The sequence below is a fragment of the Nocardioides caricicola genome, assembly GCF_039541135.1.
Classification (GTDB): domain Bacteria; phylum Actinomycetota; class Actinomycetes; order Propionibacteriales; family Nocardioidaceae; genus Nocardioides; species Nocardioides caricicola.
Genome location: NZ_BAABFQ010000006.1, coordinates 193,859 through 541,724 on the forward strand (window position 1 = coordinate 193,859; position 347,866 = coordinate 541,724).

The following is a 347,866-nucleotide window of genomic DNA, read 5'->3' on the forward strand; positions in this document are numbered from 1 at the left end:
GGGCCCAGACCGGGTTCAGGACCTGGTCGTCCTGCGGCCCGCCGTTCGCTCCGTTGCGCGAGGTGTCGACGACGTAGTGCTTGCCCCTGATCCCGAGCTTGCGCAGGCCGCGCAGCAGGGTCTCGGCGTACTTCTTCTCCGACCCGGTGGTGCGGAAGTTCGAGACGTTGGTGCTGAATCCGCGGATGTACTGGATGCCCGCCTGCTTCAGGAACGCCGGGCGGTCGTCGTACGGGGTCCAGTTCGAGTGCCCCGCGTCGAGGTAGACCCAGGCGTCGGTCTTGCCGAGCACCTTGTTGGCGAAGCGCAGCATCGCCTGCCAGCCCTCGGGCTTGGTCGGGCAGGCGGCCACCGAGCTGCTGAACAGCGGGAGCGCGTCGGGCTCCACCACCACGATCGCGGTCTGGTTGCGCACGCCGGCCGCGACCTGCTTGATCCAGGCGCGGTACTGCGCGGCCGTCTGCAGGGCTCCGCCGGAGGAGTGGCTGCCGCAGTCCCGGCCGGGGATGCCGTAGATGACCAGCATCGGGGTCTTGTTCGCGTCGAGCGCGCGCCGCGTGTAGTCGCGGACGATGTCGCGCACCCACGGGGTGCCGTACGCCTCGGGGATGATCCACAACGCCTGGGCGTAGCTGCCGATCTGGTTGCGGTAGACCGGCTCCTGGTTGGCCGCCGGCATCAGGGAGTCGACGAACAGCCCGCGCGACGTGCGTGGGTCCTTGCCCTGCTTCGAGGCCTCGGCGTGGTCGGCGGCCGGGGCGTCCGCGACGGCGACGGCACCCGTCACGCTGAGCGCGACGGCGGCGACGAGCGCGCCGAGGCGCAGCGACAGGGACCGGGTGAGCACGCCCTCAGGGTACGGGCTGGTCGTCCTCGCGCGGGCCGAAGATGCCCAGCTCGTCGAGCTGGTCCGGCGACAGCGCCAGCCCCCAGGCCCGCATCTGCTGACGGGACCGGCGCGAGAACAGCGCGCGGAACAGCTCGTAGTCGTCGACGTGGTCCGGCACCTCGGCACCGCCGAGCTTGTACGGCGCGACGTTGTCGAACACCTTGCGCCACAGCGGCTCGGGGAGCCGGCCCAGGCCGAGCGCCTCGTGGAGGTCGGCGTGGTGGACGGCGATGTCCCAGACGATCGCCGGCCGCGGGTTGTCGATGGTCGAGGCGCCGACCGCGTCCTGGTTGGCCTTCATCTCCGCGGTCAGCTCCGCGACCGGCAGGCCGGCCCGCTCGGAGACGTGCCGGGCGGTCCACGCGGGGCCGGGCGCGCCGTCCATCCGCTCGGTCACCGCGTCGGCGGGCCCACCGGCGAGGTGCGCGAACACGTCGTGGACCGTCCAGGCCGGGGTGCCGGGCACCGTGGTCGCGAGCTGCTCGTCGGTCAGCTCGGCGCCCAGCGCGGTGAGCGCCGCGACGTTGGCGCGGTAGACCTCGTCCCAGGTGGTCGTCATGCGCCCATCCTCACTCGCCGGCCGCGGGCTCGAACAGGCAGAACGGGTGGCCGGCCGGGTCGACCAGCACGCGGACGTCGTCCTGCGGCTGCTCGTCGGCGAGGCTGGCGCCGAGCGCTTGGGCGCGGGCGACCCCGGCGGCCAGGTCGCTGACGCCGATGTCGAGGTGCACCTGCATCTGCTGGTCACCCGGGCCGGACGGCCACGTCGGCGGCACGTGCCCGTCCTCGAGCTGGAACGACAGGCCCGCACCCTGTGGCGAGCGGAGCACCACCCACTCGGGCTGCTCGACACGGACCTCCCAGTCGAGCAGGTCACGGTAGAAGCCGGCCAGACCCCGCGGGTCCGAGCTGCCGAGGACGGTCGAGGACAGGGTGAACTGCGGAGTCGACATGTGTGTCACCGTAGGCATCGGGAAAGGAGTTCGGGAAGGCTGTCGTATCGCCGCCCGCTCGTTCGTGGAGATGGTGTCAGGCCGACCAGGCCCCCGATCCAGGAGGATTCCGATGACCCAGTACATGCTCTCCGTGCACCACCGCGTCGGCGACCCGGTCCCGTCCGAGGACGAGATCCAGCCGATCTTCGAGGCGGTCGACCGCTTCAACAACAAGATCACCGCCGAGGGGATCTGGGTGTTCGGTGGCGGCCTCGAGCCGAGGGAGACCGCGGTCACCGTCGACAACACCGGCGCCGAGGCGGTCGTCAGCGACGGCCCGTTCGCCGAGTCCAAGGAGTGGCTGGGCGGCTTCTGGGTGATCGAGGCGCCCGACCTCGAGACCGCGGTGGCGCTGGCCAAGGAGGCGTCCGCCGCGTGCGCCGGTCAGGTCGAGGTCCGGCCGTTCCAGGCCGAATGAACGCGCACGAGGCGATCGAACGGATCTACCGCGAGGAGTACGGCCGCGTGGTCGCCTCCCTCGTACGTCGCTTCGGCGACATCGACATCGCCGAGGAGGCGGCCGGTGAGGCGCTCCTCGTGGCGATGGAGCGCTGGCCCGAGGACGGCGTACCGCCGAACCCCGGCGGCTGGCTCACCACCACCGCGGGACGCCGGGCCATCGACCGGATCCGCCGTGAGTCGCACCGCGACGCGAAGCACCAGGCGGCACTCATGATCGAGGACGACACCCCCCACGAGCCGACCGGCATCGTGGAGGACGACAGGCTGCGGCTGATCTTCACCTGCTGCCACCCGGCGCTCGCGCCGGAGGTGCGGGTGGCGCTGACGCTGCGGCTGCTCGGCGGCCTGACCGTCGCCGAGATCGCGCAAGCCTTCCTGGTGCCCGAGACCACGATGGCGCAGCGGATCACGCGGGCGAAGAAGAAGATCAAGGACGCCAACATCCCCTACCGCGTCCCCGCGCCCGAGGACCTGACCGCGCGCCTGGGCGGGGTGCTCGCGGTGGTCTACCTGGTCTTCAACGAGGGCTACCTGGCCAGCTCGAGCGGTGCGCCGATCCGCGAGGAGCTGACCGCCGAGGCGATCCGGCTCGGGCGGATCCTGCGGACGCTGCTCCCGGACGAGCCCGAGGTCGCCGGCCTGCTCGCGCTGATGCTGCTCACCGAGGCGCGGCGCCGCACCCGCGTCGCCGGCGGCGAGCTGATCCCGCTGCACGAGCAGGACCGCGGCGGCTGGGACCGCGAGCTGATCGCCGAGGGCCATGCGCTGGTGCGCGAGTGCCTGGCCCGCAACCGGCCCGGCCAGTACCAGCTGCTCGCGGCGGTCAACGCCGTCCACACCGACGCCCCTGCGGCCGGTGACACCGACTGGTCCCAGATCGCCGCGCTCTACGGCCAGCTGTACGCGATCGCGCCGACCCCGATCGTCGCGCTCAACCGCGCGGTCGCGGTCGCCGAGCTCGACGGCCCGGAGGTGGCGCTGGCCGAGGTCGACCGGTTGCAGCTGACGACGTACCACGCCTGGCACGCGACCCGTGCGGACCTGCTCCGGCGGCTGGGCCGGAGCGCGGAGGCGCGGGCGGCGTACGACGCGGCGATCTCGGCGACCGAGAACGAGGCCGAGCGCGCCTACCTCTCCCGGAGGCGTGGCAGTCTGGCGCCATGACGGTCGCCCCGCTCGCGCTGCCCTCGTCCGACACCGCCGAGGACTGGGTCGCGGCCCGGACCCGGGACGGTCTCGCGGAGGTGCGCCGCCTCGTCGAGGAGCTGCGTGAGCACCCGCCCGGTGACGCGCTCGCGACGCTGCGCCGGTGGGACGAGGTCTCGCTGGCGCTGAGCAACATCGCGGTCGTGGCGTCGCTGTTCGCCAACGTCCACCCCGCCGAGCCCGTGCGCACCGGTGCCGAGCAGGCCGAGGTCGAGGTGGACCGGCTGGTCACCGAGCTGCGCCAGGACCGCCGGCTGTACGACGTGTTCGCCGGGCTGGACCCGGCGGGGCTCGACCCCGTCGCCGCGCGCCTGCTGACCAAGACGCTGGACGACTTCCGGCGCTCCGGGGTCGACCTCGATGACCAGACCCGGGCCCGGCTGGCCCAGATCAACGAGCGGCTCACCGAGGTCGGCCAGGAGTTCAGCCGCGCGATCCGCGACGACGTCCGCACGGTCCGCGTGACCCCGGACCGGCTGGCCGGGCTGCCGCAGGACTGGCTCGACGCCCACCCGGTGGACGACGAGGGGCTGGTGACGGTGACGACCGACTACCCCGACGCCCTGCCGGTGCGGATGTTCGCGCACGACGCCGCGGTGCGCCGCGACATCACGATCGCGTTCCTCCAGCGCGGCTGGCCCGAGAACGAGCCGCGGCTGCAGGAGATGTTCGCGCTGCGGCACGAGCTCGCGAACCTGGTCGGGTACGCCGACTGGGCGTCGTACGACGCCGACGTGAAGATGATCGGGAAGGGCCCGGCGATCCCGGAGTTCATCGACCGGATCGCCGACGTCGCCGACGAGCCGATGCGCCGCGACCTCGAGGTGCTGCTCGAGCGCTACCGGCGCGACGTCCCGGACGCGGCCGCGATCGACACCGCCGACTCCCTCTACTACGAGGAGCTCGTGCGCCGGGAGCGGCACGAGGTCGACGCGCAGGACGTGCGCCGCTACTTCGACTTCGCCCGGGTGCGCGAGGGGCTGCTCGAGGTGACCTCCCGCCTGTTCGGCGTGCGGTACGAGCCGGTGCCGGAGGCACCGGTCTGGCACGACGAGGTCGCGGCGTACGACGTCCACCGCGAGGGTGCGCGGATCGGCCGCATCTACCTCGACCTGCACCCGCGCGAGGGCAAGTACAAGCACGCCGCGCAGTTCACCCTCGCGAAGGGGCTGGCCGGGCGGCAGCTCGCCGAGGGCGTGCTGGTGTGCAACTTCTCGCGCGGGCTGATGGAGCACGACCACGTGGTCACGCTGTTCCACGAGTTCGGGCACCTCGTGCACCACGTGCTCGCCGGCGGCGGGGAGTGGACCCGCTTCTCCGGCGTCGCCACCGAGTGGGACTTCGTGGAGGCGCCGAGCCAGATGCTCGAGGAGTGGGCGTGGGACGCCGAGGTGCTGCGCACCTTCGCCCGGGACGAGAGCGGCGAGCCGATCCCCGCCGACCTGGTGGACCGGATGCGGGCCGCGGACGACTTCGGCAAGGGCTACCAGGCGCGGACCCAGATGTTCTACGCGGCGATGTCGTACCGGTTCCACACCGACCGGCCGGCCGACCTGACCGCGGCGACCCGGGAGCTGCAGGCGCGCTACGCACCGTTCCCGTACATCGAGGGCACCCACATGTTCGCCAGCTTCGGCCACCTCGGCGGCTACTCGTCGGCCTACTACACCTACATGTGGTCGCTGGTGATCGCCAAGGACCTCTTCTCCGCCTTCGACCCCGCCGACCACTTCGACGCCGCCGTCGCCGGGCGCTACCGCGACCGTGTCCTCGCTCCCGGCGGCTCCCGCGATGCTGCCGACCTGGTCGCCGACTTCCTCGGCCGGCCGTACACGTTCGACGCGTACGCCGCCTGGCTGGCGCGGTAGCGGGTCGTCGTCGGTTTCCCCGGTTCACCGGGGAATCCGGCACTTATCGGGGGTTGCAACCCCTGAGAAGTGCCAGTTTCCCCGGCCCACCGGGGATTCCGCCTTGCCTGCGCACCCGCCCCGGCGTACGCTCGCGATATATCGTGAACTGTCGGCGACAGTCGACCGACAGTCGACCGACAGTCGGACGCGATATCCCAGAACACGATGAACCGAAGGAGGTCCCGGGATGGGACAGCGAGGATTCGGTCGGCAGTGGGCCGGCCATGGAGAAGACCAGTGGAACCAGCACGGCCGCCGGCACGGCGGTCACGGTCACGGCGGCCCGCCGTGGGCCGCGGGCTGGAGCGGGTGGGGCCCGGCGGGCGCCGGCCGGCCGGGACCGCCGCCGTGGGTGGCGGGCCTGTTCGGGCTCGCCCAGGGTGATCGCCAGCGGGGACCGCGGGTCCGCCGCGGTGACGTCCGTTCGGCGATCCTCGACGTCGTGCGCACCGCGCAGTGGAACGGCGAGGACATCAACGGCTACCAGGTGATCCAGCAGATCGCCGAGCGCAGCAACGGCGCCTGGCGCCCGAGCCCGGGCTCGGTCTACCCGACCGTGCAGCAGCTCCAGGACGAGGGCCTGCTCGAGTCCGACGACACCCGCGGCCGCAAGACGCTGCGGCTGACCGAGGAGGGCGCGACGTACGTCGGCGAGCACGCCGACGAGCTGGCCGCGGTGTGGGCGCCCTTCGAGGAGCGCGAGACCGACGGCGCGGACGACGCGTTCCCCGACCTCAAGCCGGAGATCGGGCAGATGATGGGCGCGGTCTGGCAGATCATGACCACCGGCAGCGACCAGCAGCGCCGCGCCGCCGCCGACATCCTGGTCGACACGCGGCGCCGGCTCTACGGGCTGCTCGCGGACGGCGACCCGGCCGAGGACCCCGAGGACCTCGAGGACGGGTCGTGAACGACGGCCAGCTGCGCATCGGCGACGCCGAGCGCGAGCAGGCCGCGGCCGAGCTCGGCGAGCACTACGCGCAGGGTCGGCTGGGCGTCGAGGAGCACGCCGAACGGCTGGACCGGGTCTGGGTGGCGCGCACCCGCGCGGACCTGGGCCCGATCTTCCGCGACCTGCCCGGCCGGTACGGACCAGTGGTGCCCGTGCCGGCCGCGCCGGCGCGGCGTTCGTCGTACTGGTCGGGCGATGTGCGAACGTTCCGGCGCGGTCGCCCGGGCCCGTTCGTGCTGGTGCTCCTGGTGCTGCTCGCGCTCACCGTGGTCACCGACGTCCCGGTGATCCTGGCCGGCGGTCTGGTCGCGCTGTTCGTGCTGGCCAGGCGCCGGAGGTGCGATCGGGGTTCTAGACCATTGGCGTAGACCACCGTCGTAGACCAGTTTCTCGGTCACGCGGGGCCGACTTAGCCTTGGCAGACCGGACCGGGGGGACCGGGAGGAACGATCTCGGGAAGACGTGCTCACGCCCCATTTCCTGTCACATGCAAGGAGATCGTCATCATGACGGCCCACCCCAGGTACCGCCGACTCGTTGCGTTGGCTGCCGGCGCGCTCGTCGCTCCTCTCGCTCTGGTCGCCACGACCACGGCACCCGCTGACGCAGCACCGCAGAAGCACAAGCACGAGGTCTACATCTACAAGGTCGAGAAGAACCTCAAGCTCGCCGGTGTCGGCACCGACACCATGGGCGACACCACCACTCCCTTCCTCCAGTGCAACGGTGGCGACATCGTGCTCGACGGCATGTGGATGGTGAAGAGCGTCGACCCGTACCACGCTCCGAACCCCGACCCGGACGAGGACCCCGACTTCCCGAGCACCAACACCAACGGCGGCAAGTACAACGACCTGCGCGACGTGTACGTGCTGGCGTCGTGGCCGGACGCCGACCCGCGCCGCTGGAACTTCGAGTTCGAGAACCGCGCGTACGGCGACGCCCAGGTGAAGATCTACGCCACCTGCGTCCGGGGCTTCACCGAGAAGTCCGGTGCCCCGAACCACAACCACCAGATCCTGGTGCGGCCGCTGACCACGCGGACGACCGACTTCACCCACTGGACCGGGCACCCGACCCTCGGACCCAACCGGTCGTACTACAGCTGGGGCGCCGGTGCGAGCACCGTCGACCCGACCGGGTGCGGCGCGGGTGAGTACTTCGTGGCACCCGGCTTCAAGATGACGGCCAGCATGCCGCAGAAGTACCACCGCCTCGTCGCGAGCTACCCGGCGGTCAACCCGGGTGCTCCGGGCCGCGGCTGGACGTGGGAGTTCGGCGAGAGCGTGCCGCTGTCGGTGTCGCCGACGAACCTGCCGAACATCAACCTGTACGGCAAGTGCATCTCCCGCAAGGTCGGTGCGAACCCGCACACCCACGCCCTCGCGATGAAGCACATGCCGAGCGCCGACGTCAGCACCGGCACCGGGGTCAACATCCCGGTCGGCGACCCGCGGTTCGTCGAGTACTCCTGCGACCAGGACGAGCCGGACTTCTTCGGCTACAAGGCCGCGGTGGGCTTCTTCTGGGTCGGCCACAACTGGCACCACAACTGGTTCCTCGGCATGGAGCCGCGGCCGAAGACCCGCGTGTTCGGGTTCTGGAACGCCGGTGCGGTCAGTGTGGAGACCCGATTCGGTGCTCTCTGCATCAACAGCAGGACTGCGAACCCGATCCTCTGATCGAGTCCCGCTGAGCAAGCTCTGATCCGAGCCCGTCCCGGCACTCCCGGGGCGGGCTCGGTCATTCCTCCCGAGCCCCCCGCCGGGCGGACCGTGCCTGACAGGAGTACGACCGCCCGGCGAGGTCTATCCGTGGTGCTCGTGGCAACCTCCACGAAGCAGGTGACCTCCTGAACGCAGATCGTCGAGCCCGCCGCAGGTACTGGCTGCTCATCCTCGCGCTCCTCGCCCCGGCGGTCGTGCTCCCGCTGTGGGTGCCGCTCTACGACCGGGCCGACCCGGAGCTGTTCGGGTTCCCCTTCTTCTTCTGGTTCCAGATGGCGATGATCGGCGTCGCGGTGGTGCTGACCTCACTGGCCCTGCTGGTCGCCGCCAAGGTCACCCGGCTCGACCGCGTCGCGCACGGGCTCGCGCCCGAGCCGCCGGAGCAGCGTTGAGCGGGGTCGACGGCGTCGCGTTCGGCGTCTCCGTCTTCCTGTTCCTCGTCGTCACCATCCTCGGCTTCGCCGCGACCCGCTGGCGGCGCGCGAAGTCGCTCGACAACCTCGACGAGTGGGGCCTCGGCGGCCGTGGCTTCGGCACGTTCGTCGCGTGGTTCCTGATCGGCGGCGACCTCTACACGGCGTACACGTTCGTGGCGGTCCCCGCGACGTTGTACGCCGGCAGCGTGGTCGGCTTCTTCGCGATCCCGTACGGGATCATCGCCTACCCGCTGGTGTTCCTCTTCTTCCCGCGGCTGTGGTCGGTCAGCCACCGGCACGGCTACGTCACCCCGGCCGACTTCGTGCAGGGCCGCTACGACAGCAGGGGACTGGCGCTGGCCATCGCGCTGACCGGGATCCTCGCGACGATGCCGTACATCGCGCTGCAGCTGGTGGGCATGCAGGTGGTGCTCGAGGTCATGGGCATCACCGCGCCCGGCGACAGCTGGCTCGTGAAGGACCTGCCGCTGTTCATCGCGTTCGGCTTCCTCGCCGCCTACACGTACAAGGCGGGCATGCGTGCGCCTGCGCTGATCGCGTTCGTGAAGGACGCGCTGATCTACATCGTGATCATCGTGGCGGTCATCTACATCCCGGCGCAGGTCGGCGGGTGGAGCCACGTGTTCGAGGCGGCCAACGACAGCTTCACCTCGTTCAACACCGACAACGCCGACGCGATCGCCGCGGGCCAGGCGAGCCCTCGGGGGATGATCCCGCCCGAGGCCGCGCACTGGGCCTACGCGTCGCTCGCGCTCGGCTCGGCCCTGGCGCTGTTCATGTACCCGCACTCGGTGACCGGCGTGCTGTCGACGCGCAGCCGGTCGGTCATCCGCCGCAACGCGGCTCTGCTGCCGGCGTACTCCGTGCTCCTCGGCCTGCTGTCCCTGCTGGGCTTCGTGGCGATCGCGGCCGGGGTGAAGGTCGAGAACCCGCAGCAGTCGGTGCCGCAGCTGTTCGAGGAGCAGTTCAGCCCGTGGTTCGCGGGCGTCGCGTTCGCGGCGATCGTGATCGGTGCACTCGTCCCGGCGGCGATCATGTCGATCGCGGCGGCGAACCTGTGGACCCGCAACGTCTACAAGGCGTACCTGAGACGCGACGCCACCCCCGCCCAGGAGGCGCAGCAGTCCAAGCTGGTCTCGCTGCTGGTGAAGGTCGGCGCGCTGGTGTTCGTGCTCGCGCTGTCGAAGGACTTCGCGATCAACCTCCAGCTGCTCGGCGGCGTCTGGATGCTGCAGACCCTGCCCGCGATCGTGCTCGGGCTGTACACCCGGTGGTTCCACCGGTGGGCGCTGCTCGCCGGGTGGGCGGTCGGCATGGCGTACGGCACCTGGCTGGCGTACGGCGTCTCCTCGCCGGTGAAGGAGCACTTCGGCGGACCGCTGGTCGAGTTCCCGTTCACGGACACCCTCGTCTACATCGCGGTCGTCGCGTTCCTCGCCAACCTGGTCGTCACGGTCGTGCTGACCGTCGTGCTGCGTGCGCTGAAGGTCGACCCGGGCGTCGACCAGACCCGGCCGCAGGACTTCCACGCGGACGCCGGCGATCCGGGCGTCGAGGAGGCACGCGAGCACGGGGCACCCGTTCACGCCTGACGGGGAGTGGGTACGGGCCGGTGGTCCGCCATGTCTCGGAGGTGTGTCGTGTCGTCACGAGGGCGCTGGGCCGTCGTCTACCTGCTTCTCGCACCGGCAGTGGTCCTGCCGCTGTGGGTCTCGCTCTACGACCGGACCGACCCGACCCTGTTCGGGTTCCCGTTCTTCTTCTGGTTCCAGTTCGCGCTGATCATCCTCGCGGTCGCGCTGACCGTGCCGGCGTACCTCATCGCCCAGGGCGCTGAGCGCGCCGACCGGGTGCGGCACGGCCTGCCCGCCGAGCCGCCGGTGACGGATCCCCCGGCGAAGGAGGAGCAGCCGTGATCGACAACGTGAACGGCGTCGTCCTCGGCGTCTTCGTCTTCCTGTTCCTGCTCGTCACCGTGCTCGGCTTCGCCGCCGCGCGGTGGCGCCGCGCCGACCTCGACAGCCTCGACGAGTGGGGTCTGGGCGGGCGTGGCTTCGGCACGTTCATCGCGTGGTTCCTCATCGGCGGCGACATCTACACGGCCTACACGTTCATCGCCGTGCCCGCCACGTTGTACGCCGGCAGCGCGGTCGGGTTCTTCGCGGTGCCGTACACGATCGTGGTCTACCCGCTGATCTTCCTGTTCCTCCCGCGGTTGTGGTCGGTCAGCCACCGGCACGGCTACGTCACCCCGGCCGACTTCGTGCAGGGCCGCTACGACAGCCGCGGCCTGGCGCTGGCCATCGCGCTGACCGGGATCCTCGCGACGATGCCGTACATCGCGCTCCAGCTGGTCGGCATGGAGGTCGTGCTGCAGGTGATGGGCATCGGGACCACCAGCGACAGCTGGTTCGTGAACCACCTGCCGCTGTTCATCGCGTTCACGGTGCTCGCGGCCTACACCTACTCCAGCGGCCTGCGCGCCCCCGCGCTGATCGCGTTCGTCAAGGACACCCTGATCTACATCGTGATCATCGTGGCCGTGCTCTACATCCCGTCGCAGGTGGGCGGCTGGGACCACATCTTCGCGACCGTGACCGAGTCGTTCGACACGTTCAACTCCGAGAACGCCGACGCGATCGCGGCCGGCGAGGCCACGCCGAAGGCGGTCATGCCACCCGACGTCGCCCAGTGGGCGTACGCCTCCCTGGCGCTGGGCTCCGCGCTCGCGCTGTTCATGTACCCGCACTCGGTGACCGGCGTCCTGTCCACGCGCAGCCGCTCGGTGATCCGCCGCAACGCGGCGCTGCTGCCGGCGTACTCCTTCCTGCTGGGGCTGCTCGCGCTGCTCGGCTTCGTGGCGATCGCTGCCGGGGTGAAGGTCGAGAACCCGCAGCAGTCGGTGCCGCAGCTGTTCGAGGAGCAGTTCAGCCCGTGGTTCGCGGGCGTGGCGTTCGCGGCGATCGTGATCGGCGCGCTGGTGCCGGCGGCGATCATGTCGATCGCGGCCGCGAACCTGTGGACCCGCAACGTCTACAAGGCCTTCATCAACCGCCACGCGACGCACGCCCAGGAGGCGACCCAGAGCAAGGTGGTCTCGCTGCTGGTGAAGTTCGGGGCGCTGGTGTTCGTGCTCGCCCTGTCGAAGGACTTCGCGATCAACCTCCAGCTGCTCGGTGGCGTCTGGATCCTGCAGACCCTGCCCGCGATCGTCATCGGGCTCTACACCCGGTGGCTGCACCGGTGGGCGCTGCTCGCCGGGTGGGCGGTCGGCATGGCGTACGGCACCTGGCTGGCGTACGGCGTCTCCTCGCCGGTGCAGGAGCACTTCGGCGGACCGCTGGTGAACTTCCCCGGCACCGAGACGAAGGTCTACATCGCGCTGATCGCGTTCCTGGCCAACCTGCTGGTCTGCGTCGTGCTCACGTTCGTCTTCCGCGCGATGAGCCTCGACGAGGGCGTCGACCAGACCCACCCCCAGGACTTCCACGCCGACATGGGTGACGCCGGGGTCGACCGCGAGCTCTCGCCGGAGACCGCCCCGCACGCCTGAGCGGTGGTGCTCCGCGCGATAGTCCCTCACGTTCTGGCTGCCGACACGCCGTAGCGGGCAGCCAAAACGTTAGGGACTATCGCGGGCGGCGGCGCAGCTCCACCGGCTGGCCGTCCTTAGGGAACGGTAGCGAGTGGTTGTTCATCGGGGCGACGTACGACGGGTCGACCGACCACTCGAAGTCGAGCAGGAGGTGGAACATCAGCGCGGTCACCTCGGAGCCCGCGAAGAACATGCCGAGGCACTTGTGCACCCCGCCGCCGAACGGCGCCCAGGCATAGCGGTGCGAGCGGTCCTCGCGGCGCTCGGGCGAGAACCGCTCGGGGTCGAACGTCTCGGGGTCGGTCCAGTACTCCTCCATCAGCTGGGCGTACTGGACACCCACGATGGCGAAGGTGTCCTTCGGGATCCGGGTGCCGAGGACCTCGGTGTCCTTCACGGCCTGACGCAGCACGACCGGCACCGGAGCCCGCAGCCGCAGCGACTCCTTCATCACCAGGTCGATCGAGGTCAGCGACTCGAGGTCGGCCAGCCCGGGCGCCGTACCGACCCGGGCGGCGAGCTCCTCGGCCTCGGCCCGGCAGCGCTGCTGCCACTGCGGGTGCTGGCCGAGGAACTGCATCATCGACGACAGCGTGATCGTCGACGTGTCGTGCGCGGCCATCATCAGGAAGATCATGTGGTTGACGACGTCGCGGTCGCTGAACCGCTCACCGTCCTCGGACTCGATGTGGCAGAGCACCGAGAACAGGTCGTCGGTCGCGGTCGCCCGCCGCTCGGGCAGGTAGGTGTTGAAGAACTCCTCGAGGTGGCGCCGTCCCTTCAGGCCGCGGTGCCAGCGCGTGAACGGGACGTCGGCGCGCACGATCGCGGCGGCGGACTGCACGCATGCGATGAACGACCGGTTGACCTGCTCCATCTCCGCGGCCGAGGTGTGGTCGGCGCCGCCCATGAACGTGTTCGTGGCGATGTCGAGCGTGAGGTCCTTGAGCGCCCAGTAGGCCTGGAAGTCCGGCTTCGGCGTCCACGTCGCGAGGCCGTTCGTGATCGCCGGGTGCATGGCGCCGACGTAGTTCTCCAGGCGGTCGCGGGTGAAGGCCTGCTGCATGATCCGCCGGTGCAGCAGGTGCTCGTCGAAGTCGAGGAACATCAGGCCGCGCCCGAAGAACGGTCCGACGAGGTAGGTCCAGGCCGGCCCGTTCGCCCACGCCTTGTCGGCGTTGCGCAGCGCGACCTCGACGGCGTCGGGCCCGAGCAGCATCACCCAGGTGTCCTTGCCGACCAGGCTCATCGGCGAGACCGGCCCGTAGCCGTCCCACTGCTTGCGGAACAGCGCCATCGGGTCACGGGCGTACTCCAGGCTCCGGCCGATCAGCGGCAGCCCCTTCGGCGGGGGCGGCAGCTCGCGCAGCGGGGTGCTGGTCGCCATGCCAGCACCGTACGTCGAGTCCCTCCGTCTAGTACAAGAGCTTGTTCACGAACGAGCTGGAGAAGACCCGCGCGGGATCGAGGATGTCCAGCATCTGCCGAGCTGAGTCCCAGTTGTCGTTGAGCGGCTGGCCGGCCCGGAACGTCGCAGGCACCTTCGCGTCGATCACGTCGTTCGACGTCCAGGCGCCCGACGCCGTGTAGCCCCAGCCCTTCGACCACTCGGGGCGTACGTCGGCGTACGTCGAGTAGTTGGCGTAGATCCACGACTCGATGTCGGCGTAGAACTCGTCGGCGTACGGCGTGCCCGGCAGCGTGAGGATGTCCAGCCACACCGCGCAGTCCCAGTCCGGCCGGTCCGGGCGCGGGCGGAGCGCGGACAGCTGCGGCGACCGCGTGGCGCCGACGTCGGACGGCTTGTCCAGGCCGGTCACCCGGATCTCGACGGGCCCGTTCATCGGGAACTTCCCCTGCTGGCGGTAGTCGTTGAGCCGCGTGGAGTAGCGGAACGTGAACTCCTGGATCACCCGCTGCACGTCGGAGCGCTTGCACACGATCGCGTAGCCGTTGGCGGTCACCCGCAGGGTCGACGGCCGCACGTAGAGCAGGAGGTTCTTCGACCAGCCCCAGATGTCGTAGGTGAACGTGGTGACCAGGCCGGCCGCGACGATGTTGTAGTTGTTGAGCCCGAAGTCCGGAGTCCCCGCGGGGTCACCGCGCACGATCGACTCGGCGAGGTCGAAGAAGAAGTCCGGCAGGTTGTCGCTGAACGTGTAGTTGTACGGGCTGTTCACCTGCCGCGACAGCAGCGGCTTGCTCGGCGCGACGCTCCACACCTTCAGCCACGGTTTCGGCGTGAACGGGAACCAGATCGCCTCCACCCGGCCGGCGGAGTTGAGGTAGCTGGAGAACGTCTTGCCGCCCGACCCGGCCGGTGCGAAGAGCTCGGTCGCGGGGATGTCGAACCAGCTCTGGCAGCGCAGCCGCTGGTTCGGCCCGGCCTGCAGGACGACCTCGGTCACGAACGCGCGTCCGACGTGCGCCATCAGCGCGCCGGCCTCGGGCGCGGTGCGGTCGTAGGTCTTGAGCACGTACGTCGACGTCGGGCCGTCCCAGACGACCGCGGTGACCTGCTGCACGAGGTTGCTGATGGAGCCATAGGTGTGGCCCGCGGGCTTGGTCTCCCCCGTCTTGGGGACCGCGGTGCCGTGGCCGTCGATCGCCAGCACGCCGCCGACCGTGAGGTCACCGGGCGCGGGGCAGGCGGTGACGCCGAGCCCCTTGGCCTCGAGCGCGGTCAGCAGCGCCTCCATCGTGGCGCCGGTCTGCACGCGCACCCGTGACGTCGCGGTGTCGACGGTGATCGCCTTGAGGTTGGTCTTGGTGTCGACGAGCACGACGTTCGCCGCGTCGCTGCCGTCGGCGGCCAGCGACAACGGCGACCAGTTGTGCGAGCTGCCCTTCGCGCGCAGCCGCCAGCCGTTGGCCCGCGCCCAGTTGGCGAGGGTGACGACCTGCGCCGCGCTGGCCGGCGTACACGTCCAGACGGCGTCGACGGCGATCGCGCCGGACCAGTTCTTGTAGGACTGCTGGAACAGCGGGATGCCGCTCGGGAAGGACGGCGGCGTCGGCAGCGCGGCGCTGGCGGCCGGGATCTGCTCGAAGGGGATCCAGGCCGCGACGCCCGCGGCTGCGGCTCCCTGGATCAGACGGCGCCGCGAGATGCCGGCGCGAGTGGACTCGCTCATGACGTTGTGCTCCCTCACCCTGGATCCCACATCCCTGGTGTGACGCGCGTCACTGTAACGAGTTCTAGTTTGTTCCGGCTCTGGTCCGAAGGGGTCATTTCCGACCCCAGGTCCGGGTCAGGGAAGGAGGCGTTCCAGCTGGTCGCGCAGGGCGCTCGCGCTGCGGCTGCCGGTGATCGAGCCGATCTCCTCACCGCCGGCGAAGACCTTCATCGTCGGGAGCCCGAGGACGCGGTACGCCGCGGCGGTCACCGGGTTCTCGTCAGCGTTCAGCGCGACCACGCGGACCCGGCCGTCGAGCTCGCCGGCGACCCGCTCGAGGACGGGCGCGAGCTGGTGGCACGGGCCGCACCAGGCGGCCCAGAAGTCGACCAGGACTGGGGTCTGGGAGCCGAGGACCTCCTCGGCGAAGGTCGCGTCGGTGACGGTGGGGAAGGCGGGGGCGTCGGTCTTCACACGTGCTCCTCGGTCGGGGTGAACAGGCAGCGAGGAGTCGAGCGTGCGGTCGCGTCGGCCAGCCGGGCGGCGAGCGTGTCGCGCCGGTCGGCGAGCTCGGTGAGCCGCCGGTCCAGGTCGGCGATCGCGGCCCGGTAGGTGTCCAGCGACGCCGGGCAGTCGTCCCCGGCCGCCATCCCTGCGTCCAGGCAGTCCAGGAACGGCCGGGTCTGCTCGGCCGGGATGCCGAGCCGGACCAGGCCCCGGATCTCGCCGATCCTGCGCACCTGCCGCTCGTCGTAGTCGCGGTAGCCGTTGGCCAGCCGCGGAGCCGACACGAGCCCGAGCGACTCGTAGTAGCGCACCGCCTTCGTGCTCGCCCCGGCCCTGCTGGCCGCCTCGCCGATCCGCATGCTTCCTCCTCGTCCCGGACGCTAGGCGTTGACCCCAGGGGCAAGGTCAAGCGCGGACCGCGCATTCCCGGGTGACTCGTGGGTAGCCTGCGGTGCGTGAGCGAGACGATCCCCTCCTTCGACCTGGGTCCCGACCACCTCGAGCTGCGCGACTGGGTGCGCCAGTTCGCCGCGGACGTGGTCCGCCCGGCGGCCGCCGAGTGGGACGAGCGCGAGGAGTTCCCGTGGCCGATCGTCGAGGAGGCCGCGAAGATCGGCCTCTACTCGATGGACTTCGTCGCGACCCAGGCGTTCGACGAGACCGGGCTGGGGTTCCCGATCACGATGGAGGAGCTGTTCTGGGGCGACGCCGGCATCGGTCTCTCGATCGTCGGTACGTCGCTCGCGGCCGCCGGCGTGCGGGCCAACGGCACCGACGAGCAGGTCGGCGAGTGGGTGCCCCAGATGTACGGCAGCCCGGGTGACCTCAAGCTCGGCGCGTTCTGCTCGTCGGAGCCCGATGCCGGCTCCGACGTCGGCGCGATGCGCACCCGCGCGCGGTACGACGAGGCCACCGACGAGTGGGTGCTGAACGGCACCAAGACCTGGGCGACCAACGGCGGCATCGCCGACGTGCACGTCGTGACCGCGGTCGTGGACCCCGACCTGCGCACCCGCGGGCAGGCGTCGTTCGTCGTGCCGCCCGGCACGAAGGGGCTCAGCCAGGGCCAGAAGTTCCACAAGCACGGCATCCGCGCCTCGCACACCGCCGAGGTCGTGCTCGACAACGTGCGGATCCCGGGCCGCTGCCTGCTCGGCGGCAAGGAGAAGCTCGACGCCCGGCTGGCGCGCGCTCGCGAGGGCGGCGGTGCTCGTGGCAACGCCTCGATGGCGACGTTCGAGCGCACCCGGCCGGCGGTCGGCGCGCAGGCGATCGGCATCGCGCGGGCGGCGTACGAGGTGGCGCTGGACTACGCGAAGACCCGCGAGCAGTTCGGCAAGCCGATCATCGAGAACCAGGCGATCGCCTTCAAGCTCGCCGACATGGCCACCTCGATCGAGGCGTCGCGGCTGCTGGTCTGGCGCGCGGCGTGGATGGCGCGCCAGGGCAAGCAGTTCCAGAACGCCGAGGGCTCGATGTCGAAGCTGTTCGCCGGCGAGACCGCGGTGAAGGTCACCACCGATGCGATGCAGATCCTCGGGGGCAACGGCTTCACCCGTGAGTACCCCGTGGAGCGGATGGCGCGCGACGCCAAGATCTACACGATCTTCGAGGGCACCTCGGAGATCCAGCGGCTGGTGATCGCCCGCTCGGTCTCGGGCGCGCCGATCCGCTGATGCGCTTCCGGGGCGCGATCGCCGGCGTCGGCACGACGAGCGGCGTCCGAGTGGTGGTGGGCCGCTGGGACGAGTCGCCGTACGGCGCGTTCGCGGACGCGATGGTCGAGACCGCCGGCGGGCACCGGGTCCTGGTCGCGCCGACCGTGGAGGTCGCCGAGTTCGTCGCGGAGACCTACTCCTTCGACGAGGTCCGGGTCGAGCCGGTCGCCGTCGACGGCTGGTCGGTGCGGTCGCCGTCGCTGTCGCTGGACCTCACGGTCGGCGCCCGGACCGGGCTGGGCCGGCTGCTCCGGCTGGTGCCGCGGCGGGTCGCCGAGAGCACGTGGTGGTGCGGTCTCACCGACCCGGTGGCCCGGCTGCTGCTGCGCGGCGTCCGCACGCGCGGCAGCGCCAAGGACGGGCGGCGCGAGTGGTACGGCGCCACGGACCTGCGCGCCGTCGCCGCCGTGAGCGGTGCGTTCGACGGCGCCGACCTGGGCGCGCTCGCGCCGGTCGACCCGTCGCCGCGGTTCGGGTTCTCGTCGACGCCCCGGCGCCCCGGTGTCACCGAGCTGGTGACGACGGTCCGCTAGGAGCAGGTGCGGCTGGACCTGCGCCCGTCACCTCGGGTGGTGGAAGCGGATGTGGTACGACGTGTGGCCGGGCTTGCTGCAGTGCCAGCTGAAGCTCAGCCAGTAGAGGCCGCCCCCGGCGTCGTGGAGGTGGGTCCGCCGCGCGCAGGTCCAGCCGTGCGGTTCGCCGTGCCGCAGCGTGTGGATCGCCGGACCCTCGGCCTCCGCGCACCCGATGCCGACGGCGTGGAACGCGGTGACGACGACGCCGTGGACGTGCGGCGGCGCGCACGTCTCGACGGCGGCGGAAGCCGGGGAGGCTCCGACCAGGCCGACGACGGAGCTGGCCAGGAGAGTCGCGATCGCGACCAAGACACGCATCCGGCGAGGCTAGACGGGCGTACGCCCGCCCGGGCCGGTATCGCAGGTCGTCCAGACCATCCAGCGCGGCTCAGCCTCGGTGGGTGAGCGCGACGTACACGTCGCACGGCGCATGCGCGGCGACGTCGCGCGCGATGCTGCCGAGCACCCGGGCGATGCCCTGCACGCGCTTGTTGCCGACCACGATCAGGTCGGCGCCGAGCCGCTCGGCGGCGTGCACGAGCGCCTCGCCCGGGCGGCCCTCCGACGCCGTGGCGTGCACGACGAGGCCGGGGTACTCCTGACGGAGCTCGACCGCGATCGCGCCCGCGACCCGCTCGGCCTCCATCTCGTTGCTGACGAGGATCGTCTCCGAGCCGACCTCGACGGTCTCCGACTCGACCTTGCCGTACGCCGAGAGCAGGTGCAGCTCGCCACCGAAGGCGACCGTGAGCTCAGCGGCCTTGCGCGCCGCCGCGGCCGCGGTGTTGGTGTTGTCGACTCCGCACAGGATGGTCTTCGCCATGGGGAGAACGTAGCGGGATCGACTCAGTTGCGCACGGCTGGGAGCACGGTCTCGCAGACCAGTCGCAGGCTCTCCCAGGACGGCTCGGCAGGCAGGCCCCCGCACGCCGGGTGGCTGGTCACCAGCCGGACCTCGCCCGAGCGGCACCGCTCGATCAGGTCGTCCGCGGTGAGCACCACGTAGACGCCGGCCGCCTGCATCTCCTCGACCGTGCGGGAGTGGTCCACGACGTACGACCCGGCCTCGCCGTGCCACTCCTGGTAGGCGACCGCGTCGGCCAGCAGGTGCTCGCCGTACCGCTCCCAGAACTCGTCGGGCCGCTCGGCGCAGAAGATGTTCGCCGGTCCACCGCCCGGCGCCTGCAGGACGAACCCGGGCTCGCGACCGTGGTCACGGCAGGTCCGGTCGTAGAGCTCCTTGAGCGCGGCGTCCGCGTGCTGGGGCTGGAAGTTCAGCCCGAGCCGGGCCGCGCGCCGCGCCGCGGCCGGGCTGCCGCCACCGTAGAAGAGGAACGGGTGCGGCTGCGAGTACGGCGGCGGTGTCGTCCGCCCGCTCGACCACGCGTCGAGCACCGCCTGGATGCGCTCCTCGACGTCGCGCCCGCGGGTCTCCCACGACCGGCCGTACAGCTCGTACTCCACGGGCCGGTAGCCGAGGCCGAAGGTGTAGCTCACCCGCCCCTTGCTCAGCAGGTCGAGCACCGCGATGTCCTCGGCGAGCCGGACCGGCTCGTAGAGGTTCACCAGCAGCGCCGAGACGGTGATCGGCACCCGCGCGGTGACCGCGGCGAACGCCGAGGCCACGAGCAACGGGCTGGGCAGGTAGCCGTCCTCGGCCGCGTGGTGCTCGGACACCATCAACGCGTCCATGCCGTGGCGGTCGACGTACGCCGCCTGCTCGACCGCCCGGGCGTACAACTCCTGCCGCGTCGCCGGGTCGGCTCCCGGGGCGCGCAGGTCGTAGCGGGTGGCGAACTGGGTGCGCGGCATGGGCACACCCAACCAGAAAACTGGAACGTGTTCTAGGCCCGTGGTCAGACGTCGATGGCGCGGTTCACCCAGTTCTGGGTGACCTTCATGCCGACCTTCTCGTAGAGCCCGAGGGCGCCGGTGCGGGAGTCGGTGTTCAGCCCCGACGTCGTGGCGCCGTGCTCGCGCGCGACCGCGAACGCGTCGACGAGCATCGCCTGGGCGAGCCCCTTGCCGCGCTGGTCCTTGCGGGTGGCGATCCGGTCGACGTACGCCTCGGTGTCGTAGAGGAGCACGATCGTCACGCCGACCACCTCACCGTCGCCGTCGGTGACCAGGCGCAGGTTCCAGGGCTGGAACCCGGGCCGCTCCAGGGTCCGGGCGACGAAGTCCTCGAAGGGCTCCCGGTCGCGGACCGACCACTCGAGGAACGCGTCCTCGAGCACGGTCCAGCAGGCCTCGTAGTCGTCCGGTCCGGCCTCGCGCAGCGTGTAGCCCTCGGGGAGCTCCCGGTCGGGGATCGTGGTGCCCTCCGGCAGGGTCAGGACCCAGCTGTTCCAGCGCACCTCGTAGCCGAGCGCCTCCAGCAGCCGGTCGCCGTCGGAGCCGACGGGCACCGGCATGCCGACCTTGGTCGCCCCACCCGCGCGGGCGCGCTGCTGCATCCAGCCGGCGAGCGCGGTGCCGATGCCGCGACCGCGGTAGGCGGGGTGGACCGACGCGTCACCGCGGTCGTGGCCCATGAACTCGGCGTACGCGACGAGGCGGTCACCGTCGAAGACGCCGACCGTCGCGGCCGAGACGTCGTACGACGGCCGCTGCCAGTCGGCCACGATGTCGGCCTCGGCGATCTCGGCCCAGCCCACGTCGTGCACCTCGGAGGCGGCCATCACCTCGTAGACGGCGGTGGCGTCGGACATCACCAGCGGGCGGGCGACGAGGGTCGCCGGGAGTTCGAGCAGCTCGGACATGGCGGACAGTCTGGACGAAGACCGCCCCCGGACGCCCGCGGATTACTCAGGAGCCGTCGCCGTCGGCCGATCTCTGAGGTCCGGACAACGACGGCCGGGTCCGCGGGGGAGTTCGGCCGTCGTTGTCTGTGGGACTCAGGACGGCGGCTCGGCTGCCGATGGGACACAGCGTTCGACACGGATTTCGATCGCTCATCGCAGAGGACACGGATGTCCACCATGACCACGCTGAATGCTTCGCGCCGTCAGGCGCTGCGCCTGGCCGGCGGCGCCGCCCTCGCGGGTGCCGCTGCGAGCGCCGCCGCGAGCCCGTCCGCCGCCGCGCCGTCGTACCGGCCGGGTCGGTACCGGGCCACGCCGCTGCTCGACGTGCCGGCCCGCCATCTCGTGAACCGGTTCAGCTACGGCATCACGCCGGAGCTGGCCGCCGAGGTCCGCGCGGCCGGTGGCCACCTCGCCTGGTTCGACCGGCAGCTCGCGTCGGCGTACGACGGCGCGGCCGACGACCTGTGCGACTGGTGGCCCGACCTCCACCTCGACGCGCCGACGCTGTGGGCCAAGAACCTGTCGGGCGAGCGCTACGGCTGGCAGGTCATGCGCAGCTACGCCCGCCGGGTGATGATGCGCCGGATGACCTCGCCGCGACAGGCGCTCGAGGTGATGACGGAGTTCTGGGAGACCCACTTCCACGTCCCCATCTATGCCGACAACGTGTTCGTCTTCCGCACCGACTACGGCCAGACGATCCGGGCCCATGCGCTCGGCCGGTTCGAGGACCTGCTCGCCGCCGCCGTCCTGCACCCCGCGATGCTCTTCTACCTCGGGGCCTCGACCTCGACGAAGTCGCACCCGAACGAGAACCTCGGCCGGGAGCTGCTGGAGCTGCACACCGTCGGCATCGGCAATCACACCGAGGACGACGTCAAGGACTCGGCGCGGATCCTGACCGGCTTCACGCTGGACCACTACAAGACCTGGGCGCCCACCTACGCCTCTGCCAACCACGCGACCGGGCCGGTCCGGGTCCTCGGCTTCTCCGACGACAACGCCGCCCCCGACGGTCGGGACCTGACCCGTCGGTACCTCTCCTACCTCGCGCGACACCCGGGCACCGCGCGCCGGATCGCCACCAAGCTCGCGGTGGCGTTCGTCTCCGACACACCTTCAGCCGCGCTCGTCGACCAGCTGGCTGCGGTCTACCTCGACCACGACACGGAGATCGTCCCCGTCCTCCGGGCACTCGTCCGGTCGGCCGAGTTCGCACGCGCCGTCGACGCCAAGGTCCGTGACGCCGACCGCGACGTCGTGGCGACGTACCGGCTGCTCGGGGTCCAGGTCGCGCCCCCGACCTCGGAGCTGTCGGCCGCGAACCAGGTGTTCTTCCAGGCCTCCGCGCTCGGACTGGCGCCGCTCACGTGGCCCCGCCCGGACGGCCGGCCGCTGCGCAACGAGGCCTGGTGCTCGCCGACCCGCGCGCTCGCGTCGATGTCCCTGCACTGGAGCATGGCGTGCGCGTCGTGGCCGACCACCGACGTGGCCTTCCGGCCGTACGCCGCCTGGCTGCCCGCCGGGTCGACCCCCCAGTTCGGTGACCTCGTGGACCACCTGTCGCGGTTGCTGCTCCACCGACCGGCCTCGGCGACCTTGGTGAAGTCCTGCGTCGAGATCACCGGCATCACGGCACGCACCGGCCTTCACCGTCGCGCCGCCCTGGCCGCCTGGGACTGGTCCCGGCTGCTCGGGGCGGTGCTCGACAGCCCTGACTTCTACCAGTACTGAGCCTCGGGAGCTCCCATGAACACCACCGAACAGTCCTGCTGCCCGCCCCGCCCGACCCGCCGCGGCCTGTTGCGCGGCGCGGCCCTGGCCGGCGGCATCGCCGTCGCGGGGTCGACGGTCGTGACGATGAGCGCGGCACCCGCCGCCGCGGCCCGCTCTCGGGCGTCCTCGGTGCTGGTGGTCCTGTCCCTGCGCGGAGCAGCGGACGGTCTGTCGCTGGTCGTCCCCCACGGCGACCCGGCGTACTACGCCGCCCGCCGCACGATCGCGCTGCCGGCGGACCGGTTGATCGCGCGGGACGGGTTCTTCGGCATGCACCCGGCGATGGCTCCGCTCCTCCCGCTCTGGGAGTCCGGCCGGCTGGCGGCCGTCCACGCGACCGGTCTGCCGATGCCGAACCGGTCGCACTTCTCCGCGATGGAGCAGCTGGAGGACGCCGACCCGGGCTCGGCGGAGCGGGTCGGCTGGCTGAACCGCCTCATCGGCGCCCAGCCGGGTGCGACGGCACTGGAGGGACTCGCGCTCGGGTCCAGCATCCCGACGTCGCTCCTCGGCCCGGAGCCGGTGATGTCGTTCCCGGACGTCGACGTCGTGCGGATCGGTGGTGCCGACGGCAGCCCCAAGCGCGTCCAGTCCCTGACCACGCAGTGGCGGAACGCCTCGACCCCGATGGCCACCGCGTTCCGCACCGCCATGAGCTCGGTGACCGACCTGTCACCGGCCAAGGCAGAGCCCGACAACTACCCGCGCTACCCGCAAGGTGAGCTCGGGAACGCCCTCGCGTCGGTCGCCCGGACGCTCCGTGCCGACATCGGTGTGTCCGCCGTGACCGTCGACAGCGGGAACTGGGACATGCACACCGGAGTGGGCCAGGCGGACCGGGGCTGGATGAACCGCAACGCCACCGAGCTGTCGGGCTGCATCGCGGCGTTCTTCGCCGACCTCGGCCACGTCGCAGACCGGGTGACGCTCGTGACGATCAGCGAGTTCGGCCGGCGGGTGAAGGAGAACTCCACCGGTGGCCTCGACCACGGCTGGGGCAACGTCATGCTGGTCGCCGGGGCGGGAGTGCGGGGAGGCCAGTACTACGGGAAGTGGACGCCGCTGGCGACCACGCTGGACGCGGACGTGCCGGTGACGACGGACTACCGCAGCGTCCTCGCCGAGATCGTCGCTGCGCGGACCACCGCGTCGACGAGCGCGGTCTTCCCCGGTTTCAAGCGTGAGCGCGTCGGAGTGATGGTCGGGCAGTAGGCACCACGTGCAACGACGGCCGGGTGCATGAGCACCCGGCCGTCGTCGTGGAGCTGAGGAGCTCAGGCGTTGCGGATCGCCGAGACGTCGAACTCGAGCTTGACCTTCTCGGAGACGAGCACGCCGCCGGTCTCGAGCGCGGCGTTCCAGGTGAGGCCCCAGTCCTTGCGGTTGATGGTGGTGCCGCCCTCGAAGCCGACGCGCAGGTTGCCGAACGGGTCCTGCGCCGAGCCGGTGGGCTCGAAGGTCACGCTGACCGGCTTGGTCTCGCCCTTGATGGACAGGTCGCCGGTGATCACCCAGTCGTCGCCGTCGCGCTCGACCTTGGTCGAGGTGAAGGTGATCTCCTTGTTGTTGTCGGCGTCGAAGAAGTCGGCCGAGCGGAGGTGGCCGTCGCGGTCCGCGACGCCGGTGTCGATGCTGGCGGTCTGGATGGTCAGCGAGACGCTGGAGTTGGCCGGGTTGGCGGCGTCGATGCTCGCGGTGCCGGCGAAGTCGGTGAACTGGCCACGGACGGTGGTGACCATGGCGTGGCGCGTGCTGAAGCCGATCCGCGTGTGCGTCGGGTCGATCGTGTAGTCGCCGGAGATGTCCTCGACGGCGGCGGTGGGGGCGTCGAACTGCTCCGCGGACTTGCGGTTGAAGAAGGACATCGGGAACTGCTCCTCTGGTCGTCTGGTTGTTGAACCTTTGACGACCAGAACCGGACCGCGGTCCGGTTCATTCCCGATCCCGGGAACTTCTTACGCGGCCGAGGCGGTGCCGGGCGCGTACGCCGCGTCGATCCAGCGGGCCTCGAGCCGGGTCTGACCGCTCGCGTCGGTCACCTCGACCCAGTGCTGGGTCAGATTGTTGGTCTTGGTGTTCATCGTCGTACGCCTTTCGTTCACCTTCTGTTCACCAACGATAGCCGATCCCCACCTGGACCGCCAAGAGTTCGAGGATTTGGCACTGTTCGCTCCACCTGAGGGCCCAGGGCCGGCGTGTCGCAGTGGCCGTGCTCCATCGGCAGGGCCTGCCCAGTCCTGAGAGGTTCGACGCGGTCGGATCGCCAACGGCCAACTCGCCGTTTCTGCCCGAATTCGGGCAGAAACTTGCGAGAACACTCCGCGCGGGCGCACGATCCCTGACGTGACCTTCTCTCCCGACCCCGACCTGGTGGCGCGGATCGCCGCCAGCACCGGGTTGAGCGCCGCCGAGGCCGCGCGGGTGGTGGAGGACGTCGTCGCCTTCCACGCCGAGCCGGTGGAGGAGTTCGTCCGGCGCCGGCACGCCCACCTGAAGACCTACGGCGCGAAGAACCCGGAGATCTTCGCCCGCATCGCCGAGGAGCTGGCCGACCGTGTGGTCGCCGCTCCGGAGCTCACCGAGCGCCAGCTGCGGCGCCTGATCTACGGATAGGACCAGAGAGATGTGCGGAATCGTCGGGTACGTCGGCGCCCAGCAGGCGGCGCCGATCCTCCTCGAAGGGCTCACCCGCCTGGAGCACCGTGGCTACGACTCGGCCGGCCTGGCGCTGCTGGGCGGCACCGGGATCAAGGTCGCCAAGCGCGCCGGCAGGGTGCGCGACCTCGGGGACGGACTGCCCAAGCGCTTCTCGGGCAAGGTCGGCGTCGGGCACACCCGTTGGGCCACCCACGGTCCGGCCAACGACGTGAACGCCCATCCCCACACCGACGCCAAGGGCCTCGTGGCCGTCGTCCACAACGGGATCATCGACAACGCGGCCGCGCTCCGGCGCCGGCTGACCGACCAGGGCGTCGAGCTCGCGAGCGACACCGACACCGAGGTGCTGGCCCACCTCATCGCCGGCTCCGACGCCGACACCCTCGACGGCAAGGTTCGTGAGGCCCTCGCGGAGATCGAGGGCACCTACGGCCTCGCGGTCCTGCACGCCGACTTCCCGGACCGCCTGGTGGTCGCTCGCAACGGCAGCCCGCTGATCGTCGGCGTGGGGGAGCGCGAGATGTTCGTCGCCTCCGACCTGGCCGCGATCGTCCGGCACACCACGACGGTCGCCCACCTCGAGGACGGCGAGATCGTGACCCTGACCGCGAGCGGCTTCACGACCGCGCGCGACACCACGGTCGTCGACGTCGACCCCGAGGCGTACGACGCGGGCGAGCACGACTCCTTCATGCACAAGGAGATGCTCGAGCAGCCGGCTGCCGCCGAGCGGGTGCTGCGCGGCCGCCTCGACGACCGGTTCGGTACGGCGCACCTGGGCGGGCTGAACATGGACGCGCGCGAGACCCGCGCGATCCGCCGCGTGAAGATCCTTGGGTGCGGCTCGGCGTACTACGTCGGGCAGATGGGCGCGGCGCTGGTCGAGGAGCTGGCCCGGATCCCCGCGGACGCCGAGGCGGCCAGCGAGTTCCGCTACCGCAACCCGATCATCGAGCCGGACACCCTCTACGTGGCGGTGTCGCAGTCCGGCGAGACCATCGACACCCTGCTGGCCGTGCAGGAGATCCGGCGCAAGGGCGGGCGGGTGATCGGCCTGGTGAACGTCGTCGGCAGCGCGATCGCCCGCGAGTGCGACGGCGGCATCTACCTGCACGCGGGCCCGGAGGTCGCGGTCGCGTCCACCAAGGCGCTGACCAACATGTTCCTCGGGTTCGCGCTGCTCGCGCTCCAGCTCGGGCGCGTGCGCGACCTCTCGATCGCCGACGGCCGCCGGCTGATCGCCGGGCTGAACAGGCTGCCCGAGCAGATCCAGCAGGTGCTCGACCAGGAGGACGCGCTCGCCGGGCTCGCCGGCCGGTTGGCCGAGGCGGACAGCCTGTTCTTCGTCGGCCGGGTGCGCGGCTACCCGGTCGCCCGGGAGGGCGCGCAGAAGTTCAAGGAGATCTCGTACCGGCACGCCGAGGCCTACCAGACCTCCGAGCTCAAGCACGGCCCGCTGGCACTGATCTCACCGGAGGTGCCGACGGTCGCGGTGGTGCCCTCCGACGAGCTGACCGACCGCAACGTCGGCGCCCTCCACGAGATCGCCGCGCGCCGCGGGCCGCTCGTCGTGGTCACCCACGAGGACGTCGACCTCGGTGGGCTGGACGTCGACCGCGTCGTCGTACCCCGCAACGAGCGCGAGCTGGACCCGATCCTGCTCACGATCCCCCTGCAGCTGCTGGCCTACCACGCGGCGCTGAGCCTGGGTCACGACATCGACAAGCCGCGCAACCTGGCGAAGTCCGTGACCGTCGAGTGAGGCAGGCCACCGCGACGACGAAGGTGGCGCCCACGCTCAGAACCACTACCGTTGACGGGTGAGCGACACCGACGAGACCACCGACGCCGTGACCTTTGCCGACCTCGGGCTCGACCCGAAGGTGCTGAAGGCGCTGTCGGACGTCGGCTACGAGAAGCCGTCGGCGATCCAGGCCGCGACCATCCCGCCGCTGCTCGAGGGCCGCGACGTGGTCGGCCTCGCGCAGACCGGGACCGGCAAGACGGCGGCGTTCGCGCTGCCGATCCTGTCCCGCCTCGACCTGTCGCAGAAGACCCCGCAGGCGCTGGTCCTCGCGCCGACCCGTGAGCTCGCGCTCCAGGTCTGCGAGGCGTTCGAGCGCTACGCAGCGCACATGAAGGGCGTGCACGTCCTCCCGGTGTACGGCGGCCAGGCGTACGGCGTGCAGCTGAGCGCGCTGCGCCGCGGCGTGCACGTGATCGTGGGTACGCCGGGCCGGATCATGGACCACCTGGCGAAGGGCACCCTCGACCTCACCGAGCTGCGCTTCCTGGTGCTCGACGAGGCCGACGAGATGCTCAACATGGGCTTCGCCGAGGACGTCGAGACGATCCTCGCCGACACCCCCGACGACAAGAACGTCGCGCTGTTCTCCGCGACGATGCCGGCCCAGATCCGCCGCATCTCGAAGCAGTACCTCTCGAACCCCGAAGAGATCACGGTCAAGAACAAGACCACGACCTCGCCGAACATCACCCAGCGCTACCTGATGGTGTCGTACCCCCAGAAGGTCGACGCCCTCACGCGCATCCTCGAGGTCGAGAACTTCGAGGGCATGATCGTCTTCGTCCGCACGAAGAACGAGACCGAGACGCTGGCCGAGAAGCTGCGCGCCCGCGGCTTCTCCGCGGCCGCGATCAACGGTGACGTCGCCCAGGCCCAGCGCGAGCGCACGGTCAACCAGCTGAAGTCGGCCAAGCTCGACATCCTGGTTGCGACCGACGTCGCCGCCCGCGGTCTCGACGTCGAGCGGATCAGCCACGTCGTGAACTACGACATCCCCACCGACACCGAGTCCTACGTCCACCGGATCGGCCGCACCGGCCGCGCCGGGCGCAGCGGCGACGCGATCTCGTTCGTGACCCCGCGCGAGCGGTACCTGCTCAAGCAGATCGAGAAGGCCACCCGCCAGCCGCTCACCCAGATGCAGCTGCCGTCCGCCGAGGACGTGAACGCCACCCGGCTCTCGCGCTTCGACGACCAGATCACCGAGGCGCTGAACCAGACCAAGCGGATCGAGCGCTTCCGCGACATCATCGCCCACTACGTGCGTGAGCACGACGTGCCCGAGGTCGACGTCGCGGCTGCCCTGGCCGTCGTCGCGCAGGGCGAGACCCCGCTGCTGATCGACCCGGCCGACGAGGTCCGGATCCGCGAGCCGCGCGAGGACACCCGGGACCGGCCCGAGCGGTCCGCGAGCCGCGAACGTCGTACGCCGCGCAGCGACGTCCCGATGGCGATGTACCGGATCAACGTCGGCAAGCGGCACAAGGTCGAGCCGCGCCAGATCGTCGGCGCGATCGCCAACGAGGGCGGCCTGCGCCGCGCCGACTTCGGCCACATCCAGATCCGGCCGGACTTCTCGCTGGTCGAGCTGCCCGCCGACCTGCCGGGCACCGTCTGGGACGCGCTCAAGAACACCCGCATCTCCGGGAAGCTCATCGAGCTGCAGCGCGACCAGGGCCCCAGCCGCACCCCGGAGCGCAAGCCCCGGCACAAGAAGTACTAGAGCAGGTACGCCACCATCGCGCCGGCGGCCACCTGGCCGGCCGCCGCGGCCGTGAGCACCGAGGACATCGGCATCGGCAGCGCCGCGACGTGGGCCAGGTCGCCCGCGGCGTGGACGCCGGGCAGGCTCGTGCGCGCCATGGCGTCGACCTCGATGCAGCCCGACGGCAGCAGGGTGAGGCCGAGCTGCTCGGCGAACGGCGCGGACTGCTCGAAGCGGGTCGAGACGAAGGCGCCGCCGTACTCCTCGCTGCTGCCGTCGGTCCGGACGATCCGGAGGCCGTCCTCGGTGCGCTCGAACCGCTCGACCTCGGCCTCGCCGACCAGCGTCACCGTCGATGCGACCGGCGCCATGATGCCGGCGAGGTGCGTCGCCTCGCCCACGACCGCGACCGGCTTCCCGGCGAACTCGTGGCCGTGGCAGAACGGGCAGTGCGCGACCACGTCGCCGAACAGCTCGGCCAGGCCGGGCTTGTCGGGGAGCGTGTCGCGCACCCCGGTGGCGAGGATGACGCCGCGGGTGCTGACGACCTCGTCGCCGATCGACACGCGGAACCCGTCGCCGTCCGCGGCGACCTCGGTGGCCGCGGCCGCGCGCACCGTCACGGTGTCGTACGCCGCGATGTCCTTCTGTGCTGCGGCGCGGAACTCGGCCGGCGGGGTGCCGTCGTGGGTGACGACGTTGTGCATGTGACGAGCCGGGTCGTTGCGGTACTGCCCGGAGTCGAGCATCAGGACGCGGCGGTGGACGCGCGCGAGCGTGAGGGTGGCCTGGAGGCCGGCGGGGCCGCCGCCGATGACGACGACGTCGTACTGCGTGGTTTCAGGAGTTGTATTTGCCATGTGTACGAGGATGTGACTTCATGTTGACATGAAGTCAAGTATCGGCGAGATGGCTGCGAGGTTCGGCCTCGAGACCCATGTGCTGCGGCACTGGGAGGACGTCGGTCTGCTCGCGCCGGACCGGGACGCGGCCGGCCGGCGCAGGTACGGCCAGGACGACCTGGTGCGGATCGCGGTGGTCGTGCGCAGCAAGGCCGCCGGCATGAGCCTCGAGCAGATCGCCGTGCTGCTGGACGCCGACGCGGCCGACCGGCACGCGGTGCTGGAGGCGCACATCGCCGACCTGGACCGGCGGATGGCCGACATGCAACGGTCACGGGCGATGACCGAGCACGCGTTGAGCTGCCGGGCCCACGACATCGCGACCTGCCCCCGGTTCAAGGAGGGCGTGGCCGACCTCGTCGCGGGCCGGTCGCCGGAGGGCTGGTAGAACCGGGACATGCGTCTCGCTCTCGCCGCCGCGTCCCTCGTGCTGCTCTCGGGGGGCGTGGCGGCCTGCACGTCGGGCGACGGATCCGACGGCGCGAGCGGCGCCGACCCGGCCGAGGCCGCGGACGCGCTGGCCGAGGCGCTCGCCTCCGGCGACTTCAGCGACGTACCCCTCGCGAGCGGGACGCCCGAGGACGTCGCAGCGGACCGGGCGGAGGTCGTCGAGGGGATGGGCGACATCGAGCCGGTGGTGTACGCCGGCGACCCGGAGGAGTCCGGCGACACCGCGACCGTCGCCCTGGCGTGGAGCTGGCCGGTCGCCGGCGACGAGTGGTCGTACTCGACGGAGGCCACGCTGACGAGGGCCGGCGACGAGTGGCAGGTGACCTGGTCGCGCGACCTGGTCGAGCCGCACCTGAAGAAGGCTTCCGTCCTCGACATCACGCCGATCGCCGGCGGCCGGGGGCCCATCGTCGGGGCCGACGGGTTCGCGCTCGTGACCGACCGGCCCGTCGTGCGGTTCGGGATCGACCGCAGCCAGGTGCCGGTCGCCCGGGCCGGCGAGTCCGCGCGTCGGCTGGCCGAGCTGGTGGACGTCGACGTCGCGCCGTACGTGAAGCAGGTCGAGGCCGCGGGCGACAAGGCGTTCGTCGAGGCGATCGTGATCCGCCAGGGCGAGGTCCCGGGCGCGGTGTCGCGCGGCGTCGGCGCGATCCCCGGCGCCCTGGCCATCCAGGACGAGATCCCCCTGGCACCGACGCGTGAGTTCGCGACCCCGATCCTCGGCACCGTCGGCCCGGTGACCGCGGAGATGGTCGAGGAGGACCCGGACACGTACCAGGTCGGCGACGTCGCCGGGCTGTCCGGCCTCCAGGCGCGGTACGACGACCAGCTCCAGGGCCAGGACGGCGCGGTCGTGAACGCCGTGGCACCGGACGGCTCCGAGCGCGAGCTCCACCGCATCGAGGGGCTGCCCGGCACGGCGCTCGAGCTGACCCTCGACGAGCGGCTGCAGACCGCGGCCGAGCGTGCGCTCGCCGGCGTCGGGCCCTCGAGCGCGCTGGTCGCGATCAAGCCGTCGACCGGCGCGATCCTCGCAGCCGCCAACGGCCCGGGCACCGACGGGTACAACGTGGCGACGTACGGCCAGGCCGCGCCGGGTTCGACGTTCAAGACCGTCAGCAGCCTGGCCCTGCTGCGCGCCGGGCTCCGGCCCGACAGCACCGTGCCGTGCACCAGCACGATCGTCGTGGACGGCAAGCAGTTCGAGAACTACGACGACTACCCGAGCAGCGGCATCGGGCAGCTCCCGCTGCGCACGGCCGTCGCGAACTCGTGCAACACCGCCTTCATCTCCCAGGCGAGGAAGGTCCGCGACGGCGACCTCGCCGACGCGGCGGCCTCCCTCGGGCTGGGCATCGACCACGACCTCGGCTTCCCGGCCTACTTCGGCGAGGTGCCGGCGCCGCGGTCGGAGACCGAGGCGGCCGCCGACCTGATCGGCCAGGGCACGGTGCTCGCCTCGCCGATGGCGATGGCGACCGTGATGGCGTCGATCCAGTCGGGGAAGACGGTCGTGCCGCGGCTGGTGAAGTCCGTCGAGGTGTCGGTGCCCGAGGAGGCGCAAGAGCTGACCCGTGCCGAGGCCGAGGCGCTGCGCTCGATGCTGCGCGGCGTGGTCACCTCCGGCAGCGGCGTCGGCCTGCTCGACGTCCCCGGTCCACCGGTCATCGCCAAGACCGGCACCGCGGAGTTCTCCCGCAACGGCAGGATCCTGCTGCACGCCTGGATGGTCGCCGCCCAGGGCGACCTGGCGGTCGCGGTGTACGTCGACGAGGGGACGTCGGGCTCCGGCACCGCCGGCCCGATCCTCGAGGCGTTCCTGCGCGCGGCCGGCTAGGACGTCCTGCGGGGCACGACGTTCTTGGCGACCTCCTCCGGCATCGGCTCGTAGTGCGCGAACGACCGGGTGAAGGTCCCGGCGCCGTGGGTGGTCGAGCGCAGGTCGACGGCGTAGCGGACCAGCTCGGTCTGCGGCACCTCGGCCAGCACCTGGGTGCGGTCGTCGCCGACCTTGTCGGTGCCGAGCAGGCGGGCCCGCCGTGCGGAGAGGTCGCTCATCACGGTGCCGACCAGGTCGTCGGGCACGACCACCGAGACCGTGTCGAACGGCTCGAGCATGGTGATCGTGGTGGCACCGGCCGCCTCGCGCAGCGCGAGCGCGCCGGCGGTCTGGAACGCCATGTCGGAGGAGTCGACGCTGTGCGCCTTGCCGTCGGTGAGCGTGACCCGCAGGTCCACCACCGGGTGCCCGAACCGGACCCCGCGCTCCATCTGGGCGCGGACCCCCTTCTCCACGCTCGCGATGAACTGGCGGGGCACGGCGCCGCCGACGACCTTGTCGACGAACTCGAAGCCGGTCCCCTCGGGGAGCGGCTCCACCTCGATGTGGCAGACGGCGTACTGCCCGTGCCCGCCGGACTGCTTGACGTGCCGTCCGACCGCGGCGGCCGGACCCGAGAACGTCTCGCGCAGCGACACGACGAACGGCTCCTGGTCGACGTTCACGGAGTACCGCTCCGTCAGCCGCTCGAGGGTGACCTCGGCGTGGGACTCGCCCATCGTCCACAGCACGAGCTGGTGGGTCTCAGCGTCGTTGTCGACGCGCAGCGACGGGTCCTCCGCGGCGAGCCGGGCCAGCGCCTGGGAGAGCTTGTCCTCGTCGGACTTGGTCTGCGCCACGATCGCGATCGGCAGCAGCGGCTCCGGCATCGACCACGGGCGCAGCACCCGCGGGTCGTCGACGGAGGAGAGGGTGTCGCCGGTCTCGGCGCGGGTCAGCCGGCCGATCGCGCAGAGGTCGCCCGCGACCACCCGGTCCGCCGGTGCCTGGGCCTTGCCGAAGGGGTGCGCGAGCGCGCCGATCCGCTCGTCCTCGTCGTGGTCGGGGTGTCCTGAGCCCTCGCCGAAGAACGCGGTGAAGTGCCCGGAGACGTGGACGGTCTGGTCGGGCACGAGGGTCCCGGAGAACACGCGGACCAGGCTGAGCCGGCCGACGTACGGGTCGCTGGTGGTCTTCACGACCTCGGCGACCAGCGGCCCGTCGGGGTCGCAGGTGATCGGGTCGGCGGCGGCGCCGGACGGTAGGAACACGTCGGGGGACGGGTGCTCGGCGGGCGACGGGAAGCCGCGCACGGCGAGCGCGAGCAGCTCGGCGCAGCCGACGCCGGTGACCGAGCAGACCGGTACGACGGGGAAGAACGTCGCGCGCGCGACCGCGCGCTCGAGGTCGGCGACCAGCACCTTCTCGTCGATCTCCTCGCCGCCGAGGTAGCGGTCCATGAGGGTCTCGTCCTCGGACTCCTCGATGACGCCCTCGATCAGGCTGCCGCGCATCCCGGTGGCGTCCGCCTCGGGGCCGGGCGCGAGCAGGCCGGTCAGCCCGGTGATCGCCTCACCGTCTCGGACCGGCACGTAGAGCGGCATCACCCGCTCGCCGAACGCGTCCTGGGCCTGCAGCAGCAGCCCGTCGTAGTCGGCGCGGGACTGGTCGAGCTTGGTGATCACGACCGCGCGCGGCATCGAGACCGCGGCGCACTCGCGCCACAGCGTGCGGGTCGCGTCGTCGATCGCCTCGTTCGCGGCGACCACGAACAGCGCGCAGTCGGCGGCGCGCAGCCCGGCGCGCAGCTCACCGACGAAGTCGGCGTACCCGGGGGTGTCGATGAGGTTGACCTTCACGCCCTCGTGGACGAGCGGCGCGACCGACAGCGAGATGGTGCGGTTGTGGGCGTGCTCGGACTCCTCGTGGTCGCAGACGGTGGTGCCGTCGCGCACGGAGCCGGCGCGGGGGATCGCACCCGAGGCGGCGAGCAGGGTCTCGGTCAGCGTGGTCTTCCCGGACCCGGCCGGGCCCACCAGCACCACGTTGCGGATCCGGTCCGGGCTGCTCGCCCCCAGATCTTGGCCGGTCGCTCTCCGGTTGCCGCCCCTGTCCGCCATCGCCCTACCTCCTGCTCGGATGTCGCCGGTGGGCCAGGATCCGAGACAACTCCTCTTCCGGGCCACGCACAAGCCCCCTTCGGACCCGGATACCTCCGCCGAAGGACCCTGTCCTCCGCCGGAACGAGCGCCTAGGCTGGCGGCGCCATGTCTCGGGTGGTGGGTCGTCACACCCTGCTCACGGAGGTGCAGGACCTCCTGGGCCGGGGGCTTCCGGTCGCCCTTCACGGCCCCACCGGCATCGGCAAGAGCGCGCTGCTCGACGCCCTCGACGACGGGGCGGACCACCTCGTCCTCCGCGCCGCCTGCGCCGCTCCCGAGCGCACGCTGCCCTTCGCCACGCTGCAGGACCTGCTCGACCAGCTCCCGGGCGCCACCCGTCCGGCGGTCCGGCTGGCCGAGGGCATCGCCGCGGACGCCCTGCGCTCCGCGCTGTGCGCGGAGTTCCGGTCGCTGCTCGAGGAGCTCTCCGCCCGGCGCCCGGTGCTGATCCTGCTCGACGACGTCCAGTGGCTCGACCCCGAGTCGGCGTGCGTGATCGGGTACGGCCGGCGCCGGCTCCCGGGCCGCGTCGGCCTCGTCGTGACCGTCGGTCCGGGCGGTCGCGGCATCGACCTCACCGACCTCCAGCACCTCCAGGTCCCGCCGCTCGCCGCCGGCGAGATCATCGACCTGCTCGGCCGGCACGGCCTGCCGCCGCACGTCGCGCAACGCGTGTACGTCGAGTCCGGCGGGCTCCCGTCGGTCGCGCTCGCGCTGGGCGGGGCCCTCGGCGAGCAGCCCTCGCTGCTCGGTCGCCCGACCGCCGTACCGCCCACGATCGAGCGGGTCCTGCGCGCGCGGTTCCTCGACCAGCACCCCGACGTGCAGGAGACGCTCGCGCTCGCCGCGCTGCTGCACCGGCCGACGGTGCGCCAGCTCGAGCGGGTGGGTCGGATCGGGGCGGAGGAGCAGCTGCGGGTCGCCGCGGCCGCGGGCCTGGTGCTGGTGGACGACGCGGTCCGGTTCACGCCACCGGTGCTGCGCCGGGTCGTCACCGACGCGACCCCCGCCGTGCGCCGCGCCGCGCTGCACCGCGACCTCGCCGAGGTGGCGCCGAGCTCGGCCGAGCGGCTGCGGCACCGCGCGCTCGCCGACCCGCGACCCGACCTGGAGCTGGCGCGCGAGCTCGGCGTCGCGGCGCAGGAGTCGGCGTCCGCGGGCGCGCGCGAGCTGGCCACCGAGCTGTACCTGCTGGCCGCGGACCGGGCGCCCGCCGACCTCGCGACCGAGCGGGTCGAGTGGCTGGCGACCGCGGTCGAGACCGGGGCGCCCGGCAACCACGTCGAGCTCGTGCAGCGCGCGCTCGGCGACTTCCTCGACCTGCCCGCCGCGCCCGCGCAGATGGTCCGGGTCCGGCTCGCGCTGCCGGAGCTCGCGGGCGGCGAGGTCGCGGCCATGGACGAGGTCCTCACCGCAGCCCTCGCCGACGCCGGTGACGACGACCGGCTGGTCGCCATGGTGCTGCTGCAGCGGGCCCGGGTGGCGCTGATGGAGTCCCGTCCCGCCGAGACCGTGCTCCGCGCCGAGCAGGCTGTGGGCCTGCTGCGCCGCGCGGGAGACCGCCCCGGCGAGGCCGCCGCGCTGACGACGCTCGCGGTCGCGAGCCGCTGGGTGGGCACCGGCCGGCACGACGAGCACCTGGCCGCGGCCCTGGCGATCCTGCCCGCCACCGACCCGGCGCCGCCCGGGCTCACGCACATCTCCCCGGCGTACCTCGCCGGCCGGTTCGCGCTGTACGACGACCGGCTCGACGAGGCGTGGACCGCGTTCCTGTCCATGCTGGCCCGCGTCGAGCGTGGCGCCGGCATGGACCAGGTGCACGTGCTGCGCTGCCTGGTCGAGGTCGGCGTCCGGCTCGGCCGCTGCCGCGAGGCACTCGGGTACGCCGCCCGCGCAGCCGCGGTCGGTGAGGAGTTCGGGCTGGACCCGCACACCGGCTGGTTCATCACCGGGCTCGCCGAGCTGGCCGGTGGTGAGCTGGAGACCGCGCGGCGGCTCGCGGAGCGCGGGGTCGCCGCGTCGGAGGAGCGCGGGGACACCCGCTACCTCCAGCGGCACCTGCTGCTCCTCGGGCAGGCCGAGCTCCGCGGCGGCAACGCGCTGGCCGCGCGGGCGGCGCTCACCCGGATCCGCGACATCGAGACCTCGCACGGCATCGACGACCCGACGGTGAACCGTTGGCAGCACGAGCTGGTGTCCGCGCTGGTCGCGCTCGGGGCTCTCGGTGAGGCCGAGGACCTGGTCGCCGCGTCGCGGCGCGCGCTCGACGGCCGGGCGGGCACGGAGGGCGTCGGCGCCCAGCTCGACCGGGCGGAGGCGGAGCTCGCCGGGGCCCGCGGGGACCTCGCCACCGCGACGATGCTGCTCGAGCGGGCGGCGAAGGTGTGCGCGGACGCCGGGATGCGGCTCGACCTGGGCCGCACCCTGCTCAGCCGCGCGCACGTGGAGCGGCGCAACCGCCGGGCCGCGGCGTCGCGGGCGGCCCTGGAGTCGGCCGCGGCGTGCTTCGCCGAGATCCACGCGCGGTCGTGGTCGCAGCAGGTGCGCGCTGAGCTCGAGCCCGCCCCGGTCGCCGGCACCGACGACCCGCTGCTGGGCCGGCTCAGCGAGACCGAGGCACGGATCGCCCGGCTGGTCTGCCAGGGCGCCACCAACCGGCAGGTCGCGGAGCGGATGTACCTCAGCGTGAAGACCGTCGAGGCCACGCTGACCCGGATCTACCGCAAGCTCGACGTGCGCTCCCGGACCCAGCTGATCACCCTTCTGGTGCCCTCCCCCACGGAGTAGCAAGGGTTTCCCCGCTACCCGGCCCTCAGCGGGATTCCTACGGTCGAGCCCTCACCCCCACACCCACGAGGGAGCACGACCCCCATGAGAACCAGAACGCTGCTCGGAGCGGCTCTGGCGGCCTCCGTCTCGGGCGCACTCGCCCTGGGCGCGCAGGTCCCGTCGTCCACCGCGGCCACCACCCCCACCCACAAGACGGCGGAGGTCAGCGACAAGCAGGCGGCCACCCGTGCCGCCGCCGACTACGTCGCCGACCACCGCTCGGAGTTCAAGGCCAGCCCGCACGACTCCTTCAGCCGGGTCAGCACCATCCCCGGCACCGCCGACACCCAGTACGTCGCCTACGAGCGCAGCTACCGCGGCCTCCCGGTCGTCGGTGGCGACTTCGTGCTCGCCGTGGACGACAGCGGCAAGGTCTCGGGCACCAGCGCCATCCAGCGCCGGGTCATCGACCTGGCCTCGGTCCGCCCGCGCGTCTCGGCGTCCAGCGCCCGGCGTACCGCCCGGGCTCAGGTCGCGCAGGTGACGTCCACGACCGCGCCGACCCTGGTCGTGCACGCCCAGCACGCACCGCGGCTGGCCTGGCAGACCCGCGTCGACGGGTTCAGCGGCCAGCACCGGCCGACGAAGCTGACCGTCTACACCGACGCGGTCACCGGCAAGGTCATCGGCAGCTGGGACCTGGTCGCCGACGGCACCGGCACCGGGCACTACTACCCGGGCGTCACGTTCGGGACCACGCTCAGCAGCGGGACGTACCGGATGACCGACCCCGCCCGGTCCGGCGTCTCGTGCGCCAACCAGTCCGGCACGATCCTCTCGGGCACCGACGACGTGTGGGGCAACGGCTCCGGGACGAACCTCGAGACCGCCTGCGTCGACGTCATGTACGGCACCACCAAGGAGGTCGACATGCTGTCGGCCTGGCTCGGCCGCAACGGGGTGAAGGGCAACGGCACCAGCTACCCCGCCCGGGTCGGGCTCAACGACGTGAACGCCTACTGGGACGGCTCGATCGTGAACTTCGGGCACAGCCAGGACAACGCCCGGCAGCTCACCGCGATCGACATCGTCGCCCACGAGCAGGGCCACGGGATCTTCCACACGACGCCGGGCGGCTCGGCCGGCGACGACGAGACCGGCGGCATGAACGAGGCGACCGGCGACATCTTCGGCGCCCTCACCGAGGCGTACGCCGCGCACCCGAACGACCCGGCCGACTTCACCGTCGGCGAGGAGGCCGACCTCGTCGGGGACGGGCCGATCCGCTACATGCACGACCCGAGCGTGCTCGGTGACCCGAACTGCTGGTCCACCAGCATCAAGAACACCGAGGTGCACGCGGCCGCCGGCCCGCTGAACCACTGGTTCTACCTGCTGTCGCAGGGCTCGAACGCCTCGCCGGCGTCGCCGACCTGCAACGGCACCAGCGTCTCGGGTGTCGGCATCCAGACCGCGGGCAGGATCTTCTACAACGGCCTGCTGCTGAAGACGTCGTACTGGACGCACGGCAAGGCGCGGATCGCGACGCTGACCGCGACCAACAACCTCTACGGCACCAGCGACTGCACGACGTTCAACAAGGTGAAGGCCGCGTGGGCCGCGATCTCGGTCCCGGCGCAGGCCGGCGAGCCGACCTGCGGCAGCGGCGGTGGCGGCGGTGGCGCCTGCACCGAGGTGACCAGCACCGGCACGGCGACGTCGGGCTACTCGACGTACAAGCCGTCGTCCTCCGGGTTCACCGCGGCGGCCGGCAGCATCGTCGGCTGCCTCACCGGGCCGAGCGGCGCGGACCTCGACCTCTACCTGCAGAAGCGCAGCAGCAGCGGCTCCTGGGCCGACGTCGCCTCCAGCACCGGGTCCACCTCCACCGAGACGATCACCTACTCGGCCGGCGCGGGCACCTACCGCTGGGAGGTGTACGCCTACGCGGGCTCCGGCTCGTTCACGATGAAGTACGACGTGCCCTGAGCACCCGAGCACGCGAGACGCGAGGGCCCCGGCAGCGCCGGGGCCCTCGCCCCTTCGCGGATCCCCCCGATGCCGGGGCGAGGGGGTGCTCCGGCTCGAGGTCCAGCCAAGGGGTGAACCCCTCGCTGCATGGGGTCAGCAAGGGGTTCTGCCGACGCGGGGGTGCTCCCTCCCAAGCCGACCCTTCCAGAGTCGCACGGCCATCAAGGGCCTGTCATCGGTTTGCTGCGAGTGCAAGGCTGACCCCATGAACGGACTCGACCTCCTCGGCCCCGGTCAGCGGGGCCTCTACATCGGCGGCTCGTGGCGTGAGGCGGAGGGCGGTGGTCGCCTCGAGGTGATCGACCCGGCCGACGGCTCGGTGCTCACCGACGTGGCCGACGGCACGGTGAACGACGCGGTCGACGCGCTCGACGCGGCGGTCGAGGCGCAGGCCGCGTGGGCGAGGACGCCGCCGCGCGAGCGCGGCGAGATCCTGCGCACGGCGTTCTCCCTCATCACCGACCGGGCCGACCAGTTCGCGCACCTGATGAGCCTCGAGATGGGCAAGACCGTCGCGGAGGCGCGCGGTGAGGTCACCTACGGCGCGGAGTTCTTCCGCTGGTTCTCCGAGGAGGCGGTGCGCATCCACGGCCGCTGGATGCAGGCACCGGCCGGCGGCAGCCGGCTGCTGACGATCAAGAAGCCGGTCGGCCCCTGCCTGTTCATCACCCCGTGGAACTTCCCGCTGGCGATGGGCACCCGCAAGATCGGCCCGGCGGTCGCGGCCGGCTGCACGATGGTCGTGAAGCCCGCGAGCCAGACGCCGCTCACGATGCTCGCGCTCGCGGCGCTGCTCGAGGAGGCCGGGCTGCCGGCCGGCGTGCTCAACGTCGTGACAACCAGCCTGCACAGCGAGTTCAGCGAGACGCTGCAGAGCGACGACCGGCTGCGCAAGGTCAGCTTCACCGGCTCGACCGGGGTCGGGAGGATCCTGGTCCGCCAGTCCGCCGAGCAGCTGCAGCGGCTGAGCATGGAGCTCGGCGGCAACGCGCCGTTCCTCGTGTTCGAGGACGCCGACGTCGACGCCGCCGTGGACGGCGCGATGATCGCGAAGATGCGCAACATGGGCGAGGCGTGCACCGCCGCCAACCGGTTCCTCGTGCACCGGTCGGTCGCCCAGGAGTTCGGCGAGAAGCTCGGCAAGCGGATGAGCGGGCTCACCGTCGGCCGCGGCCAGGACGACGGCGTCGACGTCGGCCCGTTGATCGACGAGCGCGCGGTCGAGAGCGTCAGCCAGCTGGTCACCGACGCCGTCCACGACGGCGCGACGGTGGTCTGCGGCGGCCAGGCCCCCACCGGCCCGGGCTACTTCTACCCCCCGACCGTGCTGCTCGACGTGCCGCCCGAGTCCGAGATCAACGTGCAGGAGGTCTTCGGTCCGGTCGCGCCGATCACGGTGTTCGACACCGAGGAGGAGGCGATCCGCCGGGCGAACGACACCGAGTACGGGCTGGCGTCGTACGCCTACACGCGCGACCTGTCCCGCACGATCCGGCTCGCGGAGGCGCTGGAGTTCGGGATGGTCGGCATCAACTCCGGCCTGATCTCCAACCCGGCCGCGCCGTTCGGCGGCGTGAAGGCCAGCGGCTTCGGGCGCGAGGGCGGCTTCGAGGGCATCGAGGAGTACCTCGAGACGACGTACGTCGCCCTGCCCGCGGGTTAGCCGAGGGTCAGACGAGCGCCGCGACGACGGTCAGGATCCACAGGTCCCAGCCGCGCATCAGCGGGTCGCGCCCCCGCTGCGGCCGCTCGTCGGAGATCCAGTAGCCGAACACGTCGGCCGGCGCCGCCGGGTCCGCGGGCGGGTTGCGCAGCTCCAGGCGCACGGGAAGCCCGCCGATCCGGGCCGCCGGGACGGCGGCGATCAGCAGCCGGTCCACGTCGTCGCCGTAGTCCTCCACGGTGAGCCGCGCCGGGTCCACGGGCCCGCCCGGGAAGCTGACGTCGAGGTAGAGCAGCACGTGGCCGTCGTGCCGCTCGAGGCCCCAGGTCCGCGCCGGCGCGGGCAGCACGTCGGAGGACACGCTGCGCTGGACGCTCTCGAACATCGTGACGTCGGTCGGCGAGACACGCCCCGACACGACGAACGTGGTGTCGCCGTTGCGGAACGTCCAGGTCGTGTTCGCGAACCCGTAGTGGATCCGGCTGGCCTCGCCGACGTCGTGGCCGACGCCCGGGCCGGAGTCGACCGCGATGGACTCGGCGCCGGGCTCGAACGAGTACTGCACGGCCCCGAGGAGCGCCGTGGTGACCGAGAACCAGTTGTCGAGCACGGTGCCGCGGTCGTCGCTGCCGACGAACGTGTCGTCGACCGTGAGCCGGTCGCCGGAGCCGCCGGCCGGCGTCAGGTCCAGGCGGTACGACGGGTACCCCGCCTCGTCGGCGACCTCGTCGATCTCGGCGATCAGCGACGCGAGCTCCCGCGTGCTGTCGACGCCGTTGAACGTCACCGCGATCGCGGCGCCGGTGTCCTCGTCGGGGGTCGCCACCGACGTGTCGACGATCCCGTCGATGCGGCCGAGCTTGGTCTGGACGCTGTGCGCGAGGTCGATCGCCCCCGAGCAGCCCGTGAGGACGCCGGCGGGGACGCACAGCACAGCGAGGGCGCAGACAAGCGTCAGCGCCCTTCGCCCCCCGAAGGTCCCCATGGGGAGAATGGTGACCCATGGCCCCGGTGCTCGGGGCGGGAACCCCAGAATGAGCGGGTGGACGTCTACACCGACACCGTCGAGCAGTACCGCGACTTCGCGTTCCACACCGCCGGGTACTCCCCGTGCTTCGAGGACTGGTCGAACCGGGTCATCGACGACCCCGAGGTGCTCGCGTGGCTCGAGACCCTGCCGCGGCCTAAGCGGCAGCCGAACCTGGTCTTCGCGGCAGCGCGATGGCACGGCGTCCCCGCGCCGGCGCCGTACGACGTCCTGCGCGAGGCGCTGCTCGCCGACGACGGCACGATCCGGGCCACGATCCTGGCCCGCGCGACCCAGACCAACGAGGTCGGTCGGCTGGCCACGCTGGTGCCGGCCTTCGCGGTCGCGTCGCCCGGACCGATCGGCCTGATCGAGGTCGGGGCGAGCGCCGGGCTCAACCTGTTCCCGGACCGGTACTCCTACTCCTGGGGTGGCGCCGACCCGGTCGGCTCCGGGCCGCTGCTCAGCGCGTCGGTCGAGGGGAACCCGCCGCTGCCCACCGCCGTGCCGGAGGTGGCCTGGCGCGGTGGCATCGACCTCAACCCGCTCGACGTCACCGACGAGGACCAGATGGGCTGGCTGGCCATGCTGGTCTGGCCCGAGCACGAGACCCGGCGCGAGCAGCTGCTCCGAGCCGTCGAGGTCGCGCGCACCGACCCGCCCGTGCTGGTCCGCGGCGACCTGCTGGACGAGCTGCCGGCGCTGGTCGACCAGGCGTCCGAGCACGGCACCGTCGTGGTGTTCCACAGCGCGGTCATCGCCTACCTCACCGGCGAGGACCGCGCCCGGTTCCACGCGATGATGACCGGGCTGGTCGGCGCCGGCCGCTGCCACTGGGTCAGCAACGAGGCCGCGAGCGTGCTGCCCGACCTGGACGGCGCCGCGTCCGCACCCCGGGACTCCGCGGGGTTCCTCCTGGGGATCGACGGCCGCGTCGTCGCCCTCACCCACGGCCACGGTCTGTCGCTGCGCTGGCTCTGACGACGCCTCCCGGGCGCTTGACTTCACGTCCACTTGAACATGTCGGATGGTGCGAGCTGGCGTCGCGATGAATTCGGTGGGCGATGTCGGTCCCGCAGGGGAGACTGGCCACAGGAGGAGCGATGACCGACGTGACGGACGCGCAGGCCGAGCAGGCCGAGCAGGCCGAGCGGCTGCCGCGCGCGCTGACGCCGTTCCGCCACGCGGCCTACCGCCGCCTCGCGGTCGCGCTGGTGCTCGCGACGTTCGCCGGCGGCGTCTGGACCGTCGGCCTGGTCTGGGAGGTCATCCGGATCGGGGGCGGGCCCGCCCAGCTGTCGATCGTGTCGACCGCCGGGGCGGTCGGCGTCCTGCTGCCCGCGCTGCTCGGTGGCGTGGTCGCCGACCGGGTCGCCCAGAAGCTGATCCTGATGGTGGTCGCGGGCGTCGAGCTGGCCTGCATGGCGGCCGTCGCGCTGCTCTCCCTGGCCGACCTCACCCAGGTGTGGCAGCTCGCGATCGTCGGGTTCACGATCGGCGCGGCGATGGCGTTCTACTTCCCGGCCTACACCGCCTGGCTGCCGGCCCTGGTCCCCGAGGACGACCTGCTCGCGGTCAACGGCTTCGAGGGCATGGTCCGCCCGACCATCGGCCAGGCCGTCGGGCCTGCGGTCGCCGGCGTGGCCGTGGGTGCCGCGTCCGCGGGGGCCGCCATCGCGATCGCCGCGGCGGCGTCGCTCGCGGGACTGGTGGCGCTGAGCACCGTGCCGCGCACCGCCGTCCGCCGGGAGGCGCCCGCGCCCGATGCCGTGCCCGTGCACCCGGTCCGCTCGATGCTCCACGACATGGCCGAGGGATTCCGCTACATGGTGCGGACGCCGTGGCTGCTCGCCACGCTGCTGTTCGCGTCGCTGCTGGTCTTCGTGATCATGGGCCCGCTCGAGGTACTGGTGCCGTTCCTCATCAAGGACGAGCTCGGCGGCGGTCCGGGCGACCACGCGTGGGTGCTGGCCGCGTTCGGCATCGGCGGCGCGATCGGCTCGCTGGTGGTCGCGTCGCTGCCGATGCCGCGCCGCTACCTCACCTGGATGAACCTCCTGTGGGGGCTGGGCTGCCTGCCGTTCGTGGTGATGGGCGTCGCCACCGAGATCTGGATGATCGTCGCCGCGGCGTTCGTGCTCGGCATCATGTTCGCGGCGCCGATGGTGATCTGGGGGACGCTGCTGCAGCGCCGGGTCCCGCCGCACCTGCTCGGCCGGGTGTCGTCGCTCGACTTCTTCGTCTCGGTCAGCCTGATGCCGGTGTCGATGGCGATCGCGGGGCCGGTCTCCGAGGCGATCGGGCTCGAGGCGACGTTCCTCGTCGCCGGCACCGTCCCCGCGGTCGCCGCGGTGGTCGCGATCGTCTGGGCGAAGCTGCCGCAGGACGAGATCGCGAACCCGCTATAGCGAGGCCAGCACGTCCTCGTTGTGCCGGTGCCCCACGGTCTCGTAGCCGATCACCGTCACCCACGGGGTGAAGGCGACCACGAGCAGCGACCAGGTGAGCGGCGCACCCGCCGCGACCATCACCGTCCCGACGGCCAGCACCGCCGCGGAGCCGGCGACCAGCAGGACGTGGAACGGGTCGAGCGTGTGGGTCAGCAGCGCGTAGAGCACGAAGAGCAGCGCGACGTACAGGCCGAGGGGCACGACGACGGTGAGCACCGTCGCGGTGGCGGAGAGCTCGGAGTGGTGCTCGAGGTAGAGCGCCGCCGCGTGCAGGCCCGCGCCGACCGCGACCAGGGCGCCGAAGAGCGGGATGTGCCCGTAGCCCCAGCTGAACCCGCGGGCGCGGTGCGCGTGCAGGATCTCCCCGCTCGGGATCACGAAGTAGGTCCACCACATCCCGAACGTGACGCCCACGCCGGCCAGGCCGAGCACGGCGACGTCGATGGTCCAGCCCTCGGTGGAGATGATCGCGGACAGGGTCGCCGCGCCGCCGATCAGCCCCTCGCCGAGCGCGATGATCACCAGCAGGCCGTAGCGCTCGGCGATGTGGTGTGCGTGCCACGGCGTGCCCTCGTGGATCTGCTCGGCGACGTACGGCCCGGCCATCTCGACGAGGATCACCGGCAGGGCGAAGGCGAAGAAGACGGGGATGCTGGTCTCCACCAGCGCGAGCACGACCCACGCCGCCTGCGAGACCGCCAGGGTCACCATGAAGACCTGGCAGGTGCGGGCGCGCGCGGGGTCCTGGCGGCTGGCGCGGTACCACTGGAGCAGCATCGGCACCCGCATCACGACGTACCCGAGCACCATCACCTGGTTCGCCATGTGCTCGTCCTCCAGCAAGGACTCGAACATGTCGGGAAGCCCGAGCGCCAAGATGATGACGCCGACCATCTGGACCATCGTCGTGAGGCGGAAGATCCAGTCGTCGGTGTCGTACGCCGACGCGAACCACGCGAAGTTGATCCACGCCCAGCTGACCGCGAACGTCGCGAACGCGAAGCCGACGATCCCGTCCCACACGTGGTCCTCGGCGAGGAAGTGCGCGAGCTCGCCCGCGGCCACTCCGAAGGCGATGACGAACGTCAGGTCGAAGAGCAGCTCCAGCGGCGTGGCGGAGCGGCCCGGCTCGTGCGGGTCGCGGCCGCTCATCCGCACCGCGGTGTGGGTGGTCCGGTCCGACATGGACCGCAGTCTAGGAAGCGGCCGGGTCCGGCCGTGCTCCGGTCAACCCGAGGCTGCCGGCCAGCGCGGTGCGCGACCGGATCCCGAGCTTGCGGTAGACGTGCGAGAGGTGCCACTCCACGGCCTTGACCGTGACCACGAGCTGGCTGGCGATCTCGCGGTTGGTCATCCCCGCGGCGGCCAGCTGCGCGATGCGGCGCTCGGAGACCGTCAGCGCGGCCAGCACCTCGCCCGGCGCCGGCCGGGTCGGCGCGCCGAGCAGGTCGAGCAGCCGGCGGATCCGGCTGCGCAACGGCCACAGCTCCTCGCGTCCCGCATAGTCCTCGGCGCCCCGGAGCAGCGTCAGCGCCTCGCCCTGGTCGCCCGCGCCGCCGGTGAGCAGCAGCTGCCCGGCGAGGTCGGTCTCGATCTGGGCGGTCAGCCGGAGCGCAGGGAGGTCGACGACCACGGCGCGCGCCTCGCGCAGCAGCGCGATCCCGTCGCCGCGCGGGTCGACGGTCGCGAGCGCGCGCAGACCGAGTGCAACGGCGTACGGCGCCTGCGCGAGCCGGGCCGCGGCGAGGTGGGCGCGCGCGAGCGCGGCGCCCTCCGCCCGGCGGCCGAGGCGGACCTCGGCGAGCGCGGCGGCCGCCCGCCAGGGGAGCAGGTCGGGGTCGTCGTCGAGCAGGCCGGTGCGCACGAAGTGCCCGGCCGCGAGCTCGTCCTCGCCCGTGGCCGTCGCCAGCTCGCCACGCCCGAAGTGCGCCGTCGCACCAGCGGTGCCGGCGGCTTCCAGCAGCGGCAACAGCTGGTCGGCCCGGGCCATCGCGGCGGCCAGCTCGCCGCGCGCGAGCCGGCACTCGACGCTGGTCGCGAGCGCCAGGGCGAGGTCGGCGTCGTCGAGCTCGGAGCGCGACTCGAGGGCGCGCTCGAGGTCGTGGAGCGCGTCGGAGACCAGCCCCGCGCGGGCCCGCGCGTGCCCGCGCGCCACGAGCGCGCGGGGGTGGTGAAGGTCGTCCCGAGCCGATGCCTCGACGGTGACCGCCTGCGGCGTCAGCATGGGGCCAAGCCTAGGAACTGGCGGGGCTCCGGGTGAGCGGAATGCGCGGGAATCGCCCCGGTGGACCAGTCAGGTGCGGCCCAGGAAACCCAGCAACCGCTGGTCGTACGACGCGCCCGCGGGGACCGGCCGCGCGGGGGCGAACCGCACGCCCCGGTCGGCCGGGTCCACCAGCCAGGTCGCGACCTCGAGCAGGTCCGCGGCCAGCTCGGTGGGCACGGGCACGTCCCGCCCGGTCGCGCGGCCGACGTCCCAGCCGTGCACGGTGACCTCGAGCGCGGCGGTGCTGACCAGCAGTCTGGACTGCAGCTCGAGTCGGCCGGTCGCGGCCTCGAGCACGACGTCCCCGGGCGTGGGCCGGGTCCACGCGGTCACCAGCGCGATCGCCTTGGCCTGGATCGCCGGCACCGGCCCCGGCGCGCAGCCGGCGCAGCCCACTGCGACGCGGCCGCCGGCCGCCTCGGTGAACGCGTCGAGCGCGTCCTCCATGTGCGCGAGCAGGTTGCCGAGCGACCAGCGCGCGCACGGGGTGGGGCGGTCGAGCATGTCCGGCTGCACGCCGGCCAGCTGCCCGCAGGTGTAGGCGATGGCCCGGTCGAGCAGCCCGACGGAACCGTCGAGCATCGCGGTCACCGAGCGACCGGCGCCGGCGTGTAGTCGGCCGGCAGCGTTGCCGGCAGCCCGAAGGTCTCGAACAGGCGGAGGTCGAAGAACGCGGTCACGTGCCGCACCCGGTCGCCGTCGAGCTGAAGCACCTGCAGCTGGAACGGCGCGAAGTCGCCGGCGGGAGTGCGCATGTACAGCCCGTACGCCGGCTGCCCGTTGGCCTGGGTCGCGATCATCGGCATGTCGAGCGAGCCGCCCGGGCACTCGTGGCCGATCAGCCAGCCGATGTTCTGCGCGCCCTTGAACCAGCTCGTGAACGGCGGCATGTCCCAGGTCGCCTCGGCGGTCAGCAGCCCGACGATCGAGTCGATGTCCTTGCGCCAGAACGCGTCGACGTACCGTTCCAGCAGCTGTTGCTGCCCGACGGTGAGGTCGACCTCGACGCTGTCCTCGGTGAGCCCGCGGTCGGCCATCTGGGCGTGCGCGCGCTGAAGGGCGGAGTTCACCGCGGCGGTGGAGGTGTCGAGCGCCTCCGCCACCTCGGCCGCCGACCAGCGCAGCACGTCGCGCAGGATCAGCACCGCGCGCTGGCGCGCCGGCAGGTGCTGCAGGGCGGCGACGAACGCGAGCCGGATCGACTCCCGCTCGGCGACCACGACCGCGGCGTCCGGCACCGGCTCCAGCCAGGCGATCTCGTGGTCGAGCTCGAGCGCGTCGCCCGCCACCGCGTCCGGCGTGCCGATCCCGGCCGGCAGTGGCCGGCGCGGCCGGCCCTCGAGGTTGGTGAGGCAGACGTTCGTGGCGATCCGGTAGAGCCACGTCCGCACCGACGAGCGGCCCTCGAAGGCGCCCGCCGAGCGCCAGGCGCGCAGGAAGGTCTCCTGGACCAGGTCCTCCGCCTCGTGCACGGAGCCGGACATGCGGTAGCAGTGCGCGAGCAGCTCGCGGTGGTAGCGCTGCGTCAGCGTCGGGAAGTCGTCGAGCTCGGTCGTCGTCATGGGTGTCCTCCAGTCTGCCTGGGAGGTACGACCGGCGTCGACGCCTTAACTCATCGCGATCGCCAGGGCGCGTTCCGCGGCCGGGACCGCGAGCGCCCGGTCCGCGGGCACCAGCCCGACCCGGGTGCGCCGGTCCAGCAGGTCGTCGACGTCCGCGGCCCCCTCGTGGGTGACCCCGAACAGCAGCTCGGCGAGCGTCACCGGCACACCGTCGGCGACCGGCGCCAGCAGCTCCTCGTCGGGCAGCCCGCTGACCTCGCGCGCCGAGGCGAGGACGAGCGCCGCGTCCGTGCCGAAGCGGCGCACCAGCCGGGCCGGCTCCTCGAGCTCGGCGAGCACCTCGCGCGGCGCGGCGCCGAGCAGCGGGAGGTCGCGGGTGCGGCACGGGCCGGCGGCGAGCCCGGCGTGCGCGACGGCGGCGTCGACGGCGTCCTCGGCCATCCGGCGGTACGTCGTGAGCTTGCCGCCGACGACGGTCACCACGCCGGTCTCGCTGGTGAGGACCGCGTGCTTGCGCGACAGGTCGGCGGTCGCCCCCTCGTTGCTGCGCAGCAGCGGCCGCAGCCCGGCGTACGCGCCGACCACGTCGCTGCGGTGGAGCTGGTGGGAGAACGCCGCGGACACGACGTCGAGCAGGAAGCCGATCTCGGGCTCGGAGGGCTCGGGCACGTCGGGGATGTCACCGTCGACGGCCTCGTCGGTGAGGCCGACGTACAACGTGCCGTCCGGCTGGGGCAGCACCATGACGTACCGGTTGCTGGTGCCGGGGATCGGGCAGGCGACCGCGACCTGGAGGCCGGGGATGCTCTCCTGGCGGAGCACCAGGTGGGTGCCGCGGCTCGGGCGTAGGTCGACGCCGGGGACGAGGGAGCCGGCCCAGACGCCGGCGGCGTTGACGACGCTGCCGGTGCGCACCGTGTGGGTCGCGCCGGTCAGCTCGTCACGGAGCTCGACCTGGGTGCCGCTCGCCGACAGCACGCGGGCCCGGGTGCGCACGTGCGCGCCGAGCTCGGCGGCGGTGCGGGCGACGTTCGTGACCAGGCGGGCGTCGTCCTCGAGCTGGCCGTCCCAGCTGAGGTAGCCGCTCCGCAGCCCGCCACGGCGCAGCGCCGGCGCGAGCTGGAGGATCTCCGCCGCGGAGAGCCGGCGCGGGCGGGGGAGCACGCCGGACGACGTGCGCGCGCTGCGCTTGAGCAGGTCGCCGGCCACCATGCCGTAGCCGGTGATCGCGGACTGCAGGCGCCCCGACGTCTGCGGCAGCAGCATCGGCATCGCGTGGGTGAGGTGCGGCGCGGTGCGCTCCATGATGATGCCGCGCTCGACCGCGCTCTCGTGGGCGACGTCGAACTGGAACTTGGCGAGGTAGCGCAGGCCGCCGTGCACGAGCTTCGAGGACCAGCGCGACGTGCCGAACGCGAGGTCGTGGGCGTCGACGGCGAGCACGGACAGGCCGCGGCTGACGGCGTCGAGCGCCACGCCGGTACCGGTGATGCCCAGCCCGATGACGAGGAGGTCGACCGCCTCGGGCGCGCCCACCAGGCCGGGGGTGATCCGCGTGCTCATGGCTGGATGCTCCGCGTCAGGGCGAGCCGGAGCTCGGCGTCGAGCTCGTCGAGGGACACCTCGTCGTCGACCATCGTGTGCGCGGACAGCACGAACCCGTGGGCGGCGAGCAGCATCGCGCGCGCCATCGCGACCGGGTTGCCGGGCCGGGCGGCGCCGGCCTCCTGGGCGTCGCGCAGTGCGGCGACGGTCAGCTCGAGGATCCCGTCCTGCGAGCGGCCGCGGCGGGAGAAGAGGTAGGGGAGGATCAGCTCGGGGTCGAGGTCCACGATGCGCACGAACAGCTCGTTCTCGCGCAGCCGCTGCACGACGGCGACGATGTCGCCCACCAACCGCTCGGCGGTCGGGGCGTCCTTGTCCTCCTCGGCCAGCGCGTCGGCGACGACGCCGCCCCACTCGCGGGTCATCAGGTCGCCGAGCAGCTGGGGCATGTCGGCCCAGGTGCGGTAGATCGTCATCCGCGAGACCCCTGCGCGACGGGCGACCTCGGTCAGGGTCGTGCGCCGCCAGCCGACGTCGAGGATGCAGTCGCGCGCGGCGTCGAGGTACGCGTCGCGGGGCTCACTGTTGTGACGAAGTGACGTCATATGTCACAGTGTAACGCATGACCTCGCAGCCGACCGAGATGCATCCGTCCCGTTGGGGCGACCCCGCGCGCGCCACCGCGCTGCCCGCCGAGGCCCGCGGCCTGGTGGAGATGGTGTTCGGGGCCGACGACCGGCCCGCCGTCACCGACCCGCCGCTCGCGCCGCCCACGATCGACACCGCCGTGCTCACCCGGCTGGCCGACCTCCTCGGGGCCGAGAACGTCCGCACCGACGACGACACTCGCCGGCTGCGCACCCGCGGCAAGTCGACGCCGGACCTCCTCCGCGCCCGCGCCGGCGACCTGACCGACGCGCCCGACGCCGTCGTACGCCCCGCCTCGCACGAGGAGGTCGCCGCGGTCCTCGACCTCGCCGCCGAGCACCGGCTCGCGGTCGTCCCCTTCGGCGGCGGTACGTCGGTGACCGGCGGCCTGGTCGCGCGCCGCGACGGCCTCGCCGGCGTGCTGAGCCTCGACCTGGTGCGGATGAAGCGGCTGATCGCGGTCGACCACGTGTCGATGACCGCGACCCTCGAGCCCGGCCTGCGCGGACCCGAGGCCGAGGCGCTGCTCGCGGCCGAGGGCCTGACCCTGGGCCACTACCCGCAGTCGTTCGAGTTCGCCTCCATCGGCGGCTTCGCCGCGACCCGCTCCAGCGGCCAGTCCAGCGCCGGGTTCGGTCGGTTCGACGCGCTCGTCGTGGGCCTGAGCGTCGCGACGCCACGCGGCCGGGTCGACCTCGGCAGCGCGCCGGCGAACGCCGCCGGGCCCGACCTGCGCCAGCTGTTCCTGGGATCCGAGGGCACCCTCGGTGTGATCACCGCGGTCACCGTGCGGGTGCGCCCGCTCGCCGAGACGAAGGTCTACGAGGGCTGGCGCTGGCCGTCGTTCGTCGACGGCGCCGCCGCGATGCGCACGCTCGCCCAGGCCGGCCTGCTGCCGACCGTGCTCCGGCTCTCCGACGAGGCGGAGTCCGCCCTGAACCTCGCCGACCCCGGCGCCATCGGCGGTGAGGCGGCGACCGGCTGCCTGATGATCACCGGCTACGAGGGGTCGCCCGCGGCCGTGGAGGCCAAGCGGGCGGCCGTCACCGCGCTGCTGACCAGCCTCGGCGGCAGCCCGGCCGGCGAGCAGCCCGGCGAGAAGTGGGTGCACGGCCGCTTCGACGCGCCGTACCTCCGCGACTCCATGCTGGACGCCGGCGTGCTCGTCGAGACGCTCGAGACCGCGACGTTCTGGTCGAACGTCGACGCGCTCTACAGCGGAGTCAAGACAGCGCTAGAGAGCACTCTCGGCCAGCCGTCGCTCGTGCTCTGCCACATCTCGCACGTCTACGAGACCGGGTGCTCGCTGTACTTCACCGTGGCCGCGAAGGAGACCGACGACCCGCTGGCGCAGTGGCAGGTCGCGAAGGCCGCCGCGTGCGACGCGATCGTGGACGCCGGCGCGACGATCACCCACCACCACGCCGTCGGCACCGACCACAAGCCATGGCTGGCCGCCGAGATCGGCCCGGTCGGCGTCTCCGTGCTGCGCGCGGTCAAGGCCGACCTCGACCCGGCCGGCATCCTCAACCCGGGGGTGCTGATCCCGTGACCCGCTCCTACACGTTCCTGGTCAACCCGCAGTCCGGCGGCGGCGCCGCGCCCGGCGCGGTCGTCCCGGTCGCCCGGGTGCTCCGCGAGGCCGGCGCGACCGTCGACGTGACCTACTCGCCCGGCCCGCAGGCGATGGCCGCGCTGGTCGACGAGGCGGTCGGTCGCGGCGACGTCGTCGTCTCGGTCGGCGGCGACGGGATGCTGTCGTCGCTCGCCGGGCTCGTCTCGGCCGCCGGCGGCACCCTCGGGGTGGTCCCCGCCGGCCGCGGCAACGACTTCGCGCGGATGCTCGGCATCCCCGACGACGCCGAGGCCCAGGCCCGGCTGCTGCTCGACGGCGCCGTCCGCCGCATCGACCTGATCGCGGCCACCGGCCTGGGCGCCGGCCGGCGTGTGATCGCCGGGTCGGTCTACTCCGGCGTCGACGCCCGGGCCGCCGAGATCGTCGACAAGGCGCACTGGCTGCCGCGCAAGCTGCAGTACCCGTACGCCGCGCTGCGCTCGATCGCGACGTACCAGCCGGGCCGCTACGTCGTCGCGGTCGACGGCATCGAGCACACCTACGAGGCGGCCACGGTCGTGGTCGCGAACTCGGCGTACTACGGCAAGGGCATGAAGATCGCCCCGCCCGCCACGCTCGAGGACGGGCTGCTCGACGTGGTCGTGATCGAGGCCGCCTCCCGGCTCGCGCTGATGCGCTCGCTGCCGCAGGTGTACGACGGCGGCCACGTGGCCCTGCCCGAGGTGACCCTGCTGTCCGGCAAGGTGATCGAGCTGCGCGGCACCGCCCGCGGCGGCATCTCGGTCGGCGGCGACGGCGAGCCCCTCGGCACCCTGCCGGCGCTCGACGCCACCCCCGCCACCGTCGAGGTCGTCCCCAGCGCCCTCTCCGTCATCGCCTGAAACGTTGAATCGGGACTTCTGACCACTTGAATAGGGAGTTCCGGTCAGACGGTCAACCGGAGGACAGCGCCGCCTGACCACATCAGGCGAACGCCCAGACCAGCAGCTCGGTCGGCACCGCGGCGGTGACCTCGAGACCGGGGTGGCCGGTGATCCGGAACGCGTCGCCGTCGGAGAGCGGCTCGGCGAGCGAGGAGCGCCGCAGCGCGCCGCCGGCGACGTACACGTGCTGGAGCGGCTCGTCGGGGAGCACGACGGTGTCCCCGGGGCCGAGCCGGGCGACGAGGAAGCGCGCGGAGCCGACGGTGGTCGCGAGCGTGAGCTCGCCGGGGACGAGGTCCACCGGCGTCACCGAGTACGACGGCTCCGCGCCGAGCTCGTCGGGGACGAGCCACGCCTGGACGAAGCGGGCCGGTCCCTCGGGTCCGGCGATCTCGGAGTGGGTCACGCCGGAGCCGGCGGAGAGGACCTGCACCTCGCCGGGCCGCACGACCGCGGAGTGACCGAAGGAGTCGGTGTGGTGCAGCGAGCCGGACAGCACCCACGTGACGATGTCGAGGTCTCGGTGCGGGTGCTCGTCGAAGCCGACCCCGCTCGCCAGGTGGTGGTCGTCGTGGCACACCAGCGGGCCGAAGCGGACGTTCTCGGGGTCGTACTGGTCGCCGAACGAGAACGAGTGCCGGGTGAAATATCCCCGGGTACGGGTGAGGTGGCGCTCGGTTCCCCGGCGGATCTCGGTCGTCACCTGCATCATTGTGCCCGTGCCAGACCCCCACTCTGACCAGTCCCTCCCACAGCTCCCGCCCGGCTTCCGCTTCGGGACGAGCACGGCGTCGTACCAGATCGAGGGAGCCGCCGCCGAGGACGGCAAGGGCCCCAGCATCTGGGACACCTTCACCGCCCAGGAGGGCCGGATCCACAACGGCGACACCGGCGACGTGGCGTGCGACCACTACCACCGGTACGTCGAGGACGTCGCGCTGATGAAGCGCCTCGGCGTGGGGGGCTACCGCTTCTCGTTCGCCTGGCCGCGGATCCAGCCGACCGGCTCCGGCCCGGCCAACGCCGCCGGCCTCGACTTCTACGACCGGCTCATCGACGAGCTGCTCGCGAACGACGTGCAGCCGATGGCGACGCTGTACCACTGGGACCTGCCGCAGGCGCTCGAGGACGACGGCGGCTGGCTGAACCGCGCGACCGCCGACCGGTTCGCGGACTACGCCGCGATCCTCGGCGAGAAGTTCGCCGACCGGGTCGAGCACTGGATCCCCGTCAACGAGCCGAACGTCGTGATGATGATGGGCTACGCGATCGGCATGCACGCGCCAGGCAAGACGCTGATGTTCGACGCGATGCCGGCGGCGCACCACCTGCTGCTCGGCCACGGCCGGGCCGCGATCGCGCTGCGCGATGCCGGCGCGAGCAGCATCGGCTGCGCCAACAACCACGCCCCGATGTGGCCGGCTTCCGACGACGAGGCCGACGTCGGCGCGACCAAGCTGTTCGACGCGCTCTGGAACGGCATGTTCATGGAGCCGATGCTGCTCGGGCGCTACCCCACCGACCTCCAGCCGCTGCTCGAGGAGATCGTCGAGGACGGCGACCTGGCGCTGATCCGCCAGCCCCTCGACTTCTACGGCGTCAACTACTACAACCCGTTCCGCATCGGGGCCGCGGCCGAGGACGCCGAGATGCCGTTCGAGTTCCGCGAGCTGCTCGGCTACCCGACCACCGACTTCGGCTGGCCGGTCGTCCCGGACGCGCTGCGCGAGATGCTGATCACGATGCGTGCCCGCTACCGGGCCGCGCTGCCGCCGATCCACATCACCGAGTCCGGCTGCGCCTACAACATGGGTCCGGACGAGAACGGCGTGGTCGACGACCAGGCCCGGATCGACTACCACGACGCCCACCTGCGTGCGGTGGCCACGGCCTGCCAGCGCGGTGTCGACGTGCGCGGCTACTACGCGTGGTCTCTCATGGATAACTTCGAGTGGTCCGAGGGCTACTCCCAGCGCTTCGGCCTCGTGCACGTCGACTACGAGACCCAGGTGCGCACGCCGAAGCGGTCGTTCCACTGGCTCGCCGACGTCATCGGGGCGCAGATCAACTCGCTGGGCTGAGGCTGAGGCTGCGGCGAGAGCCGCGCCCGAGCGCCCGCGTCGCCCACCCCGCCGCCCGCCAGGCGTCGAGGTCGAGCCGGTTGCGGCCGTCGAGGACCTGCTTGCGGCGTACGACGTCACCCAGCGCGACCGGGTCGACCTCCCGGAACTCCGGCCACTCGGTGAGGTGCAGCAGCAGGTCGGCGTCCCGGGCCGCGGCGAGCGCGGACTCGGCGTAGTCCAGCGTCGGGAACTTCGCGAGCGCGGTCTCGTTGGCCTTCGGGTCGAAGACGGAGACCTGAGCGCCGTGCAGGTGCAGCTGACCCGCGATCGACAGGGCCGGCGAGTCGCGGACGTCGTCGCTGTGCGGCTTGAACGCCGCGCCCCACACCGCGACCCGTGCGCGGGCGACGTTGCCGCCGAGCATCGCGGTGGCGATCTGCACGACGCGGGTGCGCTGGCGCAGGTTGATGTCGTCGACCTGGCGGAGGAACGACATCGTGTCCTCGACGCCGAGCTCGCCGGCCCGGCTCAGGAACCCGCGGATGTCCTTGGGCAGGCAGCCGCCGCCGAACCCCACGCCCGCGTTGAGGAACTTCCGCCCGATCCGGTCGTCGTGGCCGATGGCGTCGGCGAGGTGGACGACGTCGGCGCCGGCCGCCTCGCACACCTCCGCGATGGCGTTGATGAACGAGATCTTCGTGGCCAGGAACGCGTTCGCCGAGACCTTCACCAGCTCGGCGGTCGCGAAGTCCGTGACCACGACCGGGGTGCCGGTCCCGATCACCGCGGCGTAGAACTCACGCAGCCGGGCCTCGGCGTGCTCGGAGGCGACGCCGAACACCAGCCGGTCCGGCTGGAGGGTGTCGCGGACGGCGAAGCCCTCACGGAGGAACTCCGGGTTCCACGCGAGCTCGGCGCCGTCGCCGAGCCGCGCGGCCAGGCGGGCGGCGGTGCCGACCGGGACCGTCGACTTCCCGACGACCAGCGCGCCCTCGGTGAGGTACGGCGCGAGCGAGTCGATCGCGGCGTCGACGTGCTGCACGTCGGCCCCCAGACCGTCGCGGCGCTGCGGCGTGCCCACGCAGACGAAGTGGATCGAGCCGAAGCCGCCGGCCTCCTCGTAGGAGTCGGTGAACCGGAGCCGCCCGGAGCCGACGTGCTCGGCCAGCAGGTCCTCGAGCTCCGGCTCGTAGAACGGGACCTTGCCCGCGGCGAGCGACTCGCGCTTCGCGGTGTCGATCTCGACGCCGAGGACGTCGTACCCGAGCTCGGCCATGCACGCAGCGTGGGTCGCGCCGAGGTAACCGCAACCGATGACCGTGACTCGCACACGGGCGAACCTAGGGAGCCGAGGTTGCCACCGCGGTGGCCAGCCGATGAACGATCGACTCCAATCGCTCGGGGCTCGTGGCCAGGTTGACGCGCACGTGCCCCTCCAGGCCGGGCTGGTAGTCCGAGCCCGGCCCGAGCCGCACCCCGTGCTCGAGCGCCACCCCGGCCGGGTCGGCGATGCCGTACGTCCGCAGGTCCAGCCAGGCGAGGTACGTCGCCTCCAGGGGGCGCATCCGCGCGTCCGGCAGGTGCGTGGCCAGGAGGTCGGTGAGCCGCGACCGCTGGTCGTCGAACCGGTCGACGAGGGCGGCCAGCCAGTCGTCGCAGTCGGTCCACGCGGCGACGCCCGCGATCATCCCGAACACCGACCAGGCGTTCTGCGCCGGGATCGGCGCGGCCAGGAGGCGCGCGCGGTCCTCGGGGTCGAGCACGACCAGCTGCGCGCCGTGCACGCCGGGGATGTTGAACGACTTCGACGCGCTGGTGACCACGACCGCGCGCTCGTCGACGGTGAGGTACGGCGTGAACGTCGCGCCCGGCAGCGTCAGCGGCGCGTGGATCTCGTCGGAGACCACCCGGACGTCGTACCGCCGCGCGAGGTCGGCGAGCGCGGTGAGCTCCTCGCGCGTCCAGCACCGGCCGAGCGGGTTGTGCGGGCTGCAGAGCAGGAAGGTCCGGGCGCCCGCGGCGAACGCCTGCTCGACCTCGGCGAGGTCCATGGTCGCGGTCTCGGCGTCGGGGTCGAGCGGGACCGGCACGAGCTCACGGCCGGTGATCGCGACCGCGTCGCGAAACGGCGGGTAGCAGGGGGTCGGCACCACGACCGGGCCGGGCGGGCACACCAGCTCGAGCGCCAGCCGGATCCCGGCCATCACCGAGCCGGTCGGCACCGTCGCGTCGGCCGGGACCGGCCAGCCCCAGTGCCGCTCGGCGAAGCCGGAGAAAGCCGCACCCAGGCCGGCGTCGCCGAACGCCGGGTAGCCCGCGGTGCCGCGACGTACGGCGGCGACGAGCGCCTCCTCGATCGGCTCGGCCGGCCGGTAGTCCATCTCGGCGACCCACGCGGGGATCACGCCGGGCGCCACCGCCCCCCACTTCAGCGGCAGCGCCGCCCGGGCCTGGTCGTCGGTGAGGTCGCGGATCACCCGGCCATTGAACTAGAGAACCCGGGCTACGGTGGTCCGCATGCGCGCGGTCGCGGTGCTCCTGGTGGTGCTGCTGCTCGCCGCCTGCACGCCGGACGAGGACGAGGACACGGCGTACGCGCCGTCCCCGTCGCCGGCGGACTCCGCGACGCAGTCGACTGCGCCGACGCCGCCGGGGTGGCAGACCCAGCAGCCGTCCGCGGTGCTGACCAAGCGGCCGCTGGTGCTCGCGACGAACCCGCGCCGCGGCCCGATCGACCTCCCCGAGACCGTCGCCCGCTGGGTGATCGACGGGACCATCACGAACTGGCGGGACCTCGGCCAGCCGGCGGCGCCGCTGCGCGTCGTCGACCGCGGTCCGGTGCGGAACCTGCCGATGAACACGGTCGCGGTGGCCGCCGCCCACGGCGTCGGACCCGGCGTCCGGGTCGTGACGGTGGACGGGTTCGACCCGCTGCGCGAGCCGGACCGGTACCCGATCCAGGTGCAGGGTCCGTCGCACGACCAGGTCACCACCGTGACGATCGTCGGGGACATCATGCTCGGCCGCGAGGTCGGCGGCGGCGCCGCCCTGAGACCGATGGCGCGGCGGCTCGCCTCCGCCGACATCACCGTCGGCAACCTCGAGAGCACCCTGTCGGACGCGGGCGCGCCGACCCAGGACGACGCCTTCCACGCGGACCCGGCGGTGCGCGAGGACCTCTGGCGCGCCGGGTTCGACGCGCTGAGCCTCGCGAACAACCACGTCGGGGACTACGGCGACGCCGCCCTGGTGGAGACCGTGCAGCTGGTGCGCAACATGGGCTTCAAGACGTTCGGCGCGGGGCGCGACCTGGCGGCGGCGCGCCGGCCCGCGGTGATCGACCAGCTGGGCCTGACGTTCGGCTTCCTCGGCTTCAACGCGATCGGCGAGACCCCGGAGGCGGCGCCGGGCCAGCCGGGAGCCCTCTCCGTGAGCATGCCGCCGCGGACCGGCCCGCTCGACCGGGGCGAGCTCCGGCGGGTCCTCGGCGACGTACGGCGCCTCGCGAAGCGCGTGGACGTCGTCGTCGTGATGCCGCACTGGGGCACGCAGTACACGAACCGCCCCGAGCCGGTGCAGGTCGACGTCGCGCGCCGCCTGGCGGCTGCGGGCGCCGACCTGGTGGTCGGCGGCCACCCGCACTGGGTGCAGGGTGCGTCCCTCGTCGGTGGCACGCTGGTGGTGAACTCGCTCGGCAACTTCGTCTTCGACATGGACGACGAGTCGCTGTTCGGCGAGCAGGCCATGGAGGGCCTCGTGCTCGAGGCGACGTTCTGGGGTGACCGGTTGATGGCGGCCGACTTCGTGCCGTACCGGATGGGCGAGGACTTCGCCCCGCGCGTGGTCGCGCGTGCCGAGGCGACCCGGGTCTACGACGACTTCTGGGAGTTCAGCGGCCTCGGAGCCACGCGGTGAGCAGCCGGCCGACCCGGTCGAGCTGCTCGGGGTCCACGACCGAGGGGACGTCCCCGGCGGAGTGGTAGCCGGCGTACGGCGTGCTGCCGGCCCGCGCGGCCGGGATCCCCACGTCGGCGAACGACTCGTGGTCGCTCGCGCTGTCAACGCCGACCGTGACCGGGATGCGCAGGCGCCGCGCCAGCCGGGCGAGCTCGTCGCGCACGCCGGTCGGGGTGCCCTCCACCGACGCCAGCGGCACCCGGTCGCCGACCCCCACCCGGTCGAGCGACACCATCGCGGTCACGTTGCCGGGGTCCGCGGCGTACCGCTTCGAGCCGAAGTGGTGCAGCTCCCCGGTCCCGACCGGCTCCTCGCCGCCGAACAGCACCAGCACCACCCGCGGCTGGCCCGCGAGGATCCGCGCCAGCTCCATCACGACCGCGACGCCGGACGCATTGTCCTCCGCACCGGGCGCGACGGCGACGGTGTCGAGGTGCGCGCCGACCACGACGTGGCGCCGGCCGGGGTCGAAGCCGGGCGGCTCCGCGATCACGTTGAGGGACCGGCCCGCCTCGACCGGCACGCCCCACGAGTCGCCGGCCGGCACGGCGAAGCGCTGCAGCCGGACGTCGTACCCCGCCGTGGCGAGGAGCGGCGTCGCCCAGTCGACCGCAGCGAGGAACGCCGGTCCGGTCGCCAGCCGCGGCCCGATGTCGCCGGCCAGGTGGCGGACCGTCCGCATCGCGCGGGTCGCGTCGAACGCCGCGGTCGGCTCGGGCGTCGGGGTCGACGTGGGGGTGGGCGTCGGCTCGGCCGTTGACGAGGTCGCGGGCGAGGTCGCGGGCGGGGTGGTGACCGACGGAGGCCGGGTGTCGGTCAGCGGCGTGTCCGAGCACGCCGTCACGAGGAGGAGCACCGCGACGGACGAGAGCCGGCGGGCCGCGGTCGCGGCCACGCGGCGCTGCCTGACCGGCTGCGCGATCGGCGAGGTCCTGGGCATGGTGCTGGCCAGCATCGCACTGGCCGTCGGGCTGACCTTCACCTCTGTGAAACGCGCGGGGCGACCGCGGGTTCGCCCGACGGCCCGTCGTGGGCGCACGACCAGACGTGGCCGTGGTCACGCCGTCGTCCACAAATGCCCGAACGTGCGCACCATCCCTGAGCGTGGTCCTACGCTTCTGCCATGCGTGTACGTCGTGCCCTCGCCGCTGCTGCCGTCCTGCCTCTCGCCCTCGCCGCCGCCGCGTGCGCTCCGGAGGACGACTCGGACGGCACGACCGCGTCCGACCCTGCCGCGTCGACGTCCGAGTCGGGCGACGCGGACGCCTGCGCGACCGAGTCGCTGCCGGTGCGGACCGCGGGCCAGCTGACCGTGGGCACGGACTCGCCGGCGTACGAGCCGTGGTTCGTCGACAACGACCCGAGCAACGGCAAGGGCTTCGAGTCGGCGGTGGCGTACGCCGTCGCCGAGCAGCTCGGCTTCTCGGCCGACCAGGTCGAGTGGGTGAAGGTGCCGTTCAACAAGTCCTACGCGCCGGGCCCGAAGGACTTCGACTTCGACATCAACCAGATCTCGATCAACGCCGAGCGCGCGGAGGCCGTCGACTTCTCCGACGGCTACTACGCCGCCTCGCAGGCCGTGATCGCGCTCAAGGGCACGCCGGGAGCCGAGGCGACCAGTCTCGACGACCTGAAGGGCCTGCGCCTCGGCGCCCAGACCGGCACCACGTCGCTCACCGCGATCCGTGAGGTGATCCAGCCCGAGCAGGACCCGGCCGTCTACGAGGACACCAACGTCGCCAAGGCCGCCCTGCAGAACGACCAGGTCGACGCGATCCTGGCCGACCTGCCGACCGCGTTCTACATCTCGGCGGTGGAGATCCCGAACAGCACGATCATCGGGCAGTTCCAGCCCGACACCGGCGAGCAGGAGGAGTTCGGGATGCTCTTCGAGAAGGGCAGCGCGCTCGTCCCATGCGTGAACGAGGCGCTCGCGGCCCTCGAGGAGGACGGCACGCTCGACCAGCTCGAGCAGCAGTGGCTCTCCGAGACCGTGGGCGTGCCCGAGCTCCAGTGAGCGAGTGGTCACCCAGCCAGCACGAGCTCGACCGCCAACGGGTCCGTAGCCGGCTCCAGCTGCGGTCGGCGCTGATCGCGACGGCGATGACCGTCCTGGCCTTCGTCGCCCTCGGCGTCCTGGTCACCGGCTCGCCGGGCTGGCCCAACGTCAAGGCCTACTTCTTCAGCTGGCCGGACGCCCGGGAGTCGTTCCCGGCGATCCGGGACGCGATCTGGCTGAACATCAAGATGTTCCTGATCGCCGAGGTCTTCATCCTGATCTTCGCGATGCTGATCGCGATGGCGCGGGTGAGCCGGTCGCCGTGGCTGATGCCGCTGCGGGTGGTGGCCGTGGTCTACACCGACGTGGTCCGGGGCATCCCGACCATCCTGCTGGTGTACCTGTTCGCGTTCGGCATGCCGGCGCTGGAGCTCCAGGGCATGCCGGACAGCCCGTTCTTCTGGGCCACGGCGGCGCTGATCGTCTCGTACAGCGCCTACGTCGCCGAGGTGTTCCGCTCCGGCATCGAGTCGGTGCACCCCTCGCAGTGGGCCAGCGCGCAGGCGCTCGGCCTGACCCGCGGCCAGACGCTGCGGCACGTGATCGTCCCCCAGGCGGTGCGCCGCGTCGTACCGCCCCTGCTCAACGACTTCGTCTCGCTGCAGAAGGACACCGCGCTCGCGTCGGCGGCCGGGGTCTTCGAGGCGGTCGCGACCGCGCGGGACTACACGCTCTACAACTTCAACTTCACGCCGTACCTCGTCGTCGCCGGCTTCTTCATCGTGATGACGGTCCCGCTGGCGCGGCTGTGCGACTGGCTGACCGCGCGGATGCGCCGGCGTGAGCTGGCGGGTGCCCTGTGAGCGCGCTGCTGACCGTCGAGGGGCTGCGGAAGTTGTACGGCGACAAGGTCGTCCTGGACGACGTCTCGCTGAGTGTCGCGCCGCACGACGTCATCTGCCTGATCGGCTCGTCCGGGTCGGGCAAGTCCACGCTGCTGCGCTGCCTGAACCTGCTCGAGGACATCGACGACGGCGTGATCACCTTCGAGGGCCGCGAGATCTCGGATCCCCGCGTCGACGCGCGCGCCGTCCGGTCGCGACTGGGGATGGTGTTCCAGGCCTACAACCTGTTCCCGCACCTGACCGTGCTCGAGAACTGCACGCTCGCCCCGCGCAAGGTCCACGGCGTACGCCGCGCCGAGGCGGAGGCCCGGGCGCTGGAGATGCTGGAGCGCTTCGGCCTGGCCGACCAGGCGACCAAGCACCCGGACCGGCTCTCCGGCGGCCAGCAGCAGCGCGCCGCCCTGGTCCGCGCTCTCTGCACCCACCCCACGCTGCTGCTCCTCGACGAGATCACCGCCGCGCTCGACCCCGAGCTGGTCGGCGAGGTGCTGGAGATCGTCCGCGCGGAGGCCGCCGCCGGGATGACCATGGTGATCGCCACCCACGAGATGGCCTTCGCCCGCGACGTCGCCACCTCGGTCTGCTTCCTGCACGAGGGCCGCATCCTGGAGCAGGGCCCGCCCACGCAGATCTTCACCGACCCCCGGGAGGAGCGGACCCGGCAGTTCCTGGCGCGGGTGCTCTGATCGGCCGGGCCGCACCTCCAGTCCACCCCGGATCCACCGACCGAGACGTCGGTCATCCACAGGGACCGTGACAGCACTTCTGTCATGATGCGAGGCATGACGTACGAGCTGGGGCAGGGGACCGGGCCGCTCAAGGGCGTGAAGGTCGTCGAGATCGCGGGCATCGGGCCGGGTCCGCACGCGTGCATGATCCTGGCCGACCTCGGGGCGGACGTGATCCGCGTCGAGCGGCCGGGCGGGCAGGCACTGGCGGGCGGGGGAGCGCACATGCTGCTCAACCGCGGCCGGCCGAGCGTGGCGCTGGACCTGAAGAACCCCGACGCCGTCGAGACCGTGCTGAAGCTGGTCGAGGACGCCGACGTGCTCGTCGAGGGCATGCGCCCCGGTGTCGCCGAGCGGCTCGGGTTCGGGCCCGACGCCTGCCACGCCCGCAACGAGCGGCTGGTCTACGGCCGGATGACCGGGTGGGGCCAGGACGGCCCGTTCGCGCAGGCGGCCGGTCACGACATGAACTACATCGCGATCACCGGCGCGCTGCACGGCCTCGGCCAGGACCCGAGCCGGCCGCACTTCCCGGCCAACCTGGTCGGTGACTTCGGCGGCGGGTCGACGTACCTCGTCATCGGCGTCCTGGCGGCGCTCCTGGAGGCCCGGGTCAGCGGCCGAGGCCAGGTCGTCGACGCGGCGATCGTCGACGGCACCGCCCACCTCAACACGATGACCGCGGCGTTCCTCGCCTCCGGCGGGTTCAAGGAGCAGCGCGCGGCCAACCTGCTCGACGGCGGGGTGCCGTACTACGACATCTACGAGACCTCCGACGGCAAGCACATGAGCGTCGGCGCGCTCGAGCCGCAGTTCTACGACGCGTTCGTCGAGCTGCTCGGCATCAAGGACACCGCGCCGGACCGGTACGACGCCGACCAGGCCGACGCGCTGCGCAAGCTCATCACCGAGACGTTCCTGCAGAAGACGCAGGCCGAGTGGGTCGAGGTCTTCGAGGGCACCGACGCCTGCGTCGCCGGGATCATTCCCCTGACCGAGGCCGCGGAGCACCCGCACATGAAGGCGCGCGGCACGCTCGTCCACCACGACGGGTTCATCCAGCCCGCACCGGCGCCGCGCTTCTCGCGCACGGAGGCCACCATCGGCCGCACCGCCGAGAGCGCCGGGGACAGCACCCGCGAGGCGTTGGCCGCCTGGGGCATCGGCGACGTCGACGCGCTCATCGAGTCGGGCGCCGCCGTCCAAGCCACCCAGGACACATGAAGCCGTTCCTCTTCCTCGGCACCCGAGCCGAGGACGACGTCGCCGACAGCGAGTACGCCGCGGTCCTGCGCTGCGCCGGCCTCGACGAGCGCGACGTCCGACGCGTCCGGCTCGAGCGCGACCCGCTCGGTCCGGTCGACCTCGACGACTGGTCCGGGATCATCCTCGGCGGCGGGCCGTTCAACTCCAGCGACCCCGAGGACCTCAAGTCCGCGGCGCAGAAGCGCGCCGAGGCCGAGCTGCGCGAGCTCGCGGAGCGCGTGGTCGCGGCCGACTTCCCGTTCCTCGGCGCCTGCTACGGCATCGGCGTGCTCGGCGGGCTCCGCGGTGGCGTCGTCGACCGGACGTACGGCGAGCCGATCGGCGCGCTGGAGATCACGCTGACCGAGGACGGTCGCCGCGACCCGATCCTCGGCGCGCTCCCGGAGCGTTTCGACGCGTTCCTGGGCCACAAGGAGGCCGTCAGCCGGCTCCCCGCGGGTGCGGTCCGGCTGGCCGGCAGCGTCACCTGCCCGGTGCAGGCGTTCCGGATCGGCAGCAACGTCTACGCCACCCAGTTCCACCCTGAGCTCGACGTGGAAGGGCTCTGCCTGCGCATCGACGTCTACCGCCACCACGGCTACTTCGACCCGCCCGAGCTGGCCGAGCAGATCCAGGCGATGGCCCGCACGAAACAGGTCGAGCACCCCCAGCGGATCATCGAGGGGTTCGTCCGACGGTTCTCTAATTGACAGATATTCAGTAAGGTCGGGGCATGCACCCCGAGCACGTGGACGTCCTGATCGTCGGCGCCGGCCTGTCCGGCATCGGCGCCGCCTGCCGGCTGCGCACCGAGCACCCCGGCCGGTCGGTCGCGATCCTCGAGGCTCGTGAGGCCAGCGGCGGCACGTGGGACCTGTTCCGCTACCCCGGCATCCGCTCGGACTCCGACATGTTCACGTTCGGCTTCAAGTGGCGGCACTGGGAGGGCGACGTGGCGCTCGCCGACGGCGCGTCGATCCTGGAGTACCTCCGCTCCGTCGCCGAGGAGTACGGCGTCGACCGGCTGATCCGCTACCGGCACCGGGTCGTCAGCGCGAGCTGGGACTCGGCGACGGACCGCTGGACCGTCGAGGTCGACCGCGACGGGGAGACGGTCACGCTGACCACGAGCTTCCTGTGGGGCTGCGGCGGCTACTACGACTACGACGAGGGCTACACGCCGCAGTTCCCGGGCCGCGAGGACTTCCGGGGCACGGTCGTGCATCCGCAGCACTGGCCCGAGGACCTCGACTACACCGGCAAGAAGGTGGTCGTGATCGGCTCCGGCGCGACCGCGGTGACGCTGGTCCCGGCGATGTCCCAGGCCGGCGCGGAGCACGTGACCATGCTGCAGCGCAGTCCGACGTACATCCTGTCGCTGCCCGGGCGTGACCCCGTCGCCATCCGGCTGCACCGGCTGCCGTCCAGGCTGAGGTACCAGATCGTCCGGTGGAAGGCGATCCTGCTGGCCGTCGCGACGTACCAGCTCGCCCAGCGCCGCCCCGCCTTCGTCAAGAAGGTGATCCGGGCCGGGGTCGCCAAGCAGCTGCCGGCCGGCATGGACGTCGACACCCACTTCAAGCCGGCCTACGACCCGTGGGACCAGCGGCTCTGCTTCGTGCCGGACGGCGACCTGTTCAAGGCGCTGCGCTCGGGCCGGGCGTCGGTCGTCACCGACCACATCGACACCTTCACCGAGAACGGCATCCGGCTGCGCTCGGGCGAGGAGCTCGAGGCGGACGTGATCGTCACCGCGACCGGCCTCAAGCTCAAGGCGATGGGCGGCGTCGAGCTGAGCGTCGACGGCCAGCCGGTGAAGATGCCGGAGACGCTGACCTACAAGGCGCTGATGCTCAGCGACGTCCCCAACTTCGTGTTCACGATCGGCTACACGAACGCGTCGTGGACGCTCAAGGCCGACCTGGTCGCCGACTTCGTGTGCCGGCTTCTCGCCCACATGGACGAGCACGGCGTACGGCGGGCCGTGGCCCCTCGTGACCCGTCGGTCGGCGAGGAGCAGCTGATCTCCTTCACCTCCGGCTACATCCAGCGGGCGCTCGACGAGCTGCCGAAGCAGGGCGACCGCGAGCCCTGGAAGCTGCGGCAGAACTACCTCAAGGACCTGCGCGCGATCAACCGCCTCCCGGTCGACGACGGGGTGCTGACGTTTCGCTGAGCCGCCGAACGGCTACTGCACCCGTATGGGACTCAAGGACAAGGCAGAGAACAAGGTCGACGAGCTCAAGGGCCAGGGCAAGGAGTCGGCGGGCAAGGCCACCGGCGACCGCGACCTCGAGGCCGAGGGCAAGGCCGACCAGACCGAGGGCAAGGTCAAGCAGGCCGGGGAGCACGTCAAGGACGCCGCCAAGGACGTCAAGGACGGCCTCACCAAGTAGACGCGCGTCACACCCGACGCGCCGATGCCGGTCTGACGGGCTGCACCCTCTACACTTGTGGAAGCAGCCCGTTCAGTCTTGCCTCGGGCTTCGGCGGATCCCTTCGAGGATCACGCCCCTCACCTCGTGAGGTCAGCTTCTCCGTTCCCGCCCACCGGCGGGTTCAGCTTGGCGAGACACGCCAACAGTGAGTGATCTTCTCTTGTCTACTGCAGTGTCTGCTGCGGGCTTCGCCGATCTCGGCGTCCCCGCCAACCTCGTCTCCATCCTCTCGGGCCTCGGCATCACCGACCCGACCCCCATCCAGCGCGCCACGCTCCCCGACTCGCTCGCGGGCCGCGACGTGCTCGGCCGCGGCCGCACCGGCTCCGGCAAGACCTACGCGTTCCTCCTCCCGCTGGTCGCCCAGCTGTCGACGTCCAACCGCACCGCCCGGCCCAAGTCGCCGCGCGCCCTGGTGCTGGCGCCGACGCGTGAGCTCGTCACCCAGATCGAGGACTCCCTCCGCCCGCTCGCCCAGGCCGCGGGCCTGAGCACCATGACGATCTTCGGCGGCGTCGGCCAGAACCCGCAGGTGCAGAGCCTGCGCCGCGGCGTCGACATCGTGCTCGCCTGCCCGGGCCGCCTCGAGGACCTGATGGGCCAGGGTCACTGCGACCTCGGCCAGGTCGAGGTCACCGTGCTCGACGAGGCCGACCACATGGCCGACCTCGGCTTCCTCCCCGGCGTACGCCGGATCCTGGGCAAGACGCCGCGCGACAGCCAGCGGCTGCTGTTCTCGGCCACGCTCGACAAGGCGATCGACACCCTGGTCAAGCAGTTCCTGCAGAACCCGGTGACCCACCAGGCCGACTCGGCGCAGTCGCCGGTCGCGACCATGGACCACCACGTCCTGCACGTCGCTCGCGAGCACCGGGTCCCGGTCCTCGTCGACCTGACCAGCGCGCCCGGTCGCACCGTGGTCTTCACCCGCACGAAGTACGGCGCCAAGGCGCTCGCCCGCCAGCTCAACAAGAGCGGCGTTCCCGCCGTCGAGCTGCACGGCAACCTCAGCCAGAACGCCCGCACCCGGAACATGGACGCGTTCCACTCCGGCAAGGCCTCCACGCTGGTCGCCACCGACATCGCCGCCCGTGGCATCCACGTCGACGACGTGTCGCTGGTCGTGCACGCGGACCCGCCGGTCGAGCACAAGGCCTACCTGCACCGCTCGGGCCGCACGGCGCGTGCCGGCAACAAGGGCACCGTCATCACGCTGATGACCGACGACCAGGTCCGCGACGTCCGCGACCTGACCCGGGCGGCCGGCATCAAGCCGACCACCACGAAGGTCGTCGGCTCCAGCCACCCGGTGCTGGCCGAGCTCGCCCCCGGCGAGCGGGTGCTGGTCCCCGGCGGCCTGGTCGTCGACGCCCCCGAGGGCAACCCGCGCCCGAGGAGCACCGGCGGCGGTGGCGGCGGTCGCAACCGCTCCCGTGGTCGCCGCAGCGGCTCGGGCGCCAAGGCCTCCGGCGCGAAGAGCACCGGCGCGAAGAGCGCCGGCTCGGCGCCGAAGTCCGGCGGCGGCAAGCCCCGCCGTTCGGGCGGCCACGGCAGCGCACCGTCGGCCTCGGGCGGCCAGAAGCGGCACAGCGCCTCGTCGTTCAGCTCCGGGCGCCGCTGATCATGAGGGGAAGTCGTCGAGCCGCGCTCGTCGGCTTCCTCCTCGTCGGCACGGTGCTGCTCGGCCTCTCCTTCGGGATCGAGCCGGGCAGCACCTGGTTCTACCCCGCAGCGCTCGCCCTCGCGGCGACCTGGGCCGTCGGCGCGTTCGCCAGCGGACCGGTCGAGTGGGGGGACCCGGGCGTGGTGCGACCGGTGCTCGTCGGAGCGCTGCTCGCCGCGGTGTTCGTGGCGGGCGCGCTCCTGCTGCGCGAGCTGTCGATCCTCGACGGCCAGGTGTCCTCGGTGACGGCGTACGCCGACCGCGGCTCGGGACCGCTGATCGTGGCGGTGACCCTGGTGACCGGCTTCGCCGAGGAGCTGTTCTTCCGGGGCGCGGTCTACGCCGCGGCCCCGCGCCGGCCGGTGCTGGTGAGCACGCTCGTGTACGCCGTGGTCACGATCGCGACCCTCAACCTCGCGCTGGTGGCGGCCGCGGCCGTCCTCGGCCTCGTGGTGGGGCTCGAGCGGCGGGCGTCCGGCGGGGTGCTGGCGCCGGCGCTCACCCACGTCACGTGGTCGCTGGTCATGCTCCTCGCTCTGCCACAGCTCTTCTGACCGCCTCGGCGTACGGGATCGGCTCGCCGGGCAGCAGGTCCTGGATCGCGTGCTCGCTGACGACCACCTCGGTCCCCATCGAGTCGATGAGGTTGCGTCCGGTGGTGGTCTCGACGTCGGTGACGAGCGCGATCCACAGCGACGACAGCCGCGGCGTGAGCACCGGGACCACGAAGATCGGTACCCGCTGGCCGCGGATCACCTCGCTCGCCTGCTGCAGCATCTCCACGTAGGTCAGCTGGTCGGGCCCGCCGATCTCGAACGTCCGGCCGAGCGCCGCGTCGAGGCCGACCACGCCGGTCACGTAGCGGACCACGTCGTCGACCGCGATCGGCTGGGTCCTGGTCCCGGCCCACCGGGGGACCACCATCGCGGGCAGGTTCTTCACCAGCTGCCGGGTCATCTCCCAGGAGATGCCGCCGGCGCCGACCACGATCGCGGCGCGCAGCGTCGTCACCGGGACGCCGCCCTCCCCGAGCAGCTGCTCGACCTCGCGTCGCGAACGCAGGTGCTCCGAGAGCGTCTCGTCGTCCGGTCCGAGCCCGCCGAGGTAGACGATCTGGCGGACCCCGCACGCCCCGGCGGCGAGGCCGAAGGCCCGGGCCGCCTCGGCGTCCTTCTCGGCGAACGCGTCGTCGTCGAGGGAGTGCACGAGGTAGATCGCCACGTCGACGCCGTCGAGGGGCGCCGCGAGCGAGCCCGGGTCGCTGACGTCGCCGGCGACCGGTTCACCGGCGCCGTCGTACGTCTCGGGGTGGCGGGTCATCGCGCGCACGGAGTGGCCGCGTTCGACCAGCTCCGGGACGACGCGGCTGCCGACGAAGCCGGTCGCGCCGGTCACGAGCACGGTCAGTCGTGGCTGGGTCACACCGGTTACTTACCCACGTGAGGACCTTCGACCCCTCCCGCCGCGCCGGTCGCGGACCTAGCCTCGAAGCATGAGCGCGAGCGACGACCTCTACGAGCTTCCTGTCGAGGAGTGCTGGGAGCTGCTGCGTGCCCAGGAGTTCGGGCGGCTGGCGTTCACGCTCGTGGACGAGCTCCACATCACCCCGATCAACTACGCCGTCGACGGCGAGACGCTGCTGTTCCGCACCGCCGCCGGCAACAAGCTGTTCAGCGTCGAGCTCGGCGGCGAGGTCGCCTTCGAGATCGACGAGATCGACGACGAGACCGAGCAGGCGACCAGCGTCGTGGTGCGTGGGAGCGCCCGCCACCTCGAGGAGGACGAGGCGCACCGCGCCGACAACCTGCCGCTGCGCCCATGGCTCGGCACCGACAAGCCGAACGTCGTCGAGATCGCTCCGGTCGAGGTCACCGGACGGCGCTTCCCGCTCAGCCGGCCGTGGCTGCGGATGCGGACGGACTAGCCCAAGTCGCTAGCGCCGGCGGCTGCGCCGCTCGACCTGCTCGCGCCGGGTCTCGTCCATCGCCGCCTCGTACGCCGACACCAGGCTCGCGACCGAGAGCGGCTTGATCCGCTCGACGACCTCGCGCAGCGTCTCGGGGGACGCGCCGGACTCCTTGTAGACCGGCCACACCATCGTGCGGAACAGCTCGCTGAGCTCCTTGGCGATCTGCCGGCCGTGCTCGGCGTACACGTCGGCCGCCGCGAGCGCGGCCTCGGTCGGGAAGCCCAGGTCGAGCAGGCCGAGGCCGACCGACAGCTGGGAGACCGCCACCTCGTAGCGACCGCGCTTGGTCCGGAACACGATGCCGAGCGCCGCCAGCGTGGCGAGGTCCTCGTCGCTGAGCGTGCGGCCGGTGCGCCGGTCCAGGTCCCCGCGCGACATCTCGACCGGGCGGTCCACCTGCCACGGGGCGAGCATCGTGCGATGGAGCGCGATGTCCTCCGGGGAGGCGTCGGCGGGGATGCCCGCGACGTACTTCTCGATCGCGGACAGGGTGAACCCGTGCGCCTGCAGCTCCTGCACGAGCTCGAGCCGGGCGACGTGGTCCGCGCTGTAGTAGCCCGAGCGGCCGCGCCGGATCGGCGGGGGCACCAGGCCCTTGGTCGTGTAGAAGCGGATGTTGCGCACGCTCATCCCGACGCGCTTGGTGAGCTCGTCCAGGGTCAGCAGCTCCCGCAGCGACTCCACGCTCTCGTCCATGACCCTCCTCACACTGACCGACCTTGACGGTGACAGTAATAGTGTCACAATCGGTCCATGGCTGAGGCATTCGTGTACGACCACATCCGAACTCCCCGCGGCAAGGGCAAGAAGGTCGGCACCTTGCACGAGGTGAAGCCCGTCGACCTGATCGTGGGCCTCCTCGACGAGATCAAGGAGCGCAACCCCTCCCTGGACCCGAACCGCGTCGACGACGTGGTGCTCGGCGTCGTGTCCCCGATCGGCGAGCAGGGCGGCGACATCGCCAAGACCGCCGCGCTCAAGGCCGGCTACCCCGAGACCGTCGCCGGCGTGCAGCTCAACCGCTTCTGCGCCTCCGGTCTCGAGGCCGTCAACCAGGCCGCGTCCCGCGTCCGCGGCGGCTTCGAGGACCTGATCCTCGCCGGCGGCGTCGAGTCGATGAGCCGGGTGCCGATGGGATCCGACGGCGGCGCCTGGGCATCCGACCCGGCGACCGCGCTCAAGACCGGTTTCGTGCCCCAGGGCATCGGCGCCGACCTGATCGCCACCCTCGAGGGCTGGAACCGCGACGACGTCGACGCGTACGCCGCCGAGTCGCACCACCGCGCCGCCAAGGCGTGGGCGAACGGCTACTTCGCGAACGCCGTCGTACCGGTCCGCGACATCAACGGCCTCACCGTCCTCGACCACGACGAGACCATCCGCCCCGACACGACGCCCGAGGGCCTCGCCGGGCTCAAGCCGAGCTTCGCCGACATCGGCGCGCAGGCGGGCTTCGACGACGTCGCGCTCGAGAAGTACCACTGGGTCGAGAAGATCAACCACGTCCACCACGCCGGCAACTCCTCGGGCATCGTGGACGGCGCCGCGCTGATGGCGATCGGCACCGAGCAGGTCGGCATCGACCTCGGCCTCACCCCGCGCGCCCGCATCCTCGCGACCGCCGTCTCCGGCGCCGACCCGACGATCATGCTCACCGGCCCGGCGCCGGCGGCCCGCAAGGCGCTCGCCAAGGCCGGCCTGGAGACCAGCGACATCGACCTGTGGGAGATCAACGAGGCGTTCGCCGCGGTCGCGATGCGGTTCATGCGCGACATGGGCATCAGCCACGAGGTCACCAACGTCAACGGCGGCGCGATCGCCATGGGCCACCCGCTCGGCGCCACCGGCGCGATGATCCTCGGCACGCTCGTCGACGAGCTCCAGCGCCGGGACCTGCGCCGCGGCCTCGCCACGCTCTGCGTGGGCGGCGGCATGGGCATCGCCACCATCGTCGAGATCGTCTGAGAGAGAACATCACCGTGACTGAGACCCAGCAGCAGACCGCCGTCCGCTACGAGAAGGACGCCGACGGCATCGTCACCCTGACGCTCGACGACCCGACCGCGAGCGCCAACACCATGAACGAGCTGTACATCGAGTCGATGGCGCAGTGCGTCCAGCGCCTGTACGACGACGTCGACAACGTCACCGGCGTCGTCGTCGCGAGTGCGAAGAAGACCTTCTTCGCCGGCGGGAACCTGAAGAGCATGGTCCAGGCGACCAAGGACGACGCCGCCTCCGTGATGGGGCTCGGCGAGGCCGTGAAGGCCGGGCTGCGCAAGCTCGAGCTCTTCCCGCGCCCGGTCGTCGCCGCGATCAACGGCGCCGCCCTCGGCGGTGGCTTCGAGATCTGCCTGGCCACCAACCACCGGATCGCCGTCGACGACGACTCGGTGAAGATCGGCCTGCCCGAGGCCACCCTCGGCCTGCTGCCCGGCGGCGGCGGGGTGACTCGCATCGTCCGCCTGCTCGGCCTCCAGGCCGGCCTGATGGACGTGCTGCTCACCGGCACCCAGTTCAAGCCGTCGGCCGCCAAGGAGAAGGGCCTGGTCGACGAGCTGGTCGCGACCCGCGAGGAGCTCGTCCCCGCCGCGAAGGCGTGGATCAAGGCCAACCCCGAGGAGAGCCAGAACCCCTGGGACAAGCCCGGCTACAAGATGCCCGGCGGCTCGCCGACCTCGCCCGCGCTGGCCGGCTTCCTGCCCGCGTTCCCGGCACTGCTGCGCAAGCAGACCAAGGGTGCGGTCTACCCCGCGCCGCGGGCCATCCTGTCCGCCGCGGTCGAGGGCGCGCTGCTCGACTTCGACACCGCCTCGCGGATCGAGTCGCGGTACCTGACGAACCTGATCGTCAACCAGGGCTCGAAGAACATGATCCAGGCGTTCTTCTTCGACCTGCAGGCGATCAACGCAGGGGAGCTCCGGCCCCAGGGCATCGAGCCGTACACGGCCAAGAAGGTCGGCGTCCTCGGCGCCGGCATGATGGGCGCCGGCATCGCGTACTCGTGCGCCCGGGCCGGCATGCAGGTCGTGCTCAAGGACGTCTCCCAGGAGAGCGCGGAGAAGGGCAAGGCCTACTCCGAGAAGATCAACGCCAAGGCGGTCTCGCGCGGCAAGCTCACCGAGGAGAAGTCGCAGCAGCTGCTCGACCGGATCACCCCGACCGCCGACCCGGCCGACCTAGCCGGCTGCGACCTGGTGATCGAGGCGGTCTTCGAGGACCCGTCGCTCAAGCAGCAGGTCTTCGCCGAGATCGCGCCGTACGTCAACGACGACGCGCTGCTGTGCTCGAACACCTCGACGCTCCCGATCACCGAGCTCGCCACCGGCGTGGACCGGCCGGCCGACTTCATCGGCCTGCACTTCTTCAGCCCCGTCGACAAGATGCCGCTGGTCGAGATCATCAAGGGCAAGGAGACCTCGGACGTCGCGCTGGCCAAGGCCTACGACGTGGTCCAGCAGATCCGCAAGACGCCGATCGTCGTCAACGACAGCCGCGGCTTCTACACCTCGCGGGTCATCGGCACCCAGGTCATGGAGGGTCTCGCCATGCTCGGCGAGGGCGTCCACCCGGTGTCGATCGACCGGGCCGGGACCTCGGCCGGCTACCCGGTCGGGCCGCTCCAGCTCAGCGACGAGCTGAACATGGAGCTGATGGCCAAGATCCAGAAGGCGTCCGCCGACGCCGCCGAGCGCGAGGGCCGCACGTGGGAGCCGTCCGCCGGTGAGCAGGTCGTCGCCAAGATGATCGAGCTCGGCCGCCCGTCGCGCCTCAAGGGCGCGGGCTTCTACGACTACGACGAGAACGGCCAGCGCCAGGGCATCTGGCCCGGTCTCGCCGAGGCGTTCCCCGTCGCGTCGGAGATGATCCCGATCGAGGACATGCGCGAGCGGATGCTGTTCATCGAGGCGCTCGAGACCGCGAAGTGCTTCGAGGAGGGCGTGATCGAGTCCGCGGCCGCCGCGAACATCGGCTCGATCATGGGCATCGGCTTCCCGCCGGTGACCGGTGGCGCCGCGCAGTACATGCAGGGCTACGAGAACGCCGCCGGCCAGATCGGCCTCGGCGCGTTCGTCGCCCGCGCGGACGAGCTGGCCGAGAAGTACGGCGAGCGCTTCCGCCCGACGCAGTACCTGCGGGACCTCGCCGCCTCGGGTGGCTCGTTCCCGGCCTGACGTCTGACAGAGCGGCGCCGGCGGTCCCCCGTGACCGCCGGCGCCGCTGTCGTTCAGCGGTACGACATGACCGAGGGCTCCTGGAAGTCGTCGCCCGAGTTGGTGAAGTACAGCGTGTGCTTCGTCCGCTTCGTGCGGCCGAACGTGACGCTGGCGGTGTAGTCGAGGCCGACGCTGCGGTCCGCGACGACCCGCACCCGGCCGCGGGACGTGACCCGCAGCAGCCGGTCGCTGCCGTACGACGCCGCGACCCAGGCGTTGCCGTCCCGGTCGAGGGTGAGCCCGTCGGCGAACGTCAGGAGGTCGTCGTGCGCGACGACCTTCGGCCGGCCGACGGCCGCGCCCCTGCGGTCGACGGTGATCCGGCCGACCGTCGCCCGCTCGGAGTTGGTGAACCAGACGCTGCCGTCGCGCGCGACCGCGAGCCCGTTCACGCCCGCGTCGTTGGGCCCGCCGCCCTCGAGGCGGGTGTCGTGCAGCCAGGTGGACACGTTGCCGGTCTCGTCGACCGCCCAGATCGTGCCGAGGGTCATGTCGCTGACCAGCAGGGTGCCGTCGTCGGTGAAGGCCAGGCCGTTCGGGAAGCCGGTCGGGTCGGTGGCGGCGAACAGCGCCCACGCGGCGGTGTCGGTGTCGTAGCGCCACACGCCGGTCGGGCCCCCGTCGAAGCGGACGACCGCGCCGTACACCTGCTCGTCGTCGTCGAGCGCGAGGCCGAGCAGGTAGCCGCTCTCCGCGGGGAAGGCCGGCGCGCCGAGCGGGGTGACCTCGCCGTCGAGGTCGACCCGCGCGAGCTGGCCGGTGGGCGCCATGCCGACGTACAGCGACCCGTCGCGGGCGGCGGCGATCCCTTCCGGGTGCTCGCCGGCCGCGTAGTCGAGGGTGGTGACGGTCTGCACGTCGCCGGGCGCGGCGGTGGCCGTCGTGGCGGTGAGGACCAGGGCGATGGTGGTCGCGAGGAGGACTCTGGTGGATTTCATGCCCGGACCGTAGGGTCGGCCGTCCCGCTGGACCGAGGTGATTCGAGGATGTGGAAATCGGATGGCCGCGATCGTGCTGCTGGGTCCGGAGCCGCCCGGGAGGACCCGGGTCCGCCAGGCACCGGTGCTCGAGGCGATGCTCGCGTTGCACGTCCTCGTCGAGCCCGGTCATCACCCGGAGCAGCACCCGTTCGTGCGTGACATGCGCTCGCTCCCGCCGGCGTTCCGCGCGGAGCTGAACCGGCAGCGCGAGACCTTCAGCCACCCGCCCGAGGCGCTGCTCAACCCGCACCCCGACCCGGACGCCGAGGTCGACGTCCTGCTGGCCGCCGTCGCCGCGGTGGACGCCGCCGCGGGCGCGCTCGTGAGCGACTTCTGGGAGCTCGCCTTCGCGGCCGAGTGGCAGCGGATGGCGCCGACGCTGGCCCGCGCCGGGGACGCGATGGCCGAGACGGTCGCCACCTCGGGCGCGCTGGGCCTGCTGGACGGCGTCGCCCCGTGGATCGCCTCCCGACCGGCCCGGCACGAGGTCCAGTTCGGCTGCACGGCCGGCGAGGACCCCGCCGACGACCTGCCCGACACCACGTTCGACGTCCGGGGCCAGCCGGTGACGGTGGTGCCCAGCATGTTCGCGGCGCCGCACGTGTACGTCGACGTGGAGACCCCGGCCGCGGTGCAGTTCGCCGTCCCGGTGCGCGCGGTGCTGCGGGAGGCGCCGCCGCCGGCCGAGCTGACCGGCGCACTGACGGTCCTCGGCAGCGAGGCCCGGCTGCGCCTGCTCCACGCGCTCGACCGGCCGCGACCCGTGCAGGAGCTCGCGCCGATGCTGACGATGGCCCCGTCGACGGTCTCCCGGCACCTGCAGCGGCTGGCCGAGCACGGCCTGGTCACCAGCGAGCGGGACGGCTGGTACGTCCTCTACCGCGCCGTCCCGTCCCGCGTCGGCGACCTGGTGCGCGACCTCGAGGGGTACGTCGGCTCAGCGTGAGTTGAACCAGGGGTCGTGCAGGTCGTAGAACGTGGCCCCCTGCATGGCGTACTCGAGCTCGGTGCGCACGTCCTCGGGCGGCTCCTGCTGCTCGCCGCTGCGAGCGCTCGCCTCGTCGGTGAACGCGACCGTCTCGGTGAAGGTGCCGTCCGGCTCGAGCGCGAGGGTCGCGCCGAGGATCTCCGGCCGCATCCGCTTGAGCTCGGTCTGGTCGGAGGTCATCAGCCGGCGCAGCCGGGCGGGGTCGTCGACCTTGCCGCGGATGATCTGGACGAAGCCGGCGTCGTCCGAGCCGCCGTCGAACAGCAGGGTCACGTCGTCGCAGTCGTGGAACTCCACGGGTCCGTCGAAGAGCGCCATCATCTCCTCGGCCCACGCGGCCTGCTCGGGCCGCTGCGAGTTGGCCATCGCCAGCTCGCGGTTCTCGAAGCGGACGACGGCCACGAACAGGTCGTCGTCAGCGAATCCGTAGGTGCCGCCGAGCCAGCCTTCGGCGCCGGGAGACAGGTCCCGGAGCCAGCGGTCCAGGACGGCGTGGAGGTCGTCCTGGCGGGTGCATCGACCCTGGATGATCTGGATGAACATCTTTCGACGTTAGACCTCGGGGCCGGACCGCGCATGGCCCAGATGGGGGAGCCCTCTAGGGTCGGCACCCATGGGTGTGGTGATCCTGGTCCGGCACGGTCAGGCGTCGTTCGGAGCGGACGACTACGACGTGCTCTCGGAGACCGGCTGGGAGCAGGGGCGCCTGCTCGGCCGCTGGCTCCCGGAACCGTCGGCGGTGGTCGCGGGTGGCATGCGCCGCCACCGCGAGACCGCCGAGGCGGCGGGCTGGTCGCCCGAGATCGACGCCGGCTGGGACGAGTTCGACCACCTGTCGGTCGTCGCCGCCGACCCCGACCGCCCGACCGGCGAGCTCGACCGGCGGCAGTTCCAGCGGGCGTTCGAGCAGGCCACGGCGCGGTGGACCAGCGGCGGGCACGACGGCGAGTACGCCGAGTCCTGGCCCGGCTTCGTCGACCGGGTCCGGGCCGCCCTCGATCGTGCCTGCGCCCGGGCCGGCTCCGGTGAGACCGTCGCCGTGGTCACCTCCGGCGGCCCGATCGCGGTCGCCTGCGCGGCAATGGCGGACCCAGACGCCGACGCGGCCTCGTACGCCCGGCTGTGGAACCGCTTCAACACCACGATCGTGAACTCGTCGTTCACCCGGGTCGTCGTCGGCTCCACCGGTGCCCGGCTGCTGACGTTCAACGAGCACCCGCACCTCGATGGCGCCGCGCTGACCTACCGCTAGAGGTTCCCGTCAAGCATCGCCCGCAACCGCCCCAGCACCCGGGCGGGGTCGGCGCGGATGCCGTCGTGCTCGAACTCGTTGGTCACCCACGCACGCACGTTGCCGACCCGCTCGGCGGTCTCGAGCTGCAGCCCGGAGTCGACGTACATGTCGTCGAAGTAGACCGCGGCCGCGACCGGCACCTCGTTGGCCGCGAGCCGGTCGGCGTCGTAGAGCGCCGGCCAGTCGTCGTACGACGCGAGCAGGTCGGCCGCGCCGCGGAACGGGCGCAGCGCGGCGATGTCGTCGAACATCCAGGAGAACATCGTCTCGCCGGTGAACAGCAGCGGGTCGGCGTCGGCGGCGAACTCCGGGCGCTGCGCGATCGCGCGGTCGGCGGCCCAGCGGGTCGGGCCGGTGTCGGGGCGGCCGTAGCAGTACTCCTGCAGAGGAAACAGCGGCTGGTCGACGAAGCCGGTCTCGGCCATCACCTGGTAGAGGAAGCCGTCGGACAGCTGGTCGCCGTGCCACGCGCCCTCCAGCAGCCAGTGCACCTGCTCGTACCCGTAGCTCATCCCGAACAGCTGGCCGAGCAGCCGCAGCCGCCGGCTGGTGAGGCGGTCGCCGTCGGGGAGCCGGACGTCGTGCGCGTCGAGGTGGTCCGCGATGCGTCGCACGGCCGCGACGTCGCCGGGGTGGCGGTCGTAGAACTCGCGGTTCTTGCCCGCGATCCGCGGGAACGTGCGGGCGTAGACGTCGTCGGCGGTCGCGGTCAGCCCGGGCAGGCCGCCGGTCACGTAGCAACCGCGCAGCCCCTCCGGTGCCTGCGACAGGTAGGTCAGCGTGATGAAGCCGCCGTAGCTCTGGCCGAGCGTGTACCACCGCTCGCCGCCCGCGACCTGACGGCGAAGCAGCTCGGCGTCGCCGACGATGCCGTCGGTGCGGAAGTGGCGGAGGTACGCCGCCAGCTCGGCGTCGGTGCGCCCGCCGACGGTCCTGCCGGAGATGGGCGTCGAGCGGCCCGTCCCGCGCTGGTCGAGCAGCAGCACCCGGTGGTGCTCGGCCGCCGTGGCGAGCCAGCCGCCGCCCGCGCCGCCGGGCCGTGGCGACGCGGCGCCCGGCCCGCCCTGGAGGAACAGCAGCCAGGGGAGGTCCTTGCCCTCGTTGTCGGCGGAGACCACCTCGCGGGCGAAGACCTCGATCGTCTCGCCGTCCGGGTCGGCGTGGTCGAGCGGCGCCTCGACGACGTGGTCGGTCAGGACGAAGCCGGGGATCCGCGTGGTGCTCACGCGGGCAGTCTAGATTTGTGACCGTGCTGCATACCGGGTATACATACTCGGTATGTCGGTGAAGCAAGCACTGTTGGCGCTCCTCGAGCAGGGGCCGAGGTACGGCTACCAGCTGCGGACGGAGTTCGAGCAGCGGACCGGGTCCACCTGGCCGCTCAACGTCGGGCAGGTCTACACCACGCTGACCCGGCTCGAGCGCGACGGCCTGGTCGAGCCCGACGGCACCGACGCGGAGGGGCACGTCGTCTACCGGGTCACCGAAGCCGGCCGTGACGAGGTGGCGCAGTGGTTCACGACGCCGGTCGCGCGCACCCAGCCGCCCCGCGACGAGCTGGCGATCAAGCTCGCGCTCGCCGTCACCACCCCCGGCGTCGACGTCGGGACCGTGATCCAGCAGCAGCGCACCGCGACGATGGCCGCGCTCCAGGACTACACGCGGCTCAAACGCAGCGGCGACACCGACCTCGCGTGGGGCCTCGTGCTCGACTCGCTGGTCTTCGCGGCGGAGGCCGAGATCCGGTGGCTCGACCACTGCGAGGCCCGGCTGCGCAGGGCCGCCCTCGAGAAGCCCGCGCCCGTCACCGCCGAGGTCCCGGAGGTGGCCCGATGAACCCCGTGCTGCACCTCGACACGGTCACCCGCGTCCACGGTGAGGGCGCCACCGAGGTCCGCGCGCTGCGCGAGGTGTCGTTCCGCGTCGCCGCCGGCGACCTGGTCGCCGTGATGGGCCCGTCCGGGTCCGGCAAGTCGACGCTGCTGACCCTCGCCGGCGGCCTCGACGCCCCGACCTCCGGCGCGGTTCGCGTCGAGGGGGTCGACCTGGCCGGACTCGGCAACGCCGGCCGGGCGCGGATGCGGCGTACGTCGATCGGCTACGTGTTCCAGGACTTCAACCTGATCCCGGCCCTCACCGCGGTCGAGAACGTCGCGCTGCCGCTGGAGCTCGACGGCGTGCGCACCCGCACCGCGCGGTCCACCGCGCGCGCCGCGCTCGAGGAGGTCGGGATCCCCGAGCTCGGCGACCGGTTCCCCGACCACATGTCCGGCGGGCAGCAGCAGCGGGTCGCGATCGCGCGTGCCGTGGTCGGCGAGCGCCGGCTGATCCTCGCTGACGAGCCCACGGGGGCGCTCGACAGCGAGACCGGTGAGGACATCCTGCGGCTGCTGCGCGCGCGCTGCGACGCCGGCGCGGCCGGCGTCCTCGTCACGCACGAGGCGCGGCACGCCGCGTGGGCGGACCGGGTGGTGTTCCTGCGCGACGGAGTGGTGGTCGACGAGACCGGAGCCGACCCGGCCGACGTGCTGCTCGACTCCGGCGTACCGCGATGACTTCCTGGCGACTCGCGCTCCGCCTCGCCCGCCGTGACGCGCTGCGCTCGCGGGGTCGCTCGATCCTCGTGCTGGTGATGATCGCGCTGCCGGTGCTCGCGGTGACCGCGGCCGACGTGGTGATCCAGACCCAGCAGGTGAGCAGCGTCGAGGGCCTCGACGGGCGGCTCGGCGCGGCCGAGGCGCAGGTCACGGTGCCGGCCGAGGGCCGACCGATGGCGCAGCGCTTCGACCCGAACACCGGCACCACCACCGTCGGGCGCAAGCAGCCCGCGCCCACCGTCGAGCAGCTCTCCGCCGCGCTCGGCGGCGACCGCCTGGTGGAGCAGCGTGCCGGGAGCGTGACCCTCGCGACCGACAAGGGCATCACGTACGCCGAGGCCACCGAGGTCGACCTGCGCGACCCCGTCGCTTCCAGCCTGTTCCGGCTGACGTCGGGGCGGCTGCCCGAGGACGCCGACGAGGTCGTGGTGAACCCCGCCGTGCTCGAGTCGGGCTACACCGTCGGCGACCGGCTCGACCTCGGCCGGACCCAGCCCGCGCCGGCGATCGTCGGCGTCGGGGACTTCGCCGCCATCCGGACCCCGCCGGCGGTGGCAGGGCCCGTCGGGAGCCTCGGACTCGACGCGGAGAGCGGCAGCGTGCCCGGGTGGCTGGTCGAGGGCGACCCGGTCTCGTGGGACACGGTCGAGCAGCTGAACGCGATGGGCGCCCTGGTGCTCTCGCGCGAGGTCATCGAGCACCTGCCGCCGGACTCGGAGATCCCCGAGGAGGTCCGCTGGGACACCGGCGGCGACAACGCCATGATCGCCGCGATCGCGCTGATCGCGGTGATGGCGCTGCTGGAGGTCGTCCTGCTGGCAGGCCCGGCGTTCGCGGTCAGCGCGCGGCGCCAGGCGCGCAGCCTCGCGCTGATGGCCGCCACCGGGGGCACGCCGGCGCAGTCGCGCCGGGTCGTCCTGGCCGGGGGCCTGGTGCTCGGCAGCGTCGCGGCGCTCCTCGGCGTCGCGCTCGGAATCGGCCTCGGCCGCCTGTTGGTCCCGGTCGCCCAGCGCTGGTCCAGCTCGTGGTTCGGCCCGTTCGAGGTGCCGTGGCTGCACCTCGCCGGGATCGCCGCGTTCGGCCTGGCCAGCGCGGTGCTCGCCGCGGTCGTGCCGGCGTGGATCGCGTCGCGCCAGGACATCGTCGCGGTCCTGGCGGGCCGCCGCGCCGACCGTCCCCCGTCGGTGCGGTCGCCGATCCTGGGCGTGGTGCTGCTCGCCGTCGGCGCCGCGATGGCGGCGTTCGGTGCGTCCGCCGGCTCCGGTGCCGGGGAGTACCTCATCGCGGGCTCGGCGATCGTCGCCGTCCTCGGCATGATCCTCGTGGTCCCGGTCGTCGTGGTCGGCGTCGCGCGGCTGGCCGGCCGGCTCCCGCTGTCGACGCGGTACGCCGCCCGTGACGCAGCGAGGCACCGCACCCGGACCGTCCCGGCCGTCGCCGCGGTCGCGGCCACCGTCGCCGGCGTGGTGACGCTCGCCATCGCGCTCAGCAGCGACGAGGCGGAGAACGAGGGCACCTACACGCCGACGTTGGCGATGGGGCAGGCCGCGGTGACGGGCTACGACCTGCGGCCAGGGCTCTGGGACGCGCTGGAGCGCGCGGTCGCCGGGGAGCTCCCCGATGCGACGGTGACGCCGCTCGCCGGGGTGAGCGGGGACCACTGGGTCGACCTCTCCGCACCCGGGAGCAGCGCGCCGCTGCTGGACGAGATGTCCGTGGGCTTCGGCTCGACCGTCCTGGTCGGCGACGAGGTCCCGGAGGTCGTGCCCGGCATCTCAGCTGAGGACCGGGAGCGGGCAGCGGCGGTGCTCGCCGACGGCGGGGTCGTGGCGTTCACCGACCACCCCGTCGACGGCGACGAGGTCGAGGTGTCCGTCGACGACCGCGGCCGACCGGTCCGGCTGCCGGCGACGTTCGTCGGCTTCGAGGACGGCGCCTACCCGACCCTCGCCGCGGTCGTGCCACCCGCTGCGCTCGACGCCCTCGGTGTCGACGACTCCACGGTCACGCTCGTGGTCACCGGCGTCGACGTGTCGGCGGAGCAGCAGCAGGACGTGACCGAGGCAGTCGCCGCGGTCACCCCGAACGCCGGGTTCTACGTCGAGCGCGGCTACCAGGCCAAGGAGAGCACCCGGATCGTCCAGTTCGTGCTGGCGGCGCTCGGGGCGGTCCTCATGCTCGGCGGCACGCTGACGGCGACGTTCCTCGCGCTGTCCGACGCCCGGCCGGACCTCGCCACGCTGTCCGCCGTGGGCGCCTCGCCGCGGCGGCGGCGCGGGATCGCGGCGTCGTACGCGCTGGTGGTGGGGTTCGTCGGCGCCCTCCTGGGAGCGGCGGTCGGGTTCATCCCGGGCATCGCGATCACCTACCCGCTGACCGCGCCCGCGTACTCCGACACCGGCCCGTTCCTCGACGTGCCGTGGCTGCTGGTCGTCGGCCTCGTTCTCGGCCTGCCGCTGCTCACGGCCGCGGTCGTCGGCTTGTGCGCGCGGTCCCGGCTGCCGATGGTGACCCGGCTCGATTAAAAGTCAGGCTTGACTGTTTGTTAGTTGGTCGGCGATGCTGGCGCGGTGACGACCAGCACCCGCGTCCCACAGGAGGAGCGCACCCGCGTGATGCGGGCGCGGCTGCTGGAGGCGACCGTCGACTGCCTGGTCGAGCGCGGGTTCGCCGGGACGTCGACGACGCTGGTGTCCGAGCGCGCCGGCGTGAGCCGGGGCGCCCAGCTGCACCACTTCCCGACCAAGAACGACCTGGTCGTCGCGGCCGTCGAGCACCTCACGGAGAAGCGCGGTCGCGAGCTCGCCGAGGCGGCGGCCAAGCTGCCGAGGGGTGAGAAGCACACCCGGGCGGTGCTGCAGATGCTCGCCGACCACTTCACCGAACCGGTGTTCAGCGCCGCGCTCGAGCTCTGGGTCGCGGCCCGCACGGACGAGACCCTGCTCGCCGCCGTCTCGCCCTTGGAGCTGCGGGTCGGCCGGGAGACGCACCGGATGACCGTCGAGCTGCTCGGCGTCGACGAGACGAAGCCCGGCGCCCGCGAGCTGGTGCAGGCCACGCTCGACCTGGTGCGCGGTCTCGGCCTCGCCAACACCATCACCGACGACGCGAAGCGCCGCGAGCGCATCCTCGACCGCTGGGCCGACGTGCTGGACGACATGCTGGACAGGGAGATCTGATGGCACTGCTCGACGACCTCCTCGCGGACCTCACCGCCGAGGGCGACCGACTCTGGGCCGCCGTCGCCGGCCTCGACGCCGACGGCTGGGCGACCCCGACCCCGGCGGCCGGCTGGACCGTCGCGACCCAGGTCGCGCACCTGCTCTGGACCGACGAGGTCGCGGCGGTCGCGGCCACCGACAAGGACCGGTGGGACGCGATCGTCCTCGACGCGATGGCCGACCCGACGGGGTACGTCGACGCCCAGGCCCACGAGGTCGCGCGCCTCGCGCCCGCGGCGCTGCTGGCCCGGTGGGGCGCGGCCCGCGACGGCCTGCGCACTGCGCTGCGGGAGCTGCCCGAGGGGCAGAAGATGCCGTGGTTCGGTCCGCCGATGTCGGCCGCGTCGATGGCGACCGCCCGCTTCATGGAGACCTGGGCCCACGCGCTCGACGTGTATGAGGCGCTCGGGGTCGCCTACGAGCCCACCGACCGGGTCCGCCACGTCGCGCACCTCGGGGTGCGCACTCGCGGCTTCGCGTTCTCCGTGCACGGCCTGGACGCGCCCGCGGACGAGTTCCGCATCGAGCTGGTCGCGCCGTCCGGGGAGACCTGGACGTGGGGTCCCGAGGACGCGGCCCAGTCGGTGCGCGGTTCGGCGTGCGACTTCTGCCTGCTCGTCACCCAGCGGGTGCACCGCGACGACACCGACCTGGTGGCCGTCGGCCCGGACGCCGAGAAGTGGCTGACGATCGCGCAGGCGTTCGCCGGCCCTCCGGGTGAAGGGCGGTCCAAGAAGTGAGGATCGGGAACTGCTCGGGCTTCTACGGCGACCGGCTCTCCGCGATGCGGGAGATGCTGGAGGCCGGCCCGCTCGACTACCTGACCGGTGACTACCTCGCCGAGCTGACCATGCTCATCCTCGGCAAGGACACGATGAAGGACCCGTCGCTGGGGTACGCCAAGACGCATCTCCGGCAGCTCGAGGACTGCGTGGGCCTGGCGCTCGAGAACGGCGTGAAGATCGTCAGCAACGCCGGCGGCCTCAACCCGGCCGGCCTGGCCGACCGGATCCGCGAGGTCGCCTCCGGGCTCGGCCTCGACGTGAACGTCGCGCACGTCGAGGGCGACGACGTCCGGAGCCTCGGCTTCACGAACGCGCTGACCGCGAACGCCTACCTCGGCGGCTTCGGCATCGCCGCCGCCCTGCGCGCCGGCGCCGACATCGTGGTCACCGGACGGGTCACCGACGCCAGCCTCGTGGTCGGGCCGGCCGTCGCGCACCACGGCTGGACGCCGACGTCGTACGACGAGCTCGCGGGCGCCGTCGTCGCCGGGCACGTGCTCGAGTGCGGGACCCAGGCCACCGGTGGCAACTTCAGCGGGTTCCGCTCGCTGCCCCACGACGGCAAGCCGCTCGGGTTCCCGCTCGCCGAGATCGCGGCCGACGGGTCGAGCGTGATCACCAAGCACGCCGGCACCGGCGGCGCGGTCACCGTCGACACCGTCACCGCGCAGCTGCTCTACGAGATCCAGTCCACGCGCTACCTCAACCCGGACGTCATCACGCACCTCGACTCGATCGAGCTGGGCGACGCCGGCCACGACCGCGTCCGGATCAGCGGCGTGCGGGGGGAGGCCCCGCCGGCGCGGCTGAAGGTCTGCGTCAACGAGCTCGGGGGCTGGCGCAACACCGCGGAGTTCGTGCTGACCGGCCTCGACATCGAGGCCAAGGCGGACTGGGTCCGCGAGCAGCTCGGCCCGCGGCTGACCGCCAGCGAGGTCGCCTGGACGCTCGGGTCGGTCCCGACCCCGGACGCCGACACCGAGGAGGGCGCGTCCTGCCTGCTGCGCTGCACGGTCAAGGACGCCGAGGCGGGGCCGGTCGGCCGCGCGTTCACCGGCCCGGCCGTCGAGCTCGCGCTCGCGTCGTACCCCGGCTTCACGATGACCGCCCCACCCGCGGCGCCGACGCCGTACGGCGTCTACCGGCCCGAGTACGTCGACCGCTCGTCGGTGACCCATACCGTGGTGCACCACGACGGGCGCCGCGAGGTGATCGCGGACCCGACGGAGTTCGCGGAGATCAGCGGTGACCACGGGGTGCGGCCGTCCCCGTTCCCGGCACCCGCCGACTCGCGCACCCGGCGCGCGCCGCTCGGGACGTTCGTGCACGCCCGCTCCGGTGACAAGGGCGGCGACGCGAACCTCGGGCTCTGGGTCGTGCACGACGGCTCCGAGAAGTACGACGCCCGCGTCACCTGGCTGCAGAAGCTGATCACGCCGCGCAAGGTCCGCGAGCTGGTGCTGGAGGCCGCCGACCTCGACGTCGAGGTCTACGTGCTGCCGAACCTCGGCGCGGTCAACGTCCTGATCCGCGGGCTGCTCGGCGACGGGGTCGCCGCCTCGACCCGTTTCGACCCGCAGGCCAAGGGGCTCGGCGAGTGGGTGCGGTCGCGGATGGTGCACATCGAGGAGGGGCTGTTGTGAGTGACCTGCGAGACCTCGGCGCGGAGTTCACGCGCCGTGAGGTCGTCGACCACCTGCAGGAGTGGGAGGACGCCGGTGAGATCCCCCGCGCGCTGCACCTTGCTGCCGCCAAGCAGGGACTGCTCGGGGTGTCCTTCCCGGAGGCCGTGGGCGGTCAGGGCGGTGACCTCGTCGACACGATCGACCTGCAGGAGGGCATGTTCGAGGCGGGTGCGTCCAGCGGGCTGATGGCCGGCCTGTTCACCGGCGGCATCGCGCTGCCGCACCTGGCCGCGCACGGCTCGCCGGACCTCGTCGACCGGTTCGTGCGGCCGACACTGGCCGGCGAGACCATCGGCGCGCTCGGCATCACCGAGCCCGGCGGTGGTTCGGACGTCGGTGGGATCCGCACGACCGCCGTACGCGATGGTGACGAGTACGTCGTCAACGGTGCCAAGACGTTCATCACCAGTGGCGTGCGCGCGGACTTCGTGACGACCGCCGTGCGCACCGCCGGCCCGGGCGCCGGCGGCGTCAGCCTCCTGGTGATCGAGAAGGGCACGCCCGGCTTCACGATCGACCGGTCGCTGCGGAAGATGGGCTGGCACTGCTCCGACACCGCCGAGCTGTCGTTCGTCGACGCGCGGGTGCCGGTGTCGAACCTGGTGGGCGAGGAGAACTCCGGGTTCCTCCAGATCGCCGAGCAGTTCGTGGTCGAGCGGATCGCGCTGGCCGTGCACGCCTACGGCATCGCGGCGCGGTCGCTGGCGCTGACCGCGGCGTACTGCCGCGACCGTGAGACGTTCGGCAAGCCGCTCGTCTCGCGCCAGGTGGTGCGGCACAAGCTCGTCGAGATGCACCGGCAGGTCGAGGTCGCGCGCACCTACACGCGCGAGGTCGGCCGTCGCCACGTCGCGGGAGAGAACGTGATCGCCGAGGCCTGCTTGGCGAAGCAGACGGCGGTGGACTGCGCGACGTACGTCTGCGACCAGGCCGTCCAGCTGCACGGCGGGGCGGGGTACATGCACGGCACCGAGGTGGAGCGGCACTACCGCGACGCCCGGATCCTTCCGATCGGTGGAGGCGCCAGCGAAGTGCTGGCCGACCTCGCCGCCAAGCTCTTGGGGTACGCATGAACGGTGAAGTGACGGTCCGCATGGCAGCGCCGCCGGAGAAGGTCTGGGCGCTCGTGTCCGACGTGACCCGGATCGGGGAGTTCTCGCCCGAGACGTTCGAGGCGCGGTGGACCCGCGGCTCGACCGGCCCGGAGGAGGGCGCGTACTTCAAGGGCCACGTGAAGCGGAACGGCGTCGGTCCGACGTACTGGACGCCCTGCCGGGTCACCAAGTGCGTGCCGAACGAGGTGTTCGAGTTCACGGTCGGGACCGAGGAGGTGCCGATCAACAACTGGGGCTACCGGATCGCGCCCGACGGCGACGGCTCGCTGGTCACGGAGTACTACCGGCTCGAGCCGAAGCTCTACCTGCGCGCCTACTGGCTGCTGCTCGGCAAGCTCCGCGGCCGCACCAACGAGAAGGGCATGCGCACCACCCTCGAACGGATGAAGGAGGTGGTCGAGCAGTGAGCAACCGCGAGGCAATGCTGGAGAAGCTCGCCGCCCTCGACACCGAGCACGCCAAGGCGGTCGCCGGCGGCGGGGAGAAGTACGTCGGGCGCCATCACGCGCGCGGCAAGCTGCTCCCTCGGGAGCGGATCGAGCTGCTGGTCGACGAGGGCTCGGCGTTCCTGGAGCTGTCGCCGCTGGCCGGCTGGGGCTCGGAGTTCCCGGTCGGCGCCTCGGTGGTCACCGGCATCGGTGTCATCGAGGGCGTCGAGTGCATGATCACCGCGAACGACCCGACCGTGAAGGGCGGTGCCTCGAACCCCTGGACGGTCAAGAAGATCTTCCGGGCCTCGCAGATCGCCGAGGAGAACGGGCTGCCCACGGTCTCGCTCGTCGAGTCCGGCGGCGCGGACCTGCCGACCCAGAAGGAGATCTTCATCCCGGGCGGCAAGCTGTTCCGCGACATCACCCGCGCCAGCGCCCGCAAGGAGCCGACGATCGCGCTGGTGTTCGGCAACTCCACCGCCGGCGGCGCGTACGTGCCCGGCATGTCCGACTACACGGTGATGGTCAAGGAGCAGGCGAAGGTCTTCCTCGGCGGTCCGCCGCTGGTGAAGATGGCGACCGGCGAGGAGTCCGACGACGAGTCGCTCGGCGGCGCCGAGATGCACGCGCGCACGTCCGGCCTGGCCGACTATCTCGCCGAGGACGAGCTCGACGCGATCCGGATCGGCCGCCGCATCGTGGCGCGGCTCAACTGGCGCAAGGCGGTCGCACCGCCGACCGCCTGGGCCGAGCCGGACGAGGACCCCGACGGCCTGCTCGACCTGATCCCGAGCGACCTCAAGGAGCCGTTCGACCCGCGTGACGTGATCCGCCGGATCTGCGACGGCGTCTCGGACACGAACGCCGTCGTCTTCGACGAGTTCAAGCCTCTCTACGGCACCTCGCTGGTGACCGGCTGGGCCAAGCTGCACGGCCGCTCGATCGGCATCCTCGCCAACGCCCAGGGCGTGCTGTTCAGCGCCGAGGCGCAGAAGGCGACGCAGTTCGTGCAGCTCGCGAACCAGACCGACACCCCGCTGCTGTTCCTGCACAACACGACCGGCTACATGGTCGGCAAGGAGTACGAGCAGGGCGGCATCATCAAGCACGGCGCGATGATGATCAACGCGATCAGCAACTCCACGGTCCCGCACCTCAGCGTGATCATGGGCGCGTCGTACGGCGCCGGGAACTACGGCATGAACGGCCGTGCCTTCGACCCGCGCTTCCTCTTCACCTGGCCGTCCGCCAAGTCCGCCGTGATGGGGCCGGCCCAGCTCGCGGGCGTGCTCGAGATCGTCGCCCAGCAGTCGGCCGAGGCGAAGGGCCAGCCGTTCGACGCCGAGGGCTTCAAGGGCGTCAAGGAGCTGGTCGAGGCCCAGATCGAGGAGCAGTCGATGCCGCACTTCCTCTCCGGGATGCTGTACGACGACGGGGTCATCGACCCGCGCGACACCCGGACCGTCCTGGGCATCTGCCTGTCCGTCATCGAGAACCAGCCGATCGTCGGCACCGACCGGTTCGGAGTGTTCCGCCCATGATCAACCGACTGCTCGTCGCCAACCGCGCCGAGATCGCCTCGCGGGTCTTCCGGACCTGCCGCGAGCTCGGCATCGAGACCGTCGCGATCCACTCGGACGCCGACGCCCACCTGCCGTACGTCCGCGAGGCCGACCACGCCGTGCACCTGCCCGGCAACGCGCCGTCCGAGACCTACCTCCGGATCGACCTCGTCCTCGACGCCGCCAGGCGCTCCGGAGCCGACGCGATCCACCCCGGCTACGGGTTCCTGTCCGAGAACGCCGCGTTCGCCCGCGCGGTCATCGACGCCGGGCTGACCTGGGTCGGCCCCTCGCCCGAGTCGATCGAGGCCATGGGCTCCAAGATCGAGGCCAAGCGGATCATGAAGGCGGCCGGCGTCCCGATCCTCGAGGCGCCGGACGAGCCCACCGAGGCCGACCTTCCCCTGCTGGTGAAGGCGTCCGCGGGTGGTGGTGGTCGCGGAATGCGTGTCGTCCGCTCCCTCTCCGAGCTCCAGACCGAGATCGAGAAGGCCCAGGCCGAGGCGGCCTCGGCGTTCGGCGACGGCACCGTGTTCGTCGAGCCGTACGTCGAGCGGGGGCGGCACGTCGAGGTGCAGGTCGTCGGCTCGAACGTGTTCGGCGACCGGGACTGCTCCCTGCAGCGCCGGCACCAGAAGGTCGTGGAGGAGGCGCCCGCGCCCGGGCTCTCAGACGAGGTGCGGGCCGCGCTGCACGATGCCGCGCGCAAGGCCGCGGAGGCGATCGACTATCGCGGCGCCGGCACCGTCGAGTTCCTCTACGACCCGGCGACCGAGCGGTTCTGGTTCCTGGAGATGAACACCCGGCTCCAGGTCGAGCACCCGGTCACCGAGCTGGTCCAGGGCGTCGACCTGGTGGAGCTGCAGCTCGCAGCTGCCCAGGCGAGCTGGACGATGGGCTGGCCGGACCCGCCTCGGGGTCACGCGATCGAGGTCCGCCTCTACGCCGAGGACCCGGCGAACGACTACCAACCGCAGAGCGGCACGCTGACCACGTTCGAGATCCCGGTCGAGAACGGCATCCGGGTGGACGCCGGCTTCGAGACCGGGAGCACGGTGTCGACGCACTACGACGCGATGCTCGCCAAGGTGATCGCGCACGCTCCGACCCGGGAAGCGGCTGCTCGCAAGCTGGCGTCGGTGCTGAGCCGCGCCAAGATCCACGGCCTGGTCACCAACCGGGACCTGCTGGTGCAGGTCCTGCGGGACCCAGCCTTCCTGCGCGGTGAGGTGAGCACCGACTTCCTGGGTCGTGATGCTGAGGGTGCGCCCCAGCGCACGCTGGACATCACGACCCCGGCGGTGGCCGCGGCGATCGCGCTGGCCGAGCAGGCCAAGGCGGCGCGGACCGTCCAGCGCGGGATCCCGGTCGCCTGGCGCAACGTGGTGTCGCAGCCGCAGCGCACGGTCTTCGAGGAGGCCACCGTCGAGTGGCACGGCGCCTACTCCGTCGACGGCCACACGGTCGTCGCCGCCGGGCCCGACAGCGTGACGCTGGAGACCGACGGGGTGCGCACGACGTACACGGTCGCGGTGCACGGCCTGGCCGTCGACGTCGACAGCGCGCGCGGGCACGTGCGGCTGACCCGGGTGCCGCGGTTCGTGGACCCGGCCGAGCAGGTCGCCAGCGGCAGCCTGCTGGCGCCGATGCCCGGCACCGTCGTCAGCGTCGCGGTCGAGGCCGGCCAGACGGTGTCCGCCGGGCAGCCGGTCGTGGTGCTGGAGGCGATGAAGATGCAGCACACCGTGAAGGCGCCGACCGACGGCGTCGTCACCCAGATCGACGTCAAGGCCGGTGCGCAGGTCGCCGCCGGTGAGGTTCTCGCAGTAGTGGAGGAAGAGGGATGACCGTCGCGTTCAGCGAGTCCGAGGAGCGCCAGGAGCTGCGCAAGGCCGTGGCCAAGCTGGCCGGGAAGTACGGCCGGGACTGGTTCACCGAGAAGGCCCGGTCCGGCGAGAAGACCACCGAGCTGTGGCTCGAGATCGGCAAGAACGGCTACCTCGGCATCAACATCCCCGAGGAGTACGGCGGCGGTGGCGGCGGCATCGGCGACATCGCGGCCGTGTGCGAGGAGCTGTCCGCCCAGGGCTGCCCGCTGCTGCTCATGGTCGTCAGCCCGGCGATCTGCGGCACGATCATCAGCCGCTATGGCACCGAGGAGCAGAAGCAGCGCTGGCTGCCCGGCATCTGCGACGGCACCAGCACGATGGCGTTCGCGATCACCGAGCCCGACGCGGGCACCAACACCCACAACATCACCACGACCGCTCGCCGTGACGGCGACGAGTGGGTGCTCAACGGCCGCAAGATCTACATCTCCGGCGTCGACGAGGCCGACAACGTGCTCGTCGTGGCGCGCGCCGAGGACGCGAGGACCGGCAAGGTGAAGCCGGTGCTGTTCGTCGTCCCGACCGACGCGGCCGGCCTCGAGGCGCAGCCGATCCCGATGGAGATCGTCAGCCCCGAGCTGCAGTTCACGGTGTTCCTCGACGACGTCCGGCTGCCCGCCGAGGCGCTCGTCGGTGATGAGGACGGCGGCCTGGTGCAGCTATTCGCGGGACTGAACCCCGAGCGGATCATGGCCGCCAGCTTCTCGACCGGCCTGGCGCGCTACGCGCTGGAGCGCGCCACGGCGTACGCGAAGGAGCGCACGGTCTTCAAGGACGCCATCGGCGCCCACCAGGCCATCGCGCACCCGCTCGCGCAGTCACACATCGAGATCGAGATGGCACGGCTGATGACGCAGAAGGCCGCCGCGCTCTATGACGCCGGCGACGACATGGGCGCCGGCGAGGCCGCGAACATGGCGAAGTACGCCGCCGCCGAGGCAGCCTGCGACGTGGTCGACCGTGCGGTGCAGACGCACGGCGGCAACGGGATCACCCAGGAGTACGGCATGGCCGGCCTCCTGGTCGCCACCCGCGCCGGCCGGATCGCACCGGTCAGCCGGGAGATGATCCTGAACTTCGTCGCGATGCACTCGTTGGGGCTGCCCAAGTCGTACTGAGCGATCTGTTCACCCGGCGGTCGCCCCGGCGACGGCCCGGGCGGCCCTGCCGTTCGCGGGGGTCCGTGACCGTCTCGCCTCGTGCCAGCACGACGCGGATCTCGACGACTGGCGACACTCGTGCTGGCCGCGCTCGTCGCGGCGCTCGCGGTGCTCGCCCCGGGCCCGGCCGTGGCGCATCCCTTCGGGGACCCGCAGACGGTCGAGATCGGCGGTGCGGGCGGGGAGGTCCGGGTCCGGTGGCGCGCCGGTGGCGCGGACGACCTGACGCTGCTCGCGGTGTCGCTCGGCGCGCTGCCGGCCAGCCGCGTGATGCTCGACGGCGCGGTCTGGTACGAGGACGGTGACGCCGAGGCGCTGGCCGCCTCGCCCGCGTTCGAGGACTACCTCCTCGATCGGATCGCGGTCACCGCCGGGACGGCCGCCTGCCCGGGGTCGCTCACCGAGATCGACCTGCTCGGCGACGGCGCGACCCTCACCTTCGGCTGTGGCGAGCGAGCCGACACCGCGACGGTCGAGGTGCGCACGCTGCTCGACCTGCACCCCGCCTACCGCACCCTCGCCACCGGCCCCGGCGGCCAGCGCGCCGTCTACGACCGGACCACGGCGAGCCACGACTGGGCGATCGCGGGCGAGCCCGGCACCCCTGCCGCCCTGCCGGCCTCGTCGGAGGTCGGCCGCAGCGCCGCGGCTCAGCTCGGCACCGTCGGCGCTGTCGCGCTGGCCAGCGTGCTGGGTGGCGTGCTCTGGTCCCGCCGGCGCGGACGGCGGGCCTGACGTGGTCGACGCCACCGCCCTGGGCACCCAGATGGAGCAGCTGGTCAGCTCGCCCGGCTTCACTCCGGTGGCGTTCGCCGTCGCGCTCCTCGCCGGCGCCGCCCACGCCGTCGGTCCGGGCCACGGCAAGAGCCTGGCCGCGGCGTACCTCATCGGTGCGGGCGGCCGGGTCCGCGACGCCGCCTGGCTCGGCGGCTCGGTCGCCCTCATGCACACGTTCTCGGTCCTCGTCGTCGCGCTGGCGTGGACCTTCCTCTCCCTGTCCGACGTGGTCGCGCTGCAGACCCTGACCACCGGGCTCCAGCTGGTCGCCGGCCTGCTCGTGGTCGCGACCGGCGTCTGGCTGCTCCGCCGCCACCTCCGCGGCCACGGCCACGGTCATGGGCACGGGCACGGTCATGGGCACGGTCATGGGCACGGTCATGAGCACGGTCATGGGCACGGGACCAGCCGCCCCGGCCTGGTCCTGCTCGGCATCTCCGGTGGGCTCACGCCGTCCCCCTCGGCGTTCCTGGTGCTGGTCACCGGCCTCTTCGCCGGTCGTTCCGGCTTCGCGCTGCTCCTGGTCGCCTGCTTCGGCCTCGGCATGGCCGTCGTGCTCTTCGCCGTCGGCCTGCTCGCGCTCGCGGGCAAGAACGTCGTCGTCCGCGCCGCCGAGTCGCGGCGTGCGCTCACCCTGGCCACCCGGGTGGCCCCCGTCCTCGCCGCCGGCGGCATCACGCTGCTCGGCGGTGCGCTCACGACGCTCGCCGTCGGCAGCCTCATCACCACCACCTGAAGGAGACACGCACGATGACGCTCCACCTCTTCGCCGGACGACGCCGGGTGGCCGTCGCCGCCGGCGTGGTCGCCGCGGCCCTGGTCGCGGGACCGGGGCTGGGACCGGCGTACGCCGCGCCCGCGCCCGGCTCGGCGCCGACGCTCAACATCGCCGACGGCGACACCCTCGACGGCACCGTCCGCCTGGTCGCCGACGCCGCGGTCGAGAACGACCCGGTCGTCGACCTGGCCGTCGACGGCACCTCGGTCGCCGACGCCGAGAGCACCGTCGGCACCGCGCACCTCGAGTTCGACATGGGTGGCAACGGGACGGAGAAGCGGTACCACAACTACCTCACGGTCAACGGCCACACCGAGGAGGCGGAGCGGATCTACTTCCCCGACGTCGCGGGCGGCGAGCGCGGCGACCTCGCCTTCCCGGGTGCCTGGCTGCACGCCGGCGAGAACACGATCACGGTGCACGCGGGCGCGAACTGGGTGGACACCACCAACACGGCCGCCGTCGGCTACGAGCAGCTGCCGAACGGGGAGGGCGGCCGCTGCCCGAACCACGACGACTTCTCGCTCAGCAGCCTGTCGCTGAGCCTCCTGGGCCTGGTCGCCGACGGGGAGCAGAACCTGTTCTCCTACAGCTTCGGCGACGGCACCTGCGGCAGCAGCACGAAGCTGCTGAAGCAGGACCTGACGTTCGTGGTCACCGGCGACCGCGGCACCGGCGGCCTCGCCGCCGACCTCGACACCACGACGCTCAGCAACGGCGACCACACGGTCACGGCCACCGCCGAGTCCGGCGCCCGGACCAGCGTCACGGTCGAGGTCAACAACGCCCCCGCGGGGTCGCCTCGCGTCACGCCGGTCGACGGTGCGTTGATCAGCGGCACCCAGCCGGTCATCGGCGCGCTCCCCGTCGGCTCGGCCGGCGCCGTCGACGCACTGTCACTGGACGGTGAGCCGGCGCAGAACGCCGAGACGCTGGCGGCGGGCACCTCGACGATCTCCTTCACCGTGCTGGCCGGCAACTCGCTCGAGGCCCGCTACCACAACTTCCTGCGGGTCAACGGCCACCGCATCGACATCGGTGGTGACTACGGAGCCGCCAACGGCGCGGCCGCCGAGCTGGTCTCGATCGAGGTCCCGAACCGGTTCCTCGCCCTCGGGGACAACCAGGTCGACCTCGTGACGGGTGACTACAACAGCGGGAGCGGCGCCAGCCTGTGCGCGAACCACGACGACTTCAAGGTCAGTGGTCCGGCGCTGGCGCTCGGCGGCGAGGGCACGGTCGCGGAGGGCACGCACTACACGGTCAGCGCCGGGAGCGAGACGCCGACGACCGGCACCTTCACCCTCGGCGACGGCACGTGTGGCGCCGTCAAGGACGCGGAGTTCCACTTCACCATCGAGGGCGCCCCGACCACCCGCACCATCGACACGCTCGGCAGCGGCGAGAACGCCCACCTGCGGTTCTTCGTCGGCGGCAACGGCGCCGACAGCGGCTTCCTGAACAAGGTCGTCATCAACGGGATCCCGATGGACATGGGCATCTGGGAGAAGGAGGTCGCGGACCTCTCGTTCCCGAACGAGTGGCTCGTGCCCGGCATCAACGTCATCGAGCTCGTCGGTGGCATCGACCCGGCCACGGTCGCGCCCACGTGCCCCGACGGCAACCTCGACGACTTCACGCTCCGCGACTTCGAGCTCGCGCCGGCCGATGCCCTCGCCACCCGGCTGACCCGGCACGTCGCCGGGACCAACGTGACCATCGGCTCCTCGACGTACCCGGCCGGCTCGCAGGTCACGGTGTTCATCGGCGACGGCTCCTGCGGCAGCAGCTACAACAACACCACGCGCAAGGAGATCCTCTTCGAGGTCACCGACCCGGACGGCTCCCCGGCGTCGCCGCGCGGCCTGCGCGCCGACGTGGACACCACCACGATCGCGGACGGCGTGCACACCGTGGCCGCCACGGCTGGCGACAACACCGCGAGCCGGCGCTTCTCGGTGGACAACAGCGCACCGACGGTCGCGTCCAGCGTCCCCGCGGCGGGCCAGCGCCTCACGGCGAACGTCGCCCTCGACGTGCAGCTCGCCGACGCCTCCGGCGTCGCGGGTACGCCGGTGATCACCCTCGACGGCGCACCGGTCGCGCTCGGGGCCACGATCGGGCACGGCCTCACGGCGGGCGACCACGTGCTCGCGGTGACCGCCGTCGACTCGCTCGGCAACCGCGCGACGCGGGAGGTCCGCTTCACCAGCGCGAGCATCCCCGATGTCCCGACCGACCTGACCTCGACGGTCGACGGTGACAGCGCGACGCTGTCGGCCGTCATCCCCGGCGAGGACGGCACCGACCTCCAGGCGACCTTCACCCGGGCCGACGTCGTCATCCCGTCCGAGGCCTACCAGGGTACGGCGACCGCCGTCCCGACCCAGCTCGACGTCCGCCAGGACACGACCGTGGTCGCGGTGCGGGCGCTGCAGCCCGGGGACGACCGCAGCGTCGAGACGCCCTCCAGCGGTGACGTGGTGTTCCAGCGCTACGACCTGACCGTCCCGGCGTCGGAGCAGCGGCCCACGCTGCGGTGGGAGGGGGTCGTCGACCCGGCGCGCCTGGTCTCGCTGCGGGTGTGGCAGCCGGCCGGCCAGCAGTGGGTCGTGCTCACCAGCGCCCGCGGTGCGGCCGACGGAGCGACGGTGCTTACGACGCAGGTCGGCGACGCCTACCGCGACGGCGGCACCGTGCACGTGATGGTCACCGGCGAGGACCCGTTCGCCGACGACCTCGCACCGCGCGACGCGACCGCGAAGGACGACAAGGACCACTTCGAGGACCCGTCGGACTACGACTTCTCGATCGCCCACTTCACCGACACGCAGTACCTCTCCGAGGGCGCGGCCGGCGGCACGTACAACGACTGGGACGGCCGGGACGAGCCCACCGACGTGCAGGCGTCGGAGGAGCAGGCGCTGTGGGCGGCGGCGTACCGCAACACCACGGAGTGGGTCGCGCAGAACGCCGAGGAGCGCAAGATCGCCTACACCGCGCACACCGGCGACATCATCGAGAACGACTACCACAACCCCCTCGCCACGGGCGTCGACGGCCAGCTGCTCCGGCCCGGACTCGACGAGCAGGTGCGCAAGGAGCTGGAGGTGTCCTCGGGCTTCCAGGCCGTCCTCGACTCCCACGGTGTCGTCAACCAGGTGATCGCGGGCAACCACGACAACCAGCTGGGCTCCGAGACCGGTCCGGACTCGCGCTTCAGCCAGACCTTCAGCCCCGAGCGCTACTACCAGGCCTCCCGGCTGTGGCCGGACGGCGCGGAGTACCACACCTGGGACGAGGAGACCGCGCCGGACGGCACGGTCACCACGCCCGGCCGGGACAGCCAGAACAACTACGTGCTGTTCTCGGCCGGCGGGCTCGACTTCGTCGCGGTCGGCCTCTCGTACGGCGTCTCGCCGGCCGAGGCGCGGTGGGCGGACTCGGTCTTCGACCGGTTCCACGACCGCAACGGGATCCTGCTCTCCCACGACTACCTCGTCCCGTCGAAGAACAAGGACGGACGCGGGGCGGCGTTCTCCAACCCGGACGGCTCGCTGCTCTACAAGCAGGTCGTCGAGTCGAACCCGAACGTCTTCCTGGTCCTGGCCGGCCACGAGCACGGCGTCGCGACCAACCTGAAGACGAGGATCGGCGCCACCGTCGCCCACAACGTGGTCGAGCTGCTCGCGGACTACCAGTTCTACACGGTCTCGGCCGGCCAGCTCTGGCCCGACCGGGTCGACGGCAGCGGCAACGTCGACGTCGACGGCAACGGCACGGTCGACCACAAGGCGACCGACCGGCTCCAGCTGGGCGCGAGCTTCCTGCGCCTGATGCAGATCGACGTCGAGCGCGGCGAGATGAGCGTCGACACCTACTCGCCCTTCCTCGACGAGTTCGGCGCGACGTCGTACGACATCCGCGCCGACGGCAGCCAGACCACGCCGCGCTACAACGGCGCGGAGGACAACATGGTGCTGCCGGTCGACCTCAGCAGCCGGACGACGTCGTTCTCGTCGGAGTCGCTGGCGGCGTTCGTGCCGATCGAGGCGCTCGGTACCGAGGTCGTCACGGCAGGGGCTAGCGCCTCGGTCACGTGGGACGGCCTCCGGCCGGGCCGCTCGTACGGGTGGTTCGTCACGGCCAGCAGCGCGGACGGCGGCACGGCGGTGGCGCAGCCCAGTGTCTTCCGCACCGGGCGTGTCGATACCACCGTGTCGGCGGATCCGGTGACGGTGGCGTACGGCTCGCCGGCGACGGTCACCGCCCGCATCGCCAGCGACGAGGCGGTCGACGGCACCGTCACGGTCTCCGAGGGCGCTGCCGTCCTCGGGACGGGCGAGGCCGTTGACGGCGTCGCGTCGGTCCGGCTGCCGGCGGGTCTCGAACCCGGCCGGCACCAGGTCACGGTCTCCTACGCCGGCAACGACGCGCTGCGGCCGGCCGAGACCAGCGCTGTCGTGACCGTGCTGCCGGCCACCGCCCGGGTCCAGGCGACGGCCGGGCCGGTCGAGACCGGGGACCGGGCGACGGTGTCGGTCACGGTCGACGGCGGTGGAACGCCGGCGACGGGAACGGTCGAGGTGATGGAGGGCAGCACCCCGCTCGGGACCGGGACGCTCAGCGGGGGTGCGGCGTCGGTGCAGCTGCCCGCGGACCTCGGGGTCGGCGTGCACCAGCTGAGGGTCGTGTACTCCGGCAACGGCCGGTTGTCGGCCGCCAGCACGACCCTCACGCTCACGGTCGAGTCACGGCGGACCGTCGTGTCCGCCTCGGCCGCACCGGTGGCCGAGGGTACGGCGGGGTCGGTGTCGGTCACGGTCGACGGTCGCGGGGTGCGCGTGACCGGCACCGTGACGGTGCGCGAGGGCACGGCCACGCTCGGCACGGCCACCCTGACCGGGTCGACCGCGGCGGTCCGCCTGCCGGCGGACCTCGCCCCCGGGTCGCACGTGCTGACCGTGGAGTACTCCGGCACCGACCGGCTCCGCTCGTCGAGCACCGAGGTGACCCTGGTGGTCGAGCCGAAGGTGCTGCGCGACTCCACCGTGGAGGCCCGGCCCACGCCCAAGAAGGTCAAGCAGGGCCACGCCTTCAAGGTGCGGATCGCGGTCCGGGCGGGGTCGGTCACGCCGACCGGTCGGGTCGTGGTCGGGTACCGCGGCGAGCAGGTCGGGGCGGCGACGCTGGTCGACGGCGTGGCCGTGGTCCGGGTCGCCGGCGGCTTCGGCAGGGGCCAGCGGAGCTTCACCGCCCGCTACCTCGGCTCGGAGGACGTCAAGGCCGGGTCCGACTCGTTCACCGTGACCTTCACCAAGAAGAACGGCGACCGCTAGCGTGGACACTTGCCCATAATCGAACACATGTTCGATCATGGGCAAGTGATCCTGCACGCCGACCTCGACTCGTTCTTCGCCTCGGTCGAGCAGCGCGACGACCCTCAGCTGCGCGGCCGGCCGGTGATCGTGGGCGGCGGCGTGGTCCTCGCGGCCAGCTACGAGGCGAAGGCCTACGGCGTGAAGTCCGCGATGGGCGGGCGCCAGGCGGCCCGGCTCTGCCCGGACGCGATCGTGGTGCCGCCGCGGTTCTCGGCGTACGTCGAGGCGAGCAAGCAGGTCTTCGAGATCTTCGACGACACCACCCCGCTGGTCGAGGGCATCTCCATCGACGAGGCGTTCCTCGACGTGACCGGCCTGCGCCGGCTGGTCGGGGAGCCGGAGGACATCGGGGCGTCGCTGCGCACGCGGGTGCGCGAGGAGGTCGGGCTGCCGATCTCGGTCGGGATCGCCCGGACCAAGTACCTCGCCAAGGTCGCCAGTGCGGTGAGCAAGCCCGACGGGCTGCTGCAGGTCCCGCCGGACTCGGAGGAGCAGTTCCTCCACCCGCTGCCGGTCGAGCGGCTCTGGGGAGTGGGCGCGATCACCGCCGCCAAGCTGCACGCCGAGGGGATCCGCACCATCGGCGAGCTGGCCGGGCGCGAGGAGCGCGAGCTGCACTCGACCGTGGGCAAGGCGGCGGGCCGGCACCTCTGGGCGCTGGCGAACCTGCTCGACCCGAGGCCGGTCGAGGTCGGCCGGCGGCGCCGCTCGATCGGCTCGCAGAGCGCGATGGGCCGCGCGGGCCGGCCCAAGTCTCGTGAGGAGCTGGACGCGCTGCTCGCCGCGCTGGTCGACCGGGTCGCACGCCGGCTGCGCGCAGGGGAGCGGATCGGCCAGACGTTCACGCTGCGGCTGCGCTTCGACGACTTCAGCCGGGCGACGCGGTCCGCGACGCTGCGGCACTCGACCGCGACGACGGCGACCTGGCTCGAGACCGGACGCCGGCTGCTGGCCGACAACTGGGAGCTCATCGAGGAGCGCGGCTGCACCCTGCTCGGCATCACGATCTCCGGGCTGACCGACGGCCGCTCCCAGCAGCTCGAGCTGCCGCTGTGGCCGGACGTCGCGCACGAGACCGGTCTCGACGCGGCTCTCGACCGGGTGCGCGACCGGTTCGGCTCGACCTCGGTCACCCGGGCCGTGCTGGTCGGGCGCCACGCCGGCATGGAGATGCCGACGCTGCCCGACCCGGGGCCGGTGGCCCTACGCTGACCGGGTGCTCCCACGCTCCTTCGACGCGGTCGCGGCCGCGCGCCGCGAGCTCGACGTCGACCTGACCGATTCGCGCGTGGTGGCGTTCGCCGAGCAGTTCGGCGCGGACGTGTCGGGGATCGACGACGAGCTGCGTGCGGCCTTCCTCGCCGCGACCGGTCCGGCTGCGTTCACGGCCGTCCAGGCGATCTACGTCGACGACTTCTGGCCGCGCGTCCAGACCGTGCTCGAGGTCGAGCCGGGGTCCGCGGAGGCCGGCCCGCTGTGGCCGGCGCTCGAGGAGTTCATGCGTGAGGTCGCCCGGCTCGACGCGCTGGACCCCGTGACCACCGAGCTGGTCCGGCTGCGCGGCGCCCGCCAGCACGAGTGCCGCGTCTGCCGGTCCCGCCGCTCGGTCGCCGCGATCGAGGCCGGTGCCGACGAGGCGACGTTCGACGCCGTCGACCGGTACGCCGACAGCGACCTGGCCGATGCCGCCAAGGCCGCGCTCGCCCTCACCGACGCGATCATCTGGACGCCGTACGCGATCCCGGACGACGTGCTCGCCGCCGCGCGCGACCACCTCACCGAGGCCCAGCGCACCGAGGTGGTGCTCGACGTGACCCGCAACGCCGCGAACAAGATCGCTGTCGCCCTCGGAGCCGACGCGGCCACCGTGACCGACGGCGTGGAGCTGTTCCGTACCGACGCCGACGGCAACCTGGTCATCGAGACCCCGGATCCTCGGTAGCGTGTCGGGGTGGCACGGGTCATCGACGCGGTTGACGACGCTCAACGGCGTTGGTCCGTGTTCGGCTACCCGCTCGGCGTGATCTACAAGTACTTCGACGACCAGGGCAACTACCTCGCCGCGATCATCACCTACTACGCGTTCATCGCGATCTTCCCGCTGCTGCTGCTGGGCTCCACGATCCTCGGCTTCTTCCTCGAGGGCGACCCGGAGCGGCAGGAGGAGCTGCTCGACTCCGCGCTCGCGCAGTTCCCGATCATCGGCGACCAGCTCGGCACGCCCGAGGGGCTGACCGGGTCGACGACGGTGGTCGTGGTCGGCTCGCTCGTCGCGCTGTACGGCGGACTCGGGCTCGGCCAGGCGCTGCAGAACACCCTCAACGTGGCGTGGGGCGTGCCCCGGAACAGCCGGCCGAACCCGATCCTGCTCCGGCTCAAGAGCCTGTTCCTGCTGGTGACGGCGGGGGCGGCGATGCTGGCGATCTCCGGCCTCTCGATCGTGGTCAGCCACACCGAGGCGTTCGGCGAGAGCCTCTCGGACTACCAGTGGCCGATCGTGGTGCTCACGGTCGTCGTGAACACGCTCGTGCTGACCGCGCTGTTCCGGGTCGGCGCCGCGCGCAGCCACAGCATCTGGACCGGCTCGGTGCCCGGCGCCATCGTCGCGTCGCTGCTCTGGATGCTCCTGCAGTCCCTCGGTGCGTACTACGTCGAGAACGTGATCACGCAGACGACCAGCATGAACCAGACCTTCGCGCTGGTCCTCGGCCTGATCGGCGTGATCTGGCTGGCCGCGGCGATCGGCGTCTTCGGCATCGAGGTGAACGTCGTGCTCGACCGGCGGCTCTGGCCGCGGGCGCTGCTGACGCCCTTCACCGACCGTGTGAACCTCACCGAGGCCGACCAGCGCGCGTACGCGAGCTACGCCAGAGCCCAGCGCCACAAGGGATTCGAGACCGTGGAGGTCACGTTCACCGACTCCATGAAGCTACGCGTCGTCCAGCGTGAGCCGGACGACGACGCCGATCACGCGTCGTGAGGAGACCCGGATGAACCTCAACCTGTCGGTGTTCTGGACCCTCGTGGTCCTGGGCGCCGGGCTGCTCGGGCTGGCCGCCGGGGTCGCGGTGCTGATCCTTGCGACCGGCGTCCTGGAGATCTGAGCGCCTACGCGTCGTAGTGCACGAGGTCCGGCCAGCGCTCGGACCACGAGCCGACCGGGCCGGCGCAGACCCAGACGCCCGTGCCCTCCTCCTCGTTGTCGGCACCGGCCTCGTTGTGCAGCGTCGCCGCGCGCTCGCAGCCCTCGAAGTCCCGGGGCTCCGAGTCCCACCCGACGACCACCACCGGCGTCGCGGACTCCGGCGGCGGACCCCACTCGCGCCAGCCGTTGTGCCCGCTGTAGACCGGGGCGCCCACGCCGTACCACTCCATCGCGCCGGCCTCGCCGTAGTTGCCCGTGAAGACGACGGTGCCCTCGGAGAGGTCCGCGACGACGGCGCGCACGGTGTCGGCGTGGTCGTCCCAGCCGATCGTCTCGAGCTGGTCGACGTCGAGCTTCGGGTAGTGATCCACGTACGTCTGCTCCGGCAGCACCGGGATGACCGCGGGCCAGGCGACGACGGCGGACAGTGCGAGGACGGCGCCGGCGACGACCGTACGGCGGCCCGGCCACCGCTCGGCCAGCGCGACCGAGCCCGCGGCGATCAGCGGCACCACGAAGCCCGCCAGGTAGTAGCCCTTCCCGCCGGTGACCAGGAACACCAGCAGCACGGCGAGGAACCCGACGGCGACCGGCCGGGCGGCCGCCCACGCGGGCCGGCGCAGCAGCTGGACGAGGCCGTAGATCCAGAGCACGCCGATGACCGGGCTGAACATGATGAACGCCTGGCCGAGGAGCTCGACCCGGCCGCCGACCCCGCCGTACTCCTCGGAGATGTCGGAGGACAGGTCGAACACCGGCCAGTCGTGGGCGTTCTGCCAGAGCAGGTTGGGGATCCAGAGCATCAGGGCGACGAGGCCGCCGAGCCAGGGCCAGGGCGTGCGGAGCGCGGGCCGGGTCTCGCGGACCAGGGCGACGCCGACGAGCAGGCCGAAGAGGCAGAAGACGACCGCGTGCTTGTTGTTGAGACCGATCCCGGCGACCAGGCCGGCCCAGAGCCACAGCCGCGGGCGGTCGTCGACGAGCGCCTGCGTGACGAGCACGGCGATGGCGGTCCAGGCCAGCGTGTCGAACGTCGCCGTCGACAACCGATGGCCGACGGCCATCGTGCAGACCCCGGCCGCGACCGTCACCGCCGTCAGCACCTGTGCGGGGCGGCCGCCGCCGAGGAGCCGCGCGAACTGGGCGGCGAGGGCGACGACCGCCGCGACCGCGACGATGCTCCAGAGGCGGAGCACCAGCAGGTCGTTCGGGGCGATCGCGTGCGAGACCGCCGCGAGCAGCGGCGTGAACGACGGCTGGTCGGCGTACCCCCATGCGAGGCGCTGCCCGGCGGAGCTGAAGTACAGCTCGTCGCGGTGCGGTCCGTACTGGCCGATGATCAGCAGCAGCAGCGCCGCCTGCGCGGCGACGACGAGGCCGACCGCGCGCGTGGCGTACGGCGCTCGGGTCACCCGACCAGTCTGGCGCGCAGCGCTCCGATCGTCTCGTCGTCTAGACCGAGCCCGTCGCGCAGGTAGCCGTCGATCGAGCCGTACAGCTCGTCGACCGCGTCGTAGGCCGCCTGGAGGAACGACTCCTCGACGACCATCGTGGGCTCGTACACCGCCACCTTGTCGGCACCGAGGTGCTCGCCGATCAGCGCGAGGTACTTCGCGCGCGTGGCGGAGGAGACCTCGTTGGTCAGCAGGTAGTCCGCGACGATCGTCTCGCGTTCGACACCGGCGATCTCGAGCAGCAGCACGGCCGCCCAGCCGGTGCGGTCCTTGCCCGCGGTGCAGTGGAAGAGCTGCGGGAGCGGCTCGGTCGCGAGGTCGGTCAGCAGCCGGCGGTAGGACTCCCGCGCCTGCGGCGAGCGCACGAACGCGTCGTACACCTCACGCATCACGCGCTCGGCCGCGGCGGCGTCGGCGAGGCCGGACACCATCTCGGTCGGGATGCCCGTGACCTCGACGTGGTGCCAGGTCGCGCCCGGCACCGCGACGTCAGGGTGCGCGTCGACCTCCATCTGGCCGCGCAGGTCGTGGATGTGCGTGATCCCCAGCCCGGCAAGGGATTCCGCGTCCTCGTGGGTGAGCTGGAGCTCGTTCGAGCGGAAGTAGACGCCGCGGCGGACGTTCCCGCCGTCGCGGGTCGGGTGGCCGTGGCCGTCCCCGGCCACGTCACGGAAGTTGTCTGCGGAGGCGAGCCGGAGGAGCTCGGCGGGCGCATCGGTCACCTGCGCAGGATAGGGGTCGGTCAGCGCAGCGGCACGAATCGGTAGTACCCGTGGCGACTCACGACGGGCCCGTTGTCCGACTGTTCGACCAGCAGCATCTCGCCGTTCACCGGGATCACCATCCGCCCGTCGGCGGCGAGCTGGTCGACCAGGGTGGCGGGCAGCTCGGTCGCCTGGGCGGAGACCAGGATCCGGGCGTACGGCGCGTGCGCCGGGTCACCGTACGTCCCGAGTGTCGCCTGCTCGATCGTGGCCTGGGGCCAGTTCCCGCGCGCGAGGTTCCGGCGCCCGAACTCGACGAGGTCCGGCTCCAGCTCGAGACCGCGCACCTCCCCGTCCGGGCCGGTGAGGTGCGCGAGGAGGGCGGTCGTCCATCCGCTGCCCGAGCCCACGTCGAGGACCGTGTCGCCTGCTCGCACGTCGAGGAGGCGCAGCATGTTCTCGACCGTCCGCGGCTGGGAGTTGGTCTGCCGGTGCCCGATGTCGATCGGTCGGTCCTGCGCCGCCTGCCCCCGCGCGTGCTCCGGCAGGAACCACTCACGAGGCGCCGCCGCGAACGCCTCCGATACCCGGTCGGTGGCCATCGTCCGAGCATAGGAGCACCGCGACCCACGCCCCTACGTCAGCCGGCTGGACCGTGCACCGCGAGCAACGCGTACGCCGCCAGGGTCTTGGCGTCGCAGATCGTGCCGTCGGCGATCATCTGCTCGACCTCGGACCGGGCGAACCAGGCCGAGCGCATGTCGCGCTCGCCGGGGTCACGGTCGGGGGCACCCTCGGTGAGTCCTGCGGCGAGGAAGACCGCACAGCGCTGGTCGAGCGTGCTCGGCATGATGTCGAGGGTGCCGAGGCGGGTGAGGGAGGCGGCCCGGAGCCCGGTCTCCTCGCGCAGCTCGCGGGTCGCGGTGGCCGCGGTGTCGCTGTCCACGAGCGGCTCCACGTCGCCGGAGGGGAACTCCCACCGGCGGCCGCCGACGACCGGACGGTGCTGCTCGACGAGGTGCAGCCGATCGCCGTCCAGCGCGACGATCAGGGCGATGTCGGCGTCCACGCCCGCCAGTATGGCCGCGCTCAGCGCCGCTTCGGCGGGAGCGGGACGAACACCGAGGTGCGGGCGGCGTACTCGGAGTAGCCGGGACGCTTCATCATGGTCCGCTCGAGCAGCCGGACGCCGGTGACCCGCACCAGCCAGAACGTCATGGCAACCGGCGACGCGACGGACAGGAGGCCGGGCAGCCAGCCGGAGGCGAGGCCGCCGACGAGCCAGAGGCCCCACCAGACGCAGGCATCGCCGAAGTAGTTCGGGTGCCGCGACCAGGACCAGAGGCCGGTGTCGAGGACGGGTGGGCGCGGCGAGGATCGCTTGTACGCCGACAGCTGGGCGTCGGAGACGGTCTCGAAGAAGACCCCGACGGCCCAGACGGCGACACCGAGCCAGACGACCCAGGTCAACGAGACCGAGGAAAGGGCTGCGGCCTGGAGGGGCAGGGAGACCAGCCAGACGGCGGCACCCTGGACGGCGAACGTCCTCGCCGCGGAGAGCCCGACGTACCGCGGGTCCTCGCCCTGGCCGCGGGAGCGGGTGAAGATGTGGCCGGAGAGCCGCACCGCCCACACGCCCACCAGCGCGACCAGCAGCCAGGACTGCCAGGAGCCCGAGAACACGGCGCAGGCGACGGAGACCAGCAGCAGGGCCAGCCCCCACGCCACGTCGATGACGGAGAGCCGGCCGACCCGTGCGGAGACCACGGCGGTCACCGTCATCACGGCGACCGCCGCAGCGAGCGACAGTCCGGCGACCTGGAGCCAGTCAGGCATCGAAGGGGAACACTGCGACCGGGGGAGTCGTCGGCTCCTCCGAGCCACCGGCGGGCTCGACGGTGATCCCGGCACCCGTGGCGGTCGTCGCGTCACCCTCCAGCACCACGGTCTGGTCCGTGGCGACCGGCATCAGGCCGGCGGAGACCATGCCCTCGCCGGGCACGTCGAACCAGAGCTGGTAGACCTTGCCCTCCGGCGGGGGCGGCATGTCGTCGGTGACGATCACGGCGCGCCCGAGGGAGTCGGAGTGCGTGACGGTCGCGGTCGCCTCGCCGAGCTCGAGCGTCGTGCTCTGCGCGTCGGTGGCGGTGAGGACCGACTCGGCGATCGTCGGGTTCTCCTCCTCCCACGGCTGGTGCCACACGGCGAGCCCGGCCCCGAGGAGGACGACGGTCGCGGCCGCGGCGGCCACCAGGTTCCCGAGGCGCCGTCGAGACCGCGGCGGCGCCACCGGGGGCGGCAGCGGGCGGACGGTCGCGATGTCGGCGAGCACGCGGTCGCGCAGCGCCGGAGGCGGCTCGACCGCCTCGGTCGCGGCGAGCAGCGCCGCGGTCTCCCGCAGCTCGGCCACCTCGGCGCGGCAGTCCGCGCACTCGGCGAGGTGCCGCTCGAAGGCGGCGCGCTCGATGTCGTCGAGAGCGTCGACGGCGTAGGCACCGGACAGTGCGTGCACGTCGGTCATGACCCCACCCCCAAAGCGTCTCGCAGCCGGATCATCCCATCGCGGATCCGGGTCTTGGCGGTGCCGACCGGTAGGTCGAGCATGGTCGCCACCTCCGTGTGTGTGTAGCCGCCGAGGTACGCCAGGCTCACGGCCTCGCGCTGCACCTCGGTCAGGTTCGCGAGCGCGCCGCGGACGCGGCGTGCCTCCATCGAGGCCTCGGCGGCCTCCGCGGTCGCATCGTGTGCGACCGGTTGGTTGCGCTGCTCGTACGTCGTCTCGCGGCGGCTCGACGCCTCCGCGGACCGGACCCGGTCCACCGCCTTGCGGTGGGTGATCGTGAGCAGCCAGGACAGTGCGCTGCCGCGAGCCGGGTCGAAGCGTCCGGCGGTTCGCCAGATCTCCAGGAACGACTCCTGGGTGACCTCCTCGGCCTGGGCCGGGTCGCGGACGACGCGGACCGCGAGCCCGTAGACCCGGGCCGCGGACGCGTCGTACAGGGCGGCGAACGCCGCCTCGTCACCGCGACCGGACCTGCGGAGCAGGTCGGCGAGGTCAGGGCCGGACGCCCCGTCGTCTGGGGACGGGGCGCCGGCGACTGGCCGTAGGTGTTCCACGTGTCTGTCCTTCAGGGAGGTCAGGGCATCAGGACCGAGTCGATGACGTACACCGTGGCGTTCGCGGTCGGGATGTTCCCGCACAGGACGCTAGCCCCACCGGAACCGACGGTGAAGTCCTCGCCGGACCCCTCGATCATGAGCTCCGAGCCCTCGAGGGTCTCATGCGTCCCGGCGAGCTGCTCGGGCGTGAGCTGACCCGGCACGACGTGGTAGGTGAGGACCGAGGTCAGCGCCGGCTTGTCGGCGAGCAGCGCGTTGAGGTCCTTGGCCGGCACCTGCGCGAACGCGTCGTCGGTCGGCGCGAACACCGTGATGCCCTCGGCCGAGTTCAGCGTGTCGACGAGGCCGGCCTCGCCGACCGCGGTCACCAGGGTCTTCAGCAGCGGGTTGGCGCTCGCGGCGGTGGCGACCGGCTCGGTCGCCATGCCGTTGAACGACCCGCCACCGTCGGCCGGGATCGCGGAGCAGCCGGCACCGAACGTCTGCGCGCCGGCGTCCATCGCGTCGGACGGCGAGGAGGTGTCGGAGGGGGACTCGGAGCTCATCGAGGTGGACTCGTCCGAGCCGGAGGCGTCGGAGTCGCTGGAGTCCGAGCTGCAGGCGGCCAGGCCGAGGGTGGCGGTGAGCGCGAGGGCGGCGAGGCCGCTGGTACGACGGATGCTGCGGTTCATTGGTCGAGCCTTCCGGTTGTGGTCTGGTCGTCGGTGATTCGGTGCCACGGCCTCAGCGGATTGGTCTCACGCCACGTTCACGACGATCTCCTGGACCCCGCTCGACCCCTCGGGGAACGGCGTCGCCCGGACCGCGGTCTGCACGTCGTCCTCGCCGTCCACCGTGCGTACGGCGAGCGTGTGCTGGCCGGGCTCGGCGGTCCACGGCAGGTACCACTGCCGCCAGTAGTCGTCGCCCGCGGACGGGCCGAGCCGGGCCTGCTGCCAGGCGCCGCCGTCGATGCGCACCTCGACCTTCGCCACGCCCATCTGGTGCTGCGCCCAGGCCACGCCGCCGATGACGGTGCGCCCGGCGTCGACGGTGGCGAGCGGCTTCGGGGTGTCGATCCGGCTGGAGATCTTGATCGGCGCGTCGGTCGCCCAGTCCCGCTCGGTCCAGTACGCGTCCTGCTCGGCGTACGTCGTCAGCGTCATCCGGGTGATCCACTTGCACGCGCTGACGAACCCGTACAGGCCCGGCACCACCATCCGTGCGGGGAACCCGTGCTCCGGCGTCAGGGACCGGCCGTTCATGCCGACCGCGATCATCGCGTCCCGGCCGTCGGTCGCGACGGCGAGCGGGGTGCTGATCGTCATCCCGTCCACGTCGGTGCTGAGGATCTGGTCCGCCGACGTGCTTCCGATCCCCGCCTGCTCGAGCAGGTCGGTGAGCCGGACCCCCAGCCAGCGCGCGGCGCCGATGTACTGACCGCCGACCTCGTTGGAGACGCAGGTGAGGGTGATGTCCCGCTCGACCAGCGGCATCGCGAGCAGCTCGTCGAGCGTGAACGACACCTCCTGCTCGACGTCCCCGTCGATCGTGAGCGTCCAGCCGTCGGCGTCGACGATCGGGAGCGCGAGCCGGGTGTCGACGCGGTAGAAGTCCGAGGTCGGCGTGCGGAAGCTGCTGATGCCGGGCACCCGGTCGTCGAGACCCGTGGGGAACGGCGGCGCCGGGTCGGCCGCCGCCGGCAGGTCGATCTCCACGACCCGGCTGCGGTACGACGTGATCCACCGCCCCGCCCCGCCCATCGCCAGGGCGCCGACCGCGAGGCCGCCGGCGAGCAGCACGCCGCGCCGGCCACCGCCGCCGGCCTGCCGGGTCCGGGTCAGCGACCACAGCGCTCCGATGCCGGCCGCGCCCGCGACCAAGCTGGGCAGGACGTCGGTCGCCAGCAGCGCCGGTACCGCCACGAGGACCCCGAGCAGCGCGGCGCCGTACAGGAAGCGCCGCGCGGCGAGCACGCCCGCGACCGCGGCGAGCACCAGCACCCCGGCGAGCACGGAGCCGACGAGGATCGCCTTGTCGTGGGTCCCGAACTGCGCGATCGCCCACTCCTTGACCGGCGTGGGCGTGAGGTCGATGACCTGCGAGCCGACCGCGAGGACGGGCGAGGCCGACGGCTCGGTCAGCGCCGCGACCAGGTGGCCGGCGGCGACGCCGACCAGGGCGGACAGGACACCGAAGCCGGCGGGGACGAGGCGAGTGCGCATGGGGGTGGTTCGGTGCGGTCCAGTCCGGCGGATGGGCGCGAGCCGTGTGCTAACACACGATTTCCCACAATTTCCTCCGGACACACCGCTCGCGGGTCTATGGTTCCCGCGATTGCCTGAGAGGACTGTGCCGAGCGCGGTCCGATCTGGTGGTAGGGCTCTCGCACCTGCGAGGGACCAAGGGGGGCTACACCAAACGCTCGTAGACGAGCAACAACGGCTGGGGGGCCGGCGATCATGTCGCTGCTGCGTGCATTCTCATCTTCGAACTCTGATCGGACACGCGTCCGTGTCCGCCGCCTCGGCGTCGCGACGCTGTCGACCGCCGTCTCGCTCGGCGCGCTCGCGGTCGTGACGGTGACGGCGGCTCCGGCGCAGGCGACCTCCGGCGTCGACAGCTTCGTCTGCCAGGCGGACCGGGTCTACAGCGTCGACGGCAACTCGCACGTGATCAGCAAGATCACGCCGAGCACCGGCGCCTCGTCGTCCAACGGCACGATCAGCGCCGGCAACGACGAGACGGTCAACGCCCTGGCGCTGCCCAACGGCGGCGGCCGCTACATCTACGCCTTCAACCGGCAGGACAACAAGGTCCTCCGGTTCGACGCGACCACCAGCTCCACGCAGTCGTACAGCGCGCCCGCGAACAGCGACTCCGAGGACGTCATCGCCGGAGCGATCAACCCCTCGAACGGCATCTACTACTACGCCGTCGGCGGCTCGCCGTGGAAGCTCTACGCGTTCAACACCAGCACGAACACCGGCATCGGCCAGGTCGGCACCATCGGCGGCCTCTCGAACAACGGTGACATGGCGTTCGACGCCGTCGGCAACCTGTACGTCGTCAGCAACGCCAACCAGACCGCGGCCGGCACCCTGGCCCGCATCAACGGCCCGCTGCCGACGACCGCGGGCTCGACGTCGTTCGCGGCGACCGTGCTCGCCTCGCTGCCCGGCAACTCCGGGCAGTACGCCTCGATGGCCTTCGACGGCACCGGCGTCCTGGTGATCGGCACCGGCAGCGGCAAGGTGCTGCGGGTCAACCCGTCCAGCGGTGCCCTGATCGACACCCACCAGTCGTCGGTGAGCCTCTCCGACATGGCGTCCTGCTCGAGCCCGAGCATCGCCTCGGTGCGCGTCGACCTGCCCAACGGCCGGCACGACAACGACGACCAGTTCACCACCACGATCACCGGCGGCGGCGTCTCCTCGGGCAACACCGGCACGACCGCCGGCACCGACACCGGCCTGCAGCTGAACGACGCCGAGGTCGCCGGCCCGGTCGTGGTGCTGCCGAGCACGACGTACACGATCACGCAGAGCGCCGCAGGCGGCACCCAGCTCAGCGACTACTCGACCACCTGGAAGTGCGTCCTGCAGTCCAACGGGACGACGGTCGCCCAGGGCACCGGCAGCTCCGGCACGTTCACGATGCCGTCGAGCTCCGGCAGCACCGTGGTCTGCACGTTCACCAACACCCCGCTGTTCCCGTCGATCGAGCTCGACAAGACGGCCGGCTCGATCATCGACGGTGACGGCAACGGACCGGACGCCGGCGACACGATCAAGTACGACTTCAAGGTCAAGAACACCGGCAACGTCACGCTGAACCCGGTGACCGTGAGCGACCCGAAGCTGGGCGCGATCACCTGCCCGGCCGGTGCGCTCGCTGCGGGCGCCTCGGTCAGCTGCACCCAGAAGACCTACACGCTCACCCAGGCCGACGTCGACGCGGGCAAGGTCGACAACACCGCGACGGCCACCGGCACGCCGCCGAGCGGCCCGCCGGTCACCGACACCGACACCGTGAACACGACCGTGCCGAAGCTGCCCGCGATCGAGCTCGACAAGAGCGGCTCCGCGATCAACGACAACGACGGCAACGGCCCCGACGCCGGGGACACCATCACCTACACGTTCCTGGTCACCAACACCGGCAACGTCACGCTGAACCCGGTGACCGTGAGCGACCCGAAGCTGGGCGCGATCACCTGCCCGGCCGGCGCGCTGGCGCCGGGTGCGTCGGTGAGCTGCACGCCGAAGGCCTACACGCTGCTCCAGGCCGACGTCGACGCCAAGAAGATCGAGAACACCGCGACCGCGCACGGCAGCCCGCCGAGCGGCCCGGAGGTCACCGACACCGACACCGTGAACATCGCGCTGCCGGGCTCGGCGGCCATCGAGGTGGACAAGGTCGCCGGCACGATCAACGACGTCGACGGCAACGGCCCCGACGCCGGGGACACGATCACCTACACGTTCCTGGTCACCAACACCGGCACCGTGACGCTGAACCCGGTCACGGTCACCGACCCGAAGGTCGGACCCATCACCTGCCCCAGCAACCCGCTGGCGCCCGGCGTCTCGGTCAACTGCACCCCGAAGGTCTACACGCTGACGCAGAACGACGTGGACACCGGCAAGGTCGAGAACACCGCGACCGCGCACGGGACGCCGCCCTCGGGCCCCGAGGTGACCGACACCGACTCCACCACGACCCCGGTCGCGGCGCTGCCGTCGATCGAGCTCGACAAGACCGTCGGGTCGGTCCTCGACGGTGACGGCAACGGCCCGGACGCCGGTGACACGCTCAAGTACGACTTCAAGGTCAAGAACACCGGCAACGTGACGCTGAACCCGGTCACGGTCACCGACCCCAAGGTCGGCACGATCACCTGCCCGCCCGGCGCCCTGCTGCCCGGTGCGAGCGTCACCTGCACGCAGAAGACGTACACGCTGACCCAGGCCGACGTGGACGCAGGCTCGGTGGACAACACCGCGACCGCGCACGGCAGCCCGCCGACCGGCTCGGAGGTCACCGACACCGACTCCACGCACACCGAGATCACGGTGGCGGACCCCGCCATCCAGCTGATCAAGGGCGCGGGCGCGGTCAACGACGTCAACGGCAACGGCATCGACGACGGTGACACGATCACGTACACGTTCAAGGTGAAGAACCTCGGCAACGTGACGCTGACCAACATCGCCGTCACCGACCCGAAGATCGGGCCGATCACCTGCCCGAACGTCGCGCTGGCTCCCGGGGCGACGCTCGACTGCGACCCGCGTGACTACACGCTCACCCAGGCCGACGTCGACAACGGCGAGATCCACAACACCGCCACCGTCCACGGCACCACGCCGGGCGGCGACACCGTGACCGACGACGACGACCACACGGTCGACCTGCCGGCCACCGGCTCGATCCAGCTGATCAAGTCCGCCGGTGCGCTCCAGGACGTCGACGGCAACGGTCCGGACGCCGGCGACAAGATCACCTACTCCTTCGAGGTGACCAACACCGGCAACGTGAAGCTCGACCCGGTGGTCGTCACCGACCCGAAGGTCGGCCCGGTGACCTGCCCGAGCGGCGGCCTCGAGCCGGACGAGTCGTTCACCTGCACCGACGTGACGTACACCGTCACCCAGGCGGACGTGAGCCACGGCTCGGTCGACAACACCGCGACGGCGACGGGCACGACCCCGGACCACAGCACGGTCCAGGACACGTCCTCGACGACCACGCCGGTCCAGGCGACGATCACGAACGTCAAGGTCACCAAGACCGCTGACAACGCCTCGCCGCACGTCGGTGACATCGTGACCTACACGCTGACGGTGACGAACAACGGAGCCGCCGACGCCGAGGACGTCGTGGTCACCGACCACCTGCCCGGTGGCGTCACCTTCGTGTCCGCGCAGAGCCCCTGCACGCACGCCGGCCCGGTCGTGACCTGCGACGTCGGCACGCTGCCGTCCGGCGACTCGCAGAGCTTCGAGGTCAAGGTCAAGGTCGACCCGCTGCCCGACACGGCGACGGACCACCAGCACCTGTTCGACGTGCAGAAGACCGAGGTCCACGTGGACGTCGAGAGCATGGACGAGGCCACCGGCACCGTCTCCTGCATGCCGGGCTACACGGTGACCGACGGCTCGGGCCGCATCGACCACGTCGACCAGGGCACCGGCACGTACGCCGACGTGGCGATGACGCAGAACCGCGCGGTCGGCAACGACAGTTGGCGCGCGCACTTCGTCAACGACGCCCACGGCCGGGTCCAGGCGAAGGTCTTCGCGGTCTGCGTGAAGAACGACAGCGAGGAGATCAACGGCCACGACCACCACATCGTCGTCGGCCCGCAGCTCAGCCAGACGCAGGCGCTGCCGACCGGCCGCACCGACGTCACGCTGAACTGTGGACCGGGCCAGGTGCCGATCCAGCCGGGCTACGTGCTCGACGGACCCGCCCCGGTGCTCACGACGTACCCGTCCGGCAGCAACGGCTGGACGTGGGGCGTGGTGAACGGCGGCGCCGCCACCACGGGCACGTTCACGATGCGCTGCCTCGACGTGCTGGTCAGCACCTCGGCCGGGCACACCCACGCACTCGGCCTGGACGAGATCCGCAAGACGGTGACCGTCCCGGCCGGGCAGGAAGCCGAGTTCACGCTGTCCTGCGCGGGCGACGCCAAGGGCATCGTGGCCGGGTACGACATGGACGAGGGCCTGGTGAACCTGGGCAACGACCCGCGGCCGATCATCCGGGTGTTCAAGTTCTACAACCCGACCAACGGTCCGCTGTCGGTGGACCTGTACCTGCTCTGCCTGAAGAACCGCACGGTCGGCGGGAACGCCGGCGGTCACGTCGTGAACACCGCGACGGTCACCACGACCACCGCGGAGTCCTCCACGGCCGACAACAGCGACAGCGCGTCGTTCAACATCGACACGTCGCCGCCGGTCGTGCTGCCCAAGACGGTCCAGGTCTCGACCACCAAGGTCAGCACCGCCGTCTCCTGCGGCAAGGGCGGTGGCGTCTGCAAGGGCCAGGCCGTCCTGGTCAACAACGGCAAGGTCCTCGCCAAGGGCAGCTACAAGATCAAGTCCGGCAAGAAGATGGCCGTGCACCTGAAGAAGACCGCCGCCGGCAAGAAGATGCTCGGCAAGCTGAAGAAGGCGCAGCTGCGCATCGACGGCAAGGTCCGGACCGTGACGCTCAAGCACTGAGCACCTACTGATCCGAGCGAGCTCGGGCATGCGGCAGGATGAGCCGCATGCCCGAGCTCGTGCATGTCACGGTCACTGACGCCGTCGCCACCCTCACCCTCGACTCGCCGCACAACCGCAACGCGCTGTCGCGCCAGCTGGTCACCGAGCTGTTCGAGGGGCTCGAGAAGGCCTCGGCCGACCCGGCGGTCAAGGTCGTGCTGATCCGCGCCGAGGGCCGCGTCTTCTGCTCCGGTGCCGACCTGTCCGAGGCGTCGACCGAGGGCATGGAGCTCGGGGCCCGCAGGATCGTCGACCTGCAGCGGCTGATCGTCACCATGGACAAGCCCGTCGTGGTGCGGGCGTACGGCGCGGTCCGCGCGGGCGGCATCGGCATCGTGGCGGCGTCCGACATCGCCATTGCCTCCGAGGACGCGACGTTCGCGCTGACCGAGGTGAAGCTCGGCCTGGCCGCCGCGATCATCTCGCTCACCGTCCACCACCGGATGAACCCGCGGGCGGCGGCACTGACCACGCTGGGCGGTGAGGTCTTCACCGGCACCGAGGCGGCGGCGTACGGCCTGGTGACGAAGGCGGTCCCCGCCGACGACCTGGACGCCGAGGTGGAGCGGGTGTGCGCCTCGCTGGCCACCGGCGCCGCGCAGGGCCTGCGCGAGTCCAAGCGCATCCTCAACCGCGACCTGGTCGCCCGCATCGACGAGCGCGGCGGCGAGCTCGCCGAGCTCTCGGCGACGCTGTTCGCCTCCGACGAGGCGCGCGAGGCGATGACCGCGTTCCTGTCCCGTCCGAAGCGCTGACGCGGACGGACCCGATCGTCCGTAAAGATGTCACCTCCGTCCGAGGGCGGGGGTAGGCTTGTCGACTTGCCGGAATCGGGCGGTCTCGAGGAGAAACTGAGTTGGACGAAGAGCTGGTCGAGCGGGAAGTCGCTGCCGAGCAGGCATTCGTGGACCGGGTGTACGTCCAGCTCGCGGCGTCCGCGGAGCAGGCCCAGGCGCTCGCCAAGGAGGGCCACAGCCGGGCCAACCTCGGGCACGAGGGCGGACTGGTCGAGCGGGACGCGATGGTGTTCCAGGCTGCCCGCCGCATCGCCCAGCTCGACGCCGCGCACGAGGGCCTGGTCTTCGGCCGCCTCGACATGGACCCCGGCCTCGACCCCGAGCCGCGCTACGTCGGCCGGATCGGTCTGCGCGACGCCAACCGCGACTCGCTGCTGATCGACTGGCGCGCCCCGGCCGCTGCGGTGTTCTACCAGGCGACCGCGGCCGAGCCGCACGCCGTCATCCGACGCCGCGTGCTGCGCTGCGCCGGCGCGACGGTCGTCGGCGTCGAGGACGAGCTGCTCGACGCCGAGGCGCTCGACCAGTCGGGGGCCGACCTGCCGATCGTCGGCGAGGGTGCGCTGATGGCCCAGCTGTCGCGCGCCCGCGACCGGTCGATGCACTCGATCGTCGCGACCATCCAGGCCGAGCAGGACAAGGCGATCCGCGCGCCGGGCAAGGGCGTCGTGTCGATCTCCGGCGGTCCCGGCACCGGCAAGACCGTGGTCGCGCTGCACCGCGCGGCGTACCTCCTCTACACCGACCGCCGTCGCTACGAGGGCGGCGGCGTGCTGATCGTCGGGCCGAGCGGCGTGTTCATGCGCTACATCGCCCGGGTGCTGCCGAGCCTCGGCGAGACCGCGGTCGCGCTGCGCTCGCTCGGCGAGGTCGTCGACGGGCTGCGGGCGACGCGGCACGACGAGCCGGCCGTCGCCGACGTGAAGGGCTCGGAGCGGATGGCCGAGCTGATGCGCAGGGCGGCGCGCCAGCAGGCGCCGGGGAGCCCCCGCGAGTTCCGGGTCTTCTGGCGCGACGACGTGATCCAGCTCGACTCCGGCAAGCTCAGCGCGACCCGGCGACAGCTGATGTCCCAGGGCCGCCGCAACCGGCAGCTCCCGCGGGTCACCAACGCCCTGCTGGACCAGATGTGGCGTCAGGTCCGCGGCGAGCGCGGTCGCGAGCGCGGTCGCGAGGCGTTCAACGACGAGATGCTCTCGAACCAGGCCTTCCTGGACTTCGCGGCCGCGTGGTGGCCGCCGCTCGACGCGGCCGAGGTGCTCGGCTGGCTGCGCGAGCCGGAGTTCCTCGCGCGCGTCGGCGACGGCGTCGTCAGCGCCGAGGAGCAGCGGCTGCTGCTGAAGTCCTGGGGCAGCGCCGACCTGTCGGTCGAGGACGTGCCCCTGGTCGACGAGCTGCGGTACGCCCTCGGTGACGTGCCGGCACGCACCGACGACGAACGGTCCCTGGACGACTCCGGCCTGCTGGAGGGCGGCCACGACCTGCAGGAGCTGTTCACCGCCGCCGACCGTGAGTACGCCCCCACCGGCCGGGCCTGGGCGCCCCCGACGCACAGCATCGAGGACGACGGCTTCGCGCACGTGCTGATCGACGAGGCGCAGGACCTCACGCCCATGCAGTGGCGCATGGTCGGGCGTCGCGGCCGCACCGCGTCGTGGACGATCGTCGGCGACCCGGCGCAGTCCTCGTGGCCGGTGCCCGCCGAGGCCGCCGCGGCCCGCGCCGCCGCGCTCGAGGGCAAGGAGGTGCACGAGTTCCACCTCTCGACGAACTACCGCAACTCGTCGGAGATCTACGCCTATGCCGCGGCGTACGCCGAGCGGGTCGGTCTCGACGCCGACCTCCCGACCGCGGTCCGTTCGACCGGGGTCGAGCCGTCGGTGCGCACCGGCGTCACCGACGTCGAGGCCGCGACCCGCGAGGCGGTCGCGGAGATCGCCGGCCAGGTCGGCGGCACCGTCGGCATCGTGGTCCCGGTCGCGCGCCGCTCGGAGGTCAACTCCTGGCTGGCGTCCTGGCCGGAGTTCGCCGACGACGCCCCGAGCGCCCGAGCGGCGGTCGACTCGTCGGTGACGCCGTCGGGTGACGACCGGATCGTGGTGCTGACCGGCCTCGACACCAAGGGCCTGGAGTTCGACGGGATCGTCGTCGTGCGCCCGCAGGAGATCGAGGACGAGTCGGCGACCGGCAAGGCGACGCTCTACGTGGTGCTCACCCGCGCGACCCAGCTGCTCACCACGCTGAGTTAACTTTCCGGACAATTCTGTCCGGAAAGTCGGGGTCCGATCTACGCTGCTGTGATGATCCGCACACTCGCCGCCACCGCGGCTCTCGTCGCATCGAGCCTGGTGACCGTCCCTGCCCTGGGCGCCGCGGCGCAGGCCGCCGACCGGCCGCTGCCGCGGCTGCACGCGACCCACGGCTCGGCCGCCGCGGTCCGCGACACGTCCGGCGCCCAGGTGCTGCTGCGCGCGGTGAACGTCAACCAGGTCGGCGAGTACTTCCAGGCCAACCCCGAGCTCCCGCCGACGGTCCCGCTCACCGAGGACGACTTCCGGGAGATCGCGCGGGTCGGCTTCAACAGCGTGCGCCTGATCGTGAGCTGGTCGAAGCTCGAGCCGACCCCGGGCGCCTACAACGAGGAGTATGTCGCCGAGATCAAGCAGGCCGTGAGGTGGGCCGCGGCGTACGACCTGTACGTCGTCCTCGACATGCACCAGGACGCGTACGGCATCGCGGTCGACACCCCCGACGACGTCACCTGCCCCGCCGGCACGCGTCCGAACAACGGCTGGGACGGCGCGCCGGCGTGGGCCACGATCACCGACGGCAGGTCCACCTGCACGGTGGGCGAGCGGGAGCTCGCGCCCGCGGTCATGCAGGCCTGGCAGCACTTCTACGACAACACCGCGGCTGAGGACGGGGTCGGCATCCAGACCCACCTGGTGAAGACCTGGGGCCGGCTGGCCGCGGACTTCGCCCGGAGCAGCACGGTCGCGGGCTACGACCTGCTGAACGAGCCGGGCTTCGGCTTCGACCCCGGTGCGAACGGCACCACCGACCTCGGTGCGTTCTACGGCCGCACGATCAAGGCGATCCGCGCCGCCGAGAAGGCCGCCGGCGGGTTCTCGCACATCGTGTTCTGGGAGCCGAGCGTGCTCTGGTCGGCGCTCGGCAGGACCGACGTACCGGCCCCGGGCTTCACCCGCGACAAGAACCTCGTCTTCGCCCCCCACATCTACGCCGAGTCGCTGTCGCCGAACACGATCCCCGCCGGCTTCTCCGCCGCCCGGACGGTGGCGCAACAGCACGGCGTCACCGTCTGGGGCGGCGAGTGGGGCTTCTGGCCCGAGCAGCCGGCCGACGCCGCCGACAAGATCGAGCGGTACGCCGCCGCCGAGGACGCCGCTGCGTGGGGCGGGGCGTGGTGGGACTGGAAGCAGGCGTGCGGCGACCCGCACGTCGCCCACGCTCCCGACGGCGTGACGGACCCGATCTCCGGCAGCCTGGTGCGCTACTCCTGCCCGGACCAGACCGAGCTCGGCATCGACCCGGCCTTCGGCGACGTGCTCAGCCGCCCTGCGCCTCGCGCGGTGCCCGGCCGGATCACCAAGCTGACGTCGGATGGGCGGACGGGCGACTTCCGGCTGACGGGCGTGCGCACCGGTGACGCGAAGCGCTGCGCGCTGCGGGTGTTCGTGCCCGAGCGGTTCGCCGACCTGAAGGTCCGCACCGAGGGCATCTCGAGGCTCAAGCCGACCCGGCGGCTCGGCAACGTCGTGCTGAAGGGCTGCGTCGCGGACAGCTTCAGCCTGCGGATCGGCTGACCCCTAGAGTCGTCCCATGACGACCACACCGACTGCCCGGGAAGCCATCGAGGCCATCCAGGGACACGAGGCGTGGGCGATCATCCGCCGCTCGACCCGGGCCGGTGACCGCGACACCGTGGGCATCGTCGGTGGCCGGCGCCGCGTGGTCGAGTCGCTGCTCGACGTCCCCCTCGAGGAGGGCGTGCCCGAGGCCGGCCACATCGCCGACCGGCTGCTCGCGATCCCGTTCCGCCAGGTCCGCGAGCGCGGCTTCGAGGCGCACGACGACGGGGCCCCGCTCGTCGTCGTCGACGTCGAGACCGAGCTGGAGTACACCGTCGCCGAGGTGGTCGACGCGATCGACGACACCGGTGTCGAGTTCGCCGACCGCGGCGGCTTCGAGACCGACGACGAGGAGTACGCCAAGCTCGTCGAGTCGATCATCAACGACGAGATCGGCCAGGGCGAGGGAGCCAACCTCGTCATCGGACGGCACTACCGCGCGCAGGTCGAGAACTGGAGCGCGGCGACCGCGCTGACCGTGCTCAAGCGCCTGCTCGAGCGCGAGCGCGGCGCGTACTGGACCTACGTCTTCTTCACCGGCGACCGGTTCCTGATCGGCGCCAGCCCCGAGCGGCACGTCTCGATCCACGGCGGCGACGTGCGGATGAACCCGATCAGCGGCACGTTCCGGATCCCGCGCGAGGGCGACGTACGGCGCCCGCTCCTGGACTTCCTCCACGACGAGAAGGAGATCTACGAGCTCTTCATGGTCGTCGACGAGGAGCTCAAGATGATGTGCGACATCTGCAACGAGGGCGGCCAGGTGCTCGGCCCGTTCCTCAAGCCGATGACGCACCTCGTGCACACCGAGTACCTCCTCGCCGGGCGTACGTCGCGGGACCCGCGCGAGGTGCTGCGCGACACCATGTACGCCGCCACCGTCACCGGCTCGCCCGTCGAGAACGCGTGCCGCCTGATCAAGCAGTACGAGGCCGAGGGCCGCGGCTACTACGGCGCGGCGCTGGCGATCCTCGGCCGCGACGAGCAGGGTGGGCCGGTCGTCGACAGCCCCATCGTGATCCGGTCGGCGGACGTCGACCTGTCCGGCCGGCTCAAGGTCACGGCCGGGGCGACCCTGGTCCGCGACTCCGACCCGGCGTACGAGGTCGCGGAGACCCACGCCAAGGCGGGCGGCATCCTCAGCGCGTTCGGGCTGGTGCCGGCCGCGCCGAAGCCGAGCATCAACCTCGTCGAGCTCGTGAACGACGAGGACGTGCTGCTCGCCCTGAACGCGCGCAACCGCCGGCTGTCCCGGTTCTGGCTGACCGACCAGGGCGGTTCGCCGCCGGACCGGCGGCTGGCCGGCAAGAGCGTGGTGATCCTCGACGGCGCGGACGACTTCGTGAACATGCTGCGTCACGTCCTCGGGGTGCTCGGCATGACGACGACCGTCGTGCGGCACGAGGACTACGCACCCGGAGTCCTCGACGGCTACGACCTGGTGATCGTCGGACCCGGCCCCGGCGACCCGCGCGACGGGGACGACCCGAAGATGGCGAACCTGCGCGCCGCGGTCGCCGAGCTGATGGCGGCCGAGCGGCCGTTCCTCGCGGTGTGCCTCGGCCACCAGGCGTTGTGCCACCACCTCGGCCTCGAGCTCACCTACAAGGACATCGTGTTCCAGGGCACCCAGTCGCCGGTGTCGATCGACGGCCGGACCGAGCGGGTGGGCTTCTACAACACGTTCGTCGGGCGCTCGTCGGAGCCGGTCCCCGGCGTCGAGATCGAGGCGGATGTCCAGACCGGTGACATCCACGCGCTGCGCGGGAGCCACTTCCGCGGCATCCAGTTCCACGCTGAGTCCATCCTCACCGAGCACGGATACGACCTTCTCCACGAAATCGTGGTGGAGCTTCTGCTCGAAGGAGATACATCCGCGGGTTGAGCCGCTAGGCTTGCCTCGTTGTACCAGCGGGGACCCGCTTCATGGGCCCGGTGAAGACTGCCCCCCAGCTTCATCGGGCCCTCCGCTATTTGCGGGTCTCGCCATCCCGCGAGACCGCGTGCATGCTGTGGTCATGACCAGCCTCGGTACGCAGTTCGCCACCGCCGTCGCCGCGAAGGACTCGGACGCGGTGCGCGCCCTGGTGGCCGACGACGTGGACTTCATGGGCCTGACGCCCCGGCGTCTCTGGGAGGGCGGCTCGCCGGACGAGCTCGTCGAGGTCCTCGGCACCTGGTTCGACACCGACGACCGCATCGACGAGCTGGTGGAGGTGGTCGATGGCGATCCCGTCGCCGACACGCAGCACGTGGCCTACCGGCTCCGCATCACGACGCCGGACGGGCCACACGCGGTCGCGCAGCAGGCGTACTACCGCGCCGACGGCGACCGGATCACCTACCTGCGCGTGATGTGCTCGGGCTTCCGCCCGATCGGGTGAGGCTGTGGGCCGGGGCACCTGGGTACGAACGGGCATGTTGGGCACCCGCGCCGAGAACCAGTCCTATCCCTACGACGTCGGCCACCACGAGCCCGGATCGGTGGCGGCGACCGGTCGCTGCTCCTGGCACGGCTGGGACGGCCGGACCGTCGAGTCGTGCAGCACCGAGGCCGTCGTCTCGTTCCAGGACCGCCAGGGCCACTGGCACTCCGGCTGCGCCGAGGCGCTGACCGAGCTCGTCGAGCGCGGTGAGGTCGAGCCGCTCGGCCAAGGAGCCTGACCGCTCCTCATCGGACCCCCGGGGACCACTAGGTTTGCCCCGTGGCAGTGCCGGACGTCGTTGTGGTCGATCACCACGACTCCTACACGTGGAACCTCGTGCACCTGGTGGCGTCGGTGACCGGGTCGCTGCCCGCCGTCGTCCAGCACGACGAGGTCGACGCCGACGCGGTGCTCGCCTACTCCCACGTGGTGCTGTCGCCCGGTCCCGGCCACCCGGCCGAGCCGGCGGACTTCGCGGTCGGCGGCGAGGTGCTGCGCCGGGCCGCCCGGCCGGTGCTCGGCGTGTGCCTCGGCATGCAGGGCCTCGTGACGACGTACGGCGGGACCGTGGGGCGGGTCGAGCCCGCACACGGCGAGGTCGCGCTCGTCGACCACGACGGCCGGGGTGTGTTCGCGGGTCTGCCCCAGCCGCTGAAGGCGGTCCGCTACCACTCGCTCGCGGCGCTGGACGTGCCCGACTGCCTCGAGGTGTCCGCGACCGCCGACGGCGTGGTGATGGGTGTGCGGCACCGCACGCTCCCGCTCGAGGGCGTCCAGTTCCACCCCGAGTCGATCCTCTCCGAGCAGGGCGCCGCCCTGGTCGCGAACTTCCTGGGGCAGCCGTGACCGACCCCGTCGCGTTCTTCCGCGACGTGGCGGCGACGTACCCCCGCAGCTTCTGGCTCGACGGCGGCGGCGCTCGGGAGTGGTCGGGCCGCCGGTCCATGGTCGGCTGGCTCGACGAGGACGACGTCTCGCTGACGTACGACGCCGCCACCCGGACCGTCACCCGGCACGCCGCCGGGACCGCGACGGTCGTCGGCGACGACGTGTTCGCCGCGCTGGAGGCGGAGCTGGCGCGGGGCGGCGCGGACGACCACTGGATCGGGTACCTCGGCTACGCCTGCCGCCCCGACCTGCCGGCGTCGGCCGGCTCCGCCCTCCCGGACGCGGTGTGGATGCGGCCGAAGCAGATCCGGTTCTTCGAGCACCCACTTCCCGGGCAATCCCTGACGTTCTCGGCCGAAGCTTCGCCCCAGAACGTCAGGTTTCCCCGGCCCACCGGGGAAACCGACGCCCCCACCGCCTACGCCGCCGCGTTCGACCGCGTCCAGCAGCACCTGCGCGCCGGCAACACCTACGAGGTCAACCTGACCTACCGGACGGAGACGACCAGCGAGCTGTCGCCGCTGGACGCCTACCTGCGCCTGCGCGAGATCAACCCCGCGCCGTACGCCGGGTTCCTCCAGCACCAGGGCTCCTGGCTGCTGAGCAGCAGCCCGGAGCGGTACGCGCTGGTCACCGCCGACCGGATGCTCGAGACCAAGCCGATCAAGGGCACGACGCCGCGGGGCAGCACGCCCGAGGAGGACGAGCGGCAGCGCGAGCGGCTCGCGAGCGACCCGAAGTTCCGCGCCGAGAACCTGATGATCGTGGACCTGCTCCGCAACGACCTGTCCATGGTGTGCGAGCCCGGCACCGTGGCCGTCCCGCACCTGATGGACGTCGAGTCCTACGAGTCCGTCCACCAGCTCGTCAGCACCGTCCGCGGGCACCTGCGCCCGGACGTCACCACCGTGCAGGCGCTGCGGGCGCTGTTCCCGGCGGGCTCGATGACCGGCGCGCCCAAGCTGCGCACCATGCAGGTGATCGACGAGGTGGAGGACACGCCCCGGGGCGCGTACGCCGGGGCTTTCGGCTGGATCTGCGCCGACGGCCGCGCCGACCTCGGGGTCGTGATCCGCAGCCTCGTCACGACCGGCGACGGGCGCTACCTGCTCGGCACCGGCGGCGGCATCACGGTCCGCTCCGAGGTAGCCGACGAGTACGCCGAGTCGCGGTGGAAGGCCGAGCGGCTCCTGCGCGCGCTGGGCTAGGGCGCCTCGGGGGCCAGCGTCGCCAGCTCCGCGAGCAGCCCGGTGGTCGCGTCGACCACCTCGTCCGCGTCGTACGGCGCGAGCTGCACGACGTTCACGCTCTGCACGAGCCCGTCGGTCTCGACGAAACCGGTGACCAGCAGCCCGGTCCGCCGCTCGCGGACCGCGAGCCGCGCCGCGTTCGCGCCGGGCACGTCGACAGGCCGGAGCTGGGAGCCCGCCGCGCCCATCGCGCCCATCGCGCCGAGCGCGGCGTCCAGGCCGCCGTCGAACCACAGGTAGTTCAGGTCGTACGCCGCCCCGCCCTCGGCCTTCGGCGTGAACGCGCAACGCGGCTCGTCGGCGGTGCCGGCCTGCTCGACCACCGACTCGCCGACGACCGCGGAGACCTGCTCGGCGGTGAGGTCGTCGCAGGGCGACCAGGCGACCGACATCAGCTCCTCGCCACTGGGCTCGTCGGGAGACGTCGGGTCCGACGAGCACGCGCCGGTCGCCAGCGACGCGAGCACGACGGCGGCGAGGGCGGCCGTCCTCACGGCGCGCCCACCGGCGGCGGGAGCGCGGCGCCCGGCAGCCGCATCACGAGCCGGGCCCCGCCGGACGGCGCGGCTCCCGCCTCGATCGACCCGGCGTGGCGCTCAGCGACCTGGCGCACGATCGCGAGACCCAGCCCGGAGCCGGGCATGGCCCGCGACTCCTGCGACCGGTAGAAGCGGTCGAAGATGTGGGGGAGGTCCTCCTCGGCGATGCCCGGCCCCTCGTCGTCGACGGTCAGGGTGCCGTCGGTGAGCCGGACGGTGACGGTGCCGCCCGCCGGGCTCCACTTCGCCGCGTTGTCGAGCAGGTTGGTCACCGCCCGCTCCAGGGTCGAGCTCTCGCCGACGACGAACCACGGGTCGCACTGCACGTCGATGGTCACGTCGAGCGCGCGTCGTCGTACCCGCGCCGCCGCGCGGTCCACGAGGTCGGCCAGGTCCACCGGCTCGACGATGTGCGTGAGCGGCTCGTCGCGGGCCAGCTCGACGAGGTCGCCGATGAGGTTGGTGAGCTCCTCGATCTGGGCGCGGACGTCGACGAGGAGCTCCTCGCGGGCGCCGGGCGGGAGCGCGTCGTCCGCGCTGTCGACCTGGCTGAGCAGCTCGATGTTGGTGCGCAGCGAGGTGAGCGGGGTCCGCAGCTCGTGGCTGGCGTCGGCGACCAGCTGGCGCTGGCGCTCCCGCGACGCCTCGAGCGCGGCGAGCATCTGGTTGAAGGCGGTCGCGAGCCGGGCGATCTCGTCGTCGCCCTCGACCGGGATCGGACGCAGGTCCTCGGTGCGGGCGATCTCCTCCACGGCCGAGGTCAGCCGGCGCACCGGCCGCAGCCCGCCCTGGGCGACCGCCCAGCCGGCCATGCCGGCGGCGATCACGCCTGCGGTGCCGAACAGGAACATCACGATCCCGAGCCGGCGCAGCACCGACTCCTGGGTGTCGAGCGACTGGGCGATGAGCATCGTCTCGCCCTCGCCGCGGTTCACCGCCACGACCCGCCACTCGGACTTCCCGTCGGTGCTGTCGATCGTGCGCACCGACTGCTGGGCGTCGCCCTTGATGACCTTCAGCTCCGGCCCGCCGCTCAGGTCGAACTCCGGCAGCCGGTCGGTGACCGCGACGGAGTCGGTGAAGCAGACGATCCAGCTGTCCGCGGCGCCGAGGTACGCCGACGGCACCGGGGTGTCGCACAGCCCGGTCGACGCCGACCGGGCCCGCTCGATCAGCTGGTTGTCGACGGCCGCCTGGAGCTGCATCCGCACGGTCACGTAGACACCACAGGCCATGAACGCCACGGTGACCCCGACCGCGATCGTCGTGAGCATGGTGACCCGGCTGGCCAGCGAGCGCCGGTAGTGCCAACGACCGTCAGGCTCCCGGGTGTCGGGCGTGCTCACGATTCCTTCATGACGTAGCCGACACCACGCACCGTGTGGATGAGCCGGGGCTCGGCCTCGGCCTCGGTCTTGCGACGCAGGTAACCGACGTACACCTCGAGCGAGTTGGCGGTCGTGGGGAAGTCGTAGCCCCACACCTCCTCCAGGATGAAGCTGCGCTCGAGGACGCGGCGCGGCCGGCGCATGAACATCTCGAGCAGCGCGAACTCCGTGCGCGTCAGCTCGATCAGCCGATCACCGCGCCGGACCTCGCGGGTGGCGAGGTCCATGGTGAGGTCGGAGAACTGCAGCGTCTCGTCGGTGGCCTCGTCGTCGCGGGGGAGGCGTCGCAGCAGCGCCCGGAGCCGGGCGAGCAGCTCCACCAGCGCGAACGGCTTGGTGAGGTAGTCGTCGGCGCCGGCGTCGAGACCCTCGACCCGGTCGCCCACGGCGTCGCGGGCGGTCAGCACGAGGATCGGCACGTCGTTGCCCGCGCTGCGCAGGGCCCGCGTCGCCTCGATCCCGTTCAGCCGCGGCATCATCACGTCCATGATCACGACGTCCGGCGCGGTCGCGGCGATCACGGCGAGCGCCTCGGCACCGTCCCCGGCCAGCGCGACCTCGTAGCCGTTGAACTCGAGCGAACGGCGCAGCGACTCCCGGACGGCCTTGTCGTCGTCGACGACGAGCACCCGGGACTTCGGGGCCGAGCTGGCGGTGGTCACGGCGTCACTCTGCCAGCGCAGCCTGAGCCGTCGCTGAGAGTCCGCTCATGCGTACCGTCCGGCGAGCTCGGCCGCCCGCGCCCCGTAGCCCCCGCCGAAGTGGCAGGCGTGCACGAGCAGCGGGAAGATCTGGTGCAGCGCGGCGCGGTCCTCCCAGCCCTCCGCGAGCGGCGCGGTCTCGGTGTAGGCGTCGAGCACGCGGGGCAGGTGCGGCAGGCCGAAGAGCGCCAGCATCGCCAGGTCCGCCTCGCGGTGACCGCCGTACGACGCCGGGTCGATCAGCCAGGCGTGACCGTCGAGACCCCAGATGACGTTGCCGTTCCAGAGGTCTCCGTGCAGCCGCGCCGGCGGCTCCTCGGGGACCAGCCCGGGGAGCCGGGGGACCAGCGCCTCGATGGTCGCGGCCTCCTCCGGGGTGACCGCGCCGCGGTCGCGGGCGAGCTTGAGGTACGGCAGCACCCGGCGTACGGCGTAGAACTCCGCCCAGGTGTCGGTGGGCCGGTTCGGCAGCGGCAGCCGCCCGATGAAGCCGTCGCGGTCGAGGCCGAAGGAGGGCGCCCCGGCGGCGTGCGTCGTCGCGAGCTCGCGGCCGAGCGCGGCGGCGGCGTCCACGTTGCTCTTGCCGGGCTCGACCCACCGCACGATCACGCACTCGTGGTCGACCCCGAGCACGTCCGGCACGTGCGCCCCGCCGCGGTCGGTCGCCTCCGCCAGCCAGCGCAGCCCGGCCGCCTCCTCGGCGAAGAAGTCGGCCGGGGCGTGGGGGAGCGTCTTCATCAGCGCGGTCGTGCCGTCGCTGAGCCGCAGCCGGGTGGCCGTCGCGATGTCGCCGCCGGCGACCGGGGCCGTGGCCACCACCGACGAGCCGAGGAGCTCCTCGGCGCGGCGTGCGACCAACGGCTGCCGGGTCACGGGGTGTGCTCACCCCAGGGCCGCTGGCTCTCCAGCGCGGCGACCAGGGACCGCGCGGTCCGCTCCACCATCGCGAGCACCTCCTCGAATCCGGAGTCACCACCGTAGTACGGGTCCGGTACGTCGCCACCGGGTTCGAGGGGGTCGAACGCGCGAAATGCCATCACCCGGTCGTTCGCGCCGCCGATGTCGGCGAGGTTCTGGGCGTCCATCGCGAGCACCAGGTCGGCGTCGTCGTTGCCCGCCCACTGCTGGGCGCGGTGCCGGGTGGCGTCGTACCCGGCCGCGGTCAGCGTGGCCGCCGCACGGGGGTCCATCGGGTTGCCGACGTGCCAGCCGCCGGTGCCCGAGCTGCTCACCGAGACCCGGTCGTCGAGCCCGGCGTCGGCGATCCGCTCCTGGAGCACGACGTCGGCCATGGGCGAGCGGCAGATGTTGCCGAGGCAGACCACGGCGACCCGGTAGGTGCCGGGCCGCCGCGCCGCGGGGAGCTCAGGCGTCTTCGGTGTCACCGATGAAGAAGCCGACGATCCAGGTGACGACGGTGATCACGATCGCGCCACCGACGGCGTTCCAGAACCCGTCGACGTAGAAGTCGATGTCGAAGAGCCCGACCAGCCACTCGGTGAAGAACAGCATCAGCGCGTTGATCAGGAGCAGGAACAGCCCCAGCGTCACGATGATGAACGGGAGCGACAACAGCTTGATGATCGGGGCGACGAACGAGTTGACGATGCCCATGATCAGCGCCACGAAGAGCAGCGACCAGAAGTTGTCGGCGACCTCGTCCCAGCCGGACGAGCCTTCGAAGCCGATGCCGTCGAAGATCACACAGGCCGCACCCAGGGCGACGACGTTCGTGGCGAGCCAGGCGATGAACTTGAGGAGTCCCACCCGGGCACTCTAGGGCCGGGGCGGTCCGATGTCGCTGAGGATCGCGGGTGGGTGGCCGTGCCTCCTGCTGCAGGATTGCACCGACCCACCCCCCCACCGCCGCCGCGCCACACGACCGCACCGGCCCGCCCGCTACCGTCGAGACGTGTTTCCGGTAGGCGGCGTGGGCGTGATGCTGTTCCTCGTCGCCGTGTCCGGACTGGTGTGCGGGTTGCTGGCGTGGGGGCTGAGGCCCCGGCTCGGGTGGCTCAGCGCCGCCTCGATCGCCGGCTTCGTGTGGTGCCTGGCGATCCTGGCCACGATCACGCTGATCCCCGCGAACGGCGCTCCCGGGGTCGTCTCGGCCGAGGACCGGCTGAGCACGTGCTCGTGGGACATCGGCGGGCCGGCGCCGGAGGGCTTCTGGATCTTCGCCGGCGGCCAGCGGATGCTGAACACGCTGGTCTTCGTCCCGGCCGGCGCGCTGCTCGTGCTGGCGTGCGCGCGCTGGCGCGCCGCGTGGGTGCTGGTCCCGCTGGGGTTCGTCGGCCTGGTGGGCTTCTCGGTCGCCATCGAGGCCACCCAGCTCGCGCTGGCCCGCATCGACCGGGCGTGCGACGTCACCGACGTCATCGACAACGCGACCGGCGCGGCGATCGGGGTCGGCATCGGCGTCGTGCTGGCCGTGGTCCTCCGGCCCTGGCAGCGTCGTTAGGGTGCCAGGCATGACCACCCCTCAGCCTCGAGCGAACGTGGCGGAGATCCCGCCGTACGTCGCCGGGAAGCCGCCGACGGTCCGACCCGGGATGACGTCGTACAAGCTCTCCTCCAACGAGAACCCCTACCCGCCGCTGCCGGGTGTGATCGCCGCGGTGCAGGCGGGGGTGGTGGCGATGAACCGCTACCCCGACATGGGCGCCACGATGCTGTACGACGCGCTCGCGGAGAAGTTCGACGTGCCGGTCGGGCACCTGTCGGTGGCGACCGGCTCGGTCGGCCTGATCTACCAGCTGGTGCAGGCGTTCTGCGACCCCGGCGACGAAGTCGTGTTCGCGTGGCGCTCGTTCGAGGCCTACCCGATCGCGGTCACCGCCGCCGGCGCCACCTCGGTGCGTGTCCCGGTGCTCGCCGACGGCCGGCACGACCTCGACGCGATGGCCGACGCGATCACCGACCGCACCAAGATCGTGCTGGTCTGCACGCCCAACAACCCCACCGGCCCGGCCGTCACCCAGAGCGAGCTCGACGCGTTCCTCGCCCGGGTCCCGTCGCACGTGCTGGTGGTCGTCGACGAGGCGTACGTCGAGTTCGTCCGGATGGACGACCCGGTCGACGGGCTGGCGACGTACCGCCGCCACGAGAACGTCGTGCTCACCCGCACGTTCTCCAAGGCCTACGGCCTGGCCGGGTTCCGGGTCGGGTACGCCGTCGGCCCCGACCCGATCGCGGCCGCGCTGCGCGCCGTGTCGCTGCCGTTCGGCGTCTCCACGGTCGCGCAGCTCGCGGCCGTCGAGTCCCTGGCCCGGCAGGAGGAGCTGCTCGAGCGGGTCGAGGCGCTGGTCGCCGAGCGGACCCGCGTGGTGAACGGGCTGCGCGACGCCGGCTGGGACGTCCCCGAGGCGCAGGGCAACTTCGTGTGGTTCGAGCTAGGCGACCGGACCGCCGACTTCGCGGCTGCGGCCGACGAGGCCGGCATCGTCGTGCGGCCGTTCGCCGGCGAGGGTGCTCGCGTCTCCATCGGCGAGGTCGAGGCCAACGACCGGCTGCTCCAGGTCGCCGCCGCCTTCCGGTGACGGACGCCGGTCCAGCTCGCGCCAGCGCGGGTCGAGGGCCGGGAGCATCGTCACCGCGAGGTACGCCGCACCGATGACGAGCAGCGCGGGCGACAGCCCGAACCCGGCGATCAGGAGGCCGCCGACGATCCCGCCGAACGGCATCAGCGCGAAGCACATCGCCGTGGTGAGGGAGGTGACCCGGCCCACCAGCGGCGCGGGGATCCGCTCGAAGATCACCGCGCCCAGGATCGGGTTGATGAAGCCCGCGGCGAAGCCACCGGCGACGCACACGGCGAGCACCGCCCAGATCGGCACGTCGAGAGCGAAGACCACGTACCGCGGTGCGCCGCAGACGAGGAAGGCGATCAGGTAGGTCTTGTAGCGAGGCAGCCGTGCGGCCCAGGCCGAGGCGCAGATCGCGCCGAGCGCGGCCGCGCCGCCGAAGGCCGCGAACACCAGGCCGACGGTCGCAGCGCTGCCGGTGGTCTCCTCGGCCCAGACCGGCACCAGGACGGCGGCGTACGCGATGTCGAAGAGGTTCGTCAGCGAGACCATCACCGCGATCCCGAGCAGCACCCGGTCGCCGCGCAGGAACTGCCACCCCTCGCGCAACCGGACGACGTACGGCGTCGTCTCGTCGGCGTCCTCGGTCTGCACCCGGGGCATCGCGCGGGTCGCCCAGGCGAGGACGGCCGCCGAGAGGCCGAAGCTGAGGGCGTCGACGACGAGCGCGTCGGCGGCTCCGATCCAGGCGACCAGGCCGCCGGCCATGGCGGCGCCGAGGAGCCCGGAGGTCCGCTCGACGGTCGAGTGCAGGCCGGTGGCCCGCTCCATCGGCACTCCGGCCTCCGCGACCACGGCCGGCGTCAGCGCGGACTTGGCCGCGTCTCCGGGGCCGCGCAGCGCCCCCGCGACCGCGACCAGCAGCAGGAACACCGGGAACGGCAGCCAGCCGGACTCGTGCAGCAGCGGGATCGCGCCGACGGCGAGCACCGACAGCAGGTCGCAGGTGATCGCGACCCGGCGCGCTCCGACCCGGTCGATCACCGGGCCGCCGAGGATCTTGAGCAGGACCAGCGGCAGCATCTCGGCGAGCGCGACGAGCCCCGTCTTCGTGGCGCTCCCGGTCGTGGTCAGCACGAACCACGGCAGGGCGACCATCGACACCCGGGTGCCGGTCAGCGAGATCGCCTCGGCGGTCAGCCAGCCGTAGAGCGGGCGGCGCGTGCTCATCGGTCGCCTCCGACCTTGCCGGGGTAGGGGAAGGCCGACAGCTGCACCATGAACGGCGCGGCCTCGTCGCCCTCCTCGTCGTCCTCCTCGTCGATCATCGTCTCGAGCTGCTCGACCAGTGCCTTGGCCTTGCTGGGGGTCAGCGTCACGACCCAGTCGCTGTACGTCGTCGCGTCGCGCCACGGCTCGGCCAGCAGCGGGAGCTCCTCGACCGAGCGCTGCAGCAGCTCGCTCATCACCACGACCACCGACTGCAGGTAGGCGTCGAGGGTGTCCCGCTCGTCGGGGTCGGCGGGGGCGACCTCGGTGGTGGTGGAGCGGTGCGCCGCCATCCACCAGCGGTCGCGGCCGTTGCCGCGGCTGGAGTCCTCGATCACGAAGCCGTGCTGGGCCAGCTGGCGCAGGTGGTACGACGTCGCGCCGGTGTTGAGGCCGAGCCGGGCGGCCAGCGTCGTGGCGGTCGCCGGACCGTCGATGCGCAGGAGGCCGAGCATCCGCACCCGGATCGGGTGCGTGAGCGCCTTGAGGTCCTGGGGTGAGGGGGTGATCGAGGAGCGGTCCATGCGAGCACCGTACAACTGCATAGAGTTGTTTGCAAAGAGTTCTTTGCTGTCTCCTCGGGTAGCCTCCGCGCCGTGTTCTCCGCCGCCTTCGCCGCCCTCGTCGCCGCCGCGAGCATCGGGGTCCAGGCCCCGGCCGCTCCCGCGCCGGACCCGGCCGAGTCGGTGCTCCGGACGATGTCGCTGCCGCAGAAGGTGGGTCAGCTGTTCATGGTGGGCACGCCGGCCGACGAGGTCGACCGGGCGACGCGGGCGCAGATCGGCCGCTTCCACGTCGGCAACGTGATGCTGACCGGCCGCAGCTACGGCGGCGTCGACGCCCCCGCCCGGGTCTCGCGGACGATGCAGCGCGAGGTGTCCCGGTCCGCGACGGCCGGCGTACGCCTGTTCGTGGCGACCGACCAGGAAGGTGGCCTGGTGCGGGTCCTGCAAGGGCCCGGGTTCTCCGACATCCCGACCGCCCTGGAGCAGGGCACCTGGTCGACCCGGACGCTGCGCCAACGCGCCGCGACGTGGGCCGGCGAGCTGCGCCGGGCGGGGGTGAACCTCAACCTCGCGCCGGTGATGGACACCGTCCCGAGCCGCCGGGCCGCGAAGCACAACCCGCCGATCGGCGGCTACGACCGGGAGTTCGGGTTCACCACCACCCGGGTCGCGCGGCACGGCGTCGCGTTCCTGAAGGGGATGCGCGACGGCGGCGTCGCCAGCACCGTCAAGCACTTCCCGGGGCTGGGCCGGGTCCGCGCGAACACCGACACCAGCGCCGGCGTGACCGACCGGGTCACCCGCCGCGACGACCCGTACCTGAAGCCGTTCCGGGCCGGGATCGACGCCGGCGCGCCATTCGTGATGATGTCGACCGCGTTCTACGCACGGCTCGACCCGAAGAACCCGGCGGCGTTCTCGCGGTTCGTCGTCACCACGATGCTGCGCGGCGACCTCGGGTTCCGCGGCGTGGTGATCTCCGACGACCTGGCCCGGGCGCGCCAGGTGGCGTCGGTCCCGCCCGCGCAGCGGGCACTGCGGTTCATCCGGGCGGGCGGTGACGTCGTCCTGACCGTCGACCCGGACCCGCTGCCCGCGATGTACGGCGCCGTGCTCGACCGGGCGCGCAGCAGCCAGGCGTTCCGGGCGACCGTGAACGCCGCGGCGCTGCGGGTGCTGCGTGCCAAGGACCCTCAGGGACTGCTGCCTAGAGTGGCGCCATGAGCGACTCCGGGGAGTTCAAGCGCGACGCCACCTACATCCCGGACCGGATCACCCAGGACGCACGCAAGCCGGAGCACGGCCCGGTCGAGGGCGACCTGTGGCCCGTCGAGCCGGGCCGGTACCGGCTGGTCGCGGCGCGGGCGTGCCCGTGGGCGAACCGGGCGATCATCGTGCGCGGCCTGCTCGGGCTCGAGGACGTCATCTCGATGGGCCTGTGCGGCCCCACGCACGACGACCGCAGCTGGACGTTCGACCTCGATCCCGGTGGCCGCGACCCGGTGCTCGGCTACGAGCGGCTCCAGCAGGCCTACTTCCAGCGCTTCCCGGACTACGAGCGCGGCATCACGGTCCCGGCGGTCGTCGACGTCCGGTCGCGCGGCGTGGTGACCAACGACTATCCGTGGATCACCCACGACCTCTTCCACGAGTGGCGCGACTTCCACCGCCCGGACGCCCCGAACCTCTGGCCCGACGACCTCCGTGAAGAGATGGACGAGGTCATGGAGCGGGTGTACACGGAGGTCAACAACGGCGTCTACCGCTGCGGCTTCGCCTCCAGCCAGCGGGCGTACGACGCGGCGTACGACCGACTGTTCACCGCCCTGGACTGGCTCGAGGAGCGGCTCGCGGACCGGCGCTACCTCATGGGCGATGCGATCACCGAGGCCGACGTACGCCTCTTCACGACGCTGGCTCGCTTCGACGCGGTCTACCACGGGCACTTCAAGTGCAACCGGAACAAGCTGACCGAGATGCCGGTGCTGTGGGCCTACGCGCGCGACCTGTTCCAGACGCCCGGCTTCGGCGACACGATCGACTTCGACCAGATCAAGACGCACTACTACGTCGTGCACACGACCATCAACCCGACGCAGGTCGTGCCGAAGGGCCCGGATCCGAGCGGCTGGCTGACGCCGCACGGCCGCGAGCGCCTGCAGCGCCACTAGCCGCTCAGCCAGCCCAGTCCCTCGGCGACCTGCGGCAGGCCGTGGGCGGTCCCCCCGAGCTCACCAGGGCACGCGGCCCGCGGCGTCGAGGAAGGTGCCGGACGGCTCGTGCTCACCCAGCGTGGCCGCGCGCCACACGACCTCGGCGGCCTGCTCCGCGGTCAGGGGCGCCTGCGTCCGGTTGACCGGGGTCAGGTCCGTCTGGACGAAGCCGGGGCAGACGGAGGTGACCTTGACGGGGGTGTCGGCCAGCGCCTTCGCGAGCCCGATCGTCACGCTGTTCAACGCGGCCTTGGATGCCTGGTAGGCCGGGACGACCATGCCGTAGTACGGCGACTCCGGGTCGCCCTGGTCCGTGAGGGAGCCCATGGTGGTGCTGACGTTCACGATCCGCCCGGCTTCGCTGCGGCGCAGCAACGGCAGGAACGCCTCGAGGACGGCGACCGCGCCGATGAGGTTCGTCTCGAACGTCGCGCGGAACATGGTGGCGTCGACGACCTCGGCGGGGTCGGGGTTGGTGGCCTCGGGCAGCACGCCGGCGTTGTTGACCAGCACGTCGAGGTGACCGAACCGGCGCTCGACCTGCTCGGCGGCCCGTTGCACGCTGGCGTCGTCGGTGACGTCGAGCGGCAGCGCCGTCGCGGCCAGGCCGTCGTGGCGAAGTCGGTCGGCGGCCGCCTCGACGGCGCAGGCGCTACGAGCGGTGAGGATGACGTGCTGGCCGTCGCGGGCGAGTCGGTGCGCGGTGGCACGGCCGAGTCCGCGACCCGCTCCTGTGACGAGGGCGACCTTCATGGGATCAGTTCACCCGGTCGCCGGAGCTGGTGCTGGCGGGAATCGGTCTCGGCTCTGGACTGGCTGTCGCGAGCGCCTCTAGACGTCGATCGACAGCCGGACGCCGACGACCATGCCGAGCTCGATGCCCTCGGCCCGGCGGACCTTGTCCTTGAGCGGCACGACGTAGCTGCCGTCCTTGGGCCACAGCGACGTCGTCCACGCGGTGTCGCCGATGGTGACGGTCACCGGGACCATCCCCCAGCCGTAGGTCACCGCCGCCGCGGTCTCCCGGACCTGCTCGGCCTCGTCCTCGGGCACCCGGACGAAGTGGTACGGCGCGGGTCCGCGCCACTCCCAGACCTCGCCGCTGAACTCGAGCTCCACGCCGGTGACGTTAGTGCCGGGTGAGGAACCCGCGCACACGCGGAGCGCCGTGGCGCCAGTGCAGGTGCATCGCGTACATGACGCGCCGCCCGCCCGCCCAGCCGTGGAAGAACAGCAGCGGGCGCCGCTCGCTGCCACGGACGACGTCCGCCCCGCCGGGCCCGCAGATCCCGGTGTTCGCGCGCCGCAGCAGCGAGTGCGGGCGCGTCACGCGCAGGTGGTGCAGGGTGCGGGAGCGGCGCCAGACCGTCCGGTACTGGCAGTCGCCGAAGTGACCCTCGGACGTGAACAGCACCAGGTGCTTGCCGCGCTGGAGGAGGACCGGGTTCTCGACGACGTGCCGGCTGCGCAGCAGCATCCGCGGCTTCGCGTGCCGCGCGCGGTGCCGGCCGTCGCGGGTGAGCGGCAGCAGCTGGATCGTGCTCGGGAGCCCCTGGGTCTTGAACAGCAGGTACGGCCGGCCGTTCCGTCCCGTGAACGCCGACGGGTCGATCGCGCCGCGCGGCGGGCAGATCAGCGGCCTCGACCCGAGCGGGCGGAACTGGTCGAGCGCGGTGCGCGCGACCGCCACCCCGATGCAGCGCCGGTCGCCGCGACCGACCGCGGCCGAGTAGTACAGGCGCCAGCCGCCGGCCCGGGTCTGCACCAGGTCGGCCGCCCAGATCGCCTGGTTCCTCGCGGCCCAGTGGGGGAGACGCGGCAGCGCCGGACGGATCCGGTGCCACGGCCCCTGCGGCGTCCGGGCGATCGCCCGCTGCACGTGCGGGCTCGTCGAGATCGCCAGATAGCCGCCGTCGTACCGCACCACCGACGGGTCCGCGAACCCTCCGGCGCGGAACACCGGCGCCGCCTTCGCGACCGACTCCGCCTGCTGCGCCGACGCCGGGACCCCGCCCAGCTCGACCACCAGCGCCATCATGAGGGCAGCGACCAGCGCCACCCGAGATCCCCACCGCATTGCCACGCCCCACTGCTCGCACCCGATTGTGAGGCGACAGGATCACCCGCCCGGCCCCGTCGCCGCCGGTAAACGCGCCAACCCGTTCGAATTGCAACAATGGCCCCATGGGTCACGACCACGCGCACGCCGCCGGGCGGGCGGACGACCGCTCCCGGCTCCGCGTGGTCCTGTCCGTCACCGCGGTCGTGCTGGTGCTCGAGCTGGTCGGCGCGTGGCTCACCGGGTCGCTGGCACTGCTCGCCGACGCCGGCCACATGGCCACCGACGCCGCCGCGATCGTGCTGGCGCTCGGGGCGTCGTACGTCGCCGCCCGCGGCGGTGGCCCGCGCTCGACGTTCGGCCTGCACCGCGCGGAGATCCTCGCCGCGCTGCTGAACGCGGTGGTGCTCCTGGTCGTCTGCGGCTACCTCGCGTACGCCGGGGTCACCCGCCTGGTCGACCCGCAGCCGGTCGAGGCCGGCCCGATGGTGCTGTTCGCGCTGGTCGGCCTGCTCGCGAACGGCGTCTCCCTGGCGATCCTCAACCGGTCCCACACCGACTCGCTGAACATGCGCGGCGCCGCGAACGAGGTGTTCGCCGACCTGCTGGGCTCGGTCCTCGCCGTCGTCGCGGGCCTCGTGATGCTGCTGTGGGACCTCGAGCGCGCCGACTCCGTGGCCTCCCTGCTGATCGCGGCGATGATCCTGCCGCGCTCGCTGGTCCTGCTGCGCGACTCGGCGGCGGTCCTGCTCGAGGTGGCGCCGAAGGGACTCGACCTCGACGACGTCCGGGACCACCTGCTCGCCATGCCGGGGGTCGTCGACGTGCACGACCTGCACGCCTGGACGATCACCAGCGGCATGCCCAGCCTGTCCGCCCACGTGACGGTGTCCCAGGAGACCCTGGACGCCGAGGGCGTCGGGCGGATCCTGGACCGGCTGAGCGAGTGCACGGCCGAGCACTTCGACGTACGCCACTCGACCTTCCAGGTCGAGCCGGTCACCCACCAGGACCACGAGGACCTCGGCGAGGTGCACTGACCCGACCTGTCGGGGCGACCAGTCCGGACCCCACCGGATTGGCGAGCCCGACGATGCCCCCGGTAGGTTGTGGAGGCACGATTGTGTTCCGGGTCACAGGGCCGCACACCCCAGCGCGCCCGCGTCCGGTTCACCGATCAACAGGCAGAACTCGGCATGCGGAGACCCCGTCCAGCCGGCGACCTCGAAGGAGTGCACGTGACCCAGCAGCAAGCGGGTGAGACACCCGGCTTCGGCCCCGATCTGGTGGAGGTCTTCGGCCCTTCGCAGCAGGACGGCGGCCCCGAGCTCGTCCAGCTCCTGACGCCCGAGGGTGAGCGCGTCCACCACCCCGAGTTCGACCTCGACTTCTCCGCCGACCAGCTGCGCGGCTTCTACCGCGACATGGTGCTGACCCGGCGCATCGACACCGAGGCCACCGCGCTGCAGCGCCACGGCGAGCTCGGCATCTGGGCCCAGCTGCTCGGCCAGGAGGCCGCGCAGATCGGAGCCGGCCGCGCGCTGCGCCCCCAGGACTACGTGTTCCCGACCTACCGTGAGCACGGCGTCGCCTACTGCCGTGGCGTGAACCCGCTCGACCTGCTCGGCCTCTTCCGCGGCGTCGACCAGGGCTCGTGGGACCCGGCCGAGAACAACTTCGGCCTCTACACGATCGTGATCGGCGCCCAGACGCTGCACGCGACCGGCTACGCCATGGGCATGCAGCGCGACGGCGTCGTCGGCACCGGCGACCCCGACCGCGACGCCGCGGTGATCGCGCACTTCGGTGACGGCGCCTCCTCGCAGGGCGACGTGAACGAGTCGTTCATCTTCGCCGCGTCGTACAACGCCCCGGTCGTGTTCTTCTGCCAGAACAACCAGTGGGCGATCTCCGAGCCGATCGAGCGCCAGACCCGGATCCCGCTCTACCAGCGGGCCCTCGGCTTCGGCTTCCCCGGCGTCCGCGTCGACGGCAACGACGTGTTGGCGACGTACGCCGTCACGCAGGCCGCGCTGCAGCGGGCCCGGGACGGCCAGGGCCCGACGTTCGTCGAGGCGTACACGTACCGCATGGGCGCGCACACCACGACCGACGACCCGACGCGCTACCGGCTCTCCGACGACCTCGAGCGCTGGAAGCTCAAGGACCCGATCGCGCGGGTGGAGGTCTACCTGCGCCGCAACGGCCTCGCCGACGACGACTTCTTCGAGGCCGTCCAGCAGGAGGCCAACGACCTCGGCCACACCCTGCGCGAGGGCTGCAAGGCGCTGCCCGACCCGCAGCCGCTGAGCATCTTCGACCACGTCTTCACCGAGATGACCGAGGAGCTCGAGCAGCAGCGCGAGGGCTTCGACGCCTACCTCGCTTCGTTCGAGGGGGCGCACCGATGAGCAAGGTCACGCTGGCCAAGGGCCTGAACATGGGCCTGCGCAAGGCCATGGAGGACGACCCGAAGGTCCTGCTCATGGGTGAGGACGTCGGCAAGCTCGGCGGGGTCTTCCGGATCACCGACGGCCTGCAGAAGGACTTCGGCGAGGACCGCGTCATCGACAGCCCGCTCGCGGAGTCCGGCATCGTCGGCACCGCGGTCGGCCTCGCGCTGCGCGGCTACCGCCCGGTCGTCGAGATCCAGTTCGACGGGTTCGTCTACCCGGCGTACGACCAGATCGTCTGCCAGGTCGCCAAGATGACGTTCCGCAGCCAGGGCAAGATCAAGATGCCGATGGTCATCCGGATCCCGTTCGGTGGCGGCATCGGCGCGGTCGAGCACCACAGCGAGTCGCCGGAGGCGCAGTTCGCGCACACGCCGGGCCTCAAGGTGGTCGCCTGCTCGAACCCGGTCGACGGCTACTGGATGATCCAGCAGGCCATCGCGTGCGACGACCCGGTGATCTTCCTCGAGCCGAAGCGGCAGTACCACGCCGACAAGGCCGAGCTCGACGAGACCGCGTCGCCCGCTCCGCTGTTCACCTCGCGCGTGGTCCGCGGCGGCACCGACGTGACGGTGCTGGCGTACGGCCCGACCGTGAAGACCGCGCTGTCCGCCGCGGAGGCGGCCGCCGGCGAGGGCAAGTCGATCGAGGTCATCGACCTCCGCACGCTCTCGCCGCTGGACATGGCGCCGGTCTACGAGTCGGTACGCCGCACCGGCCGCGTGGTCGTCACCCACGAGGCGCACGTCAACCTCGGCATGGGCGCCGAGCTCGCCGCCCGGATCACCGAGAACTGCTTCTACTCGCTGGAGGCTCCGGTGCTGCGGGTCGGCGCGTTCGACACCCCCTACCCGCCGTCGCGGATCGAGGAGGACTACCTCCCCGACCTCGACCGGGTGCTGGACGCCGTCGACCGCTCCCTCGATTTCTAGGCCTGGAGTTCTGATGCCCGAGTACAAGCTGCCCGACGTCGGCGAGGGCCTCGTCGAGGCCGAGATCGTCAGCTGGAAGGTCAAGGTCGGCGACGTCGTCGACATCAACGACATCGTCGTCGAGATCGAGACCGCCAAGTCGATCGTGGAGCTGCCGACGCCGTACGCCGGCGCGGTGACCGCGATCCTCGTGTCCGAGGGCGAGATGGTCTCCGTCGGCACCCCGATCATCGCGATCGGCGAGGAGGTCGTGGCGAGCGCGCCGCAGCCCCCGCAGCCGGAGGCCGACCTCGGCGAGATGGACCTGTCGAACCCGGCCGCGTCCGGCGGTGGTGAGGGCGAGTCCCTGGTCGGCCGGAACAAGGCCGACCGCGGCCCCGTCCGCCGCGCCCGCAAGGTGGCGAGCGGCGCCGCCGCCGCGCACTGGCAGACCCAGGCGGCCTTCGAGGTCGGTGCCGCGCCGATGGTCGAGGCCGACGAGGAGCCGGTGCCGTCGGCGCCCGCTCCGGTCGGTGCGGCCCCGGCGGTGCACGTGCTGGCCAAGCCGCCGGTGCGCAAGCTGGCCAAGGACCTCGGCGTCGACATCGCCACCTGCCGCGCGTCCGGCCCGAACGGCACGGTGTCGCGGGAGGACGTCGAGGCGGCTGCCTCGGGGGTGACCTACACCGGGACCTACGAGCAGGTGGCCCGGGCCGGCGCCGACCGCGAGACTCGCGAGCCGATCAAGGGCGTGCGCAAGATGATGGCGCAGGCGATGAGCCAGTCGGCCTTCACCAGCCCGCACGTCACCGAGTGGGTCACCGTCGACGCGACCCGCACGATGGAGCTGGTCGAGCGCCTGAAGGCGCGCCGCGAGTTCCGCGACGTCAAGGTCAGCCCGATGCTGGTGCTCGCGCGGGCGTGCATCCTCGCGATGCGTCGTACCCCCGAGATCAACTCGTGGTGGGACGACGCCGCGCAGGAGGTCGTCTACAAGAGCTACGTGAACCTCGGCATCGCCGCGGCCACGCCGCGGGGCCTGGTCGTCCCGAACATCAAGGACGCCGAGTGCCTGACGCTGCTCGAGCTCGCCGAGGCGCTCGGCGGCCTCGTCGACACCGCGCGGTCCGGCAAGACGCAGCCGGCCGAGATGAGCGGCGGCACCTTCACGATCACCAACGTCGGGGTCTTCGGCGTCGACGCGGGCACGCCGATCATCAACCCGGGCGAGTCCGCGATCCTCTGCTTCGGCGCGGTCAACAAGCGCCCGTGGGTCGACGAGGCGACCGGTGAGATCGTCGCGCGCGACGTCACCACGCTGGCGCTGTCCTTCGACCACCGGCACATCGACGGCGAGAAGGGCTCGCGGTTCCTGGCCGACGTCGCCGGGATCCTCGAGGACCCCGCATCGGCGCTGCTGTTCTGAGCGGATGGCCCTCGCCACCCCGACGCTGACCACGGCCCGTCTGCGGCTGCGACCCTTCGAGGACGCGGACGCGGACGGGCTGTGGGCACTGCACAGCGACGCGCACGTGCTGCGGTACTGGGACGGGCCGCCGTGGACCGACCCCGCGCGAGCCGCGACGTTCCTCGCGTCGTGCCGGCAGCTGGCGGAGGACGGCACCGGGGCACGGCTGGCGGTGGACCGGCTCGCCGACGGGGCGTTCCTGGGCTGGTGCACGCTGAGCCGGGTGAACCCGGGGTTCCGCAGCGCCGCGCTCGGCTACTGCTACCTCCAGACGTCGTGGGGCCGGGGCTACGCCACCGAGGCCGCGCGAGCGGTGCTGCAGTGGGCGTTCGACACGCTCGACCTGAATCGGGTCCAGGCCGAGACCGACACCCGCAACGCCGCGTCGGCGCGGGTGCTGGAGAAGCTCGGCTTCCAGCGTGAGGGCACGCTGCGTCAGGACTGCATCGTGGACGGCGTCGTGTCGGACACATGGGTGTTCGGCCTGCTCAGGTCAGACTGGCGTCCGTGCGAGAGCTGACCGACCCGACCGACCTCTGCCTGCCGAACGGCCGCCTGAACGACACGGCGGTCGGGTGGGCGCGCCGCCCGCTGGTGCGCCCCAACCTGCGCGGCTGGGGCCGCGCGAAGCGGTGGGAGTACTGGGGCGTGGTCACCGAGCGCTTCTGCCTCGGGCTGGTCGTGTCGTCGCTCGACTACGCCGGCGTCTGCTCGCTCTGGCTGCTCGACCGCGAGTCCGGCCGGACCTGGGAGAGCGAGGCGGTGCCGCCGCTCGGCCGCGGCGTCACGATGCCGGCGTACGGCGAGGTCGCGTCCGTCGTGTCGAAGGACCTCCGGATCGAGGTGTCCGACCACGCGCTGCGTGCGAGCGCCCCGGGGGTCGAGGTCGAGCTGGACGTCGCGCCCGGCGCGGACGTGCTCGGGGTGGTGGTGCCGTGGAGCAGCCGCCGGTTCCAGTACACCGTCAAGGACGTCTCGCGTCCGGTCTCCGGGCGGATCGAGGTCGACGGCACGTCGTACGACGTCACCGGCTGGGGCGTGCTCGACCACGGCCGCGGCAAGTGGCCCTACTCCGTCACGTGGAACTGGGCCGCCGGGTCGGCTGAGGGCCGCGGCCTGACGCTCGGCGGGAAGTGGACCGACGGCACCGGCGTCACCGAGAACGGGCTGTTCGTCGACGGGCGGTTGCACAAGATCCAGGCCGACCTGGTGTGGGAGTACGACACTGCCGACTGGCTCCGGCCGTGGCGCATCCACGGTGACGGGATCGACGCGACGTTCACGCCGTTCCACGAGAAGGTGTCACGCACCAACCTCGTCGTGCTCGCGAACGAGACGCACCAGTGCTTCGGGCACTGGTCGGGCTGGGCTGCGGCCGACGACGGCGCGCGGGTGAGCCTGGACGGCCTGGTCGGCTGGGCCGAGGAGGCCAGGAACCGCTGGTAGTCAGCGGCGCTCGTAGGCGCCGACGTCGACGCGGCCGACCACCGGCCGGAGCACCTGTCCGGCGGGGTGGACGTACTCCCAGCGCGGTCGCCACCGCCGCGGGACCGGCACGCCGCGGTCGACGGCGCGGGAGTCGGCCCGCAGGCGGTAGTCGCCGTGCGCCAGGTCGACGAACGACGGGGGGCCGACCCGCAGGTTGGCCTTCTCCGGGAGGCCGGCCCTCGAGGCGAGGTCGCCCGGGCCGACGAGCAGGTTGTTGCGCAGCCGGGGGAGGCTGTCGTCCGTGACGTTGACGAACGTCCCGGTCCGGTGCTGGTTCACGAACGTGTTGCCGATGACCCAGAGCTCCCGCGCCCCGGTGATCCCCTCGGCGCCGAAGGAGACCAGGGCGGAGTTCTCGGAGTGCGGCCCCTGGACGATCACGTTGCCCGCGATCAGCGAGAGCCCGCCGTTCGGCAGGTCGATGGAGTAGCTCGCGGTGGAGTTGCGGTCGGTGATCAGGTTGCCGATGACGGTGTTCTCCGCGGCGCGCGACTTGAGCTCGTGGCCGACCCGAGCACCCCAGATGTAGCTGCCCGTGACGGTCAGCGACCGGACCGCGCCGACGTAGATGTTGTGCGTCTGCCCGTCGCCGGCGCCGTTGCGGAAGAACCGCGACCGCTTGATCACGATGTCGCTCGCGGGGTCCGCGCCGGTGAGGATGCCGTCCTGGTTGTGGTGGAACCAGCTCCGCGTGATCGTGAGGTCGGTGCCCTCCTGGCGGATGCCGGCGCCGTTGCCGTCGGGGACGGTCGCGCCGCTGAACTCGATCCGGTCGACGGTCGCGCGGTCGCCGGCGATCACCCAGATCGCCTTGCCCTGAGCGCTCTCGCCACCGGCGCGCAGGTGGGCCCGTCCGCCGACGCCGCGCAGAGTGAGGTCGTCCTGGGTCCAGGTCGCGACGTCGCCGGTGTAGGTGCCGGCGTCGATGAGCACCGTGTCACCGTCACCCGCGACCGCGGCGGCCGCGCTGGGAGTCCGGAGCTCGCGGTCGGGACCGACGCGCCACGTGCGCGGGCCGCCGGCGTCAGCAGGGCCGAGGGTCGCGGTGCAGAGGAGGCACCCGAGGATCACCGAGAGGGTTCGCCGCATGCGCCCTGTCTACCGGCAGGTGCGCAGCAGTGCCAGCACGAGGCTCTCGGTGACCGCGACCAGCTCGTCGATCGGCACCGACTCCTCGGGGCCGTGCGCGAGGCGCACGTCGCCCGGCCCGTAGTGCAGGGTCGGCACCCCGGCGCCGGCGTACAGCCGCAGGTCGCTGCCGTACGGCGCCCCGCGCTCGCGCGGCCGCGGCCCCCGGGTGACGTCGGCGTGCGCGGTCGCGACCAGGTCGTAGAGCGCCCGGTCGGCCTCGGCGTACGCGCCACTCGCGAACTGCCCGCCGGTCCAGGCGACCGTCGGCGGGTGCTCGCGCAGGAACGGGTCGCTCGCCGCCGCCGTCGCGACCGCCTCCTCGAGCTCGGCCCGGGCGGCGTCGGGGTCCTCGCCCAGCGCGATGCCGAGCCGGCCCTCCGCGACCAGCAGGTCGGGGACGCTGCTGGCCCAGTCGCCGCACGAGACCTTGCCGATCGAGAGCGGGTAGGCGACCGGGTACTCCGCCATCAGCGGGTGCACGTCGCGGTTGCGGCGGTCCTCGAGCGCGGCGAGCGCGGCGTGCAGGGGGAAGAACTTCTCCAGCGCGCTGACGCCGGCGTACGCCGTGCTGCCGTGGGTCGCGACGCCCGGCACCCGCAGCTCGAACGTGAGGGCGCCGGCGTTCGCGGTCGTGATCGTGCCGCTGGTCGGCTCGGTGATGATGCAGGCCCGGCCGCGGTGCCCGCGGTCGAGGGTGGCGAACGCGCCGAGGCCGCCGTCCTCCTCGCCGACCACGAGGTGCAGGGCGTACGGCTTGGAGAGCGTGATGCCCGAGGCGCGGATCGCCCGGACCGCAGCCAGGTTCGCGACGACTCCGGCCTTCATGTCACAGGTGCCGCGGCCGTGCACGTCGCGCCCCTCGACGGTCGCGGTGAAGGGGTCGTGGCGCCACTGCGTGAGGTCACCGCCGGGCACCACGTCGACGTGCCCTTGGAGCACCAGCTCGGGCTCGCCCTCGCCGGAGGTCGCGACCAGGCCCCAGGACTCGGTGCGGGTCGCCTCCCAGCCGGGGAACGCCGGGTCGCTGGTCAGACGGGGGAGGTCGAGCGACCACAGGTCGATGTCGAGGTCGAGCTCACCCAGCTGCTTGGCGATCAGGTGCTGCACGTCGGACTCGGCGTCCGAGCCGCTGACGGACGGGACCGCGATCAGGTTGACGAGGTCGCGCACGAGCTCGCGCTCGTCGACGAAGGCGAGAGCGCGGAGCTCGAGGTCGGAGAGATCGCGGTGGGACACCCGAAAACGGTAAGGGGCGTCAGGGCTCTATGTCCGTGACTTCCCAACCTTGGGGCGAGATCGGGTGGAGCATCGCGTCGGTGCCGCCGTCGACGAACAGGACGGCGCCGACGATGTTCTCGGCCGCCAGCAGGAACGCGACGGCCGAGGCGATCTCGTCGGGCCGCGTGGTGCGGCCGGTCGCGGTCGGGTAGGCGTCGATCGCCGGGCCGAAGACCGGGTCCGCGCGCATCCGCTCGACCATCGGCGTCTCGGTCGCGCCCGGCGCCACGGAGTTGAGCCGGATGCCCGCGCCGGCCCACTCCGGCTTCACGCCCTCCCGCCGCGCCCACCAGGCCAGCGCCGCCTTGGTCGAGGGGTAGACCATCACCGACTCGACCTTGGCCGCCTCGGCCCGGGCCGTCGCCTCGTCGTCGCGCAGGCACGCCTGGGCCACCGGGGCGTTCCAGCCCGGCATCCCGGTGATGGAGTTGGAGGCGAGCAGCACCACGCCCGCACCGTTCGCGGCGGTCAGCTCGGCGTGCAGCCCGGTGACCAGCGCGATCGCGCCGAAGTAGTTCACCGACACCACCAGTTGCGAGTCCACGCCGGTCTGCCCGGCGATCCCGGCCGCCGGCACCAGCCCGTGCACGACGTCGGTCAGCGCGCGTACGCCGGCCACCGCGGCCGCCCGGCCCTCCGGGGTGCCGAGGTCGGCGGTGACGTCCGCGTCCCGCAGGTCGACCGTGATCACCCGATGCCCCTGCTCGCGCAGCAGCCCCGCCGTCGCCGCCCCGATCCCCGACGCTGCCCCGCTCACGACGTACGTCTTCATGGCCCGGAACTGTAACGCGTTCTACTTCTCCGTGCTCCCGTCGCTTGTAACGCGGGGTTAGGACCTCTGGTGACCCCGAAATTTCAGGGTGACCAGAGGTCCTAACCCCGCGTTACAAGTAGCGGCGGGCGCGGTCGGCAGGCGAGCCGGGCCCGGCGTCGAGCAGCGCGGCGAGCTCGTGCTCCAGCACCGCACCGACCCGCTGGCAGAACGCCTCGGGCTCGTCGGCGGCGTCGGGGAGCTCGGCGACGATCCGGTCGACGATGCCGCGGTCGAGGAGGTCGAGCGCGCGCACCTGCTGGGCGCGCGCCATGTCGGGCGCATGCGAGAGGTCGCGGTGCACGATCGCGCTGGCGCCCTCCGGCGGCAGTGGCGAGAGCCAGGCGTGCTGGGCGGCGATCACCCGGTCGGCGGGCAGGAAGGCGAGCGCGCCGCCGCCGTTGCCCTCGCCGAGCATCAGGCACAGCGTCGGCGCCTCGAGCGTCACCAGGTCCGACAGGCAGCGCGCGATCTCGCCGGCGAGACCGCCGTTCTCGGCCTCGGCCGACAGCGCCGCGCCCTGGGTGTCGATCACCGTCACCAGCGGCAGCCCGAGCTCGGACGCCAGCCGCATCCCTCGTCGCGCCTCGCGCAGCGCTTCCGGCCCCATCGGGTGCTCGGTGGTCTGCCCGCGCCGGTCCTGGCCGAGGAACACGCACGGCGCGTTGCCGAAGCTGACCAGCGCCAGCATCAGCCCGGGGTCGTGCTCGCCCTGCCCGGTGCCGTTCAGGGGTACGACGTCGCTGGCGGCGTACTTCAGCAGCCGGCGCACCCCGGGCCGGTCCGGGCGCCGCGAGCGGGTGACCGCGTCCCAGGTGTCGACGTCGGGGAGCGGGGTGAGCGGGATCGGCGCGGGCACCGGCCGGACGCCGTGGCGCGGCGCGAGGAGGATCGTCAGCGCCCGGTCGAGGATCTCGGCGATCTCCTCAGGTGGCAGCACCGCGTCGATGATCCCGCGGGCGTAGAGGTTCTCGGCGGTCTGCACGTCGGGCGGGAACGGCTTGCCGTACAGCGCCTCGTACACCCGCGGCCCCAGGAAGCCGACCAGCGCCCCGGTCTCGGCGACCGTCATGTGGCCGAGCGAGCCCCACGACGCCATCACGCCGCCGGTGGTGGGGTGGCGCAGGTAGACGAGGTACGGCAGCCCGGCGGCCTTGTGCGCCGCGACCGCCTCGGTGATCCGCACCATCTGCACGAACGCCGGGGTGCCCTCCTGCATGCGGGTCCCACCGCTCACCGGTCCGGCGAGCAGCGGCAGCCCCTCGGCGGTCGCGCGGTTGATCGCCGCGATCAGCCGGTCCGCGGCGGCGCGGCCGATGGAGCCGGCGAGGAACGCGAACTCGCCCATCACGACCGCGACCCGGCGGCCCTTCATCAGGCCCTCGCCGGTCAGCACGGACTCGTCGCAGCCGCTCTTCTCCTGCGCGGCGGTCAGTTCGGCGGCGTACTCGGGCGAGACACCGGTGCGGTCGGGCGCGACGTCCCAGGACGTCCAGGAGCCCTCGTCGAGGACGAGGTCGATGAGCTCGGCGGCCGACAGGCGGGTCACTCCCGCAGGCTATGCCAGGCCGCGAGCACCGCGGCCTCCTTGTCCCGTGACATTCCGCTCACGACCGCGTCCGGCGTGGCGCGCTGCCAGGCGAGCGTGTCGCGCGCGGTGTCCGCCAGCGGGCGCAGCACCAGCCCGGCGGCGTACGACGGAGCAGGGTCGTGCGACCCGAGCCCGTCGTACTCGGGGCGGGGCAGCCACAGCGGCAGCGACTCCGGACCCATCCAGGGCTCGACGCCCTGCTCGGCGAGGAACTCCTGCGGGACCCACGTCAAGGTGGCGTCGCTGTTCACGCCCACGGCGACCTGGGCGATGAGGTCGCGGATCGGCAGGACCTCGCCGACGCCGTCGTAGTCGCCCGTCGTGCGCTGCTCCGCGCAGGTCACGATCCAGGCCGCCAGGTCGCGGGCGTCGATGACCTGCATCAGGTCCTCGGGCAGTCCGCCGGCCAGGGCGGCGCCGCCCTCGGCGAGCCGCACCGGCCAGTACGTGAACCGGCCGGTCGGGTCCTCGGGGCCGACGATCAGCCCGGGTCGGATCACGGTCCACGAGGCCGCACCGTCGCGGACGATCTGCTCGCACGCGACCTTCATCGGGCCGTAGGACTCGGGGTCGGTCTTGAGGTCGCGGTCCTCGGGCTGCGGCTCGCGCAGCGGCACCGTCCCCGGCCGACCGTTCGGGATCGAGTCGTCGGCGTACACGTTCACCGTCGACACGAACACCCAATGCGCGTCCGGCCACGCCGCGACGCCCTTGCGCACCCACGACGGGATCCGGCCGACGTCGACGACCGCGTCGTACGACGCCGCGGCCAGCTCGTCCGGGACGTCGTCGTACCGGTCCCACTGGGTGAAGGTCGCCCCCTCGGGCACCGAGCCCGAGGTCCCCCGCGTCGCACAGGTCACCTCGTGCCCGCGCGCGAGGGCGTCGACCGCGACCGCCTTGGACAGGAACACCGAACCACCGAGCACCAGGATCTTCACGAGCGCCACGCTGTCGCGGAAGACCAGTCAGGGCAAGCGATTCAGCCCTCAGCAGACGGCGACTGCTCCGACAGCAGCCACTCGTCGAAGAACGCCGAGAGGTCCTCGCCGGTCTGCTCGGACCACCACGCGGTGATGTCGTCGTAGCCGGCGTTGCCGAACGCGTTCGCCTCCGGCCACTCCCGCACCAGCCGCCAGAACTCCTCGTCACCGATCTGCTCGCGCAGCTCGTGCCACATCACCGCGGGGATGTAGTAGACGTTCGCGGCGCCGAAGTCCTCGGGGTCGAACGCCGCCGGCGGCCCCGAGTCGCCGCGCAGCGAGGCGTCGTACGTCGCCCACTCGGCCATCAGCTCGTCGAGCTCCGGGCCACGGTGCTCCGCGGTCCAGACGCCCTGGAGGTACATCGCCATGCCCTCGTTCATCCAGACGTCGCGCCAGTCCCGCGGGGTCACGAGGTCGCCGTACCACTGGTGCGCGGCCTCGTGGACGAGCACCTCCGGCGACGTGGCGTACTTGGTGTCGCCGAGCGTGATCATCGTCTGCGTCTCCATGCCGCTCGTCGAGTCGACGACGAGGTAGCCGAGGCTGTCGAACGGGAACGGCCCGAGCCGCTCCTCCAGCCAGTCGACCGCTGCCGGCGCCTCACGCATCCGCTCGATCAGCTCGGGCTGGTCGGCGGGGGTCCAGTAGGACATCGGCAGTCCGGAGGCGGATTCGTCCTCGGTCATCGTGAACTCGCCGATCGCGATCGTGACGAGGTACGACGACGCCGGCGACGTCAGCTCCCACGCCGTGATCGTGGTGCCGTCCCGCTCGCGCCGGGAGACGAGCTCGCCGTTGGCCACGCCCACCGCCGGGGCCGGGGCGCTGATCCGGAAGGAGTAGGTCGCCTTGTCCGACGGCTGGTCGTTGACGGCGTACCAGGTGTAGGCGCCGAACGGCTCCTGCATCGTCCACACCTGACCGGACGGCGACACCGTCCAGCCGACGTTCGCGATGTCGGTGCGCTCCGTCGGCGCGGGTACCGCCTCGGGGGTGCCGGCGTAGTCGATGTGCACGAGGTAGCGCCGGTCCGCCGCCACCGGCTGGTGGATGACCAGGTCCTTGCCGACGTGGTCGAACCGCACCCGCATCCCGGCGACCTCGACGTCGACGACCTCGAGCGGGTCGCCGAGGTCGAGCTGGATGTGCGGCGCGCGCGCCGTCGCCCGGAGCCGCACGGTCTCCGAGCCGGTGAGGGTCTGCGAGGCGGGATCCCAGTCCAGGTCGAGGTGGTAGCTGAGCACGTCGACACCCGGGTCGCCGACCTCCGGGTAGACGCGGTCCTCGACGGGCTCGTCGACCGGGGTCGTGGCCGCGGACGTCGTCGTCGGCCCCGCCGGCGATGGCTCGGAGCCGTCGGAGGTGCACGCGGTGAGCAGCAGGGCCGCGGCGGTGAGAGCTGCGGCGACGGTCCTCATTCGCTGCCTCGGAGCAGGGGGCGCGCGAGCTTGCGGCCGTGGTGGATCTGCGCCTTCACGGTGCCGAGCGGGGCGCCGACCAGCCGGGCGATCTCCTCGTACGGCAGGCCGTAGACGTCGCGCAGCAGCAGCGGCTCGACGAACTGCGGGTGGTCGCGCTCGATGGTCTCCATCGCCTCGAGGAGGTCGAGGCGGGTGCCGGCGATGACGCTGGTCGTGCGCGGGTCGGGCCGGTCGAGCGGGCCGAAGTCCTGCGGGTCGGTGGCGGTCGCCTGGTTCCTCATCCGCCGGTACGTCGACCGGGCGCTGTTGACCGCGACGACGTGCATCCAGGTGGTGAACCGGCCGCGCCCGCCCCAGCCGCCGATCTTGTTGGCGATGTTGATCAGCGCCTCCTGGCACGCGTCCTCCGCGTCAGGCAGGTGCGGCAGCACGCCGCGGCAGACGTTCAGGGCACGTGGCCGGATCGCCGTGAGCAGCGCCTCCAGCGCGTCCCGGTCGCCTGCCTGTGCCCGCCGGGCGAGCTCGTCGAGCTCGTCCGGACCCAGCGCTTCCTCCACCATGCAACGCACCCTTCCCCGTCGACCAGACAGTAGTCGGCCGACGGGGAAGGGTGATCGAAGCGTTACTTCACCTCGGAGCGGAGCACGGACCAGATGCCCACCGTCAGCGGGAGCACCAGCCAGAACAGGCCGGTCACCCCGAGCTGGGCCCACTCCTGGCCGCTCATGGCGCCGTCGAACAGGGCGCCCTGGGCGTAGTTGAAGTCCACCCACTGCTGCTTGTCCGCGAACCAGTCCTGGGTCTCGGCGAGCACGGTGGTGATCGTCGGCAGGACCAGGCTGTAGACGAAGTAGGCGACGATCGCGCCGGGCGAGTTGCGGATCAGCACGCCGAGCATGAAGCCGACCGCCATGCCGAGGATGTTCGCCAGGATGATGTAGGAGAACTCGACCACGGACACGTTCCAGACAGCGTCGACGCCGAGGATCGCGGAGCCGAGCAGGTTGCCGACCGCGCCGATCGCGGCGGCCACGAGCATCGACGTCACGCCGACGATGAGCGCCACGATCGCCTTGCCGGTGATGACCCGGCCACGGTGCGGCACCAGCGTGAACGACGTCAGGCCGGTGCGCTGGCTCCACTCGCTGGTGATCGACAGGATCGCGATCATCGGCAGGATCACCGCCATCGGGAACCCGAACGCGGTCGCGAAGGTCTCGTAGGTGATCTCGCTGTCGGGCGCGAAGAGGATCACCGCACCGGTGGCGATGACCGACACGATCCCGATGCTGGCCAGGAGCCAGAAGCCCGAGCGGGTGTCGAACGACTTGCGCAGCTCGACGCCGACGATCCGCGACATCGGGATCCGGCGGGGTGCGGGCTTGGCGGCGCGGGCGACCTCGCGCTCGATCACTGCGGTGCTCATGCTGCTGCTCCTTCACGCTGGGTCTCTGCGGTGAGCTCGAGGAACATCTCCTCGAGGCCGGCGCCCTCGGCGGCGCGCAGCTCGGTGAGCGCGACACCTGCGGAGAGCGCCACCTGGCCGACCACGTCCGGGTCGGCGTCGACGCGAAGCGCGTCGGTGATCTCGCTGAAGTGCAGCCCGGCCGTAGCGAGGGCGTTCGACAGCGTGGGTACGTCGCGGGTGCGGACCAGCGTTCCGGCCGCGGCGAGCAGGTCGGACTTCGTGCCCTGGGCGACGATCCGGCCCTGGCCGATGACGACCAGGTCGTCGGCGATGACCTCGATCTCGTGCAGCAGGTGGCTGCTGAGCAGCACGGTGCCGCCCTGGTCGGCGTACCCGCGCAGCAGGTCGCGCATCCAGCGGATGCCGGCCGGGTCGAGGCCGTTGGCGGGCTCGTCGAGGATCAGCACGCCGGGGTCGCCGAGCAGCGCGGTCGCGATGCCGAGGCGCTGGCGCATGCCGAGCGAGTAGTTGCGGACCCGGCGGCCGGCCTCGGTCGGGGTCAGGCTGACCCGCTCGAGCATCTCGTCGACGCGGCCCTTGGGCAGGCCCATCGTCTGCGCCGCGATCGTGAGGATCTCGCGACCGGTGCGGCCGGCGTGCTGGGCGGACGCGTCGAGGAGGACGCCGACCTCCAGGCCGGGGTTCGGGAGGTCGGCGTACCGCCGGCCGTCGATCGTGGCGGTGCCGGAGCTGGCGGGGGTGAGCCCGACCATGATCCGCATCGTCGTGGACTTGCCGGCGCCGTTCGGCCCGAGGAAGCCGGTGACCCGGCCCGGGCGGGCGTCGAAGCTGACGTCGTCGACGGCCTTGAAGCCGCCGTAGCTCTTGTTGAGGGACTCGACCTTGATCATGTCCTCAACCCTCGCGGCGAGCGGGGTGGGCGCACATCGGGGAAGGACGGCGCCCTGTCCCTGACCCGACCCCGAGAGATCTCGGGGTCGGACCCCTGCTTTGGCATGATGCACGCGTGTCCATGCCCTCTCGCCTCGGTCGCTACGCCGTGCGCCGACGCATCGGGTCGGGCGCGTTCGCGACGGTGTGGCTCGCCTACGACGAGCAGCTCGACTCGCCGGTCGCGATCAAGGTGCTGGCCGAGAACTGGACCGAGGACCAGCAGGTGCGGCAGCGGTTCCTCGAGGAGGGCCGGTTCCTGCGCAAGGTCGAGTCGCCGTACGTCGTGTCGGTCTACGACGCCGGCGAGCTCGAGGACGGGCGGCCGTACCTCGTGATGTCGTACGCCGACCAAGGCACGCTCGCCGACCGGCTCGGGGTCGAGGGGCTGTCGACCGCGCAGGCGCTGGAGGTGGTACGCCAGGTCGGCGCGGGTCTCCAGGCGTTGCACGAGCGCGGCGTGCTGCACCGCGACGTGAAGCCGGCGAACGTGCTCTTCCGCGCCGACGGCGACACCGTGCGCGCGATGGTCGCCGACCTCGGGCTCGGCAAGGCCCTCGACGTGTCGTCGCGGCTGACGATGATCGCCGGCACGCCGTCCTTCGTGGCGCCCGAGCAGGCGCAGGGCGAGCCGCTCGACCCGCGCTCCGACCTGTACTCCCTCGCCGCGCTGACCTACCTGCTGCTGTGCGGCACGGCGCCCTACGCCCACGCGTCGCTCTCCGCGGCCGCCGCCCCCGGACCGCCGCCGCCCCTGGTTGCGACGAGGCTCCCGGCCGAGGTCGAGGCGGTCGTCCACCGCGGCCTCGCCCCGGATCGCGAGGACCGGTGGCCGGACGTCGCGACGTACGTCGACGCGCTCGCGGCCGCGCTCGGGCCCGAGGCGACCGCCGTCCGCTCCGGTCCCTGGTTGCCGCCCGACCCCCAGCTCACCCAGCCGGGGGCGCGGCCGACCGCGCTGCCGTCGGAGGACCCGCTTCCCCCGCTGGGCCGACCGCGGCGCAGCCGCGCGCGGTACGCCGCCGCAGCCGTCGGCCTGCTCGTGCTCGCCGCCGCCGGCCTCGCGGTGGGCTACGTCGTGTCGGACCGCGACCCCGACGAGCTCACCGTCGACGACGAGACCGGCACCCTCAGCGTGACCGTGCCGCACGACTGGGCAGACACCGTCGCAGACGGGTGGCGGCCGCCGAACCAGCCGACCGAGGTCCCGGCGATCGCCGTCGGCACGTCGGAGGACTGGCAGCGCGACGAGGACGGCGAAGGCGTGTTCGTCAGCCTGCTGACGGAGACCGACCTGCCCGACCAGGTGCCGCAGCACCCCGAGTGCGCGCGGGTCGACGAGCCGATCACCGACGCCGACTCGGAGACGGTCTTCTACCGCGACTGCCCGGCCGGGGTCATCGTCGAGCGGGTCGTGCAGCTCACCACCAACCGGCTGCTGTGGGTCCAGGTGCGCAGCGACGACACCGCCACCGCGAACCGGGTCCTCGACGACGTCGAGGCGCACGGGTTCGGCTGAGGATCAGCTGACGGTCACGGCGTTCGTGATCCGGGGGAACAGGTCGACCATCCCGTCCCGGTCGGCGATCCGGCCGATCAGCGCGACCGACGCGATCGCGTTGCCGTCCGGGCCGGGCAGGAAGCGCTCCATGGCCAGGCGCCGGTGCTCGTCGGAGACGTACGTCGCGGTGAACGAGTCGGCGGTTTGGCTCTCGACGTCGAAGTCCTTCACCGACTCCGCGTCGTCGAGCGCGGTGATCCGGTCCGCGAGCGCCTTCGGCACGGGTGAGTACAGGTTGCCGATCTGCCGGACCCGCAGGAAGTAGGTGTTCTGCTCGTAGTCGTCGTCGGGGTACCAGCGCCACTCGCCGGAGGTCGGGTTGGTGCGCACCCAGCCCCTCGGGACGGGCAGGCTCAGCGGGAACGGCGGGCTGCCCACCGTCTCCGGACGCGTCCGTACGCCGGCGGCGAGCGCCGGGTACGCCGAGTCGGGCACGACCTTCGTCGGCGCACCCGGCCACGACGGCTCGACGGCCTCGATGGGGTGCGCCTCGTCGAGATGCCGAGGGCCGTCGTCGGCCTCGCTCCCTGCGGCGTAGCCGGCCGCGAGTCCGAGCAGCACGAGGGCGAGCGCCAGCCCGATCCAACGCACCCTCACGGAGCGAGGGTAGCCCGCCTGACCGTGTGACAGTTCTGTGCAAGAGTGTCCGTGAACTGTCACAACCCCGGGAGACGCGCGATGACCGAGACCCTGCTGGACCGCCACCGTGACCGGCTCGACGCGGCGGTCGCCGCGTGCGCGAGCCGTGCGTACTTCTCCGCGTTCGACGAGTCGCCGTCGCCGCGCGTGTACGGCGAGAGCGCGGCGGCCGACGGCAAGGCGGCGTTCGAGGCGTGGCTGGGACGTGAGTTCCCGCTGACGACGCCGGGCGCGGTCGGTGGCGTGTCGACCGAGCGGTCGCCGTTCGGCTTCGACCTCGACGTGTCCTACCCGCGGGCTGTGGACGTCGACGCGCTGGTGTCGGCGGCGAGTGCTGGCATGAGGGCGTGGCGGGATGCCGGACCGGACGGACGAACGGGGGTGTGCCTGGAGATCCTCTCCCAACTTCACACACGCATCTTCGAGCTGGCCAACGCGGTCCAGCACACGAGCGGGCAGGCGTTCGTGATGGCGTTCCAGGCCGGTGGGGCGCACGCGCTGGACCGGGCGCTGGAGGCGATCGCGTACGCCTGGACCGAGATGACCCGGACGCCGGCGACGGCGCTCTGGGAGAAGCCCGGCCGCGGTGAGCCGCTCCGGATGGAGAAGACGTTCACCGTGGTGCCGCGCGGCGTCGCGCTGGTGATCGGCTGCAACACGTTCCCGACCTGGAACTCGTGGCCGGGCCTGTTCGCCTCGCTGGTGACCGGCAACCCGGTCGTGGTGAAGCCGCACCCGGCGGCCGTGCTGCCGCTCGCGATCACCGTGCAGGTCTGCCAGCAGGTGCTGAGCGAGGCGGGCTTCGACCCGAACCTGGTCACGCTCGCGGCCGAGGAGGCCGACGACCACCTGGCCGCGACCCTCGCGGTGCGGCCGGAGGTGCGGCTGATCGACTTCACCGGCGGCAACGCGTTCGGTGACTGGCTCGAGGAGCACGCGCGCCAGGCCGTGGTGTTCACCGAGAAGGCGGGTGTGAACACCGTCGTCATCGACTCCACCTCGGACTTCGCGGCGATGTGCCAGAACCTCGCGTTCTCGTTCTCGCTGTACTCCGGCCAGATGTGCACCGCGCCGCAGAACGTCTACCTCCCGGCTGCCGGCGTCTCCACCGAGGACGGCGTGAAGTCGCCGGCCGAGGTCGCCGCCGGGATCGACGCCGCGCTCGGCCGGCTGCTCGGCGACGACGCCCGCGCGGTCGAGCTGCTCGGCGGCATCGTCAGCGACGACGTGCTCGCGCGGCTCGACGCCGCGAGCGCGCGCGGCGACGTGCTGGTGGCGTCACGCACCGTGACGCACCCGGCGTACGACGCCGCGACCGTCCGCACGCCCACCCTGCTGCGGCTGACCGCTGAGGACTCCGACGTGTACGAGGCCGAGTGCTTCGGCCCGGTCGCCTACCTCATCGAGACCGGCGGCACGGAGGAGTCGATCGCGCTGTTCCGCGACACCGTGCAGGCGCACGGCGCGATGACGGCGGCGGTCTACTCGACGTCGGACGACGTGGTCGCCGACATGCGCGAGGCCGCCCTCGACGCCGGCGTCGCGCTCTCGGAGAACCTCCTGGGTGGCGTCTTCGTCAACCAGTCCGCGGCGTACTCCGACTTCCACGGCACCGGCGCCAACCCCGCCGCGAACGCGTCGTACACCGACGGCGCCTACGTCGCCTCGCGGTTCCGGGTGGTGCAGTCACGCCGCCACGTGTGACGTCTGGCTGGTCCCGCCGGTTGCCGGATTCCCCGGATATCCGGGGATCCATCCACCCCCCAGGCCGATGAATCGAGAAACTTCGCCAGGTCTGTCGAATTCGTAGCTCCCCATTCGTGGAGAAGGTGACCCACCTTCCAGAGGAGACGACGATGACCGACCTGAAGAGCCGCTGGCTCGCGCTGTACGTGCTCTGCCTCGGCGATCTCATGATCGTCTTGGACCAGAGCATCGTGAACGTCGCGCTCCCGTCGATCCAGGAGGACCTGGGGTTCTCCCAGTCCGCGCTGGCGTGGGTGGTGAACGCCTATCTGCTGACGTTCGGCGGGTTCCTGCTGCTGTCCGGGCGCCTCGGCGACCTGCTCGGTAACCGCCGGGTGTTCCTCGGCGGGGTCACGTTCTTCACCATCGCGTCCGTGGCCTGCGGGCTGGCTCCGACCTCGGAGTTCCTCGTGGTCGGCCGCGCGGTCCAGGGCCTCGGTGGCGCCGCGGTCTCGGCTGTCGCCCTCGCGCTGATCATGGGCCTGTTCTCCGACCCGGGCGAGCGCGCGAAGGCGATGGGCGTCTTCGGCTTCGTGATGTCCGGCGGCGGCGCGGTCGGCGTCCTGCTCGGCGGCGTGCTCACCGGCCTGTTCTCGTGGCACTGGATCTTCCTGGTGAACGTCCCGATCGGCATCGCTGTCTGGCTCGCCGCCCGCCGGGCCCTGCCCGCGGATGCCGCCATCGAGCAGCGCGGCCGGATCGACGTCCTGGGCGCCGTCCTGGTGACCGGTGCGCTGATGCTCTCGGTGTACGGCATCGTCTCCAGCACCTGGTGGCTGCTCGGCGCCAGCGCCGCCCTGGTCCTCGCGTTCGTCCTCTGGGAGTCGCGCACGGCGGAGCCGCTCGTCCCGCTGCGCCTGTTCCGCCTGCGCAACCTCGTCGTAGCCCAGGGCGTGGGCATCCTCTGGGCCGCCGCGATGTTCGCGTGGTTCTTCCTGGCGGCCCTCTACCTCCAGCAGGTGCTGGGGTACGGCGCCCTCGAGGTCGGGCTCGCGTTCCTGCCGACCAGCGTGGTGATGGCGTACTGCTCGCTGCAGGTCTCCGACCGCCTGGTGATGCGCTTCGGCATCCGCCCGCCGCTCGTCGTCGGCCTCGGCCTGGCAGCGGCCAGCCTGGCGCTGTTCTCCCGCGCTCCCGTCGATGGCAACTTCTGGGTCGACGTGCTCCCGTCGATGCTGCTGCTCGGCGTCGGCGCCGGCATCGCGTTCAACCCGGTGCTGCTCGCGGCCATGGGTGACGTCGAGCCCCACGAGGCCGGCCTGGCCTCGGGCGTCGTCAACACGTCGTTCATGATGGGCGGCGCGCTCGGCCTGGCCGTGCTGGTCAGCCTGTCGACCTGGCGCACCGACGCCCTGGCCGAGTCCGGGAGCTCCGCGCTCGAGGCGCTCAACGGCGGGTTCCAGCTGGCCTTCGCTGCGGGCGCGGTCGCGGCGCTGCTCGCCGCGGTCGCCGGCGGCGTGCTGCTCCGGCCGAAGCCCTTGGCAGCCCCCGAGCCGGTCGCGGACGAGGAGTCCTGCGCGGCCTGACGATCCCGGCGCAGCCCGCCCCGGATAACGTGCGCCGGGTGAGGAGCACCCTGATCCGCAACGCCCGGCTGGTCCCCGTCCGCGCCGGAGACGTCGCGCCCGACGCCCCCGTCGACGTCACCGTCGAGCACGGTGCCGTCACCGCGGTCGGCGAGAGCCTGGCAAGGCCGGCCAACGCCGACGAGGTCGACGCCGCCGGGCGCTGGCTGATCCCGGGCCTGTGGGACCAGCACACCCACCTGGCCCAGTGGACCCTGACCTCGCAGCGGCTCGACCTCGCCGGCGCCCGGTCGCCCGAGGACGCCATCCGGGCGGTCGCCGAGTGGATCGCGACGTACCCGGGTCTCCCGGTCATCGGCTGGGGCCACCGCTCCGGCGGCTGGGAGCGCGAGGTCACGGTGTCGGAGCTGGACGCGGTCTCGGGTGAGACCCCGGTGGTGCTGATCAGCGGCGACGGGCACCACGCCTGGCTCAACACCACGGCGCTCATGCACCTGGCGCTGCCGGTCCGCGACTCGGTGGTCCGCGAGACCGAGTGGTTCGCGGTCTACCCGCGGATGGCCACGCTGGTCGGCAACGACGGCACCTCGCCGGAGGCCTACCGCCGGATGCTCGACGTCGCCGCCGGCCAGGGCATCGTCGGGATGGTCGACTTCGAGTTCGGCGCCAGCATGGACGGCTGGCTGGAGCGGTGGAACGAGGGCTGCGACCGGCTCCGGATCACCTGGGCGACGTACGCCGACACCCTCGACGACGTGATCGCGGCGGGGCTGCGCACCGGGGACACCCTCCCCGGCTGCGACGACCGGGCCACGATGGGCCCGCTGAAGATCATCAGCGACGGCTCCCTGAACACCCGCACGGCGTGGTGCTGCGAGCCGTACGGCGACGCGCACCGGCTGGAGTACCCCGCCGGCCAGCCGAACCTGTCGGGCGCCGAGCTGCGCGAGCTGCTCGCCCGGGCGCACGCGGCCGGCCTGGAGGTCGCGACCCACGCGATCGGCGACGCGGCGGTCGCGCAGGCGCTGGACGCGTACGCCGCCACCGGCGCCGGCGGCTCGGTCGAGCACGCCCAGATGTGCCGGCGCGAGGACGTCCGCCGGATGGCGGAGCTCGGGATCCGCGCCAGTGTCCAGCCCGGGCACCTGCTCGACGACCGGGACCTCACCGACCGGATCTGGGGCGAGCGGTCCGCGCGCTCGTTCGCGTTCCGCTGGATGCTCGACGACGGCGTCGAGCTGGCGCTCGGCTCGGACGCACCGGTCTCGCCGCTCGACCCCTGGCTGGCGATGGCGGCCGCGGTGCACCGCAGCGCCGATGACCGCGACCCGTGGCACGGCGAGCAGGCGATCACCGTCGCCGAGGCGCTCGCCGCGTCCGTCGACGGCCAGCCGATGGTGCGCCCGGGCTCCCGGGGCGACCTGGTCCTCCTCGACCGCGACCCGCTGCTGCGCGACCTCGACCAGTCCGACACGGCCGCGCTCGGGACCGCCCTGCGCTCGATGGCCTCGGCGTACACGATGGTCGCCGGGCGGACGGTGCACGACCAGACCGCGTAGGCAGGGTCCACGGGGAGACCGGCCACGCGGTCTCCCTGTGGCGGCCGTGGCGCGTGCTGCGGCTGGGGGGCTCCCGGAGCCGGACTTCTCAGGCTTTCCTGGCACTTCTCGGGCGTTGCAACCCCCGAGAAGTGCAGGTTTCCCCGGTGCACCGGGGAAACCAACCGGACGACAAATCTCGCGGAAACGCTTGACGACGAATAAGTAAGTGCGCTGAACTAACAAACGTGACCACGACCTCTCCGGTGGGCCGACCGCTCCGGCCCCGCGGCAAGCGCCTCCAGGAGGACACCCGCCGCCACCACCGGTCGCTGCTGCTGCAGCAGCTGTTCCGCGAGGGTCCGGCCAGCCGCGCCGACCTGGCCCGGACCACCGGCCTGACCCGGGTCACGGTCTCCGACCTGGTCGGTGAGCTGGTCTCCGACGGCCTCGTCGAGGAGCTCGGCGCGCCGGCCGAGACGCGCGTGGGCAAGCCCCCGACGCTGGTCGGCCTGGCCGCCGACTCGGCGCACATCGTCGGCATCGACCTGTCCGCCGAGGACACGATGACCGGCGCGGTCCTCAACCTGCTCGGCCAGGTCCAGCACCGCCACCAGGTCGAGATCGCCGGCGCCAAGGGCGACGACGCGGTCGCGCTCGTGCACCGGCTCGCCGCCGAGCTGATCGCGATGACCGACAAGCCGGTGCTCGGCATCGGCGTCGGCAGCCCGGGCGTCGTGGACGCCGGGGGCACCGTCATCGACGCGCCGAACCTCGGCTGGACCGACATGCCGCTCTCGACCAGCCTCGCCGAGGCCTTCGAGATCCCGGTCGTCGTCGCGAACGACGCCAACACCGCCGTCCTCGGCGAGCACACCTTCGGCGAGACCGGCGACGGCGGCCTGATGGTGCTCCGGGTCGGGATCGGTGTCGGTGCCGGCCTGGTGCTCGAGGGCGCGCTGCTGCACGGCCACCTCGGCGCTGCGGGCGAGATCGGGCACGTCGTCGTCGACCCCGACGGCGAGCGCTGCGCCTGCTCGCGCACCGGCTGCCTCGAGACCGTGCTCGCCGTACCCCACCTGCGCCGGCGGATCGCCGCCGGCGACAGGACCGAGGTCCTGACCACCGCGGGCGAGCAGCTCGGCGTCACGCTGGCGCCGGTGGTCGGCACGCTCAACATCCACGAGCTGGTGCTCAGCGGCCCCGCCGAGCTCCTCGACGGCCCGCTCCGGGAGGCCGTCGACCGAACCATCCGTGAGCGGACCATGCCGGTCAGCTCCGCGGGCCTGGTGGTCCGCACCTCCAACCTCGGCGAGGACGTGGTCCTCGTGGGCGCCTCGGTGCTCGTTCTCGCCGGACAGCTGGGCGTCTCATGACGGCCCGGCCACGTCGTACGACGAGCCGCCGGGGCGCGTCGTCAGCCTGTACCCACCCGGGTACGCAAGAGAGGAACACTGCGGTGCGTATCAAGAAGACACTCGCCGGCGCGGCCCTGGCCACCCTGGCCCTCACCACACTCGCCGCCTGCGGCAGTGACAGCGACAGCGACGGTGACAACTCGGGCGACAGCGCCCCCAAGGCCGCGGACATCCGCGTCTGGCTCAATGGCGCGGACACGCCTCAGGAAGCCCGGGACTGGCTGAAGAAGACCTTCGAGGACCAGAACCCCGGCTCCACCCTGACGATCGAGGAGCAGGAGTGGGACGGCCTCGTCGAGCGCCTCACCACGGCCCTGTCCAGCGACTCGGAGACCCCTGACGTCGTCGAGATCGGCAACACCCAGGCCCCGACGTTCACCTCGGCGGGCGCGTTCTCCCCGATGACCGACCAGCTCGACGAGCTCGGCGGCGACGACCTGCTCCAGGGCTTCGTGGACGGCGCGACCATCGACGGCGAGACCTACGCGGTGCCCTACTACGCGGGCTCGAAGTACATCTTCTACCGCAAGGACCTCCTCGAGAAGGCGGGCCTCGAGGTGCCGACCACGATGGACGAGTTCGTCGACGCGGCGGTCGCCCTCAAGCAGGACAACCCCAAGCCGGCCAACTTCTCCGGCTTCTGGTTCCCCGGCCAGGACTGGCGCAACGGCGCGGCCTTCATCTGGGACGCCGGCGGCGACCTGGCCGTCGAGTCCGACGGTGAGTGGACCGGTTCGCTCTCCTCGGCGGAGTCCGTGGCGGGCCTGGAGCGTGCCCAGCAGCTGTTCCTCGAGGCGTCGGGTGCGCCCAAGGACGGCAACGAGGCCGACCCGTGGACCCCGTTCTGCGCCGGCGAGGTCGGCATGATGTCGACCCCCGGCTGGGTCAAGGGCCTGATCGAGGACCCGGAGACCGGCTGCCCGGACACCTTCGCCAAGGAGATCGGCGTCTTCGCGCTGCCGGGCTCGGACGGCGCGCCCGCGCCGGTGCTGCTCGGCGGCTCGGACATCGCGATCGCCGCGAAGTCGGCCAACCAGGAGCTCGCCCAGAAGGCCGTCGCGCTGATGCTGAGCGAGGAGTACCAGACGATCCTCGCGGAGAACGGCCTCACCCCGGCCCTGAACTCGCTCGCGCCGCTGCTCGGTGACGACGAGTTCGCCCAGGCCACGATCGCCGCCGCGTCGAACGCCAAGCTCACCCCGGCCGCGCCGGGCTGGGCGACCGTCGAGGGCTCCCGTGTCCTCGAGGACCTGTTCAGCGCCCTGGCCCAGGGTGGCGACCCGGCGGAGCTCGCCGCCGACGCCGACGAGCAGATGAACGGCCAGCTCAACGGCTGACCCACAGCTGCAGCAGACGACACGGCCGGGGCGGTGTGATCCGCCGCCCCGGCCGTGCCATGCCCGACCCACCATCATGAGTCCCGGAAGGAGGACCCGATGACCGACACCGCACCGCGCCCGCGGCGTTCACCCCTGCCGTACGCGCTCCTCGTGCCGGCGGTCGCCGCCCTCGTCCTCGCGCTCGGCTACCCGCTCGTGCGCCAGGTGGTGCTGTCCTTCCAGGAGTTCGGCCTCGCCCAGCAGTTCGGCAGGCCGCCGGAGTGGGTCGGCCTCGACAACTACAAGGCCCTGATCACCGACGACTACCTCTGGGTCGTCACGCTGCGCTCCATCGTCTTCTGCCTGGTCAACGCCGTGCTGACGATGGTGATCGGCGTCGGGCTCGCGCTGCTGATGCGGCAGATGTCCAAGGGCGTCCGCATCCTCGTGCAGACCGGCCTGCTGCTCGCCTGGGCGATGCCGATCGTCGCCTCGCTGACCGTGTGGCAGTGGCTCTTCGACACCAACTACGGCGTCATCAACTACCTGCTCACGCAGGCCGGCCTGGACTTCGAGGGCCACTCCTGGCTGCTCCGGCCGCTCTCCTTCTTCTTCGTCGCGACCGTGATCATCGTCTGGATGAGCGTCCCGTTCGTGGCGTTCACCGTGTACGCCGCCCTCACGCAGGTCTCGGACGACCTCATCGAGGCCGCGGAGATCGACGGCGCCGGGCCGACCGCGCGGCTGCGCCACATCATCTTCCCGACCATCAAGCCGGTGCTGATGGTCGTCGGCATCCTGCAGGTGATCTGGGACCTCCGCGTCTTCAGCCAGATCTACATCCTCCAGAAGGCGGGCGGGTCCACCCACGACACGAACCTGCTCGGCACCTACATCTACCGGCTCGGCATCGGCACCGGTGAGTTCGGCATGGCCGCCGCGGTCGCGATCTTCATGCTGGTGCTGACGGTCGCGCTGACCTCGCCGTACCTCCGCGTCATGCTCAAGCAGGAGAAGGAGCAGGACTGATGGCCCGCGCACCTCGCCGCTCGCTGCGGATCACCGCGAACGCCCTCGGGGTCGTCGCGTTCGTGCTCGCGATCTTCCCGGTGTACTGGATGGTCAACAGCTCCTTCCTGCCGCGGAACAAGATCCGCAACCCCGTGCCCACCTGGGTGCCGCTCGGGGGCGACCTCGACAACTACCGGACCGTGTTCGAGGGCGACCAGTTCCTCAACGCGATGAAGATGAGCCTGATCGTCACGATCTGCACCGTGCTGGTCGCGCTCGCGTTCGCGTTCGTCGCGGCGGTGGCGCTGTCGCGGTTCCGGTTCCGCGGCCGGATGTCGTTCATCGTGACCCTGCTGGTGATCCAGATGATCCCGGTCGAGGGCCTGTTCATCTCCCAGTACAAGATGCTCGAGGCGATGGACCTGCTCAACACCGTGATCGGCCTGACCCTGCTGTACGTCGCCCTCGTGCTGCCCTTCACGGTCTGGACCCTGCGCGGCTTCGTCAGCGGCGTGCCGTACGAGCTCGAGGAGGCCGCGATGATGGACGGCTGCTCGCGCGTCCAGGCGTTCTTCCGGGTGACGTTCCCGCTGCTGGCGCCGGGCCTCGTGGCGACCGGGGTGTTCGGGTTCATCCAGGCGTGGAACGAGTTCACGCTCGCCCTGGTCGTGATGACCAAGGAGGACAAGGAGACCCTGCCGTTGTGGCTGACCACGTTCGCCGACGTCAACCGTGGCACGGACTGGGGCGGCATCATGGCCGGCTCCACCCTGATCGCGGTGCCGGTGATCATCTTCTTCCTGGTCGTGCAGGGCCGGATGGTCGGCGGGCTCACGTCCGGGGCGGTGAAGGGATGACGAGTCTCGAGTCCCTCGCCCTGCGGGTGCTGCTGCCCGCCTTCCCCGGGACGACGCTGCCGGCCGACTGGGCCGAGCTGTTCGCCGAGGGTCTCGGCGGCGTCTGCCTCTTCGGCAGCAACACCGCTGACGGCCCGGCCGCGATCGCCGACCTCACCACGTCCATCCGGGCCATCGCGCCGGACGCCGTCATCGCGGTCGACGAGGAGGGTGGCGACGTCACCCGCCTGCACGCCCTGACCGGCAGCCCGGTCCTCGGTCCGGCCGCGCTCGGCGCGGTCGACGACCTCGCGCTGACCCGGGAGACCGGGCGCGCGATCGGGTCCGAGCTGGCCGCGGTCGGCATCGATCTCGACCTCGGCCCGGTCGCCGACGTCAACAGCAACCCCGACAACCCGGTGATCGGCACCCGCAGCTTCGGGCCGGACGCCGACCACGTCGCGCGGCACGTCGCCGCCTGGACCACCGGCCTCCAGGAGGCCGGTGTCGCCGCCTGCGCCAAGCACTTCCCGGGCCACGGCGACACCGCCCAGGACAGCCACCTCGAGCTGCCGACCGTCGACGCCGACCTCGAGACCCTGACGGTCCGCGAGCTCGCGCCGTTCGCGGCGGCCGTCGAGGCCGGGGTCGCGTCGATCATGACGTCCCACATCGTCGTACCCGCCCTCGACCCCGAGCTGCCCGCGACCCTGAGCCCGACCGTGCTCGGGCTGCTGCGCGACCGGCTGGGCTACGACGGCGTCATCGTCAGCGACGCCCTCGACATGGAGGGCGCCTGCGCGGGCCGCGGCATCCCCGAGGCGGCGGTGCTGTCGCTCGCCGCCGGTGCGGACCTGCTGTGCATCGGCGCCGACAAGGACGCCGAGCTGGTCCGCGAGATCCAGGCCGGCATCGTCGCCGCCGTGCGTGCCGGCCGGCTGGCCGAGTCACGCCTCGTCGACGCCGTCGACCGGATCGCGCGGATGCGTCGCTTCGACACCGCCCAGCTGCGTGGAGCCCGCGCGGCCGTGTACGTCGAGGGCGACCTCCCCGACCTGCGCGGTGCCGAGGTCGTGAGCGTCGCCACCGCCGCCAACATCGCGATCGGCGAGGTGCCGTGGGGCCTGACCCCGGACCGGACCATCGCGCCGGGGGAGAGCGCGAGCAGTGACCGGCCTGTCATCCTGCAGGTGCGGGACGCGCACCGCCGGCCGGAGATCGTGGTCGGCGACGCCGCGGTCGTGGTCGAGTGGGGCTGGCCGGGACCGTACGACGGTGCCGTGCCGCGGATCTGCACGCGTGGGTACTCCCGCCCGGCTGCGGCCGCCGTGGAAGAGCTGCTGAGGAAGGCGGGATGGGACCGGTGAACGTCGGGCTGGACATCGGCGCGACCAAGACCCTCGGGCTGGTCGTCGACGACGCGGGCGCGATCCGGGCGGAGGTCCGCGAGCCGACCGAGCCCGGCGCCGAGGGTGTGCTGCGCACCGCGGCGCGCGTGTTCGAGGCGCTGCGCGCGGAGACGGGCGCCGAGCTGACCGGCGCCGTCGGCGTCGGCATCCCGGGTCTCGTCGACACCGAGCGGGGCGCGGTCAAGCACGCGGTGAACCTCGGCGTGAACGGCGACTGGCTGCACCTCGGCGACCTCCTCGCCGACCGGCTCGGCGTGCCGGTCGTGGTGGAGAACGACGTCAACGCGGCCACCCGCGGCGCGGTCGCGATGAGCGGCGAGGACGACCTCGTCTACCTCAGCATCGGCACCGGCCTGGCGGCCGGCCTGGTCCTCGAGGGCCGGCTGCGGCGCGGCGACCACGGCGCGGCCGGCGAGGTCGGCCACATCCCGGTCGACCCGAACGGCGTGCAGTGCGAGTGCGGCCAGCGCGGCTGCCTCGAGACCATCGCGTCCGGCTCCGCGCTCGCCGCCGCCTGGCCCTCGGGCGACGTACCCCCGGCGCAGGCGCTGTTCGCCGCGGCCCGGGCCGGTGACACCAAGGCGGTCGCCGTGCGGGACCGGTTCGCGGCCGGCGTGGCCAGCGCGGTCCGCGTGCTCGCGCTCGCCGTCGACCCGCGCACGATCGTGCTCGGCGGCGGCGTCGCCCACCTCGGTGAGCCGCTGCGGGTCGCGGTCGCCGACGCTCTGCTCCAGCAGGCCGCGTCCTCGCCCTTCCTCGCGTCGCTCGACCTGGCCGGGCGGCTGAGCGTGGTCCCGTCCGACTACCCGGTCGCCGCCGTCGGTGCGGCCATGCTCGGTCGATGAAGGGGAGCCGATGATCATCCCGGGACTCGTCGACGCGCAGGTCAACGGCGCGGCCGGCATCGACCTCACCGCGGAGCCGACCCGGCTCTGGGAGGTCGCGGCCGCCCTGCCGGCGTACGGCGTCGTCGCGTTCGTTCCCACCGTCATCACCTCCGACCCGCAGGCGCGCGCAGCGGCGCTGGCGACCCTCGCAGCCGGACCGCCGGCCGGCTGGGAGGGCGCCGAGCCGCTCGGCCTGCACTTCGAGGGGCCGATGATCGCGCCCTCGCGCAAGGGCGCGCACCCCGAGCACTGGCTACGCCCGCCGTCGCTCGACCTCGTCGACGGCTGGACCCGCGATGCCGGCGTGATCATGGCGACCATCGCGCCCGAGCTGCCCGGGGCCCTCGAGGTGATCGAGCGACTCACCGCCGAGGGCGTCGTCGTCTCGGTCGGGCACACCGCTGCCGACACCCCCGAGGTGCTCGCCGCCGTCGAGGCCGGAGCCCGCTGCATCACCCACCTCGGCAACGCGATGGCGCCCGTCTCGCCGCGCGACCCCGGCCCCGTCGGCGTCGCGATGGGCGGTGACGACCTGGTCGCGGGGCTGATCGTCGACGGCCACCACCTCGACCCGCACTTCGTGCGGACCGCCTGGCGCTCGCTCGGTCCGGCCCGCTTCCTGTCCGTCTCCGACACCACGGCCGCGCTGGGCGTCCCCGACGGGCCGACCCGGCTGGGCGACCAGGACGTGATCGTGGCCGACGGCACGGTCCGCCTCGCCGACGGCACGCTCGCCGGCTCGGCCGCGTCGCTGCTCGACTGCCTGCGCGTGCTGATCGCGACGACCGGCTGCTCGGTCGAGGACGCGGTCGTGACCGCGACGACGACGCCGCTCACCCTCCTGGGCCTGCCCCCGCGCGAGGAGACCGTCGAGGTGGACCTCTGATGGAGGTTGTGATCACCCCCGACGCCGCCGTGCTGGCGGCGGACGCGATCGAGGCGCTGGTGCGCGCCCAGCCGGCGGCGGTCCTCGGGCTCGCGACCGGGTCGAGCCCGCTGCCGACGTACCAGGAGCTCATCCGGCGTCACCGGAACGGCGCGGGACCGTCGTACGACGGCGTTCGCTGCTTCACGCTCGACGAGTACATCGGGCTGCCCACAGGCCACCCCGAGAGCTACCGCGAGACGATCTTTCGCGAGCTCACCGACGGTCTGGGGATCGCGCGGGAGCGGGTGTCGAGTCCGGACCCGTCGGACCCGCAGCGCGCGGGGGAGCGCTACGAGGAGGCGATCGTGGCCGCCGGGGGCGTCGACCTGCAGGTGCTCGGCATCGGGTCGGACGGCCACCTGGCGTTCAACGAACCCGGCTCGTCGCTGGCGTCGACCACCCGGATCAAGACCCTGACGGCCCGCACCCGCGAGGACAACGCGCGGTTCTTCGGCTCGCCCGACGAGGTCCCGCGGCACGTGCTGACCCAGGGGCTCGGCACGATCCTGCGCGCCCGGCACCTGCTGCTGCTCGCCTCCGGCGCGGGCAAGGCCGACGCGGTCGCCGCGGCGGTCGAGGGTCCGCTGTCGGCGAGCTGCCCGGCCTCGGTGCTGCAGCTCCACCCGCACGCCACGGTGCTCGTCGACGACGCGGCGGCCTCCGGGCTGGAGCGCGCCGGCTACTACCGCGAGGTGTACGCCGGGAAGCCCGGCTGGCAGGGCATCTGAGCCGCAGGTTTCCCCGGTGGGCCGGGGAAACCTGACGTTCTCGGCCGAAACTTCACCCCAGAAGGGCAGGGATTGGCCGAACAGTTCCCGAGCTGTCAGCGGCCCGTCGTCTCGTCGATCTGCTCGCGCAGGATGTCCATGTGGCCCAGGTGCCGCGCGATCTCGGCGATCTTGTGCGCCAGCACCCACCGCAGCGTCCTCGGTCCGTCGTCGCCGACCGGCAGCGCGGTCATCGTCTCCGGGCCGTCGGCCGCCGCGATGTAGCGGTCCGCTTCCGCGATCGCCGCGCGGTAGTCGGCGATCACCTCTGCGGCCGACACCGACTCCGGCACGACCATCGACCAGTCGATGTCGGCGTACGCCGGGTCTCCGCCGAGGTGGTGGGCGAACCACCAGCGCTCGCCGTCCGCGAAGTGCTTCACCAGACCCAGCAGCGTCGTGTCCGACACGACGAGCCGGCGGCGCAGCTGCTCCTCCTCGAGCCCGTCGATCTTCTTGAACACGCACGCCCGCTGGAAGTTCAAGAACGCCAGGGCGGTGTCCAGCTCGCCGCCGTCGTTGCCGGGCACCCGTTCCCGCTGTGTCTCGAGCATGCGCCCGACGTTAGCCTCGCCCGGGTGACCGTGGACTTCCGCACCGACCGCGTCGGCTCCGCCTTGGCCGGCACGAACCCGACCGTCCTGCGCCGGCTCCGCGCGAGCTTCGCGGTGATCGGCGACGTCCAGCACCTGCCCGGGTACTGCGTGCTGCTCACCGACGACCCGTACGCCGACCAGCTCACCGACCTCACGCCCGACCGGCAGCTGGTGTTCCTGGAGGACGCCGCGATCCTGGCCCGCGCGGTCTCGACGGTGTGCGCACGCCGCGACCCGGAGTTCCGCCGGATCAACCTGGAGATCCAGGGCAACACCGACCATTTCCTGCACGCGCACGTGACCCCGCGCTACGAGTGGGAGCCCGCGGACGTGGTCGGCTGGCCCGCGGCCCTGCACCACTGGACCAAGCGGGTGCACGACGAGCACGCGCTGGGCCCGCAGCACGACGAGCTCCGCGCCGAGCTCGTCGCCGAGCTGGACCTACAGCTCGGCCAGCCGCCGGCCTAGCGCCCGGACCGCTGCGGCCAGCTCGGGCGAGTCGACGACCCGGAACGTCACCGGGATCGAGGCGAGTTGGCGCGCGTACCAGTCCGGGTCCTCGGTCGAGGCGACCATCCGGGTCCGGTCGTCGGGCAGCGCCTCCAGGCGGGCGAGGCTCGCAGCGACCCAGCGCCGTACCCACTGCGGCGGCGCGTCGACATGCACCTCGACGGGGTAGCGCCAGCCCTGCGAGAAGTGCTCCTCGACCACCCGCAGCGCGTCGAGGTCGGAGGGAGGATCGAACGTCTCGGGCAGGACGGCGACGTCGGCGACCCGGTCGGCGCGCAGCACCCGCTGGGCGTCCCGGCTGCGCGACCAGCACAGCAGGTACCACCGGCTGTGCCGCAGCACGACCGCCCACGGTTCGACGTCCATCTCCGACAGCCGCTCGCCCACGCGGTACGACAGCCGGAGCACCCGGGCGTCCGCGCAGCCGGCGAGCAGCCGGTCGAGGTGCTCGTGACGCGTCGTCTCGCCGGACGCCGCGGGCACCGGCGGCGCGACCCGCTCCGGCAGCGCCCGAAGGATCTTGGCCAGCGCGCCACCCACGACGTCGGCGGGGTCGGCCGCACCGCGGTGTCCCTCGAGGGTCGCCATCACCAGGCCGGCGGCCTCGGCCGCGGTGAACATCAGCGGGGGCAGCCGCAGCCCGCGGCCGACGCGGTAGCCGCCGTACGGACCGCTCACCGACTCGATGGGCAGCTCGGCCTCGCGCAGGATCGCGACGTAGCGCCGGGCCGCCCGGCCGGTCACCCCGAGCGCCGCGCCGAGGTCGTCGGCGGTGATCCCCGGGCGCGCGGAGATCAGCTCGAGCGCCTGGAGCGCACGCGCAGTCGGGGAAGTAGATCGTCCGGGAATGCTCCTAGTGTGCCCGACATGGACGTCACCATCGGACACGAACCCCCGCTCGCCGGCACCGAGGCCGAGGCCCTGCTCGGCGAGCTCGACCGCCTGCGCGGCTACCTGCTGTGGAAGTGCGGCGGCCTGGACGCCGACGGCATCCGCGCGACGCTCGGCCCCTCGACCCTCACTCTCGGCGGCCTGCTCAAGCACCTGGCCGCGGTCGAGGCGACCATGTTCGCGTGGAAGCTGCACGGCCGCCGGCCGTTCCCGCCGTTCGACACGTGGAGCTGGGACGACGAGGACTCGCACTTCCGCGTCGAGGACGACGACACCCCGGAGTCGCTCGAGCGGCTCTTCACGGAGTCGGCGGCGCGAGGCCGCGAGCTGGTCGCCGAGGCGATCGCCGCCGGCGGACTGGACGGCGCGGCCGACGTCAGCGACGACGAGGGCAACCACCCGAACGTACGCCGGCTCGTGCTGGACATGATCGAGGAGTACGCCCGCCACGTCGGCCACGCGGACCTGATCCGCGAGTCGGTCGACGGGTTGGTGGGGGAGGACCCGCCGGCCGCGTAGGCGGCCGACGGGGCCCCTCGCCGTCAGACGTCGAGCGGGAGCAGGACCCGGTCGATGACGTGACCGATCTGCGGGTTGCCCTTGTTGACGTCGACCTTGATCACCCGCGGGTTGCGCAGGTCGGGGTCGGCGTCGACGAGCGCGATGAACTTCTTGGTGACGTTGACCGTGACCGTGCCGCCCTGGGCGGTGGTCAGCTCGGCGCCGTCGGACTTGGCGACCTTGGCGCTGTTGATCGTCGCGCCCGGGACGACGTGGTAGAGCAGCACGGTCTCGATCACGTCGATGCCGGCGGCCTCGGCGAGCGCGTTGAACGTCGCCTTCTCCGTCCTCGGCGCCGAACCGGTCAGGTCCTCCGCGAGCTGGCGGAAGGCGCGGTCGGTCGGCAGGAACGCGGTCAGCTTCGCCCGACGCTTCGCCAGGATGCCGACCGGGCTGTCCGGCTTCGCGTCCAGCACCGCCATCACGGCGGCGTCGAGGATGTCGAGGTCGCCCCACTTCTTGTCGAAGCGGTGACCGTCGGCGGCGAGCACCTGGGCCAGGCTGGTCGGGCGGTCACGGTCGGCTGCCTGGGTGGCGGGGGCGGCAGCGAGCGCACCCGTCACGGCGACGGCGGACGTGGCGATGGCGGCGGTGAGGCCGCGCAGCGAGATGTTCATGAGACTGGGTTCCCTCCGAGGTCGTCTCGCGCAGGCGCGAGAGTCGTCTGTCATGGACGAACGTGGTTCGGAGCGGCCCCGGAACCGGATTGGTGCCGTTTTCGCCGGTCTCAGGAATCGGCGCGGGTGGCGTCGATCGCCGACCGGATCTGCGCGGTGAGGGACCGGTGGTCGTCGACCGCCCGGGCGGCCTTCGTCACGACCTTCTCGTACTTCTCGAGCGTGTAGTCCCACAGCTCGTCGGCGAAGACGTCGCCCTGGGCCGGCCGGAACCGCATGACCAGCGCGCGCAGCTCGGTCTGGAACGGCTCCAGCATCGGCACGGTGGCGGGATCGAGCGTCTGCTCCACCCAGTCGAGGACGTCGCGGGTCCTCGGGTCGGTGGCGCCCGCGAAGGTGCCTCGGAGCGCGAGCACGGTCGCGATCAGGTCCTCGAAGCGGCTGCGCGGGTCCGCGGTGACCTGCAGCAGGAGCATGTCGCGGGCCCGTTGGTACACCCCCGCCGGCGTGTCCTCGAGCTCCTTCAGCCGATACAGCAGCCAGAGCTGATCGGTCAGCCTGTCGTGGCTCTTCCGGTCGGTGCCGCCGGTCGGGCGCACCGTCTGGCTCAGCCGCCAGCGGTAGGCGTCCCCGACCGTGGGAGCGTCCCCCGGCAGCTCGGTGGGCTCCTCGCCGGCGAGGTCGGCGAGCACCCCGACGTCCGCTGCGAGCCGCCGCCGCATCGCCGGCGCCGCCTCCTTCGCGGTGAGCGACGCCTGCGCGAAGTAGAGCTGCTCGTTGCCGTACCGGTCGAAGAAGGCGTCGGCGGCGGCGTACTCGCCCACCTCCCGGACGTAGCGCTGGTACTTCCGCTGGAAGTCGGCCAGCCACGCGACCTCGCTGCGCTGGTACTCGATGCTCGAGACCCAGAGCGGGTCGGTCCCGTTGCGCTTCGCCAACGCGGCCAGGTGAGCGTCGTAGGCGCGCAGCAGTCGCAGGTCCCGGTCAAGGCGGTCGATCTGCCAGCGGGTGGCGAGAGCTGCGGCGTTCGGGTTGCCGAGCCGGCCGATGGCGGCGTCCGTCGCATCAGCACGGAGGTCGGAGATCGCCTTGTAGTGGTCGAGGTACGCGTCGTACACGTCGTAGTAGAGCAGCCCGGCCCTGCCGTCGTCGGCGTACTCGCCCAGCTCGGAGGCGATGCCGTCGACGCGGGTGGCGATCTCGGCTGCCACGTCGTACTCCGGCGGCGGCTCGTCCGCTGTCGCCGGAGCGAGCTCGGGGGCGTCGTCGACACGGGCCGCCAGCGCCTGGGGCTTCGCGAGCACGCGGTCCAGCTCGGTCGACCAGGCGTCGAGCTCCGTGGCGTACGCCGCCGCCGCCTCGCGGTCGGCGACCTCTTCCGGGCTCGGTCCTGCCGGCGGGCTCGAGGAGGAGCCCCCTCCTCCGTCGCAGCCCGTCAGCACGAGCAGCGCCGCGACGGCGCCCGCACAGACCCGCGATGTCCCCCGCACATTCGGCATGCGCAGACGTTTCCCGCCTGCGGCCGGGGCCACACGTCGGCTCAGCCCAGCGCGACCGTCAGCGCGAGCACCGTCTCGGGGTCGTCGAGCCGGTCGCCGTACCGCTCGCGCAGCTGCCCCATCCGGTAGCGCACGGTCTGGGGGTGCACGAACAGCGCCGCGGCCACGTCGTCGCGGCGGCCCTGGTGCAGCAGCCAGGCGCGCAGCGTGTCGGCGAGCTTCTCGGCGGTGCCGGGACGCAGGTCCGCGAGCGGGGCGAGCAGCTTCGCGCGCAGGTCGTCGCGCGCGGAGCGGTCGGCGTCGAGCACGAGCTCCACGAGGTGGGTCTCGGTGTCGAGCTCGAATCCGGCGGCCCGCGCCCGCAGCGCCCGGTCGTACGACGCCCGCACCTCCAGCCAGGGTCGCGCGGGGCCGGCGAGGCCACCGCGGTCGGCGAGGACCCGCAGCAGCGAGGCCCGGCGGTGGGCGTGCGCGTCGGGCACCAGCAGCAGCGCGCCGTCCTCGAGCTCGGGCGGGTCGACGACGGTCAGCGTCGCCGGCGAGACCCGGGCGAGCACCTGCCGCACCTGCGACTCGGGCAGCAGCACGGCGGTGAGCGTGCTGGGCGGGGTCCAGGCGGCGCGCTCGGCCGCGGCCGCGACCTGGTCGACGGGCGAGCCGCGGAGCAGGTGGTGCGCGATCCGTTCGAGCAGCCGCTGCCGCACCCGGCCGGTGGTGGCGAGCTCGTCGGTGTGGCCGGCGACCGCGGCCGCGGACTGCTCGTCGATGTAGGCGAAGACGAGCTCGGCGAAGTCGGCGAGCACCTCGGCGCCGAGCCCGTGGGCGACCGCGGTGCTGGACAGCTCGCGCCACGCCACGCGGGCGCCGATGCGGTACGCCGAGAGCAGCGCGTCCGTGGTGCGGCCGCTACGGGCCTCGCCGCGGCCGAGCTGGTAGGAGCCCTCGACGGCCGGCGCGGAGCTCAGGTCCGCCGTACGGCCCCGGCTGGCGAGGGTGAGGAAGCCCCCGAGCGCGAGCTCGACCGCGTTGCTGATGGTCTCGCCCATCGGGCCCGAGAACGCGTCGCGGTAGCTGGGCACCTCGTCGACGATCGCGGCGACGACGTCGTCGGCCAGGGTCGGGAGCTGGGCGTGCATGGCCTCCAGCGCGGCCGCGAGATCCATCGCCATTTTGTCTCCTGCGAACAAATGTGACCTGAGTCTTCACATCGGGCGGTCATGATCTTACGCCGCAGGAGCAGCACACTGGGAAGCATGAGCATCACCGTCTCATCTGGCTCCGCCCGCTCCGGGTGGTCCTTGCGGGCCAGCCTGCGCAAGGTCGCGGAGGCCGCGGTCACGCCGCTCACGCTCGACGACGTGCTGGACCACTTCCACCCGCTGCGCGGCGGCACCGACCTGCGCGGCCGGATCGTCGAGGTCCGCCCCGAGACCACCGAGTCCGCGACCCTGCTGGTCAAGCCGGGCCGCGACTGGGCCGGCCACCTGCCCGGGCAGTACGTCCGGGTCGGCGCCGAGGTCGACGGGGTCCGCCTGTGGCGCACCTACTCCCTCACCCACGGCCCGCGCGCCGACCGCTGCATCAGCATCACCGTCAAGGCGATCCCGGGCGGCGTGGTCTCCAATCACCTCGTCCACCACGCCAAGCCCGGAGACATGCTGCAGCTCGCGCAGGCGCAGGGCGAGTTCGTGCTGCCGCTGCCGATCCCCCCGAAGCTGCTGCTGGTCACCGCCGGGTCCGGCATCACGCCGGTCATCGGGATGCTGCGCAACCTGTTCTCGCGCACCGAGCCGTACGCCGGCGACATCGTGCTGCTGCACTCCGCGCTGACCCGCGACGCCGTGATCTTCGGGCCGGAGCTGCGCGGGTACGCCGCCCGCGGGCTGATCCGCCTGATCGAGCTGCACACCGACGTCCACGGCATGCTCGACGTGGCCGAGCTCGACGCCATCGTCCCCGACCTGGCCGAGCGGACGTCGTACGCCTGCGGGCCGGCGGGGCTGCTCGACGCGCTCGAGGAGCACTACGCCGCGCGCGACCTCACGCTGAACGTCGAGCGCTTCCGGCCGACCACGATCGTGGCCGGTGAAGGCGGCACCGTCTCGTTCGCGAGCGGCGCGACCGTCGAGGCCGACGGCTCCACCCCGATCCTCGACGCCGCCGAGAACGCCGGTGTCCTCATGCCCAGCGGCTGCCGGATGGGCATCTGCATGGGCTGCGTGATCCCCCTGAAGGAGGGTGCCGTGCGCGACCTGCGCAACGGCGCGCTCACCGTCGCCGTCCCCGGGGAGACCGGGCCCGGCGGCGTCCCGATCCAGACCTGCATCAGCGCCGCCGCTGGTGCCTGCCACATCGACGAAGGAGCCCGCTCCCGATGACCGCCATCACGAAGAAGCCCGTCAACCCCACCGCGCACCTCACGCCCGAGGACTTCGAGCAGATCGGCATCGAGCTCGACGCGATCCGCCAGGACGTCCTCGACTCGCGCGGCGCCAAGGATGCGGCGTACATCCACAAGGTCGTCGACGTGCAGCGCCGCCTCGAGCTGGCCTCGCGCGCGGTGCTGCTGTTCTCGTCGCTGCCGCCGGCGTGGATCGTCGGCACGATCGGGCTGTCGGTCGCCAAGATCCTGGAGAACATGGAGATCGGGCACAACGTCATGCACGGCCAGTGGGACTGGATGCGTGACCCGAAGATCCACTCGACCACGTGGGAGTGGGACAACGCCTCCACCGCCGACGGCTGGAAGCACGCGCACAACGAGATCCACCACAACTTCACGAACATCGTCGGCAAGGACAACGACCTCGGCTACGGCATCATGCGCGTCGACGAGGACCAGCGCTGGCACCCGATGTACCTCGCGCAGCCGCTCTGGAACTTCATCAACGCCTGCTTCTTCGAGTACGGCATCGCGGCGTACGACCTCGAGCTCGGCCGCAACCTGCGGATCCCGAAGGAGAAGCGCAGCGAGCAGTTCAAGACGAACCTCTCCAAGACGCTGAAGAAGATCCGCAAGCAGGCCACCAAGGACTACGTCGTCCACCCGGCGCTGTCGATCCCGACCGGCTCGTTCCTCCCGACGCTCGCCGCGAACTTCACCGCGAACCTCGTGCGCAACATCTGGTCGCACTCGGTGATCATGTGCGGCCACTTCCCTGAGGGCGTCGAGACCTTCGAGAAGAAGGCCATCCCGGAGAACGAGACCCGCGGTGAGTGGTACGTCCGGCAGATGCTCGGCTCCGCCAACATCTCGGGCTCCAAGGCGATGCACATCATGACCGGCAACCTGTCGCACCAGATCGAGCACCACCTGTTCCCCGACCTCCCGTCCAACCGGTACGCCGAGGTCGCCCCGCGGGTGCAGGCGCTGTTCGAGAAGTACGACCTGAACTACCACCAGGCGCCGCTGCCGCAGCAGGTCGGCTCCGCCTGGCACAAGGTCGTCCGCCTCTCGCTCCCCAACGGCTGGCTGGCCACCACGAACCTCAAGAACCTGCCGGAGCAGACCAAGCTGCTCTGGGCGATGAGCACCAAGGGCCCGAAGGTCCGCCGCGCCGCCGCCGCCCGGCTGCAGCAGCAGGCGCGCCGCGTCGAGCAGGCCAAGGCTGCCGCCCCCGCCGCCTGACGCATCGCGGCGATAGTCCCTAACGTTTTGGCTGCCGACACGCCGGTGAGAACGACCAAAACGTGAGGGACTATCCCAGCGGGCTGCCCGACATCGAGAAGATGTCCCCATGAGGTTCACCGAGCACGAGCTGACGCTCGCCCTGACCGGCGTCGCCAAGAACGTGCTGGCCGTGCAGGACAAGCAGGTCCGCAAGGGCCGGCGTACGCCGGACGAGCTGTGGGAGTCGCTCGGGCGCTACGAGCGCTTCAAGGTGCTCGACGGTCTCGGCGACCAGCTGCTGCCGGTGCTCGTCGCGCTGCCCGACGTGGAGGTCGAGCCGGGCACCCGGCCGGCGTTCACCGACGAGCAGATCACCACCACCGTCGAGGAGCGCCTCGGCAGCGAGAAGGGGCTGCGCCGCAAGGCGCTGCTCACCGCGCGCGTCGCGCTCGTGAAGCTCGCCCTGGAGTGCCTCCCGCCCCGCCAGGACCCGGACGCGCTGATCGTCCCCGACCACCTCTGATCCTCCCGGTGTAACGCTCGCGCCTCCTCGCGACAGGTCGGTGGTGTCTGTATCCACGTGTTTCGGGAGGAACCCATGAGCATCATCCGCACCACTGCTGCCGGCTTCGTCGCCACCCTCGCCCTCGGCGGTCTCGGCGCGGTCGCGCCGGCCCACGCCGACGACGCGGCCCCGGAGCCCTGCGCCCAGCAGCAGACCCAGTACGACAAGGCCAGCGCCAAGCTCGCCAAGCTGACGGAGAAGTGGCAGGCGAACCCCACGCCGGAGACCAAGAAGGCGAAGAAGGCGCAGGCGCAGCGGGTCGCCAAGGCGCAGGATCGCCTCGAGATGTGCCAGGCCGCCCAGGCCTGAGTGCGGATGCTCCCTGACGTTCCCGGGCACATGTTGCGCCCTCGACACCGGGAACGTCAGGGACCGCCGACCGCGGCGTCCCCTCAGTCGGCGCTGCGGAACAGGTAGACCCCCATGGTCACGCCGGAGACGGCGGTCTGCTGTCCCGAGAACGGACCCTCGGAGCTGCTCTCCGCGGTCACCATGAAGAAGTAGCTCGCGTGCTCGAGCCGCCAGCCGACGTCCTCGATCGAGGCGAGCACACCCGCCGAGCTGGTCGCCGAGCGCTGCCCGCTCGCCATGCCCCAGGACGCCTGGCCGATGTGGCCGCCCACCGGGATCTGGAGCTCGAGGAACGCCTCACCGGCCTCCTTCGCCGCCGTCGCGGCGCCGACCGGTGACGCCAGCCACTCGGCGTGCTTGCGCGCCTCCTCCTCCTGCCGAGCCCGTTCGGCCTCCCGGGCCGCCTCGGCCTCGCGCTCGCGGCGCTCGGCCTCCTTCTCCTCCGCGCTCTTGAACATGTCCGCCCTTCAGCTCCCGAGTGCCGCGCCGACGACCGCCCGCGCCTCCTCCTGCACCTGCTCGAGGTGCTCGGGGCCGCGGAACGACTCGGCGTAGATCTTGTAGACGTCCTCTGTCCCGGACGGACGCGCGGCAAACCACGCGGACTCCGTCGTCACCTTCAGCCCGCCGATCTTCGCGCCGTTCCCCGGCGCCTCGGTCAGCTTCGCGGTGATCTCCTCGCCCGCCAGCGACGTCGCGGTCACGTCCGACGGCGACAGCGCGGCGAGCTTCGCCTTCTCCTCGCGCGAGGCGGCCGCGTCGATGCGGGCGTACGCCGGCTCCCCGTGCGCCGCGACCAGCGCGGCGTACCGAGCGGACGGCGACGTCCCCGTCACCGCCAGGATCTCGGAGGCCAGCAGCGCCAGGATGATGCCGTCCTTGTCGGTGGTCCATGCCGACCCGTCGCGGCGGAGGAACGACGCGCCAGCGGACTCCTCGCCACCGAAGCCGAACGAGCCGTCGATCAGCCCGGGCACGAACCACTTGAACCCGACCGGCACCTCGACCAGCTCCTTGCCCAGCGCCGCGGCGACCCGGTCGATCATCGACGACGACACCAGCGTCTTGCCGATCCGGGCGCCCGCGGGCCAGCCCGGCCGGGCGCCGCCGAAGAGGTACTCGATCGCCACCGCCAGGAAGTGGTTCGGGTTCATCAGGCCGGCGTCCGGCGTGACGATGCCGTGCCGGTCGGAGTCGGCGTCGTTGCCGGTCGCGATGTCGTACTTCTCCCGCTGCGCGATCAGCGACGCCATCGCCGACGGCGACGAGCAGTCCATCCGGATCTTGCCGTCCCAGTCGAGCGTCATGAACCGCCAGGTGGGGTCGACCAGCGGGTTGACCACCGTCAGGTCGAGGCCGTGCCGCTCGGCGATCTCGCCCCAGTACGCCACCGACGCCCCGCCCAGCGGGTCCGCGCCGATCCGCACGCCCGCCGACCGGATCGCGTCGATGTCGACCACATTCGGCAGGTCGTCGACGTACGTCCCCAGGAAGTCGTACGGCGCCGCCGCGGCGCGGGCCCGGGCGAAGGGCACCCGGCGCACCTCCGCCAGCCCGCCGCGGATCAGCTCGTTGGCGCGGGCGGCGATCACCGACGTGGCGTCGGTGTCGGCCGGCCCGCCGTGCGGCGGGTTGTACTTGAAGCCGCCGTCGGACGGCGGGTTGTGCGACGGGGTGACCACGATGCCGTCGGCGGTGCCGCCGCCGAGGTTGGCGCGGATGATCGCGTGCGAGACCGCAGGTGTGGGCGTGTAGCCGTCGCGGTCGTCGACGAGCACCGTCACGTCGTTGGCGACCAGCACCTCGAGCGCGCTCGCCCAGGCCGGCTCCGACAGCCCGTGGGTGTCACGGCCCATGAACAACGGGCCGTCGTACCCCTGGGACCTCCGGTAGTCGCAGATCGCCTGGGTGGTCGCGAGGATGTGGGTCTCGTTGAAGGCGGTCCGCAGCGACGACCCGCGGTGCCCGCTGGTGCCGAACGCGACCTGCTGGTCCACGTCGTCCGGATCCGGGACACCGGTGTAGTACGAGGTCACCAGGTGGGCGACGTCGACCAGGTCGGAAGGGGCGGCGGGCTGTCCTGCGCGCGGGTCGGCCATGCCCGCCAGTATTCCAACAGGAAGCCGGGGAGCGCTGTGCCAGACTCGCGCCATGAGCGAGGCGATCGAGCTGCGGAAGGGCCAGGCGCTCGACCTGGCGAAGCCCGACGGCACCCCCCTGGGCCGGATCCGGATCGGCCTCGGCTGGGACCGCGAGCGCACGGCCGGCTTCATCGGCTCCGGCGCGCCGGACATCGACCTCGACGCCTCGGCCGTGCAGTTCACCGGCACCGAGCTCTTCGACCTCGCGTTCTACAACAACCTCTCCACCCGGGACGGGTCGGTCGTCCACCAGGGCGACAACCTCACCGGCGCCGGCGAGGGAGACGACGAGCTGATCGCCATCGACCTGAGCAAGGTCTACGCCAAGGTCGACACGATCGCGATCCTGATCTCGAGCTACCAGGGCCACTCGCTCGAGTGGGTGGGCAACGCCTACTGCCGCGTGCTCGACGACGAGGACACCGAGCTGGGGCGCTTCGTCCTGCTCGGCGGCGCGCCGGAGACCGGGCTCGTGATGGCCACGCTCACCCGCTCCGGGGACGGCTGGCAGCTCAACCCGATCGGCGACGGCATCGCGGTGAAGATGCCGACGGAGTCGGTGAAGGCGCTCCAGAAGTACCTCTGACGCGGGCTCAGGTCGTCTACGACCGCGCCGATCGGATACCTACGTTCATCCACCGTAGGGACCCCCGATGTCCGTCACCGCACTTGCACTCCCGGCACCGATCGTCGCGCCGATCGCCCGCCCGCACCTCTGCGTCGGCACCGTCGCGCGCCGCGCCGGGGTCAACCTCAGCATCGGCTGCCTCGTGCCCGCCGCCGTCTTCTACACGCTCTTCGCCGTCGCCGGCGTGTGGGTTGCGATCCTGACGACCCTCGCCTGGTCGTACGGCACGCTCGCGTGGCGCGCGCTCACCGGGCGTCGTACGTCGGCGCTGCTCGTGCTCACCACCGCGGTCCTGACCGGGCGGACCGTCGTCGCGGTGGCGACCGCGAACCCGTTCGTGTACTTCCTGCAGCCGATCGTCTCGGACGGCGTCCTCGCGACCGCCTTCCTGGCCTCGCTGCTCGCCGGCCGCCCGCTGGCCGCCAAGATCGCCGGTGACTTCTACCCCGTCGACGAGGAGCTGGCGGCCCGCGCCCGGATCGCCCGGCTGTTCCGCGGACTCACCCTCCTGTGGGCCGGGCTCTGGCTGGCCAAGGCCGTGCTCGGGCTCTGGCTGCTGCTCACGCTGCCGCTCGAGACCTACGTCCCGCTCAAGGCCGGTCTCGCCCTCGGGATCAACATCGCCTCGGGTGTGATCACCCTCGTCGCGGTCACGCATGTCGCGCGCCGGGAGCGTCTGCTCGCCGCCTAGAATCGGCCGCGAGATGAGGTTCGCGCGCACGATCGCCCTGGTGGGCGTGGGTCTCCTGTGGTTCGCCTTCGGCCCCGTCGTGCTGCTTCTCGGGGCCGCGGCCCTCTACTTCCGCCGGGTCCGTGCCTGGCTGCGGCCCACCCGCCGCGTCGTGGGCGCCTGGGTCGTCGCGGTGCTCGCGCTCGCCGGCCTCGCGGTCGTCGTGCCCGACGGCTGGGTACCGATCGCGCCCGGCGCGGGCGTGCTCGCGAGCCCCGGGTACGTCGGTCGTCCGGTCAGCGGTTTCGAGGGCGTGCCGGGCGGACCGCTCGGCGAGTCGCCCGAGGTGCGCACCCGGTCGTACGGCGTCGACGCGTGCCGCCGGATCGAGCTCGACTCCCACGACCGGCTGGTCTCGCTCTGCGGCAGCGACGGTGCCCCGGTCCTCCGGCTCGTCGACCGGGGGAACCTGCACCAGCTCGCGGTCAAGGAGCTGCCCACCAGCAAGGACGCCGCCTGCCCGGGGGCCTTCTACGTCGTCGGCGACCGCGCCGTCGTCGCGACCCACGACCAGCGGCTGCTGGTCGTCGCGACCGCGGACGCCGACGACGACCCCGACCTCACCACCCGCGACACGGTCGCCCTCGACATCCCCGACGACGACTGCGTCATCGGGCTCGACGGCGATGCCCAGGGCCGGAGCTGGTTCGTCACCGACGGTGGCCGGGTCGGCGTCGTCGACGACGGCGCGGCCCGGGTCCTCGACCTCGCCGAGCAGGTCGACCGCCCGCTCACGGTCGTCGGCGATGCCGCGTACGTCGTCACCGCTGAGGCGGCGTACCGGATCGGCCCTGGCCCGCGGGTGGTGTGGCGCGTCGACCAGGAGCACAGCGCCACGCCGGCCGCGCTGCCCGGCGACCTCGTCGCCACCACCGACGACGCCGCGTCGCGGCTCGACGTCGTCGTCCGCTCCGGCACCGACGGCGCCGAGGTGTGCCGGGTGGCGGTGTTCGAGGAGAACGAGGGCGCCGCCGACCGCCTGGTGGCCGACGGCGCGGGGGTGATCGTGCAGAACGTGCACGGGTACGCCGGGGTCCGCTCGACCACCCTCGGCCGCACCACCGCGGGTGGGGTTGCCCGGGTGGTCGTGCGCGACGGCGAGTGCACGGCCGCCTGGACCGCGGACGTCGACGCCCCCAGCGGCGCGCCGGCCGTCGCCGCCGAGCCGGGGCTCGTCTACGCCTACACGAAGCGGCGCAGCTGGGTGGGCGTGAACGCGTGGTACCTCACCGCGCTCGACCTGGAGACCGGGCGCAGCGTCTTCTCCGTCCGCACCGGCCTCGGCCTCCTGCGGGACAACCACCACGGCGAGGTCGCGCTCGGGCCGGAGGCGACGGCCTACGTCCCGGTGCTCGGCGGCTTCGTCGGGGTTCAGGACCGCGGCTGATCGTCGTCCGCGCGCTTCTCGTCCTGCTGACGGCGCCGCCCGATCTCCGCACGCGCCAGCGCGAAGGCGACCACGACCGGCAGCACGTACTTCGCGTACGACAGGACCTCGCGCACCGGCTCCGGCAGCGCCAGGTCCGGGAGCGGCAGCGACGGCAGGTCCGGGAGGTCCGGGCTCGGCAGATCGAGGCCGAGGCTCAGGTGGGGCAGCGTGAACCGCGCCAGCAGCACGGTCGCCACGATCGGCAGCACCACCTTGGCGACGCCGACGACGGTCTGGATCGCGGCGTACCGCGTCGGGTGCGCCCGCACCCGCTCCTCGTGCGCAGCGGCCGCCGACCCCGGGTCGGGCACCAGGTCCAGGTCGCCGTTCAGCGTCGCGCGGCGCGGCTGGCCGAGCGTCGAGAACCGCACCTCCATCCGGTCCGTGCCGGCATCCAGCCGCACCTTCTCGTCGGTGGTGCGCCGCTCGGCGACGAGCTCGTCGCCGACGTACCACCGCACCGCGCGGCGCATCCCCAGGTCGGCCTCGACCCGGTGCTCCGCTGACCGCCACACCTGCATGGCTCCATGCTGGCTGCGAGCGGCGGGCGGCACATCGGACCGAGGTCGGTGCGACCGAGACTTAGGTCAGGGGTAGGCGAGACCGGTGACGTCCTGGCTGATCTGCCAGAGCCGCCGCTGCGCCGTCTCGTCGTAGGACAGCTTGTTGCTGGTCGTCACCTGGGGCGGCCCGCTCCACTCGGCGAGCCCGCGCGGCCCGCAGTACGTCGCGCCCGGCAGGTCGGCGGTCGCCGCCATCAGCGTCGGCCAGGCGCCCTCGGCCGCGGAGTTGGGGGAGAAGGCCTTGATCGCGGCGTCCAGGATCGAGGCCCGGCCGCCGGTCGAACGGCCGTACTGCCCGTTCGCGGCCAGGTGCGTCGACGCGAACCCCGGGTGCGCGGCCAGCGCCTTCACCGGCAGCTCGGCGCGCCGCAGCCGCCGGTCGAGCTCGTAGGTGAACAGCAGGTTCGCCAGCTTGCTGCCGCCGTACACCGGCCAGCGCTGGTAGCGGCCCGCCTGCACGTGCGGGTCGCCGAGCGGCGCCGTACGCGCGATCCGGTGCATCTGCGAGGACACCGTGACCACCCGCGCGGCCCCGCTCGCCACCAGCTGCGGCAGCAGCAGCCCGGTGAGCAGGAACGGCCCGAAGTGGTTGGTGGCCATCTGCAGCTCGAGGCCGTCGGCCGTGCGGTGGTACGGCGTGCCCATCACGCCGGCGTTGTTGACGAGCACGTCGACCGCGCCCAGCCCGGACAGCTCGGCCGCTGCGCGGCGTACCGACGAGAGGTCCGACAGGTCGAGCACCACCGTCTCGAGCGAGGCCGACGGCACCTCCGCACGGATCGTCGCGACGGTCTCGTCGAGCCGTGCCGGCGTGCGGCCGGCGAGGACCACCCGGGCCCCACGCCGGGCCAGCTCGAGGGCCGTGAAGTGCCCGAGCCCACCCACGGTGGGCCCGGTGACGACGATCGTGCGACCGGACTGGTCGGGGATCTCGGCGGGCGTCCAGGTGAGTGCCGCCGTCACGGGGTCGTCGCCATCGCGTCGAGGACCCGCTGTCCGAGCTCCTCGTCGCCCTCCACCTCGACGGTGCCGGGCTCCGCGTCGCACCGCCCGCCCGCCAGCCGGATGAACGACTCCCGGGGCATCCGCAGCCGGACCGTCGGGTCGGCCGGGAGCTCGGCGAGCCGCTCCCCCCGGTGCGCGTCGTTGACCGCGTACGCGATCGCCGGGCTGCCCTCGACCTCGAGCACCGCGGTCGTGCCGGGTTCCGCGCCGGCCCGCTTGGCGAGCACGTAGCCGAGGCTCTCGGCGAGGTAGTCGGCCGTGTGCTTCGCGGCCGCCGAGTCCATCCCGCCCGGACGGCCGACCGCGCGGCGCACGTCCTGCTCGTGCATCCACACGTCGAGCGGACGGTTGCGCAGCAGGGTTCGCCAGTCCCAGGGCACGCCGCCGAAGATCGGTGACGGCTTGGCGCTCGCGTCCGTCGGCGGGTCGGCGAGCAGCGCGGTGTGCCGGGCCGTCGCGGCCGACCGGATCTCGTTGATGATCGCGTCCGGGCTGGCGTCGCGGCGGTTGACCACCCCGATCTCGGTGTACATGCCCATCAGGCCGGTGACGTGGTCCGGCTCCCCGAGCTCGGCGGTCTCCTCGGGGCTGCCCGCCAGGATCGACTCGAGGTGCGCGATGTGCGAGGCGACCGCCCGCACGTCCCACCCGGCCAGGTCGGTCGGCGTCGACCACTCCTCGGCCGGGATCTCCTCGAGCAGGCCGGTGAAGTCGTTGATCGCCTGCCACCACACGTCGACGTACCCGGCCAGCAGCTCTTGGTCGCTCATGGCCAGCACCCTAGGACAAGGCCAGGCTCGCAGCGATCGCCAGCATGGTCAGGCCGATCAGCACGTCCAGGACCTGCCACGCGCGCGGCCTCGACAGCCACCGGCTCGCGTACCGCGCACCGAAGCCGAGCCCGGAGAACCACACGACGCTCCCGACGCAGGCGCCGACCGCGAACCACCAGCGACCGGTCGGGCCGTGCTGGTTGGCGATCGTGCCGAGCAGCAGCACGGTGTCGAGGTAGACGTGCGGGTTCAGCCAGGTCAGGGCCAGGGCGCGTACGGCGACCCCACGACGGCTCACGGTCACCCCGTCGTCGGCGTGCAGCGACTCCGGCTTCCGCGCCCGCAGCAGCGAGCTCACGCCGTACCAGGTCAGGAACGCGACCCCGAGCCACCGGATCACGTCGATCACCCACGGTGCCGACTCGACGATCCGGCCGATCCCGGCGACGCCCGCGGCGATCAGCGCGACGTCGGAGAGCGCGCAGATCGCCACCACCAGGCCGACGTGCTCTCGCGCCAGGCCCTGCCGCAGCACATAGGCGTTCTGCGCGCCGATGGCGACGATGAGGGAGAGGCCGGTGAGCAGGCCGGCGGCGGTCGAGTCGAGCACACGACAACGCTAGGGCGGGAGCATGCTGTAGACCAGCGAATGATTCTGCAGGTCCATTAGCATTGCTTCATGGACCTCGTGCCCGCCCAGCTGGCGGCGCTGGCCGCGATCGCCGACCACGGCACGTTCGACGCCGCGGCACGGCACCTCAACGTCACGCCGTCGGCGATCAGCCAGCGGATCCGCGCGCTGGAGTCCGAGGTCGGCCAGGTCGTGGTGCAGCGGACCTCCCCGTGCCGGCCCACCCCTGCCGGCGAGGTGCTGGTCCGGCTGGCCCGGCAGACCCGGCTGCTGCACGACGAGGTGCGCGACGCCCTGGCGCACGGCCACCTCGGGATCGTCGACCTGCCGGTGGCCGTGAACGCCGACTCGCTCGCCACCTGGTTCCGCGACGTGCTCGAGGAGGTCGGCTCCTGGTCGGACGTGTCCCTGCGGCTCCACGTCGAGGACCAGGCCTACTCCGCCGATCAGCTGCGCAGCGGCGGCGTGCTCGCCGCGGTGACGTCGGAGCCGGTGGCGGTGCAGGGCTGCTCGGTCGAGCTGCTGGGCCTGCTGCGCTACGTGCCGTCGGCGAGTGCGGACTTCGCCGAGCGCTGGCGCCGCGGCCGCGGTCCGGACTGGGCGGGGATGCCGGTGGTGGTCTTCAACGAGAAGGACACCCTGCAGCACGACCTGCTCGCGGCGCGCGGCGTGGCCGAGCCGCCCGTCGTGCACCGGGTGCCGACGTCCGCCGACTTCCGCGAGGCGGTGGCGCGCGGGCTGGGCTGGGGGATGATCCCGGTGCCCCAGCTCGACGAGCGGTTCGTGCCGCTGGGCAGCCGCTTGCACGTGGACGTGCCGCTGTACTGGCAGCGCTGGCGGCTCGACTCCCCGACGCTCGAGCGGCTCACCGACGTCGTACGGCGGACCGCGCGGGGCGCCCTCCGTCGAGCCTGACCCGGACGGCCGCCCCCGCGCACGCCACGACCGCGGCGCCACCGAGCACGGTCGACCACGTGAGCTGCTCACCGAGCAGCAGGGCCGCCCAGGTGATCGTGAGCACCGGCTGCACGAGCTGGACCTGGCTCACCCGGGTCATCGGGCCGATCGCGAGCCCGTGGTACCACGCGAAGAAGCCCAGGTACATGCTCACCGCGGCCAGGTAGCCGAACGCCGCCCACTCGCTCGCTCCGGCCGTCGGCGGCTGGTGAACCGCCGCGGCGACGGCGCCGACGGTCATCGCCGGGGAGGCCAGCACGAGCGCCCAGGAGACGGTCTGCCACGCACCGAGCTCGCGGGCGAGCAACCCGCCCTCGGCGTACCCGACCGCCGCGGCGAGCACCGCGCCGAACAGCAGCACGTCCGACCAGTGCAGCCCGCCGAGGCCGGCGCCCTGGAGCGACGCGAACGCCACGGCCGCGGCGGCGCCGCAGCCGGCGAGCACCCAGAACGCCGTCGGCGGACGCTCGTGCCCGCGCACGACCGCCATCACCGCGGTCGCCGCCGGGAGCAGCGCGATCACGACCGCGCTGTGGCTCGCCGATGCCGAGGTCAGCGCGAACGACGTCAGTACGGGGAACCCGGCCACGACGCCGCCGGCGACGACCGCCAGCCGCGCCCACTGGCGCCGGGTCGGGACGCGTTGCCGGGTCGCCGCGAGCGCGACGCCGGCGAGCCCGGCCGCGACGACCGCGCGGCCGCAGCCGACGAACAGGGGCGACAGGCCGCCCTCGACCGCGTGCCGCGTGAACGGCACCGTGAACGAGAACGCCAGCACCCCGAGGAGCCCCCACCAGACACCGGTGCCGGGCAGCGGTAGCACCAGCGGCCGTTGGAGAGTAGCGCTATCGTTGTGGCTCATGAACGACGATAGCAGTTCGCGGCTCGCCGCCTCCCTACGGGCGTGGATCGCGGACGCACCGCCGGGCGCCCGGCTTCCGTCGAGCCGGGCGCTGGTCGCGGAGCACGGCGTCAGCCCGGTCACGGTGCAGAAGGCGCTGCGCGCGCTGACCGCCCAGGGGCTCGTCGAGAGCCGGCCGGGCGTCGGCACCTTCGTGCGCGAGGCGCGCGCGGTCCGGGCGCACGACCACGGCTGGCAGACCGCGGCCCTCGGCGCGCCGCCCGAGCGCGGCCCGCAGCTGTCGACGTCGCTGCGCACGACGCCGAACGACGTCGTCGCGCTGCACTCCGGCTACCCGGACCGCAGCCTGCTGCCCGAGCGCCTGGTGCGCGCGGCCACCGCCCGCGCCGCGCGCACCGACGCGGTGGTGTCCCGCCCGCCGTCCGCCGGGCTGCCGGACCTCCAGGCCTGGTTCGCCGCCGACCTCGGCACCGCGACCGCGGGCGACGTGATCGTCACTCCCGGCAGCCAGAGCGGGCTGAGCATCGCCTGCCGGGCGCTGGTCGGCGCTGGCCGGCCGCTGGTGGTCGAGTCGCCGACGTACTGGGGCGTCATCGGCGCCGCCGCCCAGGCCCGGGTGCAGCTGGTCCCGGTGCCGAGCGGACCGGACGGCCCGGACCCCGACGACCTCGACCGCGCGTTCGCGACGAGCGGGGCGCGCGCGTTCTACGCCCAGCCCAGCTTCGCCAACCCCACCGGCGCCCACTGGGCCGCCGACCGCGCGGACGCGGTGCTCGACGTCGTCCGCGCCCACGGCGCCTTCCTCGTCGAGGACGACTGGGCCCACGACTTCGGCATCACCGTGGACCCGGTCCCGCTCGCGGCGCGCGACGACAGCGGCCACGTGGTCTACCTGCGCTCGCTGACCAAGAGCGTGTCGGCGTCGGTGCGGGTGGCCGGCATCGTGGCGCGCGGCCCGGCCCGCGAGCGGCTGCTCGCGGCCGCGCAGGCCGAGTCGATGTACGTGAGCTCGCTGCTGCAGGCGATCGCCCTCGACGTGGTGACCCAACCGGGGTGGCGCACCCACGTGCGTGGCCTGCGCCAGCAGCTCGCCGCGCGGCGCGACCTGCTCGCGGCCGCGCTCCGCGAGCACGTGCCGCAGGCGGCGTTCGCGCTCCCGGCGGGTGGGTTGAACCTCTGGCTGCGGCTTCCGGACGGCACCGACGTACGCCGGCTCGGGCTGGACTGCGAGCGCGAGGGCGTGGTGATCGCGGCCGGGGACGAGTGGTTCCCGGCCGAGCCGGCCGGTGCCTACGTGCGCCTCAACTTCTCCGGACCCGACCCGGGCTCGTTCGAGCGCGGCGCCCGGGTCATCGGCGCCGCGCTGGCTCAGCAGGAGTAGGTCAGCGCGCCGGAGGCTGGGGGTCGACGCGGCGCTCCTCGACGTAGGTCGCCTTCTGGCGCTGCTGGTTCATCACCAACGCGAGCACGATCGCGATGATGCCGACGATGAGGAAGATCCAGCCGAGCGTCTCGGTGGCGATGTTGTCCTGGATGGCGTCGGGGAGAGTGACGGCTCCGGTGACTCCGATCAGGCCGAGGACGATGAGGAAGATGCCGATTCCGATACCCATGGGGGCAGGCTTCCCCCGGGTGGAAATGAGGAAACCCGCCCGGATCGCTCCGGGCGGGCCGTGTTCCCCCAAGTCCTGGCTCAGCGAGTCCTAGCTCAGAACGCGCCCTCGTCGAGGTCCATCAGCGCGAGGTCCGTGGACTCCGCGATGGCACGCTCGCCCGAGATCTTCGGCAGCACCTGCTGGGCGAAGAACTGCGCGGCCGCGACCTTGCCCTCGTAGAACGCCGTGTCCTTGCCCGGGTCGCCGGCGAGCTTCTCCAGCGCGACCTCCGCCTGGCGCAGCAGCAGCCAGGAGCAGACGACGTCGCCGAGCACCATCAGCAGGCGGGTGGTGTTGAGCCCGACCTTGTAGATGTTGCGGGTGTCCTCCTGCGAGGACATCAGGTCGTTGATCATGTGGCCGACGATCGCCTGCGCGTCGTCGAGGGCCGTGGCGAGCAGCTCGCGCTCGACCTTCAGGCGGCCGTTGCCGGCCTCGCTGGCGAGGAACCCCTGGATCTCGCTCGCGATGTGGCCCAGCGCGGCGCCCTGGTCCTTGACGATCTTGCGGAAGAAGAAGTCCTGGCCCTGGATCGCGGTGGTGCCCTCGTAGAGGGTGTCGATCTTCGCGTCGCGGACGTACTGCTCGATGGGGTACTCGGTGAGGAAGCCCGAGCCACCGAACGTCTGCAGCGACTCGGTGCCGAGCAGCGTCCACGAGCGCTCCGAGCCGTAGCCCTTCACGATCGGGAGCAGCAGGTCGTTGACCTTCTCAGCCATCTCGTTGCGCTCGCCGTTGTGCTCGGCGATCATCACGTCGTCCTGGAACGACGCGGTGTAGAGCACCAGCGCGCGCATCGCCTCGGCGTACGCCTTCTGGGTCATCAGCGAGCGGCGCACGTCCGGGTGGTGGGTGATCGTCACCCGCGGCGCGGTCTTGTCGGCCGACTGCGCCAGGTCGGCACCCTGGACGCGCTCCTTGGCGAACTCGAGCGCGTTGAGGTAGCCGGTCGAGAGCGTCGCGATGGCCTTGGTGCCGACCATCATGCGGGCGTTCTCGATGACCTGGAACATCTGCGCGATGCCGTTGTGCACCTCGCCGAGCAGGTAGCCGACGGCCGGCTCGCCGCCGCCGACACCCGGGTCGCCGAACGTCAGCTCGCAGGTGTTGGAGACCTTGATGCCCATCTTGTGCTCGACGTTGGTGACGTAGGCGCCGTTGCGGGCGCCGAGCTCACCGGTCTCGAGGTCGAAGTGGTACTTCGGCACGATGAAGAGGCTGAGGCCCTTCGTGCCCGGGCCGCCGGCGCCCTCGACGCCGACCGGGCGGGCCAGCACCATGTGGATGATCTGGTCGCTGAGGTCGCTCTCGGCGGAGGTGATGAAGCGCTTGACGCCCTCGATGTTCCAGGTGCCGTCGTCGTTCTGCGTGGCCTTCGCGCGGCCGGCGCCGACGTCGGAGCCGGCGTCGGGCTCGGTGAGCACCATCGTGGTAACCCAGCCCTGGTCGACGACGTGCTGGGCGATCTTGCGGTCGCGCTCGTTGCCGTTGCGGTGCAGGACACCGGCGAACATCGGGCCCGCGCCGTACATCCAGATCGCCGGGTTCGCGCCGAGCACGAGCTCGCCCATCGCCCAGTTGATCGTGGAGGGGGCCGGGGTGCCGCCGAGGTCGGCGAACGTGCTGAGGCGCCAGTACTCGGCGTCCATCCAGGCGCGGTAGCTCTTCTTGAACGACTCCGGCAGCGGCGCGGTGTTGGTCTGCGGGTCGAACACGGGCGGGTTGCGGTCCGCGTCGACGAAGGACTCGGCCAGGTCCTCACGGGCCAGGCGGTCGACCTCGGCGAGGATCGAGCGGGCCGTCTCGGTGTCCACGTCCGCGAACGGCCCGGTGCCGAGCACCTGGTCGCGGCCCAGGACCTCGAACAGGTTGAACTCGATGTCGCGGATGTTGCTCTTGTAGTGGCTCACGTGCCCCACCTTCGTGTTGATACTCGTCGGTAACTTCCATCATACGTACTCACCGGTAACACGGCAAACATCGGCCAGGGGGCCGGTCACCTGAGCGCGTTGGTTTGACATCAGTAACTTGCTAATCTGTACTGGGTCGGTCAAATAACGTGAAGCAGTTTCTCTGGTCGGTTGACTCCGGCACGGCGGTGGTGCAGCCGCCGGTGAACGCAAGGGTGCAAACATGCGGAAGCTCATCGTCCTCGCCGTGGTCGGCCTGCTGGCGCAGCTGATCGACGGCTCGCTCGGCATGGCGTACGGCGTCACCTCGTCGACGCTGCTGCTGGCCGCGGGCGTGGCCCCGGCCGCCGCCTCGGCCGCGGTCCACTTCTCCGAGATCGGGACCTCGCTGGTCTCCGGGATCTCGCACCACAAGCTCGGCAACGTCGACTGGCGGACGGTCTCGATCCTCGCCCTGCCCGGCTTCGCGGGCGCCTTCGCCGGGGCGACGTTCCTCGCCAACATCGACGGCGCGACCGCCAAGCCCTGGGTGGCCGGCATCCTGCTCGGCCTCGGCATCTACGTGATCTGGCGCTTCCTGGTCCTCGGTGGCCGGCGCCCGACGTTCAAGGCCCGTCCGTCGGCCGCCTTCCTCGCGCCGATGGGCGTCGTCGGCGGCGCGCTGGACGCCATCGGCGGCGGCGGCTGGGGCCCGGTCGGCACCACCACGCTGCTGTCGTCGGGCCGGCTCGAGCCGCGCAAGGTGATCGGGTCGATCGACACCTCGGAGTTCGTGGTCGCGGTCGGCGGCTCGCTCGGCTTCATCCTCGCGCTCGGCTCGCAGGGCATCGAGTGGGGGTACGCCGCGGCGCTGCTGGCCGGTGGCGTCATCGCCGCGCCGATCGCCGCGTGGCTGGTCAAGAAGCTCGCGGCCCGGGTCCTCGGCGTCGCGGCCGGCGGTCTGATCGTGCTGACCAACACCAAGACCATCGCCGAGGCGCTCGGTGCGTCCGGCACGCAGGTCCTCGCCCTGGCGGCCGTGCTGTTCGTGCTCTGGGTGAGCGGCATCGTCTGGGCGGTCAAGCAGGAGCGCCGCTCCCGCGAGGTCGCAGCCACTCCCGTCGACGACGGCGACCTGGTCGCCATCTAGGCCATGCGCAAGCTCATCCTGCTCGCCCTCGTCGGACTGGCTGCCCAGCTGGTCGACGGGTCGCTCGGGATGGGGTACGGCGTCACGTCGGCGACGCTGCTGGTCGCCGGGGGCCTCGGCCCCGCGGCGGCCTCGGCCGCGGTGCACTTCTCGGAGATCGGCACCTCGCTGGTCTCCGGGATCTCCCACCAGGCGCTGGGCAACGTCGACTGGCGCACGGTGGGGATCCTCGCGGTCCCCGGGTTCGTCGGAGCGTTCGCGGGCGCGACGTTCCTGGTCAGCCTGGACGGCGAGGTCGCGCGCGTGCTGGTGGCGTCGATCCTGCTGGTGCTCGGCGGCTACGTCACGTGGCGCTTCCTCGTCCCGCAACGACTGCAGTTCAAGGGCCGCCCGTCGCTGCGCTTCCTGGCCCCCGTGGGCCTGCTCGGTGGCGCGCTCGACGCGGTCGGCGGCGGTGGCTGGGGACCGATCGGCACCACCTCGATGCTGTCGTCCGGCCGGCTCGAGCCGCGCAAGGTGGTCGGCTCGGTCGACACCGCGGAGTTCGTGGTGACCGTCGGAGCGTCGCTGGGGTTCCTCGCCGCCCTCGGCAGCCAGGGCATCGACTGGCGCGTCGCGGCGGCCCTGCTCGCGGGCGGAGTCGTCGCCGCGCCGATCGCCGCGGTGCTGGTGCGGTACCTGCCCGCGCGGATCCTCGGTGTCGCCGCGGGTGGGCTCATCGTGCTGACGAACCTGAGGACGCTGGGGCTCGAGCTCGGCGTCCCCGGCCTCACCATCGCGCTGCTGGCCTCGGTCGTGTTCACGGTCTGGGTGCTGTGGATCTCCTGGGCGGTCAAGCTGGACCGCGCCGAGCGCGAGGGAGGGAGTGACCGCCCCGGCGACGTGGTTGCCGCCAAGGTCAACTGAACAAGTCAACACATCTGACACACTTGACCCATGCGAGTTTCCGCCAAGTCCGACTACGCCCTCCGTGCGCTGATCGAGATGGCTTCGCGGCAGGACGGTCGCGCCGTCAGCGCGGAGGAGCTCGGCCGGCTGCAGGAGATCCCGCACGGCTTCCTCCAGGCGATCCTCGCGGACCTGCGCCGTTCCGGCATCGTGATGTCGCAGCGCGGGCAGTCCGGCGGCTGGCGGATGGGCCGGGCCGCGGCCGACGTGTCGGTGGCCGACGTGATCCGCGCGGTCGACGGCCCGCTGGTCTCCGTCTACGGCCTGCGACCCGAGGCGGTCACCTACAACGACACCGCCGACGTGCTCCAGCACGTCTGGATCGCCGCCCGGCGCTCGCTGCGCGACGTCTTCGAGTCGGTCTCGATCCAGCAGCTCGCCGACGGCAAGCTCCCCGACGCGGTCACGTCGCGGACCAACGACGAGGACGCCTGGCAGCCGCACTAGCCGACCGCTGCCAACCGCTTCTTCAGCTTCTTCTTCTTGCGCTCGAGCTCTGCGTTGCGCTCGGCCAGCGCCTGGTTGTGCGCCCGCAGCCGGGTGACCTCCGCGACCACGTCGGCGACCGCGCCGGTGCTGATCACCTCGAGCAGCTCGGCCTGCGGACCGCCGGCCATCGGCCGGGTCGCCGTCCACCCGGCGTCCAGGTCGAGCCCGGTCGGGTCGAAGCCGACGACGGCCGCGAACGCGGTCCACACCGCCTGCTCGGCATCGGTGCTGGGGACGACGATCTCGTGCCAGCGCTCCGGCCGCACCGCGTGCTTCCAGGCGTCGAGCACGAGACCGGACTCGCGCGCGGTCACCACGACGTGCACCTCGAAGCCGGCCAGACCGTCGAGCAGCAGGTCGACCTGCGCCGCCGTACTCGTGGCGAGCAGCTCCTGGCTGAACACGACGTCCGACTTGCCCTTGCGGGCGCGGCGGCAGATCTCCGCCCACGCGCCCTCGACCTCGCGGCGCTGGTAGCCCCACGCCTTGTGGTCGCGGGTGATCTCGATCGCGGCGCGGAACATCTCCTCCGCGGAGATCGCCGGGTGCCGCACCCCGGCCGCCTCGAGCTCCGCGGCGTGCGCGGCGAGGGCGGAGTCGAGGAAGCCGCCGCCGGTCCGCGGCGGTCCGATGTGCAGGTACGCCTTGCGCTTGGCCATGACCGCACCGTGACAGGCGTGGGCGGACGAGGGGTGAAATCGGGGTGACGACGGGAAGGTAGAACGTGTTCTACAGTGAGCGCATGATCACGTCGGACGCCATCACCTGGACCGCCCCGAACGACGACCACCCGGCCCGCTCCGCGTCGCAGCGCTCGTACTCCGCGGTGGCGAAGGGTGACCTGGCCGAGTGGCTGACCGTGTACGCCGAGGACGCCGTGCTCGAGGACCCGGTCGGCCCGTCGATGTTCGACCCCGAGGGCAAGGGCCACCACGGGCACGAGGGGATCGCGGCGTTCTGGGAGAAGGCGATCGCACCGATCGCGAAGTTCGAGTTCGAGATCTACGAGTCGTTCGCGAACCCGGGCAGCAACACGTGCGCGAACATCGGCCGGATCAGGACGTCCTTCCCGGACGGCAGCCACACGACCACCGAGCTGATCATGGTGTACGTCGTCCACGACGACGGCCGCGTCGCGTCGATGAAGGCCTACTGGGAGCCGGACCGGACGATGGCGAGCTTCACCGCGGCGTCGTAGCGGCAGCCCACGACCGCAGCGTGTGGTCGAGCGCGTCGAGGACGCGCGCCCAGCTCTCCTCCGGCGGCGGCGCGCTGTGCGCGAAGCTGCCGCTGAGCTCGAGGTCGGTGTACCCATGCACCACGCTGCCCAGCAGCCGGGTCGCGTGCACTGCGTCGGCCTCGTCCAGGTCGTACCCGCGCAGCACGGCGCGGGTCAGGTCGGCGTGCCGGCGGCCCGCGGCGACGGCGGGGCTGTCCGGACCGACGCGCACCCGGGTGGCCTCGTTGCGGCCGGGGTGGGCGCGCGCGTAGTCGCGGTACGCCGTCGCGAACGCCTCCAGGGCATCGCGGCCCGACCGGCCGGCGATCGCCCCGCCGACCCGGTCGGCCAGCTCGTCGAGCGCCAGGGTGGCCATCCCCTCCCGCAGGCCGGTCGAGCCGTCCACGTGCGAGTAGAGGCTGGCGACGCGGACGCCGAGGACCCGGGCGACCGAGGAGAGGGTGGTGGCCGCGAGGCCGATCTCGTCGGCGAGGTCGGCGGCAGCCCGCACGACGACCTCGCCGGTCAGGCCCGCTCGCGGCATCGGCGTACCTCTCAGTCATAGGGATTTGCCTAAAGCCTATAGGAAACGTACCGTCGACGGCCGTGAGACCCGTTGCCGAGCCCGAGATCCGCGCGGCCTTCGTCAACTGCACGAAGGGCGAGGCGAGGCGGCTGAACCTGCCCGACGACCTCGCCACGCGCGCCTGGGACGACCTCGACTACCTCGGGTGGCAGGACCCGAAGGCGCCGCAGCGGCGCTACCTCGTGACCGAGCACGACGGGGTGCTGCGCGGCCTGGTGCTGCGCGCCCCGGAGGTCGGCATCGCGCGGCGGGCGAGCATGTGCTCGCTGTGCCTCACCGTCCGGTCAGGCGGTGTGGCGCTGCTGGTCGCCCCGCGGGCGGGGAAGGCCGGCCAGCGCGGGCACTCCGCGGGGCTCCCGATGTGCGCCGACCTCGCCTGCTCGCTCCTCGTGCGCGGCCGGATCGCGGCCAACGGTCCCGTGGTGTACGAGACGCTCACGGTCGAGGAGAAGGTGGCCCGGCTGCGGGCGAACCTGGACGCGTTCGTCGCCCGCGTGCTGCGGCCGGCCTGACGTCAGTCGCGCACGTGCTCGGCGACCCAGTCGACGAGCGGGCGCAGCGCGCGCCAGTCGGCGCGCACCAGCTCGAGCAGCTCGGGCGTGTGGATCACCGGCTCGAAGCCCAGCGCGTGACCCACGGTCAACGACCGGTGGCGCAGGAGCTCGATGCGCGGGTGGTCGGCGTCGTACCCGCGAGGCGTGGTCTTGAGCCGGTCCCCGCCGACCTCGAAGCCCGGCTTCTTCTCGAGCGTGCGCAGGATCTTCTCGAGCTCCGGGCCGAACCGGTCGTGGGCGACGGCCCCGCGGAACGCCGCCAGCCGCGGGCCGCTGGCCTCGTAGAACCCGGCGCCGGTGCGCACGCCGCGCGGCGAGACCTCGACGTACCACCCGGTCGCCTCCCCCACCCGGACGAACGCGCCCTGGTGGGTCTTGTACGGCGTCTTGTCCTTAGCGAACCGGACGTCGCGGTAGGGCCGGAAGATCTTCGCGGCGCCGAACTCCGGCTCGAGCGCCGCGCACAGCGCGGTCATCGGCGCCTTCACGCTCTGCTCGTAGACGGCCTTGTTCTTCTCCCAGAACGACTTCGTGTTGTCGACCTCGAGGTCGTCGTAGAAGTCGAGCGCTGCGCTGGGGAAGCCGTCGAAGGTCACGCCGGCCAGGGTAGACAGCGCCCGCACGTGACGAGGTGGCGACGCCCGCTGCAGCACCGCCACCTCGCGTTGGGTGTCGGGCCCCCGCAGCCGACACACAAGGTCCAACGCAGGCACCGGCAGGGGGTGACGGGTTACTGGTCGGTTTCTTTACCTGCCGCGGAGGTCTGGCCGAAAGGGTGACGGCCCGTGATCGTCGAGAGACGCCGAACGGCCCCGATCGGGCCGAGAAGAGGGCGATTTCACGTCTCTCGACGGGAAACGGCCGGTGCTGGAGCGGATGACGAGACTCGAACTCGCGACATCGACCTTGGGAAGGTCGCGCTCTACCAACTGAGCTACATCCGCATGACCCACGGTCAGGACAGCGGGTCGCGGGAATCCTAGTCGATCGGCAGGAGGGTGGAGCGCTTCGGGTCCAGGCCGTCGCCGGAGGAGCGGCCGGTCAGGCGGCGGTGCACCCACGGGATCGCCATGGTGCGCACCCAGTCGAGGTTCTCCCGGTGCTGCTCGGCACGGCTGAGGGGCGGCGCGTCGTGCAGGGGGAGCGCCTCGAGGGCGTGGGGCACGGCGAGGGTGTCGAGCACCTCGGTCGCCATCCGCTGGTGCCCGGCCGGTCCCAGGTGCATCCGGTCGGGGTCCCAGTAGCGCCAGTCGCGGTACTCGCGCATCCGCCAGAAGTCGACGACGTCGGCGCCGAGGCGGCGGGCGCTGTCGCGCACGAACTCGTTGTACAGCGCGAACCGCCCGCGCAGCGGCCGGTAGATCGCGGACCCGCCCGGGTCGAAGGCGGTGAAGACCACGAGCCGGGCGCCAGTGCCCGCGAGGCGGGTCAGGGCGTCGTCGTACCGCTCGGCGAGCCCGTCGATGTCGACCTTGGGTCGCAGGATGTCGTTGGCGCCCGCGTAGATGGTGACCAGGTCGGGCTCGAGGGCGAGCGCCGGCTCGAGCTGCTCGTCGAGGATCGCCGGCAGCTTGCGGCCGCGGATGGCGAGGTTCGCGTAGCCGAAGCGGGGGTTGTCGCGGCCGAGCACCTCGGCGACGCGGTCGGCCCAGCCGCGGACGCCGTTCGGCCGGGTGGGGTCGGGGTCGCCCACGCCCTCGGTGAAGGAGTCGCCGAGGGCGACGTAACGCTGGAAGCTCACCGTCCCATTGTCCGGGTCGCCCTCGCCCGCCCACCGGTAGGGTGCGAGCGTGCTGCTGTCAGACCGCGACATCCTGGCCCAGATCGACCGAGGCCGGATCGCCATGGATCCCTGGGATCCCGCCATGCTGCAACCGTCGTCGATCGACGTCCGGCTGGACCGGTTCTTCCGGGTCTTCGAGAACCACCGGTACCCGCACATCGACCCGGCCGCCGACCAGTCCGACCTCACGCGCGAGGTCGAGCCCGAGGGCGACGAGCCGTTCATCCTGCACCCGGGCGAGTTCGTGCTCGGGTCGACGTACGAGGTCGTGACCCTGCCCGACGACATCGCGGCCCGCGTCGAGGGGAAGTCGTCGCTGGGCCGCCTCGGGCTGCTCACCCACGCGACGGCCGGCTTCGTGGACCCGGGGTTCTCCGGCCACGTGACGCTGGAGCTGGCGAACGTCGCGACCCTGCCGATCAAGCTCTACCCGGGCATGAAGATCGGCCAGTTCTGCTTCTTCCAGCTCACCTCGGCGTCCGAGCACCCCTACGGCTCGGCCAAGTACGGCTCGCGCTACCAGGGCCAGCGCGGCCCGACGCCGTCGCGGTCGTTCCAGAACTTCCACCGGACCTCGATCTAGGATCTCGGCGAAGTTAGGTTAGCCTAACTTCATGACCACCACCCAGGACCGGCTCCCGATGATCCTCGACGAGGTCGAGGTCGTCCGCGTCGAGCGGTTGTCCCCTTCCTTCGTGCGCGTCGAGCTGGGCGGCGCGTGCCTCGCCGAGTTCGGCGTCGACGGCCCGCTCTACGACCAGCGGATCAAGCTCGTGTTCCCGGGTGTGCCCGGCGGGCCGGTCCCGTCGTTCGAGGGCGTGAACGACTCCTGGTGGGAGACCTGGCTCTCGCGCCCGGAGGAGGAGCGCGGCCACATGCGCACCTACACGGTGCGCGACGTCGTCGGCGAGGGTGGCGACACCCGCCTGGTCGTCGACATCGTCGTGCACGAGGATGCGCACGGCGACGTCGGCCCCGGGTGCGACTGGGCGCTGCGGGCCGCGGTCGGCGACCGGGTCGTGGTGCTCGGGCCTCGCCGGGGTGAGCAGTACGGCGGCATCGAGTTCGTGCCGGGTGCGGCGGCGCGGCTGCTGCTGGTCGGGGACGAGACGGCGGTCCCGGCGATCTGCGCGATCCTCGCCCAGCTGCCCGTCGACGCGACGGGGGCGGCGTACCTCGAGGTCCCGACCGCTGCCGACATCCAGACCGTCCAGCACCCCGAGGGGGTGGCGGTGACCTGGCTGGCCCGCGAGGGCGCCGCCCACGGTGCCGGCCTGCACGCCGCGGTGCTGGAGCACCTCGGCGCCGGGGGCGCTGTGACGCTCGAGGAGCCGGAGGAGGTGGACCCCGACCTGTGGGAGACCCCGACGTACTCCTCGTCCGGCGAGGACGTCGAGGCGGCCCAGCTCGTCGTCGGCCACGACCTCGGTGACCTCTACGCCTGGATCGCCGGCGAGTCCGGTCTCGTGACGGGACTGCGCCGCGCGCTGGTCAAGGACCTCGGCATGGACCGGCGCCAGGTCGCCTTCATGGGCTACTGGCGCCGGGGCGTGGCGATGCGGTCCTGATCAGGTGTCGATGCGGTCGGCGATCCGGTGCAGCCGCTGGGCGAGCAGGTGCCGGTGCGCCGTCGAGGGCAGCTTGGGGCTGCCTGCGCGCGCGATCCGCTCGGCCAGCTGGTGACGGTTCGTCTCGGCCTCGAGGGCGATGTTCGTGATCTCCATGGCGTGCTCCTGATGATGGTGGGCGGATGTGGTGGGGTGCTCAGACCTCGGTCAGGACGACGTCGCCGCTGACGGTCCGAGCGCGCAGCTCGAGGTGGTCGGCGCCGTCGACGGGTTCGCCGGCGCCCTGGAGGCTGGAGCGGATCTCGCCGCTGACGGTGGAGATCTCGGTCCAGACGGGGATGCCTGCCTGCACGCCGATGTGGACGTCGCCGGAGGCGCACTTGGCGGTGACCCGGCCACGGCGGGCGGTCTTCACGACCAGGTCGCCGGAGCCGGTGCTGAAGCTGAGGTCGGTGCCGGCATCCCCGACCTTGAGGTCGCCCGACCCGGTCTTGACGACCGCCGGGCCGCGGGTGGTCCGGAGCTGGACGTCGCCGGAGCCGGTGGAGACCATCAGCGTCTCGGCGGCGTCGACGACCAGCACGTCGCCCGAGCCGCTCTTGGCCTTGAGGGCCCCGCCGGCGTGCTCGACGCGGACGTCGCCCGACCCCGTCTCCAGGGAGAGTGGACCCTCGACGGCGTCGAGCTCGAGGTCGCCGGAGCCGCTCTTGAGCTGGGCTGCCGCCACGGTGCCGGTGACGGTGACGTCGGCGCTGCCGGTGCGGACCGCGATCTCGCTGTACGTCGGCAACGTGACCAGCACGTCGAGCCGGTCGCTGTTGCCGAAGCTGACCAGGCCACGCTGCTTGGGGCCGACCACCGTGATCTGGCTGCCCTCCTGGCGCACCAGCACCTGGTCGGCGTCTCGCCCGGTGATCTGCACGTGGGTCTCGGCGGTCTCGGTCGCCACGACCTTCACCGATCCCTTCCCGATCTCGGCGAACAGGCGCACGGGCTGGTCGGTCTCGAAGTGGTGCTCGGTCATCGAAGTCTCCTGAGGGTGTGTTCGTCCGCGGGGCCGGCATGCGCCGGTCCCGGAGGTGGGCCAGAGGTGGGTGCTAGACCCAGCCGGACATCCGCTTGTTGCTGCCGCGCTTGCCGGTGAAGGGGTCGGTGCCGCTGAGGAACGGGATGCTGGACAGGTCGATGTCGACGTTGATGGCGTTGTCGCGGTTGGTGGCCGCGCGCACCACGTTCACCAGCCAGGTGTTGAGCGAGTGGCCCGAGCGGTTGGCCATCTCCTCGGCCTTGGCCTTGACAGTCTCCGGGATCCGGAGCGTGACGCGGGCGACCGCGCCCTCGTCCTCGACCTCCTCCTCCGCGGCCGGCGCCGGTGCGCTCGCCGGCTCGGACGGGGCCTGGTGGACCAGGAACGCGAGGTCGCGGCCGTCGAGGCGGACGTCGACGCCGCCGTCGGGCATCTCGGCGGTGATCTCCGCGGCGGCCTGGGAGACCGCCTCCATCAGCGCCAGCCGAGCCGCGGGGTCCAGCGCGAAGCTGAGCCGCTCGGCCGCCGCCCTGGCCTCCGGTCCGGCCGCCTCGGCCGCGGCGAGCAGGTCGCGGCGGAGGTTCTCGACGTACGGCGTGATGTCCATGTGCGCCACGATGACATCATTGTGACGTCACGTCAACCCCTGGGTGACGTCACATCGGAAGCGAATGACGTCAGCGGTTTGTGAGCGCTCCGCGCGGGGCACCACAGCCGGGTGACCGTTCTGGCCAGTGACACGATCATCTCGGCGTCCGCCGTCGACTACCTGATCGTCTTCTTGTACTTCGCCGTCGTGCTCGGGATCGGCGTGCTCGCGCGCCGTCAGATCTCGGACTCCGTGGACTTCTTCCTCTCGGGCCGGTCGCTACCGGCCTGGGTGACCGGGTTGGCGTTCATCTCCGCCAACCTCGGCGCCGTCGAGATCATGGGCATGTCGGCGTCCGGCGCTGAGTTCGGGCTGCCGACCGTCCACTACTTCTGGGTCGGCGCGATCCCGGCGATGCTGTTCCTCGGCGTCGTGATGATGCCGTTCTACTACGGCTCGAAGGTGCGGTCGGTCCCGGAGTTCATGCGCCGCCGGTTCGGCACCGGGGCGCACCTGGTCAACGCGATCTCGTTCGCCGTGGCCCAGCTGCTCATCGCCGGCATCAACCTGTTCCTGCTCGGCACGATCATCCAGGCGCTGCTCGGCTGGGACCTCTACGTCGCGCTGATCGTGGCCGCGGTGATCGTGCTGTCGTACATCACGCTCGGCGGCCTGAGCGCGGCGATCTACAACGAGGTGCTGCAGTTCTTCGTGATCGTCGCGTCGCTGCTGCCGCTCACGCTCCTCGGCCTGCACCGCGTGGGTGGCTGGGACGGTCTCACCGACGGCATCACCCGGGCGGCCGAGTCGAACCCCGACACCATCCCGCCCGCCGACCAGCAGCTGAACTCCTGGCCCGGGCTGCCGCTGACCGGTTTCGACTCCGAGCTGTGGTCGGTCGTCGGCATCGTGTTCGGTCTCGGTTTCGTGCTGTCCTTCGGCTACTGGACCACCAACTTCGTCGAGGTCCAGCGGGCGCTGGCGTCCGACTCGATCTCCTCGGCGCGCAAGACCCCGATCATCGGGTCGTTCCCCAAGATGTTCGTCCCGTTCATCACGATCGTGCCCGGCATGATCGCGGCTGTCCTCGTCAACGAGATCGCGGACACGAAGGCCGGGAAGGTCGTGGAGGGCGGGACGTCCGGGGACGTCACCTACAACGACTCGCTGCTGTACCTCATGCGCGAGGTGCTGCCGAACGGCCTGCTGGGCCTGGCGATCGCCGGCCTGCTCGCGGCGTTCATGGCCGGTATGGCGGCGAACATCTCGGCGTTCAACACCGTGCTGAGCTACGACCTGTGGCAGCAGTACGTCGTCAAGGAGCGGTCCGACGCCTACTACCTGACGGTCGGCCGGGTCGCGACGGTCGCTGCGACCGTGATCGCGATCTTCACCGCGACCCTCGCCAGCAACTTCTCGAACATCATGGACTACCTGCAGGCGCTGTTCGGCTTCTTCAACGCGCCGCTGTTCGCCACGTTCATCCTCGGCATGTTCTGGAAGCGGATGACCCCGACCGCGGGCTGGGTCGGCCTGGTCGCCGGCACCGGCTCGGCGGTGCTCGTCGCCATCCTGAGCGAGGACACCTTCGGCTCGTGGAGCACCGGGACCATCCCGATCAGCGGGCAGGGCGCGGCGTTCGTCGCGGCCGGCGTCGCGTTCGCCGTCGACGTCGTGCTCTCGATCGTGGTCTCGCTCGTCACGAAGCCGAAGGAGGCCTCGGAGCTGCGCGGCCTGGTCTACTCGGAGACACCGCGGGCCGACCTGGTCGACCCCCAGGAGTCGTCGTACCCCTGGTACCGCCGCACCCTGCCACTGGCCGGCGTCTCGCTCGTCCTGGTCACCGTCTTGAACATCATCTTCTGAGGGGCCTGCCATGACCGACTCGACCACCACTCCGAAGCGGCACGCCGCGGGCCTGCTCGACATCCGCAACATCATCGGCGGGCTGCTGTTCGTGTACGGCGTGATCCTGACGCTGATGGGGATCTTCGGCGATCCCGAGTTCGAGAAGACCGGCGACGTGAACGCCAACCTCTGGACCGGGATCGCGCTGCTCGTCGCCGGTGCCGGGTTCATGCTCTGGGCGCGGCTGCGTCCGCTGCAGGTGCCCGAGCATCACGAGGAGGACGGCGAGGCGTAGAGCCTCACGTCCTCGATCTCGCCGCGCTCCCTGACGACCTCGACCTCGACCTCCCGGCCGGTGCCGCCGGCCGGGCGGATCAGCAGCGTGAACGAGTCGGCCGTGCCGGCGTCGGTCGCGGTGACCCGGATGGCCGGCAGCGAGTAGGTCAACGGCCTCTCGTCGACCAGCGCGACCTGCGCCGAGGCGTCGCGCAGCGCGTCGAGCACGTCGGGGGCGACCGCGAACGTCGGGTCGGCGAACTCCGGTGCCGGTCCGCGGCCGTTGGCGAAGTCGAGCAGCCGCCAGGCGGTCTCGCGGTCGGTGTAGTTGCTGAGGCAGTCTACGTCCGCCGGTAGAGATGTGTAGACGACGATATCGTCGCCCGATTCGTACGGCGCTCCCGTGGGCGGAATGCTCCCCAGCACCCGGTCGAGCACCTCGCACGCCCGCCGGGTCTTCACGGTCACCTCCAGGCCGCGGTCCTCGAGCAGCTCCGCGGCCGCGGCGCCGTCGTACCCGAACAGGGACGGCACCTGGTCGTCCTGGAGCCGGTCCTCGGGCGGTGGGTCGGGACGGGTGAGCGCGACCGCGGTGCCGACGGCGGCCACCACTGTCGCGAGCACCAGCAGGCGCGGGCCGCGACGCCGCCGCGGAGCTGCGCCGAGCACCGCGTCGCGCAGCGCTGCGTGGACGAGCGGGTCGGGGTCATCGGCACGCCGGATCCGGCGCTCGTTGCGGTCGAGCACCTGCCGCACGACGCCCGGCGCGTCGTCCTCGGGCACGCCGAGGTCGACCGCCGCGCGGACCAGCGCGTACCAGCGGGCGTCGAGGTACTCCCGGGGGTCCACGGTCCTAGGGAACACCGAGGAGGGTCGACACGGCCACCAGCTCGCCCTCGTCGCTGGCGAACAGCTGGATCGCGAAGTCTCCGCCGCAGCCGCGCCCCGACCCGTGGGCGGGCACGACCACCACCCGCTCCATCTCCCGCAGGCTGCGTGGGAGGGGACCGAACGTCTTCAGGCAGTCGCTGGTCGCGGCCTCGGCGTACTCGACCCGGCGATGCTTCTTCAGCACGGTGATGGGCGAGATCGGGCAGGTCCGTCCGGCGTACCGCCCGACCTCCGTGCACGTCGCCCAGGCCGGGAGGTCGGCAGCCAGTCCGGGCGTGACCACGCCGGTGAGGGCGTTGCCGAGGAACAGCGCGACCTGGTCCCGCATGGGCGGTACGTCGCCGCCGCGCACGAACTCGACGAACGCGGCGCCGATCTCCGGCTCGGGCTCCGTCGTCGGCTCGGGTGCGGCCTCGTGCGACTCGCTGGCCTCGGGCTCGGTCGGCTCCGAGGTGGGTGCCTCCTGGCCGCCGCACGCGGCGAGGACGGTCACGGCCAGCGCGGTGGCCAGGAACGGTCGGATCGGCATCATGCTCCTCCGGAGACGACGAACGGGTCGTGTGCCTGAGAACGCGGTATACCCCGTTCTCAGGCACACGACCCGTCCGCGACTGCTCACAGGTCGAAGAGCGAGCCCGTCTCGTTGATGTCGACGTCGGTCTTCGGCTGGTGCGCCTCGCCACTCGCCTGCGGCTTCGGCTTCTCCTCGGCGGGCTCAGCCTTCGGAGCCTCAGCCTTCGGAGCCTCGGGCTCGGGCTCGCGCTCGGGCTCGGGCTCCGGTTCCGGGGCCTTCGCCGGCGCCGGTGCCGGTGCTGCCTCCGGCTCGGGAGCGGCGATGTCGAACAGCGAGCCACCCTCGGGGATGGTCGTGGTCGGCTCGGCCGCCGGCGCCGACTCTGCCTTCGGCTCCTCTGCCTTGGGCTCCTCTGCCTTGGGCTCCTCGGCCTTGGGTTCCGGTGCTGCCTCCGGCTCGGGCGCGGCGATGTCGAAGAGCGACCCCGATCCGATCTCGGAGGCCGGCTCGGCCTTCGCGGGCTCGGCCTTCGGTGCCGCCGGCTCGTCGGCCGCGATGTCGAAGAGCGAGCCGCCCGACGACGCCTCCGTCTTCGGCTCGGTCTTCGCCTCGGTCTTGGCGGGCGCGGGCGTGTCCTCGGCAGGCTCGTCGGCCGCAATGTCGAACAGCGACGAGCCGCCCGACGCGGCGGCCGGCTTCGGGGAAGGCTCCGGCTCGGCATCGGCCTTGTCGTCGGAGTCGAGGTCGAACAGCGACGAGCCGCCGGAAGCCTTCGCGGCCGGGCCGACGTCCTCGGTGTCGACGACGGTGTCCTCGGTGATGGTGACGTCGCCGGCCTCCGGCTCGGCCTTGGTCGCGACCGCAGCGGCGGCCGCCTCGCCTCCGGAGCCCGGCAGGTACCGGGTGGCCTGCTCGCCCTTGACCGACGCGAGCAGCATCTGGGCGACGTCGAGGACCTCGACCTCGGCGCGCGCCGAGCCGTTCGCCTGCTGGGAGGTGAGCCCGTCGGAGAGCATCACGCGGCAGAACGGGCAGCCGACCGCGATCTGGTCCGCGCCGGTGCCGACGGCCTCGGCGGTGCGGTTCTCGTTGATCCGCGAGCCGATCGTCTCCTCCATCCACATGCGGGCGCCACCGGCACCGCAGCAGAAGGACCGCTCGTTGCTGCGCTCCATCTCGACGTACTCCGCACCCGGCAGCACCTGAAGCAGCTCGCGCGGGGGCGTGTAGACGCCGTTGTGGCGACCGATGTAGCAGGGGTCGTGGTAGGTGATCGAGCGCTTGTGGGCGCCGGCGCCCTCCTTGACCGGGGTGAGCTTGCCCTCGCGCACCAGCCGGTTCAGCAGCTGGGTGTGGTGCACGACCTCGAGCTCGATCCCGAACTCCTGGTACTCGTTCTTGAGCGTGTTGAAGCAGTGCGCACAGGTCGAGACGACCTTCTTGACCTTGTACTCCTTGAACGTCTCGATGTTCTGCTGCGCGAGGCCCTGGAACACGAACTCGTTGCCGGCCCGGCGCGCCGAGTCACCGGTGCAGGTCTCGCCGTTGCCGAGCACGCCGAAGCTGACGCCGGCCATGTCGAGCAGCTCGGCGACGGCGCGGGTGGTCTTCTTCGCGCGGTCCTCGTACGCGCCGGCACAGCCGACCCAGAAGAGCCACTCGACCTCGTCGAGCGACTCGATGTCGTCACCGACGACCTTGACGTCGAACGGCAGGTCCTTCGCCCAGTCCATGCGCGCCGTCGGCGACATGTTCCACGGGTTGCCCTTGTTCTCCATGCCCTTGAAGAGCTGGTTGAGCTCGGCCGGGAAGTTGGACTCGACCAGGACCTGGTAGCGGCGCATGTCGACGATGTGGTCGACGTGCTCGATGTCGACCGGGCACTGGTTGACGCACGCACCGCAGGTCACGCAGGACCAGAGGACGTCGGGGTCGATCACGCCGGCGCCGTTCTCCGGCATGTAGAACCAGTCGTCGCCGGTGTCGCCGACCAGCGGGCGCTCGGCCTCGCGGGTGAGCGTGTCGGAGCCCTCGACGAGCTTCGCGCGCTTCTCGTCGTCGCCGGCGAGCATCAGCGGGCCCTTGGCCATGGCGTGGTCGCGCATCGCCATGATCAGCAGCTTCGGGGACAGCGGCTTCTCGGTGTTCCAGGCCGGGCACTGGTCCTGGCAGCGCCCGCACTCGGTGCAGGTGGAGAAGTCCAGGAGACCCTTCCAGCTGTAGTCCTCGATGCTGCCGACGCCGAGCACGGCGTCCTCGTCGAGGTCGTCGATGTCGTCCAGGGTGACCGGCTTGCCCTGGCTCATGAGCGGCTTGACCGAGCCGAGGGCGACCGGCTGGCGCTTGAACAGCACGTTGAGCGGGGCCAGGAAGATGTGCAGGTGCTTGGAGTGCACGACGTCGATGAGGAAGACCAGCATCACGCCGATGTGCAGGATCAGGCCGGCGCCCTCGAGCACCTCGAGGGTGTCGTGGGACAGCCCGTCGAGCAGGTCGCCGATCCAGATCGAGACGAACGCGCCGGAGTCGTACGGAAGGTTGCCGGTCGCGGCGGACGCACCACGGAACAGGAACATCGTCCAGAGGACGTTGAAGATCATGAACAGCACCAGCCAGGCGCCGCCGGTGTGCGAGCCCTTGAAGCGCGACCGCCGGCCGAGGCGGGCCGGCGACTGCTTCAGCCGGATGACCGCGAACGTGATGATGCCGAGGAGGCAGAGGACCGCGATGAAGTCCTGGGCGAAGCCGAGGATCTCCCAGTGGCCGACGATCGGGATCGCCCAGCCCTCGGGGAAGGTGAACAGCGAGCCGTACGCCTCGACGTACACGCTTCCCAGGATGATGAAGGCCCACATGACGAAGGCGTGGGCGGCGCCGGGGATCGTCCACTTGAGCAGCTTGCGCTGGGCGAGGACCTCGACGACCAACGTCTTGACCGCGCGCCCGATCCGGCCGGTCACGCCGACGACGCGGTCGGGGGCGGGCTGGCCGCTTGTGATCAGGCGGTACAGGAAGCCCACCCGGCGGGCCACGATCGGCAGCGCGATCAGATTGATCGCGATCCCGATGATCAGCACTGCAGTCACTTGTAACTCCCTGTTCGGCTGCTGGACGGCGCGGCTAGGTGAGCCTATTGCCCGGTTCGGGGCGCGTCAGTCCTCGGAGACGTGAGAAGGATCCTACCGACTGGTAACTTCGCGCCGTGAACCGGCTTGCCCCGAGGACTGTTCGGGCAATGCCTGACGTTCTGGGCTGAAGCTTCGGCCGAGAACGTCAGGATTCCCCGGGGGGCCGGGGAAACCTGCAGCGGCCGCCGGCAGCTCAGGCACCGAGCCCGGTCACCCGGCCCGCTCGCGAGAAGCGGACGGTGACCATCACCTTCGGGTCGGACGCCGACCTCGCGCAGAAGCGGTACGTCGACCCGAGGCGCTGGTACGGCTGGCCGACGGCCTGCATCACGGCGCGGGTGGTCAGGCCCGGGCGGATCAGCGACCGCACCTTGCCGAGACCGAGTCGAAGCCCCGGGTTGCGGCAGGAGTCGGGAGCGATGCCCGTGGCGCGCTCCCACATCTGCAGGTAGGCCTCGGCGCCACGGGCCATGTCGTCCTGGATCCTCGCGCCGTCGCCGGCCTTCTGGGAGTCCGCGACCTGGCCGAGGTCCTCGATCCAGTCCGGGTAGAGCCCGTACTGCGCGACGCCGTCGACGTTGATGTCGTAGACGCGCTCGCCGGCGCGCTGCTGCTCGACGGTCACACCGCCGAGGCCCTCGAAGGGGTAGGTGACGAGGTTCGCGGCGTCCGCGCCTCGGGGATCGCCCTGGGCGCCGAGGCCGTTCATGTCCGCGCCGAACCCGATGCCCCAGTAGTAGCGCGGGTCCGCCCAGCCGACGTGGGTGCGCCACTTCTCCACGAAGCCGGTCGAGTCGCCGGCGTACGGCGCGATGAAGCCGCCCGCCTCGTAGATCCGCGGGTAGGCGTCCTGGGTCGACCAGGAGTGGCTCGAGAGGACGCCGTGGTAGCCGAGCTCGTCGATGGTGTCGAGGGCGGCCACGCGGGCCTTGACGCTCATGTGGTCGGGGTCGAAGAGCATGTGCTCCTCGGCCAGCCGCTTGATGGTGTACTCGCCGAGCGTGGTCAGGCCGCGGCTGTTGCAGTGGTCGGGCCGCGGGTAGAGCGGCAGCGCCGGGAGGCCGCCGGGCCCGAAGACCTCGGCGATCGCGCCGAACAGCGCGTCCTGCTGCTCCGGCGAGATCTCCGGGGCGCCGACCTGGTTGTGGTCGTGCGCCTCCGGGTTCTCCGGCTCGCAGTGCTCCATGTCCCAGAACGTCCCGGTCTCGAGGAAGTTCGCGGTGTTGACCAGCGCTCCGACGGCGCCGTTGTCGCCGGCGATGCCCGACAGCGCGTTGTCGAACTTGTTGACCAGCTCCATCTGCCGGACCCCGAGCTCCTTCACCTCGGCTAGCTGGGCGTCGATGTCGTCGATGTCGCAGGCAGGGACGTCGCCGCCGGGCAGCGCCTTGAACGTGCAGCCGAATGGCACGCTGGTCTCGATGCCCATGACGACCGCGAGCTTGCCGGCGTTGATCACCCGGCGCGCCTCCCAGGGCGACTTCACGATCCGGTAGAAGCCGCGTCCGGGCCCACCGAACTGCGCGTCGATGTAGTCCTGCATCTCGTACATGCGCTGCGCCTGGAGGCGGACCGAGTCCATGTCGTCGCAGGAGTTGTGCTTGATCGGGTACAGCTGGCAGAGCTGGTTGTTCTCGACCAGCAGGTTCACGAAGATCCGCTGCCCGCCGCGCCACGCGCGCTCGAGCCAGCGGTAGTAGGTGCCCTCGTGGGTCAGCGACTCGGGCGCCGGCCAGTCCTTGAACGTCGGCCACCCGACCGGGTCGTGGTGGGGCTCGCCGGACAGCGCGGACTCCAGGACGCCGCCGTACCCACCGGTGGCGGTGTGGTCGGGGCAGTCGACCAGCGCGTACGGCGCGCCGTACTGGTCCCACGGCTTGCCGCAGTGCGCGTCGCCGCCGAGGAACTCGAAGGCCATGCCGTGGGTGTGCGCGTCGACGTACCCGCGCACCTCCTGGAACGGCGTGACGCCGGCGTGCGGGGCGCCGGACACGTCGATCTGGGACTCCGGGTACGCCGCGCAGCCGGTGGTCCGGGTGAGCGGGAACCGCTGCACCCCGTCGATGACCAGGGCGCCGCCCTCGTTGGCGAAGCCGAACCGCGAGCCCGACTTGGTCACCGTCCACACGGTCGCGGGGCTGGGCGCGTCGGCGCGCTCCCCGCCGGCGGTGACGAAGCGGCGCTCGGCGTCGTACAGCAGGTAGTCGCCGAGGTCGGTCGGCTTGAAGTAGATCGGGTCGCCGGCGAGGTCGTAGCAGCCGTTGGCCATCGCGTAGCGGTCCTGCGGGTGCAGCGCGTGCGGGCGCGTCGTGGTTGCCGTGGTGAGCGGAGGATCGGGGAGGCTGCGCTCGCGGGCGACGTACGACGCGCTCGCGGCGCGGTCGGCCGCGCTGGTCGGGTCCTGCGTCCGTGCGCCGAGCTCGCCGGCGCGCGAGATCGCGTTCTTGTCGTGCTGCAGCGCCTGGCCGGCGTCCTGCGCGGCGGCGTACCGCTCGCCGAGGCCTCCCGGCCGCAGCCCGGCCGCACCACCGAGCGTGAGGGCGGTGGCGACCACGGTCACCCCGGCGGCGGTGGCCCAGCCGAGCCGGCGGGCGGAGCTCTTCTCGATCACGCCCGTTCCAACGACACGCGGTGACGGAAGTCACCGAAACTGGAACACGTTCCAAAATTCTGTTCCAGACTGCGAGGCACCATCACCCGACCCCCGGAGGTCTCGTCGTGCCCCGCTCTCGCCTCGTCGCGCTGGCCATCGCCGCCATCGCCACCCTCGTCGCCGGACTGCTCGTCAGCACCGCCGGCGCCAGCTCGGCCAAGCCGCCCGCGAACGTCGCGGGCCTCAAGATCATGCTGACCAACGACGACTCCGTGCAGGGGGCGAAGGCCGACGGCTCCGACGGCGCCGGCCTCTACGAGCTGCGCAAGGCGCTGTGCGCCGCCGGGGCCGACGTGATCGTCGTCGGCCCGTGGGGCCAGCAGAGCGGCCAGGGCGGCCGGATCACCACCGACCGCGCGACCGGCCTGACGGTCTCGCCGGTCACCCCGCCCGAGGCGTACGCCGGTGACTGCGCGGACGCGGAGTCCGGCGGCCACGTGTACGGCGTCTGCAACAGCAACACCCCCTGCGACGCGGACTCCAAGAGCGCGTCGCCGGCCGACACGGTCCGCATCGGCACCCAGAACTTCCTGCCCGCCACGGTCTGGCCCGAGGGCCCGGACCTGGTGCTCGCCGGCATCAACTGGGGCCAGAACGTCGGCACCGTCGTCTCGCACAGCGGCACGACGAACGCCGCGGTGACCGCGCACGAGCTGGGCTTCCCGGCGATCGCGCTGAGCGAGGAGTTCGACCTCATCCCCTGCGCGGTCCAGGGCGTCAACTGCCCGACGTACGCGCCGGGCGCGGCGTTCACCGTCAAGCTGATCGGCAAGCTGCGCGCCGCGAAGCTGCTCAAGCCGTCGACGCTGCTCAACGTGAACTTCCCGTTCATCGCGGACGGCGAGAAGGCCGGCAAGCCCGCGCTCAACGTCTTGGGCAACGGCGACATGGTCGAGATCGCCTGGACCGGTGCGGCCACGGTGGAGACGGGCGGCACCTACATGCTCGGGTTCCCGACCGACCGCAAGTCGACGAACAAGAACGCCGACACCGAGGCGCTCCGGGCGAACCGGATCTCGATCGTCGCGATGGACGGTGACTGGAGCATCACGTCGCCCTCCAAGCAGCTGACGGCGATCGTCAAGGCGCTGGGCTGACGTCCAACGCGGTGGCCGGCTTCCTCCCGAGGCCGGCCACCGCGGCCAGGATCAGCACCCCGCCGAGCACGCCGGCCGCCCCGAGCCGCTCGTCGAGCAGCCAGGCCGCGAGGACGGCGGCGGTCAGCGGCTCGAGCAGGGTCGCGATCGCCGCCGAGCTGCCGGGCGCCGTCCGCAGCCCGGCGTAGAAGAGCAGGTAGGCGAGCCCCATCGTGAGCACGCCCAGGTAGACCAGGGTGAGGCTGATCGTCGGGTCGCCCAGCGCGTCGATCCGGACGCCGGTGACGAGCGTGAGCGGCGCCAGGGCGAGCGCGCCGACCGTCGTGCTCGCGGTCGCCAGGCTCAGCGGCGGCGTCTCCTGCGCCAAGGTGTGACCGACCACCGTCGTGAGGGCGTACGCCGTGCCGGACCCGATCGACGCGAGCACGCCGAGCATCGGGTGGGGCCCGCCGGCCGACCCGGCCGACACGCTCACCAGCACCAGGCCGACGAGCGCGGCCGCGAGCACCAGCAGGTCGACCGAGCCCGGCGCGCGGCGGCGCCGCAGGCTCTCGACGATCGTCACGATCACCGGCGCGAGCCCCAGGCTCACCACGGTCGAGACGGTGACGCCGACCGCGACGACGGCCGCGAAGTACAGCGCCTGGTACGTCGCCGTCGCGACGCCGACGAGCACGACCCGCCACGGGTGGCGGCGGGCCAGCGAGCGCAGGTCGCCGAGCTGGCGGACGGCCGCGACGGCGACCAGCAGGAACAGTGCGCCGATGAGCATCCGCCAGGCGCTGATCGTGACGACCGAGAGCTCCTCGGCATCGCGGATCACGTGCACGGCGAGCCCGCCGGTGCCCCAGAGGACACCGGCCAGGCAGATCTGGGCCAGCCCGACGCGAGCGCTCACCGGGTACCGCTGATCCGGCCGGTGAGCTGGGCGGCCGTGGCGGCGACGGCCTCGGCGAGGGCGCCGTCGGCGGCGTCCTCGGGGTAGGTCACCGCGACGGCGGCGACCGGGTGCTGGTTGTGGTCGAGCACGGCGACGGCAACGCTCGCCAGGCCGGTGGTGACCTCGCCGTTCTCGGTCGCGTAGCCGCGCTGGCGGGCGTCGGACAGCACGGTCCGCAGCCCGCTCAGGGTGCGCGGCCCGCGACCGGTGCGGTCCACGAAGTCCGCGGGGGTGGAGTAGAGCGCGCGCACCTGGCTGCTCGGCAGCAGCGCGAGGATCGCGCGCCCGCTGGCGGTCAGGTGGGCCGGCAGCCGCACGCCCACGTCGGTCACCAGCGGCGGCCGGCCGGACGCGCGGTCCTCGAGCACGTAGAGCACCTCACGGCCGTGCAGCACCGCGAGGTGCGCGGAGTGACCGACCCGGTCCACGAGCAGGGCGAGCGGGCGCCGCGCGAGCCGCTGGAGCGGCTCCTGGCGCGCGTAGCCGCTGCCGATCTCGAACGCCGCGAGCCCGAGGCCGTAGCGGTGCTCGTCGGCGAGGTGGACGACGAAGCCCTCCTCGATCATCGCGTTCAGGAGGTGGTACGTCGTGCTGCGCGGCAGCTCGCACGCGCGCATGATCCGGTCCAGCGGGACCGGGTCGGGCTGGCCTGCGAGGAACCGGAGCACCCGCAGCGCGCGTGTGGCTGCGGGCACCTGGCTCATGCGGGAAGGTTAGTGGCCCGTGCCCGGGTCGATCCGGTCGGCGGTGCGCAGGGTGTCCTCCCGTCGGGCCTCCTCGTGCTGCAGGCCCCGCTCGGCCTCGGCCGCACGCTGCTCGGCCTCCTCGGCACGCGCCCGCGCCTCGTCGGCGCGCGCCTGCTCGGCGGCGGCATCGCGCTGCGCCGCCTCGACGGCGCCGGCCTGGGCCGAGGCCTTGGCGCGGAGCTGGTCGGCGCGGTGCCGGCGCTGACCGGTCCGCTTGCGCGATGCGGCGATCGCGACCGCGGCGACCGCGGCGATCACCACGAGCACGACGACGATGATGATCACGGTCTTCATGGGTTCCTCCCCTGGGTGAGTCGTCCCCAGGAACGCCGTACCCAGCGTCAGCACAGCTCACGCTCGTCGCGGACCGGCACCAGCGGTGCGGCGACCACGGGGAGCAGCGCGGCCAGCGCGAACGTCGCGGCGTACCCGACGTGGGCCACCGCGAGCCCGCCGAGCGGCACGACCGCGGAGCCGGAGAGGAACTGGGCGGTGTTCTGCGCGCCGAGCGCCCGGCCGGACCAGAACGGACCGGCCCGCTCGGCGATCGCGGTGAACGCCAGGCCGTTGTCGGCCACCGTCACCATCGTCGCGATCACGACCAGCAGCCCGGCCACGGCGAGGTCAAGGGCCGCGGTCAGCGCGAGGAGCGCGAGCGTGGCGGCCGCGGCGAGCGCGACCCAGCGCAGTGGGCGCAGCCTCGAGCCCACGACGTCCGAGAGATGACCGACCGCGAGCCGGCCCAGCGCGCCGGCGACCTGGGCGGCGGCGATCAGGGTGCCGGCGGCGGCCGGCGCCCACCCGCGCTCCTGGACCAGCCACACCAGCGCGAACGACCAGACGAGGAACTGGGGCGCCACCAGGAGCACCGACACCCCGTGGATGCGGGCGAGGTAGGAGTCCTGGCGGTACGGGTTGACCGCGGCCTCGGGGGTACGCGCGTCGGGGCGCGGCGGGTCGACGACCACGGCCGCGACCAGGAGGAGGGCGAGCACGCAGGCGACAACCGGCACCCACAGCGCGGCGTGCGCGCCGGCGGCGTCGGCCACGACCGCGACCGAGACGGCGGCGACCCCGACCCCGATCGGCTGCGACATCTGCCGGATCCCCATCGCCAGCCCGCGTCGCTCCGGCGGGAACCAGCCGACGACCACCCGGCCGCTCGCGGCGTTGGTGCTGGCCGCGGCGGCGCCGGCGAGGAAGAGCGTGATCACCAGCAGCGGCGTACCGCCCGACAGGGCGCCCGCGACGCCCGCGGCCGCGGTCGCGGCGAGGCCCGTGAGCAGGACGAACCGCTCACCGCGACGGTCGGTGACCCATCCCCACGCGACGAGCGTCGCCATCACGCCCACGGTCGAGGCGGCGGCGACCACCCCCGCTTCGGCCAGGCTCATGCCCTGTGCGTGCAGGGCGGGGATGAGGAACGCGGGCCCGTGGATCATCACGGCCGCGGCGGCCTGGGCGAGGGTGCTGGCGGCCAGCATCGCCCAACGCCGCGCGGCGCCGACGTCGTACGCCGGGGCCAGGGTCTGGGTCACAGCTCCCAGTCAAGGCCCGACGTACGGCGAACGGCGCCGCGTCTCGTGGTGTGGCGGTGTGAGATACCCGTCAGCGACGGATGCCGGCGCGGGCGATGCCGAGGTCGATGACCGCGCCCGTGCCGTCGAGGAGGGTGATCCGCAGGGCGACCACGGAGATGCCGAACCGCGTCCGCTCGATGACCCGCGGCTCGATCTTCGCGAGGCCGGGGATCTCGAGCGGGCCGGTGTCGGGGAACTCCTGCGGCTCGCCGTCGGCGGTGATGGAGCCGATCGTGGTGCCCTTCGCGTTCGCGGTGACCTTGCCGTCGGCGGTGCGGGTGACGTTGGCCTGGCCGGCGACCGCGTTGATCACGAGCGCGCCGTCGCCGAGGTTCACCGTGGCGACCTCGCCGCGCTCCATGGCGATGCTCTTGTTGGCGAGCTGGGTGCCCCGTTGCGAGCTGTTCAGGCCCTGGACGACCACCTGGCCGCCGAGGTCCACCCCGGCGAGCTCCTTGGTCTGCAGCTTGCCGTCGGTGCCCTGGCAGGGCATCAGCGAGTGCGGGTTCGGGCCGCTGGTGATGCTGCCGTCAGCGGCGCTGGCGCGGGTCGCGGCGGACGAGCCGCGGAAGATGCCGTTCTTGACGCCGTCGTAGACCCGCGCGTTGGAGTGCGCGACCAGCACGGTGGTGTCGGTCGGGATGACCTTGATGCGCAGGGCGTCCGCGACGGCGATGCCGGCGTGGTCGTTGGTGACCTCCCGCGAGAAGCCCAGCGAGATCACGGCGAGGCCGGGGATCTCGATCGGCTGGCCCGGCGTCGGGATCTCGAACTCCTGCGGCTCACCGACCGGCGGGACGAAGCGCAGGCCGCCGACGTTCGTGGTGGTCTCCGCGTGGAAGCCCTGAGCGTCCTTCCAGGCGTGCGACAGCGAGCTCACGGCGGTGAGCTCGAGGGTGCCGAGGCCGCTCTGGGCCAGGACGACGTTCGCGGTGGTGTTGCGCGAGTACGTGTGCGTGGCGCGGGCGGTCGCCTCGGTCCACACGCGGGTCTTGATCCCGGAGACCGTGCCGAGGCCCGGCAGCTCGACCTCGGCCTCGTGGTTCTCCTTCTCGATGCCGGGGCGGACGCCGCAGCCGATGACCATGTAGGCGGTCGCGTTCGAGCCGGCGGGGACCTGGCCGCCGATGACGCGGGTGCCGAACCCCGAGGCCTTGTGTGCGACGCGGTCCGTGCGGCTCGCGCCGGCACGGTCGGCGCCCTCCTGCGCCTGCGCCGTCCCGGGCGCGAAGCCCAGGAGTCCGATGGTGACTGCGGAGGCGCTGGCGGCGGCCAGCGCTCGAGTGAGTGCGCTTCTCATGACGTATGTGCTCCCTGGTGTTGCTTCCCACGCTGTGTGGCGGTCGTTCCCGGATCGAACAGGGGGTAAACGACGCCGAACGAGCGCGGGTTACGTGGTGTGGCGTGTGTCTCGGATGTCAGACGGTGCGTGGGCCTCGGCACTGGCCGCTGTCGCGGGCTCCCGAGAGGATGGCGAGCATGACTGACGTAGTGGTGGTGGGCACCGGCCCCGTGTCGTTCGACGAGCTCGTGGCGGTCGCCCGCGGCGGTGCCCCGGTGGTCCTCGGCGACGACGCGCTGGCCGCGATCGCCCGGGCCCGGGCGGTCGTCGAGGACCTGGCCGCGGCCGCGACTCCGTCGTACGGCATCTCGACGGGGTTCGGGGCGCTGGCCACCCGGCACATCCCGACCGAGATGCGCGCCCAGCTGCAGCGTTCCCTGGTCCGCTCCCACGCCGCCGGCTCCGGCCCGGAGGTCGAGCGGGAGGTGGTGCGCGCGCTGATGCTGCTGCGCCTGTCGACGCTCGCGACCGGGCACACGGGGATCCGCGTCGAGACCGCCCAGCTCCTCGCCGGGCTGCTCGCCCACGGGATCACGCCGGTGGTGCGGGAGTACGGCTCGCTCGGCTGCTCCGGCGACCTGGCACCGCTGTCGCACTGCGCGCTCGCCCTGATGGGGGAGGGCGAGGTGCGCGATGCCGCCGGCACCGTGATGCCCGCCGCCGAGGCGCTCGCCGCCGCCGGGCTCGCGCCGGTCGAGCTCGGCGCCAAGGAGGGTCTCGCGCTGATCAACGGCACCGACGGCATGCTCGGCATGCTCGTGCTGGCGATCACCGACCTGCGGATGCTGCTGCGCACCGCCGACGTCGCCGCCGCGATGTCGGTCGAGGGCCAGCTCGGGACCGACCGGGTCTTCGCCCCCGAGCTCCAGGCGATCCGGCCGCACCCCGGCCAGGCGCTCTCGGCCGCCAACCTCACCGCGCTGCTCGCCGACTCCGCAGTCGTCGCGTCGCACCGGGGCCCCGACTGCAACCGCGTGCAGGACGCGTACTCGCTGCGCTGCTCGCCGCAGGTGCACGGCGCGGCCCGCGACACCGTGGAGTACGCCGCCGCGGTGGCCGGGCGTGAGCTCGCCTCGGCCGTCGACAACCCCGTCGTCCTGCCCGACGAGGGTCGGGTCGAGTCGAACGGGAACTTCCACGGCGCCCCGGTGGCCTACGTGCTCGACTTCCTCGCGATCGTCGCGGCGGACGTGGCGTCCATCTCGGAGCGCCGTACCGACCGCTTCCTCGACAAGGCCCGCAGCCACGGGCTGCCGCCGTTCCTCGCGGACGACCCGGGCGTCGACAGCGGGCACATGATCGCGCAGTACACCCAGGCGGCGATCGTCTCCGAGCTCAAGCGCCTGGCGGTCCCGGCGTCGGTCGACTCGATCCCGTCGAGCGCGATGCAGGAGGACCATGTGTCGATGGGGTGGTCGGCTGCGCGCAAGCTGCGCCGGGCCGTCGACGGGCTCACCCGGGTCGTCGCGATCGAGGTGCTCACCGCCGCGCGGGCCCTGGACCTGCGCGCCCCGCTCGAGCCGTCCCCGGCCACGGGCGCGGTCGTCGCGCTGCTGCGCTCGTCCGGCATCCAGGGCCCCGGGCCGGACCGGCACCTGTCGCCCGAGATCGAGGCTGCGGTCGCGCTGGTCGCGTCGGGAGCGGTGCTGGCCTCGTCCGAAGGGGTGATCGGCCCCTTGGGCTGAGCATCCCTCTCAGGTTCAGCCCTTCCCCGCCGAACTGACTGTTCGCGCGGACCGAGGGTCGGTCCGGTGTGGAGGTAATTCCTGTGTCCCGACCGGCACTCTCTTCGTTCTCCCTGCGTTCCCGGCTGCTCTCGGCGTTCCTGCTCGTCTCGCTGTTCGGCGTCGTCGTCGCCGGCTTCGCGCTGACGCGGATGAACGCCATCAGCGACCGCGCCGAGGCCGTCTACGACCAGGGCACCGTCCAGCTCGACGGCACGCGCAACCTGCAGGTGCTGTGGTGGGAGTACGAGACCCACGACGCCCGCCTGGCGATCGAGGGCCTTCCGCCCGAGACGCTCGCCGCCGAGTCCGAGGCGCAGGCCGCCACCCTCGAGAAGCTCAACGCCAGCATCGAGCAGGTCAAGGGCATGGACCTCCCCACCGAGGTGGCGACCAACGTCGACGCCTTCGCCAAGGCCATCCAGAGCACCATCGACGCCGTGGAGCAGCTGAAGACCGGTGAGCTCACCGAAGCCGAGTTCGCCGGCGTGCTCCAGGAGATGAGCGCCCTCGCCGTCGACGCCCAGAAGGCCATCGACGCCGCGAACGCGGGTTCGCAGGCGGCGGCCGAGGGCCAGGCGCAGTCCGCCCGGGACGCGTTCGAGTCCGCTCGCGTCCTCACGATCGCGATCATCGTCATCGGCCTGGCCGCCAGCATCGGCCTCGGCTTCGCCTGCGCCCGCAGCGTGTCCCGGCCGATCGCCGCGACCCGCGACGTCCTCGCGAAGGTCGCCGACGGCGACCTCACGGTCCGCGTCGACGAGACCGGCGCCCGCGAGATCAGCGCGATGAACCAGTCGCTCAACGCGACCCTGGAGTCCTTCGGCAGCGTGATGGTGATGGTCCGCGACTCCGCGCAGCGCCTCGCCGGCTCTTCCTCCGACCTGAGCGGCACCGCCGGCGCGATCGCGGTGAACGTCGAGGGCGTCGCCCAGCAGGCCGAGCTCGTCTCCGCCTCGGCCGCCGACGTCTCGTCGAACGTCGGCACCGTCGCCGCCGGCTCCGAGCAGATGCAGTCCGCGATCCGCGAGATCGCCCAGAGCGCCAACGCCGCCGCCCAGGTGGCCGGCAACGCCGTCGGCGTCGCGGCGTCGACGACCGAGACGGTCGGCAAGCTCGGCGCCTCCTCGCAGGAGATCGCCTCGGTGGTCAAGGTGATCACCTCGATCGCCGAGCAGACCAACCTGCTGGCGCTGAACGCGACCATCGAGGCCGCGCGTGCCGGTGAGGCCGGCAAGGGCTTCGCGGTCGTGGCCGGTGAGGTCAAGGAGCTCGCGCAGGAGACCGCGCGGGCCACCGAGGACATCGCCCGCCGGGTCGAGATGATCCAGGCCGACACCGACGGTGCGGTCGAGGCGATCGGCCAGATCAGCGCGGTGATCGCCGAGATCAACGACTTCCAGATGACGATCGCCTCGGCGGTGGAGGAGCAGACCGCCACCACCAACGAGATGAACCGCAACGTGCTCGAGGCTGCCAACGGCTCGCAGGGCATCGCGGGCAACGTGTCCGGCATCGCCGACTCGGCCGCCCAGACCCTGGCGGGCGTCACCGACGCCCAGCGCTCGGCGGGCGAGCTCGCCGAGATGGGCGCCCAGCTCGAGGAGGCGGTCGGCCGCTTCCGCGTCTGACGCAGTCCGACCTCGTCTCGCATCCGAGACGGACGGCCCGGCCCCGCTCTGGCGGCGACCGGGCCGTCCGCCGTTCACTGGTGGCATGAACCCTCAGCCCCAGAATCCACGGCTGCCGATCCACGCCGCCCACGGCACCGAGCTGACCGCGAAGTCGTGGCAGACCGAGGCGCCGCTGCGGATGCTGATGAACAACCTCGACCCCGAGAACGCCGAGCGTCCCGAGGACCTCGTCGTGTACGGCGGCACCGGCAAGGCCGCGCGCAGCTGGGAGTCGTACGACGCCCTGGTGCGCACGCTCACCACGCTCGAGGACGACGAGACGATGCTCGTGCAGTCCGGCAAGCCGGTGGGCGTGATGAGGACGCACGCGTGGGCGCCGCGGGTGCTGATCGCGAACTCCAACCTGGTCGGCGACTGGGCCAACTGGGAGGAGTTCCGCCGGCTCGAGGACCTCGGCCTGACCATGTACGGCCAGATGACCGCGGGGTCGTGGATCTACATCGGCACCCAGGGCATCCTGCAGGGCACGTTCGAGACGTTCGCGGCCGTGGCCGACAAGCGGTTCGGGGGCACGCTGGCCGGGACGATCACGGTCACCGCCGGGCTCGGCGGCATGGGTGGTGCCCAGCCGCTCGCCGTCACCATGAACGACGGCGTCGTGATCTGCATCGAGTGCGATCAGTCCCGCATCCAGCGCCGGATCGACCATCGCTACCTGGACGTGCAGGCGTCCTCGCTGGCGGAGGCCGTCGAGATGGCCGTGCAGGCGCGCGACGAGCGCCGGCCGCTGTCGATCGGCGTGCTCGGCAACGCCGCCGCGATGCTGCCCGAGCTGCTGGAGACGGACGCCCCGATCGACATCGTGACCGACCAGACCTCGGCCCACGACCCGCTGTACTACCTGCCGGTCGGGGTGCCGTTCGAGGAGTGGCAGGCCCGCCGTGAGGCGGACCCGGCGGGCTTCACCAAGGAGGCGCAGGCATCGATGGCCGCGCACGTCCGGGCGATGGTCGAGCTCCAGGACAAGGGCGCCGAGGTCTTCGACTACGGCAACTCGATCCGCGACGAGGCCCGCAAGGGCGGCTACGACCGGGCGTTCGAGTTCCCGGGCTTCGTGCCGGCGTACATCCGGCCGCTGTTCTGCGAGGGCAAGGGCCCGTTCCGCTGGGCCGCGCTGTCCGGCGACCCGGCCGACATCGCCGCGACCGACAAGGCGATCCTCGAGCTGTTCCCGGAGAACGAGCGGCTGCGGAAGTGGATCACCATGGCCGGGGAGCGCGTGCACTTCCAGGGCCTGCCCGCGCGGATCTGCTGGCTGGGGTACGGCGAGCGTCACCTGGCGGGGCTGAAGTTCAACGAGATGGTGGCGTCGGGCGAGCTGAAGGCGCCGGTGGTGATCGGCCGCGACCACCTCGACTGCGGGTCGGTCGCGTCGCCGTACCGCGAGACCGAGGGCATGCTCGACGGCTCAGACGCCATCGCCGACTGGGCGCTGCTCAACGCGCTGGTGAACACCGCCTCGGGCGCGACGTGGGTGTCGATCCACCACGGCGGCGGCGTCGGGATGGGTCGGTCGATCCACGCCGGCCAGGTCTGCGTCGCCGACGGCACGCCGCTGGCGGCCGAGAAGATCGAGCGGGTGCTGACCAACGACCCGGGCATGGGCGTGATCCGGCACGTGGACGCCGGCTACGACCGGGCGGCGGAGGTCGCGAACGAGCGTGGCGTGCGGATCCCTGTTCGGGAGGGCTGAGCTGCAGGTTTCCCCGGTGGGCCGGGGAAACCTGACGTTCTGGGCCGAAGCTTCGCCCCAGAACGTCAGGGATTGCCCCACCAGTCCGTCGGGTCCCGTGCCACAGTGAGCGCGTGACGACTGAACCGGTTCGATCTCGCGCCACCCTGACCGGCATCAGCTCCCGTGCGTGGGAGCACCCCGCGGACCGCGGTGCCCTGGTGGCACTGCGCAGGCTCAAGGGCTTCGACACGCTGTTGAAGGCACTGTCGGGGCTGTTCAACGAGCGCGCCGTACGCCTGGTGTTCCTGGGCTCCGCGGTGCGCGTCGACGAGCGGCAGTTCGCACGGCTGAACCGGCTGCTCGGCGAGGTGGGGCGCACGCTCGACGCGCCCGAGATGCCCGAGATGTACGTCGTCACCAACCCGATGCCCGGCGCCCTGACGATCGGCATGAACAAGCCGTTCATCGTGCTGAACTCCGCGCTCGTCGACCTGCTCGACGAGGAGGAGCTGCGTTTCGTCATCGCCCACGAGCTCGGGCACGCGATGAGCGGGCACGCGGTCTACCAGACCATGCTGCAGCGGATGATCATGCTGACCGGCGTGCTCTCGCACGTGCCCGGCGGCGCGCTCGGCGCCCGCGCGATCATGGCCGCGCTGTACGAGTGGTCACGCAAGTCGGAGCTCTCCGCGGACCGCGCCGGCCTGCTCGCCACCCAGGACCCGGCGACGGCGTTCCGCGTGCACATGAAGCTCGCCAGCGGCGGCCACATCGACGACCTCGACCCGACGTCGTTCTTCGCGCAGGGCCAGGAGTACGACGAGGCCGACCTGCGTGACTCTGTGCTGAAGCTGCTGCTGATCGAGAACCGCACGCACCCGTTCCTCGTCGTCCGCGCGACCGAGCTGCGGCGCTGGGTCGACTCCGGCGACTACACGCGGGTGCTCGGCGGCGACTACCCGCGCCGCGAGGACGACGACGCCGCATCGGTCTCCGCCGCCGCGGCCGAGGCGGCCCGCAGCTACGGCGAGACGTTCAAGCAGAGCCAGGACGCCGTGGGCAAGCTGGTCCACGACGTCGCTGGCGTGCTCGGCAGCATGAAGCTCTGGCTGGACGAGCAGCTGCGGCGCGACTGAGCGCGCGCGGCTAGAACACCCGGCGACGCGTCCCGCCGATCGGCACGAGGTTCAGCACCAGCCCGACGATCGCCAGGATCGCGCCGATCGTGGTCAGGATCGGGATGTCGGCGAGCAGGCCGATGAGCAGCAGGATGACTCCGAGAATGATCATTTCTTGCGTTCCTCCCTCAGGTGTCCCCGCACTGCGGTACCCCTGGGGAGTCCTGCCGCAAACCTTCCGGCTCAGCCCTGCAGCGCCCGGATCGCCTCGTCGATCGACAGGGTGCGGCGGGCGGACTCGACGTGGAGGTTCTCCACCATCCGGCCGTTGTAGGTGACGACACCCGAGCCCTGGCCGTCCTCGAAGGCCTGGATCAGCCCGCGGGCGTCCTCGACCGCCTGCTCCGACGGCGCGAACGCGGCGTTCGCCCCCTCGACCTGGCCGGGGTGGATCAGCGTCTTGCCGTCGAAGCCCATCTCGCGGCCCTGCTGGCACTCGGCCAGGAAGCCCTCGGTGTTCTTCACGTCGTTGTAGACGCCGTCCAGGATCGCGATGCCGGCGGCGCGGGCCGCGAGCAGCGCGGTGTGGAGCGACGGCAGGACGGGTGCGCGGCCGGGGACGTGCTCGGCGTACAGCTCCTTGACCAGGTCGTTGGTGCCCATCACGAAGCAGCTCAACCGCTCGGAGGCGCGCGCGATCGCGAGCGCGTCGAGGATCGCCACCGGTGTCTCGATCATGGCCCAGAGCTTCGTGTGCTCGGGAGCGCCGGCCTTCTCGAGCGCGGCGACCAGCTGCTGCACCTCGGCGGCACTGTTGACCTTCGGTACGACGACGGCGTCCGGGCCAGCCGCCGCCGCGGCCGCGAGGTCGGCGTCGTGCCACTCCGTGCCGATCCCGTTGACGCGGATCGTGAGCGTGCGCCGGCCGTACTCCCCGGAGGCGACGGCGGCGGCCGCCGTATCGCGGGCGGCGGGCTTGGCGTCGGGGGCGACGGCGTCCTCGAGGTCGAAGATCACGGCGTCGATCGGCAGGGTCTTGGCCTTCTCCAGCGCCTTGGCGTTGGAGCTGGGCATGTAGAGGACGCTGCGCAGCGGGGTGAACTCGCTCATGCGTCGACCTCGATCGCGTCGTACTGCGCCTTGAGCTCGGGGTCGATCGCGGCCAGCTGCTCGGCGAGCTCGACCATGACCAGGCACTGCTTGAGGGAGGCGTCGTCCTCCATCTTGCCGTCGAGCATCACCGCGCCGGTGCCGTCGCCCATCGCCGCGGCAACCCGGCGGGCGTGCGCGACGTCCTCGACGCTCGGGCTGAAGACGCGGTTGGCGATCGCGATCTGCTTGGGGTGCAGGCTCCAGGTGCCGACGCAGCCGAGCAGGAACGCGTTGCGGAACTGGTCCTCGCACGCGACCTCGTCGGCGATGTCGCCGAAGGGGCCGTAGTACGGGTAGATGCCGTGCATCGCGCACGCGTCGACCATCCGCGCGATCGTGTAGTGCCACAGGTCCTGCTGGTACGTCGTCCGGGCGGCGTTGATGTCGGCGACGCCGAGCTCGTTCTTCGGCGGGTCCTGGCGCACGAGGTAACCGGGGTGGCCGCCGCCCACCCGGGTGGTCTTCATCCGCCGGTCGGCGGCCAGGTCGGCCGGGCCGAGGGAGAGACCCTGCATGCGCGGGCTCGCGGCGCAGATCTCCTCGACGTTCGCGACACCGCGCGCGGTCTCGAGGATCGCGTGGATGAGGATCGGGCGCTCCAGCCCGGCCTTCGCCTCGAGCTGGGCGAGCAGCCGGTCGACGTAGTGGATGTCCTCGGCGCCCTGCACCTTCGGCACCATGATCACGTCGAGCTTGTCACCGATCGCGGGGACCAGCGTGGTCAGGTCGTCGAGGACCCACGGGCTGTCGAGCGAGTTGATCCGCGTCCACAGCTGCGTGGGGCCGAAGTCCGTCTCCTGGGCGATCTTCACCAGGCCCTCGCGCGCGGCCGTCTTGTTGTCGGCCTTGATCGCGTCCTCGAGGTTCCCGAGCAGGACGTCGACCTTGCCGACCATGTCGGGGATCTTCGCCGCCATCTTCGGGTTGCTCGGGTCGAAGAAGTGGATCGCCCGGCTGGGCCGGGCCGGGATCTCCGTCAGAGGAGCCGGCGCCCCCACGGCGAGGGGTCGGAAGAAGTCCTTGGCGCTGCGCGATCCGCTCATGCGGCGGAACGTAGCAGCGGACCGCTACTCGTCGGTATGACGGATCTGACATCGGTCGGTTTCACCGGTGCACCGGTGAAACCGACGCTCAGCCGTACGTGTAGAAACCGCGCCCGGTCTTGCGCCCGAGCAGGCCCGCGTCCACCATCCGCTGCAGCAGCGGGGGAGCGGCGTAGAGCGGCTCCTTGAACTCCTCGTACAGCGACTCGGCGACGGCCTTGGTCGTGTCGAGGCCGATCAGGTCCGCGAGGGCCAGCGGGCCCTGCGGGTGCGCGGCGCCGAGCACGAGGCCGCGGTCGATGTCCTCGGCCGAGGCGAAGCCCGACTCGTACATCCGGATCGCGGAGAGGATGAAGGGGATCAGCAGGGAGTTCACGACGAAGCCGGCGCGGTCCTGGCAGTCGATGGCCTGCTTGCCGAGACCGTCCTGGACCCAGGCGCGCGAGCGCGCGGTGGTGTCGGCCGAGGTGAGCAGCGACGGCACCAGCTCGACGAGCTGCAGCACCGGGACCGGGTTGAAGAAGTGGATGCCGATGACCTGCGTCGGACGCGAGGTGACCACGCCGAGCTTCATGATCGGGATGGAGGAGGTGTTCGACGCCAGGATCGCGTCGGGCGCGGACACGACCGTGTCGAGCCGCTTGAAGAGCTCGACCTTCGCGGTCTCGTCCTCGACGATCGCCTCGACGACGACCTCGCGGTCGGCGAGGGCGTCCAGGTCGGTGACGACCTGGATCCGGGCGAGTACGGCGTCCGCCGAGTCGATCTTGCCCTTGCTCTCGGCGCGCTGCAGCGACTTCTCCAGCCGGCCCAGCGCCGCCTTGGCGGCGTCGTCGCTCGACTCCACGACGACGACGTCCTGCCCGGCTCGCGCGCTGACCTCGGCGATACCGGACCCCATCAGGCCGCCGCCGACCACTCCCACGTTCTTCATGAATTCCCTATCGAGCTAGCGTCTGTTGCGACGATTCCACCAGTGTCGCTTCGGTGCCTTCGCAGCGGGCTCGGTCCGTGGGACGGCGCGGAACGCGGCGTACCGGTCCCGCCAGGCCGCGACGGTCGCCTCGACGTCGCGCGGCATCGTGGTCAGCGGGGGTCCCTCGGGGAGGGCGTAGCGGGCCTGGATCACCCGCTCGTTGAAGTCCTCGAGGTGCTCGCGCACCTCGGTCTCGCTGGTGTAGGTGTCGAGGACGTCGTCGAGCTCGGCCTCCTCCTTGCGCAGCGCCAGGCTGGGCGGCAGGACCACGACCTTCTCGCGCTCGACCATCCGCTTGACCCACCAGTCGGGGTCGTGGGTGTCGCCGAGGTCCTCGATCGGCTTGCCCGCGCCGGGCAGGTTGTCGAACTCCCCGCGCCGCATCGCGCGGGCGATCTGGAGGTCGACCCAGGTCGACTGCTGCGCCATCCGGGCCGCGGCCGCCGCCTTGGCTGCGGCCTCGCGGCTCAGCTCCTGTTCCTCCGGCGTGTCGGGCACGTCTCGAGAATACGTCTACCTCAGGACTGGAACAGGTTCCTCGGCCACGTGCCGCGGCAGCATCAGCAGCGCCGCGGCCGCCAGCAGCGCCGCGACCGCGCAGACGGCCCACACGGTGAGGTAGCCCGACAGCGCGGCGTGGCCCTCCTCTGGAACGTCGAGGGAGCCGGTCGAGGACAGCGCGATCGCGAAGACCGCGGAGGCGATCGCGCCGCCGACGGTCTTGGTCCCGTTGGTCATGCCGGTCGCGAACCCCGTCCGCTCCGGCGGGGCGGCCGCGGCCGCGGTGGCCGGCAGCGCGGCGACCAGGGCGCCCGAGCCGAGGCCGGCGACGGCCATGTTGAGCAGCGCCTGCCAGGTGTGGTCGTGGAGCACCAGCCACATGCCGTAGCCGAGGGCCACGAGCAGCGCGGACAGCACCAGCGCACCGCGCGGGCCGAACGCGCGCGTGGTGAGCGGCAGCGTGAACGCGCCGATCGCCAGGAAGATCACGTAGACCCCGATCAGCGTCGAGACGAAGCCCGCGTCCGCGCCGAGGCCGTAGCCCGCCACGTCGGGGTCGGTGCGCGCGAACGTCGACAGCGGGATCTGCGCGCCGAGCACGGACATGCCGAACAGGAACGCCGTGAGCTGCACCGGCCACTGGCCGGGCGCGCTCAGCAGCCGGATGTCGACGATCGGGTCGTCCTGCGCCAGCTCGTACCTCGTGAACGGCAGCAGGGTCGCCAGGCCGAGCACGACCAGCGCCCAGGCCGGCACGCTGCCCGGGCCGTCGAGACGGATCACGACGAGCCCGGCCATGACCAGCGTCAGCGCCGCGGTCAGCAGGCCGAGCCCGACCAGGTCGAAGCCGCCCTCCGACGTGCCGGGCGCGTCCTCGATGCCGACCCAGATCACGAAGAACACGACCGTGACGACGATCGCCGGGAGCGCGAGCAGGAACGTCATCGACGTCGCCTCGACCAGGGCGCCCGACGTGAGCGCGCCGACGATCACGGCCAGCTCGAGCGCACCGACCAGGATGCCGGCGGCGCGCCGGGTGAGCAGGTTCTGCCGGCCGGTGCCGGCCGTACGCCGGTAGATGATCGCGACCTCGAGCGGCAGCCAGACGACGTACGCGCCCTGGAGCGCCGCGCCGACGAGGAACGTCGTGAAGCCGGGCGCGAACGCCATGACCCACGAGCCGAGCGCCGTGACGGCGGTCGAGAGCAGCAGCACCTTCTTGTGCCCGACCATGTCGCCGAGCCGGGCGAGCGGCGGGATCACCAGCGCCGAGACGATCAGCTGCGCGGCCTCGAACCAGTTGACGTCCGCGTCGCTGATCCCGAGGTGGTCGGCGATGTCGCTGAAGATCGGGGTGTAGTAGCCCTGCAGCACTCCGCTGGCGAGCTCGACGCAGACCAGGAACCCGACGACGGCGGCGAGGCCGCGCACCCGCGGATCGGACGTGATGGTCATGCCGGGAGCCTCTCGATCAGGCGCTGGTACCAGCGCACGCCGTCGACCAGCGCTTCCACCCCGAGGTGCTCGTCGTACGTGTGGATCGACCCGCGTTGCTCCTTGGTCATCCGGAACGGGGCGAACCGGTAGACCCGGGGGCAGATCGTGGTGAAGTGCCGCGCGTCGGTGGCGGCCATCATGACGTACGGCGCGGGCACGGCGTCCGGGAACACGTCGACGATCGTGGCCTCGATCAGCTCGAACGCGTCGTCCATCGGGGAGACCGGGCTCGGCTCGTTGCCCTCGATCACGCTCACCTGGACCTGGTCGTCGTCGATCGTCCTGCGCACGTGCTCCAGGACGCCCGCGACGGTGTCGCCGACGGTGATCCGGATGTTCACGCCGGCCTTGGCGGTGCTCGCGATGACGTTCAGCGCGGGCGAGCCGGAGAGGGTGGTCATCGCGAACGTCGTGCGCGCGGTCGCGGCGGTCTCGGGGCCGAGCGCGACCAGGGCCCGGGTCACCAGCGGCTTGACGCGTCCGGCGTTCTGCAGCAGCGGACGCAGCGGCACCGGCACGTGCGGCGCGAGCCGGCGGAAGAGCTCGAGGGTCGGCTCCGGCACGCTCGCGGGCATCTGGTGCCGGTCGAGACGCGCGAGGGCGCGGGCGATCCGGACGGTCGGCGCGTTCCGGGCGGGCGTCGAGGCGTGCCCGCCGGCGCCGTCGACGCGGAGCTCGATCGACGTCACGCCCTTCTCGGTGACGCCGACGACGCCGATCGGGACGTCGACACCGGGGAACGCCTCGGTCGCGATCGCGCCGCCCTCGTCGATGACGATCCAGGGGCGTACGCCGCGGCGGGTCAGCTCCTCGACCGCCAGCCGGGCGGCCGCGCCGGAGACCTCCTCGTTGCAGCCGAACGACAGCCATACGTCCTGCGCGGGGGTGAAGCCCGCCTCGAGCAGCGTCTCGACCGCCTCGCAGATGGCGACCAGCTCGCCCTTGTCGTCGAGCGTGCCGCGGCCCCAGATCGCCCCGTCGTGGATCTCGGCGCCGAACGGCGGGTGCTTCCAGGACGCGTCTGCGTCGACCGGGACGACGTCGAGGTGCGCCATCAGCACCACCGGGCGCTCGGAGCTGCGACCGGCCCAGTGGAACAGCAGCCCGTGGGTGTCGATGCGCGTGAGCTCGAGCCGGGCGTGCACGAGCGGGAACTGCGCGGCGAGCTCGACGAGGAACGCGTCGAACGCCGCGACGTCCACGTCGTCCCAGTCCCGGTAGGAGACCGTGGGGATGCGGACCAGGGTCTGGAGCTTGCCGACGACGCGATGGGTTGCCACGGCCCGAGGCTAAGGGTCTCGGATGCGAGACTCCGACCGGACGGCGGTCGTTGACCGCGGTCCCCGGCCCCGCTGGACTGGCCTAGTGACCCCACCGCCCGCGATGCACCAGCTCCTCGAGCGGCTTCCGGGCGCGCCGGCTCGGCGACCCTGCGGCGCCCTCGTCGGGGACCGGGTGGCCGATCGTCACCACGCCGACCGGGTCGAAGTCCTCGTGGATCCCGAAGGCCTCCCTCACCGCGTCCTGCCGCGGCGTCGGCACGCCGATGAAGCACGACGCCAGACCGTGGTCGGTCGCGGTCTGCAGGATCAGCAGCGCGGCCATCGCGGTGTCCATGTCCCAGAACGGCTTGGGCCAGCGCGCCTCGTCCTGGTCGGTCCAGCCCTTGTCGGACTCCGCGTAGCGACGCAGGTACGCCGCCTTGCTGGAGCACGGCAGGATCACGACCGGCGCCTTCATCATCCCGGCGAGCCACGCGTCGGGCTCGTCGATGTTCTCGGCCGTGACCTCCCAGTAGCGACGTACGTCCTCGGGAGTGTCGAGCACCAGGAACGCCCAGCCCTGGCTGAAGCCGGCGTTCGGCGCGCGGGTCGCGTTGCGCAGCGCGAGGTCGACGATCGCCGGGTCCACCGGCTCGGTCGAGTAGTTGCGGACCATCTTGCGGTGACGGACGACGTCCTGGAACTCCATGGAGCTGATCGTGCCTGACGACTTCGAGCGGATGTGGGGCGACCTGGCGCCGGTGGGCCGGGCCGTCTCCTCGGGCGGGTACTTCCGCCAACCGTTCACGACCCCCGAGCGCGAGCTGGCGGCGTGGTTCGTCGAGCAGTGCGAGGCCCGGCGGCTGCGCGTCGAGACCGACGCGTTCGGCAACGTCGTCGGCTGGTGGGACGGCGGCGCCGGCCCGGCCGTGCTGACCGGGTCGCACCTGGACTCCGTGCTCGACGGCGGCGCGTACGACGGCCCGCTCGGCGTGGTCTCCGCGCTGGCCGCGATCGACCTGATGCGCTCACGCGGCGTCGTCCCGGCCCGGCCGGTCGGGGTGTCGGTCTTCGTCGAGGAGGAGGGTTCCCGCTTCGGGCTGGCGTGCCTCGGCTCGCGGCTCGCCACCGGCGCGACGTCGTGGGAGACCGCGCGGGAGCTGCGCGACCGCGAGGGGGTCCGGCTGGGCGACGTCGTCGAGGGCGGGACGTCGGCGCTGCTGGCGGACGTCGGCACGTTCGTAGAGCTGCACGTCGAGCAGGGCCGCGACCTGGTCGACCGGGGCGCCGCGGTCGGGGTGGCCAGCAAGATCTGGCCGCACGGGCGGTACCGCTTCGACTTCACCGGCTCGGCCAACCACGCGGGGACCACCCGGATGGAGGACCGGCAGGACCCGATGCTCACCTACGCGATGACCGCGCTCGCGGCGAACAAGCAGGCGCGCCTCGCCGGCCAGCGCGCGACGTTCGGCCGGATCGAGGTCGAGCCCAACGGCACCAACGCCGTACCGTCCAAGGTCACCGCCTGGCTCGACGCGCGCTGCTCCAGCGACGACGCGCTCGTGGGCCTGGTGGAGGTCGTGTCGCGCCAGGCCGCGGAGCGGGCCGAGCGGGACGGGACCGCCGTCGAGGTGACCGCCGAGTCCGTCTCGGGCTCGGTCGCGTTCGACCCCGACCTGGCCGCCCGGGTCGCCGCAGACCACGAAGGGCCGGACTGGCCGGTCATTCCGACGCAGGCCGGCCACGACGCCGGGATCCTGTCTGCTGCTGGGATCCCGACCGCGATGCTGTTCGTCCGCAACCCCACCGGCGTCTCGCACTCGCCGGCCGAGCACGCCGAGGTCGCGGACTGCCTGGTCGGCGTCTCGGCGCTCGCCGACACCCTCGAGAGGCTCACCAGGTGACGTCGTACCTCCTCGAGCGGGCCTGGGTCGACGGCGCCGTCCGCGACGACGTGCTGGTCGAGATCGAGGGCGGTCTGTTCACTTCCGTCACACCGGTCGGGCAGAACCTGACCTTCTCGGGGGAAGCTTCGGCCCAGAACGTCAGGTTTCCCCGGCCCACCGGGGAAACCGACCGGATCCCCGGCCTCACGATCCCCGGCCTCGTCAACGACCACAGTCACGCGTTCCACCGCGCGCTGCGCGGCCGGACCCAGCCCGAGGACGGGCAGAGCGGGGGGACGTTCTGGACCTGGCGCGAGCAGATGTACGCCGTGGCCGAGCGGCTCACGCCCGACCGCTACTTCGACCTCGCGCGGGCGACGTACCGCGAGATGGTGGCGTCGGGCTACACCTCGGTCACCGAGTTCCACTACCTCCACGAGCCCGAGCCGGCGATGGGCGACGCGCTGCGGTCGGCCGCGGCCGAGGCCGGCATCCGGATCACCCTGCTCGACACCTGCTACGTCAGCAGCGGCTTCGGAGCCCCGCCCGAGGGGGTCCAGCTGCGCTACAGCGACGGCACGGCCGAGCGGTGGGCCGAGCGGGTCGGAGACGGCCCGGCCGCGATCCACTCGGTGCGCGCGGTGCCGCGCGACCAGCTGCACGTGTTCCGCGGCCGCGCGCCCCTGCACGTGCACCTGTCCGAGCAGGTCGCGGAGAACGAGGCATGCCTGGCGGCGTACGGCGTCACCCCGACCCGGCTGCTGCACGACGAGGGGCTGCTCGGCCCGGGCACGACCGTCGTGCACGCCACGCACCTGAGCGACGAGGACGTCGCGCTGCTCGGCGACACCCGCACGAACGTCTGCATCACCCCGACCACCGAGCGCGACCTCGCCGACGGCATCGGGCCGGCCCGGCGGCTGGCCGAGGCCGGTTGCCGGATCACGATCGGCAGCGACAGCCACGCGGTCATCGACCCGTTCGAGGAGCTGCGTGGGCTCGAGATGGACGAGAGGTTGGCGACGCAGGTGCGTGGGCACTGGTCCGCCGTGGAGCTGCTGGAGATCGGGACCGCGAGCCGCATCGCGGTCGGAGAGCCCGCCGACCTCGTCACCATCGACACCGCCAGCCCGCGCACCGCCGGCGCCGGCGCCGACGAGAACACCGCGGTCTTCGCCGCCACCGGCGCCGACGTCACGCACGTCGTCGTGGACGGCGCACGGGTCTACACGAGCGCGGACGACGAGTCGATCGGGCGCGAGCTCGACGCAGCGATGGGAGCCCTGTGGCGACGACCCTGATCACCCACATCGGCGAGCTGTTCACCGCCGACACCGAGGGTCCGACGACGATCGAGGACGCCGCGCTCGTCATCGAGGGCGCGCACGTCGCCTGGGTCGGCCCCGCCACCGAGGCGCCGGCCGCCGACGAGATGGTCGACGCCGGTGGTCGCGCCGTGATCCCCGGCTTCGTCGACAGCCACTCGCACCTGGTGTTCGCCGGCGACCGCGCCCAGGAGTTCGCGGCCCGGATGACCGGGACGCCGTACGCCGCCGGCGGGATCCGCACGACCGTCGCCGCGACCCGCGCGGCCACCGACGAGCAGCTCACCAGCCACGTCGCCCGGCTCGTCGCCGAGATGCGCCGGCAGGGCACCACCACCGTCGAGATCAAGAGCGGCTACGGGCTCACCGTCCACGACGAGGCGCGCAGCCTCGCGGTCGCCCGGCAGTTCACCGAGGAGACGACGTTCCTCGGTGCTCACGTCGTGCCCGAGGGCGACCCGGGGGAGTACGTCGACCTGGTCACCGGTCCCATGCTCGACGCCGCGAAGGAGCACGCCCGCTGGATCGACGTGTTCTGCGAGCGCGGCGCGTTCGACGTCGACCAGGCCCGCGCGATCCTCGGCGCCGGCGCAGCGGCCGGACTGCGCGGCCGGCTGCACGCCAACCAGCTCACCTACGGCGGCGGCGTCCGGCTCGCCGCAGAGCTCGGCCTGGTCGCCGTCGACCACTGCACCTACCTCGCCGACGAGGACGTCGACGCCCTGCGCGACAGCGGCACGATCGCCACCCTGCTGCCGGGCGTGGAGTTCTCGACCAAGCAGCCCTATCCGGACGCACGCCGCCTCCTCGACGCCGGCGTCCGCGTCGCGCTGGCGTCCGACTGCAACCCCGGGTCCTGCTTCACCAGCAGCCTCCCACTCTGCATCGCCCTCGCCGTGCGCGAGATGGGCATGACGCCGACCGAGGCGCTGCTCGCCGCGACGTACGGCGGCGCCGCCGCGCTGGACCGCGACGACGTCGGCGTCCTCGCGCCCGGCAAGCGGGCCGACCTCGCGCTGCTGGACGCGCCCAGCCACGTGCACCTCGCCTACCGTCCCGGCGTACCGCTGGTGCTCGGCACCTGGGTCGGTGGGCGGCCGGTGTGAGCGAACCCCGCCTGATCGAGATGCAGCGGCCGCGGGACCCCCACGGCCAGGTGCTGGTGCTGCACGGGGGCGCGAGCCGGCCGGGCAGCCCGGCCGTCAGCCCGACCCAGCTGTCCGTGCTGCGGATGGTGCCGATCGCCCGGCGGATCGCCCGGGCGGACAAGCGGCTCACCGTGGTCCGGCTGCTCAACTCGCACCGCGGCTGGGACCCCGAGCGCACCCCGCTCGCCGACGTCGACTGGGCGCTCGACCAGCTCGGGGACCGGCTGCCCACCTGCCTGGTCGGGCACTCCCTCGGCGGCCGGGCGGCGTTGCTCGCCGGCGACCGCGACGGCGTGCGCGGGGTGGTGGCGCTGAACCCGTGGGTCTACCCGTACGACGACGCCGACCTGTCCGGCCGCCGGGTGCTCATCGTCCACGGCACCGAGGACCGTGTCGCCCCGATCGAGCGCGCCCGGGCGGTCGCCCGGAACCTGGCGCGTCGGACCGAGGTCGACTTCCAGGAGGTCCCGGGCGGCAAGCACGCGATGCTGCGTCACGGCCGGGAGTTCGAGCGGGCGGCGGCGCGGTTCGTCGCGAAGACGCTGCCGTGAGCCGGCTGATCCACCTCAACGGACCGCCCGGGATCGGGAAGTCCACGATCGCCCGACGCTACGCCGCCGAGCACCCGGGTGTCCTGAACTGCGACATCGACGTGCTCCGCACCCTCATCGGTGGGTGGGACGCCGACTTCGAGCTGGCGGGGACGCGGATCCGGCCGGCGGCGCTCGCGATGATCGAGGCGTACCTCGCGAGCGGCCAGGACGTCGTCCTGCCCCAGATGCTCATCAACCCGGTCGAGCGGGCGCGGTTCGAGGACTGCGCCGCCCGGGCCGGGGCGGAGTACGTCGAGCGCTTCCTGATGGACTCCCAGGCGAGCTCCGTGGCCCGGTTCCACCGCCGCGGGGGCCCGGAGGAGGACCCCTGGCACGACCTCGTGCGGACGATCGTGGCGGCGGACGGCGGGGACGACTCCCTGCGCACCTACTACGCGGGTCTGGACCGCCTCATCGGCGACCGCCCCGACGCGGTCGTGATCGCGAGCTCCGAGGGTGCCGTCGACGAGACCTACGAGGCGTTCGTGGCCTCGCTGGGCCGACCTACCTAAGGCGGTCGGTACCTCAGATAAGGCACCTTCCCGATGTGCGGGCCTACCTCAGGCGACGAATCTCTTCCTCACCACCACAGCACTGAGGAGCACATCATGGACAACGGCATCATCCTTCGGGACTTCGCGAAGAGCGAGCTCGACTACCGGTCCAGCCGGATCCGGTCCGACCTGGCCGGCCGCCGTCGTCGCCGGGCCCTGAACCGCGGCACCGACATCGACGGACTCACCTGGACGAAGGTGCGCTGACGGGCACGCGGAGATGGCTGAGCGCACTCTGAAGCTCGTCCCCGGGGGTATCCGGGAGGGTAATCAGGAGCAACCGACAACAGAACACGCGATCATGGGCGGCGTGGCGTCACACACCAGCCGGACCCTGATCGGGCGAGACGCCGAGCTGACGGAGATTGCTTCGCTGCTCGGCGTTCGTTCGTCCGAGCGACCCGGGGTGGTGCTGCTCTCCGGCGACGCCGGTGTCGGCAAGACGCGGCTGCTCGTCGAGCTGCGCGACCTCGCGTTCACCGAGGGCTGGCAGGTCTGCGCCGGGCACTGTCTCGACTTCGGCGACAGCGCGCTGCCGTACCTCCCGTTCTCCGAGGTCCTGGGTCGCCTCGGCGCCGACCTCCCGCAGGTCGTCGAGGAGGTCGCCGCGCAGCACCCCGCGCTCGCCCGGCTGCAGCCGGGCCGCCGGGTGATGGGGTCGGCCGAGCGCGGCGACGACGCCGCGGCGCTGGACCGCGCCGACCTGTTCGAGGCCGTGCACGCGCTCCTCGAGGCCGCGGCCGCCAAGGCCCCGCTGCTCCTCGTCATCGAGGACACCCACTGGGCCGACCAGTCGACCCGCGACATGCTCAGCTTCCTCTTCTCCCGCGGCTTCGAGGGCCCGGTGGGCCTGGTGGTGTCGTACCGCTCCGACGACCTCCACCGTCGCCACCCGCTGCGCCGTCAGGTCGCCGAGTGGTCCCGAGTCCGAGGCGTGCACCGCGTCGCGTTGTCCCCCCTTCCCGACGACGCGGTGCGCGCCCTCATCGCCGAGCTGGTGCCCGAGGGGCTGGCCGAGAAGGAGCTCGTCGACATCGTCGACCGCGCGGAGGGCAACGCCTTCTTCGTCGAGGAGCTCACCAGCGCCGCCTCCGGGCCGGGCAGCTGGGTCCCGGCGGACCTCGCCGACGTGCTCCTGGTGCGTCTCGACCGGCTCGACGACACCGCGCGGCAGGTGGTCCGCGCGGCGAGCGTCGCCGGTCGCAAGGTCTCCCACGAGATGCTCGCCGGCGCCTCCGGCCTCGGCCTCGACGCGCTCGACGAGGGCCTGCGCAAGGCCGTCGAGATGAACGTGCTGGTCGCCAGCCCGGGCACCTACTCCTTCCGCCACGCGCTCCTCGGCGAGGCGGTGTACGACGACCTGCTGCCCGGGGAGCGGGTCCGCCTGCACACGCAGTACGTCGCGGCGCTCCAGGCCGGCGAGGTGCGCGGCACCGCCGCCGAGCTCGCCCGGCACGCCCGCCTGGCCAACGACCTCGACACCGCCCTGTCGGCGAGCATCCAGGCCGGCAACGAGGCCATGCGCGTCGGCGGCCCGGACGAGGCGGCGTACCACTACCAGCAGGCCCTCGAACTGCTCTCCGACCCGCGCCGCTGCGCCCAGGTCGACCTCGACCTGTCCAAGCTCGTCGTCAGCGCGGCGGAGGCGCTGTCGGCCAGCGGGGACCCCGAGCGCTCGGTCAAGGTGCTCGCCGAGCAGATCGAGCGGCTGCCCGTGAACGCCCCGAGCGCGTGGCGGGCCCGGATGATGTCCACCCAGGCGATCATGATCATGAACACCGAGATCCTCGACGACCCGGTGCAGCTCTCGACCGAGGCGCTGGCGCTGGTTCCCGACGGCGACAGCGGGCTGCGGACCCGCGTGCTCGCCGACCACGCGCGGGTGCTCGCGGCGATGGGCCACTACGACGAGGCGCAGATCGTCGGCATGGACGCCCTCACCCTCGCGGAGCGGCTCGACCTGCACGAGCTCGCCTCCGAGGTGATCACCACCCTCAGCGGTCTCAAGAAGTCCGGTCCGAAGGAAGGACTGCGCGCCGCGCTGGCGGACGCCGTCGTCCGCGCCGAGGAGTCGGGCGCGCTCGGCTCCGAGCTGCGGGCGCGCTACCTGCTCGGCCGCTCGTACGAGGACTTCGCCGAGTTCGACGAGACCGAGCGGTGGTTCCGCAGCGCGATCGACCGCGCGGTGCGCGCCGGCCAGCCGTTCGCGCCGTACGGCTTCGAGGCGCGCTGGCAGCTGGCCTGGGTCTACGAGGTCCAGGGCCGGTGGGACGAGATGCTGGTCCTCACCGACGACCTCGCCGGCAACCCGCCGCCGATCCCGCGGGCGCTGCTGTGCTCGCTCCGCTTCCGCGTGCAGCAGGCGCGCGGCCTCGACGTCGACGCCCGCTCGCTGCGGAAGTTCTGGGCCCGGGAGGGTGGTGTCGCGATCAACGCCGCCTCGATCGAGATGGACGCCGCCGGCCGGCGCGGCGACGCCGCCGCGGCGATCGAGGTGTACGACGAGGTCGTCGCCGTGCTCAGCACGATCTGGCACGAGTGGTTCAGCGCCCGGATCCGGCTCGGGGCGGTCACCATCGGCGCGGTCGCCCAGGCGATGCCCAGCCTGTCCGCGGCCGAGCGCGCGTCGTACGTCGCGCGGGTCGACCGGATCCACGCCGACGGGCACGTCGTGCTCGACCGGTACTCCGACCCGTCCGGCCACTGGGGCCCGGAGGGCCGGGCCTGGATGAAGCGCCTGGACGCCGAGACGCTGCGCGCCCGCTGGCTCGCGGGCGTCGACGCGCCGCCGCTCGACGCGCTGGTCGACACCTGGCGCGACGCCGTCGCGCTGTACGAGGACTTCGGGCACGTCTACGAGCTGGCCCGGGTCCGGGCCACGCTGGCCGGGATCCTGCGGGCGTCCGGCGACCTGGCCGGCGCGCGCGAGCTCGCTGACCAGGCGCGGGAGGTCGCGCACCGGCTCGGCGCGCAGCCGCTGCTCGACGAGCTCCGGGCGCTCGGCACCACGCCGGTCCGCGAGGAGCACGGCTCCGACACGCTCACGCCGCGCGAGAGCGAGATCCTCGCGCTGGTGGCCGAGGGCCGCAGCAACGGCGAGATCGCCAAGCTGCTGTTCATCAGCACCAAGACCGTCTCCGTGCACGTCTCGAACATCCTCGGCAAGCTCGACGCGGCCGGCCGGACCGAGGCGGCCGCGATCGCCCGGCGGCGCGGCCTCATCGGCTGAGACCGCGGTATACGCAGTTGGTCGATGGGTACATGATTCGACACACCCAGTACCTCGACTCTTGGAGGACGCATGACCGACGAGCTCAACGACGACGACATGACCACCACCCCGCCTGCGGGTGACCCGGTCACCGGAGGCGACGCCGACGGCACCGACGGTGACGGCACCGACGGCGACAGCCACGACAGCGACGGCACGGACGGTGACTCCACCGACGGTGACGGCAGCGACAGCGACGGCACCGACGGCTGAGTGAGCGCACTCGACCTGCTCAGCGGTGACGCCCAGACCTTCCTCGGCAAGGTCTGGGCGTCCCGTGTGCACCTGCACCGGACGGCCCCGGACGCCCTGGTCGGCCTGCTGTCGCTCGACGACGCCGACCACCTGCTGACGTCCACGGCGATCCGTACGCCGGCCATCCGGATGGCCAAGGACGGCGCGGTGCTGCCGGAGTCGACGTACACCCGCAGCGCGACGCTCGCGAACAAGCCGCTCACCGGCCTCGTCGACGCGCGCAAGGCGCTCGAGCTGTTCGCCGACGGTGCGACCGTCGTGTTCCAGGGCCTCCAGCGCTACTGGCCGCCGCTGACCCGCCTCGTCGCCGAGCTCGAGCTCGAGCTCGGCCACCCCTGCCAGGCCAACGCCTACCTCACGCCGCCCGGGTCGCAGGGCTTCGCCGTGCACTCGGACAGCCACGACGTGTTCGTGTTCCAGACCGCCGGGTCGAAGCTGTGGGAGGTGCACGGCCAGGACGGCCCCGAGGAGGTGCTCCTCGAGCCCGGCCTCTCGATGTACCTCCCGACCGGCACCCCGCACGCCGCTCGCGCGCAGGAGACGGTGTCGCTGCACGTCACGCTCGGCATCAACCAGCTCACGTGGGGCGGCCTGCTCGAGCGGACCGTCGTCCCGCTGCTGCCCGACGAGCACCTGCCGGCCGGCTTCCTCGACGACCCCGCTGCGCTCACCGCCGAGCTGGCCGACCGGCTGGAGCGGCTCGCCGACGACGTACGCCGCATCGACACCCGCGGGGCGGTCGAGGCGGAGATCCGCCGCTTCCTGACCTCGCGGCCGCCGCGGCTGTCCGGTGGCCTCCACGACGTGCTCGCCGAGGTCACCGGGACCACGTCCCTGCGCCGCCGCCCCGGGCACCCCTGCGTGCTTCTCGACCGCGGCGAGCAGGTGGAGGTCCTGCTCGGGGACCGCTCGATCACCGTGCCCGCGTGGATCCGGCCGGCGCTCGACGACATCCGTGCCCGCGCTGAGCTCACGCCGGCGGACCTGCCACTCGACGCGAAGAGCAACGTGGTGCTGTGCCGCAGGCTGGTCCGCGAAGGGCTCCTGGAGATCGTGTGACCTTCCGGTGTGCTGCCGAGAGCGTGCTGCGGGACGAGTCGCTCGCCGGCACCGCGACCCACGTGCGGACCTGGCTGCTCATCGAGCACGTCGGACCGTGGGGCAACGACGCGCTGCTCGACGCCCGGCTGCCCGAGGGTCTCGGCGCGGCGCTCACCCAGCAGGCCAAGGCCCACCGCGCCAAGATCCTGCTGGTCCGCCGGTTCAGCTCGAAGCCCGACGGCGTCGGCACCCGTGTGTTCGCGGCGCACGCCGATCCCGTGCGACCGCGCGTGGAGAGCGGGGTGCTGTCCGACGTGCGCGAGGTGCTCGACCTCGACCTGGCCGCGCTCCGCGAGGGCGGCAGCAGCGGGCTCTCGCCGTACGACCGCCCGGTGTTCTGCGTGTGCACCAACGGCCGCCACGACGTCTGCTGCGCCGAGCGCGGCCGGCCGGTCGCACAGGCGTTGGACCGGGCGCACCCCGAGGAGACCTGGGAGGTCTCGCACATCGGCGGCGACCGGTTCGCGGCGAACATGGTCGTGCTCCCGCACGGGCTCTACTACGGGCGCCTCGACCCGGCGTCGGCGATCGCGGTCGCCGGATCCCACCTGGCCGGCGAGCTCGACCTCGACCACCTGCGCGGCAGCGCGGCGCAGCCGATGGCGGTCCAGGCGGCGGAGATCCACCTGCGCCGCGAGCTCGGCGCGACCCGGATCGACGACGTCGTGCTCCGTGAGCGCGTGCTCGACGGCGACTTCACGTCGGCGTCGTTCGCGGTGGCCGGCGGCACGTACGCCGTCGTCGTCCGCACCATCAAGGACGCGCGGACGGCGTCCCGGCTCACCTGCAAGGCGGCGAAGGACAACCCGATCCCGCGGCACGAGATCGTCAAGGTCGTCCGGCGTTCGTAGGTCGTTCGTAGAGAATGTCGGCCGTGGCCGACGACATCGCGTTCTTCACCCACCAGGGCGACACCCTGGTCCCCACCCCGCTCGCGTGCAGCATGTGGAGCGACGACCAGATGCACGGCGTCGCCCTCAGCGGCGCGCTCGCCCGGGCCGCCGAGGCGTGCCTGGCGACCGCCGGGCGGACCGACCTGCGCCCGGCGCGGTGGACGGTCGACCTGTTCAAGCCGGCCCGAATGATCCCGTGCTCGTTCGCGACCGAGGTCGTGCGCGAGGGCTCGCGGATCTGCCTGGTCGACGTGACGATGACGCAGGAGGGCCGTCGCGTGGCGCGCGCGTCCGCGACGTTCCTCAAGCCGACCGAGTCCGCGCCGGGTGAGGTCTGGACGCCCCTGGAGCACCCCGAGCCGCCGCCCCTGGACGTCGCGCCGCCGACCGACCAGCCACGGGTGCCGTTCTTCCGCTCCGAGGTCGGCTGGTCGCAGAACTTCACCGAGCACCAGAACGCCGACCGCAAGGCGTCGTGGAACAGCGGCATCCCGGTCGTGGCCGACGAGCCGTTCACCGGTTTCCAGGCGGCCGCTGCCGCCGCGGACGGCGGCAGCATGGTCACCAACTGGGGCGCGAACGGCGTCGAGTACATCAACACCGACATCGCGATGACCCTCGCCCGCGAGCCCGTCGGCGTCGAGATCGGCCTGGAGGCGACCGACCGCGTCGAGCGCGACGGCATCGCGGTCGGCACCGCCACGATGTTCGACCGCGAGGGTCCGCTCGGCACCGTGATCGTCGCCGCCCTGGCCAACGCCCGCCGGACCGTGAACTTCGCCCAGGTCGAGTACACCGACGACGGCGAGCGCCGTACGGTCGAGCAGTAGCGGGGTCGGTGGCTCGGCTGCGCCGAGGACCGTCGAGAGACGCGAAACGGCCCCTGTGAGGGCGATCTCGGGGCCGTTTGGCGTCTCTCGACGGTCGATCAGCCCGCCAGGTAGGCCAGCACGCCCTCGCCGCCGTCCCAGCGGCCGGTCAGCGTCGGGCCGGTGGGTACGGCGGCGCCCACGACGTGCACGACCACCAGCTCGCCCGGCTCGCCGCCACTGCCGGCGACGGTCACCGACGGCGCCCGGGTGACCTTCGCGCCGTCGACCTCGAAGTACTCCTCCGCCTCGGTGCCGGCCTCGGTGATCGTGCGCGTCAGCTCGGCGACGAAGACCGGGTCCGCGGCGGCGTCGTACACCCACCGGGTGCCGAGGACCTCGTGCTCCATCGTGCCGACCAGCGCGTCCTCGGCGCCCTCGAGTGGCGCGCCACGGTAGGTCAGCGGGACGTGGACCGTCACCGCGCCGTCCGCGCTGCGCAGCAGGATCCCCTCCATCCCGACCTCGCCGTCGGGGTCGTCGAGCCGGAAGCCCCCGACCCGCTCCAGCGCGGGCAGCGCCTCCGCCCACGGCTGGCTCGGCAGCCACGCCTCGATCAGCTCGAGCTTGCTGGGGACGATGGTCGCGTCGTGGAGGAGAGCCATGGAACGAGCCTAGAGGCGCCGGGGGATGGTCAGCCGAACGCCGCCAGCACGTGCTTGTGCAGGTCGGGGTAGCGCATCAGGTGCGCCCCGCCGTTGATGTCGAGCACCTCGCCGGTCACCCACTGCGCCTTGGCCAGGTACACCGCGGCCTCCGCGATCTCCTCGGGAGTGCCCGAGCGGCCGAGGGGCGTGTTCTCGAGATAGTCGGCCTCGATGCCGGGGATCTCCATCGCGGGCTGCGTCAGCGGCGTGACCACCAGCCCGGGCGCGATCGCGTTCACGCGGATGCCCCGCGGGCCGAGCTCGAGCGCGCCGACCTCGGTGAGCATCGAGAGGCCCGCCTTTGAGGCGCAGTACGGCGCCAGCCCGCCGCCCGGCTGCCGCCCGTTCAGCGACGACAGCGAGATGATCGAGCCACCCGCCGACAGTCGCTGGCCGGCGTGCTTCATCACGATGAACGCGCCGGTGAGGCAGACGTCGACCACGCGGCGCCACTCGTCCACGGCGAGCTCGGTGATCTGGCCGAGCGTCGAGACCCCGGCGCTGTTCACCACGCAGTCCAGCCGCCCGTGCGAGGCGAGGACCCCGTCGAGGAGCGCCGCGACCGAGTCCTCGTCGGTCACGTCGGTCGCCGGCAGGTCGGCCACGACCACCCGCCAGCCGTCGTTCTCGAACGCCGTCGCGATCGCGGCGCCGATCCCCGATGCCCCGCCGACCACGACCGCTACTGGCTCACCCATCCGAAACCTCCCAAGGATCTAGTTGACGCGTGTCAACTTAGGGCCTACGGTCCCGAAATAGAACAAGTTACAGAAACAGGAGGATCGGGTGTCGAAGCCGACCACCGCCGTCATCGGGGCGGGCATCAGCGGACTCACGTCCAGCAAGATGCTCAGCGACTACGGCATCCCGTACACCACGTTCGAGTCCTCCGACCGGATCGGCGGCAACTGGGCGTTCGGCAACCCGAACGGGCACAGCAGTGCCTACCGGTCGCTGCACATCGACACCTCCAAGCACCGGCTGTCGTTCCGCGACTACCCGATGCCCGAGGAGTACCCCGACTTCCCGCACCACACCCAGATCAAGGCCTACCTCGACGGGTACGCCGAGGCGTTCGGGCTGCGGGAGAACATCGAGTTCCAGAACGGCGTCGTGCACGCCGAGCGGCTTCCAGGTGGTGGCTGGGAGATCCTCGACCAGGCCGGCGACACCCGCCGGTTCGACCTGCTGGTGGTCGGCAACGGACACCACTGGGACCCGCGGTTCGCGGACTTCCCGGGCGAGTTCACCGGCGTCTCGATCCACTCGCACCACTACATCGACCCGAAGGACCCGCTGGACTTCACCGGCAAGCGGATCCTGATCGTCGGCATCGGCAACAGCGCCGCCGACATCGCCGTCGAGCTCTCGTCGAAGTCGCTGCAGAACGAGGTCACGCTCTCGACCCGCTCGAGCGCCTGGATCGTGCCGAAGTACACCTACGGCCTCCCGGCCGACAAGTACTTCGTGACCTCACCGCACATCCCGCTGAAGTGGCAGCGCTGGATGATCCAGAAGATGCAGTTCATGACCGGCTCCAACCCCGAGCTGTACGGCCTGCCGAAGCCCAACCACAAGTTCTTCGAGGCACACCCGACCCAGTCGGTCGAGCTGCCGCTCCGCCTCGGCTCGGGTGACATCACGCCCAAGGGCAACGTGTCCCGGCTCGACGGCGAGACCGTGCACTTCGAGGACGGCACCAGCTCGGACTTCGACGTGATCGTCTACGCCACCGGCTACAACATCACGTTCCCGTTCTTCGACCCCGAGTTCATCAGCGCACCGGACAACCGGATCGACCTGTACAAGCGGATGTTCAAGCCCGGCATCGACGACCTCGTGTTCGTCGGCTTCGCCCAGGCGACCCCGACGCTGTTCCCGTTCGTCGAGGCCCAGGCCCGCCTGGTCGGGGCGTACGCCGCCGGCCACTACCGGCTGCCGTCGGTCGCCGAGATGGAGCGGGTCATCGCGGCCGACCAGCAGCTCTACACCGGCCACGTGCTGGACCGGCCGCGGCACACCCAGCAGCTCGACTACTTCATCTACGAGCACGACATGCGCACCCGCGAGATCCCGACCGGTCGCGCCCGGGCGCTGGCCGAGGGCGCGCCGGTGCTGGCGGGCCGGGCCTGATGGCCGGGGGCGCCACGAAGGGCGACGAGCGGCGTACGGCGCTGCTCGCCGCCCTCGACCACCAGCTGCGGGACAACTCGCTCGACGAGATCAACATCGCCGACATCTCGCGGCGCGCGGGCGTGACCCGGTCGGCGTTCTACTTCTACTTCGAGAACAAGGCCGCGGCCGTCGGCGCGCTGATGACCGACATGTACGACGAGAGCTGGGACGCCGCCGACCTCCTCGGTGGTGACGGCTCGATGCACGACCGCATCGAGGCCTCGATCCGCACGATCATGGCGGGCTGGGGCCAGCGCACCCACCTGTGGCGGGCGCTGCTCGACGCCCGCGCGGCGAGCACCGCCGTGCGCGACCAGTACGCGTCCTTCCTCGACTCGTTCGTCGGCGTGGTCGCCGACGTGATCGAGGCGGAGCGCGCGGCCGGCGTGGCGCCGGACGGCGTCGACGCGCGCGCGATCGCGCGGGCCCTGCTCGACCTCAACGACCGCACCCTCGAGCGCATCGTCCGCGCTCCGGAGGGGATCGACCTGGCGCCGCACGTCGATGCGGTGGTGCACATCTGGCTGACCGCGATCTATGGGAGCGACTCGTGAAGGCTGAAGCAATGAAGTATGGCGACATCACCTTCACCTCCGGCGGCACGGAGTGCCACGCCTGGCACTTCACCGGCGAGGGCGACGCGCTCGCCAGCGAGGCCGGCCGCCCGGTCGTGGTGATGGCCCATGGCCTGGCCGGCACCAAGGACTCCGGGCTGCAGCCGTTCGCCGAGGCGCTGGCCGCGGCCGGCCTGGACGTGCTCGCGTTCGACTACCGCGGCTTCGGCCTCAGCGGTGGCACGCCGCGGCAGACCGTGTCGCTGGCCGACCAGGTCGACGACTACCGCGCCGCGATGACGGCCGCGGCCCGGCTGCCCGGCGTCGACCCGCAGCGCCTCGTGCTCTGGGGCGTCTCCCTCGCCGGCGGCCACGTGCTCGCCGCGGGCGCGCACCGCGACGACGTCGCGGCCGTGGTCTCGGTGACGCCGCTCGTCGACGGCATGGCCGCGGGCCGCCACGCCCTGCAGCACCACAAGCCGTCCGCGATGGCGAGGTCGACCGCGCTGGGCATCGCGTCCAAGGTCGGGAAGACCCGGATGATGCCGGTCGTCGCCCGCCCCGGCGAGCTCGGCGCGCTCACCCTCGAGGGCTGCCTCGAGTCCTACCTCGCGATCGCCGGCCCCTCGTGGCGCAACGAGATCGACGCGGCCGTCGGCCTCGAGCTCGGCAACCACCGGCCCGGCAAGCAGGCCAAGCACCTGCGCGCGCCGCTGCTCGTGCAGATCGCCGACTTCGACCGCAGCGCCCCGCCGCAGGCAGCCGCCAAGGCGGCGTTCGCCGGCCGGGCGCAGGTGCGGCACTACCCGTGCGACCACTTCGACGTGTACGCCGGCGCCGAGTGGCACGACGCCGTCGTACGCCACCAGGTGCAGTTCCTGACCCGCGTGCTCACGCCGAGCTGACGTCACGACGAGCAGGATCGGGCGCTATTGACGCGTTTTCAATAGGAGGCGTAGCGTCGGTGACGTGACGACCCTGGACGACGTCGACCAGCTGACCGCGCAACGCTTCAAGCGGATGAGCCCGGGCAACCAGGGCAAGCTGCCGCCGGTCGACACCACGGGTCTGCCCGACGGACCGAAGTGGCCGGTGCTGATCCAGACCGCCGGCCTGCTGCGCTTCCGGCACCGGTTCCACCCCTACATGCACCGCACGTACGGCGACGTCTTCACCGTCCGCATCGCGCCGGGTGGCCGGCCGCTGGTGTTCTTCACCCGTCCCGAGCACGCGAAGGAGATCTTCGCGGGCGACCCCGAGGTCTTCCACGCGGGCAAGGCGAACGGCATCCTCGGCCCGATCATGGGCGAGCACTCGCTGCTGCTGCAGGACTCCACCGAGCACAAGCGGGCCCGCAAGCTGCTGATGCCGGCGTTCAACGGGCACGCGCTGCGGGAGTACCAGGCGCTGGTCACCGAGGTCGCGCGGGCCGAGGTCGCGACCTGGCGGCCCGGGGAGGAGTTCCGCTCGCTCGACCGGATGAACCGGCTCACGCTCGAGGTGATCCTGCGCGTGGTCTTCGGCGTCACCGATGAGCAGCGCCTCGCCGAGCTGCGCCCGCGGGTCAACAAGACCGTGAACATCAGCCCCGCGATCCTGCTCGGCTGGGGCTACCCCCGGTTGCAGAAGTACGGCCCCTGGAAGAAGACCGTCGACAACCAGCACGAGCTGGACCGACTGATGTACGCCGAGATCCGCGAGCGCCGTACCGCCCCCGACCTCGCCGACCGCACCGACGTGCTCTCCCGGCTGATCGTCCAGGGGGACGGGGCCGACGCCCTCGACGACACCGAGCTGCGCGACCAGCTCGTCACCCTGCTGCTGGCCGGGCACGAGACCACCGCGACCGCGCTCGCGTGGGCGCTCTACGAGGCGGGCCGCGACCCCGAGCTGCTGGCGCGCTGCCGGCGCGCCGCCGAGGAGGGCGACGACGACTTCCTCGACGCGGTGATGAAGGAGTCGATGCGGCTGCACCCCGTGATCCCGATGGTGGTGCGGACGCTCATGAAGCCCGCCACGATCGGCGGCTACGACCTGCCCGCCGGGACCACCGTCGGGCCGTCGATCATCATCGCCCACAGCCGTGAGGACAACCACGAGGACCCGGAGGCGTTCCGACCCGAGCGGTTCCTCGGGCACAACCCGCCCACGGGCACGTGGATCCCCTTCGGCGGCGGGGTCCGCCGCTGCATCGGCGCCGGGTTCGCCCAGATGGAGGGCGTGGCCGTGCTGCGCGAGGTATTCGCGGCGTACGACGTCACCGCGGCCGGCGCCGACGAGCCCAAGGTCCGCAACATCACGAGCGTCCCGCGCCACGGTGCGCGGATCCGGGTGACCGCGCGGTAGAACTCGATTTCGCGGAGGCCCCTCGCCCTGCCACCATCCTCCTTTGTGATCGAACGGCTCCGCGCGCTGCGCATGGACACCACGCCCCTGCGCACGTCCCCGGACTTCCGCCTGCTGTTCCTCGCCGGCTCGGTCTTCTACTTCGGCGCGATGGTCAGCTACGTCGCCATCCCGTACCAGATCTACACGCTCACCGACTCGAACTTCGCGGTCGGCGCGATCGGCCTGGTCGAGCTCGCGCCGATCCTGGTGTTCGGGTTGTACGGCGGTGCGCTGGCCGACCACGTCGACCGGCGCAAGCTGCTGATCTACACCGGGCTCGGGCAGGCGGTCTTCACCGCGGTGCTCGCGGTCAACGCGTTCCGCGACGACCCGGACGTCTGGGTGATCTTCGTGGTCGCCGTGGCGCTCACGTCCTGCTCGGCGCTGCAGCGGCCGTCGCGTGAGGCGCTGCTCCCGCGCACCGTGAAGCACGACCAGCTGCCGGCGGCGAACGCCCTGTCCAGCTTCGGCATCCAGATCGGCCTGTTCCTGGGTCCGGCCGCCGGTGGCCTGCTGGTCGCCTACGTCGGCATCGGCTGGTGCTTCCTCGTCGACGTCGTCGGCCTGATCATCGCCTCGCTGCTGTACGTGCGGATGCGGTCGTACCCGCACCGCGAGGAGACCACCCCGCCCAGCCTGGCCGGCATCAAGGAGGGCATGGTCTACGCGTTCCGGCGCCGCGACCTGCTCGGCACCTACTTCGTCGACATCGCCGCGATGCTGATGGCGATGCCGGTGGTGCTGTTCCCGGCCTTGGTCGAGGACGTCTTCGAGCGCCCCGAGCTGCTCGGCCTGCTCTACACCGCCGAGGTCGTCGGCGCGATGGTCGCGACCGCGCTCAGCGGCTGGACCCGGCGCGTCCACCACCACGGTCGCGCGATCGTCATCGCCGCCGCCGTCTACGGCGCGATGATCGCCTGCGCCGGCCTGATGCCGTCGATCTGGCTGGTGGGGCTGTTCCTCGCGTTCGCCGGCGCCGCCGACATGATCTCCGGCATCTTCCGCGGCACCGTCTGGAGCCAGACCATCCCCGAGTCGATGCGCGGCCGCCTGGCCGGCATCGAGATGCTGTCGTACTCCGTCGGCCCGCTCGGCGGCCAGGTCCGCGCCGGCGTCACCGCCGACCTCTGGTCGGTCCGCGGCGCCTTCGTCTCCGGCGGCCTCGCCTGCGTCGCCGCCGTCGGCGCGACCGCCGCGATCCTGCACGACTTCTGGTCGTACGACGCCCGCACCGACGAGTACGCCGTCGCGGAGCGTGCTGTTCGTGAGGCGGCCGGCGAGGCCTGAGCCGAACCGGGCGACGCAGCGCGACAATCTCGGGATGCATCTCGAGTCGAGACTGATCGGACCGGCAGCGCTGCTGCTCCTGCTGGCCGCCTGTGCCGGTGGCGATGGAGGCGATGGCGCCGACGTGACCGAGCACGAGATCGTGTACACCAGCGCGAGCGACCAGCAGCACGCCGACCTGTGGCTCGTCGGGGCCGACGGCGCCGACCCGGCCCGGCTCACCGATGCCGAGGGGGTGGAGCTCATGCCCACTTGGTCGCCCGACGGCGAGCGGGTGGCGTACGTCTCCGGAGCGGCCTGGGACAGCCCGACGGACCTGTACGTCCTGGACGTCGACGGCGGTGAGTCCGAGCAGCTGACGAGCACCCCCGACCGATGTGAGTCCCAGCCGACCTGGACGCCGGACGGCGAGGAGCTGGTCTACGTCAGCGGCAGCTGCGACGCCGGGCCCGACGGCGTCTTCGCGATCGGTCTCGACGGCGGCGAGGAACGTGAGCTCGTCGCCGGGGCGTCGTGGCCCGACATCGGGCCGGACGGTCGGCTGCTCTACTCGGCACCGGTGCCCGGGAAGCCGTGGTACGTCCAGCGTCTCTGGGTCAGTGAGCCGGACGGCACCGGCGCACGGGACGTGACTCCGCCCGGGATGGCGTCTGCGTCGGAGGCGACCTGGTCGCCGGACGGGGGCCGGATCGCCTTCGTCGTACCGGCCGGTGACCCCGCGGCGGACGAGCCGGCGGAATGGAACGAGGAGATCTACGTCATGGACGCCGACGGGAGCGACGTCCGCCGGCTGACGACCACGCCCGGCAACGACCACTGGCCTCCGTCGTGGTCCCCGGACGGCCGGCTTCTCGTCTACGGCGCCGATGGCGACCCGGCCTCAGGGGAGCTGGCGACCGTCGACCTCGAGACGCTCGAGGTCACCCCGTTGACCGACGACGACGCCCAGGACGCCTTTCCGTCCTGGCGTCCGCGGTGAGCGCGACGGACCTCAGCCCGCGTCGAGAACCCGCGCCAGGAACCGCTGCGTCCGCTCCTCGCGCGGATCGGTGAGCACCTCGGCGCCACCCCGCTCGGCGACGACGCCCTCGTCGAGGAACAGCACCTGGTCGGCGACGTCGCGGGCGAAGCGGACCTCGTGGGTGACGATCACGAGCGTCCAGTTCTCCGCGGCGAGGTCGCGGATCACGGCGAGCACCTCGCCGACGAGCTCGGGGTCGAGGGCCGAGGTCGGCTCGTCGAGCAGCAGCACCTCGGGGCGCAGCGCGAGGGCGCGGGCGATGCCGACGCGCTGCTGCTGGCCACCGGAGAGCTGGGAGGGGTAGGCGTCCTCGCGGCCTTGGAGCCCGACCTGCTCGAGGAGCGATCGGGCCTCGGCGACGGCCTCGTCGACCGAGCGCCCCTGCACCTGCACCGGTCCCTCGATCAGGTTGCCGAGGACGGTCTTGTGTGGGAACAGGTTGTGCGCCTGGAAGACCATCCCGCTCTTCGAGCGCAGCGTCTTGACCGCCCGCTTGTCGGGCCGGGTCGCGAAGTCGATGGAGGCGTCACTGATCCGGACCACCCCGGCGTCCGGGGTCTCCAGGACGTTCATCGAGCGCAGCACCGTGGTCTTGCCGGAGCCGGAGGGGCCGAGCAGCGCGGTCACCGTGCCCGACTCGGCGCGGAAGTCCACGCCCTTCAGGACGTGGTGGTCGCCGAAGGACTTCGTCAGCCCGTGCACCTCGATCAGGTCGGTCATGTCGCGTACCTGCTCAGTCGTCGTTCGAGGGGCCCCTGCGCCAGGCTGACGAGGTAGCAGACCACCCAGAAGTAGAGGGCGGCCATCACGTAGAGCGGCAGGTACTCGGTCGTGGCCGCGGCGGTCACCTGCGCCTCCCGGAAGAGCTCGGGCACCAGCACGAGCGACGCGAGCGCGGTGTCCTTGATCAGCGAGAGCAGGGTGTTGCCGAGCGGGGGCACGGCGATGCGCGCCGCCTGGGGCAGCACGATGCGCCGCATCGACTGCCAGTAGTCCATGCCGATCACGGTCGCCGCCTCGAACTGACCCCGGGGCACGGAGAGGATCGAGCCGCGCACCACCTCGGCGGCGTAGCCGCCGACGTTGAGGCTCAGGGCCACGGTCGCGGCGACGAAGGGCTCGAGGTCGATCCCGATCTCCGGCAGCGCGAAGAAGACGATGAACAGCTGCACGATCAGCGGCGTCCCGCGGATGATCGAGATGTAGGTGCGTGCGATCCAGTCGAGCACCCGGATCGACGACAGGCGGGCGAGCGCCGCGCCCACCGCCAGCACCATGCCGATGGCGAAGCTGACGATCGTCAGCGGGATGTTGCCCTTGACCAGGCCGACGAACATCGGCCACGCGGTGTCCTTGACGACCTCCCAGGTCGTGCGTGAGTCGGACGCCTCGACGTCGACGTCCGTCGAACCTCCCTCGACGGTGACGTCGGCGCCGAAGTACTCCTCGGAGATCTCGGCCAGCGTGCCGTCCTCGGTGAGCGCGGCGATCGCGTCGTCGGCCTCCTGCTGCAGCTCCCGGTCGCCCTGCCGGAAGGTCAGCGCCTGCTCGAGCACCTCGTCCCCGGCGTTGCCGGCGATCTTCACCTGGTCGTTGCCGGACGTCGCGAGGTAGTCGAGCACCGCGATCTTGTCGTTGACGATCGCATCGACGCGTCCCTGGACCACCAGCTCGACCCCGGGTGCGAAGTCCTGGACGTACTGCACGTCCGCGCCGGCGTCCTTCGCGACCTGTGCCCAGTTGCTGCTGGCCGTCTGCGCCGTCGTCCGCCCCTCCAGGTCGTCGAGGGACGTGATGTCGTCGGTGTCCTTCGCGGTGACGATGACGCCGTTCGAGTAGGTGTACGGCGTGCTGAACAGGTAGCGCGCCTCGCGCTCGCCGGTGACCGTCACCTGGTTGGCGATGACGTCGATGCGGTTCGAGTCGAGCGCCGGGAACAGCGAGTCGAACGGCGCCTCGACGAACTGGACGTCCCACCCGGCCTCCTCGCCGACCGCCTCCATCACCTCGACGTCGAAGCCGGTGAGCTCGTTGGTCTCCGGGTCGCGGTAAGAGAACGGCGGGTACACACCCTCGGTCCCGACCCGCACCACGCGCGGCGCGGCGTCCTCGTCGGCCGCCGCCGGCGCCCCGATCGAGAGGAGTCCGCCGAGCAGGGCGAGCAGCACGAGCAGACGGGGCACCCGGATCGAGTACCCCACGTCCGCGGCCCCCAACCGCCCTAGGAGCGGATCGCTGCCCACGCCAGGCAGGCTAGCGCTCCCGTCGAGGTGACCGTCCGGACGACGTTCCAGCGCACCCACGAGGTCTCGAAGTCGGCGCGAGAGCCGCCCGCCGCCAGCGCGTCGTTCAGCGGGACGTTGGCGGCGCCGGTGACGGCGACGGTGCCGAGCGCGAGCACCAGCCCGGCGACCGCCCAGCCCCGGGCCGATCCCGACGTGGTCGCGACGGCCGCCGCCGCGAGCGCCGGGGCGCCGAGGAACGTCAGCATGAAGACCGGGTTCACGATCGCGACGTTCACGTGGTTCATGGTCGTTACGAAGGTCTTGTCGTCGGCCCGGGCCAGGCCGGGCATCACGCCGGACGCCCAGGCGTAGTAGGTGCCGGCCTGGAGGCCGGTGGCGACGGTGGCGGCGAGCAGGACGGGCGCCCGGAGCGTCTCGAGGATCTCGTTCATGGGTCCAGCACACCGGCCCGGAGCGAGACGATCCATCGCGCGAGAGCGCACTTCCATACGCGATCGTCCAGCCCTAGCCTGGGGCGATGGACGGACTCGCCGGACTGCTCGACGGCCCCCGCGCCCGGGGCGCGTTCCTGCTGCGCTGCCAGATGGACCCGCCCTGGTCGGTCCACCTCCGAGACGAGTCCCCGCTGACCGTCACCGCGATGGTGCGCGGCCACGCGTGGGCGGTGCCCGACGAGGGCGAGCCGTTCCTCATCCGGGCCGGTGACGTCGTGGTCTCGCTCGGACCGGACCACTGGACCGTGGCCGACGAGCGGACGACACCGCCGCAGGCGGTGATCCACCCCGGACAGGTCTGCACCACGCCCGACGGCCACCCGCTCGCTGAGGAGATGCACCAGGGGGTCCGCAGCTGGGGCAACAGCGCGGTCGGCGAGACCCTGATGCTGGTCGGCGCCTACGGCATGGAGGGCGAGGTCAGCCGCCGGCTGCTGCGCGCGCTGCCGCGCTTCGTCGTGCTCACCCAGGACGAGCTCGGCTCGCCGCTCGTGCCGCTGCTCGCCGACGAGATCGGCAAGGACGCGCCCGGCCAGGAGGCGGTGCTCGACCGGCTCCTCGACTTGCTGCTGATCGCGGTGCTGCGCGCCTGGTTCGCCCGGCCCGAGGCAGACCCGCCGGCGTGGTACCTCGGCCAGTCCGACCCGGTCGTCGGCCCCGCGCTCCGGCTGCTCCAGCACCACCCCGAGCACCCGTGGACGGTCGCCGAGCTGGCGGCCGCCGGTGGCGTCTCGCGGGCGGCGTTCGCGCGCCGGTTCACCGACGTCGTGGGCGAGCCGCCGATGACGTTCCTGACCGGCTGGCGGCTGGCGCTGGCCGCCGACCTGCTCCGCGAGCCCGGCGCCACGCTGTCGGCGGTCGCGCGCCAGGTCGGCTACTCCACGCCGTTCGCGCTCAGCACCGCGTTCAAGCGGGCGTACGGCATCAGCCCGAAAGAACATCGGAACCTCCTGCACGACCCGGCCCGTCGTACGGGTGAGGAGGTCGGATGAGGGACGACGAGTTCGGTGAGTACGTCGCCGCGCGCTGGTCACGACTGGTGCGCGCGGCGGTGCTGCTCGGGTGCACGCCGCACGAGGCGGAGGACGTCGTGCAGACGGCGCTGACCCGCTGCCTCGTGAAGTGGTCGAAGGTGCAGCGCGCCGACGACCGCGACGCGTACGTGCACCGGATCCTCGTCAACACCTTCATCGACCAGCGCCGCCGGATGTGGCGCCGGGAGGTGCCGACCGAGCAGCTGCCCGACACCGCGCTGGCCGACGTGGCCACGGCCACCGTGGACGCCGTCGGCCTCGACCGGGCGCTCGCCGCGCTCGGGCGCGACCAGCGGATCGCGGTCGTCCTGCGCTACTACCTCGACCTCACCGAGGTGCAGATGGCGTCCGTCCTCGGCGTCGCACCCGGCACCGTGAAGAGCCGGCTCTCCCGTGCCCTCACCGCCCTCGGCGCCGACTCGAACCTCAACCCACAGGAGATCCCGTGGACGACCTGAATACCCTGCTGGAGGAGCGGGTCGCTGACCTCCCCGTCGGCGCGCCCCCGATCGACGCCATGCGCGCGGCCGTGCGCCGCCGTCGCAGCCGGATGACGGTCCTCGGCGCCGCGGCCGCGGTCGTCGTGGTCACCGCGGGCGTCGTCGCGCTGGACGCGTTCGACAGCACCCCGGACCCGAAGCCGCCGGTCGCGTCCGACCCGCCTGTCGCCACCGACGCGCCGCCGGCCGGGTACCGGTACGTCGGCATCGGCAACGCGGTCATCGCGGTCCCCGAGGACTGGGGCACCAACGACACCGAGTGCGGCACCCCGATGAGCGACACGGTGGTGATCGACCAGGGCGTCATCTGCATGGCTCTGATCCCGCGACCGGCGAGCGTCGAAAGCGTCGAGATCGCGGCCAGCCGGATCATGCCGCCCGGCGCGGAGACCTGGTCGACGTTCGAGCTCGATGGGCAGCCCGCGCTGCGGTCGCCGGTGAAGCAGTCCAGGGCGTCGGTGTTCATTCCCGGCCTGCGCGCCCTGTTCACCGCCGAGTCCTCGTCGGCCGACGCCGACGCGACCGTCGAACGACTGCTGGACGGCATCACGATCCTCCAGGGCCACACCACCGTGCCCGGCTACGCCCTCCTCGAGCGGGACGCCTACCTCGCGCAGCTCCAGGAGCTCGGGCTGGCTGCCGAGGTCGTCGTCGAGGACCGCAAGGTCGGCAAGGGCTTCGTGCTCGCGACCGACCCGGCGGTCGGCTCGGTCGTGAGCCCGGGCGACACCATCACGGTGACCGTCAGCGGGTAGCGAGCCACTCCTCCCAGCTCGGACCGCGCAGCAGCGCGCCCGGGCCGGGGACCATCGCACCGGCCGCCAGGCTGGCGGGCGCCTCGGCGGCCTCGACCTTCACGTCCGACCCGGAGATCTCGACGAGGCGGCGGACCTGCTCGACCAGGTTCTCCACCTTCGGCCCGCCGAGGTCGACGTCGCCTGCGCTGTCGCTGGTGGCGAGGGTCAGCAGCAGCGAGACGATCTCGCGGGTGTCGACCGGCTGGGTCGGCACGTCGATGATGTGCGCGACGCCGTCCTGGGTGTTCCACTCCAGCATCTGGCTCGCGAAGTCGTGGAACTGCGTCGCGCGCAGCACGACCACCCCCGGCGCGACCTCGCGGTAGACGTTCTCCTGCGCGAGCTTCGCGACGTAGTAGTCGTAGTCGGGGCTCTTGTCGACGCCCACGATCGACAGCACGACCGTGCGGCGTACGCCGGCCTCCGCGGCGGCGGTGCCGAGGTTGCGGGCGACGGTGGGGAAGAACTCGCCCGCGGTCTCGAGTGGACCTGCGGTCACGTCGACCACGGTGTCGACGCCGACCAGCGCGTCGCCGACGCCGCCCGGCGCGAGCAGGTCGAAGCCGGTCTCCCGGGCGATCTCGACGACCTCGTGACCCTGGGCGCGGGCGAGCGAAGCGAGCTGCGAGCCGATCCGGCCGGTGGCGCCGGCGATGGCGATCTTCATGGTGTGCTCCTCTGTCGTAAACGTGGATAAGAACTATCCACGATTAGATCACGAACGCGGACACTTGTCATCCACGTATTCGCGTACGATGGGTGATATGAAGATGTCCGGTGGTGTCGAGTGGGCCGTGCACTGCTGCGTCGTGCTCAGCCAGGCCGAGGGACCGGTGCCGACCCAGCGGCTCGCGGAGTACCACGGCATCTCGCGCACCTACCTCGCCAAGCACCTGCAGCAGCTCTCCCGGGCCGGGCTGGTCACCTCGACCGAGGGGCGGGTGGGCGGCTACCTGCTGACGCGAGCAGCAGAGGACATCACGGTGCTCGACGTGATCTTGGCGATCGAGGGGACCGAGCCCGCGTTCCGCTGCACCGAGATCCGGATGAACGGGCCGTTCCCGCCCAGCCCGCAGGCCTGCAAGCGACCGTGCGGGGTCAACCGCGTCATGCAGGCGGCCGAGCAGGCCTGGCGGTCGTCGTTGCGTTCGGTCACGATCGCGGACCTGGCCGCTGGCGTGACCGACGACAACGGACCTCAGACGTTCGACCGTGTCCGGGAGTGGCTGGCTACCTGACGGCTAGCGTCGCACGCGCAACGGCATGCTCGCCCGGGACTTGTTCCCGGCCGCGTCGTGGGCGGTGACGACGACCCGGTAGCGACCGGGCTCCACGCGCGCCCCACCGTCCGTGCCGCCGCGCCAGCGCTGCTCCAGCACGCCAGGTCCGCCAGCACGAGCCTCGAAAGTGCGGACCGTTGCGCCGCGCTCGAGGATCCGGAAGGTCGCCGACACCGTCTCGTCCACGCGGAACCTGAGAGCCAGCGCTCGGCCCTGGCTGAGGTCGAACGACAACCGCGCAGGACCGGCGGCCCGCAGCACCGGCGCTCGGGTGTCGAGCACGGTGATGAGGTCGGGCCCGGCCGGTGTGGCCTCGACGTTTCCGGCACGGTCGGTGGCGATCGTGTGGAAGCGGTAGGTGCCGTCGAGGTCGCCGGTGTAGGTGAACTCACCGTCCTGGGCGGCGGAGTCGGTGGCGACCTTGGTGTACGTCGTCTCGCCGGGTGCCTGGACGTAGAGGTCGACGGAGGCGATGCCGGAGGTCGCGTCGGTCGCGTCGTAGGTGATCGTCCAGGTGCGCGCACTGCCGAGGCTCGGCCCGGTGGCCTGCGAGGAGGGCGTCACGGTGTCGAGCACGGTGGTGACGTCCGCGCCGGCGGGAGTGGCCTCGACGTTTACGGCACGGTCGGTGGCGATCGTGTGGAAGCGGTAGGTGCCGTCGAGGTCGCCGGTGTAGGTGAACTCACCGTCCTGGGCGGCGGAGTCGGTGGCGACCTTGGTGTACGTCGTCTCGCCGGGCGCCTGGACGTAGAGGTCGACGGAGGCGACCCCGGAGGCCGCGTCCGACGCGGTGTAGGTGATCGTCCACGTCGGCTTCTGGCTGTGCTCGGGGCCGGTGGCGGCCGAGCTCGGTGCCAGCAGGTCCGTGGGGATCGGGGGGATGGTGGAGATCGCGTAGTTGTTGGAGGTCGTGGTCCCGGCGCCGGTGTTTCCGTCGCCGTTCTGGAACCCACCGTTGGCGAGGGTGATGACGTTGGTCGCGTCGTCGGTCGACGGGCTGGGGGTGAGGATGGCGGTCCACGTGACGCCGCCGTCGGTGGACGAGACGGGGGACAGGGTGCCGTTGGCGATGCTCAGGTCGGCGTTGTCGAACCCGGAGACGGCCTCGCTGAACGTGATGGTGACCAGGGAGGTCTCGCCGATTCCGAGATCCGTGTCGGCGACCACGATGCTCGCGGTCGGGCGGATGGTGGAGACGCTGTAGTTGGTCGAGTTCGTGGTGCCGGTGCCGGCGTTCCCCGCGAGGTCCTCGATGCCGGTGTTGTCGAGGGTGATGACATTGCTGGCGTCGCGGACCGACGTGGCCGGGGTGAGGGTGGTGGTCCACGTGAGGCCGCCGTCGGAGGACGAGACTGCAGACAGCGTGCTGTTGGCAACGGAGAGGTCGGTGCTGTCGAACCCGGTGACTGCCTCGCTGAACGTGACGGTGACCAGCGAGGTCTCGCCGGCCCGGAGGTCGGTGTCGGCGACGACCACGGTCGCCGTCGGCCGGGTGCTGTCGATGGCGTAGTTGTTCGAGGTCGTGGTGCCGAAGCCAGGGTTGCCGCCGGCACTCGTGACACCGCCGTTGTCGAGGGTGATGACGTTGCTGGCGTCGTTCACCGAGGCGGCCGGGGTGAGGGTGGCGGTCCACGTCGTGCCGCCGTCGCTGCTCGAGACCGGGCTGAGGGTCCCGTTGGGCACGGTCAGGTCGGTGTTGTCGAAGCCGGTGACGGGTCCGCCGAAGGCGATGGTGACCGGGGACGTCTCCCCAGCCCGCAGGGCGGTGTCGGCGACGGTCACGGTTCCGCTCGGGACGTCGACCGCGGTCACGGTGAGGACGATGCCCGTGTTGAAGTAGCCGACCGAGAAGGTGACCCCTTCGCTGGTGAAGGACGAGAACTGGGACAGGCCGTTGAAGCGCCCGGTGATGGGTGTCCCGACGCCCTGGGAGACGATCTGGAAGCTGCTGTTGACTGCCGGCCGGTAACCGAGGTCGACGTCCAGGGTCGCCCCGTTCGGGTTGAAGAGTGCCGAGGGGTCGGACAGCGTCAGCCGGTCGTAGCCGCTGGCGGCGATCGGACCGTCGATGTCGACGTGCAGGGTGGAGCCGCTCGGCAGGCTGAGGTGTGACGCCGGCGTGTACGAGAGGTTTCCCGGACCATCAGCCGTGCCCGGGCTGATCGTCGACGCCCCGGTGGCGCCGATCGCCGTCCCGCTCAGACTTCCCGACCCCGTCAACCGGCTGCCGTTCGCCAGGACGATCGGGCTCAGGAGGGTGCCATCCACCTGGAGGGTCCCACCGCCGTCGAGGTTCACGACCGCTGCGGAGAGCGTCCCGTCCAGGTCGAGGGTCGTGCCTCCGGTGACGTACGCCGTGCCGCCGCCGTCGAGGGTGACCGGGACGTCGAGCGTGGTCGTGCCGGTGCCGTGGTTCACCGCCAGGCCCGCTACCAGCTGGACGCCGTTGCCCGAGACGCGGTAGCCGGCGCCGGTGAAGGCGATCGAGGAGAAGTAGGCGCCTCCCGGGAGGTCGTTCACCATGTCCGTCCGGCCGACGGCGGGCGGGAAGACCACGTCGTCGACCGGGCCGGGCACGCTGCCGGTGTCCCAGTTGCCCGGCTCGGACCACAGGGCGTCGACCGCGCCGGTCCACGTGACCGGCGGGAGCGCCTGGGCTGCCGGCGCCACGCCGACGGCGAGCCCGGCGGCCACCACGCAGGCGGCGGTGAGTGCGCGCAGGCGAGCAGAGATGAGCACGGGGTCCCCTGTTCCGGCGTCTCCAAGCACGGCAGGGGGCTCGAACCCGAGAACGCTCGACCCGATTCTGTCGGAACGGCGGCCGCGCCGCAGGGGTTCTCGCTACCGGATCGTGCCGACGCCCGGGATCAGCGGCAGGTCGAGCGCGGTCACCCAGCCGGCCGGCAGGTCGTTGACGTACGGCACGGCGTTGAGCGCGCGGAGCCCGGTCGCCAGGCAGCCGGCGACGGCGGGCGCGCGGCCGGAGCCATCGGTGAACCGGAAGGCCGTCTCCTGGCTGATCGACGGCGAACCGATGATGTCGACGCGGTACACGTCGTCACCCGCCCCGGCCGGCCAGTCCGGCGCGGCGTCCAGACCGATCCGGTTGACGTGCTCGAGCGAGATCACCTCGCGGCCCTGGTAGACCCCGTTGATCGTGAAGCGGATCGCGGCGACGTTCCCGGCCTCGATGACGCCCTTCGCGGTCTTGCGGTCGGTCGGCGTCACCCACTTCTCCCACGTGGTGGTGATGTCGTCGAGCTCGATGCCCGCGGCGTGCGCGATCATCGGCACGGTCGCGCCCCACGCCATGATCAGCAGGTCGGGGATCTCGAGCAGGGGCGTGTACGACGGCGGGCGGCCGATGCCCATCTCGTCCTCGTAGTCGCCCTCGTAGTCGGTGTAGTCGAGCAGCTCGGACGCGCGCACCGAGTCGACGCGGCCGCACAGGCCCATCAGCGTCAACGGGAACAGGTCGTTGGCGAAGCCCGGGTCGATGCCGGTGGTGAAGCACGACGCGTTCCCGGCGGCGCACGCCTCCTCGATCGGCGTGATCCAGTTGCCCGGGTTCTGCTTCATGCCCGGCCACACCCACGGCGTCATCGCGGTCGAGCAGACGTCGATGCCGGCGCGGAGGAACGCCGACATCACCTTGATGTTCTCGTCGGCGTACTGCGCGGTCGGGCCGTAGTGCACCAGCGCGTCCGGCCTCAGCGCGATCAGCTCCTCGACCGACGTCGTCGTCGTGATGCCCGTTTCCCCCAGTCCCACCAGGGTTCCGACGTCCTGGCCGGCCCGCTCGGACCGGGTGACGCCGACCCCGACCAGCTCGAACACCGGGTGCTCGAGGATCTCCGCGATCACCATCGACCCGACGACGCCCGTGCCCCAGACGACAACGCGCTTCTTGTTCATGTCTCCCTCTCCGTTTCTGTGGTTTCGAGGCTCGTCGCTAGCGCTCCTCGCACCTCAACCACCGAGACGGTGGTTTCGAGGCTCGTCGCTAGCGCTCCTCGCACCTCAACCACCGAGACGGTGGTTTCGAGGCTCGTCGCTGGCGCTCCTCGCACCTCAACCACCCAGACGGTGGTTGAGGTGCGAGCGAAGCGAGCCTCGAAACCACCGCTGCTCCCTATCGATCGAACGCCGCCCGGACCCGGTCCTCGCTGAGGCCGTAGTCCTTGAGTGTGTACGTGTGCGAGGGCTTTGCCTTGCCCTGCTTGGACTCCTGGTCGATCTCCTCGACCGCCGACTGCACCTCGGGCGTCCAGTCGAGACCGAACTGGTCGTAGATCCGGCGCGTCACCGCGAGCGGGTCGGACACCAGGTCCTTGAAGGCGACGTCGATGAACTGGGCCTGGTCGTACTTCGGCCGCGCGTCGTGGAAGGCGTGGAACGCCCGGGACCACAGGTCCAGCTGCGTGTGCCCGATGACGCCACCGACGTAGGTGTCGCTGTGGCCGACCGTGGTCTCCGCGGACAGCGAGCACGACGACGCGATGCAGGTGACGGGATCGCGGTGCGTGTAGACGACCAGCGCGTCCGGGTAGACCGTCATCAGCGCGTCGAGCGCGGTCATGTGTGACGGGTTCTTGAGCACCCAGCGCTTCTCGGGGTCGTTGAGCCCGACCAGCTGCAGGTTCTGCTTGTGTCGCGCGTAGGCGTCGGTCCAGTCCTGGTTCTTGAGCCACTCGGTGTAGCGCGGCAGGTTCGCCAGGGCCTCGTACGAGTTGGACTTGCCGGTCTGGCGCAGCAGCCGCCAGCACTCCTCGACCGTGGTGGCGTCCATGTAGTGGATCCCCATGAACTCGGGGTTCTCTACGTGGTGCGCGGCGAAGCCCTGCTGCATCGCGTTGAAGATCGGGTCGGACTCCCACGTCTCGCGGGGCGGGCGCGGCTGCGGGTACTGCGTGAGCCACATCTCCAGGCCCTGGGCGTTCGGGTCGGCGTGCAGGTAGCGGTGCAGCGCGGTCGTGCCGGTGCGGGGCAGGCCCATCAGGAAGATCGGCCGCTCGATCGGGACGTCGCGGTGCTCGGGGTGGGCGGTGAACTGCGCCTGGGTGAGCAGGACGCCCACCAGCGCCGACTTCACCTCGGAGCGCTGGAAGTAGTTGCCTCGCGGCGTCAGCCCGGCCTCGGGGGACGCCAGGTCCTCGACGAGGACGCGCAGCCCCTCCTCGTGGACCCCGTCCCCGAAGTCCGACATGCCGGTGGTGCGGACGGCGGCGGCCACGATGTCCTCGTAGCTGCCGACGTCCGCCCGCTCCCGGGTCATGATGTTGTCGCTCATCGTGTCTCCCACGTCGGGGTGGTTTCGAGGCTCGTCGCTAGCGCTCCTCGCACCTCAACCACCGAAGCCGCTGGTTGAGGTGCGAGCGAAGCGAGCCTCGAAACCAAGGCCATCAGTCGTGGAACTCGCCGCAGTCGACGGTCAGCATCTGCCCGGTGACGGCGGACGCGAGGTCGGAGGCGAGGAACAGCGTCGCCCGGGCGACCTCCTGCGGGGAGGCCAGCCGCTTCAGGTCGGTCGGGCCGGCCTTCTCGGCGTACACCTCATCGTGCGTCTTGTTCTCCACTGCGCCGAGGAAGTCGAAGTAGCCGCGGTTGACGTCCTCGTAGATGTACGACGGCGCCACGCTGTTGACGCGGATGCCGCGCGGGCCGAGCTCGGTGGCCAGCGACGAGGCGAGGTGCTCGAGCGCGCCCTTCGACAGCTTGTAGCCGGCGTACTCCGGCTGCGAGGAGAACACCACGCAGGAGTTCAGCATGATGATCGAGCCCTTGAACTCCGAGAGCGCGTCGGCGAACAGTGCGGAGAGCCGCAGCGGCGCGAACACGTTGGTCTCGTTGACCTTCGCGAGCTTGCGCGGCTCGATCTGGGTGATCGGGTCCATCGGCGGGATCGTGAACGCGTTGTTGATGACGCAGTCCACGCGGCCGAACGCCTCGAGGGTCTTGGCGAGCAGGTTCGCCCGCGAGTCCTCGTCGGTCACGTCGGCGACCACGCTGACCACCTTGGTGCCGTAGCCCTCCAGGTCGGCCTGGAGCTCGAGGAGCCGCGACTCGGTGCGGCTGGCGATCACCAGGTCCGCACCCATCTTCGCCGCCTCCTCCGCCAGCGCCCGGCCGAGGCCGGGGCCGATGCCGGAGACGACGATGACCTTCCCCTTGAGCAGGGGTACGGCGGTGTAGCGGTCCTCGATCGAGGTGTCGTGGGCCTGGGCGTAGCCGAGGTCGCTCATCAGCTGATCATCCTTCGGGCAACGGAGCGCTGCCGGGCGGCGATCCGCGCGGCGTACTCCTCGGTGGTGAGTGGGGTGAAGTGCGGGACCCGAGAAGGTACGTCGGCGAGCGGCATCACCTCGGCGACCGGACCGTCCTCGGGTCCGAGGTCGCGCTCGAGGCGCTGCCAGCGCAGCATGATCGCGCCGGTGCGGTGGCCGGTGGTCTCCAGCCAGTTCGCGATCGGCGTGCCGCCGGGCGGCGTCTCCGAGATGACGAAGCGCATCTTGCCGTCGGGGTCGACCTGCGCCTGCGCCTTGGTCAGTGAGGTCTGGTGCGTCTCGTAGTCGGTCGAGGCGTACCAGTCGGAGCCGATCTGGATCGCCTGGTAGGCGCAGTCGGTGCACTCGGGCACGGTGATGACGAGGGCCTCGTCCTCCGCGAGCGCGTAGTGGCCGATCGAGGAGCGCTGCGACGACAGCCCGCCGGGCGTCGACTGCGGCGCGGTCGGGACGTTGGCCGGCTCCTTGTACTGGAAGAAGTGCGGGAACGCGATCCACGTCTGGATCGACCCGACCAGGCTCTTCGCGGCGACCTCGTAGCGCTGCGCGATCCGCTCCTTGCGCAGCGGCTTGGCCGGCTGGCCGAGGGTGTCGACGCGCTCGATGGTGAGCGTGCCGCGCTCCTCGGTGTCCCAGTCGTTGAAGACCTCGCGCACGATCATCGTCTTCGCGCCGGGCTCGGCGACGTAGCGGAACTCGAAGTTCCCGTCGGCGTCCTTCTCCAGCTCGCGGTCGTCGAAGGCGAGCATCGACCCGGCGGCCGAGTCGGCGGAGTAGGAGCCGGACATCACCTGGAACGACAGGTCCGCGCTCGTCCCGCGACGGCCCCGGATGACGTACTCCACGCCCTCCTTGAGGTAGGCGTTGAAGTAGATGGCGTCCGGGTTGTCGAGGCCCTGGCGGGAGAACTGGTGCGTGGGGTTGATGAACAGCGGCCGGTCGAGGTCGTGGTCGAACGCCATCTGCATGGCCATCCGGATCCGCCCGGACAGGTAGTCGTAGCCCTCGAGCCGGTCCTGCTCGGTCTTGATGAAGGGCGCGTTCGCGACCAGCTCCTCGGCCTCCGCGATCGCGTCCTGGAGGACCTTGGTCAGGCCGTACGACTCAGACATCGCTGCCTCCGGTGGTGGTTTCGAGGCTCGTCGCTGGCGCTCCTCGCACCTCAACCACCGTGCCGGAGACATCGCTGCCTCCGGTAGTGGTTTCGAGGCTCGTCGCTGGCGCTCCTCGCACCTCAACCACCGTGCCGGAGACATCGCTGCCTCCGGTGGTGGTTTCGAGGCTCGTCGCTGGCGCTCCTCGCACCTCAACCACCGTGCCGGCGGTTGAGGTGCGAGCGAAGCGAGCCTCGAAACCCCGGCGCCTCATCCGTTGACCTTGTGGATGACGTCCTCGGCGTACCGCTCCAGGTGCTCGATCTTCTTCTCGAGCGGCTCGGTGTCGGGGCCCATGATGTACGGCACCCGGAAGCCGACGATGCAGTCGGTGACGCCCTTGTCCTCCAGGCGCTTGATGCCGTCGGGGGTGTAGGCGTCGTACGAGATCACGTGGACCTCGAAGTCGTCGCGGGTGTCGCCCTCCTCCTTGCGGATCTCCTGGAGGCGGACGAGCATCCGGTCCAGCTCCTCGCCGTCGCCGCCGGCGTGCATCCAGCCGTCGCCCTTCACCACGGCGCGGCGCAGCGCGGCGTCGACGTGTCCGCCGACGAGCAGCGGGATCTTCTCGCTGGCGCCGGGGCACTGCTTGAGCTCGTCGACCTCGTAGAACTCCCCGGAGTACGAGAAGAACTCACCGGTGGTGAGGCCGCGCAGGATGTCCATGCACTCGTCCATCCGCTTCCCGCGCTTCTCCCAGGAGACGCCGAGGTTGGCGAAGTCCTCGGGCCACGGCGAGATGCCGACGCCGAGACCGAGGCGGTTGTTCGAGAGGAACGCCAGCGACGAGGCCTGCTTGGCGACCAGCACCGGCGGGCGCACCGGGAGCTTCAGCACGAACGGCGTGAGCCGCAGCGTGGTCGTGTGCGCGAACAGGTGCGCGCACAGCACCATCGTCTCGATGAACTCCTTGCCGTCCAGGAACGCGCGGTCCCCGGTGTCGGTGTAGGGGTACTTCGAGTCGGAGTCCTTGGGGTAGATGAGGCTGTCGGCCACCGTCATCGACGTGTACCCGGCGGCCTCGGCGGCCTGGGCGAGCGGCGCGTAGTACTGCGCCTGGGTCATCGCCTCGGCGTAGGTGAATCGCATGGGCACAGACTAGAACGTGTTTCAGTTCTGTGCCAGAGTTCGGGCGTGGACCTTCAGGAGATCAGCGACCGCCTCGAGATCGAGGGCGCCATCATCCGCTACACGCGCGGCATCGACACCGGCGAGTGGGACCTGCTCGACACGGTCTTCACGCCCGACGCCGAGATCGACTACACCGAGTCCGGCGGGATCGCCGACACCTACCCGACGGTGAAGACCTGGCTGGCCGAGGTGCTGCCGGCCTTCTTCCCGAAGCGGATGCACTCGCTGGCCCAGATCGCGATCACGTTCCCCGAGAGCGGCGCCGGGGACGAGGCGGTGGCCACGGCGTACTTCCACAACCCCATGCCGATGGACGACGGCCAGGGTGGTGAGAAGGTGGTCGAGTTCGGCGGGCTCTACCACCACACGATGACCCGCACCTCGGACGGCTGGCGCAGCAGGAAGCTGCACGAGGAGATCGTCTGGAAGCGCGGGATCTAGGGGCGGGGCTGTGAAGGAGAAACCGAACGGGCTCGACTCCCCGCTGACCGCGAAGATCATCAAGTACGGCGCGAAGGCGCAGGTCCGGGTCTTCAAGCTGACCAACGGGCGGATCGGCTCGAAGTGGCGGATCGGCGCCGGCTGGAAGAAGCCGGTCCCGACGCTGCTGCTCGACCACGTCGGGCGCAAGTCCGGGACGACGTTCACGACCCCGCTGCTGTACCTCGAGGACGGTCCTGACCTGGTGATCGTCGCCTCCCAGGGCGGGCTGCCCAAGAACCCGCAGTGGTACCCGAACCTCGTCGCCCACCCCGACACCACCGTGCGGCTGCGCAAGGAGGGGGTACGCCGGGTCCGGGCGCGCACCGCCGGCCCCGAGGAGAAGGCCGCGCTGTGGCCGCGCCTGGTCGAGCTCTACGCCGACTTCGAGAACTACGCCGCGTGGACCGACCGGGAGATCCCGGTGGTGGTGCTCGAACCCCGCTGACCGGGGGGCTTGCGCCGTCCCCGACAATGGGGACGACGACCGCACCAGATCCCGGGGGAGTGACCACACCGTGTCCGAGCAGCTGCCGGAGCCGCCCCGCGAGGGGCACCCGATCGTCGCCGGCCTGGTCGCGCTCGTGGGTGTCGCGGTCGTGGTCGGCCTGATCCTGGGCGGCGTCGCGATCGCGGGCGCGCGCGTGCTGGGCCTCGGCGAGGACGGCGGCTCGGGCGACAGCACGTCCGAGCGCTCGCTGTACGTCCCGCGGCCCGAGAAGACGCCGAAGGAGACCGAGCCGCAGATCACGTTGGCTCCCGACGGGTCCACGGAGACGGCGGCGCCGACCCAGAAGCCGACGCGCAGCGAGTCGCCGCGCAAGCAGATCACCCTGTCGGCCGGGGCCACGACCGTCGGCTCGATGGAGCGGCTCGACCTCACCGGCGTGTACTCCGGCGGAGAGGGCGCGATCCTGCGCGTGGAGCGGTTCGCCGGCGGCTCCTGGCAGGACTTCGGTGTCACGGTCTCGGTCAGCGACGAGACGTTCTCGACGTACGTGCAGACCGGCGTGCTGGGTGTGAACAAGTTCAGGGTGGTCGACACCGACTCCGGCATGGAGTCGAACGAGGTCCGGGTCACGATCGGCTGACTAGGCTCCGGGGCATGACCACTCGCACCGTCTTCGTCGGCCACGACGGATCGCCCGCAGCCCGTGCCGCGCTCGTCTGGGCGCTCGACTACGCCGCCGCGGTCGGGGCGGGCGTCCGGGTGGTGCGCGCGTGGTCGATGTCGAGCGCGCCCCGGCCGGCCTCGATGACCGGCGGCTACGTCCCGCCGATCGAGGACTTCGAGGCCGCGGTGCTCGAGGACCTGCGCCGCGACGTCGCGTCGGTGGTGGCGGGGTCGCCGGTCGAGGTCGAGTACGTCGCCCACCACGGCTCGATCGCCGAGGAGCTGGTCCGCGAGGCCGGCGCCGATGACCTGATCGTGGTCGGGACGCGCGGCTCGGTCGACGAGCACTGCGTCCGGCACGCGGCCTGCCCGGTCACCGTCATCCGGGGCGACTGAAACCGGACGACCGGGGCTTCTCGACGACGAAATCGGGTGGATCTCGCCCATGTCGTTTCCGTGGAAAGTATATTAGCTTCCGTGCAAGATATATTCCCGGGCGTGAACGCTGAGCCGGACCTCGTCTCCCGAGTCATCGCTCAGTGGGAAGGGTTGCGCCCGGACGTCGACGCCTCGCCGATCGGGATCATCGGCCGGGTGCACAGCATCGCCGATTGGCTCACGGAGCAGCGGGTTGCGCTCTACGCGCGCTACGGACTCGGTGCCGGTGAGTTCGACGTGATGGTCGCGCTGCTGCGCTCCGGACCGCCGTACGAGATGTCCCCGTCGGCCATCGCCGACTGGACCCTCGTGTCCAGCGGCGCGGTCACCAAGCGGGTCGATCGGTGCGTCGAGCAGGGCTGGGTGACCCGCCGGTCTGGACCAGGTGACGGCCGCAGCCGGGTGGTCTCGCTGACCCCGGCCGGCAAGGAGCTGATCGACGTCGTCTGGGGCGCCTCGCTCTCGCGGGTGCACGAGCTCGTCGGCGGCCTCACCGTCGAGGAGCGCGACACGCTGGCCTCGCTCCTCGACAAGTGGGGACGCTCGCTCGAGATCTGAGCGCGAGCGCTCAGTCGGGGATCCAGTCGAACGTGTCCGGGTTGGGGCCGCGACGCCCCTCCTCGCCACGGTCGAGCGCGGTGATCTCCGCGACCTCGGCGGCCGAGAGGGAGAAGTCGAAGATCTCGAAGTTCTCCCGCATCCGCTCCTCGTGCATCGACTTCGGGAACACGATGTCGCCCCGCTCGACGTGCCAGCGCAGCGTGACCTGCGACGGGGTCTTGCCGTGCGCGGCGGCGATCTTGCCCACCACCTCGTCGCCGAGGACGTCGCCCTGGGCGATCGGCGACCAGGCCTCCACGGCGATGCCGTGGCGGTGCGAGGCCGCTCGGGCCTCCTCGTTGCCGAAGTACGGGTGCACCTCGATCTGGTTCACCACCGGGACGACGCCGGTCTCCTCGACGATCCGGTCGAGGTGGGCCGGCTGGAAGTTGGAGACGCCGACCGAGGTGGCGCGGCCGTCGGCCACGAACTCGGCGAGCGTGCGCCAGGTCGAGACGAAGTCGCCGTCGTACCGCGTCGGCAGCGGCCAGTGGATGAGGAACAGGTCGATGCGGTCCAGCCCGAGCCTCTGGAGCGTCTCGTCGAACGAGCGGCGCGCGTCGTCGGGCCGGTGCAGGCCGTTGTTGAGCTTGCTGGTGACGTAGAGCTCGTCGCGGGGAAGGCCGGCCGCGGCGATCGCGGCGCCGACCCCTGCCTCGTTCTGGTACATCTGCGCGGTGTCGATGTGGCGGTAGCCGACGCCGAACGCGGTCTCCACCGTCGCCTGGGTCTGCTCGGGCGGGACCTGGAAGACGCCGAAGCCGAGCTGCGGGATCGTGGTCTGGTCGTTCAGGGTGATCGTGGGAACGGTCATGTCTCTCACAGTTCCCCGTGGGCCTGGATCATTCCCCCATGGACTTCCTCGACTACGACACCCGGCTCGGCGGCTACGCCGTCATCGTCCGCGACGACCACGTGCTGCTGGCGCTCTGGAGCGAGCCCGAGGTTCCGCTGTGGACGCTGCCCGGCGGCGGCATCGACCTCCACGAGGCCCTCGAGGACGGCGTCGTGCGGGAGGTGTTCGAGGAGACCGGGTACGACGTCGAGCTCGGTGCGCTGGTGGGCGTCGAGACCATCCTGGTGGCGCCGGAGCGGCGGCTCGAGCGGGCCGGTGACCGCTGGCAGAAGAACGTGCGGGTGGTGTTCGCGGCGACGGTGACCGGCGGCGAGCTGACCCACGAGGTGGACGGCTCGACCAGCGAGGCCCGGTGGGTCCCGCTGGCCGACCTGCCGGGTCTGCACCGCGACTCCATGGTCGCCAAGTTCGTGGGCTGATCCGGGAACATCACCGCCCTGCTGTGCGTTGAGCCGAGTGAGCAAAGTTGAGTTGAACCGGCTCAACTAATTTGTCAGACTCGAAGCGGCGGCGCAGGATGGCCGCAGCAGCAACCCAGACTCAGCGGAGGTACACGGACATGGCACGAGCGGTCGGCATCGACCTCGGCACGACGAACAGCGTCGTCGCCGTCCTGGAGGGTGGCGAGCCCACCGTCATCGCGAACGCCGAGGGCGCTCGCACGACCCCGTCGGTGGTGGCCTTCGCCAAGTCCGGCGAGGTCCTCGTCGGCGAGGTCGCCAAGCGGCAGGCCGTCACGAACGTCGACCGGACGATCCGGTCCGTCAAGCGCCACATGGGCACGGACTGGAAGCAGAAGATCGACGACAAGGACTTCACCCCGCAGCAGATCAGCGCGTTCGTGCTGCAGAAGCTGAAGCGCGACGCGGAGGCCTACCTCGGCGAGCCGGTCACCGACGCGGTGATCACGGTCCCGGCGTACTTCTCCGACGCGCAGCGCCAGGCCACCAAGGAGGCCGGCGAGATCGCGGGCCTCAACGTCCAGCGCATCGTCAACGAGCCCACCGCGGCCGCGCTCGCGTACGGGCTCGACAAGGGCGACGACCAGACGATCCTCGTCTTCGACCTCGGCGGCGGCACCTTCGACGTGTCCCTCCTCGAGATCGGCGAGGGCGTGGTCGAGGTCAAGGCGACCTCGGGTGACAACCACCTCGGTGGTGACGACTGGGACGCCCGGGTCGTCGAGTGGATGGTCAAGAAGTTCAAGGACAACAACGGCGTCGACCTCGGTGCCGACAAGATCGCCAAGCAGCGCCTCCAGGAGGCCGCGGAGAAGGCGAAGATCGAGCTGTCCTCGTCCGCCGAGACCACGATCCACCTGCCGTACATCACCCACGGCGAGTCCGGCCCGCTGCACTTCGAGGAGAAGCTGACCCGCAGCGAGTTCCAGAAGCTCACCGCGGACCTCCTCGACCGGACCAAGAAGCCGTTCCAGCAGGTCCTCAAGGACGGCGGCGTCGCGGTCTCCAACATCGACCACGTGGTCCTCGTCGGCGGCTCGACCCGCATGCCGGCCGTGACCGACGTCGTCAAGGAGCTGCTCGGCGGCAAGGAGCCCAACAAGGGCGTGAACCCCGACGAGGTCGTCGCCGTGGGCGCCGCGCTCCAGGCCGGTGTCCTCAAGGGCGAGGTCAAGGACGTGCTGCTCCTCGACGTCACCCCGCTCTCGCTGGGCATCGAGACCAAGGGCGGCGTGATGACCACCCTCATCGAGCGCAACACCACGATCCCGACCAAGCGCTCGGAGATCTTCACGACCGCCGACGACAACCAGCCGTCGGTCGAGATCAAGGTCGCCCAGGGCGAGCGCCAGATGTGGGCGCAGAACCAGCCCCTCGGCAACTTCGAGCTCACCGGCCTGCCGCCGGCCCCGCGCGGGATCCCGAAGATCGAGGTCACCTTCGACATCGACGCCAACGGCATCGTGCACGTGACCGCGAAGGACCAGGCCTCCGGCAAGGAGCAGTCGATGACGATCTCCGGCGGCTCCGCGCTGTCGAAGGACGACATCGACCGGATGGTCCGCGAGGCCGAGCAGTACGCCGAGGAGGACGCCAAGCGTCGCGAGGCCGTCGAGGTCCGCAACCAGGCCGAGCAGCTCGTCTACACGACCGAGAAGTTCCTCGACGAGAACGACGAGAAGCTGCCCGAGGACGTGAAGACCGAGGTCCGCACCGACGTCGACGCGCTCAAGGTCACCCTCGAGAAGGAGGACGCCTCGGCCGACGACCTGCGCGCGGGCGTCAGCAAGCTCGGTGAGTCCAGCCAGAAGATGGGCGCGGCCATGTACGCCGCGGCCGAGGCGGACGCCGCCGCTGCGGGCGGATCGGCCGGCGCGACCGGCGAGGCCGACGACGACGTCGTCGACGCCGAGATCGTCGACGAGGGTCCGGCCGACGAGGACGCCAAGTGACCGACGAGTCCTTCGACTCGCAGGCCGCGGGTGAGGAGCAGGGGACCCCTGCTCCTCCCCCCGCGCCGGGTTCCTTCGGTGACCAGGCCGCCGAGATGGCCAACGAGTCGGAGGTCGAGGAGCCCACGCCGGCCGACGACGAGCTCACCGTCACGAAGATGGAGCTCGCCGAGCGGACCAGCGACCTCCAGCGGCTGCAGGCCGAGTTCATGAACTACAAGCGCCGCGTGGAGCGCGACCGCGAGCTGATCAAGGAGAACGCGACGTACGCCGCGCTCGCCCCGATCGTCGAGGTCCTCGACACCGTCGACCGCGCGCGCGAGCACGCCCAGACGAGCGGGCAGAGCATGGACCCGGGCTTCGCCGCGGTGGCCGACCAGCTCGAGCGCACCGTCGCCGCGCTGGGCCTGGCGAAGTTCGGCATGCCCGGCGAGGCGTTCGACCCCACGGTGCACGAGGCCCTCTCCCACATCGGTGAGGACCCGGAGGTCCAGGTGACCACCTGCAAGGTGATCGCCAAGGCCGGCTACCGCATCGGCGACCGGGTCGTGCGCGCCGCGCAGGTCCTGGTGGTCGATCCGCCGTCGGGCCCGACCGAGTAGCACGACCGTCGAGAACACCAGGAACGAGAGAAGGGGGGTGCGCGCGTGAGCAGCACGGAGGGGTTCCGGGCCGACTGGGCCAACAAGGACTTCTACAACCAGCTGGGGGTCAAGAAGGACGCCTCGGCCGAGGAGATCAAGAAGGCCTACCGCCGGCTGGCGCGGGCGAACCACCCCGACTCCAACCCCGGCGACGCCGCCAAGCACGACAAGTTCAAGTCGGTGGCCGAGGCCTACGACGTCCTCGGTGACCCCGAGAAGCGCGCCAAGTACGACGAGATGCGCAAGCTGTACGCCGGTGGCGGCTTCCGGGGCGGGTTCCCCGGGGGCTACACCAACACCGGCACCGCCGGTGGCGGCGGCGTCGGCTTCGACCTCAACGACCTGCTGCGCGAGCAGGCGAGTCGCGGCGGCGGGTTCGGTGACCTGTTCGGCGACCTGTTCCGCGGCGGGCGGCAGCAGCCGCGCCGCTCGCAGAAGGGCAGCGACGTCGAGACCACGGCGACGATCGGGTTCAACGACGCCATCGAGGGCGTCACGATCTCGCTGCGCCTGACCGCCGACTCGCCCTGCGCCGACTGCAAGGGCACCGGCGGCAAGCCGGGCACCAAGCCCAAGGTCTGCCCGCAGTGCGAGGGCGCCGGCTTCGTGACCGGCTCGGCCGGCGGCGCGTTCGCGATCAACGAGACCTGCCCCGGCTGCGGCGGCCGCCAGCTCGTCTACGACGAGCCGTGCCCGACCTGCCACGGCAACGGTCGCGGCCTCTCGGCCCGCACCATCCAGGCCCGCATCCCCGCGGGCGTCAAGGACGGCCAGAAGATCCGGCTGCGCGGCAAGGGCGCGGCCGGCGAGAACGGCGGCCCGGCCGGTGACCTGTTCGTCACCGTGAAGGTCTCGCCGCACCGGCTGTTCGGCCGCAAGGGCGACAACCTCACCATCGACGTGCCCGTGGCCTTCGACGAGCTCGCGCTCGGCGCGGACATCAAGGTGCCGACCCTCGGTGGCGCGCCGGTGACCCTCAAGGTCCCGGCCGGCACGCCGAACGGTCGCACCTTCCGGGTGCGCGGCAAGGGCGCTACCAAGGCCGACGGCACCAAGGGTGACCTGCTGGCCACGCTGGAGGTCCAGGTGCCGGCGGTGCTCGACGCCAAGGCCCGCGCGGCCGTCGAGGCGTACCAGGCGGCGACCGCCGGGAAGCCGCTGCGCTCGAAGCTCTTCGAGGAGGCATGACGTGTCCAGCCAGCGTCCGCCGTTCGAGCCGCCCAGCCCCGACGCTGCCGTGTTCGTCATCAGCGTCGCGGCCGAGCTGAGCGGCCTGCACCCCCAGACCCTGCGCACCTACGAGCGGATGGGGCTGATCAGCCCGACCCGCACCGGCGGCGGCGGCCGCCGCTACTCCTTCCGCGACATCGAGCTGCTCCGCGAGATCGCGGAGCTCACCTCCTCGGGCATCGGCATCGAGGGGGTCCGCCAGATCCTCGACCTGCAGAACCGCGTGACCGCCCTGGTGCAGCGCAACCAGGAGCTCGTCGCCGAGCTCGAGGCCACCCGCGACGCGCTGCGCAGGACCCTGCGGTCCCGCGACGCCGCCCCCAACAAGCTTCCAGTGCTCCGCGAGCCCCCGAACAACCCAGGCCAGCCCGGACAGTCCGTCGTGGTCTGGCGCCGCGGTCGCTGATCCTCACCGACAGGAGTCACGAGATGAGTCAGTTCGGAGCCGACAAGTTCACCACCCGCAGCCGGCAGGCGATCGAGTCCGCGCAGGTCGCGGCCACCACCGCCGGCAACACGCACACCGAGCCGATCCACCTGCTCGTCGCGCTGCTGCGCCAGGACGACGGCACCGCCGCCAACCTGGTCGCGAAGGCCGGCGTGGACGTCGCCGGGCTGCTGCCGCGCGCCGAGGCCGCGCTGCACGCCCTCCCGACCGCCACCGGCGCAACCGTCCAGCAGCCGTCCGGCTCCGCGGCCCTGACCCGCGTGCTCGCCAGCTCGCTCGACCTCGCGGCGAGCATGCAGGACGAGTACGTCGCCGCCGAGCACCTGCTGATCGCACTCGCGACCGTCGAGAGCAGCGCGCAGAAGGTGCTGACCGACGCGGGCCTCACCGAGGCCGGGCTGCGCGAGAGCCTCACCGCCGTTCGCGGCAACCGGCGGGTGACCAGCCAGGACGCCGAGTCGACGTACAAGGCCCTGGAGAAGTACTCCGTCGACCTCACCCAGGCCGCCGAGGAGGGCCGGCTCGACCCGGTCATCGGCCGCGACACCGAGATCCGGCGCGTGGTGCAGGTGCTGTCGCGCCGTACCAAGAACAACCCCGTGCTGATCGGGGAGCCCGGCGTCGGCAAGACCGCCGTCGTCGAGGGCCTCGCGCAGCGCGTCGTCGCGGGCGACGTCCCCGACTCGCTCAAGGGTCGAAGGGTGCTCAGCCTCGACCTCGCCGCGATGGTCGCGGGCGCGAAGTTCCGCGGTGAGTTCGAGGAGCGGCTCAAGGCCGTGCTCGAGGAGATCAAGGACGCCGGCGGCCAGGTCATCACGTTCATCGACGAGCTCCACACGGTCGTCGGCGCGGGCGCCGGCAGCGACTCCGCGATGGACGCCGGCAACATGCTCAAGCCGATGCTGGCGCGCGGCGAGCTGCACCTGGTCGGTGCGACCACGCTCGACGAGTACCGCCAGCGGATCGAGAAGGACCCGGCGCTGGAGCGCCGCTTCCAGACGATCTTCGTGGGGGAGCCCTCGGTCGAGGACACCGTGCAGATCCTGCGCGGCATCCAGGAGAAGTACGAGGCCCACCACGGGGTCCGGATCACCGACGCCGCCCTGGTCGCCGCGGCCACGCTGTCGGACCGCTACATCAGCGGCCGCCAGCTGCCCGACAAGGCGATCGACCTGATCGACGAGGCGGCGTCCCGGCTGCGGATGGAGATCGAGTCCTCCCCGGACGAGATCGACAAGCTCCGGCGCCTGGTCGAGCGGCTGAAGATGGAGGAGTTCGCGCTCGAGAAGGACGCCGGCGAGGCGTCCAAGGAGCGGCTGGCCACCCTGCGTGGCGAGCTCGCCGACCGGCAGGAGGAGCTGCGCGCGCTCGAGGCCCGCTGGGAGAAGGAGAAGTCCTCCCTCGAGGGCGAGGGCGAGCTGCGCCGGCGCCTGGACGCGGTCCGGGTGCAGGCCGAGAAGCTGATGCGCGAGGGCGGCGAGGAGAACCTGCGCCGCGCCTCCGAGATCCTCTACGTCCAGATCCCACAGCTGGAGAAGTCGCTGTCGGCCTCGGTCGCCGCCGAGCAGGAGGACTCGCAGCTCGAGCCGCTCGTCGGCGAGCAGGTCGGCGCCGAGCAGATCGCCGACGTCGTCGAGGCATGGACCGGGATCCCCACCGGGCGGATGCTCGAGGGCGAGACCGCGAAGCTGCTCCGGATGGAGGAGGTCATCGGCGAGCGGCTGGTCGGCCAGCGCGCCGCGGTCGCCGCGGTGAGCGACGCCGTACGCCGCTCGCGCGCCGGGATCAGCGACCCGAACCGCCCGACCGGCTCGTTCCTGTTCCTCGGCCCCACCGGCACCGGCAAGACCGAGCTGGCCCGGGCGCTGGCGGACTTCCTGTTCGACGACGAGCGGGCGATCGTGCGCATCGACATGAGCGAGTACTCCGAGAAGCACTCGGTGGCCCGCCTGGTCGGCGCCCCTCCGGGCTACGTCGGCTACGACGAGGGTGGCCAGCTCACCGAGGCCGTGCGCCGTCGCCCCTACTCCGTCGTGCTCCTCGACGAGGTGGAGAAGGCGCACCCCGAGGTCTTCGACATCCTGCTGCAGGTGCTCGACGACGGCCGTCTCACCGACGGCCAGGGGCGCACCGTCGACTTCCGCAACACGCTGCTGATCCTCACCAGCAACCTCGGGTCGAGCTACCTGGTCGACCCGACGCTGGACGCGGAGAAGAGGCGGGACTCCGTCATGGCGGTCGTGCGGTCGTCGTTCAAGCCGGAGTTCCTGAACCGGCTCGACGAGATCGTCCTGTTCGACGCGCTGACCAAGGACGAGCTGAGCCACATCGTCGACCTGCAGCTCGCGCTGCTCGAGAAGCGGCTGGCCGTCCGGCGCATCACGATCGCGGTGACCAACGCGGCTCGCAGCTGGCTGGCCGACACCGGCTACGACCCGGCGTACGGCGCCCGTCCGCTGCGCCGGCTGATCCAGAGCGCGATCGGCGACCCCCTGGCCAAGCTGCTGATCGCCGGTGAGGTCGTGGACGGCTCGCGGGTCGGTGTGGACGTCGACCCGGACGGCGACGGACTGACGCTGACGGCCGCGTGATGGAATGGCCGGCGTGAGCGAGCCCAGCCCGGCGCGTCCGCGGCAGGTGACCCTGGCCGCGTGGCTGATCATGGTCGGATCCGTCATCGTCGTGGCGATGGTCTTCGACCAGGTCGCGGGCCTGCACACCCTCGAGACCCGGGAGTCGGTCGAGAAGTTCCTGGCCGAGCCCCCGGGCGCGGACCTGGGCATCGGCACCGACACCGTCCTCACGCTGCTGCGCACGGTCGCGATGGTCGCCGCCGGGTGCGCGACGGCGGCCGCGATCCTCGGCTACCACGTGCTGCGGCGCAGCCGGAGCGCCCGGATGGCCCTGTCGGTGCTCGCCGTCCCGCTGTTCCTCACCGGCATGGTCACCGGCGGCTTCGTGTCGTCGGTGGTCGCGGCGTCCGCGGCGATGCTGTGGCTGCAGCCCGCCCGCGACTGGTTCGACGGCATCACCCGACCGTCGGTGCCGGTGCCCGCGCCGGCCCCTCCCGCGCAGCCCGCGCAGCCCGTGCCGCCCGTGCAGCCGGGGCAGCCCCTGCAGCCGGGGCAGCAGCCGCCGGCGTGGCCCGCGCCGTACGCCGCCGCCCCCGCCACCCGTCCCACCGCCGTCGTGTGGGCCTGCGTGTTGACCTGGGTCTTCTCGTCGATCGCGATCCTCGGCCTCGTCGCCGCGGCGGTGGCACTCGCGCTCGAACCGCAGCCGCTGCTCGACCGCGCCCGGGAGCAGAACCCCGAGCTCACCACGCAGGGCGTCACCGACGACCTGCTGCTCGGGGTGACGTTCGCGATGGTGGGCGCGCTGGTGCTCTGGTGCCTCTCCGCGATCGTGCTCGCGGTCTTCACGTTCCGCCGCGCCGAGTGGGCGCGGATCATGCTGGTCATCTGCGCCGCGACCGCCGCGGCCCTCAGCCTGGCCGGCGTGGTCCTCGGCGCGTTCCTGCTGGTGGCCTCGCTGATCGGTGCGTCCGCCGCGGTGGCGCTGCTGATCCGGCCGGAGGTCCGGCCGTGGTTCGCCCGCCAGCGCTGAGAGGGCGCTGGCTCAGGGGGTGCGGGACACCGCGCTCAGGTCGGCCGCGGCGAGGCGGCGGATGCCCTCCTCGATGACGTCCATGTCCTTGCAGAACGCCCAGCGCACCAGGTGCATCCCGGCGTCGGAGTCGTAGAAGCCCTGGGTGGGGATCGCGACCACCCCGGCCCGGTCGGGCAGCGCCAGGCAGAACTCGGTGCTGTTCGCCCAGCCGAGCGACGAGATGTCGGTGGTCGCGAAGTAGGTGCCCTCCGGGACGCGTACGTCGAGGCCGACCAGCGCCAGCCCGGTGCAGAGCCGGTCCCGCTTGGCCCGCAGCTCGGCGGCCAGCGCGGTGGGGAAGTCCGGTGCCTCGTCGAGCGCATGCGCGACTGCGGGCTGCAGCGGCGAGCCGGACGTGAACGTCAGCCACTGCTTGGCGGCCAGCACGGCGCCGACCAGCTCCGCCGGGCCGGTGGCCCAGCCGACCTTCCAGCCCGTGAAGGAGTACGACTTCCCGGCGCTGGACAGGGTGAGGGTGCGCTCGAACATCCCCGGCAGCGTGGAGATCGGCACGTGCTCGCTCTCGTCGTACACGAGGTGCTCGTAGACCTCGTCGGTGATCACGACCAGGTCGTGCTCGAGGGCGAGGTCGGCGACGGCCTGCAGCTCCTCGCGGGTGAGCACGGTGCCGGTCGGGTTGTGCGGGGTGTTGAGCAGCACGAACCGGGTCCGCGGCGTGACCGCCGCGCGCAGCTCGTCCGGGTCGAGCCGGAAGTCCGGTCCGCGCAGCGTCACCGGGCGGCGCACCCCACCGGCCATCTGGATCATCGCGACGTAGGAGTCGTAGTACGGCTCGAGCACGATGACCTCGTCGCCGGGGTTCACCAGGCCGAGCAGGGCGGCTGCGATGCCTTCGGTGCAGCCGGTCGTCACGACCACCTGCGAGTCCGGGTCGAGCTCGATGCCGTAGTGCCGCAGCTGGTGCGCCGCGACCGCCTGGCGCAGCGCCGGGATGCCCGGGCCGGGGGCGTACTGGTTGGCGCCGCTCTCGAGCGCGTGCACCGCCCTCGCGATCACCTCCGGCGGCCCGTCGACGTCCGGGAACCCCTGCCCGAGGTTCACCGACTGGGTGCGGGTCGCGAGCGCGGACATGGTGGTGAAGATCGTCGGCGGGATCCCGTCGAGCCGATGCGCCAGCATGAGGAGACCCTAGTCGCGACCGCGAGTCGGAGCATCGACGCCGGCCTCGGTAGCCTCGGGTCCGTGGACCAGACGCTCGCTGCCGACATCGACGCCAAGTGCCGACTGACGGGGGAGTTCACGCTCCGCTCGGGCCAGCAGGCGACGGAGTACTTCGACAAGTACCTCTTCGAGGCCGACCCCCGGCTGCTGGTCCGCGTCGCGCAGGAGATGGTCGACCTGCTGCCCGACGACACCGACCTGCTGGGCGGCCTGGAGCTCGGGGGCGTGCCGATCGCGACGATGGTCAGCAGCCTGACCGGGCGCCCCGCGCTGTACGTGCGCAAGCAGGCCAAGGAGTACGGCACCTGCAAGCTGGCCGAGGGCCCTGAGGTCTCGGGCCGCCGGGTCACGCTGATCGAGGACGTCATCACCACCGGTGGCGCCGTACGGGACGCGACGCGCGCGCTGCGCGACGCCGGCGCGATCGTCGAGGTCGTCGTGTGCGCCATCGACCGGAGCCCGGAGGGCGAGAACCCGCTGGCCGACGTCGGCCTCGAGGTGCGCCCGGTGCTGACGAAGGCCCAGCTCGACGCGGCGCGCGGCTGAACCCGGTGCTCGTCCTCGCCGCGACCTCGGAGAACCCCGACGACCTCACCGGCATCGCCGGGTGGGCCGTCGACGTGATGGAGCGCCTCGGCGGCCCCGGCGCCGGGCTGCTGATCGCGTTGGAGAACCTCTTCCCGCCGCTGCCGAGCGAGATCATCCTCCCGCTCGCCGGCTTCACCGCCAGCCGCGGCGACCTCTCGCTCGCGTCCGCGCTGGTCTGGACGACGGTCGGCTCCATCGTCGGCGCCCTGGTGCTCTACGGGCTCGGCCGGGCGCTCGGCCGGGACCGGACGTTCGCGATCTGGAACCGGCTGCCGCTGGTGGAGGAGGCCGACTTCCTCCGCACGGAGGAGTGGTTCGCCCGGCACGGCCGCAAGGCGGTGTTCTTCGGCCGGATGATCCCGATCTTCCGGAGCCTGATCTCGGTGCCGGCGGGGGTCGCCTCGATGCCGGTCGGGCAGTTCCTCCTCCTGACCGCGCTCGGCAGCGCGATCTGGAACACCACGTTCGTCCTGGCCGGCTACCTGCTCGGCGAGCAGTGGCACCAGGTCGAGGGCGTGATCGGCTGGTTCAAGTGGGCCGTGGTCGCCGCCGTCGCGCTGTTCGTGGCGCGCTGGGTGATGCGCCGGATCCGGCGGCGTCGCAGCGACCCGGGACCGACCGTCTCCTGAGCGGGGCCCTGGACGGCCTCAGCCCAGGTTGCGGGGAGGTACGTCGAACCCGGCGATGTCGCGGTCGGGACGGCCGTCGTGGTCGTGGTCGTCGGCAGCCGGCGAGTTCGTGCGCCGCCGCCGGATGCCCTCGGCCAGGAACAGCAGGCCGCCGAACGCGAAGATCGAGATGATCACGTAGTCGATGTTGTCGCCGAGCCAGGGGACGCGCTTGCCGAGGAAGTAGCCGAGCATCGAGATCGAGAGGATCCACGCTAGGGCGCCGACGAAGCTCCAGAGGTAGAACCGGCGTCGGTCCATCCCGGTCACGCCGGCGACGACGGTGATGTAGGTCCGGACGAACGCCACGAAGCGGCCCAGCACCAGCGCCTTGTTGCCGTGCTTGTCGAAGAAGACCTGGGTCTCGTCGATGTAGCGCTGCTTGAACAGCCGGCCGTCACGGGCGTACAGGGCAGGACCTATCTTGCGTCCTATCTCGTACCCCACGACGTTGCCCGCGAAGGCGGCGGCGACCATCAGCGCCATCCCCAGCACGAGCTCGAGCAGCGGGCCGCCCGGGAAGACGTCGAGCCGCTCGGTGGCGACGAAGATGCCGTACGCGAAGAGCAGCGCGTCGCCGGGGAGGAACGGGAAGAACAGCCCGCACTCGACGAACAGGATCAGCAGGCTGACCCAGAGGAACTCGGTGCCGAACCGCTCGAGCAACCACTCCGGGTCGAGCCAGTCGATGCCGAGGAACCACGGGAGCACATGGCCCTGGACGCCGGCGGCCAGTGAGCTGATGTCGAGCCGTGCGTCCACGCGCTCACGCTACCTGCCAGGGCCGAACCGCGACTCGGGAACATCCCCGATGAGACCCCGAGACTACGGTTGCGCAGTGGAGGAACGCGCGCCGTACGACCCGGTCCCGCACGGCCCGCCTGAGGTCGGCGTCGGCCCGTGGGAGGGCCCGCTCCCGGAGGGGGAGCAGTACGACCCGCAGCTGCTCGCCGAGGGCGACCGGCGCAACGTGGTCGACCGCTACCGGTACTGGACCGTCGAGGCGATCGTCGCCGACCTCGACACCCGGCGCCACGAGTTCCACGTCGCGATCGAGAACTGGCAGCACGACTTCAACATCGGGACGATCGTGCGGACGGCGAACGCGTTCCTCGCCGCCGAGGTGCACATCGTCGGCAACCGGCGCTGGAACCGGCGCGGCGCGATGGTCACCGACCGGTACCAGCACGTGCGGCACCACCCGACGGTGGCTGACCTGGCGGCCTACCTGCACGAGCGGGACGTCGTCCTCCTCGGGATCGACAACCTGCCGGGCTCGCTGCACCTGGAGACCGCCACCGTCCCGCGGCAGGTGTGCTTCCTGTTCGGCCAGGAGGGTCCGGGGCTCTCCGAGGCGGCGCGCGAGGCGTGCGACGGGACGTTCTCCATCGCGCAGTTCGGCTCGACCCGGTCGATCAACGCGTCGTCGGCCGCGGCGATCGCGATGCACTCCTGGGTGCGGGAGCACGCCGACCTCTCGGGCGAGGACGCCTGGCGCGGTTAGCCGCGGTCGGCCGCCAGCGCCTCGTGCAGCTTCTCCAGCCCGCGCGAGCTGTGGCTCTTCACGGTGCCCTGACTGATCCGGAGCTCCTGCGCGGTCTCTGCGACCGAGAGCCCGAGCCAGTGCCGCAGCACCACGACCTTGCGCTGCATCGTCGGCAGCGCCTGCAGCGCCTCGAACAGCGCGGTGCGCTCCTCGACCGGCAGCGGCTCGCGGGCCGGCTCGTCACGCGCGGGCAGGCCGGGCTGCTCCCGGCGCCAGGGTCGCCGGTGCTCGTCGATGTTGGCGCGCACGATGATCGTGCGGACGTAGGCCTCCTCGTGGCCGTCGCGGTGGACCCGGGGCCAGGCGACGTACAGCTTGACCAGGGCGGTCTGCACGAGGTCGTCGGCGCGGTGCCAGTCGCCGCAGATCGCGTACGCGACCCGCCGCAGGTGCGAGCGGCGGGCGCCGACGAACTCGGAGAACGCCCGGTCGCGCTCGGCCGACCTCACAGCAGGTCACCTGCACCCTCGGCGTACCGGTCGCGCGCGATCGCCAGGAAGACGTCGAGGCTGGCCCCGCCGTCCTGCGCCGGCACGGCGATGTACTGCGCCGCCGAGCCCGGCGTCTTCCGGGCCAGGACGTACCAGCGCTCGCCGTCGTAGCGCACCTCCGCGACGGCGCTCCTGTCCGCGTCGGTGGCGAAGCTGTCGGGCAGGTTCGGGTGGGCGCGCTGCTCGAGGATGGTCACCGACGGGGAGGCCTCCAGGACCTCCGTGGTGCCGACGAAGCTGACCAGGTCGAGGTCGACGCGGCCTGGCCACTCACCGCCCGCCGTCGGGGTGTCACCGGGCTCGTGACCGTCCCCCTGGAGGGTGGCCTGCTCGTCCACCCAGGCCTGGAACGTCGTGTCGTCCGAGGCCGGCGCGCCGGTCGCTGCTCCTCCGCCCTCGTCGGTGTACGCCGCGAACCAGGTGAGCTCCCCGTCGAGGAGGTACTCGACCGCGACCGAGGTGGAGGGGCTCGTGCGGTCGAACGGGTTCGCCAGAGTTCGCACGACCTTCACCGAGGGGTGCACGTGCACGTGGCCGTCGTTCGCGAGCGTGACCGGCCAGTCCTTGCTGAGGTCGTCGTCGCGCACGATGAGCACCACGGACTCGGGGACGGTCACGTCCGGCTCCTCCGGCGTCGGGCCGAGCTCGCCCGGTCCCGTGTCGTCCCAGCTGCTCGCGTTCGTGCTCGGCTGGCCGGCCGGCCCGACCGAGCTGCTTCCCGTCGTGCCCGAGGAGACGAGCGCGACGCCGGTGACGATGCCCGCGACCAGCAGGAGGGACGCGCCCTCGGCGATCCGGCGGCGGCGTACGGCGTGCCGCCCCCGGGTGAGGATCAGGTCGAGGTCGTCGACCGGCGGGCCCTCGTCGAAGGACCGGTCGATCTCGTCGCGGATGTCGGTGTCCATACGAGGGATACGCAGCTCGACGGCGATCGGTTGTCAGGTCCGACGGAGAGGGTCGCTCGGCCGAGCGCCGTCGGCCGGGACGACGGGGCCGACGTACCGTCCGGACAAGACCTCGGTCACTGGTCGAGGTTACCTTCGGCCCCTTCGGCCGACCGGTCGGTAGCCACTAGGGTTGAGAGCGCCTTCCGACGATCCTGAGGAGCCTCACCATGCCGATCGCAACCCCCGAGAAGTACGCCGAGATGCTCGACGCGGCCAAGGCGGGCGAGTACGCCTTCCCGGCCATCAACGTGTCCTCGTCGCAGACGCTGAACGCCGCGCTGCAGGGCTTCGCCGAGGCCGGTGCGGACGGCATCATCCAGGTCTCGACCGGTGGGGCGGAGTACCTCTCCGGACCGTCGGTGAAGAACATGGTCACCGGGTCGGTCGCGTTCGCGGCGTACGCCGCCGAGGTGGCGAAGAACTACCCCGTGAACATCGCGCTGCACACCGACCACTGCCCCAAGGACAAGCTGGACGGCTTCGTGCGCCCGCTGCTCGACATCTCCGCCGAGCGCGTCAAGCGCGGCGAGGCGCCGCTGTTCCAGTCCCACATGTGGGACGGCTCCGCGGTGCCGCTGGAGGAGAACCTGTCGATCGCCGAGGACCTCCTCGAGCGCTGCATCGCGGCGAAGATCATCCTCGAGATCGAGGTCGGCGTTGTGGGCGGCGAGGAGGACGGCGTCGAGAACGCGATCAACGACAAGCTCTACTCGACCCCCGCGGACGCCATCGCGACCGCGAAGGCGCTGGGCTACGGCGACCGCGGCTACTACATGACCGCGCTGACCTTCGGCAACGTGCACGGCGTCTACAAGCCGGGCAACGTCAAGCTCCGCCCGGAGGTCCTCAAGGAGGCGCAGGAGGCGGTCGTGACGGAGTTCGGCCTCGAGCCCGGCTCGAAGCCGTTCCACCTGGTGTTCCACGGCGGCTCCGGCTCGCTGCCCGAGGAGATCGCCGCCGCGGTCAGCTACGGCGTCGTGAAGATGAACGTCGACACCGACACCCAGTACGCCTTCACCCGCCCGGTCGCCGCGCACATGTTCACCCACTACGACGGCGTCCTCAAGGTCGACGGCGAGGTCGGCAACAAGAAGCAGTACGACCCGCGCGCCTGGGGCAAGGCCGCCGAGGCCGGCATGGCCGCCCGTGTCGTCGAGGCCTGCGAGAACCTGAGCTCCGCGGGCAAGTCGATCGGCTGATCGTCGCCAACGTCCTACGAGGTGGTCGCCGCGGCGACCACCTCGTTTGACGTCCGGGTCCGGTCGGCCGGCACCGGACCATGGACAATGCCTCCATGACTTCTCTCACCGGCAACGACCTGATGGCCGGCCCGCCGCCGACCCACCTGCCCGAGGACCCCGCGGCCGCCGAGCTGGTGCCCGGCGCCGACGCGATGGACGTCGTACGCCGGCACCCGGAGTCGCCGCTGGCCTGGGCCACGCTGGCGACCCTGGCCGCCGACCAGGAGGACGACCCGGTGACGATCTACGCCTACGCGCGCGTGGGCTACCACCGCAGCCTGGACCTGCTGCGCCGCAACGGCTGGAAGGGCCACGGCCCGGTGCCGTGGGAGCACGAGCCGAACCGCGGCTTCCTCACCTGCCTGGCGCTGCTCGCGCTGGCCGCCGAGGCCATCGGCGAGACCGCGGAGGCGGAGCGGTGCTTCGGCTTCCTGCGCGACTCCAGCCAGACCGGGTACGACGCGCTGCTCAGCGAGGACTGAGCAGCGAGCGCACCTTGTCGGCGCCGAGCGCGAGGAACAGCGTCGGCAGGCGCGGCCCGCGGTCGGCGTCGACGAGCAGGTTGTAGAGCAGCCGGAAGAAGTCCTTCTGGTCCTGCTTGACCTGGTCGGTCGGCGCGTCGTCGACGCCCAGCCCGCGCGCCAGCTTCGGCACGCCGTAGATCAGCGTGGTCGTCTCCTCGAGCTCGAGGTGGTCAGGCATCCGGTCGAGCAGCTGGGCGATCCACAGCTCCTCGTCCTCGGACAGCGCCGCGAGCCGCGCGGTGTCGGCGGTCTCGCGCACGGTGGTGCGGTCCTCGGCCGGGACGAACTCCGCGGTCCACGCCATCGCCTTGGCGAGCCGCGGCTCGAGGCTCTCCGCCGACTCCCCGACGATCCGGCTGATCTGGGCGACGTCGCCGTTGGTGACGTCGGCGACCGAGGACAGCAGCCGGAACGGCGCGATGACGGCCGGGGTCGGCAGCCTGCCGGCGGCGGCCGTCGACGAGGCCCGCTCGAACGCGAGCACCTGGGCGTCCCGCTTGTCGGGGTTCGCGGCCTTGCGGCCGAGCGCGTCCCACTCGTCGTACAGCCGCACGACCTCGGCGCCGAAGTCGATGTTGAACGCCTGCTTGGGCGCTCGGCGCACGTAGAGCCAGCGCAGGATCGGCGCCTCGAGGATCTTGAGCGCGTCGGTCGCGGTCGGGACGCCGCCGGCCGACGACGACATCTTCTGCACGCCGGCGAAGCCCACGAACGCGTAGGCGACGTACGACGGCGCGCGGAACCCGAAGACCCGCTTCACCAGCTCCTTGCCGACGGTGTACGACGAGCCCGGGGTCGAGTGGTCGAGCCCGCCGGGCTCGAAGTCGACGCCCTCGTAGGCCCAGCGCATCGGCCAGTCGACCTTCCACACGAGCTTGCCCTCGTGCTGGGTCGCGACGTTGGTGACGTAGGAGCCCCCGCACGACGTGCAGGTGTAGGACAGGTCGGTCGTCTCGTCGTCGTACGCCGTGATCTCGACGGTGTCGCGACCGCAGCCGCGGCAGTAGGGCTTGTAGGGGAACCGCGCGAGGGCGCCCGCGCCGGCGGGCTCGTCGTCCTCGTCAGCGACGGAGTCCTCGAGCGCGGCCGCCTCCTGCTCGTTCTCCGGCTCCGGCTCGGCCTTCTTGGTGCGGTGCTTGGCCAGCACCTCCTCGATCACGTCGCGGTGCTTGATCGCGTGGAGGACCTGCTCGGTGTACGCACCGGAGCGGTACTGCTCGGTCTGCGACACCTCCACCATCTCGATGCCCATCTCGGCCAGCGCCGCGCGCAGCGGGGCCTTGAAGTGCTCGGCCCAGGACTCGTGGCACTCCCACGGGTCGGGCACGGCGGTCAGCGGCCGGCCGATGTGCTCGGCCCAGGAGGGGTCGACGCCCGCGGGGACCTTGCGGAACCGGTCGTAGTCGTCCCAGCTGTGCAGGTGGCGTACGGCGACGCCGCGCCGGCGGATCTCCTCGGCGACGAAGTGCGGCGTGATGAACTCGCGCAGGTTCCCCAGGTGGATCGGTCCCGACGGGCTGGCGCCGGAGGCGCAGGTGATGACGTGGTCCTCACCGAACTCGCTGTGGGCGTGGCGGATCGCCTCGTCGGCGGTCCGGGTCACCCAGTCGTGGGGCTCGCCGGACTGCTGGCCTCGTGCCATGTTGCTGCTCCTGCTGCGGTGGGGTGCGTGCAGCAGGCAACGCTACCGGTCGGCCCTTCGGGGGCAGGGCGGAAGGGCCGGAGCCTCCGTGGGGCTCCGGACCTTCGCCGTGCGTCCCGCGGCACGATCGATCCCCCGATGCTGGTCGTGCCGCGTCTGTCGCACCCCGAGAGACGCGCGACGGCGACGCGCGAGAAATCCTCGCACTGACCGCTCCATGCCACCGGGCGAGAAGCGGACGCTGTCACCAAGTTGCCACTCCGCCTATCCTGCGAGGCATGGCTCGCTCGGGACCGGCGTCGGTGCTGACCGCTCTCGGCTTCGCGCCGGGGGTGGACCGGCTCTACCAGCGGGTCCGCACGCACTCGGGCCGCCCGCTCGCCCGCGTCGCCGCCGCGACGCTGCGGACGCCGGGCGAGCTGCTCGAGGACCTCGACCCCCTGGTGCGGGCCGGGATCGTCCGCCTGGAGGGCGAGGAGCTGGTCGTCGAGCCGCCCGCGGAGGCGCTGCGGATCATGGTCGCAGTGCAGGCGGCGCACGCCGAGCGGGCGTTGCACCGGCTGGAGGGGCTGACCGAGGCGGTCGCGCTGCTCGCCGACGAGGCCCACGTCGGGCGCGACGACCACGACGAGACCGTGCCGGTCGACGGCGAGGTCGTCACGGCGTCCGACCCGGCCCGCATCCACGCGATGGTCCGGGACCTGGTCCGGCACAGCCGCGGCGACCTGCTCTGGCTGCGCCCTGACCAGTGGCGCGGCCCGAACGAGCACAAGATGGCCGAGCTCATCGAGGACGCGCTGCGCCACGGCGGCCGGTCCTCGCGCGCGATCTACCCGCAGCACGCGACCCGCGAGGCGCCCGGTGCCCTCGCCGCCCGGGCCGCGGCCGGCGAGCAGGTCCGGCTGCTGCCGGAGGTGCCCAGCCGGATGCTCGTGATCGGGGACACCCACGTGCTGCTGCCCGGCCGCCTCGGGTACGCCGACATCCCGCTGGTCGTGGTCCGCCAGACCGCGGTCGTCGAGGCGGCCGCGCAGTGGTTCGAGCTGCTGTGGGAGCGGGCCGCGGCGCCGGCGTCCGGCCGCGCGGAGGCGCGGCGCGACCTGCGCCGGTTCCTGCTCCAGCAGCTGGCCAGCGGCGCGCACGACGAGCAGATCGCGCGCAACCTCGGCATCAGCCTGCGCACGGTGCGCCGCCGCGTCGCCGACCTGATGGCCGAGCTCGGCGCCGACACGCGGTTCCAGGCCGGCGTCGAGGCGGCGCGGCGAGGCTGGCTCTAGAGGACCATCCGGTACGCACCCGGCTCCACGCGCCAGGTGCGGTGGGTCTCGGGGCCGTAGATCTCACCGTCCGCACTGCAGTGGAACGGCCCGCCCGACACCGACACCTCGCGGCCGCGGAGGTAGGTCACGTCGTCGCGCCTGTGGTGCGTCGCGAAGCCCAGCCGCGCGACGTACAGGAACCGCGCCAGCGGGCCGGTCGACCGCGAGATCATCACGTCCAGCAGCCCGTCGTTCGGGACCGCCTCGGGCGTCAGCTCGGCGCCGCCGCCGACCGACGAGCCGTTGCCCACCGCGACCTGCAGCACGGGGTCGTCGAGGTCGCGCACGACCTTGCCGTCCACCTCGACCCGGACCCGCACGGTGGCCGGCTTGAGCGCGGACTGCGCGGCGCCGATCGGGTAGCCGATCCGGCCGAGCCGCTTCTTCAGGCCGTGGGAGCGCAGGCTGGCCTCCGCGCCCGCGCCGACGTGCACGCCGTTGACGACGATGCCGCCGACCTCGTCGAGGATCAGGTCCATGGGGCGGGGCTCCCCGACCAGCAGGGCCCGGGCGGCTCCCTCCGGGTCGAGCGGGATCCCGAGCGCGCGGGCGAAGTCGTTGCCGGTCCCGAGCGGGAGCAGGCCGATGACCGCGTCGCGGAGCTCGTTGCGCCGGTACAGCGCGGAGAGCACCGCGTGCAGGCTGCCATCACCGCCCGCGACCACGATCCGGCGCGACCCCGCGCGGTGCAGGACGCCGTCCAGCTCGTCGGGGCGCGAGGTCTTGCACAGCTCGACCGACGCCAGCCGGCGCAGCGCGCTCAGAGCGGCCGCCAGAGACTCCTGGTCCGCTGAACCCGCCGAACGGTTGGCGATGACGAGGAGTGGGTCCACGACGCCGACGGTAACGGACGACCCGTGGGGTGGACCGCCGCCTTTGGTAACGTATCGCCGCAAGAGCTCCGGTGCTGTTGTGCCGGGGCTTCTCTCATTCCAGGAGGCAGAGCATGCCCGCCATCGCGATCATCGGCGCCCAGTGGGGCGACGAGGGCAAGGGCAAGGCGACCGACCTGCTCGGCAGCCGCGTCGACTACGTGGTGAAGTTCAACGGCGGCAACAACGCCGGCCACACCGTCGTCATCGGGGACGAGAAGTACGCGCTCCACCTGCTGCCCAGCGGCATCCTGAGCCCCGGTGTCACGCCGGTCATCGGCAACGGCGTGGTCGTCGACCTGGGCGTGCTGTTCGAGGAGCTCGACGCCCTGGTCGCCCGCGGCGTCGACGTGAGCCTGCTCAAGGTCAGCGCGAACGCGCACGTGATCGCGGACTACAACCGCACCATCGACAAGGTCACCGAGCGGTTCCTCGGCTCCCGCCGGATCGGCACCACCGGGCGGGGCATCGGCCCGACGTACGCCGACAAGATGAACCGGATCGGCATCCGGATCCAGGACATCTTCGACGAGAAGATCCTGCGCCAGAAGGTCGAGGGCGCGCTCGACCTCAAGGGCCAGATCCTCACCAAGATCTACAACCGCCGGCCGCAGACGGTCGACGAGACCGTCGAGGAGCTGCTCGCCTACGCCGACCGGCTGCGACCGATGGTCTGCGACACCGGGCTGCTGCTCAACCAGGCGCTGGACCGCGGCGAGACCGTGCTGCTCGAGGCCGGCCAGGCCACGCTGCTCGACGTCGACCACGGTACCTACCCGTTCGTCACGTCGTCCTCGGCCACGTCGGGCGGCGCCTGCACCGGCTCCGGCATCCCGCCGACCCGGCTCGACCAGGTCATCGCGATCGTCAAGGCCTACACGACCCGTGTCGGCGAGGGCCCGTTCCCGACCGAGCTGGAGGACGACAACGGCGAGCACCTGCGCAAGGTCGGCGCGGAGTACGGCACGACCACCGGCCGGCCGCGGCGCTGCGGCTGGTACGACGCGGTCATCGCCCGCTACGCCGCGCGCGTCAACGGCGTGACGGACTTCGTGCTCACCAAGCTCGACGTGCTCACCGGTCTGGAGAAGGTCCCGGTCTGTGTCGCCTACGACGTCGACGGCACCCGGCACGACGAGATGCCGGTCAACCAGAGCGACTTCCACCACGCGGTGCCGATCTACGAGTACCTCGACGGCTGGTGGGAGGACATCTCCGAGGCCCGCACGTTCGCCGACCTGCCGGTCAACGCGCAGCGGTACGTCGAGGCGGTCGAGGCGATGTCCGGGGCGCGGATCTCCGCGGTCGGCGTCGGCCCGTCGCGGGCCGCGACAGTTGTGCGACACGAGCTCATCTGAGGCGCTAGTTTCCGGTTCATGATCGAGCCGAAGGTCGCCGTCGAGCGACTCCGCACGGCCTTCGGGGGCCCGGACCGCCACCGCACCCTGCACGCGAAGGGCCGGTTCTACGCCGGCACCTTCACCGCCACCGCCGAAGCCGCCGAGCTCGGCCGCGCCCTGCACCTGAACGGCGAGCCCGTGCCCGTCGTCGTGCGGTGGTCGAACGCCGGGGGCAACGCCGACGTACCGGACAAGAAGCCGGACATCCGTGGGATGGCGGTGAAGTTCCAGCTGCCCGACGGCTCGTCGACCGACCTGCTCGGCCAGACGTCGCCGCGGTTCCCGACCGACGACCCGGCGGAGTTCGTGGCGATGACCGAGGCATCGCTGAACCAGCTGACGTTCCCCCTCTTCCTGCTGCGGCACCCGCGGATGGCCGGCCCGATCATCGCGGGTCTCACGAGCAAGGCCGCGGTGTCGCACCACAGCTTCGCGGAGCCGGCGTACTACCCGATCCACGCCTACGGCTGGCTCGACGCCGAGGGCCGGCGGACGTGGGTGCGCTACGTCTTCAAGCCGACCGCCACGAAGGCCGACCGGCTGTCGCAGTCCTTCGACGGCCCGGACCGGCTCGGCGCGGAGATGGCCGCGCGGCTGGCACGGGGTCCGGTGACGTTCGAGGTCTGGCTGCAGGTCGCGGGGGAGGGGCACGACCCGCATTCCGCGGTCTCGGACTGGAAGGGCGCCCGCGAGGTGCTGGCCGGCCGCATCGTCGTGATGGCCGAGCTGCCCGACCAGGACCCGCTGGTCTTCGACCCCACCCGTGTCGTCGACGGGATCGAGCTGTCCGACGACCCGATCCTGCGGTATCGCCCCTTGGCCTACGGCGAGTCGATCGGCCGCCGCACCTAGGCTGGGGGTCCGTGAGGACTCTCGTCATCGGTACCGGCGGTCGTGAGCACGCGCTCGCGCTCGCGCTCTCCCTCGACCCCACGGTGACCGAGGTGCACGCCGCGCCCGGCAACCCGGGCATCGCGGCGGTCGCGACCCTGCACGACGTCGACGCGATGTCGGGGCCGGCCGTGGCCGGGTTGGCCGCCTCGATCGGTGCCGACCTCGTGGTCGTCGGCCCGGAGGCGCCACTGGTCGCCGGTGTCGCGGACGCCGTGCGGGAGCAGGGGATCGCGGTCTTCGGGCCGTCCGGTGCCGCCGCGCAGCTTGAGGGCTCGAAGGCGTTCTCCAAGGACGTGATGGCCGCCGCCGGCGTGCCGACCGCGCGGTCGTTCACCTGCGACACCGAGGCCGACGTGGAGGCGGCGTTCGACGAGCTCGGGGCGCCGTACGTCGTGAAGGACGACGCGCTCGCCGCCGGCAAGGGCGTCGTGGTGACCCGCGACCGCGAGGAGGCGCTCGCGCACGCGCGGGCCTGCGGGCGCGTGGTCGTGGAGGAGTTCCTGGACGGGCCGGAGGTCTCGCTGTTCGCGATCTGCGACGGGACCACGGCGTACCCGCTGCAGCCGGCGCAGGACTTCAAGCGGATCCACGACGGCGGTCGTGGCCCGAACACCGGCGGCATGGGCTCGTACACCCCGCTCACGTGGGCGCAGCCCGACCTCGCCGACGTCGTGATGGAGCAGGTCGTCGGCCCGACGCTCGCGGAGATGCGCCGGCGCGGCACACCGTTCGTCGGCTGCCTGTACGTCGGGCTCGCGCTGACCGCGTCCGGCCCACGGGTCATCGAGTTCAACGTGCGCTTCGGCGACCCCGACATCCAGCCGGTGCTCGCGGTCCTCGAGTCGCCGCTGGGCGTGCTGCTCGCCGCGGCCGCCTCCGGCACCCTCGCCGACGTGCCCGCCCCGGCGTTCCGCGACGGCGCCGCGGTCACCGTCGTGCTCGCGTCCGCGGGCTACCCGGAGTCGTCGTCGAAGGGCGACGTGATCACCGGCGTCGAGACCGCCGCGGAGACCGCGGACGTGATCCACGCCGGCACTGCGCTGGTCGAGGGCTCGCTTGTCACCGCCGGGGGCCGGGTCCTCGCCGTGCGCGCCACCGGTGCCGACGTCGCCTCCGCCCGCGCCGCGGCGTACGCCGCCGCCGACCACATCACCTTCGACGGCCTCCAGCGCCGCTCCGACATCGCCGCCGAGCCCCTCGGCGTCGTCGAGGGCGCCTCCCTACGTTGAATCGGGACTTTCAGTCCGTCGAGTCGTGACTTTCTGTCCGTTGAATCGGGAGTTCTCGTCAGCGGAGGCAGAAACTCCCGATTCAACGGACCGGAACTCCCGATTCGACCGACGCAAAGTCCCGACTCAACGTCGTGGGAGAATGAGGGACGTGACCGTGCCGAACGTCGCTGTGCCCAATGTCTTGGCTACCCGCTACGCCTCTGCCGAGCTCGCTCGGATCTGGTCGCCCGAGCACAAGATCGTGCTGGAGCGGCAGCTGTGGATCGCGGTGCTGGAGGCCCAGCGCGACCTCGGCATCGACGTGCCGGACGGCGTGATCGAGGCCTACCGGGACGTCATCGGCAAGGTCGACCTCGAGTCGATCGCGGCGCGCGAGCGGGTGACCCGCCACGACGTGAAGGCGCGGATCGAGGAGTTCTCGGCGCTCGCCGGGCACGAGCACATCCACAAGGGCATGACGTCGCGCGACCTCACCGAGAACGTCGAGCAGCTGCAGGTGAAGCAGAGCCTGGCGCTGGTGCGCGACCGCGCGGTCGCCACCTTGGCCCGGCTGGCGCGGCTCGCCGCCGAGCACGAGGCGACCGTGATGGCCGGTCGGTCGCACAACGTCGCCGCGCAGGCGACGACCCTCGGCAAGCGGTTCGCGACCGTCGCCGACGAGATGCTGATCTCGGTGGCCCGCGTCGAGGACCTCCTGGGCCGCTACCCGCTGCGCGGCATCAAGGGCCCGATGGGCACCGCGCAGGACATGCTCGACCTGCTCGACGGCGACGCGGCGAAGCTGCAGCAGCTCGAGGAGCGGGTCGCCCACCACCTCGGCTTCGAGAACGTGCTGACCAGCGTCGGCCAGGTCTACCCGCGCAGCCTCGACTTCGACGTCGTCTCGTCGCTCGTGCAGCTCGCGGCCGGCCCGTCGAACCTCGCGACCACGATCCGGCTGATGGCCGGCAACGAGCTGGTCACCGAAGGCTTCCAGGAGGGCCAGGTCGGCTCGTCGGCGATGCCGCACAAGATGAACAGCCGCTCCGCCGAGCGGGTCAACGGCCTCGCCGTCGTCCTCCGCGGCCACCTCTCGATGGTCAGCGAGCTCGCCGGCGACCAGTGGAACGAGGGCGACGTCTCCGACTCCGTCGTACGCCGGGTCGCGCTGCCTGACGCGTTCTTCGCGGCGGACGGCCTGTTCGAGACGTTCCTGACGATCCTCGACGAGTTCGGCGCGTTCCCGGCCGTCATCCAGCGCGAGCTGGACCGCTACCTGCCGTTCCTGTCCACCACCAAGGTGCTGATGGCCGCGGTCCGCAACGGCGTCGGCCGCGAGGCCGCGCACGAGGCGATCAAGGAGGCCGCGGTCGGCACCGCGCTCGACATGCGCCAGGGCCAGGCCGAGAACGACGTGTTCGCACGGCTGGCCGCCGATGAGCGGCTCGGGCTCACCGCCGACCAGCTCGCGACGCTGGTCGCCGAGCCGATCACGTTCACCGGCGCCGCGGTCGACCAGGTGCAGACCGTCGTACGACGCGTCGCCGAGGTGACGGCGAAGCACCCCCAGGCGGCGGCGTACTCGCCCGGCGCTATCCTCTGAGAAATTCGTCTGCAACGCTCGCGGCACTTCCGGACATCACGTAGTCATGAGCGAGAGCCGCGAGGAGACGTTCCGCCGTCTCTACGCGGACCACTTCGATGCCGTCCTCGGTTTCGCGCTGCGCCGGACGGACCGTCCCGAGGACGCCGCCGACGTCACCGCGGACACGTTCCTGGTGGCGTGGCGACGCCTCGCTCACGTGCCGGGCGACGCCGACACCAGGCCGTGGCTGTACGGCGTCGCCCGGCGCGTGCTCGCCAACCACCGGCGTGGCGACCATCGGCGCAGCGCGCTCGGCGACCGGCTGCGCAGGGAGCTGGCCGCCGCGATGCCCGACTGCAGCGACGAGGTCGTGCAGCGCGCCGACGTCACCGCGGCGATGCGGCGGCTCAGCGCCCGCGACCAGGAGGTCCTCGAGCTGCACCTGTGGGAGGGCCTCGAGCCGCGTGAGATCGCGGACGTCCTCGGGCTCACCACCGTGGTCGTGCGGCCCCGGCTCTCCCGCGCCCGGGCCCGGCTGCGCGACCTGCTCGGCAACGATCCCGCGCCACCCGGACATCTCCCTTCCAGACACCCCCAGCTCACCCGGAAGGAGCAACCGTGAACCCGAAGCTGACCGACGACGCCGTGTCCGGCCTGCCCCTCTCGCACGGGCGAGCCGAGCTCCTGGAGGAGATCATGAGCACTCCCGTCCTCGACGACCGGCCGACCCGTGACGAGGCGCCGCGCCGCCGCACCCGCTGGCTCGTCCCGGCCGCGGCCGCGGTCGTGGTCGCCGCCCTCGCCCTCGGCACCGCCTGGTGGACCGGCCAGGACGACGCGGCCGACCAGAAGGCCGACACGACGACCGGCGAGAAGACCGGCGAGAAGACCGGCGAGCAGACCGGCGAGCAGACCGGCCAGCAGGAGCGCAGCGCCCTCGCCTCGCAGCCGCTCGCCGGCCACGGCGGCCGGGTCGTCCTCGACGCGCCGGGCTGGGAGGCCACCGCGGTGTGGGCCGACAAGGACTCCGGCGAGATGAGCTACGAGAACGGCGGCCAGAACCTCGAGATCATGTGGGGACCCGCGAAGACCTACGAGATGTACGTCGACGACCGCCGCCACATCGTGAGGCCGGCGGCGGACGGAGTCGCGATCACCGTGCTCGGCGCGGAGGCGCAGATGTGGCCCTACAGCGCCGACGACCACACCGCGATCCGCGAGGTCGAGAACGGCCAGTGGATCGAGGTGCGCGCCGACGGGATGGACGAGGTCGGCTACCTCGCCCTGCTCGACCGGCTCCGCCTCGTCGACCTGGCCGGGTTCGAGGCGTCGCTGCCCGAGAGCTTCGTGACCAGCGCCGAGCGTGACGACACCGTCACCGCGATCCTCGATGAGATCGACGACACCTCCGACGGCCCGCTGCTGCCGGAGGGCGTGGACCGCACCTCGATCACGTCGAACCAGGTCGACGACTACCAGCTCGGCGCCGAGATCTCGGGCCAGGTCGCGTGCGCCTGGCTCGACGAGTACGCCGCCGCCGCGCAGGCCGGCGACCAGGGCCGCTTGGACGCGGCCGCGGCCGCCCTGACCAGCTCGCACGACTGGCCGGTGCTGCACCGGATGGACGAGCGCGGCGGCTACCCGGAGGTGCTCTGGTCGTACGCCCAGCAGGTCGCGGACGCCGGGGTGGTCCCGGAGGGCTACGCGGGCGGCCTGGGCTGCGAGCCCGTCTGAGGCGCTCACCCTGTGAGATAAATCCGCGAGGATATATCATCGCGCGCCGGCGGATCCCTAGGTTGACCGACGAGTGGGGGAGTCACATCACGTCAACCTGAGGGAATCTGCATGAAGAAGCTCCAGAGAGCCGCGCTCGCCGCGCTGCTCGCCGCCGGATCCGCCCTGGTCAGCGTCGTCGCGACGGCGCCGAGCGCCAGCGCCGCCGAGGTCGCCTGCAACAGCTACTCGTCGTCGACGTCCAGCTGCGTCAACACCCAGCTCACGATCGCCGGCACCAGCCACAGCGTCGACTGGTACCTGCCGAACGGCACCGCATCGGCGCTCATGGTGCTCCAGCACGGGTTCAGCCGCGGCTGCGGGAACCTGCGCGGCACCAGCAAGGCGATCGCCGAGAAGGGCGTGATGGTGCTGTGCGTGAACGGCGACATGACCGCCGGCAACCCGGCTCTCGCCGACGCGCTCGGCGCACTGCTCGTCGCCCGCACGATCACGCCTCCGCAGTCCAAGCCTCTGCCGCAGCGCTACATCGTCAGCGGCCACTCGGCCGGTGGTCACTTCGCCAGCGAGCTCGGTGCCTACCTCGACGCCGCCGGTTACGCCGACTTCGCCGGCGCTGTCCTCTTCGACCCGGTCGCCGCCGAGGGCTTCAGCGCGAACGTCGCGGCGATCTCGGACGGCGGCGCCCGCCCGGTGCTGGCCGTGACCGCGCGCCCGAGCGTGACCAACCTGTTCAACAACTCCGCCGAGGCGCTGGTCAACCTCGCCAACCCGTACGTCGGCATCCAGCTGGTGTGGAGCAGCTACTTCCTGGGCTCCCCGACCGGTGGCAGCTGCCACGTCGACGTTGAGGGCGAGAACACCGACGTCATCGGCATCGCCGGCGCCCTGTGCTCGCCGAACGCGACGCAGACCGCGCGGCTGCGGGACTTCGGCTCGGCCTGGGCCAAGGACCTCGCGACCGGCAGCTACACCTCGGCGTACTACTGCACCGACGCGAACGTCGTCTCCACCTGCGGCAGCAAGGTCCGCGACCTGGTGGACCGGACGCTGCCGCTGGCGGCGCCGATCCGCTGACCGGACCGACCGCCCCTACGGGGCGATGTTGAAGTTCCGGCGGAACACGTTGTCGGGATCCCAGGCCCGCTTGACCTCGCGCAAGCGGGCCTGGGTCCTCTCCGGCCACAGTGCGGCGATGTCCTCGGCGGTGTCCGAGCCGAGGAACCCGGCGTACGCGCCGATGCCCTGGGCCCCGATCGTGGCCCACGTCGCCCGGGCGTCCGCGACCTGCTCCTCCGTCGCGTCGAGGGGCAGGAAGGCCGCCGACACGACCAGCGCCGCGGCGTCCCGGTGGGCGAACGCGGTGTCCGTCCCGGCCGCCCGACTGACGGCGCCGCCGAGGCTGCGCAGGAAGACGACGCGGCCACCGGCGCCGTACGCCGCGTCGATCGCGTCGATCAGCGCGTCGTCGACCGCGCTCACCAGCGCGTTGCCGACGACCGGCCGCACGCCCTCGGGAGGATGTGCCTCCTCGAAGATGTCGGCGTACGCCCGCTCGGCGACGTCCTCGGAGACGACCGTGCCGATCGTGCGCAGCGCCTCGAGCGGTGCCGGGTCGTCGCCGGCCAGGCAGACGTAGAGCACCGCCATCGGGTCGCCTTCCCCGAATGCCGGCATCAGCGCCAGCATCGTCGTCAGCTCGTCCGGTGCGTCGTCGACGGCCGCGGCCGCCCAGCCCTTCACGAGCTGGGCGACGTCGTCGGCCGCGAACGTGATGGTGCCGAAGTGCACGGTGGTGACCGGTCGGGCCTGGAACTCGAAGGCGGTGACGACCCCGAAGTTGCCGGCACCCCCGCGCAGGGCCCAGAAGAGGTCGGCGTTCTCCTCCGCAGAGGCGCGCACCAGCTCCCCGGTCGCCGTGACCAGGTCGGCGGCCAGCAGGTGGTCGATGGTGAGCCCGTGCTTGCGGACCAGCCACCCGATCCCGCCGGCCTGGGTCAACCCGCCGACGCCGACGGAGCCGGTGTCGCCGGAGCTCACCGCGAGCCCGTACGGCGCCAGCGCCGTGGCGACCGCACCCCAGGTCGCGCCGGCGCCGATCCGCACCCGGCCGGCGTCGAGGACCTCGACCTCGTCGAGGGCCGAGAGGTCGAGCACCGCGCCGCCGTCGACCGCGCCGAAGCCCAGCAGGTTGTGGCCGCCACTGCGGATCGCCAGGTCGAGCCCCGCGTCGCGGACGTGGTGGAGGGCGGCCGCGACCTCGGCGGGCGAGGTCGGGCGGAGGACCATGACGGGGTCGGTCGGGCCCGCGAACGTGGTGCGGGCGGTGTCGTAGCCGGCGTCGCCGGGGTGGATCTCGAGCTGCTCGGTCGTCATGGTCGACGACGGTAGAACTTCAAGCGAACTTGAGATCAAGGGGAATTACGCGCGGGCGGTGCCGCCCCAGTTCGCGAGCTTGGTCGCGACCGCGTGCAGGTCGGCCCGGCGTATGTCGTCAGGCACCGGGGGCAGGATCGCGTCCCACTCGACGGCGAACGAGCCCCGGATGTCCGGGAGCCCCTCGGGGCGGGCGAAGAACCAGACGTGGGCGTGCGCGCAGCCGTCGCCCCAGCGGTTCACGTGGACCCGGCCGATGCCCGGCATCGCCTCCATGATGCGGACCAGGCGGTTCGCGATCCGGCCGAGCTCGGCGGCCTCGTCGTCACCGAAGTTGCCGATGTCGAGGTGCTCGCGGGTCCACAGCGTGAGCACCAGCGGGAGCCCGCTGGGCTCGACGGTCGGGGTGGCCAGCAGCCAGTGCTCGTCCTCCCAGACGATGCTCTCCGGCGGCAGCCCGGCGCAGGCGGGGCACGGGTCGCCGCCCTCGGCGCCCTTGCGCAGCTCCTCCGGCTCAGGCGCGCGCAGCACCCGCGGGACCACGCGCCCGTCGACGGCGTCCCACGGGAAGATGTCCCAGTCGGCGATCGGCGGTGCGGCCAGCCGTCCGTCCGGTCCGGCGGCGGCGGTGACCCTGGCGTAGAGCTCGTCGGCAGACTCCGGCATGACCACACTCTGCCACGATCTGTTTCATGAGCGCTCCCGTCACCGTCTCGATCACCCGGACCATCACGCCCGGCCACGACGACGAGATGATCGCCTGGATGCAGGCCGGCTCGGCCCTGGCCGCTCGCTTCCACGGCTTCCTCGGGTCGGGGTGGGTGCGCCCGGCCGCGGACTCGGAGGAGTGGCACATGCTCTACCGGTTCGCCGACGACGAGTCCCTGGCGACCTGGGAGGCGTCCGAGCAACGACGCTGGTGGCGCAGTGCCGCCGAGGGTCTCGTCGGGGATGCGCGGATCGAGCGCCGCACCGGCATCGAGGGCTGGTTCGACGCGCCGGCGACGTACGACGTCAAGGACCTGCGCCCGGCCGCTCCCGCGCCGCCGCGGTGGAAGCAGGCGTGCGTGATCTTCCTGGTGTTCTTCCCGCTGAGCCTGCTCGTGAACTGGGCCGGAGGACACCTGCTCGCCGACGTCTGGCTGCCCGCCCGGGTGCTGGTCAGCGTGCTCGTGATGACACCGGTGATGACCTACCTGGCCCTGCCGTGGATCACGCGCCGGATGGAGTGGTGGCTGCAGGGGCGGCCGGCTCCCTGGCGCAGGAGCTGAGGAACCTTCCGCTTGCGCCGTCACCCCGGTCCGTGGTCAGGGTGGAGCACATGAAGCGAATCTCGGGACTCCTGCTCACGATCATCGCGACGCTCGGACTGACCGTCGCCACGTCCGCGCCGGCCGGCGCGGTCACCCATGCCAGCGCCACGTCGCAGTTCTCGGCCGCCGGCATCTCCTGGACCTCCTCCGGCGGGTGCAGCGACCGCTACACTTCCACGTGCACGTCGTTCGACGGCATCCGCCAGGCGACCATCGACGGCGCGATCACCCTGAAGCGGGCCAGCGGCTGCGGCCTGACCATCACCGGCGGCACCGAGACCGGCCACGCGAGCGGGACCTACAGCCACTGGAACGGCTACAAGCTCGACTTCGCGCGGACGGCCTGCCTGACCAGCTGGGTCCACAACACCTACACCTACATCGGCCAGCGCGGCGACGGCGCAGCCCAGTACCAGGCGGCCTCCGGCAACATCTACGCCGACGAGGGCAACCACTGGGACGTCCTCTACTACACCTGCGGCTGCTGACCGCCGGGCCACCCCTAGAGTTGGCATGTGGCCGACCTCAACATCCCGACCGCGCCCGCCATCGAGGGGGCCGCCCACCTGCACTCCGGGAAGGTGCGCGACCTCTACGAGCTGCCGAGCGGCGACCTGCTGATGGTCGCCAGCGACCGCATCTCGATCTTCGACTTCGTGCTCGACACCACGATCCCGGACAAGGGCGAGATCCTGACCCGGATGTCGCTGTGGTGGTTCGACCAGCTCGCCGACCTGGTGCCCAACCACGTGATCTCCACCGACGTCCCCGACGAGGTCAAGGGCCGCGCGGTCGTCTGCGAGCGGCTCGCGATGTACCCCGTCGAGTGCGTGGCGCGTGGCTACCTCACCGGCACCGGCCTGCTCGACTACCGCGCGTCCGGCGAGGTCTGCGGCATCGCGCTGCCGGCGGGGCTCGAGGACGGCAGCCGGCTGCCGGAGGCCATCTTCACCCCGGCCACCAAGGCCGAGGTCGGCGACCACGACGAGAACGTGTCGTACGCCGCCGTGGCGGCCGCCATCGGCGCCGACCGGGCGGCGGAGCTGCGCGACCTGACCCTGCAGGTCTACGGCCGCGCGGAGGCGGTCGCCCGTGAGCGCGGCATCATCCTGGCCGACACCAAGCTCGAGTTCGGCGCCCGGCCCGACGGCACGACCGTCCTCGGCGACGAGGTGCTCACCCCGGACTCGTCGCGCTTCTGGCCCGCCGCCGAGTGGCAGCCCGGGCGCACCCAGCCGTCGTACGACAAGCAGATCGTGCGCAACTGGGCGCTCTCGTCCGAGTCCGGCTGGGACCGCGCGTCCGGCCAGGCGCCGCCGCCGCTCCCGGCCGAGGTCGTGGAGCGCACCCGCAGCCGCTACATCGAGGCCTACGAGCTGCTGACGGGAGAGCGGTGGTAACCGTCGCGTTCCCGGTGTCCTGCGAGGTCGCCTTCGACTACCTCGCGGACCCGCACAACCGCGCGGACTGGCAGTCCAGCCTGGCCCGCGTCGAGGACGTCGACGGCGAGCCACGGGTCGGCCAGACCTGGACCGACGTCACCAAGCCCGGGCTGCGGCCCCGCATGGAGACCACCGAGCTCGACCGGCCCCGACGCTGGACCGAGCGCGGGACCTGGTGGCGCGTCACCGCCACCCTGACCCTCGAGTTCGCGGCCACGCCGACGGGGTGCGACGTCACGGCCACGTTCGAGATCAACCCGCTGCTGCGTCGGCCGGCCCTCTGGGCCGTCCGCAGTGACCTCCGCCACGCCGCCGCTAGATTGGCGGCATGACGACCTACAACCTGGCGACGCTCCTCGAGGACAGTGCGACGAACCACTCCGACCGGACCGCGATCGTCTTCGGCGAGCGCCGCCTGTCGTACGCAGAGGTCGACACCTTCGCCAACATGGTCGCCAACCTGCTCGTCGCGCGGGGCATCAAGCCCGGCGACAAGGTCGCGCTGACCTGCCCGAACCTGCCGTACTTCACGATCGTCTACTTCGGCATCCTCAAGGCCGGCGCGACCGTCGTCCCGCTCAACGTGCTGCTCAAGGGCCGTGAGGTCGCCTACCACCTCGACGACTCGGACGCGAAGGCCTACTTCTGCTTCGAGGGCACGCCCGAGCTGCCGATGGGCCAGGCCGGGCACGAGGGCTTCGCGGCCACGGACGGGTGCGAGCACTTCTTCGTCATCACCGCCGACCTCGCTGCGCCGTCCCCGATCGAAGGGACCGAGACGATGGCGCAGGCGATGGGCGGGCAGCCGGCGGAGTTCACCTCCGTCGCCACCGACGAGGACGACACCGCGGTGATCCTCTACACCTCCGGCACGACCGGCCAGCCCAAGGGCGCCGAGCTGCGCCACCGCAACATGCGCGACAACGCCTGCAGCGGCGCGGCGCTCTTCGGTGCCGACGCCGACCGGCCCGACACCTACCTGTGCGTGCTGCCGCTGTTCCACTCCTTCGGCCAGACCGTGATCCAGAACGGCGCGTTCGCGTACGGCGGCACGGTCGTGATGCTGCCGCGGTTCGAGGCGCACGCCGCGCTCGAGCTCATGCAGAAGGAGGGCGTCACGTTCTTCGCCGGCGTCCCGACGATGTACTGGGGCCTGCTCGGCGCGCTCGACGGCACCACCGACGTCACGGGCATCGCCGAGAAGATGCGGGTCGCGGCCGCCGGTGGCTCCGCGCTCCCGGTCGAGGTGCACAAGGACTTCGAGAAGAAGTTCGGCGTCACGATCCTCGAGGGCTACGGGCTCTCCGAGACGTCCCCGGTCGCGTCGTTCTCCAAGTACGGCGCGCCCGTGCGGGTTGGCTCCATCGGCACGCCGATCCCCGGCGTGGAGATGAAGCTCATCGATCCTGAGTGGAACGAGGTCAACGCCGACAACTCCGACCCGGACGCGATCGGCGAGATCGCGATCAAGGGCCACAACATCATGAAGGGCTACTACAACCGGCCCGAGGCGACCGCCGAGGCGATCCGCGACGGGTGGTTCCGCTCCGGCGACCTCGGCCGCCGCGACGAGGACGGCTGGTACTACATCGTCGACCGGTCCAAGGACATGATCATCCGCGGCGGCTACAACGTGTACCCGCGCGAGGTCGAGGAGGTCCTCATGACCCACCCGGCGGTCTCGCTGGCCGCGGTCATCGGCGTACCCCACGAGAGCCACGGCGAGGAGATCAAGGCGTTCGTGATCCGCAACGAGGGCGCGGAGATCACCGAGGACGAGCTGGTCGCGTGGGGCAAGGAGCAGATGGCGGGCTACAAGTACCCGCGGATCATCGCGTTCGTGGACTCGCTGCCGATGACCTCCACCGGGAAGATCCTCAAGCGCGAGCTCAGCTGACTCAGCGCACGATCCGGTAGCGCACGTGCGTCGCCAGCGCTGACTGCTCGCCCTCGACGATCTCGAGCGTCGGCGTGATCGTGCCGTCGAACAGCCGCTCGCCGGAGCCGAGCGCGATCGGGGAGTACGCCAGGGTCAGCTCGTCGAGCTCCCCGGCCGCGATCGCCTGCCGTACGGCGGAAGCGCCGCCGGCGATGTCGACGTCGCCGTCCGCCGCCTCCCGGGCCAGCCGCAGCGCGTCGGCGAAGCCGGTCGTGACGAAGTGGAACGTCGTGCCGCCGGCCATCTCGATCGGCTCGTGCTCGTGGTGGGTCAGCACGAACACCGGGGCGTGGTACGGCGGATCCTCGCCCCACCAGCCGCGCCACTCCTCGGCCCACGAGTCCCACGGGCCGCGCACCGGGCCGAACATGTTGCGGCCCATCACGTAGGCGACGCCGGGCCGCAGGATCTTGTCCTGCCACCGCGCGTCGACCTCGTGCGCCGGGTCGTTGAACATCCAGCGATGGAGCTCCTCGCCGCCGCGGCCGAGCGGGTTCTCGAGCGTCTGGTCGGGCCCCGCCACGAACCCGTCGACGGAGACGGTGAGGGTCGCTGTCGTGAACGTCATGTCACATCAGACCCGACCGGCCCGCCGAAGTCATCGGAGGACCGCGACTACTCGAAGGCGTTCGGCAGCGCGCCGGGCAGCTGGGTGAGGAGCTCGCGGGCCTGGGCCGCGACCTTGTGCTCGACCAGCACCTCGTACTTCGTCGCCACCACCTGGCTGACCGACGAGAAGTCACGCTGGCCGCGGGTGAACGCATAGCCGATCAGCGCCCACACCAGGCCGAACACCGCGCCGAGCAGCACGGTCGACAGGATCATCGCCAGCACGTCCTCGTCGACGAAGAACGAGAAGATCAGGCCGACGAAGAGGCCCAGCCAGACGCCGGACAGGATGCCGCCGACGGCGACCCGTCCCCAGCTGAGCCGGCCCGTGATCCGCTCGATCCGCTTGAGGTCGGTGCCGACGATCAGGAGGTTCTGGACGGGGAACTCCTTGTCCGCGAGGAAGTCCACGGTCTTCTGGGCGGCTGCGTAGTCGTCGTACACCGCGAGCGACTGGGGGAACTCGAGGCGGAGGGGGTTCGCCCCCGGCATTCCTGTGGGCAGGCTCATGCCGAACAGTCTGCCCCAGACACCTAGACTGAGCGCGTGCCTCGCGTAGTCGTAGACGTCATGCCCAAGCCCGAGATCCTCGACCCGCAGGGCAAGGCGGTGCTGGGAGCCCTGCCGCGCCTGGGTTTCGCCGGCGTCACCGACGTCCGACAGGGCAAGCGCTTCGAGCTCGAGTTCGCCGACGAGGTGACCGCCGACGTGCTGGCCGAGGTCGAGAAGATGGCGGAGACGCTTCTCTCCAACCCCGTCATCGAGAACTACGCGGTCCGGGTGGAGCAGTGAAGGTCGGCGTCGTCACCTTCCCCGGCTCGCTCGACGACGTCGACGCGCTGCGCGCGGTCGAGATCGGCGGCAACGAGGCGGTGCCGCTCTGGCACGGCGACCACGACCTCAAGGGCGTCGACGCGATCGTCCTGCCGGGTGGCTTCTCGTACGGCGACTACCTGCGCTGCGGAGCGATCTCTCGCTTCTCCCCGGTGATGACCGAGGTGATCGAGGCAGCGGGCGCGGGCATGCCGGTCCTGGGGATCTGCAACGGCTTCCAGATCCTCTGCGAGTCCCACCTGCTCCCGGGCGCGCTGATCCGCAACGACCACCGCAAGTTCGTGTGCCGCGACCAGCGGCTGCGCATCGAGAACGCCACGACGCCGTGGACGTCGGCGTACACCGAGGGCGACGAGATCACGATCGTCCTCAAGAACGGCGAGGGCGGCTTCGTCGCCGACGAGGCGACGCTCGACCGGCTCGAGGGCGAGGGCCAGGTCGTCGCGCGCTACCTCGACGTGAACCCCAACGGCTCGCTGCGCGACATCGCCGGCATCACCAACGAGCGCGGCAACGTGGTCGGCCTGATGCCGCACCCCGAGCACGCGGTCGAGGACCTGACCGGCGCCGGCACCGACGGCCTCGGGTTCTTCACCAGCCTCGCCGCGCACGTGTTCGCATGAGCCCCCGGCTGTTCTTCCGCCGGGTCGCGATCGCCGAGGCGATCACGTGGGCGCTGCTGCTCGCCGGCATGTTCCTGAAGTACGTCACCGAGACCACCGAGCTCGGCGTCCAGGTCTTCGGCATGGTGCACGGCGTCGTGTTCGTGGCCTACTGCGTGACCACGGTGCTCGTCGCCGTCGACCAGCGGTGGTCGTTCGGCCGCACCCTGCTCGGGCTCGCCGCCGCGGTGCCGCCGTTCTTCACGGTGCTCTTCGACTGGTACGCCGAGCGGCGCGGTGCGATCGCCGACACCTGGCGGCTGCGTGACGCCGACCCGTCCGGCCCGCTGCAGCGCACGGCCGCCTGGCTGATCCGCAACCCCGCCCGCGGTGCGGTCACCGGCGTGGTCGCGGTCGCCGCGCTGACCGGGCTCGCCCTGCTGGTCGGGCCGCCGGCCTAGGCCGCGTCGGCCGTCTGCTTCGATGACCGGCTTCGACCTCGGCCCGTTGCCGGAGCGCGTGACGGTCGGCGTGGAGCAGGTGCGCCGGCTCGTCCGCGACCAGCTGCCTGCGTGGGGCGACCTCCCGGTCAGGCCGGTCGCCCGGGGTGGCTGGGACAACTGGACCTTCCACCTCGGCGCCGACCTGGTGGTGCGGATGCCGTCCGCGGTGGAGTACGCCGAGGCGGTGGAGAAGGAGCACCGGTGGCTGCCGGTCCTGGCCGCGCGGCTGCCGCTGCCGGTGCCGGTTCCCGTGGCGCGTGGCGTGCCGGGCGCCGGCTACCCGTTCGGCTGGTCGGTCTACCGATGGCTCGACGGGCAGACCGTCTCGGACGCCCCAGTCACCGATCCGATCGGGTTCGCCGTCGCCCTCGCCGACTTCCTCGCCGCGCTGCGCCGGATCGACACCGCGGGCGGCCCCGGCCCCGGCGTCCACAACTGGTTCCGCGGCGGCCCGCTGCAGACGTACGACGGCCTCGCCCGGGGAGCACTCGCCGAGCTGGCCGGCGCAGACGTCGGCCTGGACCTCCGAGCGGCCGCCCAGCTGTGGGACGCGGCCCTCGCGACGCCCTGGGACGGAGCAGCGCGGTGGTTCCACGGCGACGTCGCCCCCGGCAACCTCCTGGTGCGCGACGGTCGGCTCGCGGCCGTGATCGACTTCGGCACCTGCGGCGTCGGGGACCCGGCGTGCGACCTGGCGGTCGCCTGGACCGTCATGACCGGCGACGCGCGCCGGGCGTTCCGCGACCGGTTGGGCGTGGACGACGCGTCCTGGGAGCGCGGGCGAGGCTGGGCGCTCTGGAAGACGCTCAGCACGTGCTCGTACACCTACGAGGACCCCGAGGACCCCGAGGACGCCGCGGACTTCGCCGAGGCGCGGCGTGTGCTCGGCGAGATCCTCGACGACGGGAGCTGAGTCCCGGCACGAGGCGTCAGTACGTCCCGGCCGACAGCGCCTTCCAGGACTCCCGGGACGCGACGCCCGACACCTCGACGCCGGCCTTGGTCTGCCAGTCGCGCAGCGCGGCGGCCGTCTCGGCCTTGAACCGGCCGCTGACCGGCAGCGTCGAGACGCCCGCGGCGTTCAGCGTGCGCTGCAGCCGGCGTACGGCGGACCCCGTCGAGCCGAACTTCAGCACCGGCTGGTCGCCTGCGGCCAGCAACGTCATCCAGTGCTTGGGTCGCCACACCTCGGTGGGTGTCATCCCGACCTTGGTCTGCCAGGCCTGGATCGCCTTGGCGGTGGCCTTGTTCCACTTGCCGTTGAGCTGACCGCGGTAGAGCTCCTGCTCGGTGAGCAGGCACTGCAGCGCCAGCACGCGGTTCGCGGGCGGCACGGTGTCCTCGGCCGGCGGCCGCAGCGTCTCGTAGGTCCCGAAGCTGACCCGGACCCCTCCGCAGTGCTCCTCGGGCTCGGCGTACATGCCGCGCCCGACGTCGAGGAAGTTCCGGTCGATGTTGATGGTGACGCCGCCCCACGTCTCGTCGTGGCCGCCCTGGTACTGCTTGACCCGTGCGTGGGGACGCCAGCCGTCCTCGCGGAGGTACGACGTGGACGTGTTCGCCTTCCCGTCCCAGCGGGCGACCCAGATCATGTCGGGCAGCACCACCTGGCTGGGCCGGTTGACCCGCGCGTCGTCGAGCATCTTGATGCCGGAGCCGGCGCTGGAGTACACACCGGAGACGAAGCCGAGCTCGTGCAGCTGGGTGGTCCACGCGGAGAGGAACGCCAGCGCGGACTCGCGGCAGCGGACGTTCGCGAGCTCGAAGCCCTCGAGGTCGTACCAGAGCGTGCTGCCCAGCGCGATGCCGAGATCGGTCGCCGCGGCGACGGCCTTCGCCGCCTCGGCAGAGCCCTGCGCACGGGCCTTGGCGTACTTCCCGTTCTTGCCGGGCCGCGGGTTGATCGTCTCGTCGTCGCCGTAGCGCGGGAAGCGCGGCTGGCACGAGGCCTGCGGGCCCAGCGTGATCGGCAGCAGCCGCCAGCCGCGGGTGAGCTGGCGGTAGACCCAGCGCGCGGTGAGGTTGGGCTGCTCGCGGCAGGCGCGGGAGTCGCCGGAGATGTAGATGCCGACCGCGAGGAACGGCGAGCTCTGCAGCCAGCGGTCCATCGACTTCTGGTCGGGTGTGTGGCACTGGTCGAACCCGTAGCCGACGAAGTCGCCGGGCGTGACGATGCCGCTGGGCGTCACCGGGACCTTCGATCGGGCGGCGGGCTCGGCGTCCGCGGGGCCGTTGGCGGTCACGGCCGCCAGCAGGCCGACGAGCAGGGCGCCGCTGGCGGTCGCGGCGAACGCGCGGCGCAGCGCGGTCTGGACGGTCCGAGGAACCGGGCGGGGCATGGCGGGACTCCTGGGGAAGTAGGAAGGGCCGCGCCTACCATAACCTCAGAAGTCACACCAGTAACAGCGAACGGGCGAACTGCCGAGGCGGCTCGCCCGTCCGCGGATGGGTGGGGTGGGGTGTGCGAGGTCAGGCGGCCTCGGCGGCCACGGCCTCGACGAGCTCCTCCGACGGTGCCTGCGTCGCGGACTCCGGCCGGCCGACGCGGACCAGCAGGGCGGTCACGGCCAGCGCCAGTGCGGCGAGCGTCGCGGAGGTGAGGAACGCGGCGGACATCCCGGGCACGATCTCGCCGGGCACCGCGCCGGCGGCGTACACCGAGACGATCACGGCCACGCCGACCGCGCCACCGAGCTGCTGCGTGGTCTGCAGCAGGCCCGACGCGGACCCGGCGTGCTCCGGCTCGACGCCGGACAGCGTGATGACGGTGACCGGCATGAAGAGCAGCGCGGAGGCGACCCCGGCCAGCGCCATCGGCCCGAACACCGCCGCGAGGTAGGTGTCGTCGGTGCCGATCGTGCTGAGCCAGGCGTAGGCGACCGTCAGCGCCACGCCGCCGACTAGCATCATCCGCCGCGGGCCGAACCGGCCGAGCAGGGCCGGCGTGATCCGCGACGTGGCGAAGATCGTGAGGCTGAACGGCAGGAACGCGATGCCGGCGAGCAGCGGGCCGAAGCCGAGCACGCCCTGGACGTACTGCACGACCAGGAAGAACATCGACAGGTTCGCGCCCATGAGCAGGGCCATCACCGTGAGCGCGCCGACCCGGCTGCGGTCGCGGACCAGCTTCGGCTGCACCAGCGGGTGCGGGTGCCGCTGCTCGGTGCGGGCGAGCAGGGCGAGCAGGGCGAGACCGACCGCGAAGCCGGCGACCGTGCGGGCCGTGAGCCAGCCGTGCTCGGGGGTGTTGATCAGCGTCCAGACGAGCGCCACCGCGCCGCCGGTGGCGGCCAGCGCGCCGACGACGTCGAAGCGGCCGGTACGACGGGGCGTCTCGGTGACGAAGCGCGGGGCGAGCAGGATCACGGCGAGGCCGATCGGCACGTTGATGAACAGCGTCCAGCGCCAGGAGCCGACGTCGGTCAGCAGCCCGCCGAGGATGAGGCCGATCGAGGCGCCACCGGACGAGACGGCGCCGAACAGGGCGAGCGCCCGGTTCCGAGCGGCCGCGTCGGGAGCGCTCGTGGTGAGCAGCGCCAGCACGCTCGGGGCGGCCAGCGCGGCGCCGACGCCCTGGAAGGTGCGGGCGGCGACTAGCTGGCCGGGCGTCTGGGCCAGGCCGCCGAGCGCGGAGCCCACGGTGAAGACGGCCAGGCCGATCTCGAAGACCTTGAGCCGGCCGAAGACGTCGCCGAGCCGGCCGCCGAGGAGCAGCAGGCCGCCGAAGGCGAGCGTGTAGGCGTTGAGGACCCACGACAGCGACGCCGGGCCGAAGCCCAGGTCGGCGTCGATGTGGGGCAGGGCGACGTTCACGACGGTGGCGTCGAGAACGATCATCAGCTGCGCGACCAGGACGATCGCGATGCCGGCGGCTGCGCGGCCGGCGTTCGGCGGGAGCTCGCTGGGAAGCTCCCGGGTGGGGGAGACGTTCAGGGACATGGGGTGAGGTCCTGTTCTGGCCCGACGGGCCGAGGTACAGTAGATCCGGAGGATGACTCCGCTTCCTCATGAACAATACGGAGACTGTCTCCGGTTAGCAAGTCTTTTGTCGAGGTGACTTCCGTGCGAGCCGACGCGCAGCGCAACTACGACCGCATCGTCGAGGTGGCGCGCGAGGTGTTCCGCGAGCACGGGTACGACGCCTCGCTCGACCTGGTCGCCAAGCGCGCCGGCGTCGGCCCCGGCACGCTCTACCGGCACTTCCCGAAGCGCGAGAACCTCATCGACGCGATCCTCCAGTCGTGGGTCGACAAGGTCACCGACACCGCCGACAAGGCGCTCGCCTACGAGGGCGACGACCGGGACGTGCTGCTCAACTGGTTCGAGCGGTACGTCGAGCTGATCAGCCAGCACAAGGGCGGTCCCGCGAAGATCACCTCCGCGATGGGCGACCCTGAGTCCCCGATCATGACCAAGTGCCAGGTGCTGGCGAACGCCAACGCGCGCCTCATCGACCGGCTGCGCGAGGACGGCGCGCTGCGCGAGCAGGTCGACACGATCCAGGTGTGCCGCCTCGTCGGCGGCATCGCGACCGTCGCCGACCAGAGCGACCTCGACGTCACGGCCGTGCGGCCACTGCTCGAAGTGGTCGCGGACGGCCTCCTGAAGTAGCCGCCCCGCCGGGGGAGCCGCAAGGTTTCCTCAACCCGCTGCGTCTCCCTGCCGATGAGGAACACCCTGGCAGAGATCGACGGCGACACCGCCGTCACGGGGGGAGATCATCATGAGCGACTCATGGACGGACCAGCCGTTCCTCGGCCTGGTCCCGCACTTCCACGCCGACCCGGTCGAGGGCGGCGCGCCACTGGTCAGCGCCGACGGCCACTGGTGGTGGGACGGGCAGACCTGGCAGCGCATCGCCGAGGCCGTCTGAGGCTGGCCATCGACCGTCAGTCCTCGTCCAGTCCCAGCTCGATCGCGTAGCGGGTCAGCTCGACCCGGTTGTGCATCTGCAGCTTGCGCAGCGTGTTCTGCACGTGGTTCTGCACGGTGCGGTGCGACAGCACCAGGCGCTCGGCGATCTGCTTGTACGACAGGCCCTTCGCGACCATCTTCAAGATCTCGGTCTCGCGCTCGGTCAGGCCGGTCTCCGGGCGGGCCGGCTCGGGCTCCTCGGAGATCCGCTGGAACTCGCCGAGCACCAGCCCGGCGAGGCCGGGGGTGAAGACCGGGTCCCCGTCGGCGGTGCGGCGCACGGCGTCGAGCAGCTCCTCGCGTGACGCGGACTTCACCAGGTAGCCGGTCGCGCCCGCCTTCACCGCCGCCAGGACGTCGGCCTGCTCGCCCGACGCCGACAGGATCAGCACCCGCACCGAGGGGTCCTTCGCCACCATCTCGGCGGTCACCTGGACGCCGTCCGGCTCGGGGATCTGCAGGTCGAGCACCACGACCTGCGGCCGCGCGGCGGGGAACCGGGCCAGCGCCTCGCGCCCGTTGGCGGCGACGCCGACCACCTCGTGCCCGGCGGCTGCCAGGTCGCGCTCGACGGCGTCTCGCCACATCGGGTGGTCGTCGACGACCATCACGCGCAGGCTCACGGCCACGACCCTAGGTCACCCGGGGTACGACGAACTCCCACTCGGTCCCGAGGGAGCCGGTGGTCAGCTCGGCGGTGCCGCCGAGGTCGGCGATCCGGCCCTGGATGGACTCCGCGACCCCGAGCCGCCCCTCGGCCGCCGCCTCCTCGAGCCGGCCGGCCGCGATGCCCGGGCCGTCGTCGCGCACGGTGAGCTCCACCCGGTCCGGGAACGCCTGCAGCAGCACCCACGCCGGCGCGGCGTCACCGACGTGCGCGCGGACGTTGTCCAGGCACGCACCCGCCACGGCGGCCAGCTCGCGCGCCGTGGCGGCGGGCATCTCGACCGGCGTGGCCGGGGTCGACACGGTGACGCCGGCGCGGCGCTCGAGTGCGGTCAGCTCCGCGACCAGGTCGACGGCTCCCTCGGCCACGGGGGCCACGGTGTCCTGCGCGCGGATCAGCGCCCGCAGCCGGCGCTCCTGCTCGCCGGCCAGCGGCCCCAGGTCGCCGCCGCGACGCTGCACCAGCGCGAGCACCTGGAGCACGCCGTCGTGCACCGCGCGCGCCAGCCGGGTGCGCTCCTCGGCCACCGCCGCGGCGCGCTCGGCCACCTCACGCTCGGCGGCCATCCGCTCGAGCGACCCGCACATGAAACCGACCACCGTGCCGCCCAGCACCAGCAGGAACGCGTTGTCGTAGTCGGACCAGTCGACGTCCTGGCGGACCAGGTCGGCGCCCGCGAGCAGGGCGCCGGCCACGAGGCCGCCGACCCAGCGGTAGTGGATCGCCCACGCGAACAGCGCCCCCATCACCCAGAAGCCCGGGAGGCTGGCGGTCACGTCGTCGGCCTGCACCGCCGGCGTCAGGAGCAGCAGCCCCGCCGCCAATGCCAGGTCGGCGACCAGCAGCGGGAGCGTGCGGCGCCGGTGCTCGGCGTACGCCCAGGTGGCGACGCCGGTCCACAAGGTCATCACGAGCACCGCCGCGACGACCAGGCCCGGCCGGTCGAAGTCGTCGCGCCGCCAGATCGTCACCGCGACCGCGTTCACGAGGACGACGCCCCGCAGCACCGCCAGCGCCTGGAACAGCCGGTCCTCGACGGCGACCGCGGCGGGAGAGCTCACGGGTCGCAGTCTCGCAGGAACTGAGTATCCGTACCGATGCCCGTGGGGACGCCGCCCGCCGAGACTCGGGGCATGGACAAGCCCACTCCCGCCACCAAGACCACCACCGCCTTCTACGCCCAGTCGGCCGCCGCCTTCGCGATCTCGCTGATGACGATGCTGATCGCGATCTACTACCTCCCCTACGAGCCGTGGCCCAAGGCGTTCCTCGCCCTCGGGACCCTCTTCCTCGTCACCTCGTCTTTCTCCCTCGCCAAGTGCGTCCGCGACGCCCAGGAGAACCAGTACGTCGTCTCCCGCCTCGACCAGGCCCGCGTCGACCGGATCCTCGCCGAGCACGACCCGTGGAAGGACGTCGCCTCCTGAGACCGCGATGTCGGCCGCCGGTCCGCCCGCCGGTAGATTGACGCCGTGCTGGACACCGTCGCCGTCGCCGCCCAGGATCCCGACCACGAGCAGCCCTGGGCCGACCTCGGCCTCAAGGCCGACGAGTACCAGAAGATCCGCGAGATCCTCGGGCGCCGGCCCACCAGCTCCGAGCTCGCGATGTACTCCGTGATGTGGAGCGAGCACTGCTCCTACAAGAGCTCCAAGGTCCACCTCAAGCAGTTCTCCGAGATCCCGCAGGAGACCCCGGTCGGCAAGATGCTCGCCGGCATCGGCGAGAACGCCGGCGTGATCGACATCGGCCAGGGCTATGCCGTCACGTTCAAGGTCGAGTCGCACAACCACCCGTCGTACGTCGAGCCCTACCAGGGCGCCGCGACCGGCGTCGGCGGCATCGTCCGCGACATCCTCGCGATGGGCGCCCGCCCGGTCGCGGTCATGGACCCGCTCCGCTTCGGCCCGCTCGACGCCGACGACACCCACCGGGTGCTGCCCGGGATCGTGGCCGGCGTCGGCGGCTACGGCAACTGCCTCGGCCTGCCGAACATCGGCGGCGAGGCCGTCTTCGACGAGACCTACCTCGGCAACCCGCTCGTCAACGCGCTCTGCGTCGGCGTGCTCAAGCACGAGGACCTGCACCTGGCCAAGGCGTCCGGTGTCGGCAACCAGGTGATCCTGTACGGCGCCCGCACCGGTGGAGACGGCATCGGCGGCGTCTCGGTGCTGGCCTCCGAGACGTTCGACGCCGACGGCCCGGCCAAGCGGCCCAGCGTCCAGGTCGGCGACCCGTTCATGGAGAAGCTGCTCATCGAGTGCACGCTCGAGATCTTCGCGGCCGGGCTGGTCGCGGGCATCCAGGACCTCGGCGGCGCGGGCCTGTCCTGCGCGACGTCCGAGCTCGCGTCCGCCGGTGACGGCGGCATGCACGTCGAGCTGGACCGGGTGCCGCTGCGCGACTCCACGCTCGCTCCCGAGGAGATCCTCATGAGCGAGTCGCAGGAGCGGATGATGGCCGTCGTCGAGCCCGGCGACGTGGCCGCGTTCCTGGCGATCTGCGCCAAGTGGGACGTCGAGGCCGTCGTGATCGGCGAGGTCACCGACACCGGCCGGCTCGAGATCGACTGGCACGGCGAGCGGGTCGTCGACGTCCCGCCGCGGTCGGTCGCGCACGACGGCCCGACGTACAACCGCCCCTTCGCCCGCCCGGACTGGCAGGACGACCTGCAGGCCGACGCCGCCGAGGCGCTGCCGCGGCCGAGCACCGGCGACGAGCTGCGCACGACGCTGCTGACGCTCGTCGCCAGCCCGAACCTCTGCGACAAGTCGTGGATCACCGACCAGTACGACCGCTACGTCCGCGGCAACACCGTGCTCGCGCAGCCGTCGGACAGCGGCATGATCCGCGTCGACGAGGAGACCAACCTCGGCGTCGCGGTCTCGACCGACTGCAACGGCCGCTACGCGAAGCTGGACCCGTACGCCGGCGCCCAGCTCGCGCTGGCCGAGTCGTACCGCAACGTCGCGACCGGCGGCGCGACGCCGCTGGCGATCTCGGACTGCCTGAACTTCGGCTCGCCCGAGGACCCGGCCGTGATGTGGCAGTTCGCCGAGGCCTGCCGCGGGCTCAAGGACGGCTGCCTCGAGCTCGGCATCCCGGTGACCGGCGGCAACGTGAGCCTCTACAACCAGACCGGCGAGACCGCGATCCTGCCGACCCCCGTGGTCGCGGTGCTCGGCGTGATCGACGACGTCACCCGGCGTACGCCGTCGGCCTGGAGCTCCGCGGGCGAGCGAGTGTTCCTGATCGGGGAGACCCGGGAGGAGCTGTCCGGCTCCGAGTGGGCGCACGTCGTGCACGGGCACCTCGGCGGGCTGCCGCCGCGGGTCGACCTGGAGGCCGAGCGCACGCTCGCCGAGCTGCTGCGCGACGCGGTCGGCCTGGTGACCTCCGCGCACGACCTCTCCGAGGGCGGGCTGGCCCAGGCGCTCGCCGAGGGCGCGCTGCGCCACGGCGTCGGCGTCTCGGTGGCGGTCGGCGACGACGCGTTCGTCGAGCTCTTCAGCGAGTCCGCCGGCCGCGTGCTGGTGACCGTCGCGGACGGCGACGCCGAGCGGCTGGTCGAGCTGGTGCAGGGGTACGGCGTGCCGCTCACCGCGCTGGGCGTGACCGGCGGCGACGCGCTCGCGGTCGACGGCCAGTTCGAGATCGGGCTCGACGAGCTGCGGTCGGCCTGGACCGCGACGCTCCCCGCCGCACTCGGGTGAGTGGGCGCAGGTTTCCCCGGCCCACCGGGGAAACCTGACGTTCTCGGCCGAAACTTCACCCGATAACGTCAGGGAATGCCCCAGAAGTGACGCCCAACCGCGGGGGCCAGAGCTCCGAACTAGAGCTGTGAGACGACGTACCCTCCTCATGCTGCCGACGGTCGTGGCCGCGGTGGTGGCGGGATGTGGGCGGGAAGAGGATCCACCGGTGACGAGTCGACGGCACCCCTACGGCGAACACCCCGACCAGTACGCCGAGCTGACCTGGCCGTCCGGTGAGCCGCGGGGAGTCGCGGTAGTGGTGCACGGCGGCTTCTGGAAGCCCGAGTACGGCATCGAGTTCGCGCGGCCGCTGGTACCCAGCCTGGTCGAAGCCGGGTGGGCGACGTGGGCGATCGAGTACCGCCGCGGCACCGGCGCCGCCGACACCCTCGCCGACGTACGCGCCGGGATCGACGCCGCGCCGCGCGGGCCGATCGTGGTCGGCATCGGGCACTCCGCCGGAGGGCACCTGGTCACGTGGGCGGCCGCCGGCGGCGGGCTCACCCACGTCGTGAGCCAGGCGGGCGTGCTCGACCTGCGCACGGCGCACACGGCCGGCCTGGGTGGCGGTGCCGTCGAGCGCTTCCTCGGTCACCCGCCCGGGGACGACGACGCCGATGTCGACCCGATCCGGATGCTGCCGCTCGGCGTACCGGTCTGGTGCGTGCACGGCCGTGAGGACGACATCGTCCCGATCGCGCAGTCCCGCGACTACGCGGCCGCCGGGGACGCGACCCTGGTCGAGGTGGAGGGCGACCACTTCACCGTGGTCGACCCGGACTCGGACGCGTGGGCCGAGACGCTCGCGATCCTGGACCGGCTCTAGAGGCGCTCGGCCAGCCGCTCGGCGGCCGTCCGGGCCAGCTCGGGATCGGTTGCGGCGAGCCGCTCGGGCGCCTCGCCGAGGGTGAGCGCGGCCGGCTGGGTCAGCCAGACCCACGCGCGCCACGGGTCCATCCGGCTCGCGAGCAGCGGTGCCAGGACCGGCGCGAGCTCGGGGCGCAGCTCGCCGTCGGCGCCGAGCTGGAACGCCGGAACCACGCTGCGCTCCTCGAGCGGTACGACGAGCAGCCGGTGCTCCGACGCCGCCTTGTGCACGGCGAACCGGGTCGCGTCGACCGACGTCCCGCGCACCTCGGCGAGGGTCTCGTAGGTGTGCCACGGTGTGGCCGTCAGCTCGGTGCGCAGCCGGGCCTGCCGGGCCAGCACGACCAGGCCGACCGGGACCGCGTGCTCGGGGTCGTCGCCGACCGAGTGCAGCAGCGCGTCGAGCTCCTCGAGCCGGTCCGGCTCGGACCAGACGGCGTGCCCGTCGGCGTCCCGGGTGAACGTCGGCAGCCCCGCCTCCGCGAGCTGGTCGGCGAGGCCGAGTCCGTCGAGCCAGGAGGCGAGCCGGTCGCCGTCGTGCTGAGTCACGGCTCCCATCTTCTCAGCGCACGTGCATCCGCTCGCCCTGGGGCCCGAAGAGCGCGAGCACCTCGCAGGGGACCGTGCCGGTGTTGCCCAGCCAGTGCGGGACCCGGGTGTCGAACTCGACGGTCTCGCCCGGGCCGAGGTCGAGGTCGCGGTCGCCGAGGAGGAGGCGGAGCCGGCCGGAGAGCACGTGGGTCCACTCGTACCCCTCGTGGGTCGACAGCGTCGGCACGTCGTCCGGCCGCGACGGGAACACGATCTTGTAGGCCTGGATCCCACCGGGGCGCCGGGTCAGCGGGAGGTAGGTGCGCCCGTGCCGCCGGATCGGGCGCATCTGCACCCGCGGGTCGCCGGTCGCCGGCGCGTCGACGAGCTCGTCGAGCGAGACCTGGTGCGCCCGCGCCAGCGGCAGCAGCTGCTCCAGCGTCGGCCGGCGTTGGCCGGACTCCAGACGCGACAGCGTGCTGACCGAGATGCCGGTCTCCTCGGCGAGGTCGCGCAGGGTCACGCCGCGCTCCTGCCGTAGCGCCCGCAGCCGCGGGCCGACCTGGTCCAGCTCGTCGCTCATGCCGCGAGTTTGCCAGAACGGCAACAGATGTTGTCGATCGGCGACACGGTGCCGGAGGCTGGGAGCATGAGCCACCACGAGATCACCCGCGAGCACTTCGAGCAGTCGTCCTGGGACGAGCGGTACGGCGGCGAGGGGCGCACCTGGAGCGGGCGCCCCAACGCCGTCCTGGTCGACGTCGCGAGCGACCTCGAGCCCGGTCGCGCCGTCGACCTGGGCTGCGGGGAGGGCGGCGACGCGATCTGGCTGGCCGAGCGCGGCTGGCAGGTGACCGCGATCGACTTCTCCGAGGCGGGCCTGAGCAAGGCCGCCGAGCACGCCGCCGAGCGCGGCGTCGCCGACCGGATCGAGTTCCGGCAGGCCGACCTGCGGACGTGGACGCCCGCGGGCGAGCAGTGGGACCTGGTCACCTCCTGCTTCCTCCACCTCCTCGACCACGGGATGGTCGACGCGACCCGGCAGATGGCCGAGGCCGTCGCCCCGGGCGGCACGCTGCTCGTGGCCGGCCACCACCCCGACGACGAGCACACGGGGCTGCGCTGGTCGATGCCGGGCGTGATGTTCACCGCCGATGAGCTCGCCCCGGCGGTCGACCCCGAGGCGTTCGACGTACGTGCCGAGGCGCGCCAGCGCGCCGAGTCCCGGCACGAGGAGACGCACACCGTCACCGACGCGGTGCTGGTCGCCCGCCGGCGCTAGGTCCAACGGTCAGCTGGCGAGCACCTCCGCCACGGGTAGACCAGGTCGCGATTGCGGTCACGTCCTGACCGCTGGTGGGGCTAGCGTCGTACGTCATGAACACCAGCGCCCGGATGCTGCGGCTGCTCTCGCTGCTGCAGACCCACCGCTACTGGCCCGGCGGCGAGCTGTCCGAGCGCCTCGAGGTCAGCCCGCGCACGCTGCGCCGCGACATCGACCGGCTGCGCGAGCTCGGGTACGCCGTGGACGCGGTGCGGGGCGTGTCCGGTGGGTACCAGCTGCGCGCCGGCACCGCGCTGCCGCCGCTGCTGCTCGAGGACGAGGAGGCGGTGGCGATCGCGGTCGCGCTGCGGGCCGCGGCCTCCGGCGGCGAGGACACGTCGCTGCAGGCGCTGACCAAGGTGATCGCGCTGATGCCGCCGCGACTGCGTCGGCAGATGGACGCGCTGCGCTCCCAGACCGACGGCCTGCCCTGGAGTGGGGGACCCGTCCTCGACGCCGGCGTCATCACCGCCCTCGCCCAGGCGTGCCGCGACGACGAGCCCGTGACGTTCGACTACACCGCGCGCGACGGTGCGTCCTCGCGGCGTCGGGTCGAGCCGCACCGGCTGGTCTCGGCCGGTCGGCGCTGGTACCTCGTCGGCTACGACAAGGACCGCCAGGACTGGCGCTCCTTCCGTGTCGACCGGGTGGGCGGCGTCCAGGGCAGCGGGCAGCGGGTCCGCCCCCGCGAGCTGCCCGGCGGCGACGCCGCGGCGTTCGTGGCCGCGGGCATCCGCTCGATGGCGCAGCGGTACGACGTGCGCCTGCGCATCGAGCTGCCCGCCGAGGTGGTCGAGGCCGACATCGGGCGCTGGGCGACGGTCACCGCGGACGGCGACGGCTGCCTGGTGCACATGCCGACCGACTCGCTCGACTGGCCGGTGATGGTGCTCGCCCGGCTGGGCGCGGAGTTCAGGGTCGATGGTCCGCCCGAGCTGCGCGAGGTGCTGGCGGTGGCGGCGGAGCGGTTCAGCCGCAGCTGAGGAACCGCCCGGCCCGATCGTCCGTCCCACGCGCATGAGGCGGGTCCTGGTCACGGTGCTGGTGGTCGCCGGCCTGGGCACGACCGCGTGCACGAGCCAGGAGCTCGACTGCGCGGCGGTGTCCGGTACGAAGAGCCGATCCTGACCCTCGACAGCGTCACCGGGCCCGGGGGCCGGCCGGTCGAGTCCCTGCGGCTCACGCGGATCCGGGAGGACGGCGTACCCGTGTCCCCGATCGGCGTCGAGGACTTCGGCCTCGAGCCGGGACCGGGCCGGTCGGTGACCTGCCGAGTCCCGTGCGGCTTCGGCAACATGCCGGCAGTCGTCAGCTTCGTCGACTCCGTGACCGGCCAGGAGCATCGCTTCGAGGTGAGCTACGAGGGCAGCCGCCCCGGCTGCGGGGGCGCGCTGTACGGCGGCACCCACGTCGATCTCGACCTGGGTGAGTGACCTCAGTCCTCGGTGGTCGCCAGCTGGGCGACCTCGGCGGTCATCTGCTCGGTGGTGAGGGACACGTCGCGGATCGCCTCTCGGGCGGTGTCGGCGGCGCTCATCTGGGCCGCGGCGGACTCGGAGATGCTGGTCTGCGCGCGGGCGACCTCGGCCACCACGGCCTCGATCTTCTCGGCGCTGGCGAGCGCGTCGCGCGTGCCGGTGCGGACCTCGGTGACCACACCCTCGATCATCAGCGTGGCGCGGGCGGTCTCGCCGGCCAGCTCCTTGACCTCGCCGGCGACGACCGCGAAGCCGCGGCCTGCTTCGCCGGCGCGGGCGGCCTCGATGGTGGCGTTCAGGGCGAGCAGGTTGGTCTGCTCGGCGATGCCGGTGATGGTGCGCGCGATGTCCGCGATCTGCGCCGCCGAGCCCTCCAGGCGGCGCATCATCTCGGTGGAGTCGGCCACGTTGGCCGCCGCGGACTCGGCCGAGAGGGTCGCGCCCGCGGCCGTCGTACCGATCTCGGTGGCGGCGTTGACCAGGGTCGCCATGACGCTCTCGGACTGCTCGACCGCGATCCGCAGCGTCTCGCCGGCGGTGTTGAGCGCCTCGAGGCGGCGGTTGACGTCGGCCGCGCGCTCCTCGCGGGCGACCAGCTCGGCCTGCGCCCGGTCGGCGGCGACCCGCTGCTCCTCGGCGAGCGCCTCCTGCGCCTCGAGCCGCTGGACGCGGACCAGCTCGGCCTCGGCCTGCTCGGCCTGCCGCGCCTGCTCGGCGGACTCGGTGAACTTCCAGCTGACCGCGAGCGCGCCGCACTCGGCGAGCAGCAGCACGGCGTGCAGGAGCGCCCACGGGATCGGGTTCTCCTGGGCGCGGGGGTCGGAGAACACCATGGTCGAGTCGACCAGGCTCATGCCGATGTGGTGCACCGCGACGATCACGATCGCCAGGAGGAACGGCGTCCACATCTGGTACAGCGCCACCAGGGCGACGGTGACGAAGAAGTGCAGGTGCAGGTCGGTCATGCCGCCGGAGATGTGCACGAGCACGCACGACGTGAGGATCAGCCCGGCGCTGACCGCGGCGGCCCGGACGACCTGGCTCCTGGCGACCCAGCCGACGACGAGCAGGCCGACGATCGCGGCCATGCCGGCGATCGGCACCCAGCCGCACCCACAGCCGTCGGCGCTCGACAGCCCGCCCTCCGGGTGCCACCACAGCGCCAGCGCGCCGAGCAGCGGCAGGTGCGCCATCAGCACCAGGCTGAGCGCCCAGTGGCGGGTGCGGAACTCGGCCTCCGACAGCTGGGCTCCCCGGGGCAGCCAGGAGGCCGTCGTCGTCGTCGCAGAGGTCATGCGGTGTACATCGGCTGCTCCGGCTCCACCCTGAGGGGTGAGGCCGGCGAGTTCGGCACGTCCGCGTGCCACAGCGCCGGCTTGGGCACGGATCGGACCGAGCGGGAGAACGTCGGGATGCAGGCCACCAGCGCGGTCAGTCCACCGAGCACGAGGATCGCGGCGCCGCCTCCGAGCGCGGAGAGCAGCAGGCCCGCGATGACCGGGGAGAGCGGCAGCACGCTCATCGAGGCGAACTGCGACGTCGACTGCACCCGGCCGATCAGCTCCGGCGGGGTGACCGCGATCCGGTAGGAGCTGATCCCCGCGTTGCCGGCCGGGTTCAGCAGCATGCCGAGGCCGAGCGCGGCCGCGACCACGGCGGGCTCGTTCCAGAACGCCATCGGCACCACCAGGGGCACGAAGCTCCACGCGATCGCGATCGTGAGGCGCCCGGTCGCGGTGCGCTCGATCACCCAGGGCGCGAGCACGGCGCCGACGATGCCGGCGAGCCCGGCGGTCGCCTCGACCAGGCCGATGCTCCAGGCGTCGAAGCCGCCTTCGATCAGGCGCAGCACCGCGACGAAGAACAGCGCGTTCACGGTCAGGTTGGTCAGGGCGCCCCACACGGTGAGCACCCGGAAGAACGGCCGCGACCACACGAACCGCACGCCCTCGGCGAGCTCGCGGGTGGGCCGCCGCTTCGGTCCGTCGTACGGCGACGGCGAGAGGTCCGTGCGGATCCGCCCGAGCATCAGCCAGGACACCGCGAACGACACGGCGTCCGCGGCGAACGGCAGCCACTTGGTGATGCTGAAGAGCACGCCGCCGAGCGGCGCGCTGATCAGCGAGGCGACGTGCAGGCGCGCCTGGTTCTGGCTGAGCGCGGTGGGCAGCTCGTCGGCCGGGACCACGGCTCGCACGGCCGAGATCTCCGCCGGCGCGAACGTCCCGGCGCCGACGCCGGTCAGGAACGCGACCACGAACAGGTGCGGGATCGTGAGCTCGCCGGTCATGCCCGCGATCGCGAGCGAGGCATACAGCAGCACGCCGCTCCCGCTGGCCAGCCGCATGATCCGGCGGCGGTCGAAGCGGTCGGCCAGCACCCCCGCGGGCAGCAGCGCCCCGGCCAGACCGAGCAGGTGCAGGGCCTCGGACGCCGCGGCGAGCATCGCCGAGCCGGTCAGCGCGTAGGTCACCAGCGGGAAGACGAACATCGTCATCCGGCTGCCGATCTCGCTGATCGTCTGGCCGACCCACAGGGCGGTGAAGTCGTGGTTGCGGGCCAGGGAGCGGTACGAGGGCATATCCGCAACATATATTGCGCAACTATTGTTGCGCAATAGTGCGTGCGCAACTTCGGCTAGCATCGGGGCATGCCGTACCCCAGCCGGAGCCAGGCGGTCCACGACCCCAAGATCCTGCGCGCGATCGCGCACCCCGTGCGCAACCGGATCCTGACCGAGCTCACCGCCACCGGCCCGATGCGGGCGGCGGACCTGGCCCGCGAGCTGGACCTGCCGGCCAACCAGATGAGCTTCCACCTGCGCCAGCTGGCGAAGTACGGCCTGGTCGAGGAGGACCCCGAGGCGGCGCGCGACAAGCGGGACCGGGTCTGGCGGCCGACGTCGCCGGACGGCGTCTCGGTCAACCTCTCCGAGCTCGAGAAGGAGCCGGGCGGGATGGCGGCCTCGGCGGTGTTCCGGCAGCACGCCGCGAGCTGGGGTCACCTCGTGGTCGACGCGGCGTACGGCGACGAGCGCGAGCCCGACGTCCTGCGCACCGTCAACGAGAGCGCGGTGCGGCTGACCAAGGAGGAGGCGGTCGAGATGGCCGGCGAGCTCGACGCCGTGCTCACCCGGTGGGCCGAGCGGACCCGCGGCCAGGACGACGGCCGCCGCACCTACCTGCTGTTCTCGGTGCTCCAGCCCTACCCCGGGACCCCGCGGGAGGTCGACGCCTGATGCCGGCCCGGCTGCGGATCGCCACGCCCGAGCAGGTGGTGGCGGCTACCGAGAGCGGCGACGTCCGCTTCCTCACCAAGCACTACCTGGCGGTCCTGGAGGACCGCGCTCCCGGCCACTCCGTCGAGGTGCGCGTGCCGCCGTACGCCGCGGTCCAGGTGATCCCGGGTGTCCGCCACACCCGCGGCACCCCGCCCGCGGTCGTCGAGATGGACGCCGCCACCTGGCTGTCCCTCGCGACCGGTGAGCTCGCCTGGGCCGACGCCGAGTCCGCCGGCCGGGTGCGCGCCAGCGGCGAGCGGGCCGATCTCTCACCGCACCTGCCCCTGACATAGGTTGTCCACATGACGGACGACATCCGCGCACAGGTCCAGGCAGTCCTCCCCGGCATCCGCTCGGACCTCGAGGACCTCGTACGCATCCAGTCCGTCAGCGCGGACCCGGAGCGGCTCAGCGAGGTCGAGGTGAGCGCCCAGCGCACCGCCGACCTGTTCGCGGCCGAGGGCGTCGAGGTCGAGATCGTGCGGGCGTACGACGGTGCTCCGCCGGCGGTCATCGGGGAGAAGAAGGGCCCCGCGGGTGCGCCCACCGTGCTGCTCTACGCCCACCACGACGTGCAGCCCGAGAACGACCACGCCGACTGGGACTCCCCGCCGTGGGAGCCGACCGAGCGCGACGGCCGCCTCTACGGCCGTGGTGCGGCCGACGACAAGGCCGGGATCATGGCCCACGTCGGCGCGCTGCGCGTGTTCGGCGACGACCTCCCGGTCACGGTCCGGCTGTTCATCGAGGGTGAGGAGGAGGTCGGCTCCGACACCCTGGTCGAGCTGCTCGAGAAGTACCAGGAGCGGCTGGAGGCCGACGTCATCGTGATCGCCGACTCCGGCAACTGGGACATCGGCGTCCCCGCGCTCACCACCAGCCTGCGCGGCCTGGTCCGCGTCGACGTCGAGGTCCGCACGCTCACCCACGCCGTCCACTCCGGCATGTGGGGCGGGCTCGTCCCCGACGCCCTGATGACCCTGGCCCGGGTGATCTCCACGCTGCACGACGATGCCGGCGACGTCGCGGTCGCCGGGCTGCACTCCGGTCCGGCCGCGGACGTCGAGTACCCCGAGGAGCGGCTGCGCGCCGAGTCCGGCGCCGCCCCCGGCATCGAGTGGATCGGCACCGGCTCCAGCGTCGAGCGGCTCTGGACCAAGCCGTCGCTGAGCATCACCGGCCTCGACGCCCCGAAGGTCGCCGGCGCGAGCAACACCCTGGTCCCCGCGGCGAAGGCGCGCATCTCGCTGCGCATCGCCCCGGGCGACACGACCGAGAACGCGCTCGCCTGCCTGGTGAGCCACCTCGAGGCCAACGTCCCGTGGGGCGCGACCCTCACCCACACCGTGGTCGACACCGGCGAGGCGACCCAGATCGACGCGACCGGTCCGGCGTACGACGCCGCGCGCGCCGCGTTCACCGAGGCCTGGGACGGCACCGAGCCGGTGGACATGGGCGTGGGTGGCTCGATCCCGTTCATCGCCGAGTTCCTCGAGGCGTTCCCGCAGGCGAGCGTGCTCGTCACCGGAGTCGAGGACCCCGACACCCGGGCCCACGGCGCCAACGAGGGCCTGCACCTCGCCGAGTTCGAGCGGGTCGTGCTCGCCGAGGCGCTGCTCCTGCGCAACCTCGCGTGAGCTGCCGCCGTCAGGCGAGGGGCAGGTAGACGCGGAACGTGCTGCCCTCGCCGGGCTCGGACTCGAGCTCGACCCGGCCGTCGTGGCGGTGCACCACCCGCAGCACGATCGCCAGCCCCAGGCCGGTGCCCGGCTGCGCGGTGGCCAGCGGGTCGGCCGAGCGGAAGAACTCCTCGAACACCTTGGCCTGGTCCTCGGCCGAGATCCCGATGCCGTCGTCGGTCACGGTCAGCACGGCCTCGTCGCCGACGGCCGTGACCGACACGGAGACGGTGCCGCCGGCCTCGGTGTACTTCACGGCGTTGCTGACCAGGTTCGTGACCAGGTGGTCGAGCTCCCCGGCATCACCGTGGGCGACGACCGGCTGGGCCGGGCGATCCATCCGCAGCGTGACGCCGCGCGCGGCCGCGGCCGGCTCGTTCAGCTCGACGATCTCGCCCGCGAGCACCCCGAGGTCGACCGGCCCCGCGTCGACCAGCGGGTCGGAGTCGGTGGCGCTGTGCAGCGCGAGCAGGTCGTCGACCACCCGCGCCAGCCGCTCGCCGCCGCGCTCGATCGCGGCGACGGCGGTCCGGGACTTCTCGCTGAGGTCGGGATCGCCGGCGAGGATCTCGGCGTACCCGAGGACCGCGCTGACGGGGTTCTTCAGGTCGTGGGCGACGGTCGCGACCATCCGTTCGCGGTACTCCGCCACCTCCCGCAGCTCACGCACCAGCTGGTGCTCGCGCATCGACCGGCCGAGGTCGCGCGCGATGTCGAGCGCGGCGGCGGCCTCGTACTCGCTCCACTCGGCGCCCAGGCGGCCGCGGGTCAGCCCCATCACGCCGATGCAGTCCGCGCCCGAGCCGATCGGCACGAACAGCAGCGACTCGACCTCGACGCTGGCGAGGAACTCCAGCACGGTCTCGACCTGGTCGGCGGCCAGGGCGCCGGGCATCGGACGCTCGGGGGCGAGCACGGCGACGCACTGGCGCTCCCAGGCGCGCTGGGCGTGCGCGGTCACCAGCGCCCGGATGCCGAACGGGAGCCGGACCGTCGCGCCGCCGTCGACGTACAGCGGGCCGTCGCAGCGCTTGTCGGGACCGAGGAACTGCACCCAGAGCGAGTCCGCGCGGAAGCCCTTGACGACCTCGTTCCCGCAGGTCACCAGCACCTCGTCGGCCGAGTCGCTGCCGGCCGCCATCCGGACGATCTCGGCCGCGGCGTTCGCGAGCCGGACCTGCTCGACGAGCCGTTCGCGCTCGAGGGTGACCCGGATCGCCTGGGTCGCCTGACGGGCGTAGGCCGCGAGCAGGGTCCGCTTCTCGGCGCTCGGCACCTTGCCGTCCCGTGGCAGCTCCATGCCGAGGAAGCCGATGAAGCTCCCGTCGTCGTCCTCCAGGGGCGCGACCAGCAGGTTGTCGGGATGCCAGACGTCGGACTCGAGGCCCTCGCTCGGGGCGTCGGACCGCCAGCCCCACCTGTCGATGTCGAGGACCATCCGGTCGTGGGGCACGAACTTCAGCGCGCCCCAGTCCTCGGCCACCTCGAGCTGGTCGAGCAGCGGCTGGGTCGGCGCGAGGCTGTCGAGCAACGCCGCTCGGGCCTCCTCGGGGCCGACCACCACCAGCTGGTGCAGGTAGCCGTCGTCGCGGACCGCGGCGATCCCGACCAGGTCGAACCCGGCGATCTCGGAGACGCCCTCGGCGATCGCCTGCAGCGCGGCTCGCGATTGGCTGTCCGACCAGCGGGATCCGCGGACCGGGCGCTCGAAGTCGGCGTCATCGGACATGGCGCCCCGAGTCTAGGGGTGCGCTCAGGCGGCCGGCAGGAAGACGCGGAAGGTGCTGCCCTTGCCGAGCTCCGAGGAGATCTCGAGCCGGCCGTGGTGCCGCTCGACGATCCGGCGCACGATCGCCAGGCCGAGACCGGTGCCGGGCTGCGCGACCGCGGCCGGGTTCGACGAGCGGAAGAACTCCGTGCCGAGGCGCTCGAGGTCGGACTGGGAGATCCCGATGCCGGCATCGGAGACCGTCAGCACCACCTGGTCCGGGTGCTCGCTGCCCGCCATCTCGACCGAGACCGAGACCGAGCCGTCGGCCGGGGTGTACTTCACGGCGTTGCTGACCAGGTTCGCGCAGACCCGGTCGATCTCCTCGGCGTCGCCGAGGGCGAGGACCGCCTGGTCGGGTACGTCGACCTTGAGCTCCAGCCGCTTCTGCTGGGCGGCGACCATGGTCAGGTCGATGACGTCGTCGACCACGCGGTGCAGGTCGACCGGCGCCGCGATGATCCGGTTCTCCGGGTCGCCGACCTTGGAGAGCAGCAGCAGGTCGTCGATGACGCGCACCATCCGCCGCGCGCCGCGGTCCATGACGTGCAGCGAGCTCAGGGTGGTGCCGTTGAGGTCCGGCGAGGACTCGAGCATCTCGAGGTGGCCCATCACCGAGGTGAGGGGGTTCTTCAGCTCATGGGCGACGGTCGCGATCAGCTGGCTCTTGTAGGCGTCGAGCTCCTGCAGCTCCTCGACCAGCTTGTGCTCGCGCTCGAACGTGCGCGCGTTGAGGATCGCGCGGCCGAGGTCGTGGCCGATGTCGAGCGCCATCGTCGCCTCGGCCGCCGACCACTCGGGGGCGCCGAACGCCCGGGTCAGCACGAGGTTGCCGAGGCACTGCGGGCCTGCGCCGAGGGGGGTGAACAGGATCGACTCGATGCCGATGCTCGCGAGGTAGGCCAGGATCATCTCGCCCTGCTCGGGGGTCAGCCAGTCGCCGAACGGGACGTAGGGCGCGACCACCGACGCCTCCTGGATCTCCCAGGCGCGGCGGGCGGCGGTCTCGGCGATCGACACGAGCTCGGGCGTGAGCTCGATGACCGAGCCGTCGGCGGAGTAGATCGCGCCGCGGCCACCGACGTCGTCGAACGTCTGCAGCCACATCCCCGCGGCGCGGAAGCCCTCGATCATCGCCTCGCGGCTGTCCGCGACGATCCGCTCGAGGCTGAGCTGGGCGGTGGCCTTGCGCACGATCCGCCGGGCCGCCTCGCCCATCCGCACCTGGTCGGCGAGCGCCTGCCGCTCCAGCGCGACGATCACGGCCTGGCGGGCCTGCTCGGCGTACGCGTCGAGGACCGCGCGCTGCGCCTCGCCGGGGCGGCGGCCGTCGACCGGAAGGTCCATGGCCAGGGTGCCGCGCATCCGGCCGGTGTCGTCGTACAACGGTGCGATGAGCAGGTCCATCGGGTGCCACGCGTCGGGGGAGTCGTCGATCGGGTCGACGTCCGGGACCCAGCCCCAGGTCTCGCCGAGGCCGGGCTCGAGGCGCTCGTGCGGGACGAACCGGAGCAGGCCCCAGTCGTCGGCCTTCTCGAGCTCCTGGGTGAGCTGCTCGATCGGGGTGTGCCGGCCCTTGAGCTCCTCGCGGGCGGTCTCGCTGCCGGCGACCGCCATCACCTCGAGGTAGCCGGGGTCGCCCCGGACCACGCTGATCGCGGCGATGCCGAAGCCGGCGACACGGGTCACGCCGTCGGCGATGAGCTGGATCGCTTCACGGGACGCGGCATCGGACCAGGCCGCTTGTGCGCTGGTCTCCGGGGGCGCCGGAGCAGTCTCCCGATCCATCTGTCCTCGTGTGTCGTTGTGTCCCGGCCTCATGCTACGGGGGTCGGCGACGGTCTTAGCACTCCCGGTACCCGTTCGGGTGGGACGGCAAGTAGGACACGCCGGTGTCCCCATCTAGACTTCGATCCGTGCCCTTTCAGAGCAGCCCCCGCAAGGGTGGCGACGGCCGGTTGACGGCCGCCCTCGACCCGCACGAGCAAGGTCCCCAGGACGCCTGTGGGGTGTTCGGGGTCTGGGCGCCCGGGGAGGACGTCGCCAAGCTCACCTACTTCGGCCTGTACGCGCTGCAGCACCGCGGCCAGGAGTCCGCCGGCATCGCGGTCAGCAACGGTCGCCAGATCCTGGTCTACAAGGACATGGGCCTCGTCTCGCAGGTGTTCGACGAGACCACGCTGGCCTCGCTCAAGGGCCACCTGGCGATCGGCCACGCGCGCTACTCCACGACCGGCGCGAGCACGTGGCAGAACGCGCAGCCGACGTTCCGCCCGACCGCCGACGGCTCGATCGCCCTCGGCCACAACGGCAACCTGATCAACACCCACCAGCTGTCCCAGATGGTCACCGACCTGCCGGGGCCCGACGACGAGCTCGAGCTGCACACCCGCCCGGTCGAGCCGTCCACCAACGACACCAGCCTGGTCACCGCGCTGCTCGCGCACCACCCCGACACGTCGCTCGAGCAGCGCGCGCTCGAGGTGCTGCCGCAGCTGCAGGGAGCGTTCAGCTTCGTCTGGATGAACGAGGACACCCTGTACGCCGCGCGCGATCCGCAGGGCATCCGGCCGCTGGTCCTCGGCCGTCTCGAGCGCGGCTGGGTCGTCGCCAGCGAGGACGCTGCACTCGCCACGATCGGCGCGAGCGTCGTGCGCGAGGTGGAGCCCGGCGAGATGATCGTCATCGACGAGAACGGCCTGCGCTCGCACCGCTTCGCGGAGGCCAAGCCGAAGGGCTGCGTCTTCGAGTACGTCTACCTCGCCCGCCCCGACGCCACGATCAGCGGCCGCAACGTCCACGAGGCCCGCGTCGAGATGGGCCGCCGGCTGGCCCGCGAGTTCCCGGTCGACGCCGACCTGGTGATGCCGGTCCCCGAGTCGGGCACGCCGGCCGCGTCCGGGTACGCCGCCGAGAGCGGCATCCCGTTCGGCCAGGGCTTCGTCAAGAACGCCTACGTCGGCCGCACCTTCATCCAGCCCAGCCAGACGCTGCGCCAGCTCGGCATCCGGCTCAAGCTGAACGCCCTCGAGCACATGATCCGCGGCAAGCGCATCGTCGTGGTCGACGACTCGATCGTGCGCGGCAACACCCAGCGCGCCCAGGTCCGGATGCTGCGCGAGGCCGGTGCGGTCGAGGTGCACGTGCGGATCTCGAGCCCGCCGGTGAAGTGGCCGTGCTTCTACGGCATCGACTTCGCCACCCGTGCGGAGCTGATCGCGAACGGGCTCGACGTCGACGAGATCGCCGCCAGCGTCGGCGCCGACAGCCTCGGCTACATCTCGCTGGACGGCATGATCGAGGCCACCGGCCAGCCGACCGAGCGGCTCTGCAAGGCCTGCTTCACCGGCGAGTACCCGATCGCGCTGCCCGACGAGAGCCTGCTGGGCAAGCACCTGCTCGAGTCCTCGCTGCAGACGCCGTCGTACGGCGAAGCGCTGCCCGTCCTCAACAACCCCTAGGAGCGTCGTGCCCGACGAGTCCACCGCCGGCAACGCGTACGCCGAGGCCGGCGTCGACATCCAGGCGGCCGACACCGCGATCGAGCTCATGAAGGGCTGGATCGACAAGGCGCGCCGGCCCGAGATGATCGGCGGTCTCGGTGGCTTCGCCGGCCTCTTCGACGCCTCGGCGCTGACCCGCTACGAGCGGCCGCTGCTCGCGACCTCGACCGACGGCGTCGGCACCAAGGTCGCGATCGCGCAGGCCATGGACGTCCACGACACGATCGGGCACGACCTGGTCGGCATGGTCGTCGACGACCTCGTCGTCTGCGGCGCGGAGCCGTTGTTCATGACCGACTACATCGCGACCGGCCGGGTCGTGCCCGAGAAGATCGCCGCGATCGTCAAGGGCATCGCGGAGGGCTGCGTGCTCGCCGGGTGCGCACTGATCGGCGGCGAGACCGCCGAGCACCCGGGGCTGCTCGGTCCCGACGAGTACGACGTCGCGGGTGCGACCACCGGCGTGGTCGAGGCCGACAAGCTCCTCGGCCCGGGTCGGGTCCGCCCCGGTGACGTCGTCATCGCCATGGAGGCCTCCGGTCTCCACTCCAACGGCTACTCCCTCGTGCGGCACGTCCTGCTGGAGAAGGCGGGGCTCTCGCTGGAGGCTCACGTCGACGAGCTCGGCCGCACCCTGGGCGAGGAGCTGCTGGAGCCGACCCGGATCTACGCCAAGGCCTGCCTGGCGCTCGCCGACCGCACCCGGACCCACGCCATGTCCCACGTGACTGGCGGCGGCCTGGCTGCGAACCTCGCCCGGGTGATGCCGGTCGAGCTCGCCGCGACCATCGACCGCGGCACCTGGACCCCGCAGCCGGTCTTCGACCTGGTGCGGCGTACCGGCGACGTGTCGCAGCCCGACCTGGAGATGACCCTGAACTGCGGCGTCGGCATGGTCGCGCTGACCGATCCCGAGGACGTCGACGCCTCGATCGCGGTGCTCGGCGAGCACGGGATCCGCGCCTGGGTCGCCGGCGAGGTGGGCGTCGACCCGCAGCAGCAGGGGCGCGTGGAGCTCGTCGGACAGCACCCCGGGTGGTGATCTCGACCGTGTTTCGGGACGGATCGCGATCCGATGTGCGGGAACAGCCACCCAACAGGTAGCGTTGGGGCCACGAGAACTCTTTGAGACAGCCCGGGCCGCCACAGTGCGCCCGGCCGAGTGCGAGGGGGCTGACCCTATGGGGCGCGGCCGAGCAAAAGCCAAGCAGACGAAGGTCGCCCGCGACCTGAAGTACCGCACGCATGAGACGGACTTCGGGGCGTTGGCCAACGAGCTGCACGGGCAGAGCCCGAAGGACGACACCGACCAGCTCGAGCCGGAAGTGCTCGAGAAGTGGGCGGACTACTCCGACCCCTCGCGCGACTGACGTCTCTGCCGACGCGCGCCTGACCGACTGACGCCCCGCGGGGCGCCAGCCGGTCACTGGTCTCAGCGCGCCTGCGGCAGCCAGGTCCCGCGCAGCCGTCCGACCTCACGCATCCGCCGCTCGGCGAGCCGGTCGGCGGCGATCGCGGGCGGCACGCCGTCGGACGCGGCGAGCTCGAACACGCCCAGCGTGGTGTCGTAGATGCCGGTCGCGCGCTGCTGCGCCCGCTCGAACGAGAAGCCCTCGAGCTCGTCGGCGACCTGGATCAGGCCGCCGGCGTTCACGCAGTAGTCCGGCGCGTACCGGATGCCGCGCTCCTCGAGCGCCTTCTCGACCCCCGGGTGCGCGAGCTGGTTGTTCGCGGCGCCGCAGATGATCCTCGCGCTGAGGACCTCGACGACCTCGTCGGTGATCGCGCCGCCGAGCGCGCACGGCGCGTAGACGTCGAGCGGGGAGGCGACCAGCTCCTCGGTCGACCCGACGACGCGGACCGCCGGGAACGCGTCGCGCACCAGCTCGACCGCGGCGGAGTTCACGTCCGTGACCACGACGTGCGCGCCGACCTCGACCAGGTGCTTCACGAGGTGGTGACCGACCTTGCCGACGCCGGCGACCCCGACGGTGCGGCCCTCGAGCGAGGGGCTGCCCCACTCGACGGTCGCCGCCGCGCGCATGCCCTGGAAGACGCCGTACGCCGTCAGCACCGAGCTGTCCCCGGCGCCGCCGTGCGCGACGGTCCGGCCGGTGACGAACGAGCACTCGCGGGCGATGTCGTCCATGTCGACGGAGAACGTGCCGACGTCGCAGGCGGTGTAGTAGCGACCGCCCAGTGACTGCACGTGCCGGCCGTAGGCGCGCAGCAGCGGCTCGGACTTCGCCGTGCGCGGGTCGCCGATGATCACGGCCTTGCCGCCGCCGAGATCCAGGCCGGCGAGCGCGGCCTTGTAGGACATGCCGCGGGAGAGGTTGAGCACGTCGCGCAGCGCGTCGTCGGTGGAGGCGTAGGGGTGGAAGCGGGTGCCGCCGAGCGCGGGGCCGAGGGCGGTGGAGTGGATGGCGATGATCGCCTGGAGACCAGTGGCGGGGTCGTTCGCGAAGACGACCTGCTCGTGCTCGGAGCCGATCTCGAAGAGGTCGGACATGGCCAGGGACATGGGTGGTCCTGCTTTCTCGTGTGTCGGCCACCGGTGGGTGGCGCAGCGGGGGACACGGCAGGGGTGGCGCCGTGTCCTGCATCACACGGTAGACGCCGCCGAGGGTCGCAGGAACACCAGGTCGCCGTGGGTGCCGTAGCCCGGCAGCGGCCCGCCGTACGGCCGCCCGTTGAACGTGATCCACAGCCACGAGTCGCCGACCGGCACCAGCGTCGGCCACGGGATGTTCGTGGGGTACGGCGCGTCGAGGACGCCGGTCTCGCGCAGGTCGAGGTCGAGCACGGGGAACCGCTTCGCCTCCGCGTCGCTGGCCAGCACCCGCCAGGCGCCGCCGAGCCGCGCCAGCGTCGTCCCCTCGGTCTGGGTGCCGCTGCCGGACGCGCGCAGCGTCAGCGCGTCGAGCGTCGGCCCGGTCGCGAGCGCGGGGTGGAAGCGGAAGTACCGGGTCGCGCTCACGAACCCGACCAGCCACCCGTCCTCGGTGCGGGCCAGGTGCGGATCCCACACGCCGACCGAGCCCAGCCCGTCGGTCGGGAGGTGGAGCGGCTCGGTGTCGAGCACGTGCACGCCGTGGAGCAGGTCCGCTGTCGTCGACGCGAGCGTCACCGCGACCGGGCGGCGCTTCTTCTCGAAGTCGCCCCAGGTGCTGGTCGCCACCAGCCACCGGTCCCCGTCGCGCAGCACGTGGGTCGCGTGGTCGCCGTACACGCCCGGCTTGTCCGGGCGCCGGAAGTACACGTCGGAGAGGTGGGTGAGCGCGAGCGACTCCGGCTCGAGCTCCCACAGCGAGGTGTGCGCGGTGTCGAAGAACCCCGGCCCCGCGCTGGTCGCGGACAGCACGACCCGTCCGTCCGGCGCGCCGTCGACCACGCGGACGTCGCGCAGGCCCAGCTGCCCGAACCGTCCCTCCCGAGGTGCGTCCGCGACCAGGCCGGCGAGCCAGTCCTCGGCGTGCGTGTCGATGCGCCCGCGCAGGTCGTAGCGGCCGCGCGCGGTCCACGCCCCCGGCCCGCGGGTGAGCACGGTCAGGTGCGTCCCGGTCAGCGCCAGGCCGACCTCCTCGACCGGCCCGTCGGTGCTCGCGAACCGGCGCGAGCGGTGCCGGGTCGTCCGCCCGCCCGTGGTCACCTCGAGCCACGCCGCGGCGCCGTCGTAGCGCGCGACCAGCCGGTCCCGCCCCGACGACAGCGCCAGGTCGCCGGTGCCCGACGCGGCGACGTACGGGGCGACGTACGGCGCACCCGGTCCCGGGGCGACGAGATCGACCGGCCGCCGCCGCGCCACGACCTCGAAGCGCGACAGCACCATCTAGACGGCCACCTAGCGGGTCCTGGTCGCGCGGTCGAGCGCCACCGTCGCCCGGTCGACGTCGGCGGCCAACGTGTCGAACAGCGGTCCGGCGCCGGCGGTGCTCCCGGCGATGGCGAGCTCCTCGAGCGCCAGCGCGGACGCGGCGACCCGGGGCAGCCCGAGGTTCAGGGAGGCGCCCTTGAGCTGGTGGGCGGCGGTGCGCAGCGACTCGGCGTCGTCGGCCTCGATCGCGGCGCGCAGCGACTCCAGCTGCAGACCCGCCTGCGAGGAGAACGCGGCGACGGTGCGCTCGAAGAAGCTGACGCCGTCCTTGACCAGCGAGCTCAGCATCTCGATCCGCTCGCGGTCGAGCACGTCGTCGTCGGTGGGCGCGGGCGGCGGTGCTGGACGCTCCGCCACGGGTGCCGGCTCCCCGGAGGGCTGCAGCCACTCCCGGAGGACCCGCTCCAACGCCGCGGCGTCGACCGGCTTGGTGAGGAAGTCGTCCATGCCGACCTCGAGGCAGCGCTCGCGCTCGCCCTCCAGGGCGGACGCCGTCATCGCGATGATCGGGACCCGGCGCTCGCCCGCCTCCAGCCGGCGGATCTCCCGGGTGGCGTCGTAGCCGTCCATCCGCGGCATCCGGCAGTCCATCAGCACCGCGGCGTACTCGTGCGCGCCGGTGAGCCGCTCGACGCCCTCGAGCCCGTCGGAGGCGACGTCGACGGTGCAGCCGAGGTTCTCCAACAGCCCGGTCGCGACCAGCTGGTTGACCGGGTTGTCCTCGACGATCAGGACCCGCCCGCCGAGCCGCGGGCGGGCGGGCGCCGCGCGCGGGGGTACGGCGGTCGGCGCGCCCACGACCGCCATCAGCGCGTTGCGCAGCTCGTTGTGGCGCACCGGCTTGCTGAGCCAGGCCCGGATGCCCGCCTCGTCGACGTCGCGCCGGGTGACCGACTGCTCCGAGGACAGCAGCACCATCGCGACCCCGGCGAGCGCGGGGTCCTGCTGGACCTGCCGGGCCAGCCCCAGCCCGTCGGTGTCCGGCATCACCTGGTCGAGCAGCGCGGCGTCGAACGGCTGTCCCGCCTCGGCGGCCGCACGCAGGGCGTCCAGGGCGTCGCCGGCGGACGCGACCGAGACCGGCCGGGTCTGCCACGCGGCGAGCTGCTCCTCGAGGATGAACCGGTTGGTCGCGTTGTCGTCGACCACGAGCACGCGGCGCCCGGCGAGGTCGTGCACCGGGTCCGGGTCGCGGTCCTCGGCGTCGGCGACGGTGCCGAACCGGGCGGTGAACGAGAACGTGCTGCCCTGGCCGGGCTCGCTGGTCAGCCAGATCTCGCCGCCCAGCGCCTCCACGAGCTGCTTGGAGATCGCCAGGCCGAGGCCGGTGCCGCCGTGCCGCCGCGTGGTCGACGGGTCGGCCTGCGTGAATGCGTCGAAGAGGTGGTCCCACGTGCCGCGATCGACCCCGACGCCGGTGTCCGAGACGTCGACCCGCAGCACCACCTCGGTCGGGGTCGCCTCCTGGACGGCGGCCTGCACGACCACCTCGCCGCTGTCGGTGAACTTCACGGCGTTCGAGCCCAGGTTGGTGATGATCTGACCGAACCGGCCGGGGTCGCCGCGCAGCTGGGCGGGTACGTCGGGGTGGCACGCGACGACGAGCTCCAGCCCCTTCTCGTGGGCCGGGCCGCTGAACACGGCCGCGGCGACGTCGAACACCGAGCGGACGTCGAAGTCGACGCTCTCCAGCTCGAGCTTCCCGGCCTCGATCTTGGAGAGGTCCAAGATGTCGTTGATCAGCCCGAGCAGGGTGAGCCCGGCGCCCTGGAGGTTCTCGGCAAGCCGCCGCTGGTGGTCGTCGAGGTGGGTGCGCAGCAGCAGGTCGGTCAGCCCGATCACGCCGTTCATCGGCGTGCGGATCTCGTGGCTCATCGTCGCGAGGAACTCCGACTTCAGCCGCGACGCCTCCATGGCGTCGTCGCGGGCCTCGGCGAGCTCGATGTCGCGACGCTCGCGCTCGGCGACCGCGCTCAGCTGGTGCGAGATCTGGTTGAGCAGCTGGTAGGCGTTCTCGTCCGGCGGCGACTCGTCGGCGAGGAGCTGGACGACGGCGACCACGGTCCGGTCGACCACCACCGGCACGGCCACGACGCTGTGGGTCGCGGTCAGGCCGGGCGCGGCTTCGACCGCGATCTCGCCCGAGGCGAGGGCCTTCTCGGCGAGCGCGGCGTCCCACCCGACCGGCGCGTCGCCGGAGATGTCGACGAGCTCGGGCTGGGCGTCGAAGAACTCGGCGCCCAGCGGCACCCAGCTCGCGAACTCCGGTACGCCGCCGCCCGCGATGAGCACCGCGTCGCGCAGGGTGGATGCGCGGTTGGCGACGGTCGCGATCTGCTGGAGCAAGCTGAGGCGCCGATTGGTCTCCTCGGCGTTCAGCTCCGCGGAGACCACGTCGGTGACGTCCTGCGCGGTTCCGCTGATCCGGACGATCTCGCCGTCGGGACCGCGGTGGGTGACGCCGTGCCCGCGCAGCCACCGCATCGTGTCGTTGTCGGTCATGACCCGGTGGTCGAACGTGAACTCCTCGCCGTCGCCGACCGCCTGGATCGACTGCTCGACCGTCAGCCGGTCGTCGGGGTGGATCCGCTCCCGGTAGCTGCCGGGGCTCACGGGGCTGCCCGGCTCGGCGCCGACGATCCGGTACATCTCGTCGGACCAGACGACCGTGCCCTCGACCACGTCCCAGTCCCAGCTGCCGATGTGCGCGATCCGCTGCGCGTCCGAGAGGCGCTGCTGGCTGGCGGCCAGCGCTATCTGGAGCTCCTTGAACTCGGTGTACGGCGTGACCCGGTTCAGCCAGGCGATCCGGTCTCCGGCGTCGTCGAGGATCGGGACGTAGGTGACCAGGCCCCAGAACGTCGTCCCGTCCGGGCGCACGAACAGCGACTCCACGTTCATCCCCGGCTCGCCGGTGGCCACCATCGACGCCAGGTGCCGGGCGAAGTCAGACCTGCCCTGCTCGTCGAGGAACGCGGAGATCGGCGTACCGGGCAGGTCCGCGACGTCGACACCGAACATCCGGGCCAGGTTCGCGTTGCCGTACACCGTCACGCCCGCGTCGTCGGTCACCCAGAGCCCGTCCGGGTTCGCGGCGTGCAGGAGCTGCGCCAGTGCGGCGTCGTCCATGTCGCCGAGAGACATGTCCCTCATGGTCTATTCCTACCTCGGCGGCGTCCACCCGACGCCCACCGTCCGATCATGACGCAGGTCGGCCGGTTCGCCCCGCACCTCGTGACCGGCGCCACCGTGTGTCGTTGACCCGGCATGCGCACCCGAATCGCCGTGCTCCTGCTGGCCCTCGTGGGGCCGTTCCTGGTCGTGGGCCCGGGCTCCGGCAGTGCCACGGCGGCGCCGGGTCGGCTCACCGTCGAGATCCTCTCGAACCGCGCCGACCTCGTCTCGGCCGGCGACGTGCTGGTCGCGGTGCGGCTTCCGAAGGGGGTCCGGCCGGGCCGGGTCCGGGTCACCGCGGACGGCCGCGACGTCACCCGGCGGTTCGCGGTCCGCGAGGACGGGCGCTATCTCGGCCTGGTGACCGGGCTGGACCTCGGCCGCACCGTGCTGCGCGCCACCGCTCCCGGTGCCCGGGCCGGCCGCACGGTCGTGGTCAACCACCCGAACGCCGGCCCGGTCTTCTCCGGCCCGCAGACCGAGCACTACGTCTGCGACGGCTGCGACGCCGGGCCGGCCTACGACTTCCTCTACCGCTCGACCGACCCGCTCGCGACCGAGCTCCAGCCCTACGACCCCGACGACCCGCCCTCGGACGTCGCGACGACCACCACCGACGAGGGCGTCGAGGTGCCGTTCGTCGTACGCCGGGAGCAGGGCTTCCAGGACCGCGACCGCTACACGATCCTCACGCTCTTCCAGCCCGGCGAGCCGTGGCGCGCGTGGTCGCCGCAGGAGCAGTGGAACCACAAGCTGTTGGTCACCCACGGCGGCGGCTGCGGCGCGTCGTACGCCCCCGGCACCCCGCCGCTCGCCGACTACTCCGGCACGCTCGAGGGCGTCCCCGGCGTCACGCCGAGCTACGTCACCGCGCTCGGTCTCGGGTTCGCGGTGCTGTCCACGGCGCTCGACAACACCGGTCACAACTGCAGCGTCGCGATGAACGCGGAGTCGGTGATGATGGCCAAGGAGCGGCTCGTCGAGCGCTACGGCGAGCTGCGGTACACGATCGGCACCGGCTGCTCCGGTGGGTCGATCGCGCAGCACACCGTCGCGAACGCCTACCCCGGCATCTACCAGGGCCTGATCACCAGCTGCTCGTACCCCGACACGTTCACGGCCGGCGCCCAGTTCGCGGACTACCACCTGCTGCGGCTCTACTTCGAGGACCCGTCGCGGTGGGGGCCGGGCGTCGCGTGGCTGCCGACCCAGATGGCCCAGGTCGAGGGCCACCTGTCGCACCTGAACGCCGTCGTCGCCGACGAGGGCCTGTTCAAGGCCGCGCTGAACCCCGAGCACGACTGCTCTGGCACGACCGACCCGGTCGCCGGCGACCCGACCACCCGCTACGACTCCGAGACCAACCCCGGCGGGGTCCGCTGCTCGGTGCTCGACCTGCTCGTCAACCAGCTGGGTCCGCGCCCCGAGTCGGTCTGGTCGGCGCAGGAGAAGGCCGCCGGCCGCGGCTTCGGCGGCATCCCGTTCTCCAACACCGGCGTGCTCTACGGGCTGTCCGCGCTCGAGTCGGGCGCGATCACCCCGGCCCAGTTCGTCGACCTGAACGCCGAGGTCGGCGGCCTCGACGTCGACTCCGGCCTGGTCCCCGAGCGGATCGCCGGCGACCCCGCCTCGATCGCGCGCGCCTACCGGACCGGCCTGATCAACGAGGCCGACCACCTCGACGAGGTCGCGATGATCAACCACGGCGGACCCGACCCGGGCATCGCCCACGACTACGCCCACGCGTTCTGGACCCAGGAACGGCTGCAGGCCGACCAGGGGCACACGGACAACCGTGTGATGTGGTTCGGCCCGACCCCGCTGATCGGTGACGTCACCTGGGCCAACGACGCGCTGGTCGCGATGGACGCGTGGCTCGCGGCGGTCGAGGCCGACTCCTCCGACAAGCCGCTCGCCGACAAGGTCGTCACCGCCAGGCCCGCCGACCTCACCGACCGCTGCGTCGTCGGGCAGCTCGCCGACCTCTGCGACGTCGAGGAGCTGCAGGTGCTCCAGACCCGGCTCTCCACCCCGCGCCAGGAGGCCGGTGGCCCGGTCGCCAACGACAACGTCGCCTGCCGGCTCGCCCCGCTGGAGAAGGCGATGTTCGACGGTCTGGTGGTGCCGTTCACCGACGAGCAGTGGGCCACGCTCCAGGCGACGTTCCCCGACGGCGTCTGCGACTGGACCCGGCCCGGCCTCGGCCAGGGCCCGGCCCAGACCTGGCTGCGGTACGACGCCGCCGGCGGTGGACCCGTCTACGGCGGCCACAACCTCCCGGGGCTCCCCGCCCACTCCGCCACCGGCGTGGTCTCGCCCGCGTTCCTCCCGATGCTGCGGCGCTGATCAACGGGGATAGTCCCTCACGTTGTGGTTGCCGACACGCCGTGAACGACGACCAAAACGTTAGGGACTATCCCGCATGGAACCCATCCGACACCCCCGACGTCGGACCCGCATGACCTCGCTGCGGCTCCTCCTCGCCGGCCTGCTCGGTGCCTGCGGGCTGGTCCTGGTGACCCCGGCCGCGTCGCAGGCGTGCAGCTGCGCGCCGGGCACGACACGCGACTACGTCGCGTGGGCGGACGTGGTGTTCGCCGGGGCCCTCATGGAGGTGGAGCCACCCCCGCGCCGCTCCGTGATGTCCAGCTCGGACCCCAACACCTACTCGTTCTCGGTCACCCGTTCCCTGGAGGGCCAGGTGGGCGCGTTCGCCGTCGTCGAGTCCGCGATGTCGGGCGCCTCCTGCGGGCTGGAGGGCATGCAGGTCGGGCGCGAGTACGTCGTGTTCGCGACGTACCACCGCGGCGGGCTGGTCAGCGGCCTCTGCAGCGGCACGCAGGAGGCAGCGCCTGCGCTGGTCGAGCGGGTCGCCGGCATCACCGGCGCCGCCGGCCGGCCGGCCCCGGACCTCGGAGCAGTGCTCGCCCCCATCCGGGTGGTTCTGCACTCCCTCTATTGACCTGACGGGGTCGGGGCAGGAAACGTGCGGCCATGCGCCGTGAGCCGCACGAGAACGTGGCGACCGTCCTGGTCGATCCCGCGCTGCTGTCCGCGCTCGAGGTGCACCTGATGTCGCTCGACCTGCGGCTGTGGCCGGTCGCGACCGCGCCGATCTGCGTCGACGGCCCGCGCCGCGCCTTCCAGCTGCGCCGCCAGCTGCTCACCGCGCGCCGCGGCGCGTGGGACGACGCGGCCGACTGGGTGCCGGCCTGGATCGCCTTCGGCGAGTCGTGGCGCGAGGGCGCCGAGCCGATCTCGTGGACCGCCCGCCGCACGCTCTACTCCGTGCTCGACGGGTACGCCGGGGTTCGCTACCACCGCGGCCTCGGCGGGGTCGCGCCGCTCGAGGTCCCTCAGGAACGCACGGCCTGACCCGACACGAACGTGTGCGCGACCGTGTAGGCGAGACCGCGGTAGATCGCGAGCGCCGGCTCGTTGTCGGTGTACACGCTGAGGGACGCGACCCCGGAGCCCCGGCTCAGCGCCAGCCGGGTCAGCGCCGTCGAGATCGCGCGGCCGCGCCCGCCCCCGCCGTACGCCGGCAGCACGGTGACACCGCGCAGGTGGCCGGTGCCGTCCGGCTGGCGCAGCAGGGCACCGACCCCGGTCAGCCGGCCGCCGTCGCGCACGCCGAGCCAGGTCTCGACACCAGGAGTGTCCGGGCGCGCGAACGAGTCCGGGTTGGCCTCGTCGAGGATCGCGTCGATCTCGGTTGCGGACGTGACCTCCTCGACCCTCAGGGCAGGGGCCCCGGGCCTGGACCGGGTCCACATCCAGTGCCACGTGTCGGTGTCGGACGATCGCCACGTGGCCGGCAACGTGTCGTGAGACGTCGACTCGATCGTGTAGCGCCAGGGAACCTCGATCTCGGCCGCGACGCGGGCCAGCAGCGGGTCGAGGTCCGGGGCCGGGCCGACGCCCGTGACGACCGAGAGCCCGGCCGGGTCGCCCGGACGGTTGCGAGCGCCGTCGATGACCGCGGCCCCACCCGCCGTCCACAGCCGCCGCGTGGTGGCCGGGTCGGCGTGGTGACGCAGGAACGGCGCCGCGTGGTCCTGGAACGCCTGGTCGTCGAGCCCGAGCACGCGCGCATTCTGTCAGTCGAGGAACGCCTCCTTGACGGCATCCATCAGCGGGTTCGTCTGGGTGCGGGGCAGCCATCCGTAGTTGATCGTCCAGAGGATGGTGCCGCCGACGCCGGTCTCCTTGACCCACTCGCCCTTGGCGGCGATGGACCGCCCGTCCTCGTAGCTCAGGTAGCCCGACCTGCTGCCGCCCTCGGGGTACTCGGCCGGCATGTAGCCGTCGGGGTGCTCCTCGTCGACGTACACGCGATAGGTCGACTTCGCCTCCTCGTCCCAGTGCAGGGTGCCGTGCCGGAGGAAGCCGAGCCGGTCGAGCTCGGAGTAGCTCAGCGAGGTGTCGTTGAACTCGAAGACGTCGTTGTCGACCAGTGACTGCCGAGGCCCGGTCACCGCGGTGCCGTAGTTGACCCCGTAGAACCCGATGCCGATGCCGATCCGGTCGCGGGGCACGCCGGCCGCCTCGTACGCCTCGACGCTGGAGGAGACGTCGATCGGCGTGGTCGGGCCGGCGCCGTGGAGCGCGCCCGAGAACCACGACTCCCAGCCGCCGTCTCCCCAGAGCGTGCCGACGCCGTAGCTCATCAGGTTGTACTGGTCGACGCGCAGGGCGACGTCGGTCTGGTACTGGTCGGGCACGCCATGGGTCCACTCGCCGGCGGCCTCGTCCCACTCGATGCGGATCGTGTAGCCGGGGAAGGTGATCAGGCCAGGGGTCTCCGCGTACCGCTCGCGGGTCGCCATCTCCGCCCGGATCGCGTCGATGAGGTCGATCAGCCGCTCCCGGGCCTCGACGGCCGGCACCTTCGAGCCGCTCTGGTCGATGCAGTGCGCGTCGCTGTCGGTGTCGGAGAGGCAGTTCTCCCAGTCCAGGTCGACACCGTCGTAGTCGTGCTCGACCAGGTAGTCGACGATGTTCTCGACGAACCTCGGCTGCACGTCGCCGTAGGTCGAGCGGAGGAAGCCCAGACCGTCGTCGCCGTCGCCGCCGAGCATGAGCAGCGCCTTGGTGCCGGCCTCGTGGGCCTTGTCGACGAGGTAGTCCTCGATGCTCCGGCCGGAGCCGTCGGGTGCGGTGCCGTCGACGCCGGCGGAGCCGGCGCCGGGGACGACGTCGCCGGGCTCGTACGGGTAGTCGGGGAACCGGGGGTCGTCCGGCTCGCCCGCGAGCGACCCACCGCCCGGCGCCGCCCGGCCGAACACGAAGTGCGTCATCGCCTCCATGTCGACCTCCGCCGGCGGGTAGAGCCAGTCGTGGAACCACGCCGCGTAGTAGCCGGTGACCCACGGGGTGTCGTCGGGGTCGCCCGTCGGCGTGGCGGTGGCGGTGGCGGTCGCCGTGGCCGTGGCGGTGGCGGTCGCGGTCGCCGTGGCCGTCGCGGTCGCGGTGGCGGTCGCGGTGGGCGTGGGCGTGCCACCGGAGGTGACGGTCACCGTGGCCGGCGCGGTCGCGAAGGCCGGCGCGCCGCGCCACGCCTCCGTGACCACGCGGTACGACACCGTCGCCGGGGGACTGTCCTCGAGCGTCACCGCGCCGACGGCGTCCTGGAGCCCGCGCGCGACGGTGGTCCAGGGTCCGTCCGCCGACTGGGCCTCCAGGCGCACGGGGCGACCGGGCCGAGCCGGCGCGAACTGCGCCCGCACCGCAGCAGCCGATCCCGAGGTGATCGTCGACGGTGCGGACGCCGTACCCCGCTGGTCGACGACGCGCACGATCGTGCGGGCCGAGACCCAGGCCGGGCGCCGCTCGCTCCCGGCACGCAGGTCTCGCGCGACGACGCGGTACGTCGCCGCCTCGTGGACGTGCACGGTGAACGCGTAGCGACCCGCGCGGTCCGTGCGGCCGTCGTCCTCGGGCTGCCAGCCGCGACCGCTGCGGCGCTGGAGCACCACGGCCCCGCGCGCCTGCTTCGGAGCGGTGCCGCTGATGCGGACCTCCTCGCCGGCGATGGCCGAGATCCGCCGGCCCGGGCCGTCGGCGTCGGACGGTGGCACGAACGCCGCGGCGGGGGAGCCGAGCAGGGCCACGACAGGCAGGAGGGCGATCAGCAGGAGCGCCACGGGGACGGACCGGGATGCGGAGCGGGACATCGGGTTCCTTTCGTCGGCCCGATCCTCGGCGCCGACGCGTCCCGGTCACCAGGTCTCCGTGTCCCACATCCCCGGGACAACGGCCGCCGCCTGGTCGGGCCTGGTCTGGCCCGCACGCGACGAGGCCCCCACCGGGATCCGGCGGGGGCCTCGTGTGCTTGTGGGCAGGGGCGGGGTCGAACCGCCGACCTTCCACTTTTCAGGCGGACGCTCGTACCAACTGAGCTACCTGCCCAAGCGACGGACACCTTACAGGAGGGGATCGGCGGTCACGAAAATGGGATGGTCCTCGCTTTGGACCCGTCCCGGCGCCGACCCTATGCTTCTTCACGCACGTCCTGCCCCCATCGTCTAGCGGCCCAGGACCCCGCCCTTTCACGGCGGTAGCGCCGGTTCGAATCCGGTTGGGGGTGCGAGTTCACGACCAGCTCCGCCCCGATTGGGAAACGGCGGCGGGAGTGAGTTAGAGTTCCACCGCTTCACCAGTGAGGCACCTGGCCCCGTAGCGCAGTTGGTTAGCGCGCCGCCCTGTCACGGCGGAGGCCGCGGGTTCGAGTCCCGTCGGGGTCGCCGACGAGAAGCCCCGGATCGAGAGATCCGGGGCTTCTTGCATGTCCGGCAGAATCGGTGCCATGCCGATCGAGATGTCGCCTGCCGACTTCGACGCCCTCGTCGACCGCGCCCTCGACGACATCCCGGACGAGCTCGCGAGCCTGGTCCGCAACGTCGTGGTGCTCGTCGAGGACGACGCCCCGGCGGAGGACCCGGACCTGCTCGGCCTGTACGACGGCATCGCGCTGACCGAGCGCTGGGGCGACCCGGTGATGGAGCTGCCCGACCGGATCTTCATCTTCCGCAACAACCTGCTCGACATGTGCGAGTCGGTCGAGGAGCTCGTCGAGGAGGTCCGGATCACCATCGTGCACGAGATCGCCCACCACTTCGGCATCGACGACGACCGCCTGCACGACCTCGGCTACGCCTGAGAGTCAGGCGCCGAGCCAGAACCCGAGCGCGCACGCGCCCAGCGACACCACGATCGTCGCGGCGGCGTACGCCGACCCCCGACGACGGCCGAGGTCGTGGGTCTGCACGCTGAAGGCGGAGTACGTCGTGAACCCGCCGCAGAAGCCCACGCCGAGCAGTGCCAGCCCGTCCGACGAGAGTGACGCCGCCGAGAGCAGGCCGAGCAGGAACGAGCCGGCCACGTTCACCGCGAAGGTCCCCCACGGGAGCCGGCCGTCGAGGCGGGTGGCGAGGACGAAGCGCAGCGGCGCCCCGACCGCCGCGCCGAGCGCGACCAGGAGCGCGGTCACTCGACCGCCCCCGGGGGCTCCGGGCCGGCCAGGCGCGAGCCCACGGACACCGCGAGCAGGCACGCGGCCAGCGTGCCGACGAGGTAGAGCGCGGCGACGCCGACCCGGTCCGCGTCGAGCAGCGCCCGGGCCTGCTCGGAGTACGCCGACAGCGTGGTGAAGCCGCCGAGGACGCCCGGGCCGAGCGCCACCGCGACGGTCCGCGACCGCCGTACCAGGGCGAACGCCGGCAGCAGCGCGAGGGCGAACGACCCCACCACGTTGACCGCGAACGTCGCCCACGGGAACGCCTCCGCCCCGGTGGGGAAGGCCTCACCCACGCCCCAGCGGGCCAGCGCTCCGAGCGCGCCACCGACCGCCACCGCGACAACCAGCCGCGGCGCGGGCGCCGCTCTCACGAGACGCTGCTCTGCCGCCCGGACACGGGCGCATCCTGCCACGCGAGGGGCGGCTCACCCCGCTCCTGTCGAACGAACTCGTTGAGGAACCAGCTCTGGAACCGCTGCTGCTCGGGCGTGCGCGCCAGGGACAGCAGCCGCTCCTCGCGGCAGAACGCGTCGGCGAGGTCGAGCAGCTCGATGAACCGGCCGATCGTCGCCGCGGTCTGGCGCGGCATCGCCACGTGCAGGTCGGTGGACGCCTCGCCGGACTGGAGGGCCTGCTCGATCTGGTCGGTCCCGATGCCCTCGCGCAGGTCGCGCTCGAGCGAGCCGAACAGGTGCGACAGGTCCGAGGCGAGGGGGTACTCCGCCTCGTGGGCCAGGGCCAGCAGCCGGACCTCGCGGCGCAGCTCGCGGTAGTGGTGCTGGAACTCGACGAACGTCCGCAGCGGGACGCCGCGGACGTCGATGCGGATCTCGTCCTCCGCCGGTGTACCGGCGTCGTGGCGCACGAGCACTCCGGTGACCACGCCCTCGACCATCTCGTCGTTGCTCTGCGCGGCCGGGTTGAACCAGACGATCTTCCCGTCCTCCTCGAGGTCGACACCCCAGGCCGTCGAGCAGCGGGCCACGATGCTCAGCCCGCGGCCGAACGTGAGCAGCAGGTCGTCCTCGTCGGCGTCGGTCGTGGTCGGGAGCTGGGGCAGGTCCAGGGACCCGTCGCGGACCTCGACCCGGGGGTGCTCCCGGGTGCCGCGCACCCGGACGGTCAGCGGGGGAGCGCCGTGGAGGAGCGCGTTCGTGACCAGCTCCGACGTACCGAGCTCGGCGCACTCGAGGAGGTCGTCCCGACCGATGTCGTGGCAGGTCGCCATCACCCATCGGCGTGCATCTTGCACTCCGCGGGGACCCGGGCCCAGAGACAGGGCAGGCCTGTTCAGCGGCACGGTTGTTTCTCCACGAGGCAGGCGTTGACTGGCAGCTGCGCCATTGTGGCCCGTTGTACCCCCGGATCGGTGGCTGAAACCTTGACCAGTTCGCCGTGTCGAACGGTCCAGACCGCCGCCGGGGCCGGGTGTGATGCAGGTGACCCCGGCCGATTGGGCCGTACGACGCGGTCGCGGGAAGATTGGGTACAGGCGGGCGTGTTCACCCAGTACGTCCACGAGTCTCCCTAGAAGGATGGGTTCCCCATGTCACACCGTCACCAGGTCGTGGTGATCGGCTCCGGTTTCGGAGGGTTGTTCGGTACCAAGGCGTTGCGACGCAGCGACGTCGACGTGACGATGGTCGCCAAGACCACCCATCACCTCTTCCAGCCGCTCCTCTACCAGGTCGCGACCGGGATCCTGTCGCAGGGCGAGATCGCCCCGCCGACCCGCGAGATCCTCAGCGGCCAGTCGAACGCCCAGGTCCTGCTGGGCGAGGTCACCGCGATCGACCTCGACGCCCGGACCGTCACCTCGCAGGTGCTCGGCCGCGAGACGGTCTCGTCGTACGACTCCCTGATCGTCGCCGCCGGCGCCGGCCAGTCCTACTTCGGCAACGACCACTTCGCCGAGTTCGCTCCCGGCATGAAGAGCATCGACGACGCCCTCGAGCTGCGCGGCCGGATCTTCGGCGCTTTCGAGATGGCCGAGCTCGGCGCCCAGCGCGGCGAGAGCGTCGACCACCTCCTGACGTTCGTGGTCGTCGGCGCCGGCCCCACCGGTGTCGAGATGGCCGGCCAGATCGCCGAGCTCGCGCACCGCACGCTCAAGAAGGACTTCCGCGCGATCAACACGCGCCACGCGCGGGTGATCCTGGTCGATGCCGCGCCGCAGGTGTTGCCGCCGTTCGGGAAGAAGCTCGGCGAGAAGAGCAAGGCCGAGCTGGAGAAGCTCGGCGTGGAGGTCGTGCTCGGTGCGATGGTCACCGACGTCGACGAGCGCGGCATCGAGATGAAGTTCAAGGACGGCCGCGTCGAGCGCGTCGACTCCGTCACCAAGATCTGGGCCGCGGGGGTCCAGGCGAACCCGCTCGGCCAGACGCTGTCCGACCAGACCGGTGCGCCGCTGGACCGCGCCGGCCGGATCGCGGTCAACCCCGACCTGACGCTCCCGGGTCACCCCGAGGTCTTCGTGGTCGGTGACATGATCGCGCTCGACAACCTGCCCGGGGTCGCCCAGGTCGCGATCCAGGGGGCGAAGTACGCCGCCAAGGAGATCGACAACCGCCTCAAGTCCAAGCCGTCGCAAGGCCCGTTCAAGTACTTCGACAAGGGCTCGATGGCGATCATCAGCCGCTTCCGCGCGGTCGCGCTGATCGGCAACGTCCGGCTGACCGGCGTGATCGCCTGGCTGATGTGGCTGGCGCTGCACCTGATCTACATCACCGGCTTCAAGAGCCGCGTCACCGCGCTGCTGCACTGGGCCGTCTCGTTCGTCGGCCGCGGCCGCTCCGAGCGGACCACCACCGAGCAGCAGGTCTTCGCCCGATCGGCGCTGAACCGGCTCAAGCGCGGCGCCACCGACCTGGTCTCCGACCCGGGTGCGTACGACGCCGCGCGCGCGCTGCTCGAGACCACGCGGCGTGCCGAGCTCGAGGCCCAGGCCGAGGAGGAGGCTCGCCTCACCGACGCCGGGGAACGCGGCAGGACCACCGAGAAGGTCGCTGCGTCCTGACCGGCTACTCGAAGTAGCGCGGGGCCGGCCCGTCCTGGCTCTCCGGGCGGGCCCACCTGGGCAGGATGAAGACGCCCTCGGCCTCCACCGTGACCCCCTCGGCGTCCAGGATCTGGCCCTTGGCCCAGGTCTTGATGCCCTCGCTGCGGTCGATCCAGGCCTCGGCGCGCAGGTCGCCCAGCGGGGTGCCGCGGCGGTAGCGCAGGGTCAGCGTGCCGGTCATGCCCGGCTTCCCGCCGGCTCCGGCGGCCTCGCCGAGCATCTGGTCGAGGATCAGCGCCGAGACGCCGCCGTGGACCAGACCCGGGGGACCCTCGTACGGCGCTCCGAGGTGGAAGTCCGACCAGCACTCGCCGGTCGGCTGCTTCTCGACCACCAGCGGGGGCGCGACGGGGTTGCGCAGTCCCACGACGGTGTTGCCCCACGGCCGCCCGCGTCCGGTGGGACCGAAGCGCACGCCGTACGCCCCGTCGAGCTGGTTCTTGCGGAGCCGGGCGGTGAGGACCTCGACCTCGGCCTGGACGGCCCGGATCTCGTCCTCGTCGACCTCGGTCCGGATCGTCGCGTCGACGAGCTCGCGCACGGCCTGGGTGAACGGACCGTAGAGCGCCTTCTGGTGCGCCAGGTCCTCGGGGGAGATGTCGTCGTGCACGTAGCCAGCCACAAAATCAGATGCTAGAACACGTTCCATTTGCTGGAATGGCGCATGACCAGTCTCGACCGGCCCGACCTCCGGCTCCGCGCGTCCTGGGAGGAGGCCGTCGCCGAGTTCGCCGCCGCCGACGACTTCATGCACGGGTCGGGCACGTGGGACTTCGAGGTGCTCGACACCAGTGCCGAAGGCGCCCCGGCGGTCATCGAACACCTCCTCGCCCAGGCCGACCCCGCCACGGAGCTGCCGGAGGGGCGGGTGCACTGCACCTACTACTGGATCACCGACGCCGGCGAGTTCGTCGGCTACCTGGCGCTCCGGCACTCGCTCACGCCCTGGCTGCTCGAGGAGGGCGGTCACATCGGCTACTCCGTGCGGCCCTCACGTCGCCGCGAGGGCCACGCACTCCGAGCGCTCGTGCTCGCGGTCGCGGCCGCCTCGGGGCTGGGTATCGAGCGGGCCCTGGTCACCTGCGACGACGACAACGACGGCTCCCGCGCGGTGATCGAGCGGGCGGGCGGCGTCTACGAGGACACCCGCAACGGCAAGCGCCGCTACTGGCTCGACACCGGTCTCACCGAGGGCGGTACGTCACCTCGGAACGTTGGGCGTGCAGCACGCGCATGAACTCCTCCGGGTCGACCATCGACGCGTCCACGACGTAGGGCGCCATCCCGCGCCGGTGGAACAGCACCCGCCAGTGCCGGTCACGGGGCAGGCCGATGACGTCGACAGGGTTGTCGCGACGGGAGAGGTCGAAGACGTGCCGGACGCCGCCACGGACGATCTCGAGGCGGCTGCCGTTCGCGATGACCGTCGCCGTGTGATGTCGGCTGCGGAAGCGCCACGTCACCAGCAGCAGGAGGACCAGCAGCAGCACCAGTGCGACCGTGATCGGCCGCGGGTCGCCGTAGGCCACTGCCGTCGCGAGCACCGCGACCACGATGGTCGCGACCAGCAGGAAGGCCGTGACGTGCCGGGTGACCGGCTCGACCCCGAGGTCGATGACCAGCGGCGCCGTCGTGGCGTGCGGGCGCGGGGCGGGCGCGGCCGCGGAGGCCACGCCCGCTCCCCCCGACTCGTCCGCCTCCCCGTCCCCCGGAGACGGTGTGGACTCGGCAGGATCCGGCTGCCGGGACGTGTCTGCGCGTGCAGGGAAGACGGCGCGGGCCAGGTCCTCGATCACGGCTCGACCGAGGTCCGGGGGGTCGTCGTCTTCCGGTGTCGCGCTCCCCATGCCCGGCTAACGGTCCGGGTGCGCCGGCGTTATGACGCCCCGCGACGTGGTCTGGTCCACTCGGCGGCGGCCCGCTGCCGCAGCGCCCGGGAACAGCTCCGGAAATAGAGTGAACCGCCGGCGTCTCGGGTCACCGACGGTTCAACGACGGAGAGGCTAAGGGCAAGCGATCCTGCTGCGCACCCTGTTCTCGCAATGCGGCGCAGGTGGAGTAGACCACTGCCCAGCGCGGAGGTAGGCCCCGTGGGACTCGAACCCACAACCCGCGGATTAAAAGTCCGATGCTCTGCCAATTGAGCTAGGGGCCCGGGGGACCGGGAGGTGCGTCGGGAAGACCCTGTGGACGACCAGGTGTCGGCTCCCGCTTGACTGCCGATCCGCCGGCACAGCGTATCGGGACGACGGGGACGCGCCGGCTCCGGTCGCGCTAGGTCCGCACCAGCACCTCGCGGGTGAGGTCGGCGACGCTGCGGTAGCCGTTGAGAGCCATCGTCAGGTCGGTCTCGGCGAGCAGGCAGGAGAGCACGAACTCGATGCCCGCTCGGCCGCCGAGCACGGCGCCGTACCCGTACGGGCGGCCGATGCCCACCGCGGTCGCCCCGAGGGCGAGCGCCTTCACGACGTCCGGCCCGGAACGCACACCCGAGTCGAACAGCACCGGCATGCCCTCGGCCGCGTCGACGACGGCGGGCAGCAGTTCGAGCGCCGGCGCGCTGGCAGCCTGGCGGCCCCCGTGGTTCGAGCAGTAGATCCCGTCGATCCCCGCGTCCTTGGCCCGCCGCACGTCGTCGGGGTGGCAGATCCCCTTGAGGAGCAGCGGCAGGTCGGTGAGGTCGCGCAGCCAGGCGAGGTCCTCCCACGTGAGCGTGGGGTTGCCGAACGTCATCGCCCACTGCAGCGCGGCGGCCGCGGGATCCTCCTCCGGCGGTACGGCGAGCCTCCCGCGGAACACCGGGTCACTGGTGTAGTTGACTAGACAACTACCGCGCAGCTGAGGGAACGTCGCGTGCTGCAGGTCACGCGGCCGGTAGCCCAGGGTCCAGGTGTCGAGGGTGACCACGATGCCCTGGAATCCGGCCGTCTCGGCCCGCCGCACGAAGCTCTCGGCGAGCTCGCGGTCGTTCGGGGTGTACAGCTGGAAGAACCCGGGGGTGTCCCCGAGGGCTGCGGCGACGTCCTCCATCGGGTCCTGCATGAGCGTCGACGCGACCATCGGCACGCCCGACGCGGCGGACGCCGCTGCGGCCGCCAGGTCGCCGTGCTCGTCGTCGGTCATCACGCCGAGGACCCCGATCGGCGCCATGAAGATCGGCGTTGGGAGGAGGTGTCCGAACAGCTCCACCGACAGGTCGCGCTCGGCCGCTCCGGACAGCATCCGAGGCATGATTCCCCAGCGCAGGAAGGCCTCCACGTTGCCTCGCTGGGTGTGCTCGTCCCCCGCCCCGCCCGCGACGTAGTCCCAGAGCCGGTGCTCCATCTTCGCCTCGGCGGCGGCCTCGAGGCCGGCGAACGTGAGGGGGTACGGCGGCGTGTCGCCGGCCATGCCGGCGAGGTACAGGCCGAGCTGGAAGTCTGCATAATTCGCCAATGTCGGCTCCTCGGGTACGGCGTCGTCGACGGTCTCGGAGTGGCCGAGTCGGGCCGTTTCGGACGATATCAGTCTGAAGTTTGGTGTCATTCGAGTGCCACATTGTCCGAAATTCACGCTCAGGCGGCCCGCGAACACCGTCGGCGACTAGCACCTGAGCGTTCGCTCAGTCAAGGTGACTCAGGTCACAGTCGGTCTTTTAGAATATATTCCGCGACCTGAATAACGTTGCCTTCCATGGAAACCAATTGCCGCCTCGGGACCGCAATCCGGTTCGGGGCCCTCACTCCTCGCGACCTGGCCGACCGCCCGGGTCCGAGGACCGCAGCCCTCGCGCAGTCGTCCAGCTCGGCCGGCGGGAGGACCCTCGCCCCATGAGCACGAACAGTGGCACGACGGCCGCCGCGGAGGCCATGGTCGTGGAGAACATGGCCCTGGTCGGGCACATCGTCCGGGAGACGATGGCGCGCGTGCCGTCCCACGTGGACCGCGATGACCTGACCTCGGCCGGCCTGACCGCCCTGGTCATGGCCGCGAACGCCTTCGACGCCGAGCGCGGCGTCCCGTTCAACCGGTACGCCGCGACGCGGATCCGCGGCGCGATCGTCGACGAGCTGCGCAGCGTCGACTGGGCCTCCCGCTCGGTGCGCCGCCGTTCCCGTGAGCTGGATGCCACCCGGGCGAACCTGGCGATGACCCTGGGCCGGGCCGCCAGCGCGGCCGAGGTCGCCCAGGCGGCCGGCATCACGATCGAGGAGGTCGCGGCCAACGACGACGACGTCGCCCGCGCCCAGGTGCTCTCGCTGCACGCCTCCGAGGACGACGCCATCGGCGAGCGCCTCGTGAGCAGCTCCCCCGACCCGCTCGCCGTGATCGAGCAGAAGGAGCAGCTGACGTACCTCGTCGAGGCGATCGCGGAGCTGCCCGAGCGGCTGCGCCTGGTCATCGAGCAGTACTTCCTCGCCGAGCGGCCGATGGCCGAGATCGCCGCGACCCTCGGCGTCACCGAGTCGCGGATCTCGCAGCTGCGAGCCGAGGCCCTCGTCCTCCTGCGCGACGCGCTCAACCACGAGCTCGACCCGGACCTGGTCGAGCCCGCCGACAAGCCCGGGGGCTGCGCGGCCAAGCGCCGCGAGACCTACTTCGCCGCGGTCGCCGACCGGCACGCCGCGGGAGTGCGTCGTCCCGGCCCGGGCCCGGAGCGGCGGCTCACGCTGAACGTCTCGGCCTGAGGTCGGTCGGGCGCGTCCCCGGGCCGTCACGACCGGGTCGCCGAACTTTCATCCCTCGGATTGAGAAAAGACGGCCGAGGAAGTTCCCTCCGGGCCGATGGTTGGTAGCGTAGGGCCAGCAAGAGGTGCAAGTTCCAGCAGGTCTGACGCCCGCGGAGTTTGTGATCCAACGGCGTTTCTTCTCATGGGTGCCAATCCAGGGTGGGAGCGACGTGTCACCGCATCTGTTGCGGGGCCGTTGAAGTGACGGCCTCTCGCCCCAAATAGGAGTAACGAGCAATGGCTCAAGGCACCGTGAAGTGGTTCAACGCCGAGAAGGGTTTCGGCTTCATCGCGCAGGAGGACGGCGGCGACGACGTCTTCGTGCACTACTCGGCGATCCAGACCCAGGGTTACAAGTCGCTGGACGAGAACCAGAAGGTCGAGTTCGACGTCACCCAGGGCCCGAAGGGTCCGCAGGCGGAGAACGTTCGCCCGGTCTGACCTCACAAGGACCA

333 protein-coding genes, 5 tRNA genes and 2 pseudogenes (1 of these 340 only partly in view) are annotated in these 347,866 nt (G+C 72.1%); 194 read left to right on the plus strand and 146 right to left on the minus strand.

Features of this window, described 5'->3' with window-relative positions:
* The 3 genes in view from ABD875_RS12285 to ABD875_RS12295 are tightly spaced (at most 10 nt apart) and all read right to left on the minus strand, a layout consistent with a single transcriptional unit that may run on beyond the window.
* Positions 1 to 847, minus strand: the 5' portion of a protein-coding gene (locus tag ABD875_RS12285) for a glycoside hydrolase family 6 protein (RefSeq protein ID WP_345176930.1). It extends 170 nt beyond the left edge of the window; only the first 847 of its 1,017 coding nucleotides appear in the window; its start codon is at positions 845 to 847; its stop codon lies off the left edge, out of view.
* Between the two features lie 4 nt (positions 848 to 851).
* Entirely contained in the window at positions 852 to 1,448 is a 597-nt protein-coding gene (locus ABD875_RS12290) for a maleylpyruvate isomerase N-terminal domain-containing protein (RefSeq protein ID WP_345176936.1), read from the minus strand.
* A gap of 10 nt (positions 1,449 to 1,458) precedes the next feature.
* Positions 1,459 to 1,842, minus strand: a complete 384-nt coding sequence (locus ABD875_RS12295; protein WP_345176942.1) for a VOC family protein — start codon at positions 1,840 to 1,842, stop codon at positions 1,459 to 1,461.
* 112 nt (positions 1,843 to 1,954) lie between these two features.
* Between ABD875_RS12295 and ABD875_RS12300 the strand changes: the two genes are divergently transcribed.
* From ABD875_RS12300 to mctP (ABD875_RS12345), 10 genes are all read left to right on the plus strand, one after another.
* Positions 1,955 to 2,302: a YciI family protein gene (locus tag ABD875_RS12300; protein ID WP_345176947.1), complete on the plus strand. Its 348-nt coding sequence runs from the start codon at positions 1,955 to 1,957 to the stop codon at positions 2,300 to 2,302.
* The gene (locus ABD875_RS12305) at positions 2,299 to 3,510 is read left to right on the plus strand and encodes an RNA polymerase sigma factor (protein ID WP_345176951.1); all 1,212 of its coding nucleotides are present in this window, start codon (positions 2,299 to 2,301) and stop codon (positions 3,508 to 3,510) included. Before ABD875_RS12300 ends, ABD875_RS12305 begins: the two co-directional genes overlap by 4 nt.
* Positions 3,507 to 5,420: a M3 family metallopeptidase gene (locus tag ABD875_RS12310; RefSeq protein ID WP_345176955.1), complete on the plus strand. Its 1,914-nt coding sequence runs from the start codon at positions 3,507 to 3,509 to the stop codon at positions 5,418 to 5,420. Before ABD875_RS12305 ends, ABD875_RS12310 begins: the two co-directional genes overlap by 4 nt.
* Positions 5,421 to 5,649: 229 nt before the next feature.
* Positions 5,650 to 6,372 (plus strand): PadR family transcriptional regulator, encoded by a 723-nt coding sequence (locus tag ABD875_RS12315; protein WP_345176959.1) that lies wholly within the window; start codon positions 5,650 to 5,652, stop codon positions 6,370 to 6,372.
* Positions 6,369 to 6,782, plus strand: a complete 414-nt coding sequence (locus tag ABD875_RS12320) for a DUF1707 SHOCT-like domain-containing protein (protein WP_345176962.1) — start codon at positions 6,369 to 6,371, stop codon at positions 6,780 to 6,782. The genes ABD875_RS12315 and ABD875_RS12320 overlap by 4 nt, the downstream gene beginning before the upstream one ends.
* A gap of 138 nt (positions 6,783 to 6,920) precedes the next feature.
* Complete coding sequence (locus ABD875_RS12325; RefSeq protein WP_345176966.1) at positions 6,921 to 8,096, plus strand: hypothetical protein; 1,176 nt, start codon at positions 6,921 to 6,923, stop codon at positions 8,094 to 8,096.
* Positions 8,097 to 8,308: 212 nt separating this feature from the next.
* The gene (locus tag ABD875_RS12330; RefSeq protein WP_345177988.1) at positions 8,309 to 8,533 is read left to right on the plus strand and encodes a DUF3311 domain-containing protein; all 225 of its coding nucleotides are present in this window, start codon (positions 8,309 to 8,311) and stop codon (positions 8,531 to 8,533) included.
* Positions 8,530 to 10,170: a monocarboxylate uptake permease MctP gene (gene mctP / locus ABD875_RS12335; RefSeq protein WP_345176970.1), complete on the plus strand. Its 1,641-nt coding sequence runs from the start codon at positions 8,530 to 8,532 to the stop codon at positions 10,168 to 10,170. The genes ABD875_RS12330 and mctP (ABD875_RS12335) overlap by 4 nt, the downstream gene beginning before the upstream one ends.
* A 48-nt stretch (positions 10,171 to 10,218) precedes the next feature.
* Positions 10,219 to 10,494, plus strand: a complete 276-nt coding sequence (locus ABD875_RS12340) for a DUF3311 domain-containing protein (RefSeq protein ID WP_345176973.1) — start codon at positions 10,219 to 10,221, stop codon at positions 10,492 to 10,494.
* Positions 10,491 to 12,131, plus strand: coding sequence for a monocarboxylate uptake permease MctP (gene mctP / locus ABD875_RS12345; RefSeq protein WP_345176978.1), 1,641 nt, complete (start codon positions 10,491 to 10,493; stop codon positions 12,129 to 12,131). Before ABD875_RS12340 ends, mctP (ABD875_RS12345) begins: the two co-directional genes overlap by 4 nt.
* Positions 12,132 to 12,207: 76 nt before the next feature.
* Here the strand turns inward: mctP (ABD875_RS12345) and ABD875_RS12350 are convergent, their stop codons facing one another.
* The 4 genes from ABD875_RS12350 to ABD875_RS12365 form a co-directional block, all read right to left on the minus strand.
* On the minus strand, positions 12,208 to 13,560 hold the full coding sequence (locus ABD875_RS12350; protein ID WP_345176981.1) for a cytochrome P450: 1,353 nt from the start codon (positions 13,558 to 13,560) through the stop codon (positions 12,208 to 12,210).
* A 28-nt stretch (positions 13,561 to 13,588) separates the two neighbouring features.
* Positions 13,589 to 15,307, minus strand: a complete 1,719-nt coding sequence (locus ABD875_RS12355) for a cholesterol oxidase substrate-binding domain-containing protein (protein ID WP_345176983.1) — start codon at positions 15,305 to 15,307, stop codon at positions 13,589 to 13,591.
* A 117-nt stretch (positions 15,308 to 15,424) separates the two neighbouring features.
* A complete protein-coding gene (locus ABD875_RS12360; RefSeq protein ID WP_345176987.1) occupies positions 15,425 to 15,763 on the minus strand; it encodes a thioredoxin family protein in 339 nt (112 codons plus the stop codon).
* The gene (locus ABD875_RS12365) at positions 15,760 to 16,155 is read right to left on the minus strand and encodes a MerR family transcriptional regulator (RefSeq protein WP_345176990.1); all 396 of its coding nucleotides are present in this window, start codon (positions 16,153 to 16,155) and stop codon (positions 15,760 to 15,762) included. Before ABD875_RS12365 ends, ABD875_RS12360 begins: the two co-directional genes overlap by 4 nt.
* 96 nt (positions 16,156 to 16,251) lie before the next feature.
* On the opposite strand from ABD875_RS12365, the gene ABD875_RS12370 reads away from it, so the two are divergent.
* Positions 16,252 to 17,472, plus strand: a complete 1,221-nt coding sequence (locus tag ABD875_RS12370) for an acyl-CoA dehydrogenase family protein (protein WP_345176993.1) — start codon at positions 16,252 to 16,254, stop codon at positions 17,470 to 17,472.
* Entirely contained in the window at positions 17,472 to 18,047 is a 576-nt protein-coding gene (locus ABD875_RS12375) for a hypothetical protein (RefSeq protein ID WP_345176998.1), read from the plus strand. Before ABD875_RS12370 ends, ABD875_RS12375 begins: the two co-directional genes overlap by 1 nt.
* A gap of 27 nt (positions 18,048 to 18,074) precedes the next feature.
* On the opposite strand, the gene ABD875_RS12380 is transcribed toward ABD875_RS12375, so the two are convergent.
* From ABD875_RS12380 to ABD875_RS12395, 4 genes are all read right to left on the minus strand, one after another.
* Positions 18,075 to 18,407, minus strand: a complete 333-nt coding sequence (locus ABD875_RS12380) for a hypothetical protein (protein WP_345177002.1) — start codon at positions 18,405 to 18,407, stop codon at positions 18,075 to 18,077.
* Positions 18,408 to 18,477: 70 nt separating this feature from the next.
* A complete protein-coding gene (locus ABD875_RS12385; RefSeq protein ID WP_345177008.1) occupies positions 18,478 to 18,912 on the minus strand; it encodes a universal stress protein in 435 nt (144 codons plus the stop codon).
* Positions 18,913 to 18,935: 23 nt separating this feature from the next.
* The gene (locus ABD875_RS12390; protein WP_345177011.1) at positions 18,936 to 19,901 is read right to left on the minus strand and encodes an LLM class flavin-dependent oxidoreductase; all 966 of its coding nucleotides are present in this window, start codon (positions 19,899 to 19,901) and stop codon (positions 18,936 to 18,938) included.
* Between the two features lie 44 nt (positions 19,902 to 19,945).
* On the minus strand, positions 19,946 to 20,851 hold the full coding sequence (locus tag ABD875_RS12395) for a GNAT family N-acetyltransferase (RefSeq protein ID WP_345177015.1): 906 nt from the start codon (positions 20,849 to 20,851) through the stop codon (positions 19,946 to 19,948).
* Positions 20,852 to 21,070: 219 nt separating this feature from the next.
* Between ABD875_RS12395 and ABD875_RS12400 the strand changes: the two genes are divergently transcribed.
* Together ABD875_RS12400 and ABD875_RS12405 are read left to right on the plus strand one after the other, a co-directional pair.
* Positions 21,071 to 22,630, plus strand: coding sequence for a DUF1800 domain-containing protein (locus ABD875_RS12400; protein WP_345177019.1), 1,560 nt, complete (start codon positions 21,071 to 21,073; stop codon positions 22,628 to 22,630).
* A gap of 15 nt (positions 22,631 to 22,645) precedes the next feature.
* Positions 22,646 to 23,884, plus strand: coding sequence for a DUF1501 domain-containing protein (locus tag ABD875_RS12405; protein WP_345177023.1), 1,239 nt, complete (start codon positions 22,646 to 22,648; stop codon positions 23,882 to 23,884).
* A gap of 62 nt (positions 23,885 to 23,946) precedes the next feature.
* On the opposite strand, the gene ABD875_RS12410 is transcribed toward ABD875_RS12405, so the two are convergent.
* Positions 23,947 to 24,537: a YceI family protein gene (locus ABD875_RS12410; protein ID WP_345177026.1), complete on the minus strand. Its 591-nt coding sequence runs from the start codon at positions 24,535 to 24,537 to the stop codon at positions 23,947 to 23,949.
* Positions 24,538 to 24,627: 90 nt separating this feature from the next.
* Positions 24,628 to 24,753 carry a hypothetical protein gene (locus tag ABD875_RS12415; RefSeq protein ID WP_345177030.1) on the minus strand — a complete coding sequence of 42 codons (126 nt, stop codon included), beginning with the start codon at positions 24,751 to 24,753 and terminating at the stop codon, positions 24,628 to 24,630.
* Positions 24,754 to 25,015: 262 nt separating this feature from the next.
* Here ABD875_RS12415 and ABD875_RS12420 point away from each other — a divergent pair, with 262 nt between their 5' ends.
* Genes ABD875_RS12420 through ABD875_RS12430 form a run of 3 tightly spaced genes read left to right on the plus strand, consistent with a single transcriptional unit; the run spans position 25,016 to position 28,860 of the window.
* Positions 25,016 to 25,285, plus strand: coding sequence for a hypothetical protein (locus tag ABD875_RS12420; RefSeq protein ID WP_379187201.1), 270 nt, complete (start codon positions 25,016 to 25,018; stop codon positions 25,283 to 25,285).
* 10 nt (positions 25,286 to 25,295) lie between these two features.
* Positions 25,296 to 27,092, plus strand: coding sequence for a glutamine--fructose-6-phosphate transaminase (isomerizing) (gene glmS, locus ABD875_RS12425; RefSeq protein WP_345177036.1), 1,797 nt, complete (start codon positions 25,296 to 25,298; stop codon positions 27,090 to 27,092).
* A 58-nt stretch (positions 27,093 to 27,150) separates the two neighbouring features.
* The gene (locus ABD875_RS12430; RefSeq protein ID WP_345177039.1) at positions 27,151 to 28,860 is read left to right on the plus strand and encodes a DEAD/DEAH box helicase; all 1,710 of its coding nucleotides are present in this window, start codon (positions 27,151 to 27,153) and stop codon (positions 28,858 to 28,860) included.
* Here the strand turns inward: ABD875_RS12430 and ABD875_RS12435 are convergent.
* Positions 28,857 to 29,702 carry an NAD(P)/FAD-dependent oxidoreductase gene (locus ABD875_RS12435; protein WP_345177042.1) on the minus strand — a complete coding sequence of 282 codons (846 nt, stop codon included), beginning with the start codon at positions 29,700 to 29,702 and terminating at the stop codon, positions 28,857 to 28,859. The two genes, ABD875_RS12430 and ABD875_RS12435, sit on opposite strands and share 4 nt — an antisense overlap.
* A gap of 49 nt (positions 29,703 to 29,751) precedes the next feature.
* Between ABD875_RS12435 and ABD875_RS12440 the strand changes: the two genes are divergently transcribed.
* Both ABD875_RS12440 and ABD875_RS12445 read left to right on the plus strand, forming a co-directional pair.
* Positions 29,752 to 30,132: a MerR family transcriptional regulator gene (locus ABD875_RS12440; protein ID WP_345177047.1), complete on the plus strand. Its 381-nt coding sequence runs from the start codon at positions 29,752 to 29,754 to the stop codon at positions 30,130 to 30,132.
* Between the two features lie 9 nt (positions 30,133 to 30,141).
* Positions 30,142 to 32,031, plus strand: a complete 1,890-nt coding sequence (locus ABD875_RS12445) for a penicillin-binding transpeptidase domain-containing protein (RefSeq protein WP_345177051.1) — start codon at positions 30,142 to 30,144, stop codon at positions 32,029 to 32,031.
* On the opposite strand, the gene ABD875_RS12450 is transcribed toward ABD875_RS12445, so the two are convergent.
* Positions 32,028 to 34,133: an elongation factor G-like protein EF-G2 gene (locus tag ABD875_RS12450; protein ID WP_345177055.1), complete on the minus strand. Its 2,106-nt coding sequence runs from the start codon at positions 34,131 to 34,133 to the stop codon at positions 32,028 to 32,030. The two genes, ABD875_RS12445 and ABD875_RS12450, sit on opposite strands and share 4 nt — an antisense overlap.
* Positions 34,134 to 34,280: 147 nt before the next feature.
* Between ABD875_RS12450 and ABD875_RS12455 the strand changes: the two genes are divergently transcribed.
* The 3 genes from ABD875_RS12455 (at position 34,281) to ABD875_RS12465 (ending at position 40,638) form a co-directional block, all read left to right on the plus strand.
* Positions 34,281 to 36,962: a helix-turn-helix transcriptional regulator gene (locus tag ABD875_RS12455; protein ID WP_345177059.1), complete on the plus strand. Its 2,682-nt coding sequence runs from the start codon at positions 34,281 to 34,283 to the stop codon at positions 36,960 to 36,962.
* A gap of 84 nt (positions 36,963 to 37,046) precedes the next feature.
* Positions 37,047 to 38,933 (plus strand): M4 family metallopeptidase, encoded by a 1,887-nt coding sequence (locus ABD875_RS12460; RefSeq protein WP_345177063.1) that lies wholly within the window; start codon positions 37,047 to 37,049, stop codon positions 38,931 to 38,933.
* A 247-nt stretch (positions 38,934 to 39,180) separates the two neighbouring features.
* Positions 39,181 to 40,638, plus strand: coding sequence for an NAD-dependent succinate-semialdehyde dehydrogenase (locus ABD875_RS12465; protein WP_345177067.1), 1,458 nt, complete (start codon positions 39,181 to 39,183; stop codon positions 40,636 to 40,638).
* 7 nt (positions 40,639 to 40,645) lie between these two features.
* On the opposite strand, the gene ABD875_RS12470 is transcribed toward ABD875_RS12465, so the two are convergent.
* Complete coding sequence (locus tag ABD875_RS12470) at positions 40,646 to 41,623, minus strand: hypothetical protein (protein WP_345177070.1); 978 nt, start codon at positions 41,621 to 41,623, stop codon at positions 40,646 to 40,648.
* Positions 41,624 to 41,680: 57 nt separating this feature from the next.
* On the opposite strand from ABD875_RS12470, the gene ABD875_RS12475 reads away from it, so the two are divergent.
* Together ABD875_RS12475 and ABD875_RS12480 are read left to right on the plus strand one after the other, a co-directional pair.
* Complete coding sequence (locus ABD875_RS12475) at positions 41,681 to 42,646, plus strand: DUF2332 domain-containing protein (RefSeq protein ID WP_345177073.1); 966 nt, start codon at positions 41,681 to 41,683, stop codon at positions 42,644 to 42,646.
* 122 nt (positions 42,647 to 42,768) lie between these two features.
* Positions 42,769 to 44,073, plus strand: a complete 1,305-nt coding sequence (locus ABD875_RS12480) for an MFS transporter (protein WP_345177076.1) — start codon at positions 42,769 to 42,771, stop codon at positions 44,071 to 44,073.
* Here the strand turns inward: ABD875_RS12480 and ABD875_RS12485 are convergent.
* The 6 genes and pseudogenes from ABD875_RS12485 to ABD875_RS12510 form a co-directional block, all read right to left on the minus strand.
* Positions 44,068 to 45,300 carry a low temperature requirement protein A gene (locus ABD875_RS12485; RefSeq protein WP_345177079.1) on the minus strand — a complete coding sequence of 411 codons (1,233 nt, stop codon included), beginning with the start codon at positions 45,298 to 45,300 and terminating at the stop codon, positions 44,068 to 44,070. The genes ABD875_RS12480 and ABD875_RS12485 overlap by 6 nt on opposite strands.
* Positions 45,301 to 45,310: 10 nt before the next feature.
* A complete protein-coding gene (locus ABD875_RS12490) occupies positions 45,311 to 46,339 on the minus strand; it encodes a helix-turn-helix transcriptional regulator (RefSeq protein ID WP_345177083.1) in 1,029 nt (342 codons plus the stop codon).
* Between the two features lie 69 nt (positions 46,340 to 46,408).
* The gene (locus ABD875_RS12495; protein ID WP_345177086.1) at positions 46,409 to 46,963 is read right to left on the minus strand and encodes a TIGR03086 family metal-binding protein; all 555 of its coding nucleotides are present in this window, start codon (positions 46,961 to 46,963) and stop codon (positions 46,409 to 46,411) included.
* Positions 46,964 to 46,968: 5 nt separating this feature from the next.
* A pseudogene (locus ABD875_RS12500) lies at positions 46,969 to 47,955 on the minus strand (sigma-70 family RNA polymerase sigma factor); the annotation flags it as partial.
* 33 nt (positions 47,956 to 47,988) lie between these two features.
* The gene (locus tag ABD875_RS12505) at positions 47,989 to 49,506 is read right to left on the minus strand and encodes a glycerol-3-phosphate dehydrogenase/oxidase (protein ID WP_345177090.1); all 1,518 of its coding nucleotides are present in this window, start codon (positions 49,504 to 49,506) and stop codon (positions 47,989 to 47,991) included.
* The gene (locus tag ABD875_RS12510) at positions 49,503 to 50,093 is read right to left on the minus strand and encodes a TetR/AcrR family transcriptional regulator (protein ID WP_345177094.1); all 591 of its coding nucleotides are present in this window, start codon (positions 50,091 to 50,093) and stop codon (positions 49,503 to 49,505) included. Before ABD875_RS12510 ends, ABD875_RS12505 begins: the two co-directional genes overlap by 4 nt.
* A gap of 17 nt (positions 50,094 to 50,110) precedes the next feature.
* Here ABD875_RS12510 and ABD875_RS12515 point away from each other — a divergent pair, with 17 nt between their 5' ends.
* On the plus strand, positions 50,111 to 51,688 hold the full coding sequence (locus ABD875_RS12515) for an FAD-binding oxidoreductase (RefSeq protein ID WP_345177099.1): 1,578 nt from the start codon (positions 50,111 to 50,113) through the stop codon (positions 51,686 to 51,688).
* The gene (locus ABD875_RS12520; RefSeq protein WP_345177102.1) at positions 51,685 to 52,593 is read left to right on the plus strand and encodes a diacylglycerol/lipid kinase family protein; all 909 of its coding nucleotides are present in this window, start codon (positions 51,685 to 51,687) and stop codon (positions 52,591 to 52,593) included. Before ABD875_RS12515 ends, ABD875_RS12520 begins: the two co-directional genes overlap by 4 nt.
* An 82-nt stretch (positions 52,594 to 52,675) precedes the next feature.
* Here ABD875_RS12520 and ABD875_RS12525 read toward each other — a convergent pair whose 3' ends face one another.
* On the minus strand, positions 52,676 to 53,338 hold the full coding sequence (locus tag ABD875_RS12525; RefSeq protein ID WP_345177106.1) for a pirin family protein: 663 nt from the start codon (positions 53,336 to 53,338) through the stop codon (positions 52,676 to 52,678).
* 16 nt (positions 53,339 to 53,354) lie between these two features.
* Here ABD875_RS12525 and ABD875_RS12530 point away from each other — a divergent pair, with 16 nt between their 5' ends.
* Positions 53,355 to 54,716: a GH1 family beta-glucosidase gene (locus tag ABD875_RS12530; protein ID WP_345177110.1), complete on the plus strand. Its 1,362-nt coding sequence runs from the start codon at positions 53,355 to 53,357 to the stop codon at positions 54,714 to 54,716.
* On the opposite strand, the gene ABD875_RS12535 is transcribed toward ABD875_RS12530, so the two are convergent.
* Positions 54,700 to 56,028: a UDP-glucose dehydrogenase family protein gene (locus tag ABD875_RS12535; RefSeq protein WP_345177114.1), complete on the minus strand. Its 1,329-nt coding sequence runs from the start codon at positions 56,026 to 56,028 to the stop codon at positions 54,700 to 54,702. The genes ABD875_RS12530 and ABD875_RS12535 overlap by 17 nt on opposite strands.
* A gap of 10 nt (positions 56,029 to 56,038) precedes the next feature.
* Positions 56,039 to 57,175, minus strand: a complete 1,137-nt coding sequence (locus ABD875_RS12540) for a MalY/PatB family protein (RefSeq protein WP_345177118.1) — start codon at positions 57,173 to 57,175, stop codon at positions 56,039 to 56,041.
* A gap of 40 nt (positions 57,176 to 57,215) precedes the next feature.
* Here ABD875_RS12540 and ABD875_RS12545 point away from each other — a divergent pair, with 40 nt between their 5' ends.
* Positions 57,216 to 58,613, plus strand: a complete 1,398-nt coding sequence (locus tag ABD875_RS12545) for a CapA family protein (RefSeq protein ID WP_345177121.1) — start codon at positions 57,216 to 57,218, stop codon at positions 58,611 to 58,613.
* Here the strand turns inward: ABD875_RS12545 and ABD875_RS12550 are convergent.
* Entirely contained in the window at positions 58,588 to 59,610 is a 1,023-nt protein-coding gene (locus tag ABD875_RS12550; RefSeq protein WP_345177123.1) for a M28 family metallopeptidase, read from the minus strand. The genes ABD875_RS12545 and ABD875_RS12550 overlap by 26 nt on opposite strands.
* Positions 59,611 to 59,778: 168 nt before the next feature.
* Between ABD875_RS12550 and ABD875_RS12555 the strand changes: the two genes are divergently transcribed.
* The 9 genes from ABD875_RS12555 to ABD875_RS12595 all read left to right on the plus strand — a co-directional run bounded on the left by ABD875_RS12555 (position 59,779) and on the right by ABD875_RS12595 (position 68,187).
* Positions 59,779 to 60,672: an ABC transporter substrate-binding protein gene (locus ABD875_RS12555; protein WP_345177127.1), complete on the plus strand. Its 894-nt coding sequence runs from the start codon at positions 59,779 to 59,781 to the stop codon at positions 60,670 to 60,672.
* On the plus strand, positions 60,669 to 61,517 hold the full coding sequence (locus ABD875_RS12560; RefSeq protein WP_345177129.1) for an amino acid ABC transporter permease: 849 nt from the start codon (positions 60,669 to 60,671) through the stop codon (positions 61,515 to 61,517). Before ABD875_RS12555 ends, ABD875_RS12560 begins: the two co-directional genes overlap by 4 nt.
* A complete protein-coding gene (locus tag ABD875_RS12565) occupies positions 61,514 to 62,245 on the plus strand; it encodes an amino acid ABC transporter ATP-binding protein (RefSeq protein WP_345177132.1) in 732 nt (243 codons plus the stop codon). The genes ABD875_RS12560 and ABD875_RS12565 overlap by 4 nt, the downstream gene beginning before the upstream one ends.
* 96 nt (positions 62,246 to 62,341) lie before the next feature.
* Positions 62,342 to 63,511 (plus strand): CaiB/BaiF CoA transferase family protein, encoded by a 1,170-nt coding sequence (locus ABD875_RS12570; RefSeq protein ID WP_345177136.1) that lies wholly within the window; start codon positions 62,342 to 62,344, stop codon positions 63,509 to 63,511.
* Positions 63,508 to 64,242 (plus strand): glutamine amidotransferase, encoded by a 735-nt coding sequence (locus ABD875_RS12575; RefSeq protein WP_345177139.1) that lies wholly within the window; start codon positions 63,508 to 63,510, stop codon positions 64,240 to 64,242. The genes ABD875_RS12570 and ABD875_RS12575 overlap by 4 nt, the downstream gene beginning before the upstream one ends.
* Before the next feature lie 23 nt (positions 64,243 to 64,265).
* The gene (locus tag ABD875_RS12580; RefSeq protein WP_345177144.1) at positions 64,266 to 65,708 is read left to right on the plus strand and encodes a flavin-containing monooxygenase; all 1,443 of its coding nucleotides are present in this window, start codon (positions 64,266 to 64,268) and stop codon (positions 65,706 to 65,708) included.
* Positions 65,709 to 65,733: 25 nt separating this feature from the next.
* A complete protein-coding gene (locus ABD875_RS12585) occupies positions 65,734 to 65,928 on the plus strand; it encodes a CsbD family protein (RefSeq protein WP_345177148.1) in 195 nt (64 codons plus the stop codon).
* A 214-nt stretch (positions 65,929 to 66,142) separates the two neighbouring features.
* Entirely contained in the window at positions 66,143 to 67,591 is a 1,449-nt protein-coding gene (locus tag ABD875_RS12590; RefSeq protein ID WP_345177153.1) for a DEAD/DEAH box helicase, read from the plus strand.
* 2 nt (positions 67,592 to 67,593) lie between these two features.
* On the plus strand, positions 67,594 to 68,187 hold the full coding sequence (locus ABD875_RS12595) for a CPBP family glutamic-type intramembrane protease (RefSeq protein WP_345177157.1): 594 nt from the start codon (positions 67,594 to 67,596) through the stop codon (positions 68,185 to 68,187).
* Here the strand turns inward: ABD875_RS12595 and ABD875_RS12600 are convergent.
* Complete coding sequence (locus tag ABD875_RS12600; RefSeq protein ID WP_345177162.1) at positions 68,156 to 69,055, minus strand: NAD(P)H-binding protein; 900 nt, start codon at positions 69,053 to 69,055, stop codon at positions 68,156 to 68,158. The genes ABD875_RS12595 and ABD875_RS12600 overlap by 32 nt on opposite strands.
* Positions 69,056 to 69,125: 70 nt before the next feature.
* Here ABD875_RS12600 and ABD875_RS12605 point away from each other — a divergent pair, with 70 nt between their 5' ends.
* Positions 69,126 to 69,557 (plus strand): pyridoxamine 5'-phosphate oxidase family protein, encoded by a 432-nt coding sequence (locus ABD875_RS12605; RefSeq protein ID WP_345177165.1) that lies wholly within the window; start codon positions 69,126 to 69,128, stop codon positions 69,555 to 69,557.
* A 9-nt stretch (positions 69,558 to 69,566) separates the two neighbouring features.
* On the opposite strand, the gene ABD875_RS12610 is transcribed toward ABD875_RS12605, so the two are convergent.
* Positions 69,567 to 70,298: a MerR family transcriptional regulator gene (locus ABD875_RS12610; protein ID WP_345177168.1), complete on the minus strand. Its 732-nt coding sequence runs from the start codon at positions 70,296 to 70,298 to the stop codon at positions 69,567 to 69,569.
* 57 nt (positions 70,299 to 70,355) lie between these two features.
* Here ABD875_RS12610 and ABD875_RS12615 point away from each other — a divergent pair, with 57 nt between their 5' ends.
* Positions 70,356 to 71,567: an acetyl-CoA C-acetyltransferase gene (locus tag ABD875_RS12615; RefSeq protein ID WP_345177171.1), complete on the plus strand. Its 1,212-nt coding sequence runs from the start codon at positions 70,356 to 70,358 to the stop codon at positions 71,565 to 71,567.
* Between the two features lie 14 nt (positions 71,568 to 71,581).
* Positions 71,582 to 73,777, plus strand: coding sequence for a 3-hydroxyacyl-CoA dehydrogenase NAD-binding domain-containing protein (locus ABD875_RS12620; RefSeq protein ID WP_345177175.1), 2,196 nt, complete (start codon positions 71,582 to 71,584; stop codon positions 73,775 to 73,777).
* A 53-nt stretch (positions 73,778 to 73,830) separates the two neighbouring features.
* Here the strand turns inward: ABD875_RS12620 and ABD875_RS12625 are convergent, their stop codons facing one another.
* The gene (locus ABD875_RS12625; RefSeq protein WP_345177179.1) at positions 73,831 to 74,757 is read right to left on the minus strand and encodes an SMP-30/gluconolactonase/LRE family protein; all 927 of its coding nucleotides are present in this window, start codon (positions 74,755 to 74,757) and stop codon (positions 73,831 to 73,833) included.
* A gap of 61 nt (positions 74,758 to 74,818) precedes the next feature.
* Here ABD875_RS12625 and ABD875_RS12630 point away from each other — a divergent pair, with 61 nt between their 5' ends.
* On the plus strand, positions 74,819 to 75,745 hold the full coding sequence (locus ABD875_RS12630) for an ArsR/SmtB family transcription factor (protein ID WP_345177181.1): 927 nt from the start codon (positions 74,819 to 74,821) through the stop codon (positions 75,743 to 75,745).
* Here ABD875_RS12630 and ABD875_RS12635 read toward each other — a convergent pair.
* Positions 75,737 to 76,330, minus strand: coding sequence for a hypothetical protein (locus ABD875_RS12635; RefSeq protein ID WP_345177184.1), 594 nt, complete (start codon positions 76,328 to 76,330; stop codon positions 75,737 to 75,739). The two genes, ABD875_RS12630 and ABD875_RS12635, sit on opposite strands and share 9 nt — an antisense overlap.
* Before the next feature lie 70 nt (positions 76,331 to 76,400).
* Between ABD875_RS12635 and ABD875_RS12640 the strand changes: the two genes are divergently transcribed.
* Positions 76,401 to 77,039: a histidine phosphatase family protein gene (locus tag ABD875_RS12640; protein ID WP_345177187.1), complete on the plus strand. Its 639-nt coding sequence runs from the start codon at positions 76,401 to 76,403 to the stop codon at positions 77,037 to 77,039.
* Here the strand turns inward: ABD875_RS12640 and ABD875_RS12645 are convergent.
* Positions 77,036 to 78,307, minus strand: a complete 1,272-nt coding sequence (locus tag ABD875_RS12645; protein ID WP_345177190.1) for an alpha/beta fold hydrolase — start codon at positions 78,305 to 78,307, stop codon at positions 77,036 to 77,038. The two genes, ABD875_RS12640 and ABD875_RS12645, sit on opposite strands and share 4 nt — an antisense overlap.
* A gap of 52 nt (positions 78,308 to 78,359) precedes the next feature.
* Between ABD875_RS12645 and ABD875_RS12650 the strand changes: the two genes are divergently transcribed.
* From ABD875_RS12650 to ABD875_RS12730, 17 genes are all read left to right on the plus strand, one after another.
* Positions 78,360 to 78,917 carry a PadR family transcriptional regulator gene (locus ABD875_RS12650; RefSeq protein ID WP_345177194.1) on the plus strand — a complete coding sequence of 186 codons (558 nt, stop codon included), beginning with the start codon at positions 78,360 to 78,362 and terminating at the stop codon, positions 78,915 to 78,917.
* Entirely contained in the window at positions 78,914 to 79,636 is a 723-nt protein-coding gene (locus ABD875_RS12655) for an ABC transporter ATP-binding protein (protein WP_345177196.1), read from the plus strand. Before ABD875_RS12650 ends, ABD875_RS12655 begins: the two co-directional genes overlap by 4 nt.
* A complete protein-coding gene (locus tag ABD875_RS12660) occupies positions 79,633 to 82,203 on the plus strand; it encodes an FtsX-like permease family protein (RefSeq protein WP_345177201.1) in 2,571 nt (856 codons plus the stop codon). Before ABD875_RS12655 ends, ABD875_RS12660 begins: the two co-directional genes overlap by 4 nt.
* 45 nt (positions 82,204 to 82,248) lie before the next feature.
* On the plus strand, positions 82,249 to 82,857 hold the full coding sequence (locus tag ABD875_RS12665) for a TetR/AcrR family transcriptional regulator (protein WP_345177206.1): 609 nt from the start codon (positions 82,249 to 82,251) through the stop codon (positions 82,855 to 82,857).
* Positions 82,857 to 83,639, plus strand: coding sequence for a TIGR03084 family metal-binding protein (locus ABD875_RS12670; RefSeq protein WP_345177210.1), 783 nt, complete (start codon positions 82,857 to 82,859; stop codon positions 83,637 to 83,639). The genes ABD875_RS12665 and ABD875_RS12670 overlap by 1 nt, the downstream gene beginning before the upstream one ends.
* The gene (locus ABD875_RS12675) at positions 83,636 to 85,327 is read left to right on the plus strand and encodes an acyclic terpene utilization AtuA family protein (protein ID WP_345177215.1); all 1,692 of its coding nucleotides are present in this window, start codon (positions 83,636 to 83,638) and stop codon (positions 85,325 to 85,327) included. Before ABD875_RS12670 ends, ABD875_RS12675 begins: the two co-directional genes overlap by 4 nt.
* On the plus strand, positions 85,324 to 86,442 hold the full coding sequence (locus ABD875_RS12680; RefSeq protein ID WP_345177219.1) for an acyl-CoA dehydrogenase family protein: 1,119 nt from the start codon (positions 85,324 to 85,326) through the stop codon (positions 86,440 to 86,442). The genes ABD875_RS12675 and ABD875_RS12680 overlap by 4 nt, the downstream gene beginning before the upstream one ends.
* Positions 86,439 to 86,891 carry an SRPBCC family protein gene (locus ABD875_RS12685; protein WP_345177222.1) on the plus strand — a complete coding sequence of 151 codons (453 nt, stop codon included), beginning with the start codon at positions 86,439 to 86,441 and terminating at the stop codon, positions 86,889 to 86,891. Before ABD875_RS12680 ends, ABD875_RS12685 begins: the two co-directional genes overlap by 4 nt.
* Before the next feature lie 14 nt (positions 86,892 to 86,905).
* On the plus strand, positions 86,906 to 88,456 hold the full coding sequence (locus tag ABD875_RS12690) for an acyl-CoA carboxylase subunit beta (protein WP_345177993.1): 1,551 nt from the start codon (positions 86,906 to 86,908) through the stop codon (positions 88,454 to 88,456).
* Positions 88,453 to 90,324, plus strand: a complete 1,872-nt coding sequence (locus ABD875_RS12695) for an ATP-binding protein (protein ID WP_345177227.1) — start codon at positions 88,453 to 88,455, stop codon at positions 90,322 to 90,324. Before ABD875_RS12690 ends, ABD875_RS12695 begins: the two co-directional genes overlap by 4 nt.
* Positions 90,321 to 91,484 carry an acyl-CoA dehydrogenase family protein gene (locus tag ABD875_RS12700; protein WP_345177230.1) on the plus strand — a complete coding sequence of 388 codons (1,164 nt, stop codon included), beginning with the start codon at positions 90,321 to 90,323 and terminating at the stop codon, positions 91,482 to 91,484. Before ABD875_RS12695 ends, ABD875_RS12700 begins: the two co-directional genes overlap by 4 nt.
* An 81-nt stretch (positions 91,485 to 91,565) precedes the next feature.
* Complete coding sequence (locus tag ABD875_RS12705; protein ID WP_345177233.1) at positions 91,566 to 92,261, plus strand: hypothetical protein; 696 nt, start codon at positions 91,566 to 91,568, stop codon at positions 92,259 to 92,261.
* Position 92,262: 1 nt separating this feature from the next.
* On the plus strand, positions 92,263 to 93,039 hold the full coding sequence (locus tag ABD875_RS12710; protein ID WP_345177237.1) for a cobalt transporter: 777 nt from the start codon (positions 92,263 to 92,265) through the stop codon (positions 93,037 to 93,039).
* A gap of 14 nt (positions 93,040 to 93,053) precedes the next feature.
* The gene (locus tag ABD875_RS12715) at positions 93,054 to 98,420 is read left to right on the plus strand and encodes an Ig-like domain repeat protein (protein ID WP_345177239.1); all 5,367 of its coding nucleotides are present in this window, start codon (positions 93,054 to 93,056) and stop codon (positions 98,418 to 98,420) included.
* 45 nt (positions 98,421 to 98,465) lie between these two features.
* Positions 98,466 to 99,674, plus strand: coding sequence for a DNA polymerase IV (gene dinB, locus ABD875_RS12720; RefSeq protein WP_345177241.1), 1,209 nt, complete (start codon positions 98,466 to 98,468; stop codon positions 99,672 to 99,674).
* A 4-nt stretch (positions 99,675 to 99,678) separates the two neighbouring features.
* Entirely contained in the window at positions 99,679 to 100,404 is a 726-nt protein-coding gene (locus ABD875_RS12725; protein WP_345177244.1) for a carboxymuconolactone decarboxylase family protein, read from the plus strand.
* 9 nt (positions 100,405 to 100,413) lie between these two features.
* The gene (locus ABD875_RS12730) at positions 100,414 to 101,442 is read left to right on the plus strand and encodes a YihY/virulence factor BrkB family protein (protein ID WP_345177247.1); all 1,029 of its coding nucleotides are present in this window, start codon (positions 100,414 to 100,416) and stop codon (positions 101,440 to 101,442) included.
* A 128-nt stretch (positions 101,443 to 101,570) separates the two neighbouring features.
* On the opposite strand, the gene ABD875_RS12735 is transcribed toward ABD875_RS12730, so the two are convergent.
* From ABD875_RS12735 to ABD875_RS12775, 9 genes are all read right to left on the minus strand, one after another.
* The gene (locus tag ABD875_RS12735) at positions 101,571 to 103,019 is read right to left on the minus strand and encodes a glycosyltransferase family 39 protein (RefSeq protein WP_345177251.1); all 1,449 of its coding nucleotides are present in this window, start codon (positions 103,017 to 103,019) and stop codon (positions 101,571 to 101,573) included.
* The gene (locus ABD875_RS12740; protein WP_345177254.1) at positions 103,016 to 103,783 is read right to left on the minus strand and encodes a tyrosine-protein phosphatase; all 768 of its coding nucleotides are present in this window, start codon (positions 103,781 to 103,783) and stop codon (positions 103,016 to 103,018) included. The genes ABD875_RS12735 and ABD875_RS12740 overlap by 4 nt, the downstream gene beginning before the upstream one ends.
* A 20-nt stretch (positions 103,784 to 103,803) precedes the next feature.
* The gene (locus tag ABD875_RS12745) at positions 103,804 to 104,367 is read right to left on the minus strand and encodes a protein-L-isoaspartate O-methyltransferase family protein (RefSeq protein ID WP_345177257.1); all 564 of its coding nucleotides are present in this window, start codon (positions 104,365 to 104,367) and stop codon (positions 103,804 to 103,806) included.
* Between the two features lie 38 nt (positions 104,368 to 104,405).
* On the minus strand, positions 104,406 to 104,834 hold the full coding sequence (locus ABD875_RS12750) for an NUDIX domain-containing protein (RefSeq protein WP_345177261.1): 429 nt from the start codon (positions 104,832 to 104,834) through the stop codon (positions 104,406 to 104,408).
* Positions 104,835 to 104,854: 20 nt separating this feature from the next.
* A complete protein-coding gene (locus ABD875_RS12755; protein WP_345177265.1) occupies positions 104,855 to 105,601 on the minus strand; it encodes a DUF1295 domain-containing protein in 747 nt (248 codons plus the stop codon).
* Entirely contained in the window at positions 105,594 to 106,286 is a 693-nt protein-coding gene (locus ABD875_RS12760) for an anti-sigma factor (protein ID WP_345177268.1), read from the minus strand. The genes ABD875_RS12755 and ABD875_RS12760 overlap by 8 nt, the downstream gene beginning before the upstream one ends.
* Entirely contained in the window at positions 106,283 to 106,882 is a 600-nt protein-coding gene (sigK, locus tag ABD875_RS12765; protein ID WP_345177271.1) for an ECF RNA polymerase sigma factor SigK, read from the minus strand. Before sigK ends, ABD875_RS12760 begins: the two co-directional genes overlap by 4 nt.
* A 20-nt stretch (positions 106,883 to 106,902) precedes the next feature.
* On the minus strand, positions 106,903 to 107,556 hold the full coding sequence (locus tag ABD875_RS12770; RefSeq protein ID WP_345177273.1) for a fasciclin domain-containing protein: 654 nt from the start codon (positions 107,554 to 107,556) through the stop codon (positions 106,903 to 106,905).
* A gap of 66 nt (positions 107,557 to 107,622) precedes the next feature.
* Positions 107,623 to 109,089 carry a molybdopterin-dependent oxidoreductase gene (locus ABD875_RS12775; RefSeq protein WP_345177276.1) on the minus strand — a complete coding sequence of 489 codons (1,467 nt, stop codon included), beginning with the start codon at positions 109,087 to 109,089 and terminating at the stop codon, positions 107,623 to 107,625.
* 237 nt (positions 109,090 to 109,326) lie between these two features.
* Between ABD875_RS12775 and ABD875_RS12780 the strand changes: the two genes are divergently transcribed.
* The 9 genes from ABD875_RS12780 to pabB all read left to right on the plus strand — a co-directional run bounded on the left by ABD875_RS12780 (position 109,327) and on the right by pabB (position 123,332).
* Positions 109,327 to 114,099 carry a DUF7507 domain-containing protein gene (locus ABD875_RS12780; RefSeq protein ID WP_345177278.1) on the plus strand — a complete coding sequence of 1,591 codons (4,773 nt, stop codon included), beginning with the start codon at positions 109,327 to 109,329 and terminating at the stop codon, positions 114,097 to 114,099.
* A gap of 47 nt (positions 114,100 to 114,146) precedes the next feature.
* Positions 114,147 to 114,896, plus strand: a complete 750-nt coding sequence (locus ABD875_RS12785) for an enoyl-CoA hydratase-related protein (RefSeq protein ID WP_345177281.1) — start codon at positions 114,147 to 114,149, stop codon at positions 114,894 to 114,896.
* A 101-nt stretch (positions 114,897 to 114,997) separates the two neighbouring features.
* Positions 114,998 to 117,187, plus strand: coding sequence for a HelD family protein (locus ABD875_RS12790; protein ID WP_345177283.1), 2,190 nt, complete (start codon positions 114,998 to 115,000; stop codon positions 117,185 to 117,187).
* Positions 117,188 to 117,238: 51 nt separating this feature from the next.
* Positions 117,239 to 118,765, plus strand: coding sequence for a glycoside hydrolase family 5 protein (locus ABD875_RS12795; RefSeq protein ID WP_345177286.1), 1,527 nt, complete (start codon positions 117,239 to 117,241; stop codon positions 118,763 to 118,765).
* Between the two features lie 16 nt (positions 118,766 to 118,781).
* Complete coding sequence (locus ABD875_RS12800; protein WP_345177288.1) at positions 118,782 to 120,695, plus strand: anthranilate synthase family protein; 1,914 nt, start codon at positions 118,782 to 118,784, stop codon at positions 120,693 to 120,695.
* 133 nt (positions 120,696 to 120,828) lie between these two features.
* A complete protein-coding gene (locus ABD875_RS12805) occupies positions 120,829 to 121,194 on the plus strand; it encodes a nuclear transport factor 2 family protein (RefSeq protein ID WP_345177291.1) in 366 nt (121 codons plus the stop codon).
* Positions 121,195 to 121,228: 34 nt separating this feature from the next.
* Positions 121,229 to 121,474, plus strand: coding sequence for a hypothetical protein (locus ABD875_RS12810; RefSeq protein WP_345177295.1), 246 nt, complete (start codon positions 121,229 to 121,231; stop codon positions 121,472 to 121,474).
* Positions 121,475 to 121,515: 41 nt separating this feature from the next.
* A complete protein-coding gene (locus ABD875_RS12815; RefSeq protein WP_345177298.1) occupies positions 121,516 to 122,082 on the plus strand; it encodes an anthranilate synthase component II in 567 nt (188 codons plus the stop codon).
* Positions 122,079 to 123,332 carry an aminodeoxychorismate synthase component I gene (gene pabB / locus ABD875_RS12820; RefSeq protein WP_345177300.1) on the plus strand — a complete coding sequence of 418 codons (1,254 nt, stop codon included), beginning with the start codon at positions 122,079 to 122,081 and terminating at the stop codon, positions 123,330 to 123,332. The genes ABD875_RS12815 and pabB overlap by 4 nt, the downstream gene beginning before the upstream one ends.
* On the opposite strand, the gene ABD875_RS12825 is transcribed toward pabB, so the two are convergent.
* The 6 genes from ABD875_RS12825 to ABD875_RS12850 are packed head-to-tail and all read right to left on the minus strand — an operon-like array spanning position 123,329 to position 127,769.
* On the minus strand, positions 123,329 to 123,868 hold the full coding sequence (locus ABD875_RS12825; protein ID WP_345177303.1) for a hypothetical protein: 540 nt from the start codon (positions 123,866 to 123,868) through the stop codon (positions 123,329 to 123,331). The genes pabB and ABD875_RS12825 overlap by 4 nt on opposite strands.
* Positions 123,865 to 125,259 (minus strand): sensor histidine kinase, encoded by a 1,395-nt coding sequence (locus ABD875_RS12830; protein ID WP_345177304.1) that lies wholly within the window; start codon positions 125,257 to 125,259, stop codon positions 123,865 to 123,867. Before ABD875_RS12830 ends, ABD875_RS12825 begins: the two co-directional genes overlap by 4 nt.
* Positions 125,256 to 125,963, minus strand: a complete 708-nt coding sequence (locus tag ABD875_RS12835) for a response regulator transcription factor (protein ID WP_345177306.1) — start codon at positions 125,961 to 125,963, stop codon at positions 125,256 to 125,258. The genes ABD875_RS12830 and ABD875_RS12835 overlap by 4 nt, the downstream gene beginning before the upstream one ends.
* Before the next feature lie 45 nt (positions 125,964 to 126,008).
* The gene (locus ABD875_RS12840; RefSeq protein WP_345177309.1) at positions 126,009 to 126,875 is read right to left on the minus strand and encodes a fructosamine kinase family protein; all 867 of its coding nucleotides are present in this window, start codon (positions 126,873 to 126,875) and stop codon (positions 126,009 to 126,011) included.
* Positions 126,872 to 127,387: a low molecular weight protein-tyrosine-phosphatase gene (locus ABD875_RS12845; protein ID WP_345177312.1), complete on the minus strand. Its 516-nt coding sequence runs from the start codon at positions 127,385 to 127,387 to the stop codon at positions 126,872 to 126,874. Before ABD875_RS12845 ends, ABD875_RS12840 begins: the two co-directional genes overlap by 4 nt.
* A complete protein-coding gene (locus ABD875_RS12850) occupies positions 127,368 to 127,769 on the minus strand; it encodes a phage holin family protein (protein ID WP_345177314.1) in 402 nt (133 codons plus the stop codon). The genes ABD875_RS12845 and ABD875_RS12850 overlap by 20 nt, the downstream gene beginning before the upstream one ends.
* A 145-nt stretch (positions 127,770 to 127,914) precedes the next feature.
* Here ABD875_RS12850 and ABD875_RS12855 point away from each other — a divergent pair, with 145 nt between their 5' ends.
* On the plus strand, positions 127,915 to 128,463 hold the full coding sequence (locus ABD875_RS12855; RefSeq protein ID WP_345177317.1) for a VanZ family protein: 549 nt from the start codon (positions 127,915 to 127,917) through the stop codon (positions 128,461 to 128,463).
* 10 nt (positions 128,464 to 128,473) lie between these two features.
* Positions 128,474 to 129,541, plus strand: a complete 1,068-nt coding sequence (hisC, locus tag ABD875_RS12860; RefSeq protein ID WP_345177320.1) for a histidinol-phosphate transaminase — start codon at positions 128,474 to 128,476, stop codon at positions 129,539 to 129,541.
* A 45-nt stretch (positions 129,542 to 129,586) separates the two neighbouring features.
* Here the strand turns inward: hisC and ABD875_RS12865 are convergent.
* Both ABD875_RS12865 and ABD875_RS12870 read right to left on the minus strand, forming a co-directional pair.
* A pseudogene (locus ABD875_RS12865) lies at positions 129,587 to 130,756 on the minus strand (MFS transporter); the annotation flags it as partial.
* Entirely contained in the window at positions 130,753 to 131,319 is a 567-nt protein-coding gene (locus tag ABD875_RS12870; protein WP_345177322.1) for a helix-turn-helix domain-containing protein, read from the minus strand. The gene ABD875_RS12870 and the pseudogene ABD875_RS12865, both read right to left, overlap by 4 nt.
* Before the next feature lie 72 nt (positions 131,320 to 131,391).
* Here ABD875_RS12870 and ABD875_RS12875 point away from each other — a divergent pair, with 72 nt between their 5' ends.
* Complete coding sequence (locus ABD875_RS12875) at positions 131,392 to 132,525, plus strand: glycoside hydrolase family 3 N-terminal domain-containing protein (protein ID WP_345177326.1); 1,134 nt, start codon at positions 131,392 to 131,394, stop codon at positions 132,523 to 132,525.
* Complete coding sequence (locus ABD875_RS12880; RefSeq protein ID WP_345177328.1) at positions 132,522 to 133,472, plus strand: glutathione S-transferase family protein; 951 nt, start codon at positions 132,522 to 132,524, stop codon at positions 133,470 to 133,472. Before ABD875_RS12875 ends, ABD875_RS12880 begins: the two co-directional genes overlap by 4 nt.
* Before the next feature lie 60 nt (positions 133,473 to 133,532).
* Here ABD875_RS12880 and ABD875_RS12885 read toward each other — a convergent pair whose 3' ends face one another.
* The 3 genes from ABD875_RS12885 to ABD875_RS12895 form a co-directional block, all read right to left on the minus strand.
* Complete coding sequence (locus tag ABD875_RS12885) at positions 133,533 to 134,267, minus strand: SDR family NAD(P)-dependent oxidoreductase (protein WP_345177331.1); 735 nt, start codon at positions 134,265 to 134,267, stop codon at positions 133,533 to 133,535.
* 78 nt (positions 134,268 to 134,345) lie between these two features.
* The gene (locus tag ABD875_RS12890; RefSeq protein WP_345177334.1) at positions 134,346 to 134,633 is read right to left on the minus strand and encodes a DUF1905 domain-containing protein; all 288 of its coding nucleotides are present in this window, start codon (positions 134,631 to 134,633) and stop codon (positions 134,346 to 134,348) included.
* Between the two features lie 10 nt (positions 134,634 to 134,643).
* On the minus strand, positions 134,644 to 135,573 hold the full coding sequence (locus ABD875_RS12895) for a glycoside hydrolase family 43 protein (protein WP_345177337.1): 930 nt from the start codon (positions 135,571 to 135,573) through the stop codon (positions 134,644 to 134,646).
* A gap of 125 nt (positions 135,574 to 135,698) precedes the next feature.
* Here ABD875_RS12895 and ABD875_RS12900 point away from each other — a divergent pair, with 125 nt between their 5' ends.
* The 6 genes from ABD875_RS12900 (at position 135,699) to ABD875_RS12925 (ending at position 141,851) form a co-directional block, all read left to right on the plus strand.
* Complete coding sequence (locus tag ABD875_RS12900) at positions 135,699 to 136,613, plus strand: cation diffusion facilitator family transporter (RefSeq protein WP_345177340.1); 915 nt, start codon at positions 135,699 to 135,701, stop codon at positions 136,611 to 136,613.
* A gap of 198 nt (positions 136,614 to 136,811) precedes the next feature.
* Positions 136,812 to 137,984, plus strand: coding sequence for a pyruvate dehydrogenase (acetyl-transferring) E1 component subunit alpha (gene pdhA / locus ABD875_RS12905; RefSeq protein ID WP_425576193.1), 1,173 nt, complete (start codon positions 136,812 to 136,814; stop codon positions 137,982 to 137,984).
* Positions 137,981 to 138,958 (plus strand): alpha-ketoacid dehydrogenase subunit beta, encoded by a 978-nt coding sequence (locus ABD875_RS12910; protein ID WP_345177342.1) that lies wholly within the window; start codon positions 137,981 to 137,983, stop codon positions 138,956 to 138,958. Before pdhA ends, ABD875_RS12910 begins: the two co-directional genes overlap by 4 nt.
* A gap of 13 nt (positions 138,959 to 138,971) precedes the next feature.
* Positions 138,972 to 140,363 (plus strand): dihydrolipoamide acetyltransferase family protein, encoded by a 1,392-nt coding sequence (locus ABD875_RS12915; RefSeq protein WP_345177344.1) that lies wholly within the window; start codon positions 138,972 to 138,974, stop codon positions 140,361 to 140,363.
* 4 nt (positions 140,364 to 140,367) lie between these two features.
* A complete protein-coding gene (locus ABD875_RS12920; RefSeq protein WP_345177347.1) occupies positions 140,368 to 140,925 on the plus strand; it encodes a GNAT family N-acetyltransferase in 558 nt (185 codons plus the stop codon).
* A complete protein-coding gene (locus tag ABD875_RS12925) occupies positions 140,913 to 141,851 on the plus strand; it encodes a DUF2804 domain-containing protein (protein ID WP_345177350.1) in 939 nt (312 codons plus the stop codon). Before ABD875_RS12920 ends, ABD875_RS12925 begins: the two co-directional genes overlap by 13 nt.
* Here the strand turns inward: ABD875_RS12925 and ABD875_RS12930 are convergent, their stop codons facing one another.
* From ABD875_RS12930 to ABD875_RS12970, 9 genes are all read right to left on the minus strand, one after another.
* Positions 141,852 to 142,982 carry a right-handed parallel beta-helix repeat-containing protein gene (locus tag ABD875_RS12930; protein ID WP_345177354.1) on the minus strand — a complete coding sequence of 377 codons (1,131 nt, stop codon included), beginning with the start codon at positions 142,980 to 142,982 and terminating at the stop codon, positions 141,852 to 141,854.
* A 9-nt stretch (positions 142,983 to 142,991) separates the two neighbouring features.
* Positions 142,992 to 144,260 (minus strand): ArgE/DapE family deacylase, encoded by a 1,269-nt coding sequence (locus ABD875_RS12935; protein WP_345177357.1) that lies wholly within the window; start codon positions 144,258 to 144,260, stop codon positions 142,992 to 142,994.
* Between the two features lie 19 nt (positions 144,261 to 144,279).
* Positions 144,280 to 145,074, minus strand: coding sequence for an SDR family oxidoreductase (locus ABD875_RS12940; protein WP_345177361.1), 795 nt, complete (start codon positions 145,072 to 145,074; stop codon positions 144,280 to 144,282).
* 112 nt (positions 145,075 to 145,186) lie between these two features.
* Positions 145,187 to 146,662, minus strand: a complete 1,476-nt coding sequence (locus tag ABD875_RS12945; RefSeq protein ID WP_345177364.1) for a carboxyl transferase domain-containing protein — start codon at positions 146,660 to 146,662, stop codon at positions 145,187 to 145,189.
* Entirely contained in the window at positions 146,659 to 147,645 is a 987-nt protein-coding gene (locus ABD875_RS12950) for a Rossmann-fold NAD(P)-binding domain-containing protein (protein ID WP_345177367.1), read from the minus strand. Before ABD875_RS12950 ends, ABD875_RS12945 begins: the two co-directional genes overlap by 4 nt.
* Before the next feature lie 41 nt (positions 147,646 to 147,686).
* Positions 147,687 to 149,108, minus strand: coding sequence for a M1 family metallopeptidase (locus ABD875_RS12955; protein WP_345177371.1), 1,422 nt, complete (start codon positions 149,106 to 149,108; stop codon positions 147,687 to 147,689).
* Positions 149,105 to 149,671, minus strand: a complete 567-nt coding sequence (locus tag ABD875_RS12960) for an RNA polymerase sigma factor (protein ID WP_345177374.1) — start codon at positions 149,669 to 149,671, stop codon at positions 149,105 to 149,107. The genes ABD875_RS12955 and ABD875_RS12960 overlap by 4 nt, the downstream gene beginning before the upstream one ends.
* A 62-nt stretch (positions 149,672 to 149,733) precedes the next feature.
* The gene (locus ABD875_RS12965) at positions 149,734 to 150,537 is read right to left on the minus strand and encodes an ABC transporter permease (RefSeq protein ID WP_345177377.1); all 804 of its coding nucleotides are present in this window, start codon (positions 150,535 to 150,537) and stop codon (positions 149,734 to 149,736) included.
* Positions 150,534 to 151,430, minus strand: a complete 897-nt coding sequence (locus ABD875_RS12970; protein ID WP_345177381.1) for an ABC transporter ATP-binding protein — start codon at positions 151,428 to 151,430, stop codon at positions 150,534 to 150,536. Before ABD875_RS12970 ends, ABD875_RS12965 begins: the two co-directional genes overlap by 4 nt.
* A 122-nt stretch (positions 151,431 to 151,552) precedes the next feature.
* On the opposite strand from ABD875_RS12970, the gene ABD875_RS12975 reads away from it, so the two are divergent.
* Positions 151,553 to 152,989 (plus strand): serine/threonine-protein kinase, encoded by a 1,437-nt coding sequence (locus ABD875_RS12975; protein ID WP_345177999.1) that lies wholly within the window; start codon positions 151,553 to 151,555, stop codon positions 152,987 to 152,989.
* 3 nt (positions 152,990 to 152,992) lie between these two features.
* On the opposite strand, the gene ABD875_RS12980 is transcribed toward ABD875_RS12975, so the two are convergent.
* Complete coding sequence (locus ABD875_RS12980; protein ID WP_345177383.1) at positions 152,993 to 153,628, minus strand: hypothetical protein; 636 nt, start codon at positions 153,626 to 153,628, stop codon at positions 152,993 to 152,995.
* An 81-nt stretch (positions 153,629 to 153,709) separates the two neighbouring features.
* On the opposite strand from ABD875_RS12980, the gene paaN reads away from it, so the two are divergent.
* From paaN to ABD875_RS13035, 11 genes are all read left to right on the plus strand, one after another.
* Positions 153,710 to 155,374: a phenylacetic acid degradation protein PaaN gene (gene paaN, locus ABD875_RS12985; RefSeq protein ID WP_345177385.1), complete on the plus strand. Its 1,665-nt coding sequence runs from the start codon at positions 153,710 to 153,712 to the stop codon at positions 155,372 to 155,374.
* A gap of 152 nt (positions 155,375 to 155,526) precedes the next feature.
* Positions 155,527 to 156,942, plus strand: a complete 1,416-nt coding sequence (locus ABD875_RS12990; protein WP_345177387.1) for a DHA2 family efflux MFS transporter permease subunit — start codon at positions 155,527 to 155,529, stop codon at positions 156,940 to 156,942.
* 38 nt (positions 156,943 to 156,980) lie between these two features.
* Positions 156,981 to 158,501 carry an amidohydrolase gene (locus ABD875_RS12995; protein WP_345177389.1) on the plus strand — a complete coding sequence of 507 codons (1,521 nt, stop codon included), beginning with the start codon at positions 156,981 to 156,983 and terminating at the stop codon, positions 158,499 to 158,501.
* Positions 158,502 to 158,728: 227 nt separating this feature from the next.
* Positions 158,729 to 159,856, plus strand: a complete 1,128-nt coding sequence (locus ABD875_RS13000) for an ROK family transcriptional regulator (protein WP_345177392.1) — start codon at positions 158,729 to 158,731, stop codon at positions 159,854 to 159,856.
* An 83-nt stretch (positions 159,857 to 159,939) separates the two neighbouring features.
* Positions 159,940 to 161,235: an extracellular solute-binding protein gene (locus ABD875_RS13005; protein WP_345177394.1), complete on the plus strand. Its 1,296-nt coding sequence runs from the start codon at positions 159,940 to 159,942 to the stop codon at positions 161,233 to 161,235.
* A 99-nt stretch (positions 161,236 to 161,334) separates the two neighbouring features.
* On the plus strand, positions 161,335 to 162,246 hold the full coding sequence (locus ABD875_RS13010) for a carbohydrate ABC transporter permease (protein ID WP_345177396.1): 912 nt from the start codon (positions 161,335 to 161,337) through the stop codon (positions 162,244 to 162,246).
* A complete protein-coding gene (locus ABD875_RS13015; RefSeq protein WP_345177399.1) occupies positions 162,246 to 163,085 on the plus strand; it encodes a carbohydrate ABC transporter permease in 840 nt (279 codons plus the stop codon). Before ABD875_RS13010 ends, ABD875_RS13015 begins: the two co-directional genes overlap by 1 nt.
* Entirely contained in the window at positions 163,082 to 164,431 is a 1,350-nt protein-coding gene (locus ABD875_RS13020; RefSeq protein WP_345177401.1) for a glycoside hydrolase family 3 N-terminal domain-containing protein, read from the plus strand. Before ABD875_RS13015 ends, ABD875_RS13020 begins: the two co-directional genes overlap by 4 nt.
* Positions 164,419 to 165,318, plus strand: coding sequence for an ROK family protein (locus ABD875_RS13025; RefSeq protein WP_345177403.1), 900 nt, complete (start codon positions 164,419 to 164,421; stop codon positions 165,316 to 165,318). Before ABD875_RS13020 ends, ABD875_RS13025 begins: the two co-directional genes overlap by 13 nt.
* 10 nt (positions 165,319 to 165,328) lie before the next feature.
* Complete coding sequence (locus ABD875_RS13030; RefSeq protein WP_345177405.1) at positions 165,329 to 166,246, plus strand: N-acetylglucosamine-6-phosphate deacetylase; 918 nt, start codon at positions 165,329 to 165,331, stop codon at positions 166,244 to 166,246.
* Entirely contained in the window at positions 166,246 to 167,016 is a 771-nt protein-coding gene (locus ABD875_RS13035; RefSeq protein ID WP_345177407.1) for a glucosamine-6-phosphate deaminase, read from the plus strand. Before ABD875_RS13030 ends, ABD875_RS13035 begins: the two co-directional genes overlap by 1 nt.
* Positions 167,017 to 167,111: 95 nt before the next feature.
* On the opposite strand, the gene ABD875_RS13040 is transcribed toward ABD875_RS13035, so the two are convergent.
* The gene (locus tag ABD875_RS13040) at positions 167,112 to 167,609 is read right to left on the minus strand and encodes a DinB family protein (protein ID WP_345177410.1); all 498 of its coding nucleotides are present in this window, start codon (positions 167,607 to 167,609) and stop codon (positions 167,112 to 167,114) included.
* Between the two features lie 24 nt (positions 167,610 to 167,633).
* Between ABD875_RS13040 and ABD875_RS13045 the strand changes: the two genes are divergently transcribed.
* Entirely contained in the window at positions 167,634 to 168,119 is a 486-nt protein-coding gene (locus tag ABD875_RS13045; RefSeq protein ID WP_345177412.1) for an HIT family protein, read from the plus strand.
* Here ABD875_RS13045 and ABD875_RS13050 read toward each other — a convergent pair.
* Positions 168,093 to 169,049, minus strand: coding sequence for a helix-turn-helix transcriptional regulator (locus ABD875_RS13050; protein WP_345177414.1), 957 nt, complete (start codon positions 169,047 to 169,049; stop codon positions 168,093 to 168,095). The genes ABD875_RS13045 and ABD875_RS13050 overlap by 27 nt on opposite strands.
* On the opposite strand from ABD875_RS13050, the gene ABD875_RS13055 reads away from it, so the two are divergent.
* Entirely contained in the window at positions 169,029 to 169,571 is a 543-nt protein-coding gene (locus ABD875_RS13055) for a DinB family protein (protein ID WP_345177416.1), read from the plus strand. The genes ABD875_RS13050 and ABD875_RS13055 overlap by 21 nt on opposite strands.
* A 23-nt stretch (positions 169,572 to 169,594) precedes the next feature.
* On the opposite strand, the gene ABD875_RS13060 is transcribed toward ABD875_RS13055, so the two are convergent.
* The 3 genes from ABD875_RS13060 to ABD875_RS13070 all read right to left on the minus strand — a co-directional run bounded on the left by ABD875_RS13060 (position 169,595) and on the right by ABD875_RS13070 (position 172,898).
* The gene (locus tag ABD875_RS13060; RefSeq protein ID WP_345177419.1) at positions 169,595 to 170,230 is read right to left on the minus strand and encodes a fasciclin domain-containing protein; all 636 of its coding nucleotides are present in this window, start codon (positions 170,228 to 170,230) and stop codon (positions 169,595 to 169,597) included.
* Between the two features lie 110 nt (positions 170,231 to 170,340).
* Positions 170,341 to 171,729, minus strand: a complete 1,389-nt coding sequence (locus ABD875_RS13065; RefSeq protein WP_345177422.1) for a hypothetical protein — start codon at positions 171,727 to 171,729, stop codon at positions 170,341 to 170,343.
* Between the two features lie 41 nt (positions 171,730 to 171,770).
* Complete coding sequence (locus ABD875_RS13070) at positions 171,771 to 172,898, minus strand: PucR family transcriptional regulator (protein WP_345177425.1); 1,128 nt, start codon at positions 172,896 to 172,898, stop codon at positions 171,771 to 171,773.
* 84 nt (positions 172,899 to 172,982) lie between these two features.
* On the opposite strand from ABD875_RS13070, the gene ABD875_RS13075 reads away from it, so the two are divergent.
* The 4 genes from ABD875_RS13075 (at position 172,983) to ABD875_RS13090 (ending at position 176,213) form a co-directional block, all read left to right on the plus strand.
* The gene (locus ABD875_RS13075; RefSeq protein ID WP_345177428.1) at positions 172,983 to 174,107 is read left to right on the plus strand and encodes a ferredoxin reductase; all 1,125 of its coding nucleotides are present in this window, start codon (positions 172,983 to 172,985) and stop codon (positions 174,105 to 174,107) included.
* Positions 174,104 to 175,357 carry a fatty acid desaturase family protein gene (locus ABD875_RS13080; RefSeq protein WP_345177431.1) on the plus strand — a complete coding sequence of 418 codons (1,254 nt, stop codon included), beginning with the start codon at positions 174,104 to 174,106 and terminating at the stop codon, positions 175,355 to 175,357. Before ABD875_RS13075 ends, ABD875_RS13080 begins: the two co-directional genes overlap by 4 nt.
* A gap of 109 nt (positions 175,358 to 175,466) precedes the next feature.
* Positions 175,467 to 175,862 carry a hypothetical protein gene (locus ABD875_RS13085; RefSeq protein WP_345177435.1) on the plus strand — a complete coding sequence of 132 codons (396 nt, stop codon included), beginning with the start codon at positions 175,467 to 175,469 and terminating at the stop codon, positions 175,860 to 175,862.
* A 75-nt stretch (positions 175,863 to 175,937) separates the two neighbouring features.
* Complete coding sequence (locus ABD875_RS13090) at positions 175,938 to 176,213, plus strand: hypothetical protein (RefSeq protein WP_345177439.1); 276 nt, start codon at positions 175,938 to 175,940, stop codon at positions 176,211 to 176,213.
* Between the two features lie 83 nt (positions 176,214 to 176,296).
* Here ABD875_RS13090 and ABD875_RS13095 read toward each other — a convergent pair whose 3' ends face one another.
* On the minus strand, positions 176,297 to 176,713 hold the full coding sequence (locus tag ABD875_RS13095) for a hypothetical protein (protein ID WP_345177441.1): 417 nt from the start codon (positions 176,711 to 176,713) through the stop codon (positions 176,297 to 176,299).
* A 9-nt stretch (positions 176,714 to 176,722) separates the two neighbouring features.
* Positions 176,723 to 178,354 carry a phosphoglucomutase (alpha-D-glucose-1,6-bisphosphate-dependent) gene (gene pgm, locus ABD875_RS13100; RefSeq protein WP_345177444.1) on the minus strand — a complete coding sequence of 544 codons (1,632 nt, stop codon included), beginning with the start codon at positions 178,352 to 178,354 and terminating at the stop codon, positions 176,723 to 176,725.
* A 52-nt stretch (positions 178,355 to 178,406) separates the two neighbouring features.
* Between pgm and ABD875_RS13105 the strand changes: the two genes are divergently transcribed.
* The 3 genes from ABD875_RS13105 (at position 178,407) to ABD875_RS13115 (ending at position 181,141) form a co-directional block, all read left to right on the plus strand.
* Positions 178,407 to 178,982 (plus strand): TerD family protein, encoded by a 576-nt coding sequence (locus ABD875_RS13105; protein WP_345177448.1) that lies wholly within the window; start codon positions 178,407 to 178,409, stop codon positions 178,980 to 178,982.
* 67 nt (positions 178,983 to 179,049) lie between these two features.
* Positions 179,050 to 179,715: a VC0807 family protein gene (locus ABD875_RS13110; RefSeq protein ID WP_345177452.1), complete on the plus strand. Its 666-nt coding sequence runs from the start codon at positions 179,050 to 179,052 to the stop codon at positions 179,713 to 179,715.
* Positions 179,716 to 179,728: 13 nt separating this feature from the next.
* Positions 179,729 to 181,141 (plus strand): hypothetical protein, encoded by a 1,413-nt coding sequence (locus ABD875_RS13115; RefSeq protein WP_345177453.1) that lies wholly within the window; start codon positions 179,729 to 179,731, stop codon positions 181,139 to 181,141.
* Here the strand turns inward: ABD875_RS13115 and ABD875_RS13120 are convergent.
* The 4 genes from ABD875_RS13120 to ABD875_RS13135 form a co-directional block, all read right to left on the minus strand.
* A complete protein-coding gene (locus ABD875_RS13120) occupies positions 181,126 to 181,704 on the minus strand; it encodes a hypothetical protein (RefSeq protein ID WP_345177456.1) in 579 nt (192 codons plus the stop codon). The two genes, ABD875_RS13115 and ABD875_RS13120, sit on opposite strands and share 16 nt — an antisense overlap.
* A 66-nt stretch (positions 181,705 to 181,770) precedes the next feature.
* A complete protein-coding gene (locus tag ABD875_RS13125; RefSeq protein ID WP_345177458.1) occupies positions 181,771 to 182,709 on the minus strand; it encodes an oxidoreductase in 939 nt (312 codons plus the stop codon).
* Positions 182,706 to 183,521 carry a maleylpyruvate isomerase family mycothiol-dependent enzyme gene (locus ABD875_RS13130; protein WP_345177461.1) on the minus strand — a complete coding sequence of 272 codons (816 nt, stop codon included), beginning with the start codon at positions 183,519 to 183,521 and terminating at the stop codon, positions 182,706 to 182,708. Before ABD875_RS13130 ends, ABD875_RS13125 begins: the two co-directional genes overlap by 4 nt.
* A gap of 10 nt (positions 183,522 to 183,531) precedes the next feature.
* Positions 183,532 to 184,134, minus strand: coding sequence for a LysE/ArgO family amino acid transporter (locus tag ABD875_RS13135; RefSeq protein WP_345177464.1), 603 nt, complete (start codon positions 184,132 to 184,134; stop codon positions 183,532 to 183,534).
* A gap of 69 nt (positions 184,135 to 184,203) precedes the next feature.
* Between ABD875_RS13135 and ABD875_RS13140 the strand changes: the two genes are divergently transcribed.
* Positions 184,204 to 185,070 carry a LysR family transcriptional regulator ArgP gene (locus ABD875_RS13140; protein WP_345177467.1) on the plus strand — a complete coding sequence of 289 codons (867 nt, stop codon included), beginning with the start codon at positions 184,204 to 184,206 and terminating at the stop codon, positions 185,068 to 185,070.
* On the opposite strand, the gene ABD875_RS13145 is transcribed toward ABD875_RS13140, so the two are convergent.
* Entirely contained in the window at positions 185,021 to 185,935 is a 915-nt protein-coding gene (locus ABD875_RS13145) for a DMT family transporter (RefSeq protein WP_345177469.1), read from the minus strand. The genes ABD875_RS13140 and ABD875_RS13145 overlap by 50 nt on opposite strands.
* Before the next feature lie 37 nt (positions 185,936 to 185,972).
* Between ABD875_RS13145 and ABD875_RS13150 the strand changes: the two genes are divergently transcribed.
* Positions 185,973 to 187,355, plus strand: a complete 1,383-nt coding sequence (locus ABD875_RS13150; RefSeq protein ID WP_345177472.1) for an aminotransferase-like domain-containing protein — start codon at positions 185,973 to 185,975, stop codon at positions 187,353 to 187,355.
* A 1-nt stretch (position 187,356) separates the two neighbouring features.
* Here the strand turns inward: ABD875_RS13150 and ABD875_RS13155 are convergent, their stop codons facing one another.
* Together ABD875_RS13155 and ABD875_RS13160 are read right to left on the minus strand one after the other, a co-directional pair.
* The gene (locus ABD875_RS13155) at positions 187,357 to 187,587 is read right to left on the minus strand and encodes a DUF6458 family protein (RefSeq protein ID WP_345177474.1); all 231 of its coding nucleotides are present in this window, start codon (positions 187,585 to 187,587) and stop codon (positions 187,357 to 187,359) included.
* A 95-nt stretch (positions 187,588 to 187,682) separates the two neighbouring features.
* Positions 187,683 to 189,539 (minus strand): acyl-CoA dehydrogenase, encoded by a 1,857-nt coding sequence (locus ABD875_RS13160; RefSeq protein WP_345177477.1) that lies wholly within the window; start codon positions 189,537 to 189,539, stop codon positions 187,683 to 187,685.
* A 223-nt stretch (positions 189,540 to 189,762) separates the two neighbouring features.
* Between ABD875_RS13160 and ABD875_RS13165 the strand changes: the two genes are divergently transcribed.
* Genes ABD875_RS13165 through ABD875_RS13175 form a run of 3 tightly spaced genes read left to right on the plus strand, consistent with a single transcriptional unit; the run spans position 189,763 to position 192,063 of the window.
* Positions 189,763 to 190,668 carry a sulfite exporter TauE/SafE family protein gene (locus ABD875_RS13165; protein ID WP_345177480.1) on the plus strand — a complete coding sequence of 302 codons (906 nt, stop codon included), beginning with the start codon at positions 189,763 to 189,765 and terminating at the stop codon, positions 190,666 to 190,668.
* Between the two features lie 3 nt (positions 190,669 to 190,671).
* Complete coding sequence (locus tag ABD875_RS13170) at positions 190,672 to 191,574, plus strand: sulfite exporter TauE/SafE family protein (protein ID WP_345177484.1); 903 nt, start codon at positions 190,672 to 190,674, stop codon at positions 191,572 to 191,574.
* 30 nt (positions 191,575 to 191,604) lie between these two features.
* On the plus strand, positions 191,605 to 192,063 hold the full coding sequence (locus tag ABD875_RS13175; protein ID WP_345177485.1) for an RrF2 family transcriptional regulator: 459 nt from the start codon (positions 191,605 to 191,607) through the stop codon (positions 192,061 to 192,063).
* On the opposite strand, the gene ABD875_RS13180 is transcribed toward ABD875_RS13175, so the two are convergent.
* Entirely contained in the window at positions 192,060 to 192,764 is a 705-nt protein-coding gene (locus ABD875_RS13180) for a hypothetical protein (RefSeq protein ID WP_345177487.1), read from the minus strand. The two genes, ABD875_RS13175 and ABD875_RS13180, sit on opposite strands and share 4 nt — an antisense overlap.
* Before the next feature lie 83 nt (positions 192,765 to 192,847).
* On the opposite strand from ABD875_RS13180, the gene ABD875_RS13185 reads away from it, so the two are divergent.
* Positions 192,848 to 193,303: a nuclear transport factor 2 family protein gene (locus ABD875_RS13185; RefSeq protein ID WP_345177490.1), complete on the plus strand. Its 456-nt coding sequence runs from the start codon at positions 192,848 to 192,850 to the stop codon at positions 193,301 to 193,303.
* Here the strand turns inward: ABD875_RS13185 and ABD875_RS13190 are convergent.
* Positions 193,287 to 193,868 carry a TetR/AcrR family transcriptional regulator gene (locus tag ABD875_RS13190; protein WP_345177494.1) on the minus strand — a complete coding sequence of 194 codons (582 nt, stop codon included), beginning with the start codon at positions 193,866 to 193,868 and terminating at the stop codon, positions 193,287 to 193,289. The two genes, ABD875_RS13185 and ABD875_RS13190, sit on opposite strands and share 17 nt — an antisense overlap.
* A gap of 62 nt (positions 193,869 to 193,930) precedes the next feature.
* Between ABD875_RS13190 and ABD875_RS13195 the strand changes: the two genes are divergently transcribed.
* On the plus strand, positions 193,931 to 194,422 hold the full coding sequence (locus ABD875_RS13195) for an FBP domain-containing protein (protein WP_345177497.1): 492 nt from the start codon (positions 193,931 to 193,933) through the stop codon (positions 194,420 to 194,422).
* Positions 194,423 to 194,424: 2 nt separating this feature from the next.
* Here ABD875_RS13195 and ABD875_RS13200 read toward each other — a convergent pair whose 3' ends face one another.
* From ABD875_RS13200 to ABD875_RS13210, 3 genes are all read right to left on the minus strand, one after another.
* Entirely contained in the window at positions 194,425 to 195,060 is a 636-nt protein-coding gene (locus ABD875_RS13200) for a DUF2461 domain-containing protein (RefSeq protein WP_345177500.1), read from the minus strand.
* Positions 195,061 to 195,332: 272 nt separating this feature from the next.
* Positions 195,333 to 195,408: transfer RNA gene (locus ABD875_RS13205), tRNA-Gly, on the minus strand.
* A gap of 35 nt (positions 195,409 to 195,443) precedes the next feature.
* A complete protein-coding gene (locus ABD875_RS13210; RefSeq protein WP_345177503.1) occupies positions 195,444 to 196,205 on the minus strand; it encodes an SGNH/GDSL hydrolase family protein in 762 nt (253 codons plus the stop codon).
* A gap of 49 nt (positions 196,206 to 196,254) precedes the next feature.
* Between ABD875_RS13210 and dcd the strand changes: the two genes are divergently transcribed.
* Both dcd and ABD875_RS13220 read left to right on the plus strand, forming a co-directional pair.
* The gene (gene dcd / locus ABD875_RS13215; RefSeq protein WP_345177505.1) at positions 196,255 to 196,830 is read left to right on the plus strand and encodes a dCTP deaminase; all 576 of its coding nucleotides are present in this window, start codon (positions 196,255 to 196,257) and stop codon (positions 196,828 to 196,830) included.
* Between the two features lie 31 nt (positions 196,831 to 196,861).
* Positions 196,862 to 197,815: a siderophore-interacting protein gene (locus tag ABD875_RS13220; protein WP_345177508.1), complete on the plus strand. Its 954-nt coding sequence runs from the start codon at positions 196,862 to 196,864 to the stop codon at positions 197,813 to 197,815.
* Here ABD875_RS13220 and ABD875_RS13225 read toward each other — a convergent pair whose 3' ends face one another.
* From ABD875_RS13225 to ABD875_RS13235, 3 genes are all read right to left on the minus strand, one after another.
* Complete coding sequence (locus ABD875_RS13225; protein WP_345177510.1) at positions 197,816 to 197,971, minus strand: hypothetical protein; 156 nt, start codon at positions 197,969 to 197,971, stop codon at positions 197,816 to 197,818. It abuts the gene before it with no gap.
* A gap of 40 nt (positions 197,972 to 198,011) precedes the next feature.
* Positions 198,012 to 198,839 carry a DUF4097 family beta strand repeat-containing protein gene (locus ABD875_RS13230; RefSeq protein ID WP_345177512.1) on the minus strand — a complete coding sequence of 276 codons (828 nt, stop codon included), beginning with the start codon at positions 198,837 to 198,839 and terminating at the stop codon, positions 198,012 to 198,014.
* Between the two features lie 73 nt (positions 198,840 to 198,912).
* Complete coding sequence (locus tag ABD875_RS13235; RefSeq protein WP_345178000.1) at positions 198,913 to 199,449, minus strand: pilus assembly protein HicB; 537 nt, start codon at positions 199,447 to 199,449, stop codon at positions 198,913 to 198,915.
* A gap of 120 nt (positions 199,450 to 199,569) precedes the next feature.
* On the opposite strand from ABD875_RS13235, the gene ABD875_RS13240 reads away from it, so the two are divergent.
* A complete protein-coding gene (locus ABD875_RS13240) occupies positions 199,570 to 201,297 on the plus strand; it encodes a sodium:solute symporter family protein (protein ID WP_345178002.1) in 1,728 nt (575 codons plus the stop codon).
* A 10-nt stretch (positions 201,298 to 201,307) separates the two neighbouring features.
* The gene (locus ABD875_RS13245) at positions 201,308 to 201,574 is read left to right on the plus strand and encodes a hypothetical protein (protein WP_345177515.1); all 267 of its coding nucleotides are present in this window, start codon (positions 201,308 to 201,310) and stop codon (positions 201,572 to 201,574) included.
* Here ABD875_RS13245 and ABD875_RS13250 read toward each other — a convergent pair.
* The 4 genes from ABD875_RS13250 to ABD875_RS13265 form a co-directional block, all read right to left on the minus strand.
* Positions 201,550 to 202,404 (minus strand): PASTA domain-containing protein, encoded by an 855-nt coding sequence (locus tag ABD875_RS13250; RefSeq protein ID WP_345177517.1) that lies wholly within the window; start codon positions 202,402 to 202,404, stop codon positions 201,550 to 201,552. The two genes, ABD875_RS13245 and ABD875_RS13250, sit on opposite strands and share 25 nt — an antisense overlap.
* A gap of 4 nt (positions 202,405 to 202,408) precedes the next feature.
* Positions 202,409 to 202,975 carry a hypothetical protein gene (locus ABD875_RS13255; protein WP_345177519.1) on the minus strand — a complete coding sequence of 189 codons (567 nt, stop codon included), beginning with the start codon at positions 202,973 to 202,975 and terminating at the stop codon, positions 202,409 to 202,411.
* 86 nt (positions 202,976 to 203,061) lie between these two features.
* Positions 203,062 to 206,046, minus strand: a complete 2,985-nt coding sequence (locus tag ABD875_RS13260; RefSeq protein ID WP_345177521.1) for a heterodisulfide reductase-related iron-sulfur binding cluster — start codon at positions 206,044 to 206,046, stop codon at positions 203,062 to 203,064.
* Positions 206,047 to 206,281: 235 nt separating this feature from the next.
* Positions 206,282 to 208,699 carry an amidohydrolase family protein gene (locus tag ABD875_RS13265; RefSeq protein WP_345177524.1) on the minus strand — a complete coding sequence of 806 codons (2,418 nt, stop codon included), beginning with the start codon at positions 208,697 to 208,699 and terminating at the stop codon, positions 206,282 to 206,284.
* A gap of 107 nt (positions 208,700 to 208,806) precedes the next feature.
* On the opposite strand from ABD875_RS13265, the gene surE reads away from it, so the two are divergent.
* Positions 208,807 to 209,838, plus strand: a complete 1,032-nt coding sequence (surE, locus tag ABD875_RS13270) for a 5'/3'-nucleotidase SurE (protein WP_345177527.1) — start codon at positions 208,807 to 208,809, stop codon at positions 209,836 to 209,838.
* Here surE and ABD875_RS13275 read toward each other — a convergent pair.
* From ABD875_RS13275 to ABD875_RS13295, 5 genes are all read right to left on the minus strand, one after another.
* Positions 209,822 to 210,736, minus strand: a complete 915-nt coding sequence (locus tag ABD875_RS13275) for a DMT family transporter (protein WP_345177529.1) — start codon at positions 210,734 to 210,736, stop codon at positions 209,822 to 209,824. The genes surE and ABD875_RS13275 overlap by 17 nt on opposite strands.
* Positions 210,733 to 211,482, minus strand: coding sequence for an IclR family transcriptional regulator (locus ABD875_RS13280; protein WP_345177532.1), 750 nt, complete (start codon positions 211,480 to 211,482; stop codon positions 210,733 to 210,735). The genes ABD875_RS13275 and ABD875_RS13280 overlap by 4 nt, the downstream gene beginning before the upstream one ends.
* Before the next feature lie 9 nt (positions 211,483 to 211,491).
* Entirely contained in the window at positions 211,492 to 211,818 is a 327-nt protein-coding gene (locus ABD875_RS13285) for a hypothetical protein (RefSeq protein ID WP_345177535.1), read from the minus strand.
* Between the two features lie 47 nt (positions 211,819 to 211,865).
* The gene (locus ABD875_RS13290) at positions 211,866 to 213,062 is read right to left on the minus strand and encodes an MFS transporter (RefSeq protein ID WP_345177539.1); all 1,197 of its coding nucleotides are present in this window, start codon (positions 213,060 to 213,062) and stop codon (positions 211,866 to 211,868) included.
* Between the two features lie 70 nt (positions 213,063 to 213,132).
* Positions 213,133 to 214,404: a choice-of-anchor P family protein gene (locus ABD875_RS13295; protein WP_345177542.1), complete on the minus strand. Its 1,272-nt coding sequence runs from the start codon at positions 214,402 to 214,404 to the stop codon at positions 213,133 to 213,135.
* Positions 214,405 to 214,583: 179 nt separating this feature from the next.
* Here ABD875_RS13295 and hutH point away from each other — a divergent pair, with 179 nt between their 5' ends.
* The 4 genes from hutH to ABD875_RS13315 all read left to right on the plus strand — a co-directional run bounded on the left by hutH (position 214,584) and on the right by ABD875_RS13315 (position 220,675).
* Positions 214,584 to 216,131: a histidine ammonia-lyase gene (hutH, locus tag ABD875_RS13300; RefSeq protein ID WP_345177545.1), complete on the plus strand. Its 1,548-nt coding sequence runs from the start codon at positions 214,584 to 214,586 to the stop codon at positions 216,129 to 216,131.
* An 83-nt stretch (positions 216,132 to 216,214) separates the two neighbouring features.
* Positions 216,215 to 217,801, plus strand: coding sequence for a methyl-accepting chemotaxis protein (locus ABD875_RS13305; protein ID WP_345177548.1), 1,587 nt, complete (start codon positions 216,215 to 216,217; stop codon positions 217,799 to 217,801).
* Between the two features lie 85 nt (positions 217,802 to 217,886).
* Positions 217,887 to 219,557 (plus strand): urocanate hydratase, encoded by a 1,671-nt coding sequence (hutU, locus tag ABD875_RS13310; RefSeq protein WP_345177552.1) that lies wholly within the window; start codon positions 217,887 to 217,889, stop codon positions 219,555 to 219,557.
* 113 nt (positions 219,558 to 219,670) lie between these two features.
* Complete coding sequence (locus tag ABD875_RS13315; RefSeq protein ID WP_345177555.1) at positions 219,671 to 220,675, plus strand: M48 family metallopeptidase; 1,005 nt, start codon at positions 219,671 to 219,673, stop codon at positions 220,673 to 220,675.
* Positions 220,676 to 220,685: 10 nt separating this feature from the next.
* Here ABD875_RS13315 and ABD875_RS13320 read toward each other — a convergent pair whose 3' ends face one another.
* The 8 genes from ABD875_RS13320 to ABD875_RS13355 all read right to left on the minus strand — a co-directional run bounded on the left by ABD875_RS13320 (position 220,686) and on the right by ABD875_RS13355 (position 227,797).
* Positions 220,686 to 220,829, minus strand: a complete 144-nt coding sequence (locus ABD875_RS13320; protein ID WP_345177560.1) for a hypothetical protein — start codon at positions 220,827 to 220,829, stop codon at positions 220,686 to 220,688.
* 71 nt (positions 220,830 to 220,900) lie between these two features.
* Positions 220,901 to 221,767: an HpcH/HpaI aldolase/citrate lyase family protein gene (locus tag ABD875_RS13325; RefSeq protein WP_345177563.1), complete on the minus strand. Its 867-nt coding sequence runs from the start codon at positions 221,765 to 221,767 to the stop codon at positions 220,901 to 220,903.
* Positions 221,764 to 222,852, minus strand: coding sequence for an HpcH/HpaI aldolase/citrate lyase family protein (locus ABD875_RS13330; RefSeq protein WP_345177564.1), 1,089 nt, complete (start codon positions 222,850 to 222,852; stop codon positions 221,764 to 221,766). The genes ABD875_RS13325 and ABD875_RS13330 overlap by 4 nt, the downstream gene beginning before the upstream one ends.
* An 88-nt stretch (positions 222,853 to 222,940) precedes the next feature.
* Positions 222,941 to 223,786, minus strand: coding sequence for a 3-hydroxybutyryl-CoA dehydrogenase (locus ABD875_RS13335; RefSeq protein WP_345177567.1), 846 nt, complete (start codon positions 223,784 to 223,786; stop codon positions 222,941 to 222,943).
* 15 nt (positions 223,787 to 223,801) lie between these two features.
* Positions 223,802 to 224,326: a DnaJ family domain-containing protein gene (locus ABD875_RS13340; protein ID WP_345177569.1), complete on the minus strand. Its 525-nt coding sequence runs from the start codon at positions 224,324 to 224,326 to the stop codon at positions 223,802 to 223,804.
* Positions 224,327 to 224,341: 15 nt separating this feature from the next.
* Positions 224,342 to 225,784 carry an MFS transporter gene (locus ABD875_RS13345; RefSeq protein ID WP_345177572.1) on the minus strand — a complete coding sequence of 481 codons (1,443 nt, stop codon included), beginning with the start codon at positions 225,782 to 225,784 and terminating at the stop codon, positions 224,342 to 224,344.
* A complete protein-coding gene (locus ABD875_RS13350) occupies positions 225,781 to 227,106 on the minus strand; it encodes a M20/M25/M40 family metallo-hydrolase (protein ID WP_345177576.1) in 1,326 nt (441 codons plus the stop codon). Before ABD875_RS13350 ends, ABD875_RS13345 begins: the two co-directional genes overlap by 4 nt.
* A gap of 82 nt (positions 227,107 to 227,188) precedes the next feature.
* On the minus strand, positions 227,189 to 227,797 hold the full coding sequence (locus tag ABD875_RS13355) for a nitroreductase family protein (RefSeq protein WP_345177579.1): 609 nt from the start codon (positions 227,795 to 227,797) through the stop codon (positions 227,189 to 227,191).
* Between the two features lie 10 nt (positions 227,798 to 227,807).
* Between ABD875_RS13355 and ABD875_RS13360 the strand changes: the two genes are divergently transcribed.
* From ABD875_RS13360 to ABD875_RS13410, 11 genes are all read left to right on the plus strand, one after another.
* On the plus strand, positions 227,808 to 228,992 hold the full coding sequence (locus ABD875_RS13360; RefSeq protein WP_345177582.1) for an allantoate amidohydrolase: 1,185 nt from the start codon (positions 227,808 to 227,810) through the stop codon (positions 228,990 to 228,992).
* The gene (locus ABD875_RS13365) at positions 228,989 to 230,275 is read left to right on the plus strand and encodes a formimidoylglutamate deiminase (RefSeq protein WP_345177584.1); all 1,287 of its coding nucleotides are present in this window, start codon (positions 228,989 to 228,991) and stop codon (positions 230,273 to 230,275) included. Before ABD875_RS13360 ends, ABD875_RS13365 begins: the two co-directional genes overlap by 4 nt.
* Positions 230,260 to 231,405: an imidazolonepropionase gene (hutI, locus tag ABD875_RS13370; protein ID WP_345177586.1), complete on the plus strand. Its 1,146-nt coding sequence runs from the start codon at positions 230,260 to 230,262 to the stop codon at positions 231,403 to 231,405. The genes ABD875_RS13365 and hutI overlap by 16 nt, the downstream gene beginning before the upstream one ends.
* Positions 231,402 to 231,998, plus strand: a complete 597-nt coding sequence (locus ABD875_RS13375) for an alpha/beta hydrolase (RefSeq protein WP_345177589.1) — start codon at positions 231,402 to 231,404, stop codon at positions 231,996 to 231,998. The genes hutI and ABD875_RS13375 overlap by 4 nt, the downstream gene beginning before the upstream one ends.
* Positions 231,995 to 232,552: an AAA family ATPase gene (locus ABD875_RS13380; RefSeq protein WP_345177592.1), complete on the plus strand. Its 558-nt coding sequence runs from the start codon at positions 231,995 to 231,997 to the stop codon at positions 232,550 to 232,552. Before ABD875_RS13375 ends, ABD875_RS13380 begins: the two co-directional genes overlap by 4 nt.
* Positions 232,553 to 232,648: 96 nt before the next feature.
* Positions 232,649 to 232,801 (plus strand): hypothetical protein, encoded by a 153-nt coding sequence (locus tag ABD875_RS13385; protein ID WP_345177595.1) that lies wholly within the window; start codon positions 232,649 to 232,651, stop codon positions 232,799 to 232,801.
* 103 nt (positions 232,802 to 232,904) lie between these two features.
* A complete protein-coding gene (locus ABD875_RS13390; protein ID WP_345177598.1) occupies positions 232,905 to 235,823 on the plus strand; it encodes a helix-turn-helix transcriptional regulator in 2,919 nt (972 codons plus the stop codon).
* Positions 235,824 to 235,895: 72 nt separating this feature from the next.
* Positions 235,896 to 236,078 (plus strand): hypothetical protein, encoded by a 183-nt coding sequence (locus tag ABD875_RS13395; protein ID WP_345177601.1) that lies wholly within the window; start codon positions 235,896 to 235,898, stop codon positions 236,076 to 236,078.
* A complete protein-coding gene (locus ABD875_RS13400) occupies positions 236,079 to 237,179 on the plus strand; it encodes a cupin domain-containing protein (protein WP_345177604.1) in 1,101 nt (366 codons plus the stop codon). It abuts the gene before it with no gap.
* Positions 237,176 to 238,072 carry a ferredoxin family protein gene (locus ABD875_RS13405; RefSeq protein WP_345177607.1) on the plus strand — a complete coding sequence of 299 codons (897 nt, stop codon included), beginning with the start codon at positions 237,176 to 237,178 and terminating at the stop codon, positions 238,070 to 238,072. Before ABD875_RS13400 ends, ABD875_RS13405 begins: the two co-directional genes overlap by 4 nt.
* Before the next feature lie 23 nt (positions 238,073 to 238,095).
* Positions 238,096 to 238,944 (plus strand): acyl-CoA thioesterase domain-containing protein, encoded by an 849-nt coding sequence (locus ABD875_RS13410; RefSeq protein WP_379187143.1) that lies wholly within the window; start codon positions 238,096 to 238,098, stop codon positions 238,942 to 238,944.
* 98 nt (positions 238,945 to 239,042) lie between these two features.
* Here the strand turns inward: ABD875_RS13410 and ABD875_RS13415 are convergent, their stop codons facing one another.
* Positions 239,043 to 239,588, minus strand: a complete 546-nt coding sequence (locus ABD875_RS13415; RefSeq protein ID WP_345177614.1) for a CG0192-related protein — start codon at positions 239,586 to 239,588, stop codon at positions 239,043 to 239,045.
* 29 nt (positions 239,589 to 239,617) lie between these two features.
* Complete coding sequence (locus ABD875_RS13420; RefSeq protein ID WP_345177617.1) at positions 239,618 to 240,328, minus strand: SDR family NAD(P)-dependent oxidoreductase; 711 nt, start codon at positions 240,326 to 240,328, stop codon at positions 239,618 to 239,620.
* Between the two features lie 88 nt (positions 240,329 to 240,416).
* Here ABD875_RS13420 and ABD875_RS13425 point away from each other — a divergent pair, with 88 nt between their 5' ends.
* The 6 genes from ABD875_RS13425 to ABD875_RS13450 all read left to right on the plus strand — a co-directional run bounded on the left by ABD875_RS13425 (position 240,417) and on the right by ABD875_RS13450 (position 247,013).
* Positions 240,417 to 241,763 carry a flavin-containing monooxygenase gene (locus ABD875_RS13425; protein WP_345177621.1) on the plus strand — a complete coding sequence of 449 codons (1,347 nt, stop codon included), beginning with the start codon at positions 240,417 to 240,419 and terminating at the stop codon, positions 241,761 to 241,763.
* A complete protein-coding gene (locus tag ABD875_RS13430) occupies positions 241,763 to 242,359 on the plus strand; it encodes a TetR/AcrR family transcriptional regulator (protein ID WP_345177624.1) in 597 nt (198 codons plus the stop codon). The genes ABD875_RS13425 and ABD875_RS13430 overlap by 1 nt, the downstream gene beginning before the upstream one ends.
* Positions 242,360 to 242,370: 11 nt before the next feature.
* Positions 242,371 to 243,264 (plus strand): alpha/beta hydrolase, encoded by an 894-nt coding sequence (locus ABD875_RS13435; RefSeq protein ID WP_345177627.1) that lies wholly within the window; start codon positions 242,371 to 242,373, stop codon positions 243,262 to 243,264.
* A gap of 64 nt (positions 243,265 to 243,328) precedes the next feature.
* Complete coding sequence (locus ABD875_RS13440) at positions 243,329 to 244,705, plus strand: cytochrome P450 (RefSeq protein ID WP_345177628.1); 1,377 nt, start codon at positions 243,329 to 243,331, stop codon at positions 244,703 to 244,705.
* Positions 244,706 to 244,750: 45 nt separating this feature from the next.
* Entirely contained in the window at positions 244,751 to 246,034 is a 1,284-nt protein-coding gene (locus ABD875_RS13445; protein ID WP_345177631.1) for an MFS transporter, read from the plus strand.
* Positions 246,035 to 246,068: 34 nt separating this feature from the next.
* Positions 246,069 to 247,013, plus strand: a complete 945-nt coding sequence (locus ABD875_RS13450) for a hypothetical protein (protein ID WP_345177634.1) — start codon at positions 246,069 to 246,071, stop codon at positions 247,011 to 247,013.
* 12 nt (positions 247,014 to 247,025) lie between these two features.
* Here ABD875_RS13450 and ABD875_RS13455 read toward each other — a convergent pair whose 3' ends face one another.
* From ABD875_RS13455 to ABD875_RS13465, 3 genes are read right to left on the minus strand one after another with little or no spacing between them, the layout of a single operon-like run.
* Positions 247,026 to 247,775: an amino acid ABC transporter ATP-binding protein gene (locus tag ABD875_RS13455; protein ID WP_345177636.1), complete on the minus strand. Its 750-nt coding sequence runs from the start codon at positions 247,773 to 247,775 to the stop codon at positions 247,026 to 247,028.
* Positions 247,772 to 249,298: an ABC transporter substrate-binding protein/permease gene (locus ABD875_RS13460; protein WP_345177640.1), complete on the minus strand. Its 1,527-nt coding sequence runs from the start codon at positions 249,296 to 249,298 to the stop codon at positions 247,772 to 247,774. The genes ABD875_RS13455 and ABD875_RS13460 overlap by 4 nt, the downstream gene beginning before the upstream one ends.
* Positions 249,277 to 249,732, minus strand: a complete 456-nt coding sequence (locus ABD875_RS13465; RefSeq protein ID WP_345177644.1) for an anthrone oxygenase family protein — start codon at positions 249,730 to 249,732, stop codon at positions 249,277 to 249,279. Before ABD875_RS13465 ends, ABD875_RS13460 begins: the two co-directional genes overlap by 22 nt.
* 86 nt (positions 249,733 to 249,818) lie before the next feature.
* Between ABD875_RS13465 and ABD875_RS13470 the strand changes: the two genes are divergently transcribed.
* The 3 genes from ABD875_RS13470 to ABD875_RS13480 are packed head-to-tail and all read left to right on the plus strand — an operon-like array spanning position 249,819 to position 252,084.
* Positions 249,819 to 250,787, plus strand: coding sequence for an AraC family transcriptional regulator (locus tag ABD875_RS13470; RefSeq protein ID WP_345177647.1), 969 nt, complete (start codon positions 249,819 to 249,821; stop codon positions 250,785 to 250,787).
* Positions 250,784 to 251,287, plus strand: coding sequence for a SigE family RNA polymerase sigma factor (locus ABD875_RS13475; protein WP_345177650.1), 504 nt, complete (start codon positions 250,784 to 250,786; stop codon positions 251,285 to 251,287). Before ABD875_RS13470 ends, ABD875_RS13475 begins: the two co-directional genes overlap by 4 nt.
* Entirely contained in the window at positions 251,275 to 252,084 is an 810-nt protein-coding gene (locus ABD875_RS13480; protein ID WP_345177654.1) for a PASTA domain-containing protein, read from the plus strand. The genes ABD875_RS13475 and ABD875_RS13480 overlap by 13 nt, the downstream gene beginning before the upstream one ends.
* Here the strand turns inward: ABD875_RS13480 and ABD875_RS13485 are convergent.
* The gene (locus tag ABD875_RS13485) at positions 252,074 to 252,793 is read right to left on the minus strand and encodes an SDR family oxidoreductase (protein ID WP_345177658.1); all 720 of its coding nucleotides are present in this window, start codon (positions 252,791 to 252,793) and stop codon (positions 252,074 to 252,076) included. The genes ABD875_RS13480 and ABD875_RS13485 overlap by 11 nt on opposite strands.
* A 97-nt stretch (positions 252,794 to 252,890) precedes the next feature.
* On the opposite strand from ABD875_RS13485, the gene ABD875_RS13490 reads away from it, so the two are divergent.
* Complete coding sequence (locus tag ABD875_RS13490; protein ID WP_345177661.1) at positions 252,891 to 253,364, plus strand: RrF2 family transcriptional regulator; 474 nt, start codon at positions 252,891 to 252,893, stop codon at positions 253,362 to 253,364.
* Between the two features lie 3 nt (positions 253,365 to 253,367).
* On the opposite strand, the gene ABD875_RS13495 is transcribed toward ABD875_RS13490, so the two are convergent.
* The 6 genes from ABD875_RS13495 to ABD875_RS13520 all read right to left on the minus strand — a co-directional run bounded on the left by ABD875_RS13495 (position 253,368) and on the right by ABD875_RS13520 (position 261,933).
* Positions 253,368 to 256,145, minus strand: a complete 2,778-nt coding sequence (locus ABD875_RS13495; protein ID WP_345177664.1) for an Ig-like domain-containing protein — start codon at positions 256,143 to 256,145, stop codon at positions 253,368 to 253,370.
* Between the two features lie 102 nt (positions 256,146 to 256,247).
* Positions 256,248 to 257,321, minus strand: a complete 1,074-nt coding sequence (locus ABD875_RS13500) for an NAD(P)H-dependent amine dehydrogenase family protein (protein WP_345177667.1) — start codon at positions 257,319 to 257,321, stop codon at positions 256,248 to 256,250.
* A 217-nt stretch (positions 257,322 to 257,538) separates the two neighbouring features.
* Positions 257,539 to 258,696, minus strand: coding sequence for a sulfotransferase family protein (locus ABD875_RS13505; RefSeq protein WP_345177671.1), 1,158 nt, complete (start codon positions 258,694 to 258,696; stop codon positions 257,539 to 257,541).
* Positions 258,697 to 258,808: 112 nt separating this feature from the next.
* Positions 258,809 to 259,648, minus strand: a complete 840-nt coding sequence (locus ABD875_RS13510) for an SDR family oxidoreductase (RefSeq protein WP_345177675.1) — start codon at positions 259,646 to 259,648, stop codon at positions 258,809 to 258,811.
* Positions 259,648 to 260,802 (minus strand): hypothetical protein, encoded by a 1,155-nt coding sequence (locus ABD875_RS13515; protein ID WP_345177680.1) that lies wholly within the window; start codon positions 260,800 to 260,802, stop codon positions 259,648 to 259,650. Before ABD875_RS13515 ends, ABD875_RS13510 begins: the two co-directional genes overlap by 1 nt.
* Positions 260,803 to 261,054: 252 nt before the next feature.
* The gene (locus ABD875_RS13520) at positions 261,055 to 261,933 is read right to left on the minus strand and encodes a TIGR03619 family F420-dependent LLM class oxidoreductase (protein ID WP_345177683.1); all 879 of its coding nucleotides are present in this window, start codon (positions 261,931 to 261,933) and stop codon (positions 261,055 to 261,057) included.
* A gap of 45 nt (positions 261,934 to 261,978) precedes the next feature.
* Between ABD875_RS13520 and ABD875_RS13525 the strand changes: the two genes are divergently transcribed.
* From ABD875_RS13525 to ABD875_RS13545, 5 genes are all read left to right on the plus strand, one after another.
* The gene (locus tag ABD875_RS13525; RefSeq protein WP_345177686.1) at positions 261,979 to 262,416 is read left to right on the plus strand and encodes a nuclear transport factor 2 family protein; all 438 of its coding nucleotides are present in this window, start codon (positions 261,979 to 261,981) and stop codon (positions 262,414 to 262,416) included.
* Positions 262,417 to 262,426: 10 nt separating this feature from the next.
* Complete coding sequence (locus tag ABD875_RS13530; RefSeq protein ID WP_345177690.1) at positions 262,427 to 262,903, plus strand: nitroreductase/quinone reductase family protein; 477 nt, start codon at positions 262,427 to 262,429, stop codon at positions 262,901 to 262,903.
* Between the two features lie 70 nt (positions 262,904 to 262,973).
* A complete protein-coding gene (locus tag ABD875_RS13535) occupies positions 262,974 to 263,546 on the plus strand; it encodes a hypothetical protein (protein WP_345177693.1) in 573 nt (190 codons plus the stop codon).
* Positions 263,547 to 263,560: 14 nt separating this feature from the next.
* Positions 263,561 to 263,965 (plus strand): universal stress protein, encoded by a 405-nt coding sequence (locus ABD875_RS13540; protein WP_345177696.1) that lies wholly within the window; start codon positions 263,561 to 263,563, stop codon positions 263,963 to 263,965.
* Positions 263,966 to 264,067: 102 nt separating this feature from the next.
* Positions 264,068 to 264,565, plus strand: coding sequence for a MarR family winged helix-turn-helix transcriptional regulator (locus ABD875_RS13545; protein ID WP_345177698.1), 498 nt, complete (start codon positions 264,068 to 264,070; stop codon positions 264,563 to 264,565).
* 10 nt (positions 264,566 to 264,575) lie between these two features.
* Here ABD875_RS13545 and ABD875_RS13550 read toward each other — a convergent pair whose 3' ends face one another.
* Positions 264,576 to 265,421 (minus strand): aldo/keto reductase, encoded by an 846-nt coding sequence (locus tag ABD875_RS13550; protein ID WP_345177700.1) that lies wholly within the window; start codon positions 265,419 to 265,421, stop codon positions 264,576 to 264,578.
* A gap of 38 nt (positions 265,422 to 265,459) precedes the next feature.
* On the opposite strand from ABD875_RS13550, the gene ABD875_RS13555 reads away from it, so the two are divergent.
* From ABD875_RS13555 to ABD875_RS13585, 7 genes are all read left to right on the plus strand, one after another.
* Positions 265,460 to 265,882, plus strand: coding sequence for an NUDIX hydrolase (locus tag ABD875_RS13555; protein WP_345177702.1), 423 nt, complete (start codon positions 265,460 to 265,462; stop codon positions 265,880 to 265,882).
* 140 nt (positions 265,883 to 266,022) lie between these two features.
* On the plus strand, positions 266,023 to 267,876 hold the full coding sequence (gene dnaK, locus ABD875_RS13560) for a molecular chaperone DnaK (protein ID WP_345177704.1): 1,854 nt from the start codon (positions 266,023 to 266,025) through the stop codon (positions 267,874 to 267,876).
* Positions 267,873 to 268,478: a nucleotide exchange factor GrpE gene (gene grpE / locus ABD875_RS13565; RefSeq protein ID WP_345177706.1), complete on the plus strand. Its 606-nt coding sequence runs from the start codon at positions 267,873 to 267,875 to the stop codon at positions 268,476 to 268,478. Before dnaK ends, grpE begins: the two co-directional genes overlap by 4 nt.
* A 45-nt stretch (positions 268,479 to 268,523) precedes the next feature.
* Positions 268,524 to 269,708, plus strand: a complete 1,185-nt coding sequence (gene dnaJ / locus ABD875_RS13570) for a molecular chaperone DnaJ (protein WP_345177709.1) — start codon at positions 268,524 to 268,526, stop codon at positions 269,706 to 269,708.
* Position 269,709: 1 nt separating this feature from the next.
* A complete protein-coding gene (locus tag ABD875_RS13575; RefSeq protein ID WP_345177711.1) occupies positions 269,710 to 270,156 on the plus strand; it encodes a heat shock protein transcriptional repressor HspR in 447 nt (148 codons plus the stop codon).
* 23 nt (positions 270,157 to 270,179) lie between these two features.
* Positions 270,180 to 272,789: an ATP-dependent chaperone ClpB gene (clpB, locus tag ABD875_RS13580; RefSeq protein ID WP_345177714.1), complete on the plus strand. Its 2,610-nt coding sequence runs from the start codon at positions 270,180 to 270,182 to the stop codon at positions 272,787 to 272,789.
* 13 nt (positions 272,790 to 272,802) lie between these two features.
* Positions 272,803 to 273,804, plus strand: coding sequence for a hypothetical protein (locus ABD875_RS13585; RefSeq protein ID WP_345177716.1), 1,002 nt, complete (start codon positions 272,803 to 272,805; stop codon positions 273,802 to 273,804).
* Between the two features lie 12 nt (positions 273,805 to 273,816).
* On the opposite strand, the gene ABD875_RS13590 is transcribed toward ABD875_RS13585, so the two are convergent.
* Complete coding sequence (locus tag ABD875_RS13590; RefSeq protein WP_345177719.1) at positions 273,817 to 274,986, minus strand: pyridoxal phosphate-dependent aminotransferase; 1,170 nt, start codon at positions 274,984 to 274,986, stop codon at positions 273,817 to 273,819.
* 63 nt (positions 274,987 to 275,049) lie between these two features.
* Between ABD875_RS13590 and pyrE the strand changes: the two genes are divergently transcribed.
* Together pyrE and ABD875_RS13600 are read left to right on the plus strand one after the other, a co-directional pair.
* Positions 275,050 to 275,574, plus strand: coding sequence for an orotate phosphoribosyltransferase (gene pyrE, locus ABD875_RS13595; protein WP_345177721.1), 525 nt, complete (start codon positions 275,050 to 275,052; stop codon positions 275,572 to 275,574).
* Between the two features lie 5 nt (positions 275,575 to 275,579).
* Complete coding sequence (locus ABD875_RS13600) at positions 275,580 to 276,245, plus strand: DedA family protein (RefSeq protein WP_345177723.1); 666 nt, start codon at positions 275,580 to 275,582, stop codon at positions 276,243 to 276,245.
* An 18-nt stretch (positions 276,246 to 276,263) separates the two neighbouring features.
* Here ABD875_RS13600 and ABD875_RS13605 read toward each other — a convergent pair whose 3' ends face one another.
* The gene (locus ABD875_RS13605) at positions 276,264 to 277,046 is read right to left on the minus strand and encodes a DedA family protein (protein ID WP_345177725.1); all 783 of its coding nucleotides are present in this window, start codon (positions 277,044 to 277,046) and stop codon (positions 276,264 to 276,266) included.
* Between the two features lie 76 nt (positions 277,047 to 277,122).
* Here ABD875_RS13605 and ABD875_RS13610 point away from each other — a divergent pair, with 76 nt between their 5' ends.
* Positions 277,123 to 277,788: a TrmH family RNA methyltransferase gene (locus ABD875_RS13610; RefSeq protein WP_345177727.1), complete on the plus strand. Its 666-nt coding sequence runs from the start codon at positions 277,123 to 277,125 to the stop codon at positions 277,786 to 277,788.
* On the opposite strand, the gene ABD875_RS13615 is transcribed toward ABD875_RS13610, so the two are convergent.
* Both ABD875_RS13615 and ABD875_RS13620 read right to left on the minus strand, forming a co-directional pair.
* Positions 277,785 to 278,279, minus strand: a complete 495-nt coding sequence (locus ABD875_RS13615; RefSeq protein WP_345177730.1) for a SigE family RNA polymerase sigma factor — start codon at positions 278,277 to 278,279, stop codon at positions 277,785 to 277,787. The genes ABD875_RS13610 and ABD875_RS13615 overlap by 4 nt on opposite strands.
* Positions 278,276 to 279,226 (minus strand): hypothetical protein, encoded by a 951-nt coding sequence (locus tag ABD875_RS13620; protein WP_345177733.1) that lies wholly within the window; start codon positions 279,224 to 279,226, stop codon positions 278,276 to 278,278. The genes ABD875_RS13615 and ABD875_RS13620 overlap by 4 nt, the downstream gene beginning before the upstream one ends.
* Positions 279,227 to 279,420: 194 nt before the next feature.
* Here ABD875_RS13620 and fbaA point away from each other — a divergent pair, with 194 nt between their 5' ends.
* Together fbaA and ABD875_RS13630 are read left to right on the plus strand one after the other, a co-directional pair.
* Positions 279,421 to 280,467, plus strand: a complete 1,047-nt coding sequence (gene fbaA / locus ABD875_RS13625; protein ID WP_345178004.1) for a class II fructose-bisphosphate aldolase — start codon at positions 279,421 to 279,423, stop codon at positions 280,465 to 280,467.
* Positions 280,468 to 280,562: 95 nt separating this feature from the next.
* Positions 280,563 to 280,991, plus strand: a complete 429-nt coding sequence (locus ABD875_RS13630; protein WP_345177735.1) for a DUF3151 domain-containing protein — start codon at positions 280,563 to 280,565, stop codon at positions 280,989 to 280,991.
* Here ABD875_RS13630 and lysS read toward each other — a convergent pair.
* Positions 280,978 to 282,675 (minus strand): lysine--tRNA ligase, encoded by a 1,698-nt coding sequence (lysS, locus tag ABD875_RS13635; protein ID WP_345177739.1) that lies wholly within the window; start codon positions 282,673 to 282,675, stop codon positions 280,978 to 280,980. The two genes, ABD875_RS13630 and lysS, sit on opposite strands and share 14 nt — an antisense overlap.
* A gap of 278 nt (positions 282,676 to 282,953) precedes the next feature.
* On the opposite strand from lysS, the gene ABD875_RS13640 reads away from it, so the two are divergent.
* Entirely contained in the window at positions 282,954 to 283,952 is a 999-nt protein-coding gene (locus ABD875_RS13640) for a helix-turn-helix transcriptional regulator (protein WP_345177743.1), read from the plus strand.
* Here ABD875_RS13640 and ABD875_RS13645 read toward each other — a convergent pair.
* Positions 283,949 to 284,827, minus strand: a complete 879-nt coding sequence (locus tag ABD875_RS13645; RefSeq protein WP_345177748.1) for a diacylglycerol/lipid kinase family protein — start codon at positions 284,825 to 284,827, stop codon at positions 283,949 to 283,951. The two genes, ABD875_RS13640 and ABD875_RS13645, sit on opposite strands and share 4 nt — an antisense overlap.
* Before the next feature lie 113 nt (positions 284,828 to 284,940).
* Here ABD875_RS13645 and ABD875_RS13650 point away from each other — a divergent pair, with 113 nt between their 5' ends.
* The 7 genes from ABD875_RS13650 (at position 284,941) to ABD875_RS13680 (ending at position 292,767) form a co-directional block, all read left to right on the plus strand.
* Entirely contained in the window at positions 284,941 to 286,224 is a 1,284-nt protein-coding gene (locus tag ABD875_RS13650; RefSeq protein WP_345177750.1) for an adenylosuccinate synthase, read from the plus strand.
* A gap of 18 nt (positions 286,225 to 286,242) precedes the next feature.
* Complete coding sequence (locus ABD875_RS13655; protein ID WP_345177753.1) at positions 286,243 to 287,118, plus strand: catalase; 876 nt, start codon at positions 286,243 to 286,245, stop codon at positions 287,116 to 287,118.
* 11 nt (positions 287,119 to 287,129) lie between these two features.
* Entirely contained in the window at positions 287,130 to 288,389 is a 1,260-nt protein-coding gene (purD, locus tag ABD875_RS13660) for a phosphoribosylamine--glycine ligase (protein ID WP_345177757.1), read from the plus strand.
* Positions 288,390 to 288,531: 142 nt separating this feature from the next.
* Positions 288,532 to 289,974 carry an adenylosuccinate lyase gene (gene purB, locus ABD875_RS13665; RefSeq protein WP_345177759.1) on the plus strand — a complete coding sequence of 481 codons (1,443 nt, stop codon included), beginning with the start codon at positions 288,532 to 288,534 and terminating at the stop codon, positions 289,972 to 289,974.
* Positions 289,975 to 290,020: 46 nt separating this feature from the next.
* Positions 290,021 to 290,578 (plus strand): RNA polymerase sigma factor, encoded by a 558-nt coding sequence (locus ABD875_RS13670; protein ID WP_345177762.1) that lies wholly within the window; start codon positions 290,021 to 290,023, stop codon positions 290,576 to 290,578.
* Positions 290,575 to 291,690: a hypothetical protein gene (locus tag ABD875_RS13675; protein WP_345177764.1), complete on the plus strand. Its 1,116-nt coding sequence runs from the start codon at positions 290,575 to 290,577 to the stop codon at positions 291,688 to 291,690. The genes ABD875_RS13670 and ABD875_RS13675 overlap by 4 nt, the downstream gene beginning before the upstream one ends.
* A gap of 111 nt (positions 291,691 to 291,801) precedes the next feature.
* Entirely contained in the window at positions 291,802 to 292,767 is a 966-nt protein-coding gene (locus ABD875_RS13680) for an alpha/beta hydrolase family protein (RefSeq protein ID WP_345177767.1), read from the plus strand.
* Between the two features lie 15 nt (positions 292,768 to 292,782).
* Here ABD875_RS13680 and ABD875_RS13685 read toward each other — a convergent pair whose 3' ends face one another.
* Together ABD875_RS13685 and ABD875_RS13690 are read right to left on the minus strand one after the other, a co-directional pair.
* On the minus strand, positions 292,783 to 294,066 hold the full coding sequence (locus tag ABD875_RS13685; RefSeq protein WP_345177768.1) for an FAD-binding oxidoreductase: 1,284 nt from the start codon (positions 294,064 to 294,066) through the stop codon (positions 292,783 to 292,785).
* A gap of 45 nt (positions 294,067 to 294,111) precedes the next feature.
* Positions 294,112 to 294,732: an HIT family protein gene (locus ABD875_RS13690; protein WP_345177770.1), complete on the minus strand. Its 621-nt coding sequence runs from the start codon at positions 294,730 to 294,732 to the stop codon at positions 294,112 to 294,114.
* A 26-nt stretch (positions 294,733 to 294,758) separates the two neighbouring features.
* On the opposite strand from ABD875_RS13690, the gene ABD875_RS13695 reads away from it, so the two are divergent.
* The 5 genes from ABD875_RS13695 to ABD875_RS13715 are packed head-to-tail and all read left to right on the plus strand — an operon-like array spanning position 294,759 to position 298,718.
* Positions 294,759 to 295,337, plus strand: a complete 579-nt coding sequence (locus ABD875_RS13695; RefSeq protein WP_345177772.1) for an antibiotic biosynthesis monooxygenase — start codon at positions 294,759 to 294,761, stop codon at positions 295,335 to 295,337.
* A 50-nt stretch (positions 295,338 to 295,387) separates the two neighbouring features.
* Entirely contained in the window at positions 295,388 to 295,867 is a 480-nt protein-coding gene (locus tag ABD875_RS13700) for a hypothetical protein (protein ID WP_345177774.1), read from the plus strand.
* 27 nt (positions 295,868 to 295,894) lie between these two features.
* Positions 295,895 to 296,779: a phosphoribosylaminoimidazolesuccinocarboxamide synthase gene (locus ABD875_RS13705; RefSeq protein ID WP_345177776.1), complete on the plus strand. Its 885-nt coding sequence runs from the start codon at positions 295,895 to 295,897 to the stop codon at positions 296,777 to 296,779.
* The gene (locus ABD875_RS13710) at positions 296,773 to 297,153 is read left to right on the plus strand and encodes an SRPBCC family protein (protein WP_345177779.1); all 381 of its coding nucleotides are present in this window, start codon (positions 296,773 to 296,775) and stop codon (positions 297,151 to 297,153) included. The genes ABD875_RS13705 and ABD875_RS13710 overlap by 7 nt, the downstream gene beginning before the upstream one ends.
* Complete coding sequence (locus tag ABD875_RS13715; protein ID WP_345177782.1) at positions 297,150 to 298,718, plus strand: long-chain-fatty-acid--CoA ligase; 1,569 nt, start codon at positions 297,150 to 297,152, stop codon at positions 298,716 to 298,718. Before ABD875_RS13710 ends, ABD875_RS13715 begins: the two co-directional genes overlap by 4 nt.
* Position 298,719: 1 nt before the next feature.
* On the opposite strand, the gene ABD875_RS13720 is transcribed toward ABD875_RS13715, so the two are convergent.
* Together ABD875_RS13720 and ABD875_RS13725 are read right to left on the minus strand one after the other, a co-directional pair.
* The gene (locus tag ABD875_RS13720; protein ID WP_345177786.1) at positions 298,720 to 299,328 is read right to left on the minus strand and encodes a dihydrofolate reductase family protein; all 609 of its coding nucleotides are present in this window, start codon (positions 299,326 to 299,328) and stop codon (positions 298,720 to 298,722) included.
* A gap of 47 nt (positions 299,329 to 299,375) precedes the next feature.
* The gene (locus ABD875_RS13725) at positions 299,376 to 299,879 is read right to left on the minus strand and encodes a YflT domain-containing protein (protein ID WP_345177788.1); all 504 of its coding nucleotides are present in this window, start codon (positions 299,877 to 299,879) and stop codon (positions 299,376 to 299,378) included.
* Between the two features lie 36 nt (positions 299,880 to 299,915).
* Between ABD875_RS13725 and purS the strand changes: the two genes are divergently transcribed.
* From purS to ABD875_RS13745, 4 genes are read left to right on the plus strand one after another with little or no spacing between them, the layout of a single operon-like run.
* Positions 299,916 to 300,161, plus strand: a complete 246-nt coding sequence (purS, locus tag ABD875_RS13730; RefSeq protein WP_345177792.1) for a phosphoribosylformylglycinamidine synthase subunit PurS — start codon at positions 299,916 to 299,918, stop codon at positions 300,159 to 300,161.
* A complete protein-coding gene (gene purQ, locus ABD875_RS13735) occupies positions 300,158 to 300,826 on the plus strand; it encodes a phosphoribosylformylglycinamidine synthase subunit PurQ (protein WP_345177795.1) in 669 nt (222 codons plus the stop codon). Before purS ends, purQ begins: the two co-directional genes overlap by 4 nt.
* Positions 300,823 to 301,266: a DUF3817 domain-containing protein gene (locus ABD875_RS13740; RefSeq protein ID WP_345177798.1), complete on the plus strand. Its 444-nt coding sequence runs from the start codon at positions 300,823 to 300,825 to the stop codon at positions 301,264 to 301,266. The genes purQ and ABD875_RS13740 overlap by 4 nt, the downstream gene beginning before the upstream one ends.
* A gap of 22 nt (positions 301,267 to 301,288) precedes the next feature.
* Positions 301,289 to 302,221 (plus strand): aminoglycoside phosphotransferase family protein, encoded by a 933-nt coding sequence (locus ABD875_RS13745; protein WP_345177802.1) that lies wholly within the window; start codon positions 301,289 to 301,291, stop codon positions 302,219 to 302,221.
* 16 nt (positions 302,222 to 302,237) lie between these two features.
* Here ABD875_RS13745 and ABD875_RS13750 read toward each other — a convergent pair whose 3' ends face one another.
* Both ABD875_RS13750 and ABD875_RS13755 read right to left on the minus strand, forming a co-directional pair.
* Complete coding sequence (locus tag ABD875_RS13750) at positions 302,238 to 303,647, minus strand: glycoside hydrolase domain-containing protein (RefSeq protein ID WP_345177805.1); 1,410 nt, start codon at positions 303,645 to 303,647, stop codon at positions 302,238 to 302,240.
* A gap of 130 nt (positions 303,648 to 303,777) precedes the next feature.
* Entirely contained in the window at positions 303,778 to 305,247 is a 1,470-nt protein-coding gene (locus tag ABD875_RS13755; protein WP_345177807.1) for an MFS transporter, read from the minus strand.
* Positions 305,248 to 305,370: 123 nt separating this feature from the next.
* Here ABD875_RS13755 and ABD875_RS13760 point away from each other — a divergent pair, with 123 nt between their 5' ends.
* Entirely contained in the window at positions 305,371 to 305,919 is a 549-nt protein-coding gene (locus ABD875_RS13760; RefSeq protein ID WP_345177809.1) for a TetR/AcrR family transcriptional regulator, read from the plus strand.
* A 112-nt stretch (positions 305,920 to 306,031) separates the two neighbouring features.
* Positions 306,032 to 306,181, plus strand: a complete 150-nt coding sequence (locus tag ABD875_RS13765) for a hypothetical protein (RefSeq protein ID WP_345177812.1) — start codon at positions 306,032 to 306,034, stop codon at positions 306,179 to 306,181.
* Positions 306,182 to 306,197: 16 nt separating this feature from the next.
* Here ABD875_RS13765 and ABD875_RS13770 read toward each other — a convergent pair whose 3' ends face one another.
* Together ABD875_RS13770 and macS are read right to left on the minus strand one after the other, a co-directional pair.
* Complete coding sequence (locus ABD875_RS13770) at positions 306,198 to 306,845, minus strand: response regulator (RefSeq protein ID WP_425576194.1); 648 nt, start codon at positions 306,843 to 306,845, stop codon at positions 306,198 to 306,200.
* A gap of 10 nt (positions 306,846 to 306,855) precedes the next feature.
* Entirely contained in the window at positions 306,856 to 307,950 is a 1,095-nt protein-coding gene (gene macS / locus ABD875_RS13775; RefSeq protein ID WP_345177814.1) for a MacS family sensor histidine kinase, read from the minus strand.
* Positions 307,951 to 308,022: 72 nt separating this feature from the next.
* Between macS and ABD875_RS13780 the strand changes: the two genes are divergently transcribed.
* The 3 genes from ABD875_RS13780 to ABD875_RS13790 all read left to right on the plus strand — a co-directional run bounded on the left by ABD875_RS13780 (position 308,023) and on the right by ABD875_RS13790 (position 311,470).
* Positions 308,023 to 308,316: a YiaA/YiaB family inner membrane protein gene (locus tag ABD875_RS13780; RefSeq protein ID WP_345177816.1), complete on the plus strand. Its 294-nt coding sequence runs from the start codon at positions 308,023 to 308,025 to the stop codon at positions 308,314 to 308,316.
* 45 nt (positions 308,317 to 308,361) lie between these two features.
* Complete coding sequence (gene purL / locus ABD875_RS13785; RefSeq protein WP_345177818.1) at positions 308,362 to 310,602, plus strand: phosphoribosylformylglycinamidine synthase subunit PurL; 2,241 nt, start codon at positions 308,362 to 308,364, stop codon at positions 310,600 to 310,602.
* Positions 310,603 to 310,810: 208 nt separating this feature from the next.
* The gene (locus ABD875_RS13790; protein WP_345177820.1) at positions 310,811 to 311,470 is read left to right on the plus strand and encodes an alpha/beta hydrolase family protein; all 660 of its coding nucleotides are present in this window, start codon (positions 310,811 to 310,813) and stop codon (positions 311,468 to 311,470) included.
* On the opposite strand, the gene ABD875_RS13795 is transcribed toward ABD875_RS13790, so the two are convergent.
* Complete coding sequence (locus ABD875_RS13795) at positions 311,467 to 312,060, minus strand: hypothetical protein (protein WP_345177823.1); 594 nt, start codon at positions 312,058 to 312,060, stop codon at positions 311,467 to 311,469. The two genes, ABD875_RS13790 and ABD875_RS13795, sit on opposite strands and share 4 nt — an antisense overlap.
* A 13-nt stretch (positions 312,061 to 312,073) precedes the next feature.
* Positions 312,074 to 312,625, minus strand: a complete 552-nt coding sequence (locus ABD875_RS13800) for a helix-turn-helix domain-containing protein (RefSeq protein ID WP_345177825.1) — start codon at positions 312,623 to 312,625, stop codon at positions 312,074 to 312,076.
* Positions 312,626 to 312,691: 66 nt separating this feature from the next.
* On the opposite strand from ABD875_RS13800, the gene ABD875_RS13805 reads away from it, so the two are divergent.
* The 3 genes from ABD875_RS13805 to ABD875_RS13815 all read left to right on the plus strand — a co-directional run bounded on the left by ABD875_RS13805 (position 312,692) and on the right by ABD875_RS13815 (position 314,799).
* Positions 312,692 to 313,324: an SAM-dependent methyltransferase gene (locus ABD875_RS13805; RefSeq protein ID WP_345177828.1), complete on the plus strand. Its 633-nt coding sequence runs from the start codon at positions 312,692 to 312,694 to the stop codon at positions 313,322 to 313,324.
* A gap of 95 nt (positions 313,325 to 313,419) precedes the next feature.
* The gene (locus tag ABD875_RS13810; protein WP_345177830.1) at positions 313,420 to 314,349 is read left to right on the plus strand and encodes a helix-turn-helix transcriptional regulator; all 930 of its coding nucleotides are present in this window, start codon (positions 313,420 to 313,422) and stop codon (positions 314,347 to 314,349) included.
* Positions 314,350 to 314,436: 87 nt separating this feature from the next.
* The gene (locus ABD875_RS13815) at positions 314,437 to 314,799 is read left to right on the plus strand and encodes a hypothetical protein (protein WP_345177833.1); all 363 of its coding nucleotides are present in this window, start codon (positions 314,437 to 314,439) and stop codon (positions 314,797 to 314,799) included.
* A 2-nt stretch (positions 314,800 to 314,801) separates the two neighbouring features.
* On the opposite strand, the gene ABD875_RS13820 is transcribed toward ABD875_RS13815, so the two are convergent.
* Positions 314,802 to 316,139 (minus strand): methyl-accepting chemotaxis protein, encoded by a 1,338-nt coding sequence (locus ABD875_RS13820; protein WP_345177837.1) that lies wholly within the window; start codon positions 316,137 to 316,139, stop codon positions 314,802 to 314,804.
* Positions 316,136 to 317,425, minus strand: a complete 1,290-nt coding sequence (locus ABD875_RS13825) for an MFS transporter (RefSeq protein WP_345177840.1) — start codon at positions 317,423 to 317,425, stop codon at positions 316,136 to 316,138. Before ABD875_RS13825 ends, ABD875_RS13820 begins: the two co-directional genes overlap by 4 nt.
* A gap of 69 nt (positions 317,426 to 317,494) precedes the next feature.
* Here ABD875_RS13825 and ABD875_RS13830 point away from each other — a divergent pair, with 69 nt between their 5' ends.
* Genes ABD875_RS13830 through ABD875_RS13840 form a run of 3 tightly spaced genes read left to right on the plus strand, consistent with a single transcriptional unit; the run spans position 317,495 to position 319,761 of the window.
* The gene (locus tag ABD875_RS13830) at positions 317,495 to 318,082 is read left to right on the plus strand and encodes a winged helix-turn-helix domain-containing protein (protein WP_345177844.1); all 588 of its coding nucleotides are present in this window, start codon (positions 317,495 to 317,497) and stop codon (positions 318,080 to 318,082) included.
* The gene (locus tag ABD875_RS13835) at positions 318,082 to 318,417 is read left to right on the plus strand and encodes a sterol carrier family protein (protein ID WP_345177847.1); all 336 of its coding nucleotides are present in this window, start codon (positions 318,082 to 318,084) and stop codon (positions 318,415 to 318,417) included. The genes ABD875_RS13830 and ABD875_RS13835 overlap by 1 nt, the downstream gene beginning before the upstream one ends.
* Before the next feature lie 9 nt (positions 318,418 to 318,426).
* Positions 318,427 to 319,761, plus strand: coding sequence for a dipeptidase (locus tag ABD875_RS13840; RefSeq protein ID WP_345177851.1), 1,335 nt, complete (start codon positions 318,427 to 318,429; stop codon positions 319,759 to 319,761).
* Between the two features lie 10 nt (positions 319,762 to 319,771).
* Here ABD875_RS13840 and ABD875_RS13845 read toward each other — a convergent pair whose 3' ends face one another.
* Both ABD875_RS13845 and ABD875_RS13850 read right to left on the minus strand, forming a co-directional pair.
* Positions 319,772 to 321,532 carry a sensor histidine kinase gene (locus ABD875_RS13845; RefSeq protein WP_345177855.1) on the minus strand — a complete coding sequence of 587 codons (1,761 nt, stop codon included), beginning with the start codon at positions 321,530 to 321,532 and terminating at the stop codon, positions 319,772 to 319,774.
* A 24-nt stretch (positions 321,533 to 321,556) separates the two neighbouring features.
* Positions 321,557 to 323,359, minus strand: a complete 1,803-nt coding sequence (locus ABD875_RS13850) for a sensor histidine kinase (RefSeq protein ID WP_345177859.1) — start codon at positions 323,357 to 323,359, stop codon at positions 321,557 to 321,559.
* A 128-nt stretch (positions 323,360 to 323,487) separates the two neighbouring features.
* Between ABD875_RS13850 and purF the strand changes: the two genes are divergently transcribed.
* The 3 genes from purF (at position 323,488) to ABD875_RS13865 (ending at position 326,444) form a co-directional block, all read left to right on the plus strand.
* Positions 323,488 to 325,032 carry an amidophosphoribosyltransferase gene (gene purF, locus ABD875_RS13855; RefSeq protein WP_345177861.1) on the plus strand — a complete coding sequence of 515 codons (1,545 nt, stop codon included), beginning with the start codon at positions 323,488 to 323,490 and terminating at the stop codon, positions 325,030 to 325,032.
* Positions 325,033 to 325,039: 7 nt separating this feature from the next.
* On the plus strand, positions 325,040 to 326,116 hold the full coding sequence (gene purM, locus ABD875_RS13860) for a phosphoribosylformylglycinamidine cyclo-ligase (protein ID WP_345177863.1): 1,077 nt from the start codon (positions 325,040 to 325,042) through the stop codon (positions 326,114 to 326,116).
* Between the two features lie 139 nt (positions 326,117 to 326,255).
* A complete protein-coding gene (locus ABD875_RS13865; RefSeq protein ID WP_345177864.1) occupies positions 326,256 to 326,444 on the plus strand; it encodes a DUF3073 domain-containing protein in 189 nt (62 codons plus the stop codon).
* A gap of 62 nt (positions 326,445 to 326,506) precedes the next feature.
* Here ABD875_RS13865 and ABD875_RS13870 read toward each other — a convergent pair whose 3' ends face one another.
* The 3 genes from ABD875_RS13870 to ABD875_RS13880 form a co-directional block, all read right to left on the minus strand.
* Positions 326,507 to 327,598: a Leu/Phe/Val dehydrogenase gene (locus ABD875_RS13870; protein ID WP_345177867.1), complete on the minus strand. Its 1,092-nt coding sequence runs from the start codon at positions 327,596 to 327,598 to the stop codon at positions 326,507 to 326,509.
* Between the two features lie 81 nt (positions 327,599 to 327,679).
* Positions 327,680 to 328,906 (minus strand): hypothetical protein, encoded by a 1,227-nt coding sequence (locus tag ABD875_RS13875; protein ID WP_345177869.1) that lies wholly within the window; start codon positions 328,904 to 328,906, stop codon positions 327,680 to 327,682.
* A 12-nt stretch (positions 328,907 to 328,918) separates the two neighbouring features.
* Positions 328,919 to 332,104, minus strand: coding sequence for a response regulator (locus tag ABD875_RS13880; protein WP_345177871.1), 3,186 nt, complete (start codon positions 332,102 to 332,104; stop codon positions 328,919 to 328,921).
* Between the two features lie 114 nt (positions 332,105 to 332,218).
* Here ABD875_RS13880 and ABD875_RS13885 point away from each other — a divergent pair, with 114 nt between their 5' ends.
* The 3 genes from ABD875_RS13885 to ABD875_RS13895 all read left to right on the plus strand — a co-directional run bounded on the left by ABD875_RS13885 (position 332,219) and on the right by ABD875_RS13895 (position 335,500).
* Positions 332,219 to 334,471, plus strand: coding sequence for a DUF6351 family protein (locus ABD875_RS13885; RefSeq protein WP_345177874.1), 2,253 nt, complete (start codon positions 332,219 to 332,221; stop codon positions 334,469 to 334,471).
* 112 nt (positions 334,472 to 334,583) lie between these two features.
* The gene (locus ABD875_RS13890; protein WP_345177877.1) at positions 334,584 to 335,087 is read left to right on the plus strand and encodes a hypothetical protein; all 504 of its coding nucleotides are present in this window, start codon (positions 334,584 to 334,586) and stop codon (positions 335,085 to 335,087) included.
* Between the two features lie 32 nt (positions 335,088 to 335,119).
* A complete protein-coding gene (locus ABD875_RS13895; RefSeq protein ID WP_345177879.1) occupies positions 335,120 to 335,500 on the plus strand; it encodes a hypothetical protein in 381 nt (126 codons plus the stop codon).
* Here the strand turns inward: ABD875_RS13895 and ABD875_RS13900 are convergent.
* From ABD875_RS13900 to ABD875_RS13910, 3 genes are all read right to left on the minus strand, one after another.
* Entirely contained in the window at positions 335,482 to 336,213 is a 732-nt protein-coding gene (locus ABD875_RS13900) for a GNAT family N-acetyltransferase (protein WP_345177882.1), read from the minus strand. The two genes, ABD875_RS13895 and ABD875_RS13900, sit on opposite strands and share 19 nt — an antisense overlap.
* 12 nt (positions 336,214 to 336,225) lie before the next feature.
* On the minus strand, positions 336,226 to 338,301 hold the full coding sequence (locus tag ABD875_RS13905) for a glycosyl hydrolase family 18 protein (RefSeq protein WP_345177886.1): 2,076 nt from the start codon (positions 338,299 to 338,301) through the stop codon (positions 336,226 to 336,228).
* A gap of 161 nt (positions 338,302 to 338,462) precedes the next feature.
* Positions 338,463 to 338,536, minus strand: a tRNA-Phe gene (locus tag ABD875_RS13910).
* Positions 338,537 to 338,641: 105 nt separating this feature from the next.
* Between ABD875_RS13910 and ABD875_RS13915 the strand changes: the two genes are divergently transcribed.
* From ABD875_RS13915 to ABD875_RS13925, 3 genes are all read left to right on the plus strand, one after another.
* A tRNA-Glu gene (locus tag ABD875_RS13915) sits at positions 338,642 to 338,714 on the plus strand.
* Positions 338,715 to 338,797: 83 nt separating this feature from the next.
* Positions 338,798 to 338,871, plus strand: a tRNA-Asp gene (locus tag ABD875_RS13920).
* Positions 338,872 to 338,933: 62 nt separating this feature from the next.
* On the plus strand, positions 338,934 to 339,287 hold the full coding sequence (locus ABD875_RS13925) for a metallopeptidase family protein (RefSeq protein ID WP_345177889.1): 354 nt from the start codon (positions 338,934 to 338,936) through the stop codon (positions 339,285 to 339,287).
* Between the two features lie 3 nt (positions 339,288 to 339,290).
* On the opposite strand, the gene ABD875_RS13930 is transcribed toward ABD875_RS13925, so the two are convergent.
* From ABD875_RS13930 to ABD875_RS13940, 3 genes are read right to left on the minus strand one after another with little or no spacing between them, the layout of a single operon-like run.
* A complete protein-coding gene (locus ABD875_RS13930) occupies positions 339,291 to 339,617 on the minus strand; it encodes a fluoride efflux transporter FluC (RefSeq protein ID WP_345177891.1) in 327 nt (108 codons plus the stop codon).
* On the minus strand, positions 339,614 to 340,015 hold the full coding sequence (locus ABD875_RS13935; protein WP_345177894.1) for a fluoride efflux transporter FluC: 402 nt from the start codon (positions 340,013 to 340,015) through the stop codon (positions 339,614 to 339,616). The genes ABD875_RS13930 and ABD875_RS13935 overlap by 4 nt, the downstream gene beginning before the upstream one ends.
* Complete coding sequence (locus ABD875_RS13940) at positions 340,012 to 340,872, minus strand: ATP-binding protein (protein WP_345177898.1); 861 nt, start codon at positions 340,870 to 340,872, stop codon at positions 340,012 to 340,014. Before ABD875_RS13940 ends, ABD875_RS13935 begins: the two co-directional genes overlap by 4 nt.
* Positions 340,873 to 341,190: 318 nt before the next feature.
* Here ABD875_RS13940 and ABD875_RS13945 point away from each other — a divergent pair, with 318 nt between their 5' ends.
* The gene (locus ABD875_RS13945) at positions 341,191 to 342,660 is read left to right on the plus strand and encodes an NAD(P)/FAD-dependent oxidoreductase (RefSeq protein ID WP_345177902.1); all 1,470 of its coding nucleotides are present in this window, start codon (positions 341,191 to 341,193) and stop codon (positions 342,658 to 342,660) included.
* Positions 342,661 to 342,664: 4 nt separating this feature from the next.
* Here ABD875_RS13945 and ABD875_RS13950 read toward each other — a convergent pair whose 3' ends face one another.
* Positions 342,665 to 343,324, minus strand: coding sequence for a PaaI family thioesterase (locus tag ABD875_RS13950; protein ID WP_345177907.1), 660 nt, complete (start codon positions 343,322 to 343,324; stop codon positions 342,665 to 342,667).
* Positions 343,325 to 343,366: 42 nt separating this feature from the next.
* On the opposite strand from ABD875_RS13950, the gene ABD875_RS13955 reads away from it, so the two are divergent.
* Positions 343,367 to 343,939 (plus strand): GNAT family N-acetyltransferase, encoded by a 573-nt coding sequence (locus tag ABD875_RS13955; RefSeq protein WP_345177911.1) that lies wholly within the window; start codon positions 343,367 to 343,369, stop codon positions 343,937 to 343,939.
* Here the strand turns inward: ABD875_RS13955 and ABD875_RS13960 are convergent.
* From ABD875_RS13960 to ABD875_RS13970, 3 genes are all read right to left on the minus strand, one after another.
* On the minus strand, positions 343,887 to 344,375 hold the full coding sequence (locus ABD875_RS13960) for a hypothetical protein (RefSeq protein WP_345177914.1): 489 nt from the start codon (positions 344,373 to 344,375) through the stop codon (positions 343,887 to 343,889). The two genes, ABD875_RS13955 and ABD875_RS13960, sit on opposite strands and share 53 nt — an antisense overlap.
* Positions 344,376 to 344,784: 409 nt before the next feature.
* Positions 344,785 to 344,857 (minus strand) — tRNA-Lys (locus tag ABD875_RS13965).
* 119 nt (positions 344,858 to 344,976) lie between these two features.
* The gene (locus tag ABD875_RS13970) at positions 344,977 to 346,137 is read right to left on the minus strand and encodes an alpha-hydroxy-acid oxidizing protein (RefSeq protein WP_345177917.1); all 1,161 of its coding nucleotides are present in this window, start codon (positions 346,135 to 346,137) and stop codon (positions 344,977 to 344,979) included.
* A 374-nt stretch (positions 346,138 to 346,511) separates the two neighbouring features.
* Between ABD875_RS13970 and ABD875_RS13975 the strand changes: the two genes are divergently transcribed.
* Both ABD875_RS13975 and ABD875_RS13980 read left to right on the plus strand, forming a co-directional pair.
* Positions 346,512 to 347,369 (plus strand): sigma-70 family RNA polymerase sigma factor, encoded by an 858-nt coding sequence (locus ABD875_RS13975; RefSeq protein ID WP_345177920.1) that lies wholly within the window; start codon positions 346,512 to 346,514, stop codon positions 347,367 to 347,369.
* Positions 347,370 to 347,648: 279 nt separating this feature from the next.
* Complete coding sequence (locus ABD875_RS13980) at positions 347,649 to 347,852, plus strand: cold-shock protein (protein ID WP_056863399.1); 204 nt, start codon at positions 347,649 to 347,651, stop codon at positions 347,850 to 347,852.
* Positions 347,853 to 347,866: the final 14 nt, after the last annotated feature.

Excerpts from the sequence above, each read along its gene's own strand:
- ABD875_RS12760 (WP_345177268.1), bottom strand. The coding sequence starts at position 106,286 with ATGACCGACGTGCACGCACTGTCCGGTGCCTACGCCGTCGACGCTCTC.
- ABD875_RS13655 (WP_345177753.1), top strand. The coding sequence starts at position 286,243 with ATGATCGAGCCGAAGGTCGCCGTCGAGCGACTCCGCACGGCCTTCGGG.
- ABD875_RS12695 (WP_345177227.1), top strand. The coding sequence starts at position 88,453 with ATGATCAACCGACTGCTCGTCGCCAACCGCGCCGAGATCGCCTCGCGG.
- ABD875_RS12310 (WP_345176955.1), top strand. The coding sequence starts at position 3,507 with ATGACGGTCGCCCCGCTCGCGCTGCCCTCGTCCGACACCGCCGAGGAC.
- ABD875_RS13225 (WP_345177510.1), bottom strand. The coding sequence starts at position 197,971 with ATGGAGATCACGAACATCGCCCTCGAGGCCGAGACGAACCGTCACCAG.
- ABD875_RS13150 (WP_345177472.1), top strand. The coding sequence starts at position 185,973 with ATGAACGACGATAGCAGTTCGCGGCTCGCCGCCTCCCTACGGGCGTGG.
- ABD875_RS13755 (WP_345177807.1), bottom strand. The coding sequence starts at position 305,247 with ATGTCCCTGAACGTCTCCCCCACCCGGGAGCTTCCCAGCGAGCTCCCG.
- ABD875_RS13845 (WP_345177855.1), bottom strand. The coding sequence starts at position 321,532 with ATGTCCGATGACGCCGACTTCGAGCGCCCGGTCCGCGGATCCCGCTGG.
- ABD875_RS13255 (WP_345177519.1), bottom strand. The coding sequence starts at position 202,975 with ATGCCGATCCGACCGTTCCTGGCCACCGCGCTGGCCGTGACCGTCCTC.
- ABD875_RS13700 (WP_345177774.1), top strand. The coding sequence starts at position 295,388 with ATGAAGCGAATCTCGGGACTCCTGCTCACGATCATCGCGACGCTCGGA.
- ABD875_RS12745 (WP_345177257.1), bottom strand. The coding sequence starts at position 104,367 with ATGGCCACCGACCGGGTATCGGAGGCGTTCGCGGCGGCGCCTCGTGAG.
- hutU (WP_345177552.1), top strand. The coding sequence starts at position 217,887 with ATGAACCCTCAGCCCCAGAATCCACGGCTGCCGATCCACGCCGCCCAC.
- ABD875_RS13745 (WP_345177802.1), top strand. The coding sequence starts at position 301,289 with ATGACCGGCTTCGACCTCGGCCCGTTGCCGGAGCGCGTGACGGTCGGC.
- ABD875_RS13295 (WP_345177542.1), bottom strand. The coding sequence starts at position 214,404 with ATGAGAAGCGCACTCACTCGAGCGCTGGCCGCCGCCAGCGCCTCCGCA.
- ABD875_RS13870 (WP_345177867.1), bottom strand. The coding sequence starts at position 327,598 with ATGTCCCTGGCCATGTCCGACCTCTTCGAGATCGGCTCCGAGCACGAG.
- ABD875_RS13830 (WP_345177844.1), top strand. The coding sequence starts at position 317,495 with ATGCCGTACCCCAGCCGGAGCCAGGCGGTCCACGACCCCAAGATCCTG.
- ABD875_RS13285 (WP_345177535.1), bottom strand. The coding sequence starts at position 211,818 with ATGAAGACCGTGATCATCATCGTCGTCGTGCTCGTGGTGATCGCCGCG.
- ABD875_RS13825 (WP_345177840.1), bottom strand. The coding sequence starts at position 317,425 with ATGCCCTCGTACCGCTCCCTGGCCCGCAACCACGACTTCACCGCCCTG.
- ABD875_RS13980 (WP_056863399.1), top strand. The coding sequence starts at position 347,649 with ATGGCTCAAGGCACCGTGAAGTGGTTCAACGCCGAGAAGGGTTTCGGC.
- ABD875_RS12490 (WP_345177083.1), bottom strand. The coding sequence starts at position 46,339 with ATGCTGACGCCGCAGGCGGTCACCGTCGAGGCATCGGCTCGGGACGAC.
- ABD875_RS12915 (WP_345177344.1), top strand. The coding sequence starts at position 138,972 with ATGCCCGAGTACAAGCTGCCCGACGTCGGCGAGGGCCTCGTCGAGGCC.
- ABD875_RS13490 (WP_345177661.1), top strand. The coding sequence starts at position 252,891 with ATGAAGATGTCCGGTGGTGTCGAGTGGGCCGTGCACTGCTGCGTCGTG.
- ABD875_RS13905 (WP_345177886.1), bottom strand. The coding sequence starts at position 338,301 with ATGTCCCGCTCCGCATCCCGGTCCGTCCCCGTGGCGCTCCTGCTGATC.
- ABD875_RS12660 (WP_345177201.1), top strand. The coding sequence starts at position 79,633 with ATGACTTCCTGGCGACTCGCGCTCCGCCTCGCCCGCCGTGACGCGCTG.
- ABD875_RS13890 (WP_345177877.1), top strand. The coding sequence starts at position 334,584 with ATGACCTCGCTGCGGCTCCTCCTCGCCGGCCTGCTCGGTGCCTGCGGG.
- ABD875_RS13925 (WP_345177889.1), top strand. The coding sequence starts at position 338,934 with ATGCCGATCGAGATGTCGCCTGCCGACTTCGACGCCCTCGTCGACCGC.
- ABD875_RS13455 (WP_345177636.1), bottom strand. The coding sequence starts at position 247,775 with ATGACCGACCTGATCGAGGTGCACGGGCTGACGAAGTCCTTCGGCGAC.
- ABD875_RS13020 (WP_345177401.1), top strand. The coding sequence starts at position 163,082 with ATGACGAGTCTCGAGTCCCTCGCCCTGCGGGTGCTGCTGCCCGCCTTC.
- ABD875_RS13345 (WP_345177572.1), bottom strand. The coding sequence starts at position 225,784 with ATGACCATCACGTCCGATCCGCGGGTGCGCGGCCTCGCCGCCGTCGTC.
- ABD875_RS13175 (WP_345177485.1), top strand. The coding sequence starts at position 191,605 with ATGCGAGTTTCCGCCAAGTCCGACTACGCCCTCCGTGCGCTGATCGAG.
- lysS (WP_345177739.1), bottom strand. The coding sequence starts at position 282,675 with ATGGCACGAGGCCAGCAGTCCGGCGAGCCCCACGACTGGGTGACCCGG.
- ABD875_RS13110 (WP_345177452.1), top strand. The coding sequence starts at position 179,050 with ATGTCCGTCACCGCACTTGCACTCCCGGCACCGATCGTCGCGCCGATC.
- ABD875_RS13230 (WP_345177512.1), bottom strand. The coding sequence starts at position 198,839 with ATGACCGAGCACCACTTCGAGACCGACCAGCCCGTGCGCCTGTTCGCC.
- ABD875_RS12755 (WP_345177265.1), bottom strand. The coding sequence starts at position 105,601 with ATGCCTGACTGGCTCCAGGTCGCCGGACTGTCGCTCGCTGCGGCGGTC.
- ABD875_RS13335 (WP_345177567.1), bottom strand. The coding sequence starts at position 223,786 with ATGAAGAACGTGGGAGTGGTCGGCGGCGGCCTGATGGGGTCCGGTATC.
- ABD875_RS12910 (WP_345177342.1), top strand. The coding sequence starts at position 137,981 with ATGAGCAAGGTCACGCTGGCCAAGGGCCTGAACATGGGCCTGCGCAAG.
- ABD875_RS13235 (WP_345178000.1), bottom strand. The coding sequence starts at position 199,449 with ATGGACATCACGCCGTACGTCGAGAACCTCCGCCGCGACCTGCTCGCC.
- ABD875_RS13515 (WP_345177680.1), bottom strand. The coding sequence starts at position 260,802 with ATGTCTGAGTCGTACGGCCTGACCAAGGTCCTCCAGGACGCGATCGCG.
- ABD875_RS13740 (WP_345177798.1), top strand. The coding sequence starts at position 300,823 with ATGAGCCCCCGGCTGTTCTTCCGCCGGGTCGCGATCGCCGAGGCGATC.
- ABD875_RS13765 (WP_345177812.1), top strand. The coding sequence starts at position 306,032 with ATGAGCGACTCATGGACGGACCAGCCGTTCCTCGGCCTGGTCCCGCAC.
- ABD875_RS12315 (WP_345176959.1), top strand. The coding sequence starts at position 5,650 with ATGGGACAGCGAGGATTCGGTCGGCAGTGGGCCGGCCATGGAGAAGAC.
- ABD875_RS13820 (WP_345177837.1), bottom strand. The coding sequence starts at position 316,139 with ATGACCTCTGCGACGACGACGACGGCCTCCTGGCTGCCCCGGGGAGCC.
- ABD875_RS12545 (WP_345177121.1), top strand. The coding sequence starts at position 57,216 with ATGCGCGCGGTCGCGGTGCTCCTGGTGGTGCTGCTGCTCGCCGCCTGC.
- ABD875_RS12585 (WP_345177148.1), top strand. The coding sequence starts at position 65,734 with ATGGGACTCAAGGACAAGGCAGAGAACAAGGTCGACGAGCTCAAGGGC.
- ABD875_RS12405 (WP_345177023.1), top strand. The coding sequence starts at position 22,646 with ATGAACACCACCGAACAGTCCTGCTGCCCGCCCCGCCCGACCCGCCGC.
- ABD875_RS13640 (WP_345177743.1), top strand. The coding sequence starts at position 282,954 with ATGGCTCGCTCGGGACCGGCGTCGGTGCTGACCGCTCTCGGCTTCGCG.
- ABD875_RS12870 (WP_345177322.1), bottom strand. The coding sequence starts at position 131,319 with ATGGACCGCTCCTCGATCACCCCCTCACCCCAGGACCTCAAGGCGCTC.
- ABD875_RS12470 (WP_345177070.1), bottom strand. The coding sequence starts at position 41,623 with ATGGGGACCTTCGGGGGGCGAAGGGCGCTGACGCTTGTCTGCGCCCTC.
- ABD875_RS12990 (WP_345177387.1), top strand. The coding sequence starts at position 155,527 with ATGACCGACCTGAAGAGCCGCTGGCTCGCGCTGTACGTGCTCTGCCTC.
- ABD875_RS12690 (WP_345177993.1), top strand. The coding sequence starts at position 86,906 with ATGCTGGAGAAGCTCGCCGCCCTCGACACCGAGCACGCCAAGGCGGTC.
- ABD875_RS13800 (WP_345177825.1), bottom strand. The coding sequence starts at position 312,625 with ATGAGCGACGAGCTGGACCAGGTCGGCCCGCGGCTGCGGGCGCTACGG.
- ABD875_RS12440 (WP_345177047.1), top strand. The coding sequence starts at position 29,752 with ATGGCTGCGAGGTTCGGCCTCGAGACCCATGTGCTGCGGCACTGGGAG.
- ABD875_RS13035 (WP_345177407.1), top strand. The coding sequence starts at position 166,246 with ATGGAGGTTGTGATCACCCCCGACGCCGCCGTGCTGGCGGCGGACGCG.
- ABD875_RS13650 (WP_345177750.1), top strand. The coding sequence starts at position 284,941 with ATGCCCGCCATCGCGATCATCGGCGCCCAGTGGGGCGACGAGGGCAAG.
- ABD875_RS12325 (WP_345176966.1), top strand. The coding sequence starts at position 6,921 with ATGACGGCCCACCCCAGGTACCGCCGACTCGTTGCGTTGGCTGCCGGC.
- ABD875_RS13810 (WP_345177830.1), top strand. The coding sequence starts at position 313,420 with ATGAACACCAGCGCCCGGATGCTGCGGCTGCTCTCGCTGCTGCAGACC.
- ABD875_RS12805 (WP_345177291.1), top strand. The coding sequence starts at position 120,829 with ATGACCAGCCTCGGTACGCAGTTCGCCACCGCCGTCGCCGCGAAGGAC.
- ABD875_RS12385 (WP_345177008.1), bottom strand. The coding sequence starts at position 18,912 with ATGGCGAAGACCATCCTGTGCGGAGTCGACAACACCAACACCGCGGCC.
- ABD875_RS13435 (WP_345177627.1), top strand. The coding sequence starts at position 242,371 with ATGAAGTATGGCGACATCACCTTCACCTCCGGCGGCACGGAGTGCCAC.
- ABD875_RS13550 (WP_345177700.1), bottom strand. The coding sequence starts at position 265,421 with ATGACCGTTCCCACGATCACCCTGAACGACCAGACCACGATCCCGCAG.
- ABD875_RS13975 (WP_345177920.1), top strand. The coding sequence starts at position 346,512 with ATGAGCACGAACAGTGGCACGACGGCCGCCGCGGAGGCCATGGTCGTG.
- ABD875_RS13850 (WP_345177859.1), bottom strand. The coding sequence starts at position 323,359 with ATGGATCGGGAGACTGCTCCGGCGCCCCCGGAGACCAGCGCACAAGCG.
- ABD875_RS13130 (WP_345177461.1), bottom strand. The coding sequence starts at position 183,521 with ATGAGCGACCAAGAGCTGCTGGCCGGGTACGTCGACGTGTGGTGGCAG.
- ABD875_RS13180 (WP_345177487.1), bottom strand. The coding sequence starts at position 192,764 with ATGGCCAAGCGCAAGGCGTACCTGCACATCGGACCGCCGCGGACCGGC.
- ABD875_RS12395 (WP_345177015.1), bottom strand. The coding sequence starts at position 20,851 with ATGTCCGAGCTGCTCGAACTCCCGGCGACCCTCGTCGCCCGCCCGCTG.
- ABD875_RS13105 (WP_345177448.1), top strand. The coding sequence starts at position 178,407 with ATGAGCGAGGCGATCGAGCTGCGGAAGGGCCAGGCGCTCGACCTGGCG.
- ABD875_RS12900 (WP_345177340.1), top strand. The coding sequence starts at position 135,699 with ATGGGTCACGACCACGCGCACGCCGCCGGGCGGGCGGACGACCGCTCC.
- ABD875_RS12495 (WP_345177086.1), bottom strand. The coding sequence starts at position 46,963 with ATGCTCGACGGTTCCGTCGGGCTGCTCGACCGGGCCATCGCCTACACC.
- ABD875_RS13510 (WP_345177675.1), bottom strand. The coding sequence starts at position 259,648 with ATGAGCGACCTCGGCTACGCCCAGGCCCACGACACCTCGATCGAGGAC.
- ABD875_RS12655 (WP_345177196.1), top strand. The coding sequence starts at position 78,914 with ATGAACCCCGTGCTGCACCTCGACACGGTCACCCGCGTCCACGGTGAG.
- ABD875_RS12920 (WP_345177347.1), top strand. The coding sequence starts at position 140,368 with ATGGCCCTCGCCACCCCGACGCTGACCACGGCCCGTCTGCGGCTGCGA.
- ABD875_RS12465 (WP_345177067.1), top strand. The coding sequence starts at position 39,181 with ATGAACGGACTCGACCTCCTCGGCCCCGGTCAGCGGGGCCTCTACATC.
- ABD875_RS13450 (WP_345177634.1), top strand. The coding sequence starts at position 246,069 with ATGCATCTCGAGTCGAGACTGATCGGACCGGCAGCGCTGCTGCTCCTG.
- ABD875_RS13070 (WP_345177425.1), bottom strand. The coding sequence starts at position 172,898 with ATGGCGATGGATCTCGCGGCCGCGCTGGAGGCCATGCACGCCCAGCTC.
- ABD875_RS13325 (WP_345177563.1), bottom strand. The coding sequence starts at position 221,767 with ATGAGCGAGTTCACCCCGCTGCGCAGCGTCCTCTACATGCCCAGCTCC.
- ABD875_RS13940 (WP_345177898.1), bottom strand. The coding sequence starts at position 340,872 with ATGGCGACCTGCCACGACATCGGTCGGGACGACCTCCTCGAGTGCGCC.
- ABD875_RS13865 (WP_345177864.1), top strand. The coding sequence starts at position 326,256 with ATGGGGCGCGGCCGAGCAAAAGCCAAGCAGACGAAGGTCGCCCGCGAC.
- ABD875_RS13470 (WP_345177647.1), top strand. The coding sequence starts at position 249,819 with ATGGACGGACTCGCCGGACTGCTCGACGGCCCCCGCGCCCGGGGCGCG.
- ABD875_RS12940 (WP_345177361.1), bottom strand. The coding sequence starts at position 145,074 with ATGAAGACGTACGTCGTGAGCGGGGCAGCGTCGGGGATCGGGGCGGCG.
- ABD875_RS12960 (WP_345177374.1), bottom strand. The coding sequence starts at position 149,671 with ATGGTGGAGGAAGCGCTGGGTCCGGACGAGCTCGACGAGCTCGCCCGG.
- ABD875_RS13320 (WP_345177560.1), bottom strand. The coding sequence starts at position 220,829 with ATGATCATTCTCGGAGTCATCCTGCTGCTCATCGGCCTGCTCGCCGAC.
- ABD875_RS12410 (WP_345177026.1), bottom strand. The coding sequence starts at position 24,537 with ATGTCCTTCTTCAACCGCAAGTCCGCGGAGCAGTTCGACGCCCCCACC.
- ABD875_RS12355 (WP_345176983.1), bottom strand. The coding sequence starts at position 15,307 with ATGAGCGAGTCCACTCGCGCCGGCATCTCGCGGCGCCGTCTGATCCAG.
- ABD875_RS13190 (WP_345177494.1), bottom strand. The coding sequence starts at position 193,868 with ATGCCGCGAGCGGGCCTGACCGGCGAGGTCGTCGTGCGGGCTGCCGCC.
- ABD875_RS13685 (WP_345177768.1), bottom strand. The coding sequence starts at position 294,066 with ATGACGACCGAGCAGCTCGAGATCCACCCCGGCGACGCCGGCTACGAC.
- ABD875_RS12615 (WP_345177171.1), top strand. The coding sequence starts at position 70,356 with ATGGCTGAGGCATTCGTGTACGACCACATCCGAACTCCCCGCGGCAAG.
- ABD875_RS13280 (WP_345177532.1), bottom strand. The coding sequence starts at position 211,482 with ATGAGCCAGGTGCCCGCAGCCACACGCGCGCTGCGGGTGCTCCGGTTC.
- ABD875_RS13465 (WP_345177644.1), bottom strand. The coding sequence starts at position 249,732 with ATGAACGAGATCCTCGAGACGCTCCGGGCGCCCGTCCTGCTCGCCGCC.
- ABD875_RS12580 (WP_345177144.1), top strand. The coding sequence starts at position 64,266 with ATGCACCCCGAGCACGTGGACGTCCTGATCGTCGGCGCCGGCCTGTCC.
- clpB (WP_345177714.1), top strand. The coding sequence starts at position 270,180 with ATGAGTCAGTTCGGAGCCGACAAGTTCACCACCCGCAGCCGGCAGGCG.
- ABD875_RS12780 (WP_345177278.1), top strand. The coding sequence starts at position 109,327 with ATGTCGCTGCTGCGTGCATTCTCATCTTCGAACTCTGATCGGACACGC.
- ABD875_RS12375 (WP_345176998.1), top strand. The coding sequence starts at position 17,472 with ATGCGCTTCCGGGGCGCGATCGCCGGCGTCGGCACGACGAGCGGCGTC.
- ABD875_RS13885 (WP_345177874.1), top strand. The coding sequence starts at position 332,219 with ATGCGCACCCGAATCGCCGTGCTCCTGCTGGCCCTCGTGGGGCCGTTC.
- paaN (WP_345177385.1), top strand. The coding sequence starts at position 153,710 with ATGACCGAGACCCTGCTGGACCGCCACCGTGACCGGCTCGACGCGGCG.
- ABD875_RS13485 (WP_345177658.1), bottom strand. The coding sequence starts at position 252,793 with ATGAAGATCGCCATCGCCGGCGCCACCGGCCGGATCGGCTCGCAGCTC.
- ABD875_RS13430 (WP_345177624.1), top strand. The coding sequence starts at position 241,763 with ATGGCCGGGGGCGCCACGAAGGGCGACGAGCGGCGTACGGCGCTGCTC.
- ABD875_RS12415 (WP_345177030.1), bottom strand. The coding sequence starts at position 24,753 with ATGAACACCAAGACCAACAATCTGACCCAGCACTGGGTCGAGGTGACC.
- ABD875_RS12480 (WP_345177076.1), top strand. The coding sequence starts at position 42,769 with ATGACCGACGTGACGGACGCGCAGGCCGAGCAGGCCGAGCAGGCCGAG.
- dnaK (WP_345177704.1), top strand. The coding sequence starts at position 266,023 with ATGGCACGAGCGGTCGGCATCGACCTCGGCACGACGAACAGCGTCGTC.
- ABD875_RS12365 (WP_345176990.1), bottom strand. The coding sequence starts at position 16,155 with ATGCGGATCGGCGAGGCGGCCAGCAGGGCCGGGGCGAGCACGAAGGCG.
- ABD875_RS12300 (WP_345176947.1), top strand. The coding sequence starts at position 1,955 with ATGACCCAGTACATGCTCTCCGTGCACCACCGCGTCGGCGACCCGGTC.
- ABD875_RS12305 (WP_345176951.1), top strand. The coding sequence starts at position 2,299 with ATGAACGCGCACGAGGCGATCGAACGGATCTACCGCGAGGAGTACGGC.
- ABD875_RS13245 (WP_345177515.1), top strand. The coding sequence starts at position 201,308 with ATGACCGACTCGACCACCACTCCGAAGCGGCACGCCGCGGGCCTGCTC.
- ABD875_RS12955 (WP_345177371.1), bottom strand. The coding sequence starts at position 149,108 with ATGAGGACCGTCGCCGCAGCTCTCACCGCCGCGGCCCTGCTGCTCACC.
- ABD875_RS13590 (WP_345177719.1), bottom strand. The coding sequence starts at position 274,986 with ATGCTGGCGCATCGGCTCGACGGGATCCCGCCGACGATCTTCACCACC.
- pgm (WP_345177444.1), bottom strand. The coding sequence starts at position 178,354 with ATGGCCGACCCGCGCGCAGGACAGCCCGCCGCCCCTTCCGACCTGGTC.
- ABD875_RS13355 (WP_345177579.1), bottom strand. The coding sequence starts at position 227,797 with ATGGAGTTCCAGGACGTCGTCCGTCACCGCAAGATGGTCCGCAACTAC.
- ABD875_RS12625 (WP_345177179.1), bottom strand. The coding sequence starts at position 74,757 with ATGAAATCCACCAGAGTCCTCCTCGCGACCACCATCGCCCTGGTCCTC.
- ABD875_RS13620 (WP_345177733.1), bottom strand. The coding sequence starts at position 279,226 with ATGGACACCGACATCCGCGACGAGATCGACCGGTCCTTCGACGAGGGC.
- ABD875_RS13065 (WP_345177422.1), bottom strand. The coding sequence starts at position 171,729 with ATGCCGAATGTGCGGGGGACATCGCGGGTCTGTGCGGGCGCCGTCGCG.
- ABD875_RS12350 (WP_345176981.1), bottom strand. The coding sequence starts at position 13,560 with ATGGCGACCAGCACCCCGCTGCGCGAGCTGCCGCCCCCGCCGAAGGGG.
- ABD875_RS12635 (WP_345177184.1), bottom strand. The coding sequence starts at position 76,330 with ATGTTCATCCAGATCATCCAGGGTCGATGCACCCGCCAGGACGACCTC.
- ABD875_RS13010 (WP_345177396.1), top strand. The coding sequence starts at position 161,335 with ATGACCGACACCGCACCGCGCCCGCGGCGTTCACCCCTGCCGTACGCG.
- ABD875_RS12455 (WP_345177059.1), top strand. The coding sequence starts at position 34,281 with ATGTCTCGGGTGGTGGGTCGTCACACCCTGCTCACGGAGGTGCAGGAC.
- ABD875_RS12595 (WP_345177157.1), top strand. The coding sequence starts at position 67,594 with ATGAGGGGAAGTCGTCGAGCCGCGCTCGTCGGCTTCCTCCTCGTCGGC.
- ABD875_RS13115 (WP_345177453.1), top strand. The coding sequence starts at position 179,729 with ATGAGGTTCGCGCGCACGATCGCCCTGGTGGGCGTGGGTCTCCTGTGG.
- ABD875_RS13075 (WP_345177428.1), top strand. The coding sequence starts at position 172,983 with ATGAGCATCACCGTCTCATCTGGCTCCGCCCGCTCCGGGTGGTCCTTG.
- ABD875_RS12640 (WP_345177187.1), top strand. The coding sequence starts at position 76,401 with ATGGGTGTGGTGATCCTGGTCCGGCACGGTCAGGCGTCGTTCGGAGCG.
- ABD875_RS12550 (WP_345177123.1), bottom strand. The coding sequence starts at position 59,610 with ATGCTGGCCAGCACCATGCCCAGGACCTCGCCGATCGCGCAGCCGGTC.
- ABD875_RS12400 (WP_345177019.1), top strand. The coding sequence starts at position 21,071 with ATGACCACGCTGAATGCTTCGCGCCGTCAGGCGCTGCGCCTGGCCGGC.
- ABD875_RS12795 (WP_345177286.1), top strand. The coding sequence starts at position 117,239 with ATGATCCGCACACTCGCCGCCACCGCGGCTCTCGTCGCATCGAGCCTG.
- ABD875_RS13085 (WP_345177435.1), top strand. The coding sequence starts at position 175,467 with ATGAGGTTCACCGAGCACGAGCTGACGCTCGCCCTGACCGGCGTCGCC.
- ABD875_RS13505 (WP_345177671.1), bottom strand. The coding sequence starts at position 258,696 with ATGAGCGACAACATCATGACCCGGGAGCGGGCGGACGTCGGCAGCTAC.
- ABD875_RS13520 (WP_345177683.1), bottom strand. The coding sequence starts at position 261,933 with ATGCGATTCACCTACGCCGAGGCGATGACCCAGGCGCAGTACTACGCG.
- ABD875_RS12570 (WP_345177136.1), top strand. The coding sequence starts at position 62,342 with ATGACGTACGAGCTGGGGCAGGGGACCGGGCCGCTCAAGGGCGTGAAG.
- ABD875_RS12390 (WP_345177011.1), bottom strand. The coding sequence starts at position 19,901 with ATGCCGCGCACCCAGTTCGCCACCCGCTACGACCTGCGCGCCCCGGGA.
- ABD875_RS13875 (WP_345177869.1), bottom strand. The coding sequence starts at position 328,906 with ATGGTGCTGTCGCGCTTCGAGGTCGTGGCGCGGCGGCGGCCGGTCGAT.
- hisC (WP_345177320.1), top strand. The coding sequence starts at position 128,474 with ATGACCACCCCTCAGCCTCGAGCGAACGTGGCGGAGATCCCGCCGTAC.
- ABD875_RS13840 (WP_345177851.1), top strand. The coding sequence starts at position 318,427 with ATGACGGACGACATCCGCGCACAGGTCCAGGCAGTCCTCCCCGGCATC.
- ABD875_RS12650 (WP_345177194.1), top strand. The coding sequence starts at position 78,360 with ATGTCGGTGAAGCAAGCACTGTTGGCGCTCCTCGAGCAGGGGCCGAGG.
- ABD875_RS13630 (WP_345177735.1), top strand. The coding sequence starts at position 280,563 with ATGACTTCTCTCACCGGCAACGACCTGATGGCCGGCCCGCCGCCGACC.
- ABD875_RS13090 (WP_345177439.1), top strand. The coding sequence starts at position 175,938 with ATGAGCATCATCCGCACCACTGCTGCCGGCTTCGTCGCCACCCTCGCC.
- ABD875_RS13055 (WP_345177416.1), top strand. The coding sequence starts at position 169,029 with ATGGACGTCACCATCGGACACGAACCCCCGCTCGCCGGCACCGAGGCC.
- ABD875_RS12380 (WP_345177002.1), bottom strand. The coding sequence starts at position 18,407 with ATGCGTGTCTTGGTCGCGATCGCGACTCTCCTGGCCAGCTCCGTCGTC.
- ABD875_RS13780 (WP_345177816.1), top strand. The coding sequence starts at position 308,023 with ATGGACAAGCCCACTCCCGCCACCAAGACCACCACCGCCTTCTACGCC.
- ABD875_RS12775 (WP_345177276.1), bottom strand. The coding sequence starts at position 109,089 with ATGCGCACTCGCCTCGTCCCCGCCGGCTTCGGTGTCCTGTCCGCCCTG.
- ABD875_RS13040 (WP_345177410.1), bottom strand. The coding sequence starts at position 167,609 with ATGCTCGAGACACAGCGGGAACGGGTGCCCGGCAACGACGGCGGCGAG.
- ABD875_RS12555 (WP_345177127.1), top strand. The coding sequence starts at position 59,779 with ATGCGTGTACGTCGTGCCCTCGCCGCTGCTGCCGTCCTGCCTCTCGCC.
- ABD875_RS13420 (WP_345177617.1), bottom strand. The coding sequence starts at position 240,328 with ATGGGTGAGCCAGTAGCGGTCGTGGTCGGCGGGGCATCGGGGATCGGC.
- ABD875_RS13385 (WP_345177595.1), top strand. The coding sequence starts at position 232,649 with ATGGACAACGGCATCATCCTTCGGGACTTCGCGAAGAGCGAGCTCGAC.
- ABD875_RS13025 (WP_345177403.1), top strand. The coding sequence starts at position 164,419 with ATGGGACCGGTGAACGTCGGGCTGGACATCGGCGCGACCAAGACCCTC.
- ABD875_RS13185 (WP_345177490.1), top strand. The coding sequence starts at position 192,848 with ATGATCACGTCGGACGCCATCACCTGGACCGCCCCGAACGACGACCAC.
- ABD875_RS13690 (WP_345177770.1), bottom strand. The coding sequence starts at position 294,732 with ATGCCGGAGTCTGCCGACGAGCTCTACGCCAGGGTCACCGCCGCCGCC.
- ABD875_RS12800 (WP_345177288.1), top strand. The coding sequence starts at position 118,782 with ATGACGACCACACCGACTGCCCGGGAAGCCATCGAGGCCATCCAGGGA.
- ABD875_RS13015 (WP_345177399.1), top strand. The coding sequence starts at position 162,246 with ATGGCCCGCGCACCTCGCCGCTCGCTGCGGATCACCGCGAACGCCCTC.
- ABD875_RS12515 (WP_345177099.1), top strand. The coding sequence starts at position 50,111 with ATGACCTCGCAGCCGACCGAGATGCATCCGTCCCGTTGGGGCGACCCC.
- ABD875_RS12670 (WP_345177210.1), top strand. The coding sequence starts at position 82,857 with ATGGCACTGCTCGACGACCTCCTCGCGGACCTCACCGCCGAGGGCGAC.
- ABD875_RS12715 (WP_345177239.1), top strand. The coding sequence starts at position 93,054 with ATGACGCTCCACCTCTTCGCCGGACGACGCCGGGTGGCCGTCGCCGCC.
- ABD875_RS12575 (WP_345177139.1), top strand. The coding sequence starts at position 63,508 with ATGAAGCCGTTCCTCTTCCTCGGCACCCGAGCCGAGGACGACGTCGCC.
- ABD875_RS13670 (WP_345177762.1), top strand. The coding sequence starts at position 290,021 with ATGAGCGAGAGCCGCGAGGAGACGTTCCGCCGTCTCTACGCGGACCAC.
- ABD875_RS13415 (WP_345177614.1), bottom strand. The coding sequence starts at position 239,588 with ATGGCTCTCCTCCACGACGCGACCATCGTCCCCAGCAAGCTCGAGCTG.
- ABD875_RS12970 (WP_345177381.1), bottom strand. The coding sequence starts at position 151,430 with ATGATCAAGGTCGAGTCCCTCAACAAGAGCTACGGCGGCTTCAAGGCC.
- ABD875_RS13500 (WP_345177667.1), bottom strand. The coding sequence starts at position 257,321 with ATGAACAAGAAGCGCGTTGTCGTCTGGGGCACGGGCGTCGTCGGGTCG.
- ABD875_RS13880 (WP_345177871.1), bottom strand. The coding sequence starts at position 332,104 with ATGAGGGACATGTCTCTCGGCGACATGGACGACGCCGCACTGGCGCAG.
- ABD875_RS13140 (WP_345177467.1), top strand. The coding sequence starts at position 184,204 with ATGGACCTCGTGCCCGCCCAGCTGGCGGCGCTGGCCGCGATCGCCGAC.
- ABD875_RS12510 (WP_345177094.1), bottom strand. The coding sequence starts at position 50,093 with ATGACGTCACTTCGTCACAACAGTGAGCCCCGCGACGCGTACCTCGAC.
- ABD875_RS12975 (WP_345177999.1), top strand. The coding sequence starts at position 151,553 with ATGCCCTCTCGCCTCGGTCGCTACGCCGTGCGCCGACGCATCGGGTCG.
- ABD875_RS12290 (WP_345176936.1), bottom strand. The coding sequence starts at position 1,448 with ATGACGACCACCTGGGACGAGGTCTACCGCGCCAACGTCGCGGCGCTC.
- ABD875_RS12965 (WP_345177377.1), bottom strand. The coding sequence starts at position 150,537 with ATGAGCACCGCAGTGATCGAGCGCGAGGTCGCCCGCGCCGCCAAGCCC.
- ABD875_RS13170 (WP_345177484.1), top strand. The coding sequence starts at position 190,672 with ATGCGCAAGCTCATCCTGCTCGCCCTCGTCGGACTGGCTGCCCAGCTG.
- ABD875_RS13220 (WP_345177508.1), top strand. The coding sequence starts at position 196,862 with ATGACCACCACCCAGGACCGGCTCCCGATGATCCTCGACGAGGTCGAG.
- ABD875_RS12685 (WP_345177222.1), top strand. The coding sequence starts at position 86,439 with ATGAACGGTGAAGTGACGGTCCGCATGGCAGCGCCGCCGGAGAAGGTC.
- ABD875_RS12460 (WP_345177063.1), top strand. The coding sequence starts at position 37,047 with ATGAGAACCAGAACGCTGCTCGGAGCGGCTCTGGCGGCCTCCGTCTCG.
- ABD875_RS13805 (WP_345177828.1), top strand. The coding sequence starts at position 312,692 with ATGAGCCACCACGAGATCACCCGCGAGCACTTCGAGCAGTCGTCCTGG.
- ABD875_RS13030 (WP_345177405.1), top strand. The coding sequence starts at position 165,329 with ATGATCATCCCGGGACTCGTCGACGCGCAGGTCAACGGCGCGGCCGGC.
- ABD875_RS12630 (WP_345177181.1), top strand. The coding sequence starts at position 74,819 with ATGGCCGCGATCGTGCTGCTGGGTCCGGAGCCGCCCGGGAGGACCCGG.
- ABD875_RS13750 (WP_345177805.1), bottom strand. The coding sequence starts at position 303,647 with ATGCCCCGCCCGGTTCCTCGGACCGTCCAGACCGCGCTGCGCCGCGCG.
- ABD875_RS13715 (WP_345177782.1), top strand. The coding sequence starts at position 297,150 with ATGACGACCTACAACCTGGCGACGCTCCTCGAGGACAGTGCGACGAAC.
- ABD875_RS12435 (WP_345177042.1), bottom strand. The coding sequence starts at position 29,702 with ATGGCAAATACAACTCCTGAAACCACGCAGTACGACGTCGTCGTCATC.
- ABD875_RS12785 (WP_345177281.1), top strand. The coding sequence starts at position 114,147 with ATGCCCGAGCTCGTGCATGTCACGGTCACTGACGCCGTCGCCACCCTC.
- ABD875_RS13725 (WP_345177788.1), bottom strand. The coding sequence starts at position 299,879 with ATGAGCCTGCCCACAGGAATGCCGGGGGCGAACCCCCTCCGCCTCGAG.
- ABD875_RS12445 (WP_345177051.1), top strand. The coding sequence starts at position 30,142 with ATGCGTCTCGCTCTCGCCGCCGCGTCCCTCGTGCTGCTCTCGGGGGGC.
- ABD875_RS13120 (WP_345177456.1), bottom strand. The coding sequence starts at position 181,704 with ATGCAGGTGTGGCGGTCAGCGGAGCACCGGGTCGAGGCCGACCTGGGG.
- ABD875_RS13555 (WP_345177702.1), top strand. The coding sequence starts at position 265,460 with ATGGACTTCCTCGACTACGACACCCGGCTCGGCGGCTACGCCGTCATC.
- ABD875_RS13680 (WP_345177767.1), top strand. The coding sequence starts at position 291,802 with ATGAAGAAGCTCCAGAGAGCCGCGCTCGCCGCGCTGCTCGCCGCCGGA.
- ABD875_RS12605 (WP_345177165.1), top strand. The coding sequence starts at position 69,126 with ATGAGCGCGAGCGACGACCTCTACGAGCTTCCTGTCGAGGAGTGCTGG.
- ABD875_RS13695 (WP_345177772.1), top strand. The coding sequence starts at position 294,759 with ATGAGCGCTCCCGTCACCGTCTCGATCACCCGGACCATCACGCCCGGC.
- ABD875_RS12880 (WP_345177328.1), top strand. The coding sequence starts at position 132,522 with ATGAGCGACTCCGGGGAGTTCAAGCGCGACGCCACCTACATCCCGGAC.
- ABD875_RS13945 (WP_345177902.1), top strand. The coding sequence starts at position 341,191 with ATGTCACACCGTCACCAGGTCGTGGTGATCGGCTCCGGTTTCGGAGGG.
- ABD875_RS13395 (WP_345177601.1), top strand. The coding sequence starts at position 235,896 with ATGACCGACGAGCTCAACGACGACGACATGACCACCACCCCGCCTGCG.
- ABD875_RS12770 (WP_345177273.1), bottom strand. The coding sequence starts at position 107,556 with ATGAACCGCAGCATCCGTCGTACCAGCGGCCTCGCCGCCCTCGCGCTC.
- ABD875_RS12810 (WP_345177295.1), top strand. The coding sequence starts at position 121,229 with ATGTTGGGCACCCGCGCCGAGAACCAGTCCTATCCCTACGACGTCGGC.
- ABD875_RS13165 (WP_345177480.1), top strand. The coding sequence starts at position 189,763 with ATGCGGAAGCTCATCGTCCTCGCCGTGGTCGGCCTGCTGGCGCAGCTG.
- ABD875_RS12885 (WP_345177331.1), bottom strand. The coding sequence starts at position 134,267 with ATGAAGGTCGCCCTCGTCACAGGAGCGGGTCGCGGACTCGGCCGTGCC.
- purB (WP_345177759.1), top strand. The coding sequence starts at position 288,532 with ATGAGGGACGTGACCGTGCCGAACGTCGCTGTGCCCAATGTCTTGGCT.
- ABD875_RS13080 (WP_345177431.1), top strand. The coding sequence starts at position 174,104 with ATGACCGCCATCACGAAGAAGCCCGTCAACCCCACCGCGCACCTCACG.
- ABD875_RS12610 (WP_345177168.1), bottom strand. The coding sequence starts at position 70,298 with ATGGACGAGAGCGTGGAGTCGCTGCGGGAGCTGCTGACCCTGGACGAG.
- ABD875_RS13475 (WP_345177650.1), top strand. The coding sequence starts at position 250,784 with ATGAGGGACGACGAGTTCGGTGAGTACGTCGCCGCGCGCTGGTCACGA.
- ABD875_RS13835 (WP_345177847.1), top strand. The coding sequence starts at position 318,082 with ATGCCGGCCCGGCTGCGGATCGCCACGCCCGAGCAGGTGGTGGCGGCT.
- ABD875_RS12295 (WP_345176942.1), bottom strand. The coding sequence starts at position 1,842 with ATGTCGACTCCGCAGTTCACCCTGTCCTCGACCGTCCTCGGCAGCTCG.
- glmS (WP_345177036.1), top strand. The coding sequence starts at position 25,296 with ATGTGCGGAATCGTCGGGTACGTCGGCGCCCAGCAGGCGGCGCCGATC.
- ABD875_RS12700 (WP_345177230.1), top strand. The coding sequence starts at position 90,321 with ATGACCGTCGCGTTCAGCGAGTCCGAGGAGCGCCAGGAGCTGCGCAAG.
- ABD875_RS12450 (WP_345177055.1), bottom strand. The coding sequence starts at position 34,133 with ATGGCGGACAGGGGCGGCAACCGGAGAGCGACCGGCCAAGATCTGGGG.
- ABD875_RS13540 (WP_345177696.1), top strand. The coding sequence starts at position 263,561 with ATGACCACTCGCACCGTCTTCGTCGGCCACGACGGATCGCCCGCAGCC.
- ABD875_RS13155 (WP_345177474.1), bottom strand. The coding sequence starts at position 187,587 with ATGGGTATCGGAATCGGCATCTTCCTCATCGTCCTCGGCCTGATCGGA.
- ABD875_RS13060 (WP_345177419.1), bottom strand. The coding sequence starts at position 170,230 with ATGAACATCTCGCTGCGCGGCCTCACCGCCGCCATCGCCACGTCCGCC.
- ABD875_RS12505 (WP_345177090.1), bottom strand. The coding sequence starts at position 49,506 with ATGAGCACGCGGATCACCCCCGGCCTGGTGGGCGCGCCCGAGGCGGTC.
- hutH (WP_345177545.1), top strand. The coding sequence starts at position 214,584 with ATGACTGACGTAGTGGTGGTGGGCACCGGCCCCGTGTCGTTCGACGAG.
- ABD875_RS13095 (WP_345177441.1), bottom strand. The coding sequence starts at position 176,713 with ATGTTCAAGAGCGCGGAGGAGAAGGAGGCCGAGCGCCGCGAGCGCGAG.
- ABD875_RS12485 (WP_345177079.1), bottom strand. The coding sequence starts at position 45,300 with ATGTCGGACCGGACCACCCACACCGCGGTGCGGATGAGCGGCCGCGAC.
- ABD875_RS13955 (WP_345177911.1), top strand. The coding sequence starts at position 343,367 with ATGACCAGTCTCGACCGGCCCGACCTCCGGCTCCGCGCGTCCTGGGAG.
- ABD875_RS12930 (WP_345177354.1), bottom strand. The coding sequence starts at position 142,982 with ATGCGGCGAACCCTCTCGGTGATCCTCGGGTGCCTCCTCTGCACCGCG.
- ABD875_RS13720 (WP_345177786.1), bottom strand. The coding sequence starts at position 299,328 with ATGACGTTCACGACAGCGACCCTCACCGTCTCCGTCGACGGGTTCGTG.
- ABD875_RS13895 (WP_345177879.1), top strand. The coding sequence starts at position 335,120 with ATGCGCCGTGAGCCGCACGAGAACGTGGCGACCGTCCTGGTCGATCCC.
- ABD875_RS13330 (WP_345177564.1), bottom strand. The coding sequence starts at position 222,852 with ATGAGCGGATCGCGCAGCGCCAAGGACTTCTTCCGACCCCTCGCCGTG.